Annotated in this window: 422 protein-coding genes, 11 tRNA genes, 1 pseudogene and 1 riboswitch (2 of these 435 cut by a window edge); of the genes and pseudogenes, 251 read left to right on the top strand and 183 right to left on the bottom strand. The window is 67.4% G+C overall.

Annotated features, from left to right (window positions below; genetic code table 11):
- The 3 genes from QM732_RS17045 to QM732_RS17035 all read right to left on the bottom strand — a co-directional run.
- A protein-coding gene (locus QM732_RS17045) for a diguanylate cyclase domain-containing protein (protein WP_415657293.1) crosses the window boundary here: on the bottom strand, window positions 1–497 show its 5' portion. 1,384 nt of this gene lie to the left of the window's left edge; only the first 497 of its 1,881 coding nucleotides appear in the window; the start codon lies at window positions 495–497; its stop codon lies beyond the left edge, outside the window.
- A gap of 83 nt (window positions 498–580) precedes the next feature.
- The gene (locus QM732_RS17040) at window positions 581–2,803 is read right to left on the bottom strand and encodes a putative bifunctional diguanylate cyclase/phosphodiesterase (protein WP_415657292.1); all 2,223 of its coding nucleotides are present in this window, start codon (window positions 2,801–2,803) and stop codon (window positions 581–583) included.
- Window positions 2,804–2,815: 12 nt separating this feature from the next.
- A complete protein-coding gene (locus tag QM732_RS17035) occupies window positions 2,816–3,184 on the bottom strand; it encodes an Hpt domain-containing protein (protein WP_415657291.1) in 369 nt (122 codons plus the stop codon).
- Between the two features lie 174 nt (window positions 3,185–3,358).
- Between QM732_RS17035 and QM732_RS17030 the strand changes: the two genes are divergently transcribed.
- Window positions 3,359–4,693, top strand: a complete 1,335-nt coding sequence (locus QM732_RS17030; RefSeq protein WP_415657290.1) for a sensor histidine kinase — start codon at window positions 3,359–3,361, stop codon at window positions 4,691–4,693.
- Between the two features lie 190 nt (window positions 4,694–4,883).
- Here QM732_RS17030 and QM732_RS17025 read toward each other — a convergent pair whose 3' ends face one another.
- From QM732_RS17025 to QM732_RS16995, 7 genes are all read right to left on the bottom strand, one after another.
- Window positions 4,884–5,483, bottom strand: a complete 600-nt coding sequence (locus QM732_RS17025) for a response regulator (RefSeq protein WP_415657289.1) — start codon at window positions 5,481–5,483, stop codon at window positions 4,884–4,886.
- Between the two features lie 8 nt (window positions 5,484–5,491).
- Window positions 5,492–7,942 carry a PAS domain-containing protein gene (locus QM732_RS17020; RefSeq protein WP_415657288.1) on the bottom strand — a complete coding sequence of 817 codons (2,451 nt, stop codon included), beginning with the start codon at window positions 7,940–7,942 and terminating at the stop codon, window positions 5,492–5,494.
- 55 nt (window positions 7,943–7,997) lie between these two features.
- Window positions 7,998–9,182 carry an EAL and HDOD domain-containing protein gene (locus tag QM732_RS17015; protein ID WP_415657287.1) on the bottom strand — a complete coding sequence of 395 codons (1,185 nt, stop codon included), beginning with the start codon at window positions 9,180–9,182 and terminating at the stop codon, window positions 7,998–8,000.
- 118 nt (window positions 9,183–9,300) lie between these two features.
- Window positions 9,301–10,521, bottom strand: coding sequence for a flagellar hook-associated protein FlgL (flgL, locus tag QM732_RS17010; RefSeq protein ID WP_415657286.1), 1,221 nt, complete (start codon window positions 10,519–10,521; stop codon window positions 9,301–9,303).
- A 14-nt stretch (window positions 10,522–10,535) separates the two neighbouring features.
- Window positions 10,536–12,524 (bottom strand): flagellar hook-associated protein FlgK, encoded by a 1,989-nt coding sequence (flgK, locus tag QM732_RS17005; RefSeq protein WP_415657285.1) that lies wholly within the window; start codon window positions 12,522–12,524, stop codon window positions 10,536–10,538.
- Between the two features lie 14 nt (window positions 12,525–12,538).
- Window positions 12,539–13,420, bottom strand: a complete 882-nt coding sequence (gene flgJ / locus QM732_RS17000) for a flagellar assembly peptidoglycan hydrolase FlgJ (protein WP_415657284.1) — start codon at window positions 13,418–13,420, stop codon at window positions 12,539–12,541.
- Complete coding sequence (locus tag QM732_RS16995; RefSeq protein ID WP_415657283.1) at window positions 13,420–14,529, bottom strand: flagellar basal body P-ring protein FlgI; 1,110 nt, start codon at window positions 14,527–14,529, stop codon at window positions 13,420–13,422. The genes flgJ and QM732_RS16995 overlap by 1 nt, the downstream gene beginning before the upstream one ends.
- 402 nt (window positions 14,530–14,931) lie before the next feature.
- Here QM732_RS16995 and QM732_RS16990 point away from each other — a divergent pair, with 402 nt between their 5' ends.
- From QM732_RS16990 to QM732_RS16980, 3 genes are read left to right on the top strand one after another with little or no spacing between them, the layout of a single operon-like run.
- Window positions 14,932–16,017, top strand: a complete 1,086-nt coding sequence (locus QM732_RS16990) for a glycosyltransferase (RefSeq protein ID WP_415657282.1) — start codon at window positions 14,932–14,934, stop codon at window positions 16,015–16,017.
- Window positions 16,014–16,934: a hypothetical protein gene (locus QM732_RS16985; RefSeq protein WP_415657281.1), complete on the top strand. Its 921-nt coding sequence runs from the start codon at window positions 16,014–16,016 to the stop codon at window positions 16,932–16,934. Before QM732_RS16990 ends, QM732_RS16985 begins: the two co-directional genes overlap by 4 nt.
- Before the next feature lie 45 nt (window positions 16,935–16,979).
- Window positions 16,980–18,248 carry an amidohydrolase gene (locus tag QM732_RS16980; RefSeq protein WP_415657280.1) on the top strand — a complete coding sequence of 423 codons (1,269 nt, stop codon included), beginning with the start codon at window positions 16,980–16,982 and terminating at the stop codon, window positions 18,246–18,248.
- Window positions 18,249–18,360: 112 nt separating this feature from the next.
- Here the strand turns inward: QM732_RS16980 and QM732_RS16975 are convergent, their stop codons facing one another.
- The 7 genes from QM732_RS16975 to flgB are packed head-to-tail and all read right to left on the bottom strand — an operon-like array spanning window position 18,361 to window position 23,482.
- A complete protein-coding gene (locus QM732_RS16975; protein ID WP_415657279.1) occupies window positions 18,361–19,041 on the bottom strand; it encodes a flagellar basal body L-ring protein FlgH in 681 nt (226 codons plus the stop codon).
- Between the two features lie 11 nt (window positions 19,042–19,052).
- The gene (flgG, locus tag QM732_RS16970) at window positions 19,053–19,835 is read right to left on the bottom strand and encodes a flagellar basal-body rod protein FlgG (protein ID WP_415657278.1); all 783 of its coding nucleotides are present in this window, start codon (window positions 19,833–19,835) and stop codon (window positions 19,053–19,055) included.
- A gap of 12 nt (window positions 19,836–19,847) precedes the next feature.
- Window positions 19,848–20,579 carry a flagellar basal-body rod protein FlgF gene (gene flgF, locus QM732_RS16965; RefSeq protein WP_415657277.1) on the bottom strand — a complete coding sequence of 244 codons (732 nt, stop codon included), beginning with the start codon at window positions 20,577–20,579 and terminating at the stop codon, window positions 19,848–19,850.
- A 29-nt stretch (window positions 20,580–20,608) separates the two neighbouring features.
- A complete protein-coding gene (gene flgE, locus QM732_RS16960) occupies window positions 20,609–21,943 on the bottom strand; it encodes a flagellar hook protein FlgE (RefSeq protein ID WP_415657276.1) in 1,335 nt (444 codons plus the stop codon).
- 39 nt (window positions 21,944–21,982) lie between these two features.
- The gene (locus QM732_RS16955; protein WP_415657275.1) at window positions 21,983–22,621 is read right to left on the bottom strand and encodes a flagellar hook assembly protein FlgD; all 639 of its coding nucleotides are present in this window, start codon (window positions 22,619–22,621) and stop codon (window positions 21,983–21,985) included.
- A gap of 14 nt (window positions 22,622–22,635) precedes the next feature.
- Window positions 22,636–23,052, bottom strand: coding sequence for a flagellar basal body rod protein FlgC (gene flgC / locus QM732_RS16950; protein ID WP_415657274.1), 417 nt, complete (start codon window positions 23,050–23,052; stop codon window positions 22,636–22,638).
- A gap of 16 nt (window positions 23,053–23,068) precedes the next feature.
- Window positions 23,069–23,482, bottom strand: coding sequence for a flagellar basal body rod protein FlgB (gene flgB / locus QM732_RS16945; protein ID WP_415657273.1), 414 nt, complete (start codon window positions 23,480–23,482; stop codon window positions 23,069–23,071).
- A 146-nt stretch (window positions 23,483–23,628) separates the two neighbouring features.
- Here flgB and flgA point away from each other — a divergent pair, with 146 nt between their 5' ends.
- The 3 genes from flgA (at window position 23,629) to QM732_RS16930 (ending at window position 25,184) form a co-directional block, all read left to right on the top strand.
- Entirely contained in the window at window positions 23,629–24,324 is a 696-nt protein-coding gene (gene flgA / locus QM732_RS16940; RefSeq protein ID WP_415657272.1) for a flagellar basal body P-ring formation chaperone FlgA, read from the top strand.
- A gap of 139 nt (window positions 24,325–24,463) precedes the next feature.
- Window positions 24,464–24,790: a flagellar biosynthesis anti-sigma factor FlgM gene (flgM, locus tag QM732_RS16935; RefSeq protein WP_415657271.1), complete on the top strand. Its 327-nt coding sequence runs from the start codon at window positions 24,464–24,466 to the stop codon at window positions 24,788–24,790.
- A gap of 4 nt (window positions 24,791–24,794) precedes the next feature.
- Window positions 24,795–25,184, top strand: coding sequence for a hypothetical protein (locus QM732_RS16930; protein WP_415657270.1), 390 nt, complete (start codon window positions 24,795–24,797; stop codon window positions 25,182–25,184).
- 57 nt (window positions 25,185–25,241) lie between these two features.
- On the opposite strand, the gene QM732_RS16925 is transcribed toward QM732_RS16930, so the two are convergent.
- From QM732_RS16925 to QM732_RS16915, 3 genes are read right to left on the bottom strand one after another with little or no spacing between them, the layout of a single operon-like run.
- Window positions 25,242–25,673, bottom strand: coding sequence for a DUF1841 family protein (locus QM732_RS16925; RefSeq protein WP_415657269.1), 432 nt, complete (start codon window positions 25,671–25,673; stop codon window positions 25,242–25,244).
- 31 nt (window positions 25,674–25,704) lie between these two features.
- The gene (gene kefC, locus QM732_RS16920; protein WP_415657268.1) at window positions 25,705–27,552 is read right to left on the bottom strand and encodes a glutathione-regulated potassium-efflux system protein KefC; all 1,848 of its coding nucleotides are present in this window, start codon (window positions 27,550–27,552) and stop codon (window positions 25,705–25,707) included.
- Entirely contained in the window at window positions 27,549–28,205 is a 657-nt protein-coding gene (locus QM732_RS16915; protein WP_415657267.1) for an NAD(P)H-dependent oxidoreductase, read from the bottom strand. The genes kefC and QM732_RS16915 overlap by 4 nt, the downstream gene beginning before the upstream one ends.
- A 52-nt stretch (window positions 28,206–28,257) precedes the next feature.
- Here QM732_RS16915 and QM732_RS16910 point away from each other — a divergent pair, with 52 nt between their 5' ends.
- Window positions 28,258–28,713 (top strand): MaoC family dehydratase, encoded by a 456-nt coding sequence (locus tag QM732_RS16910; protein WP_415657266.1) that lies wholly within the window; start codon window positions 28,258–28,260, stop codon window positions 28,711–28,713.
- A 44-nt stretch (window positions 28,714–28,757) separates the two neighbouring features.
- Entirely contained in the window at window positions 28,758–29,663 is a 906-nt protein-coding gene (locus tag QM732_RS16905; RefSeq protein WP_415657265.1) for a DUF808 domain-containing protein, read from the top strand.
- A gap of 15 nt (window positions 29,664–29,678) precedes the next feature.
- Here the strand turns inward: QM732_RS16905 and QM732_RS16900 are convergent, their stop codons facing one another.
- From QM732_RS16900 to QM732_RS16880, 5 genes are read right to left on the bottom strand one after another with little or no spacing between them, the layout of a single operon-like run.
- Window positions 29,679–30,518, bottom strand: coding sequence for a segregation and condensation protein A (locus QM732_RS16900; protein ID WP_415657264.1), 840 nt, complete (start codon window positions 30,516–30,518; stop codon window positions 29,679–29,681).
- A 45-nt stretch (window positions 30,519–30,563) separates the two neighbouring features.
- Window positions 30,564–30,767 carry a DUF3460 family protein gene (locus QM732_RS16895; protein WP_415659404.1) on the bottom strand — a complete coding sequence of 68 codons (204 nt, stop codon included), beginning with the start codon at window positions 30,765–30,767 and terminating at the stop codon, window positions 30,564–30,566.
- 30 nt (window positions 30,768–30,797) lie between these two features.
- Window positions 30,798–31,517: a YoaK family protein gene (locus QM732_RS16890; protein ID WP_415657263.1), complete on the bottom strand. Its 720-nt coding sequence runs from the start codon at window positions 31,515–31,517 to the stop codon at window positions 30,798–30,800.
- Between the two features lie 54 nt (window positions 31,518–31,571).
- Complete coding sequence (gene metG / locus QM732_RS16885) at window positions 31,572–33,617, bottom strand: methionine--tRNA ligase (protein WP_415657262.1); 2,046 nt, start codon at window positions 33,615–33,617, stop codon at window positions 31,572–31,574.
- A 36-nt stretch (window positions 33,618–33,653) separates the two neighbouring features.
- The gene (locus tag QM732_RS16880; RefSeq protein WP_415657261.1) at window positions 33,654–33,836 is read right to left on the bottom strand and encodes a hypothetical protein; all 183 of its coding nucleotides are present in this window, start codon (window positions 33,834–33,836) and stop codon (window positions 33,654–33,656) included.
- A 594-nt stretch (window positions 33,837–34,430) separates the two neighbouring features.
- Here QM732_RS16880 and minC point away from each other — a divergent pair.
- From minC to minE, 3 genes are read left to right on the top strand one after another with little or no spacing between them, the layout of a single operon-like run.
- Window positions 34,431–35,264: a septum site-determining protein MinC gene (gene minC, locus QM732_RS16875; protein ID WP_415657260.1), complete on the top strand. Its 834-nt coding sequence runs from the start codon at window positions 34,431–34,433 to the stop codon at window positions 35,262–35,264.
- A gap of 40 nt (window positions 35,265–35,304) precedes the next feature.
- Window positions 35,305–36,123, top strand: a complete 819-nt coding sequence (gene minD, locus QM732_RS16870; RefSeq protein ID WP_415657259.1) for a septum site-determining protein MinD — start codon at window positions 35,305–35,307, stop codon at window positions 36,121–36,123.
- Window positions 36,124–36,136: 13 nt separating this feature from the next.
- The gene (minE, locus tag QM732_RS16865; RefSeq protein WP_056877362.1) at window positions 36,137–36,400 is read left to right on the top strand and encodes a cell division topological specificity factor MinE; all 264 of its coding nucleotides are present in this window, start codon (window positions 36,137–36,139) and stop codon (window positions 36,398–36,400) included.
- On the opposite strand, the gene QM732_RS16860 is transcribed toward minE, so the two are convergent.
- A complete protein-coding gene (locus QM732_RS16860; RefSeq protein ID WP_415657258.1) occupies window positions 36,397–36,639 on the bottom strand; it encodes a VF530 family DNA-binding protein in 243 nt (80 codons plus the stop codon). The genes minE and QM732_RS16860 overlap by 4 nt on opposite strands.
- Window positions 36,636–37,226: a lysophospholipid acyltransferase family protein gene (locus QM732_RS16855; protein ID WP_415657257.1), complete on the bottom strand. Its 591-nt coding sequence runs from the start codon at window positions 37,224–37,226 to the stop codon at window positions 36,636–36,638. Before QM732_RS16855 ends, QM732_RS16860 begins: the two co-directional genes overlap by 4 nt.
- 175 nt (window positions 37,227–37,401) lie before the next feature.
- Here QM732_RS16855 and QM732_RS16850 point away from each other — a divergent pair, with 175 nt between their 5' ends.
- Window positions 37,402–39,129 (top strand): serine hydrolase domain-containing protein, encoded by a 1,728-nt coding sequence (locus QM732_RS16850; protein WP_415657256.1) that lies wholly within the window; start codon window positions 37,402–37,404, stop codon window positions 39,127–39,129.
- On the opposite strand, the gene QM732_RS16845 is transcribed toward QM732_RS16850, so the two are convergent.
- Complete coding sequence (locus QM732_RS16845) at window positions 39,113–39,391, bottom strand: 2Fe-2S iron-sulfur cluster-binding protein (RefSeq protein ID WP_415657255.1); 279 nt, start codon at window positions 39,389–39,391, stop codon at window positions 39,113–39,115. The genes QM732_RS16850 and QM732_RS16845 overlap by 17 nt on opposite strands.
- A 67-nt stretch (window positions 39,392–39,458) precedes the next feature.
- Window positions 39,459–39,609: riboswitch (FMN riboswitch) on the top strand.
- 87 nt (window positions 39,610–39,696) lie between these two features.
- Here QM732_RS16845 and QM732_RS16840 point away from each other — a divergent pair.
- Genes QM732_RS16840 through QM732_RS16830 form a run of 3 tightly spaced genes read left to right on the top strand, consistent with a single transcriptional unit; the run spans window position 39,697 to window position 41,675 of the window.
- Window positions 39,697–40,188 carry a 6,7-dimethyl-8-ribityllumazine synthase gene (locus QM732_RS16840; RefSeq protein WP_415657254.1) on the top strand — a complete coding sequence of 164 codons (492 nt, stop codon included), beginning with the start codon at window positions 39,697–39,699 and terminating at the stop codon, window positions 40,186–40,188.
- 54 nt (window positions 40,189–40,242) lie between these two features.
- Window positions 40,243–40,737 carry a M48 family metallopeptidase gene (locus QM732_RS16835; RefSeq protein WP_415657253.1) on the top strand — a complete coding sequence of 165 codons (495 nt, stop codon included), beginning with the start codon at window positions 40,243–40,245 and terminating at the stop codon, window positions 40,735–40,737.
- A 14-nt stretch (window positions 40,738–40,751) separates the two neighbouring features.
- Complete coding sequence (locus QM732_RS16830) at window positions 40,752–41,675, top strand: tRNA dihydrouridine synthase (RefSeq protein WP_415659403.1); 924 nt, start codon at window positions 40,752–40,754, stop codon at window positions 41,673–41,675.
- Here the strand turns inward: QM732_RS16830 and QM732_RS16825 are convergent.
- Together QM732_RS16825 and QM732_RS16820 are read right to left on the bottom strand one after the other, a co-directional pair.
- Window positions 41,672–42,355, bottom strand: coding sequence for a Crp/Fnr family transcriptional regulator (locus tag QM732_RS16825; protein WP_415657252.1), 684 nt, complete (start codon window positions 42,353–42,355; stop codon window positions 41,672–41,674). The two genes, QM732_RS16830 and QM732_RS16825, sit on opposite strands and share 4 nt — an antisense overlap.
- A gap of 36 nt (window positions 42,356–42,391) precedes the next feature.
- Window positions 42,392–43,633: an MFS transporter gene (locus QM732_RS16820; RefSeq protein WP_415657251.1), complete on the bottom strand. Its 1,242-nt coding sequence runs from the start codon at window positions 43,631–43,633 to the stop codon at window positions 42,392–42,394.
- A 120-nt stretch (window positions 43,634–43,753) separates the two neighbouring features.
- On the opposite strand from QM732_RS16820, the gene QM732_RS16815 reads away from it, so the two are divergent.
- The gene (locus QM732_RS16815; RefSeq protein ID WP_415657250.1) at window positions 43,754–44,692 is read left to right on the top strand and encodes a LysR family transcriptional regulator; all 939 of its coding nucleotides are present in this window, start codon (window positions 43,754–43,756) and stop codon (window positions 44,690–44,692) included.
- On the opposite strand, the gene QM732_RS16810 is transcribed toward QM732_RS16815, so the two are convergent.
- Window positions 44,693–45,352, bottom strand: coding sequence for a peroxiredoxin (locus tag QM732_RS16810; protein ID WP_415657249.1), 660 nt, complete (start codon window positions 45,350–45,352; stop codon window positions 44,693–44,695).
- Between the two features lie 139 nt (window positions 45,353–45,491).
- Here QM732_RS16810 and QM732_RS16805 point away from each other — a divergent pair, with 139 nt between their 5' ends.
- The 3 genes from QM732_RS16805 (at window position 45,492) to QM732_RS16795 (ending at window position 48,860) form a co-directional block, all read left to right on the top strand.
- Window positions 45,492–47,729, top strand: coding sequence for an alpha/beta fold hydrolase (locus tag QM732_RS16805; RefSeq protein WP_415657248.1), 2,238 nt, complete (start codon window positions 45,492–45,494; stop codon window positions 47,727–47,729).
- A 107-nt stretch (window positions 47,730–47,836) separates the two neighbouring features.
- On the top strand, window positions 47,837–48,469 hold the full coding sequence (locus QM732_RS16800) for a PEP-CTERM sorting domain-containing protein (protein ID WP_415657247.1): 633 nt from the start codon (window positions 47,837–47,839) through the stop codon (window positions 48,467–48,469).
- A 46-nt stretch (window positions 48,470–48,515) separates the two neighbouring features.
- On the top strand, window positions 48,516–48,860 hold the full coding sequence (locus QM732_RS16795) for a translation initiation factor Sui1 (protein ID WP_415657246.1): 345 nt from the start codon (window positions 48,516–48,518) through the stop codon (window positions 48,858–48,860).
- A 3-nt stretch (window positions 48,861–48,863) separates the two neighbouring features.
- Here the strand turns inward: QM732_RS16795 and QM732_RS16790 are convergent, their stop codons facing one another.
- Window positions 48,864–49,406, bottom strand: a complete 543-nt coding sequence (locus tag QM732_RS16790; RefSeq protein ID WP_415657245.1) for a hypothetical protein — start codon at window positions 49,404–49,406, stop codon at window positions 48,864–48,866.
- Between the two features lie 97 nt (window positions 49,407–49,503).
- Between QM732_RS16790 and dbpA the strand changes: the two genes are divergently transcribed.
- The 3 genes from dbpA to QM732_RS16775 all read left to right on the top strand — a co-directional run bounded on the left by dbpA (window position 49,504) and on the right by QM732_RS16775 (window position 52,194).
- The gene (gene dbpA / locus QM732_RS16785; protein WP_415657244.1) at window positions 49,504–50,904 is read left to right on the top strand and encodes an ATP-dependent RNA helicase DbpA; all 1,401 of its coding nucleotides are present in this window, start codon (window positions 49,504–49,506) and stop codon (window positions 50,902–50,904) included.
- Between the two features lie 106 nt (window positions 50,905–51,010).
- A complete protein-coding gene (locus QM732_RS16780; protein WP_415657243.1) occupies window positions 51,011–51,865 on the top strand; it encodes a hypothetical protein in 855 nt (284 codons plus the stop codon).
- 119 nt (window positions 51,866–51,984) lie between these two features.
- Entirely contained in the window at window positions 51,985–52,194 is a 210-nt protein-coding gene (locus tag QM732_RS16775; protein WP_415657242.1) for a hypothetical protein, read from the top strand.
- 61 nt (window positions 52,195–52,255) lie between these two features.
- Here the strand turns inward: QM732_RS16775 and QM732_RS16770 are convergent, their stop codons facing one another.
- From QM732_RS16770 to QM732_RS16740, 7 genes are all read right to left on the bottom strand, one after another.
- Window positions 52,256–54,025 (bottom strand): glutamine--tRNA ligase/YqeY domain fusion protein, encoded by a 1,770-nt coding sequence (locus QM732_RS16770; protein ID WP_415657241.1) that lies wholly within the window; start codon window positions 54,023–54,025, stop codon window positions 52,256–52,258.
- Window positions 54,026–54,091: 66 nt separating this feature from the next.
- Window positions 54,092–54,907, bottom strand: a complete 816-nt coding sequence (locus QM732_RS16765) for a hypothetical protein (RefSeq protein ID WP_415657240.1) — start codon at window positions 54,905–54,907, stop codon at window positions 54,092–54,094.
- Between the two features lie 22 nt (window positions 54,908–54,929).
- Entirely contained in the window at window positions 54,930–55,187 is a 258-nt protein-coding gene (locus QM732_RS16760) for a hypothetical protein (protein WP_415657239.1), read from the bottom strand.
- A 48-nt stretch (window positions 55,188–55,235) separates the two neighbouring features.
- Window positions 55,236–56,015 carry a LytR/AlgR family response regulator transcription factor gene (locus QM732_RS16755; protein WP_415657238.1) on the bottom strand — a complete coding sequence of 260 codons (780 nt, stop codon included), beginning with the start codon at window positions 56,013–56,015 and terminating at the stop codon, window positions 55,236–55,238.
- Between the two features lie 46 nt (window positions 56,016–56,061).
- Window positions 56,062–57,141 carry a sensor histidine kinase gene (locus QM732_RS16750; protein WP_415657237.1) on the bottom strand — a complete coding sequence of 360 codons (1,080 nt, stop codon included), beginning with the start codon at window positions 57,139–57,141 and terminating at the stop codon, window positions 56,062–56,064.
- Between the two features lie 86 nt (window positions 57,142–57,227).
- Window positions 57,228–58,790 (bottom strand): methyl-accepting chemotaxis protein, encoded by a 1,563-nt coding sequence (locus tag QM732_RS16745; RefSeq protein ID WP_415657236.1) that lies wholly within the window; start codon window positions 58,788–58,790, stop codon window positions 57,228–57,230.
- Window positions 58,791–58,859: 69 nt separating this feature from the next.
- Window positions 58,860–60,416: a helicase HerA-like domain-containing protein gene (locus QM732_RS16740; protein WP_415657235.1), complete on the bottom strand. Its 1,557-nt coding sequence runs from the start codon at window positions 60,414–60,416 to the stop codon at window positions 58,860–58,862.
- Window positions 60,417–60,500: 84 nt separating this feature from the next.
- Between QM732_RS16740 and QM732_RS16735 the strand changes: the two genes are divergently transcribed.
- From QM732_RS16735 to QM732_RS16700, 8 genes are read left to right on the top strand one after another with little or no spacing between them, the layout of a single operon-like run.
- Entirely contained in the window at window positions 60,501–61,223 is a 723-nt protein-coding gene (locus tag QM732_RS16735; RefSeq protein WP_415657234.1) for a YebC/PmpR family DNA-binding transcriptional regulator, read from the top strand.
- Window positions 61,223–62,503: a phosphoribosylamine--glycine ligase gene (gene purD / locus QM732_RS16730; RefSeq protein WP_415657233.1), complete on the top strand. Its 1,281-nt coding sequence runs from the start codon at window positions 61,223–61,225 to the stop codon at window positions 62,501–62,503. Before QM732_RS16735 ends, purD begins: the two co-directional genes overlap by 1 nt.
- Window positions 62,500–63,129 carry a 1-acyl-sn-glycerol-3-phosphate acyltransferase gene (locus QM732_RS16725; protein WP_415657232.1) on the top strand — a complete coding sequence of 210 codons (630 nt, stop codon included), beginning with the start codon at window positions 62,500–62,502 and terminating at the stop codon, window positions 63,127–63,129. The genes purD and QM732_RS16725 overlap by 4 nt, the downstream gene beginning before the upstream one ends.
- Window positions 63,126–64,061, top strand: a complete 936-nt coding sequence (hemF, locus tag QM732_RS16720; RefSeq protein WP_415657231.1) for an oxygen-dependent coproporphyrinogen oxidase — start codon at window positions 63,126–63,128, stop codon at window positions 64,059–64,061. Before QM732_RS16725 ends, hemF begins: the two co-directional genes overlap by 4 nt.
- Window positions 64,058–64,645: a nicotinate-nucleotide adenylyltransferase gene (gene nadD / locus QM732_RS16715; RefSeq protein WP_415657230.1), complete on the top strand. Its 588-nt coding sequence runs from the start codon at window positions 64,058–64,060 to the stop codon at window positions 64,643–64,645. Before hemF ends, nadD begins: the two co-directional genes overlap by 4 nt.
- Window positions 64,646–65,329: a ribosome silencing factor gene (gene rsfS / locus QM732_RS16710; protein WP_415657229.1), complete on the top strand. Its 684-nt coding sequence runs from the start codon at window positions 64,646–64,648 to the stop codon at window positions 65,327–65,329.
- The gene (gene rlmH / locus QM732_RS16705; protein WP_415657228.1) at window positions 65,329–65,796 is read left to right on the top strand and encodes a 23S rRNA (pseudouridine(1915)-N(3))-methyltransferase RlmH; all 468 of its coding nucleotides are present in this window, start codon (window positions 65,329–65,331) and stop codon (window positions 65,794–65,796) included. The genes rsfS and rlmH overlap by 1 nt, the downstream gene beginning before the upstream one ends.
- Window positions 65,789–66,391: a Maf family protein gene (locus QM732_RS16700; protein ID WP_415657227.1), complete on the top strand. Its 603-nt coding sequence runs from the start codon at window positions 65,789–65,791 to the stop codon at window positions 66,389–66,391. Before rlmH ends, QM732_RS16700 begins: the two co-directional genes overlap by 8 nt.
- Here QM732_RS16700 and QM732_RS16695 read toward each other — a convergent pair.
- Together QM732_RS16695 and QM732_RS16690 are read right to left on the bottom strand one after the other, a co-directional pair.
- Entirely contained in the window at window positions 66,388–69,045 is a 2,658-nt protein-coding gene (locus QM732_RS16695) for a protein kinase domain-containing protein (RefSeq protein WP_415657226.1), read from the bottom strand. The two genes, QM732_RS16700 and QM732_RS16695, sit on opposite strands and share 4 nt — an antisense overlap.
- A gap of 39 nt (window positions 69,046–69,084) precedes the next feature.
- Entirely contained in the window at window positions 69,085–69,642 is a 558-nt protein-coding gene (locus tag QM732_RS16690; protein ID WP_415657225.1) for an ECF-type sigma factor, read from the bottom strand.
- Window positions 69,643–69,827: 185 nt separating this feature from the next.
- Between QM732_RS16690 and QM732_RS16685 the strand changes: the two genes are divergently transcribed.
- The 8 genes from QM732_RS16685 (at window position 69,828) to QM732_RS16650 (ending at window position 78,753) form a co-directional block, all read left to right on the top strand.
- Window positions 69,828–73,355: a PEP-CTERM sorting domain-containing protein gene (locus QM732_RS16685; RefSeq protein ID WP_415657224.1), complete on the top strand. Its 3,528-nt coding sequence runs from the start codon at window positions 69,828–69,830 to the stop codon at window positions 73,353–73,355.
- A gap of 53 nt (window positions 73,356–73,408) precedes the next feature.
- Window positions 73,409–74,908, top strand: coding sequence for a ribonuclease G (gene rng, locus QM732_RS16680; RefSeq protein ID WP_415657223.1), 1,500 nt, complete (start codon window positions 73,409–73,411; stop codon window positions 74,906–74,908).
- Window positions 74,909–74,978: 70 nt separating this feature from the next.
- Entirely contained in the window at window positions 74,979–76,253 is a 1,275-nt protein-coding gene (gene tolB, locus QM732_RS16675; protein ID WP_415657222.1) for a Tol-Pal system beta propeller repeat protein TolB, read from the top strand.
- A gap of 101 nt (window positions 76,254–76,354) precedes the next feature.
- A complete protein-coding gene (gene pal / locus QM732_RS16670; protein WP_415657221.1) occupies window positions 76,355–76,888 on the top strand; it encodes a peptidoglycan-associated lipoprotein Pal in 534 nt (177 codons plus the stop codon).
- A gap of 5 nt (window positions 76,889–76,893) precedes the next feature.
- Window positions 76,894–77,673, top strand: a complete 780-nt coding sequence (gene ybgF / locus QM732_RS16665) for a tol-pal system protein YbgF (protein WP_415657220.1) — start codon at window positions 76,894–76,896, stop codon at window positions 77,671–77,673.
- Window positions 77,673–78,449 (top strand): ThiF family adenylyltransferase, encoded by a 777-nt coding sequence (locus QM732_RS16660; protein ID WP_415657219.1) that lies wholly within the window; start codon window positions 77,673–77,675, stop codon window positions 78,447–78,449. The genes ybgF and QM732_RS16660 overlap by 1 nt, the downstream gene beginning before the upstream one ends.
- Window positions 78,450–78,528: 79 nt before the next feature.
- Window positions 78,529–78,604 (top strand) — tRNA-Lys (locus tag QM732_RS16655).
- A gap of 73 nt (window positions 78,605–78,677) precedes the next feature.
- Window positions 78,678–78,753, top strand: a tRNA-Lys gene (locus QM732_RS16650).
- Between the two features lie 286 nt (window positions 78,754–79,039).
- On the opposite strand, the gene QM732_RS16645 is transcribed toward QM732_RS16650, so the two are convergent.
- Entirely contained in the window at window positions 79,040–79,651 is a 612-nt protein-coding gene (locus QM732_RS16645; protein ID WP_415657218.1) for a transposase, read from the bottom strand.
- A gap of 529 nt (window positions 79,652–80,180) precedes the next feature.
- On the opposite strand from QM732_RS16645, the gene QM732_RS16640 reads away from it, so the two are divergent.
- Genes QM732_RS16640 through QM732_RS16605 form a run of 8 tightly spaced genes read left to right on the top strand, consistent with a single transcriptional unit; the run spans window position 80,181 to window position 87,876 of the window.
- On the top strand, window positions 80,181–80,654 hold the full coding sequence (locus QM732_RS16640) for a rhodanese-like domain-containing protein (protein WP_415657217.1): 474 nt from the start codon (window positions 80,181–80,183) through the stop codon (window positions 80,652–80,654).
- A complete protein-coding gene (epsC, locus tag QM732_RS16635; RefSeq protein ID WP_415657216.1) occupies window positions 80,654–81,592 on the top strand; it encodes a serine O-acetyltransferase EpsC in 939 nt (312 codons plus the stop codon). The genes QM732_RS16640 and epsC overlap by 1 nt, the downstream gene beginning before the upstream one ends.
- 48 nt (window positions 81,593–81,640) lie before the next feature.
- A complete protein-coding gene (locus tag QM732_RS16630) occupies window positions 81,641–82,564 on the top strand; it encodes a family 2A encapsulin nanocompartment shell protein (protein WP_415657215.1) in 924 nt (307 codons plus the stop codon).
- Window positions 82,539–84,329: a family 2A encapsulin nanocompartment cargo protein cysteine desulfurase gene (locus QM732_RS16625; RefSeq protein WP_415657214.1), complete on the top strand. Its 1,791-nt coding sequence runs from the start codon at window positions 82,539–82,541 to the stop codon at window positions 84,327–84,329. Before QM732_RS16630 ends, QM732_RS16625 begins: the two co-directional genes overlap by 26 nt.
- A 4-nt stretch (window positions 84,330–84,333) precedes the next feature.
- Window positions 84,334–85,203: a TauD/TfdA dioxygenase family protein gene (locus tag QM732_RS16620; protein ID WP_415657213.1), complete on the top strand. Its 870-nt coding sequence runs from the start codon at window positions 84,334–84,336 to the stop codon at window positions 85,201–85,203.
- A gap of 8 nt (window positions 85,204–85,211) precedes the next feature.
- Window positions 85,212–86,213: an ABC transporter substrate-binding protein gene (locus tag QM732_RS16615; RefSeq protein WP_415657212.1), complete on the top strand. Its 1,002-nt coding sequence runs from the start codon at window positions 85,212–85,214 to the stop codon at window positions 86,211–86,213.
- Between the two features lie 2 nt (window positions 86,214–86,215).
- Window positions 86,216–87,016 carry an ABC transporter ATP-binding protein gene (locus QM732_RS16610; protein WP_415657211.1) on the top strand — a complete coding sequence of 267 codons (801 nt, stop codon included), beginning with the start codon at window positions 86,216–86,218 and terminating at the stop codon, window positions 87,014–87,016.
- Complete coding sequence (locus QM732_RS16605; RefSeq protein ID WP_415657210.1) at window positions 87,013–87,876, top strand: ABC transporter permease; 864 nt, start codon at window positions 87,013–87,015, stop codon at window positions 87,874–87,876. The genes QM732_RS16610 and QM732_RS16605 overlap by 4 nt, the downstream gene beginning before the upstream one ends.
- A gap of 38 nt (window positions 87,877–87,914) precedes the next feature.
- On the opposite strand, the gene QM732_RS16600 is transcribed toward QM732_RS16605, so the two are convergent.
- The 3 genes from QM732_RS16600 to QM732_RS16590 form a co-directional block, all read right to left on the bottom strand.
- Window positions 87,915–88,703, bottom strand: coding sequence for a glycoside hydrolase family 19 protein (locus tag QM732_RS16600; protein ID WP_415657209.1), 789 nt, complete (start codon window positions 88,701–88,703; stop codon window positions 87,915–87,917).
- 100 nt (window positions 88,704–88,803) lie between these two features.
- Window positions 88,804–89,619 (bottom strand): substrate-binding periplasmic protein, encoded by an 816-nt coding sequence (locus QM732_RS16595; RefSeq protein WP_415657208.1) that lies wholly within the window; start codon window positions 89,617–89,619, stop codon window positions 88,804–88,806.
- Window positions 89,616–91,133 carry a glycine betaine ABC transporter substrate-binding protein gene (locus tag QM732_RS16590; RefSeq protein WP_415657207.1) on the bottom strand — a complete coding sequence of 506 codons (1,518 nt, stop codon included), beginning with the start codon at window positions 91,131–91,133 and terminating at the stop codon, window positions 89,616–89,618. Before QM732_RS16590 ends, QM732_RS16595 begins: the two co-directional genes overlap by 4 nt.
- Before the next feature lie 147 nt (window positions 91,134–91,280).
- On the opposite strand from QM732_RS16590, the gene QM732_RS16585 reads away from it, so the two are divergent.
- Window positions 91,281–91,484, top strand: coding sequence for a hypothetical protein (locus QM732_RS16585; protein ID WP_415657206.1), 204 nt, complete (start codon window positions 91,281–91,283; stop codon window positions 91,482–91,484).
- A gap of 83 nt (window positions 91,485–91,567) precedes the next feature.
- On the opposite strand, the gene QM732_RS16580 is transcribed toward QM732_RS16585, so the two are convergent.
- Together QM732_RS16580 and QM732_RS16575 are read right to left on the bottom strand one after the other, a co-directional pair.
- Window positions 91,568–100,075, bottom strand: coding sequence for a GH36-type glycosyl hydrolase domain-containing protein (locus QM732_RS16580; protein WP_415657205.1), 8,508 nt, complete (start codon window positions 100,073–100,075; stop codon window positions 91,568–91,570).
- Between the two features lie 86 nt (window positions 100,076–100,161).
- Window positions 100,162–100,500, bottom strand: a complete 339-nt coding sequence (locus tag QM732_RS16575; RefSeq protein WP_415657204.1) for a thioredoxin family protein — start codon at window positions 100,498–100,500, stop codon at window positions 100,162–100,164.
- Between the two features lie 101 nt (window positions 100,501–100,601).
- Between QM732_RS16575 and QM732_RS16570 the strand changes: the two genes are divergently transcribed.
- On the top strand, window positions 100,602–101,183 hold the full coding sequence (locus QM732_RS16570) for a hypothetical protein (RefSeq protein WP_415657203.1): 582 nt from the start codon (window positions 100,602–100,604) through the stop codon (window positions 101,181–101,183).
- A 6-nt stretch (window positions 101,184–101,189) separates the two neighbouring features.
- On the opposite strand, the gene QM732_RS16565 is transcribed toward QM732_RS16570, so the two are convergent.
- From QM732_RS16565 to QM732_RS16445, 25 genes are all read right to left on the bottom strand, one after another.
- Complete coding sequence (locus QM732_RS16565) at window positions 101,190–102,356, bottom strand: serine hydrolase domain-containing protein (RefSeq protein WP_415657202.1); 1,167 nt, start codon at window positions 102,354–102,356, stop codon at window positions 101,190–101,192.
- A gap of 28 nt (window positions 102,357–102,384) precedes the next feature.
- Complete coding sequence (locus QM732_RS16560; protein WP_415659402.1) at window positions 102,385–103,200, bottom strand: ATP-binding cassette domain-containing protein; 816 nt, start codon at window positions 103,198–103,200, stop codon at window positions 102,385–102,387.
- Between the two features lie 2 nt (window positions 103,201–103,202).
- Window positions 103,203–103,970 (bottom strand): aliphatic sulfonate ABC transporter permease SsuC, encoded by a 768-nt coding sequence (gene ssuC / locus QM732_RS16555; protein ID WP_415657201.1) that lies wholly within the window; start codon window positions 103,968–103,970, stop codon window positions 103,203–103,205.
- Between the two features lie 2 nt (window positions 103,971–103,972).
- Window positions 103,973–105,130 carry an FMNH2-dependent alkanesulfonate monooxygenase gene (ssuD, locus tag QM732_RS16550; protein WP_415657200.1) on the bottom strand — a complete coding sequence of 386 codons (1,158 nt, stop codon included), beginning with the start codon at window positions 105,128–105,130 and terminating at the stop codon, window positions 103,973–103,975.
- Window positions 105,127–106,068: an aliphatic sulfonate ABC transporter substrate-binding protein gene (locus tag QM732_RS16545; protein WP_415657199.1), complete on the bottom strand. Its 942-nt coding sequence runs from the start codon at window positions 106,066–106,068 to the stop codon at window positions 105,127–105,129. The genes ssuD and QM732_RS16545 overlap by 4 nt, the downstream gene beginning before the upstream one ends.
- The gene (locus QM732_RS16540; protein ID WP_415657198.1) at window positions 106,065–107,027 is read right to left on the bottom strand and encodes a sulfonate ABC transporter substrate-binding protein; all 963 of its coding nucleotides are present in this window, start codon (window positions 107,025–107,027) and stop codon (window positions 106,065–106,067) included. The genes QM732_RS16545 and QM732_RS16540 overlap by 4 nt, the downstream gene beginning before the upstream one ends.
- A gap of 135 nt (window positions 107,028–107,162) precedes the next feature.
- Window positions 107,163–107,723 (bottom strand): NADPH-dependent FMN reductase, encoded by a 561-nt coding sequence (gene ssuE / locus QM732_RS16535; protein WP_415657197.1) that lies wholly within the window; start codon window positions 107,721–107,723, stop codon window positions 107,163–107,165.
- Between the two features lie 74 nt (window positions 107,724–107,797).
- Complete coding sequence (locus tag QM732_RS16530; protein ID WP_415657196.1) at window positions 107,798–108,853, bottom strand: sterol desaturase family protein; 1,056 nt, start codon at window positions 108,851–108,853, stop codon at window positions 107,798–107,800.
- Between the two features lie 11 nt (window positions 108,854–108,864).
- Window positions 108,865–109,683, bottom strand: coding sequence for a MipA/OmpV family protein (locus QM732_RS16525; RefSeq protein ID WP_415657195.1), 819 nt, complete (start codon window positions 109,681–109,683; stop codon window positions 108,865–108,867).
- Between the two features lie 163 nt (window positions 109,684–109,846).
- On the bottom strand, window positions 109,847–110,350 hold the full coding sequence (locus tag QM732_RS16520) for a hypothetical protein (RefSeq protein ID WP_415657194.1): 504 nt from the start codon (window positions 110,348–110,350) through the stop codon (window positions 109,847–109,849).
- Window positions 110,351–110,453: 103 nt separating this feature from the next.
- A tRNA-Arg gene (locus QM732_RS16515) sits at window positions 110,454–110,528 on the bottom strand.
- A 60-nt stretch (window positions 110,529–110,588) separates the two neighbouring features.
- Window positions 110,589–111,338, bottom strand: a complete 750-nt coding sequence (locus QM732_RS16510) for a Crp/Fnr family transcriptional regulator (protein WP_415657193.1) — start codon at window positions 111,336–111,338, stop codon at window positions 110,589–110,591.
- Window positions 111,339–111,458: 120 nt separating this feature from the next.
- Window positions 111,459–112,154, bottom strand: a complete 696-nt coding sequence (locus tag QM732_RS16505; RefSeq protein ID WP_415657192.1) for a flagellar basal body L-ring protein FlgH — start codon at window positions 112,152–112,154, stop codon at window positions 111,459–111,461.
- A 12-nt stretch (window positions 112,155–112,166) separates the two neighbouring features.
- Window positions 112,167–112,700 carry a cell division protein FtsI gene (locus QM732_RS16500; RefSeq protein ID WP_415657191.1) on the bottom strand — a complete coding sequence of 178 codons (534 nt, stop codon included), beginning with the start codon at window positions 112,698–112,700 and terminating at the stop codon, window positions 112,167–112,169.
- Window positions 112,700–113,029 (bottom strand): hypothetical protein, encoded by a 330-nt coding sequence (locus QM732_RS16495; RefSeq protein WP_415657190.1) that lies wholly within the window; start codon window positions 113,027–113,029, stop codon window positions 112,700–112,702. Before QM732_RS16495 ends, QM732_RS16500 begins: the two co-directional genes overlap by 1 nt.
- Before the next feature lie 4 nt (window positions 113,030–113,033).
- On the bottom strand, window positions 113,034–113,198 hold the full coding sequence (locus QM732_RS16490) for a hypothetical protein (RefSeq protein WP_415657189.1): 165 nt from the start codon (window positions 113,196–113,198) through the stop codon (window positions 113,034–113,036).
- A 132-nt stretch (window positions 113,199–113,330) separates the two neighbouring features.
- Window positions 113,331–113,681 carry a hypothetical protein gene (locus QM732_RS16485; RefSeq protein WP_415657188.1) on the bottom strand — a complete coding sequence of 117 codons (351 nt, stop codon included), beginning with the start codon at window positions 113,679–113,681 and terminating at the stop codon, window positions 113,331–113,333.
- A 78-nt stretch (window positions 113,682–113,759) separates the two neighbouring features.
- Entirely contained in the window at window positions 113,760–114,074 is a 315-nt protein-coding gene (locus QM732_RS16480; protein WP_415657187.1) for a hypothetical protein, read from the bottom strand.
- 375 nt (window positions 114,075–114,449) lie between these two features.
- Window positions 114,450–118,340 (bottom strand): translocation/assembly module TamB domain-containing protein, encoded by a 3,891-nt coding sequence (locus QM732_RS16475; protein WP_415657186.1) that lies wholly within the window; start codon window positions 118,338–118,340, stop codon window positions 114,450–114,452.
- A complete protein-coding gene (locus tag QM732_RS16470) occupies window positions 118,337–120,145 on the bottom strand; it encodes an autotransporter assembly complex protein TamA (protein ID WP_415657185.1) in 1,809 nt (602 codons plus the stop codon). The genes QM732_RS16475 and QM732_RS16470 overlap by 4 nt, the downstream gene beginning before the upstream one ends.
- A complete protein-coding gene (locus tag QM732_RS16465) occupies window positions 120,145–121,335 on the bottom strand; it encodes a vWA domain-containing protein (RefSeq protein ID WP_415657184.1) in 1,191 nt (396 codons plus the stop codon). Before QM732_RS16465 ends, QM732_RS16470 begins: the two co-directional genes overlap by 1 nt.
- Window positions 121,336–121,383: 48 nt before the next feature.
- The gene (locus tag QM732_RS16460) at window positions 121,384–123,393 is read right to left on the bottom strand and encodes a S9 family peptidase (RefSeq protein WP_415657183.1); all 2,010 of its coding nucleotides are present in this window, start codon (window positions 123,391–123,393) and stop codon (window positions 121,384–121,386) included.
- Between the two features lie 49 nt (window positions 123,394–123,442).
- Window positions 123,443–124,036, bottom strand: a complete 594-nt coding sequence (locus tag QM732_RS16455) for a GNAT family N-acetyltransferase (protein WP_415657182.1) — start codon at window positions 124,034–124,036, stop codon at window positions 123,443–123,445.
- Entirely contained in the window at window positions 124,033–124,284 is a 252-nt protein-coding gene (locus tag QM732_RS16450) for a hypothetical protein (RefSeq protein WP_415657181.1), read from the bottom strand. The genes QM732_RS16455 and QM732_RS16450 overlap by 4 nt, the downstream gene beginning before the upstream one ends.
- Before the next feature lie 49 nt (window positions 124,285–124,333).
- Complete coding sequence (locus QM732_RS16445; RefSeq protein ID WP_415657180.1) at window positions 124,334–125,188, bottom strand: AAA family ATPase; 855 nt, start codon at window positions 125,186–125,188, stop codon at window positions 124,334–124,336.
- A gap of 100 nt (window positions 125,189–125,288) precedes the next feature.
- Between QM732_RS16445 and QM732_RS16440 the strand changes: the two genes are divergently transcribed.
- From QM732_RS16440 to QM732_RS16430, 3 genes are all read left to right on the top strand, one after another.
- Complete coding sequence (locus QM732_RS16440; RefSeq protein ID WP_415657179.1) at window positions 125,289–125,933, top strand: c-type cytochrome; 645 nt, start codon at window positions 125,289–125,291, stop codon at window positions 125,931–125,933.
- A 126-nt stretch (window positions 125,934–126,059) separates the two neighbouring features.
- Complete coding sequence (locus tag QM732_RS16435; protein WP_415657178.1) at window positions 126,060–127,298, top strand: HD-GYP domain-containing protein; 1,239 nt, start codon at window positions 126,060–126,062, stop codon at window positions 127,296–127,298.
- 56 nt (window positions 127,299–127,354) lie between these two features.
- Window positions 127,355–128,923 carry an ABC transporter substrate-binding protein gene (locus QM732_RS16430; RefSeq protein WP_415657177.1) on the top strand — a complete coding sequence of 523 codons (1,569 nt, stop codon included), beginning with the start codon at window positions 127,355–127,357 and terminating at the stop codon, window positions 128,921–128,923.
- Window positions 128,924–129,059: 136 nt separating this feature from the next.
- On the opposite strand, the gene QM732_RS16425 is transcribed toward QM732_RS16430, so the two are convergent.
- Window positions 129,060–129,149, bottom strand: a tRNA-Ser gene (locus QM732_RS16425).
- A 29-nt stretch (window positions 129,150–129,178) separates the two neighbouring features.
- On the bottom strand, window positions 129,179–130,003 hold the full coding sequence (locus tag QM732_RS16420; RefSeq protein WP_415657176.1) for a symmetrical bis(5'-nucleosyl)-tetraphosphatase: 825 nt from the start codon (window positions 130,001–130,003) through the stop codon (window positions 129,179–129,181).
- A 127-nt stretch (window positions 130,004–130,130) separates the two neighbouring features.
- Here QM732_RS16420 and QM732_RS16415 point away from each other — a divergent pair, with 127 nt between their 5' ends.
- From QM732_RS16415 to QM732_RS16400, 4 genes are all read left to right on the top strand, one after another.
- Window positions 130,131–131,435, top strand: a complete 1,305-nt coding sequence (locus tag QM732_RS16415; RefSeq protein WP_415657175.1) for a hemolysin family protein — start codon at window positions 130,131–130,133, stop codon at window positions 131,433–131,435.
- Window positions 131,432–132,166: a SapC family protein gene (locus tag QM732_RS16410; RefSeq protein WP_415657174.1), complete on the top strand. Its 735-nt coding sequence runs from the start codon at window positions 131,432–131,434 to the stop codon at window positions 132,164–132,166. The genes QM732_RS16415 and QM732_RS16410 overlap by 4 nt, the downstream gene beginning before the upstream one ends.
- Window positions 132,167–132,281: 115 nt before the next feature.
- Window positions 132,282–133,511, top strand: a complete 1,230-nt coding sequence (locus tag QM732_RS16405; RefSeq protein ID WP_415657173.1) for an alpha/beta fold hydrolase — start codon at window positions 132,282–132,284, stop codon at window positions 133,509–133,511.
- Between the two features lie 112 nt (window positions 133,512–133,623).
- Entirely contained in the window at window positions 133,624–134,310 is a 687-nt protein-coding gene (locus QM732_RS16400) for an N-acyl amino acid synthase FeeM domain-containing protein (protein WP_415657172.1), read from the top strand.
- A 15-nt stretch (window positions 134,311–134,325) separates the two neighbouring features.
- On the opposite strand, the gene QM732_RS16395 is transcribed toward QM732_RS16400, so the two are convergent.
- Window positions 134,326–134,808, bottom strand: a complete 483-nt coding sequence (locus QM732_RS16395) for a hypothetical protein (RefSeq protein WP_415657171.1) — start codon at window positions 134,806–134,808, stop codon at window positions 134,326–134,328.
- Window positions 134,809–135,112: 304 nt separating this feature from the next.
- Here QM732_RS16395 and QM732_RS16390 point away from each other — a divergent pair, with 304 nt between their 5' ends.
- Window positions 135,113–135,307 (top strand): CsbD family protein, encoded by a 195-nt coding sequence (locus QM732_RS16390; RefSeq protein WP_415657170.1) that lies wholly within the window; start codon window positions 135,113–135,115, stop codon window positions 135,305–135,307.
- A 56-nt stretch (window positions 135,308–135,363) separates the two neighbouring features.
- Entirely contained in the window at window positions 135,364–136,029 is a 666-nt protein-coding gene (locus tag QM732_RS16385; RefSeq protein WP_415657169.1) for an OmpA family protein, read from the top strand.
- A gap of 92 nt (window positions 136,030–136,121) precedes the next feature.
- On the opposite strand, the gene QM732_RS16380 is transcribed toward QM732_RS16385, so the two are convergent.
- The 4 genes from QM732_RS16380 to prfB form a co-directional block, all read right to left on the bottom strand.
- Window positions 136,122–136,197, bottom strand: a tRNA-Thr gene (locus QM732_RS16380).
- 37 nt (window positions 136,198–136,234) lie between these two features.
- On the bottom strand, window positions 136,235–137,251 hold the full coding sequence (locus QM732_RS16375) for a class 1 fructose-bisphosphatase (RefSeq protein WP_415657168.1): 1,017 nt from the start codon (window positions 137,249–137,251) through the stop codon (window positions 136,235–136,237).
- Window positions 137,252–137,254: 3 nt separating this feature from the next.
- A complete protein-coding gene (gene pepN / locus QM732_RS16370; protein ID WP_415657167.1) occupies window positions 137,255–139,918 on the bottom strand; it encodes an aminopeptidase N in 2,664 nt (887 codons plus the stop codon).
- A 56-nt stretch (window positions 139,919–139,974) separates the two neighbouring features.
- Window positions 139,975–141,079, bottom strand: a protein-coding gene (gene prfB, locus QM732_RS16365; RefSeq protein ID WP_415657166.1) for a peptide chain release factor 2 whose coding sequence is annotated in 2 segments (ribosomal slippage) — window positions 139,975–140,997 and window positions 140,999–141,079 — 1,104 coding nt in all. Because the reading frame shifts where the segments join, the coding sequence is not laid out codon by codon here.
- A gap of 50 nt (window positions 141,080–141,129) precedes the next feature.
- Here prfB and QM732_RS16360 point away from each other — a divergent pair.
- Window positions 141,130–141,381 (top strand): DUF4212 domain-containing protein, encoded by a 252-nt coding sequence (locus QM732_RS16360; protein WP_415657165.1) that lies wholly within the window; start codon window positions 141,130–141,132, stop codon window positions 141,379–141,381.
- On the opposite strand, the gene QM732_RS16355 is transcribed toward QM732_RS16360, so the two are convergent.
- The gene (locus QM732_RS16355; protein ID WP_415657164.1) at window positions 141,362–142,147 is read right to left on the bottom strand and encodes a substrate-binding periplasmic protein; all 786 of its coding nucleotides are present in this window, start codon (window positions 142,145–142,147) and stop codon (window positions 141,362–141,364) included. The two genes, QM732_RS16360 and QM732_RS16355, sit on opposite strands and share 20 nt — an antisense overlap.
- Window positions 142,144–143,046 (bottom strand): alpha/beta fold hydrolase, encoded by a 903-nt coding sequence (locus tag QM732_RS16350; protein WP_415657163.1) that lies wholly within the window; start codon window positions 143,044–143,046, stop codon window positions 142,144–142,146. Before QM732_RS16350 ends, QM732_RS16355 begins: the two co-directional genes overlap by 4 nt.
- Window positions 143,047–143,088: 42 nt before the next feature.
- On the opposite strand from QM732_RS16350, the gene QM732_RS16345 reads away from it, so the two are divergent.
- The 3 genes from QM732_RS16345 (at window position 143,089) to QM732_RS16335 (ending at window position 145,966) form a co-directional block, all read left to right on the top strand.
- Window positions 143,089–143,616, top strand: a complete 528-nt coding sequence (locus QM732_RS16345) for a GNAT family N-acetyltransferase (RefSeq protein WP_415657162.1) — start codon at window positions 143,089–143,091, stop codon at window positions 143,614–143,616.
- Window positions 143,617–143,709: 93 nt separating this feature from the next.
- Window positions 143,710–145,404, top strand: coding sequence for an acyl-CoA synthetase (locus tag QM732_RS16340; RefSeq protein ID WP_415657161.1), 1,695 nt, complete (start codon window positions 143,710–143,712; stop codon window positions 145,402–145,404).
- A 64-nt stretch (window positions 145,405–145,468) separates the two neighbouring features.
- Complete coding sequence (locus tag QM732_RS16335) at window positions 145,469–145,966, top strand: DUF4442 domain-containing protein (protein ID WP_415657160.1); 498 nt, start codon at window positions 145,469–145,471, stop codon at window positions 145,964–145,966.
- 13 nt (window positions 145,967–145,979) lie between these two features.
- Here the strand turns inward: QM732_RS16335 and QM732_RS16330 are convergent, their stop codons facing one another.
- From QM732_RS16330 to QM732_RS16315, 4 genes are read right to left on the bottom strand one after another with little or no spacing between them, the layout of a single operon-like run.
- Entirely contained in the window at window positions 145,980–146,591 is a 612-nt protein-coding gene (locus tag QM732_RS16330; protein WP_415657159.1) for a hypothetical protein, read from the bottom strand.
- A 2-nt stretch (window positions 146,592–146,593) separates the two neighbouring features.
- Complete coding sequence (locus QM732_RS16325; RefSeq protein ID WP_415657158.1) at window positions 146,594–147,322, bottom strand: hypothetical protein; 729 nt, start codon at window positions 147,320–147,322, stop codon at window positions 146,594–146,596.
- A gap of 5 nt (window positions 147,323–147,327) precedes the next feature.
- The gene (locus tag QM732_RS16320; protein WP_415657157.1) at window positions 147,328–147,558 is read right to left on the bottom strand and encodes a helix-turn-helix domain-containing protein; all 231 of its coding nucleotides are present in this window, start codon (window positions 147,556–147,558) and stop codon (window positions 147,328–147,330) included.
- Window positions 147,559–147,566: 8 nt separating this feature from the next.
- Window positions 147,567–148,115, bottom strand: a complete 549-nt coding sequence (locus tag QM732_RS16315) for a DUF2975 domain-containing protein (RefSeq protein ID WP_415657156.1) — start codon at window positions 148,113–148,115, stop codon at window positions 147,567–147,569.
- A gap of 90 nt (window positions 148,116–148,205) precedes the next feature.
- Between QM732_RS16315 and QM732_RS16310 the strand changes: the two genes are divergently transcribed.
- The 6 genes from QM732_RS16310 to fdxA all read left to right on the top strand — a co-directional run bounded on the left by QM732_RS16310 (window position 148,206) and on the right by fdxA (window position 152,266).
- The gene (locus tag QM732_RS16310) at window positions 148,206–148,700 is read left to right on the top strand and encodes an aminoacyl-tRNA deacylase (RefSeq protein ID WP_415657155.1); all 495 of its coding nucleotides are present in this window, start codon (window positions 148,206–148,208) and stop codon (window positions 148,698–148,700) included.
- Window positions 148,701–148,841: 141 nt separating this feature from the next.
- The gene (locus QM732_RS16305) at window positions 148,842–149,849 is read left to right on the top strand and encodes a PEP-CTERM sorting domain-containing protein (protein ID WP_415657154.1); all 1,008 of its coding nucleotides are present in this window, start codon (window positions 148,842–148,844) and stop codon (window positions 149,847–149,849) included.
- A gap of 129 nt (window positions 149,850–149,978) precedes the next feature.
- Window positions 149,979–150,635: a glycerol-3-phosphate 1-O-acyltransferase PlsY gene (gene plsY, locus QM732_RS16300; RefSeq protein ID WP_415657153.1), complete on the top strand. Its 657-nt coding sequence runs from the start codon at window positions 149,979–149,981 to the stop codon at window positions 150,633–150,635.
- A complete protein-coding gene (locus tag QM732_RS16295; protein ID WP_415657152.1) occupies window positions 150,632–150,991 on the top strand; it encodes a RidA family protein in 360 nt (119 codons plus the stop codon). Before plsY ends, QM732_RS16295 begins: the two co-directional genes overlap by 4 nt.
- A 100-nt stretch (window positions 150,992–151,091) precedes the next feature.
- Window positions 151,092–151,871: an MBL fold metallo-hydrolase gene (locus QM732_RS16290; protein ID WP_415657151.1), complete on the top strand. Its 780-nt coding sequence runs from the start codon at window positions 151,092–151,094 to the stop codon at window positions 151,869–151,871.
- A gap of 59 nt (window positions 151,872–151,930) precedes the next feature.
- Window positions 151,931–152,266, top strand: coding sequence for a ferredoxin FdxA (gene fdxA / locus QM732_RS16285; RefSeq protein ID WP_415657150.1), 336 nt, complete (start codon window positions 151,931–151,933; stop codon window positions 152,264–152,266).
- A 36-nt stretch (window positions 152,267–152,302) separates the two neighbouring features.
- Here fdxA and QM732_RS16280 read toward each other — a convergent pair whose 3' ends face one another.
- The 3 genes from QM732_RS16280 to QM732_RS16270 form a co-directional block, all read right to left on the bottom strand.
- Complete coding sequence (locus QM732_RS16280; protein WP_415657149.1) at window positions 152,303–154,315, bottom strand: DEAD/DEAH box helicase; 2,013 nt, start codon at window positions 154,313–154,315, stop codon at window positions 152,303–152,305.
- Window positions 154,316–154,376: 61 nt separating this feature from the next.
- On the bottom strand, window positions 154,377–156,056 hold the full coding sequence (locus tag QM732_RS16275; RefSeq protein WP_415657148.1) for a M56 family metallopeptidase: 1,680 nt from the start codon (window positions 156,054–156,056) through the stop codon (window positions 154,377–154,379).
- Window positions 156,057–156,078: 22 nt separating this feature from the next.
- Window positions 156,079–156,462 carry a BlaI/MecI/CopY family transcriptional regulator gene (locus QM732_RS16270; protein WP_415657147.1) on the bottom strand — a complete coding sequence of 128 codons (384 nt, stop codon included), beginning with the start codon at window positions 156,460–156,462 and terminating at the stop codon, window positions 156,079–156,081.
- A 130-nt stretch (window positions 156,463–156,592) separates the two neighbouring features.
- Here QM732_RS16270 and ppk2 point away from each other — a divergent pair, with 130 nt between their 5' ends.
- The gene (gene ppk2 / locus QM732_RS16265) at window positions 156,593–157,498 is read left to right on the top strand and encodes a polyphosphate kinase 2 (protein WP_415657146.1); all 906 of its coding nucleotides are present in this window, start codon (window positions 156,593–156,595) and stop codon (window positions 157,496–157,498) included.
- A 21-nt stretch (window positions 157,499–157,519) separates the two neighbouring features.
- A complete protein-coding gene (locus QM732_RS16260) occupies window positions 157,520–157,888 on the top strand; it encodes a glutaredoxin family protein (RefSeq protein ID WP_415657145.1) in 369 nt (122 codons plus the stop codon).
- Between the two features lie 72 nt (window positions 157,889–157,960).
- On the opposite strand, the gene QM732_RS16255 is transcribed toward QM732_RS16260, so the two are convergent.
- The gene (locus QM732_RS16255) at window positions 157,961–158,233 is read right to left on the bottom strand and encodes a hypothetical protein (RefSeq protein ID WP_415657144.1); all 273 of its coding nucleotides are present in this window, start codon (window positions 158,231–158,233) and stop codon (window positions 157,961–157,963) included.
- Between the two features lie 249 nt (window positions 158,234–158,482).
- On the opposite strand from QM732_RS16255, the gene QM732_RS16250 reads away from it, so the two are divergent.
- From QM732_RS16250 to QM732_RS16230, 5 genes are read left to right on the top strand one after another with little or no spacing between them, the layout of a single operon-like run.
- Window positions 158,483–158,986, top strand: coding sequence for a MarR family winged helix-turn-helix transcriptional regulator (locus QM732_RS16250; RefSeq protein WP_415657143.1), 504 nt, complete (start codon window positions 158,483–158,485; stop codon window positions 158,984–158,986).
- On the top strand, window positions 158,983–161,040 hold the full coding sequence (locus QM732_RS16245; protein ID WP_415657142.1) for an FUSC family protein: 2,058 nt from the start codon (window positions 158,983–158,985) through the stop codon (window positions 161,038–161,040). Before QM732_RS16250 ends, QM732_RS16245 begins: the two co-directional genes overlap by 4 nt.
- Complete coding sequence (locus QM732_RS16240) at window positions 161,037–161,246, top strand: DUF1656 domain-containing protein (protein WP_415657141.1); 210 nt, start codon at window positions 161,037–161,039, stop codon at window positions 161,244–161,246. Before QM732_RS16245 ends, QM732_RS16240 begins: the two co-directional genes overlap by 4 nt.
- 9 nt (window positions 161,247–161,255) lie before the next feature.
- Window positions 161,256–162,149 carry an efflux RND transporter periplasmic adaptor subunit gene (locus QM732_RS16235; protein ID WP_415657140.1) on the top strand — a complete coding sequence of 298 codons (894 nt, stop codon included), beginning with the start codon at window positions 161,256–161,258 and terminating at the stop codon, window positions 162,147–162,149.
- Between the two features lie 26 nt (window positions 162,150–162,175).
- Window positions 162,176–163,585, top strand: coding sequence for an efflux transporter outer membrane subunit (locus QM732_RS16230; RefSeq protein WP_415659401.1), 1,410 nt, complete (start codon window positions 162,176–162,178; stop codon window positions 163,583–163,585).
- An 88-nt stretch (window positions 163,586–163,673) separates the two neighbouring features.
- Here the strand turns inward: QM732_RS16230 and QM732_RS16225 are convergent, their stop codons facing one another.
- The 5 genes from QM732_RS16225 to QM732_RS16205 form a co-directional block, all read right to left on the bottom strand.
- Window positions 163,674–164,315, bottom strand: a complete 642-nt coding sequence (locus QM732_RS16225) for an L-threonylcarbamoyladenylate synthase (RefSeq protein ID WP_415657139.1) — start codon at window positions 164,313–164,315, stop codon at window positions 163,674–163,676.
- Window positions 164,315–165,178: a 3',5'-nucleoside bisphosphate phosphatase gene (locus QM732_RS16220; protein WP_415657138.1), complete on the bottom strand. Its 864-nt coding sequence runs from the start codon at window positions 165,176–165,178 to the stop codon at window positions 164,315–164,317. The genes QM732_RS16225 and QM732_RS16220 overlap by 1 nt, the downstream gene beginning before the upstream one ends.
- 49 nt (window positions 165,179–165,227) lie before the next feature.
- Window positions 165,228–167,051, bottom strand: coding sequence for a bifunctional diguanylate cyclase/phosphodiesterase (locus QM732_RS16215; protein WP_415657137.1), 1,824 nt, complete (start codon window positions 167,049–167,051; stop codon window positions 165,228–165,230).
- A 119-nt stretch (window positions 167,052–167,170) separates the two neighbouring features.
- Window positions 167,171–168,865 (bottom strand): single-stranded-DNA-specific exonuclease RecJ, encoded by a 1,695-nt coding sequence (gene recJ, locus QM732_RS16210; RefSeq protein ID WP_415659400.1) that lies wholly within the window; start codon window positions 168,863–168,865, stop codon window positions 167,171–167,173.
- 38 nt (window positions 168,866–168,903) lie between these two features.
- A complete protein-coding gene (locus QM732_RS16205) occupies window positions 168,904–169,779 on the bottom strand; it encodes a hypothetical protein (protein WP_415657136.1) in 876 nt (291 codons plus the stop codon).
- 145 nt (window positions 169,780–169,924) lie between these two features.
- On the opposite strand from QM732_RS16205, the gene ppk1 reads away from it, so the two are divergent.
- Both ppk1 and sixA read left to right on the top strand, forming a co-directional pair.
- On the top strand, window positions 169,925–171,985 hold the full coding sequence (ppk1, locus tag QM732_RS16200; RefSeq protein ID WP_415657135.1) for a polyphosphate kinase 1: 2,061 nt from the start codon (window positions 169,925–169,927) through the stop codon (window positions 171,983–171,985).
- Window positions 171,986–171,995: 10 nt separating this feature from the next.
- A complete protein-coding gene (gene sixA / locus QM732_RS16195; RefSeq protein ID WP_415657134.1) occupies window positions 171,996–172,457 on the top strand; it encodes a phosphohistidine phosphatase SixA in 462 nt (153 codons plus the stop codon).
- A gap of 14 nt (window positions 172,458–172,471) precedes the next feature.
- Here the strand turns inward: sixA and QM732_RS16190 are convergent, their stop codons facing one another.
- Window positions 172,472–173,965, bottom strand: coding sequence for an exopolyphosphatase (locus QM732_RS16190; protein WP_415657133.1), 1,494 nt, complete (start codon window positions 173,963–173,965; stop codon window positions 172,472–172,474).
- Window positions 173,966–174,025: 60 nt separating this feature from the next.
- Here QM732_RS16190 and QM732_RS16185 point away from each other — a divergent pair, with 60 nt between their 5' ends.
- Window positions 174,026–174,889, top strand: a complete 864-nt coding sequence (locus tag QM732_RS16185; RefSeq protein WP_415657132.1) for a dienelactone hydrolase family protein — start codon at window positions 174,026–174,028, stop codon at window positions 174,887–174,889.
- A gap of 69 nt (window positions 174,890–174,958) precedes the next feature.
- The gene (locus QM732_RS16180; protein WP_415657131.1) at window positions 174,959–175,741 is read left to right on the top strand and encodes a ZIP family metal transporter; all 783 of its coding nucleotides are present in this window, start codon (window positions 174,959–174,961) and stop codon (window positions 175,739–175,741) included.
- A gap of 402 nt (window positions 175,742–176,143) precedes the next feature.
- Here the strand turns inward: QM732_RS16180 and QM732_RS16175 are convergent, their stop codons facing one another.
- From QM732_RS16175 to QM732_RS16160, 4 genes are all read right to left on the bottom strand, one after another.
- Window positions 176,144–176,578, bottom strand: a complete 435-nt coding sequence (locus QM732_RS16175) for a universal stress protein (protein WP_415657130.1) — start codon at window positions 176,576–176,578, stop codon at window positions 176,144–176,146.
- Window positions 176,579–176,656: 78 nt separating this feature from the next.
- Window positions 176,657–177,484 (bottom strand): sulfurtransferase, encoded by an 828-nt coding sequence (locus tag QM732_RS16170; protein ID WP_415657129.1) that lies wholly within the window; start codon window positions 177,482–177,484, stop codon window positions 176,657–176,659.
- 130 nt (window positions 177,485–177,614) lie between these two features.
- The gene (locus QM732_RS16165) at window positions 177,615–178,499 is read right to left on the bottom strand and encodes a DMT family transporter (RefSeq protein WP_415659399.1); all 885 of its coding nucleotides are present in this window, start codon (window positions 178,497–178,499) and stop codon (window positions 177,615–177,617) included.
- A 17-nt stretch (window positions 178,500–178,516) separates the two neighbouring features.
- Window positions 178,517–179,629: an aromatic ring-hydroxylating oxygenase subunit alpha gene (locus tag QM732_RS16160; RefSeq protein ID WP_415657128.1), complete on the bottom strand. Its 1,113-nt coding sequence runs from the start codon at window positions 179,627–179,629 to the stop codon at window positions 178,517–178,519.
- Window positions 179,630–179,864: 235 nt separating this feature from the next.
- Here QM732_RS16160 and xseB point away from each other — a divergent pair, with 235 nt between their 5' ends.
- The 3 genes from xseB to dxs are packed head-to-tail and all read left to right on the top strand — an operon-like array spanning window position 179,865 to window position 182,929.
- Entirely contained in the window at window positions 179,865–180,122 is a 258-nt protein-coding gene (xseB, locus tag QM732_RS16155) for an exodeoxyribonuclease VII small subunit (RefSeq protein WP_415657127.1), read from the top strand.
- Window positions 180,119–181,006 (top strand): polyprenyl synthetase family protein, encoded by an 888-nt coding sequence (locus QM732_RS16150; RefSeq protein ID WP_415657126.1) that lies wholly within the window; start codon window positions 180,119–180,121, stop codon window positions 181,004–181,006. The genes xseB and QM732_RS16150 overlap by 4 nt, the downstream gene beginning before the upstream one ends.
- 27 nt (window positions 181,007–181,033) lie before the next feature.
- Window positions 181,034–182,929, top strand: a complete 1,896-nt coding sequence (gene dxs, locus QM732_RS16145) for a 1-deoxy-D-xylulose-5-phosphate synthase (protein ID WP_415657125.1) — start codon at window positions 181,034–181,036, stop codon at window positions 182,927–182,929.
- On the opposite strand, the gene QM732_RS16140 is transcribed toward dxs, so the two are convergent.
- A complete protein-coding gene (locus QM732_RS16140; RefSeq protein WP_415657124.1) occupies window positions 182,877–183,785 on the bottom strand; it encodes a LysR family transcriptional regulator in 909 nt (302 codons plus the stop codon). The genes dxs and QM732_RS16140 overlap by 53 nt on opposite strands.
- Before the next feature lie 70 nt (window positions 183,786–183,855).
- On the opposite strand from QM732_RS16140, the gene lysA reads away from it, so the two are divergent.
- From lysA to QM732_RS16105, 7 genes are all read left to right on the top strand, one after another.
- Window positions 183,856–185,091 (top strand): diaminopimelate decarboxylase, encoded by a 1,236-nt coding sequence (gene lysA / locus QM732_RS16135; RefSeq protein ID WP_415657123.1) that lies wholly within the window; start codon window positions 183,856–183,858, stop codon window positions 185,089–185,091.
- Between the two features lie 41 nt (window positions 185,092–185,132).
- Window positions 185,133–186,203 (top strand): Gfo/Idh/MocA family protein, encoded by a 1,071-nt coding sequence (locus tag QM732_RS16130; RefSeq protein ID WP_415657122.1) that lies wholly within the window; start codon window positions 185,133–185,135, stop codon window positions 186,201–186,203.
- Complete coding sequence (locus QM732_RS16125; RefSeq protein WP_415657121.1) at window positions 186,203–186,784, top strand: acyltransferase; 582 nt, start codon at window positions 186,203–186,205, stop codon at window positions 186,782–186,784. The genes QM732_RS16130 and QM732_RS16125 overlap by 1 nt, the downstream gene beginning before the upstream one ends.
- Entirely contained in the window at window positions 186,785–187,882 is a 1,098-nt protein-coding gene (locus tag QM732_RS16120) for a DegT/DnrJ/EryC1/StrS family aminotransferase (RefSeq protein ID WP_415657120.1), read from the top strand. It begins immediately after the preceding gene.
- 135 nt (window positions 187,883–188,017) lie between these two features.
- Entirely contained in the window at window positions 188,018–188,581 is a 564-nt protein-coding gene (ahpC, locus tag QM732_RS16115) for an alkyl hydroperoxide reductase subunit C (RefSeq protein WP_415657119.1), read from the top strand.
- 152 nt (window positions 188,582–188,733) lie between these two features.
- Window positions 188,734–190,287, top strand: a complete 1,554-nt coding sequence (gene ahpF / locus QM732_RS16110; RefSeq protein WP_415657118.1) for an alkyl hydroperoxide reductase subunit F — start codon at window positions 188,734–188,736, stop codon at window positions 190,285–190,287.
- A 72-nt stretch (window positions 190,288–190,359) separates the two neighbouring features.
- The gene (locus tag QM732_RS16105; protein ID WP_415657117.1) at window positions 190,360–191,406 is read left to right on the top strand and encodes a hypothetical protein; all 1,047 of its coding nucleotides are present in this window, start codon (window positions 190,360–190,362) and stop codon (window positions 191,404–191,406) included.
- Window positions 191,407–191,441: 35 nt separating this feature from the next.
- Here the strand turns inward: QM732_RS16105 and QM732_RS16100 are convergent, their stop codons facing one another.
- On the bottom strand, window positions 191,442–191,684 hold the full coding sequence (locus tag QM732_RS16100) for a glutaredoxin domain-containing protein (protein ID WP_415657116.1): 243 nt from the start codon (window positions 191,682–191,684) through the stop codon (window positions 191,442–191,444).
- Window positions 191,685–191,703: 19 nt separating this feature from the next.
- Entirely contained in the window at window positions 191,704–192,579 is an 876-nt protein-coding gene (gene rarD / locus QM732_RS16095; protein WP_415657115.1) for an EamA family transporter RarD, read from the bottom strand.
- Between the two features lie 86 nt (window positions 192,580–192,665).
- Here rarD and QM732_RS16090 point away from each other — a divergent pair, with 86 nt between their 5' ends.
- Together QM732_RS16090 and QM732_RS16085 are read left to right on the top strand one after the other, a co-directional pair.
- Complete coding sequence (locus QM732_RS16090; RefSeq protein WP_415657114.1) at window positions 192,666–192,935, top strand: MoaD/ThiS family protein; 270 nt, start codon at window positions 192,666–192,668, stop codon at window positions 192,933–192,935.
- 3 nt (window positions 192,936–192,938) lie between these two features.
- Window positions 192,939–194,009, top strand: a complete 1,071-nt coding sequence (locus QM732_RS16085; RefSeq protein ID WP_415657113.1) for a WD40/YVTN/BNR-like repeat-containing protein — start codon at window positions 192,939–192,941, stop codon at window positions 194,007–194,009.
- Here the strand turns inward: QM732_RS16085 and QM732_RS16080 are convergent.
- Window positions 193,996–194,865: an ADP-polyphosphate phosphotransferase gene (locus QM732_RS16080; protein WP_415657112.1), complete on the bottom strand. Its 870-nt coding sequence runs from the start codon at window positions 194,863–194,865 to the stop codon at window positions 193,996–193,998. The two genes, QM732_RS16085 and QM732_RS16080, sit on opposite strands and share 14 nt — an antisense overlap.
- A gap of 157 nt (window positions 194,866–195,022) precedes the next feature.
- Between QM732_RS16080 and QM732_RS16075 the strand changes: the two genes are divergently transcribed.
- Window positions 195,023–195,772 (top strand): substrate-binding periplasmic protein, encoded by a 750-nt coding sequence (locus tag QM732_RS16075; protein ID WP_415657111.1) that lies wholly within the window; start codon window positions 195,023–195,025, stop codon window positions 195,770–195,772.
- A gap of 95 nt (window positions 195,773–195,867) precedes the next feature.
- Complete coding sequence (locus tag QM732_RS16070; RefSeq protein ID WP_415657110.1) at window positions 195,868–197,334, top strand: methyl-accepting chemotaxis protein; 1,467 nt, start codon at window positions 195,868–195,870, stop codon at window positions 197,332–197,334.
- Here the strand turns inward: QM732_RS16070 and QM732_RS16065 are convergent.
- The 4 genes from QM732_RS16065 to QM732_RS16050 form a co-directional block, all read right to left on the bottom strand.
- Window positions 197,306–198,013: a pseudouridine synthase gene (locus QM732_RS16065; RefSeq protein WP_415657109.1), complete on the bottom strand. Its 708-nt coding sequence runs from the start codon at window positions 198,011–198,013 to the stop codon at window positions 197,306–197,308. The genes QM732_RS16070 and QM732_RS16065 overlap by 29 nt on opposite strands.
- A complete protein-coding gene (locus tag QM732_RS16060; RefSeq protein ID WP_415657108.1) occupies window positions 198,010–198,411 on the bottom strand; it encodes a YchJ family protein in 402 nt (133 codons plus the stop codon). Before QM732_RS16060 ends, QM732_RS16065 begins: the two co-directional genes overlap by 4 nt.
- A gap of 10 nt (window positions 198,412–198,421) precedes the next feature.
- Window positions 198,422–200,716, bottom strand: a complete 2,295-nt coding sequence (locus QM732_RS16055) for a putative bifunctional diguanylate cyclase/phosphodiesterase (protein ID WP_415657107.1) — start codon at window positions 200,714–200,716, stop codon at window positions 198,422–198,424.
- Window positions 200,717–200,861: 145 nt separating this feature from the next.
- Window positions 200,862–201,800 (bottom strand): bifunctional helix-turn-helix transcriptional regulator/GNAT family N-acetyltransferase, encoded by a 939-nt coding sequence (locus QM732_RS16050; RefSeq protein ID WP_415657106.1) that lies wholly within the window; start codon window positions 201,798–201,800, stop codon window positions 200,862–200,864.
- A 96-nt stretch (window positions 201,801–201,896) separates the two neighbouring features.
- On the opposite strand from QM732_RS16050, the gene QM732_RS16045 reads away from it, so the two are divergent.
- Complete coding sequence (locus QM732_RS16045; RefSeq protein WP_415659398.1) at window positions 201,897–202,154, top strand: hypothetical protein; 258 nt, start codon at window positions 201,897–201,899, stop codon at window positions 202,152–202,154.
- A gap of 28 nt (window positions 202,155–202,182) precedes the next feature.
- Here the strand turns inward: QM732_RS16045 and QM732_RS16040 are convergent, their stop codons facing one another.
- The gene (locus QM732_RS16040) at window positions 202,183–202,923 is read right to left on the bottom strand and encodes a YdiY family protein (RefSeq protein ID WP_415657105.1); all 741 of its coding nucleotides are present in this window, start codon (window positions 202,921–202,923) and stop codon (window positions 202,183–202,185) included.
- A 184-nt stretch (window positions 202,924–203,107) separates the two neighbouring features.
- Between QM732_RS16040 and QM732_RS16035 the strand changes: the two genes are divergently transcribed.
- A complete protein-coding gene (locus QM732_RS16035) occupies window positions 203,108–205,474 on the top strand; it encodes a UvrD-helicase domain-containing protein (protein ID WP_415657104.1) in 2,367 nt (788 codons plus the stop codon).
- A 139-nt stretch (window positions 205,475–205,613) separates the two neighbouring features.
- On the opposite strand, the gene QM732_RS16030 is transcribed toward QM732_RS16035, so the two are convergent.
- Entirely contained in the window at window positions 205,614–206,426 is an 813-nt protein-coding gene (locus tag QM732_RS16030) for a class I SAM-dependent methyltransferase (protein WP_415657103.1), read from the bottom strand.
- Between the two features lie 63 nt (window positions 206,427–206,489).
- On the opposite strand from QM732_RS16030, the gene QM732_RS16025 reads away from it, so the two are divergent.
- Complete coding sequence (locus QM732_RS16025; protein ID WP_415657102.1) at window positions 206,490–206,909, top strand: PaaI family thioesterase; 420 nt, start codon at window positions 206,490–206,492, stop codon at window positions 206,907–206,909.
- Here the strand turns inward: QM732_RS16025 and QM732_RS16020 are convergent.
- From QM732_RS16020 to QM732_RS16005, 4 genes are all read right to left on the bottom strand, one after another.
- Complete coding sequence (locus QM732_RS16020; protein ID WP_415657101.1) at window positions 206,906–208,876, bottom strand: PhoX family protein; 1,971 nt, start codon at window positions 208,874–208,876, stop codon at window positions 206,906–206,908. The genes QM732_RS16025 and QM732_RS16020 overlap by 4 nt on opposite strands.
- An 88-nt stretch (window positions 208,877–208,964) precedes the next feature.
- On the bottom strand, window positions 208,965–209,801 hold the full coding sequence (locus tag QM732_RS16015; RefSeq protein ID WP_415657100.1) for a BPSS1780 family membrane protein: 837 nt from the start codon (window positions 209,799–209,801) through the stop codon (window positions 208,965–208,967).
- Entirely contained in the window at window positions 209,798–210,811 is a 1,014-nt protein-coding gene (locus tag QM732_RS16010) for a homoserine kinase (protein WP_415657099.1), read from the bottom strand. Before QM732_RS16010 ends, QM732_RS16015 begins: the two co-directional genes overlap by 4 nt.
- A 29-nt stretch (window positions 210,812–210,840) precedes the next feature.
- Entirely contained in the window at window positions 210,841–211,134 is a 294-nt protein-coding gene (locus tag QM732_RS16005; protein WP_415657098.1) for a hypothetical protein, read from the bottom strand.
- A gap of 44 nt (window positions 211,135–211,178) precedes the next feature.
- Here QM732_RS16005 and polA point away from each other — a divergent pair, with 44 nt between their 5' ends.
- Genes polA through QM732_RS15985 form a run of 4 tightly spaced genes read left to right on the top strand, consistent with a single transcriptional unit; the run spans window position 211,179 to window position 215,630 of the window.
- Complete coding sequence (polA, locus tag QM732_RS16000) at window positions 211,179–213,938, top strand: DNA polymerase I (RefSeq protein WP_415657097.1); 2,760 nt, start codon at window positions 211,179–211,181, stop codon at window positions 213,936–213,938.
- Window positions 213,939–213,996: 58 nt separating this feature from the next.
- Window positions 213,997–214,344: a type II toxin-antitoxin system prevent-host-death family antitoxin gene (locus QM732_RS15995; protein WP_415657096.1), complete on the top strand. Its 348-nt coding sequence runs from the start codon at window positions 213,997–213,999 to the stop codon at window positions 214,342–214,344.
- Between the two features lie 3 nt (window positions 214,345–214,347).
- Window positions 214,348–214,968, top strand: a complete 621-nt coding sequence (locus QM732_RS15990) for an AAA family ATPase (RefSeq protein ID WP_415657095.1) — start codon at window positions 214,348–214,350, stop codon at window positions 214,966–214,968.
- Between the two features lie 32 nt (window positions 214,969–215,000).
- Window positions 215,001–215,630, top strand: coding sequence for a response regulator transcription factor (locus QM732_RS15985; protein WP_415657094.1), 630 nt, complete (start codon window positions 215,001–215,003; stop codon window positions 215,628–215,630).
- On the opposite strand, the gene QM732_RS15980 is transcribed toward QM732_RS15985, so the two are convergent.
- The 3 genes from QM732_RS15980 to xdhA are packed head-to-tail and all read right to left on the bottom strand — an operon-like array spanning window position 215,631 to window position 219,993.
- A complete protein-coding gene (locus QM732_RS15980; RefSeq protein ID WP_415657093.1) occupies window positions 215,631–216,212 on the bottom strand; it encodes a peptidoglycan recognition family protein in 582 nt (193 codons plus the stop codon). It lies immediately after the preceding gene.
- Window positions 216,209–218,527, bottom strand: a complete 2,319-nt coding sequence (gene xdhB / locus QM732_RS15975) for a xanthine dehydrogenase molybdopterin binding subunit (RefSeq protein ID WP_415657092.1) — start codon at window positions 218,525–218,527, stop codon at window positions 216,209–216,211. The genes QM732_RS15980 and xdhB overlap by 4 nt, the downstream gene beginning before the upstream one ends.
- Window positions 218,524–219,993: a xanthine dehydrogenase small subunit gene (gene xdhA / locus QM732_RS15970; protein ID WP_415657091.1), complete on the bottom strand. Its 1,470-nt coding sequence runs from the start codon at window positions 219,991–219,993 to the stop codon at window positions 218,524–218,526. Before xdhA ends, xdhB begins: the two co-directional genes overlap by 4 nt.
- Window positions 219,994–220,032: 39 nt before the next feature.
- Between xdhA and guaD the strand changes: the two genes are divergently transcribed.
- The 5 genes from guaD (at window position 220,033) to QM732_RS15945 (ending at window position 226,594) form a co-directional block, all read left to right on the top strand.
- Window positions 220,033–221,340 (top strand): guanine deaminase, encoded by a 1,308-nt coding sequence (gene guaD, locus QM732_RS15965; protein WP_415657090.1) that lies wholly within the window; start codon window positions 220,033–220,035, stop codon window positions 221,338–221,340.
- A 175-nt stretch (window positions 221,341–221,515) separates the two neighbouring features.
- Window positions 221,516–223,456, top strand: a complete 1,941-nt coding sequence (locus tag QM732_RS15960; RefSeq protein WP_415657089.1) for a prolyl oligopeptidase family serine peptidase — start codon at window positions 221,516–221,518, stop codon at window positions 223,454–223,456.
- A gap of 11 nt (window positions 223,457–223,467) precedes the next feature.
- Window positions 223,468–223,659 carry a hypothetical protein gene (locus QM732_RS15955; protein ID WP_415657088.1) on the top strand — a complete coding sequence of 64 codons (192 nt, stop codon included), beginning with the start codon at window positions 223,468–223,470 and terminating at the stop codon, window positions 223,657–223,659.
- Between the two features lie 97 nt (window positions 223,660–223,756).
- Complete coding sequence (locus tag QM732_RS15950; protein WP_415657087.1) at window positions 223,757–224,503, top strand: winged helix-turn-helix domain-containing protein; 747 nt, start codon at window positions 223,757–223,759, stop codon at window positions 224,501–224,503.
- Window positions 224,504–226,594 (top strand): PAS domain S-box protein, encoded by a 2,091-nt coding sequence (locus tag QM732_RS15945; RefSeq protein ID WP_415657086.1) that lies wholly within the window; start codon window positions 224,504–224,506, stop codon window positions 226,592–226,594.
- On the opposite strand, the gene QM732_RS15940 is transcribed toward QM732_RS15945, so the two are convergent.
- Window positions 226,580–229,930, bottom strand: coding sequence for a putative bifunctional diguanylate cyclase/phosphodiesterase (locus QM732_RS15940; RefSeq protein ID WP_415657085.1), 3,351 nt, complete (start codon window positions 229,928–229,930; stop codon window positions 226,580–226,582). The two genes, QM732_RS15945 and QM732_RS15940, sit on opposite strands and share 15 nt — an antisense overlap.
- 36 nt (window positions 229,931–229,966) lie before the next feature.
- Window positions 229,967–230,749: a Crp/Fnr family transcriptional regulator gene (locus tag QM732_RS15935; RefSeq protein ID WP_415657084.1), complete on the bottom strand. Its 783-nt coding sequence runs from the start codon at window positions 230,747–230,749 to the stop codon at window positions 229,967–229,969.
- 200 nt (window positions 230,750–230,949) lie between these two features.
- Here QM732_RS15935 and QM732_RS15930 point away from each other — a divergent pair, with 200 nt between their 5' ends.
- Complete coding sequence (locus tag QM732_RS15930; RefSeq protein ID WP_415657083.1) at window positions 230,950–231,444, top strand: ornithine carbamoyltransferase; 495 nt, start codon at window positions 230,950–230,952, stop codon at window positions 231,442–231,444.
- Window positions 231,445–231,448: 4 nt separating this feature from the next.
- Here the strand turns inward: QM732_RS15930 and QM732_RS15925 are convergent, their stop codons facing one another.
- A complete protein-coding gene (locus QM732_RS15925; protein ID WP_415657082.1) occupies window positions 231,449–232,219 on the bottom strand; it encodes a substrate-binding periplasmic protein in 771 nt (256 codons plus the stop codon).
- Window positions 232,220–232,463: 244 nt separating this feature from the next.
- Window positions 232,464–233,018: an NUDIX hydrolase gene (locus QM732_RS15920; RefSeq protein WP_415657081.1), complete on the bottom strand. Its 555-nt coding sequence runs from the start codon at window positions 233,016–233,018 to the stop codon at window positions 232,464–232,466.
- Window positions 233,019–233,050: 32 nt separating this feature from the next.
- Here QM732_RS15920 and maiA point away from each other — a divergent pair, with 32 nt between their 5' ends.
- Window positions 233,051–233,686, top strand: a complete 636-nt coding sequence (maiA, locus tag QM732_RS15915; RefSeq protein WP_415657080.1) for a maleylacetoacetate isomerase — start codon at window positions 233,051–233,053, stop codon at window positions 233,684–233,686.
- Window positions 233,676–234,428 carry a peptidoglycan editing factor PgeF gene (gene pgeF, locus QM732_RS15910; RefSeq protein WP_415657079.1) on the top strand — a complete coding sequence of 251 codons (753 nt, stop codon included), beginning with the start codon at window positions 233,676–233,678 and terminating at the stop codon, window positions 234,426–234,428. The genes maiA and pgeF overlap by 11 nt, the downstream gene beginning before the upstream one ends.
- Here the strand turns inward: pgeF and QM732_RS15905 are convergent.
- Window positions 234,336–234,614 carry a hypothetical protein gene (locus tag QM732_RS15905; RefSeq protein WP_415657078.1) on the bottom strand — a complete coding sequence of 93 codons (279 nt, stop codon included), beginning with the start codon at window positions 234,612–234,614 and terminating at the stop codon, window positions 234,336–234,338. The genes pgeF and QM732_RS15905 overlap by 93 nt on opposite strands.
- Window positions 234,615–234,734: 120 nt before the next feature.
- Here QM732_RS15905 and phaC point away from each other — a divergent pair, with 120 nt between their 5' ends.
- From phaC to phbB, 3 genes are read left to right on the top strand one after another with little or no spacing between them, the layout of a single operon-like run.
- On the top strand, window positions 234,735–236,408 hold the full coding sequence (gene phaC / locus QM732_RS15900) for a class I poly(R)-hydroxyalkanoic acid synthase (protein ID WP_415657077.1): 1,674 nt from the start codon (window positions 234,735–234,737) through the stop codon (window positions 236,406–236,408).
- 13 nt (window positions 236,409–236,421) lie between these two features.
- Window positions 236,422–237,606, top strand: coding sequence for an acetyl-CoA C-acetyltransferase (locus QM732_RS15895; RefSeq protein WP_415657076.1), 1,185 nt, complete (start codon window positions 236,422–236,424; stop codon window positions 237,604–237,606).
- Window positions 237,607–237,640: 34 nt separating this feature from the next.
- On the top strand, window positions 237,641–238,378 hold the full coding sequence (gene phbB / locus QM732_RS15890) for an acetoacetyl-CoA reductase (RefSeq protein ID WP_415657075.1): 738 nt from the start codon (window positions 237,641–237,643) through the stop codon (window positions 238,376–238,378).
- Here phbB and QM732_RS15885 read toward each other — a convergent pair.
- From QM732_RS15885 to QM732_RS15865, 5 genes and pseudogenes are all read right to left on the bottom strand, one after another.
- The gene (locus QM732_RS15885) at window positions 238,329–238,787 is read right to left on the bottom strand and encodes a DUF2269 family protein (RefSeq protein ID WP_415659397.1); all 459 of its coding nucleotides are present in this window, start codon (window positions 238,785–238,787) and stop codon (window positions 238,329–238,331) included. The genes phbB and QM732_RS15885 overlap by 50 nt on opposite strands.
- 193 nt (window positions 238,788–238,980) lie before the next feature.
- Window positions 238,981–239,400 (bottom strand): annotated as a pseudogene (locus QM732_RS15880) (NAD-dependent epimerase/dehydratase family protein); the annotation flags it as partial.
- 3 nt (window positions 239,401–239,403) lie between these two features.
- Window positions 239,404–239,769 carry a hypothetical protein gene (locus tag QM732_RS15875; protein WP_415657074.1) on the bottom strand — a complete coding sequence of 122 codons (366 nt, stop codon included), beginning with the start codon at window positions 239,767–239,769 and terminating at the stop codon, window positions 239,404–239,406.
- Window positions 239,770–239,801: 32 nt separating this feature from the next.
- Window positions 239,802–240,236, bottom strand: a complete 435-nt coding sequence (locus QM732_RS15870) for a thiol-disulfide oxidoreductase DCC family protein (RefSeq protein WP_415657073.1) — start codon at window positions 240,234–240,236, stop codon at window positions 239,802–239,804.
- A gap of 77 nt (window positions 240,237–240,313) precedes the next feature.
- Window positions 240,314–240,904 (bottom strand): GbsR/MarR family transcriptional regulator, encoded by a 591-nt coding sequence (locus QM732_RS15865; protein WP_415657072.1) that lies wholly within the window; start codon window positions 240,902–240,904, stop codon window positions 240,314–240,316.
- Window positions 240,905–241,010: 106 nt separating this feature from the next.
- Here QM732_RS15865 and QM732_RS15860 point away from each other — a divergent pair, with 106 nt between their 5' ends.
- The 10 genes from QM732_RS15860 to ntrC all read left to right on the top strand — a co-directional run bounded on the left by QM732_RS15860 (window position 241,011) and on the right by ntrC (window position 251,094).
- Window positions 241,011–241,823 (top strand): TIGR00266 family protein, encoded by an 813-nt coding sequence (locus QM732_RS15860; RefSeq protein ID WP_415657071.1) that lies wholly within the window; start codon window positions 241,011–241,013, stop codon window positions 241,821–241,823.
- 105 nt (window positions 241,824–241,928) lie between these two features.
- Window positions 241,929–242,915, top strand: a complete 987-nt coding sequence (locus QM732_RS15855) for a YncE family protein (protein ID WP_415657070.1) — start codon at window positions 241,929–241,931, stop codon at window positions 242,913–242,915.
- The gene (locus QM732_RS15850; protein ID WP_415657069.1) at window positions 242,912–243,700 is read left to right on the top strand and encodes a polysaccharide deacetylase family protein; all 789 of its coding nucleotides are present in this window, start codon (window positions 242,912–242,914) and stop codon (window positions 243,698–243,700) included. Before QM732_RS15855 ends, QM732_RS15850 begins: the two co-directional genes overlap by 4 nt.
- A complete protein-coding gene (locus QM732_RS15845) occupies window positions 243,643–244,674 on the top strand; it encodes a sterol desaturase family protein (RefSeq protein ID WP_415657068.1) in 1,032 nt (343 codons plus the stop codon). Before QM732_RS15850 ends, QM732_RS15845 begins: the two co-directional genes overlap by 58 nt.
- Entirely contained in the window at window positions 244,674–245,504 is an 831-nt protein-coding gene (locus tag QM732_RS15840; RefSeq protein WP_415659396.1) for an EI24 domain-containing protein, read from the top strand. Before QM732_RS15845 ends, QM732_RS15840 begins: the two co-directional genes overlap by 1 nt.
- 3 nt (window positions 245,505–245,507) lie before the next feature.
- Complete coding sequence (locus QM732_RS15835; RefSeq protein WP_415657067.1) at window positions 245,508–246,299, top strand: competence/damage-inducible protein A; 792 nt, start codon at window positions 245,508–245,510, stop codon at window positions 246,297–246,299.
- Window positions 246,300–246,458: 159 nt separating this feature from the next.
- Window positions 246,459–247,874, top strand: a complete 1,416-nt coding sequence (gene glnA / locus QM732_RS15830) for a type I glutamate--ammonia ligase (protein ID WP_415657066.1) — start codon at window positions 246,459–246,461, stop codon at window positions 247,872–247,874.
- Between the two features lie 96 nt (window positions 247,875–247,970).
- Entirely contained in the window at window positions 247,971–248,462 is a 492-nt protein-coding gene (locus QM732_RS15825) for a hypothetical protein (protein WP_415657065.1), read from the top strand.
- Between the two features lie 27 nt (window positions 248,463–248,489).
- Entirely contained in the window at window positions 248,490–249,587 is a 1,098-nt protein-coding gene (gene glnL / locus QM732_RS15820) for a nitrogen regulation protein NR(II) (RefSeq protein ID WP_415657064.1), read from the top strand.
- A gap of 34 nt (window positions 249,588–249,621) precedes the next feature.
- Complete coding sequence (gene ntrC, locus QM732_RS15815; protein WP_415657063.1) at window positions 249,622–251,094, top strand: nitrogen regulation protein NR(I); 1,473 nt, start codon at window positions 249,622–249,624, stop codon at window positions 251,092–251,094.
- Between the two features lie 16 nt (window positions 251,095–251,110).
- Here ntrC and nirD read toward each other — a convergent pair whose 3' ends face one another.
- The 3 genes from nirD to QM732_RS15800 form a co-directional block, all read right to left on the bottom strand.
- Window positions 251,111–251,434, bottom strand: coding sequence for a nitrite reductase small subunit NirD (gene nirD, locus QM732_RS15810; RefSeq protein WP_415657062.1), 324 nt, complete (start codon window positions 251,432–251,434; stop codon window positions 251,111–251,113).
- 13 nt (window positions 251,435–251,447) lie between these two features.
- Window positions 251,448–253,979: a nitrite reductase large subunit NirB gene (gene nirB, locus QM732_RS15805; RefSeq protein ID WP_415657061.1), complete on the bottom strand. Its 2,532-nt coding sequence runs from the start codon at window positions 253,977–253,979 to the stop codon at window positions 251,448–251,450.
- Between the two features lie 294 nt (window positions 253,980–254,273).
- Complete coding sequence (locus QM732_RS15800; RefSeq protein WP_415657060.1) at window positions 254,274–255,230, bottom strand: MBL fold metallo-hydrolase; 957 nt, start codon at window positions 255,228–255,230, stop codon at window positions 254,274–254,276.
- Window positions 255,231–255,282: 52 nt separating this feature from the next.
- Between QM732_RS15800 and def the strand changes: the two genes are divergently transcribed.
- Window positions 255,283–255,819, top strand: coding sequence for a peptide deformylase (gene def, locus QM732_RS15795; RefSeq protein WP_415657059.1), 537 nt, complete (start codon window positions 255,283–255,285; stop codon window positions 255,817–255,819).
- Window positions 255,820–255,889: 70 nt separating this feature from the next.
- Complete coding sequence (locus tag QM732_RS15790; RefSeq protein WP_415657058.1) at window positions 255,890–257,848, top strand: DUF6600 domain-containing protein; 1,959 nt, start codon at window positions 255,890–255,892, stop codon at window positions 257,846–257,848.
- Between the two features lie 11 nt (window positions 257,849–257,859).
- On the opposite strand, the gene QM732_RS15785 is transcribed toward QM732_RS15790, so the two are convergent.
- Window positions 257,860–258,519 (bottom strand): arylesterase, encoded by a 660-nt coding sequence (locus QM732_RS15785; RefSeq protein ID WP_415657057.1) that lies wholly within the window; start codon window positions 258,517–258,519, stop codon window positions 257,860–257,862.
- Between QM732_RS15785 and QM732_RS15780 the strand changes: the two genes are divergently transcribed.
- Window positions 258,518–259,189, top strand: coding sequence for an ABC transporter ATP-binding protein (locus QM732_RS15780; protein ID WP_415657056.1), 672 nt, complete (start codon window positions 258,518–258,520; stop codon window positions 259,187–259,189). The genes QM732_RS15785 and QM732_RS15780 overlap by 2 nt on opposite strands.
- A 277-nt stretch (window positions 259,190–259,466) precedes the next feature.
- Here the strand turns inward: QM732_RS15780 and QM732_RS15775 are convergent, their stop codons facing one another.
- The 6 genes from QM732_RS15775 to QM732_RS15750 all read right to left on the bottom strand — a co-directional run bounded on the left by QM732_RS15775 (window position 259,467) and on the right by QM732_RS15750 (window position 264,289).
- Complete coding sequence (locus tag QM732_RS15775) at window positions 259,467–260,504, bottom strand: IS110 family transposase (RefSeq protein ID WP_415654893.1); 1,038 nt, start codon at window positions 260,502–260,504, stop codon at window positions 259,467–259,469.
- A gap of 136 nt (window positions 260,505–260,640) precedes the next feature.
- Window positions 260,641–261,444 (bottom strand): peptidylprolyl isomerase, encoded by an 804-nt coding sequence (locus QM732_RS15770; RefSeq protein WP_415657055.1) that lies wholly within the window; start codon window positions 261,442–261,444, stop codon window positions 260,641–260,643.
- A gap of 73 nt (window positions 261,445–261,517) precedes the next feature.
- A complete protein-coding gene (locus QM732_RS15765) occupies window positions 261,518–261,781 on the bottom strand; it encodes a BolA family protein (protein WP_415657054.1) in 264 nt (87 codons plus the stop codon).
- A complete protein-coding gene (locus QM732_RS15760) occupies window positions 261,778–262,410 on the bottom strand; it encodes a septation protein A (protein WP_415657053.1) in 633 nt (210 codons plus the stop codon). Before QM732_RS15760 ends, QM732_RS15765 begins: the two co-directional genes overlap by 4 nt.
- Window positions 262,407–262,832: a peptide-methionine (R)-S-oxide reductase MsrB gene (msrB, locus tag QM732_RS15755; protein ID WP_415657052.1), complete on the bottom strand. Its 426-nt coding sequence runs from the start codon at window positions 262,830–262,832 to the stop codon at window positions 262,407–262,409. Before msrB ends, QM732_RS15760 begins: the two co-directional genes overlap by 4 nt.
- Window positions 262,829–264,289, bottom strand: coding sequence for a protein adenylyltransferase SelO (locus tag QM732_RS15750; RefSeq protein WP_415657051.1), 1,461 nt, complete (start codon window positions 264,287–264,289; stop codon window positions 262,829–262,831). The genes msrB and QM732_RS15750 overlap by 4 nt, the downstream gene beginning before the upstream one ends.
- 133 nt (window positions 264,290–264,422) lie before the next feature.
- Between QM732_RS15750 and QM732_RS15745 the strand changes: the two genes are divergently transcribed.
- From QM732_RS15745 to QM732_RS15720, 6 genes are all read left to right on the top strand, one after another.
- Window positions 264,423–266,069: a 3-(methylthio)propionyl-CoA ligase gene (locus QM732_RS15745; protein ID WP_415657050.1), complete on the top strand. Its 1,647-nt coding sequence runs from the start codon at window positions 264,423–264,425 to the stop codon at window positions 266,067–266,069.
- Window positions 266,070–266,153: 84 nt separating this feature from the next.
- On the top strand, window positions 266,154–267,410 hold the full coding sequence (locus QM732_RS15740; protein WP_415657049.1) for a branched-chain amino acid ABC transporter substrate-binding protein: 1,257 nt from the start codon (window positions 266,154–266,156) through the stop codon (window positions 267,408–267,410).
- Window positions 267,411–267,546: 136 nt separating this feature from the next.
- On the top strand, window positions 267,547–268,506 hold the full coding sequence (locus QM732_RS15735) for a branched-chain amino acid ABC transporter permease (protein WP_415659395.1): 960 nt from the start codon (window positions 267,547–267,549) through the stop codon (window positions 268,504–268,506).
- Entirely contained in the window at window positions 268,506–269,798 is a 1,293-nt protein-coding gene (locus tag QM732_RS15730) for a branched-chain amino acid ABC transporter permease (RefSeq protein WP_415657048.1), read from the top strand. The genes QM732_RS15735 and QM732_RS15730 overlap by 1 nt, the downstream gene beginning before the upstream one ends.
- Entirely contained in the window at window positions 269,795–270,565 is a 771-nt protein-coding gene (locus QM732_RS15725) for an ABC transporter ATP-binding protein (protein ID WP_415657047.1), read from the top strand. The genes QM732_RS15730 and QM732_RS15725 overlap by 4 nt, the downstream gene beginning before the upstream one ends.
- Before the next feature lie 82 nt (window positions 270,566–270,647).
- A complete protein-coding gene (locus QM732_RS15720; protein ID WP_415657046.1) occupies window positions 270,648–271,355 on the top strand; it encodes an ABC transporter ATP-binding protein in 708 nt (235 codons plus the stop codon).
- A gap of 64 nt (window positions 271,356–271,419) precedes the next feature.
- On the opposite strand, the gene QM732_RS15715 is transcribed toward QM732_RS15720, so the two are convergent.
- Window positions 271,420–271,929 carry a diguanylate cyclase domain-containing protein gene (locus QM732_RS15715; protein ID WP_415657045.1) on the bottom strand — a complete coding sequence of 170 codons (510 nt, stop codon included), beginning with the start codon at window positions 271,927–271,929 and terminating at the stop codon, window positions 271,420–271,422.
- Between the two features lie 156 nt (window positions 271,930–272,085).
- Here QM732_RS15715 and QM732_RS15710 point away from each other — a divergent pair, with 156 nt between their 5' ends.
- The 3 genes from QM732_RS15710 to QM732_RS15700 all read left to right on the top strand — a co-directional run bounded on the left by QM732_RS15710 (window position 272,086) and on the right by QM732_RS15700 (window position 275,742).
- Entirely contained in the window at window positions 272,086–272,640 is a 555-nt protein-coding gene (locus QM732_RS15710) for an ECF-type sigma factor (RefSeq protein ID WP_415657044.1), read from the top strand.
- On the top strand, window positions 272,637–275,306 hold the full coding sequence (locus tag QM732_RS15705) for a protein kinase domain-containing protein (protein WP_415657043.1): 2,670 nt from the start codon (window positions 272,637–272,639) through the stop codon (window positions 275,304–275,306). Before QM732_RS15710 ends, QM732_RS15705 begins: the two co-directional genes overlap by 4 nt.
- 64 nt (window positions 275,307–275,370) lie before the next feature.
- Complete coding sequence (locus tag QM732_RS15700) at window positions 275,371–275,742, top strand: hypothetical protein (protein ID WP_415657042.1); 372 nt, start codon at window positions 275,371–275,373, stop codon at window positions 275,740–275,742.
- Window positions 275,743–275,761: 19 nt separating this feature from the next.
- Here QM732_RS15700 and QM732_RS15695 read toward each other — a convergent pair whose 3' ends face one another.
- Together QM732_RS15695 and QM732_RS15690 are read right to left on the bottom strand one after the other, a co-directional pair.
- A complete protein-coding gene (locus QM732_RS15695) occupies window positions 275,762–276,589 on the bottom strand; it encodes a hypothetical protein (protein ID WP_415657041.1) in 828 nt (275 codons plus the stop codon).
- 92 nt (window positions 276,590–276,681) lie between these two features.
- Window positions 276,682–278,859 (bottom strand): sodium-translocating pyrophosphatase, encoded by a 2,178-nt coding sequence (locus QM732_RS15690; RefSeq protein ID WP_415657040.1) that lies wholly within the window; start codon window positions 278,857–278,859, stop codon window positions 276,682–276,684.
- Window positions 278,860–279,013: 154 nt separating this feature from the next.
- Here QM732_RS15690 and ppa point away from each other — a divergent pair, with 154 nt between their 5' ends.
- Window positions 279,014–279,541, top strand: a complete 528-nt coding sequence (gene ppa / locus QM732_RS15685; protein ID WP_415657039.1) for an inorganic diphosphatase — start codon at window positions 279,014–279,016, stop codon at window positions 279,539–279,541.
- Between the two features lie 18 nt (window positions 279,542–279,559).
- Here ppa and QM732_RS15680 read toward each other — a convergent pair whose 3' ends face one another.
- Window positions 279,560–280,762: a GNAT family N-acetyltransferase gene (locus tag QM732_RS15680; protein WP_415657038.1), complete on the bottom strand. Its 1,203-nt coding sequence runs from the start codon at window positions 280,760–280,762 to the stop codon at window positions 279,560–279,562.
- On the opposite strand from QM732_RS15680, the gene QM732_RS15675 reads away from it, so the two are divergent.
- Window positions 280,761–282,428, top strand: a complete 1,668-nt coding sequence (locus QM732_RS15675; RefSeq protein WP_415657037.1) for an NAD+ synthase — start codon at window positions 280,761–280,763, stop codon at window positions 282,426–282,428. The genes QM732_RS15680 and QM732_RS15675 overlap by 2 nt on opposite strands.
- A gap of 27 nt (window positions 282,429–282,455) precedes the next feature.
- Complete coding sequence (locus QM732_RS15670; protein ID WP_268151514.1) at window positions 282,456–282,794, top strand: P-II family nitrogen regulator; 339 nt, start codon at window positions 282,456–282,458, stop codon at window positions 282,792–282,794.
- A gap of 27 nt (window positions 282,795–282,821) precedes the next feature.
- Here QM732_RS15670 and QM732_RS15665 read toward each other — a convergent pair whose 3' ends face one another.
- From QM732_RS15665 to QM732_RS15640, 6 genes are all read right to left on the bottom strand, one after another.
- On the bottom strand, window positions 282,822–282,941 hold the full coding sequence (locus QM732_RS15665) for a DUF2200 family protein (protein WP_415657036.1): 120 nt from the start codon (window positions 282,939–282,941) through the stop codon (window positions 282,822–282,824).
- A 268-nt stretch (window positions 282,942–283,209) separates the two neighbouring features.
- The gene (locus QM732_RS15660; protein ID WP_415657035.1) at window positions 283,210–283,587 is read right to left on the bottom strand and encodes a diacylglycerol kinase; all 378 of its coding nucleotides are present in this window, start codon (window positions 283,585–283,587) and stop codon (window positions 283,210–283,212) included.
- A complete protein-coding gene (locus tag QM732_RS15655; RefSeq protein WP_415657034.1) occupies window positions 283,584–284,093 on the bottom strand; it encodes an RDD family protein in 510 nt (169 codons plus the stop codon). The genes QM732_RS15660 and QM732_RS15655 overlap by 4 nt, the downstream gene beginning before the upstream one ends.
- Window positions 284,090–284,926: a DUF3106 domain-containing protein gene (locus QM732_RS15650; RefSeq protein ID WP_415657033.1), complete on the bottom strand. Its 837-nt coding sequence runs from the start codon at window positions 284,924–284,926 to the stop codon at window positions 284,090–284,092. Before QM732_RS15650 ends, QM732_RS15655 begins: the two co-directional genes overlap by 4 nt.
- 4 nt (window positions 284,927–284,930) lie before the next feature.
- Window positions 284,931–285,437 carry a DUF3619 family protein gene (locus tag QM732_RS15645; protein WP_415657032.1) on the bottom strand — a complete coding sequence of 169 codons (507 nt, stop codon included), beginning with the start codon at window positions 285,435–285,437 and terminating at the stop codon, window positions 284,931–284,933.
- Window positions 285,434–286,000, bottom strand: a complete 567-nt coding sequence (locus QM732_RS15640; RefSeq protein WP_415657031.1) for an RNA polymerase sigma factor — start codon at window positions 285,998–286,000, stop codon at window positions 285,434–285,436. The genes QM732_RS15645 and QM732_RS15640 overlap by 4 nt, the downstream gene beginning before the upstream one ends.
- 228 nt (window positions 286,001–286,228) lie before the next feature.
- Between QM732_RS15640 and QM732_RS15635 the strand changes: the two genes are divergently transcribed.
- The 4 genes from QM732_RS15635 to ltrA all read left to right on the top strand — a co-directional run bounded on the left by QM732_RS15635 (window position 286,229) and on the right by ltrA (window position 291,591).
- Window positions 286,229–288,016 carry an acetolactate synthase 3 catalytic subunit gene (locus QM732_RS15635; protein ID WP_415657030.1) on the top strand — a complete coding sequence of 596 codons (1,788 nt, stop codon included), beginning with the start codon at window positions 286,229–286,231 and terminating at the stop codon, window positions 288,014–288,016.
- 165 nt (window positions 288,017–288,181) lie between these two features.
- Window positions 288,182–288,673 carry an acetolactate synthase small subunit gene (ilvN, locus tag QM732_RS15630; protein ID WP_415657029.1) on the top strand — a complete coding sequence of 164 codons (492 nt, stop codon included), beginning with the start codon at window positions 288,182–288,184 and terminating at the stop codon, window positions 288,671–288,673.
- 49 nt (window positions 288,674–288,722) lie between these two features.
- On the top strand, window positions 288,723–289,739 hold the full coding sequence (gene ilvC / locus QM732_RS15625) for a ketol-acid reductoisomerase (RefSeq protein WP_415657028.1): 1,017 nt from the start codon (window positions 288,723–288,725) through the stop codon (window positions 289,737–289,739).
- 457 nt (window positions 289,740–290,196) lie between these two features.
- Complete coding sequence (ltrA, locus tag QM732_RS15620) at window positions 290,197–291,591, top strand: group II intron reverse transcriptase/maturase (RefSeq protein ID WP_415659394.1); 1,395 nt, start codon at window positions 290,197–290,199, stop codon at window positions 291,589–291,591.
- Window positions 291,592–291,804: 213 nt separating this feature from the next.
- Here the strand turns inward: ltrA and QM732_RS15615 are convergent, their stop codons facing one another.
- Complete coding sequence (locus QM732_RS15615) at window positions 291,805–292,083, bottom strand: DUF1810 family protein (RefSeq protein WP_415657027.1); 279 nt, start codon at window positions 292,081–292,083, stop codon at window positions 291,805–291,807.
- Between the two features lie 164 nt (window positions 292,084–292,247).
- On the opposite strand from QM732_RS15615, the gene QM732_RS15610 reads away from it, so the two are divergent.
- The 5 genes from QM732_RS15610 (at window position 292,248) to pbpG (ending at window position 298,179) form a co-directional block, all read left to right on the top strand.
- A complete protein-coding gene (locus tag QM732_RS15610; RefSeq protein ID WP_415657026.1) occupies window positions 292,248–292,481 on the top strand; it encodes a hypothetical protein in 234 nt (77 codons plus the stop codon).
- Window positions 292,482–292,544: 63 nt separating this feature from the next.
- Window positions 292,545–293,369, top strand: a complete 825-nt coding sequence (pssA, locus tag QM732_RS15605; RefSeq protein WP_415657025.1) for a CDP-diacylglycerol--serine O-phosphatidyltransferase — start codon at window positions 292,545–292,547, stop codon at window positions 293,367–293,369.
- A gap of 212 nt (window positions 293,370–293,581) precedes the next feature.
- Window positions 293,582–295,270, top strand: a complete 1,689-nt coding sequence (leuA, locus tag QM732_RS15600) for a 2-isopropylmalate synthase (RefSeq protein ID WP_415657024.1) — start codon at window positions 293,582–293,584, stop codon at window positions 295,268–295,270.
- Window positions 295,267–296,808 carry a 2-isopropylmalate synthase gene (locus QM732_RS15595; RefSeq protein WP_415657023.1) on the top strand — a complete coding sequence of 514 codons (1,542 nt, stop codon included), beginning with the start codon at window positions 295,267–295,269 and terminating at the stop codon, window positions 296,806–296,808. Before leuA ends, QM732_RS15595 begins: the two co-directional genes overlap by 4 nt.
- Before the next feature lie 447 nt (window positions 296,809–297,255).
- Window positions 297,256–298,179, top strand: coding sequence for a D-alanyl-D-alanine endopeptidase (pbpG, locus tag QM732_RS15590; RefSeq protein WP_415659393.1), 924 nt, complete (start codon window positions 297,256–297,258; stop codon window positions 298,177–298,179).
- Window positions 298,180–298,240: 61 nt separating this feature from the next.
- Here pbpG and QM732_RS15585 read toward each other — a convergent pair whose 3' ends face one another.
- Complete coding sequence (locus tag QM732_RS15585; protein WP_415657022.1) at window positions 298,241–299,011, bottom strand: IclR family transcriptional regulator; 771 nt, start codon at window positions 299,009–299,011, stop codon at window positions 298,241–298,243.
- A gap of 91 nt (window positions 299,012–299,102) precedes the next feature.
- On the opposite strand from QM732_RS15585, the gene QM732_RS15580 reads away from it, so the two are divergent.
- The gene (locus tag QM732_RS15580; protein WP_415657021.1) at window positions 299,103–300,164 is read left to right on the top strand and encodes a TIGR03790 family protein; all 1,062 of its coding nucleotides are present in this window, start codon (window positions 299,103–299,105) and stop codon (window positions 300,162–300,164) included.
- Here QM732_RS15580 and hpnE read toward each other — a convergent pair.
- The 3 genes from hpnE to hpnC are packed head-to-tail and all read right to left on the bottom strand — an operon-like array spanning window position 300,104 to window position 303,056.
- On the bottom strand, window positions 300,104–301,390 hold the full coding sequence (gene hpnE / locus QM732_RS15575) for a hydroxysqualene dehydroxylase HpnE (RefSeq protein WP_415657020.1): 1,287 nt from the start codon (window positions 301,388–301,390) through the stop codon (window positions 300,104–300,106). The genes QM732_RS15580 and hpnE overlap by 61 nt on opposite strands.
- Window positions 301,387–302,235 (bottom strand): presqualene diphosphate synthase HpnD, encoded by an 849-nt coding sequence (hpnD, locus tag QM732_RS15570; protein ID WP_415657019.1) that lies wholly within the window; start codon window positions 302,233–302,235, stop codon window positions 301,387–301,389. The genes hpnE and hpnD overlap by 4 nt, the downstream gene beginning before the upstream one ends.
- On the bottom strand, window positions 302,232–303,056 hold the full coding sequence (gene hpnC, locus QM732_RS15565) for a squalene synthase HpnC (RefSeq protein ID WP_415657018.1): 825 nt from the start codon (window positions 303,054–303,056) through the stop codon (window positions 302,232–302,234). Before hpnC ends, hpnD begins: the two co-directional genes overlap by 4 nt.
- 145 nt (window positions 303,057–303,201) lie before the next feature.
- Here hpnC and QM732_RS15560 point away from each other — a divergent pair, with 145 nt between their 5' ends.
- From QM732_RS15560 to QM732_RS15510, 11 genes are all read left to right on the top strand, one after another.
- Window positions 303,202–304,332, top strand: coding sequence for an efflux RND transporter periplasmic adaptor subunit (locus QM732_RS15560; RefSeq protein WP_415657017.1), 1,131 nt, complete (start codon window positions 303,202–303,204; stop codon window positions 304,330–304,332).
- A 14-nt stretch (window positions 304,333–304,346) separates the two neighbouring features.
- Entirely contained in the window at window positions 304,347–307,526 is a 3,180-nt protein-coding gene (locus QM732_RS15555) for an efflux RND transporter permease subunit (RefSeq protein ID WP_415657016.1), read from the top strand.
- Window positions 307,527–307,671: 145 nt separating this feature from the next.
- A tRNA-Leu gene (locus tag QM732_RS15550) sits at window positions 307,672–307,758 on the top strand.
- Between the two features lie 31 nt (window positions 307,759–307,789).
- Window positions 307,790–309,103 carry a trigger factor gene (gene tig, locus QM732_RS15545; RefSeq protein ID WP_415657015.1) on the top strand — a complete coding sequence of 438 codons (1,314 nt, stop codon included), beginning with the start codon at window positions 307,790–307,792 and terminating at the stop codon, window positions 309,101–309,103.
- Window positions 309,104–309,214: 111 nt separating this feature from the next.
- Entirely contained in the window at window positions 309,215–309,823 is a 609-nt protein-coding gene (gene clpP, locus QM732_RS15540; protein ID WP_415657014.1) for an ATP-dependent Clp endopeptidase proteolytic subunit ClpP, read from the top strand.
- 131 nt (window positions 309,824–309,954) lie between these two features.
- Window positions 309,955–311,226, top strand: a complete 1,272-nt coding sequence (clpX, locus tag QM732_RS15535; protein ID WP_415657013.1) for an ATP-dependent Clp protease ATP-binding subunit ClpX — start codon at window positions 309,955–309,957, stop codon at window positions 311,224–311,226.
- A 71-nt stretch (window positions 311,227–311,297) separates the two neighbouring features.
- Window positions 311,298–313,712, top strand: a complete 2,415-nt coding sequence (gene lon / locus QM732_RS15530) for an endopeptidase La (protein WP_415657012.1) — start codon at window positions 311,298–311,300, stop codon at window positions 313,710–313,712.
- Between the two features lie 94 nt (window positions 313,713–313,806).
- Window positions 313,807–313,882 (top strand) — tRNA-Gly (locus QM732_RS15525).
- Between the two features lie 73 nt (window positions 313,883–313,955).
- A tRNA-Cys gene (locus QM732_RS15520) sits at window positions 313,956–314,029 on the top strand.
- 12 nt (window positions 314,030–314,041) lie between these two features.
- A tRNA-Gly gene (locus QM732_RS15515) sits at window positions 314,042–314,117 on the top strand.
- Between the two features lie 37 nt (window positions 314,118–314,154).
- Window positions 314,155–314,230, top strand: a tRNA-Gly gene (locus tag QM732_RS15510).
- A 437-nt stretch (window positions 314,231–314,667) separates the two neighbouring features.
- Here the strand turns inward: QM732_RS15510 and cueR are convergent.
- Together cueR and murI are read right to left on the bottom strand one after the other, a co-directional pair.
- Entirely contained in the window at window positions 314,668–315,132 is a 465-nt protein-coding gene (cueR, locus tag QM732_RS15505; protein WP_415657011.1) for a Cu(I)-responsive transcriptional regulator, read from the bottom strand.
- Window positions 315,129–315,938 carry a glutamate racemase gene (gene murI / locus QM732_RS15500; RefSeq protein WP_415657010.1) on the bottom strand — a complete coding sequence of 270 codons (810 nt, stop codon included), beginning with the start codon at window positions 315,936–315,938 and terminating at the stop codon, window positions 315,129–315,131. The genes cueR and murI overlap by 4 nt, the downstream gene beginning before the upstream one ends.
- 171 nt (window positions 315,939–316,109) lie before the next feature.
- Between murI and QM732_RS15495 the strand changes: the two genes are divergently transcribed.
- The 4 genes from QM732_RS15495 to QM732_RS15480 all read left to right on the top strand — a co-directional run bounded on the left by QM732_RS15495 (window position 316,110) and on the right by QM732_RS15480 (window position 320,658).
- Window positions 316,110–316,868 (top strand): electron transfer flavoprotein subunit beta/FixA family protein, encoded by a 759-nt coding sequence (locus QM732_RS15495; RefSeq protein WP_415657009.1) that lies wholly within the window; start codon window positions 316,110–316,112, stop codon window positions 316,866–316,868.
- Window positions 316,869–316,896: 28 nt separating this feature from the next.
- Window positions 316,897–317,829: an electron transfer flavoprotein subunit alpha/FixB family protein gene (locus tag QM732_RS15490; protein ID WP_415657008.1), complete on the top strand. Its 933-nt coding sequence runs from the start codon at window positions 316,897–316,899 to the stop codon at window positions 317,827–317,829.
- Window positions 317,830–317,908: 79 nt separating this feature from the next.
- A complete protein-coding gene (locus QM732_RS15485; RefSeq protein ID WP_415657007.1) occupies window positions 317,909–319,696 on the top strand; it encodes an acyl-CoA dehydrogenase in 1,788 nt (595 codons plus the stop codon).
- A gap of 11 nt (window positions 319,697–319,707) precedes the next feature.
- Complete coding sequence (locus QM732_RS15480; protein WP_415657006.1) at window positions 319,708–320,658, top strand: NAD(P)H-dependent flavin oxidoreductase; 951 nt, start codon at window positions 319,708–319,710, stop codon at window positions 320,656–320,658.
- Between the two features lie 68 nt (window positions 320,659–320,726).
- Here QM732_RS15480 and QM732_RS15475 read toward each other — a convergent pair whose 3' ends face one another.
- Both QM732_RS15475 and QM732_RS15470 read right to left on the bottom strand, forming a co-directional pair.
- Complete coding sequence (locus QM732_RS15475; protein ID WP_415657005.1) at window positions 320,727–321,209, bottom strand: DUF6622 family protein; 483 nt, start codon at window positions 321,207–321,209, stop codon at window positions 320,727–320,729.
- A 121-nt stretch (window positions 321,210–321,330) separates the two neighbouring features.
- A complete protein-coding gene (locus tag QM732_RS15470; RefSeq protein WP_415657004.1) occupies window positions 321,331–323,577 on the bottom strand; it encodes a heavy metal translocating P-type ATPase in 2,247 nt (748 codons plus the stop codon).
- Window positions 323,578–323,653: 76 nt separating this feature from the next.
- On the opposite strand from QM732_RS15470, the gene cadR reads away from it, so the two are divergent.
- Both cadR and QM732_RS15460 read left to right on the top strand, forming a co-directional pair.
- The gene (gene cadR / locus QM732_RS15465) at window positions 323,654–324,103 is read left to right on the top strand and encodes a Cd(II)/Pb(II)-responsive transcriptional regulator (protein ID WP_415657003.1); all 450 of its coding nucleotides are present in this window, start codon (window positions 323,654–323,656) and stop codon (window positions 324,101–324,103) included.
- An 88-nt stretch (window positions 324,104–324,191) separates the two neighbouring features.
- Entirely contained in the window at window positions 324,192–324,413 is a 222-nt protein-coding gene (locus QM732_RS15460) for a hypothetical protein (RefSeq protein ID WP_415657002.1), read from the top strand.
- A gap of 14 nt (window positions 324,414–324,427) precedes the next feature.
- Here QM732_RS15460 and QM732_RS15455 read toward each other — a convergent pair whose 3' ends face one another.
- The 8 genes from QM732_RS15455 to QM732_RS15420 form a co-directional block, all read right to left on the bottom strand.
- Window positions 324,428–325,354 (bottom strand): ATP-grasp domain-containing protein, encoded by a 927-nt coding sequence (locus tag QM732_RS15455; RefSeq protein ID WP_415657001.1) that lies wholly within the window; start codon window positions 325,352–325,354, stop codon window positions 324,428–324,430.
- Window positions 325,351–326,106 carry a hypothetical protein gene (locus tag QM732_RS15450; RefSeq protein WP_415657000.1) on the bottom strand — a complete coding sequence of 252 codons (756 nt, stop codon included), beginning with the start codon at window positions 326,104–326,106 and terminating at the stop codon, window positions 325,351–325,353. The genes QM732_RS15455 and QM732_RS15450 overlap by 4 nt, the downstream gene beginning before the upstream one ends.
- A gap of 31 nt (window positions 326,107–326,137) precedes the next feature.
- Entirely contained in the window at window positions 326,138–327,841 is a 1,704-nt protein-coding gene (locus QM732_RS15445) for a hypothetical protein (protein ID WP_415656999.1), read from the bottom strand.
- 185 nt (window positions 327,842–328,026) lie between these two features.
- Window positions 328,027–328,674, bottom strand: coding sequence for a trimeric intracellular cation channel family protein (locus QM732_RS15440; protein ID WP_415656998.1), 648 nt, complete (start codon window positions 328,672–328,674; stop codon window positions 328,027–328,029).
- Between the two features lie 18 nt (window positions 328,675–328,692).
- Entirely contained in the window at window positions 328,693–330,264 is a 1,572-nt protein-coding gene (locus tag QM732_RS15435) for an ABC transporter substrate-binding protein (protein WP_415656997.1), read from the bottom strand.
- Window positions 330,261–331,829, bottom strand: a complete 1,569-nt coding sequence (locus tag QM732_RS15430; protein ID WP_415656996.1) for an ABC transporter substrate-binding protein — start codon at window positions 331,827–331,829, stop codon at window positions 330,261–330,263. The genes QM732_RS15435 and QM732_RS15430 overlap by 4 nt, the downstream gene beginning before the upstream one ends.
- A 58-nt stretch (window positions 331,830–331,887) precedes the next feature.
- The gene (locus QM732_RS15425; protein ID WP_415656995.1) at window positions 331,888–332,061 is read right to left on the bottom strand and encodes a hypothetical protein; all 174 of its coding nucleotides are present in this window, start codon (window positions 332,059–332,061) and stop codon (window positions 331,888–331,890) included.
- A 107-nt stretch (window positions 332,062–332,168) separates the two neighbouring features.
- A complete protein-coding gene (locus QM732_RS15420; RefSeq protein ID WP_415656994.1) occupies window positions 332,169–333,011 on the bottom strand; it encodes a 2OG-Fe(II) oxygenase family protein in 843 nt (280 codons plus the stop codon).
- A gap of 369 nt (window positions 333,012–333,380) precedes the next feature.
- Between QM732_RS15420 and QM732_RS15415 the strand changes: the two genes are divergently transcribed.
- The 5 genes from QM732_RS15415 to QM732_RS15395 all read left to right on the top strand — a co-directional run bounded on the left by QM732_RS15415 (window position 333,381) and on the right by QM732_RS15395 (window position 340,727).
- Window positions 333,381–336,236, top strand: coding sequence for a 2-oxoglutarate dehydrogenase E1 component (locus QM732_RS15415; protein ID WP_415656993.1), 2,856 nt, complete (start codon window positions 333,381–333,383; stop codon window positions 336,234–336,236).
- 86 nt (window positions 336,237–336,322) lie between these two features.
- Window positions 336,323–337,558, top strand: a complete 1,236-nt coding sequence (gene odhB, locus QM732_RS15410; RefSeq protein ID WP_415656992.1) for a 2-oxoglutarate dehydrogenase complex dihydrolipoyllysine-residue succinyltransferase — start codon at window positions 336,323–336,325, stop codon at window positions 337,556–337,558.
- Between the two features lie 18 nt (window positions 337,559–337,576).
- Window positions 337,577–338,998 carry a dihydrolipoyl dehydrogenase gene (lpdA, locus tag QM732_RS15405; RefSeq protein WP_415656991.1) on the top strand — a complete coding sequence of 474 codons (1,422 nt, stop codon included), beginning with the start codon at window positions 337,577–337,579 and terminating at the stop codon, window positions 338,996–338,998.
- A gap of 50 nt (window positions 338,999–339,048) precedes the next feature.
- Complete coding sequence (gene zapE / locus QM732_RS15400) at window positions 339,049–340,149, top strand: cell division protein ZapE (RefSeq protein ID WP_415656990.1); 1,101 nt, start codon at window positions 339,049–339,051, stop codon at window positions 340,147–340,149.
- The gene (locus QM732_RS15395) at window positions 340,146–340,727 is read left to right on the top strand and encodes a hypothetical protein (protein ID WP_415656989.1); all 582 of its coding nucleotides are present in this window, start codon (window positions 340,146–340,148) and stop codon (window positions 340,725–340,727) included. Before zapE ends, QM732_RS15395 begins: the two co-directional genes overlap by 4 nt.
- Window positions 340,728–340,775: 48 nt before the next feature.
- Here QM732_RS15395 and QM732_RS15390 read toward each other — a convergent pair whose 3' ends face one another.
- On the bottom strand, window positions 340,776–341,546 hold the full coding sequence (locus QM732_RS15390) for a PP2C family protein-serine/threonine phosphatase (RefSeq protein ID WP_415656988.1): 771 nt from the start codon (window positions 341,544–341,546) through the stop codon (window positions 340,776–340,778).
- A gap of 63 nt (window positions 341,547–341,609) precedes the next feature.
- Between QM732_RS15390 and QM732_RS15385 the strand changes: the two genes are divergently transcribed.
- Window positions 341,610–341,813, top strand: a complete 204-nt coding sequence (locus QM732_RS15385; RefSeq protein WP_415656987.1) for a YdcH family protein — start codon at window positions 341,610–341,612, stop codon at window positions 341,811–341,813.
- Window positions 341,800–343,851, top strand: coding sequence for an ATP-dependent DNA helicase (locus QM732_RS15380; protein WP_415656986.1), 2,052 nt, complete (start codon window positions 341,800–341,802; stop codon window positions 343,849–343,851). Before QM732_RS15385 ends, QM732_RS15380 begins: the two co-directional genes overlap by 14 nt.
- Before the next feature lie 19 nt (window positions 343,852–343,870).
- Here the strand turns inward: QM732_RS15380 and QM732_RS15375 are convergent, their stop codons facing one another.
- On the bottom strand, window positions 343,871–344,635 hold the full coding sequence (locus QM732_RS15375) for an outer membrane protein assembly factor BamD (protein WP_415659392.1): 765 nt from the start codon (window positions 344,633–344,635) through the stop codon (window positions 343,871–343,873).
- A gap of 94 nt (window positions 344,636–344,729) precedes the next feature.
- On the opposite strand from QM732_RS15375, the gene QM732_RS15370 reads away from it, so the two are divergent.
- The 20 genes from QM732_RS15370 (at window position 344,730) to QM732_RS15275 (ending at window position 364,953) form a co-directional block, all read left to right on the top strand.
- Complete coding sequence (locus QM732_RS15370) at window positions 344,730–345,728, top strand: RluA family pseudouridine synthase (RefSeq protein ID WP_415659391.1); 999 nt, start codon at window positions 344,730–344,732, stop codon at window positions 345,726–345,728.
- A gap of 243 nt (window positions 345,729–345,971) precedes the next feature.
- Window positions 345,972–346,694 (top strand): SMC-Scp complex subunit ScpB, encoded by a 723-nt coding sequence (gene scpB / locus QM732_RS15365; RefSeq protein WP_415656985.1) that lies wholly within the window; start codon window positions 345,972–345,974, stop codon window positions 346,692–346,694.
- Window positions 346,691–348,649 (top strand): pseudouridine synthase, encoded by a 1,959-nt coding sequence (locus tag QM732_RS15360; protein WP_415656984.1) that lies wholly within the window; start codon window positions 346,691–346,693, stop codon window positions 348,647–348,649. Before scpB ends, QM732_RS15360 begins: the two co-directional genes overlap by 4 nt.
- A gap of 115 nt (window positions 348,650–348,764) precedes the next feature.
- Window positions 348,765–349,193 carry a nucleoside-diphosphate kinase gene (gene ndk, locus QM732_RS15355; protein WP_057297017.1) on the top strand — a complete coding sequence of 143 codons (429 nt, stop codon included), beginning with the start codon at window positions 348,765–348,767 and terminating at the stop codon, window positions 349,191–349,193.
- A gap of 38 nt (window positions 349,194–349,231) precedes the next feature.
- Window positions 349,232–350,341: a 23S rRNA (adenine(2503)-C(2))-methyltransferase RlmN gene (gene rlmN, locus QM732_RS15350; RefSeq protein ID WP_415659390.1), complete on the top strand. Its 1,110-nt coding sequence runs from the start codon at window positions 349,232–349,234 to the stop codon at window positions 350,339–350,341.
- Between the two features lie 21 nt (window positions 350,342–350,362).
- A complete protein-coding gene (pilW, locus tag QM732_RS15345) occupies window positions 350,363–351,142 on the top strand; it encodes a type IV pilus biogenesis/stability protein PilW (RefSeq protein ID WP_415656983.1) in 780 nt (259 codons plus the stop codon).
- A 34-nt stretch (window positions 351,143–351,176) separates the two neighbouring features.
- Complete coding sequence (locus QM732_RS15340; RefSeq protein WP_415656982.1) at window positions 351,177–352,100, top strand: helix-turn-helix domain-containing protein; 924 nt, start codon at window positions 351,177–351,179, stop codon at window positions 352,098–352,100.
- Window positions 352,100–353,362: a flavodoxin-dependent (E)-4-hydroxy-3-methylbut-2-enyl-diphosphate synthase gene (gene ispG / locus QM732_RS15335; protein ID WP_415656981.1), complete on the top strand. Its 1,263-nt coding sequence runs from the start codon at window positions 352,100–352,102 to the stop codon at window positions 353,360–353,362. Before QM732_RS15340 ends, ispG begins: the two co-directional genes overlap by 1 nt.
- 11 nt (window positions 353,363–353,373) lie before the next feature.
- Complete coding sequence (gene hisS, locus QM732_RS15330; RefSeq protein ID WP_415656980.1) at window positions 353,374–354,693, top strand: histidine--tRNA ligase; 1,320 nt, start codon at window positions 353,374–353,376, stop codon at window positions 354,691–354,693.
- 35 nt (window positions 354,694–354,728) lie between these two features.
- A complete protein-coding gene (locus QM732_RS15325; RefSeq protein WP_415656979.1) occupies window positions 354,729–355,400 on the top strand; it encodes a YfgM family protein in 672 nt (223 codons plus the stop codon).
- Window positions 355,397–356,533, top strand: a complete 1,137-nt coding sequence (gene bamB, locus QM732_RS15320; RefSeq protein WP_415656978.1) for an outer membrane protein assembly factor BamB — start codon at window positions 355,397–355,399, stop codon at window positions 356,531–356,533. Before QM732_RS15325 ends, bamB begins: the two co-directional genes overlap by 4 nt.
- Window positions 356,530–357,861 carry a ribosome biogenesis GTPase Der gene (gene der, locus QM732_RS15315; protein WP_415656977.1) on the top strand — a complete coding sequence of 444 codons (1,332 nt, stop codon included), beginning with the start codon at window positions 356,530–356,532 and terminating at the stop codon, window positions 357,859–357,861. Before bamB ends, der begins: the two co-directional genes overlap by 4 nt.
- A gap of 77 nt (window positions 357,862–357,938) precedes the next feature.
- Window positions 357,939–358,181, top strand: a complete 243-nt coding sequence (hfq, locus tag QM732_RS15310) for an RNA chaperone Hfq (RefSeq protein ID WP_056198163.1) — start codon at window positions 357,939–357,941, stop codon at window positions 358,179–358,181.
- An 11-nt stretch (window positions 358,182–358,192) separates the two neighbouring features.
- Window positions 358,193–359,446: a GTPase HflX gene (gene hflX, locus QM732_RS15305; protein WP_415656976.1), complete on the top strand. Its 1,254-nt coding sequence runs from the start codon at window positions 358,193–358,195 to the stop codon at window positions 359,444–359,446.
- The gene (hflK, locus tag QM732_RS15300; protein ID WP_415656975.1) at window positions 359,443–360,693 is read left to right on the top strand and encodes an FtsH protease activity modulator HflK; all 1,251 of its coding nucleotides are present in this window, start codon (window positions 359,443–359,445) and stop codon (window positions 360,691–360,693) included. The genes hflX and hflK overlap by 4 nt, the downstream gene beginning before the upstream one ends.
- A gap of 14 nt (window positions 360,694–360,707) precedes the next feature.
- Complete coding sequence (gene hflC / locus QM732_RS15295; protein ID WP_415656974.1) at window positions 360,708–361,601, top strand: protease modulator HflC; 894 nt, start codon at window positions 360,708–360,710, stop codon at window positions 361,599–361,601.
- Window positions 361,602–361,784 carry a DUF2065 domain-containing protein gene (locus tag QM732_RS15290; protein WP_415656973.1) on the top strand — a complete coding sequence of 61 codons (183 nt, stop codon included), beginning with the start codon at window positions 361,602–361,604 and terminating at the stop codon, window positions 361,782–361,784.
- A 72-nt stretch (window positions 361,785–361,856) separates the two neighbouring features.
- Complete coding sequence (locus tag QM732_RS15285; protein WP_415656972.1) at window positions 361,857–363,020, top strand: ATP phosphoribosyltransferase regulatory subunit; 1,164 nt, start codon at window positions 361,857–361,859, stop codon at window positions 363,018–363,020.
- A gap of 41 nt (window positions 363,021–363,061) precedes the next feature.
- On the top strand, window positions 363,062–364,396 hold the full coding sequence (locus QM732_RS15280; protein ID WP_415656971.1) for an adenylosuccinate synthase: 1,335 nt from the start codon (window positions 363,062–363,064) through the stop codon (window positions 364,394–364,396).
- 35 nt (window positions 364,397–364,431) lie between these two features.
- Window positions 364,432–364,953 (top strand): phosphoribosyltransferase, encoded by a 522-nt coding sequence (locus QM732_RS15275; RefSeq protein ID WP_415656970.1) that lies wholly within the window; start codon window positions 364,432–364,434, stop codon window positions 364,951–364,953.
- Between the two features lie 300 nt (window positions 364,954–365,253).
- Here QM732_RS15275 and QM732_RS15270 read toward each other — a convergent pair.
- Window positions 365,254–365,338: transfer RNA gene (locus QM732_RS15270), tRNA-Leu, on the bottom strand.
- A gap of 68 nt (window positions 365,339–365,406) precedes the next feature.
- Between QM732_RS15270 and rnr the strand changes: the two genes are divergently transcribed.
- On the top strand, window positions 365,407–367,719 hold the full coding sequence (gene rnr, locus QM732_RS15265; protein WP_415656969.1) for a ribonuclease R: 2,313 nt from the start codon (window positions 365,407–365,409) through the stop codon (window positions 367,717–367,719).
- A 9-nt stretch (window positions 367,720–367,728) separates the two neighbouring features.
- On the opposite strand, the gene QM732_RS15260 is transcribed toward rnr, so the two are convergent.
- Window positions 367,729–369,081: an NAD(P)H-hydrate dehydratase gene (locus QM732_RS15260; RefSeq protein ID WP_415656968.1), complete on the bottom strand. Its 1,353-nt coding sequence runs from the start codon at window positions 369,079–369,081 to the stop codon at window positions 367,729–367,731.
- Between the two features lie 10 nt (window positions 369,082–369,091).
- On the bottom strand, window positions 369,092–370,342 hold the full coding sequence (locus QM732_RS15255; protein WP_415656967.1) for an NAD(P)/FAD-dependent oxidoreductase: 1,251 nt from the start codon (window positions 370,340–370,342) through the stop codon (window positions 369,092–369,094).
- A 320-nt stretch (window positions 370,343–370,662) separates the two neighbouring features.
- Here QM732_RS15255 and rpsB point away from each other — a divergent pair, with 320 nt between their 5' ends.
- The 18 genes from rpsB (at window position 370,663) to QM732_RS15165 (ending at window position 387,356) form a co-directional block, all read left to right on the top strand.
- Entirely contained in the window at window positions 370,663–371,409 is a 747-nt protein-coding gene (gene rpsB / locus QM732_RS15250) for a 30S ribosomal protein S2 (protein ID WP_394409478.1), read from the top strand.
- A 70-nt stretch (window positions 371,410–371,479) separates the two neighbouring features.
- Window positions 371,480–372,373: a translation elongation factor Ts gene (tsf, locus tag QM732_RS15245; RefSeq protein WP_415656966.1), complete on the top strand. Its 894-nt coding sequence runs from the start codon at window positions 371,480–371,482 to the stop codon at window positions 372,371–372,373.
- A gap of 83 nt (window positions 372,374–372,456) precedes the next feature.
- The gene (gene pyrH, locus QM732_RS15240; RefSeq protein WP_415656965.1) at window positions 372,457–373,167 is read left to right on the top strand and encodes a UMP kinase; all 711 of its coding nucleotides are present in this window, start codon (window positions 372,457–372,459) and stop codon (window positions 373,165–373,167) included.
- Window positions 373,168–373,195: 28 nt separating this feature from the next.
- On the top strand, window positions 373,196–373,756 hold the full coding sequence (gene frr / locus QM732_RS15235; protein WP_415656964.1) for a ribosome recycling factor: 561 nt from the start codon (window positions 373,196–373,198) through the stop codon (window positions 373,754–373,756).
- 14 nt (window positions 373,757–373,770) lie between these two features.
- Window positions 373,771–374,490 (top strand): polyprenyl diphosphate synthase, encoded by a 720-nt coding sequence (uppS, locus tag QM732_RS15230; RefSeq protein ID WP_415656963.1) that lies wholly within the window; start codon window positions 373,771–373,773, stop codon window positions 374,488–374,490.
- Between the two features lie 11 nt (window positions 374,491–374,501).
- Window positions 374,502–375,338, top strand: coding sequence for a phosphatidate cytidylyltransferase (locus tag QM732_RS15225; protein WP_415656962.1), 837 nt, complete (start codon window positions 374,502–374,504; stop codon window positions 375,336–375,338).
- Window positions 375,335–376,516, top strand: a complete 1,182-nt coding sequence (ispC, locus tag QM732_RS15220) for a 1-deoxy-D-xylulose-5-phosphate reductoisomerase (RefSeq protein ID WP_415656961.1) — start codon at window positions 375,335–375,337, stop codon at window positions 376,514–376,516. The genes QM732_RS15225 and ispC overlap by 4 nt, the downstream gene beginning before the upstream one ends.
- Window positions 376,513–377,874, top strand: coding sequence for an RIP metalloprotease RseP (rseP, locus tag QM732_RS15215; RefSeq protein WP_415656960.1), 1,362 nt, complete (start codon window positions 376,513–376,515; stop codon window positions 377,872–377,874). The genes ispC and rseP overlap by 4 nt, the downstream gene beginning before the upstream one ends.
- Window positions 377,875–377,955: 81 nt before the next feature.
- The gene (gene bamA / locus QM732_RS15210; RefSeq protein WP_415656959.1) at window positions 377,956–380,208 is read left to right on the top strand and encodes an outer membrane protein assembly factor BamA; all 2,253 of its coding nucleotides are present in this window, start codon (window positions 377,956–377,958) and stop codon (window positions 380,206–380,208) included.
- Window positions 380,208–380,717, top strand: a complete 510-nt coding sequence (locus tag QM732_RS15205) for an OmpH family outer membrane protein (RefSeq protein WP_331178391.1) — start codon at window positions 380,208–380,210, stop codon at window positions 380,715–380,717. Before bamA ends, QM732_RS15205 begins: the two co-directional genes overlap by 1 nt.
- Before the next feature lie 12 nt (window positions 380,718–380,729).
- Window positions 380,730–381,758, top strand: coding sequence for a UDP-3-O-(3-hydroxymyristoyl)glucosamine N-acyltransferase (lpxD, locus tag QM732_RS15200; RefSeq protein ID WP_415656958.1), 1,029 nt, complete (start codon window positions 380,730–380,732; stop codon window positions 381,756–381,758).
- Window positions 381,755–382,222 (top strand): 3-hydroxyacyl-ACP dehydratase FabZ, encoded by a 468-nt coding sequence (gene fabZ / locus QM732_RS15195; protein ID WP_415656957.1) that lies wholly within the window; start codon window positions 381,755–381,757, stop codon window positions 382,220–382,222. Before lpxD ends, fabZ begins: the two co-directional genes overlap by 4 nt.
- A gap of 13 nt (window positions 382,223–382,235) precedes the next feature.
- Window positions 382,236–383,024, top strand: coding sequence for an acyl-ACP--UDP-N-acetylglucosamine O-acyltransferase (gene lpxA / locus QM732_RS15190; protein WP_415656956.1), 789 nt, complete (start codon window positions 382,236–382,238; stop codon window positions 383,022–383,024).
- 5 nt (window positions 383,025–383,029) lie between these two features.
- Window positions 383,030–384,157 (top strand): lipid-A-disaccharide synthase, encoded by a 1,128-nt coding sequence (lpxB, locus tag QM732_RS15185; protein ID WP_415656955.1) that lies wholly within the window; start codon window positions 383,030–383,032, stop codon window positions 384,155–384,157.
- The gene (gene rnhB, locus QM732_RS15180) at window positions 384,129–384,746 is read left to right on the top strand and encodes a ribonuclease HII (RefSeq protein WP_415656954.1); all 618 of its coding nucleotides are present in this window, start codon (window positions 384,129–384,131) and stop codon (window positions 384,744–384,746) included. The genes lpxB and rnhB overlap by 29 nt, the downstream gene beginning before the upstream one ends.
- The gene (locus tag QM732_RS15175) at window positions 384,743–385,519 is read left to right on the top strand and encodes a TrmH family RNA methyltransferase (RefSeq protein WP_415656953.1); all 777 of its coding nucleotides are present in this window, start codon (window positions 384,743–384,745) and stop codon (window positions 385,517–385,519) included. The genes rnhB and QM732_RS15175 overlap by 4 nt, the downstream gene beginning before the upstream one ends.
- A gap of 167 nt (window positions 385,520–385,686) precedes the next feature.
- The gene (gene hemP / locus QM732_RS15170) at window positions 385,687–385,893 is read left to right on the top strand and encodes a hemin uptake protein HemP (RefSeq protein WP_415656952.1); all 207 of its coding nucleotides are present in this window, start codon (window positions 385,687–385,689) and stop codon (window positions 385,891–385,893) included.
- A gap of 272 nt (window positions 385,894–386,165) precedes the next feature.
- On the top strand, window positions 386,166–387,356 hold the full coding sequence (locus QM732_RS15165; protein ID WP_415656951.1) for a DUF2325 domain-containing protein: 1,191 nt from the start codon (window positions 386,166–386,168) through the stop codon (window positions 387,354–387,356).
- A gap of 10 nt (window positions 387,357–387,366) precedes the next feature.
- Here the strand turns inward: QM732_RS15165 and QM732_RS15160 are convergent, their stop codons facing one another.
- Genes QM732_RS15160 through QM732_RS15150 form a run of 3 tightly spaced genes read right to left on the bottom strand, consistent with a single transcriptional unit; the run spans window position 387,367 to window position 390,436 of the window.
- Window positions 387,367–388,251, bottom strand: a complete 885-nt coding sequence (locus QM732_RS15160; RefSeq protein WP_415656950.1) for an EamA family transporter — start codon at window positions 388,249–388,251, stop codon at window positions 387,367–387,369.
- A gap of 10 nt (window positions 388,252–388,261) precedes the next feature.
- Window positions 388,262–389,083, bottom strand: coding sequence for a pyruvate, water dikinase regulatory protein (locus QM732_RS15155; RefSeq protein ID WP_415656949.1), 822 nt, complete (start codon window positions 389,081–389,083; stop codon window positions 388,262–388,264).
- Between the two features lie 54 nt (window positions 389,084–389,137).
- Entirely contained in the window at window positions 389,138–390,436 is a 1,299-nt protein-coding gene (locus tag QM732_RS15150) for an HD-GYP domain-containing protein (RefSeq protein WP_415656948.1), read from the bottom strand.
- A 209-nt stretch (window positions 390,437–390,645) separates the two neighbouring features.
- Here QM732_RS15150 and ppsA point away from each other — a divergent pair, with 209 nt between their 5' ends.
- The 7 genes from ppsA to dnaB all read left to right on the top strand — a co-directional run bounded on the left by ppsA (window position 390,646) and on the right by dnaB (window position 398,417).
- On the top strand, window positions 390,646–393,054 hold the full coding sequence (ppsA, locus tag QM732_RS15145; RefSeq protein WP_415656947.1) for a phosphoenolpyruvate synthase: 2,409 nt from the start codon (window positions 390,646–390,648) through the stop codon (window positions 393,052–393,054).
- Between the two features lie 72 nt (window positions 393,055–393,126).
- A complete protein-coding gene (locus QM732_RS15140; protein ID WP_415656946.1) occupies window positions 393,127–395,184 on the top strand; it encodes a sodium:solute symporter family protein in 2,058 nt (685 codons plus the stop codon).
- 136 nt (window positions 395,185–395,320) lie between these two features.
- The gene (rpsF, locus tag QM732_RS15135) at window positions 395,321–395,683 is read left to right on the top strand and encodes a 30S ribosomal protein S6 (protein ID WP_088481805.1); all 363 of its coding nucleotides are present in this window, start codon (window positions 395,321–395,323) and stop codon (window positions 395,681–395,683) included.
- A 50-nt stretch (window positions 395,684–395,733) separates the two neighbouring features.
- Complete coding sequence (priB, locus tag QM732_RS15130) at window positions 395,734–396,042, top strand: primosomal replication protein N (RefSeq protein WP_415656945.1); 309 nt, start codon at window positions 395,734–395,736, stop codon at window positions 396,040–396,042.
- 28 nt (window positions 396,043–396,070) lie between these two features.
- Window positions 396,071–396,361, top strand: coding sequence for a 30S ribosomal protein S18 (rpsR, locus tag QM732_RS15125; protein ID WP_415656944.1), 291 nt, complete (start codon window positions 396,071–396,073; stop codon window positions 396,359–396,361).
- Window positions 396,362–396,373: 12 nt separating this feature from the next.
- Window positions 396,374–396,826: a 50S ribosomal protein L9 gene (gene rplI / locus QM732_RS15120; RefSeq protein ID WP_415656943.1), complete on the top strand. Its 453-nt coding sequence runs from the start codon at window positions 396,374–396,376 to the stop codon at window positions 396,824–396,826.
- A 166-nt stretch (window positions 396,827–396,992) separates the two neighbouring features.
- The gene (dnaB, locus tag QM732_RS15115; RefSeq protein WP_415656942.1) at window positions 396,993–398,417 is read left to right on the top strand and encodes a replicative DNA helicase; all 1,425 of its coding nucleotides are present in this window, start codon (window positions 396,993–396,995) and stop codon (window positions 398,415–398,417) included.
- A 46-nt stretch (window positions 398,418–398,463) separates the two neighbouring features.
- Here the strand turns inward: dnaB and fba are convergent, their stop codons facing one another.
- The 12 genes from fba to QM732_RS15055 form a co-directional block, all read right to left on the bottom strand.
- Window positions 398,464–399,483, bottom strand: coding sequence for a class II fructose-bisphosphate aldolase (gene fba / locus QM732_RS15110; RefSeq protein ID WP_415656941.1), 1,020 nt, complete (start codon window positions 399,481–399,483; stop codon window positions 398,464–398,466).
- A gap of 24 nt (window positions 399,484–399,507) precedes the next feature.
- The gene (locus QM732_RS15105; protein WP_415656940.1) at window positions 399,508–400,689 is read right to left on the bottom strand and encodes a phosphoglycerate kinase; all 1,182 of its coding nucleotides are present in this window, start codon (window positions 400,687–400,689) and stop codon (window positions 399,508–399,510) included.
- Between the two features lie 11 nt (window positions 400,690–400,700).
- Complete coding sequence (gap, locus tag QM732_RS15100; protein ID WP_415656939.1) at window positions 400,701–401,714, bottom strand: type I glyceraldehyde-3-phosphate dehydrogenase; 1,014 nt, start codon at window positions 401,712–401,714, stop codon at window positions 400,701–400,703.
- 32 nt (window positions 401,715–401,746) lie between these two features.
- A complete protein-coding gene (gene tkt / locus QM732_RS15095) occupies window positions 401,747–403,765 on the bottom strand; it encodes a transketolase (protein ID WP_415656938.1) in 2,019 nt (672 codons plus the stop codon).
- Between the two features lie 8 nt (window positions 403,766–403,773).
- On the bottom strand, window positions 403,774–404,655 hold the full coding sequence (locus tag QM732_RS15090; protein ID WP_415656937.1) for a phosphoribulokinase: 882 nt from the start codon (window positions 404,653–404,655) through the stop codon (window positions 403,774–403,776).
- Between the two features lie 73 nt (window positions 404,656–404,728).
- Window positions 404,729–405,802, bottom strand: coding sequence for a class 1 fructose-bisphosphatase (locus QM732_RS15085; RefSeq protein ID WP_415656936.1), 1,074 nt, complete (start codon window positions 405,800–405,802; stop codon window positions 404,729–404,731).
- Between the two features lie 17 nt (window positions 405,803–405,819).
- The gene (locus tag QM732_RS15080; RefSeq protein ID WP_415656935.1) at window positions 405,820–406,521 is read right to left on the bottom strand and encodes an HAD family hydrolase; all 702 of its coding nucleotides are present in this window, start codon (window positions 406,519–406,521) and stop codon (window positions 405,820–405,822) included.
- The gene (gene rpe / locus QM732_RS15075; protein ID WP_415656934.1) at window positions 406,518–407,225 is read right to left on the bottom strand and encodes a ribulose-phosphate 3-epimerase; all 708 of its coding nucleotides are present in this window, start codon (window positions 407,223–407,225) and stop codon (window positions 406,518–406,520) included. The genes QM732_RS15080 and rpe overlap by 4 nt, the downstream gene beginning before the upstream one ends.
- Window positions 407,222–408,028, bottom strand: a complete 807-nt coding sequence (locus QM732_RS15070; RefSeq protein WP_415656933.1) for an HAD-IA family hydrolase — start codon at window positions 408,026–408,028, stop codon at window positions 407,222–407,224. Before QM732_RS15070 ends, rpe begins: the two co-directional genes overlap by 4 nt.
- Entirely contained in the window at window positions 408,018–408,923 is a 906-nt protein-coding gene (cbbX, locus tag QM732_RS15065; protein ID WP_415656932.1) for a CbbX protein, read from the bottom strand. Before cbbX ends, QM732_RS15070 begins: the two co-directional genes overlap by 11 nt.
- A 10-nt stretch (window positions 408,924–408,933) precedes the next feature.
- Complete coding sequence (locus tag QM732_RS15060; RefSeq protein ID WP_415656931.1) at window positions 408,934–409,353, bottom strand: ribulose bisphosphate carboxylase small subunit; 420 nt, start codon at window positions 409,351–409,353, stop codon at window positions 408,934–408,936.
- Between the two features lie 17 nt (window positions 409,354–409,370).
- Window positions 409,371–410,828 (bottom strand): form I ribulose bisphosphate carboxylase large subunit, encoded by a 1,458-nt coding sequence (locus QM732_RS15055; protein ID WP_415659389.1) that lies wholly within the window; start codon window positions 410,826–410,828, stop codon window positions 409,371–409,373.
- A gap of 112 nt (window positions 410,829–410,940) precedes the next feature.
- Between QM732_RS15055 and QM732_RS15050 the strand changes: the two genes are divergently transcribed.
- From QM732_RS15050 to QM732_RS14880, 35 genes are all read left to right on the top strand, one after another.
- On the top strand, window positions 410,941–411,942 hold the full coding sequence (locus tag QM732_RS15050; protein ID WP_415656930.1) for a LysR family transcriptional regulator: 1,002 nt from the start codon (window positions 410,941–410,943) through the stop codon (window positions 411,940–411,942).
- Complete coding sequence (locus QM732_RS15045) at window positions 411,939–413,240, top strand: DUF3422 family protein (RefSeq protein WP_415656929.1); 1,302 nt, start codon at window positions 411,939–411,941, stop codon at window positions 413,238–413,240. Before QM732_RS15050 ends, QM732_RS15045 begins: the two co-directional genes overlap by 4 nt.
- A 160-nt stretch (window positions 413,241–413,400) precedes the next feature.
- Window positions 413,401–414,993, top strand: coding sequence for a methyl-accepting chemotaxis protein (locus QM732_RS15040; RefSeq protein WP_415656928.1), 1,593 nt, complete (start codon window positions 413,401–413,403; stop codon window positions 414,991–414,993).
- A gap of 226 nt (window positions 414,994–415,219) precedes the next feature.
- Window positions 415,220–416,320, top strand: a complete 1,101-nt coding sequence (locus QM732_RS15035) for a hydrogenase small subunit (protein ID WP_415656927.1) — start codon at window positions 415,220–415,222, stop codon at window positions 416,318–416,320.
- Between the two features lie 14 nt (window positions 416,321–416,334).
- Window positions 416,335–418,191 (top strand): nickel-dependent hydrogenase large subunit, encoded by a 1,857-nt coding sequence (locus QM732_RS15030; protein ID WP_415656926.1) that lies wholly within the window; start codon window positions 416,335–416,337, stop codon window positions 418,189–418,191.
- 29 nt (window positions 418,192–418,220) lie between these two features.
- Entirely contained in the window at window positions 418,221–418,829 is a 609-nt protein-coding gene (locus QM732_RS15025) for a HupE/UreJ family protein (RefSeq protein WP_415656925.1), read from the top strand.
- 26 nt (window positions 418,830–418,855) lie between these two features.
- Window positions 418,856–419,590: a Ni/Fe-hydrogenase, b-type cytochrome subunit gene (gene cybH / locus QM732_RS15020; RefSeq protein ID WP_415656924.1), complete on the top strand. Its 735-nt coding sequence runs from the start codon at window positions 418,856–418,858 to the stop codon at window positions 419,588–419,590.
- Between the two features lie 7 nt (window positions 419,591–419,597).
- Entirely contained in the window at window positions 419,598–419,933 is a 336-nt protein-coding gene (locus tag QM732_RS15015) for a HigA family addiction module antitoxin (RefSeq protein WP_415656923.1), read from the top strand.
- A gap of 20 nt (window positions 419,934–419,953) precedes the next feature.
- A complete protein-coding gene (locus tag QM732_RS15010) occupies window positions 419,954–420,622 on the top strand; it encodes a HyaD/HybD family hydrogenase maturation endopeptidase (protein ID WP_415659388.1) in 669 nt (222 codons plus the stop codon).
- 2 nt (window positions 420,623–420,624) lie between these two features.
- A complete protein-coding gene (hypC, locus tag QM732_RS15005; protein WP_415656922.1) occupies window positions 420,625–420,960 on the top strand; it encodes a HypC/HybG/HupF family hydrogenase formation chaperone in 336 nt (111 codons plus the stop codon).
- Complete coding sequence (locus QM732_RS15000; RefSeq protein ID WP_415656921.1) at window positions 420,957–421,457, top strand: hydrogenase; 501 nt, start codon at window positions 420,957–420,959, stop codon at window positions 421,455–421,457. Before hypC ends, QM732_RS15000 begins: the two co-directional genes overlap by 4 nt.
- A 17-nt stretch (window positions 421,458–421,474) precedes the next feature.
- Window positions 421,475–422,341 (top strand): hydrogenase expression/formation protein, encoded by an 867-nt coding sequence (locus QM732_RS14995; RefSeq protein WP_415656920.1) that lies wholly within the window; start codon window positions 421,475–421,477, stop codon window positions 422,339–422,341.
- A complete protein-coding gene (locus QM732_RS14990; RefSeq protein WP_415656919.1) occupies window positions 422,338–422,550 on the top strand; it encodes a rubredoxin in 213 nt (70 codons plus the stop codon). Before QM732_RS14995 ends, QM732_RS14990 begins: the two co-directional genes overlap by 4 nt.
- 73 nt (window positions 422,551–422,623) lie before the next feature.
- Window positions 422,624–423,097, top strand: a complete 474-nt coding sequence (gene hybE, locus QM732_RS14985) for a [NiFe]-hydrogenase assembly chaperone HybE (protein WP_415656918.1) — start codon at window positions 422,624–422,626, stop codon at window positions 423,095–423,097.
- Window positions 423,094–424,209 (top strand): hypothetical protein, encoded by a 1,116-nt coding sequence (locus tag QM732_RS14980; protein ID WP_415656917.1) that lies wholly within the window; start codon window positions 423,094–423,096, stop codon window positions 424,207–424,209. The genes hybE and QM732_RS14980 overlap by 4 nt, the downstream gene beginning before the upstream one ends.
- Window positions 424,202–424,549, top strand: coding sequence for a hydrogenase maturation nickel metallochaperone HypA (locus QM732_RS14975; RefSeq protein ID WP_415656916.1), 348 nt, complete (start codon window positions 424,202–424,204; stop codon window positions 424,547–424,549). The genes QM732_RS14980 and QM732_RS14975 overlap by 8 nt, the downstream gene beginning before the upstream one ends.
- Window positions 424,550–424,559: 10 nt before the next feature.
- Window positions 424,560–425,522 carry a hydrogenase nickel incorporation protein HypB gene (gene hypB, locus QM732_RS14970; RefSeq protein WP_415656915.1) on the top strand — a complete coding sequence of 321 codons (963 nt, stop codon included), beginning with the start codon at window positions 424,560–424,562 and terminating at the stop codon, window positions 425,520–425,522.
- A gap of 5 nt (window positions 425,523–425,527) precedes the next feature.
- The gene (locus QM732_RS14965; RefSeq protein ID WP_415656914.1) at window positions 425,528–426,670 is read left to right on the top strand and encodes a carbamoyltransferase HypF; all 1,143 of its coding nucleotides are present in this window, start codon (window positions 425,528–425,530) and stop codon (window positions 426,668–426,670) included.
- Window positions 426,661–426,888 carry a HypC/HybG/HupF family hydrogenase formation chaperone gene (locus QM732_RS14960; RefSeq protein WP_415656913.1) on the top strand — a complete coding sequence of 76 codons (228 nt, stop codon included), beginning with the start codon at window positions 426,661–426,663 and terminating at the stop codon, window positions 426,886–426,888. Before QM732_RS14965 ends, QM732_RS14960 begins: the two co-directional genes overlap by 10 nt.
- Window position 426,889: 1 nt before the next feature.
- A complete protein-coding gene (hypD, locus tag QM732_RS14955; RefSeq protein WP_415656912.1) occupies window positions 426,890–428,038 on the top strand; it encodes a hydrogenase formation protein HypD in 1,149 nt (382 codons plus the stop codon).
- Window positions 428,035–429,087, top strand: coding sequence for a hydrogenase expression/formation protein HypE (gene hypE / locus QM732_RS14950; RefSeq protein ID WP_415656911.1), 1,053 nt, complete (start codon window positions 428,035–428,037; stop codon window positions 429,085–429,087). The genes hypD and hypE overlap by 4 nt, the downstream gene beginning before the upstream one ends.
- A gap of 1 nt (window position 429,088) precedes the next feature.
- Window positions 429,089–430,834 carry an enoyl-CoA hydratase-related protein gene (locus tag QM732_RS14945; protein ID WP_415656910.1) on the top strand — a complete coding sequence of 582 codons (1,746 nt, stop codon included), beginning with the start codon at window positions 429,089–429,091 and terminating at the stop codon, window positions 430,832–430,834.
- Window position 430,835: 1 nt separating this feature from the next.
- Window positions 430,836–432,284, top strand: coding sequence for a sigma-54-dependent transcriptional regulator (locus QM732_RS14940; protein WP_415656909.1), 1,449 nt, complete (start codon window positions 430,836–430,838; stop codon window positions 432,282–432,284).
- A gap of 198 nt (window positions 432,285–432,482) precedes the next feature.
- Window positions 432,483–433,499 carry a HupU protein gene (locus tag QM732_RS14935; protein WP_415656908.1) on the top strand — a complete coding sequence of 339 codons (1,017 nt, stop codon included), beginning with the start codon at window positions 432,483–432,485 and terminating at the stop codon, window positions 433,497–433,499.
- Window positions 433,500–433,503: 4 nt separating this feature from the next.
- Window positions 433,504–434,964: a nickel-dependent hydrogenase large subunit gene (locus QM732_RS14930; RefSeq protein ID WP_415656907.1), complete on the top strand. Its 1,461-nt coding sequence runs from the start codon at window positions 433,504–433,506 to the stop codon at window positions 434,962–434,964.
- A gap of 5 nt (window positions 434,965–434,969) precedes the next feature.
- The gene (locus tag QM732_RS14925; RefSeq protein ID WP_415656906.1) at window positions 434,970–436,316 is read left to right on the top strand and encodes a sensor histidine kinase; all 1,347 of its coding nucleotides are present in this window, start codon (window positions 434,970–434,972) and stop codon (window positions 436,314–436,316) included.
- A 606-nt stretch (window positions 436,317–436,922) separates the two neighbouring features.
- Entirely contained in the window at window positions 436,923–439,223 is a 2,301-nt protein-coding gene (locus QM732_RS14920; RefSeq protein ID WP_415656905.1) for a TonB-dependent hemoglobin/transferrin/lactoferrin family receptor, read from the top strand.
- An 87-nt stretch (window positions 439,224–439,310) separates the two neighbouring features.
- Entirely contained in the window at window positions 439,311–443,312 is a 4,002-nt protein-coding gene (gene cobN, locus QM732_RS14915) for a cobaltochelatase subunit CobN (protein ID WP_415656904.1), read from the top strand.
- Window positions 443,313–443,342: 30 nt separating this feature from the next.
- Window positions 443,343–443,837, top strand: coding sequence for a MotA/TolQ/ExbB proton channel family protein (locus QM732_RS14910; protein WP_415656903.1), 495 nt, complete (start codon window positions 443,343–443,345; stop codon window positions 443,835–443,837).
- A 9-nt stretch (window positions 443,838–443,846) separates the two neighbouring features.
- Window positions 443,847–444,164 (top strand): DUF2149 domain-containing protein, encoded by a 318-nt coding sequence (locus QM732_RS14905; protein WP_415659387.1) that lies wholly within the window; start codon window positions 443,847–443,849, stop codon window positions 444,162–444,164.
- On the top strand, window positions 444,161–445,087 hold the full coding sequence (locus QM732_RS14900) for a ChaN family lipoprotein (RefSeq protein WP_415656902.1): 927 nt from the start codon (window positions 444,161–444,163) through the stop codon (window positions 445,085–445,087). The genes QM732_RS14905 and QM732_RS14900 overlap by 4 nt, the downstream gene beginning before the upstream one ends.
- A gap of 364 nt (window positions 445,088–445,451) precedes the next feature.
- Entirely contained in the window at window positions 445,452–445,760 is a 309-nt protein-coding gene (locus QM732_RS14895; protein WP_415656901.1) for a hypothetical protein, read from the top strand.
- 2 nt (window positions 445,761–445,762) lie between these two features.
- The gene (locus tag QM732_RS14890) at window positions 445,763–446,470 is read left to right on the top strand and encodes a response regulator transcription factor (protein WP_415656900.1); all 708 of its coding nucleotides are present in this window, start codon (window positions 445,763–445,765) and stop codon (window positions 446,468–446,470) included.
- On the top strand, window positions 446,467–448,143 hold the full coding sequence (locus tag QM732_RS14885) for a FecR domain-containing protein (RefSeq protein WP_415656899.1): 1,677 nt from the start codon (window positions 446,467–446,469) through the stop codon (window positions 448,141–448,143). Before QM732_RS14890 ends, QM732_RS14885 begins: the two co-directional genes overlap by 4 nt.
- On the top strand, window positions 448,143–449,526 hold the 5' portion of the coding sequence (locus QM732_RS14880) for a CHASE2 domain-containing protein (protein WP_415656898.1). The gene runs 569 nt beyond the window's last position; 1,384 of the gene's 1,953 nt are visible here — the first part of the coding sequence; it begins with the start codon at window positions 448,143–448,145; its stop codon lies off the right edge, out of view. The genes QM732_RS14885 and QM732_RS14880 overlap by 1 nt, the downstream gene beginning before the upstream one ends.

The following is a 449,526-nucleotide window of genomic DNA, read 5'->3' as shown; positions in this document are numbered from 1 at the left end:
CTGCCGTCGCTATCCTTGTCCCAGCTCGCGGCGAGCTGGGTAAGCCGCTTGGCGAGTTTGCTGCTGTCGCTGCGGCTCAGCTCCAGCGCGCGGGAGATGCCGTCCTTCTTGCGGGCCAGCGTCCAGTGTTTGCTGCCGCGCTCGAGGCCGCGCACGAGGCGCTCAATGGCCTGGGCCAGAGCTTCGGCCTGGGCTGCGGGGCCGGCCACGTCGAGCAGCTTGTCGACCTGGCGCTGCAGCTCGTCCAGGCGCTGCTCGCGCAAGGCGGCCTGCAACTCCTGACGCATGCTGCCGCTGGGCAGGGCGAGGCTGATGAGCCTGGACATCAGCTGCTGGACACGTTCGGGCACGGTCCCGTTGGCCACGGCCGCGGGCTCGCTGCCGGCCTCGATGGCGTAGGCGCGCGCGTAGTTTTCCGGAGTGGGTTCCAGTCGCGCCTGGGCCAGGCGCTGCAGCGCGGCCTTGGCCAGTTGGGCTGGTGGCAGTTGTGAACGCATTTCAGTGCTGCCCGGCTCCACGAAGGCGCCGGCAGGTTGCCGCGGGCGGTAGTGGGCGCAGCGGGCGTGGGGGCGGCGCCATGTCAGCCCTGTCCACGCGAAACCAGGTCGCCGGGGCCGTCGGCCTGCGTGATCCAGGGGGCCTTGCGCGGCAGCACGGTCTGGGCGATCCAGCGCTCCAGTTCATCTGCCGGCAGCGGCTTGCTGAAAAGAAAGCCCTGCATCTGCGAGCAGCCCAGGCGGTGCAGCACTTCCATCTGGCGCAGCGTCTCAACACCCTCCGCGATGACGCGCAGGCCCAGAGCCCGCGCCAGCGCGATGATGGCAGTGACGACGGCGGAGCTTTGCGGCGTGATGCCCAGATCGCGCACGAAAGTGCGGTCGATCTTCACCTCCGAGATAGGCAGCGTGGTCAGGTAGGCGAGGGACGAGTAACCGGTGCCGAAGTCGTCGATGGAGATCTCCACGCCGACTTCGTTCAGGCGGTGCAGAGACGGGATGACGTTCTGCAGGTCCTTCATCAGGTTGTTCTCAGTGATCTCGAGCTGGATGGACCGGTGCGGCACGCCATAGGCGCTGACGCACTGGTGGATGTGCTCGACGAGATCGGTACGCTCAAACAGCCGGCTGGGGAGGTTGACGGCGATGGAGTCCGAGAAGCCGAACTGCAGCGACCACAGCTTCGCCTGGCGGGCGGCTTCCTTCAGCGCCCACTCAGACAGCGGCACGATGAGACCTGTCTCTTCGGCCAGCGGAATGAAGTCGGCCGGCGGCACGAGCACGTTGCCGCGTTGCCAGCGCATCAGTGCCTCGGCACCGACCATTCGGGCGGCGCGCACGTCGATCTTGGGCTGGTAGTGCAGCACGATCTCGTTGCGCTCCAGTGCCTTGTGCAACGCGCTTTCCAGCTCCAGCTTTTGCTTGCCGTGGCCAGCCAGCTGCGGTGAGTAGACGGCCGATGCGTTGCGGCCCTGGCTCTTGACGGCGTACATTGCCACGTCGGAGTTGCGCAGCAGGTCAGCCATGGTCTGGCCGTCGCGCGGGTACAGCGCGATGCCCACGCTGGCCGTGACGAAGCATTCCTGGCCGCCGACGAAGATGGGCTCGCGCAGTGCATCCAGCACACGTTGAGCGACGCGCTCGGCGTCGCGCTCGTCGGTCACCTCGGGCAGCAGGGCTACGAATTCGTCGCCACCCAGGCGGCCGACAGCCTCCAGACCTCGATGGCTGCGATTGCCCAGGCCGTCGAGCACGCCTTCGAGGATCTGGTCCGAATGGCGCACGCAGGCGCGCAGGCGGCGGCCGACCTCGACGAGCAGTTCGTCGCCGGCTGCATGGCCCAGCGTGTCGTTGATGACTTTGAATCGGTCTAGGTCGATCAGCAGCAGGCCTACCTCGTGCCCACCGCGGCGGGCGCTCTCGATGGCACGTTCCACGCGGTAGATCAACTGGCGGCGATTCGGCAGGCCGGTTAGCGCATCGAAATGCGCCAGCTGGCGGATGCGGTCTTCGGCCTGGCGACGGTCGGTTACGTCCTGCAGGATGCCGGTATAGCCGCTGACGCCGCCCTGCTCGTTGAACTCGGGCTCGGCCTCGATATGCACGACGCGCTGGCGGCCGTCGGGCAGGGTCAGCGGCAAGTCGGTGACCAGTACCGAGGTGTGGGCGATGACGTCGCGTAGCAGGCGGAGGAAGACATGACGGTCGTCCGCCGGCACCATGCGCATGACGCCGATGAAGTCGAGCCGGTCCTGCGGGCCGCGGCCGAACACGCGCAGGCCTTCGGCAGAGATGGCGAAGCTGGCAGGTGCCTCGCGCCACCACTCGAAGCTGCCCATGCGGGCCAGATCCTGAGCTCGGGCCAGCTTGGCCTTGCTGCGCTCCAGCTCGTGGCGCGTGCGGGAGCTGCGCAGCAGGTAGCGCAGCCGGCCGTCCAGCAGGCTCCATTGCGGCGACTTGACGAAGAAGTCCGTCGCGCCGGCCTGGTAGGCCCGGTTGATGGAGGCTTCGTCGTCCAGGCCGGTCAGCATCAGCACGGGCAGGGACTCGAAACCCGGCGTGGCGCGCAGCAGTGCGCATGTCTCGAAGCCGTCGAGCTCAGGCATCAGCGCGTCCAGCACCACGACATCGGGCGTGCGGGTGGAGAGCAGGCCCAGAGCCTCGCTGCCAGTGGCAGCCTCGGTGACCTCGAAGCCGCGCTCGCGTAGCGCCGCGGCGGTCAACAGCAGATTGACCTCGTCGTCATCCACCAGCAGCACGCGCGGGCGCGGAGGCAGGTCGTCGAGGGCTTGACCGGTGGGCAGCATGAGGTGCTTGTGTCAGAGCAGCGCGGCCAGGGCCGTGCGTACCTGTTGGATGTCTTGGAGCATAGCGTCCAACTGCTCGGACAAGCCCTGGGCATGGCCGTCGCGGGCCATGGTTTCGATGTCGGCGCAACGCGCCGACAGCGCGGCGGCGCCGAGGCTGGCGGACGAGGACTTGAGCGTGTGGCTGACGTGTCGTACGACGGCCAGGTCCAGGGTGTCGCCTTCGCGAGCGCGGGCAAGGTCGGGCAGCAAACGGTCCAGTGAATTGGAGAAGGCGCTCACGACGCGCTCCAGCAGCTTGTTGCCGCCGCTCGGGTCGAGCTCCCGCAGGCGACGTATCGCCTCGGGATCGAGCAGCACTGCGGGATTTGGGGCGGTCATGGGCGGATCTGCGGGGTCTGGGGACTCGGCACGCCTAAATGTATCTCGGGTGGGAGGGGTACCAATTGCGAAGGAATGCACACATTCCGCAGCGCTCATGGTGCTTATTGACATCGCGGCATGTCGGGGGCGACCTGCTCCTTGGTCGTGGATGCGCTGCCTACAATGCCCTGCATGAACAGCCTCAGCGAGGACAGCGCGCTCACGTCGCGCCGCCAGGAGCGACGACTGCCGATGCGACTGCTGGTGCTGGGTCTGGCCGCGGTGGCGATGTTGCTGCTCGTGCTGGGTTGCCTGGTGGTGTTGGCGCTGGTGCGCGTCTGGGGTGGCGAGGTCGGCCTCGTGCACGCGGCCCTCGTACTGACGGCCTTCTTCACGGGTGTCATGGTGCTTGTCGCGGCAGCACTGGGCTGGCACGCGGGCGTGCGTCTGACCCGCCAACGCCTGGCCGAGCCGCTGCGCGAGGCACGCCAGCAACTGCTGATGCAGGCCCAGTTGCAGCGCGACTGGCAATGGGCCACGGATGCCCATCACCGGCTCGTGCGATGGCAGGCGCCACAAGGTGCGCCGTCGTCGAGCTGGGTGGGGGCTGGAGCGAGCACCCAGCAGCTGTGGGAGCGTTTCGAGCCCGCTGCACCCGCAGCCCAGCTGCGTGAGCGGCTCGATGCCCACCAGCCTTTCGCCGAGCTGCAGCTTGCAGCGGCGGATGGTGGGGCGCCATGGCGGCTGCGCGGGCTGCCCTGCATCGATTCCCAAGGGCACTTCGCCGGCTATCTCGGTACGGCTCGGCCGGAGGAGGAGGAGGCAGCTGCGCCGGCACAGGCGCAAGCCCAGCCCGACCTTGCCGCCGAGCACGAGTCCTTCAGCTACACGGTCTCGCACGACCTGCGCGCGCCGCTGCGCGTCGTCGAGGGCTTCGCACGCATCCTGAAGGAAGACTACGGCGCGCGGCTGGACCGCGTTGGCAATGACCACCTAGATCGCGTCATGAGCGCCGCGGCGCGCATGAACAGCATGATCGATGCGCTGCTTTCCCTGAGCCAGCTGTCGACGCGACCGCTGGTCAGCCAGCCTGTCAATCTTTCGCAGCAGGCCGGCTATGTGATCGAGGAGCTCCAGCGCACGGCTCCGCAGCGCGAGCTGTTGCTGGACATCGAACCTGGCCTGACGGTACAGGGCGATCCGACGCTGCTGCGCATGGTGTTGGAGAACCTGCTTGGCAATGCCTGGAAGTACAGCGCCAAGACAGATCGCACGGAGATCGGGTTCGGTAGCGTGCAGCAGGACGGGCGGCGCGTTTTCGTGGTGTCAGACAACGGCGCCGGCTTCGACATGCGCTTCGCGGAACGCCTGTTCGGTGTGTTCCAGCGCCTGCACAGTGCTAGCGATTTCCAGGGCACGGGCGTGGGCCTGGCACTCGTGCGCCGCATCATCCGCCGACACGGCGGCGACATCTGGGCGGAGTCGGCCGTGGGCGAAGGTGCGCGCTTCTATTTCACGTTGGGCTGAAGCTCGCCGCCGGGTCCTTCCCGCTGAACGCGGGGAGGCAGGGCGGTCGAGGGGGTATCGATGCTTGCAGCATTGAGCCTCAGGCCTCTCGCCAGAGAGGGCGCCTCGTGCCTCTCGAAGGCCGTAGGGCCATGGCAGGCCCCGGCGCTATGTCCGCAGTCGGGCACTACGGCCATGTCGCTAGGGTGACTCAGCGTTGCCCGGGGCGAGCCAGCAGCTCAACGGCGTCAACGATGCGCCGCGCTTGCTCTGGCAGGCTGTGGCTATCGGCCGCGGCCAAGCTCATCAGGCGGGCCAGCGCCTCGTCGCGCGGCAGCGAGTAGCGGTGCATCAGCACGCCGACGGCCAGCGCCGTGACTTCCAGCGACGGCAGCTCCGAGGGGCTCTCGAAAGCCGGGACTGCTGGAGCGGGGGCGGCTGGTGTGGTCGAACGCGCAAAGGCGGCCTCGACGGCGGGCACGATTTGCGAGATGTCCAGCGGCTTGACGAGATAGGCCACCGCGCCCAGTTCCTTGACCTTGGCCACCGTGGCCTCGTCCGTGAAGGCGGACAGGAACATGAAGGGCGTCTGCAGGAACTCGCGCAGGTAGGCAGCCACATCGAAGCCAGTCAGGCCTTCCATGCGGATGTCGAGCAAGGCCAGCTCGGGCCGGTGTTCACGGGCGAGCAGGATGGCGTCGTCGCCGTTGTCGGCATCGATGACCTCGAATCCGGCCTGCGTGAGCCCGTAGCTCAGCGTTGCCAGCACCAGTCTGTCGTCGTCGACGACCAGGATCTTGCCCTTGCTCACCGCGCCCCTCAGAAACTTGCTCTTGTGCCCGGATTGTGAACCACGCTGGGCGGAATCAGTTCCAGCCGGCAGACGACGTCCCCGTCCTGCTGCTCCAGGCTGAGGATGGCGCTGCGCCGCGGCAGCAGCGCGCGCACTAGGCCCAGGCCGGAGACGCCGCTCTTTACGTTCTGCAGGGCGAACCCCTGGGGCAGGCGGCCGGGGTTGACGATCTCGACGGTCACACCCGCCATGTCGCAGATGAGCTGGCAGCGCACCTGGGCTTCATTGCTGTGGCGCAGCGCGTTGCCCAGCAGCTCGTTGAGGCTGAGCGCGATGGGAATGGCCTCAGCCTCGGGCAGGCACCAGTCTTCCATCAGCGCGCCACCTTCGGCGGCGGTGGTGATGACGCGGCCCTGCATGCGCTGAACCGAGCCGACGATGGCGTCGAAGACGCGCTTGAGCAGCAGCGGCCCGCTGGCACCTACCTGCAGGCCATAGACCTGGGCGATGGCCTGCACCTGGCCGACGGCCTCCTTCAGTACCGGCGCGACCTCGGGTCGGCGCGCGGCGATCTGCTGCAGCAGGCCCGCCACACCCTGCAGGTTGTTCTTGATGCGGTGGTGCACCTCGCGCACCAGCAGTTCGCGCTGCGAGATGGCGGCCTGCAGCCGGGCCTGCTCGGCGGCGCGCTGTTCGGTCACGTCACTGGCCACCAGCAAGAGCAGCTCGGGCCCGTTGGCGTCACTGTCACCGACGCCGGCCAGATGCAGCAGCCGCGCGTCCCAGATGCGCGTGACAGGGCCGGTCGGCACGTGGTACTCGCGCTGCACGACGGCCTGCGACTCCAGGGCCTCGCGCATGTCGGCTACGACCTGAGCTCCCTGCTCAGCGCCGAAAAGCTGGGCCGGCGTTCCGCCCAGCAGCGTGGCCTCGGGCCGGCCAGCCAGCGCCGCGGCAGCCTGGTTGAGCTTGACGATGCGCAAGCTCTGGGCTTCGTGCAACGTGATGGCCAGTGGCGCGCCTTCGATGATGCGGGCCAGCGACGCCTGGGCCATGCGGCTCTGGGCCTCGGCCTGGCGGCGCCGGTCGATGTCGAGCAGCGCGTAGGTCAGCTGGGTGCCACCGTCTTCGCGCGGCGTCTGCACGGCATTGCCGATCACCCAGAACGCGCGACCGTCGCGGCCACGAAGCCTGCATTCGAACACGTCGGTGCTGGGCTCTGCGTGGAAGGCGTGCTCGTCGTCGTCGGGCGCCAGCACGCCCATGGGCTTGCCGCGCACATCCTCCAGCTCGCAGCCGAACATGCGACGTGCCGAGCGGTTCATCCACTCGATGCCGTTCGGCCCGACGGTGACGATACCTACCAGTACAGAGTCCAGCACGGCGCGCTCGCTTTCGGCACGCAGCAGCAGTGCATTCTCAGCCTGGGCCTGGGCCGTGACGTCCAGCGTGACGACCGAGGTGGAGCGCCGCCCTCCGGCCAGCAGCCCTGGCGCAACGCGTGTCAGCAGCCAGCGCCGGCCCAGTTCTGGATGGCGTACGGCATAGCGCACCTCGACGGCGTCGCCCCGTTTTAGTGCGCGCTGCAGGCGCTCGAACTCGGGCAGGGAGGCGGGCTCGACGATCTCGCGGTTGATACCCTGCAGAGAGCCCACCGGCTGCTTGGCGCCCGTCTTGAAGGGCGAGCCCTTTCGATGGGCCTTGAGCCATCCGGCCTCGGGCTGGAAGGTCGCCAGGCCGACAGCGGCGGTGTCCATCAGCGCGTCCAGCTGCTGGTGCGCGAGGTCGCGTTCGTGCAGGGGGCTCTGATCCTCGAGCACCGCCAGCAGCAGCGTACGGCCGTTGTGGCGCCACAGCCGCAGCCGCGCCCCCAGCCAGCGCTGCTGGCCTTGGGGATCGATGAACTCGGCCTCGGTGACGAGGGGGCCGTCCTGTGCGCGTTGGGCCGCCAGCGCCGGCAGCGGCGCGCCACGATGCCAGCCCAGCAGCGCCTGCAGCAGGTCGGGCAAGTCGTTGAGGTGGCGCGGTGAACCGGTGTAGAGGGCGGCAAAGGCTGTGTTGTGGCGAAGCACGGTGCCGCTGGCGACATCGGCCAGCATGGCTGGCAGAGGCGACAGGGCCAGCCATTCGGCCAGTGGCGGCTCGCCCGGGTCGGCCGCGCTGAGACGGGCGAGCAGCAGCCAGTTGGGACGCTCGCGCAGCAGGCGCAGCGTGGCGCGCTGGCCGTCGGCGAGCTTGAGCGGCGGTGCGATCGGCGGCGCGCGGCCTGCGTCTATGGCCAGTGTTGCGTCGCGCAGCCAGGTCTCGAGGCGGGCGCCGGCCGCGTTGCGCAGCAGCCGCCAGCCTTCGGCAGCGTCGCTGCCCAGCCATTCGCGTGCAGCCGGATTTGCGCGCAGCACGGACAGGTCGGCTCGCAGCGTCAGCACCGGATCGCCGACGAGGTCGAGCAGCGCAGTGGAGGCGGACGGGCCGAACATGGTTCAGCCGTCCGACGCAGGCTGGCCCGCCGACATCACGCGAAGCCGGCGCCGCTCATTCGAGCTGGGCCGCCTTGTGCAGCGCCCGCAGCACGCAGGCGTTGACCTCGCCGGCGCCCAGCATCAGCGCGTCGGCGCGATCGCGGTAGTCGAACACGCTCTCGGACTCGATGGCGCGCACCAGGTCCAGATAGGGCAGGAAGGGGCCACTGCCTTCGACGAGGGCCTGGCGTACCCGTTCTGGCACGGGAATGCTCTGCAGCAACTTCTCGAAGGGCTGCTTGAGCATGTGGTCCAGCAGCGAGAACAGGCCGCAGATGAACATCTCGTCACGCATCTCGCGCTCTTCCATGCCGGCGGCGAGCTCCTCCATCAGCAGCCCGCGGCGCAAGGCGCCGTACATGATGGGGCGCATGCTGTGGTCCTTGCTGGCGGTGGTGAGCAGCAGGGCGAGCCAGCGCCGCAGGCGTGCATAGCCGAGCAGCATGATGGCGTGGCGGAAGCTGGACACTTCCACCGGCAGGCCGAAGGCCGCTGAGTTCATGTAGCGCAGCAGCTTGAAGGCCAGGCTTGGGTCGCGCTTGAGAGTCTGCTCCAGGCGCTCGACATCCTCACCCTCGTCCACGCGGGCCATCAGCTCGACGATGACCTGCAGATCGGCGGCGATGTCGGTCTTGCCCGTGCCCGGGGCGGCATCGTAGACACCCTCCATGGGCCAGCCGATGACGCTCTGGGCGCCGGCCTGGAAGCTGGATTCGATGGCCTCGGCGCCGCGCACGCCGGCATGGACGAGGGCGACGCCCGCAGGCGCGGCCTGGCCCGGTTCGAGTACGACCTGCTTGAAGACCGCTGCGACGGCGGGAGGCAGAGGCGCGTTGGGCAGGCCCTTGAGCAGGCCGCTGTGGCCGGCGGCCTTGAGCGCGGCGATACCGTCGGCATGAGCCGGGTCGGCGGCGATGAAGGCCGGAATCTCGATCTGCGTGGGCGCTGCAGGCGGCTGGGCCAGCAGGGCAGTCAGCAGGGCCTCGCCCTGGGGGCTGATGACGGCTCCGCCCTGGGGCCAGGTGGCGGCGAGTGCGCCGAGCAGTTCGGCGTGGTCCGTCCGGGCGTCCGCCCGCAGCGGCACCAGGGTCAGCCTTGTGGTGGTGATGGCGCGCTGGCGGTCGATGACTGGGGCATACCCGAGGGCGACGCCGGGCAGGATGGCGTGATCGAGAGCGGCGGGGATGTTGTCGGGCATGGCGCAGCGCGGGGACGGTGAATGCGGCAGTCTGCCACGACCACCCGACGCAAATTCCGGCAAATCGTGACTGCTTCACGCCGACGCCTGCCGGCAGCGCCGGCTCGGAGGCCGGCGATCAGCCGTTGATGTACTGGAACAGCGACATGCGCTGGACCATGGCGTAGGTTTGGAGCGCTGCCTGGTAGCCGGTCTGCTGATTGCTGAATTCGGAGATGGCCTGGGTCATGTCCAGGTCGGTGGCGGCGCTCTGCTCTTGCTGCGAGTAGAGCTTGAGAGCAGACATGCGGCTTTCGCTGCCGTCGAGCTTGTTGAGCACCTCGCCGGCCTGGCTGCGCCCACTCTGCAGCCGGGTCATGACGGCGTCGATATCGCGCAGGGCGTTGTTGTTGGCCTGGGTGATCTGGGCGCCGCCCCGGTTCGGTGTCAGAAGCTCGTTGATGGCGCGGTCCATCACGTCGAACACCTTCAGCGAATCGGTCGATGGGGTGAGGGAGAAGTTGTCGCCATTCACGGGCGCACCGGAGATGGTCATGCTCATGCCGTCGAACTCCAGCGCCTTGCCGGACGTGAAGGTGCCTGTGTCGGGTGTGCCGTCGACGGGTGCAGGGGTGATGGTGTACGTCTGCGATGGTGCGGTGCCGCTGATGGCGATGCTGTAGGCCAGCCCGGTCAGCTTGGACGGGTCTGAGACGGAGCCGCTGTCGATCCAGCCCTGGGCGGCGGCGCCGGGCGGCGTACTGGTGGGGTTGGTACCGGCGGCGGTGACGAAGAAGCCGTTCCCGCTGGGCGCGCTTTCCCAGGCGCCGCGGCCGTCCAGCGTCAGCGGGAAGTCCTCGAGGTTGCCGCTCTGGATCTGGCCGGGCACGCCGACGTACGTCACGCCGCCGCTGCGGTCGAGGAAGGGTGGCTGGGCCGAGCCTTGGCCGCCGAAGACGTAGCCTCCCGCGCCGTCGGTACGGTTGGCAATGGCGAGCAACTGGTCGCGCAGGCCCTTGAGCTTTTGTGCCAGGGAGGCGCGCTCGGCGTCGGTGTAGCTGGCATTGCCTGCGCTTGCCATCGTCTCGCGGGCCTGCTGCAGAAGCTCCCCGGCGTCGCCCAGGGCGGACTCGGCCAACGTCATGCTGTTGCGGCTGGCTTCGAGCGAGCGCTGGTTGGCGTCGACGCGGCCAACGGTGGCCAGGGCGCGCTCGGCGCGGGCTGCGCCAGTGGGGTCGTCGCTTGCGCTGAGCACGCGCTTGCCGGACGTCAGCTGCTGCTGCTGCGTCTGCAGCGCGGTCTGGCGGCGCTGCAGGTTGCTGATGGAGGCTTCGTAGAGGTTGGCGGTGGAGACTCTCACGGCGGATTTTCCTGTCAGTTGGCCAGGCGCAGCAGTTCGTCGAACAGCGACTGTGCGGTCTGCAGCACGCGGGCGGCGGCCTGGTAGCCCTGCTGAAACTGCATGAGCCGGGCGGCTTCCTCGTCCAGGTTGACGCCGGCCACGCTGGAGCGTGCCTGCTCGGCGCTGCTAGCCACCCCAGCCGAGACGCTGCTGAGATAGGTGGCGCTCTGGGTGCGGGCGCCGATGTCGCTGATGTCGGCGGCGTAGGCGTCGGTGATGGTGGCACCAGCCGTCGTCACCGGGTTGCCGTTGGCGTCCAGCACCAGGGCGCCGCTGGCGTCGCGCTGCTGCTGGCGGCCGATGAAGGTCTCGGTCTGCAGGTCCAGGAAGGCCTTGGCGTTGCCGTTGTTGGTGTCGGTGTACTTGGTGGGGTCGATGGTGAGGCTGTCGCCGGTGCGCGGGACCCCGGTAGTGTTGAGCTGGAAGCCGAGGTCAATGCCCGGCGGGAGGTCGTTGCCAATGGGTTGGCCGGCGCGCCAGACGCCGGTCTGGCCGTTGGAGAGGCTGTAGTTGACGCTGCCGTCCGCGTTGGCTGTGCCGAAGGTGAGGGTCAGCGGCAGCTGCGCCGCAGTGCTGGCGCTGAAGGTACCGTTGACGGCATAGATGCTCTGGATGCCAAGCGTGCCGGTGTTGGCAACGTTGCTGGTGGCCGTGAGCGGCGACGCAGCCGCGATGCCGTTAGGTGATTCCAGCACCAGCTTCATGCCCGTGGCTGCCATGCCGACCGGTTCGACGAGGAAGCGGTCGCCGACCTGCGGCGCGGGTGTGCCGGGGAAGCTGATCGTGACGCCGTCCACCTCGTCACCGTCGACGAAGGGAATGGCCTTGCCGTCGGGCAACTGTGTGATCTCGTAGCCGCCGGCCGTGACCTTGATGAGGTAGCTGCTGGCCTGGAGCTGGGTGGCGTCGGTGATGCTGACCTGGGGCAGTGCAGCGCTGGGGTTGCTGGCAGCGGGCAGCACGCGTGGGGCAGCCACACTGAAGATGTTGGCCCCCATGCCCGGCGGGTTGGACAGGTCCAGCCCCAGTGCGTTCTGCTCGTTGACCCGCGTGCCGATGGCGGCGGCGAGCTGGCCCAGCATGTTGCGCGCGTCCACGAGATCGCGGTTTTGCACGCGCAGCATCGCGGCCAGCGTGCCGCCGGTCAAGACGGACTCGTCCATGGGGCGCTGCAAGTTGCCCTCGCGCATGGTCAGCACGGCGCGGGTGGGGTCATAGGCGTCGGGCACCACTTCCAGCGAGGTGGCCGAGTTGCCCAGCACCAGACGCTGGCCGCCGCCGATGAAGACGCCCAGGGTGCCATCGTCGGCCGCGACGGTGGTGACGGAGACGAGTTCGCTGAGCTGAGAGACAAGCTGTTCGCGCTGGTCGAGCAGGTCGTTGGGTTCGTGGCCGCTGCCACGGTTAGAGGCGATCTGGTCGTTGATGCGCGCGATCTGCTGGGCTAGGTCGTTGACCTTCTGCACGCCGCTGCGCAGGTCGCCGACGATGCCGGCCTGCATGGCCTCGATCTGGCCGCCGGCATCGCGAAAGCGCGCGGCGAGGTCGCCGGCGCGGCCCAGAACGACCTGGCGGGCCGAAGGGTCGCTGGGGCGGCTGGCCACGTCCTGCATGGCGTTGAGGAATTGGCTGGCGGCATAGCCCAGGCCTTCAGTGCCCAGCGGCAGCAGCTTGCCCAGCCGGGTCAACAGGTCGGCACGGGTGGCATCGCCTGCAGCGGTGGACTTGGTGGCCGCAGCCTGGCGCGTCAGGAACTGGTCATGCGCCCGCTCGATGGTCTGCACGTCCACGCCGCGACCGAAGAAGCCCGCGCCGGTGTACTGCCCCGGCGCCGTCGTGAGCACCACCGACTGGCGCGAATAGCCAGGCGTGTTCGCGTTGGCGATGTTGTTGCCGACGGTCTGCAGCGCCGCCTGGTTTGCGAACATGGCGCGCGCGCCGAGGGAGAGCAGGCTGGGCATGGCTCAATCCTTCCTCATGCCAGGCTGCGCTGGACGCGCTGCGTGGTGTCGATGACCTTGGCAAGCTTGCTGGCATAGGCCGGGTCGGTGGCGTAGCCCGCCTGCTGCAGCCCCTGTGCGAAGCCGGCGGCATTGCCGTTCTGAGCCTGGGCCACAACCTTGGCGTAGCGGTCGTTGCTGCTGATCAGCCGGGCATAGTCCTTGAAGGCCTCGTCGTAGCTGCCGTAGGCGCGGAACTTGGCCGTCACCTTGACGGCCTGGCCGTTGATGACCTCGGTAGTCTTCACGTCGACGGTCTTGCCCGTCCAGCCCGGCGTGGCCTTGATGCCGAAGACGTTGTGGCTCTTGGTACCGTCCGCGCCGGTGATCTCGCGCCGGCCCCAGCCACTCTCATGGGCCGCCTGCGCCACCATGAAGCTGGCGGGGATGCCGCTGGCGGCAGACGCCGAGCGGGCGGCGGCGTCGTGCTGCTGGATGAAGCTCTGCACGTGGCTGGGGATGCCCTTTGTGGCCAGCGCCGGCAGGGCCTGGGCCAGAGTCGTCTGGCTGGCTTTCTTGACGCTCTCGGGCGACAGGTCCTGCACGCCCATCTGGCGTTGCAACTGGCGCTGGATGGCGTCCGACAGGCCGCCGGGCAGGCCTGCCATCTTGCCGGCAAACTGGGTGTCCAGCATTTCGGTGCCGAGCTGGGTGGCGCTGTTGTCCAGCATGCCGCTGGACAGCGTGGATGCGCGCATGCTCTTCATGACTTCCTGCATGAAGAGCGCCTCGAACTGCTTAGCCGTCTCGCGGATGGTGGCCTTGGGGTCGCGCGAAGCCTGGGCCTTCAGTCCATTCAGGGAATCGAGGCTGCCCAGGCTCTGGCCGGATATGGACTGGAAGGACGACGAGGCCATCAGATCACCTCGAGCTCGGCATTCAGGGCGCCTGCGCTCTTCATGGCCTGCAGGATGGCGAGCAGGTCCTGGGGTGTGGCGCCCAGCGAGTTCAGCGCCTTGACGACATCCGACAGCCTCGCGCCGGCGGGCAGCTGGATCAAGCTGCCGGGTTCCTGGCGAATGGAGATGTCAGCCTTTTCGGCCACGGTGGTTTGCCCGCCGGACAGCGCATTGGGTTGGCTGATGACGGGGGTGGAGCTGATGGTCACCGACAGGCTGCCGTGAGCCACGGCGCAGGACGACAGCGTGACGGCCTGGTTCATGACGATGGAGCCAGTGCGCGCGTTGATGACGACGCGGGCGGCCGGCGTGGCCATGTCGACTGCGAGGTTCTCGACGTCGGCAAGGAAGGCGACGCGCTCATCCGGCGCGGCCGGCGCGCGCACCCGCACGACGCGGCCGTCCAGTGCCTGGGCGACGCCGCTGCCCTTGGCCTTGTTGATGGCCTGGGCCACGGCGCGGGCGGTGGCGAAGTCGCTGCTGTTGAGGTCGAGCTGGATGCTCTCGCCCTGGGCAAGGGGCGTCGGCACCGAGCGTTCGACGAGGGCGCCCGCCGGGATGCGGCCGGCGCTGAGGTGGTTGATCTGCACCTTCGAGCCGCCCGCCGACGCGCCAGCGCCCCCGACGACCAGGTTGCCCTGGGCGATGGCGTAGACCTGTCCGTCCGCACCGCGCAGTGGCGTGGCGATCAACGTGCCGCCGCGTAGGCTCTTGGCATTGCCTATGGACGACACATTGATGTCCAGCTGCTGGCCGGGCTGGGCGAAAGGCGGCAGCGAAGTCGTCACCATGACCGCGGCGATGTTGCGTGGCTGCATGGTCACGCCCTGGGGCAACAGCACGCCGAATTGCTGCAGCATGGCAGTGAGGCTCTGGCCGGTGAAGGGGGCCTGCGTGGTCTGGTCGCCCGTCCCGTCCAGGCCCACGACCAGGCCGTAGCCCGTCAGTGGGTTGGAGCGCACGCCGGCCACCGAGGCGACTTCCTTGATGCGGGCGGCCTGAGCCGGCGGCGCCAGGGGCGCCAGCACGACGGCCAGGCAGAGGAGGAGGGCTTGCAGGGACTTCACTCGGCAGATTCTGCGGACGCTTGAGCTTGCCAAGCCAGTGAAAAGGACGCGGACTGCCCTGCTTTTCTGGGCTGTGGCAGGTCGCGGCGCCCGCCCGCCGCCTTCTGGCCGGGGTGCTCCGACGGCGATCCGCAAGCTTGTACTCAGCCTTTCGGCCGCGGGTCATGCGATTCTGTCAATCCCGATCCCTTGCACCTTTGGGGTGCGGGCAATGGCGCGCGAATGTTGTTCGAGGTGGCATAACTTCGCGTTATGAATGCATTAGATGAAATTTGACCGACTTTGACTGCAATTTCAGGGTTAACGGCAGGTCGGGCCCGGATTTGATGACAGGTTTCTGAATGTGTAGTTCGGTAAAGTTTCAAATACTTTTCCGAGTTGCCTTCGCCTCCCAGACCTGCCATGCCACTGCCTTTCGAACCGCTGACCCTGGTTCATGTCGTGTTTTCGTCCCGCATCGCGGGCGGCGAGCGGCATTGCATCGACCTCGCCAACGCCCAGGCTGCGCTTGGCCACCGTGTCCACGTCATCGGTTCGGCCAACTCGGCGGTGGCTGCCGCGCTGGCACCGGGCGTGCGCTTTCATGGGCTGAGCCTGCCGCTGCTGCGTGGCTGGCGTGTCGCGGCGCTCGCGCGCCGTCTTGGCGCAGACGTCTGCCATGGCCATCTGGGTCCGGCCTGCAAGGCGGTTGCCCATGTTCGCCGATCGGCGCGCATCGGCACGCTGCACGTCGGCTACAAGGCCCACCATCATGCTCGCCTGGACGGCCTCGTCTGTGTAAACCGCGCCCAGCGTGACAGCCTGCCCGGCGGTGCTGCGTTGGCCAGCGTCATCTACAACTGGGCGCCGGAACGTGATGCAGCGGCAGCCGCTCGCCATACCGACCTGCGCGCCGAACTGGGCCTGACGCCCGAGCAGTTGCTGGTTGGCAGCGTCGGCCGCCTGCACTCCAGCAAGGGCATGGACCTGCTGATCGCCGGCTTCAAGACACACGCCCCGGCCGATGCCGTGCTCGCCATCCTTGGCGAGGGGCCGGACGAAGCCATGCTGAAGGGCATGGTGGCAGGGGACCCGCGCATCCGGCTGCTGGGCTTCCGCAGCGATGTCGACCAGTCCCTGAACGCATTCGACCTCTTCGTCTCCCCGTCCCGCGAGGAGGCCTTCCCGCTGGCCATCCTGGAAGCCATGAGGGCCGGGCGCCCGGTACTGTCCACGGCCACGCAGGGGCCCCTGGAAATGTTGGCCGGCCAGCCGGCTCGCCTCGTTCCGGTCGGCAACGCCGATGCGCTGGGCCGGGCCATCGCCGAAGAAATCGACCGGCTGCGCCCGCTTTGTGCCCGGCAGCGCGTCGTTACATACGCAACTGCTGCCTACGACCGCGCCAATGCTGTGGCCCGTACGCTGGGTTTCTATCGCGACGTGCTGCTGCGCCAGGCCACCCGGGCCAAGACCTTCGAGGATGAGGACGAGGCGATCATTGCCGGATGATCAAAAGGCCGCGCACCGACTTCTGGCAGGTCGGCATCGTTCCGCTTTCCATCCAGGACGTAGACGCCGGCAGGCTCAGAGCCGCGCGTGACAGCATTACCTGGCTGCCCGACGCGGGCCGCTGGCGCTATCTGGCCGACCCCTTCGGTCTGGTGCGGGGCGACGCCCTGCACGTCTTCGTCGAGGCGTTCGACTACCGGTACAAGCGCGCGAACATCGAGCGTCACGAGTTTGCGTTGGCCGATCTGGCCTGGCGTGGCCGGACGACGGTGTTGGACAAACCCTTCCACTTGTCCTACCCCCAGGTCTTCGAGCACCAGGGCGAGACATGGATGGTGCCGGAAACCTACCAGGCAGGGGAAGTTGCCCTTTACCGCGCGCTCGACGCCTCGCTGGATCGCTGGACGCGCGAGTGCGCGCTGATTGATGGCGTGCCGGGGGCAGATGCGTCCGTGATCGAGCACCAGGGGCGCTGGTGGATGTTCTACACGTTGGTCGGCCCCGGGGCGCGCGACCAGCGTGAACTTCACATCGCCCACGCTCCCGCGCTGACCGGCCCATGGACAGCACTGCCCGCCAATCCCGTGCGCGTGAACCGCGAGGGCGCGCGCCCGGGCGGTCGGCCATTCGTCGGACGCGACGGCGTGCTGACCCTACCCGTCCAGGACAGCTCGACCAGCTATGGCGGTGCCACGCGGTTGCTGCGTTTCCCCGTGCTGACGCCGCAGCGTGTGGACATCGAGGCCGGCACGGAGCGGCTGACCGGCGACCTCGTCAGCGAGAGCCACACCGCTGGCCTGCACACGCTGACTGGGTGCGGTGGCTTCTCGCTGATTGATGTGAAGCGCATCGACCGCTCGCGCGGCAAGCAGTGGCTGGACTTGAAACGTCGGTTACGCCGCCTGTTGGGCAACTGAGACGCCGTGGCCCACAGGCCCGCCATCGCGGCCTACCATGGCCCGATGAGTCCGCAGCTTCCCCTGAGCGAACGCATCGCCGCGCTGACGGCGGCTCTGGAGCCCCAGGTCATCGCATGGCGGCGCGACCTGCATGAGCACCCTGAACTGGGCAACCGCGAGTTCCGCACCGCGGCGATCGTCGCCAAGCATCTGCGCAGTCTGGGCTTTGACGAGGTCCGGACCGGCGTGGCCCACACTGGTGTCGTTGGCACCCTGCGCGGTGGCCGGGAGGGCGCCGTCGTGGCGCTGCGTGCCGACATGGACGCTCTGCCCGTTACCGAAGAGGTCGAACTGCCCTTTGCATCGCAGGTCCGCGCTGTCTGGAACGGGGAGGATGTGGGCGTCATGCATGCCTGCGGGCACGACTGCCACGTCGCCATCCTGATGGGCGTGGCCAGCATCCTGGCCAGCTTGCGCGCCGATCTTCCCGGCACAGTGAAATTCCTCTTCCAGCCCGCCGAGGAAATGCCGCCCGAGGGCGAGGAGGGCGGTGCCGCGCTGATGATCAAGGAGGGCGCACTGGAGAACCCGACGCCTGGCGCCATCTTTGGTCTGCACGTTACCTCGCGTCAGCCAGCAGGTGTCATCGGCTACCGGCCGGGGCCGACGATGGCGAGTTCGGACAAGCTGCGCATCACCGTCCAGGGAAAGCAGACGCATGGTGCCGCGCCATGGCTGGGCGTGGACCCCATCGTTACCTCGGCGCAGATCGTGCTGGGCCTGCAGACCATCGTCAGCCGCACGTTGGACTTGAACCGCGAGCCCGCCGTGGTCACCATCGGTGCCATCAAGGGCGGGGTGCGCGAGAACATCATCCCGGACTCGGTGGAGATGCGCGGCACGATTCGCAGCTTCGACGAGAGCATGCGGGACGCCATCCACGAGCGTGTGACGCAACTGGCCGAGGGTATCTCGGCGGCTTCGCGTGCAACATGCAAGGTCTGCATCACCAAGAACTATCCGGTCACGCGCAACGATCCTGTGCTGACCGAGCAGATGCTGCCCACGCTGACCCGGGTCGCCAGCACCGGCCCGCGGCCTATGGGCATCGAGGTGGTGCCCAAGGCGACCGGGGCCGAGGACTTCTCCTTCTTTCAGCGCCTGATCCCGGGCCTGTTCTTCTTCGTCGGCGTGACGCCGCCCGACGTCGAGCCCAGCAAGGCCTACTCCAACCACTCGCCGCGCTTCATCGTCGACGAGCGCGGGCTTGAGGTGGGTGTCAGAGCCCTGGCCAACCTGGCGGTTGACTACCTGCTCAGCAAAGCTGATTGAACCTAGCACCAGCCCATTGATGGGACGGCTCAACTGCGCCGTGGTCCCGGCTACACCAGGCAGGCTGCCTGCGACAGCCACCTGAGGCGGCGGCGAAGCCGGCAGGGGTGCGTCAGCTCGGCGCGATGTTGAGGAAGAAGCGCGACAGCCAGCCTACCGCGTGGGCGTCGGCGGTGGCGCCGCGACCGCGTTGCTCGATGCGCACGTTGGCTACTGCGGTGGATGCCACGGAGTTTCCCTGGCCGATGGCGCGCGGGTCTACCTGGCCGGAAAAGCGCAGCACGTCGACGTTGCGGTTCACGCCGATCTGCTTTTCGCCGCTGATCATCAGGTGGCCGTTGGGCAGCACGGCTGTCACGACGGCCGTGATGGCGCCAGTGAACTCGTTGGTGTTCTGGTTGCTGCCCTTGCCCTTGTTGTCATTGCTGGAAGTGGCGCCGGCGCTGGCGCGGCCGAAGGAGTTGGACGAGACCAGGGGCAGTGCACTCACGCCTGCCGACAGGCTGCCGGACTTGCTCAGCTCGCTGGTGCTGGTTTGTGTGGCCGACACCTTCTCGATGATGTTGACCGTCAGCGTGTCGCCGACCAGGCGGGCGCGTTGGTCCTCGAACAGCGGCCTGTAGCTGGCACCCTGGTAGATGGCGCCGTTGGTCGGTGCCATCGCCTGCACTGGCGGCAGGTTGACGACCGGAGTGTGGGCCAACTCGACCTGGGGCTCGGGGTAGGGCGTCGCGCAGCCGGCGAGCAGCGCGGGGAGGACCGGAAGGGCGAGCAGGGCGAAGAACTTCTTCATGGCGGGCTGCCTTAGATCTGGGCGAGCTTCTGCAGCATCTGGTCAGAGGTCTGCACGGCTTTGGAGTTCAGCTCGTAGGCACGCTGGGTCTGGATCATCTGCACCAGTTCCTCGACGACGTTGACGTTGGACGTCTCGACGAAACCCTGCTGCAGCGCGCCGATGCCGTTGCTGCTGGGAGCGCCTGTGTTGGGTGTGCCGCTGGCCGCCGTCTCTGTGAACAGGTTCTGGCCCTTGGGGTCAAGGCCGGCCGGGTTCACGAAGGTGGCGAGCTGGAGTTGGCCCACGCTTTGCGGCGCGGCCTGGCCGGGCAACGTCACGCTGACGGTGCCGTCGTTGCCGATGGTCAGGCTCTGGGCGTTGGGCGGGATGGTGACACCGGGCAGCACGGTGTAGCCATTGCTCGTGACCATCTGGCCGTTGGCGTCGAGCTGGAAGGAGCCGTCGCGAGTGTAGGCCGTCGTGCCGTCGGGCATCTGGATCTGGAAGAAGCCATCGCCCTTGATGGCGAGGTCCAGGTTGTTGCTGGTCTGCTGAAGGTTGCCTTGCGTGTAGATGCGTGCAGTGGCGACGGGCCGCACACCCAGACCAACCTGCAGGCCGGTAGGCAGCACGGTCTGCTCGGTGCTGTTGGCGCCGCTTTGGCGCATGTTCTGGTAGATCAGGTCTTCGAAGACGGCGTGGGAGCGCTTGTAGCCGTTGGTGGCGACGTTGGCGAGGTTGTGCGAGATGTTGTCCAGCTGGGTCTGCTGGGCTTCCATGCCGGTCTTGGCGATCCAGAGCGAGCGCATCATGGCGGGGATTCCTTAGGTGCTTCCGAGCAGCTTGGCCGATTGCTGGCCTTGGGTCTGGGCAATCTGCAGCAGCTTCATCTGCTGCTCGAACTGGCGGCCGGCGGCGATCATGGCGACCATGGTCTCGACCGGGCTGACGTTGGAGCCTTCCAGTGCACCGTCCTGCAGCCGCGCGGCCGGGTCGGCCGGTAGGTCGCCATCGGCGGCGCGAAACAGGCCGTCATCGCCTCGCGTGAGCTGGGTCTGAGCCTCCGGCGTGACGAGCTTGAGGCGGCCCACAGTCGTCGGCTTCTGGTTGGGCGACTTGACGCTGACGGTGCCGTCGCCGCCGATGGCCACTTCGCTGTTGGGTGGAATGTTGATCGGGCCGCCATCGCCCAACACCGGCATGCCGTTGCGCATGACTAGCAGGCCCTCGGCATTCACGTCCAGCGAACCGGCGCGGGTGTAGGCCTCGGTGCCGTCGTTGGCCTGAACGGCCAGCCAGGCCTGGCCCTGCATGGCCACGTCGAGGTTGCGGCCCGTGGGCGTCAGCGGCCCCTGGGCGTCGTTGTAGCCGATGGTGGTTTCCAGTGCATAGGCGCGAGTGGAGGCGCCATCGCCGCGCACTGGCACTGCGCGGAAAGCCTGCAGCTCGGCGCGAAAGCCGTTGGTCGTGACGTTGGCGAGGTTGTGCGAGAGCACGTCCTGCCGCTGCATGGCCGCCTTGGCGCCGGCCATCGAGAGGTAGATCATGCGGTCCATCGCGCGTCCTCGTCTTCAGTCGCGTGTCATCAACGGAGGTTGACGATGGTCTGCATGACCTGGTCCTGCGTCTTGATGGTCTGCGCGTTGGCCTGATAGGCGCGCTGTGCGGTGACCATGTTGACCAGTTCGGCCGTGATGTCGACGTTGCTTTCCTCCAGCGCACCGGACTGCAGTGCACCCATGTTGCCGTCGCCCGGCACGCCGACGACGGCGTCGCCCGACGCGACGGTGCGGATCCACATGTTGCCGCCAAGCGCCTGCAGGCCCTGCGGGTTGCGGAAGTTGGCCAGCTCGACCTGGCCGGCCGGCTTGCTCTGGCCGTTGGAGTAACGGGCCAGCACCGTGCCGTCGTTAGCGACCTGGATGCCGGTGAGCTGGCCCGGCGCATAGCCGTCCTGGGTCAATGCGGTCACGGCGAAGCTGCTGCCGTTCTCGCTGATCTTGGTCAGGTCGAGCTGGATGCCGGCGATGGGCAGCGTCGAGTTGCCCCGGCTGCTGACGCCTGCGGGGATGTCCATCGTGATGGCGCCGGGCGGCGTGGTGGTCGAACCGGCGATGCTGTCGGGTGCACCGCCCGACGGCGGGAAGGTGATGGTCGTGTAGGGCGTGGTCGGGTTGCCGTTGGCATCCAACGTGATCGGGGCGCCGCTGGCATCGGTGCTGAAGGGGGTGCCGTTGGCCGTTGCGTAGATGTACCAGGTGTCGGCGCCGTTGGCGGCGGTAGCGCCCTTCTGGAAATAGAAGGTGACGGCCACGTCCTGGCCCTTGGCGTCGTAGACGGTCATGGACGTGGCGTTGTTGTAGGTGGTCGAGTCCTGCAGGTCGATGCCCGTGCCACCGGCGGCGGGGGACGTCGTCTTCAACCGCGAGTCGAGGTTGAACTCCATATTCAGGCTGGTGGTCACTGCCGGCGGGATGCCGCCCGTGGGCAACTGCAGCGGCTGGGCCGTGCCAGGCTGGATGACGCCGGCACCGTTGGCCGGATAGCCCATCAGCTTGAGGCCGTCGTTGTTGACCACGAAGCCGTCCTTGCTGACCTTGAACTGGCCGTTGCGGCTGTAGCGGATCGGGTTTGTGCCGTCGCTGAGCTGGAAGAAGCCGCCGCCATTGATGGCGAGGTCCATCGGGTTCTCGGTCGTGGTGATGTTGCCTTGGCTGAACTGCTGGGCCACCGTCTGCAGGCTGGTGCCGATGCCGATCTGGTTCGTGCCGGCGCCGTTCAGCGAGGCCGCGTAGACATCGGCGAACTCGGCCCGGGAGCTCTTGGCGCCGTAGGTGCCCGAGTTGGCAATGTTGTTGCCGATGACGTCGAGGTTCCTGGATGCGGAGTTGAGCCCGGAGAGGCCTTGCTGGAAGCTCATGGGGGAGTCCTTGCTGTCGTGCGGGGTGAAGGGGATGCGTCAGTTGACGGACGAGACGGTGGCGTAGTTCACGGGACCCAGGCGCTCGAGCTCGAGCATCAGGTTGCCGCTGTCGCTGTAGACCGCGCTGACCTTGTCGTGGGCGTAGGTCGTCGAGTTGACCGCTGCCGTGCCGTTGAGGGCGGTGATGCGGTACTTCACTTCTGTGCCCTCGGCGACGAGGTTGTTGGCGTTCCACGTGAAGGTCTGGCGTCCAGAACCCTGGGCGCCGAGCTGCTGCGTGTCGATGACGTTGCCGGCCGGGCCGAGAATCTCCAGCTTGACGGTCTGGGCCGCGCCGTCCAGCTCGTAGCTGGCACCGGCCACGCCGTTGACGACCTGGATCTGGTTGCCCGGCACGCTGACCTCGCGGCCCACCAGAGAGATGGACTGCATGGCCTGCATCTGGCCCAGCTGCAGACCCAGGTTCTTGATGCTGGTGTCCAGCGTGGACAGCGATGTGACCTGCTGGATCTGCGCCATCTGGCTCGTCACCTGGGCGTTGTCCATGGGGTTGAGCGGATCCTGGTTGTTCATCTGCGCGACGAGCAGCTTCAGGAAGCGGTCCTGCGTGTCGGCTGCGTTCTTCGCCGCGGTCGTGTTCGACGAGGCGGTGCTGTTGATGGCGGAGACGTCCATGACTTACCTCAGGCTCAGGACTGGCCCAGTTGCAGCGTCTTGAGCAGCAGGCTCTTGGCCGTGCTCATGACTTCGATGTTGTTCTGGTAGGAGCGTGAGGCCGAGATCATGTTGACCATCTCTTCTACCGGGTTCACGTTGGAGTAGGTCACGTAGCCGTCGGCGTCGGCCTGCGGATGCTTGGGATCGTGCACGCGGCGGCCCGGTGTCTGGTCCTCGGTCACATTGGTCACGCGCACGCCGGCATTGCCGCTGTCGTTGCCCGCGCCCATCAGCTGGGTCTGGAAGACGACCTGGCGCGCCTTGTAGGCTTGGCCGTCCGGGCCTGCCACCGTATCGGCGTTGGCCAGGTTGCTGGCCACCACGTTGAGCCGCTGGCTCTGCGCGCTGACCGCGCTGCCAGAGACGTTGAAGATCTGAAACATCGACATGGCCGCCTACTCCCGCTCAGGCTTGGTTGTGCGACTTCATCGCGTCCAGCGCCGTGCGCACCGAGCCATTGATGAAGCGCAGAGTCGCTTCGTACTTCACCGAGTTGTCTGCGAAGCTGGCGCGCTCGCGGTCCATGTCGACGCCATTGCTGTCCAGGCTGGTCTGGGACTGCAGCGCATAGTCCTTGCCGCTTTCGCCGCGCGCGCCGGCCAGCGGAGTCAGGTGGCCGCGCTGCGTTGCCTGCAGCGCGCCGGGCGTGCCGATCTCACCAGTGGCTTCGCGCAGCGCCTTGGCGAAGTTGATGTCACGGGCCTGGTAGCCCGGCGTGTCGGCATTCGCGATGTTGCTGGCGAGCAGGCGCTGACGCTCCGCCCGCAGCGTCAGCGCCTGGGTCTGGAAATTCAGCGTGTCGGTGATTCGGTTCAACATCAGCGGGCCTCTGTCGAGGGGTGAAGCCGGGATGGCTCCTTGCGCAAATTGTCTGAACCGGCACCGAAAACATGAGCGGGATTAGCGGGGGCAAAGCAGCTCAATTCGGGCCTAGGGAAGGGGATCCCGTCCCTAGAGTGGCGACCATGCTGCGTGTCGCCCTGCTCCTCGTCTGCCTGCTCGCCGCCGGTGCGCCCCGGGCGCAGACCGTGCTCGACCCGGCGCTGCTGGAGCGTGTGCGCGTTCTGGCCGAGACGGCCGCCAGCGCCACCGCGCCGCCCAACACCCGTGTTTCCGTCGAGATCGGTGCGCTGGATGCACGCCTGCGCTTGGCGCCCTGCCGACAGGTCCAGCCCTATCTGCCGCCCGGCATGGCCGTCTGGGGCAGGAGCCGCATCGGCCTGCGCTGCACTGACGGCACTGCGCGCTGGAACGTGACCCTGCCGGTACGGGTGGCCGTCTTCGGCCGCGCCGTCGTGGCCAGCGGCCCGCTGCCCGCTGGCGTGAACCTGTCTCAGGAGCAGCTGGCGATGGCCGATATCGACATTGCCGCCGAGCCAGGCGCCGTTTTCACCGATCCGGCCCAATTGGTCGGCCGTACCCTGGCGCGCCCGCTGGCAGCCGCCGAGGCAGTGCGGGCACCGGCGCTGAAGTCCCGCCAGTGGTTTGCGGCCGGCGAAACGGTGCAGGTGCTGGCTGTCGGAGCGGGGTTTGCGGTGGCCGCGGAGGCCCAGGCCATGTCCGCGGGCATCGAGGGCCAGGAGGTGCGCGTTCGCTTCGAGAGTGGCCGCGTGGTCAGCGGTCGAGCTGTCGCCGAGCGCCGGGTGGAGCTTGCGCTGTGAGCAAAGCGCCACGAATCGCCGGAACTGGGTGGAAAAAACCGCCAGTTCCCGCTCAAGTTCCCGGGTCAGGGGCCGATACAGGAGGAAACTCCCTCGCAATGCCCCCAGCGGGGCCCGTCCCCGCACCCTGGAGAAGCTCATGAAAATCGGTAACAGCCCTGAAGGAAGCGCCGGCCCGGCCAAGGTCGAGCAGCGTCCCGCCGCGCGCAAGCCCGAGGTCTCCGGCACCAACGACATCGTTCGCCAGACGTCCACACCGGCGGCCAGCACTCAGGTCGCACTTTCCAGCACCGCCAAGCTCGCCGCCAGCTCGGGTGGCGATGACGGCAGCTTCGACGCCGCCAAGGTCGAACGCATCTCCAAGGCGATCAGTGAGGGCAAGTTCACGGTCAACGCGAACGCCATCGCGGACAAACTGGTCGCAAATGCGCAAGAATTGGTGAGCGCGCGCGCCAACAAGCACTGAATCCATGACTGCCACCGTCTCGTCCACTCCGCTCGGCCCCGAACTCGAACAGCCCCTGCTGGCCGTCGAGGCGGCGCTGAACCAACTGGGCGACGCCCTGGCGCGTCGCGATGCCTCCGCCATCGAGCAGCATGCGGCCGAGCTGCACCAGCACCTGGCCCGCGCCGTGCAGAGCTTCAGCGAAGCCGCCCGTACCGGCAGTGTGCCGCCCGCTTTGCGCAACCGACTGGTGCGCGCCGGTGGCCTGCTGGCTGCCCAGCGAGAAACCCTCGCCCGCGGCAATGCCTCGTTGGACCGCGCGCTGGATGTGCTGATCCCGAGCGAGCCCACCGGCCTGTATGGGGCCGGCGGCAAGGCCGAGCGCCGCAGCCTGGGCGGCAGCTTCCAGGCCTGACGGCCACCGCCATTGAAAAAGCCACCCGCGGGTGGCTTTTTTGCATCCGTCGCCCGTTCAGCGGGTGGCTGCCTGACGTACCTTGTCCAAGTAGGTGTGGCCGTCCGGCGGCAGCCCGCTGCGCTGCGACGCCCAGATCATCTCGCCCAGGGCCTCCATGGCCACGTGGTGAGCCTCGTGACGGGAGTTGCGCCGGGCGGCCAGCAGGTCCACGGCCTGGCGTATGCCCGAGGGTTGGTCGATGGCGTGTTGTTCCGTGATCGTCAGGTGCATGGACAGGTGTAGGAATGGGTTGGTGCGACCCTCCTCCACCGTGTAGACCTTTTCCAGCGCGGCACCCTCGTCGGCAAGTTCGTCGTGGTATTCGGGATGCTCTGCGATCCAGTCCGCGGCGATGGCCTCCATCGGGATCAGCGGCGCGCCGTCGCGCCATTTGCGGTAGGTGGCGCAGAAGAAGCGCCGGACTTCGAGCTGGGACGGAGCGAACATGGCGCGATTGTCGCCGCCTGGGTCCTGACATTCAGGCGTGGGGTTCAGCGTCTTGCTTGCCGTCCCAACTGGTGCGCTTGCCGCGGTAGTAGCTTTCGGCAGCGCGCTCCGCGGCAATCAGCTCCTCGAACTGCTGCAGACCGCGTTTGGCGGCGGCGATCAGTGCGTTCTCGTCGCGCTGGAGCGGCACCATGCTCTCCAGTAGCTCAATGTTGTGGCGCCGAAAGCGCATGGCCTGGCGGCGCGCGGCGGCGGGTTCCATGCCGCTGAGCGCCAACACCGTGCGGGCGCTGAGCAGCGCCGACTCGAAGGTCTCTCGTTCGACGTGGGTTACGCCCAGCTCGCGCAGCTGGTAGTAGTGCTGTACGTTGCGGGCTCGCGCAACGATAGTGAGCTGCGGGAAATGCTGGCGTGCCAGGCGGACGATTTCGATGCTTTGGCCGATGTCGTCTATGGCGATGACGAGGATGCGCGCGGTCTCGGCGCCGGCGCTGCGCAGAAGGTCCAGCCGGGTGGCGTCGCCGTAGTAGACCGTCCAGCCGAAGCGTCGCAGGCTCTCGATGGCCTCAGCGTCGTGGTCCAGTGCGGTGGCCTGCAGCCCGTTGGCGCGCAACAGCCGGCCGATGATCTGGCCGTAGCGGCCGCAGCCGGCCAGGATGATCGGCGACGGCGTGGGTGGGGCCTCGGCCCGCTTCTTGTGCTGACCCAGCCGTGTAAGCTTGCGCGACATCAGGCGGTCGCCCAGTGTCAGCAGCAGCGGCGTCAGCGCCAGTGACAGGGCGATGGCGGCCACCAGCGCCGAATTCTGCGCACCGCTGAGCATGCCTTCGCCCTGCGCGAGCTGGAAGACGACCAAGCCGAATTCGCCGCCCGGAGCCAGCAGGATGACGAAGGCCGGCCGCTCGGCGAGCGGGATCTTCATCAGCCGGGCCATTGCGACCAGCACAACTGTCTTGCAGGCCAGCAGCGCAAGCAGCGTGGTCAGCACCAGTAGCGGCTGGGCGGCGACCGCGCGCAGGTCCAGCCCCATGCCCACGGCGATGAAGAACAGGCCCATCAGCAGGCCCTTGAAAGGCTCCAGGTCGGTCTCCAGCTCGCGTCGGTATTCGCTCTCGGCCAGCAGTACGCCAGCGAGGAATGCGCCCAGCGCCATGGACAGGCCCACCAGCTGCATCAGTGCTGCCGTACCTAGCACCAGCAGCAGCGCGGCGGCCGTGAAGATCTCGGGCGTCTTGCTGCGCGCGATCCAGCGCAGCGCGGGGCGCAGCAGCAGCCGGCCGCCGAAGATGATGGTGACGATAGCGCCCACCGCTTTGGCCGCGGCCAACCAGGTACGGCCGTCGCCTTCGCCGTGCGCGCCGCTGAGCGCCAGCACCGGCACCAACGCCAGCACCGGGATGGCGGCGATGTCCTGCAGCAGTGCGACGGACAGGATGCTCTCGCCGGCCGTCGTGCGCCCGAGGTTGCGCTCGGCCAGCACGGCCAGGGCGACGGCGGTCGACGACATCGCCAGTGCGAGTCCCACGACCAGCGACTGCCGCCAGGCATGGCCCGTCGCGATGCCCACGGCCGTCAGCGCCGCCGCGCAGCCCAGCAGCTGCACGCTGCCCCAGCCGAAGATGGGCCGGCGCATCGCCCACAGCCGTCGGGGCTCCAGCTCCAGGCCTACAAGGAAAAGCATCATCACGACGCCCAGTTCCGCTACCTCCGGGATGGAGTTGGACTCGGGGATCAGCCCCAGCACGGCGGGTCCGACCAGCAGGCCGGCGACGAGGTAGCCCAGGATGGCGCCCAGCCGCAGGTAGCGCGCCAGCGGCACGGCTAGCACAGCGGCGGCCAGCAGGGTCAGGGGTAGCAGCAGCCATTGGCCGTGGCTCATTCGGCGTCTCCAGCGTCCAGCGGCGAAAACAGTGGCGGTCGCTCGTCCAGCGGTACCTCGCGCTCATCCCCAACCGCCGATACTGCCAGTGACTGGCTCCATTCGGGATAGCGCGTCAGGCGTTCCACGAACAGCCGCGCATGGGCATCGATCTCGGCGTCGCTGGCACGATGCGCGGCATGCAGGACCTGAGGAGGCAGATAGCGCATGCCGCAGGTCTTGACGGACTGTTCGTAGGGCAGCAGGAACTCTTCCATGCGGTGGTGGTTGTGGCCGCCGGGAGCGTAGCTCGGCATGCCCCCGCCGGTGGACGTGACGAGCCAGAAGTCCTTGCCGCTGAGCGCCGTACCACCCGGGCCGTAGGCCCAGCCCAGGCGCAGCACCTCGTCCAGCCAGAGTTTCTGCAGCGCCGGCATGCTGTACCAGTAGATCGGGTGCAGCATGACGATCAGCCGTGCAGTGGCAAGTGCGCTCTGCTCGGAGTCGACGTGGATGTGGAAATCCGGGTAGAGGCGGTAGAGGTCGCGCAGTTCGACGCGGCCAGCCGCCGGCGAGGCGTGCAGAGCGTCGAGCAGGGCTCGGGTGGCATTGGAGCGGGCCAGGTCCGGGTGGGCGGCGAGGACGAGGATGTCGCGGGGGCTACTGTCTGGCATGGCGACCTAGATTAACGTGAGCGTACGACAAGCTCCCATCTGGTCCACCCGAATGCGCATCTTCGAGACACTCGCCGACCTGCAAGCACTGATCGGCCAGCCCCTGGGCTACAGCGACTGGATCACGGTTGACCAGGCCCGCGTCAACGCCTTCGCCGAGGCCACCGAGGACCGTCAGTGGATCCATGTCGACCCAGAACGTGCCAAGGCGGGCCCCTTCGGCGAACCTATCGCTCACGGCTTCCTGACTCTGTCGCTGATTCCCCACTTCTTCGAAACCGGCTTCGCGGTGCGCGAGACGCGCATGGTCGTCAACTATGGCCTTAACAAGGTGCGTTTCACCGCGCCAGTTCCGGTGGGCAGCCGGCTGCGCGCGGGCTTCAGGCTGCTGGCAATGGATGCCGTGGCCGGTGGCGCGATGCAGCTGACCGTCGAGGTGGCGATCGAGGCCGAGGGGGGGGCGAAGCCGGTGTGCGTCGCGGAAAGCCTGGCTCGGCATTACCGGTGACGTAGCCGGATAGCATCGCGGCCGTTCCAACGACCGCCCTCACCATGGCCTCCAGCCTGCTCGTTCTGCTCGACGACATTGCCACCCTCCTCGACGATGTGGCGACGATGACCAAGGTCGCCGCCAAGAAGACCGCAGGCGTGCTTGGGGACGACCTGGCCCTTAATGCCCAGCAGGTCACCGGCGTCCAGGCCGACCGTGAGCTGCCCGTCGTCTGGGCCGTCGCAGTGGGTTCGCTGCTGAATAAGGCCATCCTGGTACCGGCGGCGCTGGCCATCTCGGCATTCGCGCCCTGGGCCATCACGCCGCTGCTGATGCTGGGCGGCGCCTTCCTGTGCTTCGAGGGCTTCGAGAAGTTGGCGCACAAGTACCTGCACGCGGCCGAGGAGGACCAATCCCGCCATGAGGAACGGGTGAAGGCCATTGCCGACCCCCAGGTCGACATGGCGAGCTTTGAGCGCGACAAGATCAAGGGCGCGATACGCACCGACTTCATTCTGTCCGCCGAGATCATCGTCATCGCGCTTGGTACGGTGGCCAGCCAGCCGCTGCAGACACAGCTTGCCGTGCTGGTGGCCGTGGCCGTCGCGATGACGGTGGGCGTCTACGGGCTGGTGGCAGGCATCGTGAAGATGGATGACGCGGGGCTGTGGCTATCGCGGCGCGCGGGCGCGGCCGCGCAGGCCGTCGGTAGATTTCTGCTGGCCGCCGCGCCTCGGCTGATGAAGACGCTGTCCGTGTTGGGTACGGCGGCCATGTTCCTGGTTGGTGGCGGCATCCTGGTGCACGGCATCGCGCCGCTGCATCATGCGATTGCGCATCTGGCCGAGGGCCGTGCATGGCTGGTGGCCGCGCTTTTAGAGAACGGCGCGAACGCAGGGGTGGGCGTCGTGGCCGGCGCCCTAGTGCTGGTCGGCGTGATGGCTGTGCAGAAGCTGCGCGGGCGCTGAGCCGGCCCAGCCTGTTCAGGCCGGCGCGTAGGCCAGCCGCACGTAGATCGGCGCGAATGCCTCGGCCTGCGTGATCTCCAGCAGGCGTTCCTTGGCGAGCTCCAGCATCGCGATGAAGGTGACGACGAGGACGGCCTGGCCCTTGTCGACGTCGAAGAGTCTCTCGAACTCGACGAAGCGCTGGCCTTGCAGCCGGCGCAGCACGATGCTCATGTGCTCGCGCACCGACAGCTGCTCTCGGCTGATCTTGTGGTGCTGGTTGAGCTTGGCGCGCTTGAGGATGTCCAGCCAGGCTTCGCGCAGGTCGTCGGTGTTGACGTCGGGGAAGCGCGGCGTGAGCGACTGTTCGATGTGCACCTGCGCACGCAGGAAGTCGCGGCCCAGCAGCGGCAGCCGGTCCAACCGCGCGGCAGCGAGCTTCATCTGCTCGTACTCCAGCAGGCGACGTACCAGTTCGGCACGCGGGTCCTCGGCCTCCTTGCCGTCCTCGGTCTTCTTGGGCGGCAGCAGCATGCGAGACTTGATCTCGATCAGCATCGCAGCCATCAGCAAGTATTCACTGGCCAGCTCGAGGTTGTGCTTGCGGATCTGCTCGACATAGCTCAGGTACTGGCGCGTCACATCGGCCAGCGGGATGTCGAGGATGTTGAAGTTCTGCTTGCGGATCAGGTACAGCAGAAGGTCCAGCGGGCCCTGGAAGGCTTCGAGGAAGACCTCCAGTGCGTCCGGCGGGATGTAGAGATCCAGCGGCAGCTGGAACAGCGGCTCGCCGTACAGGCGGGCGACGGCCACGGTATCCACCGCGTCGGGCAGATCCGAAGAAATCTCGGGGGTGTCGTCCGTGACCGTGGTCATCGACGGTGCAGCTCAGCGACTCGCCAGCCGGCGCCGGCAGGTGGCTTACTTGCTATCGGTCTGATAGACGTAGGGCTTTTGCGGCACGCGGGCCTCGTTGAACCCGACCTGGGCGGTGCGGTCCTGCTCGCGGTCCCACAGCAACGCGCGGCCGGCGCGCTGCTCGGCCTCCAGCGTCGGGCGCTGGGCCTTGAGCTGGTCGATGAATTGGGTGACTTCGGATTTGTAGGGCTTCCAGAACAGCGGCATGACGGGATCTCGCAAACGAATCACGGGATTTTATCGGGCGCGCAGCCGGTCCAGGTCATCCAGTGCCGGCACGCCGCCGAGCAGGGCCAGCAGCAGGGCCAGCGGCAGCGTCGCGGCATAGCCCATGGTCTTGAAGGCCCAGGCTCCCGCCAGGCCGCCCACGGCGAAGGCCAGCAGCAGCCCGCCGAGCAGGCGCAGCCGGGTGGCATTGGCGCCAGCGCCGCAGAGCCTGCGGCCCAGCTCAATGCCCAGGTCCGTGACGATGCCGGTGACGTGGGTGGTGCGGATCTCGGCGCGCGAGACCTTGGTGATCAGCGCGTTCTGCAGGCCCATCGTGAAGCACAGCACCGCGACTGCCGCGGGGATGAAGAGGGCTCGCAGTCCCGTCAGCCAGGCGCCCAGCAGGCCGAAGAGCAGCAGGCAGGCCGCCTCCAGCAGCAGCGGCAACGCAAAAACGCTGTGCGCCTGGCGCTGGCGGCCGAAGTTGACGAGCAACGCGGTGCAGGCCGCTCCGGCGCCAAAGGACAGCAGTGCGCCGACGGCCGTGGCCAGGGCCTGGGTCTGACCCAGCACGAGGCCATCGGCCGCGGCCGAGACCATTCCGGTCATGTGCGACGTGTACTGCTGCACGGCCAGGAATCCGCCGGCGTTGGTGGCGCCGGCCACGAAGGCCAGCATCCAGCCGAGGTGGGCATTGCCCTCGGCGGTACGTTCGCTTGCCAGCAGTCGACGTGCGTAGTGGTGGGGCATGGCGGCTCGCGGGGAAAGGGCTGCGACGAGCCCGATTCTCGGGGCCGCGAGGCGTCAGCGCACCCGCATGCCGGGCTGGGCGCCGGGCTGGGGCTCCAGCACGAAGATGCCGGGGTGGGCTCCTTCATCTGCATGGCTGGCAGCTAGCACCATGCCCTCGCTGATGCCGAACTTCATCTTGCGTGGCGCGAGGTTGGCGACCAGCACGGTCAGCTTGCCTTCCAGGTCCTCGGGCCTGTAGGCGCTCTTGATGCCGCTGAAGACGTTGCGGGTCTTGCCTTCGCCTGCGTCCAGCGTCAGGCGCAGCAACTTGTCGGAGCCTTCGACATGCTCGGCCTTGACGATCTTCGCGATGCGCAAGTCGACCTTGGCGAAGTCGTCGATCTTGATCTCGGCGGCGATGTCCTCGCCACCGGGCTGGACCTTGGGCGCTGGCGGAGCTTCGAAGAGCTGTTCCACCTTGGCAAGGTCTACGCGCTGCATCAGATGCTGGTAGGTGCCGATCTGGTGGGCGCCCAGTGCGCGGGCACTGTCGCGCCATTGCAGCGGCTCGATCTTCAGGAAGGCTTCGACCTGCGCGCCGAGGGCCGGCAGCACGGGCTTCAGGTAGATCGTCAACAGGCGGAACGCCTCGATGCAGACGCTACATACGTCGTGCAGCGCGGCATCCATGCCGTCCTGCTTGGCCAACTCCCAGGGCTTGTGCTGATCGACGTACTCGTTGACCTTGTCGGCCAGTGCCATGATCTCGCGCAGGGCCTTGCCGAACTCGCGGGTCTCGTAGAGATCGGCAATGGCAGCGCTGTGTGCCCGCAGCGTCTCGAGCAGCGCGGAACCTTCGACGCCCAGGTCGGCGCTGAGCGTACCGCCGAAGCGTTTGCTCAGGAAACCGGCCGCGCGCGAGGCGATGTTGACGTACTTGCCGACCAGGTCGCTGTTGACGCGTGCGACGAAGTCCTCGGGGTTGAAGTCGATGTCCTCGACCTTGGCGTTGAGCTTGGCGGCGATGTAGTAGCGCAGCCATTCGGCGTTCAGGCCAAGGCCGAGGTACTTGAGGGGATCGAGGCCGGTGCCACGGCTCTTGCTCATCTTCTCGCCGCCGTTGACGGTCATGAAGCCGTGTACGAAGACGTGGTTGGGTGTCTTGCGCCCGCTGAAGTGCAACATCGCGGGCCAGAACAGCGTGTGGAAGTAGACGATGTCCTTGCCGATGAAGTGGACCTGCTCCACGGTCGGGTCGGCGATGAAGGCATCGAAGTCCTTGCCGATCTTGCCGAAGTAGTTCTTCAAAGAGGCCAGGTAGCCGACTGGCGCATCCAGCCAGACGTAGAAGTACTTGCCCGGCGCGTCGGGGATCTCGATGCCGAAGTAGGGCGCGTCGCGGCTGATGTCCCAGTCGCTGAGCTTGTTGTTGCCGTCCTCGTCGGTCGCGAACCACTCGCGGATCTTGTTCAGCACCTCGGGCTGCAAGCGGCCGGTCTCCTGGGTCCATCGAGTCAGGAATTCCACGCAACGCGGGTCGCTCAGCTTGAAGAAGTAGTGTTCGCTGGTCCTGAGCACCGGCGTCGCGCCCGACAGCACCGAGTAGGGGTTCTTCAACTCGGTGGGCGCGTAGACGGCGCCACAGACTTCGCAGGAGTCGCCGTACTGGTCCTTTGCGCCGCACTTGGGGCATTCGCCCTTGATGAACCGGTCCGGCAGGAACATGGCCTTGTCCGGGTCGAAGAACTGCTCGATGGTCTTGGTCGTGATCAGTTCGTTCTGGCGCAGCGCCAGGTACACGGCCTTGGACAGCTCATGGTTCTCCGCCCCGTCGGTGGAGTGCCAGTTGTCGAAGCTGACGTGGAAGCCGTCGAGATACTGCTTGCGGCCGGCGGCTATCGCCGCGACGAAGTCCTGAGGTGTCTTCCCGGCTTTCTGGGCCGCGATCATGATGGGCGCGCCATGGGCGTCATCCGCGCAGACGAAGTGCACCTGCGAGCCCGCCATGCGCTGGTAGCGAACCCAGATGTCGGCCTGGGTGTACTCCATGATGTGGCCGATGTGGAAACCGGCGTTCGCATAGGGCAGGGCGGTGGTGACGAAAAGCTGGCGGGTCATGGAGACAGGGCGGCGGAGCGAGGGAAACGGTGGATTTTAGGTTTGCGGCTCGGCGGGGCCGGCGTCCCCGGCTTCGGGCTGGGCCAGGGAATCAGGCTCTGCGGGGGTGCTGTCGTCGGCCGGCTTGCCGTTGAGCTTGCGTTGGCGCTTCTCCTCGGCCTTGCGTTTCTTGGCCAGTTCGCGCTGGCGCTTCTCGTAGCTGTAGTTCGGTGTGGCCAAGTGCGGTCTCCTGCGGCGCCCGCACACGCGGGCATCGTCCAATGTAACCCGCAGGCCCGGCCGACACGCGCCCCCACTTGGCACTGAAAGCTACAGAGCGCCTCAAAGACCACCTCTAAGTCACTGATCCGTAACACTTCCATAAGCTATCCACCGAGTCTGTGGAAAACTTTGTGGAGAACCTGCCCCCATCGCAGCCAAGCCCTTGTGTGATGCGGCTCCGCTTAGGTTGCTGAATTTTTAAGCAACCTCAGGCGACCTATATGAATCAATCACTTAGGTGCTATGGCGCAAAGATGAGGGCGGTTTCAACGCTGAGGGTCCAAAACGCTTGACGCCTACCAGATTTGGGGATAAGTCAAGCCGCGGCGGACGGATGTCACGGGTCTGGATGACATCGCCATCGTGTTTGTCCACGCCTGCTGTGGACAAGTCTGTGGGCCGGCTGACGACAGCGCCGCTAAGTGCTTGATCGGCTGTCTCCCTGGCTACCTTGCCCGTTTTTGAGGCGCTGAGTTTGGGGGCAGCCCCAAGAGGGGTGCATGAGGCCGGCGGCTAAACTCCCGGCCTTTTGAAGAGGCGGCAACGGGTCACATGGGGGAATCGAAGGCGGAATTCACGCGGGAGGGCGGCGGGCGCAAGAGTGCTTCGCGCACCGGCACTTTCGAGTTGAAGTCGCGCCGCTTCAGCCTGCTGGGCCTGGTGCTGCACAGTGCCGACATGAGCGAGTTGGCCGCCGACTGGGCCGAGCGGGCTGGCGCTGGTGGCTTCGAACATGAGCCCGTCGTCATCGACCTTAGCGGCGTTCCCCGCGCGGTGGCCACACCTACCGTCGAAGGCCAGACGCCGCTGGCACTGGATGGGCCCGCACCCGTGGATCTGCGCGCCATCGTCGAGCTGCTGCGCGCCAGCCAGTTGCAGCCGGTGGCCATTGCCGGTGCGACCGCGGAGGAACTCGCCCTGGCGCACGAACTCGGCTTGGCTGACGCGGCCGACGAGCCGGCCGCAGAACGCGCGGCTTCGGCGCCGGTACCTGCCGAGGTGGTGCGTGAGGTCGTTGTCGAGAAGATCGTCGAGAAGCCCGCGGCGCCCGCGCCAACGCTGGTCGTCGACAAGCCACTGCGTTCCGGCCAGCGCGTCTACGCCAAAGGCGGTGACCTCGTCGTTTTGGCCCTGGTGAACCATGGCGCCGAGGTCATCGCCGACGGCAGTGTGCATGTCTACGCACCACTGCGCGGCAAGGCCATCGCTGGCGCCCGCGGCGACACGTCGGCGCGTATCTACGCCCACAGCCTGGAGGCGGAACTGCTGGCCATCGCCGGCATCTACCGCACGACCGAGAACCCGCTGCCAGCCGACGTGGCTGGCAAGCCCGCCCAGGTCCTGCTCGAAGGCGAGAAACTGTTGATGCAGCCTCTCGCCTTCTGAATCGCCCATTGAATCGAACTGAACGAACAGGAAAGCCCAGATGACCACCAAGATCGTCGTCGTCACCTCCGGCAAGGGCGGGGTCGGCAAGACCACCACCAGCGCGAGCTTCGCCACCGGCCTCGCGATGCGCGGTTTCAAGACCTGCGTCATCGACTTTGACGTGGGCCTGCGCAACCTCGATCTCATCATGGGCGTCGAGCGTCGCGTCGTGTACGACCTGATCAACGTCGTCAACGACGAGATCAAGCTCACGCAGGCCCTCATCAAGGACAAGCAACTCGACAAGCTCTACATCCTGGCTGCCTCGCAGACGCGCGACAAGGATGCGCTGAAGCAGGAGGGGGTGGAGCGTGTGCTGGGTGAGCTCAAGGAGATGGAGTTCGACTTCATCATCTGCGACTCTCCGGCTGGCATCGAGACCGGTGCGCTGATGGCCATGCACTATGCCGACGAGGCACTGGTGGTGACCAACCCCGAGGTCTCTTCGGTGCGCGATAGCGACCGCATCCTCGGCATGCTGTCCAGCAAGACCAAGCGAGCCATCGAGGGCGGCGAGCCTGTGAAGGAGCACCTGCTCATCACGCGCTACAACCCCAATCGCGTGGAAGGTGGGCAGATGCTTAGCCTGGACGACATCCACGAGATCCTGCGTACGCCGCTGATCGGCGTCATCCCCGAGAGCGAGAGCGTGCTGCAGGCCTCCAATCAGGGGCTGCCGGCCATTCACATGCAGGGCAGCGATGTCGCAGAGGCCTACAAGGACGTCGTCGCGCGCTTCCTCGGTGAGGACAAGCCCATGCGCTTCACGGAAGCTGTGAAGCAGAGCTGGTTCAAGCGCGTCTTCGGCGCCAAGTGAAGGGAGCCTCGCGATGGGATTCCTGAACTTCTTCCTCGGCGAAAAGAAGAGCTCGGCCAGCGTCGCCAAGGAGCGGCTGCAGCTCATCCTGGCGCATGAGCGCAACGGCCGCAGCAGCAGCCCCGACTACCTGCCTCAGCTGCAAAGAGAGCTGGTGGCCGTCATCAGCAAGTACGTCTCCATCAACCCTGACGACATCAAGGTTCACATGGAGCGCCAGGGCGACCTGGAGGTGCTCGAGGTGAAGATCGAACTACCGGAGCCTGGCGGCCGCTAAGCGCGTGTTTGCGTGGCGCGGGCCTGCTCACGCCGCATGAAGAGGTACAGGCCCTCTACCTTGGTGCGCGCCCACGGGGTCTTGCGCAGGAACTTCAGGCTCGACGCCACGCTCGGGTCGAGCTGGAAGCACTTGATGGCGACGCGCCGGCCTAGTTCCGGCCAGCCGAAGTGCTCGACGAGGGCTGTCACGATGGCTTCCAGCGTCATGCCGTGCAGCGGATCTTTGGACGTGTTCATTCGTGCGTGAACTGGTCCGAGTTCTTGCCCTTGAACTGCGCGTAGTAGCGCTTGATCTCGGCCATGTCTGCCTCCACGTCGCCAGTTGGAGTGAATAGTGGGCCGAGCCCTACGAGCTTGGCACGATAGTCCATGTAGGCCATGACGATGGGCAGCTTGGCCGTGACGGCAATCCAATAGAAACCGGTCTTCCAGTAGATGGTCTTGCTGCGCGTCCCCTCGGGCGGCACGATGAGTTGCACCGGGCCGTCGGCGAGTTGCAGTGCCTCGGCAGACGCGGCGACGAGGTTGCTGGACTTGCTGCGATCCACCGGGATGCCGCCGAGATAGCGCATCAGCCCGCCGAATGGAAACCTGAAGATGGAGGCCTTGCCCATCCAGTAAGGCGTCAGACGCAGTGCGAAAGCGGCGAACAGTGTGTAGGGCAGGTCCCAGTTGCTGGTGTGCGGGGCGGCGATAAAGACGCTCTTACGCGCCTCGGGTACCAGCGAGCCCTGAACGGTCCAGCCTGCCAGCTTCAGCCAGGCGAGGGAGAGGCCTCGCAGCAAGGTGTTGACCCCGGGGGTCGTGAAGATCGTGCGATGCATGGAGAGATTGTCCCAAGCGACACCCCTGCCCGAAACTGAGGCAGATTAAGAAAAGGCCTGAATGACAGGCACTTGCGACGTCCGCCCGCAGCCTGTTCACGGGGTTGTCCACAGGCGCTGTGGATTGCAGGGATGCAGCCCATGCATTCAATCGTGCAGTCCGTCGGACTGCCGCTTGCCCTGGCAAGACGGTGCCGCGATGCTGCGCGTCGTCCCCTTTTTCGGTTCTGCATTCATGCGCTACTCCCAGCTACCCGTCACCGTCCTGCTGACACTGCTCGTCGTCTCGGCGCATGCCGGCCAGCCCGCCACGCCCGCCGCCATGGCCGCCTACGCGGACAAGCTGCTGGACGAGCAGAAGCTCAATCGCGATGGCCCCGGAGTCGCCGTCCTCGTCGCACGCGGCGACCAGTTGCTCTACAAGGGTGCTCGCGGCATGGCCAGCATCGAGCTGGGCGTGCCCATGCAGGCCGACCAGCTGATGCGCATCGGCTCCGTCACCAAGCAGTTCGCGGCCGCCGCGCTGCTCCGGCAGATCGACGACGGCAAGGCCGGGCTCGACGATCCGCTGTCCAGGTTCCTGCCTGACTATCCCAACGGTGGCCGCATCACGCTGCGGCAGCTGCTCAACCACACGTCCGGCGTCAAAAGCTACACCGGGCTTCCGGGCTACATGCACAACCCGATCCGGCGCGACCTGGGTACGGCAGAGCTGATCAAGGAGTTCAAGGACCAGCCGATCGACTTCGCACCGGGCGAGAAGTGGGCCTACAACAATTCAGGCTATGTGCTGCTGGGCGCCGTTGTCGAGGCCATCTCGGGCAAGAGCTGGCATCAGTCCATCGACGAGCTGCTACTGAAGCCGGCGCAGATCACCAGCGTTCATTTCCAGGCCGGCGACAGGCTCTTCAAGGGTATGGCCCAGGGCTATACGCTGAATGGTCAGCGCGAGGTGGCGCCGGCCGGCCTGCTCAGCATGACGCAACCGCATGCGGCAGGCGCGCTGATCGCCAACACCGAGGGTCTGTGGCGCTGGAACCAGGCCCTGCACGGCGGCAAGCTCATCAGCCAGGCCGGCTACCAGGGCATGGTCACACCCGAGGGTGCGGCCAAGTCCAATCACTACGGCTTCGGCATCGGCACCGGCACCTTGCGCGGCTTCCCCATGCTGTCGCACGGCGGCGGCATCCATGGCTTCACGTCGCTGCTGAGCTATCTGCCCCAGAGCCAGACCACCATCGTCGTGCTGCGCAACAGCGATGGCCCCGGCTTCGCGATGGACCTGGTGTCTCGCAAGCTGGCCGCGTTCGCCATCGGCGAGCCCTTCGTCGAACGGCCCCCGGTGGCCGTGCCGGCGGAACAGCTCAAGGCCGCCGAAGGCGTCTACGCACGCGAGGACAAGCAGACCCGGACCCTGCGGCTGAAGGATGGCGTGTTGCAGAGTCAGCGCGCGGGCGGCGGCGTCATGGCGCTGACGCCGGTCGGCGAGGATCGTTTCGCCTTCGCCGCCTCCCTGACCGAGCTGCAGCTCGAGCGCGGCGCAGACGGCCGGGTGACGGCACTGCGCCTCTTCAACAACGGGGAGAGCGATGCGGAGCGCTGGACACGCGCTGGCGAGCTGCCGCCGGAGCTCGCCTTCATCACGCTAGGCGCCGAGCAGAAGCAGGCGCTGGTGGGCGAGTACAGCTCGCCCCAGTTCGCGATCAGGGTCTTCGTTGATGCCCAGGGCCGGCTGCAGGGCCAGGCGCCGGGCCAGCCTGCCTTCGAGTTGATGGCCAGCACGCCGCGCCGTGCCCATGTGCCTCAGGTCGGGGCACAGCTGGACTTCGGCACGGAGGACGGCAGGCCGGCCTCGGTCACGCTGACCCAAGGTGGGAACAAGCTGGTCATGGCCCGCAATTGAGGGTGACATCGCTGCGTGCTTCGGCGACACACGGCAGGACGAACCCGTCCGCCTTCTCTTCCGGGGACAGGCCCGGCCAGGGAATGCGGTGCTCGATGCGGCCTTCGAGCAGGCGCGAGATGCAGGTGCGGCAGGTGCCCGTACGACAGGACCAGGGCAGGGCTATGCCGGCCGCAAGGCCGGCCAGCAGCAGAGTCTGATCTGCTGCGGCGGCAAAGGTCTCGCCGCTAGGCAGCAGCGTCACTCGGAATGTCTCAGACATGACCGCCATCATGCCGGCTGCCCGCTAGCATGCGTCTGCCGGCCCGGGCGACCACGCCCATGGCCGACAGCGTTCTCAGGGCGGGGCGGAATTCCCCACCGGCGGTATGTGCGCAAGCACGAGCCCGCGAGCGCCTTCGCTGCCTTGCCGGCGAAGGGTCAGCAGACCTGGTGAGAGGCCAGGGCCGACGGTCATAGTCCGGATGAAAGAGATCGCGTCGCGGCAGCGCACCCCTCGGGCATGGGAGGCGATGTCGCTGCGTGCGCTTGCCCTGATTCTGGAAAACCGTCTGTCTCGAGGACACCATGAATCAGCCCCTCAATCCCCACTTCAACCTCTCCCGCCTGCCACGCGTGGCCATCCTGGCCGCCAGCTGGCACAAGGACATCGTCGGGGTGGCCGTGTCGGCCATCCGCCATGAGTTCGACCGCTGCCGAATCCCGGCCGAGCAGGTCACCGTCATCGACGTACCAGGCGCCTTCGAAATCCCGCTGCAAGCCCAGCGCCTCGCGCGCACCGGACAGTTCGACGCCGTCATCGCCTGCGGTCTTGTCGTGGATGGCGGCATCTACCGTCACGATTTCGTCGGCCAGGCCGTCATCGACGCTCTGATGCGGGTGCAGCTGGACACTGACGTGCCGGTGTTCTCCGCGGTGCTCACGCCTCACAACTTCCACGAGCACGGCGAGCACAAGCGCTTCTTCGCCGAGCACTTCTCCACCAAGGGCCTGGAGGTGGCGCGCGCCTGTCTCGCGACAATAGCCAGCCTGGACAGCCTCCAGGCGCTGTCCGCCTGACCTCGCTCCCGGCATGGCGGCATTCGTGCCGCCGCGCCTTCTCTGCCCGACCACATGCTCGCCGCTCGCTACCTTGCCGGCTATCCCCCCGAACTCATCCAGCAGGCCGAACAGCTGCGCCTGGATGGCCGCTTGGCCGATCACCTCGCCCGTCGTCTGCCCGACCGCCATGCGGTGCGCAGCGACACGGCGTTGTTCGACTACGTGCAGGAACTGAAGGCCCGCCACCTGCGCAACGCCGGTCCGCTGAACTTCGTCGGCTACGACGCCAAGCTGCGCGTGCTGCAGCAGGCCCTGGGCACGCACACCCGCCGCACCCAGGTGCAGGGGGCCAAGCTGAGGATGCGCCGCGAGATCCGCGTCGCCACGCTGTTCAAGGAGGCGCCGGCGGCATTGCTGCGCATGATCGTCGTGCACGAGCTGGCGCATCTGCGTGAGCTGGACCACAACAAGGCCTTCTACCAACTCTGCCAGCACATGGAGCCCGAGTACTTCCAGCTCGAGTTTGACCTGCGCCTGTACCTGATGAACATGGAGAATCCCCAGTGATCCTGCTCGCTCCGATGGAGGGCTTGCTGGACCACATCCTGCGCGACGTTCTGACCCGCGTGGGCGGCGTGGACCGCTGCGTGTCCGAGTTCATCCGCGTGACTGACCAGCTACTGCCCAGCCGGGTCTTCACGCGCATCGTGCCGGAGCTGCGCAACGGTGGTCGCACGGCGGCCGGCGTACCGGTGCATCCACAGTTGCTGGGCTCGGATGTGAACTGCCTGGCCGAGAACGCCGCCCGCCTGGCGCAGCTCAGGCCCGAGGGCATAGACCTGAACTTCGGCTGTCCGGCCAAGTGCGTGAACCGCCACCGTGGCGGCGCCGTGCTGCTGGACGAGCCCGAGCTCATCCACGAGATCGTGTCCGCCGTGCGTCGCGCGGTGCCGGCCGACGTGATGGTCTCGGCCAAGATGCGCCTGGGCTACATGGACACCAGCAAGACGCTGGACGTGGCGCGCGCCATCTTTGCTGCAGGTGCGCAGGAAATCGTCGTGCATGCCCGTACCAAGGCGGACGGCTACAAGCCCCCAGCCTATTGGGAGCGTATTGCCGAAGTGCGCGAGGCCGTGCCGATCACGATCATTGCCAACGGCGAGATCTGGACCGTGGAGCATGCCGAGCTGGCGCGCGAGCGCAGCGGTTGCGAACATCTGATGCTCGGCCGCGGCATGGTGGCCGACCCTGGCCTGGCGCTGCGCGTTGCCGGCGAGCGCGGCGAGAGCCTGCCTTGGGTCCAGCTGCTGCCGCTGATGGAGCTGTTCTTCGCTCAGGTGCGCGCCACCGTCGCTCCACGGCACCAGGGTGGCCGGCTCAAGCAGTGGTTGCACTACCTGAAGCGCGCCTACCCTGAAGCGGAGCTCGCCTATGCCGAGCTGCGCACCGTCAATGCAGCCGACGAGCTGGCGCAGCGGCTCTTTGCCCCGCCTGACGGCAGCTAGGCGATTGTTTCCGCGGCGCTAGCTGCCGTCAGGCGTTCGAGGTCGCGGACCTTGAGGCCGCCGCGCACCACGTCGACCAGCCCCTGCTCGGCCAGTCGCTTGAGCGCGACATTGGCGCGCTGCCTCGACGTGCCCGCCAGCAGCGCGACCTCCGCCTGGGAGAGCCGCAACAGCGCGTCGCCAGGTGGCGAGCGCTGCGCCAGATCGGCCACCGCCCGGGCGACACGCGCTTCCAGCGGCGCGTGCCGCGCGCAGATGGCCGTGCCGATCAGCGCGCCAAGGCGCGCGTTCAGCAGGTCCTGCAGGTAGTGGTTGAAGCCCAGGCTGGTGTCGCGCAGGCACCGGAATTGGGAGACGGGGATCAGCACCGCGCGTGTCCTGCGCAAGGCCACCGCGTCGAATTGCCAGGACAGGCCCTTCAGCAGCGTGCCTTCGCCGAACCAGCCGCCATCGCCTACGGCGTCCAGCATCGTCTGGTCGCCATCGGCATGGGTCACAGACAGGGATACCAGGCCTTCGATGACGCCGATCCAGTGCGTGGGCACGGCCCCCACCGCCACGAGATGGGCACCGCGGGCGAAGCTGCGTTCCACGGCCAGGGCCTGCAGTTCCTGCAGCTCGGCCGGCGCCAGCCGGCCGCCCAAGGGTGTCGCTTCCAGATAGGCCCGCATGTCCATCATGCCGGGCAGTTTATGGGGCTGGCGGCCGAGAGGCGGTCAGCAGCCAGCCGGCAGCGCGGCGGCGGGCCGCGAGGCGTCGCCACGCTCCAGCCGCACGCTGACCCAGGCTACGGCCAGGCCGCCCACGGTCAGCAGCGTGGCGACCCAGGGCAGCCGGGCAAGTCCCAGACCGTGGTCGATGACCGCGCCGCCCAGCCACGCACCCAGCGCGTTGCCTAGGTTGAAGGCCGCGATGTTCAGGCTGGATGCCATGCTCTGCCCCGCGCCCTCGGCCTTGCTCAGCACGCGCAACTGCAGCGGTGCTACGGTGGCGAACCCGGCCGCGCCGAGCAGGCCGATGAAGAGCACGGCTGCCGGCTGGCTTTCCATGACGAACCCCATCAGTGCCAGCACGCCGGCCAGCGCGGCCAGCGAGCCGAGCAGTGTGCGAACCGGTGCGCGGTCGCCGAAGCGTCCGCCAACGAGGTTGCCAAGGATCATGCCGACGCCGAACACGAGCAGGATGGCCGACACGCCGGAATCGCCGAAGCCGCTGACCCGGGTCAGCAGCGGTTGCACATAGGTGAAGACGACGAAGACGCCGGCAAAGCCGAGCACCGTGGCCGCCAGGCCCAGCAGCACCTGCGGGCGGCGCAGCACCTTGAACTCCTCGCGCATCGAGACTGCACTGCCGGCGCCGGCCTCGCGCGCTGATACGAACAATGCGATGACGGCCATGGCGACGAGGCCGATGGCGCTGACGGCCCAGAAGGTCGCACGCCAGCCGTGGTGCAGGCCCAGCCATGCACCCGCCGGTACGCCCAGCAGCGTTGCCACAGTCAGCCCTGTGAACATCGTCGAGATGGCCGAGGCCTTGCGGTCGGCCGGCACTACGCTGGTGGCGACGACGGCGCCTACACCGAAGAAGGTGCCATGCGCCAGCGACGTGACGACACGTGCGGCCATCAGCACCCAGTAGCTGGGTGCCAGTGCGCAGGCCAGGTTGCCCAGCGTGAAGATGGCCATCAGCGCCAGCAGCGCGGTCTTGCGGGGCACGCGGCTGGTGGCGGCCGTCAGCAGCGGCGCGCCGACGAACACTCCCAGCGCATAGCCCGAGATCAGCAGCCCGGCCGCAGCGATGCTGACCTGCAGATCGGCGGCTAGCTGCAGTAGCAGGCCCATGATGACGAATTCAGTGGTGCCGATGCCGAAGGCGCCGACGGTGAGCGCGTAGAGCGCCCAGGGGCGCCGGGCGGGTGTGGAGGGAGGCGCCGCAGTGGCAGCCAAAGGGGTGTGCATGGTGGGATTTCGTAGCGGAAGTGGAACGTCGGCCGCCAGCTTAGGAATTTGCATTCGATGTAAAAACCACCGAAATGCTCAATCACATTCAAACAATCATTGATAAACGAGGTGCAAGGCATGAGTCGTGTCGATGACTTGAACCTGTTCCTGCGTGTGTTTGACGCCGGCTCCATCAGCGCGGCGGCGCGCAGCCTGGACCTTTCGGTGGCCGTGGCCAGCCAGCGGCTGCGGGCGCTGGAGCAGTCGCTTGGCGTGCGCCTGTTCCACCGCACCACGCGCAGCCTCACGCCGACGGACGAGGGCTTGGCGCTGGCCGAGCAGGGCCGCCCGCTGGTGGACGACCTGCAGACGTTGATGTCGGGCCTGCGCCAGGCTGGCACCGGCGTCGGCGGCACACTGCGGCTCACGACGTCGGCCACCTTCGCGCGGCACTACGTGTCACCGGTGCTGCCGGAATTCATGCGGCGCCACCCGCAGCTGCGGCTCAGCGTGGACCTGTCTGACCAGATGCATGACCTCGTGACGGCTGGTTTCGACCTAGCCCTGCGCATCGGCGCGATGGAGGACTCCAGCCTGGTCGCGCGGCGCCTGGCCGCGAACCGCCGCGTGCTGTGCGCGTCACCCGACTATCTGCGTCGGCGCGGCAGCCCTGCGCGGCCGGAGGAACTGGCCGCCCATGACTGTCTCGTCCTCGTCGGCAGCCAGGGCCGGGCGGACGTGTGGCGGATGAAGGACAGGCGTGGCCGCGAGCTCGCCGTGAAGGTGGATGGGCCGTTGGAGAGCAGCCAGGGCGAAGTGCTGCGCGACGCGGCCGTGGCCGGCATGGGCATCGCCATCCACTCGACCTGGCACGTGGCCGGCGACCTGCGCGCTGGGCGGCTGGTCGTCGTATTGCCGGACTGCCGGTTGCCCGAGACCGGCATCCACGCGGTGATGCCGCAGCGCCGGCTGGTGCCGGCGCGCGTGACGGCATTCATCGACTTCATGGCCGAGAAGATCGGCGGCGTGCCGCCCTGGGAGCGCGATGCGGCGGCCAAGCCGCCCCGTTCGGGCTGATCAGCTGGGCTGCTTGGTGATGCGCAGATAGGGCTTGGGCGCCTTCCAGCCCTGCGGGAACAGCGTCTTGGCGTCCTCGTCCGACACTGAACCGGCGATGATGACGTCCTCGCCCTGCTTCCAGTTCACCGGCGTAGCCACCTTGTGCTTGGCCGTCAGCTGCAGGGAGTCCAGCACGCGCAGGATCTCGTCGAAGTTGCGGCCCGTCGTCATCGGGTAGGTCAGCATCAGCTTGATCTTCTTGTCCGGGCCGATGACGAAGACCGAGCGCACGGTCGCATTGGTCGCAGCGGTGCGGCCGTCGGAGGAGCCAGCTTCGTCGGCCGGCAGCATGTTGTAGAGCTTGGCGACATTGAGGTCGTGGTCGCCGATCATGGGGTACTTGGGCAGATGGCCCTGCGTCTCCTCGATGTCGGCGGCCCAGCGGTGGTGGTTGTCCACGGGATCCACGGACAGGCCAATCAGCTTGGCGTTGCGCCGGGTGAACTCGGGCTCGATCTTGGCCATGTAGCCCAGCTCGGTCGTGCACACCGGCGTGAAGTCCTTGGGGTGGGAGAACAGGATGGCCCACTTGTCGCCGATCCAGTCGTGGAACCTGATCTCGCCCTGAGTGGTCTGGGCGGTGAAGTCTGGGGCGATGTCGTTGATTCGAAGGGACATGATGGCGGCTCCGTGCATGGCGTTAGCGGACCCTCATGATAGGAACGAAGCACATGCCCTTGGTGCATGTGCTTGTTCGGAATGCGTCTATCGAAGGTCGCCGGGCGATGGCTCCCCGGGCCGCAGCTAGCATCTAGAGATGAAACTGCTCCTGTCCCTGCTGGCAGCTGCCTGCGCCACAAGCGCTGCGTTGGCTCAAGTCCCCGTCCTCAGCCTGGAACGCATCACCGCCGACCCACCCCTCGCCGGTCGCCTGCCCCGCCAGGCAGAAGTTTCGCCGGGCGGGCGATGGGTGAGCTTCCTGCGCCCGTCGCAGGCCGACAGTGAGGTGCTGGAACTCTGGGCCCAACCGGCGGCCGGCGGCGAGCCGCGCAAGCTCGTGGCGGCCGCAGACCTGCTGGGTGGCGTTGAGCAAAAGCTCAGCGAGGCCGAGAAGATGGCGCTGGAGCGTCAGCGCATCAGCCAGCGCGGCATCACCGGTTATCAATGGTGCGGCAGCGACGACAGCGCGCTGCTGTTCCCGCTGTCCGGCGACCTGTACGTGGTGCGCCTGGGTGCCGCGGGCCCGCAGGCGCAGAAACTGGCGCTGGACGCTGGCGCTCCCAAGCAGGACCCGCGCTGTGCGCCCGACGGAAAGACGCTGGCCTATGTGCAGGGCGGCAATCTCTTCGTGCTTGCGCTGACGGCGGGCGCCCGGCCACGCCAGCTGACGACGGACGGCAGCGAGACACTTGGCTGGGGTCTTGCCGAGTTCATCGCGGCCGAGGAGCTGTCGCGCCAGCGCGGCTACTGGTGGTCCAGGGACGGCAAGTCGTTGCTGGCCCTGCGTGTAGATGAGGCTGGCGTCGCGATCAAGACTCGCGCACAGATCTTCGCGGATCGCACCACGATGACCGCGCAGCGCTACCCGGCGGCCGGCGAGGCGAACGCCCTGGTCACGGCCTTCGTCATCGACGCCGCCAGTGGCCAGCGCCGTGAGCTGGCGCTGCCCCGCTCTGGCAAGGACGGAGCCGAGTACATCGCGCGCGCCGGCTGGTTTGCCGACGGCACGCCCTGGCTGCAATGGTTCACGCGTGACCAGAAGCGGCTGGTGCTGACCGAGTTCCAGGCGGGCTCGGCTCCGCACAACATCACCGCAGAGAGCGATGCGGCCTGGGTAGAGGTGCACGACGACCTCATCGAGACACCGCGTGGTCTGCTCTGGTCCAGCGAGGCTTCGGGCCGTCGCCAGCTCTTGCTGGTCGACCGTGCCAGCGGCGCGCGCACGCCGCTGACCCAGCAGCCGGAGGCCGTCGCGCATGCTGTCTGCGTAGGCGAGCGTGGCGTGGTCTTCGCGGCGGCGGGCGACCTGGGCAAGAGCCAGGAGCTGTTCGTCATGTCGCTGGGCGGCGGCAAGGCCCAGCCCGTTCCGGGCGCCGCACCGCGCCAGTGGCGCGACGCCAAGGCCGACAGCGCTTGTGGCCGGCTGCTCGTGACGCGCTCCGCCTGGGGACAGCCACCACAGCTGGAACTGCGCAGCCTGGGGCAGGGTACCGTCATCGCCCTGGCCGGCGACGCGCCTGATCCGCAGCTCAAGTCGTATACGAACACGCCACAGTCGCTGGAGCTGACGGCTGCTGATGGCCGCACGCCGCTGAACGCCTTCTTCTTTCCCGCGCAGGACGGTCGCGAAGGACTGCATCCTGTCATCGTGTTGGCCTACGGCGGGCCGGGTGCGTCTACCGTGAACTGGGGTTGGGGCCGAGACATGCCGCTGATCGCCTACTGGCAGCAGCACGGCTACGGCGTGATGACGCTGGACACACGCGGCATGGCGCACCGCGATCGGGAGTTCACGCGTGCCCACCAGGCCGCCTTCGGCAATGTGGAGGTGGCCGATCTGTTCGCCGCGGTGCGCCAACTGCCCGGCCGGGTGCCTGGCGTGGACCCGTCCCGCATCGGCTTCTTCGGCTGGAGCTATGGCGGCTTCCTCGCCGCGCGTGCGATGCTGGACGCCGACACGCCCTTCGCTGCCGCCGTGGCCGTTGCGCCGGTGACGGACTGGGCGCTCTACGACACCGCCTACACCGAGCGCTATCTCGGTCTGCCCGATGCCGCAGCTTCGGGCGCCCGGGCGGCGAGCTACGTCAGCGCGAACCTGCCGTCGCGCGCCGCGCTGCTGGCAGGGCCGTTGCTGTTGGTCCATGGCACCGCCGACGACAACGTGCTGTTCGAGCACACGCTGCGTCTCGTTGAGGCCTTGCAGACTGCGGGCAAGACCTTTGACCTGCAGATCTACCCCGGCAAGGCCCATGGCATCGCCGGCCGCGCATCGCGGCTGCACCTGTACCGCACGATGGACGCCTTCTTTGAGCGACACCTGAAAACCGGACATTGAAGCCCCCCCGGGATGCAGGGGCAGGGCGTCGCCCGAGGCGGGGGCGTGGAGGGCTGTCATCGGACTGCCGTGCTGGCTAGCATGCCCTGCAGCTCAAGGAGACCCAGATGCAACGCCTTGCCCAGGCCCTGACGCTCACAGCCACGGCCGCAGCCCTTGCCGCCGGCCCTGCGGCGTTCGCCGACACGCTGACGGTCAATGGCACTGCCGACGACTTCTTCAAGCTCTACATCGCTACCGAGCTGGGCAACCCCGGCTCGGCGGCCTTCGACAAGACTAGCGGCTGGTCGGCATTGGGCAGTGCCTCCATCACGCTGCAGCCCGGCCAGTCCGTCTACCTGCTGATCGATGCCGACAATGCTTTTGGCGGGCCGGCGATGCTACTGGCCGACTTCACCCTCAGCGGGGGCAGCCTGCGCTTCGCCAACGGCCAGACCAGCCTCACGACCGACACCGTGAACTGGAAGGTCTCCGAGGCCAGTTTCGCTGCCGCCACCCAGGCGCCAGTGTCCATGGGGTTAAACCAGCCGGGCTTGCAGATCTGGGGGCAGTTCGCTGGTGTTTCCGCGCAAGCCAGCGCGATCTGGGCCTACGAGGCGAATTGGGCTACCGGCCACACTGGGCACGCCTACTTCGTCACGCAGATCACGGCGGTGCCCGAACCAGCCACCACGCTGCTGTGGCTGGGCGGTGCGGCCCTGCTGGCGGGCCTGCGCCGGCGCACCCGCCAGCGCTCCTGAGGGGCCTGCTGAGGCGCCTCCAGGCGCGGGCCACTACAGTGCGGCCATGACACTGGTCTATTCGACGGATTTCGGCCGCGCCTGCCCGGGCTGCGGCCAACCGGTCGCGCAATGCGCCTGCAAGGCCAAGGCGCGCCTTGCAGGTGATGGCATCGTGCGTGTGAGCCGCGAGACGGCCGGCCGCAAGGGCAAGGGTGTCACCCTCGTCCGCGGCCTGCCGCTGGACGACGCGGCACTCGCCACCCTTGGCAAGCAGCTCAAGGCCGCCTGCGGCAGCGGCGGCACGGTGAAAGACGGCGTCGTGGAGATCCAGGGCGACCACGCCGACAAGCTCGTGGCCTGGCTGAAGGCCAGACCCGAGGGCTGGACGGTGAAGCGCGCGGGCGGTTGAGCCCTAGTAACCCTGCTTGGCACGCTGGCGCGCGAGGTAGTTGGCCTCGTACTGCTCCCGTTCACGCTGCTGGCGAGCCTCGCGAGTCTCCCATTGGCTGCACCGTACATGGGAGCCGCCGAACAGCCAGCCAAACACGCTGGAGTCGTCGTTCGCCCGCCCCTCCGCCGATGTGCAGACCAGTGCGGCGGTGGAGGTGCTCTGCTCCTGCAGCATGCCCTGCACCAGCATCGATCGGGAAAGGAGCACCGATGCCGGCATGCCGACAGCCAGCAGCACGCCGCCAATGACGACGCCCTTGGCCCAACGCGGCAGGCTTTCCTTGGCTGGGGCGGTGGCAGCCTGCGGTTGTGGCTGGCTGAGGGTCGTAGTGGCTGTGACAGCGTCCGCACCAGTCTTGCTGCCGGTACGTGTGCGCGTGTTCCCGCCGCCGCTGCGGGTGCCGCCCGCGCCGCTGAGCAGGCGGCGCTGTGAGGGTTGGGGCGGCGTGGGCGAATCGGCGGGCATGGTGCAGGACGGCAGGACGACAGGAGGGGCGAGCGGCATGCTATTGAGCGGAACCCCGTGAAGTGTGAGGAATTGCAATTCCTAACTCTCCAATGACTGGTTCTGCGCAAGAAGTCACAGCCTCGACAATCGCGTGATGACCGATTCCGCTTTTTCCAACCTGCCCCTCAGCGCCGCGATGCTGGCCAATCTCGACCAGCTCGGCTATGCCCGGATGACGCCCATCCAGGCCGCCAGCCTGCCGCTGGCGCTGGCCGGGCAGGACGTCATCGGCGAAGCGCAGACCGGCTCCGGCAAGACGGCCGCCTTCGCCATTGCGCTGCTGCACCGCCTGAAGGCCGATCTGCCGCGTGTGCAGGCCTTGGTACTGTGCCCCACCCGCGAGCTGGCCGACCAGGTCACGCAGGAGATTCGCCGCCTGGCCCGTGCCGCGGACAACATCAAGGTGCTGAGCCTGTGCGGTGGCAGCCCGATGCGGCCTCAGATGGAGAGCCTGTCCTTCGGCGCCCACATCGCGGTGGGCACGCCGGGCCGCCTCATCGATCATCTGGAGCGTGGCTCGCTGGACCTCGCAGCGCTCAACACTCTGGTCCTGGACGAAGCCGACCGCATGCTGGACATGGGTTTCCTGGACGACATCAAGGCCGTCGCAAAGCGAGCGCCCGCCAACCGGCAGACGCTGCTGTTCTCGGCCACGTTCCCCGAAGGCGTGAAGGACATCGCGCAGAAGTTCATGCGCGATCCGCGGACGGTGAGGGTCGCGGGCGCGACGAGTGCCGCTGCGTCGACCATTCGCCAGATCGCTTACGAGGTGACGGATGCCGAGCGCCTTGATGCCGTGCCGCGCCTGCTGCGCGCCTTCCGGCCCGAATCGACGATCGCCTTCTGCAATACCAAGCAGCAATGCCGTGACCTGGAGGCCGTGCTGGTGGCACAGGGCTTCATCGCGCTGTCGCTGCACGGTGACCTGGAGCAGCGTGACCGCGACCAGGTACTGATTCAGTTCGCCAACCGCAGCGCCTCCGTGCTGGCCGCCACCGATGTGGCCGCGCGCGGCCTGGACATTGCCAACCTGGCTTGTGTCATCAACGTCGACATCAGCGCCGACGTCGAGCAGCACGTCCATCGCATCGGCCGCACCGGCCGTGCCGGGGCAGATGGGCTGGCGTTGAGCCTGGCCAGCCTGGACGAGATGGGGCGCATCGGCCGCATCGAGCAACTGCAGGGCGAGCCATTCAAGTGGCAGCCGCTGGACGATTTGCGCGATGCGCCCGGCGGCCCGCTACTGCCTGCCATGGACACGCTGCAGATCCTGGGTGGTCGCAAGGAGAAGATCCGTCCCGGTGACATCCTCGGCGCGCTGACCGGCGAGGCCGGCTTTGCAGGCACGCAGATCGGCAAGATCAACGTGACCGACTTCCACAGCTACGTGGCGGTGGAGCGGGGCATCGCGCAGGAGGCCGTGCGCCGGCTGTCGCTGGGCAAGCTCAAGGGCCGCAAGGTCAAGGTCCGGCGGCTGGCCGATCTGGCGGATTGAAGCCCTTTTGGGGATAAACCCGCCGCCCTGCAGTCTTCGTGGCGCGGCTACATTCGCGGTCACTCGGGTCTCGTCCATGCTGCACAGACGTTGTTGGCTTCAGGGGATGATCGGGCTGCTGACTGCGGCGGCCGGGCCGGCCTGTGCGCAGGAGTTGACGATCACTCTGCGCGCCCCGGACAGCGAGACCGACCTGCGCAACGCCTACATCCGTGACGCAGTGCAACTGGCCCTCGACAAGACGCGCGTCAGCGACGGCCCCTACCGGCTGCAGCTGTCGGCGCCAATGAACAAGCGGCGCGCGCTGCTGGAAGCGGCCCAGCAGGCGGTGCCCAATTTCATGCTCGTGGCCGGCCCGGACGCCGGCCGCGCCGCGGGCCTGGTGCCGGTACTCTTCCCCATCCACCTCGGGGTGAACCGTTACCGGATCTGCTTCGTGCATGCCCCCCACCGCGATCTCGTCCGCAAGGCCGACACTTTGGGCGCCGTCGCACGGCTGCGCCATGTGCAGGGGAGGGGCTGGGCGGATGCCGACATCTTGCGCGCCAACGGCTTCACGGTGGCTGAGATCAACGGCTACGAGGGCCTGTTCCAGATGGTGGCACTGGGTCGTGCCGACCTGTTCTGCCGCAGCGTGCTGGAGGTGGGGCAAGAGTGGCAGGCCCATGCCGGCCTCAAGGGACTGGCGCTGGACGACAGCCTGTTGCTGGCTTATGACCTGCCGCAGTACATCTACACCCACCCGGGGAACCAGGCCGCCATCGAACGCATCGGGCGCGGCCTGCGCCTGGCCTTCGCTGACGGTTCGCTGCAGGCCTTGCTGCGACAGCATCTGCAGCCCTCGCTGGGGCTGCTCAACCTGGGCCAGCGTCGGCTGATGACGCTGAGTGTGCCCAGCCCGGCTGTCGTCGAGATGAATGACCGGCCCTTCCAGATCGACGTACTGCGGGCACTGCGCTGATCGGCGTGACTTCCTGGGCGGCGCGCCGGTCAACCACGGGGGGTGAAGGGGCGATTCGAGAACTTTTCCCGTGCAGGACCGGACATGGCGCCTAGTCTGAGGACATGACGAGGTGCCCCATGAACTCACGTCCCATGCCCCTGATCTGCGATGGCTATGAGCTCCGGTTCGAATCCCTGTACCAGGCCGGCCGTGCGCTCGCTTTCCCTTGTGACGCGCGTGGTGGTGTGCGGCTGGATGCGCTGAGCGAGAAGGCGCTGCAGAACTACCTGTTCGCCCGTGCCGTCGTTGGGCGTGACTACGCCAGCCCCACCATCCGCCGCGTCTAGCGCCAGCAAGCGTCATGGCGGCGGGCCACGATGGCCGGCCTCCTCAGTGCTCGTTGCTGCCCTATTTGGTGAAGCTGTCTTTCAGTCCGGTGATCTTGTTGAACACCGGCTTGCCGGAACGGTGGTCGATGCGGTCGGTCACGAAGTAGCCGTGGCGCTCAAACTGCCAGCGCGCGTCCGCCGGGGCGTCCGCCAGCGATGGTTCGACAAAGCCCTGTACGACGCGCAGCGAGTTCGGGTTCAGGAACTCGATGAAGTCGCGCCCGCCGGCATCCGGCTGGGGTTCGGCGAACAGACGCTCGTACAGCCGTACCTCGGCGGCAACGGCCTCATGCGCGCCCACCCAGCCGATCACGCCCTTGACCTTGACCGAGTCCGCACCAGGCGTGCCGCTCTTGGTGTCGGGGATGACCGTTGCCAGCACCGCCGTCACGTTGCCGGCAACATCCTTTTCGGCCCCGGTGCATTCGATGACGTAGCCAGCCTTCAGCCGCACCTTGTTGCCCGGGAAGAGCCGGAAGTAGCCCTTCACCGGCGTTTCCATGAAGTCCTCGGTCTCGATCCACAGCTCGGGGCCGAGCGAGAACCTGCGCAGGCCCAGCTCGGGCTTGTGCGGGTGGGCGGCAACTTCACAGGGCTCGCGGTGCTCCGCGCTGCCGAAGACCTCCGCGTAGTTGGTCAACTTGAGCTTGAGCGGCTGCAGCACGGCGAAGGCGCGGGGCGCCTGCGGCTCTAGGTCGGCGCGTAGCGCCTGATCCAGCACGGTGTCGTCGATCCACGCGTTTTGCTTGCTGGCGCCGGTGGCCTCCACCATCGCGCGGATGCTCTCGGGCGTGAAGCCGCGGCGGCGCAGGCCAACCAGCGTTGGCATGCGCGGGTCGTCCCAGCCGCCGACATGCTTCTCTTCGACGAGCTGGCGCAGCTTGCGCTTGCTCGTGACAACGTAGTTCAGGTTCAGCCGGCCGAACTCGATCTGCTGCGGCAGCGGCCGGGCCAGCAGGCTGAGGTCGGCGAGGTGTTCCAGCAGCCAGTCATAGAAGGGGCGCTGATCCTCGAACTCCAGCGTGCAGATGCTGTGCGTGATGCGCTCCAGCGCGTCCTCGATGGGGTGGGCGTAGGTGTACATCGGGTAGATGCACCATTTGCTGCCCGTGGCATGGTGTTCCGCATGCTTGATGCGGTACAGCGTCGGGTCGCGCAGATTGATGTTGGGCGACGCCATGTCGATCTTGGCGCGCAGCACCATGGTGCCATCGGCGTGCTTGCCATCGCGCATCTCGCGCAGCCGTGCCAGGTTCTCGGCCGGCGTGCGGTCGCGGAATGGGCTGTTGGTGCCCGGTTTGCCGAAGTCGCCGCGATTGGCGCGCATCTCGTCCGCGCTCTGCTCGTCCACGTACGCATGGCCGGCGTTGACTAGCGCCTCGGCGGCAGCGTACATGAAGTCGAAGTAGCTGCTGGCCTCGTAGAGGTTGTCACCCCAGCTCCAGCCCAGCCACTGCACCATCTCCTTGATGGCGTCGACGTATTCCAGCTCCTCCTTCTCGGGGTTGGTGTCGTCGAAGCGCAGGTGGCAGGCGCCACCGTAGTCGCGGGCCAGGCCAAAGTTCAGGCAGATGCTCTTGGCATGACCGATGTGCAGGTAGCCGTTGGGCTCGGGCGGGAAGCGGGTGCGGACGCGTGCCTCGTCCAGCGGGCCGGCGCCATGGTGGGCTGCGTCGCCAGGGGTGCCAGCGAAATGGCGGCCAGCGAACGCACCGGTCTCGAGGTCGTGCTCGATACGCTGGCGCAGGAAGTTGGTCGCCGGGGCGGCCGCGGGGGAGTTTTGGCTCATCGGGGGCTTCTGAGAAACGGCAACCGGGCCAAGGCAAGAGCCTGGCCCGGCAGGAAAGCGTCGATTTTACGGAGCCGGCGGACGCGGCCGCAGCGGCAGTCGTACATGGGCCAGGCCGATGCTGATCCACACCGCGACGCTGAAGTACAGCGTCATCCAGACCACCTCGCTGCGCCAGTGGGCCCAATCATGCGATACATGCCAGCGGTGAGCCGCGTCTGCCATACCGGCGGCGAGGCTGGGATAGGCTCGGCCGGCGGCCTCGTCCGCCAGCCAGCGTGCCCAGTACATGGGCACGTCCACCGCGAACATGTAGGCTGCATAAAGAGCACCGGCCGCGATGGCCAGACCCAGCCAGCGTTTCGCGCGCACCGTGGCGCGAGGCCACAGCGCGAGCAGCGCCATCACGCTGAGCAGTGCGACCGTGCCCCACAGCGCCTCCTCCACGACGTGGCCAATGTTGCGCGTCGTCAGTACGGCGTACCAAGAGTGGAGTTCGGCCAGCGCGATCAGCGGCAGCACGGCGTGCGACAGCCACAGGCTGGCGCGGTGCCCGGTCGCGAGTGCCGCGCCGCGCAGCAGCAGCGCCCATTGCGCAGCGAAGCTCAATTCCGCCAACGTCGCCACCGTGCGTCCTACGATCACGCTGGAGGCCCATGAATCGACCATGACGACGCGCGGCACGTCGAAGACCGGCAGCACGGAGCGGTAGCCGCAACCCAGAACATAGAGCGCCGAAAGCAGTAGCTGCAGGCGCTGGTGGGGCCAGGTCGTGCCGTCGGGCCGGTGGCGGTGCAGCCAGGCGGTGGAGGCCGTCCAGGCGATGAGGTTGAGGCCGGCGATGGCGCAGAGCAGATGCCACCAGTAGGTCGCGTCACTCATAGGGGTCTCCTCGGCACGCGCCCTAGCCTGATTTGCGCGGCCGCCCGGTCTTGACGGGGGCCAGCCGGTCCAGGGCCGCGGCCAGAGATGGGGCATCCATCTCGGCTAGCGCCCTCAGGCCGGCGCGCAGCAGTTCGCTCTTCTTGGCTTCGCGGCCCACCTCGTGCAGCCGCGACTTGAGCGCCTTGAGCAAGGCGTAGTCGTCCTCGGGCATGGTGAAGCCGTCGCGCACGAGCCTGGCGCGCTCGGGACAGGGGGTTGGTTTGCGGTCGCGGCTCATCGGCGTAAAAACCGTTTATACGGTTTTCGTGCTTGTGCCGCTACCTCGCTATAACGCCTTGAAGCGATGGGCGTGCACCCGGCTGACGGTCAGCGTCTCAGGCCGCTGGCGCAGCGCCAGCACCACGGTGCCATTCTCCTGGCGCTGAGCGCGGGCCACGGCGTCGATCTGAACCACCGTGGAGCGATGCACCTGCCAGAAGCGCTCGCCGTCGAGCTGCGGCAGCAGCTCGCGCAGCGGCGCGCGCACCCAGTAATCGCGCTGTGCCGTGACGGCGCGCACGTACTTGTCGGCAGCTTCCAGGTAGACGATGTCTTCCACCGCGACCAGCTCGATGGCGTCGCCCACGGTTGCCTGCAGGTGGCGCAACCGCGGCACGGGCGTGGCGGCCTGCGCCAGCAGTCGGCGCAGCGAGGCCAGCGTGGCGTCCTCGGCTACAGGCTGGGCCAGCCTTGCCTGTAGGCGCTGCACGCACTGGGCCAGGCGCTCTGGCGTGACGGGCTTGAGCAGGTAGTCGGCTGCGGCGGCGTCGAACGCCTGCAGTGCGTACTGGTCGTAGGCCGTCACGAAGATGAACAGGGGTAGGACGCCAGCGTCGCCGGGCCAGTCCTCCGTGATGGCCTGCGCGGCCTCCAGCCCTGTCATTCCGGGCATGCGGATGTCCAGGAAGCACAACCGTGGCCGGTGCTGCAGGGCCAACTCGACGGCGGCGATGCCGCCGCCGGCCTGGGCCACGATCTCCAGCGAGGGCCAGGTGACAGCCAGTTCGGCGCGCAGGTTGGCGGCCAGCAGGGGTTCGTCTTCAGCGATGAGGGCGGTGGGGGTCATGTGAGCGCCTCTTGGGCGTGCCGTGGGCTCGACGATTGCGAGCGTGTCATGCCGATGTCGGAATCTCGATGCGCGCGACGCTGCCGCCGCCGGGGCGAGGCGCCAGTGTGACGCCAGCGCCGTCGCCGTAGTGCCGGGCCAGGCGTTCGCGCACCTGTGCAAGGCCGAAGCCGGTGCCCACGATGGTCAGCTCGCTGGCCGCGCCCAACCCCGCGCCGCTGTCAAGGACCTCCAGTACCAGACGGTGGGCCTCGCGCCGCGCCGTCACGCGCAGCTCGCCGCCATCCACATGCGGCTCCAGCCCGTGCTTGACAGCGTTTTCCACGAGCGGCTGCAGCAGTAGCGGCGGGATGGCGATGCCTGCCAAGTCTCCGGGTAGCTCCAGCGCCACGCGCAGCCTCTCGCCCATGCGCAACTGCATCAGCGCCAGGTAGTCCGACAGGCGTTCGAACTCCTCGGCGAGTGCGTGCTCGGTGGCTCGGCTGGCCTGCAGTGTGGCGCGCAGGTAGTCGATGAGGCGATCGAGCATCCGCTGCGCTTCGTCTGGACTGAGCTTGATGAGCACGCGCAGGTGGGCCAGCGTGTTGAACAGCATGTGCGGCTCCAGCTGGCTTTGCAGCAGCGTGAGCCGCGCCTCGGCCGCCTGGCGCTGCGCCTCGGCCTGGGCCAGCCGTGCGGTGTTGAGCTTGTACGCGGCGTAGAAGAACATCGAGGCCACCAGCGACACCAGCAGCGTGAAGCCGATGGACAGGGACACGCGGCGGTCCGACAGCTGCCATGGCGGGACGGAGCGGTTGCCGCTGATGAGGTCCGCCAGCCACTGTCCACCCACGTAGCCGGCCACCGACCCGATCAGGATGCAAGGCATCATCCAGCCCCAGCCAATCCAGGGGCTGGGCGGCGCAGCGGCCTCGCCACGCCACAGGCGCAGCAGCCGGTCCAGGCCGTTGTGCAGCAGCGAGATGTAGACCGAGATCTGCGTGCCGATGGCAAACGAGTACAGCATGCCCATGCCCAGCTCGCCGCCGCGGATCACGAAATTCAGCAGGCCCACGACGGTACAGATCGCGACCGTGCCGAAGATCTGCGTGCGCCATTCGCCGGTCGAGTCGGTGCGGGTGCTCATGGGAGCAGCATGATGCCCCGGCCTGCGTGGCGCCAGGCGGCTGCGACGGATGGGGCGGGAGTGGCGTCAGTGGAGGAGGGTGGTCGTCAGTGGCCGGTGGCAGCGATCCTGAACACGCCAACCAACTCGTTCATGCGCTGGGCCTGGCTGCGCAGGCTGTCCGCAGCGGCTGCGGCCTGCTCAACCAGCGCCGCGTTCTGCTGCGTGACCTTGTCCAGCTGTGACACCGCCTCGCTGACCTGGCCGATGCCGGTGGTCTGCTCCTGCGTGGCGGAGCCGATCTCGCCGATCAGATCGGCCACGCGCCTGACCTGGGAGACGATCTCTGTCATCGTCGTGCCGGCGTCGCCGACGAGGCGCGAGCCTGCATCGACGTTGTCCACGCTCTGGCCGATCAGCGCCTTGATCTCCCGCGCGGCCTGCGCGCTGCGCTGGGCCAGGGCACGCACCTCGCCTGCCACCACGGCGAAGCCCCGACCTTGCTCGCCAGCGCGCGCAGCCTCGACAGCCGCGTTCAGTGCAAGGATGTTGGTCTGGAAGGCAATGCCGTCAATGGTGCCGATGATGTCGGCGATCTTGCGCGAGCTGGCCGAGATGTCGCCCATGGTCGCGATGACTTTCTGCACGACCTCGCCGCCGCGGACAGCGACGCCGCTGGCCGACTCGGCGAGCTGGGAGGCGGTCTGCGCCGTGTCCGCGTTCTGCCGCACCGTGGCGTTCATCTCCTCCATGGAAGCGGCCGTCTGCTCAAGGTTGGCGGCCTGCTCCTCGGTGCGCTGTGACAGGTCTGCGTTGCCGCTGGCAATCTCGCCAGCGCCGGTAAGTATGGAATCCGCGCCGTGGCGTACCTGGCGCACGATGTTGACCAAACCCTCGTTCATCTGGCTCATGGCGCCCAGCAGCGTCGCGATCTCGTCGCGCCCATCGGCGGTGATGGCCGTGGTCAGGTCGCCCCCGGCCACTGCCTGGGCAAACCCGACAGCCCGTCGCACCGGTTCGGTGATGGAGCGGGTGATGAGCCAGGCCAGGCCGCTGCCTAGCAGCAGGGCAATGGCGGTGAGCAGCACGGTCGCCGCGACCGCCGTGCCGCGGGTCTCCTGGCCGCGCTGGTACTCGGCGGCGGCCTCGTCGATCTGCAGCTTGACGAGCTGGTCCGATAGCTCGCGCGCTCGGGTGGCCAGCGGCAGCGTCTTTTCCTCGTAGATCTGCAGGGCGGTGCTCATGCCGCCGGTTGACAGCGCCGCGCTGACGGGCAGCAGTCCCTCGTCAATGTAGGCCTTGCGCGTGGCGGTGAAGCGCTGGGCCAGGGCCTTCTCCTCGTCGGTCAGGTGGGTGGACAGGTACTGGTCCAGCACCGCCTGGCCGCGCTTGAGATTGGCGGCGAGCTCATCGCTGCGGCGCTTGATCTCGTCGAAGCCCGGCGCGCGCAGCATCTCGACGATGATGAGGCGGTTGCGCGTGGAGAGGTTGTTCAGCTCGCCCAACTGGGCCAGCGGCACGGTGCGGTCACGGTAGACCGTCTCCAGCCCGGCAGCGACGCGGAAGATGCCGCGCACACTGACCGTAGCCACGATCAGCATGAGCGCCAGCACCACCGCGAAAGCGATGCCGAGCCGGCTGCCGATGCGCAATTGCTTCAGAGCATTCATGCCATCCCCTTCTGGTTGCCTTGTCGGGCACCGCGAGTCTGCATGAACGGTCTGGCCGCGTCGACGGGATCAGCGCCGGCGGCTGCTGTTTCCTCCGAGGATGCTGCCAAGTACGCCACGGATGATCTCGCGCCCCACGGCCGAGCCCATGCTGCGCACGGCTGACTGGGCCGCTTTCTCGGCCAGCCCGGGGTGGCGGCCGCCGCGCGGGCCGGTGGTGCCGAAGAGGACGTCCTTGAGGCCGTCCAGCATGCCTCCGCCGGAGGGCTCCGCCGGCGGGGGGGAGGCCGGGCCACCCTTGAACACCGACCCGGCCTCGGCCGCCATGCCGCCGCTTGCAGGCGCCGCGGCAGGCTTGCCGGTAAGCTTCTCGTAGGCGGATTCCCGGTCGAGCTGCTTCTCGTAGACGCCCGCCACCAGCGAGTTCGCGATCAGCGCCTGGCGCTGGGCCGGCGTGATGGGGCCGATCTGGCTGCCCGGCGGCAGCACGAAGACCCGCTCCGTGATGCTGGGCCGGCCTTTCTCGTCGAGCAGGCTCACGAGGGCTTCGCCTACGGCCAGCTCGGTGATGGCGGCGGCGATGTCCAGGCCAGGCTTGGCTCGCATGGTGTCGGCGGCGCTCTTGACGGCCTTCTGGTCGCGCGGCGTGAAGGCGCGCAGCGCATGCTGCACCCGGTTGCCGAGCTGGCCCAGCACGGCGTCGGGAATGTCCAACGGGTTCTGCGTCACGAAATAGACGCCCACGCCCTTGGAGCGAACCAGGCGCACTACCAGCTCGATGCGCTCGATCAGCGCGTCGGGGGCATCCTTGAACAACAGGTGGGCCTCGTCGAAGAAGAACACCAGCTTCGGCTTGTCCAGGTCGCCTACCTCGGGCAACTGCTCGAACAACTCGGACAGCATCCACAGCAGGAAGGTCGCGTACAGCCGTGGCGAATTCATCAGCTTGTCGGCGGCCAGCACGTTGATGACGCCCAGCCCACCCTCGGACTGCATGAAGTCGGCGATGTTGAGCATGGGTTCGCCGAAGAACTTGTCACCGCCCTGGGCCTCGATCTGCAGCAGGCCGCGCTGGATCGCGCCGACGCTGGCGGCCGAGACGTTGCCGTACTGCGTCGTGAACTGGCTGGCGTTGTCACCCACGTACTGCAGCATGGCGCGCAGGTCCTTCAGGTCCAGCAGCAGCAGGCCGTTGTCGTCGGCGATCTTGAACACCATCTGGAGCACGCCGGCCTGGGTCTCGTTCAGCGCCAGCATGCGGGCCAGCAGCAGCGGCCCCATGTCGGATACGGTGGCACGTACCGGGTGACCCTGCTCGCCGAAGACATCCCACAACGTGGTCGGGCATGCCAGCTTCTCGGGGGCTTCGATGCCTCGGTCCTTGAGCGTGGCCAGCAGCTTTTCGCTGGGATTGCCGGCCTGGCTGATGCCGGTCAAGTCGCCCTTCACGTCGGCCATGAAAACGGGCACGCCGAGCCTGGAAAAGCTCTCCGCCAGCTTCTGCAGGCTGATGGTCTTGCCGGTGCCGGTGGCGCCGGTGATGAGGCCGTGGCGGTTGGCCAGCGCGGGCAGCAGCAGGCACTCGGTCTCGCCGTGGCGGGCCAGCAGGATGGGGTCGGTAGTCATGATGCCGGAGGCGCTCCTCTAAAATCGCACTTCTGCCAACGATAAATCAGGCCGCTGACCTTCAGCCGCCGGGAGCCAAACCTTATGGCCGGACATTCCAAATGGGCCAACATCCAACACCGCAAAGGCCGCCAGGACGAGAAACGCGGCAAGATCTGGACGCGCATCATCCGTGAGATCACGGTCGCTGCGCGCCAGGGCGGCCCCGACATCAAGGACAACCCGCGCTTGCGGCTGGCCGTCGACAAGGCCAAGGCCGCCAACATGCCGGCCGACCGCATCAAGTACAACATCGACAAGGCCAGCGGCAACATCGATGGGCTGACCTATGAGGAAATCCGCTACGAGGGCTATGGCATCGGCGGTGCGGCTGTCATGCTGGACACGATGACGGACAACCGCGTCCGCACCGTGGCCGAGGTGCGGCATGCCTTCAGCAAGTACGGTGGCAACCTGGGCACCGAAGGCTCCGTAGCCTTCCAGTTCAAGCACTGCGGCCAGCTGATCTTTGCGCCCGGTACGTCGGAAGACAAGGTCATGGAAGTGGCGCTGGATGCTGGCGCCGAGGACGTCGTCACGGACGACGATGGCGCCATCGAGGTGCTGACTGCGCCTGCTGACTACGAAACCGTCAAGGCCGCACTCGAGGCTGCTGGACTGGTGCCTGAGTTGTCCGAGGTGACTATGCGGGCCGAGAACCCGATCGAGGTCACTGGCGAGGACGCCGAGCGCATGCAAAAGTTGCTGGACGTGCTCGAAGACCTCGACGACGTCCAGGCGGTCTATCACAACGCGGAACTCGGCTGATGAAGGTCCTTGTCATTGGCAATGGCGGCCGCGAACACGCGCTGGCCTGGAAGCTGGCCCAGGGCGAGCGCGTCAGCCAGGTTTTCGTGGCGCCCGGCAACGGCGGCACGGCGCGCGACGAGCGGCTGGAAAACGTGCCTCTCACGGACGTGAAGGCACTGGCCGACTTCGCCATCGAGCAGAAGATCACGCTGACCGTCGTCGGCCCCGAAGCGGCACTGGCCGCTGGCGTCGTCGACGAGTTCCGTGCCCGCGGCCTGCGCATCTTCGGCCCCACGAAGGCTGCGGCCCAGCTTGAAAGCTCCAAGGCCTTCGCCAAGGACTTCATGAAGCGCCATGGCATCCCAACGGCAGCGTACGAGACCTTCTCCGACCCGGCCGCCGCCCACGCCTACGTGGACGGTCGCGGTGCACCCATCGTCATCAAGGCCGACGGCCTGGCGGCGGGCAAGGGCGTTGTCGTCGCGATGACGCTGGACGAGGCCCATGAGGCCATCTCCTGGATCCTGGAGGACAACAAGCTCGGCGTGACGCACAACGAGGGCGGCGCGCGCGTCGTCATCGAGGACTTCCTCGCCGGTGAGGAGGCCAGCTTCATCGTCGTCTGCGACGGCAAGCATGTGGTGTCACTGGCCACCAGTCAGGACCACAAGCGCCTGCTCGACAACGACCAGGGCCCCAATACCGGCGGCATGGGTGCCTACTCCCCAGCGCCGGTCGTGACGCCCAACGTGCATGCCAAGGTCATGCACGAGATCATCCAGCCGACCATCGCTGGCATGGCCAAGGACGGCCATCCGTTCACCGGCTTCCTCTATGCCGGGCTGATGATCGACGACCAGGGCCAGCCGCGTACCGTCGAGTTCAACACCCGCATGGGTGACCCCGAGACCCAGCCCATCATGATGAGGCTCAAGAGCGATCTCTTTGAGCTGCTGATGCACGCCACGGACGGCACGTTGGATCAGGTCGAGCTGCAATGGGACCGTCGCGTGGCGCTCGGTGTCGTGCTCGCCGCCGAGGGCTATCCGCTGCATCCGCGCAAGGGCGACGCCATCACCGGCCTGCCCGCCGACGAGGACGAGACCATGGTTTTCCACGCCGGCACGGCGATGGCCGACGGCCGCCTAGTGACAAGCGGCGGCCGTGTGCTCTGCGTGACGGCCCTGGGCGAATCCGTGCGCACGGCGGCGCAGCGTGCCTACGATGTGGCCTCGGCCATCCAGTTCGCCGGCCGCCAGTACCGTTCTGACATCGGCCACCGGGCCATCAAGCGTTGATCCAGACTCCCGCCGTCCTCGCCGGGCCGCTGCATCCACACGGCCGGCAGAGCCGCCTGGCCCGTGGACTGCTGCGCATGTTCGGCTGGACGGTGGATGCACCGGGGTTGCCGGCGGAGCAGGGCGTCATACTCGTCTATCCGCACACGTCCAACTGGGACTTCGTCGTCGGCGTGCTTGCCAAGTGGACACTGGGCCTGCAACTGCGCTTCTGGGGAAAGGACAGCCTCTTCAAGGTGCCGCTGCTGGGCCGCTGGGTGCGGTGGATCGGCGGCGTGGCGGTGGATCGCAGCAGCCACCACGGCATCGTCAACGACACGGTGCGGCAGATGCAGGCTGCCGCCGCGCGTGGTGAACGCTTCTGGCTGGCGGTCGCGCCGGAGGGCACCCGCTCGCTGACCAGCGGCTGGCGCACGGGTGCCTATCAGGTGGCCGTGCAGGCCGGTGTGCCAGTGGGGCTGTGCTATTTCGATTTCCGTCAGCGTGTGGTCTCGCTGACCCGCTTCGTCAAGCTGACCGGTGACGTCCAGGCGGATTTCGCCGCCTTTGCTGCCTACCTCGGCCCGCGTGCCGGCAAGCGTCCCGAGCTTGCCAGCCCGATCCAGCCCATGCGCCCGCGTTCATGAACACCCTAGCCGTCCGCGACTATCTGCTCGACCTGCAACAGCGCATCGTCGCCGCCCTCGAGGCGGCCGACGGCAATGCCTTCCTCAGCGATGGCTGGAGCCGCGAGCCCGGTGGCCGGCTTGAAGGCGATGGCCTGTCCCGTCTCATCGAGGGCGGCTCGGTCTTCGAGCGCGGTGGTGTGAACTTCTCGCACGTGAAGGGCCGTGTACTGCCACCCTCGGCCACTCAGCATCGCCCGGAACTGGCCGGTGCTCCCTTTGAGGCCATGGGCGTGTCGCTGGTACTGCATCCGCACAACCCTTTCGTGCCGACGGTGCACATGAACGTGCGCATGTTCGCGGCCCTGCCGGCAGGGGCGCCCGCGGTGACCTGGTTCGGTGGCGGCATGGATCTGACGCCCTACTACGGCTACGAACGCGACGCCCATCACTTTCACCGCGTCTGCCGCGACGCACTGGTGCCTCACGGCGCAGGGCTACATCCTAAGTTCAAGGCATGGTGCGACGACTACTTCTTCCTGAAGCACCGCAACGAGCCGCGGGGCGTCGGTGGCATCTTCTTCGACGACTTCGCCGAGGGGGGCTTCGATGCCGGCTTCGCGTTGATCCAGTCGGTCGGCGATGCATTCCTCACGGCCTATCTGCCGATCGTCGAGCGCCGCCAGGGCTATGCCTATGGCGAGCGGGAGCGCGACTTTCAGGCTTACCGCCGCGGGCGCTACGTTGAGTTCAACCTCGTCTGGGACCGCGGCACCCTGTTCGGCCTGCAGTCCGGCGGGCGCACGGAGTCCATCCTGATGTCCATGCCGCCGCAGGTGAAGTGGCGCTACGACTGGGCGCCGGAGCCGGGCACACCCGAGGCGCGGCTGTACACGGACTTCCTGCGCCCGCGCGACTGGGCCGACGAGACGCCGACGGGGCTGTGGTTGTGAAGCTCGCTCTGTTCGGCGGAAGCTTCGACCCGCCTCACCTGGGCCATCTGGCTTTTGCCCGATTCGTGCTGGACGCGCTGGCGCCGGACCGTCTCGTCTGGCTGCCCGCCGGTCGTCAATGGCAGAAGCCTGACCAGGTCATGGCCCCTGCCGTGCACCGCGCAGGCATGGTCCAGCGCCTCATCGCCGACGAACCGCGCTTCGTGCTCGACGAGCGCGAGCTGCACCGGCGCGGCCCCAGCTTCACGGCGGACACGCTGCGCGAGTTCGCTGCCCAGACCCCTGGCTCCGAGTTGATGTTCCTGATCGGCCAGGACCAGTACGCACGGCTGCCGACCTGGTACCAGGTCGAGACCGTCGTGGCGCTGGCGACGCTGGTCGTCGTGCCCCGCGCCGGCGAGGCCGTTGTCGCGCCGCCGGGCTTGCCGGAGCACCGCCTGCAGGTGCTGCCCCTGCCCGACATGCCCCTTTCGTCCACAGCCGTGCGCGACGCCGTCGCCCGTGGCGAGGACATCAGCCCCATGGTGGGCGCCGAGGTCGCGAGCTATATTGCCTCGCACCGCCTCTACGAGAAGAAGCACTGAATGGATATCCGCAAGCTGCAACGCGCCATCGTCGATGGCCTCGAAGACGTGAAGGCTCAGAACATCGTCGTGTTCAACACCGAGCATCTGTCGCCGTTGTTCGAGCGCGTCATCATCGCGTCCGGCACGAGTAACCGGCAGACCAAGGCCCTGGCCTCCAGTGTGCGCGAGACCGTCAAGGGTCGTGGTATGCAGGTCATGCGTACCGAGGGCGAGGACAACGGCGAATGGATCATCGTGGACTGCGGCGCTGCCGTCGTTCACGTGATGCAGCCCGCCATCCGCGACTACTACCACCTCGAAGAGATCTGGGGTGACAAGCCCGTCAAGCTCAAGCTCGGCAGCGCCGAGGTCAAGCTCGTGAAAGCCTCCGAGGAGCCGGCCCCTACCAAGAAGGCCACGCCTGCCAAGAAGGCTGCGGCACCTGCCAAGAAGGCGCCGGCAGCGAAGAAGCCCGTGCCCGCGAAGAAGGGCGTGAGCCGAGTCGTCGGTAGCAAGACGCCGGCGGCCAAGACCATCAAGGTCGGTGCGGCCAAGCCGGCGGCGAAGAAGGCCGCGCCGGCCAAGACCATCGCTAAGGCCCCCGCCAAAACCGCCACCAAAGCCGCCGCCAAGAGGCCCGCGCCCCTGAAGACGGCGGCCAAGAAGGCACCGGCCAAGAAGACCGCCGCCAAGAAGGCCTGATGCGCCTGCTGCTTGTCGCCGTGGGCCAGCGCCAGCCGGCCTGGGCCGATGCGGCCTACGAGGATTTCGCCAAGCGCTTCCCGCCGGAGCTGAAGCTTGAGCTCAAGGCCGTCAAGGCCGAGACGCGCGGCAGCAAGACCGCCGAGCAGCTGATGGCCGCCGAGGCAGCGCGCATCGAAGCTGCGTTGCCCAAAGGCGTGCGCCGCATCATCCTGGACGAGCGCGGCGAGCGCCGCACTTCCGTCCAGCTTGCCGAGCGGCTCAGGCTGTGGATGGGGGAGGGGCGTGACGCGGCGCTCATCATCGGCGGGCCGGACGGGCTGCACCCCGCGCTGAAGGCCACGGCCGACGAGACGCTGCGCCTGTCCGACCTGACTCTTCCCCACGCCTTCGCACGCGTGCTGCTGGCGGAAGGCCTCTACCGGGCGTGGACCGTCACGACAGGGCATCCATATCACCGTGAGTAGGTTCGTCTACCTGGCTTCCCAAAGTCCGCGCCGCCGCCAGTTGCTGGAGCAGATCGGCGTGCGGCACGAGCTGCTGCTGCCAGGCGCCGACGAGGACGCGGAGGCGCTGGAGGCGGTCCTTGCCGGCGAACAGCCTGAGGCCTACTGCGCCCGCGTCACGGCCGCCAAGCTCGATGCCGCATTGGCGCGGCTGGCGAGGCGTGTGCTGCCACCGGCGCCCATCCTCTGTGCGGACACCACGGTGGCCGTGGACGAGCTCATCCTCGGCAAGCCCGTGGACGACGCTGACGCGCGTCGCATGTTGAGACTGTTATCCGGTCGCACGCATCGCGTCATCACGGCCGTGGCGGTGTCCGACGCCACACATCGTGCCGTCGCACTGAATGTGTCGCAGGTGGTGTTTGCGCCGCTGACCTGCGTGCAGGTGGAGCGCTACGTCGCCAGCCGCGAACCGTTCGGCAAGGCCGGTGGATACGCCATCCAGAGCGACGCTGCTGCGTGGATCTCGACGATCTCCGGCAGCTACAGCGGCATCATGGGTCTGCCGCTGTTTGAGACGGCGCAGCTGCTAAACCAGTTCGGCTTCAAGCTCTAGCGCCTGAGCCAGTGCGTCGGTGCGACGCTGGCCGCCAGCGCCGCGTCGGCCTGCTGGCGAGTGACCGCATTGCCGGTGATGCGGGCCAGTGCATCCAGCGCCAGCGCGGTGCGGAAGGAGGCGGGCTGCGCGCCCTGCAGCTGCCGGGCGATCTTCAGCGACCCTTCGGCATCGGCCTTGGCCGCGTCGGCGTTGCCGGCCGCCAGTTGCGCGCGTGAGCGCCACTGCAGCAGATGGGCGCGGGTGGCGTCGCGCAGAGACTTGTTGTCCAGCGCTTGGTCGAAGGCCTTGAGCGCCGCGGTGGCGTCACCGCGCGCCAGCGCGAACTGCGCGTTGACACTGCTGCAGTTGCCGGTCGCTATGCGGTCACCCGGGCTGTCGGTCAGCTTCAGCGCGCGACCCGTAGCCAGGCGCGCCTGCGCGTCAGCGTGGTGGCCCAGTCGCAGCAGCGCCAGCGCGCCCAGGCATTGCGCGCTGGCCGCGAAGCCCGGGCTCTTCCAGGTCTGCGCAGCGGCAAGCGTCTGGTTGTAGAAGTCCAGCGCCTCTGGGTACAGGCCGAACTCCAACCGGTCGGTTGCTGCATTCAGGAGATTGATGGGCGACACACCCTGCGCGCCGGCGTTCAGCCTGGCCAGCGCCAGCGTGTCGTCGTGGCGCTCGCGTGCGGCGGGCAGTTGGCCGGCCAGGAAGTTGGCCAGCGCCCAGTTGTTCAGCGTTGCGACATAGGACATGCCCTGGTCGCGGCCCAGCTTCTTCATGGAGGCAGCGGCCCGCGCGAAGAGGGCATCCGCCTCGGCCACGCGCGGCGTGTACATCAGGATACTGGCCTTCAGCACCAGCAGTGGCGCCTCAAACTGCAGCGTTGGCCGCCGCATGGACTGCCAGTAGGCCGTGGCGTCGTCGGCCGCCCGCAGCGCGCCGTCCAGGTCGCCATCGTTGAGCAGCACGGTGGCTTCGTAGGATGCGCAATTGGCGCGCGACAACGGCTCGGCCGACGGGTCGTCGGCCACGCGCCTGAGCAGCACCAGTGCCTCGTCGTGCCGGCCCAGGCGCTGGTACATCATGCCCAGCGCGCAGTCGATGGCCTGCAGCTGCTGGCGGTCCTTCGTCAGCTTGGCTGCTTCTTCGTAGAGCTTGGCGGCCTGTTCGGACTCACCGATGCCGCCGTGATGCTGGCCCACAGCCTGTAGCACGCGGGACAGGGTCTCTGGGTCATCGGCAAACTCGCTGCGGGCCATTCGCTCGGCGCGGGCCACGACGGCCGCAGGCGGCTCGTTGCTGCTTGCGGCGAGCGCATCGCCCAGCAAATCGCCGAGAAAGAACGAGAAGTGTTCGGTCGTTGCCAGCGACGCCTCGGCCTTGGCGCGCTGGGCCTGCGCCTCGCGTGCCTGCCACAGAGCGGCGGTTGTCACGGCCATGAGGCTGCTGACGGCCAGCGTGCCCAAGCCTATGCCGACGCGGTGGCGGCGCGTGAACTTCCAGGCGCGTTGCCAGCGGCTGGTCGGCGCGGCCAGCACCGGGTGGCCATTGAGCTGGCGCGCCAGGTCGGCGGAGAAGGCCTCGGCGCTGGCATAGCGCGCGGCGGGCTCCAGCCGCAGCGCCTTGTCGAGCACTGCGCCGAGGTCGCCGCGCAACTCCTTGACCAGTGCGCGGCGAGTGCAGTTGCGCACCTGCGCGTCGGCGTCGGCTGGCGCATCGGCGGCGCGCATCAACTGGCCCTCAGCGATCGCTGTCTCTAGCTGGGCAGGCGTGTTCAGCCGTGGCGCATAAGGGCGGTGGCCGGTCAGCAACTCGAATAGCACGACGCCCAGTGCGTACAGGTCGGCCGCCGTCGTCAACGCCTCGCCGCGCACCTGTTCGGGCGATGCGTATGCAGTGGTCATCACGCGGCCGGCGGCGCGGGTCAGCTCGGTGGCGTCGGCGGGGGCGCTGCCGCCGTCCAGTAGTTTGGCGATGCCGAAATCCAGCAGTTTGATCTGGCCCTCGGGCGAAACGAGCAGGTGGGCGGGCTTGAGGTCGCGGTGCAGCACCAGCCGGGCGTGCGCGTAGGCGACGGCGTCCAGCACCTGCTGGAAGAGGGCAAGCCGCTCCGGCAGGCCTAGCCGGTGCGCATCGCACCAGACGATCAGCGGCTCGCCCTCGATCCATTCCATCGCGAGATAGGGCGTGCCGTCGACGGCCGTGCCAGCGTCGTACAGGCGGGCGATGTGCGGGTGGTCCAGCGTAGCGAGAATCTGCCCCTCGCGGGCGAAGCGCTCGGCAGCGGCGCTGCCGGGGCGGTGCCAAAGAGGCAGCTTCAGCGCGACGCGACGAGCCGGACCTTCCAGCGCCTCGGCTTGCCAGACCTCGCCCATGCCGCCCGTGCCGCAGCGGGCCCGTAGCCGATACCTGCCGACGGTGTCGCCGGCCCTGAGTTCGCTGCCCGCCTCGCGGGCGCTGCCGGCCAGACGCGGCCCACGCTCCAGCCAGCCGCCCGTCTCGCGCTCGGCGCTGCTTTCCAGCAGCGCGCGCACCTGCGTCGACAGTCCTGGCTGCTCGGCGTCCAGTCGGGCGAGGAAAGTGGCGCGGTCTTCCAGCGGCAAGTCGCTGGCTTCATCAAAAAGGCGCGAGACCTCGGGCCAGTCTTCGGCGCGGATGGGGAACTGGGCGCTCATGGCTGGGAATACGCAATCCGGCTGCCAAAACCGCCATGCTCAAGGCTTGAGGGCGAGGGTCAGGAAGGCGCGCGCGCGTTCCCAGTCGCGCTGCACGGTGCGCAGTGACACCTGCAGCGCGCTGGCAATCTCGGATTCCGACAGGCCGGCGAAGAAGCGCATCTCGACGACGCGGGCCATGCGGGCGTCCAGCTTGGTGAGCTCCTCCAGGGCATCGTCCAGCGCGATCAGGTCCTCGGGCGCGTCAGCGACGGCATTGGCCGCGGCAGTGTCCAGCGTCAGGTGTTCCACCTGGCCGCCGCGGCGTTCGGCCGCACGCCGCCGCGCCATGTCGGTGACGATGGATCGCATCGCACGCGCGGCGTAGGCCAGAAAATGGGAGCGGTCGGCAAAGTGCTGCTCGCCCAGCGACTGCATGCGCAGCCAGCACTCATGTACCAGGGCGCCGGTGTCGGCGGCGGTCACGCGCGGCGCGCGGGCGAGCCGCGCACGGGCCAGGCCTTGCAGTTCGCGGTACATCAGTGCGAACACTCGCTCGCCTGCCGCGGCATCGCCCCGGCTGGCGTTGTGCAGCAAGGAGGTGACCGGGGCATCCATGGCGGGCCACTCTAGCAGCCGGGGGCGGATCGGCGCAGGCGACAAACACCGGCCCCCCGCGCCAGCCATCCCCCGCGTTTCGGGGGTGCTGAAAGTGGCGGGTCGGTGGAGGCGGCTGCGTGTTCAGAAGCAGGGATCTGTCGTGGTGGCGGGTCCATCCGCCTTCAGCCCCTGGAGCAGACGCCATGCACGCCTACCCCCTGATCGCTCCGGCACGTGCCGGCCGCCGTCACCCTGCCGATCTTCGCCTGCGCGCGCTCAGCGCCGCCGCGCTGCTGGCCATGGCCGGCCTGCCGCAACTGGCATCGTCTGCGCCGTGCACTTTCACGGCAGGAAACTACAGCGGCTCGGGCTGCGCAACGACGCTGCTCAGCGGCGACACACTGAGCATCAGTCCCGGCGGTTACAAGTATCTCGACCTGCTGCTCACCGCGCAGGCCGGTGCCGTCATCGATGCCACGGACAGCCTCTACTTCGTGGGCGGCAACACGCTCAACAACGCCGGAGCCTTCCGGTTCGGCAGCGATGCCAGCCTGTACGACAACGGTACGTCCGGCGTGCTCGTCAACACCGGCACGCTCTCCAAGATCGGTGGTACGGGCGACAGCACCATCAACATCAGCGGTTTCGTCAGCAATGGCGGCAACGTCAACGCGCAGACTGGGCGCATCGTCTTCAACAGCAGCGGCAGCTTCAATGCCGGCAGCAGCTTTACCGGGCCGGGCCAGGTGCTGATCGCTGGCGGCGCGAGCTTTGCCGGCAGCTTCTCGTCGGACGGCAGTCTGGTGCTGGCCGGTGGCACCTATACCGGCAACGCGGGCACGCCGGCACGCCTTGCGAGCGGTACCGTGCAGTGGATGAGTGGCTCGATGGCCGGCCAGTGGCAGACGGCTTCCGGCTCGACCGTCAACGTCTTGGGCGGAGGCTACAAGTACGTGGCCGGCGCGATCACCAACGGCGGTGCCATGGCCGCAACCGACAACCTGTACTTCAACGACGGACAGACGCTGACCAACACCGGCGCCTACCGGTTTGACAACGACGCGGGTCTCGTCAGCAATGGCGGGGCGAACTACTTCGTCAACAACGGCGTGCTGGTCAAGGCGGGTGGCACGGGTGACAGCACCATCGGCATCAATGGGTTCACCAACGGCGCGGGCGGCATCATCGATGCTCAGACAGGGCGCATCGTCTTCAACAACGGGGCGGTCCTCAACGACGGCTCGGTCATCGCAGGCGCCGGCCAGGTGTCCATCACAAACGGCGCTACCTTCAGTGGCGCGCTATCCACGGCCAACAACCTCTACCTGTCGGGTGGAACCTTCAACGCCAACAACGTCGTGGCGACCGGCGACGTGCACTGGACCAGCGGCACGCTGGCCGGCACCTGGCAGACGGCCAGCGGCAGCACGTTGCATGTGGCGGGCGGCGGCTACAAGTATGTGGGCGGCTCGCTGACCAACGCCGGCACGATGACGGCCGTCGACAGCCTGTACTTCAACGACGGTACCTCGCTCGTCAATAACGGCCGCTACGAGTTCGCCAACGACGCGGCGCTCTACGCCAACGGCGGCTCGAACAGCTTCGTCAACAACGGCACGCTGGCCAAGGTGGGAGGCTCAGGCGATAGCTACGTCACCGTCACCAGCTTCACCAATGCGACAGGCGGCATCGTCGACGTACAAACCGGGCGCATCGTCTTCAACCGCGCGCCGACCTTCGCCAGCGGCAGCGTCATCACAGGCGCGGGCCAGGTCGCCATCGTCGATGGCGCTACGTTCAACGGGGCCCTCGCGACGGCCAACAACCTCTACCTCGCCGGAGGCACCGTCACGGCCAACAACGTCACCGCAACCGGCGACGTGCACTGGACCAGCGGCACGCTGGCCGGCACCTGGCAGACGGCCAGTGGCAGCACGTTGCACGTGGCGGGCGGCGGCTACAAGTATGTGGGCGGCACGCTGACCAACGCCGGCACGATGACGGCCGTCGACAGCCTGTACTTCAACGACGGTACCTCGCTCGTCAATAACGGCCGCTACGAGTTCGCCAACGACGCGGCGCTCTACGCCAACGGCGGCTCGAACAGCTTCGTCAACAACGGCACGCTGGCCAAGGTGGGAGGCTCAGGCGATAGCTACGTCACCGTCACCAGCTTCACCAATGCGACAGGCGGCATCGTCGACGTACAAACCGGGCGCATCGTCTTCAACCGCGCGCCGACCTTCGCCAGCGGCAGCGTCATCACAGGCGCGGGCCAGGTCGCCATCGTCGATGGCGCTACGTTCAACGGGGCCCTCGCGACGGCCAACAACCTCTACCTCGCCGGAGGCACCGTCACGGCCAACAACGTCACCGCAACCGGCGACGTGCACTGGACCAGCGGCACGCTGGCCGGCACCTGGCAGACGGCCAGCGGCAGCACGTTGCATGTGGCGGGCGGCGGCTACAAGTATGTGGGCGGCTCGCTGACCAACGCCGGCACGATGACGGCCGTCGACAGCCTGTACTTCAACGACGGTACCTCGCTCGTCAATAACGGCCGCTACGAGTTCGCCAACGACGCGGCGCTCTACGCCAACGGCGGCTCGAACAGCTTCGTCAACAACGGCACGCTAGCCAAGGTGGGGGGCACGGGCGACAGCTACGTCACGGTCAATGGATTCACCAACGGCGCAGGCGGAGTCGTCGATGCGCAAGCTGGTCGCATCGTCTTCAACGGCAGCCCGGTCTTCCAAAGCGGCAGTGCCGTCACCGGGGCTGGCCAGGTGGTCGTCGTGAGTGGCGCCACGTTCAGCGGGGCGCTGTCCACGGCCGGCAACCTCTACCTCTCGGGCAGCGGTACGGTCACGGCCAACAACGTCGTGGCGACAGGCGGCGCGCATTGGACGAGCGGCACGATGGCAGGTCAATGGCAGAGCAGCGGCGGCGCGCTGTCGGTCGAGGGCGGCGGCTACAAGTACGCCTCGGGCCTTGCGCTGTCCGGCCGGACCTTGGCCACGGACGCTCTCTACGTCTACGGTGCCGGCGCGCTCTCCAACAACGGCCGCTATGAGTTCGCCAACGACGCCGGCATTTACGGCGGCGGCGAGGTCATCAACAACGGCCGTATCGTGAAGACCGGCGGCACCGGCACCAGCGACCTGTCCAACACCGCTCTGCAGAACGCCGGCACGCTGGAATCGCAGATCGGCACGCTGCGCCTGCCCGACAACTTCGTCAACACAGGCACGCTGATGGGTGTGGCCAGCATCCAGGTCGACGGCATGCTGACGAACAACGGCCACATCGCGCCAGGCGCCGCGGCGTCCACCGGGACGCTGACGCTTCAGGGCAACCTGCAGCAAGGTGCGATGGGCGTACTAGACATCCGCCTCACGTCCGCATCGCTGAGCGACATGCTGCAGGTCAACGGCACCGCCGGCATCGGTGGCAGCACCTTGGCACTTAGCTGCTTCGCCTGCGTTTTGAACGACGGCGAGTCCTACTTGCTGATGAGCAGCACGGGGCCACTGAACGGCGTCTTCGGCAGCGTGACCACGGTCGGCTTCGGCGTTGGGTTCCAGTACGCCATCGACTACAGCCATACCAACCAGGTCTGGCTCAACGTGCTGGAAGTCGGTGCCGTGCCGGAGCCATCCACTTACGCGATGCTGTTGGCCGGCGTGGGCGTCATCGGCTGGCTGGTGCGCCGCCGCAAGGCGATCGCCTGAGTGGTCCGGCGCAACTCGGCGCCAGGACGAGGTGGCCTCGATAGACTCGGGGCATGCCCACCGAAGACATCCTCATCAACTGGTCTCCTCAGGAGACTCGCGTCGCGGTCGTCGAGAACGGCGCCGTGCAGGAACTCCACCTGGAGCGCACGCTCGAGCGAGGCCTGGTCGGCAACGTCTACCTTGGCAAGGTCGTGCGCGTGTTGCCGGGCATGCAGTCGGCCTTCATCGACATTGGCCTGGAGCGTGCCGCCTTTCTGCACGTGGCAGACCTGCACAGCGCATCCCAGTTCGGCCACGGCAGGCATCAAAGCGCCCATGGTCCGGACATGCCGCCCACGCCCATCGAGCGCCTGGTCTTCGAGGGCCAGCCGCTGACGGTGCAGGTCATCAAGGACCCCATAGGCACCAAGGGCGCACGTCTGTCCAGCCAGATCAGCATCGCCGGCCGCATGCTGGTCTATCTGCCGCAGGACGAGCACATCGGCATCAGTCAGAAGATCGGTTCACCCGAGACACGCGAGGCGCTACGTGCGCGGATGGTGGCGCTGGTGGGGACCAAGGAGCAGGGCGGGGGCGGCGGTTTCATCCTGCGCACCAACGCCGAGGATGCGAGCGACGAGGAGTTGGCCGCTGACATCGCCTACCTGCGCAAGACTTGGCAGCAGATCCGCTCGGGCGCGCTCAGCACGCCCCCCGCCAGCCTGCTCCACCAGGACCTGAGCCTCGTCGAACGTGTGCTGCGCGACCTGACGAGCGAGCGCACCGGCTCCATCCGCATTGATTCCAAGATGCAGTACGACGTGCTGCGGCAGTTTGGCGAGACCTTCATGCCGGCCGCGACGGCCAAGTTGGAGCATTACCGAGGCGAGCGGCCCATCTTCGATCTTTGCAACGTCGATGCCGAGATCGCGCGCGCACTGGCGCGCAAGGTGGAGCTGAAGTCCGGCGGCTCGCTGGTGTTCGACCAGACCGAGGCAATGACGACCATCGACGTCAACACCGGGGGCTTCGTCGGTGCCAAGAACTTCGATGACACCATCTTCAAGACCAACCTGGAGGCGGCGGGGTCGATAGCGCGCCAGCTCAGGCTGCGCAACCTTGGTGGGATCATCATCGTCGACTTCATCGACATGACGCGCGAGGAGCACAAGGCTGCCGTGCTGGCCGAGTTCAAGAAGCAACTGGCCCGGGACCGCACCAAGGTCACCGTCGGGGGCTTCACGCAACTGGGCCTGGTGGAGATGACGCGCAAGCGTACGCGCGAGTCGCTGGCGCGCATGCTCTGTGAGCCCTGTCCGACGTGCGAGGGCCGCGGCCAGGTGAAGACGGCGCGCTCGGTCTGCTACGACATCCTGCGCGAGATCCTGCGTGAGGCGCGCCAGTTCTCGCCGAGGGAGTTCCGCGTCGTCGCGGCCGCCAACGTCGTAGAGATGCTGCTCGACGAGGAAAGTGCGCATCTCGCCGGACTGTCCGACTTCATCGGCAAGCCCATCTCGCTGACGGCCGAGCCCACCAATCAGACCGAGCATTACGACATCGTGCTGCTTTGAGGGCATAGCCGCGGCGCAACGCGGCCTTGTCTGACGTGACCACGGCCTGCCTGCGGCAGAATCGCGCGTCATGCTCGAACTCGTTTCCCGCCGCCGCAGCCTTGCGGCCCTTGCCTCGCTGGGTGCAGGCCCCGTGCTTGCCCAGGTCCGCATCGACATCGCCGGCGTTGGCGGCACCCGCATTCCGGTCGGCATCGTCGACTTCCGCGACGAGTCCAGGTCGCCTCAGCCCATCGCCGCCATCGTGCGCGCCGATCTCGAGCGCAGCGGCCTGTTCCGTAGCGTCGATGCGCCCGGAGCCTTGAGCGAGACCAGCAGCCCGGCCTGGCCTGACTGGCGCGCCCGCCAGGCCGATGCCCTCGCGGCCGGCTCGGTCACGCGTCTGGCCGATGGCCGGCTCGACATTCGTTTCAAGCTCTGGGACGTCGTTAAGGGTACCGAACTGGTCGGCGAGGCCCATGCGGTTCATCCCGACGATGCGCGCCTGGCGGCCCACCGGATCGCCGACACCATCTACGAGAAGCTGACAGGTGAGCGTGGTGTCTTCGCGACGCGCATGGCCTATGTCACCAAGGCCGGCCCGCGCTACAGCCTCGTCGTTGCAGACGCGGACGGCGAGGGCGCCAAGGTCGCGCTGACCAGCCCCGAGCCCATCATCTCGCCGGCCTGGGCGCCCAATGGCCGCGAGCTGGCCTACGTGAGTTTCGAGAGCCGCAAGGCCACAGTGCGCATCCAGGACGTGCTGACCGGCCAGCGACGCGTGCTGGCCGACTTCAAGGGGACCAACAGTGCGCCGGCCTGGTCGCCCGACGGCCAGCGGCTCGTGCTCAGCCTGTCGCGAGAGGGAGGCACGCAGCTCTTCGTCATCAACCGTGACGGTTCCGGCCTGCGCCGCCTGGCACGCAGCAGCGCCATCGATACCGAGGCCTGCTACTCGCCTGACGGCAGCAAGATCTACTTTGTCAGCGATCGTGGCGGTGGCCCGCAGATATACCGCATGCCGGCGGACGGTGGCACGGCCGAGCGAGTCAGCTTCAGCGGCAACTACAACATCAGCCCGGCCGTCAGTCCGGACGGCCGCACGCTGGCCTACATCACGCGGACCGGCGGGGCCTTCCGTCTCAGCGTCATGGATCTCGGCACGGGCCAGTCCCAGCAGATCAGCGACGCCAACGACGACGAGAGTCCTGCCTTCTCGCCCAACGGCAAGCTCATCGTCTACGCCAGCCGTGCCGGCGGCAAGGAAGTGCTGATGACGACGACGTTGGACGGCAAGATCAAGACACCGCTGCTGGTCACTTTGGTTGAGGTGCGCGAGCCGACCTGGGGTCCTTTTACGCGTTAGTAACTTGACACCCCGTCCCTTGTTGGACAATGCAGCGCCCGCGCCGTCGACGGTGCAGGCCCCCAATCCCTTGCCCCCCGTCCGTTGTGGAGAACATTCGAATGAAACTGACCCGCTATGCGCTCACCCTGATTGCCGCCGCCGCCCTGGCCGGTTGCGGCTCCGCCGTCAAGCTGGACGAGCCCGCGCCGGTCGAGACGCGCCAGCCCACGCCGCCGGCGGTGACCCCGCCGCAGCAACCGGCCCAGCCGGCCCAGACGGCCGTGCCGACGGTGGATCTGTTCAGCCAGTACACCCAGGACGTCAAGGACAAGCGCGTCGTCTACTTCGACTTCGATAGCGACGTTGTCAAGGAAGAGTATCGCCCGCTGGTCGAGCTGCATGCCAAGCGCCTGAACGCCAACAAGAAGGCCGCCCTGAACCTGGAAGGCCACACCGACGAGCGTGGCGGCCGCGAGTACAACCTGGCCCTCGGCCAGCGCCGTGCCGAAGCCGTCGCCAAGTCGCTGACCCTGCTGGGCGTCGGTGCCAACCAGGTCGAAGCCGTCAGCTTCGGCAAGGAGCGCCCGGCCGTGCAAGGCAGCGGTGAAGAAGCCTGGGCCAAGAACCGCCGCGTCGAGCTCAAGGACAAGTGACAGTGATGCGCGTTCTGCGACTGTCGCTCACGGCGATCGCCGTGGGAGCGGCCTTCATGCAGCCCGCCCAGGCGGGCCTGTTCGAGGATGACGAAGCCCGCAAGGCCATCCTCGAACTGCGCACCAAGGTGCAGGCCAACGAGGACGCTGCCAAGCAGCGCGCCGAGCAGCTCAACGCCCTCATCCAGGATCAGCTGCAGCCGCTGCGCCGCAGCATCCTGGACCTGAATGGCCAGATCGACGCCCTGCGCGCCGAGATTGCCAAGCTGCGCGGTGCCAACGAGCAACTCGCTCGCGACCTGGCCGACACGCAGCGCAAGCTCACCGATCAGTCGCAGTCCGTCGAAGCACGCCTCAAGCCGCTTGAACCGCAGAAGGTCAGCCTTGATGGTCGCGAGTTCCAGGTCAGCCCGGATGAGCGCAGCCAGTACGAGGCCGCCATCGGCCTCGTGCGCCGCGGCGACTTTCCCGAGGCAGTCGGCGCGCTCAATGCATTCCTGAAGCGCTACCCCGCCAGTGGCTACACCGATTCGGTGCGCTTCTGGCTTGGCAACGCCCAGTACGGCAAGCGCGACTACAAGGACGCCATCGCGACGTTCCGGGCCTTCATCGCCGGCAACGCGGACCATCCGCGCGCAGGCGAAGCCCTGCTCGCGCTGGCCAACTGCCAGATCGAACTGAAGGACAGCAAGGGCGCGCGCCGCAGCCTCGAAGACCTCATCAAGGCCTACCCCAGCACCGAAGCCGCGCAAGCCGGCAAGGAACGCCTGCGCGCCTTGAAGTGATGGATCAGCTCGAAGCTGATCTGGAGCGCCGCTTCGGCGGCCTGCGGCGCCTGCATGGGGACGCCGCCTACCAACGACTGCGGGCCGCACGCTTCGCGGTCGTGGGGCTGGGCGGCGTCGGTTCCTGGGCCGTCGAAGCGCTCGCGCGCAGCGGGGTGGCCTCGCTGACGCTGATCGACCTCGACCAGGTCTCCGAATCCAACATCAACCGGCAGATCCAGGCGCTCGGCTCCACCGTCGGCATGGCCAAGGCGCAGGCGCTGAAGAATCGCGTCGCCGACATCCACCCCGGCTGCGACGTGCGCGTCATCGAGGAGTTCGTGGAGCCAGGCAACTGGCCGGCACTCGTTGGCGACGCGGCGTTCGACGGGCTCGTCGATTGCTGCGATCAGGTGCGTGCCAAGGCCACGCTGGCGGCTTGGGCCCGCGAGCGCGGCCTGCCCTTCGTCACCGTCGGCGCGGCCGGCGGCAAGCGTGAGCCGCACCGCGTGGAGCTCGACGATCTCGGCGCGGCCACACACGACCCGCTGCTGGCCTCTCTGCGCCAGCGCCTTCGCAAGCAGCATGGCGCACCGCGTGCGGGAAAAATGGGGGTCGCCTGTGTCTACTCGCGCGAGCCTGTCCATCTGCCTCAGCAGGCGGAGGGTGAGGCCTGCGACATCGACGGCAGCCTGAACTGCCATGGCTACGGCTCCAGCGTCACCGTCACGGCGACCTTCGGCCTGTGTGCAGCGGCCGAACTCCAGCGCTTGCACCTGTCCCGCAAGCCGTCCTGATGCCTTGGATGCCAAGAATTCAAAAACTTCTTGCAGAGTCAATAAAAACATGCCTACAATGGCAGGCTCTGCTTGACGCGGGATGTTAGCTCAGTCGGTAGAGCAGCGGACTTTTAATCCGTTGGTCGCAGGTTCGAATCCTGCACATCCCACCAGAATTTTTGGCGCTGATTCAATAGAATCCACGCTATAATCATTGGCTCAGCAAGGTCATCCAGGCTGAATCAAGGGCTCTTAGCTCAGTTGGTAGAGCAGCGGACTCTTAATCCGTTGGTCGTAGGTTCGAATCCTACAGGGCCCACCAATTCAACGTCCCGGGGCATCCTGGGAAGTAAAAAACCCCTTAGGAATCAACGCTTAAGGGGTTTTTTGTTGTTCCAAGCGATGCGGGTAAATCCCTCAGGCGCCTAGTGCCTCGTCGGGTAACTCAGGTGTAGAGCGGCCCGCATGACTACCGGTTCTCCACTGACGGGCAAGGCAGTCCGTGCAACGATGAGCCAGGTCCAAAAGGACTGCAGCGCCGCGGCGTCGTAGGGCGGCGTGAATGCTGGTGAGGGCCGCCTGGAGGTTCATGACCATGGTCGCGGGAGTCAGCCCGTGGTGGCGTGCTGCGCTCTGAGCGGTGGTGCCGGTACTGTCTCCGGTTCCGGCCATTTGGCGTTGATGTACCGCTTCGTGGATTGACGGAGCAGCGCTGCGGCGGCTGCGGCGCTGGCAAAGCTGCCGTGGCGTGCGAGCGCCCGTTTGAGGCGGGCCCCCAGCGGGGTCGCAACCTCGAGCACTCGCTCGATGTACGGTCGGTGGCCGGGTAGGAGGGCGTCGATGACGGAAGGGGCGATGGCCATACGCGAGATGGGCAGGGCTGTGCAGTGCCAGTTGCCCGTACAGCAGCGGGCCGTCACTGCGGCCTGCATTTCGGTGGGGGACGGGCCAATGATGAATCGGATCCGTTCGACACCGCGGGCCTTAAGGTCTTCAGCGATGGCAAGCCATTGCGAGTCCTTGGGGCCGGAAGCAACCCAGGATCCAAGGTAGTCGGGCTGGCCGTCGTAGAGCACGCCAATCGCCCAGAGCATTGGCATGGGATGCGTGTCGGCTTTGCCGCTCACCCGTGCCGAGATCGGGTTGAAGAGGACGGACACGTAGGAGCGGCAAAGCGGCTGGTCCTCGGGGTCGCGTTCGCTGATCAGGGAGGTGTTCATCGCTGACTCCTGACAATCGCTACCTCAACCGTAACAGAGACGGATGAGCTGTGCTGACGCAATTCATGATCGACGTCGATCCGTTCGAGTTCGTTCGCGACGCGAACAACCCTTCGGCGACCGACGGCTGAGTGGGCGTGAAGGCCGGCCTGTCCGAGGACGCGAACTTCAGGCAAGGCCGGCCGCCGGTGCTCCGCCGAGTTCTGCGCCGCGTGCTCGGCATGCAGATGTGCGTGCACCGTGACGGCGGACCTTGAGGTTCCGGTGCCGTGATCAAGGGGCTGTTCATCGCATCTTGCCGTTGATCAAGGCGGTCTGCCGCCCGAAGTCCTGCCGAATTGCTCGATCTCTTGAGGGCTTCGCGGCCCGACTCAGCGGTGGCCGCTCCTGCTTCCCGGCCTCCCGTCGTCAGCGATGACGCACTGTGTGGCTGCGCTTGTTTGCAAAGCGCATAACCGTTCATGTTTTGCTTCGTTTGCTGCAGAACCCGCCGGTCCTAGCCTTGCTCGGTTTTCGCATGAGACCCGACATGAGCACCTCAGTTCTCGAAGAACCCGAAGTCCTGGCGCTTGCCCGTGAGGCGGCCCAGGCCGCCGGCTTGCCCTTCGCCGGCAGCCTGACGCCGCGTGAGGCCTGGATCCTGGTCCAGGCCGGCCGCGCGGTCCTCGTGGATGTACGCAGTGCCGAGGAGCGCCATTTCGTGGGCCATGTGCCCGGCAGCCTGCACGTGGCCTGGGCCACCGGCACGGCGTTGAACCGCAATCCGCGCTTTGCCAAAGAACTGGATGCCAGGGTCGGAGCCAAGTCGGGCAACGAACTGCCCGTGCTGCTGCTATGCCGCAGCGGCAAGCGCTCGGCCCTGGCGGCGGAAGCCGCGACCAAGGCCGGCCTCGTCAACGTCTTCAATGTGCAGGAAGGATTTGAAGGCGACAGCGACGACCACCAGCAGCGCGGCCACTTCAACGGCTGGCGTTTCCACAGTCTGCCCTGGGTGCAGGACTGATGAGTGCTGCGACCGAGGAGCTGCAGGGCATCGTCGAGGCCTTGCGCGGTGCGCGCCGCCGCTGGCGCGAAGAGCACCGGCGCTGGGGCGATGGGGGGCGGGAGCTGCCGTCGCGCGAACTCCTTGCCGACATCGTGCAGCAGCTGGCCGGCGCTTTGTTCCCGATGCGCCTGGGCCCGCCCGACCTGCAGCCCGAAGATGAGGACTACTACGTCGGCCACACACTGGGTGCCGCCCTCGGACGGCTGCGCCAGCAGGTGGCTCTCGAGCTGCGCCACGGGGCACGCCTGGCCGGCGTCGAGTTGCCGCCGGAGTCGGCTGCCGCAGACAGTGTCTCGGCTTTCGCACGCCGTCTTCCCGCCGTTCGTGAGCTGCTGGACAGCGACGTCACAGCCGCCTTCCAGGGCGACCCGGCGGCACGCAGCGTCGACGAAGTGCTGCTGTGCTATCCGGGGCTGCATGCGCTGATCAGCCACCGCCTCGCGCACGAGCTCTACGGGCTCGGCCTGCCGCTGATCGCACGCGTCATCTCCGAACTGGCTCATGCGCAGACCGGTATTGACATCCACCCCGGTGCGAGGATCGGTGCAGGCTGTTTCATCGACCATGGCACCGGTGTCGTCATCGGCGAGACAGCCATCCTCGGTCGTAGCGTGCGCATCTACCAGAACGTCACGCTCGGTGCCAAGAGCATCCCGACCGACGAGGCAGGCCATGCCCGCAAGGGCCAGCCGCGCCACCCAATCGTCGAGGACGAGGTCGTCATCTACGCCGGCGCGACGGTGCTGGGCCGCATCACCATCGGCCGCGGCTCGGTCATCGGCGGCAATGTCTGGTTGACGCGCAGCCTGCCGCCGGGAAGTCGCATCTCCCAGGCTGATTCCCAAGCCGACTCGCAGGCCGACTCGGCATCCAGCGTCCAGGCGCTGGCCGCGTGACCCGCTTCATCTCAACCCACCCCACCACCACCCGGAGCCTCTTCTTCCATGGCTGACCTCAACCAACTCGCGCTCGGCGATGCCGCAGCGCGGCAGCTGGCCAATGCGACAAAAACAGTCCCGCAACTCTCCACCATCACGCCGCGCTGGCTGACGCACCTGCTGCAGTGGATTCCGGTGGAAGCAGGCATCTACCGCCTCAACAAGGTGGCCGACCCCGAGGCCGTCAAGGTGGCCTGTGCCAAGCGCGACGAAGCCGAGCTGCCCGTCACCTTCGCCGACTACGACGCTGCGCCGCGCGAGTACTTCTTGAACGCGGTCGCGACGGTCCTCGACGTGCATACCCGCGTGTCCGACCTCTACAGCAGTCCGCACGACCAGATCAAGGAGCAGCTGCGCATCGTCATCGAGACGATCAAGGAGCGCCAGGAGTCAGAGCTCATCAACAACCCCGACTACGGCCTGCTGGCCAACGTCGCGGACGAACAGCGCATCTCCACGCTGACCGGCGCGCCCACGCCTGACGACCTAGATGACCTGCTCAGCAGGGTCTGGAAGGAGCCGGCCTTCTTCCTGACCCATCCGCTGGGCATCGCCGCCTTCGGCCGGGAATGCACGCGCCGCGGCGTACCGCCGCCCACCATCAGTCTGTTCGGCAGCCAGTTCCTGACGTGGCGCGGGATCCCGCTGATCCCGAGCGACAAGGTGCCCGTCAACGACGGCAAGACCAGCATCCTGCTGCTGCGCGTGGGCGACAAGCGCCAGGGCGTCGTGGGTCTGTACCAGCCTGGCCTGCCGGGCGAGCAGGGCCCGGGGCTGTCGGTGCGCTTCATGGGCATCAACCGCAACGCGATCGCCTCCTACCTGATCAGCCTCTACTGCTCGCTCGCGGTCCACAGCGACGACGCGCTTGCGGTGCTCGAAGACGTGGAAGTCGGCAAATACCATGAGTACCCTGACACCTACCGTTGACGTGGCGGAAAGCCCGTTCGACGTCGCGGCACTCGGCCGGCTGGCCAACGAACTGTTCGGGAGCCTGAACGCCGGTACGCTGCCGTCGGCGCAGCCCGTGCAGTCCGCCGGCGGCCTGAACGTGCCGGCCAACCCCCTGCCGCCAGGTCTCCCAGGTGGGCCGCTGCCCCAATCCAGCACGACGCAGTTTGGCGGCTTCGGCGCCGCGGCTCCAGGCCTGAATCTCGTGCCGGCCGGCCCGGACCAGGCCGCCGCGCTGCTGCGCCCGTCGGTCGCGCGGGCGCCGCATGCCGAGGCCGGCAACGGCGTGCCCGACGTGCTTCTGGCCAGCGTGCCTGGCGTGGACGGTCGTGCCGGCAGCCAGCTGCTCGGCGTGCCGCAGCAGATCGCGCCGCCGCAACGCACGACCGTGCCCTCGGGCTACTACTTCCTGGAGCCGTTCGCCACATCGCAGCAGCCCCTTTACGTGCTGGACCTGCCGCGTCACCCCGGCCCCGCTGGCCACCACGCTGGCGAGCTGCCGAACAAGCACCAGGTGCAACGCCAGCGCGTACCTTTTGACGTGAACGCCATCCGGCGCGACTTCCCCATCCTGCAGGAGCGCGTCAACGGCCGGCAACTGGTGTGGTTCGACAACGCGGCCACAACGCAAAAGCCCAGGGCCGTCATCGACCGGCTCAGCTACTTCTACGAGCACGAGAACAGCAACATCCACCGTGCCGCCCACACGCTGGCGGCACGTGCGACGGACGCCTACGAGGCGGCGCGCAGGACCGTGGCCCAGTTCGTCAACGCGCGCTCGTCTGAGGAGGTCGTCTTCGTGCGCGGTGCCACCGAGGCCATCAACCTCGTCGCCAACACCTGGGGCGAGCAGCATGTGGGCGAGGGCGACGAGATCGTCGTCTCCCACCTGGAGCACCACGCCAACATCGTGCCCTGGCAGCAACTGGCTGCCCGCAAGGGCGCGCACCTGCGAGTGATTCCCGTGGATGACACCGGCCAGATCATTCTGTCCGAGGTGCAGAAGCTGATCAATCCGCGCACCAGGCTGCTTGCGGTCACCCAGGTCAGCAACGCTCTCGGCACGGTCGTGCCGGTGCAGGAGCTGGTGGCGCTTGCGCAACGGCGGGGCGTCACGACGCTGGTGGACGGCGCACAGTCGGTCTCGCACCTCGCGGTGGACGTGCAGGCCATCGGCTGCGACTTCTTCATCTTCAGCGGACACAAGATCTTCGGCCCCACCGGCATCGGTGCTGTCGTGGGCCGCAAGGAAGTGCTGGACGCCATCCCGCCCTGGCAGGGAGGGGGCAACATGATTGCCGACGTGACCTTCGAGCGCACCGTGTTCCAGCCGGCACCAGCGCGCTTCGAGGCCGGCACGGGCAACATTGCTGACGCTGCGGGTCTAGGCGCCGCGCTGGACTACGTCTCGCGCGTTGGCCTGGCATCCATCGCCCGCTACGAGCATGAGCTGCTGGCCTATGCGACAGAGGCCATCCGCCCTATCCCGGGCGTGCGCCTGATCGGCACCGCGGCTGAAAAAGCGAGCGTGCTGAGCTTCGTGCTGGCCGGGCACGAAACTGCGGCCGTGGGCCAGGCACTGGCGGAGGAGGGCATCGCGGTGCGCTCGGGCCACCACTGCGCCCAGCCCATCCTGCGCCGCTTTGGCGTGGAGGCGACAGTGCGGCCGTCGTTCGCGTTCTACAACACGTGTGACGAGATCGACCATCTCGTATCGGTAGTGCGCCGCCTGGCCAGGGCCTGATGCCATGGGCACCGACACGCTGACCCGCATCGAGGTCCGTCCGCTGCCCGGCAGCTTTGCTGCCGAGGTTGTGGGCCTGGACCTGAACCAGCCGCTGGATGAGGCGGACTTCCGCCGTATCCACCGGGCGCACCTGGACCACCACGTGCTGGTCTTTCGCGACCAGCGCATCACGCCTGAGCAGCAGATCGCCTTCAGCCGCCGCTTCGGCCCGCTGCAGATCCATGTGCTGCACCAGTTCCAGCTCAAGGGGCACCCGGAGATCCTCATCGTCTCTAACATCGTCGAGAACGGCGAGCCCATTGGCCTGGGCGATGCGGGCCACTTCTGGCATTCGGATCTGTCGTACAAGGCGACGCCGAGCCTCGGCTCCATGCTGCTGGCCCAGGAGCTGCCGGCAGAGGGTGGCGACACCCTGTTCGCCGACCAGCATGCCGCCTGGATCGCGTTGCCGCCCGAGCTGAAGCAGCGCGTGCGCAAGCTGCGCGCCGAGCATTCCTATCTCGCCAAGTACGAGGAACTGCGCGAGCGCAACCCCTGGCGACCCAAGCTCAGCGACGAGCAGCTCACGAAGGTCAAGCCCGTCGTGCAGCCGGTGGTTCGCGTCCACCCCGAGACCGGGCGCCTGGCGCTGTTCGTCAGCGAGCATTTCACGACCCGCATCGTCGACCTGCCCGAGGACGAGAGCAGTGCGCTGCTGGCCGAGCTGTTTGTCTACGGCACGCGGCCCGAACTGCAGTACCGCCACCGCTGGCAGCCGCACGACATGGTGTTCTGGGACAACCGATCCGTCACCCACCTCGCCGCTGGCTGCCCGCCCGAACTGCGCCGCCGCATGCACCGAACCACCATCGAGGGCGATAGGCCTTTCTGATCATGACCATGTCCAAGACCCTGCGCCGCCTGGCGCTCGCCGCCCTCATCGCATCACCCCTGACAGCCCATGCCGAGGGACGCATCCGCATCGCCGAGCAGTTCGGCATCGTCTATCTGCTGCTGGACGTGGCCAAGGACCAGGGCCTGATCCAGAAAGCTGGCAAAGCCCAGGGCCTGCCCGACGTGCAGGTCGAGTTCATCGAGCTCTCCGGCGGCGCAGCCGTCAACGAGGCCTTGCTGAGCGGTGGCATCGACATCGCCGGTGCCGGCGTTGGTCCGCTGCTGACGATCTGGGACCGCACGCAGGGCAAGCAGAACGTGCGCGGCGTCGCGTCGCTGGGCAACTTCCCCTACTACCTCGTCAGCACCAACCCTGGCGTCAAGACCATTGCCGACTTTGGCGACAAGGACCGCATCGCGACGCCCGCCACCGGTGTGTCGGTGCAGTCGCGCATCCTGCAGTTGGCCTCCGCCAAGCAGTGGGGCGATGCGCAGTTCAACCGGCTCGACAAGCTGCAGGTCGCGCTGCCGCATCCCGAGGCCACGGCGGCACTCATCAAGGGTGGCACCGAGGTCAACGCCCATTTCGGCAACCCGCCCTTTCAGGAGCAGGTGCTGGCGGGCAACCCGCAGGCCCACGTCGTGCTGAAGAGCTACGACGTGCTGGGCGGCCCGGCGTCGGCGACGGTGCTGTACGCGACCGAGAAATTCCGCAGGGACAACCCGAAGACCTACCGGGCCTTCGTCGACGCGCTCGCGGAAGCGGCCCGGCTGGTGAAGGCCGACCCAGAAAGGGCGGCGGACATCTATCAGCGGACCAACAAGAGCAAGGTCGAACGCGCGCTTCTGCTGAAGATCATCCGCAACCCGGAAGTGGAGTTCAAGCTGACGCCGCAGAACACTTTCGCGCTGGCGGACTTCATGCACCGTGTCGGCGCCATCAAGAACAAGCCGGCGTCGGTGCGGGACTACTTCTTCGACGACGCACATCTCGCGGGCGGGAGCTGAACGTGGTTGCCACAGGTTGGCAGGAACAGCAGGCGCTGGCAGCGGCGGCCCTGCCGTTGCTGCAGGTGCGCGACCTGACGCTGGAGTACCGCAGCGAGAACCGCACGGCGCGGGCGACGCACGAGGTCGGCTTCGATGTGCTGGAGGGGGACCGCTACGTGCTGCTCGGCGCGTCGGGTTGCGGCAAGAGCTCGCTGCTCAAGGCCGTGGCCGGCTTCTTGCCGCCGCGCTCGGGGGAGATCCTGCTGCAGGGCGTGCCTGTGCGTGAACCCGGGCCGGATCGGGTCGTGGTGTTCCAGGAGTTCGACCAACTGCCGCCGTGGAAGCGCGTGCTGGACAACGTGGCCTTCGGGTTGATCGCGTCGCGCCAGTGCGGGCGTGACGAGGCCCGGGAGCGCGCTGCGCACGCGCTGGCCACCGTGGGCCTGAGCCGTGCGGCCGATGCCTACCCGCACCAGCTCAGCGGCGGCATGAAGCAGCGCGTGGCCATTGCCCGTGCGCTGGTGATGCGGCCGCGCGTGCTGTTGATGGACGAACCCTTCGCCGCGCTGGATGCGCTGACCCGACGCAGCCTGCAGGAGGAGCTGCTGAGACTCTGGGCCGAGCTGCGCTTCACGCTTCTCTTCGTTACCCATTCCATCGAGGAAGCGCTGCTGGTGGGCAGCCGCGTCCTGCTGCTGTCGCCGCATCCGGGCCGTGTCCGGGCCGAGCTGGATGCCAGCGGCTTCGATTTCGCCAACTCGGGCAGCGCCGCCTTCCAGGCGCAGCAGCAGCGCATCCACAGGCTGCTGTTCGAGCTATGAGCGCATCTCGTCCGCGCCCGGAGTTCGAACGCGAGCTGCCGCCTCTGCCTGCGCGACCTGTCGACGCGCCTCTGGGGGCAGTGCAGCGTCTGTGGCAGAGCGACGGCGTGCGCCAGCTCGTCGTGCTGGCGTTGATCGCACTGGCCTGGGAGGTCGCCGCCCGCTGGGCCGGCAACGACCTGTTGCTGCCCGGCTTCGTGCAGGCCGTGCATGCCTGGTGGGAAGACCTGCGCAACGGCGAATTGCTCGCGCGCACCGCCGTGTCCATGACGCTGCTGCTGCAGGGCTATGCGCTTGGCGTCTTGCTCGCGTTGACACTGTCGGCGCTGGCCGTCGCCACGCAGCCGGGCCGCGACGTGCTGGTCACGCTGACGTCGCTCTTCAACCCGCTGCCAGCGATTGCGCTGCTGCCGCTGGCTCTGCTGTGGTTCGGCCTGGGCGCCAGTAGCCTCGTCTTCGTGCTGGTGCACGCGGTGTTGTGGCCGCTGGCGCTGGCCACGCTGTCGGGCTTCCAGGGCGTGCCTGAGACGCTGCGAATGGCTGGCCGCAACTACGGCCTGCGTGGCCTGCGTTACGTGCTGCAGATCCTCGTGCCGTCGGCGCTGCCTGCCATCTTGTCGGGCCTGCGTATCGGCTGGGCCTTCGCTTGGCGCACGCTGATCGCGGCGGAGCTGTTCTTTGGCGCCTCCTCGGGCCGTGGCGGGCTGGGCTGGTATATCTTCCAAAGCCGTAACGAGCTTATGACGGACCGGGTTTTCGCGGGCCTTGCGACCGTTGTGTTGATCGGCTGGTTGGTCGAGCGCTTCGTCTTCGACGTGGTCGAGCGGGTGACCGTCAGGCGCTGGGGCATGCAGCGCTGAAATGCCGCGGTGAAACGCGACAGTGAAGCGGCAGGCCGTCAAAGTCCCAGCAGTGCCTTCGCCCGCGCGAGGTGCTCCAGGCGATCGTCGAGCCCGTTGTAGCCGCCATTGATCCGCTTGGTGACCGCCCGCGCGTCGTCGGCCTCGGCCAGCGGGCCGATCTTGCGCGACTGCCAGAACCAGCACGCCACGTCGACGCAGGCGAAAGCGTCCAGTGCCAGTCGGGTGGGATCACTCACGTAGTCGACGCCGGTGAAGCGGCTGTAGTCCCGATAGTTGTTGCGCCCGGTCAGCTGGATCAGTCCTCTGCCCTTAAAACGCGGGCCGTCGCCGGGTTCGTTGTTGCCCAGGTCGGTGCGGCCGTTGTAGGCGCTGCCGTCGGCCAGCTCCTCGGCGTACAGCAGCGAGCCCGACTCGTGCGCGAGCTGGGCGATGAAGTGGGCGATCTGCAGGGGGCTGTCGATGCCGTAGCGCGTCATGCCCTTGACCAGCGGTTCGTAGTACAGGTCGATGCGCCTGGGCATCGCGCGTGGCATCACGATGCCCAGCTTCTCCTTCGTCGGGCCAGGCGGCAGCCCAGCCAGCAGCCGGGCCATCGTGGCGTCGCCGGGAGTCACCAGGCCGTCGGACTCGGGCAGGCCCATGGCGCGCGTCTCGAAGTCCCGGATCGCGTCTATGGTGTTGGGGCCGATCTGCCCGTCGACGCTGAGCTGCTTGAGCGCCACGCCGCTCCAAGCCTCGGCGTTCAGGTTGAGCAGGACCTGAACGATGCGGACGTCCGCGACGTCATTTCGGGCAGCCAGCCCGACGCTCTTGGCAATGCACATGGCAAGGCTCCGTGACGGTCAAAGTCGACCGTTCACCTTAGGCGTTCGCCGTGGGCCGCGAATCCCCAATCCGGATGACGATGGCCTCTTGGCTGTGCCCCTAGGGCAGCGGCCGGATGCTGCTGCCGAGGCTGCCGGGCGGATGGTTGTCGTTGAGCAGTTGCCAGACCCGACCGGACCTGGCCACCTGCACAAAGTGCTGGCGGAGCTGGCGGCGGTCGGCCTCGCTCAGCGAGTGGCGCGACATGTAGACGCCGCTTTCCGACCAACCCAGTTCGTCCAGCGGCTCGACGCGCATCTGCTTGACCAGCGGTGCAAGCTCTGTCTCCTGGACCAGCGTTCCGATGAAGATGGACGCCGTCATGACCGTGCCATGGGCCAGGCCCTGGCGTAGCGCGCGGGCGACGCCGGCGACGTTGGACTCCTCGACGAGCCGCTTTTGCTGGCGCAGCGCCGCCACGGCGCTCTCGTAGGCCGGCCCGAAGTTGAAGCCGCGCACGACGGCGAGCTTGAGGTCCGGCTGCCCGATCAGCTCGGCCAGCGAACGCGGTACCGGCCCTTCGCGTGCCAGCGTCACCAGGCTGGCGCGCACCTGGATCAGCGGCACGAACTCGCCATCGCGATCGCGCGACGGCGAAGCCGAGGCCGGCATCAGCAGGTCTGCCTGGCCGGACTCGAACATCTTCTGCAACCGGGCGCGCGGCACGCGCTGGATCTGGAATTCGCAGCCCGCGGCCGTGCCGATCTCGCGCAGCAGCGTCGGATAGATGCCACCACTGCGGTCACCGTCGAAGCTGACGCTGAGGCCGACGGGCGCCATCGGCACCTCAATGGTGCGGGAGCAACCGGCCTCGGCTGCCGCCGTCGCCGCCAGCAAGCCAACCGCCCACAAGCCCGATGTCACCCTGGTGTTCATGCCCCTGCGTCCCTGGATTCGCCGCTCCCATTGTGCGCGACGCGCCATTCCAGTGCATCGAAGAGCAGCTGCACGACGATGGCCAGGGCTGCGGCGGGCAGGGCGCCGGCCAGCATCAACGTGGTGTCGTTGACGGCCAGGCCTGCCACGATGCGCTCGCCCAGGCCGCCCGCGCCGACGAAGGCCGCCACGGTGGCCGTGCCCACGTTGGTGACGGCCGCGGTCTTCACGCCCGCCATCAGCGTCGGCAGCGCCAGCGGCAGCTCGACGGCGCGCAGCGTCTGGCCGCGCGTCAGGCCCAGCGCCAGCGCCGCCCCGGTCAGGCCGGGGGGCACGGCCTGCAGACCGGTGTGCGTGTTGCGCACGATGGGCAGCAGCGCGTAGACGAACAGGGCCAGCAGTGCCGGTGCGAAGCCGATGCGGCCGACGAGGGCGATCAGGAAGGCCAGCAGCGCCAGCGACGGCAGCGTCTGCAGCATTCCCGTCACGGCCATGACCGGCGCCGCCAGGCGCGGCAGTCGATGGGCTGCGATACCCAGTGGCACGGCCACGGCGATGGCAAGAGCCAGCGATGCCAGCACCAGGGCCAGGTGCTGGGCGAGCAGCCCGGCAAGGTCAGGTGCCAGCAGCCGCGCCATCAAGCCCTGGCGGCCGGTGCCGACCGCGTCTGCGCGCACAAAGCTGCGCGCCACGTCGGCGAAGGGCTGGCCGTCCAGTTCTGCAGCGGCGTTCAGGCGCGTCATCTGGACCGGCGGGAGCCGCCCGGTCAGGCCCAGCAGCGGTCGCTCATCCACCGCTGCGCGCATCAGCAGCACGGCGTCGTAGCGCGGGAAGAAGCTGCGGTCGTCGCGCAGCACGCGGACCGGCTGACGGGCCAACTGGGCGTCGGTCGTGTAGACGTCGATCAGGTCGACCTGGCCGGCGGCCAGCGCGGTGTAGGCCAGGCCGTGATCGAGGCCGCTGCCTGGATCGAGCCCTAGGCTGTAGGCGCGCCGCAGCGCGGGCCAGCCGTCCGCGCGGGCCAGGAACTCGTGCGACAGGCCGGGCCTGAGCCGGGTTACGCTGGCCGCCAGTTCTGAGATCGTCGCGATACCCAGTCGTGCCGCGTCCGCTTCTCGCATGGCCAGCGCATAGCTGTTGTTGAAACCCAGTGGCACGGCGGCCTTCAGGCCCAGTGGCTGCAACCAGGTGTTGAGCTGTGCCAGCGGCGCCTGCGCATCGGCGGGCGAATCGCGCTTGAGCAGCTCGCGCACTATGGTGCCGGTGTATTCCGGGTAGATGTCGATCTGGCCCTGTCGCAGCGCTGCTGCCAGGATGGCCGTGTTGCCCAGGCCCTGGCGGTGCTCGGCGGCGACGCCCTGGGCGATCAAGGTCTGCGTGACGATCTCGCCCAGCAGATAGCTCTCCGTGAAGCGCTTGGAGCCAACCTGCAATGTCGGCGCAGCGTGGGTCGTACTGACAAACCATGCCGTTAGGAGGGGCAACAGCAGTCGCGGCAACAGGCGGATCCACATGCGCGCATGGTGCCTCATCGCAGCCCCCGGCAGCTCTTGGCGGGCGCGTTCTGTCGGACACGCCCTACAGACCGGCCCCGCGGTGTCCGAATGCAACAGAGCTCCCCCATGTCTAGAGTTGAAGGCAAAGTCTCGGAGGAGGGTCTTATGTCTCGCGTCACCGACCATCTGCTGCGCCAGCATCTCGACAGCCTGGATGTCCACCTGCGCCAATGCCGTACGCTGTCCGACCGCAGGCTGCGCATGCTGTGCTCGCTGGAGGCGCTGGACGCGGCCATCAGCGACCGCGTGTTCACGACCGTCGTTATGGGCACCGTGTTGATGGTCGTGGTGCTGAGCCTGACGGTCTGAGCACTTTTTTCGAGCTGTCTCTTTTCGAACCCTCTATTCCCGAGCGAGCGACGGCGGTCCCAGGGTCGCCTTCTTCTGGATGCTCACCGCACCGCCGCCGATACTGGTGCGCGCGCTGACGCCGCTTCGGTGACCGGCACCCACAACCGCAGCTCGTCGCCCTGCACCTCACCCAGCGCCAGCGTGCTGCCTGGCACGAGTACGCGCCAGCCGCTCGGTGGGGCCGTGCCGGCACCGGGCGGCGCGCGCTGCACGAGCACATTGATGCGCCGGCCCCCGGTCAGCAGCCGCACGCGGGCCTGCGGCCAGTGCGGCGGCAGGCAAGGCTGAATGCGCAACTGGCCGTCTGCCAGCGTCACGCCGCACATCGACTCGATAGCTGCGCGCAGCAGCCAACCGGCCGCGCCCGTGTACCAGCTCCAGCCGCCGCGACCCGCATGCGCCGAGGCGGCCTCGATGTCGCCCGCTACCGCGAAGGGCTCCAGCCCGTAGGCTGCGCCGTGCGCGCCGCGATGCGCCGGGCTGATGGCGGTGAAGGCTGCCCATGCGCGTTCGGTCTGGCCCAGCCGCGCGCTGGCCATCAGCGCCCAGGTGGCTCCGTGGTTGTACTGGCCGCCGTTCTCGCGCACGCCGCCGGGGTAGGCCTGGATGTAGCCGGCCGGCGGCTGGTGTTCCTTGAGCGGTGGCCACAGCAGGCGCAGCAGGTGGGCGTCGCGGTCGTGCAGTTCGCGCCATGCGCTGTCCAGTGCCTGTTTCGCGCGCTCGGGCCGGGCCACGTCGGTCAGCACGGCCCAGGCCTGCACGATGAGGTCGATGCGACATTCGTCGTCGGCGTGCGTGCCGAGGATGCTGCCATCGTCGAACCAGCCGCGGCGGTACCAGCGGCCGTCCCAGGCGTGCGTGTCCAGCGCGGCAGCCAGCCTCTCGCGGGCCTGCTGCCAGCGCGCGGCGCGGGCCGACTCGCCACGCGCCAGCGCCAGCGGGCGCAGTGCGTCGATGACGGCGCACAGGAAGAAGCCCATCCACACCGACTCGCCGCGGCCCTCGGCGCCGACGCGGTTCATGCCGTCGTTCCAGTCGCCACTGCCGAACAGTGGCAGGCCGTGGGAGCCGACGGGCAGGCTGACGTCGACGGCTCGGGCCGCATGCTCGTAGATGGATGCCGACTCGTCGCTGACCGCAGGCACCTCGTAGATGTCTTCCTGGCCCTCGGGGACGGGGCGTCCCTGCAGGAATGGCAGGGGCTCGCCGGCCAGTGCCGTGTCGCCGGTGCGCTCCACGTATAGCGCCAGGGCCAGCGCCAGCCACAGCCGGTCGTCGGCGAAATGCGTGCGCACGCCCGCCCCGGCCGGCTCATGCCACCAGTGCTGCACGTCGCCGGGCGGGAACTGGCGTGCGGCGTGCAGGCGGATCTGCGCCGCCAGCCGCTCGGGCGCGTGCTGCACCAGCGCCATGGCGTCCTGCAGCTGGTCGCGAAAGCCGAAGGCGCCGCCCGCCTGGTAGAAGCCGGCGCGGGCCCAGATGCGGCAGCTCAGCACCTGGGCCGGCAGCCAGTGGTTTACTAGCGCGTCGAAAGCCGGATCGGGCGTTTGCACCTGCACCGGCGCGCTCAGGTCACGCCACACCTGGCGCTGCGCGGCCAGCCGCTGCAGCGGGTCGACCCGCCACGCTTCGAAGGCCTGTTCGCGCGCGGCGGCCAGGCTTGGCGCATGGCCCAGCAGCACGGTGCCGTGCCACGCATGGCCGGCCTCCAGGCGCAGCGGTACGGCCAGCAGCGCGGCGGGGTCGGTGGCGAGGCCGGCTTGGCCGTCCAGCGCATGCGGCATGACGAGACGGCCCTCGTCGTCGAACAGCAGGCGGCGGTCGGCGCTGGCCTCGATGACCGCCGCCCAGGGGCGCGGGCGATTCAGGTCGGGCGTAAATCCTGCGTCCCCCGGCCAGGGCCACAGTGCCTCGTCGCTGGCCAGCGTATCGATTTGTGCGGCGGTCAGGTCGTCATCGCGGGCGGGGCGCACGGCCAGCCAGGCAGTGTGTCCGCCGAAGCCATTGAGGCCGTCGGCCTGCGTCGCCAGCGCCAGCTGCGGGCCGTCGCCTTGCGGCGCTTCCAGTCGCGTGACGACGCTGCGGCGGGCTCCACCGTCCATGCCCAGCTGCCATTGCGCTGCGGCCAGCAGACGCATGGGCCGCGGCGGTCGGCCGGGTGAGGCGTGCAGCTCCACCTGACATTGCCTGACGGCGCTCACTGCGTCCACCGTCCAGCGCAGTCGTACCACCATGCCAGGCAGCTGGAAGGCCATGGCCGTGGCGCCAGGCACGTGGGTGAGGACCTGGCTGACACCGGCACGGCCTAGCAGCCAGGCCTTGCCGCTGGCCAGGCAGTGCAGGATCAGCCATTCGCCAGGAGAGTCCAGCAGCGCGTCGTTGGACCAGGGCGTGATCTGGTGCAGCCGGCTGTTGCCGGCCCAGGCCATGCCGCTGCCGCGCTCGGACACTTGGCAGCCGAACTCTTCGTTGGCAATGACGTTGATCCACGGCCGCGGCGGCTGGGCGCCAGCGTGGATCTCGAAGCAGCATGCGCCGCTGCCGGCATCGAAGCGACTGTCCGGCGTGCTCGCTCCCGGCGGCGCGACGAGGCTGATCGCCAGGGTCGCGCCCGCGCTGCGGCGTATCTTGGCGGACTGCTCATGGCTTTGGCCCAGCCTCTCCAGCTGCTGGGCCAGTGGTCGGCCGTCGGCAAACCAGCGCACGCGTGCCAACAGGTTGAGCGCGAAGCGCGTGTCCGCCCCCACGTTCTCGTCTGCCAGTACGTGCACGCGGCAGCGGCCCTGCAGTTGCTGCTCCGCCAGCGAGTGCAGCGCGCGCGACACCGGCGCCAGATAGGACGGCGGTTCGGCGTCCAGCACGACGACGTCTACCGGCAGCGGGCTGCCCTGTGCCTGCAGTAGCGCGCACAGCTCGCGCACCATGGCAACACCGGTCGCGTCGGCCACGCGGACCAGCACGATGGGGTCGTCGCCCGAGATGCCGTGGCGCCACAGCGCGTCGCGCTCGAAGCCGGTCTCGGGCATGGGCACAGGGTCGCGTGCGGCCTGCGAGGTCAGCAGAGTCTGCAGCATCAGGCCGGCGCGCCAGGCGCCGGGCGCCAGGATCGCGCCCTGGGTGCGCACGCCGGCCATGGTGTGGGCCAGCGTGAGTGCACGCTCGCGAAGCGCGGGCTGGCGCAGCTTGTCGAGCAGATGGTCGAGGGTTTGCGGCTCGCGGGCTGCGGCGGTGGCCAGAGTCAGCGTGACGCGTGCACCGGGTGGCAGCGTCAACACCAGGTGCAGCAGCGAGATCGGGTCATTGCCTGTGTCCAGCGGGCCGGCCTTGGTGTCGAGGCCGGTTGCGTCGTCACTGAGCAGCGCTTGCAGGCCGGCGTGGGCAATGACACCGCCCGGCTGCCCGGGCGTGCCGCCGCGAGCCAGCCAATGGGAGCGGTCGGCGCTGGCGCGCAGCCGCTCCAGGCACGCACCGCCGTCCAGCTCCACGCCCACCAACGCATGCACCGCGTGCACGGCCTGCTCGTTGGGGCCGCGCGGCAGGCGCTGCCAGTGCAGGGCCTGCTGCTCCGGTTCCCAGCGAACCTGCAGGAAGAGCTTGCCGAATGCAGGGTGCGCCAGGTCGGCCTTGGCCGGTGCCAGCACCGGCTCGAAGCTGGACACCAGCGCCAGCCGGCGTGGGCGACGGGCCAGGTTGCGCAGAGTGATGCGGCGCAGCTCGACATCGTCTTCAACCGCCACCCAGGCTTCAGTATGGGCCTGCAGCTCCTCGCCCTCGGCGCTGAACTGTGCGCTGGCCGGGTGCAGCCGGCAGCCGTAGCGCCACTGCGGGCCGGGCGTGGGTCGCAGCGTCAGCGAGCGCCAAGGGCTTTGCTCCGGGCTGCCATTCCAGCGCAGGTCCAGGTCGCGCAAGTGCAGATGATGGCCCAGCAGGTCCTGGGCGAGGTCGTCGCGCCAACGGCTCACCAGTACCTGCGAACCGGGCTCGCCCCAAACCAGCGTGCCGCTACCGTGCTCGCGCAGCATGGCGCAGAGCTTGCCATGGCCCAGCCAGGCGGTGGCCGGCAGTGCGCGGCCGCGCAACTCGGGCACCACCAGGGAGATGCGGGTGCGGCGCGGCGCGCTGCGCGCGGGCTTCGGCGGTGGGTCGCGCAGCGGCGCGACCTTGTGCGGCGCGCGCTCGTGCAGCAGCCATCGCACAGCGCACAGCCGCGGCTCGGCGTCGGCCCAGCGCTGCGGCGCACCGCCGCACAGTACCTCGGTCAACGCGACCAGCGACATGCCGTGGTGGTGGGCCATCGTCGTGCCTATGCGCTGGAAGCGCCGCCCGGATTGGGCCGGAGCGTCGGTGGCCTCGGGCTGGCGGGCCTGCGTGTAGTCCAGCGCCTCCATGAAGCCGCCGTCATGGCGGGCGCCCAGGGCCTGCAGCGAGCGCAGGTTCGCCACCGCTGCGCGCGGCATCACCATGGTCGCCATCAGGCTGGCATAGGGCGCGACGACCATCTCGTCTGTCGGCGTATCGCGCAGGGCCAGGCTGGCCACACCCTGCGGGCCGTACTGGTAGGCCAAGCTCTGGTCGCGCCGCGCATAAGCGCTCTCAGACACGCCCCAGGGCAGGCCTGCCGTGCGGCCGGCGCGGATCTGTTCCATCACCGCTGCGCGTGCCGCCTCCGCCAGCGCACTGCCGGACGGCTCGTCCAGCACCAGCGAGGGCATGAGCATCTCGAACATCGAGCCCGACCAGCTCTTGAGGCCCGTCACGTGACCGCGCGAGAAGAAGGGCCGGCCCAGCGCGCCCCAGTGCGCCGGCGGGATGTCGCCCTTTGCGATGGCGACGAGGCTGGCCAGGCGAGCCTCGGAGGCGAGCAGGTCGTAGTGGTTCTGGTCCAGGCGCTCGGTGCCGGGCTCGGTGCCCACGCCAACAACGGCGCCGATGTGCAACAGGCGGCGCTGCGGGTCGTAGAGCCAGCCGAAGTCGTGGGCCAATGCAATCGCGCGGGCGCGGGCGGCGACGGCGTTGAGCGCCTCGGCCACGGCCGGCGGCGGTGGCATGCCCTCGCCGCCGCGCGCGAAGCCCTCACAGGCTGCCGCCACGACCAGCAAGTGGGCGCAAAGGTTGCCGCTGTCCACGCTGGAGACATAGGGCGGATCCAGCACGGCCAGACGCCGGGTGTCCAGCCAGTTGTAGAAGTGACCGCGATGGCGAGGCAGGCGCTCCAGCGTGTCCAGCGTGCGCTGGATGCGCTCGGCCAGGCCCACGTCGTGTAGCCAGCCGAACTCGCGCGCGCAACAGGCCGACAACAGGTAGAGGCCGATGTTGGTGGGCGAGGTACGGTGGGCGACGGTGAAGTCGGGGTCGAATTGCACGTTGTCAGGCGGCAGGTCGTGGTCCTCGGCCGTGACCCAGCGCTCGAACCAGCGCCAGGTGTCGCGTCCGACGCCCAGCAGGTACTGGCGCTCGTCGTCGTCTATGGCCTCGCGGCGCGGCCGCGTGCGCGGCCGACTGGCCAGGCCTATCCACAGCGGAGACAGTGCCCACGCGGCGAGCAGCGGCAGGGCCATGTCCCAGTCCACCCGCCAGCCGATCAGGGCCAGCGTCATCAGCAGCACCGCCAGCACGCCGCTGGCGATGGTGAGGCGTCGGTGCTGGCGCCATAGCGGCAGCCATCCGGTGTGCGCCGCAGCCTCGGCGGCGTCGGCGGTGGTCCATTCCAGCAGGTGCTGGTGGCTGACACTCTGGCGCCAAAGCGCGCGGACGATGGCGTCCAGACTGAGCCAGGTGGATGCCGGCAGCATGGCCAGGTGCCAGACGACGCCGCCGATGGCGCGGCCTAGTTCGATCGCCGCCTGGCGGTAGAAGCGCGGCAGTGAAATGCGGTCCCGCGCTGGCGCGCTGGCCGCGAGCGCGCCCATTAGCGGTCCGCCGCCGAAGGCCGCGGCGACCAGACCCAGCGCATAGGCCGGCGTCAAGCCCACGCCCACCCAGGAGGTCAGCAGCAGCACCAGTGCGGCCGGCGCGACGAGGGAGCGGCGCAGGTTGTCCAGCATCTTCCACACGTGGATGCCATGCAGACCCCAGCGCCGCGGGTTCGCGAGGAAGGGCAGCAGCTGCCAGTCGCCGCGCGTCCAGCGATGGATGCGCGAGGCGGCAACGTCTGCGTGCATGGGCGCAGGCTCCACCAGCACCACGTCGCTGACGCCGGCGCAGCGCATCAGCGAGCCCTCCAGCAGGTCGTGGCTGAGCACCTGGCCCTCGGGCAGGCGATGAGCCAGCACCCGGGCTGCGGCCTGCACGTCGATCAGACCTTTGCCGGTGGCGCTGCCCTCGTCGAACAAGTCCTGGTAGACCTCTGAGCTGGCAGCGCTGTAGGGGTCCAGCCCAGGCTGGCCGGCGAACAAGCTGTGAAAGCCGGTGCCGTGCACCGTCGAGCTGCCGGCGGCGGTGGCCAGCGGCGTAGCCACGCGCGGCTGCAACATGCCGTGCCCGCGCACGACGGTGACGGCGCCGCTGGCCGAGGTGCCCAGTCGTGGCCGGTTCAACGGGTGAGCGGCGATGGCGACCAGTTCGCGCAGCGCGCCCGGCGGCAGCGCGGTGTCGGCGTCCAGCGTAATGAGGTGGCGGATGCCGGGCGCGGGCGTGGACAGCGAGCCGAGATCGACAAAGCGGTCGGGCGGCAGCCCGGGCGGCGCTGGCAGGTCCGCCAGCAGCACGGTCAGCGCCTCTGTCTTGCCGCGCTTGCGCTCCCAGCCTATCCAGCGCTGCTCGGACTCGCTCCAGCGCCGCTCGCGGTGCAGAAGCAGGAAGCGCGGTCGTCCGTCGCAGGCTTGCCCGTGACGCTGGTTCAGTACCTCAATGCCGGCGCGTGCGTGGGCAAGCAAGGCCTCGTCTTGTGGCTGGTGCTGGGCCTTGGCGTCGGCCCAGTCGCTGAGCAGTGCGAACTGCGCCTCGTCCTCCAGATTGGCGAGATGGTGGCGCTCCAGCTGAGCCAGCAGCGCCGTGATGCCCCGGGCGCGTGTGAGCAGGCAGGGAATGACCACGAGGCTGCGCGCCGCGGGCGGGATGCCTTGTGGCCAGCTCAGGCGTGGCAGGCGGGACGGTGCGGCGCTCTCGCTGACGAGGCGGTTGGCTAGCGCGACGACTGCCTCGCTCGCCGGCAGCAACGACAGCAGCACGGCGGCCACGGCCATGGGCCAGCCGGCGCCATGTGGCAGGCCCAGTAGCAGCACGCCGAACAGGGTGACGCCGAGCAGCGCTGCCAGGCAGGCCAGGTAGATGCCGACGCGATGGCGACGCAGTGTGGTGGCGAGACGCTCGCGGCCGGTGAGCCTGAGGTGCAGCTCGGCCAGCAGCCGAGCGTAGCCCGGGCCGGCCAGCCAGTGCAGCGGCGCGCGCTCCTCGGCCTCCTCGGGCCAGGCCGGGTCGTTGCAGAGCCGGCGCAGCACCTGGGCCACATCGGCTTCGGTCACGCCATGGCGCTCCGTCAGCGCCTCCATGGCGTGCATGACGCGGCCGCGCGTGGCCTCGTGTTCCTGCCGGTAGACGTCGATGTGTCCCAGGGCCCGCAGCGTCGGGTGCACGGCCTCGAAAAGTCCGGCCCAGTCGGCTGCACCGAGGTTGCGCAGACTGCCGATGGCGTTGCGGATGCTCTGGTGGTCGGCCGCGCTCTCGGCCTGTTCGGTGGTCTGCGCGTGAGCGGGGTCGGGCAGCACTTCGGCCAACCAGGCATTCGCCGCGGCCCAGGCGGAGCCATCGGCGTCGCGCTCGCCGGGCAGGCCTAGCGCACGGTCGGTCAGCCGCTCATGCAGGCGCATTGCCAGCGCGGCAATGGCCGGATCCTTTGGCCAGACCGCCTGCCAGTGCTGCAGCTGGGCATGCACGGCTGCGGCGTCCAGGTGAGGCAGGGCCTCGAACAGACGCTGGGCCACGCGGCGCGCAAGGTGACGCCAGGCGGCACGTTCGGCCAGGCGGCGCAGGTTCTCCACCAGCACCACGCGCAGCGTGGACGGCAGCGCCCACAGCTCGCGCAGCGTCAACGCCTGGACCTCATGGTGGCCCCTCAGGAAGTGGTGCAGCAGCGCCAGCTCCAGCGAGCTGTCGGCGTGCGCTACCCAGGCCCAAGCGACGCCGTAGACGCGCGGCAGACCTTGCAGTGGCTCGTCGGCGAGGCGCGGCAGGCGCTGGAAGTAGCTGCGCGGTAGGTCATGCAGTACCTCGTCAAGCTGCTGCTGAACGATGCGCGCGTTGTCCAGCAGCCAGGCATGGGCCGGGTCGATGTCGGCCTGCAGCCCTTCGTGCGACAGCACGTCCAGCGCCGCGGCCCAGACCTGCAAGTTGCTGCGCAGCCTGGGCGAGAAGGGGCGGGGCTGGCTGCGTGGGTCGTCCACGCGCTGGGCGGTGGCGAGGCTGCGGCCATGCTCGGCAAAGCGGTCCGCGCCGAACTGCACCGCGCGTACGGGCGCCGCCGCAGCCTCCGGGCCGCTGGCGAGGCGAACGAAGGCCTGCGCGGCGCCTGCAGGTGTCAGCTCGGCGGTGGTGGAGCGGGGCGCGATCATGCAAGCACTGTCTGCGCCGCCACCCAGGCGTCACAGCGGCATGGGGCGCGTGTGCCTGTCGGTCCTGTCCTACGACTGTTGCAAAGTCAGAGCAGGCTGCGCAGCCGCTGCGCCAGCACGTCGATGCCGGGCGCCACGCTAGCGGCGCGGGCATCGGCCAGATGGGCGCGCAGAACGCGCCTGAGCGTCTCGGGCTGGGGGGTCAGCGGGCCAGCGAAGCGCACGTGGTCGTCGTCGGCGATCAGCAGCGTCGGGAAAGTTTCGATGTCGAGGTCGCCGACCAGCTCGGCCTCATCCTCGATGTCGATCCAGTGCACACGCAGGCCGGGCTGCGGCAGCTCGGCGCAGGCGGCTTCGAAGACTTGTTTGTAGGACTCGCAGGTGCGGCACCAGGCGGCGCACAGGCAGGCGACGTGAAGGGTCATGGGCCGGCATGGTGCCACGGGCCGTGGGTGCCTAGAGGAGCAGGGGAAATGGGGCGCAGTTGCGCCGTTCGGGCCGGCGCCGTGGCTGCAAGATGCCGGCCATGGTCTCCAGCATCAACAACCCCCTGCTCAGCTATCTGTCGGCCCAGGGCTTCGACAGCGCGGCGACGAACGCCAAGACGGCTGGCAAGACCTCTGGCGCCACCGTGCTGCCGCAGGCCGCGCTTGACCGCGCTGCTGGCACGGTCAAGTCGGCGACAGCGGCGCGCAGCCTGGAGACGGCGCAGCAAGCACTTGCCACCGAGCTGCGCGCGGCCATGGCGAAGGCCGGCGTCAAGCTGGAGGGGACCATGGAGTTCGCGGTGAAGAGCGACGGCAGTGTCGAGTTCAAGGGCTCCGATGCCGACCGGGCGGCTGCCAAGGCCTTCCTGAAGGCCGACACCAGCCAACCCAGTTTCGCGTCTCGCATCGCTACCCAGGCGCGAGACGCGCTGAAGCTATCCACCACCATCCAGCAAAACGCTGCCATCTCGCAGGCCGCCAAGCTGTCCAAGACTTCGGGTGGCGTGATGTCGCTCTACACCTCGCTGATGCAGCAGACGGCAACGACCAGCGTCGTGTTCTCGGTGTCGGCGAATTCGAGTTCCCTGACCTACCCGGGTTCGCTGGCGGCCAAGGCCTGAGCTGACTTAGCGCGCTGGCGCGATACCGACTGCCTTCGCGGCCAGCGTGCCCAGCTCGCCGTACAGCGGCAACACGTTGGTGCCGGCCGCCGGGTGGACGCGGTTGGACAGCAGCACGTAGAAGCTGCGGCTCGTCGGGTCCAGCCACAGCACGCAGCCGGTGAAGCCGGTGTGGCCGTAGCTGGTGTCCGAGTAGAGGCTGCCGCGCGGGCGTGCGTAGGGCGAAGCGATGTCCCAGCCCATGCCGCGCTTCTCCGCGAGTTCGGGCGGCGACTGAGGCGTCGTCAGCAGTGCCACGCTCGCTGGCGACAGCAGTCGGCGACCGTCCTCGGCTACGCCGCCGGCCAGCAGCATGCGAGCGAAACGGGCCAGGTCCGCCGTTGTCGTGAAGAGGCCGGCATGGCCGGCCACGCCGCCCATGCGGCGCGCCGTCGGGTCATGCACTTCGCCGCGCAGCACATGGCCGTCCGGCTGACGTTCCGTGGGCGCGATGCGAGCTGCAGCGATGCGCTGCAGCGGCAGGTAGCCGCTGTCGGCCATGCCTAACGGCTTGAACAAGGCCTGCTCAGCGAAGCGCTCCAGCGGCATGCCAGCCTGGCGCTCGATGATGCGACCCAGCAGGATGAAGTTCACGTCCGAATAGCGGAACAGCGTGCCGGGAGCTGCCGTCGGCGCCAGGGCGCAGGCGGTGCGCTCGGCCCCGGCCTGGCCGGTCCAGTCGCCCGTTGGGCCGCTGCGCGGCAGGCCCGAGGGCAGTCCGGAGCTGTGCGTCAGCAGATGGCGCAGCGTGATGCCAGCCTTGTCGACGCCGCCGCAGTCGGGCAGGTAGCGTTGCAGAGGTGCCTCCACGTCGAGCTGGCCGCGCTCGCGCAGCAGCTGCACCAGTGTGGCCGTGACGACAGGCTTGGTCAGCGACGCGGCGTCGAAGACGGTGGTCTCGTCCAGCGGCTCGGGCGCCGGATCGACGGCGCGCTGGCCGTAGGCGCGGTGGTAGCTGCCCTGGCCGGCGCGCTCGATCCACAGTGCGGCGCCGGGAAGCTGGCGCTGCGCGATGAAGCGCTCGATGGCCGCGCCGGCATCGGCCAGAGGCTGCGGCGCCAGGACGGGGGGCTGATGGGCGCAGCCGGCCAGCAAGCCGGCAGCGAGGATGAGGCTGAGGAGTGGGAGTCGCATGCGGCAGTGTGCCGCATGCGCTTGGCGCTCAGGCCTGCACGGGTGGAGCGAGGATGTGGCGCAGCACCCGGTCCTCCAGCTCCGCGAAGCCGGCGGCTGCCCGCGAACGCGGGCGGGGCAGGGCAACGCCCGCGTCCAGCGCGATGCCCCCGCGGTCGATCAGCAGCACGCGGTCGGCCAGCGCGACGGCCTCGCCGACATCGTGGGTGACCAGCAAAGCAGTGAAGCCGTGGCGGCGCCACAGCTGCTCGATCAGGCGGTGCATCTCCAGTCGGGTCAGCGCATCCAGCGCTCCCAGCGGCTCGTCCAGCAGCAGCAGGCGCGGGCGATGGACCAGCGCGCGGGCCAGGGCCACGCGCTGGCGCTGGCCACCGGAGAGCGTGGACGGCCAGTCGTCGCCGCGGCCGGCCAGTCCTACCTGGGCCAGCGCCTCCATCGCACGCACCCTGGCGCCGACGCCGTCCAGCCCCAGCGCGACGTTGTCGACGACGCGCTTCCAAGGCAGCAGCCGGGCGTCCTGAAACATCAGCCTGCGCTCGTGTGCGGCACCGGCCTCGACGCGGCCGGCGCTGGGGACGTCCAGGCCGGCAATGAGGCGCAGCAGCGTGCTCTTGCCGCAGCCGCTGCGACCCACAAGCGCGACGAACTCGCCGGCGGCGACGTTCAGGTCCAACCCCTGCAGCACGTGGCGGCTGCCGAAAGATTTGTCCACGCCGCGCAGGGTCAGCGCCAGGCCTGGTGGGCAGGCGCGCGCCACTGGAGCGGCCTCGATGGCGGCCTCAGCGGTGGTATCGGTCGCGGCCTCACGCGGCAGCACGGGGGCGTCGAACTCCGTCAGCCACATGCTCATGCTCCTTGGTCGGCATAGCCCTTGTGCCAGGGCAGCCAGGCACGCTCGAGCGCGCGGGCGACGACGTCGGCCAGCTTGCCCAGCAGCGCGTACAGCAGGATGCCCACCAGCACGATGTCGGTCTGCAGGAACTCGCGGGCGTTCATTGTCAGGTAGCCGATGCCGGCCTGCGCCGACAACGTCTCGGCGACGATGAGCAGCACCCACATCAGCCCCAGCGAGAAGCGCAGGCCTACGAGGATGGACGGCAGCGCGCCGGGAAGGATGACTTGGCGGTACAACTGCCAACCCCGCAGGCCGTAGCTGCGTGCCATCTCGATGAGGTCGCGGTCCACGTTGCGGATGCCGTGGAAGGTGTTCAGGTAGACGGGGAAGAACACGCCCACAGCCACCAGCACCAGCTTGGCCACCTCGTCGATGCCGAACCAAAGGATGACCAGCGGAATCAGCGCCAGAGCGGGGATGTTGCGCAGCATCTGCAGCGTCGTGTCCAGCAGTGCTTCGGCGCGGCGCCAGGTGCCTGTCAGCAGGCCCAGCAGCAGGCCCAGGCCGCCGCCCAGTGCCAGCGCCGAGAAGGCCCGCACCGTGCTGACCGCCACATGGTGAGCCAGTTCGCCGGAGCGCAGCAACTGCCAAAACGCGGCCAGCACGGCAGCAGGCTCGGGCAGGATGCGCGCGGACAGCACGCCACTGCGTGAGGCCAGTTCCCAGGCCACGAAGATGGCCGCAGGCAGCAGCCAGGGGGTGAGGCGCTGGCGCAGCATGCTCAGCTCGCTGCGGCTTGCTTGGGCACCAGGCCGTGCGCCATAAGCTCGCCCGCGGGGCCGGTGAGCTTCTCGCGCAACGGCAGCGGCAGCAACGGGAACACCAGCTCCGCAAAGCGGTGGGCTTCGTCCAGGTGTGGATAGCCGCTGAGGATGAAGTGCTCGAGGCCCAGCTCGGCATACTCCTTGATGCGATCGGCCACCTGTCGTGGATCGCCCACCAGCGCCGTGCCGGCGCCTCCGCGCACCAGGCCCACGCCGGCCCACAGGTTGGGCGAGATCTCCAGGCCTTCGCGCACGTTGGCGCGATTGAACCTGCCGCGATGCAGTTCGGCCATTCGACGCTGGCCCACCGAATCCATGCTGCTGAAACGCGCCTGGGCTGCGGCGACGGTGGCTTCGTCCAGTTGCGAGACCAGCTCAGCTGCGGCGGCCCAGGCCTGATCCTCGGTTTCGCGCACGATGACGTGCAGTCGGATGCCGTACTGCAGCCTACGGCCCTGGGCCGCGGCGCGCTCGCGCACGTCGGCCACCTTCTTCGCCACCTCGGCGGGCGGCTCGCCCCAGGTCAGGTAGGTGTCCGCCTGCTCCGCGGCCAGGTCGTGCGCCGGGCCGGACGAGCCGCCGAAGAAGACGGGCGGGTGGGGCGCCTGCACCGGCGGGAACAGCAGCTTGGCGCCCTTGACGCTGAGGTGCTCGCCGTCGAAGTCGAAGGGCCGAGCCTCGTGCGATCGCTCGATGACCTCGCGCCAGATGCGGATGAACTCGGCCGACTGTGCGTAGCGCTCCGCGTGGTCGAGGAACTGGCCATCGCCGGCCAGCTCGTTCGCGTCGCCGCCGGTGACGAGGTTGACGAGCAGGCGCCCGCCTGAGAGACGATCCAGCGTGGCGGCCATGCGGGCGCTTTGCGTTGGTGCCACCAGTCCCGGCCGCAGTGCGACGAGGAACTTCAGTCGCCGGGTGGCGTCGATGAGGCTGGCAGCGACCAGCCAAGAGTCCTCGCAGGACTGGCCGGTCGGGATGAGCACGCCCTCGTAGCCCAGGCTGTCCGCTGCGATGGCGATCTGCTTGAAGTAGGAGTGGTCGGCCACGCGCGCGCCCCGCGATGTGCCGAGGTAGCGGCTGTCGCCGTGGGTGGGGATGAACCAGAAGATCTTCATGCCTTGACCTGTGCGAGAGCGTCGACGACGCGGATGGGACGGGGAATCAGCCCGAGCTCGGCGAAGGCGTCGGCGACCTGCTGCTGCTCGCTGACGAGCTGGGCCGTCAGCGGGCCGACGGGCGCGGCACCGCGGCGCTCGACCATGCGCTGCACAGTGGCCACCGGCAGGCCTGCGAACTCGGCATAGCGTTGCACCGCGTCGCGGCGGTCTGCTTGCACGCGGGCATCGGTCTCGGTCAGCACCTGGAATAGCGTCTTCAGCAGTGCTGGCTGCCGGCTCAGTGCGTGCGATGCGAGGTAGAAGGTGTTGTTGTTGGTCAACCCGCGGCTGGTTGCCAGCGCCCGCAGCTCGCCGCTGATCTCGGCCGCCGCGTAGTAGGGGTCCCACACGGCCCAGGCGTCCACGGAGCCACGCTCGAAGGCGGCACGTGCCTCGGCCGGAGGCAGGTATACGGGCTGGACGTCTGCCCAACTCAGGCCGGCGCGTCGCACGGCCTGCACGGTCAGGAAGTGTGCGCTGCTGCCCTTCTGAAACGCGATGCGGCGCCCTTTCAGGTCGGCCAGCGTCTTCAGCGACGAATCGGGCTTGACGAGAACGGCCGAGCTGTCGGGTTTGGGCGGCTCGGCCCCAACATAGACGACGTCCTTGCCGGCCGCCTGCGCGAACACGGGCGGCGCGTCGCCGGTGGCGCCCAGGTCCACGCTGCCAAGCGCGAGCGCTTCCAGCAGCTGCGGGCCGGCGGGGAACTCGGTCCATTGAACCCTGGCGCCGGGCAGGCGCTGCTCAAGCAGGCCGTAGCTCTTCAGCAGCGCGAGGTTGAAGGAGCCCTTCTGGAAACCGATGCGAAGTTGTTGCGGTGTCTGAGCGCGGGTCCAGACTGCCGCAGTCGTCGCGAGGATGGCAACCGCGGCGCGCCGCGTGGTTTGCGTGCTCATCGCAGGCCTTGCGCGACGGTGGCGGTGCCGGGCAGTGCGTCGGCCACGCGGATGGGCTTGGGGATCAGTCCCAGCGCGTGGAAGGTGTCGGCGATCTTTTGCTGCTCGGCCGCGACGGAGGCGGTCAGCGGCTTCACGCCGAACTGATAGCGCGACAGGCTCTTCTCGACGACCTCGGGCTCCAGCCCCTGCAGCGGCGCGATCACGGCTGCCGCAGCTTTGAGGTTTGCCTTCAGCGCGCTGGCCTGGGCCTGGGTGTCTTCGAACAGCGCCTGGATGATCCTTGGCTGCTTCTCGGCGTAGCCGCGCTCTGCCAAGTAGTAGGAGTAGTTGTTGACGAGGCCGCGGCCGTCCTGCAGGACGCGGGCACCGCTTTGCTTCTCGACGGCGGCAAGGAAGGGATCCCAGATCACCCAGGCGTCCACCGCACCGCGCTCGAAGGCGGCACGCGCATCGGCCGGCGGCAGGTAGACGGGCTGGATGTCGCCGTACTTCAGGCCCTGCTTCTCCAGCGCCTTCACGAGCAGGTAGTGGACGTTGCTGCCCTTGTTCAGCGCGACCTTGCGGCCCTTCAGCTCGGCGACCGACTTGATGGCCGAATCCTTGGGCACGACGATGGCTTCAGCCTCGGGGGCGGCAGGGTCGTAGCCGATGTAGACGAATTTGGCGCCGGCGGCCTGCGCAAAGATGGGCGGCGCCTCGCCGACGAAGCCGACGTCGACGGCGCCGACGTTCAAGCCTTCCAGCAGTTGCGGGCCGGCGGGGAACTCCACCCATTTGACGCTGACGCCCAGGGCACCGAGACGTTTTTCCAGCGAGCCGCTGGACTTTTGCAGCGTCAGCAGGCTGGCCGATTTCTGGAAGCCGATGCGCAGCGTGTTCGTCTGGGCGGCGGCATGCAGGCTCAAGGCCGTCAACAGGGGCAGGGCGGTCCAGCGGAGCAGGGAGCGAAAGAGCATGGGATGTCCTGTGCAAAAAGATCCCGACACTCGGGCGCACCCGATCAGCGCCCGAGCGCCGGGATGAAGTCGCCGATCCCGGTCAGGGTGGCGAGGAGACAAGTGGTGGTGTTGCGAGTAAGACGGCCGGCGGCGTCAACAGCTGAGTGCGGATTCCTGCTGTGCCCGCATTCGCGGCGTGTGCACCGCCAGGGGCGCCAGCGCGCGGTCCAAGCGGGCGATCAGGTCGGGCTCGGGCACGAAGCCGCCTGCTTCGTGACGGCGCAGCTGCGCGTCTGTGGCGAACACGCCGTCCAGCACGTGACGTGCGCCCAGCGCCGACAGCACGGGCTTGAGGGCGTAGTCGAGCGCCAGGAAATGCGCCGGGCTGCCGCCGGTGGCCAGGGGCAGCACGAGCTTCTCCCGCAGCGCATCCGGGGGCAGCAGGTCGAGGAAGACCTTGAGCAGACCGCTGTATGCGGCCTTGTAGATGGGGGTGCCGACGATGACGAAGTCTGCCTGCTCGACGGCCTGTACGGCGGCGGCGATCTCGGGGTCCTGCACGTCGGCCGCCAGCAGCGCCGTGGCGGGCAGGTCGCGCACAAGGATGTCGTCGCGGCGAGTGTCGCGGCCTTCCAGGCGCGTCAGCGCGAACTGCGTGAGCCAGGCGGAACGCGAGCGTTCGCTTGGGCTGGCGGAGAGGCTGGTGATGTGCATGGTGGCCTGGATCGGTTCAGGCCACAACGATAGGGACGGCCGCTTCCTCGCGGAACGAAGGAAAAAGGGGATGCTTATGCGGGCCGTGACAGCAGCGCGCCGGTCGCCCACAACCCGGCGGTGAGCAAGCCGGCCGCTGCCAGGTTGGCAAGGGCACCGAGATCGTCGGCGCGCCACAGCCAGGCGCCGCAGCCGGCCGCCGTCAGCGCGAACAGGGCGACTGCCGCGAGGCGAGCCCGACGCGGCGCGGGCGGATTGAAGCGAGGCTGCGCCAGGCGGGCCTGAATGGGCGGGTCTTGCGGCGCCACGTCCGGTGGCAGCCAGCCGGGCGACTTGACCAGCACGCGCAGCTTGTCGGCCAAACGTGGCGTGGCGCGCGCGCGCCGCCAAAGCTCGCCGTAGAACTGGCCTACCGCGGCCAGGGGATTCCAGCTCGCCAGAGGTTTGACGGTGCCGTAGACACAGGGCTCGGTCTCTTCGGCGAAGCTGCCGAAGAGGCGGTCCCAGACGACCAGGACGGCACCGTAGTTGCGGTCCAGGTAACCAGGATTCACGGCGTGGTGGACGCGGTGGTTGGAGGGCGTGGAGAACACGCGGTCCAGCCAGCCCAGGCGGCCTATGTGCTCTGTATGGATCCAGAACTGGTAGAAAAGGACGACGAGGCCGGCCAGCGCGTACTGTGCCGTCGGCACGCCCAGCAGTGCCATGGGCAGGAAGAAGGGTGCACCCATCACCGAGTACAGGCTTTCCTGGCGCAGCGCGGTGCTGAGGTTGAAATGCTCGCTCTGGTGGTGCACCGCGTGGGCGGCCCAGAACAGGGCGCTCTCATGACTGGTGCGATGCAGCCAGTAGTCGCAGAAGTCATACATGACGACGCTGGCCACGATGCCGAAGGCACCATGCCAGAGCGTTCCCGGCAGTAGCGCCAGCCGGGCATGGACCGAGGCGTAGAGGCCGGTCTGGAACAGTGGCGTGACGACGGCCACTGCCTGGCTCAGCAGGCCCTGGCTGAGGCTGCCGAGTGTGTCGGCAAGGCCATAGCCGTCGCGGCCGCGCCAGCGGCCCCAGGCCCATTCGGCCAGCATGCACAGCCCGAACACGGGCAGGGCGTAGAGCAGGACAGCGTGCATGCCTTGGTGCCTCAGAAACGGTGCCAGAGGCTGAGGATGAAGGACGGCTGGTCACGGCTGTGCGTCAGCGGCGAAGCGGCGGCCTGACCGATCAGGCGGGTGTGCAACCACTGGCCGTTGACGGACCAGTCGTCCGAGAACTTGTGCTCGGCACTCAGCGCGATGCTCCAGTCCTGCCAGCCGCTGTGCGGGTGGAACTCCGGCAGGCCGCTGGCCCGGGACTCGCTCGGCCCGATGCCAAAGCTGCCGCGCAGGTGCGCGGCATCGGCGTAGGTTGCCGCCAGACTGATGCCCAGCAGCTCCCGGCCTATGGGGATGCCGGAGGTGACACCCAGTTCGAGCTGGTCGCCATTGTGGTGGCGACCGCTGCCCCAGGACAGGCCTGACTGCAGCAGCAGTGCCGGCGTGACCTGCGCATTGGCGAAGAGCTGGGTGATGAGCCTGGAGCCCAGGCGGTCGATTCCCGGTGGCGACTCGCGCCGCGAACGCCCGGACTGGGGCCACAGCCGGGCACCCAGTTGCCAGTCCTTGGCGGCATCGCTGTCTAGCAGCTGTGGAGCCAGGTTCCAGCCCAGTCCGGCGTCGGTGGCGGCGAAGATGCCGCTGGGCGATTCGTAGTCCAGCGCCGGCAGCAACGCCTCGCGCTGGCGAGCGCTGCCCGGCGCCCGCGGCCAGCCGCGCACCGATAGCCCTCCAGACCAGGTCGGCTGCGTCGGCGGAGGATCCAGCAACAAAAGGCTGCCGCCGGCTTGCGCGTCGATGCAGGTCAGCGCGATGCACAAAGCCAAGGCGGCGGGTGGTCGGGCGGCGCAGCGGTGGGTGAGGGGCATGGGATGCCCTGAACTGCGGGCCGGCAAACCGCCCGTGCTGGGCGGTCGGGCCACTCTAGCTGCCTGACAGGCGCCCAACGGCCTCGGGCGAGGCCGTCACGGCGCCCTGTCAGCCGCTGGCAAGTCTGGTGCAAGCCCGGGATGCAGCCCTGCGCCGACCGGACTAGCGCACGCCCTGCAGGGCCGCGCCGCGCGCGCGCACGACGGGCCAGTTGGCGACGATCTTGGTGCGGGTCAGCTCGACTTCACCCTTGTCCTGGGCTGCCAGCACGGCCTCCTCGGAGGTCAGCGTATGTGGCGTGACGCCGGGCTTCCAGCGCACCATGACCAACACCCACAGCGGGCTGTAGGTCGCGTCCGCATTGCCACCGCCTACGGGGCGAGGGATGGACGGTAGCACCGTGGCCTGCTCGTCGCCCGGGAACTTGTAGGCCCGCTCCACCGGCATGCCAGGTCTTAGTGTGTCGGCCAGCGCTGGCACGTAGTTGATGCCCTGCTTGCTGGCGATGCCGGGGTCGGAGATGTCAGTGCTGACGTAGTGCACGATCTGGCCTTCGAACCAAGCCTCCTTCACCGGCAGCGTGATCTCGCCGTCTGCCGCCCAGCTGGTCGTGGCTCCCAGCAGCAGAAAGGCGCCCAGGGCGCGACGGGGGGCGGGTGCGGGCATCACAGGCTCCTCGGTGATTCCTCGATAGAGGCGAGGTGCGATTCTTGCGCTGCACTGTGCTGAGGCAAGGGAAAAATGCGCAGGTCGGCCGGAATTGCGCGTCTGGTCCCTCCGACAGGAATCGAACCTGTATCTGCCGCTTAGGAGGCGGCCGTTCTATCCATTGAACTACGGAGAGATCCCGCCCCAGTGGGCGCGTGGCGCCGTGGGGCAAAACGGCGCGCATTCTCGCATGGGACTAGGGCTGCCCCAGCGCGCGGGCACTCAGGCGCAGCAGCGTGGCGTCACATCGTTGCAGCGTGGCGATGCATTCGATGCCGGCGGCATCGACCTCGCCCATCAGTGCGAGCCAGGCGCTCAGGCCTTCCAGCGTGACCTTGCTGCGCGACGTGACGATCCAGCCATGCCGGCCGAGCTGGCCGAGGTAGATCCAGGTCTGGCGCCGCGACAGGCCCGAGAGCTGGCCGATGCAGGCCTGCGAGATGGGCAGTGCGAGGCGGTCGGCGTGGCGGGCGCGCTGGTCCGGCGCCAACGCCGTGGCCAGCGTTGCCATGACGCTGACAAGGCGCTGCAGGCCGTTGCCCGCGAGCCGCATGCTGATCTGGCCGTGCAGCCGGCTTGCGGTGGCGTTGTAAAGCTCGCCAGTCTCGGCGGCCCGGGGCGGTGTGCCGTCGCCCTGGATCTGCTCCAGAGGGATGTTGATGGTGGTCACGTCCACCAGCGCAGTCACGTCGTAGCGCGCGGCCAGCTTGCCCAGCGGGGACTCGCCGCCGATGACGTCGCCCAGCCACAGCGCGGCTACGGCGACACGCGTGCCGGGGGCTACCTGCGAGACGAGGTAGGCGGCGCCACGGCTGATGGCGACCCAGTCACCCTGCGGGCTACCGGCCTCGATGATGCGCTGGCCGCGGCGGTAGGTCTTCAATTGGCCGGTGGACAGCCAGCTGTCGGTGGTGTCGGGCGGCGCTTGGTTGCGTCTGTTCTTCATCGCGGATCTTCTCTTCGGCCGGGCAGGCGCACGCGTCCCGGCGGCTTCGGTTTGTAGGCGGAGTCGCGTGAGGGCGATCGATGGAGATGGGCGGTCGGGCGCCCGGCTAACCGGCTTGACTCACCAGATCGAGAGGCTGCGCGCCAGCACCCGCTGCAGCCAGCTCCGCGAAGCCGCGTCCGAGACGTCGCCGCGGGCAGCGTTCTCCAGGCTGGCGTTGACGACGTCGCGCGACGCCACGACGTTGCCGGGGCCGATGTCGCGTGGATTGACGATGCCCGAGAAACGCAGCGTGCTGACGCCGCCGTTCAGGCCCATGCTGCGTTCGCCGGCCACCAAAAGGTTGCCGTTGGGCAGCACGTTGATGACGGTGACGGCCAATTGGGCGTTGAAGCTGTTGGAGGTCTCGGCATTGCCCGAGCCCTTGAAGGAATCGCTGCCGGAGGCACTCGCGTCGACGTTGATCAGCGACGCCAGTGCAGTTCCGGCTTTCGCACCGCCGGGGCCCTTCGCGGCCAGCTTGCTTTCGCGGCTGGTCTCGCCACTTTGCTTCTGGATGGCGCGGATGTTTTCGGCGATGTCGACCTTCATCGTGTCGCCGATGGCGCGGGGCCGTCGCTCGCTGGAGAACAGCGTCGTGTTGCCCATGTGCGGCTGGAAGATGGCGCCTGTGCGGGGCTGCTCCAGGAACATGGGCGCCGGCTGCGGTGCTGCAATCAGCGGGCCGTTGACGATGCTGGGCGGTGCGGATGCGCAGGCGGCGAGCAGGGTGCAGAGCACGGCGGCGCCAAGGACGCGAAGAGTCGGTTTGGTCATGGGATTGAAGGCTCAGGTTTCGAAGCCGGTGATCAGCGCCTTGACGACCGGGGCGATCTTCTTGCGCGTGCTGGCCCAGCGGCCCAGGCCCGAGTCGCCGGCATAGGCGCTGCTGGACAGCAGCCGGCCGTCGGCGCGGTGCAGGCTCAGGGCGGCGGCGCTCAGGTAGGCGCGGTGCTCTTGGCCGAGCGGCGGTACAGCCCATTCAATGCTGCCGGCATAACGAAGCCAGTAGGCGCAGGCGAGCTGCCCGGAGCCGACGTCGTAGACCCGGCTGTCCACGCCCTGGGTCTTGAGCTCGGCCTGCAGCGCCGGCACGAGCTCGTCCAGTGGCATGTCGCGGTTGTATTCGACGCAGACATCCTTCACCGGCGCATCGCCGTGATGGACGGTGTTGATGGGCTTGGGTGTCTGGGAAGCCATGGCGGCGTTGCTGCCGAGCTTGAGAAGCTCCCAGGTCGCCATCGGCGCTAGCGTGGAGCAGCCTCCGAGTAGCAGCGTTGCGGCGAGCAGCACCGCGGGCTTGAAGCAGTGCACGGCGGGCATCACAGCAGGCCCAGCAGCGCACCGCCAACGATCGCGGCCTTGACACCGCTGTCCGCCACGGTGCCCACAGCATCGGAGGCGGCTTGGGCTGCATCGCCAATGAGCTCAGCGCCGCCGGTGCCCAGTTTGACGGCGGTGTGGGCGAGGCCGGCCACCGCCTTCAGTGCCTGTGGCGTGAAGCTCACGGTGACGCCGATGGATGGAATGGAGACCGACGCCTTGCCCAGCGGTTGGACGCAGCCCCGCCGGGCCGGCGCGGCAGCCGTCGCACGGCGTGCGCTGGTATCGGCCGGGAGGTCGCCACCGGTCAGCGTTGCAAGCGTCGGCATGGCCTCAGCCCTGGCCGTGGGAGGTCGAGGGGGTGGGCGGCGTGCTGGCTTGCGCGGACTTCAGCAGCTGCGAGAACTCGCCGGGCTTGTCGTTGGCGGGGGTCGGCCTAGCCGGCTGCGACGTGGTGGCCAGCGGGTTCGTGGCGGTGGGGGGCTTGATCTGCATCATGGCTGGAATCTCCTGAAGTGGTGAGGAAATTCTTGGCCTGCAGATGCCACGGAGTTCGGCCGATAACGCGGCCGTTGACCAGCTTTGGGCTGTGCTGGGTGAACTGCATCACCCAGGCGGCGGTGGCGGCGCTCAGGCCGGTTCGAACAGCGGGATCAGATGGGGCTGGCCGGCTACACGTGTCAGTACGCGGCGCGGCTGGTGGCGGGTGCCGCCCCGGGTGGCGCGTGCGACGGCTGCCTGGGCAGCCTCCAGCAGAGCCGTCAGGTGCGGGCGTTCGCCGCGACATTGCGAGCGTGGAATGACCAGGGCCAGGTCCACGCTGCTTTGCTCGGCGCCTGCGACTTCGAGCTGGGCGTTGACGACCAGCGTCAGCGGTGTGCTCAGTGCGACGTCCAGCTCTGCGGCGATGTGCTGGTCGTCAGCTACCGGCAGCAGCGGCGCGGACGAGGCTGGGGGTGAAGGCGGGGCGGCATTCGACATGGCCGACATCCTCGGAGATTGATGTGACAGGACTTGTCGGGCGCGTCGCGCCGGGGCTGTAGGACAGCGCCGGTTCCGTCAGGCGTGCATCAGCGGCAGGGCGGCTCGTACGGTCGGCCGTGCGAACAGGCGGCCGATCAGCGTGCGCGCGAAGAAGTAGTCGTTGCGCAGCCGTTCGCCCAGCGCATCGATGCCAACGCGGCCCTGTGGGTCACAGGGAATGTCCAGCCCAGCGCCGATGGTGCCCAATGGCTCGAAGTGCAGCAGATGGGTAGGCCCGACCGCGGCGGACCTGGCCTCCGCCAGCGTGGTCCTGGGCGCATGTGCAGGCAGAAGTTCTGCCGCCACGGGGGGCTCGGCGTATTCCTGGATGAGGGGCCGGAACTGGGTCATGATGAACCTCCATCGGGGTCAGGCAGCGCGGGGCTGTTGATCCAACTTTGGGCGTTGCGTGCCGGGTTTCGTGTAGGCGGGTCGGGACGGCGCGGGGCCCGGTCATCGCGTCCGCGTGTAGGAGGGGGCTGGCGCGCACTGAGGGTGCAGGCTTTCACAAGGCGGCGTCGTCCTACAGATGGCGTGACATCAGGGCCGGCGTACCGGGGAGTCGCCCGCAGCGCTGCCGCAACATGTCTTCCTCAGTGCGTCTGCCATACCGCCTCAGACAGCACGCATGCGTTGTCGTCGGTCGTTGTTATGCCATGGGCGTTGCGTGGCCCCATGGCCTCCGATTGCCGCTGCTGCGTCTGAATGGCTCGGCGCGGTGCCAGCTCAATCCCATTTCCATTGCCAAATCAGGTCCAGGGCGTTGTCGTCGCCGCCTTGGGCACGCAGCGTGAAGCGCTGCGCGATGCGGTAGATGAGCTGCCACGACCCCGTCGTCGCGTTCAGGCTGCGCTCGTAACCCACGTACCAGCGCCTGGAGAGCTGCTTGCCCAGGCGCACGATGGTGGCGCGGGTGTCGTCGTCGCTTTGCGCCAGCGAGAGTTCGTCCAGGCCGAGGTTGCGCAGCACCTTGCCCGTGGGACCTTCGCCCTCGCCGCTGAGCAGGGCCAGTGCGGCACGCTGCAGCAGCGCGGTGTCCGTGCGCCCCAGGCCATCGGGGCCGCGGCCCAGCAGCAGCCAGGAGAGCTTGTCGGTATCGCTCATTTCCGGCTGGGAATACAGGCTCACGCGCGGAGCCAATGCCGTGCCGCCGACTGAGACTCCGACGCGCACGTCGAGGTTGGGGCGAACGGCCAGCAGATCCAGCGCCGGGTTGTCGTAGGCGCCGCTGAAGCGGATGTCACCGCGCTCTATGTCCAGCTTCTGGCCGTAGGCCGCGTACTGGCCACCGTCGGCGGTGAGGTTGCCTGTCATGCGCAGCGGGCCGTTGTTCTGGCTGAGCTGGAGCTGGCCGCGCAGAGTCGTCGCCAGGCCGCGGCCACGCACCTTGAAGTCGCGGCCGAAATCCAGCGCGATGTTGACGCTGCTGTTGCGCACAGCTTTGGGTGCGGGTGGCGCGACGGGTGCGCCGTCGCCTTCGCCACGCGCGCCGCGCACCACAGTCACGTCGTCTGCCAGCGCCGGTGCATCACTGCGGCTGAAGTCAAACAGGCCTTCGTCGGCACGCAGCTTGCCGTCAACCTTCAGGCCCTTGACATCAAGGCCCAGCGTGGCTTCGCCGCTGGCGACGACGCGACGGTCCACGCGCGACAGCACGCGCAGCTTGTCGGCCGTCAGCCGGATGTGGGCGCTGGGCTGGGCGCCCAGTTCGGCGCTGCCGCTTGCGCGCAGCCAGCCGTCGCCGCCGCGGGCCTCCAGCTTCGAGAGCTCGGCGTGCTGGCCCTTGAGGTCCAACGTGAAGCGGCCCTCGGTCACGTCCACGCCGTACAGCAGATGGCGCAGCGCGATGTTCTCGCCCTCGGCGCGGCCGGTCAGGTCGGGGGCGCCCACGCGGCCGGCGAGCAGCAGCGTGGCTGCCGCGCGCCCGCCCAGGCGCCAGCCGGCCGGCACCCAACTGCCCCAGGTGCCGAGGTCGGCGACATTGGCCTGCAGTACGCCTTCCAGCGGTGTCGATGCGTCAGGCCACATTTGGGCGGGCCGCAGCGCCAGCGCGCCGCCGAAGCTGCCCAGCTCCTTGCCGGCGATGCCCTGTGCGAAGCGCCAGATGCCATCCTGTACGTTGACCGCCAGGCGCAGGTCGGTCAGGCCCAGTGCCCGCTGGCCGAATTCGTCGGTCACGCGCAGGTCACCGCCCTGGCGTTCGATGAGCAGCTCGGCCGTCATGCGCTCGTTCAGCAGCAGGCTGGCACGGCCAGTCATGCGCAGGTCACCGCTCCAACCGAAGTCGGGCTGCCAGCGCGCCAGCAGCGGAGCCACGGCCAGGTCTTCCAGCTGCAGATCCGCGCGGGCCACGGGGTGCTCGCCGCCAGTCCAGCTCAGTGTCTGCCAGCGCACGAAGGCGCCGCCGATCTCGGCGCGGCCCGGCTCGGCTTGCAGGCGAGGGCCGTCGCTGGCCCAGCGCAGGCCGATGTCGCTGGCAGCCAGCAACGCTGGCGTGTTGGGCCGTAGCGGGCCGACGGCGATTCGGGCGATGCGGCCCGCCCAGCCCTGGGCGTCCCAGCGGCCGTGGGCCTGCAACTGGGCATCGAGAGTCAGGTCTTGCGCATCGCGCGCAATCCTGCCGTTCAGCTGGGCCTTCAGCTCATGCGAGCTGCGCCGCCCCTGCAGATCGAGCTTCAGGCTGGTGAACTGGGCCTGTGGGTGACGCAGCTGGCCGACGTCCAGCGAGAACGCGACCGGGCCATCGCCGTCTGCGCCGGGCAGCGGCAGTTCCCAGCGCGCCTTGGCACTGGCGACGGAGACGCCCTGGGCGCGTGCCGAGACCAGCGTCAGCCGTCCGCTGCCACCAGCTTCCCAGCTCTTGACGCCGCGGATGAGCTGGAAGCTGCCATCGGCATCGCCCTGGCCGGCGACGGGCGGCTGGCCGAAAAGGGCCAGCAGCGGATTCAGCTCCGCCAACGCGCCAGCCTTCAGCGTGGCGGTGCCGGAGACGGCTTCGGGCCGGGCTTGGCCGCCAGCCTGCACGCGGCTGCCGCCGAGGCGAAGGTCCACATCAAACACTGCGGCGTCGTTCGCGCGCTCACGCTTCAGCGTGGCGTGACCGTCAAGGACGAGGCCGGAAAACTGGCCGGGCAGCAGTCGGACGTCGACGCTGCCGGTGAGCGCGGCCAGCGTCCTGCCGCGTACGCCGGCATCTGCATCGGCGTTCAGACGCGTCGGGCCGGGCAGCCTGGCCCAGGCGGAGCCCGGCGCACCGCGCCACAGCAGGTGAGGGTCGAACTGGCGCACCTGGGCCGTGAACTGCGCGGTGCCAGTCGTGTCGACGCGGCCGCTGACCTGCAGCGTCGCGTCGCCGCTGGTGAGGCGGGCCTCCTCGATCCGCCATTGGCTGCCCTCGCCCTGGACCTGGGCCTTGATGCGAAGCGGCCGCCTCTCCAGCGTGCCGCCGAGATCGAGCCGGGCGCTGAGCGGGCCGGTCTTGCTGCCGGCCAGGCTGAACGGACCGTCCAGGCGGGCCGGCGTGGCGCGCGCGTCCAGCGTCTCGGGACGCAGTCCTTGCACGCGCGCGTCGAGCTGCCAGCGCCCGTCTGCCTCGTGCTGCCCCTTGCCCTGCACGCGCGCGCCGCCGGTCAGCTCGGCATCCAGGGCCGTGAGGCGCAGGCTGGTGGGCTGGTCGGGGCGGCCGGCCAATGCCAGCACCAGGCGGTTGACTGGCAGTGCGCCTTGATCCCAGCGGCCGGCGGCGCCGTTGCGCAACTCGGCCTGCAGCGTGGCCTCGGCATTCAGGGCCGGCGCCTTGAGTCGTGCCGTGCCGCTCAGCGCCGTGCGCGGCAAGCCGGGTGCGAGGGCTGCCAGGTCCAGCCGGTCAGCCTGCAGTTGCAGCGCATTGACGGGCCAGGGCGCGAAAGGCTGGATCTCGCCGTCAGCCTTCAGCGTCTGGTGGGCTGCTTCCAGTTCAGCCTTCGCCTTGAGCCGGGCCAGCGGGCCTGTGACGGCGGCGACCGCCCTCCACGGCAGCTCGGTCGCCTCGGCCTGCGCCACGCGCAACGCCGCGTCGGTCTGCAGCGGCGCGGCGCTTCCGATGCGGGCCTCACCGGCGAGTGTCAGGTGTTGCCAGCGCGCGGCCTTGATCTGGACGTGGTGTGTGCCGCGTCGGGGCAGATCGAGCTGGGCTTCCAGGTCCAGCAGCGGCGTCTGCTGCGGAGACCAGCTCAGTCGGCCCACGCGCAAACTGGCGATGTTTACACCCAGCGGCAGTGTCAAGTCGGGCGGTGCGGCGAGCGGCGTGTCGCTGGACTGGCTGCGGATGTTGATCTCGTCGATGGCCAGCTCGCGTGCCAGCAGCAGGCCGTCGCTGGCATTGAGCCCCAGGCCCTGCCAGCGCAGGCCACGCAATTCGGCCTCGCCGCCGGCCCAGCTCAGCAGCAGGCGGCGGGCGCTGAAGTCGCCCATCAACGAGCCCTCGGGAGCCTCGATCTGTACGCCGGGCAGGTGGGCTAGCAGCCATGCACCGCCGGCAGGACGATGCAGCAGCCACGCGACGAAACCGGCCAGCAGCACCAGCACCAGGGCCAGCACGATCAGGCCGGCGCGCAGGACGCGAAGGCTGCGCCTCACAGGGCGATCCCCACTGAAAAGTGCAACCGCCACTTGCCGGTCTCCTGCGCGCGAGCGAGATCAACGCGCAGCGGGCCGACGGGGCTGCGCCAGCGTACACCGGCGCCGTAGCCGACGACGGGGCGGTAGTCGGCCCAGCGCGAGGCGGCGTTGCCGGCGTCGATGAAGAGCGCGCCCCAGAGGCTGGGCATGCTCATCGTGAAGGGGCGCGCCACCTCGAGGCTGCCGGTGGCCAGCACGCGGCCACCCACAGTCAGGCCGTTGCGTTCCACGCCGAGGCTCCGGTAGGCGTAGCCTCGCACCGACTCGTCACCGCCGGCCAGGAAGAGTAGCTTCTCGGGTACGCCCACGCGGTCGTGCGCAACCACCTGCGCCACCTCGGCGCGCGCCGAACCGTACCAACTGGCACCGAGCGGCTTATAGACGCCCAGCTTGAGCTGCATGCGGCCGAAGGGGCCGCTGTCGTCGGTGCCGCCGCCCTTCGCATAACCCAGGCCGACCAGGGCCAGGGCCTGGTGGCCGTCGGTGGGCAGCAGGGTGCTGTCCAGGCGGCGGCGTATCCACTGCTGATTGATGGAGAGGGCGAGATTGGTGTTGACCTGCGCGCCCGTGGTTTCACGGGCGCGCAGCAGCTCGACGTAGCTGAGCCGCTCGTCGTTGGTCGATTCGTACAGCCGACCCAGCCGCAGGCCCAGGTTGGTGGCGACGGTATCGCCCGAGCGGTCCTGCTCGAACTGCATCGCGGCGATGTTGCGGTGCAGGTCGGGCTGGGGATGCGAGCTGAGTTCTAGCTCGGCACCGCGCAGGTCACGGCTGAGCTGAAGCTTGGTGCGCGCGCGCACGGGGAGGTCGAAGGGGCGACGGTGCAGGTGCTCGACGCTGATGCTCTGGCCGGTGTTGCTGTGGTAGCCAACCGCGACGGTGGCCTGCTGCAGCGCCGACTCGGTGACTGTGACCAGCACGGGGTTGCTGCCATCCGGGTCCAGGGTCTCGGACTGCAACTGCACGCGCACGGCATCGAAGAGCTGGGTCTTGGCCAGGCGCTCCTGGAATTCGGCCAGCTTTTGCTCGGTGTAGGCGTCGCCGTTGTCGAAGCCGGCCAGGCGTTCGATGGTCCGGCGGTCCTGGCGCTTGAGTCCTTCGATGTGCAGAGTGCCGAGCCGGGCGCGGTTGCCGCTGGCCAGCACGAGGCGGAGCTCGGCGCTGTGCTCGTCAGGGTCGACGCGGGCTGCGGTGTCGGCCCAGCGCGCCAGCGGGAAGCCGCCGGTGCGCGCGCGCAGCAGCAGCTCGCTCTTGCCAGCGGCCCATTGCGACTGAGTGAACGCGCTGCCGCTCTTCAGCGGCCACAGCCCGCGCAGGACTTCGCGCAAGGCCTTGGCATCGTCTTCGGCCAAACCCTCGGTGAACTCCAGCTCCAGCTTACCCACGCGGGTGAGCGGCCCCGGATGGACATTAAGTCGCAGGCGAGTACCGTCCTCGGCGTCGCGCTCCACCTCGGCGGTGGCGTTGAAGTGGCCTTCGGTTTCCAGCAGCGCCTGCGCCTGCGACGGTGCGGCCGCCGCCAGCCGCGCCAGCTCGACGCGGCTCAGTGCGGCCTCGCTGGCTCGGTAGCGGGCGAGGTCTAGGTTCTGCTGCAGCAGCGCGCGCAGGCTGCCGTCGCGGTCATCGTCGACGCGGATGTCCAGGCTGTAGACGGCGGGCGCGTCGGCAGGGATGTCGGGGGCCGGCGCGGCGGCTGGCGGCGGGGTCTGGGTAGCGCAGGCGCTCAGCAGCGCCGCGAACAGCAGCGCGAGCAGACGCGCCATTACTTGCTCAGCAGCCGCATGGCGCCTTCCAGTCCGGAGAGGGTCAGCGGGAACATGCGCTGCTGCATCAGCTGCTGGATCAGCGCGATGCTCTGCCGGTACTGCCAAACGCCTTGCGGCTCGGGGTTGATCCACGCGTACTTGGGGAAGGCGTGGGTGAGGCGCTGCAGCCATTCGGCGCCGGCCTCGTCATTGTTGTACTCGACGCTGCCACCGACCTGCAGGATCTCATAGGGGCTCATCGTCGCGTCGCCGACGAAGATGAGCTTGTAGTCGCGGTTGTACTTGCGGATCAGGTCGAAGGTGCTGAGCTTTTCGGCGAAGCGGCGGCGGTTGTTCTTCCAGACGAAGTCATAGACGCAGTTGTGGAAGTAGTAGAACTCCAGGTGCTTGAATTCGCTCTTGCAGGCGGAGAACAGCTCCTCGACGCGGTGGATGTGCTCATCCATCGTGCCGCCCACGTCCATCAGAAGCAGCACCTTGACCTTGTTGTGGCGCTCGGGCTGCATGCGGATGTCCAGCAGCCCGGCATTGGCAGCCGTGCCGTGGATGGTGCCGTCCAGGTCCAGCTCAAGTTCCGATCCCTCGCGCGCGAAGCGGCGCAGGCGTCGCAGCGCGACCTTGATGTTGCGCGTACCCAACTCCAGCGTGTCGTCATAGTCGCGGTAGGCGCGCTGTTCCCAGACCTTGACGGCGCTTTTGCCGCCGCCCTTGCCGCCTATGCGTATGCCCTGCGGGTTGTAGCCCGAATTGCCGAAGGGGCTGGTGCCACCGGTGCCTATCCAGCGGTTGCCGCCTTCATGACGTTCCTTCTGCTCCTCGAAGCGCTTTTTCAGCGTCTCCATCAGTTCATCCCAGCCCATCTTCTCAATGGCGGCCTTCTGTTCGGGCGTCAACTCCAGTTCGAGTTGCTTGCGCAGCCATTCCAGCGGCACGTCGGTCGTGAAGTCAGTCAGCATCTCCACGCCCTTGAAGTAGGCGGCGAAGGCGCGATCGAACTTGTCGTACTGGGTCTCGTCCTTGACCAGGCTGGTGCGGGCCAGATGGTAGAAGTCGTCGATGGAGGCCACGCCGTCGCTGTCCGGGCCACCGATGACGCCGACGCGCAGCGCCTCGAGCAGCGTCAGGTACTCAGGCACCGTCACCTTGAGCCTGGCGGCGCGTAGCGTGTAGAAGAACTGGATCAGCATGGCGTGCCGATTATGAAAGGCTGACGGTGGCGCGCTTGTGTGCAGGGGTTAGCGCCGCGCCGGCGCGTGGCGAGCCAGCCAGTCGAAGAATTCGCCGTACCAGAGCCGACTGTTGCGCGGTTTCAGCACCCAGTGGTTCTCGTCCGGGAACCAGACGAGGCGGGACGGCACGCCCAGCGACTTGAGCGTGTTGTAGTGGGCCAGGCCCTGGGCGTCGGGTACGCGGTAGTCCATCGCGCCGTGGATGACCAGCGTGGGCGTGCGGAAGCTCTTTGCGAACGCGTGCGGGCTCTGCGCGGCGACGCGGGCCGGATCGTCCCAGTAGGCCGCGCCAAGCTCCTTGCGGTGCCAGCTGTAGGCGTCGTCGGCGTACATGGCCTGCCAGTCGTAGCAACCGGCGTGGCAGACGTAGGCCTGGTAGCGGCCGGGTTTCACATGGCCGTTCATCCAGGCGACCATGTAGCCGCCGTAGCTGCCGCCCGTGGCGACGATGCGCTTCCTGTCCACCCAGGACTTCTTCAGCAGCCAGTCGGTGCCGGCCTCCACGTCCTGCAGTTCGTACTCGCCCCATCGGCCGGTGATGCAGTCCAGGAACTCGTGCCCGAAGCTCGACGAGCCGTGGTAGTTCACGCAGGCGACGACGTAGCCCTGCGCCGCGAATGCCTGGTGGTTCCAGCGCCAGTGCCAGCTGTCGCCGAAGGCAGTGTGCGGGCCGCCGTGGATGACGTGCATGACCGGCCACTTCTTCTTGGCATCGAAGCCGGGTGGGTAGATCAGCCACATCTGCACGTCGTCGCCGCGTGCGCCGGTGATCGTCACCTCTTCATGGCGGCCGAAGGTGTGGGCCCCCAGGCGCTCGTCGTTCAGCGCCTCAATGCGGTGCAGCCCATCCTCGCCAAGCACCGACAGGCGCGGCGGAAATTGCACGCTGTCGTGGTTGACGACGACGAGGTCGGCGGCACAGGCGAAGCTGCCGACATGGCCGCCCTCGAAGACGGGTTCGGCAAGCCGTTCGCCTAGCGCGAACTGCCACAGGTGGCGGCGGCCGCGTTCCTCGGCGGCGAAGAGCAGGCTTTGGTCGTCCACGGTCCAGCGCAGCGGCGCGCTAACCTCGTGGTCCCATTCCTCGCTGAAGACGGCCCAGCGGCCCTGCCGGTCCAGTACGGCCAGTCGATTGGGCTGGTTGTGGCCCCGCGCCTGGTGGCTGGCCAGGAAGGCGAGGTGGGCGCCGCCATGGCTGTAGCGCGGCGCGGCGAAGTCCCAGTCGGCGTCCTGCAGCAGCACGTCGACGCGGCGGGTGCGCACGTCGATCTGGGCCAGCGCATAGCGGTTGTCCAGCTTCTTCTCGGCACCCGGGTCGAAGGCGAAGGCGATTCGGCGACCGTCCGGCGCGATGTCGAAGCTGTTGGCATCCGGCTCGGCGCGGCTCAGCTCCCAGGCCGTGCCTTCGAACAGGTCGCGTGCCTTGCCCGTTTCCACGTCCATCACATGCAGGCGCGGCACGCGGCCCATTGGGATGTTGTGGTCCCAGAAGCGGTAGAGCGACTCGTCGGTGACGTAGGCACTCTCCTTGCGGGCCTTGAAGTCCTTTTGCGCTGCGCCCTGCTCGGCGGCCTTGCAGTTGGGCCAGACCCAGGAGACGAAGGCGATGCGCCGCCCGTCCGGGAACCACTTGAAGGACTCGACGCCAGTGGGCACCAGGCCCACGCGTCGCGCCTCGCCGCCGTCCGGCGGGATGACGTAGAGCTGGGGCTCCTCGTCCAGCGCTCGACCATTGGGGCCGGCCTGCTCGCGCTTGGCCGTGAAGGCAATCAGGTCGCCGCGCGGGCTCCACTGCGGGTTGCCATCCTTTTCGCCGGCTTCGGTCAGGCGGCGCGGCTCGCCGCCGAGCGTCGAGAACAACCACAGGCTGCTCTGCGCCTTGTTGGTTTCCATCGAGTAGCGGGTGACGCCAGCCGCCGCCTGGGCGCCGTCGGGGCTGAGGCTGGGTTCGCCGATCCGATCGAGGGCCCAGAGGGCGTTGACATCGAACGGCTGCGTCTTCTTCCCTGTCTTCATGTTGTTCTCGTCTTGGTATGTGTACCTGCGTGCCAGGCGCGAAGGGAGCTTATCTTGGCCGGGTGAGCTGCCAGTTGAGGTGGGCCTTGACTTCGGGCCATTCGCCCGCGGTCAGGCTGTACATGACGGTGTCGCGCACCGTGCCGTCACGGCGCGGCCAGTGGTGGCGTAGCACGCCGTCGCGCTTGGCGCCCAGACGCTCGATGGCGCGCTGGGAGGCGTGGTTGAAGTTGTCGGTGCGCCAGCCCACGAGTCGGGCGCCCAGCGTCTCGAAGGCATGCGTCAGCAACAGCAGCTTGGCCGTCGTGTTGACGGCCGTGCGTTGCGCGCGCTTGGCATACCAGGTGTAGCCGATCTCGACGCGTTCCACGGCGGGCACGATGTCGTGGTAGCTGGTGGTGCCCAGCACCTCGCCGCTTGCCTCGTCTAGCACCGCGAAAGGCAGGCGGTGGCCGGCGGACTGGCCAGCCAGGGCCGCCTCGACGTAGGCGACGGTTTCGTCGGGCGCCGGTACGCTGGTGAAGCGCAGGTTCCAAAGCTCGCCGTCGGCCGCGGCCGCCTGCAGGCCGGGCACATGCTCCAGGGTGAGCGGCACCAGGCAGACGGGGGGAGTGGCCAGCGTGACGGGCAGGACGGGTTTCATGGCTTGTTCCTCAGCATCAGTTTGCGGGCGACGAAGCGCCCCACGCCACAGCCGGCGACGATGAGCACGAGGCCCGCCATCTGCTGCGCATTCCAGTCGGTGCTGCTGATGAAGTCGATGCCGAACTGCCGGCCCAGCCACCAGCCTGCCAGTGCACCGGCGACGAAGCCGACGGCGTCGGCCAGGGCCTCGCGCATCGCGCGATCGAAGTCCTGAGCCATCAGTGGCGCCCGGCCGTCCGGAGCCACGGGGTGCCCCCTCGGGGGGCGATGAGCTTATGCGGGCGTGGGGATTTCGTCATCGGTTGTTCTTCTGCATGAAGACCAGCTTTTCGAACAGGGTCAGGTCCTGTTCGTTCTTGAGCAGCGCACCGACCAGGGGCGGGATGCTGACCTTCTCGTCCTTGGCCTGCAGCGCGCCAACTGGCACGTCCTCGGCCAGCAGCAGCTTGAGCCAGTCGATCAGCTCTGAGGTGCTGGGCTTCTTCTTCAGTCCCGGCAGGTTGCGCACGTCGTAGAAATTCTTGAGTGCAGCGGCCAGCAGGTCTTGCTTCAGCGTCGGGAAGTGCACGTCGACGATCTTGCGCATCGTCTCGGCGTCGGGGAACTTGATGTAGTGGAAGAAGCAGCGGCGCAGGAACGCGTCGGGCAGTTCTTTCTCGTTGTTGGACGTGATGAAGACCAGCGGACGGTGCCTGGCCTTGACGAGCTGGCGCGTCTCGTAGACGTAGAACTCCATGCGGTCGATCTCGCGCAGCAGGTCGTTTGGGAACTCGATGTCGGCCTTGTCGATCTCGTCGATGAGCAGCACCACGGGCTGGTCGGCCTCGAATGCCTGCCACAGCACGCCCTTGACGATGTAGTTCTCGATGTTCCTAACGCGCTCGCTGCCCTCGATGCCGGCGAGCTGGCTGTCGCGCAGCCGGCTGACGGCGTCATATTCATACAGGCCCTGCTGGGCCTTGGTCGTGCTCTTGATATGCCACTGCAGCAGCGGCATCCCGAGGGCCGACGCGACCTCTTCAGCCAGCATGGTTTTGCCGGTGCCAGGCTCGCCCTTGATCAGCAGGGGGCGCTGCAGCGTGGCTGCGGCGTTGACCGCGAGCATCAGGTCGGCGGTGGCGACGTACTGGTCGGAACCTTGGAATTTCATGGGGAAAACCGGGGCTTGAACGAGGCCGGATCAGTATAGGAGGCCTCCTATAATCGCCGCCGCTCAAGAACACGACACCAACACGAGACCACTTGGGACCATGAAAAAACTGCTGCAGATCTCGCTCGCCCTGGCCGCTGCCTTTGGCGCCTTTGCCGCCCAGGCCCAGGATGTGAAGGCCGGCGAGAAGAAGATCGCCATGTGCATCGGCTGCCATGGCATCGCCGGCTATCAGGCCAGCTTCCCCGAGATCCACAAGGTGCCGATGATTGCGGGCCAGAACGCCAAGTACATCGTCACGGCCCTGCAGGCCTACGCCAAGGGCGACCGCAAGCACCCGACGATGCGCGGCATCGCTGGTTCGCTGAGCGAGCAGGACATGAACGACATCGCCGCCTTCTACGAACAGCAGGCCAAGCTGCCGGCCGTGCCCGACAGCGTCCCGGCCGCGCCGGCCAACGTCGCCGAGTTGCTGACCAAGGGCGCCTGCGTGTCCTGCCATGGTGCCAACTTCAGCAAGCCCATCGACCCCAGCTATCCCAAGCTTGCTGGCCAGCACGCCGACTATTTGAGCGTCGCGCTGAAGTCCTACAAGACTGAGAACAACAACAATGTCGGCCGCAGCAACGGCGTCATGGCCGGTCAGGTCAAGCAGTTCAGCAATGCCGAGCTGAAGGCCATCGCCGCCTACATCGGCTCGCTGCCGACCGAGATGGCGACAGTGCCGCAGGGCAAGTTCCGCTGAGCGCCAGTCGCCAGCAGCCAAAGCCGCCCCCGGGGCGGCTTTTCTTCTTTTTGGGACGGACGGGGTGTGCATTGCTGCACGCGCGGAGGCCGGCCCCGCGGTGATACTCGGCCCGCGGTGAGGGCCATGCTCAAGAAGATTCCAGCCTCAGAAGCGACATTAGGGATGTTTCTCCAGTCATTGGAGGGCTCCTGGCTGTCTCACCCGTTCTGGAAGACGAGGTTCGTCCTGGCTGACCCGGCCGACCTGGCGGCGTTGAAGGCCAGTGGCGTGCCGGCTGTCTGGATCGACATCAGCAAGGGATGCGATGTCGCGCCGCCGGCCCCTGCGCCGGTCGAGGTGCCGGCCGAGGCGCCGAAGGTTGAGGTCGTCGCAGTGCCCTTGCCCCCGCCGGCGCCGGTGCAGCCCGAGCCGCGGACTAGCCTTGAGGATGAACTCAGCCGAGCGTCGCAGGTGTTGAACCGCTCGAGGCTGGCCGTCACGGCGTTGTTCAACGAGGCGCGGCTGGGCAAGGCCATCGATACCGAGGTCTGCCTGCCCATCGTTGGCGAGATCGCTTCGTCCCTCGCGCGCAACCCCTCGGCCTTCCTGAGTCTGGCCCGGCTCAAGACCAGGGATGACTACACCTACATGCATTCGGTTGCCGTCTGCGGCCTGATGGTGGCCTTGGCCCGCCACATGGGCCTGCCCGACGAGCAGGCCCGAGAGGCGGGTCTGGCGGGGCTGCTGCACGACGTCGGCAAGATGCAGATGCCGCTGGAGGTGCTCAACAAGCCCGGCGCACTAACCGATGCGGAGTTCAAGGTGATGCGCAGCCATCCCGAGCGCGGCTGGGAGTTGCTGAAGGATGGCGTCAAGGTACCGCCGGCGGCGCTGGACGTCTGCCTACATCATCACGAGAAGATCGATGGCACCGGGTATCCGCACAAGCTGGCCGGCGAGCAGATCAGCCTGATGGCGCGCATGGGCGCTGTCTGCGACGTCTATGACGCCATCACATCCACGCGCCCCTACAAGACGGCCTGGGATCCGGCCGGATCATTGCAGCGCATGGCGCAGTGGAAGGGGCAGTTCGACCCCATCATCTTCCAGGCCTTCGTCAAGAGCGTGGGCATCTACCCGACCGGCACTCTGGTGCGGCTGCAGTCCGGCCGTTTGGCCGTAGTCGTGGAGCAGAACCCGGCCTCCCTCGTCGCGCCACGCGTCAAGGTCTTCTTCTCGACGAAGTCCGGCATGCCTATTCCGGTGGAGCTGCTGGACTTGGCGGCCTCTGGTACCAGCGATCGCATCGCCGGCCGCGAGCCACCCGAGAACTGGAACTTCGGGCGCCTCGACGAGCTCTGGAACCCCAACGCCAGGCGCTGACGCAAGGGCTTTTCCGCCCCTCCTAAACTGCGGGCCCTGCAGTTGGGAGAAGAGTGATGAAACGATGGATTGGCGTGGCCCTGCTGGCGCTCGCTTGCGGTGCCTCGGCGCAGACCCTGCGCTGGGCCAGCCAGGGCGATCCGCAGACCATGGACCCGGACTCGCAGAACGAGAGCCTGACCAACATGGTCAACGGCCAGATCTACGAGCGGCTGACCAACCGCGATGCCAAGTTGACCCTGGTGCCAGGCCTGGCGGCCTCCTGGGCACAGACCGGCCCGCTGACCTGGCGCTTCAAACTGCGCCAGGGCGTCAAGTTCCACGACGGCACGCCGCTGACGGCCGACGACGTCGTCTTCTCGGTGCAGCGTGCCAAGGAGCCAACTTCGCAGATCGCCGTCTGGGCCAACGCCGTCGGTGTACCCAGGCGCATCGACGACCTGACGGTGGACTTCCAGCTGAACACCTTCAACCCCATCTTCCTGCAGCACATTGACCAGCTCTGGATCATGAGCCGCAAGTGGTGTGAGACCCATCGCGCCACCAAGCCGCTGGACTTCAAGAACAAGGAGGAGAGCTTCACAGCGCTGAACGCCAACGGTACTGGCCCCTTCATGCTGGCCAGCCGACAGCCGGGCATCAGGACCGTGTTGAAGCGCAATCCGAACTGGTGGGGAAAGTTCGAGGGCAACGTGCAGGAGGTCGTCTATACGCCCATCGCCACCGACGCGACGCGGCTGGCCGCGTTGGTGTCAGGCGAGATCGACTTCGTGCTCGACCCCGCGCCGCGTGACATCTCGCGCCTGCGCAACACGGCCGGCATCAAGGTCATCGAGGGGCCGGAGAACCGCCTCGTCTTCATCGGCATGGACCAGTCGCGCGACAAGCTGCTCTACGGCAAGGTGCCGGGCGACAAGAACCCCTTCAAGGACCAACGGGTGCGCCGCGCGCTCTACCAGGCTATCGACATCGAGGCGATCAGGAGCAAGCTGATGAGTGGCCTGTCGGTGCCCACCGGCGCGCTGACGCCGTCCGGCATCGCATCCTTTGACGACCAGGCGCTGCAGACCCGTCTGCCGTACGACCTGGCCGGCTCCAGGAAGCTGATGGCCGACGCTGGCTACGCCAACGGTTTCGAGGTGACGCTGGACTGTCCCAACAACCGCTACATCAACGACGAGGAGATTTGCACTGCGCTGGCGTCGATGTGGGCGCAGCTGAAGGTCAGGGTCAAGGTCAACGCCATGCCTCGCGTCCTCTACTTCCCCAAGCTGGAGAAGTACGACACCAGCCTCTACATGTACGGTTGGGGCGGGTCGGTGACGGACGCCGAGAGCATCCTCACGCCGCTGTACCGCACTCGTGGCGACAAGGGTGTGGGCAATTACAACTTCGGTGGTTTCCGCAACGACCGCGCCGATGCGCTGGCGGCGCAGTCCAGCGTCGAGCCGGACGAGAGGAAGCGCGAGCAGCTCGTTCGCGGCGCGCTGGCCGAGTTGCGGGAGCAGGTCAACGTCATTCCGCTGCACCGGCAGGTGGTGCCCTGGGCGGCACGCGCGAACGTCACGGCCGTGCACAGGCCAGACAACTGGCTGGAGCTGGCCTGGGTGAAGGTTGGCCGCTGATATGTGGAAAGCAAAACAGCCTCCTGGCGGAGGCTGCTGAAATTAAGGTTTGCACCTGCGAAATGAACTTAAGACTTGCACCTGGTGCAAGTCAATGCTTCAGGCCGCAAAAGCAATGGACCGACTCACGGCGAGCTGGCGGAAGCGGTGAGATTCGAACTCACGGAAGGCTCACACCTTCGGCGGTTTTCAAGACCGCTGGATTAAACCACTCTCCCACGCTTCCTCAGGGCGCGCATTCTACGGGGCGCCGGCTCAGTTGCCCGGCTGCTGCGCCTGCTTGCAGTCGACCTGGATGATCTCGCGCTGCGTGCCGTCCACACGCGCCGCCGTCAGGCGGCCACCCCAAACACAGCCTGTGTCCAGTCCCAGCAGGTTTGAGCGGTCCAGGAGTCCGAGCGTGGACCAGTGGCCGAAAGCGATCGGTGTGTCGTCGGTCCGCCGGCCCGGCACCTCGAACCAAGGCATGAAGCCCGCTGGCGCGGCGCCGGCGCCGTCCTTGGTCTTGAAATCCATCTCACCGTCAGCGCTGCAAAAACGCAGCCTTGTGAGTGCATTGACGGTGAAGCGCAGCCGTGCAGTGCCGCTGAGGCCCGGATCCCAGCGCGCCGGCTCGTTGCCGTACATGGCGCGCAGGAAGTCGGGCAGATCCGGCCCGCGCAGTACCGCCTCCACCTCGCCGGCCAGCGTCAGGGTGTCGCCACGGCTCCACTGCGGCGCCACGCCTGCATGCACCATCAGCCAGCCCGCCTCGAAGACGGCCATGCGCTGCTGGCGCAGCCAGTCCAGCAGCGTGGACCGGTCGGGTGCGGCGAGGATGTCGTCCAGCGTGTCGCCGCGGTGGGCGTGGCGCACTCCATGATGGGCGGCCAGCAGGTGCAGGTCGTGGTTGCCGAGAAGGCAGGTCGCTGCATCCCCAAGGCCTGCGAGGCGGCGCAGCGTAGCCAGCGAGGCCGGTCCGCGGTTGACGAGGTCGCCCAGCAGCCAGAGGCGGTCGCGAGACGGGGAGAAGTCCAGGCGTTGCAGCAGCCGCTCCAGGGCGTCGCAGCAGCCCTGGACATCGCCGATCAGATAATTCATGGCGTGATTGTCCCGGCCCCCGAGCGAGGGATCGCACGATGGGCCGGGGCCTGGCCTTCTGATAGTCTCCCGGGCTTCGTTTTTGACCCCGCGCCGATCCGGGTTTTCCCTTGATCTGGCGCCTTCGATGGATACCGCTCTCGTTCTCTTCCTGATCCTTCTCAACGGCTTGTTCGCGATGTCGGAGATGGCGCTCACCGCCAGCCGCAAGGCGCGGCTGCAGGTGATGGTGGAAAGCGGCGAGGGGGGCGCGCAGGCCGCGATGGACCTGCACGACAACCCGACCAAGTTCCTGTCGACCGTGCAGATCGGCATCACCGGCATCGGCGTGCTCAACGGCATCGTTGGCGACGCGGCCTTCTCGGGCCCGCTGTCGGCGTGGCTGAGCGCCACGTTCGCGCTGAACCCCAATGCCACGCAGATCGCGGCAACCGCGCTGGTGGTGGTCATCATCACGCTGCTGACCATCGTCTTCGGCGAGCTGGTGCCCAAGCGCATCGGCCAGATCTATCCGGAGACCGTGGCGCGACTGGTGGCGCCGACGATGACATTCATCTCCATCATCGCGCGCCCGCTGGTGCGCACGCTGAGCATCTCGACGGAGGCCACGTTGAGCTTGCTGGGCCTGCGCAACAAGGGTGCGCGCGGGGTGACGGAAGAAGAAATCGCGGCCAGCCTGGAAGAGGGGCTTGATGCCGGCGTCATCGAGGAGCACGAACACCAGATGGTGCGCAACGTGTTTCGCCTCGACGAGCGCCAGATCGGCTCCATGATGATCCCGCGCGCCGAGATTGCCTGGCTGGACGTGGACGCGACGCCGGCAGAGGTGCTGGCGATGCTGCGCGAGCACGGCTTCAGCCGCTATCCCGTGTGCCGCGGCGGCCTGACAGACGTGCTGGGCGTGGCGAGCGCGCCGGCGCTGCTGGCGGGCATGCTGGAAGGGCGGCCTCTGGACCTGACGGCGGGCCTGGAGCCGCCGCTATTCGTGCCCGAGACGCTGTCGGGCATGGAGCTGCTGGAACATTTCCGCGTCTCGGACGCGCCGCTGGTGTTCGTCGTCGACGAATACGGCGAGGTGCAGGGCGTCATTGCCGTGCGTGACGTGCTTGAAGCCATCGCCGGGGAGTTCAACGCTCCCAGCGATGGCGATGCCTGGGCGGTGCAGCGCGAGGACGGGAGCTGGCTGATCGATGGCCTGATCCCGGTGCCCGAGCTGAAGGACCGCCTGGAGCTGAAGGAACTGCCCGAGGAGGACCGTGGGCGCTACAACACCCTGGCCGGCATGATCATGCTGCTGCTGGGGCGCTTGCCGCGCACGACCGATGTGGTGGAGTGGGACGCGTGGAGATTCGAGGTCGTGGACCTCGACGGCAAGCGTGTGGACAAAGTGCTGGTCAGTCGCCTGGCCGAACCTGGAGAGAAAGAAACATGAGCAACCCCCCGATGTACGGCGAACTGCTGCCGCTGGACCGCGAAGTCCACAAGAACCTGAAGCTGGACACCGATCAGTCCATCGTCGGTCGCGTCGCCGACCAGAACTCGGTCTTCCTGGCCGCCGTCGAGTTCGCGGATGCATGCAAGGAGTACCCCATCGTCTTCGTGCGCGCTGGCAACGGCGCCACGGAAGCCAAGCCCGTCGTGGCGCCGCTGGCCGTGTTGGGGCTGCGTGCCGGCTCCAACCTCTTCGTTGAAGGCGAGAAGTGGACGGGTAACTACGTGCCCGCCTATGTGCGTCGCTATCCGTTCATGATGGCTCGCCTGGACGACAACGCCAACAATCTGGCTGTCTGCTACGACAGCAAGTGGCAGGCCTTCAACGAGGCCAAGGGCGAAGCGCTGTTCAAGGACGGCGAGCCGACGGAGTTCCTGCTGAACGCCAAGGCCTTCCTTGAGAACTTCGAGCAGGAAGCCGAGCGCACCCGCCTGATCTGCAACCTGCTCGTCGACATGGAGCTGCTGCAGGACATGCGCTTTGAGGCCACGCTGCCCAATGGCGAGAAGTTTGACGTCGAGGGCTTCCTGGCGCTCGACGAGAAGAAGTACGCCGAGCTGCCCGACGCCAAGGTGCTGGAGCTGCATCGCAACGGTCTCATCGCGCTGATCGAGATGCATCGCCTTTCGATGACCAACATGAACCGCCTTGTCGGCAAGTACGCCGCCTGACGCGGGGCACTTCGACACCATTCGAGGCCACGCGATGCGTGGCCTTTTTCTTGGAGAGCCCCGGTATGCTCAACCGATGACCGCAACCCTCGGGCCCATGCGCAGGGAGAATCACATGCCCGTGCTGACTGACGACGAGCGCCGCGACGACTTCGACCACGGCCTCGCGCGCCGCCGCGAGGTGCTGGGCGACGTATGGGTGCGCCGTGCAACGCTGGACTCGACCAGCTTCAATGCCGACTTCCAGGACCTCATCACCCGCTACGCCTGGGATGCCGTCTGGAACCGCCCCGGCCTGCCCACCGCGACGCGCCGCCTGCTCGTTCTCGCCTTCACCATGGCGCAGGGCCGCTGGGAGGAGTTCGACCTGCATTGCCGTGCGGCGCTGGCCGCCGGCTTGCCGCCCGAGACCGTGCGCGAGGTGCTGATCCAGGGGGGCATCTATGCCGGCGTGCCGGCCGCCAATACCGCCTTCAAGCGCACGATGTCGCTGCTGGCGGAACTGGGCATCAAGCCCGAGGCGGCGCCGCTGATGCCGGCCGCGCGCCCGCGCCACCACACGACCTTCAGCCGCCCCCAGCTTGCCGTGACGCTGCAAGGGGAGGGCGACAAGGTGCCGGTGCTGCTGGCCCACCCGCTTGGCCTGAGCGAAGCCATCTGGCAGGGCCTGGCCGGCCGCCTGGCTGCCCTTGGCCATCCGACGCTGCGATACGACCTGCGCGGCCATGGGCGCTCGCCCAACCCCCGCGCCGACTGGGGCCTGGCCGAGTTGGCCGAGGACGCTGCCCGCCTCGTCACCGAATGGGGCTGCGGCCCCGTCGTCATGGTCGGCCTGTCCCTGGGCGGGCTCGTGGCCCAGCAACTCGCGGCGACGCGACCCAACCTGCTGCGCGGACTGGTGCTGGCGCACTGCGATTCGCATTACCCCGAGGCGGCGCGAGTCGTTTTCAGCCAACGTATCGACGCGGTGCGCGGGCAGGGCATGGGGGGCGTTACGGAGGCGGCGCTGGCGCGCTACCTGAACCCGGCGCTGCGCGCCACGCGCCCCGACATCGAAACCCTGCTGCGCGACGTCCTGCTGGCCCAGGATCCAGCCGCCTACGTCCAGGCCTGCGCAGCAGTACGCGATGCCGACCTGCGCGGTGCCCTTGCCGGCTGGGCGGGGGCGACCCTGGTCATCGGCGGCGCGCTGGATGGAGGCGTGCTGCCCGAGCGCGTTGCTGCCCTGGCGGCCTCCATTCCGCGCTCACGGCTATGCTTGCTGGATGAAGCATCGCACCTCGGTCCCATCGAGCAGCCGGCAGCTTTTGAGAGCAGTGTTGTCGCCTTTTTGGGTGACATGTAAACCCGAAAATGGGCAATATTTCAGTTGTATCGGTCTGTGAGCCTCACCAATTTATGTCGATTCATTCCCTAGACTCCGCGGCTTGGTGCGTTGGGTACCAAGGACGCAGTCGATGATCCCGATTTTTGAAGAGAGCCGCCGTACCCCGCTGACCCCCCATGGCGGCCCGCCGCTGGAGCTGGACAGCGACTTCGGCACTCTGGAAGGCGATGCCTACGAATTGGTCGAGCGTCGCTACGGGGATCGTGGCCTTGCTCTCACGCGGGAGCGTTTCAACAGCCGCAATGAAGATGGTGACATCGTTTGCACGGCGCGAAACGGCGACCGGACGGTTGGCACCATGTCAGTGCGCTTCGATGGTGTGGGTGGCCTGCACACAGACCTGCTGTTCGAGGCGGAACTGGCCGAATGGCGGGCCGCGGGCATCAAACTCTGCGAGTTCGGTAGTTTGGCCGTGGATCGCAACGCGCCGGAGTCGCGAGCGCTGCTGGCGCAAATCTTCCATCTCGGCTATCTCCACGCCTACCGGCGTGCACGCTGTCAGCGCCTGGTCATCGAGGTGAATCCTCGGCATGTTGCCTTCTACCGTCGTTGGCTGGGATTGCTGCCGTACACGACGGCGCGCCACAACCCGCGCGTGAATGCTCCGGCCGTGCTGATGAGCATCGATTTCGAGACCATCCGCGAGCAGATATCCCTCTGGGCGGGCCGTGCCGACAGGCTGTCCACGGCGCGCTGCCTCTATCCGCTGTTCTGGGACGAGGCGACTGAGGCATCCATGCTCGCCAAGCTGCCCTGAGGGGCGGGCCAGGGGTCAGCGGCATTCGCTGGCGGCCTTCTGTGTGAACAGGCTGGCCGGTGCTGTCCGACCTGGCGTGTGGGTAGCCATGCGGTCAGCTACATAAGGTGCGGTGGCGAATTCACCGCGCAGGCGCTTTAGCAGATCCTCGCGGTCGGGTAACGGTGCGCCGCAGGAGATGCGTGACGCAATGGCCCGGTCCAGCGCACCTTCCAGGCCGTTGCACTGCACCGAGAACGAGGTGTGGTGCGGCTGGCCAAACCGGTCAGTCCAGGTCGCGACGACGCGTAGCACAGGGCCTATGGTTCGTAGCACCCACTCGAAGCGGATGCCGGCGGTACGTGTGCGGCTGCGCTTCATGAGCCGACCCATGGCGCTGCCGCCGGGGCGGCGTGGCCGCTCCAACTGCAACTCGTTCAGGAATTGCTCGTGGGCCGTGGCGCCGGGACTGGCGGCCAAGGAGCGGGATGGGGAGGAGCCTAGGGTTCCAGTCGTCATCGCCTGGCTCCTGGGGTGTCTGCGGTGGCGGACCGCCGTGCTGGAAGTTGCTTGCCCATGCGGGTCTCCTGGGTGGGGACGTGAGCGAAGCTTGGTCGATGCTGGCGGCGCCAGGCAGCGGACGGGATCCGGTGCGGCCGTAGGAGGAGCAGCAATGCCGGGGGCGCGACCCGGTCTTGGCACGTAGGACTTGGCCGACTGCCAGTACCGGTCCAGACTGGCGATGCGTTCCCAGTCCCACCCTTAGGCTGGCATCGGCCTCTCGGGCATACCGCCGCGAGGGCAGCAGCAAAGGAGCAGAGCCATGAACAGCGACCAGATCAAGGGCAGTGTTAAGGAGATGGCCGGCAAGGCCCAGCGCAAGCTGGGTGAGGCCACCGGGAACACCGAGCAGCAACTCAAGGGCGCCGCGACCCAGGTCGAAGGCAAGGTCCAGAAGGCCGTGGGCGATGCCCGCGAAGCCTTCAAGGATGCTCGCACCAGCAGCCGCAAGCCCTGACGCCGAGTCGGACGATGCCTGCCGCTTGACAAGAATTTCCCGCAAAGAGGTTTGCCATGCGTTTCACTAATCCATTCATTCCCACGCAGCGCCGCACTGCCACTGCAGTCCTTGTCACCGCGGCCGTGCTGGTGGCCGGCTGCTCGTCCATGAGTGAGCGTGAGCAGGGGACGGCCAAGGGCGCCGGCGCCGGAGCGGTGGCAGGTGCCATCCTTGGCTCGGTGACGGGCGGTAGTGCCGGGCGAGGGGCCGTCATTGGCGGCGCTGTCGGTGCCGTGGCCGGCAACCTGTGGTCCAAGCACATGGAGGACAAGCGCAAGGCGCTGGCCCAGGCCAGCCAAGGCACGGGCGTGGAAGTTGCGCGCACCGATGACAACCGCCTAAAGCTCAACGTGCCGAGCGATGTGTCCTTTGATACCGGCCGTGCCGACATCAAGCCGCAGATGCGCCCGGTGCTCGACGAGGTCGGGCGCAACCTCGACCCGAACGTCCGCGTGACCATCGTCGGCCATACCGACAGCACCGGCAGTGATGCGATCAACGATCCGTTGTCACGCGAACGGGCGGTCGCGGTGCGCGACTACCTGGCCTCGCGAGGTGTTTCCACCTCAAGGGTCAGCGTCACCGGGCGCGGTTCGCATGAACCGGTAGCGAGCAACGACACAGAGGCCGGCCGCGCGGCCAACCGCCGTGTAGAGATCTTCCTTGCCGAGCAAGGCTAGGCAGAGGATTCCTGCGCGGCGACGTACCCATTCAAGGTCCGCCGCAAAGCACAAAGGGTCGACGCCTTCAGGCGTCGACCCTTTGATTTGTTTGGTGCCGGCAAGAGGAGTCGAACCCCCGACCTTCGCATTACGAATGCGCTGCTCTACCAACTGAGCTATGCCGGCCATGACGTGTTGTGCGTCAAGCCCGCCATTATAGCTTCTATTTTTGCTTCTCTTCCAGATGGTAGGCGGTGAATCGTTCCACCTCGTTCCGAGAGCCCAGCGCAACGGCAACGCGCTCGTGCAGCTTGCCCGGCTTCAGATCCATGATGCGCTCGACGCCATTGGTCGCCGCGCCGCCCGCCTGCTCGATCAGGAAGGACATGGGGTTGGCTTCGTAGAGCAGGCGCAGCTTGCCGGGCTTGTCGGGCTCGCGCTGATCCCAGGGGTACATGAACACGCCGCCACGCGTGAGGATGCGGTGCACGTCGGCCACCATGCTGGCCACCCAGCGCATGTTGAAGTCCTTGGTCCTGGGGCCGGTAGAGCCTGCCAGGCATTCGTCGATGTAGCGGCGCACCGGCGGCGCCCAGTGGCGCATGTTGGACATGTTGATCGCGAATTCCTTGGTGTCCTCGGGAATGCGCACCTGGTCCTGCGTCAGCACCCAAGAGCCTGTCTCGCGGTCCAGTGTGAACATCGCGACGCCATCACCCACCGTCAGCACCAGCATGCTTTGCGGACCGTAGACACAGTAGCCTGCAGCAGCCTGCTGCTTACCGGGCTGCAGGAAGTCCTCCTCCGACACGCCCCGTGCATGGCCCACCTTGCGCAGCACGCTGAAGATGGTGCCGATGGACACATTGACGTCGATGTTGCTGGAGCCGTCCAGGGGATCGAACAGCAGCAGGTACTCGCCTTGAGGGTAGCGGTTGGGAACGACGTAGATGCCGTCCATTTCCTCGCTGGCCATGGCGGCGAGATGGCCGCCCCATTCATTGGCTTCGATCAGCACCTCGTTGGCGATGATGTCGAGCTTCTTCTGCACCTCACCTTGCACGTTCTCGCTGCCGGCAGTGCCCAGCACGTCCCCAAGCGCCCCCTTGTTGACGGCGATGGCGATGCGCTTGCAGGCACGCGCAACAACCTCGATCAGCAGGCGCAGCTCCTGCGGGATGTGCCCGTGCTGGCGCTGCTGCTCGATGAGGTACTGGGTCAGGCTAGTCTGGCGCGCCATGGCTCAGTTCCCCGAGGCGAGTGCGCGCTCGACGATCTCGCGCACGTCGGGCGACAGGTCGGGCTTGGCGGCCACGCGGGCCACGGCCTCGCAGGCGGCCGTGCGGTAGGGATCGGCCAGCACGGCCCAGCGGTCCATCGCTCGAGCGATGCGGCTGGCGAGCTGCGGGTTGATGGCGTCGATGGCCAGCACCTGGTCGGCCCAGAACACGTAGCCGGCCGCGTCACTGCGGTGGAATGCAGCCGGGTTGAACATGCACAGTGAGGCCAGCAGGCTGCGTGCGCGGTTTGGGTTCTTCAGCGTGAAGTCGGCGTGCTTGGTAAGCGCCTTTACACGGGCGAACACGCGGCCCTCGCCCTCGGGGGCGCGGGCCTGCAGCGAGAACCACTTGTCGATGACCAGCGCATCATCCTTGAAGAGCGCGTGGAAGCGCTCCAGCGCCGGCGCGGCCAGCTCGGCGTTGGCGTTCACGAGCGCGGCCAGTGCACCCATGCGGTCGGTCATGTTGGAGGCGTCCTTGAAGCGCTGGTAGGCCTTGCCGGGCCACACGGCGTCGCCGCTCGACTGGGCGTCCAGCACGAGCATGGACAACGCCAGGTTGGCCAACGCGCGCTTGCCGGCCGAGATCGGGTCGGACGTGTAGCCGCCTTTGACCTGGTGCGCCTCAAAGGCTGCGGCCCAGTCGTCGCGCAGCGCGCTGGCGAGCTGGGCCTGCGCTGCCAGCACGGCGGCGTGGATAGCCTGCGGGTCCACGACGTCCAACTGCTCGGCGATGTAGCTCTCGCCTGGCAGCGTCAGCGCCAGCTCCTTGAAGGCAGGATCGAGGTCCGGGTGCGTCAGCACGCCGCGCATCGCGTCGATGAAGGCGGGGCTGAGCTGCAGCGGCTGGCCGGCACGCAGCGCGTGCAGGATGCGGTTCAGCGCCAGGCGCTGGCCGGCTTCCCAGCGGTTGAAGGGATCGCTGTCGTGGCGCATCAGCACCAGCAGCGCGGCATCGGACAGCGCGTCGTCCAGCACCACTGGCGCCGAGAAGCCGCGCAGCAGCGATGGCACGGGCTCGCTGTCGATGTTCTCAAACACGAAGGTCTGCTCGGCCTGGTCCAGCACCAGCACCTGCTCGGTGTCACCGTTGGCATTCAGCGCCAGTGCGACGCCGTGGCGGTCCAGCAGGCCCATGACGACGGGGATGACCTGGGGGAGCTTGGTTGGCTGGCCGGGCGTTGCGGGTGTCTGCTGCGTGAAGCGCAGCGTGAAGGTGCGCGCGGTGGCGTCGTGCTCACCTCGGGCGCTAACGCGCGGCGTGCCGGCCTGCGAGTACCAGCGCTTGAACGCATCCAGCCGCGTGGTCAGTGCAGAGCCGGGGTTGGCGTCGGCGATCGCCTGCGCGAAGTCGTCGCAGGTGACGGCCTGGCCATCATGGCGCTCGAAGTACAGCTTCATGCCGGCCTCGAAGCCCTTGCGGCCGACCAGCGTCTGGTACATGCGGACGACTTCCGAGCCCTTCTCGTAGACGGTGGCCGTGTAGAAGTTGTTGATCTCGCTGTAGCTGTCGGGGCGCACCGGATGGGCCATGGCGCCGCTGTCCTCGGGGAACTGCATCGCACGCAGCTGGCGCACGTCCTGGATGCGGCACACGGCGCGGGCACTGGGCGTGCCGGCCATGTCCATCGAGAACTCCTGGTCGCGGAAGACGGTCAGACCCTCTTTCAGCGACAGCTGGAACCAGTCGCGGCAAGTGACGCGGTTGCCGGTCCAGTTATGGAAGTACTCGTGCGCAACGATGGACTCGATGCGCGCGAAATCCACGTCCGTCGCAGTCGCCGGCGAGGCAAGCAGCGCCGACGTGTTGAAGATGTTCAAGCCCTTGTTCTCCATCGCGCCCATGTTGAAGTCGGATACGCCGACGACCATGAAGCGCTCCAGGTCCAGCGGCAGGCCGAAGCGGGCCTCGTCCCAGACGATGGAGGCGATGAGGCTGTTCATCGCGTGCTCGGTCTTCTCCAGGTCGCCGCGACGCACATAGACCTGCAGCAGATGGTCCTTGCCGGCCCGCGTGCGGATGCGTTGCTCGCGGGCGACCAGGTCGCCCGCCACGACGGCGAACAAATAGCTGGGCTTGGGGAAGGGGTCGTTCCAGACCGCGAAGTGCCGCCCGTTGTCCAGGTCGCCGCTGTCCACCAGGTTGCCATTGGCCAGCAGGATGGGGAAGCGGGCCTTGTCGGCGCGCAGCGTGACCGTGTAGACGGCCATCACGTCCGGGCGGTCCAGGAAGTAGGTGATGCGGCGAAAGCCCTCAGCCTCGCATTGCGTGAAGAAGCTGCCGCCCGACGTGTAGAGGCCCGACAGCGCCGTGTTCTTGTCGGGGCAGGTGGTGTTGCGGATTTCGAGCGAGAAGTCCGCGTCCGGGGCGTTGTCGATGATGAGCTCGTGGCCTTCCTGGCGGAATGACACGCTGCTGCCGTCGATCAGCACGCGCAACAGATTCAGTTCCTCGCCATGCAGACGCAGCGGGCCGTGCGGCACGGCGGTGTTTCGCTCGACCTGCATCTTGCTCGTGACGATGGTCTTGGCCGGGTCGAGGTCGAAGTTCAGGTCGACCTTGCGAATCCAGAACGCCGGCTGCTGGTAGTCCAGGCGCTGGATCAGGGGGGCGGTGCCTTCACGCATGAGGGGCTTCCTTGGGGTGAGGAAAAAGAAAGGGCCGCCGCAGCGGCCCGGAGGCGTCAGACGCCTTGCTTGAGGGACTCGGTGATGAAGGGGTCGAGGTCGCCGTCCAGCACCTTCTGCGTCGCCGACGTTTCGTAGTTGGTGCGCAGGTCCTTGATGCGGCTCTGGTCTAGCACGTAACTGCGAATCTGGTGGCCCCAACCGACGTCGGTCTTGGTGTCCTCCAGCTTCTGCTGTTCTTCCATGCGCTTCTTCATCTCATGGTCGTACAGCCGCGAGCGCAGGCGGCGCCAGGCGACGTCGCGGTTGCTGTGCTGGCTGCGGCCGTCCTGGCATTGCACGACGATGCCGGTCGGAATGTGCGTGAGGCGCACGGCCGAGTCGGTCTTGTTGATGTGCTGGCCGCCGGCACCGGACGCGCGGAACGTGTCGGTGCGAACATCGGCTGGGTTGATGTCGATCTCGATGGAGTCGTCGACTTCCGGGTAGACGAACAGCGATGCGAACGACGTGTGGCGGCCGCCGGACGAGTCGAACGGGCTCTTGCGCACCAGGCGGTGCACGCCGGTCTCGGTGCGCAGCAAGCCGAACGCGTACTCACCCTCGACCTTGATGGTGGCGCTCTTGATGCCGGCCACGTCGCCGGGTGTCTCGTCTTCAAGCGTCGCCTTGAAACCCTTGCGCTCGCAGTACTTCAGGTACTGGCGCAGCAGCATGCCGGCCCAGTCGCAGGCCTCGGTACCGCCGGCGCCGGCCTGGATGTCGATGAAGCAGTTGCTCGGGTCAGCCGGGTTGTTGAACATGCGGCGGAACTCAAGTTCCTCGATCTTCTCGCGCAGCTTTCCCGCGTCCTCCTCGATGGCCAGCATGCCGGCCTCGTCGCCTTCCTCACGGCTCATCTCGAAGAGTTCGCCGTTGTCGGCCAGCGAACTGGTCAACATCGTGATGGTGTCGACCACGGCTTCCAGCGCGCGCTTCTCCTTGCCCAGCTCTTGGGCACGCTTGGGGTCGTTCCAGACGGTGGGGTTCTCGAGCGACGCATTGACCTCGTTCAGGCGCAGTGCCTTGCGATCGAAGTCAAAGATACCCCCTTAGCGCGTCGGTGCGCGCTGAGAGGTCGGCGAGTGAGTTGCCGATTTGGTTGATGTGTTCGATGTCCATGACGGGCTTCTTTGGAAAACGGCGATTTTCTCATGGGCCAGAATGACGCCATGGCAGCTTCCGCCCCCGTCGATTACTGGCGCCGTACCCGGCGCCTCACCGCCTGGCTGCTGCTGGCCTGGGGTGTTGTCGGCTTCGCACCGGTGTTCTTCGCGCGCGAGCTCAGCGTCGAGGTCTTCGGCTGGCCGCTGGCCTTCTGGCTGGCCTCACAGGGGGCGCTGCTGGGCTTTTGCGCCATCGTCGTCGTCTACGCCTGGCGCATGAACCGGCTGGAGCGGGAGTTCAACGAGCCTCGCTCCTGAACAGCCGCCGCGTCTCGGCCTCGCCCACGTAACGGACGTAGCTGGCTTGCACCCATCCCTCTCGGCGCATCGCTTCCAGGTGGCGTTGCAACTGCTGCTGGTCCACCTGCGGGATGTTGGCGCGGTGCAGGTACAGGCCGATGGCTTCCGGCGAGTTTTCCGGCAGGTCAACGGTCACGGCGTGGGCCGGCAACAAGCCGTCTCGGCGCAGCTTGGCGTGAATCACGCTGGGGATGATGGCCGCCTGCAGCCGCCCGGCCGACAGCTTGGCGGCGAGATTGTCGTAGTCCGGCGAGTACTCGGCCTGACGCGCGGCGAGCAGGGCGTCCACGCCGTCCTTGAGCCGGCCCAGCCGCACGCCGCGCACGATGCCAAGCTTGAGATCGGGCCGCCGGCGCAGCGCCTCGAGCGAGCGAGGTGGCGAGTCCCCGACGAAGATGAGGTCCATCGTGGCATAGGCATATGGCAGGAACTGCCCGACGCGGTCGCGCTCTTCGGCCCGCATGGCCGACGTGATGAGGTCGAGCTGGCCCCTCTCGAACTCAAGCAGCAGGCGGGCTCGGGGACGGGATACGAACTTGACGTGGCAGCCGCTGCGCCGCGCCAGTTCGGCGACCAGGTCGGGCGCCAGTCCGCGCCATTTGCCGTCCTGCAGATAGGCTCCAAATCCCAGCTCGGAGATGCCGACGCTGAGATCGCGCGTGCAGCCGGCCTGGCCGACGGCCGGGGCCAGTGCCAGCACAAGCGCCAGAAAGGGCCGCCTCATGCGCCGGCCAGGAATGGTTCCAGCAGTGCCGCCAGCGCTTCTGGCTGATCGTGATGCAGCATGTGGCCGGCGTCCGGCAGCACGGCGCGCTCCAGGGCCGGCACCAGGCTCAGCCGGGCCTCGAAGTCGTCGCGCGGATAGCGCGTGCCCCAGAAGCGCGTCAACTGGTCGTCGCTGCCTTCGACCCAGAGCGTCGGCGCGGCGATGCGCTGCCAGCAGGCCAGCACCTCGGCCTTGCGGTAGAGCACCGGGTTGGCCAGTTTGTGTGCGGGGTCGGCGTTGAGCTGGAAGCCCTCGGGCGTTTCACGCGCCCAGTGCCGTGCCAGCCAGGCCGCCTTCGCCGCGGGCAGGCGGGGGTTGTTCTTCATCAGCCGCTCGGCCACGTCGGCCAGCGTCGCATAGGGGCGCAGCGATGGCGGCTCCTTCAGCTCGTCCAGCCACCTGGCCAGGCGTTCGGGCGCCGCGGCCGCCGCGGTGTCAGGCATGCCGAAGCCTTCGAGGTTGATCAGGCGCCGCACCCGCTGCGGGCGTACGCCGGCATAACTCATCACTACGTTGCCACCCATGCTGTGGCCCAGCAGGTCCACAGGTGCCGTGGGACTCAGCGCATCCAGAAGGGCATCCAGATCGCCGAGGTAGTCGGGGAACCAGTAGCAGTCGGCGCCCGTCGTTTCGCTCAGGCCGAAGCCGCGCCAGTCCAGTGCGATGACCTCGCGATCGTCGCCCAGCGCGTCGACGACGAACTGAAAGGAGGCGCCGACGTCCATCCAGCCATGCACCATGACCAGCGGCGGGCGGCCAGGCAAGGGCTGACCCCAGCGCAGCATGTGGTGGCGCAGGCCGCGCAGGGCCAGGAACTCGCTGCTAAGGGTGCGGCGCGGGATGTAGACATCGGGCATATACGCACTGTAGGACAACGCAGTCCGTCGACAATGGTTGCCATGCCCTCACGTCCCACCCTGCGCGCCGCCGAGCCGCGCGATCTGCCCGCCATCGTCCAGCTCATCGGCGAACTCGCGGAGTTCGAGCATCTGACCCATCTGCTCGAGGTGACGCCCGACAAGCTGGCCCCGCACCTGTTCGGCGATGACCCGGTTGCGGAATGCATGCTCGGCGAAGTCGACGGCGAGGTGGTCGCGTTCGCGCTGTACTACACCAACTTCTCGACCTTCTTGGCCAAGCCGGGGCTGTACCTGGAGGACCTGTACGTGCGTCCGGCCCACCGTCGCAGCGGCCTGGGGCGCTCGCTGCTGGTGCACCTGGCCCAACTGGCCTGCGAGCGCGGCTATGGACGTTTCGACTGGACGGTGCTGAACTGGAACGAAGACGCCATCCGCTTCTATGAGAAGCTGGGCGCCACGGTCATGCCTGAATGGCGCATCTGCCGGCTGACGGGCGATGCCCTGGAGCGCTACAGCGACGGTGACCGGCCCAGCATGTGGTCACCCTCCGCCTGGCTGGGGCTCTGAGCTGACAGCCCGGCGTCGGCTCCGGGCAATCCATTAGGCCGGTCCCGACCGGGCTGGCTAGCATTCGCCCCCTTGTCCCGATCGGGGTGGCCCATGGCGGAAGACCGTTACCAGCAGCTGCACGCCGCTTTCCGCTGGCAGGTGCCCGAGGACTTCAACATCGCCGAGGCCTGCTGTGGCCGCTGGGCGCGCGACACGCCCAAGGCCCCGGCCATCCATTTCGATAGCGAGAGCGGCTGCCGCGCAACCTACAGCTATGCCCAGCTGCAGCGCGCCGCGAATCGCCTGTCCAACGCGCTGCTGGGCCAGGGCGTGCGCCGTGGCCACCGAGTGGCCATCGTGCTGCCGCAGCGCTTCGAGACGGCTGTCGCCCACATCGCCATCCAGCAGATCGGCGCGGTCGCGATGCCGCTGTCCATGCTGTTTGGCGCCGAGGCGCTGGAGTACCGGCTGCAGGACAGCGGCGCCGTGCTGGCCATCGCCGCCTGCGAGGCGCTGCCGGCGCTGCGTGAGGTGAAGGCGCGCTGCACGGCGCTGCGGCGCATCCTCGTCGTCGGCCAGTGCCCGGTGGACTGTGACGAGCTGTCATGGATGCAGGCCCTGCAAGCCGAGGAGGCTCGTTTCAAGCCGGTAGGTACCAAGGCCGGCGATCCGGCCATCCTGATCTACACCAGCGGCACGACGGGCCAGCCCAAAGGCGCATTGATTCCCCAGCGGGCGCTTGTGGGCAACCTGAGCGGCTTCGTCGCGAGCCAGGACTGGTTCGGCTTCGATCCATTCGACGCGAGCAAGCCCAGCGACGCGGTCTTCTGGAGTCCGGCAGACTGGGCCTGGACGGGAGGGCTGATGGATGCGCTGCTGCCCACGCTGTACTTCGGCCGGCCCATCGTCGCCTGGCAGGGCCGCTTCTCGGCGGCCAAGGCCTTCGAGCTGATGGCGGCCTACGGTGTCACGCACAGCTTCCTGTTCCCCACCGCGCTCAAGGCCATGATGAAGGCCGAGCCCCGGCCGCAGCGCCACGGGCTACGGCTGCGCGCGTTGATGAGCGCTGGCGAGGCGGTGGGTGACGCCGTTTTCGCCTGGTGCCGGGACGCCCTGGGCGTTCCGGTCAATGAGATGTTTGGCCAGACTGAGATGAACTACGTCGTCGGCAACTGCCAGGCGTTGTGGCCGGCCAAGCCGGGCTGCATGGGCCGCGCCTATCCAGGTCATCGCGTGGCCGTCATCGACGACGAAGGCCAGGAGTGCATGCCTGGCGACATCGGCGAGGTGGCCGTGCACGCTCGCGACCGCCACGGCCAGCCCGACCCGGTGTTCTTCCTCGGCTACTGGAACAACGTGGCTGCGACTCGCGCCAAGTTCACTGGCGACCCGGCGGACAGCTGGTGCCGCACCGGCGACCTCGCGCGCATGGACGCCGACGGCACGCTCCGGTACGAGGGCCGCGCCGACGACGTCTTCAAGAGCGCCGGCTACCGCATCGGTCCAGGCGAGATCGAGAACTGCCTGCTCAAGCACCCTGCCGTGGCCAACGCGGCCGTGGTGCCCAAGCCTGACGCGGAGCGCGGCGCTGTCGTGAAGGCCTACGTCGTGCTGGCCGAGGGCCATGCGGGCGACGCGGCGCTGGTCGGGGCTCTGCAAGCCCATGTGAAGGAGCGGCTGGCACCCTATGAGTACCCCAAGGAGATCGAGTTCATCGACGCGCTGCCGATGACGACCACCGGCAAGGTGCAGCGTCGCGTGCTGCGCCAGCGCGAGCAGGAGCTTGCTGCACCGCCGTCTAGCTGAGCGTTGCGCCGCCACAGGCATTGGCATGAAATGCCATGCGTTCAAGTGGACCAAGGAGACGTCCATGATCGCGACCCAGCTTGCGAAATGCCTGCCAGAGCCCTGGCGGACGCGATTGCTGTTTCGGCTCGGCGTCGCGGCGACGCCGATGATGCGCTACGCGGGGCTCAGGCTGGTGGCACTTTCCGACGACAGCGTGACGCTGAGCATCGCGCTGTCGCGCCGCACGCGCAGCCCGTTCAACGGCATGTTCTTCGGGGCCATCGCCACCGGTGCCGATGCCGCCGCGGGGCTGTTCGCGATGAAGTTCATGCCGGAGACGGGTCATCGCGTCGTGCCCCTGGTCAGGGCTGCCAGCTCGGAGTATTTCAAGAAGCTGACCGGTACCGCGCATTTCAGCTGCGCCCAGGGCCGGGAGATCTACGCTGCATGCGAGCAGGCCCTCTCCACCGGCGAGCGGCAGGACGTCGATGTCGAGGTGATTGTGACCGTGCCATCTCAGCTTCGCGAGCAACCGGTGGCCCGCATCACTCATCGCATGTCGATCCGCAAGCTGCGCTAAGCCGGAGTGCCCATCAGCATTTGTAGGGCTTGCCCGTCATCTTGACCGCGCGCGGCGCGACGTTCTCGTTGAAGCGGTCGATGGTGGCGATGCGGGACTCCTCGGTCTCCACACAGGTGTCGCCTCGGCGCCTGCGCATGCGACCATCGCTGGTGCGCTCCTCCACCCAGTCCGCGGTGACGGCGGCGGCATTCGCGATCCGGTCCTCCAGCGTGAGGCGCCGGGTGTTGCTGCGCGGATCGTTCAGCGCGGCGCTGCGGGTGCTGGCGGACGCTGCATAGCCGGGCGGCAGCGTCAGACGCAGCGTGGTCCGGGGCGGCTCGGCAGCGGCGGCGGGCGTTGGGGGGGCGGCGGTTGCCGGGCTGACTGCGACGGGCGAGGGTGTTTCCGTGCTGAAAACAGGCGGAGCCGGTATGGGTAGATCGGGCGACGGCAAGCGCGGCGCAAGGGTGGCCGGCGGTTCGGGCGGAGGCGGTAACTGCCGAGGCTGCACGAGGCGCACCGTCGTCAACCGTCGTTTGCCGGCGTCCTCCAGCGGCGGTGGACGATGCAGCCACAGCAGCGCGAGCAACCCTGCGTGCAGGGCCGCGACGGCGATACGTGCGATCCAGCGGTGGTCCACCATGCCTAGAACTTCACACTGAGCTTGGTGCCAGCCGGCGACACCAGGCGGGCCGCGTCGGGCCAGTTCTCCTGGCCGGTCAGCAGCGCGCAGGGCCGGCCTTTTGCGCCTTTCGCGCCTTTGGTGGCGTCGGGGTCGGGCTCGCCGGCGGCCACGGGCAGAGGCAGGCCTAGCAGCTGCCCGTTCTCGCGCCACTCCAGCTCCCAGTTGGGCGTGGCGCTGCAGATGCGTACCGCCTGGATGCGCGGAAAGAGCCAGCGCAGGTACCAGGGCAGTAACTCTTCACGCAGCGTGCGGGCCACGCGCATGATCTGGCGCACCTTGGCTAGCGTCAGTTGCTCTGGCGGCGTCGTCAGCTCGACGCTGCCGCGCACGGCCAGCTTGCCCTGGCCGGCGTTGGTGGCCAGGTCTGCGGACCTGGCCTCGGCCTCGGTCAGCAGTGGCAGGTCAAAGCGCCCCTCGGCGTCGAGCTGGATGGGGTGGTCGGCCTCGTCGCTACGTACAACCATGCGCACGTCCTGCAGCGCGAGGGTGGTCTTGTCCGCGTCGACCCGGAAATCCATGCGGAACAGGCCCTCGCCATGCTTGCCGAGCTTGGCGAGGAAGTCGTTGATGCGCGCATAGGGCATGACGCCCTTGTCGCGCTTGAGCTCCGTTTTTACGGCGGGCAGCACTTCGGTCTGAGCGTGGGCGGCCGAGGCCGCGGCCAGCAGGCAGGCGAGCAGGATTCGCATGAGTCTCAGGTGGGGTCGTTGGGAGGCTCGGGGCCGGGCTCCCAGGCGAGCAGGTCGCCGGGCTGGCATTGCAGGGCTTCGCAGATGCGCGACAGGGTGTCGAAGCGCACGCCGCGCACTTTGCCGCTCTTGAGCAGCGACAGGTTGGCCTCCGTGATTCCTATGTGCTCGGCCAGCTCGCGCGAGCGCATCTTGCGGCGCGCGAGCATGACGTCGAGGGTGACGACGATGGGCATCGAAAGCTCTAGATGAACTCGGCGTTCTCGTCGGCGACACGAGCGGCTTCGGAGAGCACCTGCGCAAGGGCCAGCAGCAGCAGTCCGAAGAGCAGTGCCAGGTAGTGGTCCGACGTCAGGCCGAACCACAGCTGTCGCTCGCCCTTGGGGTTGCCCCACGTCACGGCGAGGATGCCCAGCGTGTGGCCCAGCGGCTGGGCGGCCGCCAGCGCGCACAGGCCCAGCCCCAGCCGGCGCAGGTGCTGGGCGGGGCGGCGTGCCAGCAGCTCGCCCTGGGCGAAGCAGCCGAACAGCGCCCACATCTGCCACAACGCGAACAGGCTGACCGACGTGGGCAGCAGCGAGGCCGCCAGACCCCACAGCCGTGAGCCGAGGTCGATCTGCAGCTTGCCGAGGTTCCAGGTACGGGCGGCAACTTCGGCCACCCAGTCGGGCTGGGCCCAGAAGATGAATGGCAGAGTGCCAATGACGACGACGCCCAGTAGGCTGAGCAGCCGCACGATCCAGGCGAGGCGGCGGATGCGCCGCAGGCCCTCGGCGGAAAAGGAATCAGGCATGGCGTCCGTCGTAAAACAAGAAAAACTTACTGTAAAACAATAATTGTCGATCGCGAAACAACGATATGGCCCGTCCCCGAGAATCAGGGGATGAGCAAGAAGAGCAGCCACGTCAGCGAGACCCCCGCGACCCAAGCCCTGAAGCGCGCTGGCGTCGCGTTCACGGAGCATGTCTATGACTACGTGGAGCACGGCGGCACGTCGGAATCGTCCAAGCAGCTGGGCGTGGACGAGCATGCCGTCGTGAAGACGCTGGTCATGCAGGACGAGAAGGCGGATCCGCTGATCGTGCTGATGCATGGCGACTGCACGGTCAGCCTGAAGGAGCTGGCGCGGCAGATTCCCTGCAAGAAGATCGAACCCTGCAAGCCCGATGTCGCCCAGCGCCACAGCGGCTACCAAGTTGGCGGCACGTCGCCGTTCGGCGTGCGCAAGGCGATGCCGGTATTCGTCGAGGCCAGCATCCTGGCACTGGAGAGGATCTGCATCAACGGCGGCCGGCGCGGCTACTTGGTCGGCATCGAGCCAAAGGTGCTCGTCGATCTGCTGGGTGCCCGGCCAGTCCATTGCGCGCTTGCCGCCTAGACCGCTCGCTGTCGACGAAAATTACATGATGTGTCATTTATTGGGTTTGTTTGCAATAGATTCGATATAAATCAATCATTTATGGCGCATGGCTTGAAAAATGCTTGGGAGCGGTCGTGACCAGTTCACCAAGGAGACGCCATGAGATCCTTCACTCGTGTTGCGGCGATCTGGGGCTTTGCCGCCGCTGCTATCGCCCTCTCGACCCCAGCCCAGGCTAGTCTGACGCTGACCGCTGCGGGTACCTCCAACGGCTTTTCGCTGACGACTTTTGCGGACTTCAGCTCCGTCACCGGTGGGGGCTGTTGCAACGGCCCCTTCGGTGTCGCCGTGAGCGGCAGCGGCAACGTGCTGGTGTCCGTCAGCGGTACGCGCTACGTCTTCAACAATGCCGACGGCCAGGCGCCGGGCACCGCCCTGGGCTCGGCAAGCAGTTCGTCGTTCACTGCGGCCTATGCCCGAGCTGGCGGCCTGGCCTACGGGGCTGACTCGGGACGCTTCGTCCAGTTCAAGAACGACGGCACCATCGATCACGTGCTGACGGGCGTGACACCTGGCCCCTACCTCGGCATGTGGGGCGCGCCCAATGGGCACATCATCGCGACCAGCGGTTCGGGCCTGATCGATATCGACCCGCTGGCGGCCGGCGGTGCCGGCAGCTACCGCCTCATCAACGGCGCCTTTGGCGACGGCGTGACGGTCTCCCCCGACGGTCTGACTGCCTATCTCGAGCAGTCCGGCGGCATCCAGGGCTACAACATCGCCACGGGCGCCGCGGTCGGCCCGTTCATCAGCGTGCCTGGCAACAGTGCGGACGGCACCGGCATGATCATCGGAGGCGCGCTCAACGGCAACCTGATCATCAACAATAACAACGGTGACGTCGACATGTGGGACTTCGGTACCAGCACGATGATCACGCTGGCCACAGGCTCCTCGCCGTTCGGTGCCGACCGTGGCGACTATGTCGCCGTTGACACCAAGGGCTGTCTCTTCCTCGACGAGGGCAACCGCGTCGACCGCCTGTGCCTGGCGGGCGCGAGCATCGGCGAGCCTGGAGGGGGCAACACGGTGCCCGAACCCGCAGCGATGCTGCTTGTCGGCGCAGCGCTGCTCGGCCTCGGTGCCGCCCGCCGCCGCCGTTTCTGACTGCACGCCGCGCTGGTTGAACCAGGCCCCGCGATGCGGGGCCTTTTCCAATGCAGGCAACCTCCCTCGGGGACTTACCCGGGGGCGTCAGTGGCGAAGCAGCCGGGCGACCAACGCACAATGACGGGCATGCAAGAGACCCTCCTCCCCCTGCTCGCCGCTGTCGCCGGCTACCTCGTAGGCTCGTTGTCCTTCGCCGTCCTCGTCAGCCGTGCGATGGGCCTGTCGGACCCGCGCAGCTACGGCTCCGGCAACCCCGGTGCCACCAACGTGCTGCGCTCGGGCAACAAGGCCGCGGCCATCCTGACGCTGGTGTTCGACGCGCTCAAGGGCTACCTCCCTGTGTTGGCCGTGCTGATCTGGGGCCCGCGCTTCGGGCTGGAAGAGGGCACGGCCGCGATGGTGGGCCTGGCCGCATTCCTCGGCCACCTGTGGCCCGTCTTCTTCCGCTTCCAGGGCGGCAAGGGCGTGGCCACGGCGGCCGGCGTCATCTTCGCGCTCAACCCCCTGCTAGGGGTTGCGACGCTGGCGACCTGGGCCATCATTGCCTGGTTCAGCCGCTACTCCTCGCTGGCTGCCATCGTGTCGGCCGCCTTCGCGCCGATGTATCAGTTGCTCATTTGGGAAGCCGGCCCCACCGCGCTGGCCCTCATCATCATGGGCCTGCTGCTGGTGTGGCGCCACCAGGCCAACATCAAGAAGCTGCTGGCCGGCACCGAAAGCCGGCTGGGCCAGAAGGCAGCAGCCCCCCCTGTCAAATCCATCAAGACCCGGAAGAAAGCATGACCACCTCCAACCCCGTTGAACGCTTCGATATCGGTGCCCGCCTGTCGGAGATGGCCGTCTACAACGGCGTGGCCTATCTCGCTGGCCAGGTGCCCGAGGATGCTGGTGCGGATATCACCGGCCAGACGGCCCAGGTACTTGCCGCCATCGACAAGCTGCTGGCGCGCGCCGGCACCGACAAGAGCCGCATCCTGATGGCGCAGATCTTCCTGGCCGATCGTGCCGACTTCCCCGGCATGAATGCCGCCTGGGACGCCTGGGTGTCCGCCGGCCACACACCGCCTCGCGCCACTGTCATTGCCGGCCTGGCACGCCCGGAGTGGAAAGTTGAGATCGTCGTCACCGCGGCGGTCTGAAGAATCCCGCGGGCTGAATGCCCTTGCCTTGATCATTGACAAGCCGCCGCACGGGTGGCGGCGCTAGCCTGCCGGTTCTTCCAAAGAGGGAACCGCCAACGTGTCGATCGAGTTGTTCCGCCAGGGGCGGCATGTCTGCGTCATGTTCTGCCGCCTTGGCGAGGAGGGGGGCGAGGCGGTCCAGGCCAACCAGTTCCTGCTCGTGAATGGTGACACCGGGGCCATCCTGGACCCCGGCGGCAACATTGCCTACAACGAGCTCTATCTCGGCATGTCGGCGTTCTTTGCGCCGCACAAGCTGGCCGCGATCCTGGCGTCACACGCCGATCCGGACATCATCGCGTCACTGGACCGCTGGATGACGGCGACCGAGGCTCCTGTCTACATCTCCCGCGTCTGGGAGCGCTTCGCGCCACACTTCTGCAAGCCTGGCAAGACGGCCGGCCGCATCATCGGCATGCCCGACGCTGGCGAGCGCCTGCAACTGGGCGCTGGCGCCGATCGCTTCGAACTGTGGGCGTTGCCAGCGCACTTCCTGCACGCCGAAGGCAACTTCCAGTTCTACGACCCAGTCAGCCGCGTCCTGTTCTCCGGCGACCTTGGCGCTTCGTTGGGTGCAAGCCTCAACCCGGAGCAGCCCGTCACGTCGCTGGCCGCACACATCCCGCGCATGGAGGGCTTTCACCGTCGCTACATGGTCAGCAACAAGGTGCTGCGCCTGTGGGCGTCCATGGTGCGCCAGCTCGACATCCAGATGATTGCGCCCCAGCACGGCTCGCCCATGGTGGGTGCGGCGGTCGGCGAGTTCATCGATTGGGTGGAGCAGCTGGAATGCGGCATCGATCTGTTCGGCCCGGCAAACTACCGCCTTCCCAGCTGAATCCAGATGCGCCGCCAGGCGCGCGCGGCACCCCTCGGGGCCGGCCGTGCCGAACTTCCATGCCTTTTGTCGTCACCGAGCCCTGCATCAAGTGCAAGTACACAGACTGTGTCAGCGTCTGTCCGATGGACTGCTTTGTCGAAGGCCCGAACTTCCTCGTCATCGACCCCGAGCAATGCATCGACTGCTCGGTGTGCGTGCCGCAATGCCCCGTGGGCGCCATCGTCGGGGCCAACGAGGTGACGCCGGAGCAAGCGCCCTTCGTGGCGCTCAATGCGCAGCTTGCGCGAGCGCCAGGCTGGCTCCCCATCACGGCATCCAAGGCCCCACCGGCCGACCATGCAGCCTGGACCGACGTGACCGGCAAGCTGGCCCGGCTGCAAACCGCCTGGTGAGCTGAGGCGGCCCGGGCGTGGTGGCGTCGGGGCGGATCAGCCGCCGCGTGCCCGGCGCTGCCAGAACCCGGTATCGAACAGCTGCTCGGCGCCGGTGCTGGCGTTGACGAGCCAGAACTGCTGCCCGTCCGGGCTCGCGCGCGATACCTCGCCGCTGTGGCGCCCCGCAGTCACGCGCCGGCCAACGGCGTTGGCGGGGAAGTCAGGGTGGCGCGCCAGCTCCAGCAGCGGCTGCGCGGCCCGCCCGTCTGCCGCGAGCCGCAGCTTGCGCATCAGTGGTGCCAGCAGCGCTCCCGTGGCATCCGCTGGCGACACGAACAGTATCAGCTTGGCCTGCGCGCGACTCAGTGCCACGTTGAGCAGGTGCTGCGCCTCCTCGCCTTGCAAGAAGGGCTGTGCGCCGTCTGCCGGGTCGAACAGCACAGCGGGCGCCTCGCTGCCCTGGGCGCGGTGCACGGTGCTGACGCGCAGCGCATCCGGCACGCCGCGGGCGCGCAGGCATTGGCGTATCAGTGCCCGCTGCGCGCGAAACGGCGTCAGCACGATCAGCTCATCGGGTCGCCAGTCGCCGCTGTCCAGGGCGTCGGCGACCAGCGACGCAATGGCTTCGGCCGACTCGCGCCGCACCGGCCCACGCTCATGCGCAGACCAGCCACCGTCCCGTGCAACCCGGTGCACATGCACCTGCGTATCCGGCCCAATGTCGCGCAGCGCACGGTGCCGGGCGGCCTGCCAGTCGGCCGATGCACGCGCATCGGCAGCAACGCGCAGCGCACCGTCGTAGAACAGCTGGCTGACGAGGTCGCCTATGGGCGCTGCCATGCGCGACTGCTCGTCCAGTAGCGCCACAGACGCACCGGCGCGCGGCATTTCGGCGAACGCCGAGCGGCCAAGCCAGCGGTGCGCAAGCCGGTCGTCGCTGCGAACCACTGGCGATAGCTGCTGCGGGTCGCCCGCGAACAGCCGGGCGCGGCCCAGCGGCATCAGTGCCAGGGCATGAGCGAGGCTGACCTGGCTGGCCTCGTCGAACACCAGCAGGTCGAAGGGCGGCTCGCTGTCTGGAACCAGCTCGCGCAGCGTCCTCAACGTGAAGGCGGCGCGTGTAGTCGTCATGCTGGCCAGACGGCAGCGCCGCAGCACCTTCAGCGAGGCGCTGCGCAGCTCGTCGCGCAAGGCCGCGACGCGGTCGGCCCAGGCCTTTAGCGCGGTGGCATCCCGAGTCGATGGTCGAGCGGCCTCGGTGCGTGCCAGGCGTGTGATGAGGTCTCGGTCCTGCGAGGGCAGCAGGTGCTCGCGGCCCTCGTAGGCGGCCGCGTCGAAGCGGGTGCCCAGCCGCTGCACCTGCGCCCGGCAATGCCCGCGTCGGCCCTTGTGCAGCGCCTTGTCGACGGCCAGTGTGGCCAGATCCACAGCGTGGTTGGTGGTGGACAGCAGCAGCACGCGGGCGTGGGGATGGCGGTCAAGGTACTCGGCGAGCAGAACCCCCAGCGTCGTCGTCTTGCCGGTGCCCGGTGGCCCCCACAGGAAGGCGCTGCTGAAGCCCGTCAGGGCCAGTGCCGCGCGCTGTGCCGGGCGCAGCCAGCGGAAGGGCTCGCCCGTCAGCGCTGTGCCGCCGCTCAGCGGCCGAGGAGCGGGGAGGTCGGGCAGGCAGGCCAGCGCCTGCTCGGCCCAGGGCGTGTCCCACCAAGCGTCGGCGACGGCGTTCAGGAAGCGGGTCGGGTACAGGCGAATCAGGTGTCCGGCTGGCGGCGGCGGGCTGCTCGCGTTCTGCAGCACCAACTGGTCTTCCTCCGCAAGTACGGCCAGCACGCTGGCGCCGCCCTTTGCCGGCGCGCCCCACCAGGCAGAAGCACCGTCCAGGCTGTCGTCAAGAAGCGCCTGTGCCGACGCCGTGCCAGGCTGCTGGCCTTCGGCGAACACATAGCCGGACTCCAGAGTGACGCGCCACAGCGGACCGTCGCGCTCGGTCTGAAGCACCTTGAAGTCGTAGTACTCGGGCGTGGCCGATAGCTCGGCATTCAGCGCCGAGCGCACGTCGGCAAGGCTCATCGTAAGACGGGGGGAGGGGGGAGAGGGCGCGACTGTAGCGGCCCGCGCTCGGGTCCCGGCGTTAGGGCTTGCCGTTGCCGTGATACGGCGTCAGCCGCAGCTCGACGCGCTGCTCACCGGCCGGGTCCTGCCAGATGATCGTCGCGGGCTCACCCCAGCGTGTGACGACCTCCGGCTCAGCCAGCAGGCGTCGCGGTTCGCCCACCAGCAGCCGAGTCTTGAGCCGGGCGCGATCATCACCTTCTGTGGTCACGACGATGTCGACGGCCAGTGCCTCCGCCTTGTCTTCCGGTTTTGGATGGGTTTGGATGCTCATGCGCGTGCCCTGTTCGCCCAGCAGGCGCATGCCGGGCGATGACACCGCCGTCAGATTGTGGTCGATGCCGACGTCCACCCAAACCATCTGCGGTGGTAGCGCAAAGCGTTCTGCGGACAGCTCGACGACAAGTGGTCGGCCGTCGGGCAGGCGGCCGTTGAACGTGCGCACGCTGCCGTCCGCGGCGAGCGGCGCCGGTTCATCGAGCGCTTGCCTGCAACTGCTGTCCAGCAACTGGCCGATGGAGCGCCAACTTCCGTCCGCGGAGCGTGTGCCGGTGACCTCGAGGCACCATTGCGGGCCACTCTTGTTGGACTCGACGTAGCGCGACTTCGTGCTGGCGGGCAAATGGCCAGGCATCAGCGGCATGGACTTCGTGGAGTGCCGCATGCTGCCGTTGCCTTCGCGGGCGACCATGCGCCAGCGCAGTATGGTGGGCTCGGGGTGGTCGCCGAGGTCGGCGGGCAACGGGTCTGCGAGCTGCTCCAACCAGTTGGGTGGCTTGCCGCCGGACTGCGTCGCAGCCGTGGCCGACACGGCGCCTGCCGTCGCCAACACCAGCGCGGCGATGACAGCGGGGTCGCGCCGCGGCTGCCCTCGCCGAGCGGCATGCGCCTGCAGTTGCGCGACGCGTTCCACCAGTCCGCTGCGCGAGCTCCATGAGCTGGTCAGCGTGGGCAGCAGCGCTCGGTTGGCCTGGTCGTGAGAGCGGATAAGGGCCTGTGCGTAACGGCCCAGGTCGGCGGCGACATTGCGCTCGATGAGCACGACGGCGTCGCAGGCCAGTTCCTGGTCGGCGCGCATGCGGCGCCAGGCCCACCAGCACAGCGGATTGAACCATTGCAGGCAGTAGCACAGCGTGGCCAGCAGGTTCCACAGGTTGTCTTGGCGGCGCAGATGCACGCCTTCGTGGGCCAGGATCAGCTCGCGCTCTTCGGCACTGAAGCGCTGCTCGAAGTCGGCCGGCAGCGCCAGCCGCGCCGGCAGCACGCCAACGACGCAGGCGCTGGCACCGGCGGGGAGCTGCAAGTGCGTGCAGTCCGGTACTGCGCGCAGTTGCCGACCGAAGCGGTGCTGCCGCAGTCCCAGCATCAGTGCCATCAGCAGCGCTCCGGTGGCCCAGCCGGCGACGGTTCGTTGCGGCCAAGTCGGGGCCGCCTCAGGCGGCACTGGCAGTGCCATGGCGGCCGCGCGGGCCTGTGTCGGTGTGACCCACTCCTGCAGCGCGGCCCGCTGCGGCTCGCTGAGGTGCAGCGGCGACGGCAACGGCGCGACGATCAGCGCGACTGGTACGCACAGCCACAGCAGGTAGGCGGCGCGGGCGTCGAAGGCACGTGCGAGCGGCCGGCGCAGCAGCGCCGCCATGGCCACGGCGGCGCTGACGGCCAACGTCTGGAACATCAGGGTCGACAGCATCGAACTCATTCGGGGTCTCCAGGGGCTGGTGTCAGGTTTTGTCTTCGTAGCGCGCCAGCATCGCGCGCAGCGCCTCGATGTCGGCGGGCTTCAGCTCGCGCTCCGACGCGAACTGCGTCACCAGCGGCGCAAGCCGCCCACCGAACAGGCGGTCGATCAGCGACAGGCCGGTGTCCGCTACCCAGGCGTCCTCCGGGACGGCGGGCGCGTACAGGAAGCGTCGGCCCTCTCGCTCGGCGGTCACGGCGCCTTTCTTCAGCAGCCGGTTCAGCAACGTCTTCACGGTAGCGAGCTGCCAGCCCTGCTGCGGCCCGAGCGCCGCGGCGATCTCGTCGGCGGCCTGTGGGGCGCGCTGCCAGAGCTGTCGCATGATCTGGGCTTCTGCGTCGCTGATAGGGGATGTGGTGCTTTTCATGATTACATTCGTAAACGATAGCAATGATTACGCCTGTAAACGATGTCGTCAAGTGCAGGCTTGTCACAGCCCCGCAATGTCGCTGGCCTAGGCTGGCGGCCAGGGCCGCCTTCGCGGCCGGGAGCCTCTCGTGAGCCATATCGAAGACGAACTGGTGAAGCGTATTCACCGCGACCTGCAGGACGATTTCGACGAAGAGCTGGAGCTCGAGCTCGAGGATCGCGACTATGGCGTGACGCAGGGCGATGCGCTGGCCGACGCGGCCCTGGAGCGCCGGCGCTATTTCCGCGAGCTGTTCCGGTTGCAGAGCGAGCTGGTCAAGCTGCAGGACTGGGTGCAGCACACTGGCCACAAGGTTGTCATCCTGTTCGAGGGGCGTGACGCGGCGGGCAAAGGCGGTGTCATCAAGCGCATCACGCAGCGGCTGAACCCGCGCGTGTGCCGCGTGGCCGCGCTGCCGGCACCCAACGACCGTGAGCGCACGCAATGGTATTTCCAGCGCTACGTGTCACACCTGCCGGCAGCCGGCGAGATCGTGCTGTTCGATCGCAGCTGGTACAACCGCGCCGGCGTCGAGCGCGTGATGGGCTTTTGCACGGATGAGCAGTACGAGGAGTTCTTCCGTTCCGCTCCCGAGTTCGAGCGGATGCTGCAGCGCTCGGGGATCCAGCTCATCAAGTACTGGTTCTCGATCAGCGACGACGAGCAGCGCATCCGCTTCATGAGCCGCATCCACGACCCGCTCAAACAGTGGAAGCTCAGCCCCATGGACCTGGAGTCGCGCCGCCGCTGGGAGGAGTACACCAAGGCCAAGGAGGTGATGCTGGAGCGCACCCACATCCCGGAGTCGCCCTGGTGGGTGGTGCCTGCGGACGACAAGAAACGGGCGCGGCTGAACTGCATCAGCCACTTGCTGTCGCAGATGCCCTACCAGGAGGTGCAGCATGCCGACATCCAGCTGCCCGCGCGCGAACGCCGCGAGGACTACATCCGCCACCCGGTGCCGGACAATCTGATCGTGCCCGAGGTGTACTGAGGTCCGTCTAGCATGCGGGGCATGCAACTGCCACCGCGCTCGCTGATCGTCGTCGTCGCGCTGACCGCTGCGGCTTCCTGGGCCTGGCGCGGTCATGTCGCGGCCGGAGATGCCGATCGGCTGGCCCGGCAGGTGCAGCCAGGTGACATCCGCATGATCTCGTCCGAGACCTGCGGCTGGTGCATGGCAGCACAGCGCTGGATGACGCAGGAAGGCATTGCGTTCGACGAGTGCTTCATCGAACGCAATGCTCAATGCCTGGCCGACTACCAGGCACTGGGCGGCATGGGAACGCCCACGCTGGTCGTGCGCGGCCGCACGGTACTCGGCTTCGACCGGGCCCGAATCCTCGACATCCTGGAACAGGCCGAACCGAGTCGGCAACGCTGACTCAGCAGCGCTGGCGACTCGGCTCGGCGGCGGTAGAAAAAGGCGTCATTCGCATGTTCTGACGATGCCGGATCAGGCGTGCTTGGTCGTGGACTTGGCAGCGGCCAGGGTTTGGCGCTGCAGCGTGGCTTCGCTGTAGCCGACGACGACGACGCGCGGCAGTTGGGCAACTTCGCGCTGGGCGTGGCCGGTCACGACGACGCGGGGCAGTTGAGCAACTTCGCGGGTGGCCTTGCCGGTGACGACGACTCGCTCCAGCTTGACGACATCGCGCGGGGCGGCATGGGCGGCGGCCGAGAAGGCCAGGGCAGCGACGGTGGCGAAGAAGGTGATTTGCTTGCTCATGATGGACTCCGTTCGGTGGGCTTCGAACCGCGTGATTGCTTGTTCGATGGAGTCAGTTTCGGCAATGAGGCCGTTCGCTTCCAGGGTGCTGCGATCAAGCGCCGGCCGCGCCGGATGAACTGCAAGAACGCTGGATGAGCTGCGCTCCCTGCGATCGGATCGCGGCTGTGCGTGCAAGGCTTGCATCGCGTCCGGTTCCGATGTCCAATTGTATTAAATAGCAAGCTTGCTAATATAATGACCTCGCCGATGAATCCCCCCCGAGCACTGACCCGTACCGCACGCGAGCTCGCGCTGATGACCCTTGGCGTGAGCCTGTCAATCCTGGACCGTGCCTACCGTGCCGCGGCCAACCAGGCGGTGGCCCATGTAGGCCTGTCGCAGTCCATGGCTTGGCCGCTGGTGATGATCGGCCGCCATGGCGAGGGCATGCGCCAGGGCGTGCTGGCCGAGTTGCTGGGCATCGAGGGGCCTTCGCTGGCGCGATCGCTCGACCAGTTGGTGGCCGGCGGTTTCGTCGAGCGGCGCGAAGACTCGGCCGATCGCCGCGCCAAGACCATGCACCTGACCGAGGCCGGTGCCGACGCCTGCGCGCAGATCGAGGGGACCCTGCGGACGATGCGCGAGGAGCTCTACGAGGGCGTGAGCGACGCCGACCTGCAAGCCTGCCTGCGCGTGTTCACCGTGATGCAAGGTCGCCTGAACTGCCCGCAGCCGGTGGTCCCGCCGTTGCCGGATGACGTGTGCCAATGAAGCTGCCCGAGCTGCCGCGCTTCACGCCCGCAGAGCTGCTGTTCTCGGCCAAGTGCTTCGCTGCCGCGATGCTGGCCATGTTCCTGGCCAGTTGGGCTGGCCAGCCGCGCCCCTTCTGGGCGCTGATGACCACTTACGTGGTGGCGCATCCCCTGGCCGGTGCAGTGCGCTCCAAGGCCATGTTCCGGCTGCTGGGCACCGGGGTCGGTAGCGTCGCTGCCGTATTGTTGGTGCCGGGCCTGGCCAACGCGCCGGAGCTGCTGAGCCTGGCGCTGGCGCTGTGGGTAGCGCTGTGCCTGTTCTGCTCGCTGCAAGACCGCACGCCGCGCGCCTACGCCTTCATGCTGGCCGGCTACACCGCAGCGCTGATCGGTTTCCCTGCGGTGGATCAGCCGCTGCAGATCTTCGACACCGCGGTCGCGCGGGTCGAGGAGATCGGCCTGGGCATACTGGCCGCCACTCTGGTGCACAGCCTGGTACTGCCGACCGGGTTGAGCGCCAGCGTACTGGGCCTGGTGGATCGCAGCCTGGGTGACACACGCCGCTGGCTCGGCGACCTGCTGCAGGGCCGCGGGGGGGCGGCCGCACCGCTGCAGGCTGATCGGCGTCGCGTCGCCGGTGACATCACCCAGCTGCGCCTGCTGTCAACCCACATTCCCTACGACACCAGCGCTCTGCGCTGGAGCGGTGACTCGGTGCATGCGTTGCAGGATCGCATTGCCGCATTGACCCAGACCCTGGCTGCCGCCGAGGACCGGCTGGAGGCGCTGCGGCAGCACGAGGGCAATGGCTTGCCGGCGGACGTGGACACGCTGCTGGCGGCGCTGGGCGACTGGCTGCAACAGGCCGAACCGGAGCGGCGGACTCGGGAGCCGGTGCTTCGCGCCGCGATCGCCGCGTTGCCGTCCGGCGCCTTTGCCGGCGACGACTGGGGCCGGGCGCTGCGCATCGCATTGGCGGCGCGGCTGGACGAGCTGCTGCTTGGTTGGCAGCAGGGCCAGGCGCTGCGCGCTGGGATAGACGCCGGTATGCAGGGCGGGCGCCCACAGGCAGCCAGTGTGCGTCCGGCGCGTGGTGCGGTGCTGCATCTGGACGCCGGCATGGCGGCCTGGTCGGCCCTGGCCGCGGCCGTGGCCATCGGGCTGTGCTGCGCCTTCTGGATCCTGACCGGCTGGCCCATGGGGTCTGCCGCTGCGATGATGGCCGCAATCTTCTGCAGCTTCTTCGCGGGCATGGATGATCCGGTACCGGCCATCCACGGCTTCATGAAGTGGACGCTGTGGTCCATTCCGATCGCCGCCCTCTACCTGCTGGTGCTGTTGCCATTGGTGCAGGACTTCGCCACGCTGGCCTTGGTGTGCGCCCCACTCGTGCTGCCGCTGGGCGCCCTTGTGGCGCGGCCGGCGACGATGGGGCAGGCCCTGCCGCTCTTGTTCGGTGTGGTCGGCGCGCTGGCGATGCATGACACGGCGCAGGCCGATCTGGTGAGTTTCCTGAACTCGATGCTGGGGCAGGTGGTCGGCATCCTGGTCGCGGCGCGGACCACGCGGCTGCTGCGCTCGGTAGGGGCCGACTGGAGCGCGAGACGCATCCAGCGTGCCACCTGGCGCGAGCTGGCTGAGCTGGCGCGTGCGCCGCGCGTGGCCGAGCGCGAGGGGCAGGCCTACGGCTTGCGCATGCTGGACCGCGTCGCCCTGTTGGCGCCGCGTGTCGCGCAGTCCGGCGGTTCGGTCGAGGGCGTCCCCACCGACGACGCGCTGCGCGATCTGCGCCTGGGCGCAGACCTGTTGGCACTGCAGCGCGCCCGTACCGCCCTGCCGGGTACCGCGCAGCCTGCGCTGCAAGGTCTGCTCGACGAACTGGCCACGCTGCTACCGCGCCACGCTCGTCCGCCGCAAGCCTTGCTGGCGCGTCTGGATGAACTGCTGCGCGGCGCGCTGGCGGCCTCGGCCGACGCAGCGGTCGGCGCTCTGGTGGGCCTGCGCCGCCACCTGTTTCCCGATGCCGAGCCGCTGGCCGGCGCAACCACCTGCACCGAAAGGAGTGTCCCGTGATCGGTGCGATCGACGTGCTGGGGCTCTACCTGCCCTGGCTGATGCCGCTCGCCGGCCTGGCTCTGCTCGCACTGTGGGGCGCACGCCGCCTGCTGGCCGCTGCCGGCCTGTATCGCTGGGTCTGGCACCCGGCCCTGTTCGACATGGCGCTCTACCTGCTGCTGCTCTACGGCATCAGCAGTAGCGCCGCCCTCCTGCTGAGCTGAAGTATCGCCATGCAAATCCGCAAGTTGTCCCTTCCTTCCCCGCAGCGGCTATTGCCGGTGGCCGTGACCCTCGTGGCCGTGGCCGGCGCCATCTGGGCTGGCCTGCGCCTGTGGGAGCGCTACGAGGTCTCGCCCTGGACCCGCGACGGCAGGGTGCGCGCCAACGTCGTGCAGATCGCCCCCGACGTTTCCGGCCTGGTCACCGCAGTGCCAATCCGGGACAACCAGCAAGTGACGGCGGGCGCCCTGCTGTTCGAGGTGGATCGCGTGCGCTTCCGGCTGGCATTGCGCCAGGCCCAGGCTCAGCTGGGTGCGCAGCGCCTAGCCTTGGCGCAGGCGCGCCGCGAGAGTGTCCGCAACATCGAGTTGGGCGGCCTCGTTTCACAGGAGGCGCGTGAGCAGACCCGCACTCGCGCTGAACAGGCCGAGGCAGCTCTGGCCCAGGCCGAGGTGGCGCTGGACGCAGCACGCCTGAACCTGGAACGCGCCTCGGTGCGAGCGCCCAGCGCCGGTCTTGTGACCAATCTCGACCTCCGCCAGGGAGCCTACGCCAGCGCCGGCCATCCGGTGCTGGCCCTGGTGGACGCCGGTTCGCTCTATGTCGAGGGCTATTTCGAGGAGACCAAGCTGGCGCGCATCCATGTGGGCGACCGGGTTGCGGTCACGCCGATGGGCGGCGCCGCATTGGGCGGACGGGTCGAGAGTCTGGCGGCCGGCATCGCCGACCGCGATCGCACTACCGGCACAAACCTGCTGCCCAGCGTCAACCCCAGCTTCAACTGGGTGCGGCTTCCGCAGCGCGTGCCGGTACGCGTGCGTCTGGATCCGTTGCCGACCGGCACGCACCTGGTGGCAGGCCAGACTGTCAGCGTGCAGGTGCTGGCGCAGGAGCAGGCTTCGTGAGCCGGCCACTGCCGCGACTGGCGCTGATGCTGGGCCTAGCGGCGGTCGTGGCGGGATGCAGCACGGCCCCTGTAGGCCCTGACTACCGTGTGCCCGGACAAGCGCTGGCGCTGCGGACCGAGGCCGCGACCGGATTCCAGCAGGCGCAGCCGGCGATCTTCACCAGTGCTCCGCTGCCGGCTCACTGGTGGCGCCTCTATGGCGATACCCAGCTCGACGCGCTGGTGCAGGAGGCGCTTGAGGGCAACACCGACCTGCGCCAGGCCGTGGCCAATTTGGAGCGGGTGCGTGCGATCGAGGATGAGGTGGCCGGTGGACGCAGGCCTACGCTGGGCGTGGGTGGTGGCCCGTCCTTTGGGCATGCCTCGGGCCTGTCAATGCTGAGGCCGAGCTACGAGCCGCCCAACGCCTTCCACTACAGCGCCAGCCTGGGCCTGTCCTATCAGATGGACCCGTTCGGCCAATTGCAGCGTGCGCTCGAAGCGGCCGTGGCCGGCAGCGCCGCCGCCGAGGCGGCGCGCGACCTGGTACGCGTGCAAGTGGCAGCCGGCGTGGCGCGGGCCTATGCCGAGACCTGTGCCACCGGGTTGCGCCTGCGCAGCGCCGAGCACTCGCTGGCGCTGCAGGAGGAGGCGGTGGCGTTGACCGAACGCATGCGCGCGGCCGGCCGCGTCGGAGCGATCGACGCGGCGCGAGCGCGCCGCCAGGCCGAGCAACTGCGCGCTGCACTACCGCCGCTGCAGGCCCAGCGCCAAGGTGCGCTGTACCGGCTGGCCACGCTCAGCGGACGGCTGCCCGAGTCTTTTCCGCAGGAGCTGGCGGGCTGCAGTGTGCCGCCGCAGCTGGCGGCCACTGCCATACCCGTGGGCGACGGCGCGGCGCTGTTGCGCCGCCGGCCCGACATCCGTCAGGCCGAGCGCGAGCTGGCCGCGGCTACCGCGCGCATCGGTGTGCAGATCGCCGATCGCTACCCGAAGGTCAACTTGGGCCTGTCGGTAGCGTCGGCCGGCGCGCTGGACGGCTTCGCGCGTCGCGACACCCTGGCCTGGAGCCTGGGGCCGCTGATTTCCTGGAGCCTGCCCGATACCGGCGTAGTCGATGCCCGCATCGCGCAGGCCGAAGCCGGAGCGCGGGTTGCGTTGGCGCGCTTTGACGGCACGGTGCTGACGGCGCTGCGGGAGACCGAGAGCGCGCTCAATGTCTACGCCCGCGAGCTGGACCGACGTGCCGCGCTGCAGGCTGCTCGCGACGAGGCCGCCACAGTGGCTGCACAGGCGCGCCGCCTTTATCAGGGGGGCAAGGTCGGCTACCTGGACGCGCTGGATGCTGAGCGAGCACTGGCCGACAGTGAAGCCGCACTGGCCGGCAGCGAAGCTGCGCTGGTGGATGAGCAGGTGCAGCTGTTTCTTGCGTTGGGCGGCGGCTGGGAGTCTTGAAGGCGTGGCCGGTGTTTGCGGCGTGGATGACTTGGAGTGCGCTGGTCCTGCAAACCGGCCCCCACAGCCCCCGAGCCGGACTGCCGCGCTACGGTGAGTCCAGCTGCAGGCCTAGTCTGGCCAGCTCGCCCCGGCCCTGGCGTACCAGGACGGGCTCGTCGCCCTGGCTCAGGTCCAGCACGGTGGTCGGCTGGGCAGGGCAGGCGCCTGCGTCCAGCACGAACTGCAACTGCCGGTCCAGGCGTTCGCTGACGGCGGCGGCATCGTTCATCGGCTCGCTGTCGCCGGGTGGGATCAGCGTGGTGGAAAGCAGCGGCTCGCCGAACAGCGCCAGCAGCTCCTGGGTGACCTTGTGGTCGGGCACGCGCAGGCCGATGGTGCGGCGGCTGGGGTGGGACAGGCGGCGCGGCACTTCCTTCGTGGCCGGCAGGATGAAAGTGTAGGCGCCGGGCGTGGCGAGCTTGAGCAGGCGGTACTGGCGGTTGTCCACCATCGCGTAGTTGGCCAGCTCGGACAGGTCGCGGCACAGCAGCGTCAGGTGGTGCTTCTCGTCCACGCCACGTACACGACGCAGCGCCTCGGCGGCAGCCTTGTCATCCAGCCGGCAGACGAAGGCGTAGCTGGAGTCAGTCGGGATGGCGCCGATCCCACCGGCCTGCAGCATCTGTACGCACTGGCGCAGGAAGCGCGGCTGCGGGTTGTCGGGGTGGACTTCGAAGAGCTGGGCCATCAGTGGTGAATCCGCTCGGCGAGCGCCGCCCACACCGGCGCCAGCCGGCCTGCCAGCGGGGGCAGCGCGCCGAGGTCGACGCGGCTTTCCTCGGGTGAATGGAAGTCCGAGCCGCGTGAGGCCAGCAGCCCGAATTCCAGTGCTACGTCGGCGTAGCGTGTGAACTCTGCCGCCGTGTGGCTGCCTGTGACCACCTCGATGCCACGCCCGCCGTGGGCCATGAATTCGGTGATCAGCGCGTACTCCTCGATAGGTGTGAAGTCGTAGCGGCCCGGGTGGGCGATGACGGCGATGCCGCCAGCTCGGGTGATCCAGCCCACCGCGTCTTTCAGTGCCGCCCAGCGGTGCGGCACGAAGCCGGGCTTGCCGTCAGTCAGGAAGCGGCGGAAGACTTCGGGTACGTCCGCGCAGAAACCACCGTCGACGAGGAAGCGCGCGAAATGGGTGCGCGAGATCAGTTCCGGGTTGCCGACGTACTTCAGTGCGCCCTCGAAGGCCCCTGTGATGCCAGCCTGGGCCAGGCTGGCTGCCATCTCGCGGGCGCGCGATTCGCGGCCGCCGCGCGTTGCGCGCAGGCCTTCGATCATCTCGGAGGCATTGTGGTCGAAGCCCAGTCCGACGATGTGGACGACGCGGCCGGCGAAGGTCACCGAGATCTCGGTGCCGGTCAGGTAGGGCAGGCCCAGTGTCCGGGCGGCGTCAATGGCGCGTTGCTGGCCACCGATCTCATCGTGGTCCGTCAGCGACCACAGCTCCACCCCCGCGGCCTTGGCGCGCCCGGCCAGAGCTTCGGGCGTCAGCGTGCCGTCTGAGACGACCGAGTGGCAATGCAGGTCGGCGTTGAGCGTGGTGGCGAGGTTCACGCCTTGATTGTGTCAGCCCGCCATCATCAGATGGTTGGCAATGGTTACGTCACCAGTGCTGCGCCATCAGCAGCAGCGGCTGGGGCTGGCGGCGGTCGACGAAGAAGCGGCTGCCGCCAGCGCGGCCCTTGGCCACGCGCTTGGGCTCTGCCAGCGCGGCGCTCAGAGCCCGCGCGTTCTCGAAATGACCCGGAAGATGCAGTACGGCGCCGGCCGAGATCGTTGGCAGGGGGTGGAAGCTGGGCTGGTTCTGGCGGTTCAGCGTCTCGTAGCCGCCGGCCGCCAGGTGCTCGGCGGAAAAGAAGCTGCGCACGCCGGTGTCGAAAGCCTTGCAGATGCGCTCCAGGCGGCCTTCCCAGTCGGTGCTGCTGAGCACCATGACGAAGTCGTCGCCGCCGATGTGGCCGACGAAATCGACCTGCGGGTCGGCGGCCTGGGTCAGTACACGAGCGGCAAGACGGATGATGTCGTCGCCGATACGGTAGCCATAGACATCGTTGAAGGGTTTGAAGTGATCGATGTCCCAGACCACGGCGACGAAGGTCTCGCCGGCCTCGATGAGGCCGTCGAGATGGTTGTCTATGGGTACGTTACCGGGCAGCAGCGTTAGCGGGTTGGCGTAGCGGGCCGCGTGCACCTGCAGGTCGGACACGGCCTTGAGCAGGTCGGAGCTGCGGCCGGAGCCGAAGTAGGTGCCGTCGCGCGTGACGATGAAGCCGTCGATCAGCAGACGCTCATCCAGGTTGGCCAGTGCATCGCTCATGGCGCGCAGCGGCGTGGCGACGTCGACGACCAACGGGCTGGGATCCATCAGCTCGGCGCAGCTGTGCTTCTCGAAAATGTCCATGAAATAGCGCTCCGTGCTGCGCTTGAGCACATGCAGGGAGCGCAGCACGCCGATGGGGCGTTGCTGGTCGTCCAGCACCGGGATGGCCAGCAGTTGCTCGTCAGCATGGAAGAGGTCGATGATGCTGCGGCAGTTGGTGGAGGCGGTGACGGTCAGGCCGCGGCGGGCGAGCTGGCCGGCGCTGGTGATAGCGCCCTGGGCCAACGGGAGTGCGAGGTCGTTCTGCAGCAGGCGCGGCTGGCCCACGGCGGCCAGCCGGCCGCTCCACTGCGCGCTCAGGGACGCGCGCGGCGTGGCACTCGGGCGGGCGAACAGATAGCCCTGGCAGATGGTGAGGCCCAGGCGGCGCAGTACCTCGAGGTCGGGCTCTTGCTCCAGGCCTTCGGCGACGACTTCGCAGCCACTGGTGGCAGCCATCTCGACGATGGAGCGCACGAACTGCTGCTTCAGCGGCTCTTGGGCGATGCCGTCGATGAAGTGCCGGTCGATCTTGACGAAATCCGGCCGCATCTCCATCCAGCGACGCAAGCTGGCAAATCCCTCGCCAAGGTCGTCCAGCGCGACGCGGAAGCCCCGCTCGCGCAGCGCCTGCAGCGCGTCGTCCAGTTGGGCGAGATCCTCGATGGGGCGGGTCTCGGTCAGCTCGATGACGACGCGGGAGGTCGGCAGGCCCAGCTCGCCCAGTTCTCCGGCCAGCAGCCCGGCATGCTCGCGCGCGCCGATCAGCGTGTCGGCGGTGACGTTGAGGAAGAGCAGGCCCGGCAGCCCAAGGGCCTTGAAGCGTTGGATCGCGCGCCGGATGATGAGATGCTCCAGCTCGACGAGCCGACCCAGGCGGGCGGCGGCCTCGAACAGCACCAGCGGCGAATGCAGGGGGCCGTCGGCCGGCGCGCGGGTCAGCGCCTCGAAACCGTAGATCTCGGCACGGTCGATGGCGACCAGGGGTTGGAAGTGGATGTCGAAGCTGCGCTGTTCGATCAGTCGATCGAGGGCGTCGGCAAGGGGATCGGGCGCGCTGGCGCGCATGAGGGGCTCCGGGTCGGCGCGCCGGCCCGGGACATCCGGGCTGGCGGCGCGGATTCTTGGAAGCACCTGTGACATTCCGGTGACTGGTGGCGGCGGGCCTGGCGGGCCTGCCAACTCCGTCACGCCTGCGCGGCCTCGATGATGTACTGGATGCGCTGCTGGCCCTGCCATTCGTCCAGGCTCAGGCGATAGGCCAGCGTGACCTGCTCCGGCAGCATGTCGATATGGTTGAACCAGATCGCGTCGACGAGGCGGCCGGCATGGCGCAGGCGCAGCTTCAGGTGTTTCTCGCCCACCAGCCGCTGCGAGATCAGTTCGAAGCGGTTGCAGAACACGGGCGGCTCGAAGCCCTGGCCCCAGACCTGGGCATCCAGCAGCCGAGCGGTCTCGGGCGTCGCGGCCTCAGCGGGGAGGGCGCCGTCGTGGCGCAGTGTGCGGGTCAGGTCCTGGTCGTTCAGCCATTCCTCGGCGACGCGGGCCAGGGCGAGCGCGAAGCGGTTCATGTCGTCCACGGCCAGGGTGGCGCCTGCGGCCATCGCATGGCCGCCGAACTTCGCCAGCAACTCGGGCTCGCGCTTGGCGACCAGATCCAGCGCGTCGCGCAGGTGGAAGCCCGGGATGGAGCGGCCCGAGCCCTTGAGCTGCCCGTCCGCGCCGCGTGCGAACACGAAGGTGGGACGGTGCACGCGATCCTTGATGCGCGAGGCGACGATGCCCACCACCCCTTCGTGGAAATCGGCGTCGAACAGCGCGACGGCCGGTGGCAGTGCACCCTCCAGCGCTGCGACGAGGCTGTCCAGCCGCGCCTCGGCCATCTCGCGCATGCCGCTCTCGATCTCTCGGCGCTCGCGGTTGATGGCGTCGAGCTGGGTGGCGAGCTCGAGCGCGCGCTCGGGATCGTCGGTCGTCAGCGTCTCTATGCCAAGCGTCATGTCGGCCAGCCGGCCGGCGGCATTGATGCGCGGGCCCAGGGCAAAGCCGAGGTCGAAGCCCTGCGCCTTGCTGGCGTCACGCTTGGAGGCGCTGAACAGCGCCATCACGCCTGGCTGGGCGCGGCCGCTGCGCATGCGCTTGAGGCCTTGCGCGACGAGACGGCGGTTGTTGGCGTCGAGCTTGACGACGTCTGCCACGGTGCCAAGTGCCACCAGGTCCAACAGGCCATCCAGCCTCGGCTCCGGGTTGGGCAGGGCACCGCGCGATCGCAGCTCGGCGCGCAGCCCCAGCAACACGTAGAAGGCTACGCCCACGCCGGCCAGGGACTTGCTGGAGAAGGTACAGCCCGGTTGGTTGGGGTTGACGATGGCGTCTGCCTCGGGGACGACGACGGCGCCGTCCACGAGGGCGGGCAGGTGGTGGTCGGTCACCAGCACCTTCAGGCCGTGCGCGCGGGCGTGGGCCACCCCGGCGAGGCTGGCAATGCCGTTGTCTACCGTGACAAGCAGGGCGGGTTGCTGCTCCAGCGCGAGGTCCACGATCGTGGGTGTCAGGCCATAGCCGTGTACGGCGCGGTCGGGGACGACATAGCCCACCTGGTCGGAGCGCGCCCCAAGCAAGCACAGGCCGCGCAGCATGACGGCGCAGGCGGTGGCTCCGTCGCAGTCGTAATCGGCCACGATGACGAGGCGGCCGCCGGAATGGATCGTGTCGGCCAGCAGCCGCGCAGCCTCGGGCAGGCCCTTCAATCCATGGGGGCCGGCCGGCGGCAGCAAATGGGCCACGCTCTCGTCCAGCTCGGCGGCATCACTCACGCCACGCGCGGCCAGCAGCCGGGCCAGCAGCGGCGCGACGCCTGACTGCTCCAGCGCCCAGGCCATGCGCGGTGGCACGTCGCGTTCGATCAGGCGCGGGGAGTTCACAGGGCCTCCAGAATGGCGGCCACGTCGGGGGTCTTCAGGCGGCGTTTGAGCCTTTCCAGCAACGACAGCGGCTGTGTCGTGAAGCGGCGCGCGAAGCGTTCGCCGCAGAGTGTCAGGCTGGTCAGCTCGCCAGCCAGCGGACCGGCGTCCAGGCGCTGCCAGGCCTCAGCCCAGGCGGCAAGATCGCCGTTCAGCAGCGGCTCGGTCAGGCGCGCGTCCACGCTCACATCGAGCGGTTGGCCGTTCGAGCGGCCGATGTCGCCTATCCACACCGAGTTGATCGCGTGCTCGCCGCGCGCCTCGCGCTCCATATTGAGCGCATGCCCGTGCAGAAGCATCTGGGCTTCGTTCTGCCAGCGGCGCAGCACGCGGCTATCGGGCAACCAAGGCTCGATGGGGCGGCCGGCGGCGCGCTCGATGCTGGCAGCGCTCAAGCCCTCCAGCGCCGTCGCGTGACCGATGGTCCAGCGTGTCGCGTCCAGCAGCCGCCATTGCCAGCCTTCGTTCTCGGGCCAGAGCTCCTGCAGCACGGCAGCGAAGCGGGCTGCGTCGGATTCAGACAGGCTCAGCGCTGCCGGGGGCAGCACGTCGACGCCGTCTGTGCCGACGGCCAGATGCACAGGTGTCATTAGCGCCCAGGCCAGCGTGGCGTCGGCGTCCAGACTCCAGGCGGCCGCGCTGGGCTGCAACTGCCCATGCAGCGCGGCCAGCGCAAGATGGTGTGGTGGGTGGGGCGAGAACTCGTCACTCCCCCAGGTCTCGGCGGGACTGAGGCGGGCCAGTTGTGCCGTCAGGTTCGGCAGAGGCAGGGCCCCGAAGGCATGCCGCGCGGCTTCGTCCAGCGCGCCGGCATGGGGAATCATCAGATGCATGGACCGGATTATCCCGGGGTGTCGAACCTGGAGACAGCCGCCCGGCGCATCGACCGGCCTGGCGCAGCGGGCCGCGTAGCGGGGACTCCCAACCGCCATTTCCAGCTTCAACGCGTTGTCACACAAGCTTCATACACTTTTCTTCATGACCGACCCGACCCCGTTGAAGCTGCTCAATCGCGAACAGGCCATCCTCGAGTTCAACCGACGCGTCCTCGCCCAGGCCCAGCGCGAGGACGTGCCGCTGCTGGAGCGGCTGCGCTACATCTGCATCGTGTCGAGCAACCTGGACGAGTTCTTCGAGGTGCGCTTCGCCGACATGCTGGAGGCTGCGCGCGACCCGCTCAGCACCGTGACGGGCCAGGACGTCGACCGCGTCGGCCGCGCGGCGCACACGCTGATCGACGAGCAGTACCACGTCTTCAACGAGCAGTTGACGCCGCTGCTGAACCGTGAGCGCATCGTCATCCTCAACCATGCCGACCGCGACGAGCTGCAGCGGCGCTGGGTGGCCAAGTTCTTCGAGCGCGAGGTGCGACCGCTGCTGGTGCCGGTGGGGCTGGACCCAGCCCATCCCTTCCCGCAGGTGGCAAACAAGTCGCTGCACTTCATCGCCCGGCTGTCGGGCAAGGACGCCTTTGGTCGCGACAACCGCATCGCCATCGTCAAGGTGCCGCGCGTGCTCCCGCGCGTCATCAAGCTGCCCGCCAACCTCAGCGACAACCGCCAGGCCTACGTGCTGCTGACCAGCGTCATCCGCGCCCACCTGGAGGAACTGTTCCCGGGCCGCAAGGTGGAGGCCTTCTCGCAGTTTCGCGTTACGCGGGACTCCGACCTGGAGGTGGACGAGGAGGAGATCGCCAACTTGCGCCACGCGTTGCGCTCGGGGCTGACGACGCGCCACTTCGGTCGTGCGGTGCGGTTGGAGGTTGTCAACACCTGTCCGGCCGAGTTGTCGGAGTTCCTGCTGGAGCAGTTCGGCCTTCCCGCCGCGGCGCTGTACCGCGTCAACGGGCCGGTCAATCTCGTACGCCTGAACGAGCTCATCGACCAGACGGATGCTCCTGAGTTGCGTTTCAGACCCTTTGAGCCGGCCTGGCCGGCGGGGCGGCTGCCGCGCCACAAGTCAATCTTTGAGCGGCTCAAGAAGGGTGACGTGCTGCTGCACCATCCATTCGAGAGCTTCGAGCCTGTCGTGCAGATGCTGCGTGAGGCGGTGGCGGACCCCGATGTGCTGGCCATCAAGCAGACCATCTACCGCACCGGCGCCAAGTCGGAGCTGATGGATCTGCTCATCGAGGCTGCGAGGCGCGGCAAGGAGGTGATGGCCGTCGTGGAGCTGAAGGCGCGCTTTGACGAGGAAGCCAACATCAACTGGGCCGAGCGGCTGGAGGCCGTTGGTGCGCAGGTGGTATACGGCATCGTCGGCTACAAGACCCATGCAAAGCTGCTGCTGGTCATGCGCCGCGAGAACGGTAAGTTGCGTCGCTATGCCCACGTGTCGACCGGCAACTACAACCCCAAGACGGCACGGCTGTACACCGACCTCGGCCTGCTGACGGCCGATGCCGACCTGACGGCCGACGCCGACTCGGTGTTTCGCCAGCTTGCGTCGCTCGGCAAGTTCAAGGCGCCGAGGCGCATGCTGCTGGCGCCCTTTAACATGCACAGCCGCATGCTGGAGCTGCTTGCCCATGTCGAGGCGGCAGCGCTGGCCGGCTACAAGGGCGCGCGCGTCGTCGTGAAGATCAACGCGCTGACCGACGCAGAACTCATCCACGGCCTGCTGCGCACCGCCCAGGCCGGTGCCAGGATTGACCTCATCGTGCGCGGCGCCTGCATGCTGCCACCCGGCCTGCCTGGCGTCAGCGACAACATCGTCGTGCGCTCGGTCGTGGGACGCTTCCTGGAGCATTCGCGCGTCTGCTATTTCCGATGGGCCGAAGCGACGGCCACGGACGACGGCGAAGCGCTGTTCCTGTCCAGCGCCGACTGGATGAGCCGCAACATGTTCCGTCGTATCGAGGTGGCCTGGCCGGTGCTGGATCCCAGGCTACGCCAGCGTGTCATCGACGAGGCGCTGCAGCCCTATCTGCACGACACCTTGGATGCCTGGCAGCTCGGCCCTGACGGCCGTTCGACGCGGGTCGACCCCAACGGCGGCGTCAGCGCCCAGCAGGCGCTCATGCGGCGCTATTCTGAGTAGAGGCGCGGAGATGGATCTGATCCTCTGGCGCCATGCCGAAGCCGAAGTCATCGCTGCCGGCCAGGATGATCTGCAGCGTGCGCTGACGCCCAAGGGCGAGCGCCAGGCCAGGCGCATGGCGGGGTGGCTAAACCACCGGCTGGCGGCGTCAACGCGCGTGCTCGTCAGCCCTGCACTGCGTTGTCGCCAGACGGCCGAAGCCCTGGGGCGTGAGGTCCGTGTCGTGCCGGCCATCGCACCCGACGCACCCATTGAAGCCCTCATCGATGCCAGTCGCTGGCCCAGGGCCAGCGAGCCCGTGCTGATCTGCGGCCATCAGCCGACGCTGGGGCGCCTGGCAGCGCAACTGCTGGCCGGTGTCGAGCAGGAATGGGCCGTCAAGAAGGGCGCCGTCTGGTGGCTGCGCTGGCGCCAGCGCGACGGCGAACCTGAGGTGACGCTGCACGCCGTGCAAGGCCCGGACGCACTCTGACGGGCGCGTAAGCCTCAGGCCAGCATGAGCTCCAGCAGGCCGGTGCGGGCCCAGGCCTCGGCCTCTTCCTTCAGCAGGAAGCGCGTGCGTGCCTGGCCTTCGGTCCAGTTCTTGGGGCAGTGCAGCGTCAGCTGCCTGCCTTCGCGCTGCAGCACCGGACCGCTGCCCTGCACCGGCGTGCGTGCATGGCAGAGGATGACGGCCAGGCGCAGCGCGACGACCTGCTCAAGCAGCGCCGGATCCGCGAGCTGAGACTCCAGCTTGCGCAGGCCGCCGCGCTGCCCCAGCGCCAGCGTGGCCAGACGCTGCAGCTGGTTGGTCGAGAAGCCCGGCGCGTCCACATGGGCGATCAGGTAGGCGCTGTGGCGGTGGTGGTCATGGTGGGAGACCAGCATGCCGATCTCGTGCAGGGCCGCTGCCCAGCGCAGCTCGCGCAGTAGCTCGGCCGCAGGCTTGGGCGCGAGATGCCGGTAGAGCCGCTCGCCCTGGGCAGCCACGCGCTCTGCCTGGCCGACGTCGACGCCGAAGCGCAGCTGCAGCTCTGTGACCGATGCGCCGCGCGGGTCGCGGGCGCCACTGGGCTGCAGGCGCTCGGCGAGGTCGAAGATGACACCCTGGCGCAGCGCGCCCTTGGTGGCCCGCAGCTCGGCGATGCCGAACTGGGTCAGCAGCGTGTAGAGGATGCACAGGCCGCCGGCGACGACGGGGCGCCTGTCGTCCTTCAGGCCGGGCAGCTGCAGCTTGTCCTGCGAGCCGGCGGCGAGGCACTGCTCGATGCACCAGCGCAGCGCGGCCGGCGTGACGCGGCCATCGGTCTGGCCGCTGGCCGCGAGGATCTGCGACACAGCGCCCACAGTGCCCGACGAGCCCAGCGCCTCCTGCCAGAGCTCGGGGCGGAACAGCGTCAACGCCTCCTCGAGCTCGGCGCCAGCCGCGACCTGGGCGGCGCGGAACGCCTCGGCGGTGTAGAGGCCCTCGGCAAAGAAGCGCAGAGACAGGCCCACACTGCCGACGCCGAAGGACTCGGCCAGCAGAGGCTTGCGGCCGCGACCGAGGATCATCTCGGTGGAACGCCCGCCGATGTCGATGACGAGGCGGGGCTTGTTGGACGGCTGCAGGCGCGCGACGCCAGCGAAGATCATGCGTGCTTCTTCGCGGCCGGCGATGACTTCGACGGGATGGCCCAGAACCGCCTGCGCGCGGGCCAGGAACGCGTTGCGATTGCGTGCCTCGCGCAGAGTCTGCGTCGCGACGGCACGTATGCGCTCGGGCGGGATGCCAACGAGCTGTTCGCCAAAGCCTTTCAGGCAGGCCAGGCCGCGCTGCATGGCCTCCTCGGTCAACATGCCCTGCGCATCGAGGCCGGCGCCCAGGCGCACGCTTTCCTTGATGTAGCTGACCCGCTGGTAGCGTTCGCCAGTCAGGCGGGCCAACTCGAGGCGGAAGCTGTTGGAGCCGATGTCGATGGAGGCCCAAAGGCTGTTCGCGGAGTCGGGACGCTGCGTCATGGGCGGGATTGTCGGGGCAAAATTTGACGCCCTTTCGTAACCACCCGCCCGGGAGAGTCCATGTTGAAAGACGAGATCGACAGCCTCGCGCCGTCCCGCGACTTCAGTCGTCGCAGCTTTGTGCAAACAACGGTGGGCAGCGGTTTTGCGGCCGCCGTTCTGCCGGTGGCTGCGCAGACGATCAGCACCGACGCGGCCGGCCTGGTAGCCGGCGGTGTCAGCATCCCGGTGGGCGACTTCCAGATGCCGGCCTACCGCGCCGCGCCCGCAGGCGGCAAGAACCTGCCCGTCGTGCTGGTGGCCAGCGAGATCTTCGGCGTGCATGAGCACATTGCCGACGTCTGCCGGCGGCTGGCCAGGCAGGGCTATATGGCCATCGCGCCCGAGCTCTTCGTGCGCCACGGCAACGCCGGCGCCTTTACCGACATCCCCAAGCTCATCAGCGAGGTCGTCGCCAAGGCGTCCGATGCCCAGGTCAATGGTGACCTCGATGCCGCCGTCGCCTGGGCTGCGGCTCACGGCGGCGACACCGCCAAGCTCGGCATCACGGGCTTTTGCTGGGGCGGGCGCACGGCCTGGTCGTATGCGGCCCACAACCCAAGGTTGGCGGCGGCGGTGGCCTGGTATGGCCCGGTGGCGCGCAATTACCATGCCGGCGACAAGACCATCATCGAACGTGCTGCCAGCATCAAGGCACCGGTGCTGGCGCTGTACGGTGCCGCGGACGGCGGCATTCCGGTCGAGACGCTGACCCAGCTTGAGGCCGCCCTCAAGGCTGCCGGCAACACCCAGTGCGAGTTCGTCGTCTATCCCGATACGCCACATGCCTTCCATGCCGACTACCGGCCCAGCTACCGCAAGGCGGCCGCCGAAGATGGCTGGGCCAGATGCCTGGCTTGGTTCAAGAAGAACGGCGTCGCTTGACAGCTCTGCTAGGCTGAATGGGTCCGGGCCGCAGTCCAAGGCTGTGGCCCGTTGCTTTTGCCCTATCCCATGACCCTTCTCTACATCGTGCTCGCCACCTTCGCAGGCGGGCTGCTGTCGGTGCTCGTCGCCGCCAGCTTGACCGTCGGCGTGCTGACCCGTCTCGTGAAGAGCCTCGTCAGTCTGTCGGCCGGCATCTTGCTGGGCACTTCGCTCCTGAATGTGCTCCCCGAGGCCTTCGAGAGCCAGACGGCCCAGCCTCAGACGCTGTTCGCCGTACTGCTTGCGGGCCTGCTGTTCTTCTGGCTGCTGGAGAAGGTGGAGCTGTATCGCCACGTGCACCACCACGAGGGTGACGGTCACCACCATCACCACCACTTCGACGCCGAGCAGGCAGGGCGTGGCGGGCTGACCGTGCTGGTGGGCGACAGCATCCACAACTTCTGCGACGGCGCCATCATCGCGGCGGCCTTCCTGGCCGACACGAGGCTGGGTTTCGCGACGGCGCTGGCCATCGTGGCCCACGAGATCCCGCAGGAGGTGGGCGACTACATCGTGCTGCTGAACGCCGGCCTGTCGCGCGCCAAGGCACTGCTCTTCAACGCGATCTCGGGCATGGCCTCGGTCGTCGGCGGCGTGCTGGGCTACTTTCTGATTGGCAGTTTCGAGGGCGTTCTACCGTATTTGCTGGTGCTGGCGTCCAGCAGCTTCATCTACATCTCAGTGGCTGACTTGCTGCCGCAGCTGCAGCAGCGCCTGGCCTGGCGCGAGACGCTGGCCCAGGTGGCCTGGCTGGCCGTAGGGCTGGGCGCGGCCTTCACCGTGTCGATGATGCTGCACGGCGCACACTGACGCGCGGCCTCAGCCGCAGTGTGCCGCGGGCCGTCAGGCTCGAGGCGGCTGAGGCCAAGGAACTCCGCCTTCTGACTGGATGCCCACCTCGGTTGGATGCCCGGGTGCCGTCCCAGGCGCCGTCGAAGGGGGCCCCGGACTGTGAGGGGCGGCCTTCGCGGCGACTACCACCACCAGCGACGGTGGGGTGGGACGGCTCAAGCGGACTGATTGCTCGGCGACAGGCCGGGAGTCGGTGACGGGCCGGGGATGGAAGAAGCTGAACATGCCACCCATCTCAAGCCATGGTTTCGGGGCTCAAGAGGGGGTTTCCACTCGGCCGCCTGCTGCCGCGGTGGCGGCCTTCAGTGAGCGGCTGAGCGGAACCGGCGGTCGCCGGCCGGCATCAGGCGCCGAGAGAGATCACTTGACGATCAGCACCGGCAGGTCCGTGTGCGTCAGCACTTTCTGCGTCTCGCTGCCCAGCAACAGGGCCGCGACGCCGCGGCGGCCGTGGGAGGCCATGACGATGAGATCGACTCCCTCGGTCTTGGCGTGGTCGATGATGGCTTCCCACGCATGCAGCGCCTCGACGGTGTGGCCCTTGCACGCCAGGCCCTGAGCCGCAGCCGCGGCGCTGACGGCCTCGACGCGCTGGGTGGCGACGCGCTGCTGGGCGTCGATGAACTCCTGCGGCGGAACGGGCTGGATTTCCGAGACCGCGCTGTAGGGGAAAGGCTCCATGACGCTGAGAGTCAGCAACTGGGCGCCATGGACCTTGGCGAGCTGGATGGCGGTGTTGACCGCGTTGGCGGTGATGTCGGAGCCGTCCGTGGGGACGAGGATGCGCTTGAACATTCGATCCTCCAATCGTTGGGGAGGGCTCCAGTGTGGCCCATCAGGCGCTGGAGGGTTTGTCGGAGATCAAGCCGTTGCTCATCCTTGGGCGATCGGGCGGGCCGGGTCGGACGACCATTCGCTCCAGGAGCCCGGGTACAGCAGGCCGTCGCCCAAGCCGGCATGGGCCATCGCCAGCAGGTTGTGGCAGGCCGTCACGCCCGAGCCGCACTGATGGATCACCGAGTCCGCCGCAAAGGGTGCCAGCAGGGGTTGGAACTCGGCGTGCAGCTGAGCCGCCGGCTTGAAGCGGCCTTCCGCGCCTAGGTTGTCCTTGAAGAAACGGTTGCTGGCACCGGGGATGTGGCCGGCAGCCTTGTCCAGGGGCTCGACCTCGCCGCGAAAGCGTTCGCCAGCGCGGGCGTCGATCAGGCGGATGTTGCCGAGCTTCTTGAGCAGCTCGGCGGTGCTGATCTGTCCGACCAGCGACTGGCCGGGCTGCCAGTCTGTAGGCACCGCAGGGGGTACCTCTGCGGTCATGTCGCCATCCCAGGCGCCGTCCAGCACGGCGACTTGCGCATGACCCAGCCAGCGCAGCATCCACCACAGGTGAGCGGCATAGGGGCCGCCCTGGCGGTCGTAGGCGACGACCTGGCGGTCGGCGACCAGGCCCAGGCTGCGCATCAGCGCGGCGAAGTCCGCGCGCTCCGGCAGCGGATGGCGGCCGCGGAAGGCGCCGTCGGCAGCGGTCTTGGCGCCGCAGAGGTCGCGATCCAGGTGCAGGTAGAAGGCGCCGGGGATGTGGCCGGCGGCGTAGGCGCGCTCGCCGGCATCGGTGTCCACGAGGTCGAAGCTGCACTCGATGATCAGCGGGTCGCGCAGTGTGCGCAGTTCGGTGGCGGAAAGTAGCGTGGTGAAGGGTTTCATGGCGGCGATCCATTCAGCGTTGGCGATACCCGCGCGATGTGTTTGCGGCTCAATGCCGCACGCATCGTCGCTCCCATGGGGGGCTGTGCTGGCGCACCGTGTTCGGCGGTGAGCGGCTGGACGAGGGCCTTCATGACTCCGCGGGGTTGAACTGGCTGTCCTTTGCCGGCGGTGCCACCCGGCTGCGCAGCAGCGTGGCGGCCAGGCCGGCGCCGATGATGAGCAGCATGCCGAGGCTTGCCTGCCAGGTCAGCGGATCCTTGAACAGCAGCATGCCGTAGATGAAGGAGAAGACTATGCCCAGGTACTGCAGGCAGGCGTTTACCAGCGGCCGGCCAATGGAATAGGCCCTCGTCAGGCAGACCTGGGCGGTGGTGGCCAGCACGCCGACCGCCAGAAGCAGGGCTGCACCCCATAGCGTATGGGGCTGCAGGCCACCCTGGGTCAGGCCCGTGATGACGGCACCGGCGACGCAGCCGCCGACTGAGAAATAGAAGACGACGCGCAGCTCGGGCTCGCCCGCTCGACCCAGCGCCGTGACTTGCAGATAGGCCATCGCAGCGATCATGCCCGACAGCAGACCGGCCAGGCCGTGCCAGAGCTGCTGCTGATCCAGCGTGGGCCGCAGGATCAGAGCGACGCCAACGAAGCCCAGTAGTACCGAGGCCATCAACCGCCAGTCCAGGCGCTGCGCACCCATCAGCACGGCACCGCCCAGCAGGAACAGGGCCATCCAGACCGAGGACATGTAGTTCAGCGTCATCGCGGTGGCCAGGGGCAGGTGGCTGATGGCATAGAACCACAGGCACAGCGAGGTGACGCCGGAGATGCTGCGCCAGACATGCATGCCGGGCAGGCGGGTCTTGAGGCTTAGCCCCTGGCGGTGTGACAGCAGGGCCATCATGATCGCGCCGACCAGGCCTCGGTACATGACGATCTCGCTGGCCGCATAGAACTCGCTGGCCAGCTTGACGCAGACGCCCATGGTGGCGAACAGCAGCGTCGCCAGGACCATGAGCACCGACGCCGGCATCAGAGGGGGGTGCCGATCTCGTTGCGGTACCACTCGTGGAAGTGCTGCATGCCATCTTCCATCGGGCTTTGGTAGGGGCCTGCCTCGTCGTCGCCGCGCATCATCAAGGCCTTGCGACCAGCGTCCATGCGCTCGGCGATCTCGTCGTCCTCCACGCAAGTCTCCATGTAGGCAGCCTGATGGGCCTCGACGAAATCGCGTTCGAAGGCGGCGATCTCTTCGGGGTAGTAGAACTCGACGAGGTTGAGCGTCTTCTGCGGGCCCTGCGGATGCAGCGTGGAGACCACCAGCACGTGCGGGTACCACTCGACCATGATGTGCGGGTAGTAGGTCAGCCAGATCGCGCCGGCCTCGGGCGGGCGGCCCTCGCGGTACTTCAGCAACTGGTCGTGCCAGCGCTGGTAGACCGGCGAGCCCGGGCGCTCCAGTTCCTGTTGCACGCCCACGGTCTGCACCGAATGGTGCTTGCCGAACTCCCAGGCTAGGTCGTCACAGGTGACGAAGCCGCTCAGGCCGGGGTGGAACGGGCCAACGTGGTAATCCTCCAGATAGACCTCGATGAAGGTCTTCCAGTTGTAGTTGCACTCGTGGACCTGGACCTTGTCGAGCACGAAGCCACCGAAGTCCAACTGGGCGCGAGGGCCTAGCCTGCTCAGCTCGGCTGCGACGTCATGGCCGTTGTCCTCGAATAGCAGGCCGTTCCATTCGTGCAACGGGTAGCGGTTCAGGTCCAGGCAGGGGTCTTCGCTGAAGTGCGGCGCGCCGATCAGTTTGCCTTGGTGCGAGTAGGTCCAACGGTGCAGCGGGCAGACGATATTGGACTGCGTATTGCCGCGCCCGCGCAACATGACCGCCTGGCGATGCCGGCAGACGTTGGAGATCAGCTCGATGCCCTGGGCGGAACGCACCAGCGCCCGGCCTTCACCCTCCTGCGCTAGGGCGTAGTGGTCCCCGATTTCGGGGACCGACAAGGCATGGCCGACGTAGCGGGGGCCTCGCTGAAAGATGCTGGCCTGTTCACGCTGGAACAGATCGGTATCGAAATAGGCGCTCACCGGGAGCTGGGTCTGGCTGCGTTTCAGCGCCGAGACGGGAAGGCTCAGGTCGGACATGATCCAGGCGGGTCTTTCAGGCGAGAGTAGGGGTGCTGCGTCCCTCCGGCGCATCTCGGGGGTGCCGAGTCGGCCAGGTTGCTAGGTGTCGAAAGGGAGCCCGGGGCGCGTGTGCGCGCTCAGGCGAGAGGTGCGGGATTCTACGCATGCACTGTTGCTGCGCTGCGGACAGTTACCTCTGTGTCTGCCGGTCTTGGGAAGCCCGCTGACTACAATTGCCGTTTCGCGTTTTGAAATGACAAAGACCTCTTCCCGCACCAAGGCAGCCGATGCCGATGGCAACGACCTCAGCTACGAGCAGGCGCTCGACGAGCTGGAGCGTCTGGTGGCGGCGATGGAGGGGCAGCAGTTGCCGCTGGACCAGCTCCTACACAGCTACAAGCGCGGCGCGGAGCTGCTGGCACTGTGCCGTGGCCGGCTGCAGGCGGTGGAGCAGCAGGTCAAGCTGTTGGACGGCGCCGAACTGAAGGCCTGGGAGGGCCCGGAATCTTGAATGCACAAGACTTTGAGCGCTGGACCCAGGCGTCGTTGAGCGCCTTCGAGGCGTCTCTGGACGACCTGGTGCCAGCCGGCGCGCCCGCCGGGTTGGGCGAGGCGATGCGCTATGCCGTGCTAGGCGGCGGCAAGCGGCTGCGCCCCCTGCTGGTGCTGGCGAGCTGCGCGGCCGTGGGCGGCGACAGTTTTGCAGCCATGCGGGCGGCTTGCGCCGTCGAGCTCATCCACGCCTATTCACTGGTGCACGACGACATGCCCTGCATGGACGACGACGTCATGCGCCGCGGCAAGCCGACCACGCATGTTGCCTTCGGTGAGGCGCAGGCCATGCTGGCCGGGGACGCGATGCAGGCGTTGGCCTTCGAGGTGCTTACACCCGATACAGGCATTGCCCCGGCGTTGCAGGCCCGGCTGTGCTCGCTGCTGGCACGTTCGGCCGGCCACGATGGCATGGCCGGCGGCCAGGCCATTGACCTGGCCAGCATCGGCAAGCAACTGGACGAATGCACGCTGCGCGACATGCATCGCCGCAAGACCGGTGTGCTGCTGCAGGCTAGCGTCATGATGGGCGCTGCCTGTGGCCCTGCTTCGGCACAGGGGACGAAGTCGCTGTCCGACTATGGAGCTGCCCTGGGGCTGGCCTTCCAGGTCGTCGACGACATCCTCGACGTGACCCAGGACTCCCAAGTGCTGGGCAAGACGGCCGGCAAGGACCAGGATGCCAACAAGCCGACCTATGTCAGCGTGCTGGGCCTGGACGCCGCGCGAGCCTTGGCCCAGGCGCTGCGGGCCGAGGCCAAGGCGGCGCTGGCCGCGAGCGGCCTGGCCGACGTGAGCCACCTGAGCCTGCTGGCCGACTCGGTCGTCGAGCGGGACAACTGAGATCCACCCAGAACCCAGGCCTTAGCCATGGACTACACCCTGCTGAACAGCATCGACAGCCCGGCCGACCTGCGTCGCCTGCCGCGCACCGAACTCCGGCGTCTCGCCGACGAGGTGCGCGCCTACGTGCTGGAGAGCGTCTCCAAGACGGGCGGCCATCTCGGCTCCAACCTCGGCACTGTCGAGCTCACCGTCGCGCTGCACTATGTGTTCAACACGCCGGAAGACCGGCTGGTGTGGGACGTGGGCCACCAGACCTATCCGCACAAGGTGCTGACGGGCCGCCGCGACCGCATGTCTGGCCTGCGCCAGCTTGGCGGTATCAGCGGCTTCCCGCGCCGTGACGAGAGCCCCTACGACACCTTCGGTACCGGCCACTCGTCCACCAGCATTTCTGCAGCCCACGGCATGGCCATGGCTGCCAAGCTCAAGGGCGAGAGCCGCAAGGCCGTGGCCATCATCGGCGATGGCTCGATGACGGCCGGCATGGCCTTCGAGGCGCTGAACAACGCTGGCGTGGCCCACGGCGGCCTGCTGGGCGACGTTCTGGTCATCCTGAACGACAACGACATGTCCATCAGCCCGCCGGTCGGTGCGCTGAACAAGTATCTGGCCCGCCTGATGAGCGGCAGCTTCTATGCCGCCGCGCGGGAGGGCGCCAAGAGCGTGCTGAAGAACACGCCGCTGTACGAGTTCGCGCGCAAGTTCGAGGAGCACACCAAGGGCATGGTCGTGCCGGGCACCATCTTCGAGGAGTTCGGCTTCAACTACGTGGGTCCCATCGATGGCCACGACCTGGAATCGCTGATCCCGACACTTGAGAACTTGCGTGACAAGAAGGGCCCGCAGTTCCTGCACATCGTCACCAAGAAGGGGGCCGGCTACAAGCTGGCGGAGGCCGACCCGGTCAAGTACCACGCCGCGTCCGGCAAGTTCGACCCGGCCGTGGGCTTCGTCAAGCCGGCCACGCCACCCAAGACGACCTTCACCCAGGTCTTCGGCGACTGGCTGTGCGACATGGCTGAGGCTGATTCGCGTCTGGTGGGTATCACCCCCGCGATGCGCGAGGGCTCGGGCATGGTGGAGTTCCACAAGCGCTTCCCGCAGCGCTACCACGACGTCGGCATCGCCGAGCAGCATTCGGTCACTTTCGCCGCCGGCCTGGCCTGCGAGGGCATGAAGCCGGTCGTTGCGATCTACTCGACCTTCCTGCAGCGGGCCTACGACCAGATGGTCCATGACGTGGCCATCCAGAACCTGCCAGTGCTGTTCGCGCTGGACCGTGCCGGCTTGGTCGGTGCCGATGGCGCGACACATGCCGGCAACTACGACATCGCCTACACGCGCTGCGTTCCCAACATGGCCGTGTTGACGCCGGCCGACGAGGATGAATGCCGCCAGGCCCTGTACACAGGCTTCATGCATGACGGCCCGGTGACGGTGCGTTACCCGCGCGGTGCGGGCGTGGGCGTCACGCCGGCGAAGGCCATGACGGTCCAGCCGTGGGGCAAGGGCGAGGTGCGCCGCAAGGGACATGGGATCGCGATCCTGGCCTTCGGCACGTTGCTGTACCCCGCGCTGGAGGCGGCGGAGCGGCTGGATGCGACGGTCGCCAATATGCGCTTCGTGAAGCCGCTGGACGTGGACCTCGTCGCGGAGCTGGCGCGTACGCACGATGCCATCGTCACCATCGAGGACGGCTGCGTGATGGGCGGTGCCGGCAGCGCCGTCACCGAGGCGCTGAACGCCGCCGGGCTCAGCCTGCCGGTGCTGCAGCTGGGGCTACCCGACGAGTTCATCGAGCACGGTGATCCGGCCAAGCTGATGAGCCTGTGTGGCCTGGATGCTGCCGGCATCGAGGCCAGCATCGTCAAGCGCTTTGGCGCGAAGCCGACCGTGGTGCGTTCGAACGCAGCGCGTTGAGCAGGGAGTCGACCAGCGGCTGCGCGGGTCGATGCAAGGGAATAAGGGCGCTGACCCGGTAGGGAATTGACACCGTCAACGGCCGTACGACCAGGCCAGAGCTGGCGCAGGCCGCGGCCGTCAGCGGGTTGACGATGGCCACGCCCAGCCCGGCTCGGACCAGCTCGCACACGGCGACCGCGCTGTGCGTCTGTACGCGCAGCCGCCGGGCGATGCCGGCGGCGTCGAAGCGCGCATCGATTTCGCGCCGGTAGGGGTCGTCCGCGGCCAGGCTGATGAAGTCCTGGCCTGCGAAGGCCTGCAGCGCCAGCGGCCCGGCCGACGCCAGCGCATGGCCGGGCGGCAGCACGGCGACCTCGTCGGCCTCCAGCACCGGCTCAATGTGCACGCCCGGCAGTGGCGTCGCCTGCTCGGCCAGGCCCAGGTCGAAGCGCTGCTCGCTGATCCATGCGTCCAGCAGCGGTGGCTCGGCCGGCGTGATGTCGACGCGCGCCTCGGGATGTGCGCCCAGCAGCGCAGCCAGCGCGCCCGGCAGCAGTGCATGGCTCAGCGCCGGCAGGCTCAGCACCGTCAGCTCTGCATCCTCGTCGCGCCCCAGCGCCTGGGCCCGCTCGATGACGCGGGCCAGGCCCTGGAAGCTGCGCTCCACCTCGTCGAACAACACCCGCGCCCGTGCGGTGGCCTTGAGCCGGCCGCGTTCGCGCTCGAAGAGGGCGTAGCCGAGCAGTTGCTCCAGCCGCGCCAGGTCGCGCGACAGCGTGGGCTGCGACGTGTGCAGCAGCGCTGCCGCGCCGGTGACACTGCCGGCCGTCATGACTGCCCGGAAGACTTCGATGTGGCGGTGCTGGATATCCATATCAGAATTGAATTATCCATGAACAAATTTCAATTTGATTGAATGGATGGCGCAGGGCATCCTGCAAGACATGACCAAGCCTCTGCCCATCGCCCTGACCCCCGCCCGCCTGAAGCGCCTCGCTGCCGAGCACGGCACGCCGCTGTGGGTCTATGACGCCGCGACCATCCGCGAGCGCGCCGCCTCGCTGAAGCGCTTCGATGTCGTGCGTTTCGCGCAGAAGGCCTGTTCCAACATCCACATCCTTCGGCTGCTGCGCACCGAAGGCGTCAAGGTCGACGCGGTGTCTCGTGGGGAGATCCTGCGCGCGCTGGCCGCTGGCTATGTGCCGGGAGGCGACGAGATCGTCTTCACGGCCGACCTGCTTGACCATGCGACGCTGTCCACGGTCGTCGAGTACCGGATCCCCGTCAATGCCGGCTCCGTCGACATGCTGGAGCAGCTTGGCATCGCCTCGCCGGGCCACCCGGTGTGGCTGCGCATCAATCCCGGCTTCGGCCATGGCCACAGCCACAAGACCAACACTGGTGGCGAGCACAGCAAGCACGGCATCTGGCATGCCGACCTGGGGGCAGCGCTCGCCGCCATCCGCCGTCATGGCCTGCACCTCGAAGGCCTGCACATGCACATCGGCTCCGGCGTCGACTATGGCCACCTTGCGCAGGTGGGTCAGGCCATGGTGGGGTTGGTGCGCGAGACCGTTGCAGCGGGGCATGACCTGCGTGCGATCTCGGCCGGCGGGGGCCTGTCCATTCCCTATCGCGAAGGGGATGCGCGCATCGACGTGGAGCACTACTTCGGCCTCTGGGACACCGCGCGCCGCGAGGCACAGGCCCTGGTTGGGCATGCTCTGACGCTGGAGCTTGAACCCGGCCGCTACCTCGTCGCCGAAAGCGCGGTGCTGCTGGCCGAGGTGAGGGCGGTGAAGAGCGCCGGTGCCAACCGCTTCGTTCTCGTGGACGCCGGCTTCAACGAGCTGATGCGCCCGGCGATGTATGGCGCCTTCCATGCTATGACGCTCATCGGCGCCACCGGCCCCGTGCAACCTACCGTCGTGGCTGGTCCGCTATGCGAGTCCGGCGACGTGTTCACCCAGGGGCCTGGTGGCGAGGTGCTGACGCGCGAGCTGGCGCCGGCGGCGGTGGGCGACCTGCTGGTCATCCACGATGCCGGGGCCTATGGCGCATCCATGTCCAGTAACTACAACAGCCGGCCGCTGGCGGCCGAGGTGCTGGTGGATGGCGACGCGACCCGGCTGATCCGCCGCCGTCAGACGGTGGAAGAGCTGCTGGCGCTGGAGACCTGAGCTCGCAGGACAATGCGGGTCTCCCGTCGCCCGCTTCGCCCATGCCGTCCAATCGTTCCCCCGTCACCGGCCGTCAGGTCCGCTTCGCGCTGATCGGCTGTGGCCGCATCGCGCAGAACCACATCCAGGCCGTCGAGCGCCACGCCGAGCGGGCAGCGCTGGTGGCCGTGTGCGACACCGACCCCGCCGCGCTGAAGGCTGCCGTGGCCAGGACTGGCGCGCCCGGTTTCGCGTCGCTGACCGAGTTGCTGGCGGCGCAGGCCGAGCTGCAGGCCGACTGCGTGGTGCTGACGACGCCCAGCGGCTTGCATCCGCGCCAGGCCATCGAGGCCGCCGCTGCTGGCGTGCACGTGATGACGGAGAAGCCCATGGCCACGCGCTGGCAGGATGGGTTGGCCATGGTCAAGGCCTGCGACGATGCCGGTGTGCGCCTCTTCGTCGTCAAGCAGAACCGCCGCAACCCGACGCTGCAGCTCTTGAAGCGCGCGGTCGCCGAGGGCCGCTTCGGCCGGCTCTACAACGTGGCCGTCAATGTGTTTTGGACCCGGCCGCAGAGCTATTACGACAGTGCCGCGTGGCGTGGCACGTGGGAATTCGACGGCGGCGCCTTCATGAACCAGGCCAGCCACTACATCGACCTGCTGGACTGGATCGTCGGGCCCGTTGAGAGCGTGATGGCCTACACCGGCACGCTGGCGCGCAACATCGAGGTCGAGGACAGCGGCGTGGCGGCGCTGAAATGGCGCAACGGTGCAATGGGCACAGTCAACGTCAGCATGCTGACCTACCCAAAGAACCTTGAAGGCTCCATCACGCTGCTGGGCGAGAAGGGCTCGGTACGTGTGGCCGGCCTGGCCGTCAACGAGATCCAGCACTGGGAGTTTGATACGGGGCACGAGATGGACGCCCTCATCAAGGACGCCAGCTACCAGACCACCTCCGTCTACGGCTTCGGTCATCCGCTCTACTACGACAACGTCATCAGGACGCTGCGCGGCGAGGCCCAGCCCGAGACCGACGGCCGTGAGGGCCTGAAGTCCCTCGAACTGCTGATCGCGATGTACATGAGCGCCCGGGACGGCCGCCGCGTCAACCTGCCGCTGAGCTACTGATGGCCATCACTATCCATCCCAGCGCCATCGTCGACGAGGGTGCGCAGCTCGGCGACGGCTGCCGTGTCTGGCACTTCGTGCACATCAGCGCGGGCGCGCGCATCGGCGAGCGCTGCTCCTTTGGCCAGAACGTCTATGTCGGCAACGACGTCGTCATCGGCGACAACGTCAAGATCCAGAACAACGTCTCCGTCTACGACGCCGTGTCGCTGGAGGACGACGTCTTCTGCGGCCCCAGCATGGTGTTCACCAACGTCTACAACCCGCGCTCGGCCGTTGCGCGCAAGGACGAGTACCGCCGCACGCTGGTGAAGCAGGGAGCAACGCTGGGCGCCAATTCAACGATAGTTTGCGGCACCACCATCGGCCGCCATGCCTTCATCGGTGCCGGCGCCGTCGTCAATCGCGATGTGCCCGACTTCGCGCTGCTGGTGGGTGTGCCGGCCCGCCAGATCGGCTGGATGAGCCGCTTCGGCGAGCGCCTGGAGCTACCCGTGGCCAGTGCCGAACCTGTCGAGGCCGTTTGCCCCCACACGGGGGATCGCTACCGCCTGCACGGCGACCAACTCGAGCTGATCTGAATGGATTTCATTGACCTCAAGAGCCAGTACGCGGCACTGCGCGACAACATCAATGCCCGTATCCAGAAGGTGCTGGACCACGGCCAGTACATCCTTGGTCCAGAGGTCAGGGAGATGGAGGAGGCGCTGACTGCCTACACCGGCGCCACGCACTGCATCAGCGTGGCCAGCGGCACTGAGGCGCTCCTGATCTGCCTGATGGCGCTGGACCTGAGGCCCGGCGACGAGGTCATCACCAGTCCCTTCACCTTCGCGGCCACGGCTGAGATGATCGTGCTTGCCGGCGGCGTGCCGGTGTTCGTGGACATCGAGCCGGAAACGGCCAATCTCGATGCGGAGCTGATCGAGGCAGCCATCACGGCCCGCACCAGGGCCATCATGCCGGTCAGTCTCTATGGCCAGGTGGCGGACATGGACGCCATCAACGCCATTGCGGACCGGCATGGCCTGGCTGTCATCGAGGACGCCGCCCAGAGCTTCGGGGCCACGTACAAAGGCCGCAAGAGCTGCAATCTCTCCACCTTCGGCTGCACCAGCTTCTTCCCCAGCAAGCCGCTGGGCTGCTATGGCGATGGCGGTGCCATCTTCACCAGCGACGAAGTACTGGCCAAGGCCTGCCGCGAGATCCGGACCCACGGCCAGAGCCAGCGCTACCTGCACACGCGGCTGGGAGTGGGTGGGCGCATGGACACGCTGCAATGCGCCGTGGTGCTGGGCAAGCTGGACCGATTCGAGTGGGAGATCCGGCGGCGGCTGGCCTTGGGCGAGGCCTACAAGCGCAAGCTACGGGCAGCCGCGCCGGGCCTGCGGCTGCTTGACGTGAGGAGCGACCGCGACTGCGTGTGGGCGCAGTACACCGTGTTCGTGGACGGACGGGAAGCGGTGCAGGCGCGGCTGAAGCAGGCTGGCGTTCCAACGGCCGTGCACTATCCCCGGCCGCTGCACCACCAGCCGGCCTACGCGCACTACGCCGTGCCAGACGCCTGCCCGCACAGCATCGCAGCTGCCGCGCAGGTGCTGAGCCTGCCCATGAGTGCCGACCTCACCGAGGCCCAGCAGGACCAGGTCGTCGACGCCCTAGCTGCGGCCCTGGGCTGAGGCAGCCCCGGCGACGTCCGGGCCGATAGGCTGGCTCAATATCGCCCATTTGATTAATGTTTTCAACCGATTAATCGAGTTCGATATAGTCATGGCTATCCCATCAACCCCAGCCCCCACTGGAGCTTTCTCACCATGTCCCTGATCAACACCCAAGTCCAGCCCTTCAAGACCGAAGCCTTCCACAACGGCAAGTTCGTCACCGTCACCGAAGAATCCCTCAAGGGCAAGTGGTCCGTGCTGATCTTCATGCCGGCCGCCTTCACCTTCAACTGCCCCACCGAAGTCGAGGACGCGGCCGACAACTACGCCGAGTTCCAGAAGCTGGAGACCGAGGTCTACATCGTCACGACCGACACGCACTTCTCGCACAAGGTGTGGCATGAGACGTCGCCGGCCGTCGGCAAGGCCAAGTTCCCGCTGGTGGGTGACCCGACGCATACGCTGACCAACGCCTTTGGCGTGCACATTCCCGAGGAAGGCCTGGCGCTGCGCGGCACCTTCGTCATCAACCCCGAGGGTGTCATCAAGACGGCCGAAGTGCACTCCAACGAGATCGCCCGCGACGTCAAGGAAACGCTGCGCAAGCTGAAGGCCGCCCAGTACACCGCCAAGAACCCCGGCCAGGTCTGCCCGGCCAAGTGGAACGAAGGCGCCAAGACCATCGCTCCGTCGCTGGACCTGGTCGGCAAGATCTAAGCCGCCGCATGCTGTTCGCAAGGAGCCCGGGAGGGCTCCTTCCCTCCGCAGAATCGCACAGGTTCTGCTGAAAGGGCCTCCTCGTCGCCTCTGACCTGGGGACCCTTTCAGCAGTGGCCCGCCACGCCACGCCTCACTGAAAGGAAGTCACCATGTTGGACACCGCGCTGAAGACCCAGCTCCAGGGTTACCTGGACCACGTCAAGCTCCCCTTCGAAATCGTTGCCTCGCTGGACAACTCCGCGTCCAGTGGCGAGATGCGCGAACTGCTGGAAGAGATCGCCGGCATGTGCGACAAGATCTCGCTGCGCACCGATGGTGTCGACGCCCGTACGCCTTCCTTCCTGCTGCGCCGCACGGGCACCGAGCAGAGCCTGCGCTTCGCTGCCATCCCGCTGGGCCATGAGTTCACATCGTTGGTGCTGGCGCTGCTGTGGACGGGCGGTCATCCCCCGAAGATCGAGGCCGCCCAGATCGATGCCGTGAAGGCGCTCGACGGCGATTTCGACTTCGAGATCTACATGAGCCTGACCTGCCACAACTGCCCGGACGTGGTGCAGGCGCTGTCGCTGATGTCCATCGTCAACCCGCGCATCCGCACGACGGTCATCGATGGCGGCCTGTTCCAGGGAGAAGTCGAGTCGCGCGAGATCATGGCCGTGCCGGCCGTGTGGCTCAACGGCCAGCCCTTCGCCTCTGGCCGCATGTCGCTCGAGGAGATCGTTGCCAAGCTCGACACCGGCTCGGCAGCGCGTGACGCCAAGAAGCTGGACGCCGAGGCCCCCTACGACATGCTCATCATCGGCGGCGGCCCTGCTGGCGCTGCAGCGGCCGTGTACGCGGCGCGCAAGGGCATACGCACGGGTGTCGCGGCAGAGCGCTTTGGTGGCCAGGTCAACGACACGCTGGGCATCGAGAACTACATCTCCGTCTCCGTGACCGACGGTCCCAAGTTCGCCGCTGCTTTGGAAGGCCATGTCAAGGACTACCAGGTCGACATTCACAACCTGCAGCGAGCCGAGAAGCTGACGCCAGCGGCCCAGCCTGGCGGCCTCATCGAGGTGGAGTTGGCCAACGGAGCCAAGCTCAAGGGCAAGACCGTCATCCTGTCCACGGGCGCGCGCTGGCGCAATGTGGGCGTGCCGGGCGAAGCCGAGTACAAGAACAAGGGCGTAGCCTATTGCCCGCACTGCGACGGCCCGCTGTTCAAGGGCAAGCCGGTCGCGGTCATCGGCGGCGGCAACTCTGGCGTCGAGGCGGCCATCGATCTGGCCGGTATCGTCAGGCACGTGACGTTGATTGAGTTCGGCGCCGAGCTGCGCGCCGATGCCGTGCTGGTCACCAAGCTCAGGAGCCTGCCCAACGTCACCATCCTCACCAATGCGCAGACCACCGAGTTCACTGGCAAGAACGGCAAGCTCGACGGCCTGAACTACATCGACCGCGTGTCGGGCGAAGGCCGGCGAGTCGATGTGGATGGCTGCTTCGTGCAGATCGGCCTGGTGCCCAACACCGAATGGCTGCGCGGCACGGTGGAGCTGAGCAAGCACGGCGAGATCATCGTGGACACCAAGGGAGCCACGTCGGTGCCCGGCGTGTTCGCCGCGGGCGATGTGACGACCGTGCCATTCAAGCAGATCATCATTGCGGCCGGCGACGGTGCGAAGGCGGCTCTGGGCGCGTTCGACTTCCTGATGCGCAGCTGATGCGCTCGCGCTAACGCCGTAGCCGCCTACACTGCCTCTCAGCGACCGGAAAGCGGCGCGCGGGGAGGCCAGATGAAGCTCGCATTGCTGATCGCACAGCTGGTGCTGTACAGCCTGCTGCTGGGGATCTTGGTCGTGATGTTCCTGCGCGAGCGTCGCGCGAAGAAGCTGCAGAACGCGCTGTTGAACGAACTGCAGCCGGGCTTCGCGCCGCAGCAGCGCTGGTTTCGTGTCAATCTGGCGCGCCTGCCCTTCTTCTCGCGACGGATGCGCTTATTCGGCTTCGAGGCCAAAGGGCTGCTGATTGACCAAGGTGAGGTGCTGAGGGTTGTGGCAGTGCGCCCCGACGGAGAGCGTCTGGAACGCGTAGTGCCCAAGGCGCCGGCATCCGTGCGCTGGCGGGGCAACACGGGCTTGCGCTCGGCCAACCTGCATTGGCTGGAACTGGGCGCGGGACCCGACGCGATCATGGTCGCGGCAGACACAGGGATGAACGCTTCCGCCTCGCGCGAGGCGACGGCGGACCTTCTGCGCGCACTGTTGCCGCGGCAACCGCTCGAGGCTTCGGCCCTTGACGATTTCGCGTTTGAGAAGCATCCCACGGCGCTTGCCGTCGTCGTGGCGGCGTTGGCACTGCTTGTCGGCGCACTCACCGATATCGCCATCACTGAGCATCAATTGCTCCGGCCGCGCAGCCTGCATCTGGTCGGCATGCTGACGGCGCCACTGGGACTGCTGCTTTATCCCGTGCTGGTGCGGCGCAAGGTGCCGGCCAGAGAGTCGTTGGCGCTCAGCGTGCTGGGAGTGGTGGCCCTGGGCATCGCCCTTCCCGGTATCGCCATGCGGGCTGACCAGTGGTTGTCCCGCGGTCCCGCGCCAACACCCTACCGGTTGGTCAGCGGTGCGCAGCTCCAGCCCGTGGAGCCTGGCCCGCCGGCAGTGACTCTGAATCAGGTGCGCGAGTACTGGAGCCAGTTCGAGCCCGGCTCCATCCACGATCTGGACATCGTGCACGGCCCTCTGGGCGTCTGGCAGCTGGATCGCAGCCGCCTCAATGTGGCCACCCGGGACTGGTATCGCCGCCGGGACGCTGCGGCGGCATCAGCGCCGGGCAGTTGAGTGAAACCCCAGGCAGCAGTGCAGCAGCGCGGGCTTCACAGCTTCAGCTGCGTAAACGCCGCCTGCAACCCGGCCACGCCGCCCACGCGCTGGTCGTTGATGAAGACCTGGGGCATCTGCCGCACGCTGGGGCCGCACTTCTCGTAGAAGGCCAGGCGCTGGGCCTCGTCGTCGATCTTGATTTCATCGAAGCTCAGGCCTTTGGCCTTGAGCAGGCTCTTGACGGTATCGCACTGGGGGCAGGCGGACTTGGAATAAACGACGATGTTGAGCTGCATGGTCGGAGTTTAGAAGGGGTCAGAGCGGCTTGACGGTCAGCGCGCGGCGGGCCTGCCAAAGGCCCTCTGCACTGTAGGCGGCCAACGCGCCCCAGATGAAGCCGAAGGCGACAAGGCGGCTAGCGTCCATTGGCTCCTTGAACAGGAACACGCCCAGCAGGAACTGCAGCGTCGGTGATGCGTACTGCACGATGCCCAGCGTCGCCAGCGGGATTCGCCGCGCGCCGGCAGCGAACAGCAGCAGGCTGCCGGCAGTGACGGGGCCGGTGCCGATCAGCCAGGCCCAGTCCGCTGCTGTCTGCCCGGCCATGCTGCCATCCTGGCTCCACCAGAGCAGCCCACCCGCGGCCAGCGGTGCGAGGATCAGCGTTTCCAGCGTCAACCCTTCGATGGCGCCGAGCGCGGCGGTCTTGCGCATCAAGCCGTACAGGCCGAAGCTCACCGCCAGCACCAAGGCCACCCATGGCAGGCGGCCGGCCGCCACCGTCAGCCAGACGACGCCGAAGGCCGCCAGCCCGACAGCCATCCACTGCATTGGCCGGGGGCGCTCGTGCAGCACCGCAAAGCCCAGCGCCACGTTGACCAGCGGATTGATGAAATAGCCCAGGCTGGCGTCCAGCACGTGGCCGTGGCCCACGGCCCAGACATAGGTCAGCCAGTTGACCGCGATCAGCGCGGCGGATAGCCCGAAGCGGCGCCATGTCGCGGCACTCACGTCGCGCAACCACTTCAGATGACCCGTCGCCAGCAGCACGACGGCGACGAAGACCAGCGACCACAGCGTGCGGTGGGCGACGATTTGCAGCGCCGGGATGGTGGCGATCTGGCGGAAGTAAAGCGGGAACAGTCCCCAGCTCAGATAGGCGCCGAGGGCAAAGAGGATGCCGGAGTTCATGTCCCGCATTGTCGTTAAGGGTTACTCCGGGTGCTGTCGTAGGGGCGTCCTCGTCGAATGACCCCAGGCTCGTTCGTCGTCCTTCCATGGCCCTTGTCGAATTCACCCCCCAGCTGTGTCGTTTCGTCGATGCGCCGTCCTGCCGGTGTGAGGCCTACACGCTCCGCGAGGCGTTGGAAGCCGCTTTTGCTGCCCAGCCGCGTTTGCGCGGCTACATCCTCGACGAGCAGGGCCATCTGCGTGTCAACGTGGCTGTCTTCATTGACGGCCGGCGGGCACGCGACCCGCGTGGCCTGAGCGACCCTTTGCGGTCCGACAGCCGCATCCATGTCCTGCAAGCTTTGTCCGGAGGTTGAACCATGAATGACCGCGCCTGGGCCGCAACCCGAAAGGGACTGTTCGAGCTGCGCCGCCGTACGGGTGGCTGGCAGATCGAGAACGTCAGCTTCCTGGCCGATCCCGTCACCATGCTGCTGCCGCCCGACGACTCGGGATACATGCTTGCGGGCCTCAACCTTGGCCACTTCGGGGCCAAGCTGCATGCCAGCGACGACGCCGGCCGCAACTGGCGTGAGGTGACGGCACCCAGCTTCCCGCCGCAGCCGCCCGAGTCGGAAGGGCCGGCGTGGAAGCTGGATCAGGTGTTCGCGCTGGAGCGCTCCGCAGACGCCATCTGGTGCGGCAGCGTGCCGGGCGGGCTGTTCGTCAGCCGCGACCGGGGCGAGTCCTGGCAACTGGACGAGACGCTCTGGCAGGACCCGCGCCGCGTGCAATGGATGGGCGGCGGAAACCCTGCGCCTGCGCTGCATTCCATCTGCCCCCATCCCGTCAGGCCGGACGAGCTGCTCATCGGCGTCTCCTGCGGTGGCGCCTGGCGCACCACCGACGGTGGCCAGACCTGGGGCCTGCGCGCCAAGGGCATGCGCGCAGACTTCATGCCGCCTGAGCTGGCGGGTGATGAGAACTCGCAGGATCCCCATCTGATCGCCCGCTGCCGCGATGTCCCGGACGTGCTCTGGTGCCAGCACCACTGTGGCATCTTCCGCTCCGAGGACAACGGCGCCACCTGGGTCGAGGCCCACGCCCAGCCCTCGAGCTTCGGGTTTGCGGTTGCAGCCCATCCTGCCGACCCGCAGACGGCGTGGTTCGTTCCAGCCGTCAAGGATGAGCGGCGCGTCCCTGTCGACGGCGCCCTGTGCGTGACCCGCACCCGCGATGGCGGGCAGACCTTCGACGTGCTGCGGGCGGGACTGCCGCAGCAGCATTGCTACGACTTGGTCTTCCGCCATGCCCTGGCAGTGGACGACCGCGGCGAGCAACTGGTGATGGGCTCGACGACCGGCGGCCTCTGGACCAGCGGCGACGCGGGTGACAGCTGGCAGACCGTCTCGGCCCACTTGCCACCCATCTACGCCGTCAAGTTCGGCTGAGCTTCTTGCGTATTGCCGCCAGTTCAGGCGCGCTGCAGCCCGGCTCGGGGTAGCGCATCTTCAGCGCGCCCAGGGTTTCCAGGATGACCTGCGAAACGATGAGCCGCGCGTTGCGCTTGTCGTCTGCGGGTACGACGTGCCAGGGTGAATGTTCACTGCTGGTGGCGCCCAGCATCTCGCCGTAGGCCTTCATGTAGTCGGGCCAGTGCTCGCGCTCGCTGAGGTCGTCGGCGGTGAACTTCCAGTTCTTGGCCGGATCGTCCAGCCGCGCGAGGAAGCGCTGGCGCTGCTCCTCCTTGGACAGGTGCAGGAAGAACTTCACCACGCGGGTACCGTTCAGGTGCAGGTGCCGCTCCAGGCCGTTGATGGATTCGAAGCGTTCCGGCCAGATCTTCGGCGCCCGCGCGGCTTCCTTGGGCAGCGATTGGGCCGCCAGGATCTCGGGATGCACGCGCACGATCAGCACCTCCTCGTAGTAAGAACGGTTGAAGATGCCTATGCGCCCGCGCTCGGGCAAGCACTGCGTCGTGCGCCACAGGAAGTCGTGGTCCAGCTCCTGGGCGCTCGGATGCTTGAAGCTGAACACCTGGCAGCCCTGCGGGTTCACGCCCGACATCACGTGCTTGATGACGCCGTCCTTGCCTGCCGCATCCATGGCCTGGAAGATCAGCAGCAGGGCATAGCGATTGTGGGCGTACAGCAGGTTCTGCAGCTCGCTGAGACGCCCGATGTGGCCAGCAAGCTGGGCTTCGTAGTCGGCCTTATCGCTGTATAGCGGCGCGACGGCCGTGGGCCATTGCTTGAGTTTGACCTTCTGGCCCGGCGTCACCCGGTAGGGTTGGCTATCGATCTTCATCGTGGGACTCTCCCGTGGCTGATCACGCGCAGCCTAGCGTCATCGGGCGACCGACCTTGTCGGACCAGGCCTCGGGCTATCCTCAGCCGGTCGCCGTCCAGCCCCGTCGACCGCCCCCATATGTCGCGGGCGCCACGATGCGGATTGGATGACAGGAATGCTCCGACGATTGCTGCCCGCGCTGATGCTGTTCGTGCCGCTGCTGGCCCAGGCGGCCTGTACACGGACGTTGCGCGTGCCGTACGAGGACTGGCGGCCGTATTCCTTCATGGCTGATGGCCGGCACACGGGCCTGGAGACCGAGCTGTTGGCCGCCGTCGCCCGGGAAGCGGGTTGCCGCGTGACGTACGTGCGCGAGGTGCCGCGCAACCGCCGCCTGCCCATGCTGCTTGCCGGTGAACTGGACCTGCTCGTCGCCGCGACGCCCAACCGCGCCGATGCCGCCTGGTACACACGGCCCTACCGGGACGAGGTGCTGGGTGTCTTCATGCGCGCCGAGGAGGCTCGCCTGGACGTGCGTTCGCTGGATGAGTTGCTGCGCGCCAGGCGGCGCCTGGTCACGCATCGCGGGCCGGCCAGCGTACCCATCATCAACGACTTCGCAGCGCGCGGCCTGCTGACCTGGTTCGAGGAGTACGGTAGGGGCGTGCAGCTCATGCAGCGGGGGCGCGGCGACGTGCTGCTGGGCGACAGCGTCGCCATTGTCTTCGCTGCGCGCGCCGTCGACATGCCTCTCATCGAGCTGCCCATCACGCTGCTGCGCGATCCTGTGACCTACAAGCTCAGCCGCAGGTCCCTGACCGAGGCCGACCTGCGCGCCTTCAACCGCGCCATCCAGCGCCTGGAAGCCAGCGGCGAGCTGCAGAGCATTCGTGCGCGCTGGCTGGGCGTGGCACCGAAGCGCTGAGTTGGCAACTGCGGCCGTCGGGCCGGTCTGCCGCCCGTTGCCTCGCCGTGCACAGGACCTAGCGTCGTCGGGACAGCTACAACAAGGAGACAGCCATGCGATCGGGATCCCTGCAAGCCACCTGGAGCCAGGCCGGGCCTAGCGTCGACCGCCACCAAAGCTCGCGGCAGGAATCCTGGCGCGAGGCGGATCGGCTCATGCTCGCCTGCATGGGTCTGTACGCTGCCCTCGCCTTGGGCCTGGGGTGGTACTTCGACGGTTTCGGCCTGGCACTTGTGGCGAGCGTGGTGTTGTTTGGCGTCGCCTGCGTCGCACATCTGGCTGCCGGCGGCACGGCGTTGGCGGCGCAGACCATGGCTATGGCGGCGATGGGCATGGTGGCCCTGCACATCCAGCTGGCTCGGGGCATGATCGAGTTCCACTTCGGCGTCTTTGTCACGCTGGCCTTCCTGCTCGCCTATCGGCACTGGGCGCCAGTGCTGACGGGGGCGGTGGTCATCGCCGTGCATCACGTGCTGTTCGACCGCCTGCAGGCCGCTGGCGTGGGCGTGTATTGCCTGACCGACCCCGGCTTCCCACGCGTCCTGGTGCATGCCGGCTACGTTGTGGCGCAGACCGGTTTCGAGGTGCTGATCGCCGTGCAGATGTATCGGCGGGCGACCGAGCAGGCGGCCCTGGTGCGTATGGTCGAACACCTGACGGCCCACGAGCGCATCAACCTTGATACCCAGCACACCAGCGACACGAAGGGTGCGGCCGGACTGCTGCGCGGTGCGGTGGAGCGCATCCACGGCGTCGTGCGCCAGGTGCAGGCCGCAGCCAGGAGCATCGATGGTGCTAGCGCCGAGATCGCCGCCGGCAACCAGGATCTTTCCGTGCGGACGGAGCAGACGGCAGCCAGCCTGCAGGCCACTGCCTCCTCGATGGATACGCTGACCAGGGCCCTGGGCCAGACTGCTGATTCCGCCCACCGCGCCCACGCCCTGGCCAGCGACGCGGCGGGGTCCGCCTCGCGCGGCTCCGGAGTGGTGCAGCAGGTGGTCGCGACGATGGATGCCATCAACGCGGCTGCCGCGCGCATCGCGGACATCACCGGCCTGATCGACTCCATCGCCTTCCAGACCAACATCTTGGCGTTGAACGCCGCCGTCGAGGCGGCGCGAGCCGGCGAGCAGGGCAAGGGTTTTGCTGTCGTGGCTTCCGAGGTGCGCGACTTGGCGCAGCGTTCGGCCGCAGCGGCGCGCGATATCAAGGGGTTGATCGCGGCATCCGGCGAGCAGGTGGCGGCCGGTTCTGGCCTCGTGGGCCAGGCCGGCGATGCGATGCGAGAAATCGAGGGCGCAGCGCAGCAGGTTGCTGAGTTGATCGGCGAAATCGCGCGCTCGGCGGGGGAGCAAAGCGAAGGTATAGGCCGTGTCAACCAGACCGTGGGCCAGCTCGATCAGGTGACCCAGCAGAATGCCGCCCTGGTCGAGCAGTCTGCAGCTGCGGCAGAGAGCCTGCGCGACCAGGCCCAGCGGCTGGCCGACGAGGTCAGCGTGTTCCGGACGCGGGCGGACTGAGCGCCCACGCTGCGCCCGGCGGCGCCTCCAGCGCCAAGCTCGTGCCCAATAGCGGGTGCTCGAATGCCAGCCGGTGGGCATGCAGCCAAAGTCGCTGCGTGCCAAGGAAAGCCGCCACGGCGCGGTTCAGCGGACCCTTGCCATGCGTCGCATCACCGAGGATGGGATGGGCAATGTGCTTGAGGTGTCGGCGGATCTGGTGACGGCGCCCCTGCAGCGGCTCGGCCTCCAGCAGCGCGACACGGGTCGTCGCGTGGCGCGGGTCGGTAGCGATCGGCCACTCGAGGCGCTCCAGCACGCGCCAGTGCGTCTGTGCCTCCAGCAGCGGCTGGCCGGTCGATGGCAGCTCGGGGTCGCGGGCGAGTGGATGGTCGATGAGGCCCTGTTCGTCGCCAGGCCAGCCGCGCACCAGCGCCAGGTATCGTTTGTGCATCTGCCCCTGCTCGAACATCGCGCCCAGCAGCGAAGCCACCTCCGGCGACAGCGCGAACAGCAGCACACCGGAGGTGCCGCGATCCAGCCGGTGCACGGGCCAGACCGGCCGGCGGAGCTGGTCACGAAGCCGCTGCAGCGCCGCCTCGTCCTCGTGAGCCGCGAGCTGGGTTCGATGCACGAGCAGCCCCGGCGGCTTGTCGATGGCGACGAGGTGCTCGTCCTCGTGAAGCAGGGACAGAGTCAATTGTTCAGGTCACCGTCGACGTAGAACCACTCGCCGTTCTCGCGCACGAAGCGGCTGACCTCATGCAGCCGGTGCGCCCGACCGCCGAGTTTGCTGCGCGCGACGAATTCCACCGTGCCGTGGTCCGCGTCCTGCAGGGCGGCGCGCCTGACGTCCAGCCCCAGCCACTTCAGGCCGGGCTCGGGCGGCTCCAGTTCGGTGGGGCGTGTGCTGACATGCCAGCTGGCGAGCAGGTAGGGGCGCTGGTCCCGCACGAAGGCCGAGTAGCGCGAGCGCATCAGGGCCTCTGGCGTGGGCGCCGCCAGGCCCCGGCCGGCGTCGAAGGCGCGGTGCAGTGCGCCGCAGCAGCGGTCGTAGGAGGCGGGGTGGCCGCAGGGGCAGGGCATGGAGCTGTCCATGCCCGGCACTCTAGCCGTTCGGCTTGCGCGAACGGCCATCAGGGAAGGCCTCGACCAGTTCAACCAGCGGCAACGGCCGCCCCAGCAGCCACCCCTGACCATAGCCGCAGCCGCAGTCCTTCAACACTTCCAGCTGTGCCGGACTCTCGATGCCCTCGGCGATGACCTCAAGCTGCAGATGACGGCCAAGGTCGACGATGGTCCGTGCGATGGCGCGATCGCGCTCGCCGGTGGGTAGGTCGTGCACGAAGCTGCGGTCAATCTTCAGCGAGGTGATGGGCAGGCTCTTCAGCATGGCCAGCGAGGAGTGACCCATGCCGAAGTCGTCCAGAGAGATCTCGAAGCCGATCTCGCGCAGCTGGTGCATGACGCGGCGGACCTGCTCGGGCTGGCGCATCAGCATGCCCTCGGTGAGCTCCAGAACGACCTGCGAAGGCGGCACCGTCAGCCCAGCTGACATGGCCTGGATCATGCCGGGTAGTTCGCTGCTTGTGAACTCGGACGCGGCCATGTTGACGTGGACCTTGAGCCGCTGCAGCGCGCCGCCCTTCAGCGAGGCCAGGTCGCGCAGGGCCTGGCCCAGTACCCAGCGGCCGATATCGACGATGAGGTCGCTCTGCTCGGCGATGGGAATGAAGATGTCGGGCGGCACGCTGCTGCCGTCGGGTTTGGTCCAGCGCAGCAGGGCCTCCGCGCCGTGCAGTGCGCCCGAGGCGATGTCGACGATCGGCTGATAGACCAGGCGCAGCTGCTGCGTCTGCAACGCTTCGTGCAGCTCGGTCTCGATGGCCAGGCGCCGGGCCAGCCGGGTGCGCTGCTGGGCCAGGGTGTCAGGGCTGCTGGTCGAGAAGACGTTGCTTCCGTTGCGGCCGTTCTGCTTCACGCGGTACATGGCCGCGTCGGCGCTACGCAGCAGCTCGGGCCCGGTCTGACCGTTGTCAGGGAAGCGGCTGACGCCGATGCTGGCCGACACGGTCAGTGCTACGCCCTCGTAGGCGAACGGCCGGGTCGCGGCGGCGAGGATGGCGTCGACGAGGGCTGCCAGTGCCTGTCCGTCACCGCTGTCGGGCACCAGCACGGCGAACTCGTCACCGCCCAGGCGGCCGACTCGAGCTGGTGGCGGTGCCAGATCGCGCAGCCGTCGGGCGAACTCTTGCAGCAGTGCGTTACCGGCCTCGTGGCCGAAGGCGTCGTTGATCGGCTTGAAGCGATCCAGGTCGATGAACATCAGCGCGAAGCGCCGGCCCAGCCGGTGGCTCTGCGCGCAGTGGCGGTTGAGCTGGACGTAGAAATGCGAGCGGTTGTCCAGCTCGGTCATCTCGTCGACCTGGGCCAGGCGATGGATGACGGCCTCGGTCTCCAGCCTCTGGGCGGTCTGTGCAATCAGCGCGCCGATGGTCGCTGACACCTTGGGCAACTGGGCCTCGGGTTGGCGGGCCAGGCTGCTGTAGAACTCCAGCACGCCGGGGCGATGGTGCTCACCGTTGTCCGACACGTAAGTGACCGGGAAGACATAGCCTGACCACAGTCCGCAGGCCTGCGCGCCACCTCGACGCAAGAAGCGCGGGTCGGTGCTCATGTCCTCGACCCATTCGGCCTGGCCCGTGGCCCAGACACGGCCGACCAGGCCCTCGCCCGGCGCCATGCTCAGCGCCGCGCTGACGGTGCTGAAGGCGTCGAGCTCACTGTCCGGCGCGTGCCAGGACTGCCTGCAGCGTAGCTGCCCGCCAGCGTCGTCGCCGGCTTCCATGCGCCAGTAGGCCCCCCACTCCCAGCCAAGGTTGCTGCAGATGAGCTGGATGACGTTGGTGATCGCGTCCTCCAGCGTGTGGGTGCCGATCAGGTACTCGGTCAGCGCATAGCCCAGGCGCTCGCGCACGGCCGCGTGGGTGAGGGCTGTGACGTCCTGCAGCAGGCCGTGGCGCCAGCAAGGCCGCGCGGGGTCGGGCGGCAGCGGCGTCACGCGCAGCCAGCGCATGCCGCGGGCGAGGCCGATGACTCTGACGTCCAGCGGTTGCGGTGCCTGTGTGCCGCTCCACAGCCTGGTCAGCGCCGGCAGGTCGTCGTCCACCACATGGCTGAAGCAGGCGTCGAGGTTGGCGCTCGTGGTGCCGGGCACCTCAAGGTACTCGGCGGCGACTGGGGACAGCAGGCTCAGCCCGGTCTGTGGGTCGTGCCACCACTGGCCGAAACCAGCGGCGCGCTCGAGCTCCGGATGGCGGGCGGCCCCATCGACAGCACGCAGCCGCCGTGCGCCGGGAGGGGCGGAAACGGTCTGCGCGCTGGCGTCCGGAAGGCTTGTCATGCGCGGGGGCGGCGCAATTCGCATGCCAGCGGGAAGGTGCCTCGGGACGAGAAGCACGTCACGGCCGGGCGGGACCATCGTTGGCCGCCAGCCCCGCATGGGTGCGGAGGGAAGGCTCGATGCACGGCAATGGTGCGGCGGCTGCCTAGAGCTTCAGTTCCCAGCGCTCGCTGACGACCGCCTGGCCGAAGCTCTTGACAGCCTCGCTGCTGACGAGCCGATAGCCCTCGGCTGCGTAGATGGCCCGTGCAGAGGTCAGTGCGTTCTGCGTCCACAGCACGATGCGCCGGTAGCCGGCTGCGCGCGAGAAATCGGTGCATTGGCGCACCAGGCGTTTGCCCACACCCAGGCCGCGGGCATGAGGCTGCAGCAGCAGCAGACGGAGCTGCGCGACGCCAGGGTGCGCGTGGCCACTGGCCTCGTCGCGGGCCTGCACGAGCATGACGCTGCCCAGCCGCTCCGGGCCGCGCGCGGCAATCCAGCAGGACTCGCGTCCAGGCTTGAAGCGGTCGACGAAGTCCGCGCAGATACGGGCCACCAGAGCCTCGAAGCGAGCGTCCAAGCCGTACTCGGCCGCGTAGACGGCGCCGTGGCGCTCGATGATCCAGCCCAGGTCGCCGGGTTGCTGAGGGCGCAGTTCGACGGGCGACTGCACATCGGGCTCAAGCAGCGCCTGGATGCTCGACATCGCGCCGACCAGCGCCTCGCGCTGCGGGGCGGATAGCGGCGCGAGCAACGCCTCCGTCTCGGCCTGGCTGTCGCGGTCCAGCGGCGCGAAGGCCTTCTTGCCAGCGGGGTTGAGCTTGAGCAGGGTCTGGCGACCATCGCTCGGGTGCGCCTGCCCGGCCAGCAGGCCGCGGGCCTTGAGGCTGCGCAGCAGGCGACTCAGATAGCCGGCGTCGAGCTGCAGGCGCTTGCTGAGTGCCGCTGCGCTCAGTGGTGCGTGATGGGCCAGCTCCCACAGCACGCGCGCCTCGGGCAGGCTGAAGTCGCTGCCCGACAGCGTGGGTGCGAGCACGCCGATGCGACGCGTGTAGAAACGGTTGAAGGCACGAACGTCTTGTGCAAGGGCTGAGGTGTTCATGCGGCCCATCATCGGAAAAATGATTGCTTTTGGCAATCATTTGGCGGGACGGCTACGCTGCGGACTTCGTCGCAATGGAGAAGCCGCTTGGGCATCGTGGTGTATTGGCTGGAAGGCGAGGGCGAGTCGGCAGGTCCGGCCTGCCAGTTCTTCGGCAGTGCGGAGCTGACGCAGGCCCTGGCTTGCGCGGAGGATCGGCGCAGGCAAGGTCATCGCCACGTCAGCATCTCTACCGAGCTGGAAGACCACGTGGGCCAGCCCGGCGTGGCGGCAGTGGAAGGCGGCAGGACGCCCGACGGCGAAGCCTATGAATGGTCCAAGGCCGGGCGGGCCGGCAAGGTGCGGCGGAGGTAGCCCCTGCCGCCATTGCCAACGAGGTGTGTCAGAACTTGTAGCCGAACCCGACGGTCAGCAGGTTCTCGGTCTTCTTCAGGCCTTCCGGGACTTCGCTGTTGTAGCGGCTCGACAAGCCGGTATTGAGCGTCCAGCCGCCGCTGATCTGCGTCGACAGGCCGGCGTCGAGGTTCACGCGGGTGCCGAGGTCGCCGCTCTTGGGGTGGTAGGTCAGCCGCTGGTTGAACGAGGTCGTGTCGGTCAGCTTGTGCTTGGACTCCTCGCCCAGCAGGGCCTGCGCACCCCTGTCGGACGTGCCGTCGATGAAGCTGGTGTCGGTGTAACCCACGCCGCCGAACAGGTCGAAGGTGTTGCGCTCGTCGCGCACTACGTGATAGCCCATGCCGCCGTTCAGGCTGTAGCGGTCGCGCACGCCGGCGCCGGCCTTGTCGGTCTCGCCTTCTGCTGCGCCGAATGCGAACCAGTCAGGGCTCAGGTTGAAGTCGTAGCGGCCGCCCAGGCGGAGCAGGTCGGCAGAGGTGGTCTTCACGCCGTCCACCTTGGTGCGGCCGTAGTTGCCGATGCCGTAGAGGCTGATCTTGTCCTGGGTGGTGGCGCGGCTGGTGTTCGCGTTGACGGACAGCGTCATGCTGTCGTTGTTACCGCTGGACAGGGCGCCGCCAAGGCTCGCGTCGCCGTGCCACAGGCCGTCCTGCTTGTCTTGGGCATGAACAGCCAGCGGGGAGGCGAGGGCGATGGCAGCGGCTGCGACGGCAAGGGTTCGAAACATGGGGTTACTCCTGAATGCAAGAAAAAACCCCAACGACCAGCGTTGGGGATGAATCACTGTGGCGCACGCCGTTAACGGGGCGATCACGCAACCATGCTGCCATGAAATCTAGGGTTTCCACCAAGTAAAGCCCGGTCCGCGGTAACGAAACCGGACGGGGAGGGGGGCTCTTTAAAATGCGGTGATGACCCCTGCGCCAGACGCTGCTGCACTGCACAGTCCCCTTCTCCAGCATCTCAACTCCGAGCAACTTGCCGCCGTCACGGCGGCTCCTGAACCCGCGCTGATCCTGGCTGGCGCCGGCTCGGGCAAGACCCGAGTGCTGACTACCCGCATCGCCTGGCTGCTGCAGACAGGCCAGGTCAGCCCTGGCGGCATCATGGCCGTCACGTTCACGAACAAGGCCGCCAAGGAGATGCTCACAAGGCTCTCCACCATGCTGCCCTTCAACGTGCGCGGCATGTGGATAGGCACCTTCCATGGCCTGTGCAACCGCTTCTTGCGTGCGCACTGGAAACTGGCCCACCTGCCGCAGGCCTTCCAGATCCTGGATGCCAGCGACACCACCTCCGCCGTCAAGCGCGTCATCAAGGCGATGAATCTCGACGAGGAGCGCTTCGTACCAAAGCAGGTCGGCTGGTTCATTGCGGGCTGCAAGGAAGAGGCCTTGCGCCCGGGCGACGTGGAGCAGCGAGACGAGCAGACGCGCAAGCTGGTTGAGATCTACGCAAACTACGAGGACCAGTGCCAGCGCGAGGGCGTGGTCGACTTCGCTGAGCTGATGCTGCGCAGCTATGAGCTGTTGCGAGACAACCCGGCTGTGCGCGAGCACTACCAGCACCGCTTCCGCCACATCCTCGTCGACGAGTTCCAGGACACCAACAAGCTGCAGTACGCGTGGCTGAAGATGTTCGCCCCGCCGGGCGCGGGTACCGGTCAGAGCCTCCTGGCCGTGGGCGACGACGACCAGAGCATCTATGCCTTTCGCGGCGCGCGCGTCGGCAACATGGCGGACTTCGAGCGCGAGTACCGTGTCAAGAAGGTCATCAAGCTGGAGCAGAACTACCGCAGCTTCGGCCATATCCTGGACGCTGCCAACGAGCTGATCAGTCGCAACAGCCAGCGTCTTGGCAAGACGCTGCGCACCGACGCAGGCCTGGGCGAGCCGATTCGCGTGCAGGAGGCACCCAGCGACTTCGCCGAGGCGCAGTGGCTGATAGAGGAGATCCAGCAGCTCCACCGAGGCGGGCTGGACCGACAGGAGATTGCCGTCCTGTACCGCAGCAATGCGCAGTCGCGCGTCATTGAGTCGGCGCTGTTCAACTCGGGCATCCCTTACCGCGTCTATGGCGGCCTGCGCTTCTTCGAGCGCGCCGAGGTCAAGCATGCGCTGGCCTATCTGCGCCTCTTGGAGAACCCCAATGACGACACCAGCTTCCTGCGCGTCGTCAACTTCCCCACTCGCGGCATTGGCGCCAAGACGCTGGAGAACCTGCAGGATGCCGCCAAGGCTTCGGGCCGCAGCCTCTACCAGAGCGTGGGTGCGATTCCTGGCAAGGGTGGTGCCAACCTGCTGGCGTTCACGAACCTCGTCGACTCGACGCGAAACCTGACACAGGGCATGACGCTGCGCGAGATCATCGAGCAGGTGCTGGAGACCTCGGGGCTGCTGGATTTCTACCGTACTGACAAAGACGGTGCCGAGCGGCTGGAGAACCTGGACGAACTGGTCAACGCAGCCGAGGCTTTCGTCATGCAGGAGGGCTTCGGCAAGAACGCTGTGGGCCTGCCGGTGGACGAGGTGGCTCCCAGCGTTCAGTCCACGGGCTCGCCCGGCGCGGTGCCTGATGCAGAGACCGGCGAAATCATGTCGCCGCTGGTGGCCTTCCTGACGCATGCATCGCTGGAGGCGGGTGACAATCAGGCCCAGGCCGGCCAGGATGCCGTGCAGTTGATGACGGTCCACTCAGCCAAGGGTCTGGAGTTTGACGCGGTCTTCATAACGGGCCTGGAAGAGGGCCTGTTTCCGCACGAGAACGCGATGTCCGACCATGACGGGCTCGAAGAAGAGCGCCGGCTGATGTATGTGGCCATCACGCGGGCGCGCAAGAGGCTGTCGCTCAGCTTTTGCCAGACGCGCATGCTGCATGGCCAGACGCGTTACCACGTCAAGAGCCGCTTCTTCGATGAGCTGCCCGAGGAGGCGCTGAAGTGGCTCACGCCGCGCAATCAGGGCTTCGGCTCGGGCTATGCGCGCGAATACCAGCAGGCCTGGGAGCGCGGCACGGGGCTCAAGGGCATGGTGGGTGCGGGTCGCGTGGAGAAGGCAGCCTGGGTGGAACCACCGGTGCCGGCCAGCATGCGGCAGAAGGTCTCCGAGGAGCACGGCGGCCTGCGCGTCGGCAAGGGCGTGTTCCACAACAAGTTTGGCGAGGGCGTGCTGCTGACGCTGGAGGGCTCGGGTACGGATGCACGCGCTCAGGTGAACTTCGGCCGTCATGGCACGAAATGGCTGGCGCTGTCAGTAGCCAAGCTCACGCCAGTCGATTGACTGCTCCCCCAGCCTCGCGCCGCTGAGCGCGGGCGAGTCTGGGCCGTGAGGACTCGGCCCCGAGGAGACGGGACTGCTCGCAGCATCGCCCGTGCAGGCAGGCCTTCGGTGGGCGCACACCGCCTGCGGTGGCGTGTTTTCAGCGGCCGACGATGATGACGTGGGCCTGCATCAGCGTGTCGATGGCACCGACGCCGAAGCGCTCGCCTATGGCCTGGGCGACGTGGGCCGTGAGCTCCGGCAGCCGCCCGGGCGCGCGAGCCTCGATCTCGCCGCGCAGCGGCGTGCCCTGGCAGAAGCCGAGGGCTGGACCGGACGGCGACTCGGCGCGCGCGCGCAGCGGCAGCGTGATGATGTCCGCGTCGTGCTCGAAGCCGCCCTGGGCGAGGTCAGCCCGCAGTTGCTCGATGTCGTGATAGCCGTGCGGAATGCGGGCGATGAAGCGTGGTGGGTTGTCCGGGAAGGCCTGGGCGAGCGCGTCCATGACGGCCCGCGCCAGCTCGTTGCTGTCGATGTGGTCCCAGACGTTGAAGACGAAGCACCCACCCGGCTTCAGCACACGCCGGATCTCAGCATAGGCCCGCGCCTTGTCGGGGAAGAACATGGCGCCGAACTGGCATACCACCAGGTCGAAGCCCGCGTCGGCGAAGGGTAGCTCCATGGCGTCGGCGACCTGCCACTGCACTGGTCGGGCAGTGAGGAGTGCGGTGGCCATGTCCAGCATGGTGGCGTTCAGGTCGCTGGCGACGATGTGGGTGCGTGGTGGCAGCTCGGCCGCCAGGCGGCGCGTCAGCGCGCCGGTTCCGGCGGCGATCTCCAGCACCGTGCCCGGTTGCAGCGCTGCGGCGCGCGCCGCCAGATCGACCGCGTAGGGTTCGAAGATCAGCGGCACCATGTAACGCTCGTAGAGCTGGGGGATGGAGCCCGTGAATCCCCTGTCAGCAAGTTCCATGGGCCGATTCTGCTGCGGTGCTAGGCTCGCCGTCGACCTCTACGCAAATCCTTGCAAATCGCTATGACCGACCCCCGTCCCTCGCAGGCCGAGCTCGCCGCCTTCTTGCAGACCGAGTTCCCGCAGAACCGATGCACGCTGGAGGAGCTAGACGAGGACGGCAGTGTCGTCGTCACCCACCCAGTGGGCGAGCGTGAGCTGCGACCGGGTGGTACGGTGTCGGGCCCGGTCATGATGACGTTGGCCGACGTGGCGCTGTACATCGCCATCCTAGCGCATATTGGCATCGTGCCACTGGCCGTGACGACCAACCTGTCCATCAACTTCCTGCGCAAGCCGCGGGCCGACAGGCGCGTCGTGGCGCGCTGCCGGCTGCTGAAGTTGGGCAAGGCTCTCGCCGTGGGTGAGGTCTATATCTATTCCGAAGGTGAGGACGAACCGGTCGCCCACGCGACCGGTACGTACTCAATCCCGAGGCGCTAGACCGGCTTCTTGGCCAGCGTGATGCTGCTGACGGCGCCGGTCAGATAGCCCACCTGGGCGCCGAAGCGGTCCTTGAAGTTGGCACGCACCAGCGGGTCCAGCGTGGCCTTGACGACGTTGTGCAGGGGCGTGCCCCAGTCGCCGGCATGCTGGAAGTTGCTTGTGATGTAGGTCCAGCCGTTGAGGTCGTCTACCACACCCAGGCCGGTGGCTTCGGCGCCGGAGGGCATGGACACGAGGCGACTCAGCACCTTGGTATCGACGTTGTAGGCCCAGACGAAGTTGTTGACGTGGTAGCCGCTGTCCTCACCGATGAAGAGGGTACGCAGCTTCTCCGAGAACTTCAGGTTGTCCGGCGCGGCGACCTTGTCGGCATTGCAGAGGTTGCCCAGCGCGTCGGCCGAGGCGAGGTCTTCGCCGATCAGCAGCGTCTTGGTCAGCGAGGGCACCCAGTCGCTGTTGATGGCCGTGCCGGCCGTGTCCTTTTGCCCCGTGCTCAGCGTATGGGCCAGCACGCCACCGGCGTTGAGCGCCTTCTCGATGGTGATGCTGTAGGCCTCGTTCCAGGCCGCGTTGCCGCGCACCATGGAGCTCTGCATGTTCTGCAGCGCGGAGTAGGCGACCTTGTCCTTCACGTTGACGGTGGTGCCCTCCATCTTCGTGAAGGCCATGGAGCCACCTTTTAGCGCGGCGTAGCGGTGCGTCTCCAGGAAGGCGGCGGCCTTGTCCATGCCGGCCTTCACCCGGACCCACTGCGGCTTGCCGCTGAACCAGATCTTGGTGTAAGTCGCGTCGGCCGGGTCGGTGGTGGCCACGTCCATGATGTCTGTGGCCTTCAGCGTGTCGGCCAGCGCCTTGATCTCCGCGCTGGTGGCGGAGCCGAGCTTGATCCAGTTGATGGCCGCGCCGGCCGCGGTTGTGTCGAGCGAGAAGCCGGCGCCGAACCTGGCCACGTACAGGGTGCCGGCGGAGAGGTCCTTCTCCTTGTCGGCCACGAACATGAAGAAGCCGCCATTGGTCGCGTCGTCGCCCATGATGGCGGTGCGGTTGTCGGGCATGACCTGGATCAGCTCATGCGAGATGCGACCCAGGCAATAGTGCTTCTTGATGGTGCCGGTGCCGTCGGGGTTGACGGTCACCTCGGGCAGGTGACCATAGTGGTAGGGGTTGGCCTTGCTGGCGTCGCCGAACAGGTTCTGGCTGTAGGCCTTGAACATGGTGTTGGACGCGATCGTGAACGCGTCGGGCTCGTACTCCTCGCTGGAGAGGTGGGTACCCCAGGGCGACAGGCTGGAGCCGCAGGTGATCCACAGACCCATGGCCGGTGCGGTGTCCACGTTGTGGTACTTCACCAGTGAGAGCTTGCCGCTGGTCTGGTCCTGGTCAAGCGTCAGCACGGCGATGGGCGAGGGCAGCTTTCCGTACATGTCGGTCTTGCCGTCCTGAGCCCAGGTCGTGTATTCGAACTGCACGACGGCGAAAACGGCCTTGCCCTTGATACCGGTCACGGTGGGGTTGTCGAGCTTGAGCAGGGAGGTGCCGTCCGGCGAGTCGCTGAAGAACTGGCGCTCCTTGCCGGCCACGGTGGTGTCGACGATGGGCTTGCCGGCGAAGTCGACATAGCCGCCCGCCAGCAGGGTGCCGCCCTTGCCGTCGGAGACGAGGTCGCCGGTCGTGAAGAAGGGGGCATAGGCCAGCGAGAAGCCCTGCGTGCTGTCGTCGCTGTACTTGACCATCAATGTCGAGTTGACTAGCGTCTTGGCCATGTCGGCCGGTGCGGCGAGGCTGGGCGCGGCCATGGGCACGAAGCTGGCGGAAGCGAAGCTCGCCGCGGGCGTGCTGTCGTCGCTGCCGCCGCCGCAGGCGGTCAGCAGCCCGCCGAGAGCGGTGCCGCCCAGCGGCAGCATCAGGGGGACGCCCAGGAACTTCAGGGCTTGGCGGCGGGGGAGAGCGTTGGATTGGGACATGGAAGCGGCAGACTGCCCGTGCGGTGAAGACCGCAGCAATCTAGGAGGCTTGCATGTCGCCCTCGTGAAAACCCGGGGCGGTCGGGTATCAGTTGTCGCTGTCGAGCACGTCCTGCGGTGCGCCGAACATGAAACAGTCGACGAAGCTGAAGTACAGCGAGGCGTAGAACACCGTCGAGAGCATCAGGCCCACGGCCATCAGCACGATGGGTGTGACCTGGGCCAGGCCGATGAGCGCGAACACCAGGCTGACGGCGCCGGCCACGCCCATTAGCAGGCCACCCCACAGCAGCATGTTGAGCGCGAACGCGGCCTTGTTGCGCCACAGCGCCAGCGTGCTGGAGAAGAGGGCCTGTGCCACACCTTGGCCGCCCCAGTGCACCAGCGCCGGCGCATGCCAGTAAGGCACTGCCAGCAGTCCCATCAGGCCCATGCGCGTAGCCAGGCCCCAGAACAGGCGCGGATCGGTGGCCGCGTTGGCGATGGCCTCGCTGTTGGCGTTGTCGGCGTTGTCGGCGATCAGCTTCTGCAGGTCGCGGGTGCTGCCGCCATCGATCCAGTCAGCCAGCAGGCCGATGACCAGCATGGCGCCGGCATAGCCCAGGCACAGCAGCAGTTGGCTGCGCCGCCGCTCGGCGGTCAGCTTGAGCGGTGCGACGAAGACGCCGGCCGTCGGCATCTTCTTCTGCAGCACGAGGTGCGTGGCCAGCATGAAACCCAGCGACAGCAGAGGCAGCGAGGCCATGGTCAGCAGCAGGCCGACTCCGGGGATCAGCATGGCCACAAAGCCCGCGAACAGGAACAGGCCGAACAGCCCTGCCAGCGCCAGAGGCTGGCGCTGGAAGACCTTGAAGCCGTGGCGTATCCAGAGCCGGCCGTTGCGCGCCGGTACGTTCTGGAGGTGCAGTTGCATCGTCGTGCTCATGCGTCGGTCCTCTCAGGCATGGCATGCCAGGGGTTGGCAATGCGCTCGCGCAGCACCCGTTCGAAGTGGCGGGGGTCGTGGGCCTTGAGCAGGCTGGCTTCGCGCGGCAGGTGCAGGTCATACAGCCGCGACAGCCAGAAGCGCAGCGCTGCCGCGCGCAGCAGGGCAGGCAGCAGCCGGTGCTCGGCGCCGGACAGCGGCCTCACGCTCTCGTAGGACGAGACGAAGACGGCGGCGCGTTCCTCGATAAGGCGGCCGTCGGTCAGGTCGATGCACCAGTCGTTCAGGCAGACCGCCAGATCGAACAACCAGGTGTCGCAGCCGGCGAAGTAGAAGTCGAAGAAGCCGGTCAACCGCTCACGGCCGGGACCCTCGCCCGGCTCGAACATGACGTTGTCGCGGAACAGGTCGGCGTGGATGGGTCCGGAGTGATGCTTCAGCAGGTCGGCATAGCGGGGCGAAGCGGCCAGTTGTTCCTGGTAGGCCAGCTCGCTCTGCAGCAGCTCGGTCTCGGACGCATCCAGAAAAGGCAGGAGCTGTGGCGTGACTTCGCGCCACCAGGCCAGGCCGCGTAAGTTGGGTTGGTGCAGGGCGAAGTCCCGACCGGCGAGGTGCATGCGGGCCAGCGTCGCGCCGACCTGCTGGCAGTGGAATGCGTCGGGAGCCAGTTGGTGGCCGCCATGCAGCCGGTCGACGATGGCTGCGGGCTTGCCCGCCACCTCGAAGAGGATCTCGCCGCCGGCATCGGCATGCGGCTCGGGTACGGGTACGCCACACTGGGCCAGGTGTTGCATCAGCCGCAGGTAGAAAGGCAACTGTTCCGCCGTCAGGCGCTCGAACAGCGTCAGTACGTAGCGGTGCAGATGCCCGTCGGCCTGAGTGCAGTCGACGAAGTAGTTGGTGTTCTCGATGCCCGCGCCTATGCCGCGCAGCGAGGCAAGCTGCCCCAGGTGGAGATGATCCAGCAGGGCCTGGGCCTGTGCGGGGCTGACTTCGGTGAAAACGGCCATGGAAGGGGCGGCCGCCAGGCCGCGCGCGATCAGAAGTTGAGGACTCGCCAGACCCGCGTGCCCGAGCCGCTCTTGGGCATGCCAGTGCCCGTGCCGCCGGCCGATTCGCGGCCTGCGTCGTTGACGACGATTTCGTAGTCCGGCGCCTTGGTGACCTTGTTCTTCACCGTGACCTTCTTGGCCTCGCCGCGCACCTTCAGTTCCTCGATGCGCACCTGATCGTCCTCGGATACGGTGCGCTCGACCTTCGGTTCTGGAGGTGGTTCGGCCAGGGCGCCGGTCGCCAAGGCGGTCAGCAGCAGGAGGGTGGTGGGGCGAAGCATGATGCTGCCGATTCTAGGTGGCGGGCTGGCCGAGAATCTCTCTCATGAGTAAACCCATCCTGCTGCTGGTTGACGGCTCCAGCTATCTCTATCGTGCCTTCCACGCCATGCCCGACCTGCGCGGGCCTGAGGGCCAGCCCACCGGGGCGGTGCATGGCATGGTGGCCATGCTGAAGAAGCTGCGCAACGACATCGGCGCCGAGCACGCCGTCTGCGTGTTCGACGCGCCGGGCAAGACCTTCCGGGACGACTGGTACCCCGAGTACAAGGCACAGCGTGCACCCATGCCGCCGGAGCTGCGTGCGCAGATCGAGCCCATCCACGAGGTCGTCGGGCTGCTGGGCTGGCCGGTGCTGATGGTGCCTGGCATCGAGGCCGACGACGCCATCGGTACGCTGGCCCGTGTGGCGGTGGAGCAGGGCCATCGCGTCATCGTGTCCACCGGCGACAAGGACCTGGCCCAGTTGGTGAGCGCCGATGTGGAGCTCATCAACACCATGAGTAACGAACGCCTGGACGAGGCGGGCGTGCTGACCAAGTTCGGCGTGGCGCCGCAGCGCATCATCGACTACCTGACGCTGATGGGTGACACGGTGGACAACGTGCCGGGCGTGACCGGTGTAGGTCCCAAGACGGCAGCCAAGTGGATTGCCGAGCATGGCTCGCTGGACGGCGTCATTGCTGCCGCGCCCATGGTCAAGGGCAAGGCAGGGGAGAACCTGCGCGCCGCGCTGGACTGGCTGCCCATGGGGCGCAAGCTGGTCACCGTGAAGCTGGACTGCGACCTGGGCGGGCACATATCCGGCTGGCCGACACTGGAGCCGCTGGCCTTGCGCGAGCTCGACAAGGAGGCGTTGGCCGCCTTCTACACGCGCAACGGCTTCAAGACCTGGTTGAAAGAGCTGACGGGCGAAACCCCGGCGCCCCGGCCGAAGGCAGTTGCCGCGGCCGCTCCCGGCCTGTTCGACGCGGTGTCGCCCGCGCCGGCCGTCGACATCGCCCGCCAGTACGACACCATCCTCACGTTCGAGCAGCTGGACGCCTGGATCGCCCGGCTGCGCGCGGCGCCGTTGTGTGCACTGGACACCGAGACCGATTCGCTCGACCCCATGGCCGCAGCCATCGTGGGAATTTCCTTTGCCGACAAGCCTGGCGAGGCTGCCTACATCCCTTTGCACCACAGCGGCCCCGATGCGCCCGAGCAGCTGCCTTTCGATGCGGTGTTGGAACGACTCAGGCCTTGGCTGGAGGATGCCTCCGCCAGCAAGATCGGGCAGAACCTGAAGTACGACCGCCATGTCTTCGCCAACCACGGCATCGCCCTTGCCGGCGTGCAGCACGACACGCTGTTGGAAAGCTACGTGCTTGAGGCTCACAAGACCCACAACCTGGAGGCTTTGGCCGAGCGTCACCTTGGCCGCCAGGGCCTGAGCTACGAGGATCTGTGCGGCAAAGGCGTGCACCAGATCCCGTTCGCGCAGGTGGACGTGGCCAAGGCCACGACCTACTCTGGCGAGGATTCCGAGATGTGCCTGCACCTGCACCAGGTACTGTGGCCACAGATCGAGGCCGATGCGGGCCTCATGCGTATCTACAGCGACATCGAGATGCCCACGGCCGAGCTGCTGGCCCGTATCGAGCGCCATGGTGTGCTGATAGACGCTGACAAGCTCAAGCTGCAGAGCCACGAGATCGGACAGCGCCTGATCTCTTTGGAGCAGCAGTGCTATGACATCGCCGGGCAGCCGTTCAACATCGGCTCGCCCAAGCAGATCGGCGACATCCTGTTCACAAAGCTGGGCCTGCCGGTCGTCAAGAAGACGGCCACCGGCGCGCCGTCCACCGACGAGGAGGTGCTGACCGAGCTGGCTGCGGACTTCCCGCTGCCGGCCAAGATCCTCGAGTACCGTGGCCTCGCCAAGCTCAAGAGTACCTACACCGACAAGCTGCCGCTGCAGATCAACGCCCATACTGGCCGCGTGCACACCAACTACGCGCAGGCCGTGGCCGTCACGGGGCGTTTGTCCAGCAACGAGCCTAATCTGCAGAACATTCCCATCCGCACGGCCGAGGGGCGGCGCGTGCGCGAAGCCTTCGTGGCGCCCGAGGGTTGCCGCATCGTCAGCGCCGACTACTCGCAGATCGAACTGCGCATCATGGCCCACATCAGCGAGGACCCGGGCCTGCTCAAGGCTTTCCAGGAGGGCCAGGACGTTCACCGCGCCACGGCCTCCGAAGTGTTCGGCGTCCCGCTCGACGAGGTGTCGTCCGAGCAGCGCCGCTATGCCAAGACCATCAATTTCGGTCTCATCTACGGCATGGGCGCTTTCGGCCTGGCCGCCGCGCTGGGCATCGAGCAGAAGGCGGCCAAGGACTACATCGACCGCTACTTCACCCGCTTCGCCGGCGTGAAGCGCTATATGGACGAGACCAAGGCGCGCGCGGCGGAGCTGGGCTATGTGGAGACGCTGTTCGGCCGGCGCATCTACCTGCCCGAGATCCGCGGCGGCAACGGGCCGCGGCGCGCCGGCGCCGAGCGCCAGGCCATCAACGCGCCCATGCAGGGCACGGCCGCCGACCTCATCAAGCTGGCGATGCTGGCCGTGCAGGCGGAACTGGATCGTTCGGCCAAGCAATCGAGCATCATCATGCAGGTGCATGACGAACTCGTGTTCGAGGTGCCCGAGGCCGAGCTGGATTGGATGCGTACCGAGGTGCCGCGGCTGATGGCGGGCGTCGCCGAGTTCAAGGTGCCACTGCTGGCCGAGGTGGGTGTGGGTGCCAACTGGGAGGAGGCCCATTAACTTCCTATTTTCCATAAAATAGGCAAAATATCGACATTCCGATGTCTGAATGTCGCCCATGTCCGTCATCCTTGAGCCAGCCATCGCCGACCAACTGCCCAGCGTGTCGGCCACGCAGCTCGTGGCCGGCATCCAGAAGGTGGGCCGTGCCGTGGCTGCCCATGGCGCGGTGCTGATCACCAAGCATGATCAGCCAGCCTATGTCCTGATGTCAGTCGAGCGCTACCGAGAGCTGCAGCGCGCGGCGGAGCCCGATCTCGGTGCGCTCGGCGGCGAGTTCGACGCGATGCTGGCGCGCATGCAGGGGCAGGGCGATGCGCTGTCGGATGCGTTTGCCATGGCGCCGGAGGCCATCGGCCACGCCGCAGCGAGAGCTGCTAAACGCTCCCGGCGCAAGGCGGCCTGAACCTTGCCCGCCAGGCTTTTCGTGCTTGCCGGCGTCAACGGCGCCGGCAAGAGTTCGCTGGGCGGTGCGGCGATCCAGTCCAGCGGCGCCGAGTTCTTCAACCCTGACATCATCGCCGCCCGCTTGCGCGAGCAGCAGCCAGTGCTGTCGGCTGAACAAGCCAACGGCCTCGCCTGGACCCTGGGCAGGCGCGGGCTGGAGCGGGCGCTGGCCGAGGGGCTGACCTATGCCTTCGAGACGACGCTGGGCGGCGCCAGCATCGCGAAGCTGTTGCTGGAGGGTGCGCGGGCCGGAGCCGAGGTGCACCTCTGGTTCGCCGGGCTGGCCGCGCCCGAGTTGCACCTGCGCCGCATCGCCACTCGCGTGGCGGCAGGTGGGCATGACATTCCAGAGGCCAAGGTACGCGAGCGCTTCGACGCCAGCCGCAGCAATCTCGTCAAGCTGATGCCGTACCTCGCCAGCCTGCGTATCTACGACAACAGCTTCGAGGCTGACCCGCGCGCCGGCCGCCGGCCCCAGCCCGCGCTGTTGCTGCAGATGCAGGGCGGTCGCGTCGTGGCGCATGCGCCGCTGCGCGGCGTGCCCGCCTGGGCCAAGCCGCTGCTGGCCGCCGCGCTGCGTTGACTATCATTGATGACCGTAACGAGAGGGGTGTGATGCGGATTTTGCTGGTCGATGCTTTTCCGATGGTGCGCGCGGCACTCACCGGCCTGGTCGAACAGCATTTCGTCGGCGCCCGGGTGCAAGGCGTGGACAGCGTTGCTGCCGCGCGCGCCGCGCTGGCGCAGGACATTCCCCGCCTGGTGCTGCTGGATCTGCATATGGACGGCGGCTTCGAACTGCTGCAGGAGATCCATCGCGAGCATCTGCTGTTGCCGGTGGTCGTCATATCCGGCAGCGACGATACCGAGGAGGCTCTTCAGGCGCTGGGTGCCGGCGCGATGGGCTATGTGCCCGAGCGAAGCGACCTGAACACGTTGGTGCAGGCCCTTCACCTAGTGCTGGCCGGCGGTACCTATGTCCCGCCATTGAAGCCGCGCGCCGACGAGGCGCCCAGGCCCGCAGAGTTGGCCGCTCGAGTGTCCGACTGGGCGGATCTGCCGCTGACGCCGCGCCAGAAGCATGTGCTGCATCTGCTGACGCAGGGCCTGTCCAACAAGTTGATTGCGCGTGAACTGGGCGTCAGTGTGGAGACTGTGAAGGACCATGTCGCCGCAGTGCTTAAGGCGCTTGGCGTCACGTCGCGCACGCAAGCCGTCGTCGTCGCGACGCAGAAGCCGCGCTGACTACAGGCGCTTGCCGACCTCGGCCTTGAACCAGCCCGTCGCCAAGTAGGCGTCGTAGAAGTTCTTGCCCGGGCACACCGTCTGCTTGCTGAAGTCCTTGTGGCTGGCGATGGCGTTCACGCCCAGCCGGTGCTCGCGCGCCAGCCATGCGGTCAGCTCGACGGCAGCGTCCAGCTGCCCTGGCGTGGGTTGCTGCTCCTCGAAGTTGCCCAGGAGCATGACCAAAGCATGGCCGCGCGGGTCGTACTCGGTATTGGTGTCGCCGGCCTGTGCCAGCGGCCGTGCCGCGTAGATGCGGCCATCCGGCGCGATGACATAGTGGTAGGGGATGTCGGCCCAGTGCTTGGTGTTTCGTGACCACTGCTGCAGCCGGCGCAGATAGGCCGCAACGTCCGTTCCGTCCTTCCAGATCTCACCCTGGTGATGGAGGGTGATCTTGCTGATCTGCTGCGCCGGCGCCAGAGTGCCGGACGAAGTGCCGCCCCAGGCATCGACGCTGACGATCTGTGGGGAGGGCGGCTTGACGGTGGCGCAGCCCGTGAGGGCCAGCAGCAGGGCGGTAGTGCAGACGGCGAGTTTCATCGCACAGAGTCTATTGCGCGCAGCACCGCCTCCGCCGTTGCCGGAGCTTGCAGCGACGGGTCGCAGCGCTGCGGCCCGCAGGCCGCGCAGGCATCCTTGATCGCAAGCAGCGCCGCGAAACCCAGCAGCAGTGGAGGCTCGCCCACGGCCTTGCTGCGGTGGATGGTTTCGCTGGTGTTGGCGATGCCGAAGAGCTCGGTGCGGAATTCGGGTGGGCAGTCGTTGGCCGTCGGGATCTTGTAGGTGCTCGGAGCGTGCGTCGTCAGCAAGCCTGTCACCGGGTGCCAGACCAACTCCTCCATCGTCAGCCAGCCCATGCCCTGGATGAAGCCGCCTTCGATCTGGCCGATGTCTATGGCGGGATTCAGACTCTGGCCCACGTCGTGCAGGATGTCGGCGCGGACGATGCGGCTTTCGCCGGTCAGCGTGTCAACCAGGGCCTCGCAGACAGCACCGCCCCAGGCGTAGTAATAGAACGGGTGGCCTTGCAGCCTGGTCTTGTCCCAGTGCAGGCCGGGCGTGGCATAGAAGCCGTCGCTCCACAACTGGATGCGCTTCAGGTAGGCCGCTGCAACGAGGTCGCCGAAGGCGACGCTCTGGCCACCTCCGCTGACCTGGCCGGCTTCGAAAGCGACCAGCTCGGCCTCGCAGCCGAAGCGCTCGGCCGCGAGGCCGGCGAGTCGCTGCCTGATCTTGCGTGCCGCATCCTGTGCGGCCTTGCCGTTCAGGTCGCTGCCGGTGGATGCCGCCGTGGCCGAGGTGTTGGCGACCTTGCTGGTGTCGGTGGCCGAGCAGCGTACCGATGCCAGCGGCAGGCCCAATTCATGAGCGACAACCTGAGCCACCTTGGTGTTCAGCCCCTGGCCCATCTCCGTGCCGCCGTGGTTCACGAGCACGGAGCCGTCGGTGTAGACATGCACCAGCGCGCCGGCCTGGTTCAGGTGGGCCACATTGAATGAGATGCCGAACTTGACCGGCGTGAACGCCAGGCCTCTCTTCAGCACCGGGCTGCTGGCGTTGAAGGCGGAAATCTCGGCGCGGCGTTCGGCGTAGCGGCTGCTGGCCAGCAGTTGCGCCGTCAGCGGTTGGGCGTGCAACTCCTCGACCCGCTGGCCATAGGGAGTCATATCCCGTCCTGCTGAGTAGAAATTGCGTTGGCGCACCTCGGCCGGGTCCAGCCCCAACCGGCGTGCGATGCCGTCCAAGATCATCTCGACGGCGATGGCGCCCTGCGGACCCCCGAAGCCACGGAAGGCGGTGTTGCTCTGCGTATTGGTCCTGGCGCAGAAACCATGCATGGCCACATGGGGCAGCCAGTAGGCGTTATCGAAGTGGCACAGCGCGCGGGCCATGACCGGCGCGGACAGGTCGGCGCTATGGCCGGCGTTGGAGATCAGGTCGATCTCGGCGGCAAGGATGCGACCGTCGGCGTCGAAGCCCACGTCCCAGCGGTAGTCGAAGCCGTGTCGGCGGCCGGTGACGAGGAAGTCGTCATCACGGTCCACGCGCAGCTTGACGGGCCTCTTCAGCTTCAGCGCGGCGATGGCCGCGACGCAGGCGAACAGCGCGGACTGTGATTCCTTGCCGCCGAAGCCTCCGCCCATGCGCCGACACTGCACGGCCACGCGGTGCGCGTGCCAGCCCAGGCAATGGGCCACCAGCTGCTGCATCTCGCTGGGGTGTTGCGTGGAGCAGTGCACCAGCAAGCCTTCGCCGCCCTCCTGCGGCACGGCCAGGCTGATCTGGCCTTCCAGATAGAACTGCTCCTGGCCGCCCAGGCTCCAGCTGCCCTGCAGCCGCTGCGGCGCATTGGCCAAGTGCTCGCCCGGCTCACCGCGCGTCAGGTGCATGGGCGGCAGAACATACTGGCCCTTTGCATGGGCATCGAGCGCAGTCAGTACAGGCGGCAACGGCTCCGCCTGGATTGCCTGCTTGGCCAGCGCCGCTGCGCGACGGGCCATTTCACGGTTCGTCGCGACGACTGCGAACACGGGCTGGCCGACGTAGCGCAATTCGCCGGCGGCAAGGATGGGGTCGTCATGCAGCAACGGGCCGCAGTTGTTCTCGGCGGGGATGTCGGCCGCGCTGAGCACCGCGATGACGCCGGGCATGCGCCGGATGTGCTCAAGGTCGATGCCCAGCAGCCTGCCGTGCGCGATGGGCGACAGGCCCAGCGCCGCATGCAGCGTACCGGCGGGCTCGGGCAGATCGTCCGTATAGGGCGCTGCGCCACTGACATGAAGGTGGGCTGACTCGTGCGGCGTCGAGCGGCCAACGACGGGATGCAGCGCTGGCAGGGCTTCGGGCTTGTTCATGCCGGCACCTCCTGCAGTGAGGGCCAGATGCCGATGGGCGCGGCGCCGTCGGTTTCCAGCCACAGCTTGATGAACAGGTTCTGCGCTACCTTGAGCCGGTACGCGCTCGACGCGCGCATGTCGGTCATGGGCGTGAAGTCCTGCGGCAGGGCGGCTGCGGCGGCCAGCGCGGTGGTCTCGCTCCAGGGATGACCGACGACTGCGGCTTCGGCGGCAGCAGCACGCTTGACGATCGCGGCCATACCGCCGAAGGCGAAGCGGGCCTCGTGCACGATGCCGGCATCGACGCGCAGGGCCAGCACGGCGCAGACGGCCGAGATGTCGCTGTCGTGGCGTTTGGCGATCTTGTGTGCGCTGAACTGCCAGTCGCCTGTCGGCAGCGGAACATGCAAGGCCTCGACGAACTCGCCGGGCTGCAAGTCCTTCTTCATGTAGTCCAGATAGAAGTCCTGGAGCTTCAGCCGGCGTTGCTGTGCGCCGCGGCGCAGGATGACGTCAGCGTCTAGCGCGATCAGCGCCGGCGCGCCATCGCCGATGGGCGATCCGTTGGCGATGTTGCCGCCCAGCGTACCGGCGTGGCGCACTGGTGGCGACGCGAAGCGCAGCCACAGCTCACGCAGTCGCGGCACTGCGGTGGCTAGTGCGGCCCAGCTGTCTTCCAGTGTGGCGGCGGAGCCTATCCACAGCCAGCCGCCTTCCTCGTGGATCTCGCGCAGTGCCGCGACGCGGCCGGTGTAGATGACGTCCCCCAGGTCGCGGAACTGCTTGTTGACCCACAGACCGACGTCGGTCGAGCCGGCCAGCAACGTCGCTTGGGGATGGGCTTCGCGTAGCCGGGCCAGCTCGGCGATGGTCCGCGGCGCATGGAAGCGGGCGCTGCCGTGGACGTAGTCCAGCGGCGCGTCGGCGGCCAGGGCCTGCAGCGCCGCGGCGATGGGAGCGCGGTCCAGGCAGCGAACGGGGCCGTCGAACATCCGTTCGCCAGCATCCAGGATGGGTCGGTAGCCGGTGCAGCGACACAGGTTGCCGGCCAGCGCATCGGCCAGTTGCTGGCGAGTGGGCTTGGTGCCCGCGGCCTGGTGGGCCTCGTAGCAGGCTGTCAGGCTCATGACGAAGCCAGGTGTGCAGAAGCCGCACTGCGAGCCATGGCAGTCCACCAGCGCCTGCTGCGCGGGGTTGGGGATCTCGGGGCCGCCCAGATCTTCCACGGTCAGCAGCATGCGGCCGTCCAGAGTCGGCAGGAACTGCGTGCAGGCATTGACGTTGCACAGCACCAACTCGCCATCGGTGCCCAGCTCGCCCTGGATGACAGTGCAGGCACCGCAGTCTCCCTCGGCGCAGCCCTCCTTGGTGCCGGTGCAGCCGGCGTGCTCGCGCAGGTACTGCAGCACCGTCGTCGTCGGGGGCAGGTCGGCCACCTCGACGACGTCGCCACGGTGGAAAAAGCGGATGGGTCGGGTATTCATGCTGCACCTGATTGTCGAACCTTGCCTCAGAATTGCCATATGAGTTTTACTAACCAGGAAAAATTCGCCAACAGTCAGCGCCGATGGGCTTTGCGGGGTGATCTGCTGGATTTCACGGCCGCACCACGCTGGGGTGACACGGAGTCGCCAGCTGTGCGCTTCGACCGCGATCACTGGTTGTTGATCGAGGACGGCCGCATCGTTGGCCGGCAGGCTGCCGAGCCGGACGAGAGCTGGGAGCGCAAGGACCATGCCGGCCGGTTGGTGCTGCCAGGTTTCATCGATACCCACGTGCACTGCCCTCAACTTGAGGTCATCGGCTCCTACGGCACCGAGTTGCTGGACTGGCTGAAGCGCTACACATTCCCCAGCGAATGCGCCTTTGCCGACCCGGCGCGTAGCCGCGCGGGCGCCGAGGTGTTCCTGGATGCGTTGCTGACCAGCGGTACCACTTCAGCCGTGGTCTTCCCGACGGTGCACAAGGTTTCAGCCGAGGCGTTGTTCGAGAGCGCCGCGGCACGCGGCATGCGGCTGGTCACAGGCAAGGTGCTGATGGACCGCCATGCACCGGATGGACTGCGCGATGACGTCGTCAATGCCGAGAGAGACTGCGTCGACCTCATCAGCCGCTTCCACGGCCGTGATCGCTTGGCCTATGCCGTGACAGTGCGCTTTGCGCCGACGAGCACGCCTGCACAGCTCGCGATGGCTGGTGCCCTGTGCCGGTCTGACGCCAGCCTCTACATGCAGACCCACCTGGCCGAGAACCGCGCCGAGGTGGCCTGGGTGGGCGAGCTCTTCCCGCAGGCGCGCAGCTATCTTGATGTCTACGACGACGCTGGCCTGGTGCACCCACGCTCGGTGCTGGCGCACGGCATCTATCTGGATCCGCGCGACCGTGTCGTCATTGGGGACCGTGGCGCCCAGATTGCCCACTGTCCGTCGAGCAACCTCTTCCTCGGCAGCGGGCTGTTCGAGTGGTCCGGCGCCATGTTCAACGTCAGCCTGGCTTCGGACGTGGGCGGCGGCACCTCGCTGTGCCTGCCGCGCAACATGGGTGACGCCTACAAGGTGCAGGCCTTGCGCGGCGAGCGGATGACGGCTTGGTCGGCATTGCACGCGGCTACGCGTGGGGCGGCAGAGGCGCTGCAGCTGGGTGGCGAGATCGGAGGCCTGTCGGTGGGGCAGACGGCTGACCTCTGCGTCTGGGACTGGGCCCAAGGCCCCGTGGCCGAGGCGCGCGATGCTGCTGCCCGCGAACTGCACGAGCGTGTCTTCGCCTGGATGACGCTGGCCGACGAGCGCAATCTCGCCGCCTGCTATGTCGCCGGCCGTTCCATGAAATGACGGCACCTCAGGTCGGGCCGTAAGTCAGCCTGCTCGCGATAGCGCAAGGCGGCTCAGGGGCGGCCCAGCGCTGCCATGAACCGCCTGTCCCGCGAATCCGGCGCTTCGTCACAACCGCGATGGGGGGAGCGATCGAGCTGGCTAGAGTCCAATCACCTGTTGATATGGAGACTCCATGAGCCGCCCCCTGCTGACTGTCGTCGCAACGCTCGCCCTGCTGGCGGGAACCGCCACCGCCGCCGACAAGCCGGCCGCCGCCAAGCCGGCCGCCGCCACCAAGGCGTCCAAGCCGGCCAAGCGCTACACCATTGAACAGTTCATGGCCACCGTGAACATCGGTGGCGCCAGTTTTTCGGCCGATGAGAGCCGCATCCTCTTCCACAGCAACGAGACCGGCATCTTCAACGTCTATGCCATGCCCGTGGGCGGCGGCAAGCCGGAGCAGCTGACGAATTCCAAGACCGACAGTCACTACGCCGTCGGTTTCTTCCCCAGTGATGACCGGATCCTCTATACCCGCGATCAGGCGGGCAACGAACTCAATCACCTTTATGTGCGCGAGCTGGACGGCAGCGAACGAGACCTGACGCCGGGTGACAAGCTCAAGGCCAACTTCATGGGCTGGAGCGGCGACGACGCGGCTTTCTACGTCTCGACCAATGAGCGCGATCCACGCTTCTTTGATCTCTACCGCTTCGACGCCAAGACCTATGCCCGTACGCTGGTCTTCAAGAACGAGGCCGGCTGGGAAGTCGCCGACATCAGTCGCGACGGCCGCTGGCTGGCATTGGCCAAGGTCAACACCACCGCCGACTCCGACGTGCATCTTGCTGATCTGAAGAGCGGCGAGATCAAGCACATCACCAAGCACACAGGCGTGGCTCAGTACGCGCCGCAGGACTTCACGCCGGACAGCAAAGCGCTGCTGATGACAAGCAACGACGGCGGCGAGTTCACCCGCGTCGTCGCCTACGACATCGCCAGCGGAGCGACCCGCGAGGTCGAGAAGGCCGACTGGGACGTCGCCTACACGGCCTTCTCCAAGGACGGCCGCCATCGTGTCACCGGCATCAATGCCGACGCCAGCATCGCACTGCGCCTGTACCGCGATGGCCAGCCCATCGCGCTGCCCAAACTGCCTGGCGGCGAAGTGCGGGGCGTGCGTTTCTCGGCCAGCGGAAAGCGTATGGCCTTCTACGTGAACGGCGACCGCTCGCCCAGCAACCTCTTCGTCGCCGACGTGGGCTCCAGCGCGGCGCCCCGGCAACTGACCCAGAGCCTGTCCAAGGACATCGATGCCAGTGAGCTGGTGGATGCGAGCATCGTCCGCTTCAAGAGCTTCGACGGCATGGTCATTCCGTCCGTCTATATGCTTCCGAAAGAGGCCTCGCCGACGAACAAGGTGCCGGCGATTGTCTGGGTGCACGGCGGCCCCGGCGGCCAGACCATGCGGGGCTACTCGGCGCTCATGCAGTACTTCGTCAACAACGGCTATGCGGTGCTGGGCATCAACAACCGCGGCAGCTCGGGCTACGGCAAGAGCTTCTTCACGGCCGACGACGGCAAGCATGGCCGCGAGCCGCTGTGGGATTGCATCGAGGCCAAGACCTTTCTCGCCGGCACCGGCGTCATCGACCCCGAGCGCATCGGCATCGTCGGTGGCAGCTATGGCGGCTACATGGTGCTGTCCGCCATGGCCTTTCGCCCCGAGGCCTTCAAGGTCGGCATCGACATCTTTGGCGTTGCCAACTGGATCCGTACGCTGGAGAGCATCCCGCCGTACTGGGAAAGCTTTCGCCAAGCGTTGTACCAGGAGATCGGCGACCCGGTGAAGGATCGCGAATTCCTGATGGCCACTTCGCCGCTCTTCCACGCCAAGGAGATCAGGAAGCCCTTGATGGTCATCCAGGGCGCGAACGATCCGCGCGTCATCAAGCCGGAAAGCGACGACATCGTCGCAGCGGTGCGGAAGAACAACGTGCCGGTGGACTACCTGGTGTTCGACGACGAGGGTCATGGCTTCTCGAAGAAGAAGAACCAGATCGAGGCCAACCGCCGCATGGTTGAGTTTCTGGACAAGCACCTGAAGCCGGGCGTGAGCCTGCCGGCCAAGTAAGGAGTTTCGCGATGTTCGGTTTCCTGCTCTGGTGCATTCTGTTCGTGATCTGCTGGCCGCTGGCACTGCTGGCCTTGGTGCTGTGGCCGCTGGTCTGGCTGATCACGCTGCCATTCAGGCTGCTGGGCATCGCGGTCGACGGCGCGTTCGGCCTGCTGCGGGCTATCGTCATGCTGCCGGCGCGGGTGCTGGGAGGGCGGTAGGCTCCCGCGGCGAGGCCGCCCGGCAGTCCTTCGGCCGGTGTCACGGATCGGTGCAAGAATGGCTGCCGGTCCCCAACGAAGCTGACGCGCCGACGCCGTGACGATCCAGCACATTGCCGTAGTCGACGACGAATTCGCCATCACCGAGCTGCTTGCCCACTACCTCGGCACGCATGGCTTCAGAACCACGCAGCTGCACTCGGGGCGTGCCCTGATGGAGCTCATGCCCGCAGACCCGCCCGAGCTGGTGCTGCTGGATCTTGGGCTGCCCGGCGAGGATGGCTTCGCCATCGCGCGCCAGCTGCGTGAACACTGGCGCTGCGGCCTGGTCATCATTACCGGCCGCGGTGACGCGGTGGATAAGGTCGTGGGCCTGGAGGTGGGAGCCGACGACTACGTCACCAAGCCCTTCGACCTGCGCGAACTGGTGGCCCGCATCAAGGCCGTGCTGCGGCGTATCGAGCCCACGCCGCCTGCTGTCGCTGCACTGTCCCCTCCCGCCGCGACTACGATTTCCGGGGGGCCTTGCCTGGGCTTCCTGGGCTGGCGGCTGGACCTGGCCGCCCGGCGCCTGGACGACCCCGCCGGCGCCGAGGTGAGGCTCACGACGGGCGAGTTCGAGCTGCTAGCAGCGCTGGCCCAGCACGCCGGGCGCGTGCTGTCGCGCGACTTCCTGCTGGAGCACACGCGCGGCCGCGAGGCGGCGCCGTTCGACCGCACCATCGACGTGCAGGTCGGCCGCCTGCGCAAGAAGCTGGAGGTGAGCGCGGAGAACCCCCAGATCATCAAGTCGGTGCGCGGCGCCGGCTACATCTTCATCCCGCCGGTGGAGCCGGTTTCCTGAATGGACGGCCTCCGCGCCCCAGAGCCGACGCCGCAGGTCGTGGACGACCTGGGCGTCTACCGCTCGCTGTTCTCTGCGGCGGCGGACGGCCTGCTGCTGGTGGATGCTGAAGGGCAGATCGTGCTGGCCAATCCCGCCGCCGAGGCGCTGCTGGGTTATGCGTCCGGCGAGCTCATCGGGACTGCCGTGGATGCGCTGGTGCCCGACAGCATCCGTCCCCGCCACGCCTCCTACCGCAAGGCTTACGGCCTGGCTCCGCGTCCGCGTCCCATGGGAACGCAGATGGAGTTGGTGGCCAAGCGCCGAGATGGTAGCGAGGTGATGGTGGAGATCGCACTGAGTCCACTGCAGAGCCACGGTCTGCCGTACGTGGTGGCGGCCATCCGCGACATCGGCGCCTATCCGCGCGTCAGGCAGGCCCTGCAGCGTGCGCGCCACAGTGAGCACCTGGCCGAGTTGGGGCGCCTGGCCGTCGACGAGCGCGACCCCCAGAAGCTGTTGATGCGAGTTCCCGAGCTCGCCGCCCAGGCCCTGGAGGCCGAGTTCTCCAGCGTGCTGCTGCTGGAGCCTGACCGGCTGCAGTTGCGTGTCGTCAGCCGCTTTGGCGATGTCGCCTCGCTGCCGCTGGACACTCGGCTGCCGACCGACCCGCGCACGTCGGCTGGCCATGTGCTGGCGCATGGCCAGCCCCTGGTCGTGGCCGACCTTGCGCGCGAGGACCGCTTTGAGGTGCCGCAGGCCGATCTCGACGCCGGCATGGTCAGCCTGCTGGCTGTTCCACTGTCCGATCGCGGGCGCGTAACGGGCGTACTGTGTGTGCGCTCGTGCGCCGCCGGGCACTTCGGCGACGACGATATTCGCTTCCTGCAGTCCATGGCCAACCTGCTGGCGACCTGTCTGCAGCGGGCCCAAAGCGAGGAGGCGCTCAACCACGCGCAGCGGCTGGAGAGCGTGGGGCAGCTCACCGGTGGTATCGCCCATGACTTCAACAACCTGCTCACCGTCATCCAGGGAAACCTGCAGGTGCTGGAGGAACTGCCTGTGCTGGCCGACCATGAGTTCGGTCAGCAACTCGTCAGCGCCGCGACGCGCGCGGCGCGGCGCGGCGCTGAGCTGACCGGCAAGCTGCTTGCCTTTTCGCGGCGCCAGGTGCTGCAGCCTGCCGCGGTGGACGTTGGAGCGCTGCTGCACTCGCTAGCGGACATGCTGCGCCGCACCCTGGACCAGCGCATCGCGATCGGCGTGGAGTTGGCGGGCAACCCGGCCGCCCCGTTGGCGGTGCTGGCAGACCCGGGCCAGCTGGAGTCTGCGCTGCTCAACATTGCCATCAACGCGCGTGATGCAATGCCTGACGGTGGCTCGCTGCGCTTCAGCGCCGGACCGGCAGGCGCACTGCCGGCTCAGGTGCGGCGCGAGGTCGACGACCCCAGCGCTCAGGACGAGCGCTTCTTGCGCATCGCCATCACGGACACCGGCACGGGCATGCCGGAAGAGGTCAGGGAACGCGCCTTCGAGCCTTTCTTCACGACCAAACAGGTCGGGCGTGGCACGGGCCTGGGCCTGAGTACGGTATACGGCTTCGCCAAGCAGTCGCGCGGGGCGGTGACCATCGATTCGGCGCCCGGCGCCGGCACGACGATCTCGCTCTATCTGCCCAGGCCCTGGGACCCGCAGCTGATCCGTGACGAACCCGTCGGCCAGGGCGGTGAGCTGCTGCCAGGCCTCAAGGTGCTGATGGTGGAGGACGATGCCGAAGTGCGGGCGGTGGCCCGGCAATTCCTGGACGCACTGGGTTGCGACGTGACGGCCTGCGCGAGCGGCGAGCAGGCCCTGCTGCTGCTCACCGAGGATGCCGGCTTCGACCTGTTGCTTACAGACATCGCACTGGGCGCAGGCATGCGCGGCACCGTGCTGGCCAGCCAGGCTCAGCAGCGGCTGCCGCGCCTGGCCGTCCTGCTGATGTCAGGCTTCTCGGCCGAGCTGCTGGAGGCTGACCAGAACGCCCCTGCTGGCTGGGAATTGCTGCAGAAGCCCTATTCACGGGCCGAACTGGCCCAGGCCATCGCCCGGGCGCTGTCAGGCGGGAGCTGAGGCTGCCAGCATTGCCTGCAGTGCCTCTGCGGGAGCCGGGCGGCCGAAGTGATAGCCCTGCATCTCGTCGCAATGCTGGCGCAGCAGGTGCTCTCGCTGCGCGGGGGTTTCGACGCCCTCCGCCACCACGCGCAGGCGCAGGCGGTGAGCCAGACCGATGATGGCGTCGACAAGGGCCGCGCCGTCGGGGACTTCACCGATGCGGCGCACGAAGGACTGGTCGATCTTCAGCGTGTCGATGGGGAACTGCTGCAGATAGGCCAGGCTCGAATAGCCGGTGCCGAAGTCGTCCAGCGAGATCTTGACGCCAAGGTCCCGCAGGCGCTGCAGCGTGGCCGTGCCGGCTTGAGGATTGGTCATCAGCATTCCCTCGGTGAGCTCGAGTTCCAGGTGCTGTGCCGCCACGCCGTGGCGCAACAGCGCATTGGCGACGACGATGTCGAGGTCGCCCGCGGCGAACTGCCGCGCCGCCACGTTGACGGCGATGCGTACGACGGGCTGCCCCGCATCCATCCAGGCCCGGATCTGGCTGCACGCCGAGTCGATGACCCAGGCGCCGATCTCCAGGATCAGGCTGCTCTGCTCGGCAAGAGGGATGAACTGGCCGGGCGGCACGAGGCCAGCGTCGCCGCGCTGCCAGCGCAGCAGGGCTTCGGCGCCGACGATCTGGCCGCTGCGCGCATCCACCTTGGGCTGATAGTGCAGCAGAAGCTCGTCACGCTCGATGGCCCGGCTCAGTGCCGCCTCCACCTCCAGCTTGGCCATGGCGCTGGCGTGCATGTCGCCGGTGTAGAAGCAGAACCGGTTGCGGCCCAGTTCCTTCGCGCGGTGCATGGCCGCATCGGCATTGCGCAGCAGCTCCACGGCGGTGGCGTCCTCTGCTTCGGCACAAACGCAGATGCCGATGCTGGCTGTGAGGTAGGCGTCCTGGTCGCCGGTCAGCGCGACTGGCTCGGACACCGCAGACAGCAGCTCGTGGGCACGTTCGCCGACGTCTTTTGAATCGGCGCCGTTCTCCAGGATGACGAGGAACTCATCGCCGCCCAGCCGCCCGATGAAATCCTTCTGGCGCAGCAGGGCCTGCAAGCGTTCAGCCACGCAGACGAGCAGCTCGTCACCGGCCGGGTGGCCCAGGCTGTCGTTGACGGTCTTGAAGCCGTCTAGCGCGATCACGAGCAGCGCCGGCCGGGCCTCGCGGCGGCGCGCGCGCGCCAGTACCTGTTCAAGCCGGCGCTGCAGCTGCGCCCGGTTGGGCAGCCGCGTCAGGGGATCATGGTGGAACAGCCATTCGGCCTGAGCCTCGCTGTCCTTGATTCGGCTGACGTCCGTGAACACGCCGACGTAGTGGGTCACTGGGCCGTGTTCGTCGCGCATGGCGCGTATAGTCAGCCACTCTGGGAAGATCTGGCCATTCTTGCGCCGGTTCCAAATCTCGCCTTGCCAGTGACCGGTCTGGTTGATCATGGCCCACATCTGCTCGTAGAAGGCCTTGCCGTGGCGACCGGACTGCAGCAGCTTCATGCCGGTGCCTATGGCCTCCTCTGCCAGGTAGCCCGTGATCTCCGTGAATGCGCGGTTGACCGACTGGATGCGCCCCTGGGCGTCCGTGACGATGACGCCATCGCGCATGTCCTCGAAGGCCGTGCTCCACTGGCGCATGCGTTGCTGCAGCGCGCGCCGCGCGGTGACATCGCTGGAGACGCCGTAGACGCCGATGACGCGGCCGTCGCTATCGACCAGTCGCCCCCGCGTGCAGGCGTCAACGCGCTCTCCATGGGGCGTTGTGTAGCGGGTTTCAAAGCTGACCGGCGTCGCCGAGTTCAGCGCGGCGCTGTCGTCATCAAGGAATCTGCGTACCTGCTCGATGGGGAACAGGCCCCGCGCTTCCGAGCCGATCAGCTGCTCAGGGCTGCGTCCGAGCAGACGGCACATCTCGCCGTTGGCGAGCAGGTAGCGACCCTGCAGGTCCTTGGCGAAGATGACGTCGGTTGAGCTGTTGGCGATCACTTCTGCGATCTTCCAGGCACGCTCCTTCTCCTGCAGGTCGGCCGCCCGGCGGGAGGCCACTTGCAGCTCACGGCGGCGCAGTGCAGCATAGACCACGGCGCCTGTGGCGAGTACAGCCAGCACGTTGACGAGGGACAGGGTCGCTGCGCCGGATGCGGCGCCGTCGCCTTGCAGCTTGCTGCGGGGCAGTTGCACCGCGACGTACCAGCCGGAATCCGGCAGCGCCATGGCCACGGCAGCCGTGTTCTCGCGGCCATGGGCGAGGCCGGGAAGCACCCGGCCTGCGAGGCCAGGGTTGGAAGCCAGTGACGCAAGCGAGGCCTGCAATGGCGCGCTAGCGCCGCTGGGGTGCATGACGGGTGCGTCGGAGGCATCCAGGCCCAGTGCCAGAAGGCCTTGCGCGTCAGGACGCAGCAGCAGCGTCTCTGGGCTGCCGACGGCCGAGCCCGCCATCAGTTGTGGTAGCAGCGTACGGCGCGGTGCTGCGCGCAGCACCAGGACGGCATCGGGCCGCCCCTGGTCGTCCTGCAGCGGGATGAAGAGGTCGAAGCGCAGGCTTGCCGGATCGTCCGCCCGGGCCTGGAAGTCGCTGTGCGTGACGCGCCCACGCCGCAGGGCGGCGAGAGCGGCCTCGGTCAGCGCCGGATCGAGGCCCGGCACGCCATCGTCCACAGCGCCCAGCAGTGGTTGGGCATGCTCGTCAAGTAGCAGTGCACCCGTGTAGCGGCCTGAGGCCGGCAGCATCTGGAGCTGTCGATGCAACTGGCCTGCAGCAGCGTCGTCCGGGTGGCGGCGCCAGCGCTGCAGGCTGGCGCGCAGCGTCGGGTCGGCGGCGAGCTGTCTGGCCTCCTGCATGCTGCGCTCCGCCCAGCCGCTGGCAAGGTCCGCCCTGAGCTGGGCCTCCCGGCGCAACTGGCCGACATGCTGCTCGTAGGCTTCCTGGGCCGAGCTGGAGTAGCTGACGAGGCTGGCGATGACGACAGCTGCGCACAGCAGCGCGAACACCCACATCAGGCTGGCCGAGCGGTCCTGCGGGGGCGGTGCGTCGCTGTGTGCGCGCTGCCGGCGCACGGCCACCAGGTAGATCAGCCCGCTGGTCACCAGTACGAAAGCCATGCCCTTGCCGCGGGCCAGGGCCGCAAGCGTCTCTGTATCGGTGGTGATCGACTGCAGCAGCCGGTCAGACAGAAGAATCCATGCGAGCCCCAAGGCCGCGTAGGCCAGGGCAAGTGTCAGCGGGGCGGTCAGCCACCGCCGCAGGCCGGCTCCAGCAGATCCTCCATCGTTGTCCGTGTCGGTTTCTGGATTGCGGCTCCCCGCTGGATTCAACGTTGCCTCCCCCGTCGCTGCGATCGGCGATGCACGTCAGTGCAGGCCGGCCCGCACATCGCGGCCTTCCACATAGGCGGCCAGTGCCGGGAAGTCGGGGATGCAGATGTCCCGGCGGCTTTTCTCGTTGAAGGCGATCAGCTCGGCTCGCGCAAGGCGGGACAGTACGCGGCTGACGGTTTCCAGTGTCAGTCCCAGGTAGTTGCCGATCTCGGCGCGCGTCAGGCGCAGGCTGAATTGGTCTGCCCTGAGGCCGCGAGCAGCCAGGGCATCGGCCCAGTAATGCAGGAAGGTCGCCACGCGGGCATCGGCCGGAAGCGTGCAGATGGCCATCAGCGAATCGCGGTCGCGCATCATCTCGCGACTCATGGCCTCGTGGACGACGGCCATCAGCGCGGGGTGCTCGGCGCAGGACTGCAGTAGCGCGTCGTAGCGCACTGTCCAGACCTCGGCGGTGTCCAGGGCGATGGCATCGCAGCCATAGCTGCCCTGGGCGATAGCGCTGAAGCCCAGCCAGTCGCCGCGAAAGCGCAGGCCAACGACCTGTTCGCGGCCATCGCTGGACATGCTGATGAGCTTGAAGAAGCCCGAGTTCAGGATGTGCAGCTGGTTGAAGCGTTCGCCGGCCCGGTAGATGACCTCGCCTGCATGCACGATGCGGCGCTTGGGCGCCAGCACGGTGGCGATCAGCTTGAGCGTGTCGGCAATGCGCTGCCCCTCGTCGGCATGTGCTTCGCATCGGCCCTCCGAGGCGACCGGGCGGGCGGGAGCGCGGGGGGCGAGTTGTTGCGCGGCGGGCTGCGAGGTCAGGGCTTGCATGCGTTTCTCCTGGGGGGGGCGCGTTGGATGCAGGCATGCTAGGGACGGCCTGCCAACGCATGAGCAATGCGCGGCATCGCTCGGTCGCGCTGCGTAACACTGTGTGAACCAATGGTGACGGATGGCCCACAACAAAGGAGATTCCGCCGGGTTGACTTTCATCAAGGCCCGCACATTCCGCTTCGCTACGCTGCCGAGCCATGTGTTCCGCAGACCGCGAGGGTGCCGTCGGCGCCGACTTGTCAAGCCCCGTCGAGGCAGCCGCCCTGTTGCGGCATGCCCGGGTTCTCGCTCGGGCGGACGCGTCCGCCCGGCAGTTGATGGCGGGCAAGCAGCTGGCGCTACTGTCGCCCGATTGCGCCGACGAAGGCGCGGTCGAGTTCATCCAGGCAGCCAAGGCGCTTGGCGCCCACGTATCCTTCGTGCAATCCGGGCTGGACGAGACCAGCAGCGAGCCGCAGATCGACGCCACGGCCCGCATGCTGGGTCAGCTCTACGATGCGGTGGAATGCCAGCACCTGCCGACCGACCTGGTGCGGCGCATCGCCCGCGGCGCGGGCATCCCTGTCTTTGCCGGCTTGGCCATGCCGGGGCATCCCACCGCGGCTTTGGCGGAGGCGCTGGACGGCGACGCAAGCCGCCAGGTCAAGCGTCGCAGCATCCTCCAGGCGGCCCTGCTCGTCAGCCTCGGCTGAAACCCTACAGCGCCGTGACGGGCCTGTCCACGCCCCAGCGGCGATAGAGGTCGCCCGCCGGAGCGGTGCGCAGCCACTGCTCGAAGGCCTGGTCGTAGCGCTGCGACAGCGACTCGCCCGCGGCGCTGCGCGCGAAGGCCATGTGGCCGTGCAGCACATCCAGTGGCGGCGAACAGCGTGCAACGGCGTCGGCCACATGCAGGCGTTGCAGCACGGGCAGACAGTTCCGGTCATTGGCTGCGAAGAGTTCGACCCGACGCTTGGTCAGCATCTGCAGGCCGGCGTCGACGTTTTGCACCCAGGTCAGTTGGTTCAAGGAGGTCTTCATGCGCTCGAAGCGGCTGCCATAGGCCCAGCCGCGCACAGCAGCCACAGGCGTCTGTGCCAGTTCGGCGAATTCGCCTGTCCAGCGTGTCTCTTCGCCACGGCGCGCGTACCACACCATGGCGTCCGAGTAGAAGGCTCTCACGCTGAACAGCATGCGGGCCTCGCGTTCGGGTGTGCGGTAGGGGCCGATGAGGATATCGGCTTCGCCCTGCTCAAGCATCAGTTGCGCGCGCGACCAGGGCACCCATTCGCAGCGCACGCCGTCGCCGAAGAGCTGGCCCAGGAGGTCCACCGCCAGGCCCCTCGGAGCCTGGCCTTCGGCGCCCTCGAAGATGCGTGCGAACTGCGAGCCGACAGCGCGCAGCGGCGTCGCTCGGGCCGGCCGCACCAGCCCAAGGCCGGCCATCCAGCCCAGTCCGGCCTTGCACCACACACGTCGCGTCGTCATGCCCGTTCCACTCCCGTCGACGGATGCCGTCGATGATGCGTCCCCGATCAGGGAATGTCGACCTCAGGGCGCAAGTTTTAGCGCCACGAGCGTCACGGCCGTCGTCGACATGATGATCCGTGCGGCGAGCGATAGGCGGGGCCGAAGATCTCGTTCCACCTGGCCTAGGGCAACTGGCGCTGCTCGGGGCTCAGGTGGCAGGGCTTGATGATCAGCGCGACGACCGGCAAGACCTTCGAATGACTCATTGCAGATCCATGCTGAAGAGCTCGAAGGGTCTGCCGGCACGACGGTCATCGAAAAAGCGGGCCAGTGTCTCGCGCGTTGTCCGGAAGGCGATGCTGTCCCAGGGCACCTCCTCCTCGGCGAACAGGCGCGCCTCCAGTGATTCGGGCCCAGGCTCGAAGCGGCTGGAAAGGAGTCGCGCACGGTAGAACAGATGCACTTGTCCGACCTTGACGACGTTGAGGAGGCTGTAGAGCGGCAGCAGTTCGATCTGCGCGCCGGCCTCCTCCTGCGTTTCGCGCAGCGCGCCTTGCGCCGTCGTCTCCCCCAGCTCCATGAAGCCGGCCGGCAGCGTCCACAGGCCGTGGCGCGGCTCGATGGCGCGGCGGCACAGCAGCACGCGGCCATCTTCCTCCAGCACCGGCAGTGTGCCCACCACGTTCAGCGGGTTCTGGTAGTGGATGCTCGCGCAGGCCGGGCAGACGGCGCGCTCGCGGTTGTCGTCCGCGGGAATGCGGTAGTCCACGGCGGCGCCGCAGTTGGGGCAGTGCTTGAAGCGGATCGGGAAGGGCATGGGGCCAGTTTAGAGGCGCAAAATCGCAGGCCATGAAGCTCTACAACTACTTCCGTTCCTCGGCCTCCTGGCGCGTGCGGATTGGCCTCGCGCTCAAGGGCCTGGACTACGACTACGCGTCCATCCATCTGCAGAAGAACGAGCAGTTCGCCGAGCCCTTCGCCAACCAGCAGGTGTCGCATCTGGTGCCCGCTCTGGTGTTGGACGACGGACGCTGGCTGAGCCAGTCCATGGCCATCCTCGAGTACCTGGACGAGACCCACCCGGAGCCGCCGCTGTTGCCGCGCGACGCGGTCGAGCGGGCGCAAGTGAGGGCGCTGGCCCAGGACATCGGCTGCGACATCCACCCCATCAACAACCTGCGCGTGCTGCGCTACCTGAAGAACGACCTCGGCCAGGAGCAGGAGACGGTGGACCGCTGGTACCGCCATTGGGTCGCGACGGGCCTGGCCGTCGTCGAGCAGCGGCTGGCAAGGACAGCCGGGCGGTTCAGCTTCGGCGACGCTCCGGGTTTGGCCGATTGCCTGCTGGTGCCTCAGGTCTACAACGCCCAGCGCTTCGAATGTCCGCTGGAGGATTACCCCACGGTGATGCGCGTGAATGCTGCCTGCCTGGCCCACCCGGCGTTCGCGAACACGCATCCCAGCGTTTGCCCCGATGCAGCCTGACGCGGGCTGGCTGCGACCCGGCCGCGACGAGCTGGGGCCGGGCGTGACGGCCTTCATGACGACGCGCGGTCTCAACTTCGGCCGCAAGGCGGGTGATCCCGGACAGGTGCGGGAGAACCGTGCGGGGCTGGCTGAGCTGCTGGGCGCGCGGCCCATCTTCCTCGACCAGGTCCATGGCGCCGACGTCGTTCGCCTGCTTGCCGATTGGCATGACGACAACGCCCCGCGAGCGGACGCGGCGGTGTCGACCGACCCGAACCTTGCCGTGGCCATCCTCGTCGCCGATTGTCTGCCCGTGTTGTTCAGCGCGCCCGGCGGCGTGGCAGGTGCGCACGCGGGCTGGCGCGGCCTGGCGGCCGGTGTGCTGGAGAACACGGTGGCCGAACTCTGCGCCGCCGCGGCCTGCGAGCCGCGCGACGTGAAGGCCTGGCTGGGCGCCTGCATCGGCCCCGAGGCCTTCGAGGTGGGGCCTGAGGTGGTGCAGGCCTTCGGTCGTGAACCGCTGGCGCACGACCAGCCGGGCTTCCTCTACCGTCCCAACCCCGGGCCGCGTTGGCGCGCCGACCTGGGTGCACTGGCCCGGGAGCGATTGACCTCGGTCAATGTCACTCAAATCAGCGGCGGGGCCTGGTGCACGCTGACCGATGATTCACGCTTCTTCTCGTTCCGGGGCGAGGCGCTCGGTCGGCCTCGCGGCCGTATGGCCGCCTGCATCGCCCTCGGACGGGGATTCGGCCGCTAGTTCGGCTGCGCGCCGGCGCCGTTTGCGGCCTGGCGTGCCGAGGATGTAGAGCAACAGGCCCAGGGGAAGGACGCCGTAGAGCATCAGTGTGACGAAGGCGCCGAGCAGCGTGCCCTGCGGGCTCGTGGCTTCGGCGGCAGCCATCATCAGCGCCACATAGGCCCAGGCGATCGCAACGAGGTACATGGCGGCTTCGTGTCATTGGCGCGTCAGCGCCTGCGGTTACAAAACTGGTTCGGCGGAATGTGGCAAGCTTATTGCAACGGACCGAGACAACGCCGCCGCGGCGGGAGATCCGAGGAAGACATGGCCACTCGCAAGAAGAACGACGCGCCGCCCGGGATGGAGGCGCAGCCCTTCGCGGAGCTGATGCAGCAGATGGCGCATCTGCCGCAGATCTCGCCGACGGCGCTGGCCGAACTTCAGGCCGACTACCTGAAGCAGGCTACGGCCCTGTGGAACGCCTCGCTGGGACAGGGCGAGGCTCCGGCCGTCGGCGACCGCCGCTTCGCCGCGCCCGAATGGCGGGCCAGCCCGGCTGCCAGCTTCATGACCCAGCTCTACCTGCTCAATGGCCGCACGCTGGGCAGGATGGCCGAGCAGGTGGAGGCCGACGACAAGACCAAGGCACGCATTCGCTTCGCCGTGCAGCAGTTCGTCGATGCAGCCTCGCCAAGCAACTTCCTGGCCCTGAACCCCGAGGCGCAGAAACTGGCCCTGGACAGCCACGGCGAGACTCTTGCCCGAGGCCTGCAGCATCTGTGGGGCGACGTGCAACGCGGCCATGTGTCGCAGACCGACGAAAGCGCCTTCGAGGTAGGCAAGAACGTCGCGACGACGGCCGGCAGCATCGTGTTTGAGAATGAGCTGTTCCAGCTCATCGAGTACGCGCCGCTGACGAAGACGGTGCATGCCCGACCCTTCCTGCTGGTGCCGCCCTGCATCAACAAGTTCTACATCCTCGACCTGCAGCCGGACAACTCGTTGATCCGCTATGCCGTCTCCGAGGGGCACCGCGTCTTCGTCGTCAGCTGGCGCAACCCTGACGATTCGGTCAAGCACCTGGGCTGGGACGATTACATCGAGCACGGGGCCGTCCAGGCCATCCGTGTCGTGCAGGAGATCTCCGGTCAGGAGCAGATCAACGCGCTGGGCTTCTGTGTAGGCGGCACCATCCTCGCGACGGCGCTCGCAGTGCTGGCCGCCCGCGGCGAGCAGGCGGCAGCCAGCCTCACTCTGCTGACCACGCTGCTGGACTTTGCCGACAACGGCATCCTGGACATTTTCGTCGACGAGGCTTCCGTTCGGCTGCGTGAAGCCACGTTGGGCGCCGAGGCGCCGCAGGGCCCGCAACTGTTGCATGGCCAGGAGCTGGCTACGACCTTCAGCTTCCTGCGCCCCAACGACCTGGTCTGGAACTACGTAGTCGGCAACTATCTCAAGGGCGAGGCGCCGCCGGCCTTCGACCTGCTGTACTGGAACGGTGACTCGACCAACCTGCCCGGGCCGATGTACTGCTGGTACCTGCGCCACACCTATCTGCAGAACGAACTGAAGCAGCCGGGCCGACTGACCGTCTGCGGCGAGACGCTGGACCTGGGTGCCATCGAGGCCCCGGTCTACGTCTACGGCTCCCGCGAGGACCACATCGTGCCCTGGCAGGCCGCCTACCGGAACACGCAGATCCTCAATGGCAAGAAGCGCTTCGTCATGGGCGCCTCGGGCCACATCGCGGGTGTCATCAACCCGCCGGCCAAAGGCAAGCGCAGCCACTGGATCGCCAGGAGCGCGGCGCTGCCCGCCGACCCCGAGGCATGGCTGAAGAGCGCGACCGAGCATCCGGGCAGTTGGTGGACCGACTGGTCCGCCTGGCTGGCCTCGCATGCAGGCCCACGCAAGCCCGCGCCCAAGGCGCCGGGCAGCCGCAAGTTCAAGGCGATCGAGCCCGCGCCCGGTCGCTACGTCAAAGTCAAAGCCTGAAGGAGACCTCACCATGAGTCAGCAAGACATCGTCATCGTCGCCGCGGCCCGTACCGCCATCGGCAAGTTCGGCGGCACGCTCGCCAAGACGCCCGCCAGCGAGCTGGGCTCCGCTGTCATCCAGGACCTGCTTCGTCGCACCGGCCTGGCGGGTGACCAGATCGGCGAGGTCATCCTCGGCCAGGTGTTGACGGCCGGCGTGGGCCAGAACCCGGCCCGACAAGCCGTCATCAAGTCTGGCCTGCCCCAGGCGGTGCCGGCCATGACTATCAACAAAGTCTGCGGTTCGGGCCTGAAGGCCGTAATGCTTGCCGCGCAGGCCATCCGCGATGGCGACAGCGAGATCATCATCGCCGGCGGCCAGGAGAGCATGAGCCTGAGCCCCCACGTGCTGCCCAACTCGCGTGACGGCCAGCGCATGGGCGACTGGAAGATGATCGACACCATGATCGTTGACGGCCTGTGGGACGTGTACAACCAGTACCACATGGGCATCACCGCCGAGAACGTCGCCAAGAAGTACGGCATCACCCGCGAGCAGCAGGATGCACTCGCTCTGGCCAGCCAGCAGAAGGCCGCTGCGGCCCAGGACGCCGGCCGCTTCAAGGACGAGATCGTGCCCTTCACGATCCCGCAGAAGAAGGGGGACCCCATCGTCTTCTCGGCCGACGAGTTCATCAACCGCAAATCCAACGCCGAGGCCCTGGCCGGCCTGCGTCCCGCCTTCGACAAGGCCGGCAGCGTGACCGCTGGCAATGCCTCGGGCCTGAATGACGGCGCGGCCGGTGTGGTGGTCATGACGGCCGCCAAGGCCGCGGCCCTGGGCCTGACGCCGTTGGCGCGCATCGCCTCCTACGCCTCGGCCGGCCTGGACCCGGCCTACATGGGCATGGGTCCGGTTCCCGCTGCGCGCAAGGCGCTGGAGCGCGCCGGTTGGAAGCCCTCCGACCTGGACCTGCTGGAGATCAACGAGGCATTCGCGGCCCAGGCCTGCGCCGTGCACAACGAGATGGGTTGGGATACCAGCAAGGTCAACGTCAACGGCGGCGCCATCGCGCTGGGCCACCCCATCGGCGCTAGCGGCTGCCGCGTGCTCGTCACGCTGCTGCATGAAATGGTCAAGCGCGACGCCAAGAAGGGCATCGCGTCGCTGTGCATCGGCGGTGGCATGGGCGTGGCCCTGACCGTCGAGCGCTGAGAAAACTATCACCCACCACGACAGGAGACATCCAATGAGCCAAAAGATTGCCTACGTGACCGGCGGCATGGGCGGCATCGGCACCGCCATCTGCCAGAAGCTGGCCAAGGCGGGCTTCAAGGTCATCGCCGGTTGCGGCCCCAGCCGCGACTACCAGAAGTGGCTGGATGAGCAGAAGGCCCTGGGCTTCACGTTCCACGCTTCGGTCGGCAACGTGGCCGACTGGGGCTCGACGGTGGAGGCTTTCACCAAGGCCATCAGCGAACACGGTGCCATAGACGTCCTCGTCAACAACGCCGGTATCACCAAGGACCGCATGTTCCTGAAGATGACGCCCGAGGACTGGAAGGCCGTCATCGACACCAACCTGAACTCCATGTTCAACGTGACCAAGCAGGTCGTGCCGGGCATGGTCGAGAAGGGCTGGGGCCGCATCATCCAGATCAGCTCCGTCAACGGCGAGAAGGGACAGGCCGGCCAGACCAACTACTCGGCCGCCAAGGCCGGCATGCATGGTTTCACGATGGCGTTGGCCCAGGAGTTGGCAAGCAAGGGCGTGACGGTCAACACCGTGAGCCCCGGCTACATCGGCACCGACATGGTCAAGGCCATCAAGCCCGAGATCCTGGACAAGATCGTCGCGACCATCCCGGTGAAGCGCCTGGGCACTCCGGAAGAGATCGGCTCTGTCGTCACCTGGCTGGCCGGGGACGACAGCGGCTTCACGACCGGTGCTGACTTCTCCTGCAACGGCGGCCTGCACATGGGTTGATCGCCTGCGGAACCTCCCGCCTGCCAAGCCGATTCCGCAAGGGATCGGCTTTTTTGCCGCAATGCTCGCGCTGTCCAAGCGGGCTCAGGCCCACAGCGGAGGCTTGTTCACCATCAGGCAGCACATCCCCAGCATGGTCGCGAAGGCCGGGTAGCCCAGGCGCTCCCAGGCGCTCCCATGCGACCTGCCAGCGACGGTACATAGCGCCTGGCTGCCGACGCTTTGCGCGGGCGGCCTCGATTTCGCGAGCCATCCGGCATTGCAGCCACAGCACCGGCAGCAAGCAGCCGCCCGCCAGCACGGAAAGCGCGACGGATAGCAGCAACCACGGCGTCGTCAGCAGCCAACCCGCGGTGTGGGCGAGCCAGGCGCCCGTGAGCGGTTGAGCGAGAGCTGCCGCGTGCGGCACGGCGACGAGCGATCCAGTCCGCCACCGTCGCGGCTTCGGGACCCATGGCCGTCCACGAGGCGGCGGGCGTGGGCGAGGTGAGCGCGGCGACGATGCCGGCGGCCAGGTCTTGCGCGCGGATGGGCTGTACCCGGCAGCGCGCCACGCTGGCAGGCAGGGGCAGCCAGGGCAGGCGGCTCAGGAGCTCCAGCATGTGACTGCTGACGCCACCTGGCCCGATAACGAGGCTGGGCCGCACGATGAAGGCGCGTCCGGCAAGCGCGACCTCTCCCGCATGCTTGCTGCGCGCATAGGCGCTGATTCCGCCGCACAGCGCCGAGAAATGCACGAGGCGAGCAACGCCCTCGGTGTCGCAGGCGCGCGCCAGGGCGAACGGAGCGCGGTGGTGCAGCAGGTCCAGCAGATCGAGGGCGCTGCCGGCCTGGTCGCGCAGGCAGCCCGCCGCGTAGACAGCACCGTCCACGCCCGCCAGCAGGGGCTTCCAGGCTCCTGGACGTTCCCAGGCAGTGAAGGGCCTCAAGCTGGCCCGCACCGCCTCATGCCCGGCCTTGGCGAGCGTCGCGCAGATGTGGCGGCCGATGAAGCCGCCTGCACCGATGACGAGGACCTTCATGGCTCAATCCAGGCGCCGGCCATCAGGGTGTTCGGTGGCGACCATGCGCCGCTGCACGGGCGCCCAGACACGCTGCGCGATGGTTGCGATGCTGACGAAGCAGCCTGCCGCCGTCAGCAGCAGTGCGCGATGGATGGCAGTCAGCGGCTCGCCGGTGAACTCGCCGAACACCAGGGCCAGCACCAGTGTGCCTGCCACGGCCAGCACGTAGGCACTGCGCACCCAGAACTGCGCGCCGGCCGCGCCAGGCAAGGGCTCGGGGCACATCGAGTTCAGCACGGGGATCAGGATGGGCCGAAGGTAGCTGATCGCGACGATGGGGCCGACGATGGCGATGATGAGGGTGACGGTGAAGTTCAGTTCCGACATGGTGCTCTCCTTGGGTTGAAAGGGCAGGTGCCTCAGCGCAGGCTGCAACTGCCGTCGGTGCAGGGCAGGGGATGGGCGCGGTCCTGCGCACGCAGAAAGCCGTGCACCAGCGCATGGGGCAGCCGGTAGCGGTTGCGCACGACCCATGGATAGGCGCGGGCGGCGAAGCGGGCGACCCACGGCCTGCGCAGCCAACGTGCCACGCGGGTGAAGCCGGTGGCGGCGTAGATGACCTCGAAGGCGGGGATGCCAACGAGCCAGGTGCCATTGGGTGTGCGGACGTGCATGAGGCTCGACATCGCGTCGAGATCCGGGCCGAGCAGCGTGGGGTCGAAGCCTGGTGCGGCAATGTCGACGAAGGCCAGCAGGCCCGCGGCGTTGCGTTGCATCAGCAACTCCATCTCGCCGCGGCACAGCCGGCAGGCGCCGTCGTAGTAGACCGTATGGACGCTTTTGTTTGCATTCATGGCAGTTATTTCTGTCTGTAGTGAAAATCGCTGGCAAAAAAAGAGGCCCGTTGGCTGGGCCTCGCATTTCGTCGGTGCTATCCCATGGGAGGAATCGGCGGCGTGGCCGGAAAGACGGCGGCCGTCACCGCGTGCTCACTGCTGTCACCCGGCCGCACGAAACGCTGCACCTGCGCACCCAGCCGCAGGATCTTCTCCAGCGTGGCAGGCGTGAGCCGCAGCATCTCGTCGCTCCAACTGCCGAGCGTCTGCATGAAGTCCAGCGTGCTGCGCAGCCGGTCCTGCATCGCCGGTGGCTCGGCGGCTAGCCGCGGATCGGCCGACAACTCGCGCAAAAGTGCCACGGTCGGGTCGAACTCACGCTCCTTGCGCTCGCGCACGATGGTGCGGAACAGCTCCCACACGTCGCCCGACGTTTCGTAGTAGTCGCGCCGGTCACCCAGCAGATGGGTCACGCGGATCAATCGCCAGTTCAGCAGTTCCTTGAGGCTGTTGCTGACGTTGGAGCGCGCCAGGGACAGCGTGTCGGCGATCTCCTCTGCATGCAGAGGCTGGCCGTGCGCGTAGAGCAGCGCGTGGATCTGCGCCACGCTGCGATTCACACCCCAGTTGGATCCCATCTCGCCCCAGTGGACGATGAAGCGGCGGCCGATGTCAGTGAGTTCCATGATTGATAGCGTACTTCGACGGAAATTTCTGTCAATAGAGAAATTTAAGATCGTTAAACCCACCGTAGCTATCATGCGGCCCGTTTTCCCTGACAGGAGCGGTTGCATGGCGATGGATGTGGTGGACTACGAGATCAAGGGCGCGGAGATGCAGTTCGTCGAGGTTGAGCTCGACCCCGGCGAGGCAGCCATCGGCGAGGCAGGCTCGATGATGTTCATGGACGCCGGCATCAGCATGGACACCGTGTTCGGCGATGGCTCGGCCAACCAGGGTGGCTTCTTTGGCAAGTTGCTCGGCGCGGGCAAGCGGCTGGTCACCGGCGAGTCGCTATTCACGACCATCTACACCAACCAAGCGAGCAGCAAGCTGCGCGTGGCGTTCGCCGCGCCCTATCCGGGCAAGATCCTGCCCATGGAATTGGCGGCGCTCGGCGGCACACTGATCTGCCAGAAGGATGCCTTCCTGTGTGCCGCGCGTGGCGTGTCGCTGGGCATCGCGTTCCAGCGCAAGCTGTCCACCGGCTTCTTTGGTGGCGAGGGCTTCATCATGCAGAAGCTCGAGGGCGACGGCCTGGCCTTTGTGCATGCCGGTGGCACGGTGGTGAGGCGCACGCTGCAGCCGGGGCAGACTCTGTTGGTGGACACGGGTTGCGTGGTGGCATACACGCCCGGCGTGGACTTCGAGATCCAGTATGTGGGCAAGATCAAGACGGCCCTGTTCGGCGGAGAAGGGCTGTTCCTGGCCAAGCTGACCGGCCCCGGCGAGGTCTGGCTGCAGAGCCTGCCGTTCTCGCGCCTGGCCTCCCGCATCTTCGCCGCGGCGCCGCAGAACGGTGGCCGCAGAGAGGAGGGCTCGGTGCTGGGCGGCTTCGCCGCCGGCGGCCTCCTGGGCGGTGTGCTGGGGGGCGATGACGACTGAGTTCGGCTTGACCTGGCGCAGAGTCTGAGCAGCCCCCCCCCGGGTAAACTCAGAGCCGAGACAGTCAGGGCGGCATGGAGCCGCCCTTTTTCTTGGAGTGCTGGAATGTTGCGCAGTTGGGCGTTGGCCTTGGGATGGCTGGTGGCACTGGGGGCTCAGGCCCAGCCGACGCGTCCGCCGATCTTCGTGCTCAATTCCCTGGCGGCAGACATCGCAGTCGTCGACCCGGTCAGCTTTACCGTCGTCAAGCGCATTCCCACCGGCAAGGAGCCCCACCACCTTTACCTGTCACCCGACGAGAGGTCGCTGATCGTCGCGAATGCGCTGGGCGATTCGCTGACCTTCATCGACCCGCGCACGGCCGAAGTGCAGCGCGTGGTGCGTGGCATCTCCGACCCCTACCACCTGCGTTTCTCCCCGGACATGAAGTGGTTCGTCACCGCGTCTAACCGGCTGGACCGTGTTGATCTCTACCGCTGGCAGGGCAGCGTGGCAGCCGAGCCGCTGCAACTGGTCAAGCGCATCCCGGCTCCCAGGACGCCCAGCCATCTGAACATCGACACCAAGAGCACGACGCTTTATGTCAGCCTGCAGGACAGCGACGAGCTGCTGGCCATCGACCTGGCGACGCAGGCCGTCAAATGGAAGCAGCCGGTCGGCAAGATGCCGGCCGACATCTACCTGTCGCCGGATGACCGCTTCTTGCTGGTGGGCCTGACGGGTGACCGCTTCGTCGAAGTATGGGACGTCAGCGGTGCAGCGCCCAGGCTGGCCAAGCGCATCCAGACCGGCGACGGTGCCCATTCCTTCCGAGCTTGGGGCGACAAGCGACATGTGCTGGTCAGCAACCGCGCGGCCAACACCATCAGCAAGATCGACCTGACGACGCTTGCCGTTGTCGACCAGTTCCCCGGCCCGGCCGGCCCCGACGACATGGAGCTGCTGACCGATGGCCGCACGCTGCTGTTCACGTCGCGCTGGGCCGGCAAGCTCACGCAGGTGGACACGGTCACGCGTAAGGTCGTGCGCCAGGTCAAGGTGGGCAAATCGCCGCATGGCATCTGGACGCTGGACCATCAACCCCGGCTATGAAGTGGTTGTCCCTTGCGCTCGTGGCAACGGCGGCCACGGCCTGTGTTCATGCATCGGCCGCTTGCGAGAAGCCGGTCTACCTCACTTTCGACACCGGCCACATGGGTGTGGCCCCGCTGATCGCCGACACGCTGAAAAAGCACAACGCGCGCGCCACCTTCTTCCTTGCCAGCGAGCCGACCAAGACAGGTGGCACGACACTGGACGACAGTTGGGCGCCTTGGTGGCGCGAGCGGGTCGCCGAGGGCCATGACTTCGGTGCCCACACCTGGGACCACGATGTCTTCTTGCAGGACCTGCCGGATGTGGATAGCAAAGTCACCCGCTTCAAGTTCCGCACTCAGGCCGGCATCAACCCTCCGGTCGTGCGCGAACTAACGGCCGAACAGTACTGCGAGAGCCTGCACAAGGTCGGCACGCGCTTCACGGCAATGACCGGCAAGCCACTGGGGCCGATCTTCCGTGCGCCGGCCGGGCGCACGTCACCGGCGCTGCTGAACGCGGCCAAGGCCTGCGGCTTCACGCACGTGGGCTGGAGCCGTGCGGGCTTCCTCGGTGACGAGCTGCCCAGCCAGAGCCATCCGAACGCCCAGTTGCTGGAGAAGGCGCTGCGTGACATCCGGCCGGGCGACATCCTGCTGGCCCACCTGGGCATCTGGGAGCGCCAAGACCCCTGGGCGCCGGCGGTGCTGGAGCCGCTGCTGACCGGTCTGGAGCAACGCGGCCTATGCTTCGCACCGTTGCGCGAGCATCCCCGCTACGCGCCGTTGTTCGCCAAGCCGTGATCGACTGGATTTCCAACACCTTTGACAGCCTGCAGCTGGCCCTGTACGAGGCCGTCGTGCAGCCGTTGGTTTTTGGCATGGGGCTGGGCAACCTTCTGGAGGATGCTTTCGACGCGACCGGCTGGCTGCTTCTGGGCTTGTTGCAGATCGCCATCATCCTGCTGGGCATCGGTCTGCTGGAGCGCCGCTGGCCGGTCGAACCAGTGACAGACCGTGCGGCCGTGCGCACCGATGTTCTTTACACGCTGATCCACCGCCTGGGCCTGGTGCGGCTGGTGATGTTCTTTAGCGTCCAGCCGCTGTGGGACGGCATCGCCGGCCAGCTGCGCCTGGCGGGTCTGCCAACCTGGCAACTGGACGCCGTGTGGCCCGGTGTGACCGACATCGCGTGGGTGAGCTTTCTGCTCTATCTCGTCGTCTTCGACTTCGTGAACTACTGGCTGCACCGCGCACAGCACCAGTTCAACTGGTGGTGGGCCCTGCACAGCCTGCACCACAGCCAGCGCCAGATGACGATGTGGAGCGACAACCGAGTCCACCTGCTCGACGACGTCATCCTCGCCACCGCCTTCGCGCTGCTGGCGCGCTTCATCGGCGTCGAGCCGGGGCAATTCGTCGCCATCGTCGTCGTCACCCAGCTGCACGAAAGCCTGCAGCATGCGAACGCCCGCATCAGTTTCGGCCGATTCGGCGAGCGGCTACTGATCAGCCCGCGCTTCCACCGTCTGCACCACAGCATTGGCATAGGCCACGAATCCGGCGGCCGTGGCACGCTGGGCGGGCATAACTTCGGCGTGCTGCTGCCGCTGTGGGACATGCTGTTCGGCACGGCCAATTTCGAGAACCGCTTCGATGCGACCGGCGTGCGTGACCAGTTGCCTGAGGAGGGCGGTCGCGACTACGGCCGCGGCTTCTGGCGCCAGCAGTGGCTGGGGATGAGGCGGCTGGCCACTTCTTTCCGAAAGCCCGCTTGATGCAAGGTCTGGCCGACTCTTTCTGGCGCGCCGCCGCCTACTGCCTGCACCCGCGCGTGATCGCGCTGTCGCTGCTGCCGCTACTGATCGCCGGTGTACTGGTGTTCGGCTTCATGTACTTCTTCTGGGAGGGCGCTGTCGCCGGTGTGCGCGCGACGCTGGAAAGCTGGCTGCTCATCGAGAGTTTGCTGCAGTGGCTGGACACCATGGGCCTGCAGTCTTTTCGCAGCGCGCTATCGGCGCTGGTGGTGCTGGCCGGCGTGCTGCCCGTCGTCGTCGTGCTGAGCCTGCTGCTGGTGGCTTTGTGCATGACGCCTGCCATCGTGGGCCTGGTCGCGCAACGGCGCTTCACGCTGCTGGAGAGGAAGCGCGGCGGTACGCTGCTGCAGAGCATCGCGACCTCGCTGGGCGCCACGGTGATCGCGCTGGTGCTCATTCTTCTGTCCATGCCTCTGTGGTTGATCCCGCCGCTGGTCATGGTGCTGCCGCCGTTGATCTGGGGCTGGCTGGCCTACCGCGTCTTCGGCTTCGACGTGCTGGCCGAGCACGCCTCGGCCGACGAGCGCCGCACGCTGCTGAGAGAGCACCGCATCCCCATGCTGACCATGGGCGTCATCTGCGGCTATCTCGGCGCCGCGCCGTCGCTGATCTGGGCCGTCAGTGCGCTGACCATCGTGCTCGCGCCCTTCGTCGTGCTGCTGGCGATCTGGCTTTACACGCTGGTGTTCGCCTTCTCCACGGCCTGGTTCACGCATTACGCGCTCGCCGCGCTGCAGGCCAGGCGCGCTGCTGAGCCGGTGGCGGAGTCGGCCGTTGTCATGGAAGTCTGAACCATGCAGGTGGGTCTCTTCATCATTGGCGACGAGATCCTTTCGGCCAAGCGCCAGGACTCGCATCTAGGCAAGTTCATCGAGCTGTTGTCCCTGCGTGGCATGCAGCTCGCATGGGCGCAGTACCTGGGCGATGACCGGGAGCTGCTGACGGCACGGCTACGCGAGGCCTTCGCCAGCGGCGACCTCGTGGTCAGCTGCGGCGGCATCGGCGCCACGCCCGACGACCACACCCGCCAGGCCGCCGCGGCCGCACTGGGCCGGCCGCTCGCGCTGCACCCTGATGCGCGCGAGCTGATCTGGCAGCGTGTGCAGCAGATGGCGGCAGAGCAGGGCGTGATGGCCGATGCGGACCACCCGGACACGCTGCGTCGTTTCCAGATGGGCGTCTTCCCAGAAGGCGCCGCCCTTGTTCCCAACCCCTACAACAAGATCCCAGGCTTCAGCGTCGGTCATGTGCACTTCGTGCCCGGCTTTCCCGTCATGGCGCACCCAATGATGGCCTGGGTATTGGATCGCTACCCGCAGTTGCACCGTCAGGTCGGCGTCACGGAGCGCTCGCTGATCGTGCAGGGCGCCATGGAAGCCAGCCTGACACCGCTTATGGAGGCCATCGAGGCCGAGTTCGCCGGCATCAAAGTCTTCAGCCTGCCCAGCGTTGATCATCCGCGCTGGGGCCGATGCATCGAGTTGGGTGTCAAGGGACACCCGGAACTGCTTGCCCCGGCCTATGACGCCCTGAAACAGGGCGTGATCCATCATGGTGCATCAATAAGCACCGAGATGGTGCGATAGTGTTCGCACCGTCACGGGCAGCGCCACATAATGTCCGCAGTTGCGGGCGACAACCCATGTCGGTGCATCTGGCATGCAACCTGCTTTGAATCCCCTGTGGCCGCTGGCGCGCGTGTGCTGGCGGCGGCAATCCACCCTCGATCCCGCTAGGAGCTTTTGATGGCCAAGACCGTCGCCGACGTGATGAACATGGTGAAGGAGAACGAAGTCAAGTTCGTCGACTTCCGCTTCACCGATACCCGTGGCAAGGAGCAGCACGTTTCCGTGCCCGTCTCGCACTTTGACGAAGACAAGTTCGCGTCGGGTCACGCCTTCGACGGCTCCTCGATCGCCGGCTGGAAGGGCATCGAGGCCTCGGACATGCTGCTGATGCCCGATCCCAACACGGCCAACATCGACCCCTTCTTTGAAGAGCCGACGCTGATCCTGTCGTGCGACGTCGTCGACCCTGCCGATGGCAAGGCCTACGAGCGCGATCCCCGCTCGCTGGCCAAGCGTGCCGAGGCCTACCTGAAGGCCTCCGGTCTGGGCGACACCGCCTACTTCGGCCCGGAACCCGAGTTCTTCATCTTTGACAGCGTGCGTTGGGGCAACGAGATGTCCGGCTCGTTCTTCAAGATCGAATCGGAAGAAGGCGCCTGGAACTCCTCCAAGGAATACGAGCACGGCAACAGCGGCTACCGTCCCACCGTCAAGGGCGGCTACTTCCCCGTGCCGCCGGTCGACAGCGGCCAGGACATGCGTTCGGAGATGTGCCTGATCCTTGAACAGATGGGCATTCCGGTCGAAGTGCATCACCACGAAGTGGCCAATGCAGGCCAGATGGAAATCGGCACCAAGTTCAGCTCGCTGGTCCAGCGCGCGGACTGGACGCAGCTGCAGAAGTACATCGTTCAAAACGTCGCCCATGCCTACGGCAAGACCGCGACCTTCATGCCCAAGCCCCTGGTCGGTGACAACGGCTCCGGCATGCACGTGCACCAGTCCGTGTGGAAGGACGGCAAGAACCTGTTCGCCGGCGACGGCTACGCCGGTCTGAGCGAATTCGCGCTGTACTACATCGGCGGGATCATCAAGCACGCCCGCGCCCTGAACGCCATCACCAACCCCGGCACCAACAGCTACAAGCGCCTGGTGCCCGGCTTCGAAGCCCCGGTCAAGCTGGCCTACTCTGCCAAGAACCGCTCGGCCTCTATCCGCATCCCCTACGTGGCCAACCCGAAGGGCCGCCGCGTCGAGGCGCGCTTCCCGGATCCCTCTGCCAACCCCTATCTGGCCTTTAGCGCGCTGTTGATGGCTGGCCTGGACGGCGTGGAGAACAAGATTCACCCGGGCGAAGCCGCCACCAAGGACCTCTACCATCTGCCGCCCGAGGAAGACGCGAAGATCCCGACCGTCTGCCACAGCCTCGACCAGGCGCTGGAGTACCTGGACAAGGACCGTGCCTTCCTGACCAAGGGTGGCGTGTTCACGGATTCCTACATCGATGCCTACATCGAGCTGAAGATGCAGGAAGTGACCCGCTTCCGCATGGCGACCCACCCGGTCGAGTTCGACATGTACTACGCCCTGTGATGGCGATGGGCAGCATCACCGCTGCCTGGCCATCCCTGGAAAGGGGCCGCCCGCGCGGCCCCTTTTTTGTTGCCGTGTCTGGGCCACAATCCCCGCATGCTGAATCGACTGCTGGCACCGTTGTTCGTTCTGGCCAGCCTGGGTGCTCAAGCCCAGGGCACGGTCTACCGTTGCCCCGGCCCGCCGGTGCTCTACACAGATGCGCTGTCCGCCAAGGAAGCCAGCGAGAAGGGGTGCCGCACGATCGAAGGCACGCCCATCACCGTCCTGCAGGCGCCCAAGCCGCGCACCAGCGCGGCGGCGGCGCCCGCCGGGGAGGGGGCTCGCAGTGGTGATGGTCGTGTCGAGGCCGGCCAGCAGCGTGCACGTGACGACGAGCGTCGCCAGGTGTTGCAGGCCGAGTTGCGTCAGGCCGAGGAACGGCTGGCGAACGCGCAGCGGGACTTCAGCAGCGGCCAGAGCGAGCGGCGTGGTGACGAGCGCAACTACCAGAAGTATCTGGACCGCATGGCCGAACTCAAGGACAACATCGCCCGCTACGAGGCTGATGTCCAGGCGCTCAAGCGCGAAATCTCCAAGCTTCCCTGACCGCTGGCGCACGCACCAGCGTGCGCCATGACTGATACCTCCCTGTTGCCGGCCGAGTTTGCAGGCCTGGACCTGCTGGCCACCATGGTCGTCGTCGTCAGTGCCGATGGCGAATGCCTGTTCGCCAATGCGGCCTTCGAGAACGGCATGCGGCTGTCGCGTCGCACGGTGCAGAAGGCCCAGTTGCCGGACTGGTTCGCCGATGCCCAGCGTCTGACCGAGACACTGGCCGGTGTCGCTGCCAACCACTACTCCAGCAGCCGCTTCGACGCGTTGCTGCGCCGCGGCTCGTGGGCCCATGAGGATGGGCTGCCGGTGCACGTCATCGTGTCGCAGATGGATGCGGGTGAGGATGGAGCGCCGCGCGTGCTCGTCGAGCTCATCGAGATCGCGCAGCAGGCACGCCAGGACCGCGACGAGCGCAATCTCGACCAGGTGCAGGCTACCAAGGAGCTGACCCGCAACCTCGCCCACGAGATCAAGAACCCGCTGGGTGGCATCCGTGGCGCGGCTCAGCTGCTGGCGCTGGAGCTGCAGGACGGAAGCGCCGAGCTGACCGAATACACCCAGGTCATCGTTCACGAGGTGGACCGACTGCAGAGCCTGGTCGACCGGCTGCTGGCGCCGCACCGGCGTGCCCATGTCGTCGGCGACGTCAACATCCACGAGATCTGCGAGCGGGTGAGGGCGCTAGTGCTCATCGAGCACCCCAAGGGCCTGACCATCACGCGCGACTACGACACATCGCTGCCCGACTTTCGTGGCGACCGCGAGCAGTTGATCCAGATGGTGCTGAACATCGTGCAGAACGCCGCTCAGGTGCTGGGTTCGCGCATCACGGCCGGTGACGCACAGATCGTGCTGCGCACGCGTGTCGCCCGGCAGGTCACCATCGGCAAGCAGCGCTGGCGCTTGGCATTGGAATTGCATATCGAGGACAACGGTCCCGGCGTCCCTGCCGAGATCCGGGATCGCATCTTCTTTCCCCTGGTTTCAGGGCGGGAGGGCGGCTCCGGCCTCGGACTCACGCTCGCGCAGACGATCGCCCAACAGCACCAGGGCATGATCGACTGCGAGAGCGAGCCGGGCCTGACGAATTTCCGAATCACGCTGCCCTTGCCTTGAGGCCACAAGCCGACGGGACGGGCTGAGGAACCTCATGAAATCCATCTGGGTTGTTGACGACGACCACTCGATCCGCTTCGTGCTCGAGAAGGCCCTGGCCCGCGAGGGGCTGCCGGTGCGCAGCTTCAGCAATGCGCGCGACATGCTCGCCGCGCTGGACGACGACTCCCCGCAGGTGCTGGTGTCGGACATCCGCATGCCGGGTGGCTCGGGGCTGGAGCTGCTGGCCAAAGTCAAGGCACGGCTGCCGGCCCTGCCCGTCATCATCATGACGGCCTACTCCGACCTCGACAGCGCGGTTTCGGCCTTCCAGGGCGGCGCGTTCGAGTACCTGCCCAAGCCCTTCGACCTGCCGCGCGCCGTCGAGCTGATCCGCCGCGCGCAGGAGGAGAGCCAGCGCGAGGCCGGTGACCAGGAGGCTGCGGCTCAGGTGCCAGAGATGCTTGGCCAGGCGCCAGCCATGCAGGACGTCTTCCGTGCCATCGGCCGGCTGTCGCAGAGCAACGTCACCGTGATGATCACGGGCGAGAGTGGCTCGGGTAAGGAGCTGGTCGCCCGCGCGCTGCACAAGCACAGCCCGCGTGGCGAGGGGCCTTTCGTCGCCATCAACACGGCTGCCATCCCCAAGGATCTGCTGGAGAGCGAACTCTTCGGCCACGAACGCGGTGCCTTCACAGGAGCCCAGGCCTCGCGACGCGGCCGCTTCGAGCAGGCCGACGGTGGCACGCTGTTCCTCGATGAAATCGGTGACATGCCGTTCGAGCTGCAAACGCGGCTGTTGCGCGTGCTGTCAGATGGTCAGTTCTACCGCGTCGGCGGCCATAGCCCGCTGCGCAGCAACGTGCGAGTTATCGCCGCCACGCATCAGAACCTGGAAGAGCGTGTGCGCCAGGGCGTGTTCCGCGAGGACTTGTTCCACCGCCTCAACGTCATCCGCCTGCGCCTGCCGCCGTTGCGCGAGCGCCGCGAGGATGTGCCCGCGCTGGCCCGCCACTTCCTGCAGCGCAGCGCGACGGAGCTGGGTGTCGAGCCCAAGCGCCTGTCCGATGCCGCGCTGGCCGTGTTGGCCCACTTCGACTTCCCCGGCAACGTCCGCCAGCTGGAGAACATCTGCCACTGGCTGAGCGTGATGGCACCCAGCCAGGTCATTGAACCTAAGGACTTGCCGGACGAACTACAGCCCGGCTATGTGCCGGCGCCTTCCACCACGGCGATGACCGGCGCGATGCCGACCCAGCCTGGTGTCGTCGTGGCGCCACCCGTCAGTGCGCCGGCCAGTACCAGCAGTGGTGAGGGCTGGCTGGCCGAGATGGCCGCCGACGCCCGTGCCCGGCTGGCCGCTGGCGAGGCGGACGTTTGGGACGCGCTGACCAAGCGCTTCGAGGCCCAGCTCATTCTGACCGCGCTGGACATCACTCGCGGCCGCCGCATAGAGGCTGCGCAGAAGCTCGGCATTGGCCGCAACACGATCACGCGCAAGATCCAGGAACTGGGCCTGGACGTCTGAGCCGGGCGCAGCCCGGTCAGCCCAGAGCGACGAGCACGCGGCCGTCCCGTATGTGCACCATATGGGTGCGCACAGACTGCTCGGGAGCCTCTATGCACTCGCCGGTGTTGAGGTCGAAATGGTTCTTGTAGAGAGGCGAAGCGACGACGACGCGTTCGCCCAGATTTCCGACCAGACCGCGCGCCAGCACGCTGGCGCCGGAGCGCGGGTCGATATTGTCGATGGCATGGAAGCAGCCCGCGCCGACGCGGAACACGGCCACGTGCCGGTCGCCGATACGGGCGGCCACGCCGGTGTCGGGCAGGATCTCGTCGACGGCGCAGATGGGGATGTAGGTCATATCAGCTCCTTGATCAGGCGGTGGCCTCGAGGCGCTCCTCGGCGCGCTCGTCCGGGCGCGCAGGACGGATCTGCCCGCGCTCCTGCACGAAGACGATCCGTTCGTCGGGGGTCTCGCTGTTGACGAAGGAGCGGAAACGCTGGCGCACCTGAGGAGTCGTGACGGCCGTCTTCCATTCACACTGGTAGCTGTCCACCAGGGCCTGCATTTGCGCCTCCAGCTCGGCCCCGAGGCCCAGGCTGTCGTGGACGATCACATCCCTCAGATAGTCCAGTCCGCCTTCGAGGGCCTCGCGCCAGGTGCTGGTGCGCTGCAGGCGGTCTGCCGTGCGCACGTAGAACATCAGGAAGCGGTCGATGAGCTTGAGCAGCTCCTCCTTGCCGAGGTCGCTGGCGATCAGTTCGGCGTGGCGAGGCTTCATGCCCCCATTGCCGCAGACGTAGAGGTTCCAGCCCTTGTCGGTGGCGATGATGCCGACGTCCTTGCCCTGCGCCTCGGCGCACTCGCGTGTGCAGCCGGAGACGCCGAACTTGATCTTGTGCGGCGCACGCAGGCCCTTGTATCGGTTCTCGATCTCGACGGCCAGGCCCACCGAGTCGTCCACGCCATACCGGCACCACGTGCTGCCCACGCAGCTCTTCACCGTGCGCAGCGACTTGCCGTAGGCATGGCCGCTTTCGAAGCCGGCGGCGATCAGCTCCTCCCAGATCAGCGGCAACTGCTCGATGCGGGCGCCGAACATGTCGACGCGGGCGCCGCCGGTGATCTTGGTATACAGGCCGTATTTCTTGGCCACCTGACCCACAGCGATGAGGCCGTCGGGTGTCACCTCGCCACCCGGCATGCGCGGCACGACGGAGTAGCTGCCGTCCTTCTGGATGTTGCCCAAGTAGTAGTCGTTGCTGTCCTGCAGTGCTGCCAGCTCGGGCTTGAGCACGAAGTCGTTCCAGCAAGACGCGAAGATGCTGGCGACCGCGGGCTTGCAGATGTCGCAGCCCAGGCCCTTGCCATGCTTGACCAGCAGGTCGCTGAAGGTCTTGATGCCTCCGACCCGGATCAGGTGGTACAGCTCCTGGCGCGATTGCTGGAAATGCTCGCAAAGGTGGTTGCTGACGGCTAGGCCGCGCTTGGACATCTCCAGCTTCATGACCTGCGTGACAAGTGGCACGCAGCCGCCGCACGTAGCGCCCGCCTTGGTGCAGGCCTTGATCTCGCTCATCGTCGTGCATCCCTCGCCGACGGCCGCGCAAATCTGACCCTTGGTGACGTTGTTGCAGGAGCACAGCTGGGCGCTGTCCGGCAGGGTGTCGGGACCGACGCCAGCCTTGGCCTTGCCGTCGCTGCTGGGCAGGATAAGGAACTCGGGGTCGACCGGCAGCTTGATGCTGTTGAGCGCCATCTGTTGCAGCGTGCCGTACTCGGCCGCGTCGCCCACCAGGACGGCGCCCAGCAGCGTTGAGCCGTTCTCGCTGACGACGATCTTCTTGTAGACCTGCTTGCGCTCGTCCACATACTGGTAGCTGCGGCACCGTGCAGTCTTTCCATGCGCGTCGCCGATGCTGGCCACATCCACGCCCATCAGTTTGAGCTTGGTACTGAGGTCGGCGCCGGCGAAGGCTGCACTGGCGTCACCCGCGATATGGCGTGCGGCCACGCGAGCCATGTCGTAGCCTGGTGCGACGAGGCCGTAGGTCTGCTCGTTCCAGGCCGCGCATTCGCCGATGGCATAGACGTTGCGGTCGCTGGTGCGGCAATGGTCGTCGATGACGACGCCGCCGCGCGGACCCGTGGCCAGCACGCACTGGCGGGCAATCTCGTCGCGCGGACGGATGCCGGCGGAGAACACCAGCATGTCGGTCTCCAGCCAACTGCCGTCGGTGAAGACGAGCCTGTGGCGGGCGCTGGCACCGTCGGTGATCTCGACGGTGTTGCGCTGGGTGTGCACCCGAACGCCCAGTGCCTCAATCTTTTCGCGCAGCACTCGGCCGCCGGTCTCGTCGATCTGCACGGCCATCAGCCGCGGCGCGAACTCGACGACATGGGTCTGCAGACCCATGTCGCGCAGCGCCTTGGCGCATTCCAACCCCAGCAGGCCGCCGCCGATGACGACGCCGCTCTTGGAGACCTTGCCGCTGGCCTGCATGGCCTCCAGGTCCTCGATGGTGCGGTAGACGTGGCAATGCAGACGCTCGCGACCCGGCACGACCGGTACGAAGGGGACGGACCCCGTCGCCAGCACCAGCTTGTCATAGGGGATGACCTCGCCATCGGCCGTCGTCACCGTGTGGTTGCGGCGCTCGATGGCAACGGCCCGGGTGGCCAGGCGCAGCTTGAAGCCGGTGGTCTCGAAGAAACCTGGTGGGACGAGCGACAGTGCTTCGGCCGATTTGCCGGCGAAGAACTCGGACAGGTGCACGCGGTCATAGGCCGCGCGCGGCTCCTCGCACAGCACGGTCACCCTGATGTCGGCGCCAGCGGCGCTTTCAGCCAGGGATTCGAGAAACTTCTGGCCCACCATTCCGTGGCCGATGAGGACGATGTGCATGTCTGTTCGAGCGAGGCAGGCTGCGGCGGCCGGGCCATGCAGGCCAGGCCGGAGCCAACAATGAAGAAGGCCCCGAGAGCAGCGGTCTGCTCGGTCGGGGCCGGGAGATGAGGTTCGCCGCCTTTGGCGATGCTTGGGGAGCAGAGGGCCGCTCCAGCGCGGCGCCTCAGGCAGCACGTCGCAAGACGCATGCCCGCGCTGCAGTTGGTTCGCTCCTGGGAGGGCCACCGCGCCGCAACGCTGCGGCACTGCCGCGGTGCGGTGCGGTGCACCGCGGCGGGGCGCTCCGCCCTGTCAGCGGGCTGCGCGGTCCAGCATCACTTCAAGACCCTGCGCGTTGAGCTCGGCATCCAGGGCTAGCCAGTCGGCGGCCTCGGCGCCACCCGGGTGGCCATGCGTATGCAGCCGGGCCAGGTAGCTTGCCAGCAGGCCTGTCTTGAGTCGTTCATGGCGGTGGGGCGCCGTGCGCAGCGATTCGGCCAGCGCGACCATCTCGTCCACCTGATCCAGCAGCAGCTTGGCGAGGCGGCGCACCTCCTCCACGCTGCCGCCGATGCGGCCATAGTGTGTGACCAGCATGGCCCGCGGCTCGGCGGCCAGCAGGCGGGAGACCGTGGCCTTCAGCGCCTCGGGCTCGAACTGCACCGGCGTGCTGGTCGGCAGGATCCAGGCGCGGCCTCCGACGTCGAAGGCGCGGTAAGACAAGCCGAAGGTGTCGCCGGTGAACCAGCTGCGGCTGCGTTCATCCCAGATCGCATGATGATGCTTGGCATGGCCGGGGCTGTCGATGACCCGCAGCGGCCGGCTGGCCAGGTGGATGACCTGCTCGTCATGTGTCGCCTCCGCGCGCTCGGCCGGTACGGGAACCAGCTTGCCGTAGCTGCGCTGCATCTCTGCTTCACCGTAGACAGCCAGCGCCCCCAGCCACAACGCCTTGGGGTCCACCATGTGGCGCAAGCCGCGCGGATGGACCAGGGCCCTGGCGTTGGGCAGCGCCTCCATCAGCAGGCCCACGCCGCCGGCGTGGTCGAGGTGCACGTGAGTCGGGATGACCCAGTCGACCGCGTCTGGAGCCAGGCCCAGCGCGTTCAGCGCCGCCAGCAGGCGAGGCACCGCATGGTTGGTGCCCGTGTCGATGAAAGCTGCGCGGCCGTCTTCCACCATCAGGAAGGCCGCGTCGAAGCGTGGGCGCTGGAAGCCGGTGTCGATGGCGTAGATGCCGTGACCGAGGTCTTCGATGAAATCAAGCATGGAAAGAGGGGCTTCCTAGAATCGCCGCTCACGATAGCCTAAGGAGGCCGCTGTGGCGGTGCATGAGATTCTGAAGATGGGCGACCCGCGCTTGCTGCGCGTTGCCAAGCCGGTCATCGAGTTCGGCACGCCCGAGCTCAAGACCTTGATCGCCGATATGTTCGAGACCATGGCCGCTGCCAGTGGTGCGGGCCTCGCGGCGCCGCAGATCGGCGTGGACCTGCGTCTGGTCATCTTCGGCTACACGAAGAACGTGCGCTATCCGGATGCCCCGCCGGTGCCGCCCACCGTGCTGATCAACCCTGTCATCGAGGTGCTGGACGGCGGACGCAGCGAGGGCTGGGAGGGCTGCTTGTCTGTGCCGGGGCTGCGAGGCGTCGTCGATCGCGACGAGTGCATCCGCTACACGGGATTCGATGCCGACGGCGTTCCAATAGACCGCGTCGCCGAGGGCTTCCATGCTCGCGTCGTCCAGCATGAATGCGACCATCTGGACGGCATCCTCTACCCGATGCGGGTCCGGGACTTCACGCGCTTTGGCTTCACGTCGGTGTTGTTCCCTGAGCTGGATGCGAATGCTGATGATTGAAACGTTTGTAAGTGTCGTGCACCGGTTGCGGCGACTGCGCGTTAGGGAGCCGCAAAGGAGCCCCAAGCCCATGGCCACGTCCGTCGCCCCCAAGCTCGTCCTGAATCGCCGCGCCTGGCGAATCCTTGCGCTGACCCTGTTGGTCGCGATCGCCCCAGGCGCCCGCGCCCAGGACGGCGACCGCGACCCGCCGACACGTGCCGCCCGCGTCGTCAGCGTTGTCGGTGACGCCTGGCTGTTCGACCAGGACAGCCGCGAATGGACACGCATCAGCCGCAACCAGACGGTAGGAGAGGGCGATCGCCTGCGTACCGATGACCGTGCCCGCGTCAGCCTGCGTGTGGGCTCGACGACGGTCTGGGTGGACGAGCGCAGCGACCTGGAGCTGAGCCAGCTCGACGAAGGCCAGACGCTGTTGCAGCTTGACCGCGGGGACGTGGCGCTGCGTCTGCGCTCGGCGCAGAACGCTGCCGAAACCCGCCTGCGCACCCGTGAGGGCACGGCCCAGCCGGAACGAGAAGGCCTCTATCGCGTCGAGCAGTTGGACCGTGGCAGCAAGCTCTATGTCTGGCAGGGCCGCATGCGCTTTGAATGGGCGCGCGGCGCTTCACCGGTGTCACTGGGCACCGGCGAGCAGGTGGAGCTGTGGTGGCCTGATGGCCCGCGCGCAGAGCGCTCGCCGCTGTACAGCGACGGCTTTGGCGACTGGGTGCTGGCGGAAAACCGCGAGGAGGGCGACCGCCAGTACGCCGGTTCGGCCCGCTATGTTTCGCCTGAGATGACTGGCGCCGAGGATCTGGACCGCTACGGCCGCTGGGAAACCGCGCCCGACTACGGCGCCGTGTGGGTGCCGACCACGCTGGTCGTCGCCGACTGGGCACCCTACCGGTACGGCCACTGGGCCTGGTCGCGCCTGTGGGGCTGGACCTGGGTGGATGACGCGCCCTGGGGCTTTGCGCCATTCCACTACGGCCGTTGGGTCAACTGGGGCGGGCGCTGGTGTTGGGCGCCGGGGCCCTATGTCCATCGCCCCGTCTATGCGCCGGCCCTGGTGGGCTGGGTGGGCGGCGGCGCCGTCAGCGTGGGCATCAGCATCGGCAGTCGCCCACCGCCGCCCCGCTTCGGCTGGTATCCACTGGCGCCGCGCGAGGTCTATGTGCCGGCATACCATCACAGCCCGCGCTATGTGAACCGCATCAACGACCCGCGCGACCTGCGCGATCCGGTGACCGTGCAGCGACCCCACCGTTACCGTGACGTACCCACGGCTGTCAGCATGCTGCCCTCCCCGGGTGCAGCCATCCAGCCCATGCCGGTGCGCGGCCCTGACCGTAAGGGTGAGCCCGGATGGGCCCGCCCGCTGCCCGTCGCTCCCGGCCGCAACGATCTGGCCGCCGTGCTGCCCGCCGCGCCGACGCGCCCGGCCGAGTCCGACCTGCCGCGCCGTGCGCCACGTGGTCCCGATGCTGGTGCAGGCTGGCGCAGCGATGGCCAGCTGCCGGTGCGCCGCGATCAACGCGGTCCCGAACCGCAGGCGCCGCTGCCTACTGCGGTTCAGCCGGCGGCGCCGACTGTCGTCCCGCAACCTCAGGTGCCCCAGGTGCCTCAGATGCGACCAGGCTCCGAGCAGCAGCCGCAACGTGGCGGGGACAACATTCCCTGGCGCGCGCAGCAGCAACGCGAGGCGCAGCAACAGCAGCAGCGTGAGGCGCAGCAACAGCAGCAGCGTGAGGCGCAGCAACAGCAGCAGCGTGAGGCGCAGCAGAGGGACATCCAGCAGCGTCGCGAAGAACTGCAGCGTCGCGAGGAGCAGCAACAGCGTCGTGAGGAACAGCAGCGCCGCATGCCTCAGCCCGAGCCGCAACGTCAGGTGGAAGGGCCGCGCGTGCAGATGCCTCAGGCGCCGCAGCCTCCTCGCGTCCAGCAGCGCGATGAAGGTCCGCAGCGGGGCCGTCAGGATGGCGTGCCGGTGCGCCGGGACCGTCCGCAGAACGATGCGCGACCCAATGAGCGGCAGGCCGAACGCTGAGCCTTGCGGTCCTAGCCGAGCAGTGGCCTCAGGGCGGGCCAGACGTTGTCCAGCATGCGTGGATGCGCCTTGGCTAATGGATGGATGCGGTCGGGCTGAAACCAGTCCATCGCATCAGCGCGGTCGGCCACGCCTTTGAGCAGGAAGGGTACTAGGCCAGCCTGGGCCTGCTTGGCCACGTCGGCGAACAGGCTCTCGAAGTCGCGCGCATAGCTGTTGCCGTAGTTAGGCGGCACCTGCATGCCGATGACGATGACCTTGGCACCGGCCTGTTGCGCCGCACGCGCCATGGTCAACAGGTTGTCGCGCGTGCTGGATAGCGGCAGGCCGCGCAGTGCGTCGTTGCCGCCCAACTCCAGGATGACAACGGCTGGCTTGTGCGTGCGTAGGGCCACCGGCAGCCGGCTGCGACCGCCTGAGGTCGTGTCGCCGCTGATGCTCGCGTTGACGACGCGGTGCGGCTTCTTCTGCTCGGCCAGCCGCGACTGCAGCAGCGCCACCCAGCCCGTACCCGCCTTGAGGCCGTACTCGGCCGAAAGACTGTCGCCGACCACGAGGATGACGGGGGCTTCCGCCGCTGCGCTCGCCGGAGTGACTGCCCCTGACGTCCAGCCGGCGATCACCCCCAGGCTAAAGTGCGCCAACACCCATCGCCGCCGTAGTCCCGACATGCCCGAAACCCTTGTACAAGTTGATCAGATCACCAAGCGCGTGAGCGACGCGACCGGAGAGCTAACGATTCTGCATGACATCAGCTTCACGTTGGCCGCCCAGGAGTCGGTCGCCATCGTCGGCGCTTCGGGCTCGGGCAAGAGCACTCTGCTGGCCATCCTCGCGGGGTTGGATACGCCCAGCGGGGGCACCGTGAAGTTGCGTGGCCAGGACCTGTTCACGCTGGACGAGGATGAGCGCGCTGCGGTGCGAGCGCGCGAACTTGGCTTCGTATTCCAGAGCTTCCAGCTGCTGCCCAACCTGACGGCGTTGGAGAACGTCATGCTGCCGCTGGAGCTGCGTGGTGAGCGTGATGCCCGCGACCAGGCCGCTGCCATGCTGGCCCGCGTGGGCCTCGGCGAGCGCCTCTCCCACTACCCGCGCGTTCTGTCGGGCGGCGAGCAGCAGCGTGTGGCGCTGGCACGTGCTTTCGTGCAGCGTCCGGCGCTGCTCTTGGCCGACGAGCCGACCGGCAGCCTGGACTTCGCGACAGGTGCGGCGGTGATGGCGCTGATGTTCGAGCTCAACCGAGAAGCCGGCACGACGTTGGTGCTGGTCACCCACGACCGCGAGATCGCCGCGCGCTGCGAGCGCCAGCTTCGCATCGAGGCCGGCCGCCTCGCGGCATAAAATCTATGGTCACCCCCGTTTTTGCAAGGGCTGAATGCAGGTTGAGGTGAAGATGGTTTGCGTAAATCTATCCGGCGTCTGGATAGGGATCGTTGATCCCTGCGCCACGATGAGAGTCGCACCTGGCAGTCCTTAAAAAAGCCTCGGCGTTGGTCGCCGTTTTTACGATCTGGATGCCTGCCAGGCCGAATGGGCCGTTCACGTCATCACTGCTACAGCGGTCGCAAAACCTGTTGGGTGCCCCGGTTGGGGTTGAAGAGCAGAAGGGAGCTGGAGTTCAGGCGGCTGCCGGTTCTGGTCGCAACTTGCCCGGCTCATAGACCGAGTGCCCGCGCGCCAGCGCCCAGGCCATGCGCGCGAGCTTGTTAGCCAGCGCGCAGGCAACGACGTTGGAGTGACGGCGCGTGAGCAGCGCGTGCACCCAGTCGGCCAGCGGGCTCGGGTGTTTATGCATGCACAGCATGAAGACCCGGGCGCACTGCACGAGCAGCCGTCGCATGTTCTTGTCGCCGCGTTTGCTGATGCCCAGCAGCGTGGCCTTGCCGCCGGTGCTGTACTGGCGCGGCACCAGCCCGAGCGAGGCCGCGAAGTCGCGACTGCTGGCGAACTGATGCCCGTCGCCCATCTTGGCGGCCAGCACGCTGGCGGTGATGGGCCCCACGCCCGGCAGCGTCATGAGCCGCTGGCCCAGGTCGTCCTCGTGAACTTGCTGGCTCAGTTGCTTCTCGACTTCGGCGATCCGCCCGTCGAGGTACTTGAAGTGCTCGTGAAGACGCTCCAACACTGACACGAACTGTGGCGGGAGATCCTCATGCTCGGCCAACAGCGCCGGCAGCCGCTTGATAACGGCGAAGCCGACAGGCAGACCAATGCCGAACTCCAGCAGGAAGCCGTGCATCTGGTTGGCGGTCTTGGTGCGATCGTGAACCAGTGACTCACGCACACGGTGCAGCATGGACAGCGTCTGCTGTGCCTCGGTCTTGGGGACGACAAAGCGCATGGTGGGCCGCGAGGCGGCCTCGCAGATCGCCTCGGCGTCGATGAAGTCGTTCTTGTTGCCCTTCACGAACGGACGCACGTACTGGGGCGAGATCAGCTTGACCTCGTGACCCATCGCGATGAACTTGCGCGCCAGGTAGTGCGCGCCGGCGCAGGCCTCCATCACGGCCGTGCAGGGATGGAACTTGGCGAAGAACTCGACCAACTGCTTGCGGTTGAGCTTCCTGCGGAACACGGCCAGGCCCTTGCGGTCCTGGCCGTGCAGGTGAAACGAATGCTTGCCCAGGTCGATGCCGACCAGCGTCACAGAGTCCATGATGACCTCCGCCACATAGAAGAACACCCCGGCAACTTATGTCACCGGGGTGTTCGGGGCAAACACGGAGATGGGGGTGACCATCTCATTAAAGCCCGCCAGAAAATGGCGGGCTCTTCGTTGCGGCGACAGAGGATTACTTGTTGAAGCTGTAGTCCGTCTTGGCCTTCTTGATCAGGCTTTCCTGGAAGTCGATCATCTTCTGTTGCTCGATGCGCTGCTTGATCTGCGCCTTGACGTCGTCGAAGGCCGGGAAGGTGGCCGGACGGGTGTCTTCGAGCTTGATGATGTGATAGCCGAACTGGCTCTTTACCGGCTCTTCCGTGATCTGGCCCTTTTCCAGCGCAACCATGGCCTTGCTGAACTCGGGCACGAAGTTGTTCGGGTTGGCGAAGTCCAGATCGCCGCCGTTGGCCGCGGAGCCGGTGTCCTTGGAGTTCTTCTTGGCCAGTTCTTCGAAGCTGGCGCCGGCCTTGATCTGGGCGATCAGGGCCTTGGCGTCCTCTTCCTTCTCGACCAGGATGTGGCGGGCTCGGTATTCGTTGCCGCTGTTAGCAGCCTTGAACTTGTCGTACTCGGCCTGGGCATCCGCATCGGTGACAGGGTTCTTTGCCTTTGCGTCTTCCATCAGCGCGCGGATCAGCAGCATCTGACGGGCCAGTTCCATCTGGGCCTTGTAGTCGGCGCTTTGCGGGATGCCGCGCTTCTCTGCCTCTTGCATGAAGATCTCGCGACGTACCACCTCGTCCTTGATCTGGGCTTCCAGTTCGGGCGAGCGCTGCTGCTGGCCGCTCTTGGTGACCTGCTGGATCAGCGCCTCGACACGCGCCTTGGGAACGGGCTTGCCGTTGACGGTGGTGATGTTCTGCGCGGTTGCGGCAGCCGGCAGGAGGGCCGTGATGGTGGCCGCGACGACGGCGGCAAGCGCAAACTTCTTCATGGGTGGGATGTGAATCAGGCTAAAAAAATCGCGCCCGGTACGGGGCGCGCGGTTCGATCACGCCCGACCCGGCTCAGCGTTCACCCGGGGTGCGGGCGTCGATGGCCAGCGCGTGGATACCGCGCTGCATCAGGTCGGACAGGCAATGATAAACGAGGCGGTGACGGGCCAGTCGTTGCAGTCCCGTAAAGCGATCTGACACGACAGCCACGTGAAAGTGCCCCCCCTCGCGGGCGCCGGCATGGCCGGCGTGCTGAGCGCTGTCATCGCGAATGCTCAGTTCGGTCGGTGCCAGTTCGGCGCGCAGCCGGCGCTCGATCTCCTGCGCGATGCTCACAGCTTGCCATCCTCTTCCGGTGGCAGGTGCTTGCCGAGGTAGAGGCCTTGAGCCAGCGTGAACAGCACGATGAGGCCGGTGACGCCAAAGACCTTGAAGTTGGCCCAGGCCGAGGTCGTGAAGTGGTAGGCCACATAGAGGTTGGCCACCCCCATTGCGGCGAAGAACAGTACCCAGGCACGGTTCAGGCGCAGCCAGACGGCGTCGGGGAGGCGCAGCTCAGCGCCCAGCATGGCCTGGATCAGGTTCTTGCCGAACCAGGCTTGCGAGATCCACAACGTCAGCGCCATCGCCCAGTGCAGCCCCGTGGGTTTCCACTTGATGAAAGTCTCGTTGTGGAACCAGACTGTGGCACCGCCCAGTACAACGACGAGGGCGAGGCTGATCCACAGCATCAGGTCAATCTTCTTGCCGCGCAACTTGAGGATGGCCGCTTGGGCCAGCGTGGCGATCATGACGACGACGGTGGCCAGCAGCACGGGCGCTTCCTGCGGACCGACGATGCCGCCCTGGACCAGGAAGCCGAAATGTTGCGTTGCGAATGCGGCCGCGGCATCGGGGTGGCCTTCGGCGCCTTTGAAGGCGACGAAGAACAGGATCAGCGGGAGAAAGTCGAGCAATAACTTCATGCGCCCGGATTGTCCTTGACGAAATCAATGGCGGCCGAGTTGATGCAGAAACGCTCGCCCGTTGGCTCAGGGCCGTCCGGGAAGACATGGCCCAGGTGGGAGCCGCAGCGGTTGCAGCGCACCTCCACGCGCACCATGCCGTGGCTGTGGTCCACCACGCGCTCGACAACCTCGCTGTTGACCGGAGCCCAATAGCTGGGCCAGCCACAGCCGGCGTCGAACTTGGTATCAGCCTCAAAAAGCGGTGTGCCACAGCCGATGCAGTTGTAATGGCCGGGCTGGAAATGGTCCCAGTACTTGCCGGTGAATGCGCGCTCGGTGGCAGCGTGGCGGGCGACCTGGTACTGCATGGGGTCGAGCAGCTCGCGCCACTCGGCATCGGTCTTCTGGACGGGATAGCTGGGGTGAGGCTTGTCGGTCATGATGAGCAAGAGACTTCGAGGGTGGAGGCCCAGTCGGGCGGCAGGGCCGCGTCGCGGGGGAGTTCCGGTTCGTCGAACGGACGGCCCAGAACTTTCAGCAACCGCGCGATTTCACCGAAGTCACCGTCTTGGGCCGCGCGGATCGCACCCTCTGCGAGGTGGTTGCGCAGCACGACGGCCGGATTGACGGCCAGCATGCGAGCCTCTGCGCCAACCGTGGTGCGGGCGCGCCAGCGCGTCAGCCAGGCATCCACCGCCTCACGGTCGATGAAGAGGTCGCGCAACGGCCCAGGCGCGGTGATGGCACATGACAGGCGGCGGAAGCTCTGCGTGAAGTCGGCGCGCGAGGCCGCCATCAACTTCAGGAAGTCGTCGGCCAGGGCCTGGTCGCCGGTGTCCTCGCCTTCGAGGCCCAGCTTGGCGCGTAGACGGACCAGCATCTGACTTGCGAAGCGCTCGCGGTAGCCCTCGACGGCCTCCAGCAGCCGCTCGGTGGAGGATTCGGCGTCCTTCTCGGTCTCGATGGGCAACAGCGGCAGCAGGGCCTGGGCGAGCGCGTGAAGATTCCAGAACGCGACGGCCGGCTGGCGTGCATAGGCGTAGCGGCCGCGGTCGTCACTGTGATTGCAGACGTGTCCGGGGTCGAAGCCGTCCATGAAGCCGAAAGGGCCGTAGTCCAGTGTCAGGCCCAGCATGGACATGTTGTCGGTATTCATGACGCCGTGGCAGAAGCCGACGGACTGCCAGTGGGCGATCAGGTCGGCCGTCTGCAGCGACACCTTGCGAAGCAGCGCGACGGCCGGCTCGGGCGCGTCGGCGCATTCGGGCGCGTGATGGGCGATGAACCAGTTCGCCAGTCGGCGCAGCGCGTCGAGTTGGTCGTGATGGGCGAAATGCTCGAAATGGCCGAAGCGGATGAAGCTGGGCGCGACGCGTGTCACGACGGCTGCCGTTTCCACGGTCTCGCGGATGACCGGCAGACGTGAGCCGGTGATGCACAGGGCCCTTGTCGTGGGCACGCCCAAGGCAGCCATGGCTTCAGAACACAAGAACTCTCGGATGGACGACCGCAGCACGGCACGACCATCGCCGCGGCGGGAGTAGGGGGTCAGGCCGGCACCCTTGAGCTGCAGCTCCTGCGGGCCGGCGGGCGTGTCGACCTCGCCCAGCCAAAGCGCGCGGCCATCGCCGAGCTGACCTGCCCAGACGCCGAACTGGTGGCCGCTATAGACGCTGGCCAACGGCCGCATGCCGGGCCAAGGGGCGTTGCCAGACATGGCGGCCAGCGCGCCGGGCCGTGCGGTCCAGTCGGCGGGCAAACCCAGCAACTGCGCGCAATCGGGGCTTTGCGCCACCCAGTGCGGGTCGGGCAGGCCCTGGGCCGGCAGTTCAGTGAAGAAGTCGGGTCCCAGGTCGGCGAAGCGGTTGGTCCAGGCGAGGCCGGTGAGCGAGTCCATTGCGGCAGTTTAGTGACGGGGTGTTTGGCCTCGCTGGCCTGGGTGTTTCCCCGGGGGGCGAGGGTCACCGTTGTGACGGTTGGGGTTCGGGGTGGGGGCTAGACTGGGTCGATAAGACCGCCAGGAGACAACCATGGCATTGATGGGCCGAATGATGTCGGACCCGCTGCTGATCTCGTCGTTGCTGAAGCACGCCGAGCGGCATTCGGGCGAGACCGAGATCGTCAGCAAGCGGGTCGAGGGCGACCTGCACCGCAGTAACTGGCGCGAAGTGGCGCGCCGCTCGCGCCAGGCCGCGCAGGCCTTTGCGCGTCTGGGGATGCAACCCGGCGATCGCGTCGGCACGCTGGCCTGGAACGGCCACCGCCATCTTGAGATTTACTACGGCACCTCGGGTTCCGGCCTGGTGTGCCACACGATCAATCCGCGCCTGTTCCCCGAGCAGATCGTCTGGATCGCAAACGACGCGGCGGACCGCGTCCTCTGTTTCGACGCGACTTTCCTGCCGCTGGTCGAGAAGGTCGCGCCGCTGCTGAAAAGCGTCCAGCACTTCGTGCTGATGACCTCGCGCGCCCACATGCCGGCCGCCACGGGCATCCCCGGCTTGCTGTGTTTTGACGACCTGCTGGACGCCGAGGACGGCCACTACGAGTGGCCGCGGTTCGACGAGAACACCGCATCCAGCATCTGCTATACCTCCGGCACCACGGGCAACCCCAAGGGGGCCGTCTACAGCCATCGCTCGACGGTGCTGCATGCCTATGCGGCGGCCTTGCCGGATGCGATGGACTGCTCCAGCCGCGACGTGGTGCTGCCTGTCGTGCCCATGTTCCACGTCAACGCGTGGGGGCTGCCGTACAGCGCCGCGCTTGTGGGCTTCAAGCTGGTGCTGCCAGGGCCGCACCTTGACGGCAAGAGCCTGTACGAGCTGTTCGAGCATGAGAAGGTGTCTTTCAGTGCTGGTGTGCCCACCGTGTGGCTGGGCCTGTTGAACCATGTCAAGGCCAACAGCCTCAAGTTCTCCACCTTCAAGCGCACGGTCATTGGCGGCTCGGCCTGCCCGCCAGCGATGATGAAGTCGTTGCAGGAGGACTTCGGCGTGGAGGTCATCCATGCCTGGGGCATGACGGAGATGTCGCCTCTGGGCACGCTGTCCAAGTTGACGACGCGTCAGCTGGGCCTTCCGCACGAGCAGCAGCAGCGCCTGCTGGAAAAACAGGGCCGCGTCATCTACGGCGTGGACATGGCCATCATCGACGACGACGGCCGCTCGCTGCCCTGGGACGGGCAGGCCTCCGGCAATCTGGTCGTGCGCGGCCACTGGGTCATCTCGAAGTACTTCAATCACGACGAGTCGCCGCTGGTCAGCGTGGACGGCGAGCCGGGCTGGTTTCCCACCGGCGACGTGGCCACGATCGACGCAGACGGTTTCATGCAGATCACCGATCGCAGCAAGGACGTCATCAAGTCCGGCGGCGAATGGATCAGCTCCATCGACCTCGAGAACATCGCGATGGCCCATCCGGCCGTGCATGAGGCTGCCGTCATTGCGGCCAAGCATCCCAAATGGGACGAGAGGCCGTTGCTGGTCGTTGTGAAGAAGCCCGATGCGGCGCTGACGCGCGAGGAACTGCTTGCTTTCTACGAGGGGCGCATCGCGAAGTGGCAGATCCCCGACGACGTGGCTTTCGTTGCCGAGATTCCGCACACGGCCACAGGCAAAGTGCAGAAGCTCAAGCTGCGCGACCAGTTTCTGAACCACAAGCTACCCACCGCCTGAACGGCGCGGGAAAGCCCGGGACCGGGGCGCGGCCCGGCTGCATTAACTTCCGTCTACACCAGAACCACCACCCAGGAGACAAGCATGTTCGACATCACTTCGGCCCGCTTCCCCTCGCGCATCGCGCTGGCGGCTGCCGCGGCACTCGCGCTGACCGCCGGTGCAGCCCAGGCGCAGAAGGGCGAGACGGTCAAGCTGGCCTACATTGACGCACTCTCCGGCCTGATGGGGCCGGTGGGCCAGAACCAGGTCAAGACCTTCCAATTCCTCGGTGAGAAGTTCAACAAGAGCAACCCGGCTGGCGTGAAGTTCGAGGTCGTGCCCTTCGACAACAAGTTGAGCCCGGCCGAGTCCCTGAACCTGCTGAAGGCCGCGGCCGATCAGGGCATCCGCTACGTTATGCAGGGCAACGGCTCCAGCGTCGCGCTGGCGCTGGCCGATGCAGTGCAAAAGCACAACGAGCGCAACCCCGGCAAGGAGATCGTCTACCTGAACTATTCGGCGGTAGACCCCGACCTGACCAACAGCAAGTGCAGCTACTGGCACTTCCGCTTTGATGCCGACACGTCCATGAAGATGGAAGCAATGTCCTCCTTCATCAAGGACCAGCCCGACGTCAAGAAGGTCTTCCTGCTGAACCAGAACTACGCCCACGGCCACCAGGTCGCCAAGTACGCCAAGGAGACGCTGGCACGCAAGCGCCCTGACATCCAGATCGTCGGCGAGGACCTGCACCCACTGGCGCAGGTGCGTGACTTCGCGCCCTACGTGGCCAAGATCAAGGCGAGCGGCGCCGACACCGTCATCACGGGCAATTGGGGATCGGACCTGGCCCTGCTCGTCAAGGCTGCCAACGAGGCCGGCTACAACGGCAAGTTCTTCACGTACTACACCGGCGTGACCGGCACGCCCACGGCGCTGGGTACCGGTGGCGCGGGCCGCGTCTTTCAGGTGGCATACAGCCACTACAACATGGGTGGCGAGTCGCAGAAGAACGTCGAGGAGTTCAACAAGAAGTTCGGTGACGACATGTACACGCTCAGCGTGTATCACATCTACACGATGCTGAGCCAAGCCATGGCCAACGCCAAGTCCACCGATCCGGTCAAGGTCGCCGCGGCGCTTGAAGGCCTGACGGTCAAGAGCTTCAACGGCGAAGTGACCATGCGCAAGGCCGACCACCAGCTGCAGCAGGCCCTGTTCATCTCGGTATGGCAGAAAGCCGACGCGAAGTACCCCTACAGCCCCGAGAAGACGGGCATGACGCTGGCGCCGGTGAAGCAGTTCGAGAGCTACGTTTCGTCGACGCCGACGTCCTGCCAGATGAAGCGGCCTGGCTGACCGCCGCTGCCCCTGACCCGATCGCGCCGCCCTTGACGGGCGGCGCGATCTCCTGGCCAACCCCTTCACCGGCCCCGCCTTGGATCAAGTCTTCATCAACCTGCTGAACGGCCTGTCGTCCGGACTGCTGCTGTTCATGCTCAGCTCGGGCCTGACGCTGATCTTCAGCATGATGGGCGTGTTGAACTTCGCGCATGCGAGCTTCTACATGGTGGGTGCCTACGTCGCCTACTCGCTGGTGGGCATCGTCGGCTTCTGGCCGGCGTTGCTGTTGGCGCCGCTCATCGTCGGGATGATGGGCGCGGCGTTCGAGCGGCTGGCGCTGCGCCGCGTGCACAAGTTCGGTCATGTGCCGGAGCTGCTGATTACATTCGGCTTGTCCTACGTGATCCTGGAGCTGGTGCAACTGGTGTGGGGCCGCACGGCCGTGCCCTTCACTCCGCCGGAGGCGTTGCAGGGCTCGGCCTTCACCATCATTTCTTCGCCGACGCAGGGCCTGTCCTTTGCGCTCGGCAAGGCAGCACCGGAACTGTGCACGGCGGCGCTGTGTTCCACCTTCCCGCTGACGCGCGCCTTCATGATGCTGGTCGCGTTGCTGATGTTGATGGGCCTATGGCTGCTGCTGACGCGCACCCGCGTGGGTCTGGTCATCCAGGCCTCGCTGACTCATCCGGAGATGGTCGAGGCGCTCGGGCACAACGTGCCACGCGTGCTGATGCTGGTGTTCGGCAGTGGCTGCGCGCTAGCGGCGCTCGCCGGCGTCATTGGCGGCATCACCTTCGTGACCGAGCCCAACATGGCGGTCATCGTCGGCTCCATCATCTTCGTGGTCGTGGTGGTGGGCGGCATCGGTTCACTGGCTGGCGCCTTCGTCGGCTCGCTGGTCATCGGCCTGCTGCAGACGCTTCCGCTGACGGTGGATGCCTCGCTCGCCTCGGCGCTGACATCCCTGGGCATAACCGTAACGCCTGACACGCCCGGCTACCCGGTGTTGCGCCTGGCGCTGAAGGACGTTGCCCAGATCCTGCCCTACTTGCTGATGGTGCTGATCCTGATCTTCCGGCCCAAGGGCCTCTTGGGGACCCGGGAGGACTGATGAAGGCCAAGGAATTCCACTTCAAGCCGCTCAACGTCGGGCGTTGGTTCATCTGGGGGCTGTTCGCCTTGGCCCTGCTGGTGGCGCCGCGCATCTGGACCAGCGGGCTGGCCCAGACCATGCTTACCCAGATGGGTATTGGCGTCATAGCCTGCCTGGCCTACAACATCCTGCTGGGGCAGGGAGGGATGCTGAGCTTCGGTCATGCCGTGTACAGCGGCATGGGTGCCTTCCTCGCCATTCATGCGTTGAACATGGCGGGGGCCGGCACGCTGGGCCTGCCCGTCAGCCTGATCCCACTCATCGGCGGTGTCGCGGGCCTAGTGTGCGCGGCGCTGCTGGGCTATGTGTCCACGAAGAAGGCTGGCACGCCGTTCGCGATGATCACGCTAGGCATTGGCGAACTGGTCTTCGCGCTGGCGCTGATGCTGCCGGAGTTCTCGGGCGGTGAGGGCGGAGTGTCCAGCAACCGGGTTATCGGCCAGCCGGTGCTGGGTATCACGTTCGGACCGCAGATCCAGGTCTACTACCTTGTCGCCGTCTACTGCTTCATCTGCACGGCGGCTATGTTTGCGCTGACGCGCACACCGCTGGGGCGCATGCTCAACGCCGTGCGCGACAACCCGGAGCGCGTCGAGTTCGTCGGCTACAACACGCACTGGGTGCGCTTCATGGCGTTCACGATCTCCGGTTTCTTCGCCGGCGTCGCGGGCGGGCTGGGCGCAATCAACACCGAGATCGTCAACGGCGAGGTGCTGCACGCGACGCGCTCCGGTGCCTACCTGCTGTTCACCTTCCTGGGCGGAGCGACCTTTTTCTTCGGCCCCATCATCGGTGCGGTGCTGATGGTGTTCTGCGGCGTGCTGCTGTCGGAGTTGACCAAGGCCTGGCTGCTGTACCTGGGCCTCATCTTCCTCTTCATGGTCATGTATGCGCCGGGGGGCTTCGCCAGCTTGATCCTGATGAACCTGCGCGTGGCGGCCTTTGGCAAGCTGAAGCAGCTCTGGACGTCCTATCTCGCGCTGGCGGGCACGGCCCTGGCCGCCCTGGTGGGCGCGGCGACGATGATCGAGATGGTCTATCACCGCCAACTCAATGAGGCCCTCGGCCCGGAGCTGCGCTTCATGGGTGCGACGCTGAACAGCGCCGGCCTGGATGCCTGGTTTGGCGCGGGCTTCCTGATCGTCGTGGGGGCCGCGCTGTTCGAGCTCGTACGCCGCCAGTACGTGCACGAGTGGGGCGAAATCCAGGAAGACATCGAGAAGGAAATCAAGCGGAGGGAAGCGCTGTGAGCTTTGCGCTTGAATTGCGCGATGTGCGCAAGAGCTTCGGCAAGAGCGAGATCATCCGCGGCGCCAACCTGGCCGTTCAGGCCGGCGAGCGTATTGCCATCATCGGACCCAATGGCGCAGGAAAAAGCACGCTGTTCAACCTGATCAGTGGCCGTTTCGCGCCGACCTCGGGCGAGATTCACCTGCATGGCCAGCGCATTGACGGCCGCAAGCCCTTCGAGATCAACAGGCAAGGCCTGTCGCGCAGCTTCCAGGTGTCCAACCTGTTCACGCGGCTGTCGGTGTTCGAGAACATCCGCTGCGCAGTGTTGTGGAGCCTTGGCCACCGCTACGCGTTCTGGAAATTCCTCGCCGACCTGGACGATGCCAACGACCGCGCCGAGCACATCCTCGAGATGATCAAGCTCGACAAGCGCCGCGACGTGCTGGCCATGAACCTCACCTATGCCGAGGCGAGGGCGCTGGAGATTGGCATCACCATCGCCGGCGGCTCTAGCGTCATCCTCCTGGACGAGCCCACGGCCGGCATGAGCAAGAGCGAGACCAAACGGTTCATCCAGCTGATCCGCGACGTGACCGTGGGCAAGACGCTGCTGACCGTGGAGCACGACATGGGCGTCGTGTTCGGTCTGGCCGACAAGATCGCCGTGCTGGTTTATGGCGAGGTCATCGCCTTCGACACGCCTGATGCGGTGCGCGCGAACGCACGTGTGCAGGAGGCCTACCTCGGCTCGGTGCTGGCCGAACAGCAGGCGGCAGCGGCATGAGCGCCGAGAGCTGGGCCGTTTCCGAGCCGACGCGAGCCCCGTTGGGGGAACGCGTGGCTTGCCTGCAAGGCGAGGGGCAATCATGACAGGGCGACTCCTCAAGCTGGACAACGTCCACGCCTTCTATGGCAAGAGCCATGTGCTGCACGGCGTGAGCATGGAGGTCAGGCCGGGCGAGATCGTCAGCCTGCTGGGCCGCAACGGCGCTGGCCGCTCGACGACTGTCAAGACCATCATGGGCCAGGTCGATGCCAAGGGCTCGGTGCTCTGGGGCGGGCAGGAGCTGGTGGGTCGCGAGGCCTACGAGATCGCCCACATGGGCCTGGGCTATGTGCCAGAGAACCGGGATATTTTTCCCAAGCTGACGGTGCACCAGAACCTGATGCTGGGCGAAAAGACCAGAAACAAGAATCCGCGCTGGAGCTTCGACGACATGTACCGCATGTTCCCGCGGCTCAAGGAACGTCAGCACACAGAGGCCGGTGTGCTCTCTGGAGGTGAGCAGCAGATGCTTACGCTCTGTCGCACGCTGATGGGTGACCCCGACCTCATCATGATCGACGAACCCACTGAGGGGTTGGCCCCCAAGATCGTCGAGCTGGTGGCCGAATACCTGAAGGCGCTGAAGGAGCGTGGCATCGCCGTGCTGCTGGTCGAGCAGAAGCTGGCCATCGCACTGGAGATCTCTGAGCGCTGCTACGTGATGGGCCATGGCCGCATCGTCTTTGAGGGCAGCCCGGCCGAACTGCGCGCCAATGCCTACATCCGCAAGGAATGGCTGGAGGTGTAGGACGAGGGAGGTCGCAGGTCCCAGCGAACCCCGTGGACTGCCCCGCGTCAGCCTGCCGCAGAGCTCAAGCCCCCTGCTGCATCGCCAGGTTGCGTTGCGCGGTCTGGGTCAGCTCGGTACCCGTGGAGCCCCCTTCCGGGAACACGGCCTGGCCTGCGGCCACTGCCAGGTAGGTTAGCTGACCCTCGAGCTCGTAGGTGCCCGCGAGGGTCTGCCTGAGCCTGAGAGCCACGATCTCGGCGGCCATGTTGCCTGCGCCAGGCAACAGAACCGCGAAGCCTTGCTCCCCGACCTGGATCACCTCATCGGTGCTGCGCACCCTGTTGCGTACACGCAGGCTTGCCATGCGCATGAGCTCTTCTGTCACGTCACCGACCTCGGCGGCTGGCGAGGGCAACGGTTCGAGTTCAATCCACAACATGGCCAACTGCTCACCGGCGCGCCGGCAGCGGGCCAGCCTTCGCGACAGATGGGATGCAAGCTCGGGCAGCGATTCCACCCGCGGCAGCCCCGGCGTGTAGCTGTCGCGGTCGCTGGAGAAGGCATCTTGTGGATTGAGATAGGTGACGGACATGGCTGTTCCAAAAGCATTGGCCACACAGGCCTTCAATTGGTGGAACGGAGCCGCGCGTGCCAACCCGACATTGGGGAAGAAAAAAAGTTCCGAGACACGTGCCGGGACGCGTTTGCCATGTCCGCCCTGCCGGTGATGGCCGTTAGAGTGCGTCCAGTGCAAGAGATCACCCAACTGCTGAGGGCAGCCCAGGCCGGCGACAGGGCCGCGGCGGACCAGGTCGCGGCCAGGCTGTACGCAGACCTGCGGCGACTGGCGGGCAGCCATATGCGCCGCTCTGGGGAGCTCACCCTGCTGGACACCCAGGCCCTGGTGCATGAGGCCTGGATGCGCCTGGACCGCATCCCAGGCGTCGATTTCCCGGACCGTCACCACTTTCTGGCCTATATCGCGCGGGCCATGCGCAGCGTGGTCATCGACCTCGTGCGGGCGCGGCGGGCCGAGCGGCGCGGCGGCGGCGTGCAGGCGCTGACCCTGAACACGATCGTTGCCGAGCTGGCGCCTCAGGACGAGGATCACGTGCTGCGCGTCCACGAGGCGCTGGACGAGTTGGCGGCGCTGGAGCCTCGCCTGGCCCAGGTCGTGGAGATGCGCTACTTCGGCGGCATGCTGGAGCAGGAGATCGCCCAGGCCTTGGGTGTCACCGAGCGCACCGTGCAGCGCGACTGGCAGAAGGCCAGGCTGTTCCTCGCGATGAGCCTGAAGACATGACACCACCGAACAAGGAACGCTGGCTGGCCCTTAGCCCGCTGCTGGATGACCTACTGGACCTGGATGCCGCCGATCGGGCGCTGCACCTGGACGCGCTGGCTGCCCAGGACGCGGCGCTGGCCGCCGAGTTGCGCGCCTTGCTGACGCAGGAGCAAGCGTTGAGCGACGAGGGCTTCCTGGAGCGTCCGGTGGCCGAGGCCCTGCAGCTCGACGAGGGCGTCGTGACGGCGGGCATGGCGATTGGCCCCTACCAGCTGGAGCGCGAGCTTGGCCAGGGTGGCATGGGCAGCGTCTGGACGGCGCAGCGCGCGGACGGCCGCTTCGAGGGCCGCGTGGCGGTGAAGTTCCTGCGTGCCGGGCTGTTCGCCGCGGGTGACGCCGGCCGGTTTGCACGCGAGGGGCAGATCCTTGCGCGCCTGTCCCATCCACATATCGCGCGGCTGCTGGATGCTGGCGTCCAGCAGGGGCAGCCCTATCTGGTGTTGGAGTATGTGGACGGCCAGCCCATCGATGCCTACTGCCGCGAGCAGGGTTTGGATATCGAAGCCCGGGTGCGTCTCTTCCTCGACGTACTGGCCGCCGTCGGCCATGCGCATGCCCACCTCATCCTGCACCGTGACCTCAAGCCCAGCAACATCTTGGTCACCCGCAATGGCGAGGTGAAGCTGCTGGACTTTGGTATTGCCAAGCTGCTGGATGACGCAGGGCAGGGCGCTGCGCATACCGAGCTGACGCAACTGGCAGGCCATGCTTACACGCCGCAGTACGCCGCACCGGAACAGGTGCAGCAGTCGGAAGTGACGACGGCGACCGACGTCTATGCGCTGGGCGTGTTGTTCTACCAGTTGCTGGGCGGCGGTCACCCGACGGCTGCAGACACGCAGATGCGGCTGGATCTGCTCAAAGCCGTCGTCGAGCAGGTGCCGCGCCGGCTTTCGGAAGCGGCACGGCAGGGCGATGACCCCCAGTTGACCCGACAGGCACGCCAACTGCGTGGCGACCTGGACACCATCGTTGCCAAGGCGCTGAAGAAGCAGCCGGCCGAGCGCTACGTCAATGCCCAGGCCTTGGCGGACGATCTGCAGCGCTGGCTGGCCCACGAGCCCATTGGCGCGCGGCCGGACAGCGGACTCTATGTACTGGGACGTTTCGTGAGACGGAACCGCTGGGCCGTGGCGGCCGGTTCCCTCTCTGTGGTCGTGCTGCTGGGACTGACGGCCGTCAGCGTGATCCAGGCGCGACGGGCCGAAGCCGCGGAGCAGCAGGCCCAGGCGCGTCGACTGCAGGCGGAAGATTTGCTGAGCTTCATGTTGGGCGAGTTCGCCGACAAGTTGAGACCCATTGGCCGCCTGGAGCTGTTGGACAGCATCGGCAGCCGCGCGCTCAACCACCTGGCTGCGGACGCACCAGCGCAGGCCGGCGAGCGCCTGAACCGCGCCAAGGCCTTGACAGTCGTAGGCGAAGTCCGCGTCACCCGCCGTGAGCTAGCGGCGGCGCTTGAGCCGCTGAATGCGGCGCGGCAACTGCTGGCCGGCGAGCCACCAGATGCTGGGCTGACGGCGGCCTGGCGCAAGGCGCAGGGTGCGGCAGCCTTCTGGATCGGGCAGGTCCACAGCTTGCAGCGCGAGTTCGGCGCGGCCCAGAAGGCCTGGGAAGACTATCGGGGATTCAGTCAGGCGTGGCTGGTGCAGGCCCCGGAGGACCAAGAGGCCATGATGGAGCTGTCCTACGCGCATACCAACCTGGGTGTCTTGGCGCTGGAGGGGGGGCGACTGGCGGACGCTGCCCGGGCGTTCGAGGAGTCCATCGGCCTGAAGCGCCGCGCCCTGCCTGCCATGCCTGGCGACAAGCGCGACCAGGCGCTGTCCGACCTGGCTGGCAGCCTCAGTTGGCTAGGGCAGGCCAGGTTGTGGCGAGGCGAGTTGGAGCCGGCGTTGGCGACCTTCCGGGAGGCTCTGGACGTGCTGGCGCCCCAGCGTCGCGCCCGGCCGGCAGATGCCCCGGCCGCGAACCGGGAAGCCATTCTGAACCGTTGGCTGGCCGAAACCCTGTCCGCGCTGGGCCGGCCTGCCGAGGCGACCGAAGCCCTGCGCGTGGCGCAGGCCCGGTTTGCCGAACTGATCGCGCGGGATGCGACCAACCGCGTCTGGCCCAGTGAAGCCCTGATCACGCGACTCTTGGCTCTGGAAGTGGCTCCGCCACCTGTGGCGCAGTTGCAGTCGTTGCTGCCCGCGCTGGGACATCAGCTAGATCAGCTTGAGCAGGCCGGCGGCGCTGCCGCAAAGGTGCGCCGTCTGCCCGATCGTGCCCGCTGGGCACTGCTGACACTGACGGCAGCCTCGCCGGCGACCCGAGCGACGGCGCTCGCACAGGTCGAAGAAGTGAGGGGGCGTCTGCGCGAGGCCCTCGCTTCCCGCCCCGGGCAGCTCCGCCTGGCCCGGGCGCTGGCCAAGATCGATGACGCGCTCCTGCGTGGTGCCACCGGTGCTTCTAGGCCGGACCGACGTAGCTGCGAGCTGGTGCGGGCCGACCTGGACCTGTTGCGCGACCTGGTCTCGGCCGACCCGCTGGTGACCGCCGTCTGGCAGGGCGCGGCCGCCTGCGAGCCTGACGGCGTGCGCCGAGATGTGGCGAATTTCCGCGAGAGGCCAGCATCGAGCCCTTGATCGTTGCAGTGCTGCTGGAAACAGCTGTTAGCTTTCGTGGCTGTCGTCACTCAACTTTCCAGCCATGACCACGACCTACTACGTCAAAGCCCAGACCAATGGCCTGTATGCGGCCTGCAGCTATTTCAAGGATCCGCAGGGCAAGGATCCCGTGACGGGCAGTCGACTGGTGATTCAGCCGACGGACTCGGCCTGCGAGATTGCGGAGGCCGACGGCTCCGAACTGGCTTTGCTCGGTGCCGCCTACAAGACCTTGGGCCATGAAGCCGTGATGACTGACCACAACTTCAGCGCTGCCGTGTCCGGTGCGGTCAGCGTGAGCATGCCCACGACGTCGACCGTGACCAAGGGCGTGGTCCTGATTTTCTCCGATCGCGGCACCGTCAAGACCCTCTACCCGAGCGACGACCCAGAGGTCACCAACGGCGAACAGTGACGGCAAGCGAGCGCGGCGCTCAAGCCAGGCGCTGATGGCGCTTGCGCAGGAAATCCGCCGCCAGCCCTACATCGCCACCTACGCGTTCGCCGATGTAAAGCTCCTGGCGACGCTCGGCAATCTGCGCGCGCAGCCGCGCGGCCATGATGTCCAGCGGGCGCATACCGCCCGCTTCGGCCCGTTCGACGGCGATGCGCAGCTCGTGCATCTGCTGGGCTTGCAGCATGGCCGTCTGTGCCTGGACGACGCGGATGCGGCCTTGCACCATGTGCTCGCACAGGCCCAGCCAGGCCCGGACGGCATCGGCGGGACCGCCAATGACCTTCTCAGGCAACTCCCCGGCAGCGAGCAGCAATGCTTCCAACCTTGAGCGGTCGCCGCTGGCATAGGCGTCGTTGACGATCATCATGCGCTGCTCGCAGACTTCGCGTTCCGGACCGGAAGGCGCCAAGTCGGGGTGAAAGCGCATGGCCGCACGCCGGTACAGCGTCTTCAGGCTGGGGGGCGGCAGATCGGTCGTCGGGCCCGTCGGTTCGGGCGGCAGCGGCGTCGCATTCGGCAGGGCGGGGACGTCGGGCCAAGCCTTGGCCCGCGGCGAGGTCGACACCGGGGCTTCCACGCCCTGGCGCCTCAGTGCTTCGGACAACAGCGCCGTGGCCTGGTGCAGCTGGTCCTCCAGCTCATCGAGTTCGCGCATCAGCGGGCCGAGGGCTTCGAGGTAGCGTTGGCGAAAACCCAGCAGCTTGGCGCGAGCTCCGTCGTGGTCGGCCTCTAGCACCGCGAGGTAGCGCTGCAGGTCCTGCAGTTGTTCGCGCCGTCGCGTCAGCTCGTGCCTCGTGATCGCCATGCTCGCCATGGAGCGCAATTCTGCCTGCGCCAGATGCGGAAACGGCCCGGGAAGTCCGACTTCCCGGGCCGTTGAGTACCGGATTTACCCGGTTATGGCTGAGATGCTGCCGAGGCCGGAGCCTCGCTCATGCTGGCAGCAGCGTCGGCCGGTATCGCCGCAGTGGCGCTGGCCTGGGTCGGCGTCGGCGCCTGGCTCCCGGCCGCCATGGGCAGCAATGGCACGATCAACAGCGCCACGATGTTGATGATCTTGATCAGCGGGTTCACGGCTGGGCCGGCGGTGTCCTTGTAGGGGTCCCCCACCGTGTCGCCTGTGACGGCTGCCTTGTGCGCCTCGCTGCCCTTGCGGTGCTCCACGCCCTTGTCATCCTTGAAGCCTTCCTCGATCAGCTTCTTGGCGTTGTCCCATGCGCCTCCGCCCGTGCACATGGAAATGCCCACGAACAGGCCGGTCACGATGGTGCCCATCAGCAAGCCGCCCAGCGCCGCCGGGCCCAGCACCATGCCCACGATGATGGGCGCGGCCACCGGCAGCAGCGACGGCACGATCATTTCCTTGATGGCCGCGGTGGTCAGCATGTCTACGGCGGCGCTGTAGTCCGGCTTGCGTTGGCCGGCCATGATGGCGCCGTCGGCGAATTGCTTGCGCACCTCGACAACCACAGCGCCTGCCGCGCGGCCGACGGCCTCCATCGCCATGGCGCCGAACAGATAGGGAATCAGGCCACCGATGAACAGGCCCAGGATGACGTAGTGGTCCGACAAGTCGAATCGCACGTGCATGCCGCGTGACTCCAGCGCGTGCGTGTAGTCGGCGAACAGCACCAGTGCAGCCAGACCTGCCGAGCCGATGGCATAACCCTTGGTAACGGCCTTGGTGGTGTTGCCCACGGCGTCGAGCGGGTCGGTGACGTCGCGCACGCTATCGGGCAGCTCACTCATCTCCGCGATGCCGCCAGCGTTGTCGGTGATGGGGCCGTAGGCGTCCAGCGCCACGATGATGCCGGCCATGCTCAGCATGGAGGTTGCGGCAACTGCGATGCCGTACAAGCCGGCCATCATGTAGGCCGAATAGATGGCTGCACAGACGAACAGCACCGGCCATGCGGTCGACTTCATCGACACGCCAAGACCGGCGATGACGTTGGTGCCATGGCCGGTGGTGGAGGCCTGCGCCACGTGCTGCACAGGGTGGTACTGGGTGCCGGTGTAGTACTCGGTGATCCAGACCATGGCGGCCGTCAGCACCAGGCCCACGGCACATGCGCCGAACAGGGCCATCGCGTTGGTCGTGGCGCCGCCGGCCAGTTCGATGGTGCCGGGGAACATGGCCCGGGTGACGAAGAAGAAGGCGATCAGGCTCAGCACGCCGGCCACGATCAGGCCCTTGTACAGCGCCGGCATCACGTTCTTCATGCCGGGGCTGGCCTTCACGAAGAAGCAGCCGATGATGGAGGCGATGATGGACACGCCGCCGAGGGCCAGCGGATAGACCACGCCAGCCATGGCGCTGGAACCCGTGACCATCAGCGCACCTAGTGCCATCGCAGCGATCAGCGTGACGGCGTAGGTCTCGAACAGGTCGGCCGCCATGCCGGCGCAGTCGCCGACGTTGTCGCCCACGTTGTCGGCGATGACGGCCGGGTTGCGCGGATCGTCTTCGGGGATGCCAGCCTCCACCTTGCCGACCAGGTCGGCGCCCACGTCGGCGCCTTTGGTGAAGATGCCGCCGCCCAGGCGGGCGAAGATGGAGATCAGGGAGGAGCCGAACGCCAGGCCGAGCATGGGCTTCAGCGCCGCGCTGTCATGCCCGCCGCCGATGGCCAGGTAGAAGCCTCCCACGCCCAGCAGGCCTAGGCCCACCACCAGCATGCCGGTAATGGCGCCGCCCTTGAAGGCCACGTCCAGCGCCGGGCCGATGCCCTTGGAAGCCGCCTGTGCGGTGCGCACGTTGGCGCGCACCGAGATGTTCATGCCGATGAAGCCGCAGATGCCAGAGAGCACCGCACCCACGACGAAGCCGATGGCCGTCGTCCGCCCCAGGCCCGATACCGCGATGGCGATGGCCAGCACGACGCCGACCATGCCGATAGTGCGGTATTGCCGGCCCAGGTAGGCGGCGGCACCCTGCTGGATCGCCGCAGCAATCTCCTGCATGCGGGCATTGCCCGCGTCCTGACTCAGGATCCAGCTTCGTTGAATGAAGCCATAAAGAACGGCCGCGAGGCCACAAGCCAGCGCGAAATACAGCGCCATCTCCGTCGACATGTATTCGTCTCCTCAGGTGCGTGTGATCTTTGTGGGCCCACGCGGGCTGCGGGGGCCTGCGCGGCGGAGCTTAAGGGCGGGCCTCGGCGTGTAAGGGGAGCGTTTACCCATAAAACTAGAATGCGGGTTTTCCTTGACCCCTAGAACGACGACCATGAGCCTGCACAACGTGACCCCCGGCGCCAAGGCGCCCGACGAGTTCAATGTCATCATCGAAATCCCGATGAATGCTGACCCGATCAAGTACGAGGTCGACAAGGAGTCGGGCGCGTTGTTCGTCGACCGCTTCCTGACCACGCCGATGTACTACCCCTGCAACTACGGCTATATCCCCAGGACGCTGGCCGATGACGGGGACCCGGTGGACGTGCTGGTCATCACCCCCTTCGCGCTGACGCCAGGCGTCGTCGTGACCTGCCGCCCGCTAGGCGTGCTGATGATGGACGACGAGGCCGGCGGCGATGCCAAGCTGCTTGCCGTGCCGACTAGCAAGATCCTGCCGATGTACGACCACTGGCAGAAGATCGAGGACGTGAACCCCGCCCGCCGTGCGGCCATCCAGCACTTCTTCGAGCATTACAAGGATCTGGAGAAGGGCAAGTGGGTCAAGGTCAAGGGCTGGGAAGGCGTGGACGCCGCCAAGCGCGAGATCACCGAGGGCATGGCCAACTACAAGGCCTGAACGGTCCCCGCTCCCCACTCAAGACGCCGCATCCGCGGCGTTTCTTGTTTTGAAGGGAACGTGTTCGCCCAGTTCGTCGATGTAGCCCGACATCGCCTCGCCCTCGCGGACCAGGAAATCTCCTACCGCGTCAGCGAAGGACGGGTGGGCAAGCCAGTGGCTTGATGCGGTCGGCGTAGGCATGAGGCCGCGGGCCATCTTGTGCTCGCCCTGGGCGCCACCTTCGAAGCGCTCGTAGCGGTGGGCGATGCACCAGGCCAGCGGCTGGTAGTAGCAGGCGTCGAAGTGCAGGTTGGGGATGTGCTCGGTCGCGCCCCAGTAGCGGCCGAAGGCTGCGCGGCGTTCGGGGTCCAGCGCGATCAGGGAGGCGGCGACGCGCTCACGGCCCTCGCCGGTTCTGCGCAGTGCCGTGAACATCAACCAATGCCCGGGCATGTCGCCGGCCATGCGAGTGAAGAAGTCGCGGCTGAGGTATGGCGTGCTGCGGTGCTCGCGGTAGGTCTGGCAGTAGCAGCGGTAGAAGTAGTCCCAGTCTTCGGGCCCGATGTCGCAGCCGAGTCGGGCTTCGAAGACGATGCCCGCGTCGCGCACACGGCGCTGCTCCTGCTGGATCTTCTTGCGCTTGTCGCGCTGCAGCCGGGCGAGAAAGTCAGTGAAGTCGGCGTCGCCGTCGGCAGTCCAGTGGAACTGCACGCCGCTGCGGGCCATGCAGCCGGCGGCAGCCAGCGCCGCCTGATCAGCATCGTCACCGAACAGCACGTGCAGTGACGAGGCCTCGGTCTCCCGAGTCAGTGCACGCAAGGCCTGGGCCAACATTGCCCGCGCCTGGCCGTCCACGGCCAGCAGCCTGCTGCCCGGCACTGGCGTGAAGGGCACGGCCACCAACAGCTTGGGGTAGTAGCTCAGTCCATGACGGTGGTAGGCCTCGGCCCAGGCCCAATCGAACACGTATTCGCCATAGCTGTGCGACTTCAGCCAAGCCGGGCAGGCCGCCAGCAGCGTGTCGCCGCGCCACAGCGAGACGAACTGCGGTTGCCAGCCGGTGGTCGTGACGGCGCTGCCGCTGGAGTGCAGGGCACGCAGGTAGGCCAGGCGCATGAAGGGCGTGGGTCGAGCCTGGGCGGAGAGCAGGGCATCCCAGTGGCTTTCGGGTAACGCTTCGGGCGAGTCGTCCACCCGAATGACAATGCCGGTCTCGTGATCTGAATTGCTGTCGCCCATGCCCTCGCCCCTGAAGATTGCCCTGGCCCAGATGAACGTCGTCGTCGGTGATCTGGCGGGCAATGCGGACCGCATCATTGCCCAAGCGCGCGCAGCGCACGCGACTGGGGTTGATCTCCTCGTTACGCCCGAGCTGGCACTGTGCGGCTATCCACCCGAGGACTTGCTGCTGCGTCCGGCCTTCCTGGCGGGCTGCGACGAGCAACTGCGCCGCATCGCCACCGAGCTGGCGGGATGCGCGGGGCTGCAGGTTGTCGTCGGCCACCCGTTGGCGCGTGATGATGGCGTCGTGCGCGAGCGAAGCTGGTCGTTGCCACCCTGCCTGAACGCGGCCTCGGTGCTGGTCGGCGGGCGTGTGGCACAGACCTATGCCAAGCGCGAGCTGCCCAATTACCAGGTTTTCGACGAGCGCCGCTACTTCTACTCGGGGCGCGACGCAGGGCTTGGGCCGGTCGTCTTTGACGTGCGTGGTCTCAAGGTCGGCCTGCTGATCTGCGAGGACGCCTGGTTCGACGAGCCGGCCGCCGCCGCCCAAAGCGCAGGCGCCGAGCTGCTCTGCGTCATCAACGCCTCGCCCTTCCACGTTGGCAAGGTCGAGGAGCGGGAGACCCGCATGTCCGAGCGGGCCCGTGCCTCTGGCCTGCCGTTGGTCTATGCCCATCTCGTCGGCGGGCAGGACGAGATGGTCTTCGATGGTGCCTCCTTCGCCGTGCAGGCCGACGGCACGCTGGCCGCGCGGGCGCCGATGTTTGAGGAGGCACTGGCAGTCATCGAGGTCGACGCGGCGCGCCGCTTGAGGGGGTGTGTTGCGGCCGAGCTCGAGATGGAGGCCCAGGTCTGGCAGGCCCTCGTGGTCGGGGTGCGCGATTACCTCGGCAAGAACGGCTTCCCAGGAGCCATCCTGGGCCTGTCCGGTGGCATTGATTCGGCCCTGGTGCTAGCCATCGCCGTGGACGCACTGGGCGCCGACAAGGTCCGGGCGGTGATGATGCCCTCGCCCTACACGGCCGATATCTCCTGGATAGACGCCCGCGACATGGCTGAGCGCCTCAACGTGCGCTATGACGAAATGAGCATCGTGCCCATGTTCGATGCCTTCAACGAGGCATTGGCCGGCGAGTTCCAGGGGCTGCCCCTGGATGCGACCGAGGAGAACATCCAGGCACGCATCCGTGGCACGCTTCTGATGGCACTGTCCAACAAGTTCGGCAGCATCGTGCTCACAACGGGCAACAAGAGCGAGATGGCTACCGGTTATTGCACGCTGTATGGCGATATGGCCGGCGGCTTTGCTGTCATCAAGGACGTGGCCAAGACCCTGGTTTTCCGCCTCGCGCGTTGGCGCAATGCCCAGGGGGGCGAGATCATTCCCGAGCGCATCATCACCCGCCCGCCCTCGGCAGAACTGCGCCCCGATCAGAAGGACGAGGACAGCCTGCCGCCGTATTCGGTGCTAGATGCGATCCTGGCCCGCTACATGGAGCAAGACCAGTCCATCGCCGAAATTGTTGCGGCCGGTTTCAAGCCCGAGGACGTGGAGCGCGTCACCCGGCTGATCAAGATCAACGAATACAAGCGTCGTCAGGCACCGGTGGGTATACGCATCACCCATCGCGGCTTCGGCCGGGACTGGCGTTACCCCATCACGTCGAAATTCCGTGCGTAAACTCGGACCAGTCAACCGGAGCCCGTCATGAAGCAGATCACCGCCATCATCAAACCCTTCAAGCTCGACGAGGTGCGCGAGGCGCTGGCCGAAGTGGGCGCCTCGGGGCTGACGGTCACCGAAGTCAAGGGCTTCGGCCGACAGAAGGGGCATACCGAGCTGTACCGTGGTGCTGAGTACGTCGTCGACTTCCTGCCCAAGGTCAAGGTGGAGGTGGTCGTGAAGGACGACGAGGTCGACCGCTGCATCGATGCCATCCTGAAAGCTGCCAAGACCGGCAAGATCGGCGACGGCAAGATCTTCGTCGTGCCGGTCGAGCAGGTCATCCGCATCCGCACAGGCGAGACGGACGAAGCCGCCGTCTGAAGCCCTTCCAGTGCCGGCCCAGGCCGGTCAGCCGGCGATGGGCGACTTCAGGATGTTCTCCCTCGCCTTTCCCTTGGTCAGTTCATCGACCAGCTGTTTGTTCAAGTAGCGGGTCTTCTGCATCAGCGGGTCGTCGATGTCGTTCACCCGGACGCCGCATACCGTGTTCTGGCCGGATTTCGTGCGGGGGCTTGATCAAAGGATGTCTTGAAGTCGCAGGCCTGCGCGATCCGGCGCTCCAGCCCGTCCTGGTCGCGGCCCGTCGGCATCGGATGAATTGGTCGACATCCTGCCTGGCGCAACCCTTGGCTTCGGCCTTGCGGATGTACAGCGGATACCCCCGCGAATGCCTCGCAAAAAACCGATGCTTGGCCATTGCAGCCCCCGAGGTCTCCGGCAGGGCAGCGGCGTCGTATCAGCGCAGGTGCTGCCAGACGGCTGCGGCCCAGATGCCGCCGGCCAGCACCAGGGCCATTAGCACGGCGGCGCTGGCGATGTCCTTGGCCCGCTTGGACAGCTCGTGCCGTTCGAATGAGACGCGATCCACGACCGCTTCGACGGCGGAGTTCAGCAGCTCGACGATCAGTACCAGCAGCAGCGAGCCCAGCAGCAGCGCAGCCTGCTCCCAGGTCTTGGCGAGCCAGAACGTGAGCGGCGCGGCGATGATGCACAGCCAGGTTTCCTGGCGAAAGGCGCTTTCGCCCGTGTAAGCGGCCTTGAGGCCGGCCCACGAATAGCCGGCGGCGTGGATGATGCGGTCCAGGCCGGTGCGGCCCTTGTGGGGGTTGCTCATGGGCGCTGCGGGAGCTGGGTGATGACACGCGAGCCGCAGATCGCGTCGTGCAGGAATTGTCGCTGCGGATGCAGCCGCGCGATCAGCAGATAGGCGAGCACGCCGGCAACCACGCTGCCGAATATGGCTGCCCCACTGTGCAGGCCTGCCGCCCATGCGCTCACAAGCGCAGGCAGGAACCACAGGTAGGCCAGCAGGTAGCGCAACACCGCGCGGCCCACACCCAGAGGTTGACCGGAGATGTCCACCACGCGCAAGTGCCAAGTCTTCATCGCCAGTGTCTGGCCCGTCCGCGTCCAGAAGCGCACGAAGTACAGGCCGAGCACGATGAAAAGGAAGATGCCTCCGATGGGATCGCGTACTGCATCCACTCGACGCATCAACACGGAGATGACGATGCCGGCGGCAAACAGCACGCCAAAGAGCAGCACGCCCTCGTACAGAAAGGCTGCGAATCGCCGCGCCAGGCCTGGGGGCGCGGCTTCCATCCGGGCGTGCGCCGTCATGGCTGCGGCGTGGAGGCGGGCGGCGCCTTCTTCAGGGGCAGCAGCGTGTGCGGGTCTAGCAGCTTGGGGTCGGATAGCCTGACGGGACCGGTCGTGTGGCCTCGAGGCTGGGCGAGTTCCCGCGTGATGAGCACCGTTGTTGCGCCGGGTTTGGCCTGAACCAGAGTGCTGGTCACCAATGCTGGCGGCATCAGCCGCGGCGGCGTGGGGGCGATGCGGGACTTGGGCTGGGTCGTCGGTGGCACAGCTGCCCTCGCGGGCGCCTCGGCCAGCGCCTGACGGCGGGCCATGGCTTTGTCGGCCAGTGCCTTGCGTTCATCGGCGGGAAGAGCCTGGTAGGCCTCCCAGCGAGCCTGCCTCTGCTCGGGGGTCAACTGCCTGGAAACCTGGAAGCTGATGCGGGCGTTCAGGCGCTCCGATCCGCTCAGAAAGGTCCAGTCGCGGATGCGGTCGTGCACGCGCTTGATCTCTTCACCGGACATCGTCGCCAGTGTCGGGGTGGCACTCAGCCACTTGCTGCGCTGCGTGTCGGAAATCTCGGACCAGTCGCGTTCAAGTGGCGCCAGCAGCACCTGCTGCTTGGCAGTCAGGTCGCTCCAGTTGGCGGGCGGCGTGCTGAGCGCCGAGGGGGGCACTGGCTTGGTCCTCGGGTGCGGCTTGGCGGCGGGTGGCGTGGGCTGCGGGGGCGGTACGACGGCGCTGGCGGCGACCTCAGGCGCTGAGGCCGCTTCCCCTTCCTGCGCAAAAGCAGAAAACCCCGCTGCGCTGAGCAGCAGGGCCACCGAGAGACGGAAGAGGGCGGGCAGCGTCGACGCGGCTCGAATCATGGGCATCCGGTCATTCTTCCGCATCTCGCAAGAATTCCGAGAAGCCCGGGTCAGTGAACGCGGCGGGGGGCAGGCTGTCGCTCAGCAGCGCGGTGTCCACCTCGGCAGCCGCAGCAATCTGCTCGTTCTCCTGGCCTTGCTGCATCAGCAGCAGGCCGGCCAGCAGCAGCAGCACCGGGAATGCAGAGATCAGCATGGCCCAGAGGCCGCCGCTACGACCTTGCTTGCCGCCCATGGGGCCGAACGGCCCGCCCAGCGCCAATGTGGAGCCGTTCTGCACCACGACAGGGCTGGCAGCCATCTGCGGCTTGGCTTTCGCGACAGCACTGGCGCGAGCCTGCGCGGCGCGGGCGAGCGCCTGCTCGCGGGCGAAGCGTAGACGCTCGGTCACGTCGTGGGACAGCGCGTCGCCGCGCTCGGTCAGGCTTGCAGCAACGCGCAGGCTGAAGCGCTTGACACTTGCATCAAGGCGTGCGTCCAGCTCGGCGGACCTGACGGAAAAATTCGGCGACTTCATAGCGTGATCCCCTTGGCCTTGAGCGCTTTCGCCAATGCATGAACCGCTCGGGAGCAGTGCGTCTTCACGCTGCCCTCCGAGCAGCCCATCACGGAGGCGGTCTCGGCTACATCCAGTTCCTCCCAGTAACGCAGCAGGAAGGCTTCGCGTTGACGCGCTGGCAATTGCTCGACTTCCGCCTCGATGCGCTGCAAGATCTGCGCCCGGCTGACTTCGTCGGCCGTGCTCGCAGCGCCTAGGGCGCCGTCCCGGGTTTCCAGGATCTCAAGCAGATCGAAATCACCGTCACCGTCGCCGCCCTCGAAGTCCGACATGTTCGTCATGACGGCATTGCGGGTCTTCTGGCGACGGAAATGATCCATCGTCGCGTTCGACAGGATGCGCTGGAACAGCAGGGGAAGCTCTGCTGCTGGGCGATCGAAATAGTTCTCGGCCAGCTTGATCATGGCGTCCTGCACGATGTCCAGCGCGGCATCGTCATCGCGAACAAGGTAGGCCGTGCGCTTGAAGGCGCGACGGTCCACAGTGCGCAGGAAATCGTTGAGTTCTTTGTCGGTGGCCAAGGCGGAAGGCGGATCCGGGCTGCAACGCGGATTATGGCATTCGCCTGATACGAAGGCTCAGGCGATTTTGCTCGGCATAATACCGGTTCGCACAAAGAGTCAATGCTCTCTCCGTGGCCGCCCGACTGGGGCCCACCGGTTGACTGCGCAGGTTCCGAATCCGCCTCACGAGGGCGAGAAGAGGAGCACCAATGGTTTTTCGTTAGAGAAATTCACAGAGGTTCGAAAATGGACATGTCTGCCGCGGAAATCAAGCGCGCCGCCCTGGCGCGGCCGCAATCCTCCCCCTCCAATTCCCCCACCGCGGAGCTCAACGGCTCCGAGATCCTCGTTCGCTGCCTGCAGGCCGAAGGGGTGCGCCACCTCTGGGGCTATCCCGGCGGCGCGGTGCTCTACATCTACGACGCCCTGTACAAGCAGGAGAGCATCCAGCATGTGCTGGTGCGCCATGAGCAGGCCGCCGTTCACGCTGCCGACGGCTTCGCCCGTGCAACCGGCGAGGTCGGGGTGGCGCTGGTCACCTCGGGCCCCGGCGTGACGAATGCCATCACCGGCATCGCGACCGCCTACATGGACTCGATCCCGATGGTCATCATCACGGGTCAGGTTCCCACGCCAGCGATCGGCCTGGATGCGTTCCAGGAATGCGACACGGTCGGCATCACCCGCCCCATCGTCAAGCACAACTTCCTCGTCAAGGATGTGCGCGACCTGGCGTTGACGCTGAAGAAGGCCTTCCACATCGCCCGCACCGGCCGTCCCGGGCCGGTCGTGGTAGACATCCCCAAGGATGTGTCGTTGGCCAAGACGACCTTCAGCTACCCGGAGCGCATTGAGATGCGCTCCTACAACCCGGTCAAGAAGGGGCACAGCGGCCAGATCCGCAAGGCCGTGCAACTGCTGCTGCAGGCCAAGCGGCCCTACATCTACACCGGCGGTGGTGTCATCCTCGGCGAAGCCGCGGCTGAACTGCGTCAACTGGTTGACCTGCTGGGCTTCCCCTGCACCAATACGCTGATGGGCCTGGGTGCGATGCCCGGTACCGATCCGCGCTTCCTGGGCATGCTGGGCATGCACGGCACCTACGAGGCCAACATGACCATGCAGCACTGCGACGTGCTGCTGGCCGTGGGTGCACGTTTTGACGACCGTGTCATTGGCAACCCTAGGCACTTTGCCCAGGTGGAGCGCAAGATCATCCACGTGGACATCGACCCCTCGTCGATCTCCAAGCGTGTGCGCGTTGATATCCCCATCGTGGGCGACGTGAAGGACGTGCTGCAGGAGCTGATCGCCCAGCTGAAGGAGGCCCAGTCCAAGCCCGATGTGAATGCCGTCAACGCATGGTGGAGCCAGATCAACGAATGGCGCCGCCGCGACTGCCTGGTCTACAAGGACTCCGACGAGGTCATCAAGCCGCAGATGGTCGTCGACAAGCTCTGGCAGCTGACTCGTGGGCGCGATACCTACATCACGTCCGACGTCGGCCAGCACCAGATGTGGGCTGCGCAGTACTACAAGTTCGACGAGCCGCGCCGCTGGATCAACTCCGGCGGCCTGGGCACCATGGGCGTGGGGCTGCCCTATGCGATGGGCATCAAGCTGGCGAAGCCGGAGGCGGACGTGTTCTGCATTACTGGCGAAGGCAGCATTCAGATGTGCATCCAGGAGCTGTCGACCTGCTTCCAGTACAAGACGCCGGTCAAGATAGTCTCGCTGAACAACCGTTACCTGGGCATGGTGCGCCAGTGGCAGGAGCTCGACTACGAGGGCCGCTACTCGCACAGCTACATGGATGCTCTGCCCAACTTCGTGAAGTTGGCCGAAGCCTATGGCCACGTCGGCATCCTGGTCGAGAAGCCGGGTGACGTGGAAGGCGCGCTGAAGGAAGCTATGCGCCTGAAGGATCGCACCGTGTTCCTCGATATCCGTACCGATCCAACCGAGAACGTCTGGCCGATGGTCAAGGCGGGCAAGGGCATTTCGGAAATGCTGCTGGGCTCGGAAGACCTGTAGTCGGCTGAAGCCGCAGGCTTTGGTGCACGTTACCGCGCGCATCGAGGCCGACGGCGGAAGGCGAATGCAGCCGAAAACGGTAGTTTCTCTTCAACGATTCGAACCCGCTGCCAAGGTGTCGTGGTTACCGCCACGGCCACTGAAGAGCGCGAAGGACGACATCTCATGAAACACATCATTGCATTGCTCATCGAGAACGAGCCCGGCGCACTGTCGCGCGTCGTGGCCCTGTTCTCCGCCCGGGGCTACAACATCGAGAGCCTGACCGTGGCGCCGACGGAAGACGCGTCGCTGTCGCGCATGACCATCGTGACCACCGGATCCGATGAAGTAATCGAGCAGATCACCAAGCACCTCAACCGCCTCATCGAGGTCGTCAAGGTCGTGGATCTGACTGAGGGCAACTACACCGAGCGCGAGCTGATGCTCATCAAGGTCCGAGCCGTCGGCAAGGAGCGCGAGGAGATCAAGCGCACCGCAGACATCTTCCGCGGCCGCGTCATCGACGTGACCGAGAAGACCTACACGATCGAGCTGACCGGCGATGCCGGCAAGCTCGACGCCTTCATCGATGCGATCGACCGCGCCGCCATCCTTGAAACCGTCCGCACGGGCGCCAGCGGAATCGGCCGCGGCGAGCGCATCCTGCGCGTCTGATCCGTCTTCACACCCCCCAACACACAGTTTTTTCCTGGAGCGACCCATCATGAACGTCTACTACGACAAGGACGCCGATCTCAGCCTGATCAAGGGCAAGAACGTCACCATCATCGGCTACGGCTCACAAGGCCACGCCCACGCGCAGAACCTGAATGACAGCGGCTGCAAGGTCACCGTCGCGCTTCGTCGCGGCGGCGCATCCTGGTCCAAGGCCGAAGGCGCAGGCCTGAAGGTCGCCGAGATCGCCGAGGCCGTGAAGGCGGCCGACGTGGTCATGATCCTGCTGCCCGACGAGCAGATCGCCGACGTCTACAAGAAGGAAGTTGAGCCCAACATCAAGAACGGCGCCTCGCTGGCGTTCGCTCACGGCTTCAACGTGCACTACGGCCAGGTCCAGCCGCGCGAGGACCTGGACGTCTGGATGGTGGCCCCCAAGGCACCGGGTCACACGGTGCGCAACACCTACAAGCAGGGTGGCGGCGTGCCCCACCTGATCGCCGTCTATGCCGACAAGACCGGCAAGGCGCGCGATCTGGCGCTGAGCTATGCCGCGGCCAACGGCGGCGGCAAGGCCGGCATCATCCAGACTTCGTTCCGTGAAGAGACCGAGACCGACCTGTTCGGCGAGCAGGCCGTGCTGTGTGGCGGCGCCGTCGAGCTGATCAAGGCTGGCTTCGAGACGCTGACGGAGGCTGGCTACGCCCCCGAGATGGCCTACTTCGAGTGCCTGCACGAGCTCAAGCTCATCGTGGATCTGATCTACGAAGGCGGCATCGCGAACATGAACTACTCGATCTCGAACAACGCCGAGTACGGCGAGTACGTGACCGGTCCGCGTGTCGTCACCGAAGATACCAAGAACGCGATGCGTCAGTGCCTGAAGGACATCCAGACCGGCGAGTACGCAAAGAGCTTCATCCTGGAAAACAAGGCCGGCGCGCCGACGCTGATCAGCCGCCGCCGCCTGACCGCCGAGCATCCCATCGAGCAGGTCGGTGAGAAGCTGCGCGAAATGATGCCCTGGATCAAGGCCAACAAGCTGGTCGACAAGGCGAAGAACTGATTGGCGCAAGCCGAACAGCAGAAGGCCGGCGCCGTGAGGGGCCGGCCTTTTCTTCAGTGCGCCCAGCATGGGCGCACTCCTACGGGTGCAAGTCCCGTCGTAAGTTGATCACGACGAACGAAGCGAAGCGCAACTGCGTGAGGGCGACCGAGCGTGGGAAGGAAGCGTGGAGCGCAAACCGCGAGCCGATGAACAAGAACCGCATAGAAGGCGCTGCCGAGCAGGGCGAGCGGGCTGAAAACCGCGAAGCTCTCGTGATCAAGGCGAGGCGGCGTAGATGCGGCGGTTGTGCGGTGAAGGAGCGCGTGCCTTACCTGGGGACGCCTCGCCTTATGGCTGAAAGGCCGACGGCGCTGCCGGAGCGAGGTCTCAGCAGAGGTCGTAGTAGCTGGGTAGCGGGGCCGCCGAGGCCGCCAGCGAGAGGCGAAGGACCGAACGGGAGTGAGTGACCAAGGACGTGGGAATGCCAAAGGCCATGCGTCAGATGCCGGCAGCGTCCGGGCGGGTAGGCGTAGCGCACGGTGAAGCCGGGCGTGATCCTGCCAGTGACGAAGCCTGCGGCCCGTCCCATGAACACCAGGGCACAGGGTCGGCAAAGCAGACGGTGGGGGCTGGCACCCTGCTGGAAGCGGCGCTGACGAGAGAGAACCTGCAAGCGGCCTGGAAGCGGGTCAAGGCCAACAAGGGCGCAGCGGGCGTGGACGGGCTCGACATTGAGCACACCCAGCGCCTGCTGCAAACGAAGTGGCCGCAGATCCGCCAAGAGCTGCTGGCGGGGCGATACCGGCCATCGCCGGTACGGCGGGTGATGATCCCCAAACCGGACGGCAGCCAGCGCGAGCTGGGCATCCCGACGGTGACGGACCGGTTGATCCAGCAGGCACTGCTGCAAGTGCTGCAACCGCTGATCGACCCCAGCTTCAGCGACCACAGCCACGGGTTCCGCCCGGGCCGGCGAGCGCACGACGCGGTGACGCCGGGCACGCGGGCGTATGTCCAGTCCGGCAAGCGCGTGGTGGTGGACGTAGACCTGGCGAAGTTCTTCGACCGGGTGAACCACGACATCCTGATGGACCGGCTCAAGAAACGCATCCCGGATATGGCCGTGCTGCGGCTCATCCGCGCGTACCTGAACGCCGGGATCATGGAGGGCGGGGTCAAGGTGGATCGAGACCAGGGCACGCCGCAAGGCGGGCCACTGAGTCCGCTGCTGGCCAATGTGCTGCTCGACGAGGTGGACAAGGCACTGGAGGCGCGGGGCTACAGCTTCGCGCGCTATGCCGACGACGCCAACGTCTATGTGGGCAGCGTGAAGGCCGGCGAGCGGGTGATGGCGTGGCTCAGGAAGCTGTACGGCAAGCTGAAGCTTCAGATCAACGAAGCCAAGAGCGCGGTCTGCAGCGTCTTCGGACGCAAATTCCTGGGCTACACGCTGTGGGTGGCTAAGGGGCGCGAGGTGAAATGCAAAGTGGTTCACAAGGCCCTGAACAACTTCAAAGCGCGCATCCGGCAACTCACCGGCCGCTCAGGCGGGCGCAGCATGGCGCAGGTGGTGCAAGGGCTGCGGCCCTATCTACTGGGTTGGAAGGCGTACTTCGGGATGGCGCAAACACCAACCGTCTGGCGCGAGCTGGACGAATGGCTACGCCACCGGCTGAGGGCCCTACAGCTTAAGCACTGGAAACGCGGAACGACTATGTATCGGGAACTGCTGGCGCTGGGCGCCCGCGCTGATGTTGCTCACCGTGTAGCGGCCAACAGCCGACGCTGGTGGCGTAACAGCGCAAAGGGACTCAATGCGGTCCTGGACATTGCGTCGTTCGACCGACTTGGCCTGCCCCGACTCTCCTGACCTCAAGCTCTCGAACCGCCTGGTGCGGACCCGCATGCCAGGTGGTGTGGCAGGGGCGCCTCCTCAAGGAGGCCCCCTATGCCGATTTCAAAGCAGTGGAGCCAGCGTTGTCGCGTCCGGCCTGCCGCCGCACAAGCGTTGCAGTGCCTGGTGGAAGAGGCTGGCCGGCGAAGTAGATACCGCATCGAAGATGCGTCGGGCAAGAACAGAACTTCAGCGCATCGACGTCGCCCAGGACGCTGGCCGCTGGGCGGTCTTGGTGCGTGAGCACGACCCGCGCGCTCGCGCAGCCATCCACCCGCAGCGAATGGGCGGGCAGGCCTCGGCCTTCGCGCGACCGGCAATCCCGTAGGCCTGGGCCATCGGGCTGCGCCCCAGGCCGCGCAACTGCGGCAGCACGTACCAGATCCAGTGGCCGGTCTTGCGGCCAGCCCTGAGCTCGGCCAGGGCGCGGGCGTAGAGGCCATCCGCGGCCAGGAGGCAGCGGCCCAACGGATCTGTGCTCGTGGCTGGTGATTGGAGCGCAGCGCATCGACAGCCGCTTCGGGCAGCCACAGTAGCGTGTTGAGGTAGGTGTCCAGGCAGTCGACCAGTTCGGCACGCGGGCCTTGGTGCCAGGCGGCGGAGCCGTAGAACGCGTCCTGCTGCGCGGCCAGTTGCTCGCGGCCTTCGAAGGCGCGAATCAGGAAGAAGCTCTCGTGCTCGTGATCCGAGCGGCCAAAGGCAACGATATCCATGCCGCTGGCGTGCACCAGCGGCAGAGCCGCCTGGACAGCGGCGATGAAGCGCTTGGCACAGCCGGGCTTGAGGCGGTAGGTGCGAACTTCGACGAGCTTCATGGCGGCCTCCTTGTCGCATTCATGTCGCGTTCAACGATGCTAGGCGCGTGATTCGCCGGGAGGTGTCAGCAATCAGGCGGCGTCGCCGCAAGGCGCTGAGCTATCCTGCCGCCCATGACTCCTGAGCCCTCCGAGGACGACGAGCCCAGCCTCGCCGTCCGCCCCCGCCGCAAAGGCATTTACGCGCTGCCCAACGCCATCACGCTGGGCGCGCTCTTCAGCGCCTTCTACGCCATCGTCATGGCCATGAATGGTCGCTTCGAGGTGGCCTGCGTGGCCATCTTCGCTGCTGCCATCCTCGACAGCCTGGACGGCCGCGTCGCGCGCATGACCAATACGCAGTCGGCTTTTGGCGAGCAGATGGACAGTCTGTCCGACATGGTGGCCTTCGGCGCCGCTCCAGCCCTCATCGTCTATATGTGGGCGCTGAAGGACATGGGAAAGCCAGGCTGGATCCCGGCCTTTGTCTATATCGCGGGCGCTGCGCTTCGCCTGGCGCGTTTCAACGTCAACATCGGCGTCGTCGACAAGCGTTTCTTCCAGGGCTTGCCCAGCCCGGCTGCGGCGGCGTTGGTGATCGGTTTCATCTGGGCCGTGGTGGATCAGGCGGCCTACACCGGCGTGCAGCCCGGCAGTTGGGTGGCCTGGGCGGCCTACGGCGTGACGCTGTTCGCCGGCCTTTCGATGGTGACGAATGCTCCGTTCTACAGCTTCAAAGTCTTTGACAGGAGGCGCTCCGTGCCCTTCGTCGTGCTGGTTGTCATCATGCTCGGCATCGGCCTGGCGGCACTCGACCCGTCGCGCGTTCTCTTCGGTGCCTTCTGCGTCTACGGCCTGTCGGGCTACGTCATCTATGCGTGGCGCAAGGCCAAGGGCAAGCCCGTCAGCGTCATCTCCACGAGTACCGACGAGCCGGACGAACGAGGCTTGCATCAATAGCCTTTCGTGCTAGATTCCTGCCCCATGAGCCGCGCCACGCGAATTAGCCTGCTACTAGCCCTAGAGGAACCACGGGTTCGCTAGTCAGCCGCGCCTATACGCTCGCACCGCACATAAGCTCAAACTGACACCAACGGCCCGTATGCAACCGCAGCGGGCCGTTCTTGTTTTCTGATGCTGCAGGTTGCACCACCCCAACGGATGGAATGACCATGTTGAAGCAACCGCAGATCAAGTACCGCCCCTTCGCCCCCGTCGCCCTGCCGGACCGCACCTGGCCCGACGCCGTGCTGACCCGTGCGCCGATCTGGCTGAGCACCGACCTGCGCGATGGCAACCAGGCGCTCATCGAGCCCATGGACATCCCGCGCAAGCTGCGCATGTTCCAGCAACTTGTGAAGATCGGCTTCAAGGAGATCGAGGTCGGCTTCCCGTCGGCATCGCAAACCGAGTTCGATTTCATCCGCCTGCTCATCGATGGTGGCCACATTCCCGATGACGTCACCATCCAGGTGCTGACGCAGGCGCGCTCCCATCTGATCGAGCGCACCTTCGAGTCGCTGGATGGCGCCAAACGCGTCATCGTCCACATCTACAACGCCGTTGCGCCCATCATGCGCCGCGTCGTGCTGGGGACGGACGAGGACGGCATCGTCGAGCTGGCCAGCTCTCACGCTCGTCAGATCAAGGAGCTCGCCGCTTCGCGGCCGGGCACGGACTGGCGTTTTGAGTACTCGCCCGAAATGTTCTCCGGCACCGAACTGACCTTCAGCAAGCGCGTGGTCGACGCGGTGACCGCGGTGTGGGAGCCCACGCCTGAGCGCAAGTGCATCATCAACCTGCCGTCCACAGTTGAGCACAGCACGCCCAACGTCTTCGCGGACATGATCGAGTGGATGCACCGCAACCTGGCGCGCCGCGACAGCATCGTGCTGTCCGTCCACCCGCACAATGACCGCGGCACGGGCACGGCGGCCGGCGAGGTCGCGTTGATGGCGGGCGCCGACCGCGTCGAGGGCTGCCTGTTCGGCAACGGCGAGCGCACCGGCAACGTCGACGTCGTCAACATCGCGCTCAACCTCTACACCCAGGGTGTGGATCCGCAGCTGGACTTCTCCGACATCGACGAGGTACGCCGCTGTGTCGAGCACTGCACGCAGATCCCGGTCCACCCACGCCACCCCTATGTGGGCGACCTCGTCTATACCTCCTTCTCTGGTTCGCATCAGGACGCGATCAAGAAGGCCTTCGCGGCACGTCAGGAGGGCGACCTCTGGGACATGCCTTATCTCCCCGTCGATCCCAAGGACCTGGGCCGCAGCTACGACGCCGTCATTCGCGTGAACAGCCAGTCCGGCAAGGGCGGCATCGCCTACCTGTTGGAGGCCGAGTACGGCCTGGAGCTGCCGCGCCGCCTCCAGATCGAGTTCAGCCAGGTCGTGCAACGCGTCATGGACGACGCCGGCAAGGAGCTGACTGCGGCCGACATCTATGCCATCTTCGAGCGTGAGTACGGCATCGGTAACGCGGAGGCCTCCGTCGTGCAGCCGCAGATGACAGAGGTGACGGGCGGCGCGATGCGGCTGTCGGCCGAGGTGGTTCTGGGCGGCTGGATGGGTCATGTGCAGGGAGAGGGCAATGGCCCCATCGATGCATTTGTCAACGCGCTGTCGACTCGCCTGGGCCAAGAGGTGCGCGTGCTGGACTACCACGAGCACGCGATCGGTAGCGGTGCCGATGCCCGTGCCGTGGCTTACCTGGAGCTGCGAGTCGGCGACGTGACCCGTCATGGCGTGGGCATTGATGGCAGCATCGTGCGAGCATCCATGCAGGCCATCCTGTCCGGCCTGTCGCGCGCACCGGTGGCGGTGCAGCAAACACGAGAGGAAAATGTCCGATGACCGACAAGCTCATCATCTTCGACACCACGCTGCGTGATGGCGAACAGTCGCCCGGCGCGTCGTTGACGCGCGAGGAGAAGCTGCGCATTGCCCGCCAGCTCGAGCGCATGAGGGTGGACGTCATCGAGGCCGGCTTCGCGGCATCCAGCAATGGCGACTTCGAGGCCGTCAAGGCCATCGCCGCAGCGGTCAGGGACAGCACCGTCTGCTCCCTGGCCCGGGCCAACGACCGCGACATCTCGCGTGCCGCCGAGGCTCTGGCGCCGGCCGAGCGTGCGCGGATCCACACCTTCATCGCTACCAGCGAGCTCCACATGGAGAAGAAGCTGCGCATGACCCGCGAACAGGTGCTGGAGCAGGCTACGCTGGCCGTGCGCTTCGCACGCAACCTGTGCGGCGACATCGAGTTCTCGCCCGAGGATGGCTACCGCTCCGACATCGACTTCCTGGCTCGCGTCTGCGAGTCCGTCATCAACGAGGGCGCCGGCACCATCAACATCCCCGACACGGTGGGTTACGGCATCCCCGAGCTGTACGGCGACTTCATCCATCGTCTGCGCGAGAAGGTACCCAACAGCGACAAGGCCATCTGGAGCGTGCACTGCCACAACGACCTGGGCATGGCGGTCGCCAATTCTCTGGCCGGCGTGAAGATCGGCGGTGCGCGGCAGATCGAGTGCACGATCAACGGCCTGGGCGAACGTGCCGGCAACTGTTCGCTCGAAGAAGTCGTCATGGCCGTCAAGACCCGGCGCGACTATTTTGGCCTGGACGTCGGCATTGAGACGTCGCAGATCGTGCCGGCCTCCAAGCTGGTATCGCAGACGACCGGTTTTGTCGTGCAGCCCAACAAGGCCGTCGTTGGCGCCAATGCCTTCGCACACGCCAGCGGCATCCATCAGGACGGCGTGCTGAAGGCGCGCGACACCTACGAGATCATGCGCGCGGAGGATGTGGGCTGGGCGGCCAACAAGATCGTGCTGGGCAAGCTGTCGGGCCGCAACGCTTTCAAGCAGCGTCTGCAGGAGCTGGGCATCCAGCTGGAGAGCGAGGCCGAGGTCAATGCGGCCTTTCAGCGCTTCAAGGATCTGGCCGATCGCAAGAACGAGATCTTTGATGAGGACATCGTCGCGCTCGTCATGGACGAGTCAGTCGTCAACGATGCCGAGCACTACCGCCTGCTATCGCTGGCCCAGCGCTCCGAGACTGGCGAGCGCCCGCATGCCGCCATCGTCTTTGCCGTCGGCCACCAAGAGCACCGCGCAGAGAGCGACGGCAACGGCCCGGTGGACGCCACGCTGCGCGCCATCGAATCGGTCGTCGAATCGGGAGCGGAAATGGTTCTGTATTCGGTCAACGCCATCACCGGTGGCAGCACCGAGTCGCAGGGCGAGGTGACCGTGCGGCTGCAGCATGCTGGACGTGTGGTCAATGGCGTGGGCGCCGATCCTGACATCGTGGTGGCCTCCGCCAAGGCGTATCTCAGCGCGCTGAACAAGTTGCAGAGCAAGACGGAGCGAGTGGCGGCACAGGGCTGAACCCCTGCTGGTCGGCCTGCAGGCGCCGTGACGCCGGGCGCGGCGGTTACAAGCGTTTCCGGCTGGATGAGGAATCTGGCGCGGAAAAGCCTTGTTGCTCCCGCGCGGGATCGCTCGGGGCGACCGCAGAATCGCAGCCCATGGAGCCCATGTCCGCGGTGGATGGGGTGGTCAGGCGGGAATCCTTGGCATCCGGGGCCAACCCGATGGCAGGGATCTGTCAGCCAAGGCCTACTTCCATGCGTTTGGATTGCGCTGCAAAGCGAAAGTGCCGGTGGCGAGCCTGGAACGCCCCGTTCGAAGTGTCAGGACAGGAATTCACTTGAGGTATCTCACTTAAGTTCTTATCTTGTCAGGAGTTTTGGCTTCATTTACACTGCTGCCTAGCCGTTGGGGATTCCGTTGAAGACTTTTGCCGCCGCCTTTTTGAGCCTCGCCCTGCTATCCATGGGGGCTGCCGAGGCCGCCACGGTCAGCAAATCCAAGACCAAGGCCACGCCGACGCAGACCCGCAAGGTCAAGTCCGTCGTCGTGCGCAAGGCTGCTCCGGTTGTTCCGGCGGTGCCGACCTTCGGACAGGTGGCCGGCCTGCACGACGTGGACGACCCGCTGTCGCTGAAGTCAAGCGTGGCCTACGTGCTGGATCAGGACACCAACGAGGTGCTGTTCTCCAAGAACCCGCAGGCGGTGCTGCCCATCGCCTCCATCACCAAGTTGATGACTGCCCTGGTCGTGGTGGAGGCCGGCCTGTCGCTGGACGAGAAGATCACGGTCACCACCGACGACATCGACACGGAGAAGAACACCCGGTCGCGCCTGGCTGTCGGTACGACGCTGACACGTGGCGACATGCTGCATCTGGCGCTGATGGCGAGCGAGAACCGTGCCGCCCACGCACTGGGCCGCAGCTACCCGGGCGGGCTGGAGGCTTTCGTGGCGGCGATGAATGCAAAAGCCCAGAGCCTGGGCATGGTCGACACGCACTACGTTGAACCCACTGGCCTATCCAGCCGCAACCAGAGTAGCGCGGCCGACTTGGCCAAGCTTGTCAACACGACCAGCCAGGTGACGCTGCTGCGCGACCTGTCGACGTCGCGCGAGGCCCGCGTGGCCCTGGGCAAGCGCTTGGTGCAGTTCCGCTCCACCAACGGCCTGCTGTCCAACCCGCTGTGGGATATCGGCTTGCAGAAGACGGGCTTCATCAATGAGGCCGGCAAGTGTCTGGTCATGCAGGCCAGTATGGCCGGCCGCAAACTCATCATGGTGTTCCTGGATTCCAGCGGCAAGGCATCTCGGATCGCCGACGCCGAGCGCATGCGCAAGTGGCTGGCCAGCCAGGGCGACAACGCGGCGGTGTCCACCAAGCTCTGAGCGACCGACCCGGCAATAAAAACGCGGCGCCTCGGCGCCGCGTCTGCTTTTGCGGAGAAGGTCAGGCGCGGTGGCCCAGCGCCGCGGAGATCTGCGCCGCCGTCTCCTTCAGACGCACCACCCAGCTTTCCTCCAGCCGGTCGGCTGGCGCCGAGATGGATAGCCCGGCCACCAGCTTGGCCTGGTCGTCGTAAATGCCGGCGGCCATGCAGCGCACGCCCAGTTCCAGTTCCTCGTCGTCGCGAGCGATGCCGCGCTGGCGCACCATGGCCAGTTCCCGTTCCAGCGCACCGATGTCGGTGAGACTGTTGCGGGTGTGGCCGGACAGGCCGGTGCGCGTCGCATAGGCGCGCACGCGCGGACTGTCGTCGCCAGCCAGGAAGAGCTTGCCCACTGATGTGAGATGCAAAGGCGCGCGGCCACCGACGGCGCGCACGACTTGCATGCCCGAGCGCTCGGAGTAGGTCCGCTCGATGTAGACGATCTCATCACCCTGGCGAACCGACAGATTGACCGGCTGGTGGGTGAACTTGTGCAGTTCGCGCATGGCCGGCAGCGCCGCGTCGCGCACATCCAGTCTTGCCTTGACGAGGTTGCCCAGCTCCAGCATGCGCATGCCCAGCCGATAGCTGCCCGCTTCTGGCCTGTCGACGAAGCGGCCCAGGGTCAGGTCATTGAGAATGCGGTGAGCCGTCGACGGGTGCAGGCCCGTGGCCTCGGACAAGGCCTTCAGCGACACCGGGTCCTGGTGGCCGGCCAGCACGTCCAGCAGCGCGAACATGCGCTCAAGCACCTGGATGGCCGGGGTCTGCTGGGCCTCTTTGGATTTCATGGCCTCATTGTGGGGGAGATTGCGGGTGTTTTGTATGGCGAAAGCGTGCTTCAGCAGATGGCAAATCCTGGCGGGGCTCCTGCTGGCCTGCGTGGGCGCGGTCCAGGCGGCCGAACCGGTACCTGCGGCGAGTGGGGGGGGGGAGGCGCGCTGGGCGCGCGCGCCGCGGCTGTACGGGCGTATCACGGCTCATGAACTGGGCCTGGTCATCAATACGGCCGACCCCTACTCGGTCACCATCGGCGAGTACTACGCCAAGCGACGCGGCATTCCAGCCGAGCAGATCCTGCGCGTCCAACTGCCCGTGAGGCCCAGCCTTACGCAGGAGGAATTCGCGACGCTGGACCAGGCGCTGCGTAGCCACATGCCCGAGAACGTCAACGGCCTTGCCCTGGCCTGGGTGCAGCCCTATGCCGTTGGCTGCAATTCACTGACCAGCGCCCTCGGGCTGGGCCTGCAACCCGATCTGTGTTCGAACACCTGTGCTGCCACGCGTACCAACCCCTACGCGAGTTACTTCGGCGCCCGGCCCTGGCTGGTCATCGGCGTGCGGCCGACGATGCAGCTGGCGGCCCGCTCTGTACCTGCGGCCATGGCCATGATCGAGCGCGGCATCGCTGCCGACCATCGGCTGGCCACGATCGTGCCCGAGGCGGCCGTGGCCTATCTCGTGACAACGCCTGACACCGCTCGCAACGTCCGCGAGCGCCTGTTTCCACCGGCTGGCCCGGTGCCGGGCGCGCCCGGCTTCGAGGTCGTACGCGTGAAGAGCGAGGCATTGCCTGCCATGCGCCGCACCCTCGTCTACGAGACCGGCCTGGCTCGCGTGCCTGCGCCGTTGGGCGGTGAATGGTTGCCCGGTGCGCTGGCCGACCACCTGACCTCGTTCGGCGGCCAGCTTGACCGGCCGGCTGGTGAGGGGCAGATGAACATCCTCGACTGGATCGACGCGGGCGCGACGGCCACCTACGGCACGGTCAGCGAGCCTTGCAACCACCTGCAGAAGTTTCCGCATCCGCAAATCCTTATCCAGGCCTATGCTCAGGGCGTCAGCGCGCTGGAGGCCTACTGGCACAGCGTTGCCTGGCCAGCTCAGGGCGTCTTCGTCGGCGAGCCGCTGGCTGCGCCGTTCGCGCCGGTGCCAATGCCCTGAGCGGCTGCAAGGCCGGCGCGCACGGCGCCTTCGAGCGTGGCAGGGTAGGGCCCCAGGACGTAGTCGCCGGCTGCGAACAGCCCCGGCGCGATGCGGTGGGGCGGCCGCACCAGGCCCGGCGTGCAGGCGAATGTGGCGCGCTTTTCGGTCAGCATCCTGTCGATGACGGGGGGGGTGGCCCAGTGCAGCTCGCGCCGCGCCTGGGCCTGCACGGCCTCCGCGCAGCCGCCCCGCGCTACCCAGGGCGCCGCGCCGCTGACGACGAAGGCGAAGCGGCCCGGTGCGCCACCGAGCTGGCCCTGGTCGAAGACGAACTGGGCCGGTGCGTCCGGTCCGTCGCGCAGCGCCAGCATGGGTGCGGGCAGCCTGCTACCAGGGCTGTTCAGGTAGACGGTGATGATGGGCTCGAATCCCAGCGCGCTGGCCGTGGCCGACCAGTCCGGCGCGAGGTCCGCGGTCAGCCGGGCGGCCTCGGTGCTGGTGCAGGCGAGAACAACGCCATCGAAGGACTCGCCGTCGACGCGCCAGCCGGGTGCAATCTCCTGCACCCGGTAGCCCAGGCGCAGTCGAGGCCCGAGCCACGTGGCGGCCGGCCCGGCCAGCAGATCAGACAGCGGCCGCCTCGGCAACAGCAGGTCTGCCCCGCCGGCTCCGCTGAAGAGGGCATCCTTGAGCACGCGCAGGAAGACCTGCGCGCTGGCCTTGGGCGCTGGGGTGTTCAGCGCGGCGATGCACAACGGTTCCACGAGGTCGCGCTTCACGGCCGCAGCGAGGCCCGCGCACAGGTCTGCGACGCTTAGGGCCGCGTCACAGCGAAAGCCGCGCGCCAGCCAGCCCGCTGCGGCATTCAACAGCCCCAGCCGGGCCGAAAGCGGCCAGCCATGGTGGGCGAGCACGCCGCGCGTGAAGCTGACCAGCGGCGAGCCCGGCGGCAAACGCAGGCCAGGTTCACCTGGGTAGGGCAGGGCAAGCGGCAGGCGCGCCAGCGCCTCGCACGGCTCAGCGCCCAGGCGTTGCATCAACGCCAGGCTGTCGCGGTAGGCGCCAATCAGGATGTGCTGGCCGTTGTCGTGGGGCCAGGCGGGATCCTGGCCCGCCACGCTACGTGCGCGGCCGCCCAGCTGCGGGGCCATCTCGAAAACGGTGATGTTGTGGCCCGCATCGGCCAGCTTGACGGCGGCCGCGATGCCGGCCCAGCCGCCGCCGACGATGGCGACGCGGCTCACTTGCCGCGCCAATTGGTTTTCATCGCGATCCAGAGCTTGCGTACCGGCGTCAGCGCGATGCGCTGGTGCAGCACCTGGAAGCCCTCATGCTCGATCTCGACCAGCAGCGCGCGGTAGATGTTTGCCATCATCAGCCCCGGCTTCTGGGTGCTGCGGTCAGCCTCGGGCAGAAGCGCCAGTGCTTCGTCGTAGAGCCGGTGCGCGCGCTGGGCCTGGAACTGCATCAGCGCCGTGAAGCGCTCGCTGTAGCCCCAGGGCTTGGTTCGCAGCAGGATCTCGCTGGCTTTGACGCCGAACTGCTGCAGCTCGTTCACGGGAATGTAGATGCGGCCGCGCCGCGCGTCGTCACCGACGTCGCGCAAGATGTTGGTCAGCTGCATAGCCAGGCCCAGCTTGTGGGCGTACTCGACGGTCTGCGGCTGCGTGCGGCCAAATATGCCGCTCGCCACCTCGCCGACCACGCCGGCCACCAGGTGGCAGTAGCGCGCCAGGCCGGGAAAGTCCAGGTAGCGCGTCTGCTGCAAGTCCATCTCGCAGCCTTCGATGACGGCGTTCAGATGCTCTGCGCGGATGTCGAAGGCCTGCACATGGGGCATCAGTGCCTTCATGACCGGGTGGCTGGGCTGGCCGGCGCAGGCGCCGGCCACCTCCTTGCGCCACCAGGCCAGCTTGGTCGCGGCGACGCCGGCGTCGTGGGTCTCGTCGACGACGTCGTCCACCTCGCGGCAGAAGGCATAGAAGGCTGTGATCGCCGCGCGCCGGGGTGGCGGCAGGAACAGGAAGGCGTAATAGAAGCTCGAACCGCTCGCGGCGGCTTTCTCCTGGACGTATTGCTCTGGGCTCATGGTGCGGCCCGCATTGTCAGGGCGCGCCAGGCCAGCCGAGGGAGGTCCCAAACCCTGAGTGCGGGGCGGTGTAGCAGGCTGTCGTGATTGCGAGCAGCGATCTTGTCGAGGATGAGTAGGCCGCCCTGGACGACCAAGCGCAGCTCCCAGCCGGCGCGGCCGGGCAATGCAAGGGCTAGCGGGGCACCCTCCCGCATCAATCCACCGGCCCAGGTGCAGAGGTCTTTGATCAGCGCGCGGGCGGCTGGGCTGTCTCGGCAAGCCAGCACCTCTTCGGCCCCGACGCCGTGCCGGTCGAGGTCAGCCTGCGGCACATAGAGCCGGCCGTTGGGGCCGTCGCGGCTGAAGTCCTGCCAGAAGTTGATCAACTGGAGTGCTGAGCAGATTGCGTCCGAGCGGCGCAGCGAGCTTGGGTCGTCGACACCGTACAGGCCCAGCAGCAACCGGCCGACCGGGTTGGCCGAGCGGCGGCAATAGTCCAGCAGCTGCTCGCGGTCGCGGTAGCCCGGGGGGCTGAGGTCCTGCTCGAAGGCGTCAAGCAGGTCGTGCAGTAGCGCCGGCTGCAGGCGGTGCATCTCTCTTGCCAGAGGGGCATAGACGTGCATCCATTGCGAAGAGGGGGGCTGGCCGGCCACAGTGGCGGCCAGATCGGCGCGATAGTCGCGCAGCGCCCGGACACGCTCGGCGGTGCTGGCATCGCCCTCATCGGCCAGGTCGTCGGCCGTGCGCGCGAAGTGATAGACGGCGACGACTGCCGGCCGCAACGCGGGCGGGCACAGCACGGAAGCGACGGGAAAGTTCTCGTAGTGGTCGACGCTCAAGCTTTTTCTCAAGTTCCGCTTGCAAAGCCCCGACGTAACAGCGAAATTCTGCGAGGTTTGACAGTTGTCACAGGCTCTGAATACATTACTGACCCGCCGGTCATTAAAGTGTTCTCCCGGCCGACTCACCCCTGCCGAGGTCTGCATGCCCCATCTTCTGCGTCTCGCGTCGCCCCTGCTGCTGGCGACACTGCTTTCGGCACTGGTGTCGGGCTGTGGGAAGCAGCCCGCCGCGCCCGAGCCGGAGCGGGCGGTACGCACCCAGCTCGTCAGCACCGGCATGGCGAGCGCCAGCCATGAGTATGCGGCCGAGGTGAAGCCGCGCATCGAGTCGCGCCTGTCCTTTCGCGTCAGCGGCAAACTGTTGAATCGGGCGGTGAATCTGGGCGACACCGTCAAGGCGGGCCAGGTGCTGGCCCGTATCGACGCGCAGGATCTGCGGCTGGCCCAAGCCGCTGCCGCCGCCGGCGTGGCCGCTGCGCGCACCAACCGTGATCAGGCTGGGGCGGACTACAAGCGCTTCGTCGACTTGCAGCGCCAGGGCTTCATCAGCGCCGCCGAGCTTGAACGCCGCGATTCGGCGTTCAAGGCAGCACAGGCCCAGTTGGAGCAGGCCAAGGCCCAGGCTGACGTTCAGGGCAACCAGGCCGGCTACGCCCAGCTCGTGGCCGATGGCCCGGGGGTCGTCACCGGTATCCTTGCCGAGCCGGGCCAGGTACTGGCTGCCGGCACGCCGGTGGTGACTGTGGCGCTGGACGGTCCGCGCGACATCGTCTTTTCGGTGCCCGAGGATCAGATCGCCCGCGTGAGGGCTGCAGCCGCCCAGCCCGGTGCGCTGAAGGCGCGGCTGTGGGGCAGCGACAAGACCTGGCCGCTGACGTTGCGCGAGGCCGCTGCGGCGGCGGACCCGGTAACGCGCACATTTCTCCTCAAGGCCGATGCCGGCAAGCTGGACGTGCGGCTGGGCCAGTCTGCCACCGTCGTGCTGGATCTGCCTCAGCAGTCGGGCGTCATCAAGCTGCCGCTGGCTGCAGTGCTGCAGCAAGGGGGCAAGACGTCTGTCTGGGCGTTGGATGGCGCATCCATGACGGTCAAGCCGGTGCCTGTGCAGGTGGGTGGCGCCGAAGGCAACGAGGTTGTCATCGCTGGCGGGCTGAGCCCGGGCCAGGAGGTCGTCGTCGCCGGCGTGCACGTGCTCAACCCGGGGCAGAAGGTCAAGCGCTACGTGCCGCCACGCACGATGGGTGATGCGCCAGCTCCAGCGGCGTCGCGCTGAGCCGGGGCCGCACGATGAACAGTTCCCCGATCACCAAGCAACCCTACGTCGGCGGGTTCAACGTCTCGCGCTGGGCGCTGGAGCATCCGGCACTGACGCGCTACTTGATGGTGGTGCTGATGCTGATGGGCTTCGCCGCCTACTTCCAGCTCGGCCAGGACGAGGACCCGCCATTCACCTTCCGTGTGATGGTCATCCAGGCCTTCTGGCCGGGCGCCACGGCACAGCAGATGGCCGATCAGGTCACGGACAAGATCGAGAAGACGCTGCAGGAGGTGAACTACGCGGACAAGATCCGCTCGTCCACGAAGCCCGGCGAGTCCATCACCATCTTCCAGCTCAAGGACAGCACGCCACCCAAGGAGGTGGCCGAGATCTGGTATCAGGTGCGTAAGAAGGTCGGCGACATGCGGGCCACACTTCCGCAGGGCGTGCTGGGTCCGCTGTTCAACGACGAGTTCGGCGACGTCTACGGCTCCATCTATGCGCTCTCCAGCGACGGCTTCAGCCGCGAGGAATTGCGCGAGCATGCTGACCGCGTGCGCCAGGCGCTGCTGCAGGTCAAGGACGTGGCCAAGGTGGAGATCATGGGCATCCAGCCCGAGAAGCTCTTCGTCGAGGTTTCGCAGAAGCGCCTGGCCCAACTGGGGCTGGACTTCAGCCAGGTCATCAACCAGATCGGCGCGCAAAACGCGGTCGAGGGTGCGGGCGTGCTAAATGCCGGCAGCGCCAACTTCCAGATCCGCGTGCAGGGGCAGTTCACGTCCACCCAGGCGCTGGCCGAGCTGCCGATACGAGCGGTCAACCCACAGACAGGCGCGGCCAGCCAGCTGCGCCTGGGCGACATCGCGGAGATCAAGCGTGCCTACGTCGACCCGCCCACCACCACGGTGCGTCATCAGGGCAAGGAAGTGCTGGCGCTGGGGGTCTCGATGGCCAAGGGCGGTGACATCATCGCGATGGGCAAGGCCTTGAACGCTGCATTCAAGGGCATAGAACGGGACCTGCCCGCGGGCATCCACCTGGAGCAGATCCAAGATCAGCCCAAGGCTGTCACGACCTCGGTCGGCGAGTTCGTGCATGTGCTGATCGAGGCCGTCGTCATCGTGCTTGCAGTCAGCTTCATCTCGCTGGGGCTGCACACCCGGCCGTTGCGCATCGACATCTGGCCCGGACTCGTTGTCGCCATCACCATCCCGCTGGTGCTGGCCATCACCTTCGTTGCGATGTTCTATTGGGGCGTGGGCCTGCACAAGATCTCGCTGGGCTCACTGATCATCGCGTTGGGTCTGCTGGTGGACGACGCCATCATTGCCGTCGAGATGATGGTGCGCAAGCTCGAAGAGGGCTATGACAAGATGCACGCCGCCACTTACGCCTACGACGTGACGGCCATGCCCATGTTGACGGGCACACTGATCACGGCGGTGGGTTTCCTGCCCATCGGCCTGGCGAAGTCGACAACCGGTGAGTACACGTTCGCGATCTTTGCCGTCACTGCGGCGGCGCTGGTGATCTCCTGGGTGGCGTCGGTCTATTTCGTGCCCTACCTGGGCGCGCTGCTCCTCAAGAGCCGGCCGGCGGCCGAGGGTGAGACGCACGAACTCTTCGACACCCCCTTCTACAACCGCTTCCGCAACCTGGTGCGATGGTGCGTGGAGAACCGCTGGAAGACCATCGGCCTGACACTGCTCGTTTTCGGACTCGGCGTGGTTGGCATGGGCCGGGTGCAGCAGCAGTTCTTCCCGGACTCCAGCCGTCCCGAGGTGCTGGTGGATCTCACGCTGCCCGAGGGCTCCACGATCCAGGAGACTGAGGCACTGGCCAAGCGCTTCGAGGCCCGCATGCTCAAGGAGCCTGGCATCGCCACGGTCACGAGCTGGGTGGGCTCCGGCGTGCCGCGCTTCTACCTGCCGCTGGACACCATCTTCCCGGCATCGAACGTGACGCAGTCCATCCTGCTGCCCAAGGGGCTCGCCGAGCGCGAGGAGCTGCGCAAGCGCCTGCCGGCGGTGCTGGCGGAAGAGTTCCCGGAAGCGCGCGGTCGGGTCAAGTTGCTGCCCAACGGGCCGCCGGTGCAATACCCGGTGCAGTTCCGCGTCACGGGCGCCGACCCCAAGGTGGTTCGCGACTGGGCCGACAAGGCCAAGGACATCCTGCGCGCCAGCCCCAACATGCGAGGCGTCAACGACAACTGGAACGAGAACGTCAAGACTCTGCGCCTGAACGTGGACCAGGACAAGGCGAGGGCGCTGGGCGTCACCAGTCAGGGGCTGGCGCAGTCCGCGCGCACGCTGCTGTCGGGTACCGTCATCGGTCAGTACCGCGAGGCCGACAAGCTCATTGACATCGTGCTGCGCCAGCCCGAGGACGAGCGCGCGGTCATCACCGACATCGGCAATGCCTACGTGCCCACCAGCACGGGGCGCGCCATTCCTCTGACGCAGATCGCACGCGTTGAGTTCGCCTGGGAGCCCGGCGTGATGTGGCGCGAGGGGCGCAACTACGCAGTCACCGTGCAGGGCGATGTCGCTGAAGGACTGCAAGGGGCGACGGTCACCAAGGAGGTCTGGCCCAAGCTGGATGAACTGCAGAAGCAGATGCCCACGGGCTACGGCATCCAGATCGCAGGCGCGGTGGAGGAGAGCAGCAAGGGCCAGGGCTCCATCGCGGCCGGCGTGCCGGTGATGCTGTTCATCACCTTCACGCTGCTGATGCTGCAGCTGCAGAGCTTCAGCCGTGCGATGCTGGTCTTCCTGACCGGTCCGCTGGGCATTGCCGGCGTGGCGATGGCGTTGTTGCTACTGAACCGGCCGTTTGGCTTCGTGGCGCTGCTGGGGGTGATTGCGCTGATGGGCATGATCATGCGCAACTCGGTCATCCTGATCGACCAGATCGAGCAGGATCGCGCCCGCGGCGTGCCGGACTGGTCGGCCATCGTCGAGTCGGCCGTAAGACGCTTCCGGCCCATCGTGCTGACCGCTGCTGCTGCGGTGCTGGCCATGATCCCGCTGTCGCGCAGCGTGTTCTGGGGGCCGATGGCCGTGGCCATCATGGGCGGCCTCATCGTCGCCACCGTGCTGACACTGCTGGCGCTGCCGGCCATGTACGCGGCCTGGTTCCGCGTGCAGCGGCCCGAGGAGCACAGCCGCATGCACAGCCAACTGCACGAGGAAGTCGGCAGCCAGCTCTGACCCTGTTCGTCAGGGTTTTGCCGCCCCGCGCACAAGGGGCGGCGGGCAAACCGCGGGAGATCGCTACAATCGCCGGTTTGCCGAATCGCCTACAGGGTTGCTGCACCATGCCGAACGGCAGCAAACAGCAATCCAAGCAAGACCCGCGCGGGTGGCGAAATTGGTAGACGCACCAGGTTTAGGTCCTGACGCCTTCACGGGCGTGCCGGTTCGAGTCCGGCCCCGCGCACCACCACTGTCCTTCAACTGTTCCCGAGTCCATCATGGCCGTCACCGTCGAAACCCTTGAAAAGCTGGAACGCCGCATCACCCTGCACGTCGCGGCCGCTGACATCAACAGCGAAGTCGAAGCCCGCCTGAAGAAGCTGGCCCGTACCGTCAAGGCCGACGGCTTCCGTCCCGGCAAGGTGCCGATGAACGTCGTGGCCCAGCGCTACGGCTACTCGGTGCAGTACGAAGTCGTCAACGACAAGCTGGGCGCCGCCTTCAACAGCGCGGCGAACGAAGCCCAACTGCGCGTGGCCGGCATGCCCCGCATCGAGCAGAAGAACGAGGCGCCCGAGGGCCAGATGGCGTTCGATGCAACCTTCGAGGTCTACCCCGAAGTCAAGATCGGCGACCTGGCCGCCGCCGAAGTCGAGCGCGTCACCAGCGACGTAACGGACGAGGCCATCGACAAGACCGTCGAGATCCTGCGCAAGCAGCGCCGCACCTTCGCCCAGCGCCCGGCCGCCGACGTGGCCCAGGCGGGCGACCGCGTCACGATCGACTTCGAAGGCAAGATCGACGGCGAGCCCTTCCAGGGCGGCAAGGCCGAAGGCTTCCAGTTCCTGATCGGCGAAGGCCAGATGCTGGAGCAGTTCGACGCTGCCGTGCGTGGCATGAAGGCCGGCGAGAGCAAGACCTTCCCGCTGCAGTTCCCCGAGGACTACCATGGCAAGGACGTGGCCGGCAAGGAAGCCGACTTCCTCGTCACGGTGAAGAAGATCGAAGCCCAGCACCTGCCGGAAGTGAACGAGGCGTTCGCCAAGTCGCTGGGCATCAAGGATGCTTCGGTCGACGCGCTGCGTGCCGACATCAAGAAGAACCTCGAGCGCGAAGTGAAGTTCCGCGTGCTGGCCCGCAACAAGGGTGCCGTCATGGATGCCCTGGTCGCTGCGTCCGAGCTCGATGTGCCCAACGCGCTGGTGCAGGGCGAGGCCGAGCGCATGGTCGGCCAGGCTCGAGAAGACCTGAAGAAGCGCGGCGTCAAGGATGCCGACAAGGCTGAAATCCCCGCTGACCTGTTCAAGCCGCAAGCTGAGCGCCGCGTGCGCCTGGGTCTGGTCGTTGCCGAGCTGGTGCGCGCCAACAACCTGCAGGCCAAGCCGGCCCAGCTGCAGGCCCATATCGAAGAGCTGTCGCAGAGCTACGAGAAGCCTGCCGAAGTGATGCGCTGGTACCTGAGCGACCGCGAGCGCATGGCCGAAGTGGAAGCTGTCGTGGTTGAGAACAATGTCACGGACTTCGTGCTGTCGACGGCCAAGGTGTCTGACAAGGCCCTGCCTTTCGACGAACTGATGGCCCAGGGCAACTGAGAGTCCTTCGCCTCACGAAGGCGCCGTGCCGCAAGGCCGGCGCCTTTTTTACTTGCGTGGCCATAATCCGTCCCCATAACAGCTGTTACCGCTTTGTCTTCAAGGATCTGAATGAGCGCTCTCGACACCAGTAACCTGGGGCTGGTCCCCATGGTCATCGAACAGTCCGGCCGTGGCGAGCGCGCCTACGACATCTACTCGCGCCTGCTGCGCGAGCGCATCGTCTTCCTGGTCGGCCCCGTCAACGACGCGGTGGCTAACCTGGTCGTCGCCCAGCTGCTGTTCCTGGAGAGCGAGAACCCCGACAAGGACATCTCGCTCTACATCAACAGCCCCGGCGGCAGCGTGTCGGCCGGCATGTCCATCTTCGACACCATGCAGTTCATCAAACCCGAGGTCTCGACCTTGTGCATGGGCATGGCGGCCAGCATGGGCGCCTTCCTGCTTTCTGCCGGCGCCAAGGGCAAGCGTTTCGCGCTGCCCAACGCCAAGGTCATGATCCATCAGCCGCTTGGCGGTGCGCAGGGTCAGGCCACGGATATTGAAATCCATGCGCGTGAAATCCTGAAGACTCGCGAGACCCTGAATCGCATCCTGGCCGAGCGCAGCGGCCAGACGCTGGAGAAAATCCAGTCGGATACCGAGCGCGACTATTTCATGTCAGCCGCCGAGGCGCAGAGCTACGGCTTGATCGACCAGGTGCTGGAACATCGGCCCTGAGTTGTGAGGGGGCGTAACCGCCCCCGGATTCGCAGCGGAATCGGGGCCCTTATCCCCACAAGGGCCCCGAGATCGTTTGGTCTATCATCATTCAGGCACCCGCCTGTTCCCTGGCATTTCCGAGCAGACCCATGGCCGACAAAAAAGGCAACTCCAGCGAAAAAGTTTTGTACTGCTCGTTCTGCGGCAAGAGCCAGCACGAGGTCAAGAAGCTGATTGCCGGCCCGTCCGTCTTCATCTGTGACGAGTGCATCGAGCTGTGCAACGACATCGTCCGTGACGAGATCCCGGCGCCAGCGCCGGCTGCGCGAGCCGGCAAGTCCGACCTGCCCGTGCCCAGCGAGATCAAGGCCAGCCTGGATCAGTACGTCATCGGGCAGGACGTGGCCAAGCGCACGCTGGCCGTGGCTGTCTACAACCACTACAAGCGCCTGCGCCACATGAGCACGACCAAGGAATCGGTCGAGCTCTCCAAGAGCAACATCCTGCTAATCGGCCCGACGGGCTCGGGCAAGACGCTGCTGGCGCAGACGCTGGCGCGTTTGCTGAATGTGCCGTTCGTGATCGCCGACGCGACGACGCTGACCGAGGCCGGCTACGTCGGCGAGGACGTCGAGAACATCATCCAGAAGCTGCTGCAGAACTGCAATTACGACGTCGAGCGCGCGCAGCGAGGCATCGTCTACATCGACGAGATCGACAAAATCTCGCGCAAGGCGGACAACCCCTCCATCACCCGCGACGTGTCGGGTGAAGGAGTGCAGCAGGCGCTGCTCAAGCTGGTGGAGGGCACGATGGCTTCGGTGCCCCCGCAGGGCGGGCGCAAGCACCCCAACCAGGACTTCCTGCAGATCGACACGACCAACATCTTGTTCATCTGCGGCGGCGCCTTCGACGGCCTAGAGAAAGTCATCCAGAACCGCAGCGAGAAGTCGGGCATCGGCTTCGGTGCCACGGTGCGCAGCAAGAGCGACAAGAAGGTCGGCGAGGTGTTCCGCGAGTGCGAGCCCGAGGACATCATCAAGTTCGGCCTCATCCCCGAGTTGGTGGGCCGCCTGCCGGTCGTCGCGACGCTGGGCGAGCTGACCGAGGACGCGCTGGTGCAGATCCTGACCGAACCCAAGAACGCGCTGGTCAAGCAGTACCAGCAGCTGTTCGAGATGGACGGCGTCGAGCTGGAGATCCGCAAGCCGGCTCTGGCCGCCATCGCCCGCAAGGCGCTGGCCCGCAAGACCGGTGCTCGCGGCCTGCGGTCCATCATGGAGCAATCGCTCATCGACACCATGTTCGACCTGCCCGCGCTCGACGGCGTGGAGAAGGTCGTCCTGGACGAGCACAACATCGAGGACGCGTCTTCGCGCCCCTTGCTGGTCTATCGCGAGCAAGCCAAGGCCAGCGCCTGAGCCACACGCCTTCCCATCCGCTTGCAATCGCCCTCTCAGGCCCGATATCGGCCTGAGAAAGAGAGGTCTTCATGTCCGGACACCCCATCCTCCCCGCCGATCCGATCACGCTGCCGCTGCTGCCGCTGCGTGACGTGGTCGTGTTCCCGCACATGGTCATCCCGCTGTTCGTCGGGCGCCCCAAGTCCATCAAGGCGCTGGAAGCCGCGATGGAGGCCGGCCGCCAGATCATGCTGGTCGCCCAGAAGGCCGCCGGCAAGGACGAGCCCAAGCCCGAGGACATGTTCGAGGTCGGCTGCGTCTCCAGCATCCTGCAGATGCTGAAGCTGCCTGACGGTACCGTGAAGGTGCTGGTCGAGGGCTTGCAGCGCGCCACGACCCAGTCCATCACCGAGCCGGGTGAGCACTTCGTCGCCGAAGTCACGCCCATCCCGCCCGAGACCGAGCACGCGCCCGAAGTCGAGGCCCTGCGCCGCGCTGTGACGCAGCAGTTCGACCAGTACGTCAAGCTCAACAAGAAGATCCCGCCCGAGATCCTCACGTCCATCGGCGGCATTGACGATCCCGGCCGCCTGGCCGACACCATCGCTGCCCACCTGCCGCTCAAGCTCGACGCCAAGCAGGCCGTGCTCGATCTGGCCGATGTGGCCAAGCGCCTTGAAAAGCTGCTGGACCTGCTGGAGCACGAAGTTGACATCCTGCAGGTGGAGAAGCGCATCCGTGGCCGAGTCAAGCGCCAGATGGAGAAGAGCCAGCGCGAGTACTACTTGAACGAGCAGGTCAAGGCGATCCAGAAGGAGCTGGGTGACGGCGAAGAAGGCGCCGACATGGAGGAACTCGAGAAGAAGATCCTCGCCGCCAAGATGCCCAAGGAGGCGCGCAAGAAGGCCGACGCGGAGCTGAAGAAGCTCAAGCTGATGTCGCCCATGTCTGCCGAAGCCACGGTCGTGCGCAACTACATCGATACGCTGGTCAATCTGCCCTGGAGCAAGAAGACCAAGATCAAGCACGACCTCAAGAATGCCGAGGATGTGCTGAACGAAGACCACTACGGCCTTGAGAAGGTCAAGGACCGCATCCTTGAGTACCTTGCGGTGCAGCAGCGCGTGGACAAGGTCAAGGCTCCCATCCTGTGCCTGGTCGGCCCTCCGGGCGTGGGCAAGACCTCGCTCGGCCAGAGCGTGGCGCGCGCCACCGGCCGCAAGTTCATCCGCATGGCGCTGGGCGGTGTGCGTGACGAGGCCGAGATCCGTGGCCACCGCCGCACTTACATCGGCTCCATGCCGGGTAAGGTGTTGCAGTCGCTGTCCAAGGTGGGCGTGCGCAATCCGCTGTTCCTGCTCGACGAGATCGACAAGCTGGGTATGGATTTCCGCGGCGATCCGTCGTCGGCGCTGCTTGAGGTGTTGGACCCCGAGCAGAACCACACCTTCGGCGACCACTACGTCGAGGTCGACTTTGACCTCTCGGACGTGATGTTCGTCGCCACCTCCAACTCGATGAACATCCCGCCGGCCCTGCTGGACCGCATGGAGGTCATTCGCCTGTCGGGCTACACGGAGGACGAGAAGGTCAACATCGCCCAGACTTACCTGTTGCCCAAGCAGCGCAAGAACAACGGCGTGCTGGACGAGGAATTGGAGGTCACCGAGTCGGCCGTCCGTGGCGTCATCCGCTACTACACGCGGGAAGCTGGCGTGCGCTCGCTTGAGCGCGAGATGTCCAAGATCTGTCGCAAGGTGGTCAAGGGCATCCAGCTCAAGACCTACGAGGGCAAGGTGGTAGTCACCGAGGACAACCTCCACGACTTCTTGGGTGTGCGCAAGTACGACTTTGGCCGTGCGGAGAAGAAGAATCAGGTCGGCCAGGTGGTTGGCCTTGCGTGGACCGAGGTGGGCGGCGACCTGCTGACCATCGAAGCCACTGCGATGCCGGGCAAGGGCAACATCATCCGTACGGGTTCACTGGGTGACGTGATGAAGGAGTCCGTCGAGGCAGCGCGCACCGTTGTGCGTTCGCGAGCCCGTCGGCTGGGCATCAAGGACGAGGTCTTCGAGAAGCGCGACGTGCACGTGCACGTACCCGATGGCGCCACGCCCAAGGACGGTCCGAGCGCGGGTGCCGCGATGACGACGGCCTTCGTGTCGGCGCTTACTGGCATCCCGGTGCGCGCTGATGTCGCCATGACCGGCGAGATCACGCTGCGTGGCGAGGTCACGGCGATTGGAGGCCTGAAGGAGAAGCTGCTCGCGGCCCACCGCGGCGGCATCAAGACCGTGATGATCCCGGAAGAGAACGTCAAGGACCTGCAGGACATCCCGGAGAACGTGAAGAACCAGCTGGAGATCGTGCCTGTGCGCTGGATCGAACGTGTGCTGGAGGTTGCTCTGGAGTCCGTGCCGACGCCGCTGCCGGACGAGGAAGTGCCCGTCAGCGCGGCGAAGCCGGAGGAGGGCGCGGCCAAGAGCACGGTCGTGCCGCATTGAGTGTGCGACTGGCTTGTCATCCGACCAAAAAATGGATTACAATGCCAGCTTCGCTAGACAAGCAACGCAAGCGCTGAATGTCTGGTGAAACAAAGCGGGATTAGCTCAGTTGGTAGAGCGATACCTTGCCAAGGTATAGGTCGAGAGTTCGAGCCTCTTATCCCGCTCCATGTATTTCGAAGGGAAGCCCCGGCTTCCCTTTTTCGTCAAAGTCGCACCAACGGCTTTGATCGGGTTTACGGCGGCGCGATAGCAAAGCGGTTATGCCCCGGATTGCAAATCCGGTTAGTCCGGTTCGACTCCGGATCGCGCCTCCAAATAGCACTCATGCGGGTGTAGCTCAGTTGGTAGAGCGCAACCTTGCCAAGGTTGAGGTCACGAGTTCGAGCCTCGTTACCCGCTCCAGTGTTTACGCCACGGCGTGCCGCAAGGCCCGTCCGATGCGGGATTAGCTCAGTTGGTAGAGCGATACCTTGCCAAGGTATAGGTCGAGAGTTCGAGCCTCTTATCCCGCTCCAGGCTTCACGGGAGATCCGATTCGTCGGATCTCCCGTTTTCTTTTCCGGTCCGCTTTGTGCAATGAAGCAGCTCTTCGCTTCCCTTAAACTGCCGGCGTGCCCCGGTGGTGAAATCGGTAGACACAGCGGACTTGATGAAATTTGAGCACCCGGTGCGGAAACGGCCGGCGTGAATCCCGTCAAAGTCGGCGAATCCCCTGGCCAGCCGGCCGAGGTAACGCCGAGCCAAGCCTCGCCAGCGAGGAAGGTGTAGAGAGTGGACGGCGGGGGCCTAAGGCGGCTGGCGACAGCGCTATGGCCAAGGCGCATTCCAGACTCCAAACGCGGCAGCGCGGCGGCGAAAGCCGAAGGGGTAAGAAAATCCGTCGCCGCTTCATCGCGGCATGCCGGTTCGAGTCCGGCCCGGGGCACCACGTTTTTCCGATCACCGTCGCCTTTCAGCGATGGCCTTCGTGGCCGGCGGGCTTGCGCGCCTGCAGCGTGGAGGAGCCCGATGCCCGTGCGCCTTGGGCGCTTCCGGACTCAAGCCCTCGCAGGATCGGGCAATCAGGCCGCTCGTCGCCGTGGCAGCAGTGCACGAGATGCTCCAGGGCCGTCTTCATGGCCTGGATCTCGTTGATCTTCGTCTGAAGGTCCTCCAGGTGCAGCTGGGCAAGCGCCTTGACCTGCCGGCTGGAGCGCCCGCGGTCCTGCCAGAGGCTCAGCAGGTCGCGTATCTCATCGATGGAGAAGCCCAGGTCGCGCGCGCGGCGAATGAAGCGCAGCGTGTGGACGTCCTTGTCGGTGTACTGCCGATAGCCGGACTCGGTACGGTTGGCCGGTGGCAGCAGCGCCACGCTCTCATAGTGGCGCATCATCTTGGCGGACACGCCCGAAGCGGCGGCAGCTTCTCCAATGTTCATGCAGGCTCCTTGCGGGCGCAGCAGGCCCGGACGTCGAGCTCGCCCCAGCCCAGTACCCGGGCGATCCAGGCTTGCAGCGCGGCGGGATCGCCGCTGGTTTCGATTTCCAGGCTGGGTTGGCCAGGCGTGGGCGTCCACAGCTCGGCCGCGCGCCGCGCCACGGCCGTCTCGATGCGCAGTAGCTTCACATCGGCCCCGAGGGCCGCCTGCCAAAGCGGTTCGATCAAGGGGTAGTGCGTACAGCCAAGCAGGGCTGTGTCGACGCCGGCTGTGCGCAGTGCTGCACAGTGATGCTCGACCAGTAAGCGCAACTCAGTGCTGTCGACATCGCCCGCCTCAATGTGATCGACGATGCCTGGGCAGCCCTGGACCACCACTTCGCGGCCGCCCGCGTGACGGGCTATCAGCGCGCGTAGTCGGGCGCTCGATGCGGTGGCCGGCGTGGCCAGCAGCCCTATGCGGCCGTTGCGCGACATCGCGACGGCTGGCTTGATGCCGGGCTCGGTGCCAACGAACGGCAGGGCGGGCCAGCGCTCGCGCAGTGCGTCGATGGCGTGCGCCGTTGCCGTGTTGCAGGCGATGACGATGAGGCCCGCGCCCCGATCGATCAGGTGCTCCGTGATCGCGAGGCTGCGGGCGCGGATGTCCTCGGGGCTACGGCTGCCGTAGGGGGCGTAGGCGGCATCAGCCAGGTAGCGCAGGCGTGCGGTGGGCAGCAGGGCACGCAGCTCGCGCAACACTGTGAAGCCACCGACGCCGGAGTCGAAGACGCCGATTTCCCGGCGTGAAGAGGAGTCGGTCTGCATGGGCGCGAACAGTCTAGCGTCGCTGTTCGAGAGGCCTCTCCAAAAGACTTCGTCCGACGCGGACCGCCTCCTGGCTAGAATCGAACGATCGTGCTTTTTTGTACGTGGCTCCGCCGGCAGCGGCCCGTAGAATCAAATTAACGTTTACGTCAATTCGAGCTGGAGTTTTCGATGAAGGTCTTGGTCCCTGTCAAACGCGTGGTCGACTACAACGTCAAGGTGCGCGTGAAGAGCGACGGCACGGGCGTGGATATCGCCAACGTGAAGATGTCGATGAACCCCTTCGACGAGATCGCAGTCGAAGAGGCCGTGCGGCTGAAGGAGAAGGGCGCCCTGGGCGAGGGCGGCGAGGTGATCGCTGTGTCCTGCGGCGTCGCGCAATGCCAGGAGACCCTGCGAACCGCCATGGCCATCGGCGCCGACCGTGCCATCCTGGTGGAGACCGACGCGGAGCTGCAGCCGCTGGCTGTCGCCAAGTTGTTGAAGGCGCTGGTCGACAAGGAGGGGCCGAGCCTGGTCATCCTGGGCAAGCAGGCCATCGACGACGATTGCAACCAGACCGGCCAGATGCTGGCCGCGCTGACCGGCATGCCGCAGGGCACCTTCGCCTCGAAGGTTGAAGTGGCCGGCGACAAGGTCAACGTGACGCGCGAAGTGGACGGTGGCCTCGAGACGGTGGCCCTGAGCCTGCCGGCCGTCGTGACGACCGACCTGCGCCTGAACGAGCCGCGCTACGTGACGCTGCCCAACATCATGAAGGCCAAGAAGAAGCAGCTCGACATCGTCAAGCCGGCGGACCTGGGCGTGGACGTGGCGCCGCGCATCAAGACGTTGAAGGTCAGCGAGCCGCCCAAGCGCGGCGCCGGCGTCAAGGTGCCGGACGTCGCCACGCTGGTGACGAAGCTGAAGACCGAAGCCAAGGTCATCTGACCGCTGCCCCGAATCTGGAGACTTTGAGATGACCGCACTCGTCATTGCCGAACACGACAACGCCTTGATCAAGGGCGCCACCCTGAACACCGTCACCGCCGCCGCCGCCTTGGGTGGTGACGTGCACGTGCTGGTCGCCGGTCACAACGCTGCGGCCGCCGCTGCCGCTGCGGGCCAGATCGCCGGCGTCGCCAAGGTGCTGCACGCCGATGCCGCCGCGCTGGCTGAAGGCCTGGCCGAGAACGTCGCTGCGCAGGTGGTTGCGCTGGCTTCGGGCTACAGCCACATCCTGTTCCCGGCAACCGCCGCGGGCAAGAACGTCGCGCCGCGCGTCGCTGCCCTGCTGGACGTGGCCCAGGTGAGCGACATCACAAAGGTGGTCAGCGGCGACACCTTCGAACGCCCCATCTACGCCGGCAACGCCATCGCTACAGTGCAGAGCGCCGACGCCGTGAAGGTCATCACCGTGCGCACGACCGGCTTCGACCCGGCTGCCAGCTCGGGCGGCTCGGCTCCCGTCGAATCGGCAGCGACTGCGACTGACTCGGGCAAGAGCAGCTTCGTCGGCCGTGAGGTCACCAAGAGCGACCGCCCCGAGCTGACTGCCGCCAAGATCATCGTGTCCGGCGGCCGTGCGCTGGGCTCCAACGAGAAGTTCATGGAAGTGCTGACGCCGCTGGCGGACAAGCTCGGCGCTGCCCTGGGTGCTTCGCGCGCCGCCGTCGATGCGGGCTATGCCCCCAACGACTGGCAGGTGGGCCAGACCGGCAAGATCGTGGCCCCCCAGCTCTACATCGCGGCCGGTATCTCCGGCGCCATCCAGCATCTGGCCGGCATGAAGGACTCCAAGGTGATCGTCGCCATCAACAAGGATCCGGAAGCCCCGATCTTCTCGGTGGCTGACTACGGCCTCGAAGCCGACCTGTTCACGGCCGTGCCGGAACTCGTCAACGCGCTGTAAACCTGCCCCTGCCAAACGCACTCGGGCGCCCCGACCACAGTCGTCGCGGCGCCCTTTTTGTCTCCGTCTGGAGGAACAAATGAGTTACCAAGCCCCCGTTAAGGACATGCTCTTCAACATCCGGCACCTTGCCGGCCTGGAGACGCTGGCCGAGCAAATTCCCGCCTTCGCCGATTTCGGCCTGGACACCGCTGGCGCCGTGCTGGAGGAGTGCGCCAAGCTGACGCAGGACGTCATTGCACCGCTGAACTTCGAAGGTGACAAGAACCCGTCGAGCTGGAGAGACGGCGTCGTCACCACGACGCCCGGCTTCAAGGAGGCCTTCCGTGCTTACGCCGAGGGCGGATGGCAGGGGCTCGTGCATCCGACCGAGTTCGGCGGCCAGGGGGCGCCCAAGACCATCGCCGCGGCCTGCAACGAAATGCTGCAGTCGGCCAACATGAGCTTCGCGCTGTGCCCGCTGCTGACCGACGGCGCCGTAGAGGCGCTGCTGACCGCGGGGAGCGACGAGCAGCGCAACGTCTTCATCCCCAAGCTGCTGGACGGCTCGTGGACGGGCACGATGAACCTGACCGAACCCCAGGCGGGCTCGGATCTGGCACTCGTGCGCACCCGCGCCGAGCCGCAGCCTGACGGTACGTACAAGATCTTCGGCACCAAGATCTTCATTACCTACGGAGAGCACGACATGGCCGAGAACATCGTCCACCTTGTGCTGGCTCGCGTCGCCGGCGCACCGGAGGGCGTGAAGGGCATCAGCCTGTTCCTGGTGCCAAAGTTCCTCGTCAACGCGGATGGCTCGCTGGGCGCACGCAACGACGCGCATTGCGTGTCCATCGAGCACAAGATGGGCATCAAGGCCAGCCCCACGGCCGTGCTGCAGTTCGGCGACCATGGCGGCGCCATCGGCACGCTGATCGGCCAGGAGAACCGTGGCCTGGAGTACATGTTCATCATGATGAATGCGGCCCGCTACGGCGTGGGCCTGCAAGGTATTGCCATCGCCGATCGTGCCTACCAGAAGGCCGTGGCCTATGCGAAGGACCGTGTGCAGTCACGTCCCGTGGACGGCTCGGTGGCAGGCAGTGCGGCCATCATCCATCACCCCGACGTGCGTCGCATGCTGATGACCATGCGCTCGCTGACCGAGGGCTGCCGCGCGATGGCGAGCACCGCGGCTGCTGCTTTCGACGCGGCCCATCACCATCCCGATGCGGAGGCCCGCAAGCAGAACCAGGCCTTCTACGACTTCATGGTGCCGCTGGTGAAGGGCTACAGCACCGAGATGAGCCTGGAGGTCACGTCCTTGGGCGTGCAGGTGCATGGTGGTATGGGCTTCATCGAGGAGACCGGTGCGGCACAGTACTACCGTGACGCCAAGATCCTGACCATCTACGAGGGCACCACGGCCATCCAGGCCAACGATCTTGTCGGACGCAAGACGGCGCGCGATGGGGGGCAACTGGCGCGCGGCATCGCCGGCCAGATCGAAGTGACGGAAGGCGAACTCGCCAAGCGCGACAGTGCCGCCGCCCGTGCGGTGCTGAAGGGCCTGCGCGCCTCGCGCGAGGACTTCCTCGCCGTGGTGGACTTCATCGCGGCTAAAGCCAAGGGCAACCCGAATGCCGCCTATGCCGGCTCTGTGCCCTACCTGATGCTGGCGGGCAATCTCGTCGCGGGCTGGCAACTGTCCCGTGCGCTGATCGCCGCGGAAGACGCGTTGGCGACTGACAAGGAATTCATGGCCGCGAAGATCACGACGGCGCGCTTCTACGCCGAGCACATCCTGCCGCGTACCGCGTCGCTGCGGGCTGCCATCGTGGATGGTGCCGACAGCGTCACTGAACTGAGCCTCGAAGCTTTTTGACGGAGACTGTTTTGGCCCTGCCTCCCATCCTGAAGAACCTGCCGCTGCCGGTCATCGGCTCGCCGCTGTTCATCATCAGCAACCCCAAGCTCGTCATCGAGCAGTGCAAGTCCGGCATCGTCGGCTCCATGCCGGCGCTGAATGCCCGCCCCGCCGAATTGCTCGACGAATGGCTGGCCGAAATCACCGAGACGCTGGCAGCCTGGAACCGTGCAAACCCGGACCGCCCGGCCGCGCCGTTCGCGATCAACCAGATCGTGCACAAGAGCAACGAGCGGCTCGAGCACGACATGCAGGTCTGCGCCAAGTACAAGGTGCCCATCATCATCACGAGTCTGGGCGCGCGCGAGGACGTGAACCAGGCCGTGCACGCCTGGGGCGGTATCGTTCTGCACGACATCATCAACAACAAGTTCGCGAAAAAGGCCATCGAGAAGGGGGCCGATGGCCTCATCGCCGTGGCTGCCGGCGCTGGCGGCCATGCTGGCGTGAAGAGCCCGTTCGCCCTTGTCCACGAGATCCGAGAGTGGTTCGACGGCCCGCTGGCGCTGTCGGGCTCCATGGGCACGGGTGATGCCATCCTTGCCGCGCAGGCCATGGGCGCGGACCTGGCCTACATCGGCTCGGCTTTCATTGCTACCGCTGAGGCACGCGCCAGCGACGAGTACAAACAGATGATCGTCGCCAGTAACAGCGACGACATCGTCTACAGCAACCTTTTTACCGGCGTGCACGGAAACTACCTGCGCGGCTCGGTCGTGGCGGCGGGCCTGGACCCCGAGAACCTTCCGGAGAGCGACCCCAGCAAGATGAACTTCGGCGGCGGCGCGGCCAAGGCCTGGAAGGACATCTGGGGCAGTGGTCAGGGCATAGGCGCCGTCAAGCAGGTTGTGCCGGCGGCGGAGCTGATCGGACGACTGAAGCGCGAGTACGCGGCGGCACGGGCGCGTCTGGCGCTGTGAGCTGAAGGCATCGCCCTGAAAGGACAACGGCCGCCCTAGGGCGGCCGTTGGCGTTCGTGGGCACCGTCTCAAGCGGCGGGCACGGTGCGCACGAAGCGGCGCACTGCGGTAGCGCGCGCGGCAAAGGCGCCACTGAGAAGCCCGAACACCGCGCTCGCCGCAGCAATGAACCAGACCTCGTGGACCACGTGTGCGTCGACGCCGGTGGCGTAGCCAAGCACGAACTTGGCCGCGAAGATGCCGACCATCAGGCCCAGCGGCAGCCAACTGCCTGGCACGCGCACGGCCTGGCCTTCGCGAACCAGGCCGCGCGGCGCGAAGACCGGGCCGGCAACGAAGACCGCAGCGGCGAAACCAGCCGCCCAGGCGAGTACCGGGACGACGTGGGCGCCGAAGGCAGCGGTCACGCCGTACAGGGACAGGGCAAGCATGGCCAGCGCTACCTTGGCGAGCGTGCCAGGCTGGATCACGCGGTCGCGGGACTGGCGATAGCCCAGGATCACCAGGACAGCGAGGATGGCGAAGGGCCAGAGGGGGATGGTAGAAGTCATGGCGGAGGCACTCGGTGGGTTGCAATGCCCCGGACTGTGCCGGCGGTGCACCCGCCGGGCGACCTGCCTGCGACGAATCGACAGCGGAGGGAGGGAAACGCAAGCCCGACCGACCGGTGGCTCAGCGCGCCACGCCGCGCAGCAGCCGCAGACCGTTGAACACCACCAGCAGGCTGGCGCCCATGTCCGCGAATACGGCCATCCACATCGTCGCGCTGCCGAACACGGCCAGCGCGAAGAACACTGCCTTGATGCCCAGCGCCAGCGAGATGTTCTGCCACAGCACGGCGTAGGTGCGCCGCGACAGGCGGATGACCTCGGGCAGCCTGCGCAGGTCGTCGTTCATGATGAGCACGTCCGCTGCCTCCTTGGCCGTGTCGGTGCCTGCGGCACCCATGGAGAAGCCAACGGCCGCAGCGGCCAGGCTGGGTGCGTCATTGACGCCGTCGCCCACCATGCCCACCGGTCCTTGCGCGCTCAGGGCGCCGACGGCCTGCTGCTTGTCCTGTGGCAACAGTTCAGCGCGCACGTCGGCGATGCCCACCTGGCTGGCAATGGCCCGGGCGGTGGATGGGTTGTCGCCCGTCAGCATGACGGGATGTACGCCCAAGGCCTGCAGCTCGGCCACGGCTTCGCGGCTGGTGGCACGCGGACGGTCGGCCACGGCGAATAGGGCTAGCACACGGTCGGCGCCGGCCAGAAGCGACACGGTACGGCCCTGCGCTTCGTGCTCCTGCATCAGTGTCTCCAGCTCGGGCGAGCACTGACCGCGCTCATGGATCCAGCGGTGGTTGCCTAGGACCAGATCCTGCTCAGCGATGCGGCCGTGCACGCCGCGTCCCAGGTCCGCACCGAAGTTCTGCACCGGCAGCGCGTCGGCCGGCAGCCCGGCGGCGATGGCCTGGGAGACCGGATGGTCCGAGCGCGCCGCGAGGCTGTGCGCAAGCTGCACTACCAGGGCCGCGTCCTGGCCGGTAACCAGCACTTGCTGCGCGACGAGGCGGGGGCGCCCCTCAGTGAGCGTGCCAGTCTTGTCCAGCGCCAGCACCTTGAGCTTGCGAGCCTCTTCCAGATGCACGCCACCCTTGATCAGGATGCCCTGCCTCGCCGCGGCCGCCAGCCCGCTGACGACGGTGACTGGCGTGGAGATCACCAGCGCGCAGGGGCAGGCGATGACAAGCAGCACCAGCGCCTTGTAGATGCCGGTGAGCCAGGGCCAGCCCAGCAGCAGCGGGGTGCCCACGGCCACGGCAAGCGCCAGCACGAAGACGGCGGGCGTGTAGACGGCGGCGAAGCGGTCGACAAAGCGCTGCGTCGGTGCGCGCTGGCCCTGCGCGGCCTCGACGGCGTGGATGATGCCGGCCAGCACCGTGTCGCCGGCCGGCCGGGTGACCTCGAACTCCAGCGCACCGCTCTGGTTGATGGTGCCGGCGAAGACTGCGTCGCCGGGGGCCTTGTCGACCGGGATGCTCTCGCCTGTGACGGGCGACTGGTCCACGGCGCCCTGGCCGGCCGTTACCCGACCGTCAAGCGCGAAGCGCTCGCCTGGTTTCACGCGCACGATGGCGCCTACGGTTACGGCCCTGGCCTCCAGGCGGGCCCAGCGGCCATCGGGCTGACGCACCTCGGCCTGCTCGGGTGACAGTGCAAGCAACCCGGTGATGGCGTTGCGCGCCCGCTCCACCGAGCGGGCCTCGATCAGTTCCGCGAGTGAGTACAGCGCCATCACCATGGCGGCTTCGGGCCACTGGCCGATGACGAAGGCGCCGATGACGGCGACCGACATCAGCGCGTTGATGTTGAGCTGGCCGCGTGTCAGAGACGACAGACCCTTGCCGAACACCGACAGGCCCGATAGCGCGATGGCTAGCGCAGCGACTGCCATGCCGGCGAGGTGCCAGAGGGTGCCGTCGGGGGCTAGGAAGTGCAGGAGTTCGGCGCCGGTGGCGACGACCAGCGCGGCCACCAGGCGGACTAGTTCCTTGCGCCTGGCCTGGGCCGTGTCCTCGGAGGCAGGGGGAGCAGACAGCGTCTCGGTCTTGAAGCCTGCCCTGGCGATGGCGGCCGTCACAGCTGCCCACGAGGCCGGCGGCGCATCCACCGTAAGCGCACGGGCGGGAAGGTCGAAGTGCAGGCGGCGCACGTCTGGGAAGCCCTCGAGCGCACGGCGGATCTGACCTTCCTCCGTAGGGCAGTCCATCGCCGGGATGCGTAGCAGCAACCCTCCGGCGGATGCCGGCAGCGGGGCTGTCGCAGAGGCACCACCGCCGTCGCAGCAACTGGGTGCAGTTGCCGGCGCGTGAGCGTGGTCGTGATGGTCGTGGCCGGCGTGCGAATGCCCGGCATGGGCGTGGTCGTGAGAACTCATGCGGCTATTGGAATCCCTGGAGCAGCTCCAGAGTCAAGGGCCTAAACTGAGACCCGACACCAGCCGGAAGCCCGTTATGAAGATCGGAGACCTCGCAACCGCCTCGGCCACCGCCGTCGACACCATCCGTTACTACGAGCGCGAGGGCCTGTTGCCCGCGCCGGGACGCACGCAGGGGGGCTTCCGGGTCTACGAGCCTGGTCACCTGGAGCGGTTGCAGTTCATCCGCTATTGCAGGGGTCTGGACATGTCGCTGGACGAGGTGCGCGTGCTGCTGCGGGTCAAGGATGCGCCGGGAGGCGACTGTGGCGACGTGAATGCGCTGCTGGACGCGCACATAGGTCATGTGTCGCGGCGTATCCGCGAGCTGCGAGCGCTGGAGAAGCAGCTCAAGGAACTGCGCCAGCGCTGCGCAGCGGCGCAAAGTGTTGAACAGTGCGGCATCCTCAGCGGCTTGGCTGCCGCTGCGCAGGAGGGAACGCCGCCCGCACCCGGCTCGCACCTGCGCTCGGTGCATTCGCACTGAGATCACGTGGCCGATTGGCTGCGGCGAGAGTTGACAACGGCTCGTCGTGCGACATATTTGACTCTTGCAATCATTGCGGAGCATCGTCATGGGCGCCCTCGTCACTGAAGAGCAAGCCTTGCAGATCAAGGCCCGTTTCGAGACGGGAGTGCTCGCGCTCCCCGGGGTGACGGGGGTGGATCTCGGCCAGCATGCGGCGGAGTTCGTGATCCGCGTCTATGTCGCCTCGCTTGCCGCCGCGCCAGCGCTTCCGGCAAGTGTCGAAGGCGTGCGCGTCGAGGTGATCGAGCGGCGCTTCGGGCTGCAATAGCGGACGCTGCGCCTTCAGTCGTTCCAGGCCAGGTGGTTGGCCACGGCCATGGAGATGGCCTGCCCGCTGTTGGCTTCGAAATAGCTGTAGCCTGGGCACGGATTCACCTCGAAGCAGAACACCTGTTCGTCCGGCGTCAGTCGCAGGTCGATGCCTGAGAACTCCAGGCCCAATGCGCGGGTGAGGGCCACGCAGCGCTGCGATAACTCGTCGCTGAGCTCCGTGGCCTTCAGGCGGGCGGCTTCGCCGACCTGGCTCCTGGCGTAGCGATAGTCCACTGCGTCGGACTCGATGCGGGTCGCAAACACGCGCTGACCCACCACGTGCACGCGCACGTCGGTGCCAGGCACATAGGCCTGGAACTGCGTAGGGCACCAGCGAACCGAGGCCAGCCGGGCCAGGTCCTTCTCGTCGAAGGTCTGCACGATGGAGCGCACACCGCTGATGGACTTGTAGATGATGCGGCCGTGCTGTTCTCGAAACGCCAGCACCGCGCGGGGATCGGTGGTGATCAGCGAGGCCGGAACCTCGAAACCGTGTTCGCGGATCAACTGCGCCTGATAGGGTTTGGAGGAGTTCGACCCCATGGCCGCGATGCGATTCACCACGCGGGCCGTGCTGATCTCGGTCCAGCGGATCAGCGTGTCGTGCAGTGCGTTGCAATGCCGGGTCAGTGGCGAGTCGGGCGGCTCGCCCTTCAGCTCGGGCAGGCGAGCGTGGTCCATGAGTCGCGAGTAGACGCCTCGCACGCCATCCAGCGCGATGCCTTCGCCATCGATCTCCAGCCAACCGCTCAGGCCCGCGTCATCGAGCTCGAAGGCCATCTCGGTGTGCTCGAAATGGCGCTGGTTGAACCAGCGATAGGGCGCGCCGAGGCGGTCCAGCGCCTCGCCGACCAGAGCCAGTGGCGACTCGGAGGGGATCCCGCACAACAGGATCACGCAGCCTCCCGGTGGCGCGTCAGGGCGTCCATCAGCGTTGCGATCAAGGCCTCGCCGCCCAGCCGCAGGTCTGGTGTCGGGCTGGCGCCGGCGAACGACCAGGCTTGCTGCTCATGGCCCACGAAGTCGATGCCCAACAGCGAGGTGCCGCTCAGTTCGGCCAGACGCAGGCAGGCCTCGGAAACAGTCGGCGGCAGGGCCAGCCCGAAGGTGCGCCCGCACGTCACCAGAGCGGTGCCGACGAGCGCGCCCTGAGGCACCAGCCGACGCACACCGCGCGCTTCATCGATGCGGTCGCGCGAGGTCTGGCGGTAGGTTGCCACCGGCAGCCCAGCCCGGCGCGCGAGCCAGGCCCATTCGGATTCCATGCGCCATGGGCCGCATAGGCCCTGGGGCGTCGGCCGGTTGATCACTGGGCAGCGCAGCGCGTGCAGCCAGCTGAGGAAGAAGGCCACCAGCTCCTGCTGTACATAGGCCTGATCAGCCTCCGGTGCTTGCCGCCAGTGGGCTATGGGCACCGTGTACAGGCGGTTCAGAACGCCCTGCAGCGAAGCGCCGTCGACTTGCAGGCCCGCCTCGGTACGCAGGCGCAAAGTCCAGCCGTGGCGGCCTTCGAGACGGTGTTCCTGGAAGTCGCTCAGCGCCAGTTGGTCGGCGCTGAGGACCTCCAGCGGCTGCAGGCCGCAAGCACTCAGTTGCCGGGCGGCCCATGCAGCGGCCGCATCATGGGCGTCACAGAGAACCAGCCACATGGGGGCGCAGCCGTGCCGTGGCTTGCCGGGCCTAGCAGCCCTTGCAGCCGTCCTGTTCGTTCGTCAGCGCACCGCTGCCTAGGTCGGGCCTCAGCTCGGGCGAGATGAAGGTGGAGAGGCTCGCCACGATGGCCTCTAGTTGCGCCATGCGTTGCTCCAGGCCACCGCCCGGCCCTGCGGGATCGATGCCCGGCGGTAGTTGCGGGCCGGTCTCGACAAGCAGCTTGGGATCGATGTTCTCCGTGGCTGGCGGCTTCTCGAACTCCAGCTTCTCGATCTTGAACTCCTTGTGGTGGTCCTTGAGCTCCTTGTGTTCCTTCTGGTCCTTGTGATCCTTGGCATCCTTGAACTGCTTGTGATCGGGGTTGTCCTTGGCGTCCTTGTGATCCTTGTGTTCCTTGATCTCCTTGTGATCTTTGGAGTCCTTGTGATCCTTGGACTCCTGCTTGAAGTCCTTGATCTCCGGCTTGATCTTTTCCAGAGGCTTGTCGGTGAGCTTCGGCGCGGCGCCGGCCAGTGCGCCCTGCATGCCTGCGCCCGGTTGGCCTGGCAGGCCCGGGAAGGCGGGGTCGCCGGGCTGTGTCGGGAAGGTCGGCCCTTCCACGATGATCTTGCCCGGCGGCAGTTCGGGCACTCTCTTCTCGAACTTCAGTTCCTTGTGCTCCAGCTTCTCGATCTTGAGTTCCTTGTGCTCGAGCTTCTCGATCTTGTGCTCCTTGACTTCGACCTTCTCGTGCTTGTGATCCTTGAAGTCCTTGATAAGGGCCTTGGAGGTAGCCGTGCACATGCTGACGTTCAGGGCCGACAGCACGTCGGCGATTTGGTTGGCGATGCCGTGCCCGTCGCTGCTGCCAGCAAAGTGCAGGCCCACCACGTGTACCGTGCCGTCCACCACGGCCGAGCCTGAGTCGCCGTGGTCACCGAAGGCGGTGTTGTGGGTGGTGTCGGGGCGGATGCCGATCTGGTTGGTCAGCGTCTTCACGCCGATGCCGTTGCCGTAGTCGATGTTGACCGACAGGCTGATGCTGTCCACAAACCCGTAGGTCAGTCCGGTCGTGCGGCCGCGCTTGCGCACTGGCATGTTCAGCGTAGCCGTGGCGGTGCCGGCGACCTTGCCGATGTCGACGATCTCGCAGGAGTAGCCTCGCCCTGACAGCGAGGAGACCGCGCAGTCGACCTTGGCTGTCAACGCCGCGCGTTGCAGCGCGCCAACCACGTTGGCCGGGCACTGCCCGCCATCCACGCGACCGGGCTGAGCCATGGTGTCGCCTGCATGCCAGCCGTTGTCTATGCACATGACATGGAAGTTGGACAGCAGCAGCGGGTTGCCGCTGGCGTTGTCCTTAACGATGGCGCCCAGCGTGCCCACGAAGACGAAGCCGCCGACGGCGCGGCAGGGGCCAATGCTGATGCCGCCCTTGACCGGGTCGTAGTTGGTGGCGTCCGCCTGCAGGCCGATCTCGCTTTCGCGCTTCTTGTTCTTCATCGCGTCATGCAAGAAGTAACGGCGCTCGATGACGTCTGTCTTGACGCCATCGAAATGGTCGGGCACCCGTTCCGCGGCCGGCAAGTCGCTCTTCTTTTGCGCCACCATTACACGGATCGCGACTTCGTCGGTGCGTTGGCCGCCGACGTACTTGAACCCAACGTCCACCGCGGTGACGCCCGGTCGCTTCAGCAGCTGTTCCTCGAGGCTTTCCTTGAGGGCGACGACTTCAAGCACTGGCTTGCTCATGCTGATCTCCTATGCAGAGGCCGCGTCGAGAGCTCGACCGAAAGCGAGTGCGGCCCACCGATGGGCTGATGCGGGCGCATCTCCGGATCGGTGAAATCCAATTTAGGCGGCAGGTCGCTCCGCCACCTCCACAAAGGAGAGGAGCAGTGTCGAAGCTAGGGGGCGTCGCGTTTCGCGACGGCCGTTCAGCGCTTGTTGATGCGCCAGGCTGGCAGCGTCCAGCCCGCCCACAGAGCCAAGCCGCGCAGCAACATTGCCGTCGCGGCGGCCGCGCTGATCGTGGCCCACTGCGGCCAGTCGAGTGCCACCGTCGCTACCAGCACCCAGCCGCCGACGAAGCTGCACAGCGCATAGGGGCGGTGGTCGTGGAAGGCCGCGGGGATCTCATTGCAGACGATGTCGCGCAGCACGCCGCCGAACACGGCGGTGATGACACCCATCAGCACGGCCACGATGGCAGGCATGCCGGCGTCAAGTGCAACCAGCGTGCCGTTGGCGGTGAACAGGCCCAGGCCGAGAGCGTCGGGCCACTGGATGGCGCGCTCAGTCAGCGCTAGGTGGCGGCGCCGCATCAGCAGCATGGCCGCAAGGCAAAGCCCCATGAGCACCCACAGCCAGTCCGCATGCTCGACCCAGAAAAAGGGTCGGCGGTCCAGCAGCACGTCACGCAGCGTGCCACCGCCGAATGCCGAAAGTCCTGCGACGACGCATAGCCCAACGACGTCGAGTTGCTTGCGCGCGCCGGCCAGCAGGCCCGAGAGTGCGAATGCGAGCGTGGCGGCGACCTCGACGGTCGCCTGCAGGGTGGAGAAGTTGATGACGGGGGGCTTCATGAACCCCGCATCATTCCATCACTTCATCGTCGCCCACTTGGCCTGGGGGGCATCGTTGGCCGAGTGCGGGATTGTCAACCCAGCCTTCATTGCCCAGGGGCGCACCTGGTGGTGAATGGGGATGAAGAGGACTTCGTCGCGCGTGCGTTTGAGCGCCTCTTGCATCAGCGCCAGGCGCCTGGGTACGTCGATCTCTACTTTCATCTGCTGCACCAGCGCGTCCACCTTGACATCGCTGACGCGCGAAAAATTGCCCTTGCCGTCAGCGCCACCGGTCTTGGTATGGACGATGTCCTGCAGCGTGTATTGCGCGTCGAAGGTCGTCACGCCCCAGCCGTACAGGTAGAGCGGCAGTTCGTAGCGCTGCATCGCCGCCGAATGCTGTGTCATGGGCTGTGTCGTCAGCTTGGTCTTGATGCCTACGCGCGCCCACATCGACACCACAGCCTGGCAGATCTCCTCGTCGTTGACGTAACGGTCGTTGGGGCAGGCCAGGGGCACGTCGAATCCATCGGCGTAGCCGGCATCCGCCAGCAACTGCTTGGCGCGGCTGATGTCGGGCTTGGCCACCGTGTCCAGGTCCGCCGACCAGCCGTAGGCCACCGGCGCGACCATGATGGCCGCCGGGATGGACAGGCCGCGCATTAGGCTGCGCCGGATGGCCTCGCGGTCGATGGCCAGCGACATGGCCTCACGCACCCGTCTGTCCTTGAAGGGGTTCCTGCCCTTGACGCTCGAACCCCTGATCTCGTCGCTGCCGATGTCCAGCGCGAAGAAGATGGTGCGGTTCTCCGGCCCGTCGATGACCTTGAGGCGAGGGTCAGCCTTGAGCTTGGCCACGTCCTGTGGGGGCAGGTCGGTCAGTAGGTCCAGCGCGCCCGACAGCAGAGCCGCCACACGTGTGGCGTCGGACTTGATCGGCAGGTAGGTCACCTCGCTGATGTTGCCCTTTGGCTTGTCCCACCAGTCCTTGTTGGCCACCATGGTGAGCTTCTGGTCGGGTGTCCAGCCAGTAACCTTGAAAGGCCCAGTGCCCATCGCGTTGCGTGAGGCGTAGGTATCCTCTTTGGCCTTGAAGTCCTGCGGATTCTCAGAGCGGTTCTTGGTCGCCCAGGACCTGCTGAGGATGCGCACGTAGGTCAGGTTGCGCGTGAGGACCGGACTGGGGCCGTCGAGGAGGAGGTCGACCGTGAAATCGTCGATCTTCTTCACCTCCTTGATGCCGGAGGCGTAGATGATCATGTTGCTGGCTGGGTGCCTGATGCGCTGGAGGCTGAAGAGGACATCGTCGGCCGTGAAAGGTGTTCCATCGTGGAATTTCACGCCACGGCGCAGGTCAAAGCGCAGCTGGGTGGGGGTGACGTAGGTCCATTTCGCCGCCAACGCTGGCTCGACCTCGAACTTCTCGGTGTAGCGAGTCAATCCTTCGTAGACGTAGCCCGTGATCGTCGACGTGGCGGAGTGGTTCTGCGAATGCGGGTCCAGCGTCTGGATGTCGTTCTGCGCGGCCCAGCGCAGGGTGTTGGCGCATGTAAGGCTGGTGGTCGAAGCGAGCAGCAGGGTCGCAGCGAGGGGGGTGATGGATTTCATTTGATGGTGGTGTATCGGGCTTCGAAGTAGTCGTTGGAGCGATGGATCGTCTCGACACCCGGCTTCATAGCCCACGGCCTGATCTGATGGTGGATGGGGATAAACAGCGATTCGTCGCGAATGCGCAGCAGCGCCTCCTTGATGAGGGCGTTTCGCTTGGGCGCGTCCGGCTCGAACTTGATCTTCTGGATCAGGCCGTCCAACGTCGCGTCACTGACCTTGCCGAAGTTGAAGTTGCCGTCGGCGCCATTGGTGCGGGTATGGCCCCAGGCCTGCATGCCGTACAGCGCGTCGTAGGTGGAGACGCCCCAGCCCAGCATGTAGAAGGGCGACTCGCCACGCTGGAAGGTTTGGCTGTGCGTGGCGAATGGCGCCGCGATGAGGCGCACCTTGACGCCCACTTTGGCCCACATGGACACGGCCGCCTGGCAGACCTGTTCGTCGTTCACGTAGCGGTTGTTGGGGCAATGCAGCGGTACCTCGAAGCCCTGCGGGTAGCCGGCCTCGGCGAGCAGCTTGCGGGCCTTGTCGAGGTCGGGCTTGACCGGCGCGTCCAACGCTGCGTCGTAGCCATTGACGCCCGGCGGAATCATCAGCGCCGCCGGTACGGACAGGCCGCGCATGATGCTGCGCTTGATGGCCTCGCGGTCCAGCGCCAGGTTCATCGCTTCGCGCACGCGCTTGTCCTTGAAGGGGTTCTTGCCTTTCACGCTGGACTCGCGCAACTCGTCACTGCCCTCGTCCATGACGAAGAAGATGGTCCGAATTTCCGGGCCTTCCAGCAGCTTGACCTTGCCGGCCTCCTTGAGCCTGAAGAAGTCCTGCGGAGGCAGGTCGGTGACGATGTCCACGTCGCCTGACAGCAGGGCCGCCACGCGCGTCGGTGCGGACTTGATCGGCAGATAGCTGAGCTCCGTGACATTGCCCGGGTTTTTGTCCCACCAGTCCCTGTTGGCCACCATCTTCACGGCCTGATCGGGCTGCCAACTCACCAGCTTGTAGGGGCCTGTGCCGTTGGCGTTGCGTGAGGCGTAGTTCTCTTCCTTGGCCTTGTAGTCCTGGGTGTTGGTGGCGTTGTTCTTCACCGACCAGGCCTTGCTCATGATGGGGAAGCTGATGATGTTCTGCAGCAGCATCGGCGTAGGGGCCTCGAGGAGGAAGTCGACCGTGTGGTCGTCGATCTTCCTGACCTCCTTGATGCCGGACACATAGGTCTGCTTGGTGCCCTGGGGTTGCGTGATGCGGCCGAAGCTGAAGACCACATCGTCCGCCGTAAACGGGGAGCCGTCGTGGAACTTCACACCCTTGCGTAGGTCAAAGCGCACCTGGGTTTGGGAGATGTAGGTCCACCTGGTGGCGAGTGACGGCTCCGGCCGGTATTCTTTGCTCAGCCTTGTGAGGCCTTCGTAGATGTGGGTGCCGATGGAGTTGGAGACATTGTGGTCCTGCGAATGCGGGTCCAGCGTCAGGATGTCGTTCTGCGCGGCCCAGCGCAGCGGGGCGGCCATGGCCGTGGACAACGCCAGCGCGGCGAACAGGGGCAGCAGTCGGAGGGCGGATTTCATGCAGCTTCCTTGGGGCGGCGGAAGCCAAAAAATGTAGTCGCGTGCCTCGGGTAGGCGCCTAGGGCTTGTCCCCAAGTTCCAGTGAGCAATCGCAACCGGCGCCGGCCGCGATCCAGCGCCGCACCAGCCAGCCTCGGATGCCACGGGGTTGCGACGTCAGCACGCCGCAGACATAGCGCTCGCCCTCCCAGCGCAGCGCGACGCAGGCTCCCTTGATGCGCCGGCTCAGCACGGCGCCCAGCGGGCAGGGCTCGACCAGGCAGCAGACACCGCAGCCGTTGCAGGGTGCCCCGGGCGCCGGCTTGGGCGGCGCTTCGGGGTGGATCTCGATGATGAGGTTCAGGTCTTCACGCCCAGCTCGCGCAGGCGTTCGTCGAGGTAGCTGTTCGCGGTATAGCGGTCGCTCAGGATCACGTCGTCGCGCGGATGCAGGAACAGCGGCAGGGATACGCGGCTCTTCCTCGCGCCTTCACCGGTGGGGTTGACGACGCGGTGCTGGGTCGATGGGTAGTAGCCTTCGGAGGCTTCCTGCAGCATGTCGCCGATGTTGATGGTCAGCGTGCCGAAGTCGCAGGGCACATCGTGCCAGGCGTCGTCCTTGCCCAGCACCTGCAGGCCAGGCTCGTTGGCGGCAGGCAGGATGGTGAGCAGGTTGATGTCGCCATGCGGCGCGGCGCGCAGGGATCCTTCAGGCTCCTGGCCAGTCAGCGGCGGGTAGCGCAGCACGCGCAGCAGCGTCTTGGTGCTGCCCTTGATCATGTTGGACAGCGGCTCGCGGTACTTGACCGCTATCTCGGGCGGCGTGTAGCGCTCTACCCAGCCCAGCAGTTCCTCGGCCAGCGCGTTGGCCTCGCGGTAGTAGGCGAGCGCATCTTCCTTCAGTTGCGGCGGGATGCGGCCCCAAGGGTAGATATGGAAGTACTCCTTGATGTCCTTCTGCTTGAAACCCTTCGCGGTTTCGGAGATCTCGGTCGAGAAATAGCCATCCTGGGTCTCTTTAGAGAACGCGAAACCGTGCTTGGCCTCGCCGTTGAAGAAGGACAGCCAGTCGGCGTAGATCTTCTCGACAAGGGCCTGGCGGATGGGGTGGTTGGTCAGCACGCCGAAGCCGGTTTCGTGCAGGGAACGGGTGAACTTCTCGGCCGCATCGGGCGCGCGGTAGTCGACGACCTGAACTTGCATGGGATCTCCTGAATGTCCCTTGGGCTGGCCGATGCGTGCGGTCCAGCCTGTGCGCAGCCATTCAATGGCGGGGCTGTCGCGGATATGGAGTTTACTTTTCCGTCAACTTTCTGACGCCCATCAAGACTTGTCGGGCAAACCCTTGGTGCTAGAGTTCGCCTCCTGAGATGGAACCGGTCTGTTACTCGGAAAGTCCGCACCCCGCGGGGGCGGCAGGCTTTGCAAGCAGCAGAACAGGTTCCCGGTCCTTCCCGTCCCTTTGCTGGCAACAGCGAGGTGGGTCGCAATCCGCCAATCGGTCGAGCCGTGTCGCGGAAGGTTCTTCAACCAGCCAACTCCCTGGAAACCGGGGCATGAGGTGAGCGAAAGATGATGCAGCAATACGAGGCCAACTCTTACCTGTTCGGTGGCAACGCGCCGTACGTGGAGGAGATGTACGAGGCCTACCTCGACAACCCGGGTTCCGTCCCCGACAACTGGCGCGCTTATTTCGATGCGCTCCAGCACGTGCCGGCGGTCGACGGCAGCGAGGCCCGCGATGTGGCCCATGCACCGGTCATCGAATCTTTCGCTCAACGTGCCAAGGCCAACGCCTTTGCCAACAAGGCCAGCAGCGCCGACCTTGCCGTCGCCCGCAAGCAGGTCCATGTCCAGTCGCTGATCGCGGCTTATCGCTTCCTCGGTAACCGCTGGGCCGAGCTTGACCCGCTCAAGCGCGCCGAGCGCCCCAAGATTCCCGAGCTCGATCCTGCGTTCTACGACCTGACCGAGTCCGACATGGACATCTCGTTCAGCGCCGTGAACAGCTATTTTGGTGGCGAGACCATGACGCTGCGCCAGATCGTGCAGGCCTTGCGCGAGACCTACTGTGGCAGCATCGGCTCCGAATTCATGCACGGCTCCGACCCCGGCGAGAAGCGTTGGTGGCAGGAGCGCTTGGAGAAGGCGCGTGGCAAGCCCAGCTTTGGTTCCGAGAAGAAGAAGCACATCCTGGAGCGGCTGACCGCGGCCGAGGGCCTTGAGCGCTATCTGCACACCAAGTACGTGGGCCAGAAGCGCTTCTCGCTCGAAGGTGGCGAGAGCTTCATCGCCGCGATGGACGAACTGATCCAGCACGGCGGCGAGCGCGGAGTGCAGGAAATTGTCATCGGCATGGCGCACCGTGGCCGTCTCAATGTGCTGGTCAACACGCTGGGCAAGATGCCGGCCGATCTGTTCGCAGAATTCGAGCACAAGGCCGCCGAGGACTTGCCGGCCGGCGACGTGAAGTACCACCAGGGTTTCAGCTCCGACGTTTCCACGTCGGGTGGCCCGGTGCACCTGAGCCTGGCGTTCAACCCCTCCCACCTGGAGATCGTCAACCCGGTGGTGGAGGGCAGCGTGCGTGCCCGCCAGGACCGCCGCGGCGACAAGGATGGTGCGCAGGTGTTGCCGGTGCTGGTGCACGGCGACGCGGCCTTTGGTGGCCAGGGCGTTGTGCAGGAAACGCTGGCGATGGCCCAGACCCGCGGCTACCGTACGGGCGGCACGGTGCACATCGTCATCAACAACCAGATTGGCTTCACCACCAGCGACCCGCGTGACCTGCGCTCCACCTGGTACTGCTCCGACGTCGTCAAGATGATCGAGGCTCCGGTGCTGCACGTGAACGGCGACGACCCTGAGGCCGTCGTGTGGGCCATGGAGCTGTGCATGGACTACCGCGCCGAGTTCAAGAAGGACGTGGTGCTGGACATCGTCTGCTTCCGCAAGCTGGGCCACAACGAGCAGGACACGCCGGCCCTGACCCAGCCGCTGATGTACAAGAAGATCGCCGCCCACCCCGGTACGCGCAAGGTCTACGCCGACAAGCTGGTGGCGCAGGGCGTGCTGACCGCCGAAGGTCCCGACGAAATGGTCAAAGCCTACCGTGCCGCGATGGACGAGGGGCGTCACACGGTGGACCCGGTCCTGACCAACTTCAAGAGCAAGTTCGCCACCGACTGGTCGCCCTTCCTGGGCAAGAAGTGGACGGACAGTTGCGATACCGCAATCCCCGGCGCCGAGTGGAAGCGCCTGGCCGAGAAGATCACGACGCTACCCAAGGACTTCGCGGCGCACAACCTCGTCAGCAAGCTCTACGGCGACCGCGCCGCGATGGGCCGCGGCGAGATCAACGTCGACTGGGGCATGGGCGAGCACATGGCGTTCGCGTCGCTGGTGGCCTCAGGCTATCCGGTGCGCCTGTCGGGTGAGGATGCCGGCCGGGGCACCTTCACGCACCGCCACGCCGTGCTGCACGATCAGAACCGCTCGAACTGGGACGAAGGCGCCTACGTTCCTCTGCAGAACGTCGGCGAGGGCCAAGCTCCCTTCGTCGTCATCGACTCCATCCTGTCGGAAGAGGCGGTACTGGGCTTCGAATACGGCTATGCCGCGGCCGAGCCCAACACGCTGACCATCTGGGAGGCCCAGTTCGGCGACTTCGTCAACGGCGCCCAGGTTGTCATCGACCAGTTCATCGCCTCCGGCGAAGTGAAATGGGGCCGCGCCAACGGCCTGGTGATGATGCTGCCGCACGGCTACGAAGGCCAGGGGCCCGAGCACAGCTCCGCCCGTCTGGAGCGCTTCATGCAGCTGGCCGCGGACAACAACATGCAGATCGTGCAGCCGACGACGGCCGCGCAGATCTTCCACGTGCTGCGTCGCCAGATGCTGCGCATGTTCCGCAAGCCGCTGGTCATCATGACTCCCAAGAGCCTGCTGCGCGCGAAGGACGCCACGTCCCCGCTGGCCGACTTCACCAAGGGCGAGTTCAAGACCGTCATTGGCGAGCACGACGAGAGCATCGTGGCCGACAAGGTCAAGCGCGTCATCGTCTGCTCAGGCAAGGTCTATTACGACTTGGTGCGCAAGCGCGAGGAGAAGAAGTCGCACGATACGGCCATCGTTCGTGTCGAGCAGCTCTATCCCTTCCCGCACAAGGCCTTCGCGGCCGAGCTCAAGAAGTACCCGAACGCCACGGACATCGTCTGGTGCCAGGATGAACCGCAGAACCAGGGCGCCTGGTTCTTCGTGCAGCACTACGTGCACGAGAACATGACCGAGGGCCAGAAACTCGGCTACGCCGGCCGTCCGGCCAGCGCCAGCCCCGCCTGTGGTTACGCCCATTTGCACCAGGAGCAGCAGAAAGCCCTGTTGGATCAGGCCTTCGCCAAGCTCAAGGGCTTCATCCTCACCAAATAAGACCGTAGCCGCGCAGCACCATCCATGGTGCTGCGCTCGCTTGCGCCTGCGCCACAACACCCCAAATACAAGACACGGAGCCCACCATGGCCATCGTTGACGTCCAAGTTCCCCAGTTCTCCGAATCCGTTTCCGAAGGCACGCTGCTGACCTGGAAAAAGAAGCCCGGCGAAGCCGTTGCCATTGACGAGACTCTCGTCGAGATCGAGACCGACAAGGTTGTGCTGGAAGTGCCTGCACCCGCTGCCGGCGTGCTGAGCGAAATCATCAAGGCCGACGGCGCCACGGTCGTCAGCCAGGAGCTGCTGGCCAAGATCGATACCGAGGGTAAAGCCGGGGCCGCAGCGCCCGCCGCGACTCCGGCCGCGGCGCCTGCTGCAGCCTCCACCGCTGCCGTCAACAAGGGTGATGTGGCCATGCCCGCCGCGGCCAAGATCCTGGCCGAGAAGGGCCTTGCTGCCACCGACGTCGCCGGCTCGGGCAAGGACGGCCGCGTGACCAAGGGCGATGCCCTGGCTGCTGGTGCCAAGCCGGCAGCTGCGCCGCTGGTCGTGCCCGCTGCGCCCGCCGTCGCCAAGCCGCTGCCCGCCGTGGCCGCACCGCAGGCCCAGAACCTGGGCGACCGCCCCGAGCAGCGCGTTCCGATGACGCGCCTGCGGGTCCGCATCGCCGAGCGCCTGCTGCAGTCGCAGTCCACCAATGCCATCCTGACGACCTTCAACGAAGTCAACATGGCGCCGGTCATGGAACTGCGCAAGAAGTTCCAGGACAGCTTCACGAAGGAGCACGGCACCAAGCTGGGCTTCATGAGCTTCTTCGTCAAGGCCGCCGTGCATGCGTTGAAGAAGTACCCTGTGCTGAACGCGTCGGTTGACGGCAACGACATCGTCTACCACGGCTACTTCGACATCGGCATCGCCGTCGGTTCGCCGCGCGGCCTGGTCGTGCCCATCCTGCGCAATGCCGACCAGATGAGCTTCGCCGACATCGAAAAGAAGATCGCCGAGTTCGGCAAGAAGGCCCAGGAAGGCAAGCTCGGCATCGATGAGATGACCGGCGGAACGTTCTCGATCTCGAACGGCGGCACCTTCGGCTCCATGCTGTCGACGCCCATCATCAATCCGCCGCAGTCGGCCATCCTGGGCGTGCACGCGACCAAGGACCGTGCTGTCGTCGAGAACGGCCAGATCGTCATCCGTCCGATGAACTACCTGGCTATGTCGTATGACCATCGCATCATCGACGGCCGCGAAGCCGTGCTGGGCCTGGTGGCCATGAAGGATGCGCTGGAAGACCCGTCGCGTCTGCTGTTCGACATCTAATCCAAGGACCCGATCAGCATGAGCACCAAGCAATTCGACGTCGTCGTCATTGGCGGCGGCCCCGGCGGCTACATCGCCGCGATCCGTGCCGCCCAACTGGGTTTCAATGCGGCCTGCATCGACGAGTGGAAGAACGACAAGGGCGGTCCAGCGCCTGGCGGCACCTGCACCAACGTCGGTTGCATCCCGTCCAAGGCGCTGCTGCAGTCCAGCGAGCACTTCGAGCATGCCAGGCTGCACTTCGCCGACCACGGCATCAGCACCGGTGACGTCGGCATAGACGTTGCCAAGATGCTGGGCCGCAAGGACGGCGTCGTGAAGCAGAACAACGATGGCATCCTGTACCTGTTCAAGAAGAACAAGGTGACGTTCTTCCACGGGCGCGGCAGCTTCGTCGCTGCCAAGGACGGTGGTTATGAACTGAAGGCCGGCGAGGAAACCATCACCGCCAAGCACGTCGTCGTCGCGACCGGCTCCAACGCCCGCGCGCTGCCGGGCCTGCCGTTCGACGAGGAGCTGGTGCTGTCCAACGATGGCGCGCTGCGCATTCCCGCAACGCCCAAGAAGCTGGGCGTCATCGGCTCCGGCGTCATTGGCCTGGAGCTGGGTTCGGTTTGGCGTCGCCTGGGGGCGGAGGTGGTCGTGCTGGAAGCCATGCCGGCCTTCCTGCCTGCCGTCGACGAGTCGGTCGCCAAGGAAGCCGCCAAGCTGTTCAAGAAGCAGGGCCTGGCCATCGAACTGGGTGTCAAGATCGGCGATGTGAAGACGAGCAAGAAGGGCGTTGTCGTCAACTACACCGACGCCAAGGGCGGCGAGCAGAAGCTGGAATGCGACAAGCTCATCGTCTCCATCGGTCGCGTGCCCAACACCATCGGCCTGAACGCGGAGGCCGTGGGTCTGAAGCTGGATGGCCGTGGCGCCATTGAGGTGGACCACGACTGCAAGACCAACCTGCCCAACGTGTGGGCCATCGGCGACGTCGTGCGTGGCCCGATGCTGGCGCACAAGGCCGAGGAAGAGGGCGTCGCGGTTGCAGAGCGCATCGCCGGCCAACACGGCCATGTGGACTTCGACATCATCCCGTCGGTGATCTACACCAGCCCCGAGATTGCACAGGTCGGCAAGACCGAGCAGCAGCTCAAGACGGAGGGCAAGGCCTACAAGGCCGGCCAGTTCCCGTTCCTGGCCAACGGCCGCGCGCGCGCTTTGGGCGACACATCGGGTTTCGTCAAGATCCTGGCCGATGCCGCGACCGACGAGATTCTGGGCGTGCACATCATTGGTCCGATGGCTTCCGAGCTTATCGCCGAGGCGACGATGGCGATGGCGTTCAAGGCTTCGGCCGAGGACATCGCCCGCATCTGCCACGCCCATCCGTCACTGTCCGAGTCGACGAAGGAAGCAGCCCTGGCCGTGGACAAGCGCACGCTGAACTTCTGATCAAAGCGGCATGATGAAAGGGGCGGCCGAGCAGTCGCCCTTTTTTTCTGATGACATCAGTCACCGACCTCTACCAACAGACCCTCGCCGAACGCGGCTTCACTGCCGATGCGGCGCAACTGCGGGCCATTCAAGCCCTGCAGCGCTGCCAGGATGAATGGGAGGCCTACAAGGCCCGCCGCAGCAATGCAGTGACCAAGCTGCTGGTGCGTCCGCCCATCCCGCGCGGCGTCTACATGTACGGCGGCGTGGGCCGTGGCAAGAGCTTCCTGATGGACTGCTTCTTCCAGGCCGTGCCACTGACACGCAAGACGCGGCTGCACTTCCATGAGTTCATGCGGGAGGTGCACCGCGAACTGCAGGAGCTCAAAGGCATCGCCGACCCGCTGGAGGAACTGGGCAAGCGCATTGCGCGGCGCTTCCGCCTGATCTGCTTCGACGAGTTCCACGTCGCCGACGTGACGGACGCGATGATCCTGCATCGGCTGCTGGACGCACTGTTCCGCAACCGCGTCTCCATCGTCACGACCTCCAACTTCCATCCTGACGAGCTGTATCCGAACGGCCTGCACCGTGACCGCATCCTGCCGGCCATCGAGCTGTTGAAGGCCAATCTCGAGGTCATCAATGTCGATGCCGGCACCGACTACCGGCGCCGTACGCTGGAGGACATGAACCTCTATCTGACGCCACTCAACGGCGAGACCGAGGCCGCGCTTACGCGGGCCTTCGAGTCTCTGGCCGAGGCGCAAGACGAGGATCGCAAGCTAATGATCGAGCACCGCGCCCTCTACGCGCGCAGACGCGCTGGCGGTGTCGTCTGGTTCGATTTCGCCACCCTTTGTGGGGGGCCGCGGTCGCAGAACGACTACCTGGAGCTGGCCAGCCAGTTCCACACCGTCATCCTGTCCGAAGTGCCCGAGATGCCGGTGCGCCTCGCCAGCGAGGCGCGTCGCTTCACCTGGTTGGTGGACGTGCTCTACGACCGCCGCGTCAAGCTCATCATATCGGCCGCCGTGCCTGCCGAGGCTCTCTACACGGAAGGCCCGCTGGCCCATGAGTTCCCTCGTACCGTGTCGCGGCTGCAGGAGATGCGTTCAGCGGAGTACCTGGCCCTGGCGCGCCGCGAGGTCGATACTTCGTTGACATGAAGCCATTCGCCGTCATTCTCTTGCTCGTTGCGGCCGCCGCCGGGGCCCAGCCTGCAACTCGTGTCGAGGTTGCGGCTCAGCGGGCCGCGATCGAGCAGCGTTTTGCTCGCGAGCAGGTTGAATGCGAACAGCGCTTCAGCGTCTCGGCCTGTCTCGACGACCTGCGCCAGCGCCGTCACGATGCGCTGGTGCCGCTGGTCCGGCGCGAGCACGAACTTGCAGCTGAGGAGCGCCGCCAGCGCGCCGAGGCCCAGGCGCAGCGGGTGCGCGAGCGGGAGCAGGTTGCGGCCCAGGACGAGGGGCAACGCCACGAGCGAGTCGTCGCGGCGCACCCGCCGTCGACACCCGCATCGCATCCGGTCCGTGCACAAAGCCCCGAGCAGGCCGCACAAGTGCGGCAGCAGGCCGATCAGAAGGCCGATGCCGTAGCCGCTAGGCGCCGCGAACGCGCGCGGGAGCGCGAGCTGCAGCAGCAGCAGCGGGTGGCAGCTCATGCGGCCAAGGAAAAGAACCGCACCAAGCCGTTAGCGGCCCCACTGCCGCTGCCCGGTGCGTCGGCGGCATCGATGCCGAAGTGATGCGTTTCGTGTCGCGCTATGTCGGCGGGCGCGCTGCCTGGTGGCAGCTCAGTCGAGGTTCTCGAGCTTGACGATGGCGATGGACAGGTTGTCGCCGCCCCCGCGCGCCCGTTGGCGAGCCTTGCTTACCAGCAATTCGGCTGCTTCGCGCGGTGGCAGGCTGTAGAGCACGCTGCCCAGTTCCTGCGCAGTGAAGTAGTGCCACAGCCCATCGCTGCAGCACATCAGCGTGTCGCCGACCTCCAGGCCTTCGAACCGTTCCGAGGTAGATGACGGGTCTTGCACCGTACCCAGGCAGGCCGTCAGCAGGTTGCTCTGCGGATGTGAGCTGGCCTCGGCTTCGTTCAGTTGGCCTTCGTCGACAAGGCGCTGTACATAGGAGTGGTCCATCGAGCGCTTCACCAGCCGGGCGCCACGGAACCAGTAAATGCGCGAATCGCCGGAATGGATCCAGTGCGCGCAGCGGTCGCCGGTGACAACGAAGCTGGCGATGGTGCTGTGAGGCTCTTCCTCGGCGGAGATGGCCGTCAGCTTGATCATCAGGTGCGCTTCGGCCACGATCTGGCTGAGCAGTTCCGCCGGTGATTCGTCCTCGGGCGAGTAGCGCTCGAACAGCTGTTGCGCGGTCAGCACGACCTGGTCGGCCGCCTTGCGGCCGCCGCTCTTGCCGCCCATGCCGTCGGCCACGATGCCCATCATGCAGCCCGCGACGCGCGGATGGGCAAGGACGGCCACCTGGTCTTGCTGGTAGGCCCGGTCCCCACGATGGGTGCCGGTGGCGGCGTTGAGTCGGAATCCGACGGCGGTGGGAGGCGGCATGCCGAAAACTATACTTGGCGGCGAGCTTCCGGCCCGTTGCAACCCGCCCTAGAAACCTTTCGGATGGATGAACAACTTCACTCGGTGTCGCGGCGGCTCATCGAGTTGCGTATGGAGCATGCCGATCTCGACGCGATGATTGATCGCCTCGTCGAGCAGCAACCGGTGGACGAACTGGCGCTGCAGCGGCTGAAGAAACGCCGCCTTGCCCTGCGAGACATGATTGCCCGGCTGGAGGCCGCCAACGAGCCCGATGAACCCGCCTGATCTGGACGACTGGCTCGACGCTCTCGATAAGGCCACCCCTCCCGCCCCGCCCGCCGTCGACGAACTCGAACAGGCTGTCGTTGCCGCTTTCGATGCCGACGGCCCGCTGGCGCGCCTGGACCCGGGCTACAAGCCGCGCGAGCCCCAACTGCAAATGAGCCGCGCCGTAGCCCGCGTGCTGAGCCGTCGCGAGGCCCTGGTCGTCGAGGCCGGCACGGGCGTCGGCAAGACCTTCGCCTACCTCGTGCCGACGCTGCTGGCCGGCAGCCGGGCGTTGATCAGCACGGCCACCAAGAGCCTGCAGGACCAGCTCTTCCTGCGCGATCTGCCGCGGCTGACGAAGACGCTGCAGATGCCGGTGCGTCTCGCGCTGCTCAAGGGGCGCAGCAGCTATCTGTGCCTGCATCGCATGAGGGAGGCGCGTGTGTCCGGAGAGTTCCCGGACCGCCGCACGGCGTTGTCGCTGGCGCGCATTGAGCGTTGGGCCCTTGGCACGGTTACAGGCGACTTCGCCGAGATTGACGGGCTGGACGAGCGCTCGCCAATCATCCCCATCGTCAGTTCAAGCCGCGAGAACTGCCTGGGCCAGGAATGCCCCGACTGGAAGGCCTGCTACGTCGTGAAGGCGCGCCGCGAGGCGATGGAGGCGGATGTTGTCGTCGTCAACCACCATCTCTTTTTCGCCGACGTGACGCTGCGCGATAGTGGCGTCGCCGAATTGCTGCCCAGCGTAGAGATCGCCATCTTCGACGAGGCCCACCAGCTTGCAGAGGCCGGCGTGCAGTTCCTCGGTACGCTGCTTGGCACAGCGGCCCTGATCGACTTTGCCCGTGACCTGCTGGCGCAGGGGCTAGCTCATGCGCGTGGTGTGCAGGATTGGCAGGGGCTGCATGGCGGGGTGGAGAGGGCGGCGCGCGAGCTGCGTCTTGCTGCAGCCGGCCCTCTCGCGACGGCCGGCCGTGAGCTGCGCGGTACGCTCAAGCTGGGCTGGAAGGAGCGCGCGGGCCAGCCGGGCTTCTCGATCGCACTGGGCGGTGTTGAGGCCGCCGTAGCCGCCGCGCTGGAGGCGCTGACGGCTGTGCGCGAGGCAGCTCCGGACTTTGCGCGCCTGTGCGAACGAGCCCAGGAACTGCGCGATCTGGCGAAGGCCTTCGCCGTCGACCCCGACCCGGGCGACGTGCGCTGGATCGACATCAGCCCGCATTCGGCGCGTCTGGTCGAGTCGCCGCTCGACATCCGTGATGCGATGCAGCAGCAGCTGGAAGGCCCCCCCAAGGCCTGGGTGTTCACCTCTGCCACGCTAGGCGACGACGAGGGCCTGACCTGGTTCACCGAACCCGCCGGCCTGACGAATGCCAAGGTGCTGCGCGTCGGCAGTCCCTTCGACTACCCGGCGAACGCACGCCTTTACGTGCCGCGCGGGTTTCCCAAGCCCAGTGAGCCTAGTCACCCCGCTAGCGTCGCGTTGCTGGCTTCGCGCATGGCGCGGGCACTGGGTGGCCGTACTTTCGTGCTGACGACCACGCTGCGCAACCTGCAGACGGTGGCGGACGCGCTGCGCGAGCGCTTTGAGGAGGCGGGCGACACCATCTCCGTGCTCCAGCAAGGGGCAGCCCCGAAGCGCGTGCTGCTGCAGCGCTTCGTGGACAACCCGGCGGCCGTGCTCGTCGGCTCGGCCAGTTTCTGGGAGGGCATCGACGTGCCGGGCGACGCGCTGCAATGCGTGCTCATCGACAAGCTTCCCTTCCCGCCGCCCAACGATCCGCTTGTCGAGGCGCGAGTGCAACGGCTGGAGGCCCAGGGGCGTAACGCGTTCGCAGAGTATTTCGTCGCGGAAGCGGCGATCGCGCTGAAGCAGGGTGCCGGTCGGCTGATTCGCACCGAGACCGACCGTGGCCTGCTCGTGGTGTGCGACCCACGCATGGCTGGCATGAATTACGGCCGCCGCCTGCGTGCGGCATTGCCGCCGATGACGCCGGTGACCAACGAGACCGAGGCGCTGGCCTGGCTGCAGCGCCTAAATGCAGAACGGGCCTGAGCGGCCCGTTCGATTCAAATCACCAGAGCTGCCACCAGGGCTTGCGTTTGGCCGAGTTGCCGGAGGCGTAGACGCTGCTGGGGAAGTTCTGGTCCAGCACTCGGCGGGCATCGTCACGCAGCTGGGTCAGGCCCAGCTTGTCATAGCTCTCGCTCATGATGAACAGGCCTTCTTCAATGCCGGGCGCGTGCTGGAACTCAGCCACGGCGCTCTGCGCGCGGTTGGCCGCGGCGACGTAGGCCTTGCGGTTGAAGTAGTAGCGCGCCACGTGGATCTCGTAGGCTGCCAGCGTATTCGTGATGAAGTTGATGCGCGTCGTCGCCTCGGCGGCGTACTTGGACTCGGGAAACTGCTCGACGAGCTGTCGGAAGGCCAGCAGGGCTTCGCGCGAGGCCTGCTGATCGCGCTCTGCGACGTCCTGATTGGCCAGGCGCCCGAACAGGCCCAGGTCCTCGTTGAAGTTGACGATGCCCTTCATGTAGAGGGCGTAGTCCATCGCGGGGCTAGACGGATTGAGCTTGATGAAGCGGTCCAGCGTGGCGATTGCCTGGGCGCGCTCGCTGGTCTTGTAGTAGGCCCAAGCCACATCTAGCGTGGCCTGCTGGCCCATGGTCGTGCCGGCCGCTCGGCCTTCGATCCTCTCCAGCGACTTGATGGCGCGGTCGTAACTACCGGAGCTCAGGTCGTCCTTGGCGTCTGCATACAATTTGTCCAGCGCCGCTTGGGAGTTCGGATCCTCCTTGGCCGTGGAGCCGCAGCCGCTCATGCCAAGCGCGAACGCCATCAGGACGGCGCCGGCGGCGATGCGGCCGGCCTTGAATTTCTCAACAAACATGTCTGGAGTCGACGGCGATGCTGCCGGCCGGTCACGGGGAACAATGGACGCGGAGTATAGGGTGGGGGGTCAGGAGGACTTCGAGCAGGAGGCCGACGGGGGTGACGAGGTCGAACGGCGAGGCGCTGAAGTCGATGCCGCCGGCCATGGCGAGCGTATTGATCGCTGGTTGACCGGCTTGGCGCCAGAGTTCTCGCGCAACCACCTGCAGTCCCTCATCGAGCGCGGGTGCGTGACGGTGGATGGGCGGCCGCTGCAGAAGGCGGCCCACAAGCTGCGTGCCGGTCAGCGCGTCGAGGTCGAGCTGCTGCCTACGGACGAGAGTCGTGCCTTCCGCGCCGAGGCGATGGAGCTGGATTTCGTTTTCGAGGACCAGCATCTGGCCGTCATCAACAAGCGGGCCGGACTCGTTGTTCACCCCGCGCCGGGCAACTGGTCGGGCACGCTGATGAACGGCCTGCTGGCCCACCACCCGTCCAGCGCCGGTCTGCCGCGTGCCGGAATCGTGCACCGGCTGGACAAGGACACCAGTGGCCTGATGGTGGTCGGCAAGACGCTGGAGGCAGTTACCGCGCTGACGCGCCAGATCGCCGCCCGTGAGGTGCACCGCGAATACCTTGCCCTGGCCTGGGGGCGTGTCGAGGAGGCATTTACGGTGGAGGTGGCCCTGCGGCGGGACCCGGTCTCGCGGGTGAAGATGGCCGTTGCGCCTGCCAACCTGGGCAAGCCGGCGCGTACCGACGTCTTTCCGCTCGGCGTCGGCGACGTGCAGGGGCGGGCGGTCAGCGCTGTGCATTGCGTGCTGCACACCGGCCGCACCCACCAGATCCGTGTCCACCTGACGCACCGCGGCCACCCCCTGCTGGCGGATGCGCTGTACGGTGGTGCGCCAGCGCTCGGCCTCTCGCGTCAGGCCCTGCATGCGGCGCGTCTGGGCTTCACGCACCCGGTCACGGGCGAGGCCCTGTCGCTGCGTGCGGCGCTGCCCGCGGACATGGCCGCAGCCTGGGCCGGGATCGGGGCCGGCGAGCTGCCGGGCTGACGAGGCTACAATGCGATCCAGTTGGTGCGCCTGAGCACCGTGCCCGGCGTCAAAAGACGATGTGGGGACGGGAGCCCGTCGCGGGATCGCAGTCCACCCGGAAGCCGCCAACCCATGCTGCGCACTCGGCCGTTTGAAGGCCGGTGCCGGACCCGCCCCAGCCCTCTGGTGAGCGCCTGATGTGCGCCCAGACCGGGGTCACAACGCCAGAGCTCTGCCCATTGAGGGTGCGAAGTTGAGTTCATGAATACCCAGGATGCCAAGCGCGTCCTTGAGACCGCGCTGATCTGTGCCTCGCAGCCGCTGACGCTGCGCGAGTTGCGCAGCCTGTTCGCCGACGAGCTCGGTGCCGATACCGTGCGCGGCCTGCTCGACGAGCTGGGCCGCGACTGGGAGGGCAAGGGCGTGGAGCTGGTTGCGCTGGCTTCGGGCTGGCGTTTCCAGAGCCGCCCCGAGCTGCGCGAGTACCTCGACCGGCTGCACCCCGAGAAGCCGCCGCGCTATTCGCGGGCGGTGCTCGAGACGCTGGCCATCATTGCCTACCGCCAGCCCGTCACGCGTGGCGATATCGAGGACATCCGCGGTGTCGTCGTCGCCAGCCAGATCGTCAAGCAGTTGGAGGACCGCGGCTGGATCGAGGCCATCGGTCACCGCGAAACCCCCGGTCGTCCGGCGTTGTACGCGACGACCAAGGCCTTCCTGGACGACCTGGGCCTGGTCAGCCTGGAGCAGCTGCCGGCACTGGAAGTCGGTAGCGAGCCGCCGGCCTTCGAGGCCCTGCAGGGCCAACTGCTGGAGGCCGCCGAAGAGGCAGCGCCTGCAGTCGAGGCGCCGGCCGAGGCCGAGGCACAGCCGGCCGACGTGCCCGCGCCGTCGTTGAGCCTGTTCGGCGATGACGGCACGCCTGCCCTTCCCAATCCCGACCCCCAAGATCCGCCCCCGCAACCCCAGCCCGAATCCGCATGAACGACGCTGCCGATCAAGACAATCCCCTGCCTCCTGCCGCTGACGCGGAGGCGCCCGCCGCGCCCAAGCGCCGCCGTACGACGGCCAAGGCCGCAGCCGATGCCGTGCCTGAGGCGGCGGCCGAGGTCGCCGTGCCGGTGAAACGCACGCGCCGCAAGGCTGAGGCAGTGACCGAGGAGGTTGCTGCCACGCCCGAAGCCGCGGTTGTGGAGGGCGCGCCTACGCCAGCACGCAAGCGTGCGCCGCGCAAGACGGCTGCAGCTGCGGCGCCGGTCGAGGACGTCGTGGTGGAGGCTGCCGAGGTGCCGGTGCCCTTGGCCGAGCCCGCACCCCTCTTCACGCTGGGCGACGAGGTGCCGGCGGCAGCGTCTGACGGCGATGGCGGCGAGGGTGACGAGGGCGAGGGTGACGAGGGCGAAGACGGTGAGCGTGGCGGCCGCAGCCGCAACCGCCGCCGCAACCGCAAGGAGCGAGCCGAGCGCCAGGCCGCTACGCAGGCGGCCGGTGGCGGGGAGCAGCCGGGGCAGGCGCTGCCCCCTGAACTGGTTGAGGCCGCGGGGGCGCGCTTCGCTGATGTGCTGTCGGGCAGCCTGGACGCCGAGTCTGAGGTGCCTGACGCTGAGCTGCCCGTGCTTGCCGTCAGGCCGGAAGCGGCGGAGGGCGTCGCCGAGGAGGGCGAGGGCGAGACCAAACGCGTGCTAGCGCCGGATGCCGACGCGCCCAAGCTGCAGAAGGTGCTGGCCCAGGCCGGCATCGGCTCGCGCCGCGACATCGAGGAGTGGATCGCCGACGGCAAGATCGAGGTGAACGGCGAGGTGGCCCATGTCGGCCAGCGCATTTCATTCGGCGATCAGGTACGCGTCAACGGTAAGCCGGTGCGCGTGCGCATCTCGCCGCCCAACCCGCGCATCCTGGCCTATCACAAGCCTACTGGTGAGGTCTCGACCTTCAATGACCCCGAAGGCCGCCCTACCGTCTTCCGCACGCTGCCGCGCGTGCAGGGCCAGAAGTGGCAATCGGTGGGACGCCTGGACATCAACACCGAAGGCCTGCTGCTGTTCACTAACTCCGGCGAGTTGGCCAACCAGCTAATGCATCCGCGCTTCGGTGTTGAGCGTGAGTACGCTGCGCGCGTGCTGGGCTCGCTAAGCGATGAGCAGCGCGCGAAGCTGCTGGATGGCGTCAGCGTCGATGGCCAGACGGCCTCATTCAAGAGCATCGAGGACGGTGGCGGCGAAGGCGCCAACCGCTGGTACCGTGTGGTAATCACCGAAGGCCGCAACCGCGAGGTGCGCAAGCTCTTCGAGGCCGTCGGAATGGTGGTCAGCCGCCTGATCCGTATCCGCTACGGTACTGTCGTATTGCCGCGCGGCCTGAAGCGCGGCGTCTGGGTGGAGCTGGGAGACGACGACGTGCGCGTCATCCGCCGCCTGGCCGGCCACGGCGCCAACGCTGGCCAGGGCCAGCAACAGCAAGGCCAGGGCCAGGGCCAGCAGCAGGGCCAAGGGAACAAGAAGGACCGCAACAAGCGCCGTTCTGACGACCGTCATGGCGGCGTCGGGCCGCGTCCCAGTCGCCCGCCCGAGGCGCAGCAGCAGCGTCCGCCCCGCGAGGAGCGGGCCCAGCGCCGTGACGACGACGATGAGGACGATGACTTCATCCCGCATCACATCAACCCGCTGGAGCAGACCTTCGACCGTCGCCATGCGACGGGCGGCAAGCGCGGCATCCCGCAGGGCTTCGGCGCTGGCGGCAGTGGCCAGCAGGGGGGCAACAGGCCCGCCAAGGGCGGCAACAAGGGCAATGGTCCGCGTGAGCCCGATCCTATGCAGACCTCGGTCGGCTATATCGGCGGCGACGCCTTCCTGCGCAGGGGCGGCGGGGGGGGCGGGCGGGGTGGCAAAGGGGGCGGTGGTGGCCGCTCGGGTGGTGGTTTCGGCGGTCGGCACCGCTGATTCGGGGTCTGGGCCGCAGGCCCGGACCCTGGAGCGGGCTGCTTGACCTGATTAGGGACATCCCTGCCCGCTACAATTACAGGCTTTGTCCAATACGCCCCATCAGGAGAATCCCATGGCGATCGAAACCACCCTGTCCATCATCAAGCCCGATGCCGTGGCGAAGAACGTCATCGGCCAGATCTACGCCCGCTTCGAAGCCGCCGGTCTGAAGGTTGTTGCCGCCAAGATGGTGCACCTGTCGCGCGTCGAGGCCGAGCAGTTCTACGCCGTTCATAAGGCACGTCCGTTCTTCAACGACCTGGTCAACTTCATGATTTCCGGCCCGGTGATGATCCAGGCCCTGCAAGGCGAAGGCGCCATCCTGAAGAACCGTGACCTGATGGGTGCCACCGACCCGAAGAAGGCCGAGAAGGGCACCATCCGTGCCGACTTCGCCGACAGCATCGACGCCAACGCCGTGCACGGCTCCGACGCTGCTGAAACCGCGGCCGTCGAAGTCGCGTTCTTCTTTCCCGGCATGAACGTCTACGCCGGCCGGTAATCCCCAAAGGGGGCATGCCCCCCGTTTCAGAGGCTCGCATGGACGCGGTCAACCTACTCGGATTCGATCTGCCAGGCTTGGCCGCCTACTGCGAGCAACTGGGCGAAAAGAAATTCCGTGCGACTCAGCTTTTCCGCTGGATCCACCAAAAGGGCGCGTCGGACTTCGAGCAGATGTCCGACCTTGCCAAGTCCTTGCGCGACAAGCTCAAGGGCCGTGCCCAGATCACTGCGCTGCCGGTGATCTCGGAACATGTGTCGGCGGATGGCACCATCAAGTGGCTGTTCGATGTCGGCGCAGGCAATGCTGTCGAGGCGGTCTTCATCCCCGAGGACGATCGCGGCACGCTATGCATCTCCAGTCAGGCCGGCTGCGCCGTCGGCTGCCGTTTCTGCTCCACGGGTCACCAGGGCTTCAGCCGCAACCTGACGACGGCCGAGATCACGGCACAGCTCTGGTTTGCCGAGCACTCCCTGCGCAAGCGTCTGAATACGGACGAACGCGTCATCTCCAACGTGGTGATGATGGGTATGGGCGAGCCGCTGCAGAACTATGACCAGCTCGTGCCTTCGCTCAAGACCATGTTGGACGACCATGGCTATGGCCTCTCCCGCCGCCGCGTGACGGTGTCGACCTCGGGTGTCGTGCCGATGATCGACCGGCTGCGTGAGGACTGCCCGGTGGCGCTGGCCGTCAGCTTGCATGCGCCGACCGACCCGCTGCGCGACCAGCTCGTGCCGCTGAACAAGAAGTACCCGGTCGCCGAGTTGCTGGACGCCTGCAACCGTTACCTCGAGAAGGCGCCGCGCGACTTCATCACCTTCGAGTACTGCATGCTCCAGGAAGTGAACGATTCGCCTGAACAGGCGAGGGAACTGGTGAAGCTGCTCAAGGGGCGGGTCAACTGCAAGATCAACCTGATCCCCTTCAACCCCTTCCCCGCATCGGGCCTGGTGCGCAGCACCAATGCCCGTGTGCAGGCCTTCGCTGAGGTGTTGATCCAGGCCGGTATCGTGACGACCGTGCGCAAGACCCGTGGCGACGACATCGACGCTGCCTGCGGCCAGCTCGCCGGCGAGGTTCAGGACCGCACCCGCGCGCATATCCGCATGGTCAGGGCCCCGGTGACGGTGGCCAAATCCACATGACGTTCTAACGCCGAGGATTTGATGAAGCGATTGCTGATCGTTCTGACCGCCGCCCTGCTCTGCGCTTGTGCCGGCACCGGGCCCGCCGCTGACCGCGAGATCAAGACCGATTCCGATCAGACGGATGCCGACCGACGCGCTGGCATTCGGTTGGAACTGGCCCAGGGCTATTTCTCGCGCGGCCAGTTCACGACTGCGCTGGACGAGCTCAAGCTCGCGCTGCAAGCCAAACCTGACATGCGCGAGGCGGTGAACCTGCGCGGCCTGATCTACGCTGCCATGGGCGATACCGCGCTGGCGGAGGACGCCTTCCGCCGCGCGCTGGTCGTCTACCCGAACGACTCCGACACGCTGCACAACTACGGCTGGTTCATGTGCCAGCAGCAACGTTGGCCCACGGCCGACTCGCTGTTCGACCAGGCGCTGGCCCAGCCCACCTACCGTGCTCCCGCCCGTACCCTGCTGGCCAAAGGCGTCTGCGAGGCTCGTGCGGGTCGGTTGCTGGTGGCCGAGAAGACGCTGTCGCGCGCCTTCGAGCTCGACCCGGGCAACCCCGCCATTGCGGTGAACCTGTCCGAGGTCCTGTTCCGCAACCGCGAACTGGATCGCGCACGCTTTTATGTGAAGCGCGTCAATGCCCAGCCTGAGCAGGTGAACGCGCAGAGCCTTTGGCTGCAGCTGCGCATCGAACGCAAGCTGGGCGACGTCGCCATGGTGGACGATCTCGCCCTGCAGCTGCGTCGCAAGTATCCCCAAGCGCCCGAAACCCAGTTCCTGGATGCCGGCCGCTACGACGAGTAAGCCGCTCGCGGCACACGACAAGAACGACAAGACGATGGAACCCATTTCCGAGGGACGTGCCAACCCCGCAGCCACCGCCGGTGCCTGGCTCAGGAATGCGCGTCAGCAGCGGGGCCTGCACATCGCGGCGCTGGCTGTGATGCTCAAGGTGCCGCAGGCAAAGCTGGAGGCCCTGGAGGCCGATCGCTACGACCTGCTGCCCGATGCCACGTTCGCCCGTGCGCTGGCAACGGCCATGTGCCGTGCGCTCAAGGTCGATCCGGCGCCGGTGCTGGCCCTGCTTCCGCGCACCAGCGAGCAGGACTTCGACGTGCGTCCTGGCCTCAATCAGCCCTTCCGGGAGCGCGGTGCCGGCGGCCCCATCGATGGTGGTGCCCTGGCCGTGCTGGCGCGACCGGTTGTATGGGGCCTGCTGCTGATTTTGGTGGCCGCTGCGGCCGTGTATTGGGTACCTGCAGGTTGGGTGAATGAGCGTGGGCCCGTGGCCAGTGCTCCGGCCTTTCCGGCGTCCGGCGTCGTGGCGACAGCCAATGCGCCCGTCGAGTTCGTGGCGGCGCCGGCTGCTTCGGAGGCCGAGGCCTCCGCGCCTGCTCCGGCTTCCGTGCCCGCGCCGATTGCCTCTGCGCCGCTGCAGGTGCGAGATGTCGTTCCGCCGCCTGCGGCTGCGCCCGCGCCGGTGGCAGCATCAGTGCCCGTGAAGACGGCTGTGGCAGTCGCGCCGGGCAGCGCGTTGCGCGTCGTGGCCACGGCCGATACCTGGATCGAGGTGATCGACGCCCAGGGTCAGTTGCTGCTGTCGCGCGTGCTGCGCGAGGGCGAACAGCAGGAATACAGCGGCGCGGCGCCCTACAAGGTGCGCGTCGGCAACGTGAGCGGCACTCGGATCGAATGGCGGGGAGCTGCCGTCGATCTGGCCGCGCGCGGCAAGGACAACGTCGCCCGTCTGGAGTTGAATTGATGAGCGAATGGATCATTCCCGAGGCCGCCCCCGCGCCGCGCAAGAGCCGTCAGGCTCGCGTGGTCTGGGGCAGCCGCGTCGTCACGGTCGGCGGCGACGCGCCGGTGCGTGTGCAGTCCATGACCAACACCGATACGGTAGATGCCATAGGGACTGCCATCCAGGTCAAGGAGCTTGCCGTCGCGGGCTCCGAGATGGTGCGCATCACGGTGAACACGCCGGAGGCCGCCGAGCAGGTGCCATACATCCGCGAGCAGCTTGACCGGATGGGCATCGATGTGCCACTCGTGGGCGACTTTCACTACAACGGCCACCGCCTGCTGACCGAGTACCCGGCCATGGCTCAGGCGTTGTCCAAGTACCGCATTAACCCTGGCAACGTCGGCAAGGGCGAGAAGAAGGATAGGCAGTTCGCCCAGATGATCGAGGCGGCGATGAAGTACGACAAGGTCGTGCGCATCGGAGTCAACTGGGGCAGCCTGGACCAGGAACTGCTCGCACAGTTCATGGACGAGAATGCGCGCCGCGCGCAGCCCTGGGACGCCAAGCCGGTCATGTATCAGGCGCTGGTCGAGTCGGCGCTGACCTCGGCGGCCTATGCCCGCGAGCTGGGGATGAACCCCGACAACATCATCATCAGCTGCAAGGTCAGCGGCGTGCAGGACCTGATCTCGGTCTACCGTGAGCTGGCCCGCCGCTGCGACTACGCGCTGCACCTGGGCCTGACCGAAGCCGGCATGGGCACCAAGGGCACCGTCGCGTCGTCTGTCGCGCTGGGTATCCTGGCGCAGGAGGGGATCGGCGACACCATCCGCGTCAGCCTGACGCCCCAACCGGGCGAGTCGCGTACGCAGGAGGTCGTTGTCGCGCTGGAAATCCTGCAGGCGCTGGGCCTGCGGCACTTCAATCCCAGCGTTACCGCATGCCCGGGTTGTGGCCGTACCACCAGCACGACCTTCCAGGAACTGGCCAAGCAGATCGACGACTTCCTGCGTCTGCAGATGCCTGTCTGGCGCAGCAAGTACCCAGGTGTCGAGGAGATGAAGGTGGCAGTCATGGGTTGCATCGTCAACGGCCCGGGCGAGAGCAAGCATGCCGATATCGGCATCAGCCTGCCCGGCACCGGCGAGGCGCCGGCGGCGCCTGTCTTCATTGACGGCGAGAAGGCCGTGACGCTGCGCGGTGACAACATCGCGCAGGAGTTCCACGCGCTGGTCGAGAACTACATCGAGAAGCGCTTCGGCGCCACGGCTACGGCCTGAACACGGAATCCATGAGCGAGACCAAGAAAGTCCAGCCGCTGCAGGCGGTGAAGGGCATGAATGACATCCTGCCGCCCGAGTCGGCGCGCTGGGAGTCGCTCGAAGCCACGATGCGCGGCGTGCTGCAGCGCTACGGCTACCAGAACGTGCGGGTGCCCATCGTCGAGCCGACGGCGCTGTTCGTGCGCGGCATCGGCGAGGTGACGGACATCGTCGAGAAGGAGATGTACGCCTTCGAGGACCGCGCCGACAAGCACGGCCAGGCCGAGCATCTGGCGTTGCGACCGGAAGGCACGGCCGGTGTCGTGCGCGCAATGATCGAGCACAGCTACCTGCGCGATAGCCCACGCCGGCTGTACTACGTCGGCCCGATGTTCCGCCGCGAGAAGCCGCAGAAGGGTCGCTACCGCCAGTTCCACCAGATGGGCATCGAGGCGCTGGGCTTCGCCGGCCCGGACGTGGATGCCGAGGTCATTCTGCTGGCCCGCGCGCTGTGGCGCGAGCTGGGCCTGAAGGAAGGCGAGGACGTCTCGCTGGAGATCAACTGCCTGGGCCAGCCTGATGAGCGAGCCGCGCACCGCGCCGCGCTGATTGGCTACCTGGAGCAGCACAAGAATGTGCTGGACGAGGAGGCTCAGCGCCGCATGTACAGCAACCCACTGCGTGTGCTGGACACCAAGAACCCTGCTATGCAGGCCATGGCCGAGGGCGCGCCGAAGCTGCTGGACTTCCTTGGCGAAGCCTCGCTGGCTCATTTCAGCGGTGTGAAGGCGCTGCTGGATGCGGTAGGCCTGGCCTACCGCATCAACCCGCGCTTGGTGCGTGGCTTGGACTACTACAACCTCACCGTCTTCGAGTGGGTCACCGACAAGCTGGGCGCGCAAGGTACGGTCTGCGCTGGAGGTCGCTATGACGGCCTCGTCGAGCAACTGGGTGGCAAGCCCACGCCGGCTGTTGGCTTTGGCATGGGCCTGGAGCGGCTGCTGCTGCTGCTGGAAACGCTGGGCCTGCAGTCTCCCGCTGCGGCCCCCGACGTCTATGCCATCGTGCCCGACCCAGCCGAGCTGCCACGCATCCTGCCCGCACTTGAGGCCTTGCGTGCCGCTGGCGTCAGCGTGCAGATGCATGCGGGCGGCGGCTCGTTCAAGTCGCAGTTCAAGAAGGCCGATGGATCCGGTGCGCGTTATGCGCTGGTGTTCGGCGCCGACGAATTGGCGCGCGGCGAGGTGGCCATCAAACCCCTGCGGTCTGACAACGAAAAGAGCGGCGAGCAGGTCGCTCGTTCGCTCGCCGATGTGGTCGCCTGGGCGGCCGAATTGCGCACCGCATAATCCCGGGCCCTGCCCGCACTCGCTGTATTCCTCTCATGGCATCGCATCTCGACCTCGAAGAACAAGAACAACTCGAACAGCTCAAGGCGTTCTGGAAGCGCTGGGGCAATCTCGTCACCTGGGCATTGACCGCCGTGCTGGCTGCCTTTGCCGCCTGGCAGGGCTGGAACTGGTACCAGCGCGACCAGGCCGCACAGGCTGCTGCGATGTACGAAGAGTTCGACCGTGCGCTCACCGCCCAGGACCTGGACAAGGCAGCCGGCGCTGCCGGTGACCTGAAGGCTCGTTTCGGCAGTACCGCCTACGCCACCCAGGCCAGCTTGCAAGTCGCCAAGCTGCAACTGGACAAGGACAAGGTCGACGATGCCAAGCAGAGCCTAGCCTGGGTGGCCGAGCATGGCGCCGATGGCGGCCCCTACCGCGACGTCGCCCGCCTGCGCCTGGCCGGCCTACAGCTCGATGCCAAGGCCTACGACGAGGCCGCCAAGACGCTGGATGCGATCAAGGCCAGCGATTTCGCTGGTCTCGTCGCCGACCGCCGTGGCGACCTGCTGCTGCTGCAGGACAAGCGTGACGCGGCCAAGGCCGAGTACCAGAAGGCGCTTGCCGCGCTGGATAAGGCGCAGGACTACCGTCGCGTCGTCGAGGCCAAGCTCTCGACTCTGGGCGTGCCGACCGTCGTCGACACCACGGGAGCCCCGCAATGAAGCGCACTATCCTGATCTCCGTGCTGGCGGCTTCGCTGGCGGGCTGCTCCACGATCAGTTCGACGTGGAACTCCTGGTTCGGCAATGACAAGAACAAGCCAGCCGTGCTGGAGACCTTGTCAGGCCCGGCATCGGGCCGCATCGTCTGGAGTGCCAAAGGCGACAACATCAACTTCCCGCTCAGCATCGCGACGCCGGGTGACCGCTTCGTGGTCGCATCCAGTGACGGCACCGTGCGCGCACTGTCGGCCGCGGATGGCCGCGAGCTGTGGCGCGGCGATGCGGGGGCAAAGCTTCTGGCCGGCATCGGCAGCGACGGGCGCTTTGCCGCCGTCGTTAACCGCGACAACGAATTGGTCGTGCTCGACGCAGGCAAGGTGGCCTGGAAGAAGGCGCTGCCGACGCCGGTCGTGGCCGCGCCGTTGGTGGCTGGGGAGCGCGTCTTCGCGCTGACGCTGGACCGCCAAGTGCTGGCCTTCGATGCGTTGGATGGACGCAAGATCTGGGAACTCAAGCGTCCCGGCGAGCCGCTAACGCTGGCCAAGGCCGGCGTGCTGCTGGCATACAAGGACACGCTGGTCGTGGGGCAGGGGTCGCGCCTTGCCGGCGTGGACCCGCTCAAGGGTAGCCTGCGTTGGGAGGCCAGCGTGGCGACGCCGCGGGGCACCAACGAAGTCGAACGCCTCGCCGACCTCGTTGGTCCCGCCGTACGCCAGGGTGAACTGGTCTGCGCGCGCGCCTTCCAGTCCTCGGTCGGCTGCATAAATGCCGAGCGCGGTAGCACACTGTGGAATCGTGTCGTCGGCGGTACCAACGGCATCGGTGCAGATGACCAGGTCGTCGTCGCGGGCGATGCGTCGGACCGCCTGTCGGCCTGGAGGCTGTCCAACGGTGACCTGGTCTGGTCGGCCGACCAGTTCCAGCTGCGCAAGCTGTCAGAGCCAGTACTGTCGGCCAAGCAGGTGCTGATCGGCGACTTTGAGGGCCAGGTCCACCTGCTGGACCGCGACACCGGCAAGACCCGCTCGCGTTTGGCCACCGATGGCTCGCCGATCGTCGCCATCGCGCTGCTGGGCGATACTGCCCTGGTCGCCACGAAGAGCGGCGGCCTGTTTGCGATCAAGGCGGAATGAAACCGGTCATTGCCCTGGTCGGTCGCCCCAACGTGGGCAAGTCGACGCTGTTCAATCGCCTGACGAAGACGCGCGATGCCATCGTGGCCGACTTCGCAGGCCTGACTCGCGACCGCCACTACGGCGACGGACGTCTGGGCGACCGCGAATTTATCGTCATTGACACCGGCGGCTTCGAACCCGACAGCACCACCGGCATCGTCAAGGAGATGGCCAAGCAGACAAAGCAGGCCGTCGCCGAGGCCGACGCGGTCATCTTCGTCGTCGACATTCGCCTAGGTCTGTCGGCACACGACAGTGAAATCGCACGCTACCTGCGCAGCGTCAACAAGCGCGTACACCTTGCCGTCAACAAGGCTGAGGGCATGCCGGACTCGCCGCTGTTGGCCGAGTTCCATGAACTGGGCATGGGCGAGCCGCATCCGATCTCCTCTGCCCACGGCCAGGGCATTCGCAGTCTGCTGGACGCGGTGCTGGAGCCTTTCGACGCCACTGAGCGCGACGAGAACGCGCCTGAAGATGGCGTCATCCGCCTTGCCGTGGCCGGTCGCCCCAATGTGGGCAAAAGCACTCTGATCAACACCTGGCTGGGAGAGGAGCGCCTTGTCGCCTTCGACATGCCGGGCACCACTCGTGATGCCATCGCTGTGGATTTCGAGCGCAACGGCCAGAAGTTCAAGCTCATCGACACGGCTGGCCTGCGTCGCAAGGGCAGGGTGTTCGAGGCCATCGAGAAGTTCTCGGTCGTCAAGACGCTGCAGGCCATCGCTGACGCCCACGTCGTGCTGCTGCTGCTGGACGCTACCCAGGGCGTGACCGACCAGGACGCCCACATCGCCGGCTACATCCTGGACAGCGGGCGCGCCGTCGTGCTGGCCGTCAACAAATGGGATGCGGTCGACAGTTACCAGCGCGAGACGCTTAAGCGCCAGATTGAGCAGCGCTTGGCCTTCCTGAAATTCGCGCCGCTGCACCAGATCTCTGCGCTCAAGCGCCAGGGCTTGGCTGCGCTGTGGAACGCGATGGCTGACGCCTACGCTTCGGCCTACCGCAAGATGACTACGCCGGTGCTGACCCGCCTCATCCAGGAGGCCGTGGAGCATCAGCAGCCCAAGCGGTCCGGCGTGTCGCGTCCCAAGCTGCGGTACGCCCACCAGGGCGGTCAGAACCCGCCGATTGTCGTCATCCATGGCAATGCGCTGGATGGGGTCACGGAGGTTTACAAACGCTACCTGGAGGGCCGCATTCGCGCCCACTACAAGCTGGTCGGCACTCCGCTGAAGATTGAACTGCGTTCTTCGAAGAATCCCTTCGACGAAAAGACCTAGGTGACTGCCGGGTGGGGCAAAACCCTGTGTTAAGGTCCAACCCGTAGTCCCTTCCCCCGATAACTCGGAGCATACCGATGAGCAACAAAGGCCAACTTTTGCAGGACCCCTTTTTGAACCTGCTCCGCAAAGAGCATGTGCCGGTCTCGATCTACCTGGTCAACGGCATCAAGCTTCAGGGCCATATCGAATCCTTTGACCAGTACGTCGTGCTGCTGCGCAACACCGTGACGCAAATGGTCTACAAGCACGCGATCTCCACCGTCGTGCCGGGCCGTGCGGTCAACTTCCACGCTGGCGACGCTCCGGCGGACGCCTGATCCCCAGACCCTTGTCTTCGACCGTTGCCAACGACGCGACGCCGCCCCCCGAGGCGGCGCGCGCCATTCTTGTGGGTGTCGATTTCGGCCGTCACCGCGTAGCCCAGGGTTTCGATGAGAGCCTGGACGAACTGGCGTTGCTGGCCGAATCCGCTGGCGATACGCCGGTGGCCAAGATCATTGCGCGCCGCCAGGCACCCGACGCAGCGCTGTTCGTTGGCTCCGGCAAGGCCGACGAGATCAAGCTGCTTGTACAGGCCCACCAGGCCCACACGGTGCTCTTCGATCAGGCCATCTCGCCGGCGCAACAGCGCAACCTTGAGCGTGTGCTGGGTGTGCCGGTGGCCGACCGTACGGCGCTGATCCTTGAGATCTTCGCCGCCCGTGCGCAGAGCCATGAGGGCAAGCTGCAGGTCGAGCTCGCCCGGTTGCAGTACCTGGCCACGCGCTTGGTGCGGCGTTGGAGCCATCTGGAGCGGCAAAGCGGCGGCATCGGCATGCGCGGCGGCCCCGGCGAAGCTCAGATCGAGCTGGACCGTCGCATGATCGACGACCGCATCAAGAAGACCAAGGAGCGCCTGAAGCAGGTGCAGCGCCAGCGCAGCACCCAGCGCCGCTCGCGCTCGCGCAACGGCGTGTTCAAGGTCTCCCTGGTCGGCTACACGAACGCGGGCAAGAGCACGCTGTTCAACGCGATGACCAAGGCGCGTGCCTATGCGGCCAACCAGCTGTTCGCGACGCTGGACACGACGACGCGATCGCTCTACCTGGAGCAGGCGGCGGCCAGCGTGTCGCTGTCGGACACCGTGGGCTTCATACGAGACCTGCCGCACAAGCTGGTCGAGGCCTTCCGCGCAACGCTGCAGGAGGCGGCTGACGCCGACCTGTTGCTGCACGTGGTGGACGCCGCCAGCCCGGTGCTGGACGAGCAGATGGTCGAGGTCGAGCGCGTTCTCGAAGAAATCGGAGCGGGTGGCGTACCGCAGATCCTGGTCTACAACAAGCAGGATCTGTTGCCGGACGACCAGCGCCCGCGCGAGGTCGTCGACGCCGTGCTCCGGGCCAACGGCAGCACGGCACCCACGCCGCGCGTTTTCGTCAGTGCCATTGACGGCAGCGGCCTGAACGAGCTGCGCCAGCTGATTGCGACGGCCATGCAGACCCAGCCCTTGATTCCCGACGAGCGGGACCCACGTTTCGACGTTGATCCGTCGCAGTCACCGGATTTCGACGAGCATCCTTCCTCAGACTCCTCCCAGGCATGAGCAGCATTCCACACTCCCAGCCCCGCAGCCCGTGGGCCCAGCGCCTGCTGACGCCCGTGGCCCGCGCCGCAGGCCGGCTGCTGAACAACGGCCGCAACGACGGCCCGCCCGACCTCGACGAGCTCTGGCGCGACTTCAACCGCAAGCTCTCGGGCATGTTCGGCGGCAAGTCCGGTGGGCCGTCCGGGCCCGCCGGCTCCGGCGGCGCGCCTGACATGAAGGGCGCAGGCATCGGTATCGGGCTCATCGCCATCGTGGTGGTGCTGGGCTGGCTGGCCAGCGGCTTCTTCATCGTGCAAGAGGGGCAGCAGGGCGTTGTCACGTCCTTTGGCAAGTACAGCAAGACGGTGGAGGCCGGCTTCCAGTGGCGTCTGCCCTATCCCTTCCAGGCGCATGAGGTGCAGCCGGTCTCGCAACTGCGCCAGGTCGAGGTTGGGCGCAGTTCTATCGTGCCCGCCACCGGCCTGCGCGACTCGTCCATGCTGACGCAGGATGAGAACATCGTCGACATCCGCTTCACGGTGCAGTTCACCATCCGTGACCTGAAGGACTTCCTGTTCGAAAATCGTGATCCCGAGCAAGCCGTGGTGCTGGCCGCGGAATCTGCGGTGCGTGAGATCGTCGGCAAGAGCGCGATGGATTCGGTGCTGTACGAGCAACGCGACGCCATCGCGGCCGACCTGGTCAAGTCCATCCAGTCCCAACTGGATCGCCTGAAGGCCGGCATCCAGATCAAGAATGTCAACGTGCAGAGCGTGCAGCCGCCCGAGCAGGTGCAGGCCGCGTTCGAGGATGCGTTCAAGGCAGGGCAGAACCGCGAGCAGACCAAGAACGAGGCCCAGGCCTATGCCAACGATGTGATCCCGCGCGCCCAAGGCGATGCCGCCAAGCTGCGCGAGCAGGCCGAGGGTTACAAGGCTCGTGTCATCGCAACTGCCGACGGTGATGCGCAGCGCTTCAAGAGCGTGCTGACCGAGTATCAGAAGGCGCCTCAGGTCACGCGCGATCGCATCTACATCGACGCGATGCAGCAGGTCTACAGCAACGTCAGCAAGGTCATGGTGGACAACAAGTCGGGGTCCAACCTGCTTTACCTGCCGCTCGACAAGCTGTTGCAGCAGGGTAGCTCGGGTACGGTGACGGTGTCGCCGCCGCAGCCCTCCAGCGCCTTGCCCGACGCGCAGACGCTGCCGGGCTCCAATGACCTGCGCAGCCGTGACAACCAGCGCAGCCGCGACGGCCGCTGACCGAGGATTTCCGAATGAACCGTATTGCCGCCTTCCTCGCCGGTGCACTGGTCGTCCTGATGCTGCTGTCCTCGATGCTTTTCATCGTCGACCAGCGCCAGTTCGCCGCCGTCTACGCACTGGGTGAGATCAAGGAAGTCATCACCGAGCCGGGCCTGAAATTCAAGCTGCCACCGCCGTTGCAAAACGTCGTGCTGCTGGATCGACGCGTGCAGACGCTGGACAGCCCTGAATCCCGCCCCATCTTCACGGCCGAGAAGAAGAGTCTCGTCATCGATTGGCTCATTAAGTGGCGCATTACCGAGCCGCGCCAGTTCATCCGCAACAGCGGTGCTGACATTCGCAACGTCGAGAATCGCCTCGCGCCCGTCGTGCAGGCTGCCTTCAACGAGGAGGTGACCAAACGCACCGTCATCGCCGTGCTGGCGACCGAGCGCGAGAAGGTCATGAACGACGTTCGCAAGCGCCTGGCCGACGAGGCCAAGCAGTTCGGCATCGAGGTGGTCGACGTACGGATCAAGCGAGTGGACTTCGCCTCCAGCATCACGGAGTCGGTTTATCGCCGTATGGACTCTGAGCGCAAGCGTGTGGCTGCCGAAGCACGCTCCACGGGTATCGCCGAGGGCGAAAAGATCAAAGCCGACGCTGACCGCCAGCGCGAGGTCATCGTTGCCGAGGCGTACCGCGACGCGCAGAAGATCAAGGGCGAGGGCGACGCCAAGGCCTCCGCGCTGTACGCCGAAGCCTTCGGCCGCGATGCTCAGTTCGCCCAGTTCTACCGCTCGCTGGAGGCTTACCGCGCGAGCTTCAACAAGAAGAGCGACGTGATGGTCGTCGACCCGGGTAGCGACTTCTTCAAGGCCATGCGGGGCTCCGGCTCTGGGAGCGCCGCGCCTGCGCGCAAGTAAGTGAACGAGCTGCTGACCGCGCTTGCGCTGGTGATGATCATCGAGGGGCTGATGCCCCTGATCAGCCCGGCCCGCTGGCGCGAGGTCTTCAGCCGTATCCTTGCCATGAGTGATGGCCAGATCCGTTTTATCGGACTGGCCAGCATTCTGCTGGGGCTGCTCGGATTGCTCTGGTTGCGCTGATCCGAACGCTGGCGGGGTCGGGCCGGGGAGGGCGCCGGTACAATGCCGTTTTTAACCGCCTTGCCTGCGCCCATGTCCTCTGCTTGGCTGCTGCCCGAGCACATCGCCGATGTCCTGCCCTCGCAGGCTCGCCGCATCGAAGAGCTGCGTAGAGAGTTGCTCGACATGGCCCGCAGCTATGGCTGCGAGCTGGTCATCCCTCCGCTCCTGGAGCATCTGGATTCCCTGCTATCGGGTACCGGGAGCGATTCCGAGATCAAGCTCTTCAAGCTGGTCGACCAGTTGTCCGGCCGCAGCCTGGGTCTGCGCGCCGACACGACGCCGCAGGTCGCGCGCATTGACGCTCATCTGCTGAACCGCCGGGGCGTGACGCGGCTGTGCTACTGCGGCCCTGTAGCGCACACGCGCCCCGACGGCCTCAATACCAGCCGCGAGCCGCTGCAGTTCGGTGTCGAGATCTATGGTCATGCCGGCCTGGAGGCCGACCTGGAGGTGCAGGATCTGGCGCTGGACGCGCTACGCCGCGCAGGCCTCTTCAGGGTCATGCTGGACCTGGGCGATGCTCGGCTGCTGCAGGGCGTGCTCGACGGCACGCCCCTGTCGTCAGAGGCCCTGGCCGCGCTGACGGCGGCGCTGGCAGCCAAGGACATGGCCGTGCTGGCCGATCTCACGGTCGACATGCCTTTGCCGACGCGCGACGCGCTCATGGCACTGCCCGGCCTGTTTGGCGGACGCGAGGTGCTGGACGAGGCAGCGCGCCGCTTGCCTGATCACCCGCTCGTGAAGGCAGCCCTGGCGGACTTGGCCTGGTTGGCCGGGCAGCTCGCTGCCGTCCACCCCGAGGTCAGCCTGGGCTTCGATCTGGCCGATCTGCAGGGCTACGCGTACTACACCGGCATCCGCTTCGCGGCCTACGCCGAGGGCTGCTCCGACGCCGTGCTGCGCGGTGGCCGCTACGACGAGGTGGGCGCCGTGTTTGGCCGCCGCCGCCCGGCGGTTGGCTTCAGCCTGGACCTGAAGACGTTGGTGGGGCTGGTGGCGCCAACGCCGCTGCGCGCGGCCATCCGCGCGCCTTGGGGCGAGGACGCCTCGCTGCGCCAGGCCGTGCGCGAGTGGCGCGAGAAAGGTGAGACGGTGGTATGCGTGCTGCCGGGCCACGAGGCCGAGGCCGACGAATTCGACTGTGACCGCGAACTGGTTCGCGGCCACGCTGGCTGGGAAGTCCGCTCTCTGTGAGCGGCGCCCGCAAACTCTTCTTCCAAATGCAGGCAAACCAAATGCAAAGCCAAACCGCGCGTGGACGCAATGTGGTCGTCGTGGGCACCCAGTGGGGTGACGAGGGCAAGGGCAAGGTGGTGGACTGGATGACCGACCATGCACATGGCGTGGCGCGCTTCCAGGGCGGCCACAACGCAGGCCACACGCTGGTCATCAAGGGCGTGAAGACGGCGCTGCAGCTCATCCCGAGTGGCATCATGCGCGATGGCGTCCCGTGCTTCATCGGCAACGGCGTAGTGCTGGACCCCACCCACCTGCTGTCCGAGATCGAGCGCCTGGAGGCTGCCGGCGTGGAGGTGCGTTCGCGCCTCTTCATCAGCGAGAGCTGCCCGCTGATCCTGCCTTTCCACGTGGCAGTGGACAAGGCGCGCGAGCAACTGCGGGAGAACAGCGGCAGTGGCAAGATCGGCACCACCGGCAAGGGCATTGGTCCGGCCTACGAAGACAAGGTGGCGCGCCGGGCGCTGCGCGCCCAGGACCTGAAGCATCCTGAGCGCTTCGCGAAGAAGCTGCGCGAGTTGCTGGAGCTGCACAACTACGTGCTCAAGGGCTATCTGAAGGCTGAGGAACTGGCTTTCGAACCCATCTTCGAACAGGCCATGAAGATGGCCGAGCAGATCAAGCCCATGCTCGCAGACGTGGGCTACATGATCCACAAGGCCCACCTGGCCGGCCAGAACATCCTGTTCGAGGGCGCCCAGGGCACGCTGCTGGACATCGACCACGGCACGTATCCCTACGTCACGTCCAGCAACTGTGTGGCCGGCAATGCGGCTGCCGGTGCTGGCGTCGGCCCGCAGCTGCTGCACTACATGCTTGGCATCACCAAGGCATACACGACGCGCGTGGGCTCGGGACCATTCCCGACTGAGCTGGACTGGGAGAAGCCCGACACCGTCGGCTACCACCTCTCCACCGTTGGCCAGGAACGTGGCACCGTCACGGGGCGCGCGCGCCGCTGTGGCTGGCTGGATGCAGCAGCGCTGAAGCGTTCCATCATCATCAACGGCATCACGGGTCTGTGCCTGACCAAGCTGGACGTGCTGGACGGGCTCGCCGAGATCAAGATGTGCGTGGGCTACGAGCTGGACGGCAAGACGCTGGACATCTTGCCACTGGACGCCGATGAGATCGAGGCTTGTACGCCCGTCTACGAGACCTTCCCCGGCTGGACCGAGACGACGTTTGGTGCGACGTCCTGGGACGTGCTGCCTGCCAATGCGCGCAACTACCTGAAGCGTGTGGAAGAGGTCATCGGTGCGCCCATTGACATGGTCTCCACCGGACCCGACCGTGAGCACACCATCGTGCTGCGTCATCCCTATTCCGCCTAAACCTATTCAACCTCTCATCACGGAGACGCCCCAACATGCTGACCGACGACGGCAAACACCTCTACGTGTCCTGGGACGAGTACCACCTGCTGACGGAGCGTCTGGCACTCAAGGTGCACGCCTCGGGCTGGCAGTTCGACCAGATCCTCTGCCTGGCCCGTGGCGGCATGCGCCCGGGCGACGTGCTGTCGCGCGTGTTCGACAAGCCGCTGGGCATCATGTCCACCAGTTCATATCGTGCCGAGGCCGGCACCATCCAGGGGCGCCTGGACATGGCCAAGTACATCACCATGCCCAAGGGCGAACTGGCGGGCCGCGTGCTGCTGGTGGATGACCTGGCGGACTCGGGTGTCACGCTGAAGGCTGTCGTGGAGCGACTGCGCGGCATGCCGGCCATCACAGAGTTGCGCTCGGCGGTCATCTGGACCAAGAAGGTGTCGGCCTACACGCCGGACTACTATGTCGAGATGCTGGAAACCTCGCCATGGATCCATCAGCCATTCGAGGAATACGACGGTATGGGGCCGGAGCAACTGGCGAAGAAGTTCGTCGTTTGAGGATGCGGCTTGTGGCGCGGATCGAAAGAAGCTCGGTTTGTGCCACCACTCGACGATGCACCCGTCGAGGGTGCATCGTCGGGGATTCGTCCGCGCCCCGTGGACCCGGAGGACGTATTTGTGCCCGTCCGCACGGGTCTTTCGTCGAGGCGTCGGGCAAGCGGCAGGGTGGCAGGGTGGCAGGGTGGCAGGGTGGCAGGGTGGCAGGGCTTGTCCTCCGTCCACGGCGACGCGCGTCCTCTCGTGGGCGCCAAAAGCAAAAAGGCCGGCGCTTTCGCGTCGGCCTTTTTGCTTTTGTTTTGGTGCCCAGGAGAGGACTCGAACCTCCACGGAGTTACCCGCTAGTACCTGAAACTAGTGCGTCTACCAATTCCGCCACCTGGGCAAGGTGCTCAAAACTTCCTGTGAAGTCCTGGGCCGTTTCAGGAAAACAGAGACTATATCATCAAAAACTTGAAGAACACAACTACATCGCCTTCTAGTGAAGGCGCAGGCCTGCTGGGCGAGGTTGAGGGTACGTTGCAGGGGCACCGTGATGGCCACGGCTTCCTGATCCCTGACGACGGTTCGGCCGACGTCTACCTTTCGTCGCAGGAAATGCATGCAGTCATGCACGGCGACCGCCTGCGCGTGCGTGTCGTGCGCTTCGACAAACGCGGTCGTCCCGAGGGGCGAGTGTTGGAGATCCTCGAGCGCAAGAAGCGTCCCCTCATAGGCCGCCTGTTGCTCGAATCCGGTGTCTGGCTTGTTGCGCCCGAGGACCGGCGCATGGGGCAGGACATCCTCATACCCAAGAACGGCATTGCCAACGCGACGGCCGGACAGGTGGTGGCGGTGGAGCTGACCGAGCCGCCGTCGCTGTACTCGCAACCCGTGGGGCGCGTCGTCGAGGTGCTGGGCGAGATTGATGATCCCGGCATGGAGATCGAGATCGCCGTGCGCAAGTACGACGTGCCGCATCGCTTCAGTCCCGACACTCTGGCGCAGAGCGCCAAGCTCCCGGAGAAGCTGCGCGCCGCTGACCTGAAGCATCGCGTCGACCTGCGCGACGTGCCCCTGGTCACTATCGACGGCGAGGATGCGCGCGACTTCGACGACGCCGTCTACTGTGAGCCCTTCAAGCAGGGGCGCGGAAAGAAGGCCTTCGAGGGCTGGCGATTGCTGGTGGCAATCGCCGACGTTTCGCACTACGTTAAGCCCGGCGAGCCGCTGGACGCCGATGCCTACGAGCGCGCCACTTCGGTCTACTTCCCGCGCCGTGTCATCCCCATGCTGCCGGAGAAGCTGTCCAACGGGCTGTGTTCTCTGAACCCCTATGAGGACAGGCTGAGCATGGTCTGCGACATGCTCGTGTCCACCGACGGTGCGGTCACGGCCTACCAGTTCTATCCGGCGGTGATCTGCTCGCATGCGCGCTTCACCTACACCGAGGTGGCGGCCATCCTTGCCAATACCCATGGCCCCGAAGCCGCCAAGCGCGGCGAGTTGGTGCCGCACCTGTTGCATCTGCATGAGGTCTACCGCGCGCTGCTGGCCGAACGCCATCGTCGCGGAGCCATCGACTTCGAGACCACCGAGACGCAGATCGTCTGCGACGACAACGGCCGCATCGAGAAGATCATCCCGCGTACGCGCAACGATGCGCACCGGCTGATCGAGGAGGCCATGCTGGCTGCCAACACCTGTTCGGCGGATTTCATCCAGGGCGCCAAGCACCCTTCGCTCTACCGGGTGCACGAAGGGCCGACTCCCGAGAAGCGCCAGACGCTGCAGGCCTACCTTCGCTCTTTGGGCATCGGTATGGGCATCTCCGACGATCCGACGCCGCGCGAGTTCCAGAAACTTGCCGAGGCTACCAAGGATCGCCCCGATGCCCAGCAGATCCACACCATGCTGCTGCGCTCCATGCAGCAGGCCATCTATACCGGCACCAACTCTGGTCACTTCGGCCTGGCCTATCCGGCCTACACCCATTTCACCAGCCCGATTCGGCGCTATCCCGACCTGCTCGTCCATCGCGTCATCAAGGGGTTGTTGACCGGCAAGCGTTACACGCTGGACGCGGCCAAGATGAACGTGCCCCAGGCGCCCAAGCGCCCCGGTCGTGCGGCGCCGCCAAACCCTGCTGAGGCGCGCAACGAGGCCGAGCGCTGGGAAGTCGTCGGTGCACACTGCAGCGCCAACGAGCGCCGTGCAGACGAGGCCAGCCGCGACGTCGAGGCCTGGCTGAAGTGCCGCTACATGCGTGACCGGCTCGGCGAGGAGTTCGCTGGTACCGTTAGTGCGGTCACGTCCTTCGGGCTCTTCGTGCAGCTCGATGCGCTCTACGTCGAAGGTCTGGTCCACATCACCGAGCTGGGCGGCGAGTACTACCGCTTCGATGAGGTCCGCCAGGAGTTGCGTGGCGAGCGCACCGGCATCCGCTACGCGACAGGCGCGCGTGTGCAGGTGCAGGTCAGTCGCGTGGACCTGGATGGCCGTCGCATCGACTTCCGCCTCGTGCGTGACGGCGAGGAGCAGCGGATCGGTGGCCGCAGCGGCGCAGCCAAGCCTTCGGGCAAGGTCGTGGCCAAGAAACGTGCGCCCAAGACTGCCGTTGAGAAGCTTGAGGATGTGCGGCAGACCGACCGCGATGTGAAGAAGAGTCGCAAAGAGGTCATCGCGTCCCTGCATCCGGTCAAGGCCACTCAGCAGGCCGCCAAGCGTGCGGCCAGCAAAGCGTCAAAGAAGACGACCGCCAAGGCTGCGCCGCGAAAACGCCGATGAGTCGCGGCCTCAGTGCCGCGCGGCCAGGCGCTCTATGAGGTCGCCGGCGCGCAGCACGTGGCCGCTCTCGCCCGCGCGGCCGTGGGCGTCTACGCCTGCGCAGGCAATGGCATGTGCGCCGGCAGTTGGCTGCTGGGCCCACAAGCCTCCCAGCCAGCCGGCGAGCACGTCGCCGCTGCCGGCCGTGGCCAGCGCGGGCCCGCCGCTGGCGCAGACGGCCAGCCGCTGGCCAGGGGAGGCGACGATGGTGCCCGAGCCCTTCAGCACGACGCTGCAGGCGAAGCGTGCGGCCAGCTCACGTGCTGCGGCCAAGCGGTCGTCCTGCAAGCTGGCGATGTCACGGCCCAGGAGCCGCGCGGCCTCCAGAGGATGTGGCGTCAGCAGCGTCGAACCCGGTGGCCGGCCGCGCAGCAGCACCTGCAATCCGGCGTCCGAGGCTATGGCGTTCAGCGCGTCGGCGTCGATAACGGCGCGCGGCAACTGCGGGAGCAGGGTTGGCAGCGCGCTCGCGATGCCTGGGCCGGCCCCGCAGCCGATGACGCCCACGGCTTGCGGCAGTTCGTCCGGCATGCCGCACATCAGTTCAGGCCGGCCGGGGTCGGCGGGTTCGGTGGCCAGTCGGCCGAGCAGGTCCACATAGACCCGGCCCGCGCCGCTGGCCAGTGCTGCCCGGGCGGCCAGTCGTGCGGCGCCCTGCATGCCGGGCGCGCCACCGACTACCAACACCTGCCCGTGGCTGCCCTTGTGGCTGGTCGGGCTGCGTCCGGGCTGGGGGGGCGGGCCCAGCAGATCGGCGGTCGGCGGCTCGTCCGGCGCAATGCCGAGATCGTCGAACCAGATCCGCCCGCAGTGCGCCCGGCCCTCACCCGTGAAGAGGCCAGGCTTGAGGGTCAGCAGAGCGAGCGTGTGGTTGGCGCGCACGGCGTGTCCGCCGGCGGGCTGGCCGGTGTCGGCGAGCAGGCCGCTGGGCAGGTCGACGGCAAGGATGGGGGCGCCGCAGGTCTGCATCGCCGCCATCGCGGCCCGCAGGCTGGCGGCTGGGGCGCGGTTCAGCCCGAGGCCGAGCAGCGCGTCGATGACGATGGCGGGGTGCTGTGGTGCGTCATGGCCGATGTGGACGGGCGTGCCATGCAGTCCCAGCCATCGTGCCGCCACTCGGCCGTCGCCACCGTTGTTGCCGGGGCCGCATGCCACCCAGACCGGGCCTTCCCCACGTCGCAGCGCCAGCGCCAGCTTGGCGATGGCCAGGCCGGCCCGCTCCATGAGGTCGGGCGAACGGACAAGAGCGCGCGCCTCGATGCGCCGGCTGGCGGCGACGTCGAACAGGGGCAGCGTGGTGGTGGTGGGCAGCAGCGGGCGCATGCCCGGGAGCTTAGGCCAGTCTTTGCGGGCCAAGCTCGGCAATGTCCTGGGCTGGCGTCAGCCCGGCGATCTGCTGGGCCAGCACCTGGGCGCTGCCACAGGCAAGCCCCCAGCCCTGGCCACCGAGCGAGAGGTTGAGCCACAGGCCGGGCTTGCTGCTGGCGCCCAGCACCGGGAGGCCATCGGCGCTCATCGCGCGGCGAGCTTGGCCTTGCTGCACCTGCTGATGCAGCACCGAGCCTGGGAACCAGTGTTGCAGGCCGCGATGCAAGGCTTCGAAATCGGGGTTGACCTTGGTGCGGGTGTCAGTGACGGCGAGGCCCCCGCTCACGCGCACGCGTTGGCCGGTGCGCGCCACGGTGAGGCCGCGGGAGGGATCTACCCAGCCAGCCTTGGGGCCTAGCTCGGGGTGGGCTTCCAGTAGCCGTAGCGGCGCCGTGACGGAGGCTTCGTGCCGAGCCGACAGCGGCAGGCGCTGGCCCAGCAGGGGTGGGGCATCCAGGCCATTGCAGAGCACGATGGCATCGAAGCGTGCGTCCTGCGGGCCGGTGGGCTGAGGCACGGTGTCGCCAGCGTCGCGCTCGGCGCTCCGCGTTGGCGCTTCGGCGGGCGGCGTGTACTCGTGGCGCATCGTGAGGCCCACGCCATCGGCGGAGATGGCGCGCACGGTGGTGTGGAACCGGAACTCCACATCCAGGCGTTGAGCTTGCAGGCGCAGTTGCTGCGCGAACAGGCGTGCATTGCCCGCGCCGCCATGGGGCAGGGCCAGCGCAGCGGCCAGCGAAGCGTCGGCGCTCAGGCCCGGTTCGCGCAGGCGGGCTTCGCCGGCCTCGATGAGTTCCACCTGCAGCCCCAGGGCCTGCCAGCCTTCAAGCCGGGCCTCGGCTGTGGCAACGTGCTTGGCATCGGTGAGCGCGACGAGCAGGCCGTCACTGGCTTCATCCTCCAGCCCCAGCTCGCGGCGCAGCTCGGTGGTGCGCGCCAGGCTCAGTTGGCTCAGTGCAGCGAGTTGGCTGGCGGCGTCGCCACCCTTGCGGCCGGCGCGCCAGCGACGGAAGCGAAAGCCCAGCGGTGCTGGCGCGCCGGCATCGGCCAGGCCGGGTACGAAGGGCGAGAGCAGGGCGCTGCTGGCGAAGCTGGCCTGCTCGGCGACGCTGCCGCCGCGTTCGAAGACCTGCACCTTGAAGCCCAGCGCAGCCAGTTCGTAGGCCGTCGTGACGCCGGCGAGGCCGGCTCCCACCACCGCAACGCTGCGGCTCACGCGGGCACCTGGCGGGTAGTCGCGAAGGACGGGCTGGCGACCGCGTCGGCGCGGCGTCGGCAGTAGAGGGCCATGGGTTGTGTATACTCTGCGGGTTTTGCCGGAGGGGGTAGCGCTTGCAGCTGCTTTTGTCGGCAAAAACGGTTGTGAGGGGTGTAGCGGTCACATGCCAAATCGGGCATTGGCGGCCACTCGTTGCAACAAATCGCAAACCGGCCACGCTAAGGTGTTGCGGCTTGCGGCAGTCTCGAAACACGTGTTTCCAGGCGCTGCAACGCAATTCGGGCCGGATTTTAGACACAACCTTCGGAGTAAGACCCATGTCTGTCACGATGCGCGAGATGCTGGAAGCCGGCGTCCATTTCGGCCACCAAACCCGCTTCTGGAACCCCAAGATGGCCCCGTATATCTACGGCCATCGCAACAAGATCCACATCATCAACCTCGAGAAGACGCTGCCCGCGTTCAACGATGCGATGAAGTTCGTGCGCTCGCTGGCTGCCAAGCGCGGCACGATCCTGATGATCGGTACGAAGCGCCAGGCCCGCGAGTTCATCGCCGCTGAAGCTCAGCGCGCCGGCATGCCTTACGTCGACTCTCGTTGGCTGGGTGGCATGATGACCAACTTCAAGACGGTCAAGACCTCCCTCAAGAACCTGAAGGACATGCAGGCCCAGGTCGAGGCTGGCACCCAGCCCGCGATCAAGAAGGAAGCCCTGCTGTTCCAGCGCGACATCGCCAAGCTGGAAAAGAACATCGGCGGCATCCAGGACATGACCGCGCTGCCCGACGCAATCTTCGTCATCGACGTCGGCTATCACAAGATTGCCGTGGCGGAAGCCAAGAAGCTGGGCATCCCCGTTATCGGCGTGGTTGACACCAACCACTCGCCCGAAGGCATCGACTACGTCATTCCCGGCAACGACGACTCCGCCAAGGCCGTGGCCCTGTACGCCCGCGCCGTGGCCGACGCCGTGCTCGAAGGCAAGGCCAACGCCACCGCCGACGTGCTGGCGGCCGTCGCCCCGGCCGGCGACGAGTTCGTCGAGGTTTCCGAAGAGGCCTAAAGCCCCTTCCATCCTGCATTGAAAGGGGCCGTCACGGCCCCTTTTTCTAAACGAGATCTGGAGAAGAGAAATGGCTGCTATCACCGCAAGCATGGTGGGCGAACTGCGTGCCCGCACCGACGCCCCGATGATGGAGTGCAAGAAGGCGCTGACCGAGGCCGACGGCGACCTGGCCCGTGCTGAAGAGATCCTGCGCGTCAAGCTGGGCAACAAGGCCGGCAAGGCCGCCTCGCGTATCACCGCCGAAGGTGTGGTCGCTGCTGCCGTCGTGAATGGCAACGGTGCAATGATCGAAGTGAACTGCGAGACCGACTTCGTCTCGAAGAACGATGCCTTCCTGGCCTTCGTGAATGCCCTGGCCGGCCTGGTGGCCGAGCACAACCCGGCCGACGTGGCCGCCCTCTCGGCCCTGCCCCTGTCGCAGGAAGGCTTCGGCCCGACCGTGGAAGACGTGCGCAAGGGCCTGATCGGCAAGATCGGCGAGAACATGACGATCCGCCGTTTCCAGCGCTACGTCGGCAGCAAGCTTGCTACCTACCTGCATGGCACCCGCATCGGCGTGGTCGTCGAGTTCGAGGGTGACGATGTCGCTGCCAAGGACGTGGCCATGCACATCGCAGCCATGAAGCCGGCCGCCCTGTCGGGCGTCGACGTCTCGGCCGAGCTGGTCGAGAAGGAGCGCAAGATCGCTACCGAGAAGGCTGCCGAGTCCGGCAAGCCGGCCGACATCGTCGCCAAGATGGTTGAGGGCTCGGTGCAGAAGTTCCTGAAGGAGGTCTCGCTGCTGGACCAGGTCTTCGTGAAGGCCGCCGACGGCAAGCAGACGGTGGGCGCCCACCTGAAGTCGGTCAGCACCACCGTCAAGGGCTTCACGCTCTACGTCGTGGGTGAGGGCATCGAGAAGAAGGTCGACGACTTCGCGGCCGAAGTGGCTGCCCAGGTGGCGGCTGCAAAGGGTCAGTAAAGACTCTTGCGAAATGAAAGGGCGCCAAGTTGGCGCCCTTTAAACTTCTGGGCCATCAGCGGCCCCCATTCATTGAGGACACCATGCCCGCGTACAAGCGCATCCTGCTCAAACTCTCCGGCGAGGCCCTGATGGGCGACGACGCCTATGGCATCAACCGCGCGACCATTGTCCGCATGGTGCAGGAAGTCCGTGAAGTGACGCAGATGGGCATCGAGGTGGCGGTCGTCATCGGTGGCGGCAACATCTTCCGCGGCGTGGCTGGCGGCTCGGTCGGCATGGATCGCGCAACGGCCGACTACATGGGCATGCTGGCCACGGTGATGAACTCGCTGGCCCTGGCCGACACGATGCGCCAGGAAGGAATGACGGCGCGCGTGATGTCGGCCATCGGCATCGAGCAGGTCGTCGAGCCTTACGTGCGCCCAAAGGCGCTGCAATACCTCGAAGAGGGCAAGGTCGTTGTCTTCGCTGCTGGCACGGGAAACCCCTTCTTCACGACGGACACCGCCGCCGCGCTGCGTGGCGCAGAGATTGGTGCCGAGATTGTGTTGAAGGCCACCAAGGTCGACGGCGTCTACACGGCCGACCCCAAGAAGAATCCCGAGGCGACGCGCTACTCGCGCATCAGCTTCGACGAGGCCATCACCCGCAACCTGCAGGTGATGGATGGCGCAGCCTTTGCGTTGTGCCGTGACCAGAAGCTGCCGATCAAGGTCTTCAGCATCTTCAAGCCCGGCGCGCTCAAGCGCGTCGTGCAGGGCGAGGACGAGGGCACGCTGGTCCACGTTTGAAGACGAACCAACCGAGACGACAGAGATCATGAGCACTGCAGACATCAAGAAGAACGCCGAAGCCAAGATGGCCAAGTCCGTCGAGTCGCTGAAGGGCGAACTGCACAAGATTCGCACCGGTCGCGCCCACCCTGGCATCCTCGATCAGGTCAGCGTCGACTACTACGGCTCCATGGTGCCCATCTCGCAGGTGGCCAATGTGACACTGCTGGATGCCCGCACCATCTCCGTCCAGCCCTGGGAAAAGGGCATGGGCGCCAAGATTGAGAAGGCCATCCGCGAGAGCGACCTTGGCCTGAACCCCGCGAGCCAGGGTGACTTGATCCGCGTGCCGATGCCGCCGCTGACTGAGGAGCGGCGCAAGGACCTGACCAAGGTCGTGCGCAACGCCGGCGAGGATGCCAAGGTGGCCGTGCGCAACCTGCGCCGCGACGCCAACGAACAGGCAAAGAAGCTGTTGAAGGATAAGGAAATCGGCGAGGACGACGAGCGCCGCAGCCTGGACGAAGTGCAGAAGCTCACCGACCGCGTGATCTCCGAGATCGACAAACTGATCTCGGCCAAGGAAGCCGAGATCCTGGCGGTTTGAGCGCGCGGCCTGAAGTGACGCAAGACCGTCCGGCGCCTCCGCGCCATGTCGCCATCGTCATGGATGGCAACGGCCGCTGGGCCAAGAAGCGCTTCCTGCCGCGCTTCTTCGGCCACAAGGCGGGTGTGGACACGCTGGTCAAGGTCGTGCAGGCCTGTATCGCCCGCGACATCGAGCACCTGACTGTCTTCGCCTTCTCCAGCGAGAACTGGAAGCGCCCCAGCGACGAAGTCTCTGGCTTGATGGGCCTGGTGTTGGCCGCCGTCAGCCGTTACCTCGCCAAGATGGGCGCGATGGGCGTGCGCATCCGCATCGTCGGTGATCGCGATGCTGTGTCCGATAAGCTGCGCAATGCCTGGAACGAGGCTGAGACCACGACGGCGCACAACAGCAAGCTGACGCTCAACGTCGCCTTCAACTACGGCGGCCGCTGGGACATCGTGCAGGCATGCCGCAAGGCCATCGAAGCCGGTGTGCCGGCGCACGAGCTGACCGAGGCCAGGCTGTCTGAGTTCATGGCCATGAGCTATGCGCCAGACCCCGACCTCTTCATCCGCACTGGAGGCGAGGTGCGCATCAGCAACTTCCTGCTCTGGCAGGCGGCCTACACCGAGTTCGTGTTCTCGGACTGCCTGTGGCCGGAGTTCGGTGACCGCGAGCTCGATGCGGCCATCGCGGCTTTCCACGAGCGCGACCGCCGCTTCGGTGGCGTCAAGGAATCGGCTGCGGCCTGACGGGGTCCCCCATGCTCAGAACCCGAGTCATCACCGCCATCGTGTTGCTGGCGATCCTGTTGCCGGTGCTCTTCCAATCATCGCCCTGGCCCTTTGCTTGGGTGACCGTCGCCATGATGGGTGCGGCTGGTTGGGAGTGGGCGAGGCTCAATGGTCTACCCGGCTCCGGTGCGATCGCGGCCGGCGTTGCGCTGGCGCTGGCTTGCGTCTGGACGCTGCTGATCGGCGGCCTGAATGCGCCACCAGTCTGGATCTGGTCGTTGGCCAGCCTGGTCTGGGTACTGGGCGGCGCCTTCGCGTTGCGCGCGGGCCCGGCCGGCTGGCCGCGCGTTGCGCGCGGTGTCCGGCTGGCCTTGGGTGCCCTGCTGCTGTGGGGGGCCTGGCTGGCCATTGCGCAGGCCAAGGTGCATGGCATCAACTTCATCTTGTCGGTGTTCTGCCTAGTTTGGATGGCGGACATTGCCGCCTACTTCGGTGGTCGCGCCTTCGGCAAGCGCAAGCTCGCGCCGGCCATCAGCCCAGGCAAGAGCTGGGAGGGCGTCTGGAGCGGCCTGGCCGGCGTCATCCTGCTGGGCTTCGCGTGGGTGCATGTCATCGATGTGAGGCTGCCTGTGGATTCCCCCAGCCTCTACACGCTGCTTGTACAGCGTCACGGGTGGGTGTCCCTGCTGGCACTGGTCTTCCTGGCCGCGATGAGCGTCGTCGGCGACCTGTTCGAGTCCCTCGTCAAGCGCGCTGTCGGTGCCAAGGACAGCAGCGGCCTGCTGCCCGGTCACGGCGGCGTGCTGGACCGCATCGACGCGCTGCTGCCGGTCTTTCCACTGGCCCTTGCCCTGATCAGTCTATGAACCGCCGCCAACGCGTCTGCGTGCTGGGCTCCACCGGCTCCATCGGCGTCAACACGCTGGATGTCATCTCTCGCCACCCGGAGAGGTATGAAGTCGTTGCGTTGAGCGCGATGAGCCGCGTCGACGAACTGCTGGCCCAGTGCCTGCACTGGCGGCCCCGATTTGCCGTCATGCCCGGGCGCGAGGCTGCCGCCAGGCTGCGCACACTGCTGCGTGAGGCAGGCAGTGCCACAGAGGTGCTTGACGGCGCGCAGGCGCTGGCCGACATCTCTGCGCACCCGGACATCGACACCGTCATGGCGGCCATCGTCGGTGCCGCCGGCCTGGCGCCGGCCATCGCTGCGGCCCGGGCCGGCAAGCGCCTCTTGCTGGCCAACAAGGAAGCCATCGTCGTCGGTGGCGCGCTGTTCATGCATGCGGTGGAGGAGGGGGGGGCCACGCTGCTGCCCATTGACAGCGAGCATTCAGCCATCTTCCAGTGCCTGCCCGAGCATCGGGCCACGTGGCATGATCGTATCGACCACATCGTGCTGACGGCCTCGGGCGGTCCCTTTCGCAGCCGAGATCCCGGGACGTTGGCCGACGTGACGCCAGACCAGGCTTGCGCTCATCCCAACTGGGTGATGGGCCGCAAGATCTCGGTGGACTCGGCCACGATGATGAACAAGGCGCTGGAGGTCATCGAGGCGCGCTGGCTGTTCAACCTGACGCCAGACCAGATCAAGGTCATCATCCATCCGCAGAGCATCATCCACTCGATGGTGGTCTGTCGTGACCAGTCGGTGCTGGCCCAGCTCGGCACGCCGGACATGCGGGTGCCCATTGCCTACGGCCTGTCCTTCCCCGAGCGCATCACCTCGGGTGCCAGCCGACTCGATCTGCTGACCACGCCCAGCCTCACGTTCGAGGAGGCCGACGCCGGGCGCTTCCCTGGGTTGCACCTGTCCTGGCAGGCGCTCAAAGCCCCCGAGGGCAGCACCACGGTGTTGAACGCGGCCAACGAGATCGCCGTCGATGCCTTCTTGAGTGGTCGCCTGCGCTTCGATCGCATCCATGCGGTCAACTCGCAGTGTCTGGCCGACGTTCAGCCTGGAGACTGCGGCAGCATCGAGGCGCTGCTGGATCTCGACGCGCGTGCCCGCGAGCACGCCCTGAAACTGGCTGCCCGACTGCCGTGACCACGCTCATCGCCTTCCTCGCCGCGCTTGCCCTGCTGATCGCGGTCCATGAATGGGGACACTACCGCGTCGCGCGCGCCTGCGGGGTGAAGGTGCTGCGCTTCTCCATCGGCTTTGGCCGCGTGCTGTGGCGTCGTGTCGGCCGTGACGGTACCGAGTTCACGCTGAGTGCGCTGCCGCTGGGGGGCTACGTGCGCATGCTCGACGAGCGTGACGGCATCGTCTCGCCGCATGAGCGCGAGCAGGCCTTCAATCAGCGCCCGTTGCGCCAGCGTGCGGCCATCGTCGCAGCGGGCCCGGCGGCCAACTGGGTGCTGGCCGTGGTGTTGTTCGCCGCCGTAGCCTGGCTGGGCAGCGAAGTGCCCAAGGCCGTGCTCGGCACGCCGCCTGCTGGCTCCCTGGCCGAGCGCGCCGGCCTGCATGCCGGCGACTGGGTGCGTGCCGTGTCTCCCGACGGCCAGCAGTGGCAGGACGTGGCCTCCCTGCCAGAGCTGCAGTCCGCCATCGTGCGCGCTCAGGCGCTGGGTGAGTCGCTTCATCTGTCGGTCACGGGCGCCCAGGGACATGGCTCGCGCAGCGTCCACCTGGAGACAGAACGATTGGCTGGTCGGGCGCCCGATGCCCGGCTGTTCAACGACATCGGCCTGGCGCCGATGACGGAGCCGTTGATCCGCCAGGTCGGCACCGGCGGCGCGGGTGCGGCGGCCGGCCTGCAGGCGGGTGACCGCGTGCTGTCCATCGATGGCCAGGCCGTGCCCGACGCCGGCTACTTGCGTGACGCCATCCGCCGCGCACACGACGGCGAGCACCCACACACCATGGCCTGGCGCGTCGACCGTGGCGGCCAGATCGTCGAGCTGGAGGCCACGCCGCGTCTGGTCGATGACGCCGGACAGCGTGTGGCAAGGCTCGAGATCGGTATCGGTGCGGCGCCCGAGCGTGTGTTTGTCAGCTACGGCCTGTTCGACGGCCTGTGGCGTGGTGTCGAGCAGAGCTGGGACATGGCCGCCACGACGGTGCGGCTGCTGGGCCGCATGCTGATCGGCGAAGCCTCGGTCAAGAACCTCAGCGGGCCGCTGACCATCGCTGACTACGCCGGCCAGTCGGCCCAGGCGGGCCTCGCGCCCTATCTCGATTTCCTCGCCAAGATCTCACTTAGCCTCGCGGTGCTGAACCTGCTGCCGCTGCCTATGCTCGACGGCGGGCACCTCATGTATCATCTTTTCGAGGGTCTGAGTGGCCGCCCCGTCTCCGAATGGTGGCAACGGCAACTGCAGCGCGCTGGTGCGCTGATCCTGATGCTGATGATGGCCTTGGCCCTTTCCAACGACGTCGCCCGTTTCGCGGGCTGGCACTGAAACTCTCCGTTCCCCATGTCCTTTTCTTTCAGTTCGGGAGCGAAGCATCGCCCCTCACTCCTGGCTTTGGCTCTCGTGGGGATGTTCCAGTCGGGCGCAGCCTGGGCGGTCGACCCCTTTGTCCTGAAGGACATCCGCGTCGAAGGCCTGCAGCGCACCGACCCTGGTACCGTGTTCGCGTCGCTGCCTTTCCGCATCGGCGACACCTACAACGATGAAAAGGGCGCCGCCGCGCTGCGCGCGCTGTTCGCCACCGGGCTGTTCAAGGACGTGCGCATCAGCATCGATGGCAGCGCCGTCGTCGTCATCATCGACGAGCGCCCCATCATCGCCAACGTCAACTTCGTCGGCCTGAAGGAATTCGACACCGAGGCGCTGTCCAAGTCGCTGAAGGACGTCGGCATCGGCGAAGGCAAACCCTTCGACAAGGCGCTGGCCGACCGTGCTGAGCAGGAGCTCAAGCGTCAGTACCTCACGCGCAGCCTCTATGGCGCCGAGGTAACGACGACCATCACCCCTATCGAGCGCAACCGCGTCAACGTCAGCTTCAACGTGACCGAGGGCGAGCCGGCCAAGATTGCGGAGATCCGCATCCTTGGCTCCAAGGTGTTCTCTGAGAGCACGCTGCTGGGCCTGCTGGAGCAGACGACGACCGGCTGGCTGACCTGGTACACCAAGACCGACCGCTACTCGCGCGCAAAGCTGAACGCGGACCTGGAAACCATCCGCAGCTACTACCTGAACCGCGGCTACCTCGAGTTCAACGTCACCTCCACGCAGGTGACCATCTCTCCGGACAAGCAGAGCATCAGCATCGCCATCACCGTCAGCGAAGGCCAGCCCTACACGGTGACCGGCATCAAGCTCGAGGGCGATTACCTGGGTCGCGAGGAAGACTTCAAGCACCTGGTTTACCTCAAGCCCGGCCAGGCCTATCAGGGCGAGGCCGTCGCGACGACCACGCGGGCCTTCAGCGACCTGTTCGGCACCTACGGCTATGCCTTCGCCCGCGTCGACAGCAAGCCCGAGATCAATCGCGAGACCGGCCAGGTCGTCGTCACGTTCGTTGCCGAGCCGCAGCGCCGCGTCTACGTGCGCAAGGTCATCGTGTCCGGCAATTCGCGCACGCGCGACGAGGTCATCCGCCGCGAGTTCCGCCAGTTCGAGGCGGCCTGGTACGACGGCCAGAAGATCAAGGCCTCGCGTGACCGTGTCGAACGTCTGGGCTACTTCAAGGACAAGGAAGTCAATATCGACACCCAGGAGGTGCCGGGTGCCCAGGACCAGGTCGACGTGATCCTGACCGTTGTCGAACGTCCAACCGGTGCCATCACCGTTGGTGCTGGCTACTCCAGCCAGACCAAGCTCTCCTTCACCGGCTCCATCCGCCAGGACAACGTCTTCGGCTCCGGTAACTACCTTGGCATCGATGTGGCGACGGCCAGTACCGGTCGCCAGCTGCAGATCAGCACCGTGGACCCGTACTTCACGGTTGACGGCGTGTCGCGCGCCATTGACCTGTTCTACCGCACCACCAAGCCTATCAACACGCTGGGCGAGGAGTACCAATACGTCACCAAGGGTGGCGCGATCCGGTTCGGCGTGCCCTTCTCCGAAGTGGACACGGTCTTCTTCGGCATCGGCTACGAGCAGACCAACATCACGACGTCCAAGGGCCTGCCCAACAGCTACTTCCTGTTCGCCAACCAGTTCGGTCAACGCAGCAATTCCGTGCCGCTGACCATCGGCTGGCAGCGTGACAGCCGCGACAGCGTCATCACGCCGATGAAGGGCCGCTATCAGCGCGTCAACATCGAGGCCAGTCCATTTGGTGATGCCCAGTACGCCCGTATCAACCTGCAATACCAGCAGTACTTCGAGATCACCAACAAGATCACGCTGGGCATTAACAGCGAGCTGGGATGGGGTGTGGGCCTGGGCGGCAAGCCCTACCCGATCTTCAAGAACTTCTACGGTGGCGGCCTTGGTTCGGTGCGGGTCTTCGAAGCAGGCTCACTGGGCCCCGTGGACGTGACCGGCTCCTACAGCGGTGGCAGCAAGCGTTTCAACACCAATGCCGAGCTCTACCTGCCGGTGCCGGGCAGCGGTAACGACAAGAGCTTCCGCATTTTCGGCTTCATGGATGCCGGTAACGTTTGGGGCTCGGGTTTGGCCGAGAAGGTCAGTTTTGACACTGTCCGCGTGTCGGCCGGCATCGGCCTTTCGTGGATCTCGCCCATGGGGCCGCTGCGCTTGAGTTATGGCAAACCTATCCGCAAGGAACGCACGGATAGAATCGAGAAATTCCAATTCCAGATCGGGACTGCATTCTGATGATGAGCAAGCTCTTGCAATCGGTGGCTCTGGCCGCTTCGATGATGGTGGCCGTTTCGGCCGTGCAAGCCCAGGAACTGAAGATCGGCTACGTCAACAGCGAGCGCGTGCTGCGTGAGGCCAACCTGGCCAAGACCGCACAGGCCAAGCTGGAGGCCGAGTTCGGCAAGCGCGAGAAGGACCTGCGCGATCTGGAAACCAAGCTGCGCGGCGCCGCCGAGAAGCTCGAGAAGGACGCGCCCACGCTGTCCGAGAACGAGCGCAACCGCCGCCAACGCGACGTGGTCGAGCAGGAACGCGACCTGCAGCGCAAGCGCCGCGAATGGCAGGAAGATCTGACTCAGCGCAAGAACGAAGAACTGTCCGCCGTGGTCGAGAAGGCCAACCGCGTGATCAAGCAGATCTTCGACGCCGAGAAGTACGATCTGATCCTGCAGGACGCCATCCACTTCAGCGCCCGCGTGGACATCACCAAGAAGGTGATCGACGCGCTGAACGCGCAGAAGTAAGCCGGGCTCCCCATGAGCTCGACTCCTGTCGCGCTCTCCGAACTGATCGCCGCCTTGGGCGGCGATTTGCTTGGTGGCGCCGATATCCGCATCGCCGGCATCGCGCCCCTGGACGAAGCGGGTGCGCATAGCATCAGCTTCCTGGCCAATCCCCGCTACCAGGCGCAGTTGGCCACGACGGCGGCCGCCTGTGTCATCGTCGCGCCTGCGCTGGCGGACGTGGCAGCGGCTCGTGGCGCAGCAATCGTCACGCCCGACCCCTACCTGTACTTTGCCCGCCTCACGCAGTGGTGGGCAGCGCGCATGCGCCCGCTAGTCGAGGTCGGCGTGCATCCGAGCGCCATCGTGTCGCCGGATGCACAACTGGGACAGGGCGTGGCGATCGGTCCGCTGGCCGTCGTCGAGGCCGGCGCCACCGTCGGCGATCATGCGCGCATCGGCGCGCACACCGTCGTCGAGCGTGGCGCGGTGGTGGGTGAGCACACGCGGCTTAGCGCCCGCGTCGTGCTCGGCCACGGCTGTCGCATCGGCGCGCGTGGCATCGTGCACAGCGGCGTCGTCATCGGCGCCGACGGCTTCGGCTTTGCACCGAGCAAGACCGGCTACGTGAAGATCGAGCAGTTGGGCAACGTCAGCATCGGCGACGACGTCGAGATCGGCGCCAACACCTGCATCGACAGGGGCGCACTGAGCGACACCGTCATTGAGGACGGTGTCAAGCTCGACAATCTGATCCAGATCGCGCACAACGTGCACATCGGCCGCAACACGGCCATGGCCGGCTGTGCGGCGGTGGCGGGCTCGACCCGCATCGGCGCCAACTGCACCATCGGCGGGGCCGCCAACATCATTGGCCACCTGACCATCGTGGACGGCGTGCATATCTCGGCTGCGACGACTGTGACACGCAGCATCAGCGCGCCGGGTGTCTACAGCGGCCCCTATCCCTTCGAAGAGAATTCGAGCTGGCAAAAGAACGCGGCCACGCTGCGCCAGCTCTCGACCCTGCGTGAACGCGTGCGCGACCTGGAAAAGAAATGACTGAGACGACGACCCCGATCACGATGGACATCCATGAAATCCTGACGCGCCTGCCGCATCGCTATCCCATCCTGCTGGTGGATCGCGTGGTGGAGCTTGTGAAGGGCGAGCGTATCCGCGCCATCAAGAACGTCTCCATCAACGAGCCCTTCTTCCTCGGCCACTTCCCGCACCGACCGGTGATGCCCGGCGTGCTGATCCTGGAAGCTATGGCCCAGGCTGCGACGCTGCTGGCCCTTCGCAGCATGGACATGGTGCTGGACGAGAAGTCGGTGGTCTATTTCGCCGGCATTGATGGGGCGCGCTTCAAGCGTCCGGTGGAACCGGGCGACCAGCTCGTGCTGGAGGTGACGCTGGGCCGCGCCAAGGCCGGTATATACAAGTTCGCGGCAAAGGCCCTGGTGGGTGACCAGGTGGCCGCCGAAGCCGAACTGATGTGCACGATGCGCCGCATCGAGGCCTGACCCCGCGCTGCAGATGGCCATCCATCCCACCGCCATCGTCGATCCCGGCGCGCAGCTGGACAGCAGCGTCGAGGTCGGCGCCTACACGCTGATCGGCCCGCACGTGAAGATCGGCGCCGGCACCAAGGTCGGCCCGCATGTCGTCATCGAGGGGCACACCTCCATCGGGCGCGACAACACCTTTTTCCAGTTCAGCTCCATCGGCGCTGCCAACCAGGACAAGAAGTACGCTGGCGAACCCACCACGCTGGTCATCGGCGACCGCAACACCATCCGCGAGTTCTGCACGCTGAATGTGGGCACGGTGCAGGATCGCGGCGAGACGACGGTCGGCAACGACAACTGGATCATGGCCTACTGCCATCTGGCCCACGACGTCGTCATCGGCAATGAATGCGTGCTGGCCAACAATGCGACGCTGGCCGGCCATGTGCAGGTGGGGGACTGGGTCACCATCGGTGGTCTCACTGGCATCCTGCAGCGCATGCGCATCGGCGACCACGCGATGATCGGCTTCCAGGCCCACGTGGCACAGGACGTGCCGCCCTTCATGACGGTGGACGGCAATCCGTTGGCCGCGCGTGCCGTCAACGTCGTGGGCTTGAAGCGCCGCGACTTCAGCGCCGAGCGCATCGCCGTCATCCGTCAGATCTACAAGCTGCTCTACCGAAGCGGCCACACGCTGGACGAGGCCAAGGCCGCCATCGCGGCGCTGCGCGGCGCGGACGGTGGTGCCGCCGATGGCGACATCGACAACATGCTGTCGTTCCTCGCAGCGTCTACTCGCGGCATCGTTCGCTGAGCTGAATGACTGGATCCGCGCCACGCTTCGGATTCGTGGCCGGCGAGGCCAGCGGCGATCTGCTGGCCAGCCTGCTGCTCCAGGGCTTGCGTGCGCGCTGGCCCGGGCTGACGTCCCAGGGCATAGGCGGGCCCAAGATGATTGCCCAGGGCTTCGAGACTTGGTGGCCGCACAGCAAGTTGTCCATCTTCGGCTACGTGGACGCGCTGATGAACCTGCGCGAGCTGCTGTCCATCCGTCGGCAGCTCGGCACGCGACTCATCTCGAGCCGCCCCGACGTTTTCATCGGCGTGGATGCGCCCGACTTCAATTTCGGCCTGGAGACCCGGCTGCGCGAGGCCGGCATCAAGACGGTTCACTTCGTCTGCCCGTCCATCTGGGCCTGGCGTCCCGAGCGCATCGTGAAGATCAAGGCAGCGGCCGACCATGTGCTGTGCCTGTTCCCGTTCGAGCCCGAGATCCTGCGCCAGGCCGACATCGGCGCGACCTACGTCGGCCATCCGCTCGCAGACGCCATCCCCATGGAGGTGCCGCGCGTTGCGGCCCGTGCGGCGCTGATGCTGCCGGAGGACGATACCGTCATCGCGCTGTTGCCCGGCAGCCGCAGGAGCGAGATCAACTACATCGCGCCGGCGCTCATCGGCGCGGCCCGGCTGCTGGCCAGGCCGGGCCGCCGCTTCGTGATCCCCATCGTGCCAGGCTTGCGCGCCCTGGTGGAGCCTCTGCTGGGCGGCGTGGACATTCAGCTCGTCGACGGACAGTCCCACGCGGCGCTGGCAGCCTGCGACCTGACGTTGGTGGCCAGCGGCACGGCCACGCTCGAGGCGGCGCTGTTCAAGCGCCCCATGGTCGTTGCCTACCGAATGAACGCACTGAACTGGTGGCGCATGAAGGGTCGAGGCCTGCTGCCGTGGGTCAGCCTGCCCAACATCCTGGCACGCGACTTCCTCGTTCCCGAGTTGATCCAGCAGGACTGTACGCCCGAGAATCTTGCTCGAGAGGCCGAGGGCTTGCTGGCCGACGCGCCACGCCGTGCGGTCCTGCATGAGCGATTCATCCAACTTCACGAGCTGTTGCGGCAGGACACCGCACGGCGCGCCAGCGATGCCATTGCGACGCTTATCGGCGCCTGAGCAGGGCGCCTTGGACTGGACGCCACCCGGCCTCGTCGCTGGCGTGGACGAGGCTGGCCGCGGGCCGCTGGCAGGGCCCGTCTTCGCGGCGGCCGTCATCCTCGATGACTTGCAGCCCATCGCCGGCCTGGCCGACTCCAAGGTGCTGACAGCGGCCCGGCGTGCACGCCTGTACGACGAGATCCGCGCCAAGGCACTGTGCTGCTGCATCGCTCAGGCGACGACCGAGGAGATCGACCGCATCAACATCCTGCAGGCCACCATGTTGGCCATGCAACGTGCCGTGAACGGCCTGCGCCTCAAGCCGGCCCTCGTGCGCGTCGACGGCAACCGCCTGCCGGTACTGGCTGTGCCAGCCGAGGCCATCGTGAAGGGCGACGCCACCGTGCAAGCCATCTCGGCTGCCAGCATCCTGGCCAAGGTCGCGCGCGACCTGTTTTGCGAGCAGATGCACGCAAGCCATCCGCAATATGGCTTTGCCACGCACAAGGGCTACGGCACACCGGAACACCTGGCCGCGCTGCGCGAGCATGGCGCCAGCCCCTGGCACAGGCGCTCGTTCTCGCCGGTGCGGGAGAACCTCAGATGAGTGCCCAGATCCTGCACGTCACCTCCCGCGACAACCCGGCCCTTGTGCGGCTGCGCAAGCTCGCCACCGAGCCCGGCGGGTACCGAAAGACAGGCAGTGTATGGATCGAGGGCGACCATCTGCTGCGTGCGGCGCTGCAGCGCGGCTGGCGACCTGCGCTGGTCGTGCTGACCGAGGCCGCGATGCAGGAAGCGACGCTGGCCGCGCTGGTGGAATCCGCGCCGCGCGTCCTCGTCGTGCCGGCCGGTCTGTTCAAAGGGCTGAGCGGTCTGGAATCTCCAGCGCAGATCGGCGCGGAACTCATGCTGCCTGCGGCATCCACCCTGACCCCCAATGCAGCCAGTGTCGTGCTGGACCGGCTGCAGGACGCGGGGAATGTGGGCGCCATCCTGCGCAGCGCGGCCGCCTTCGGCGTGCGTCAGGTGCTGGCGCTGAAGGGCACGGCGGCGCTTTGGTCGCCCAAGGTGCTGCGCGCGGGCCAGGGGGCGCATTTCGGCTTGAGTCTCGTTGAAGGCCTGGGGGCCGAAGACCTTTCCACCCTGGTGGTGCCGCTGATCGCCACCAGCTCTCATACCGAACATGTGCTGCATCGCATCAAGCTGCCGTCACCCTGCGCCTGGGTCATGGGCCATGAGGGCCGGGGCGTGTCGGCGGAGCTGATGGCGCGCTGTGCTCTGACAGTCGGCATTCCGCAGCCGGGCGGCGAGGAGTCGCTGAACGTGGCGGCGGCGGCGGCCATCTGCCTTTACGAGAGCGAACGCCAAAGGGCCTGAGTCGCCTCTTCGGTAGCAGGCCGTGGGAGGGCCTGCGCGCTGGGTGCAGCCCCCTTGGGCTCGGATACGCGTGCATGCATGTGCCCTTCAGGGCGGGCTGCGGCCCCGCGCACATCAGCTGATAGCCATCGCTTGCAATCGAGAATGATTCTCATTACAGTAGGTGCATGTTCGATGACTCCACGCCCAAGCCGCCATCGATGCTCGCGGCCAAACAGCCCGCGCGTGCCGCTGTATCCACCATGGAAGCCGGCCAGCGCCGCATCGACAGTGCCACGCTGCTTGGCCACGGCGGTGAGCTGTTCATCGACCACCAACAGCAGGTCTACCGCCTGCGTGTCACATCGCAGGGCAAGCTGATCCTGACCAAGTAGTTCCCGCGTTTCGATACCTCGCGCAAGCCAGCCGTCGCCAGCCCGCGCCTCCTACCGGAGTTCCCGTGCTGAAGACTGTCGTTGCGCCCCTGCCAAGCATGCTCCGCGCGTCGGGTCAACGGCGTCGAACCGGTCTGTGCTTGCGCTCGTCGCACAAGACGGCGTCGACGTGCGGGCCCGTCGCCATCCCATCCGTCCGGTCCAGCGCGGCGCGCAGCCCATCGGCAGCTGGGTGAAGTTCCCCGTCCGCATTGTCTTGGAGACCTCATCAAATGGCTGAAGCCTGTTGCGCCGCTCGTGCGGCTGTGCCGCCCACCACCGGCTCGCGCCGTCGTCGTCTGTGGGAACTGGGCAGCCATGCGCATTGCCCCGTCGTCGGCGTCTGCGTGCCGCTGGAGCGTGTGCGCGTGCTAGCCAAGAAGCTGCTCGTGCTGCAGGGCGACGAGGACGACTACACGCTGCACTGCAGCCTCGTCACAGCTGCCGCACGGCGCAATGCGGTGGCGGAGGCCTTGCAGAAGGACCTGGAGCAGCGCTTCACGCTGGACGTGCGCAGTGCCGCCCAAGCAAAGTGCCGCGACGACCTGATGGCCTGGTGGCGCGCGCGTGCGGTGCACGGCGAGGCCATTGCCGGGGCGTTGTGGGCGACGCTGACGCATGCCCGTTGCGACGAATGGTTGGAGATGCGCGTGCTGGGCCAGGTGCACATGCTGCAGCACCAACTGGGCGCCGCGCAGCGTGTGGACCTGGCCCGCCATCGCGACCTGGTCGCGGAGCACCAGGCGCTCGCACGCGACTATGCCGAGGTGCAGCGGCGGGTGACTGCCTGGAGCGCGGAGCGCACCCGAGAGCAGCAGGCCTGGGAGCAGGAGCGCATGCAGCAGCGTGCTCAGTACATCGGCCTGCAGACCCAGTTGGCCCAGGCGCAGGAGCAGCTTCAGCAACTTCAGGCCGCCCGCCCCGACCTGCCGGAACGCGAGGCGCTGCGCGAACGTCTTGCCGAACAGGTGGAGCGCAATCAGGCGCTGCAGCGCGAGGTGAATCGGCTCGTGGCGCGAGCGCCCGTGGTGGCGGCAGCACCCCGTTTGGAGTTGCCTGCACCACTGGAGGAGGCCGAGGCCGTCGAGGCCGCGACGCTGCTGAACCGCGTTGTGCTCTGCGTCGGTGGGCGTGGTGGCAGTGTGCCGCAGTACCGCCAGGCGGTGGAGGGCTGTGGTGCACAGTTCCTGCACCACGACGGCGGCAGCGAGCACCGGCCTGCGCAGCTGGAGCCGCAGCTTGCAGCGGCCGATCTCGTCATTTGCCAGACCGGCTGCATCAGCCACGATGCCTATTGGCGCGTGAAGGACCACTGCAAGCGTCATCAGAAGCGCTGCGTCTTCGTCGACACGCCGGGCCGCAACGCTTTCGAGCGCGCGCTGGCGCAGGCAGCGACCAGCGAGGGCACGGCACCGGTTCCTTGAGGCTCTGTGCTCAGAGAGCCAGCGAGACGACCCCGATACCGATCAACGCGGCGCCCGCCAGCCGCCAGCCGCGCTCGCCTTCACCCAGAAGCTGGCCGCCCAGCAGGGCCGCGAACAGCATGGACACCTCACGCGCCGGTGCTACGCGCGATAGTGGCGCTTCGCGTATGGCCATCAGCACGAGGATGTAGGCCAGCGGCCCCAGGCCCGCGACGGCGAGCACGCCGCGCCAGGACCTGCGGAGTTCGGGCCAGAAGCTGTGCGGCTGCCGCAGCAGCGTGGGCAACTGCAGCGGCACTCGCAGGACGTTGCCGAAGTAGTCCAGCATCAGCGGCGACACGGCCAGCATCTTGACGGCATAGCCATCCAGCAGCGTGTAGCCGGCGATCAGCGCGCCGGTGGCGGCGCCCCACCAGACGCCCATGCGGCGTCGCCGCGCGGCCTCGGCGTCATGAGCCATGTCGCGGCCGATGAGTCGCGGACCCATGGTGATCAGCAAGATACCTCCGACGACGCCCGCCAGACCCAGCGCGCCGTGGACGCCCAGGTGTTCGTCGAGCAGCGTGACGGCGGCCAGCGCCGACAGTAGAGGTCCGCTACCGCGAGCGACCGGGTAGACCACGGTCAGGTCGCTGGCCCGATATCCGGCGATCAGGCAGTTGAAATAGGCCAGGTGGACTACGGCGCTGGCCGCCACGAAGCCCCAGGCCAGCATCGACCAGCGCGGCAACTCGTCCAGCCCCACCCACAGCACGGCGGGCAGCCACAGCACGACCACGCCGAGGGCGCAGCTGAAGACAAAGTGCGTACCTCCGCCCCATTTCTTGGCGGCGAGGTTCCAGACGGCGTGAAGGAGGGCGGCGGCAAGGACCAGGGCGAGTGCGGAAGCGGGCATTGGGCCTGCTTCAGTACATCAGGCGGTCCGGCCGGATGTCGCGCAGGATGGTGGTCGCGATCTCTTCGATGGACTTGTGCGTGGACGACAGCCAGGCGATACCCTCGCGCTTCATCATGGCCTCCGCCTCGTTGACCTCGTAGCGGCAGTTCAGCGTGTCGGCGTACTTGCTGCCAGGACGGCGCTCGTTGCGAATGGAGGCCAGGCGCTCGGGGTCGATGGTCAGGCCAAAGCACTTGCGCTTGTGCGGCAACAGCGGTGCCGGCAGCTTGCGGCGCTCGAAATCCTCGGGGATCAGTGGGTAGTTGGCTGCCTTGATGCCATGTTGCATTGCCAGGTAGAGCGATGTGGGCGTCTTGCCACAACGCGATACACCGACCAGTATGACGTCGGCCGTGTCGAGATTCTTGGACGACTGACCATCGTCGTGAGCGAGAGAGAAGTTGATGGCCTCGATGCGGTCGTGGTACTCCTGGCTCTCGGCCACGTCGGAGAAGCGGCCGACGCGGTGATTGCTCTTGATGCCGAACTCGTCTTCCAGCGGCTCGATGAAGGTGCCGAACATGTCCATCACCCGGCCCTGGCAGTGCTCTCGCACGACCTTGAGCACATCGCGGTCGACGAGGGTGGCGAAGACGATAGGCCGCTGACCTTCTTTTTCGCCGGCCTCGTTGATCTCGGCGACGACGGCATGGGCCTTGTCGGCAGAGTCGATGAAGGGCCGACGCACGTGGCGGGCCTTGATGGAGAACTGCGCGAGGATGGAGTTGCCGAAGGTCTCGGCGGTGATGCCCGTGCCGTCGGAGACGAAGTAGACGGTTCTGGCGTTCATGGCAGCGACTCCGGTCGGTTCTGGGGGCGTTGCCATGATAGCCAGCAGGGGGGCTCAGGCCTCGGCCTTGAGCCTGGCCAGCAACTCGCGCATGACGGCACCATCCTGGTCAGGCAGCATGCCGGCCCGCAGCAGGGACTCGCGCTCCAGTTCACGCAGTCGCCATTCGAGCTCGCCGACGACCGTCATCAGCTCGACCTGCAAATCGGCGTCGCGCTGCTCGGCCAGCGCGGTGACGAGGGCGTCGGGCTCATGGGCGTCCAGGCCGGTGCTGGAGAAGGCCGTCCGGATGCGTTGCAGGCGTTGCAGGGCTGCCTCGAGGACGGCGCGCTGGCTGGGAGGTGCCACGGCGATGCGCTCGTCGATCCAGGGGCGGGTCTCGCGGAAGCGTTCCAGCGTGGCGACGATGGCGACGACGCGCGGAATGGCCGACTCCAGCGGCACCGGATCGACGACCGCCTCAGCGGCCGGCGCGTCGGCCTGCGCAGCAAGCGTGATGGCTTCGGTGAGTTCGCGGCTGAACTCGCCAGGGATGAGCTTGGTGGCCACGCTGGCACGCGTCAGCGGCGTCCCGCTGTTCTCGATCAGGGCCATCAGCCATTCGGCGGCGGCGAGGATCTGGCCATTCAGGGGCAGGTCGGCGCCCTGCACGCCCCTGGGGTAGCCGAAGCCGTCAAGCCGCTCGTGGTGGTGGAGTACGGCACTGGCTACCTCCCTGCCGGCGCCGGGCATGTTGCGCAGCACGCGTTCGCCGATGACGGGGTGCGAGGCAACGTGTCGCCATTCCTGCGGCCCCAGCGGGGTGCCGGGGCGCATGTACTGAGGCTCTATGTAGAGCTCGCCGATGTCATGCAGCAGGCCGGCCAGCGCCAGCATACGGTGGCGATCGGGCTCTCCGGGCAACAGGCGGCGCGACAGCGCCAATGTCAGCATGGCGACACCCACCGTGTGCTTGAGGCGGTCGCCCTGGTACTCGGCGTAGACCGTGAGCAGCGACTGCACCGGGTTGCTGAGCTTGAGCGTGGCCAGCGTCGTCGGCGCTGCGGGGTAGAGGTCGTGGGCGCAGATGGCCTTGAGCAGGGGGTACTGCTCGAACAGTGCCTCGCCGATGGGGCCGAAGCTTCCTGGCATCACGCCCTCGGTGATCCGGATGCAGTCCTCCAGCGGCTTCTGCAGCTTGTGCATCAGTAGGCGCTCTCGCACCCTCTCATCGACCTGGGAGCCCTTGGCGAGTAGCTTGATGCCGCTCTGGCTGACGATGTCTTCGATCGCCTCGACCGGCCGCGCCTCGGCCGTTTGAATCACGTGGTCCAGGAAATGCCTATTGACTTCGGGAGCGGGTTCGGTAATCACCCGGGTAATTGTGCACAGCGGACGGTTACACGCCGGTACGCAGCCCCTAGAATCCGTCCCAATTCCTCGCGATCAGCCCTCATGCGCGCTCCCGCCCTCCAAGAAGAATTCAGAAATGGATGGAGCTGCGCCTGCCTTGAGCCCACGAGCTCGGCATTGGGCCCGGACGATGCGACGGCACCGGTTTTTCAACCTCCCGGAGTTTTTTCATGTCCACCCTGTTCGAGGCGACCGCCCTGGTCGTACCGTTTGAGAACCTGAGGATGACCGATGTCGAGGCAGTTGGCGGCAAGAACGCCAGCCTCGGCGAAATGATCTCGCAGCTCGCTGCAAGCGGCGTGCGCGTCCCCGGAGGTTTCGCCACCACGGCACATGCCTTCCGACAGTTCCTCAAGCACGAGGGCCTGGATGCGCGCATCGCGGCGCGTCTAGCCACGCTCAACACCGACGATGTCCGCGCGCTGGCCGAGGCCGGCGCGGAGATCCGCAGCTGGATCGAGAGCCAGCCCTTCCCGGCTGACTTGGAAGCCGGCGTGCGCCAGGCTTTCGCGCGGTTGACTGCCGACAACCCCGGCGTGTCCTTCGCCGTGCGTTCGTCCGCCACGGCCGAGGACCTGCCCGACGCCTCATTCGCTGGCCAGCAGGAGACCTTCCTGAACGTGCATGGCATCGAAGAGGTGCTGCACAAGATGCGCGAGGTGTTTGCCTCGCTCTATAACGACCGTGCCATTAGCTACCGTGTTCACAAGGGCTTTGCTCATGGCGACGTGGCGCTGTCGGCGGGTGTGCAGCGCATGGTGCGTTCCGACCTTGGCTCGGCCGGCGTCATGTTCACTATCGACACCGAGAGCGGCTTCCCAGACGCAGTTTTCATCACGTCCAGCTACGGACTGGGCGAGACGGTGGTACAGGGTGCCGTGAACCCAGACGAGTTCTACGTGCACAAGCCCGCGCTGAAGGCCGGCAAGCTGGCAATCATCCGTCGCAACCTGGGCTCCAAGCTGATCCGCATGGAGTTCGCGTCGCCCGAGGAAAAGGCCGCCAGCGGCAAGCTGGTGAAGACGGTGGATACGCTGCCCGAACACCGCAACCGCTACTCGCTGAACGACGCCGAGGTCACGGAACTGGCGCAGTACGCGCTGATCATCGAGCAGCACTACGGCCGCGCGATGGACATTGAGTGGGGGCGTGATGGCGAGGACGGCAAGCTCTACATCCTGCAGGCCCGCCCGGAGACGGTGAAGAGCCAGCAGGCCGGCCAGGTTGAGCACCACTACAAGCTCAAGGCGCATAGCGCCGTGCTGGCCGAGGGCCGCGCGATCGGCCAGAAGATCGGCACCGGCCCCGTGCGCTTGGTCGATAGCGTCGCCGAGATGGAGCGCGTGCAGCCGGGGGATGTGCTCGTCACCGACATGACCGACCCGAACTGGGAGCCGGTCATGAAGCGCGCCAGTGCCATCGTCACGAACCGTGGCGGTCGCACCTGCCACGCCGCCATCATCGCCCGCGAGCTGGGCATCCCGGCCGTGGTGGGCTGTGGCGACGCGACGGACAAGCTCAAGGACGGGCAACTGGTCACGGTGGCCTGCTCGGAAGGCGACACCGGCTACATCTATGACGGCCTGCTGGAGACCGAGGTCAGCGAGGTGCACCGCGGCGAGCTGCCGTACTGCCCCATCAAGATCATGATGAACGTCGGCAACCCGCAGTTGGCCTTCAACTTCGCGCAGATGCCTTCCGGCGGCGTGGGCCTGGCCCGGCTGGAGTTCATCATCAACAACAACATCGGCGTCCATCCCAAGGCCATCCTGGACTATCCCAACATCGACGCCGAGCTGAAGAAGGCCGTCGAGTCGGTGGCGCGCGGCCACGCCTCCCCGCGCGCCTTCTATGTGGACAAGCTGGCCGAGGGCATCGCGACCATCGCCGCCGCCTTCTACCCGCGGCCGGTCATCGTTCGCCTATCGGACTTCAAGAGCAACGAGTACCGCAAGCTCATCGGCGGTACCCGCTACGAGCCGGACGAAGAGAACCCCATGCTGGGTTTCCGCGGTGCATCGCGCTACATCAGCGGGGAGTTCCAGGACGCCTTTGCGATGGAGTGCGAGGCGCTGAAGCGCGTGCGCAAGGATATGGGCCTGACCAACGTCGAGATCATGGTGCCCTTCGTGCGAACCGTGAGGCAGGCCGAGAAGGTTGTCGCCATGCTGGCCGAGAGGGGCCTGAAGCGCGCTGCGGCCGGCGGCACCGACGGCCTGCGCCTGATCATGATGTGCGAGGTGCCCAGCAATGCCATCCTGGCTGAGCAGTTCCTCGAGCATTTCGATGGCATGTCCATCGGCTCCAACGACCTGACGCAGCTGACGCTGGGCCTGGACCGCGATTCCGGCCTGGAGCAGCTGGCCGGCGACTTCGATGAGCGCGACCCGGCCGTCAAGGCCATGATCTCGCGGGCCATCCGTGCCTGCCGCGCCACCGGCAAGTACATCGGCATCTGCGGCCAGGGCCCCAGCGACCATCCGGACTTTGCCGAGTGGCTGGCCGAGGAGGGCATCGTGTCCATCTCGCTGAACCCCGACACCGTCATCGACACCTGGCAGCGTCTGGCTGCCAAGTAGACCGGCGTCCTTGCTGATCGGCCCGGGTTCTCCGCAGGGGGATCCGGGCTTTTTGTTGCCATGATCGCGGCCGTGCCTGCCCGTCATCTCCATCGCCGCTACGTCCTGTTCGCGCTGAGCTTCATCGCCTTCGTGATCGCCCTTGGCCTGGCCGAACAGCGTGGCCTACCCAAGGTCTGGATCGGCTACTCCTTTCTCGGCGCGACGGTGCTCGTCTACGCCGTCATCGGCATCCTCTGCCGCACGACGGACCCGGCCGAGTATTTCGTCGCCGGCCGCCGCGTGCCGCCGCTCTATAACGGCATGGCCGCCAGTGCCGACTGGATGAGCGCGGCCAGTTTCATCGGCCTGGCCGGCACACTGTATGTGAGCGGCTACGCCGGCCTAGCCTATGTGCTGGGCTGGACGGGCGGCTTCTGCCTCGTGGCGCTGTGCATCGCACCCTATCTGCGCCGCTTCGGCCAGTTCACGCTGGCCGACTTCCTTGCCGAGCGCTTCGAGAGCCGCCTCCTGCGTCTCGTCGGAGCGTCGGCAGCCATCCTCGTGTCTTTCGTGTACCTGGTCGCGCAGCTGTACGGCGTCGGCCTCATCACGACGCGGCTCACGGGCCTGGGTTTCGAGGTCGGCGTCTTCGTTGGCCTGGGCGGCGTGCTGGTCTGCTCCTTCCTCGGCGGCATGCGAGCGGTCACGTGGACGCAGGTTGCCCAGTACATCATCATGATCCTGGCCTATCTGGTTCCGGTCATCTGGCTGAGCGTGAAGCAGACGGGCTGGCCGCTGCCCCAACTGGTCTATGGCCAGCAACTACATCAACTGGCCGAGCGCGAGCGCGAGCTGATCTACGACCCAGGCGAGCTGCAGGTGCGTGCCATTCACCAGCAGCGTGCCGATGCCGCGACGGCGCGCCTGGCTGACGTGCCCAAGGCGCTGGCCGACGAGCAGGCGAGGGCGGCCGCGAGCGTGGCCGCGCTGAAGGCGGCGAACGCGCCGCTGGCCCAGATCCAGGTCGCAGAGAAGCAGCGTGCGTCCTTGCCGCGCACCTCCGCCGAGGCCGAGGAGCGCTGGCGGCGCGAGCAGGCGAGCGAAGCCCAGCAGGCCCAGCCGCTGTCGGGCCTGGTGTCGCACACCCAGCCGTTCGCCGGCAACCCCGATGGCGGCCCGGCCGAACGCGAGCAAGCCAGCGAGGCCCGGCGCAACTTCATCGCGCTGGCCCTGTGCCTGATGGTGGGCACGGCTGGCCTGCCACATCTGCTGACGCGCTACTACACGACCCCGTCCGTGGCCGCGGCGCGCGAGTCGGTCGCGTGGTCGCTGGTCTTCATCTGCCTGCTCTACCTGACGGCACCTGCCCTGGCGGTGATGGTCAAGACCGAGGTTTTCAATGGCTTGGTCGGCACGGCCTTTGACCAGTTGCCAGCCTGGATACGCCAGTGGCAGCGGGTCGATCCGGCGCTGCTGTCTGCTGTTGACCTGAACGGCGACGGCCGGCTGCAGCTGGGCGAACTGCGCCTGCATCCTGATCTGGTGATGCTGGTGATGCCGGAACTGGGCGGGCTGCCCTACGTCATCTCCGGCATGGTCGCCGCCGGTGGGCTGGCGGCCGCGCTGTCCACGGCCGACGGGCTGCTGCTGGCCATCTCCAGCGCTCTCTCCCACGACTGCTACTACAAGGCCATCAACCCGGAGGCCTCGCGCACGCGGCGGGTGACGCTGTCCAAGGCCCTGCTGCTGGCCGCGGCCCTGGCGGCCGCGGCGATTGCGTCCAGTCGACCGGCCGACATCCTGGCCGTCGTCACTGCCGCCTTCTCCATCTCGGGCTCCACCTTCTTCCCGGCCCTGGTGGCCGGGGTGTTCTGGCGCCGGGCCAACCGCGCCGGTGCTCTGGCCGGCATGCTGACCGGGTTGGGCGTCTGCCTGATCTACCTCGCGATGGCCCACCCAGGGCTCAGGGCCTTGAGCGGCCTGCCGGGGCCGGCCTCGACGATCTGGGGCATACAGCCGGCCGCGGCCGGCCTGTTCGGCGTGCCGGCCGGGGTGCTGGCGTTGGTGATGGTCAGCCTGATGACGGCGGCGCCTAGCCCGCGGCAGCGCGACTTCGTCGACGCACTGCGCAGCCCCCAGCAGCCCTGAGACCGCCCGGATTTGGCAGATCGTCCTTCCCAGGCTAGAATCCCAGGTTCCCCCTTGCCGCAACCACGTGTCGACGCCGTGGCGCGGCTTCCACAGCACGGCAACCCTGCCGGGCTGGAATCCACAAGGAGTACACATGCGTCACTACGAAATCGTTCTGCTGATCCATCCGGATCAAAGCGAACAGGTTCCGGCCATGCTGGAGCGCTACAAGGGCCTGATCACCGCCGGTGGCGGTGTCGTGCACCGGGTCGAGGACTGGGGCCGTCGCCAGATGGCTTACCTGATCCAGAAGCTCGCCAAGGCCCACTACCTGTGCCTGAACATCGAGTGCAGCAAGGAAGTCCTGGCTGAGCTCGAGACCGGCTTCCGCTTCAACGACGCCGTGCTGCGCCACCTCACCGTGGTCCAGGACAAGGCCATCACGACCCCCTCGGTCATGATGAAGGCCGTCGAGCGCGAAGAAGCCCGCAAGGCGCCGCAGCAAGAAGCGGCCTGAGCACAGGTCATCGCTAAAGAACCAGGTTTCTCGAGCAGCGTGCCTTTCGCGTGAACCAGCTTCACCTGCAGGCACAGATCCAGCAACTCGGACAAGTTCGCTACACCCCCGCCGGGCTGATGGCCCTGGACGCAAGCCTGAAGGCCGAGTCCGAAGTCATCGAAGCCGGCAAGCCGCGCAAGGTCTCCCTGGAGATCAAGGCGGTGGCGGTGGGCGAAGTGGCCAAGCAATTGCAGGCGCTGGGAGTTGGTGGCCATGCGGTCTTCCGCGGCTTCCTGACCCACCAGCGCAACGGTCGGGGCTTCATCGCCCACGTCACCGTGATAGAGCCCGCAGCCGCGGAACCTGGAAGTTTTTGAATCCGGATAGATTTAACAGAGGTCCACTATGCCCCCGCCCCGTGGTAAAGGTCGCTTCTCCAAGGACAAGAAGCCCAAGCGCAACCAACAGTCGCTGCTGTTCCGCCGCAAGCGTTTCTGCCGCTTCACCGTCGCCGGTGTCGAGCAGATCGACTACAAGGACATCGACACGCTGCGCGACTTTGTCGCCGAAAACGGCAAGATCACGCCCGCTCGCCTGACCGGCACGCGCGCCTTCTTCCAGCGTCAGCTGACGGTTGCCATCAAGCGCGCGCGCTTTCTGGCCCTGCTGCCGTACAGCGACCAGCACAAGGTCTAAGGAGCTGACGACATGCAAGTGATCCTGCTCGAAAAAGTGGCCAACCTTGGCAACCTCGGCGACGTCGTCAAGGTCAAGGACGGTTATGCCCGCAATTTCCTGATCCCGACCAAGGCCGCCCGCCGTGCGACCGAAGCCGCGATCAAGGAATTTGAAGCCAAGCGCGCCGAACTCGAAAAGGCCGCCGCAGCCAAGCTGGCCGAAGCCCAGAAGCTGGGTGAAGCTATCGCCGGCAAAACCGTGCGCATCGCCCAGAAGGCCGGTGTGGACGGCCGCCTGTTCGGCTCCGTCACCAACGCCGACGTGGCCGACGCGCTGACCAAGGCGGGTTCGGCCATCGCCAAGTCGCAAGTGCGCCTGCCCAACGGTCCGCTGAAGACCGTCGGCGAGTTCCCGGTGAACGTCGTGGCCCACACGGACGTGGTCGTCGAGATCACCGTCCACGTGGTTCCGGAAGCCGAGTAAGCAAAAACGGGAAGCTCGCTTCCCCTGATGTGCGCTGGCACCGAGTCACCGCAACATCGAAAGAAGGCCGATACCCTCCGGGTTTCGGCCTTCGGTTTTTCCGGCCCGAGTTTTCCCGCGCCGCCCACCGGTTGCTCCCAGTCCGTTCACAGCTTTATCCACAGGCATGTCCGCGATCTTTCCCGCCTCCTCTTCCGCCGCATCGCAAGACGACGAGGTCGCGCGGCTACGCGTGCCACCGCACTCGGTCGAGGCTGAGCAGAGCGTGCTCGGCGGCCTGCTGATTGACAACTCGGCCTGGGACAAGGCTGCCGACCTGCTGACCGAGAGCGACTTCTACCGCTTCGAGCACAAGCATGTGTTCGCGGCCATCGGCAAACTCGTCAACGCCGGCAAGCCGGCCGACGTGGTGACCGTCTTCGACGAGCTGACCTCGCTGGGCCGTGCCGAGGAGTGCGGCGGCCTGGCCTACCTGAACGCGCTGGCGCAGAGCGTGCCCAGCGCTGCCAACCTGCGCCGCTACGCCGAGATCGTCCGCGAGCGCGCCATCCTGCGCAAGCTGGTGGCTACCTCCGACGAGATTGCCACCGCCGCGATGAACCCGCAGGGCAAGGCCGTCACGCAGATCCTGGACGAGGCCGAGGGCAAGATCTTCAAGATCGGCGAGGAAGGCTCGCGCAGCCAGCAGGGCTTCCAGAGCATGGACCGGCTGGTCATCGCGCTGATCGACCGCGTCAACGAACTGGCCGAAGCCGGGCATCAGGACGTGACCGGCGTGCGCACCGGCTTCTACGACCTCGACAAGCAGACGGCCGGCCTGCAGCCTGGCGATCTCATCGTGCTGGCCGCGCGCCCCTCCATGGGCAAGACCGCGTTTGCGGTCAACATCGCCGAGAACGTGGCCATCAACGAGGGCCTGCCCGTCGTCATCTACTCGATGGAAATGGGCGCTGCGCAGCTGGCGCTGCGGATGGTGGGCTCCATCGGCCGCATCGACCAGAGCCACCTGCGCACCGGCCAGCTCAAGGACGACGAATGGAGCCGCCTGTCCGAGGCCGTCGACAAGCTCGGCAAGGCCGCCATCTACATCGACGAAAGCCCCGGCCTCTCGCCCAGTGAGGTGCGCGCCCGCGCGCGGCGGCAGGCGCGCATCAGCGGCCAGCTTGGGTTGATCGTCATCGACTACCTGCAGCTGATGAGCGGCAACGGCGGCGGCAGCGAGGAGAACCGCGCGACCGTGCTGGGCGAGATCTCGCGGGGCCTGAAGGCGCTGGCCAAGGAGCTGCGCTGCCCCGTCATCGCGCTGTCGCAGCTGAACCGCTCGGTGGAGCAGCGGCCCGACAAGCGGCCCATGATGTCCGACCTGCGCGAGTCCGGCGCCATCGAGCAGGACGCGGACATCATCATGTTCATCTACCGGGACGAGTACTACACGAAGGATGAGTGCAAAGAGCCCGGTGTTGCCGAGATCATTATTGCGAAACAGCGTAATGGCCCGGTGGGCACGGTGAAGCTCGCGTTCCAGCGCATGCACACCAAGTTCGAGAATCTGGCGCCCGGCTACGTCGGCGCGGAGCGGGACGAGTACTGAGCCAGGCGCCGGGTCGGGGGGGCGTGGTTCGGCCCCGGCGCGAGGCTCAACGGGCGGCCTGGCGGCCCTGCAGCCTGGACGCCATGCCGGCGCATCCGAACGCCTCGAAGCGGTCGGCGCACAGGTCGCGGGCCGCGACCAGCGCCGCGCTCAGGAAGCGCCGCGGGTCGAACTCGTCAGGCTTGTGCGCCATCGCGCGCCGCATCGCGCCAGTCATGGCTAGGCGGATGTCGGTGTCGATGTTGATCTTGCGCACGCCGTGGCGGATGCCCTCCTGGATCTCCTCCACCGGCACGCCGTAGGTCTCCTTGATGTCGCCGCCGTGCTCGCGGATGACGGCCAGCCACTCCTGCGGCACGGACGAGGACCCGTGCATGACGAGATGGGTGTTGGGGATGCGTGCATGGATCTGCTTGATGCGATCGATGGCGAGGATGTCGCCCGTGGGCTTGCGGCTGAACTTGTAGGCGCCGTGCGAGGTGCCGATGGCGATGGCCAGCGCGTCCACGCCCGTCTTCGCGACGAAGTCGGCGGCCTGCTCGGGGTCGGTCAGCATCTGCTCGTGCGTCAGCATGCCTTCGGCGCCCACGCCGTCCTCCTCGCCGGCGGTGCCGGACTCCAGCGAGCCCAGGCAGCCCAGTTCGCCTTCCACGGACACGCCCACCGCATGGGCGATCTCGACGACGCGACGTGTGACGTCGACGTTGTAGTCGTAGCTCGCCGGCGTCTTGGCATCCTCCCTCAGCGAGCCGTCCATCATCACGCTGGTGAAGCCGGAGCGTATGGACTGCATGCACACTGCGGGGCTGGCACCGTGGTCCTGGTGCAGCACGATGGGCAGCTCGGGGTACATCTCGGCCGCGGCCTCCACCATCTTGCGCAGGAAGGGCTCGCCGGCGTACTTGCGCGCGCCGGCCGAGGCCTGCAGGATGACCGGGCTGTCGGTCTTCTGCGCGGCCTGCATGATGGCCTGGATCTGCTCCAGGTTGTTGACGTTGAAGGCGGGCACGCCGTAGCGGTGCTCGGCGGCGTGGTCTAGCAGCCGGCGCAGGGAAATCATGGCCATGGGGAACTCCTGTCGGGGTTGGAATCAGTGGGCGCGGTCTTCAAGCGCGCGAACGGCGGGAAGAGTCTTGCCTTCCAGGAACTCCAGGAAGGCGCCCCCGGCCGTGGACACGTAGTCGATGCGGGCCGCCACGTCGAACTGGTTGACGGCGGCTACGGTGTCGCCGCCGCCGGCGATCGAGTAGGCGCTGGCCCCGGCGATGGCCGTGGCCAGCATGCGCGTGCCGTGCGAGAACTTCTCGATCTCGAACACGCCGAGAGGCCCGTTCCAGACGATGGTCTTGCATGCCTGCAGCTCGTCGACTAGGCGGCGCATGGACTGTGGACCGAAGTCGAGGATGAGGTCGTTGCCGGCCACCTGGGCCACGGCCTTGATGGCGGGCAGGGCGGTCTCGGAGACCTCGTCGGCCACCACCACGTCGGTGGGCAGGAAGAGGCGCGCGCCGCGGGCCTTCAGCGTGGCCACCACCTCGCGGGCGGCGTCCACCATGGTGGGCTCGCACAACGATTTGCCGACAGGCTGACCGGCAGCCAGCAGGAAGGTGTTGGCCATGCCACCGCCCACCACCAGCAGCTCCACCCGCTGTGCCAGCGCGTTGAGGATGGCCAGCTTGGTCGACACCTTGGAGCCACCGACGATGGCCGCCATGGGGCGCTCCGGTGCGGCCAGCGCACGGCTCAGCGCCAACAGCTCCGACGCCATCAGCGGGCCGGCGCAGGCTTCGCGAGCCAGCCGGGCCAGCGCCTCGGTCGTGGCTTCCGCGCGGTGGGCGGTGCCGAAGGCGTCGTTCACGTAGACGTCGCACAGCGCGGCCATGCGCTGGGCCAGTTCGGGCGAATTGGCCTTTTCGCCGACGTGTGCGCGGCAGTTCTCCAGCATCACGACGCCGCCGGGCTGCACGCCGAAAGGCACCTCCAGCCAGTTGTCGATCAGCGGCACCGGCACACCCAGCAGCTGCGCGAGACGTTGCGCGACGGGCCGCAGCGAGTCGCTGGCATCGAGTGCGCCTTCGGCTGGGCGGCCCAGGTGCGAGGTCACCATCACCCGCCCACCCTGCTGCATGGCGTGGCGTATGCCGTCGAGGCTGGCGCGGATACGGGTGTCGTCGGCGATGCGGCCGGCGGCGTCCAGCGGCACGTTGAGGTCGCAGCGGATGAACACGCGCTGGCCGCGCAGGTTGATCTGGTCCAGGGTCTTGAAGGCCATGTCGTCGGCCCTCAAGCGCGGGACATGGCCAGCGCCGTGTCGACCATGCGGTTGGAGAAGCCCCACTCGTTGTCGTACCACGCGCAGACCTTGACGAGCCGGCCGCCGGCGACCTTGGTGCAGCTGGCGTCGAATACGCTGGAGCGGGCGTCGTGGTTGAAGTCCACTGACACCAGCGGCTCGTCGCTCCAGCCCAGAATGTCCTTCAACGGGCCGGCCGCCGCAGCTTGGCGCACCAGCGCGTTGACCTCCTCCACCGTGGTGTCGCGCTGCGCGGTGAACACCAGGTCCACCAGCGAAACGTTGATGGTCGGCACCCGCACCGCGAAGCCATCGAGCCGGCCGGCCAGCTCGGGCAGCACCAGGCCCACCGCGGCGGCGGCGCCCGTCTTGGTGGGGATCATGGACTGCGTGGCCGAGCGGGCGCGGCGCAGGTCCTCGTGGTAGACGTCAGTCAGCACCTGGTCGTTGGTGACGCTGTGCACGGTGGTCATCAGCCCGTGCGCGATGCCCAGCCCGGCGTGCAGCACCTGGGCCACCGGTGCCAGGCAGTTGGTGGTGCAGGAGGCGTTGGAGACGACGGTGTGATCGGCGCGCAGCACGCCGTGGTTGACGCCGTAGACGATGGTGGCGTCCACGTCGGCACCGCCGGGCGCGCTGATCAACACCTTCCTCGCACCAGCGGCCAGGTGGGCACCGGCCTTGGCCTTGCTCGTGAACAGGCCGGTGCATTCCAGGACGATGTCCACGCCCATGTCCTTCCAAGGCAACTCGGCCGGGTTGCGAATGGAGGTGACGCGGATGCGCCGGCCATCCACCACCAGGTGGTCACCATCGACGGCGACGGGCAAGCCGAAGCGGCCATGTGTCGTGTCGTGGCGGGTCAGGTGGGCGTTGACGCGGGCATCGCCCAGGTCGTTGATGGCGACGATCTGGACGTCGTCGGTGCGCTGCGTTTCGAACAGGGCGCGAAGCACGTTGCGGCCGATGCGGCCATAGCCGTTGATGGCGATGCGAGTGGTCAAGGGGATGTCTCTCGTGTTTTGATTGAGGGGATTCAGGCTGCCGGGCGCAGCAGCGCCCGCGCGCGGCTGGCCACCGCGTCGGCGGTGATACCGAACAGCGGGAACAGCTCGCCCGCCGGGGCCGATTCGCCGAAACGGTCGATGCCGACGACATCACCGTCTTCGCCCACGTGCTTCCACCACAGGCTGGTGCTGCCGGCCTCGACGGCCAGGCGCGGCAGGTGGCGCGGGATGACGTCGCGACGCCAGCTGGCGTCTTGCCGCTCGAACACGTCCAGGCAGGGCACGGACACGACACGGGCCGGGATGCCGGCCTCGGCCAGCAGCGCCGCCGTCGCCAGCGCCACGCCCACCTCGGAGCCGCTGGCGATCAGCACCACCCGCTCGCCCTCGGGGCGGCGCAGCACATAGGCGCCGCGGGCGATGTCGTCTAGCCGCGGACGGCCGTCGCCGGCGTGCGGCAGCGCCTGGCGCGACAGCAGCAGGCAGCTCGGCCCGTCCGCGCGGCGCAGCGATTCGCGCCAGGCCACGGCGGTCTCGGTCGCATCCGCCGGACGCCAGACGTCCACGCCGGGGATCAGCCGCAGGCTGGAGGCGTGCTCCACCGGCTGGTGCGTCGGGCCGTCCTCGCCCAGGCCGATGGAGTCGTGGGTGTAGACGTACACGACCGGCAGCTTCATCAGCGCCGACATGCGCACGCCGTTGCGGGCGTAGTCGGAGAAAGCGAGAAAGGTGCCGCCAAAAGGCCGGTAGCCGCCGTGCAGCGCCACGCCGTTCATGATGGCCGCCATGCCGAACTCGCGCACGCCGTAGTGCACGTGGTTGCCGGTGCCGGCCCCCTTGAGCGGGCGGTGCCCCTTCCAGTCGGTGAGGTTGGAGCCGGTGAGGTCGGCCGAGCCGCCCAGCAGCTCGGGCATGGCGGGAGCGACTTCCTGCAGCGCGTCCTGCGACGCCTTGCGGGAGGCGACCGCGGCGGCCCTGGCCTCGGCGTTGGCGCAGGCCAGCGCCAGCGCCTCCTCGGTCTCCGGCGCCAGTGGCGCGCCGCGGTCATGGCGGCGCAGCAGCTCGCGGGCCAGGTCGGGGTAGGCGAGGGTGTACTCGGTGAATCGCTGCCGCCAGGCGCCGCTCAGCGCCGCGCCGCGTTCGCGGGCGGACCAAGCGGCCTGCACGTCTTCCGGCACCTCGAAGGGCGGGGCCGTCCAGCCCAGCGCAGCACGGGTCAGCGCGATCTCGTCCTTGCCCAGCGGCTCGCCATGGGCCTTGGCCGTGCCGGCGCGGTTGGGCGAACCCTGGCCTATGGTCGTGCGGCAGCACACCAGCACGGGCCTGTCGGACCTGTGGGCGGCGGCGATGGCGCGGTCCAGCGCTTCGAAGTCATGGCCGTCGACGTCGCGCAGCACCGTCCAGCCGTAGGCCTCGAAGCGGCCGGGCGTGTCATCGCCGAACCAGCCCTTCACGTCGCCGTCAATGGAGATACCGTTGTCGTCGTAGAAGGCCACCAGCTTGTTCAGCCGCCAGGTGCCGGCCAGGGAGCAGGCCTCGTGGCTGATGCCTTCCATCAGGCAGCCGTCGCCCAGGAAGGCGTAGGTGCGGTGGTCCACCACGGCGTGGCCGGGGCGGTTGAACTCGTCGGCGAGCAGTTTCTCCGCCAACGCCATGCCCACCGCGTTGGCGATGCCCTGGCCCAGTGGGCCGGTGGTGGTTTCCACGCCGGGCGTCATGCCCAGCTCGGGGTGGCCGGGCGTGCGGGAGTGCAGCTGGCGGAAGCGCCGCAGCTCGTCCATGGGCAGGTCGTAGCCGCTCAGGTGCAGCAGCGCGTACAGCAGCATGGAGCCGTGGCCGTTGGACAGCACGAAGCGGTCGCGGTCCAGCCAGGCCGGGTCGGCCGGGTCGTGGCGCAGGTGGTGGCGCCACAGCGCCTCGGCGATGTCGGCCATGCCCATGGGCATGCCGGGGTGGCCGGAGTTGGCGGCCTGCACGGCGTCGATGGCGAGCACGCGCAGCGCGTTGGCGCAGGTGGCGCGGGAGGCTTGGGCGTAGGTGTTCTTCATGCCTGACCTCATGCCGCGGCCAGCAGGTTGCGACGGCGCTCCACCAGCCGCAGGATCATGGGCGTGAAGATCAGCTGCATGGCCAGTTCCATCTTGCCGCCCGGCACCACCAGCGTGTTGGCGCGCGACATCCACGAGTCGTGCAGCATGCTGAGCAGGTAGGGGAAGTCGAAGCCGCGCGGGTTGGCGAAGCGGATCACCACCAGGCTCTCGTCGGCGGTGGGGATGGTGCGGGCGATGAAAGGGTCGGAGGTGTCCACCACCGGCACGCGCTGGAAGTTGATGTGCGTGCGCGTGAACTGCGGGCAGATGTAGTGCACGTACTCGTGCATGCGGCGCAGGATCACGTCGGTGACCGCCTCGGTGGAGTAGCCGCGCGTGCTGCGGTCGCGGTGGATCTTCTGGATCCATTCCAGGTTGATGACCGGCACGACGCCGATCAGCAGGTCCACGAAGCGCGCCACGTCCACCTTGTCCGTCGTCACGCCGCCGTGCAGGCCCTCGTAGAACAGCAGGTCGCTGGGCGGCAGCGGCTCCCAGGCCGTGAAGGTGCCGGGCGGCTGCTGGTAGGGCCGGGCCTCCTCGTCGTTGTGCAGGTATTTGCGGCTCTGGCCGCTGCCGGTCTCGCCATAGCTGCGGAACAGATCCTGCAGTTCGTCGAACAGATTGGCGCTCTCGCCGAAGTGGCTGAAGTGCGGGTTGTCCTGCTGCTCGGCCTCGGCCATCGCGACCTTCATGGCCTGGCGGTCATAGCGGTGGAAGCTGTCGCCCTCGATGATGGCGGCGGCCACGTCTTCGCGGCGGAAGATGTTCTCGAAGGTGCGCGTCACCGACGTGGTGCCCGCGCCGGACGACCCGGTGATGGCGATGATGGGATGTTTGGCGGACATGGGGTTCCCCGTTCGTTTTCGGATGCGGTTGGGCCGGCGCCGCGAAGGCGCCCGTGCGATGGGCAGCGCGCGCTCAGGCGTTGGCAGCGAACAGGCCGCGCTTGCCGAACAGCGGCGAGTCGTAGCTCTGGCCGGGCTCCTCGGCGTGGTACTTCTCGATGCGCGCCACCTCCTGCGCCGAGCCGAACACGAAGCCGATGCGCTGGTGCAGCGTGTCGGGCTGCACGTCCATCAACCGGCCGCGACCGGTGCTGGCTCGGCCGCCGGCCTGCTCGACCAGGAAGGAGATGGGGCTGGCTTCGTAGAGCAGGCGCAGCCGGCCGGCACGGGCCGGGTCCTTGGTGTCGCGCGGGTAGAGGAAGACGCCGCCGCGCATCAGGATGCGGTGCGTCTCGGCCACCAGCGAGGCGATCCAGCGCATGTTGAAGTCGTCGCCGCGCGGCCCGGCCTTGCCGGCCGTGCACTCGTCCACGTAGCGCTTCACGGCGGGTTCCCAGAAGCGGCTGTTGGAGGCGTTGATCGCGAACTCGCGAGTTCTTTCGGGCACCTGCAGGTCGCGGTGGCTGAGCACCCACTCGCCCAGCTGCGGGTCCAGCGTGAAGGCATGCGTGCCGCGGCCCAGCGTCAGCACCAGCATGGTGGAGGGGCCGTAGATCGCGTAGCCGGCGCAGACCTGGGTGCTGCCGGGCTGCAGGAAGTCCTGCGGCTGCGGGTCCGCGCCCGGCGTCTCGGCGCGCAGCACCGAGAAGATGCTGCCCACCGACACGTTGACGTCGATGTTGGACGAGCCGTCCAGCGGGTCGAACAGCAGCAGGTACTTGCCGCGCGGGTGCTGGGGCGGCAGCGCATAGGGCGCTTCCATCTCCTCGGACAACATGCCAGCGACGTGACCGCCCCATTCGCTGGCGCGCAGGAACATGTCGTTGGCCAGCACGTCCAGGGTCTTCTGGTCCTCGCCTTGCACGTTGTCCGTCCCGGCGCTGCCCAGCACGCCGGCCAGCGCACCGTAGGCCACCTTGCGGGCGATGGCCTTGCAGGCCAGCGACACGTCGGTGATCAGCGCGTTGAGGTCGCCGGTGGCGTCGGGGTGGCGGCGTCGCTCCTCGATGAGGAACTGGGTGAGGGTGGAACGTCCTCCGGTGGGCATCGCGGTCTCCTGTCTTCTCAATGAATCGGTGCACGGCCAGGGGCCGTCTCGGGCGGGCGCAGCCGGGCGATCAGTTCGCGTGGGGCATCCAGCCGCCAGGTGTCCGCGGTGAACAGGGCCGGCGCCTCGCCGTAGCCCCAGCTCACCCAGGCCGCGCGGCAGCCGGCGGCGCGCGCGGCCTGCAGGTCGTGTGGACCATCGCCCACCATCAGCAGCGCCGCTGCCTGCATGTCCAGCCGCTGCACGGCCTGCTGGATCAGCAGCGGCGAAGGCTTGCGCTGCGCCGGGGTGTCGGCGCCGTGCACGGCCGCGAAATGGCCCAGCAGCCCCGCGGCATCCAGCACGGCCCGTGCCAGCGGCGTGGGCTTGTTGGTGACCACCGCGAGCGGGTAGACGTCCGACAGTTCGTGCAGCAGCTCCGCCATGCCCGGGTAGGCATCGCCCTGCACGGCGGGGTCCTGCAGCGTGGCTGCGTCGAAGTCGCGGCGCAGCCGCCACGCGAGCGTCGCGGGGTTGACACCGTCCAGGGCCGAGGCGCGCAGCGCCCGCTGGATCAGCGCGTCCGGCCCGTCGCCTATCCAGCCGCGCACGGTGGGCAGCGCGAAGCTGCCCAGCCCGGCCGCGGCCAGCGCGGTGTTGAGCGCCAGCGCGACACCGGCGGCGCTGTCGATCAGCGTGCCGTCCAGGTCGAAGGCGATGGCGGCGATGGGGGCGCTCATCGCGGGCCTCCCTCGGCCTCGCCGCGCAGCGCGGCGATGCTGCGGCGGTAGTCGCCACCCGTGAACACAGCCGAGCCGGCCACCACGGTGTCGGCGCCAGCGGCCACGACGCGGCGGATGTTGCGCCCGTTCACGCCGCCGTCCACCTCCAGCCAGATGTCGCGCCCGGTGGCGTCGATGCGCCGGCGCAGCAGCTCGATCTTGGGCAGCGTGCTTTCGATGAAGGCCTGGCCGCCAAAGCCGGGGTTCACCGACATCAGCAGCACGAGGTCCAGCCGGTCCATGACATGGTCGATGATGTGCAGCGGCGTGGCCGGGTTCAGCACCAGGCCGGCCTTCATGCCCAGAGAGCGGATCAGCTGCAGGCTGCGGTCCACGTGCAGGCTGGCTTCGGGGTGGAAGGTGATGAGGTCAGCGCCGGCCTCGGCGAACATGGGGATCAGCGCGTCCACCGGCTGCACCATCAGGTGCACGTCGATGGGCACAGGCCGGCCGTCGGCCGTGCGGCAGTGCGGCTTGATGGCCTGGCACACCATGGGCCCCACGGTCAGGTTGGGCACGTAGTGGTTGTCCATCACGTCAAAGTGGATGAGGTCGGCGCCGGCCTCGATGACGGCGCGGACCTCCTCGCCCAACCGCGAGAAGTCGGCGGACAACAGACTGGGTGCGATGCGCAGCGGGTGCGCGGTGGCGATTGCGTTCATGAGGTGAGGCCTCGGTACAGGGCCTGGACGGTGTTCAGGGGTGGAGGTGGGCTGGCGAGCGCGCACAGTTCCTCGAAGCACAGCCAGCCGGCCGTCTTCAGCAGGCAGCCAGGTTCGCCGTCCAAGGGCGCCTGGGGTTCACCCAGACCGGGCAGCACAAGGCCGGCCGCGGCGAAGTCATCGCCTTGGGTCCAGAAGGTGGGCGTCACCAGCGTCCACAGGCCGGCGCCGGTGGCGGCGCGCAGGCCGTTGACGGAGTCCTCCAGCGCCAGCGCCTGCTCGGGCTGCAGGCCCAGCGTGGCCAGTGCCAGGCGGTAGATGTCGGGTGCTGGCTTCTTGGCGCGCACCTGGTCGCCGCAGGCGATCACGGCAAACAGGTCCAGCCCGCGGGACCCCAGCGTCGAGGTGAGCAGCGCATGGATGTTGACGGCGGTGGTGGTGCTGGCGATGGCCAGCCGGCAGCCGTGGTCCAGCGCCTCGTGGATGAGCCGGGCCACGCCGTCGCGCAGCGGCACGCCGCCCTCCTGGACGACGGCGGTGTAGAAGCGCGTCTTCTCGGCATGTAGCGCGGGCACCAGGCCGTGCAGGCGGGTTCGCTCGGCGGCGGACACCGGCAGCATGTCGATGTAGCTGGCGATGCGCTCCTTGCCGCCGGTCACCTCCAGCAGCTGGCGGTAGTCGGTGCGGCTCCAGGTCCAGCCCAGGCGGTGGCGCTCGAAGGCCAGGTTGAAAGCCACGCGGTGGGCCTCCTCGGTGTCGGCCAGCGTGCCGTCGACGTCGAAGATGAGGGCCTCAATCGCCATGGCTGACCTCCGGCGCGGTGAACACGCGGCTGGCGAGCACGTCCTCGGCCTGCAGCGTGCAGAGCTGCTCGCGCGTCAGCGCCGTGTCGGCCGTGAACAGCCGCGTGGCGTGGCGCAAGCGGATGCGGTCCAGCGCGTTGCGGATGGAGCGCGCGTTGGCGAAGTGGGGCTGCTCGCGGCGCAGGCCCACGTAGCGCGCGAAGGCCGGCGAAGCCGCTTCGTCGAAGCGGTAGTTGAGCTGCTCAAGCATCAGCTGCGCGATCTGCATCAGCTCGGGCTCGCTGTAGTCGGGGAAGTCGATGTGGTGGGCGATGCGCGAGGCCATGCCCGGGTTGCTGGAGAAGAAGGTCTCCATGCGGTCGCGGTAGCCGGCCAGGATGACGACGAGGTCATCGCGGTGGTTCTCCATGACCTGCAGCAGGATCTCGATGGACTCCTGGCCGTAGTCGCGCTCGTTCTCGGGCTTGTAGAGGTAGTAGGCCTCGTCGATGAAGAGCACGCCGCCCATCGCCTTCTTGACGATCTCGCGCGTCTTGGGTGCCGTGTGGCCGATGAACTGGCCCACCAGGTCGTCACGCGTGACGGCCACCAGGTGGCCTTTGCGCACATAGCCCAGCTGCTTGAGCACGGCCGCCATGCGTAGCGCCACCGTCGTCTTGCCGGTGCCGGGGTTGCCGGTGAAGCACATGTGCAGCGACGGCTTTGTTGCCTGCAGGCCCTGCTCGGCGCGCAGCTTGTCGATGAGCAGCAGCGCCGCGATGTCGCGGATGCGCCCCTTGACCGGCGCGAGGCCGACCAGCTCGCGGTCGAGCTGGTCCAGCACGTCGCGCACGCCCGAGGCTTCGAGCAGCGCGGCCGGCGTCTGGGCGGGCGATGGCGTGGGCAGGGCGCTCATGTCCGCGGCCTCAGTAGCGTTGGCCTTCCGAGGCGCGCTGCACCGAGTAGCTCTCGATCGAATAGCGCAGCGTGCGGCCCGGCTCCTCGGTGCGGATCAGCCGGAAGCCCGGCTCGGCCGCGGGCCGGTTGACGATGAAGGACAGCACCACCGACTCCGTGCCATGCGTGGAGTCGAACGCCGTCAGGCGGATGTAGTGGCTGGGGAAGCTCTTGCGGCAGCTCTTGAGCTCCAGCATCACGCCGGCCGCGTCGCCGATGTCGAACATCGGGTTGCCGAACATCTCCCAGTAGGTGTTGCGGGGGTGCGGGTCGTCCGTGTACTCGATGCCGATGGCCCAGCCCTTGGCGAGGCAGCAGTCGATCTGCTTGACGATCTGCGCGTCGCTCAGGTCGGGCAGGAAGGAGAAGGTGCCTTGGGTGATTCGCATGGTGTGCTCGCTCCTGTTCAGGCCACGGAAGGCGTGGTCACGTAGTCCGACGTGTCGGTCGACGTGTAGTTGAAGGTGATGTCGCCCCAGGTCTCGAGGGCGGCGGCCAGCGGGCTGCACCAGCGGGCGGCGTCGCGCAGGATCTGCGGGCCTTCGTTGGCGATGTCGCGGCCTTCGTTGCGGGCCAGCACCATGGCTTCGAGTGCCACGCGGTTGGCGGTGGCGCCGGCCTGGATGCCTTGCGGATGGCCGATGGTGCCGCCGCCGAACTGCAGCACCACGTCGTCGCCGAAGAGATCGATGAGCTGGTGCATCTGGCCGGCATGGATGCCGCCGGACGCGACCGGCATGACCTTCTTGATCGCGCCCCAGTCCTGCTCGAAGTAGACGCCGCGCGGCAGGTCGACGGCCGTCTGCGTGTCGCGGCAGATGTTGTAGTAGCCCTGCACGGTCAGCGGGTCGCCTTCCAGCTTGCCCACCGCCGTTCCCGCGTGGATGTGGTCCACGCCCGCCAGCCGCATCCACTTCGCGATGACACGGAAGCTGACGCCATGGTTCTTCTGGCGCGTGTAGGTGCCGTGGCCAGCGCGGTGCAGGTGCAGGATCATGTCGTTCTGCCGGCACCAGTGGCTCAGGCTCTGGATGCCCGTGTAGCCGACGACCAGGTCCACCATGATGATGACCGAGCCCAGCGACTTGGCGAACTCGGCGCGGCGGTACATCTCCTCCATCGTGCCGGCCGTCACGTTGAGGTAGCTGCCCTTCACCTCGCCGGTGGCGGCGCTGGCCTTGTTGACGGCGTCCATGACGAACAGGAAGCGGTCGCGCCAGTGCATGAAGGGCTGCGAGTTGATGTTCTCGTCGTCCTTCATGAAGTCCAGGCCGCCCTTCAGGCCCTCGTAGACGACGCGGCCGTAGTTGCGGCCCGACAGGCCCAACTTGGGCTTCGTCGTGGCGCCCAGCAATGGGCGGCCGAACTTGTCCAGCCGCTCGCGCTCCACGACGATGCCGGTCGGCGGGCCGGCGAAGGTCTTCACATAGGCGACCGGGAACTTCATGTCCTCCAGTCGCGCGGCCTTCAACGGCTTGAAGCTGAACACGTTGCCGATGACGGACGCTGCGACGTTGGTGATGGAGCCTTCCTCGAACAGGCTGAGGTCATAGGCGACGTAGCAAAAGTACTGACCCGGGTTGTTGGGTACGGGGTCGACGCGGTAGGCCTTGGCTCGGTACATGTCGCAGGCAGTCAATCGGTCGGTCCAGACCACCGTCCAGGTTGCGGTGCTGGACTCGCCGGCCACGGCTGCGGCGGCCTCGATGGGATCCACGCCGTCCTGCGGCGTGATGCGGAACAACGCCAGGATGTCGGTCTCCTTGGGCACATAGTCCGCGTCCCAGTAGCCCATCTGGGCGTACTTCAGGACGCCGGCTGAATAGCGCTTCTTGGCGTCGGTGATCTGCGTGGCTTCTGACATATTGCCCATGGGCACTCTCCTTGCTCGGTGACGGTGGCGATGGACGCGAATGTAGAGATCGGAATACATTCGTAATAGTTAATTCTTTTTCTTAAATGATTTGCTTTTGCTGATGCTTAAGAACGCCACATTCCGTCAGCTCGCCGCCTTTCATGCTGTGGCTCGCCTGGGTAGCGTTTCGCGTGCTGCGGGGGAGCTGCACTTGACGCAGCCGGCCGTGTCCATTCAGCTAAAGCTGCTGGAAGAAAGTGCTGGCGCACCGTTGCTTGAGCGGGAGGGGCGTGGCGTCCGGCTCAGCGCGGCAGGCGAGGTGATGGCCGACTACGCGGCGCGCATCCTCGACCTTTGGCGCGAGGCCGGCGACGAGATGGCGGCGCAGCGCGGCGTGTTCTCGGGCACGCTGCGCGTGGGCGCGGTGACGACGGCCGAGTACCTGCTGCCCCCGCTGCTGGTGGCGTTCGCGGCCGAGCATCCGCACGTCAAGGTCAAGTTGCGCGTAGGCAACCGCGACGAGATCGTCGCCATGCTGGGGGCTCAGGAGGTGGACATCGCCATCATGGGGCGCCCTCCCGGCGAGCTGAAAACGACGGCCGTGGCCTTTGCCAAGCACCCGATGGCTTTCCTCGCATCGCCGCGGCATCCGCTGATGAGCAGGCGCGACCTGACGCTGGCCGACCTGGCCGGTGCCAACCTGCTCGTGCGCGAGCGCGGCTCGGGCACGCGTACGACGTTGGAGCGGCTGCACAAGGACGCCGGCCTGCCGTTGCGCATCGGTTCCGAGATGTCCAGCAACGAGGCCATCAAGCAGATGTGCGCGGCCGGGTTCGGCGCGGCCTTCCTGTCGTTGCACACCTGCGGCCTGGAGCTGCAAGCCGGCCTGCTGGCGCTGCTGCCCATGGCCGGCAACCCGCTGGAGCGCGAGTGGTACGCGATGCACCTGGCCACACGCCGGTTGCCGCAGGTGGCGTCCGCCTTCAAGCAGTTCCTGGCGGACGACGGGCAGCGTCTCATCCTTGAGCAACTGCGCACCGGCCCGGCCTGCGCGGCCCCGGCCACGCGGCCGGCACGCTCCAGAACGGCGCAGGCACGCAAAGTGCAAAAAGCGCGGGCATGAACACCCTGCCTGTCCCGCGATCCCTGACCCTTCCTCCCGAACTGCCGCAGCGCCAGCGGCTTGCCGACGAGCTGCACGCGCGTCCTTTCGAGACGCTGTCGTCGCCGGGCTGCGTGCTGTCCGTCGCCACGCTGCGCGTCGATGCCGCGCAGGACGCGCAATGCCTGGCCCACCTCGCCGAGCTGGACGCCGCCGCCGCCGATGCCCGGGGCGCCACCCACCTGCGCCTGCAGTGGCGCGGGCTGCGCATCAAGTGGGAACGGCACACCGAGTTCTTCAGCTTCAGCGTGTTCGCCGAAAGCGGCCCGGCAGCGCTGGGCGAGGCCTTCGACACCGCCTGGCTGGCCGCACTGCCCGAGGGCTGGCTGGCGCGGCTGCCCGGCGAGATGGTGGCCGCCACGCTGGTGGCGCTGTTGCCCTGCGCGGGCGAGCCGCCGCATGTGCGCGAGGTGGCGCCGCTGTTCGGCAACGAGCTGGTGGTGGGCAACCGCATCGCCGACGGCGCGGCCACGGTGGTGACGGACCTGCGCGCCGTCGACGGTGTGACCCGCTTCCTGGTGTTCGACCACGCGCTGAACCGCCGCCGCGCCGGCCGCACCGCGCAGCGCCTGGTCGAGATCGACACCTACCGCATGATGGCGCTGCTGAGCCTGCCGCTGGCTGCGCGCCGCATGGGCGAGCTGGGCGCGGAGGAGGAGGAACTTGCCTCGCTGATGGAGCGCTTCCGCAGCGCGGCGGACGGCGACGAGGCGCTGCTGAACGAGCTGGTGGCGCTGGCTGCCCGCGTGGAGCACGCGCTGGCCGACCACGGTGCGCGCTTCTCGGCGACGCGGGCCTACGGCGGCATCGTGGACCGCCGCATGGCCGAGCTGCGGGAAGCCGTGGTGCCGGGGCTGCAGCCGCTGTCAGAGTTCCTGGACCGGCGCTTCCGCCCCGCCATCGAGAGCTGCGCCGCGACGGCGGCCAGGCAGGCCGAGCTGTCCAAGCGCATCGCCCGTGCCGCGCAGCTGCTGCAGACGCGCTCCGAGGTCGAACGCGAGCGCCAGAACCAGTCGCTGCTGGCCTCGCTGGACCGCCGCCAGGGCCTGCAGCTGCGCCTGCAGGAGATGGTGGAAGGGTTGTCCGTCATCGCGATGACCTACTACGGCGTGGGCCTGGCGGCCTACGCCCTCAAGCCGCTGGCCAAGGCCGTGGGCGCCAACGAGGCCTGGGTTGTCGGCGCCACGGTGCCGTTCGTCGCGTTGGCCGTGGTGGTCAACCTGCGCCGGCTGCGCCGGCATCTCGCCACGGCGCACTGAAGGGGGCTTGGCGGGGCAGGGCGGCTGGAAGCGCGCCTTCCGGTTGCGAGGCCGCCCCGGCATGGGTGTGACCGATGGCGGCAGGTGGCCCCGGCGCGGCGGCGCGGGCGCAGAGCTTGCATGGCGGCTGCTCACAACAAGCAGATCCGGAGACATCCTCGTGCCCCACCTACCGCACCCCGCGGCCGCCGGCGCGGGCGGCGCACCCATCGTCACCGTCACAGATGCGCAGGGCCGCATCACCTACGCCAACTCCTCTTTCCAGCGCGCCTCCGGCCTGGCCATCGAGCAGGTCGTTGGCGCGCCGCACAGCGTGGTGCGCCACCCGGACATGCCCTCGCGCGTGTTTGCTGACCTGTGGGCCTCGCTGCGGCGCGGCCAGCCGTGGACGGGGCTGATCCGCAACCGCCACCGGGACGGCGGCGACTACTGGGTGCAGGCCAACGTCATCCCGGCGCGGCGCGGCGACGAGGCGCTGGGCTACACCTCCATCCAGCTGCCGCCCTCGGCGCAGGAGGTCGAGCGCGCGGACGCCGTCTACCGCGCGTGGCAGTCGGGTGGCGGCGTGCAGCACCAGATCCGCCAGGGCCGCATCGTCGAGACCGGCTGGGCCACCTGGCTGCACGCGCTGCGCAACCCGCTGGACCTGCCCGTGCAGCGACGCGTGCAGGGCTCGGCCGGGCTGCTGGCGCTGCTTTTCGCGGCGCTGGTGGCCGGCGCGCTCGCGCCTCGGCTCGCAGTGGCGCTGCTGGCCGCCTGGGGCGGCTGGCGGCCCTGGGCCATCGCCAGCGGGCTGCTGGGCATCCTGGCCTCGGGTGCCATCGCCGTCTACTTCCAGGGCCGCATCGTGAAGCCCCTGCGCGCGTCGTGCAGCGCGGCCACGGCCATTGCCGGCGGCGACATCCACCGCCCCTTCGACGACAGCCCGCGCGCCGGCGAGCTGCGCGACCTGAACCGCGCGCTGAACCAGCTCGTCGCCAAGATGGCGGCCGTGCTGCGCGACGCGCACGACCATGCCGCGCAGGTCGGCGCGCAGGTGGCGGGCCTGGCCGACGGCGCGGAGCGGCTGGCGGAGCGCTCGGCCGAGCAGTCGGGCAACGTCGGCGACGCTGCCCGGCACACCGCGGCCATCGACGCGCTGAGCACCGGCACGGCTGAGTCGGCGCGCGGGGCGCACGAGACGTCGCAGCTGGCCATCGCGGAAACGGAAGACGCCTGCGCCATCGCGCGCACGCTGCAGGCCTCCATGCAGGACATCTCGGCCTTCGGCGAGCGCATCGCCGAGATCAGCGGCCGCATCGACGCGATCTCGGTGCAGACCGGCATTCTGGCCTTGAATGCCGCCGCGGCGGCCAGCCGCGACAGGGAGCTGGGTCGCACGTTCGCTGTCGTCGCGGCCGAGGTGCGTGCGCTGGCGCGCGGCAGCGGCGATGCGGCGCAGGAGATCCGCGCGCTGAGCGGCGAATCGCGCGACAAGACCGAGGCCGGCCTGCGGCTGGCGCATGACATGGCCGCCAAGGTCGATGGCGCCGCGCAGCGCATCCGTGCGCTGGGCGGGCTGGTGGCGCAGATCCGCCAGGCCGCCCAGGCCCAGTCCGAGGGCGTGCAGCAGATCAACGAGCGGCTGCGGGCGCTGGACGGCTCGACCCGGCTCAACGCGACGCTGGCGGGCGACAGCGTGGCGGCCAGCGCGGCGGCCCGGCAGGAGACGGCACGGCTGCAGGCGGCCATCGGCGTCTGGCATCTCGACTGAAAGCGTGGCTTCCATTGCGCCCGTGCCTCTGGAAGCGCTGTTTGCATCGGAGGCGCGGCGCTTCGCCGGCCCCCCTATTTTTCTTGAGCCAGATCAAGGGCTTGCAAGCCTCGTTCGGTGTTTTCCCTGGGCGGCGCAGGGCTGGCGCGCGACTTGTATGCACTGATTCATCCGCCGAGGGGCGGCACCCGACAACACCCAACAGAGGCCAAGGAGACAAGCCCAGATGGAAACCTTCTACGAGGTCATGCGCCGGCAAGGCATCTCGCGCCGCAGCCTGCTGAAGTACTGCTCGCTCACTGCCACGTCGCTGGGTCTCGGCCCGGCCTTCGTGCCGCAGATCGCCCACGCGATGGAGACCAAGCCGCGCACGCCGGTGCTGTGGCTGCACGGCCTGGAATGCACCTGCTGCTCCGAGTCCTTCATCCGCTCCGCGCACCCGCTCGCCAAGGACGTGGTGCTTTCGATGATCTCGCTGGACTACGACGACACGCTGATGGCCGCTGCCGGCCACCAGGCCGAGGCCATCCTCGAAGAGATCATGACGAAGTACAAGGGCAACTACATCCTGGCCGTGGAGGGCAACCCGCCGCTCAACCAGGATGGCATGAGCTGCATCATCGGCGGCAAGCCCTTTATCGAGCAGCTCAAGCACGTCGCCAAGGACGCCAAGGCCATCATCAGCTGGGGCAGCTGCGCGAGCTGGGGCTGCGTGCAGGCGGCCAAGCCCAACCCGACGCAGGCCACGCCAGTGCACAAGGTGATCTTCGACAAGCCCATCATCAAGGTGCCGGGCTGCCCGCCCATCGCCGAGGTGATGACGGGCGTCATCACCTACATGCTGACCTTCGACCGCATCCCCGAGCTGGACCGCCAGGGCCGCCCGAAGATGTTCTACAGCCAGCGCATCCACGACAAGTGTTATCGCCGGCCCCACTTCGACGCCGGCCAGTTCGTCGAGCATTTCGACGACGAGTCCGCGCGCAAGGGCTACTGCCTGTACAAGGTCGGCTGCAAGGGGCCGACCACGTACAACGCCTGCTCCACCGTGCAGTGGAACGAGGGCACCAGCTTCCCGATCAAGGCCGGCCACGGCTGCATCGGCTGTTCGGAAGACGGCTTCTGGGACAAGGGCTCGTTCTACAACCGCCTGACCGACATCCACCAGTTCGGCATCGAGGCCAACGCCGACCAGGTGGGTGGTGCGGCCGCGGGCGTGGTGGGCGCCGCCGCCGTGGCGCATGCCGCCGCGTCGGTCATCAAGCGCGCCTCGCAAAAACGCGAGCAGACACGCGAACAGAACAACGACACGACCAGCAAGGTCTGAGAGCGAGACGACTCATGGGTGCTTACGAAACTCAAGGCTTCAAGATGGACAACACCGGGCGGCGCATCGTCGTCGATCCGGTGACCCGCATCGAGGGCCACATGCGCTGCGAGGTCAACGTCGACAGCAACAACGTGATCCGCAACGCCGTCTCCACCGGCACGATGTGGCGCGGGCTGGAGGTCATCCTGAAGGGCCGCGACCCGCGCGACGCCTGGGCCTTCGTCGAGCGAATTTGCGGCGTCTGCACGGGCTGCCATGCGCTGACCTCGGTGCGCGCGGTGGAAGACGCGCTGGGCATCACCATCCCCAAGAACGCCTACCTGATCCGCGAGATCATGGCCAAGACGCTGCAGGTGCACGATCACGCTGTGCACTTCTACCACCTGCATGCGCTGGACTGGGTGGACGTCGTCTCGGCGCTGAAGGCCGACCCCAAGAAGACGAGCGAGCTGCAGCAGACGGTGTCGCCGTCGCATCCGCTGTCGTCGCCGGGCTACTTCCGCGACATCCAGAACCGGCTGAAGAAGTTCGTCGAGAGCGGCCAGCTCGGCCCCTTCATGAACGGCTACTGGGGCAGCAAGGCCTATGTGCTGCCGCCCGAGGCCAACCTGATGGCGGTGACCCACTACCTGGAGGCGCTGGACCTGCAGAAGGAATGGGTGAAGGTGCATACCATCTTCGGCGGCAAGAACCCGCACCCCAACTACCTGGTGGGCGGCGTGCCGTGCGCCATCAACATCGACGGCAACGGTGCGGTCGGTGCCCCCATCACGATGGAGCGCCTGAACTTTGTCGAGGCCCGCATCCGGGAAATGATCGAGTTCAACAACAACGTCTATATCCCGGACGTGCTGGCCATCGGCACCATCTACAAGCAGGCCGGCTGGCTGCACGGCGGCGGCCTGGCGGCCACAAACGTGATGGACTACGGCACCTACGAGAAGGTGATGGGCCAGCACGATACCCAGCAGCTGCCGGGCGGCGCCATCCTGAACGGCAACTGGGACGAGATCCACCCGGTCGACCCGCGCGACCCCGAGCAGGTGCAGGAGTTCGTGCCGCACAGTTGGTACAAGTACGCGGACGAGTCGCGCGGCCTGCATCCCTGGGACGGCGTCACCGAGCCCAACTACGTGCTGGGCGACAAGACCAAGGGCACGCGCACCGACATCAAGGAGCTGGACGAGAGCGCCAAGTACTCCTGGATCAAGTCGCCGCGCTGGCGCGGCCATGCGGTGGAGGTGGGCCCGCTGTCGCGCTACATCCTGGGCTATGCCCATGCGCTCAAGGGCCACAAGTACTCGCAGCGCGTGAAGGAGCAGATCGAGAGCTCGGCCCGCATCATCAACACCGACTTCCCCAAGGCCCTGGGGCTGCCGACGACCGATTACACGGCCAAGCAGCTGCTGCCCACCACCATCGGCCGCACGCTGGCCCGCGCGCTGGAGTCGCAGTACTGCGGCGAAATGATGCTGGACGACTACAAGGAGATGATCGCCAACATCAAGGCCGGCGACACGGCCACCGCCAACGTCGAGAAGTGGGACCCGTCCACCTGGCCCAAGGAGGCCAAGGGCGTGGGCACGGTGGCCGCGCCGCGCGGCGCCTTGGGCCACTGGATCAAGATCAAGGACGGCCGCATCGAGAACTACCAGTGCGTGGTGCCCACCACCTGGAACGGCTCGCCGCGCGACACCAAGGGCCAGATCGGCGCCTTCGAGGCCAGCCTGATGAACACGCCCATGGTCAACCCGGAGCAGCCGGTGGAGATCCTGCGCACGCTCCACTCCTTCGACCCCTGCCTGGCCTGCTCCACGCATGTGATGAGCCCCGACGGCCAAGAGCTCACCAGCGTCAAGGTGCGCTGAACCCGACGACAAGACCCGGAGACAACGACATGCACGACACCAAGATCCTCGTCCGCCGCGGTGGCATCGCCGCGCTGGCCCTACTGGCGGCGGGCGCCGCCCAGGCCCACCCGGGGCATGATGCCCAGGGCCTCGTGGAGGGCTTCGCCCATCCCTTCTCCGGCTTCGACCACCTGCTGGCCATGGCGGCCGTGGGCGTGTGGTCGGCCGCTGCGCTACCGGCCGGCCGCCGCCTGGCCGGCCCGGCCGTCTTCCTCGTGATGCTGCTGCTGGGCGCGGCGCTGCCGCAGTTCGGGCTGATGCTGCCCGGCCTGGAGGCCGCCGTGGCCGTTTCCGTCGTCGCGCTGGGCGCGCTGATGATCGCGGCCCGTCACCCGGCGGCACGGCTGCCGGTGCCGGCCGGGCTGGCCCTGGTCGGCATGGCCGCGGCGATGCACGGCATGGCGCACGGCGCAGAGCTGGCTCCGGGCCAGTCCTTCGCGGGCTATGCGGTGGGCTTCATGGTGGCGTCGGCGCTGTTGCACGGCGTGGGCCTTGCTGCCGGCGGCTGGCTGCAGCGCAGCCGCGCCTGGGCCTGGCGCGCCACGGCGGGCTTCGTCGGTGCCAGCGGCCTGGCCATGTTGGCCGGGCGGCTCTGAGCCGGCCGCCGCAGGAGGCCACCGCCATGTCCAACACCACGACCCATCACGGCCTGGGCCACGATGCGGCCGACGACGAGCACACCGTCGCCGAGGCCCGCTCCATCAAGTCGGTCTACGTCTACGAAGCGCCGGTGCGCATCTGGCACTGGATCAATGCGCTGGCCATCACCGTGCTGGCCATCACCGGCTACTTCATCGGCTCGCCGTTGCCCACGCAGCCGGGCGAGGCCAGCGCGAACTACCTGATGGGCTACATCCGCTTCGCCCACTTCGCCGCCGGCTACCTGCTGGCCGTGGGCATCCTCGGCCGGCTGTACTGGGCCGTGGTGGGTAACCACCACGCCCGCGAGCTGTTCTGGGTGCCGCTGTTCCGGCGCGACTACTGGGTCGAGGTCTGGGGCATGGTGAAGTGGTATGCCTTCCTCAGCTCGCGCCCGGGGCGCTACGTGGGCCACAACCCGCTGGCGCGCTTCGCGATGTTCTTCGGCTTCTTCGTGCTGACGGTGTTCATGATCGTCACCGGCTTCGCGCTGTATGCGGAAGGTGCGCAGATGGGCTCGTGGCAGGACAAGCTGTTCGGCTGGGTGATCCCGCTGTTCGGCCAGTCGCAGGACGTGCACACCTGGCACCACCTGGGCATGTGGGCGCTGATCATCTTCGTGATCCTGCACGTCTACGCGGCCATCCGCGAGGACATCATGGGCCGCTCCAGCGTGGTCAGCACCATGATCTCCGGCCACCGCACCTTCAAGGACTGAGGGTGGCATGAACCTCGTGCAGCGCACCGGGAACTACCTGCGGCAGCCGCCCGCGGGTGTTCCGGTGCGCCTGCCACCGCACCCGGGGCGTTTCCTGCAGCGGCACTACCTGGCGCCGCTGGCGATCAACCAGAGCGACGCCGCGCGGCGCCTAGGCATGTCGCGCCGCCGCCTGCACGAGATCGTCCATGGCCAGCGCGGGGTGTCGCCCGACACAGCGCTGCGCTGCGCCCTCGTGTTCGGCAGCGACGCCGCCTTCCTGCTGGCCATGCAGTCCGCCTGGGACAGCTTCCACGCCTGGAAGCAGATGCGCGCGCAGTCGCGCCCCTCCCTCCAACCCTGAATCGTTTCGTCATGGACCCCATGCGCCCCATTCCGTCCGACAGCGCCTGTCACCCCAAGGGTGACAGCGCCGAAACCATCTGCGTCCTCGGCATCGGCAACGTGCTGTGGGCCGACGAGGGCTTCGGCGTGCGCTGCATCGAGGCGCTGCAGCAGCGCTACGAGTTCGCGCCGCACGTGCAGCTCATCGACGGCGGCACCCAAGGCCTCTACCTCGTGCAGCATGTGCAGCAGGCCGACCGGCTGCTGATCTTCGACGCCATCGACTACGGCCTCGCGCCCGGCGAGCTCAAGCTCGTCGCGAACGACGACGTGCCGCGTTTCATGGGCGCCAAGAAGATGAGCCTGCACCAGACCGGCTTCCAGGAGGTGCTGATGCTGGCCGTGCTGACCGAGCAGTACCCCAGCGAGGTGCTGCTGATTGGCTGCCAACCCGAGGAGATCGACGACTACGGCGGCAGCCTGCGGCCGGTGGTGAAGCAGGCGATGGAGGACGCGCTGGCGCTGGGCGTGGACACGCTGCGGCGCTGGGGGGCGCAGCCCGCGCCGCGCCAGCGGCCGCTCAGCGATGTCGAGACGGTGACCTTCTCCGAGCTGGCCCTAGGCCGCTATGAATCGCAGCGGCCGCCCGAAGACAGCGCCTGCCGCACCGGCGACGCGCGCTTCATGCCCACCGCGGAAGGCGCCTGACCATGTGCATCGGCATTCCCATGCAGGTCCTGGCTCTGGAGCCTGGCCACGCGCTGTGCGAAGGCCGCGGCGAGCGCCGCCGCGTGCGCACGGCGCTGGTCGGCGACCCCGCGCCGGGCGACTGGCTGCTGGTCTTCATCGACAGCGCGCACGAGCACATCAGCGCGGAGCGGGCGCGCGAGGTGGACGCCACGCTGGACCTGCTGGCTGCCGTGCAGGCCGGCGAGGGCGGCGGTGCGGATGCCGGCTTTGCGCTGCCCTCGCGGCTGAGCCGCGACGAACTGCTGGCACTGGCCGGCAACCCCACCCGACAAGACACACCGGAGCCCACCCCATGACCGCTGAATCCTCCACCGAAGCCCGGGTCAGCCTGCCCGTGCAGGCGCCCAAGACCCTGCCCGACACCTCGCCGCTCGTCGCGCGCCTCGTCGACGTCTGCGGCGCCACCTGGGTGGATGCCGACACCATCGACGCCTGGGCCGCGCAGGGCGGCGACCGTGTGGTGCTGTTCGCCGGCGACGCGGTGCGCTTTCCCGAAGGCCAGGACGTGGCCGTCGTGCTGCCCGAGCTGCAGCGCAGCCTGCCCGGCCGTTTCGCGGTGGGCATCGTGCAGCGCCACCAGGAGGAAGCGCTGGCCCGCCGCTTCGGCTCGCAGCGCTGGCCCACGCTGCTGTTCCTGCGCGATGGCGAGTACGTCACCACGCTGCCGGGCATGCACGACTGGGACGACTTCCTGCGCAAGACCGAGGCCGCGCTCGCCGCGCCCGTCTCGCGCCCGCCCACCATCGGTATCCCGCTCGTCAGCGCCACGCCTGCCGACGGCGGCTGCCACTGATCCGGAACGGACACGACATGAAAGACTTCCCCATCCCCGTGCGCAGCATCGGCCCCGGCAGCCAGGCCGAGGACGAGACACTGGAATACATGCCCATGCCCCAGGGCATGGAGACCTTCCGCGCGCCGCTGCTGCCCGAGCCCGAGCAGATGGCCGCCCGCCACCAGGCCCACGAGGCGTTGCGCGACACGCTGGCCCAGCTCGGTGTGGTCTGCCAGGGCGGCGGCAACCGCGTGGTGGACCTGACCGGACTGGCCGAGGCAGACCTGACGCTGGTCAACCAAGTGCTGGGCGAGGGCGAGGTCAGCGCCGTCGTGCAGCCGTCTGGCGACGAGCAGCGTGAGGTGCGGGTGCAGGAGGCCGTGTTCGCCGGCGTCTGGCGCGTCGTGACGACGGCCAACGGCCGTGTGGTGTCCGACATCATCGAGCTGGGCCACATCCCGGAGGTGCTCAAGCAGGCGGCCCGCGAGGACGTCGTGGCCGAGGTGCCACGCTGGCAGGGCGGGCTGCCGCCCAACGTGCAGAACGCGCCCGCGCTGCTGGCGGAGATCGAGGACCACTGGCGCATCTGGCGCCACGGCCAGCCGGCGCATGTGGTCAACCTCACGCTGCTGCCCGTGTCCATGGAAGACATCGGCTTCCTGGACCACCACCTCGGCACCGGCCGCGTGCTGATCCTGTCACGCGGCTACGGCAACTGCCGCATCACCAACACCTGCAGGCCGAACACCTGGCGCGTCGTCTATTACAACTCGCAGGACCTGGTGATCCTCAATGCTGTTGAGGTCAGCGAGCTCCCCGAGGTGGCCCAGGCCGCCATTGAGGACTTGCAGGACTCTCACGAGCGCCTGCAGGAAGTGCTGGCGTGGGTGGAGCAGGGATGAGCTTCGAGGGCAGCTATCTGGGTGACGTTGCGCGGCTGCCGGCCGACGCGCGGCTGGAATGCAAGATCTGCTGGTGGGTCTACGACCCGGCGCTGGGCGACGAGGTCTGGCAGGTGCCGCCCGGCACCGCCTTCACCAGCCTGCCGGCCTGGTGGCACTGCCCGCAATGCGACGGCGACGCGGACCAGTTCATGGTGCTGGCGTCATGAGCGCCGCGCCGGGCCGTCCCAAGCAAGCTTGCTGCCGCTTGGCGGGACAGGCTGCAGGCCGAAGGGTGCACCCATGAACGGGCTGGCCGCGCGCGTGCAGGCGCTGGAGGCGCTGTTCCGCCACATCGAGGGCACCCGCATGGCGGGTGTGCCGGTGCTGAACCCCGCGCTGCGGGTGGAGGCCGTGGGCTTCGAACCGGTGGCTGTCGAGCCGGGCGGCGCGCCAGCCGCCGTGGGCGTGCTGCTGACGCCCTGGTTCATGAACCTGGTGTGGCTGCCGCTGCAGGCCGTCGAGGGCGGCGTGGGGCAGATGCGTGCGCGCGAGGTGGGGGGCCTCGGTTTCGAGTTCATCACCGCGCACGAGCCCGGCTTCGGCGCCTACGAAGCCTGCTCGCTGGCCTCGCCGATGTTCGAGTACGCCAGCCAGACCCAGGCCCGTGCCACCGCCGCGGCCGTGCTGGCCGAGCTGCGACCCGTGGCGGCGCCGGTGTCGAATGCGCGCCGCGGCTTCCTGTTCGGCCGCTCCGCCGTGGAGGGACGCACATGATCGACGCATTGACCGGCGTGCTGCGGCTGCGGCCGGGCCAGGCCCGCCCGCGCAGCGTGGAGAACCGCCGCCCCGACCTGGCGGAGGCGCTGGTGCGCGGCAAGCCTGCCGGCGACGTGCCCGGCATGCTGGGCAGCCTGTTCAGCCTGTGCGGCCATGCGCACCGGCTGTGCGCGCGGATGGCGCTGGACGCAGCCGCGGGCAAGACCTCCCCGGGCATGCCCGGCGCCGAGCGCTCGCTTCAGTGCGAGACGTTGTGCGAGCACGTGCGCCGCATCGGGTTGGACTGGCCCGCTGCGCTGGCCCTGCCCGCGTCGCGCGATGCCATCGCCGCGTCGGCGCTGAAGTCGCTGCGCGCCTGCCCCGCGCTGCGCGGCGCGGACGCCCCGCTGCCGGACACGCGGCGCTGGCTGGAGCGGCAGCTGCTGGCCATGCCGGCGCAGGACTGGCTGGAACGCTGGAACCGCGAGCCCGGCTGGTGGGCGGAATGGAGCGCAGCTGGCAGCGGCTGGCTGCAGCGCCTGGTGCGCGAGGCCCGCCCGGCGGCCGACTGGCCCGTCGCTGCGGCCGAGCCGCTGCATGCGCATGCCGGCGCGGTGTCGCTGCGCCAGCTGGCGCGCAGCCTGTCCGAGGATGCCGGCTTCACGCGCCGGCCGCGCTGGCAGGACGATTGTGCCGAGACCGGCAGCTGGACGCGCCTGAACGACGCCGCCAGGGCGCTACCGGCGACGCCCTGGCAGCGCCTGGGCGCACGCCTGGCGGAGCTGGTGCGGCTGACGCTGCCCGACGCGCCGGGCCACGGCGGCGGCTGGCTGAGCTTCGGCGCGCAGCCCATCGCCGCGGGGGAGGGCCTGGCCTGGGTGGAGATGGCGCGCGGCCTGTTGGTGCACTACGCGTGCCTGGACGGGGTCGTGGCCGGCTACCGCGTGCTGGCGCCCACCGAATGGAACTTCCATGCCGAGGGCGCCGTCGCGCGTGCGCTCGAAGGCCTGGCGCCGACCCGGGACTTGGAGGCGCAGCACCGCATCGCGGCCCTGATGGCCGCTTACGATCCCTGCGTGCGCTTCGAAGTGGAGCTGCAAGCCCTGGAGCAGGAGAACGTTCATGCATGAGGCCAGCCTGGCTGGCGGCATCCTCAAGCTGGTCGAGGATGCCGCGCGGCGCGAGGGTTTCCGGCGCGTGACGGGCCTGCGGCTGGAGGCCGGCCGGCTGGCCGGCGTGGAGGTGCGCGCGCTGCGCTTCGCGCTGGAGGCCATCGCGCCGGGCACGGTGCTGCAAGGTGCCGACATCGCCATCGACGAACCCGAGGGCCAGGCCTGGTGCCTGCCCTGCGCCGCGACCGTGCCGCTGGCCCGCCGCGGCGACCCTTGCCCCGAATGTGCAAGCCACCAGTTGCAGCCCACCGGTGGGACCGAGCTGCGCGTGGTGGACCTGCTGGTTGAAGACGAATGAGGAGACAGACATGTGTGTCGTTTGCGGATGCGCCGACAGCGGCGATGGCGCGGTGAAGGTCGAGGGCCATGCCCATGCTCATGGGCACGATCACGGGCATGACCATGGCCATGTCCACGTGGACCCCAGGCATGGCGACCTGCACTTCGGTGCGGGCGCGGCGCGCGTGTCCGTGCCCGGCATGAGCCAGGCGCGCACCGTCAAGCTGGAGGCCGACATCCTGGGCGAGAACCGCCGCATCGCGCAGGGCAACCGCCGCCACTTCGAGGCTCATGGCGTGACGGCGCTCAACCTGCTGTCCAGCCCCGGCTCCGGCAAGACGACGCTGCTGTGCGCCACCATCGAGGCGCTGAAGGCCCGTGCGCCCCACGTCGACACCGCCGTCATCGAGGGCGACCAGCAGACCAGCTTCGACGCCGACCGCATCCGCGCCACCGGTGCGCCGGCCATCCAGGTGAACACCGGCAAGGGCTGCCACCTCGACGCGCCCATGGTGGCAGAAGCCTTCGCGCAGTTGCACCACCATCATCACGAGCACGATCACCACCATCACGGGCACGGCGAGGCGGCCGGCAGCCTGCTCTTCATCGAGAACGTCGGCAACCTCGTCTGCCCGGCGCTGTGGGACCTGGGCGAGGCCGCCAAGGTCGTCGTGCTGTCGGTGACCGAGGGCGAGGACAAGCCGCTGAAGTACCCCGACATGTTCGCGGCCTCCGAGCTGATGCTGCTCAACAAGATCGACCTGCTGCCGCATCTGCGCTTCGACGTGGACCGCTGCATCGCCGCGGCCCGCCAGGTGAACCCGGCGCTGGAGGTCATCCAGCTCTCGGCCACCACCGGCGAAGGCATGGACGCCTGGCTGTCCTGGCTGCTGCAGCGCGCCGCACCGGACGACGGCCAGGCCGCGCTGCGTGCCCGCGTGGCCGCGCTGGAGGCCGAACTGGCCGAGGCACGCGCCGGCCTCAAGGGCTGAGCGCCATGACCACCGAACTGCCGCCGGTGCTGGCCTGCGGTGCCTGGCTGAAGAACGCGGCCTGCCTGCTGGCCGACGGCCGTGCGCATTGGTCGCCGGTGCACGGCGACCTGGGCGACCCCGAGGCCTGCCGCGCGCTGGACGCCTCCGTGCGCCGGCTGGCCGCGCAGTCGCCCCGGCCCATCGCGGCCGTGGCGCATGACCTGCACCCCGACTTCTTCAGCACCCGCCTGGCGCAGGCCTTGGCCGCCGAGTGGGGCGTGCCGGCCGTCGCCGTGCAGCACCACCATGCCCACATCGGCGTCGTCATGGCGGACCACGACGTCGTCGAGCCGGTCATCGGCCTGGCGCTGGATGGCGTGGGCCTGGGCACGGACGGTACGGCCTGGGGCGGCGAGCTGCTGTGGGTGTCGCCCACCGACTGGCGGCGCCTCGGCGGCTTGTGGCCGCTGCGGCTGCCCGGCGGCGACGTGGCCGCGCGCGAGCCCTGGCGCATGGCCGCCGCCGCCATGCAGGCGCTGGGGCAGGGCGACGGCATCGAGGCCCGCTTCGCGCCCGTCGTCGGCGCGGCGGCCGCCCGCGGCGTGCAGCGCATGCTGGCGGCGCAGCTGAACTGCCCGGTTACCAGCAGCGCCGGCCGCTGGTTCGACGCCGCGGCCGGCGCATTGGGCCTCAGCGTGCGCCAGGCCCACGAGGCCGAGGCCGCCGTCGCGCTGCAGACGCTGGCTGCGCAGCACTGGGCGCAGCGGCCCGTGGAGCCCTGCGACAGCCTGGTCGAGCCGACGGCGTTGCAGTGCCTGGACCTGCGCCCGCTGCTGGTCCGCCTGCTCGACACGCCGCCCGCCGGCGTGGCCGAGGCGGCGGCCTGGTTCCACGTGTCGCTGGCCCGCTCGCTGGCCGACTGGGCCGCGGCCGCCGCGCGCGAGGCCGGCTGTCGCACCGTCTGCCTGGGCGGTGGCTGCTTCTTCAATGCGGTGCTCACGTCCCACCTCGTCAGCCGGCTCGTGTCGCAGGGCCTGCGCGTGCTGACGCCGCGCTCCACGAACTGCGGCGATGCCGGCCTGGCGCTGGGCCAGGCCTGGGTGGCCGCGCACCAGCTGGCCGCGCCGCGGCCGGCGTCCTCCCTCGAAAGCTCCCGATGTGCCTAGCCATCCCCACCCGCCTCATCGAGATCCGCCCCGGCGCGCAGGCGCTCGTCGAGCTGGGCGGCATCCGCAAGGAAATCTCCATCGCGCTGGTGCCTGACGCCGAGGTCGGCGATTACGTGATCGTGCACGTGGGCCACGCCATCGGCCAGATCGACCCCGAGGAGGCCGAGCGCACGCTGCGCATGTTCGGCGAGCTCTCCGCCAGCCAGGGCCAATGACATGAAATACATCGACGAGTTCCGCGATGGCGACATCGCCCGCAAGATCGCCGACCGGCTGCAGGCCGAGGCCCTGCCGGACCGGCAGTACAGCTTCATGGAGTTCTGCGGCGGCCACACGCACGCGATCTCGCGCTACGGCGTGGCCGAGCTGCTGCCGGCCAACGTGCGCATGGTGCACGGTCCGGGCTGCCCCGTCTGTGTGCTGCCCATCGGCCGCATCGACCTCGCCATCCGGCTCTCGCTGGAGCGCGGCGCCATCGTCTGCACGTATGGCGACACCATGCGCGTGCCGGCGTCCGACGGCTTGTCGCTGGTGAAGGCCAAGGCGCGTGGCGGCGACATCCGCATGGTGTATTCGGCGGCCGATGCGCTGCAGATCGCGCGCCAGAACCCGCAGCGCGAGGTGGTGTTTTTCGCCATCGGCTTCGAGACCACCACGCCGCCCACGGCGCTGGCGATACGCACTGCCCAGCGCGAGGGACTGGCCAACTTCAGCGTGCTGTGCTGCCACGTGCTGACGCCGTCGGCCATCACCCACATCCTCGAAAGCCCCGAGGTGCGCCAGTACGGCACCGTGCCCATCGACGGCTTCATCGGCCCGGCGCACGTGAGCATCGTGATCGGCTCGGCGCCCTACGACCACTTCGCGCAGGAGTACCGCAAGCCGGTAGTGATCGCAGGCTTCGAGCCGCTGGACGTGATGCAGGCGGTGCTGATGCTGGTGCGCCAGGTCAACGACGGGCGTGCCGAGGTCGAGAACGAGTTCACCCGCGCCGTCACGCCCGAGGGCAACGCCACCGCGCAGGCGCTGGTGTCCGAGGTGTTTGAGCTGCGCCCCAGCTTCGAGTGGCGCGGCCTGGGCGAGGTGCCGTACAGCGCGCTGAAGATCCGGTCCGCCTTCGCGGCCTTCGACGCCGAGCGCCGCTTCGAGCTGGGCTACCGGTCGGTGGCCGACAACAAGGCTTGCGAATGCGGTGCCATCCTGCGCGGCGTGAAGAAGCCGACCGACTGCAAGATCTTCGGCACGGTGTGTACGCCGGAGAACCCGGTCGGCTCCTGCATGGTGTCGTCGGAAGGCGCCTGCGCGGCACACTATTCCTATGGACGGTTCCGAGACATTCCTGTCCGCGTGGAGGCGGTCGCATGACAACCCGCAAGGACTACACCCGGCCCCTGGACATCAAGCACGGCCGCGTCGACATGGGCCACGGCGCGGGCGGCCGCGCGGCGGCGCAGCTGATCGAGGAACTGTTCATGGCGGCCTTCGACAACGACTGGCTGCGCCAGGGCAACGATGGCGCCGAGCTGGAGATCCCGGCCGGCCACCGGCTCGTGATGGCGACCGATGCCCACGTGGTGTCGCCGCTGTTCTTCCCGGGCGGCGACCTCGGTGCGCTGAGCGTGCACGGCACCATCAACGACGTGGCGATGTGCGGCGCCCGCCCGCTGTACCTGACGGCGAGCTTCATCCTGGAGGAGGGCTTCCCGCTGGCCGACCTGAAGCGCATCGTCGATTCGATGGCGGCGGCCTCGCGCGAGGCTGGTGTGCCGGTGGTCACCGGAGACACCAAGGTGGTGGAGAAGGGCAAGGGCGACGGCGTCTTCATCAGCACCACGGGCCTGGGCGTGGTGCCGCCGGGCATCGACGTGGGCGGTGCCAATGCCCGCCCCGGCGACGTGCTGCTGCTGTCCGGCACGATAGGCGACCATGGCGTGGCCGTGCTGTCGAAGCGCGAGTCGCTGGAGTTCGAGACCACCATCGCCTCCGACTCGGCAGCCCTGCACACACTGGTGGCGGCCATGCTGGACGCGGCACCGGGCGGCGTGCGCGTGCTGCGTGATCCGACGCGCGGCGGCCTGGCGACGACGCTGAACGAGATCGCGCGCCAGTCCCGCGTCGGCATGCTGCTGGACGAGGCGGCCATCCCCGTGCTACCGCAGGTGGACGCGGCCTGTGAGCTGCTGGGGCTGGACCCGCTCTACGTCGCCAACGAGGGCAAGCTGGTTGCCGCCTGCGCACCCGAGGCGGCCGAGGCGGTGCTGGCGGCCATGCGCGCCCATCCGCGCGGTGTGGGCGCCGTGCGCATCGGCAGCGTCACCGAGGACCCGCACCACTTCGTGCAGATGGCGACGCGCTTCGGTGGCCGCCGCGTCGTCGACTGGCTCAGCGGCGAGCAGCTGCCGCGCATCTGCTGACATGGCCCTGCGTATCCTGCTGCTGTGCCACGGCTTCAACAGCCTGACGCAGCGGCTGTTCGTCGAGCTGGGCGCGCTGGGGCATGAGCTGTCCGTCGAGTTTGACATCGCCGACCGTGTCACCGAGGAGGCGGTCGAGCTGTTCGGGCCGCAGCTGCTCATCGCGCCCTTCCTGAAGCGGCGCATTCCCGAGTCCGTGTGGGCGCGGCTGCCGTGCCTCGTCGTCCACCCCGGCCCGCCGGGTGACCGCGGCCCTGCGGCGCTGGACTGGGCCGTGCTGGCGGGCCGAGAGGACTGGGGCGTCACGGTGTTGCAGGCCAATGCGGAGTTCGATGCCGGCCCGGTCTGGGACCATGCCCGCGTGGCGATGCGCGAGGCCGCCAAGAGCAGTCTGTACCGCCGCGAGGTGGCCGAAGCCGCGGTGCATGCGGTGCTGCGCGCAGTGGCGCGCTTCGCCGCCGGCGCTGCCGTGGCACCCGCGGCAGCGCCGGCGGCGGGCACCTGGCGGCCGGCGATGCCGCAGTCCGAGCGGCGCATCGACTGGCCGCGGGATGGCACCGCCCGCGTGCTCGCCAAGCTGCGCAGCGCCGATGGCCAGCCCGGCGTGGCCGACGCGTTGTTCGGCCAGCCCTGCCACCTCTGCGATGGCCACGCGGCGAGCGCGGCGGTGCTGGCCACGCTGCCACCGGCCGCGCCGGGTGAACTGCTGGCCCGGCGCGATGGCGCGCTGCTGCGCCGCACGGTCGACGGCGCGGTGTGGCTAGGCCAGGCCCGTGCTGCCCAGGCCTGCGGCGATGGCGCGCCGTTCAAGCTGCCCGCTGCGCTGGCCTTCGCTGCGCAGGCGCAGCGGCTGCCCGAGCTGCCCGCGCCGCTGGAGCGCCCCGACGATGAATGGGGCGAGCTGCGCTACCGCGAGCTGGGACCGGTAGGCGCGCGGGTGGGTTGCCTGTCCTTCGACTTCCACAACGGTGCGATGTCCACCGCGCAGTGCCAGCGGCTGCTGGCGGCGCTGCGCGAGGTGAAGGCACGCGATACCCAGGTGCTGCTGCTGCTGGGCGGGTCGGACTTCTTCAGCAACGGCATCCACCTCAACTGCATCGAGGCGGCCGCGCACCGGCCGGACGACAGCGCCGCCGACGAGTCCTGGCGCAACATCAACGCGATGGACGACGTGGCGCTGGAACTGATCACGACGACCGACCGACTGGCGGTGGCGGCGCTGCGCGGCAATGCCGGCGCCGGCGGCGCCTTTCTCGCTCTGGCCGCCGACGAGGTCTGGGCGCACCGCGGCGTGGTGCTGAACCCGCATTACAAGAACATGGGCAACCTCTACGGCTCGGAGTACTGGACCTATCTGCTGCCGCGCCGGCTGGGGCTTGGCGGCGCACAGGCGCTGATGCAGCGGCGGCTGCCGCTGGGCGCGGCGGAGGCCGCCCGCTTGGGGCTGATCGACCGCTGCGTCGACGTGGACCCGGCGGCCTTCGAGGATCGGGCCGTGGCCGACGCGCTGGCCCTGGCGGTGTCGCACAATCTGGCGCGGCGCGTCGCCGAAAAGCGGGCCGCGCGGAGTGCCGACGAGGCGCGCCGCCCGCTCGCCGCGTACCGCCAGGACGAACTCTCCCGCATGCACCGCAATTTCTACGGCTTCGATCCCAGCTACCACGTGGCCCGCTATCACTTCGTCCACAAGCTGCCGCAGGCCTGGACGCCACGACACCTGGCCGTGCACCGCGGCGGCAAGGACTGACATGAGCGCTACGATGGAGCTGCCGCGCGTGCTGGTGGTCGACGACGAGGTACGCTCGCAGGATGCGATGCGCCGCACGCTGGACGAGGACTTCACCGTGCTCACCGCCAGCGGCGCCGACGAGGCGCGTGTGCACATGGAGCGTCAGGACGTCAGCGTCATCCTGTGCGACCAGCGCATGCCCGGCGTCACCGGCGTGGCCTTCCTGAAGGAGGTGCGCGAGCGCTGGCCGGACACGGTGCGCATCGTCATCTCGGGCTACACCGACTCCGAGGACATCATCGCCGGCATTAACGACGCCGGCATCTACCAGTACATCCTCAAGCCCTGGATCCCCGAGCATCTTCTGGGCACGGTGCGCAACGCCGCCGAGGCGCGCACGCTGCAGCGCGACATGCACCGGCTGGACCTGGAGTTGCGCACCAGCACGCCGGTGCTACGCCAGCGCGCCGAGCGCAAGCTGGAGCGTGCCCGCGCCACCTTCGATTTCGACCGCATCGAGCGCCTGCCCGGCAGCCCCATGGACGCCGTCTGCGCGCTGGCGGAGCGCATGGCGCGCGTGGACCTGAGCGTGTTGGTGCAGGGCGAGTCCGGCACCGGCAAGGAGTTGCTGGCGCGCGCGATGCACTACGCCAGCCCGCGCGCGGCCGGCGCCTTCGTCGTGGAGAACTGCGCCGCGCTGACGGACACGCTGCTGGAGTCCGAGCTGTTCGGCCACAAGCGGGGCGCCTTCACCGGTGCCTTCGAGGACCATGTGGGGCTGTTCCAGCGGGCCGACGGCGGCACCGTCTTCCTGGACGAGATCGGCGAGACCTCGCCGGCCTTCCAGCTGCGCCTGCTGCGCGTGCTGCAGGAGGGCGAGGTGCGGCCCGTGGGCGCCACGCGCGTGGTGCCGGTGGACGTGCGCGTCATCGCCGCGACCCACCGCGACCTGGAGCAGCGCGTGCGCGACGGCCTGTTCCGCGAGGACCTGTACTACCGCATCGCCTGCGTCACGCTGACCTTGCCGCCGCTGCGCGAGCGCGGGGGCGACATCGCGCCCATCGCCCGGCGCGTGCTGGCCGACGTGGCACCGGCGTTGGGTCATGCGCAGGCGACGCTGGGCGATGACGCGCTGGCCGCGCTGCTGGCCTACCCCTGGCCCGGCAACATCCGCGAGTTGCGCAACGAGATCTCGCGGGCCGTGGCGCTGAGCGACAGCAGCGAGATCGCCGCCGCCGCGTTCTCGTCGCGCGTGCTGCAGGGCCAGGCCGGGCTCAGCGTGCAGGCGCAGGCGCTGGCGCTGCCGTCCAGCGGCACGCTGGTCGAGCGGCTGGACGCCGTGGAAGCCATGCTGCTGCGCGAGACGCTGCTGCGCCAGCGCTGGAACAAGACCCGAGCGGCGCTGGAGCTGGGCCTGTCGCGCGTGGGCCTGCGCGGCAAGATGAAGCGCTTCGGGCTGGAGGACTGACGGTGAGCCTCTCGCCCAGTCTTGCCCTGCTGAACGCAGGCCCACCCGGTCGGTCCCCCGAGGGGACGGCGATGCTCGCGGCATCGAGCCGCGAGCACATCGCCCGCGCGAGCCGGCTTGGGAGCGGCCCGGCGTTCGGCCCGCAGAATCCCGACGTCGTGCGTCGGGGGTATGGCGCATGCGCAATGGACGACTGACATGGCGACCGAACGCGAATCCTTCAACGTGTTGTGGCTGCAGTCCGGCGGCTGCGGCGGCTGCAGCATGTCGCTGCTGTGCGCCGACACGACCGATTTCCATGGCCAGCTGCGCGACGCGGGCATCCACCTGCTGTGGCATCCGTCGCTGTCGCTGGAGAGCGGCGGCGATGTCATCGCGCTGCTGAACGACGTGCTGGAAGGCCGCGTGCGGCTGGACGCGCTGTGCGTGGAAGGCTCGCTGCTGCGTGGCCCCAATGGCACCGGCCGCTTCCATGTGCTGGCCGGCACCGGCCTGCCGATGATCCACTGGGTGCAGCGCCTGGCCGCGCACGCAGGCGTCGTGGCGGCCATTGGCAGTTGCGCGGCCTGGGGCGGCGTCACGGCCGGTGGTGCCAACCCGACGGACGCCTGCGGCCTGCAGTACGAGGACGAGCGCATCGGCGGCCTGCTGGGCGCCGCGTTCCGGTCCCGGCAGGGGCTGCCGGTCGTCAACGTGGCGGGCTGCCCCACGCACCCGGGCTGGGTCGTCGACACGCTGATGGCGCTGGCCGCGGGCGAACTGGGCGCCGAGTCGCTGGACGCGCTGGGCCGGCCGCGACTGTATGCCGACCAACTGGTGCACCACGGCTGCACGCGCAACGAGTTCTATGAGTTCAAGGCCAGTGCCGAGAAGCCCTCGGACCTGGGCTGCATGATGGAGCACATGGGTTGCAAGGGCACGCAGGTGCATGCCGACTGCAACACCCGGCTGTGGAATGGCGAGGGCTCCTGCACACGCGGTGGCTATGCCTGCATCGCCTGCACGGAGCCGGGCTTCCAGGAGCCGGGCCACCCGTTCCACGAGACGCCCAAGATCGCGGGCATCCCCATCGGCCTGCCCACGGACATGCCCAAGGCCTGGTTCGTCGCGCTGGCCTCGCTGTCCAAGTCGGCAACGCCAAAGCGGGTGAAGGTCAATGCGACGGCGGACCACCGCGTCGTCACGCCGGCCATCCGGCGGACGCGACTGAAGTGACGGCATGGCACGGCTGATCGTCGGACCGTTCAACCGCGTCGAGGGCGACCTGGAGGTCACCCTCGACATCGCCGACGGCCAGGTGCGCGCGGCGCATGTGAACTCGCCCATGTACCGCGGCTTCGAGCAGATCCTGCAGGGCAAGGCGCCGCACGACGCGCTGGTGTTCGTGCCGCGCATCTGCGGCATCTGCTCCGTGTCGCAGTCGGTCGCGGCGGCGCATGCGCTGGCCGACCTGGCCGGCGTGGCCATGCCGCCCAACGGCCGCCACGTCACCAACACCATCCTGGCCATCGAGAACCTGGCCGACCACCTGACCCACTTCTACCTGTTCTTCATGCCGGACTTCGCGCGCGCCGCCTACGTTGGCCGGCCCTGGCACGAGGACGCGGTGGCGCGCTTCCTGCCCGACCGCGGCGAGCAGGTGCGCAAGGCCATCGCCGCGCGGGCGCGCTGGTTCGAGCTGCTGGGCACGCTGGCCGGCAAGTGGCCGCACACGCAGAGCCTGGAGCCGGGCGGCTCGTCGCGTGCCGTGGAGCCGGCCGAGCGCACGCGGCTGCTGGCGCGCGTGCGCGAGTTCCGCGGCTTCCTGGAGCGTGAGTTGTTCGGCGGTACCGCGCTGGAGGCCTTCGAGGCCTTGGCCGACGAGGCCGCGCTGTGGGCCTGGCATGCGCAGCAGCCCACCCGCGGCGACTTCCGGCTGTTCCTGAGCGCCATGCTGGACCCCGCGCTGGCCGCGCTGGGCCCCGGTCCGGGCCGCTACCTGAGCTATGGCGCCTACCCGCAGCCCGGCGGCGGCCATGCCTTTGCCGCCGGCGTGTGGGACGCCGCGCTGCAGCAACTGCAGCCGGTAGACACGGCCGCCATCCGCGAGGACGCCACGCATGCCTGGCTGTCCGACGCTGGCGGCCCGCGGCATCCGGCCGAGGGCCTGACCGAGCCCGACGCCGACAAGCCCGGCGCCTACACCTGGAACAAGGCGCCGCGGCTGGCCGGGCAGGTCGTCGAGACTGGCGCCATCGCCCGGCAGTTGGCGGCCGGCCACCCGCTGGTGCTGGACGCCGCGCGCCGCCATGGCGGCACCGTGTTCACGCGCGTGCTGGCCCGCGTGCTCGAGCTGGCGCGCGTTGTGCCGCGCATTGAGGGCTGGCTGCAGGCGTTGCAGCCGCAGCAGCCCTATTGCCACGAAGTGCGGCTGCCCGACGGCGGCGAAGGCATGGGCCTGAGCGAGGCCGCTCGGGGCAGCCTGGGGCACTGGGTCGAAGTGCGCGACGGCCGCATCGCCAATTACCAGATCGTGGCGCCAACGAGTTGGAATTTCTCGCCTCGTGACGCCGCAGGCACGCCCGGCGCGCTGGAGCAAGCACTGGTCGGCGCACCGGTCCGCGAGGGCGAAGACACTCCCGTGGCCGTGCAGCACATCGTGCGCTCCTTCGACCCGTGCATGGTCTGCACGGTGCATTGACCACCATGCCCCAGCGTCCCCCCATAGATACCGGCCCGCCCGTACCGCCGCAGGGCCTGGACGACGCGGCCTGGGTGGACGTGATCCAGAAGATGGACGAGGTCTACTCGCAGCTGGTGCATGACGAGATCGAGCTGGAGAAGAAGAACGCCGAGCTGGAGCAGTCGCAGCAGTTCATCTTCAGCGTGCTGTCGGCGATGTCGGACGTGCTGGTGGTCTGCGATGCGCAGGGCCTGATCGAGGAGACCAACACCGCGCTGTGCGATCTCGTGGGCCGCAGTGATCAGCAGCTGCGCGGTACCTCTCTCTACGACCTGCTTGCAGACGAGGCCAGCGTGGCCGCGGCGCGTGCCGTGATGGCCAATCGCAGTCCCACGAGACGCGGCGAATCCGTCGAGCTGAACCTGCGTGGCGCCGGTGGCGACAGCGTGCCCGTGGATGCCAACTGCACGCCGCGCTTCGCGGCATCGCAGCGGCGCGTGGGTACCGTGCTGGTGGCACGCCCGACGGCCGAGATCCGTCGCGCCTATCAGGAGTTGCGTACGGCGCACGAGGCGCTCAAGCGAACCCAGCAGCAACTGCTTCATTCCGAGAAGATGGCCTCGCTGGGACGACTGGTGGCCGGCGTGGCGCACGAGCTGAACAACCCGATCAGCTTCGTTCTAGGTAATGTGCATGCGCTGGTCCGCTACAGCGAGCGGTTGCGCGACTACCTGGGCGCAGTGCACGATGGCCGTACGCCGGCCGAACTACAGGCCATGCGTGCCAAGCTGCGGGTGGCGCACATCCTGGACGATCTGCCGTCGCTGCTGGAGGGTACTCTCGAAGGCGCGCAGCGCACGGCCGACATCGTCAACGGATTGAAGCGGTTTTCGGCGGTGGACCCGGAGACCCGGCAAGAGATCGACCTCAACCAGGTCGTCGATCGCGCTGTGTTGTGGGTGAGCAAGGGCACACCGCGCGACCTGAAGCTGTATTGGCAGCCCGGCTCACCACGCCTGGTGAAGGGGAATGCGGGCCAGTTGCAGCAGGTTGTCATGAACCTGCTCCAGAACGCGCTCGACGCCATGGCCGAGCAGTCGACGCGGACTCCCGAGCTGCGCATCGAGATCGAGGAGCAAGGCGCGCAGGTCCACCTGCGTATCGAGGACAACGGCCCTGGAATCTCGCAGGATGACCTGTCCCGCATCTTCGAACCCTTCTTCACGACCAAGGCAGTCGGAAAGGGAACAGGCCTCGGGCTGTCGATCAGCTATGGCATCGTGGAGCAGCACGGCGGCACGCTGCGCGCTCAGAACCTAGCGGCGGGCGGTGCCCGCTTCGAGGTCACGCTCGAGAAGCTGGGCGACTGAAGCGTTTGTTGGTACTGCGCAGGGTGGCTGTGAGCATGCCGTTCTGGCGCAGCGGCACGGCCGCCAGCTTGTCGACGCCTTGCATCGGCCAATGACCGGTGCGGTGGGCGTCGCCGTGACGCCCTTGTTCAGCAACCGCGCCGGCGACGGTCTGGCGGCATGAATCGGTACCACTTGACCTTTGGCGATCGACTCGCTGAGTCAGCGACGGTCGCGGGCAGAGCCTTGCCCGACGACGACTCTCCAGGTACGGCAATAGACGCCAGCAGTCGGCGCAGGCTCCGCTCGACGGTCAAGTAAAAATTTGACTACGAATGCGAACGATTTGCATTTACACTTTAGGGGTCGCGCCGCGGGAGGCCCACGCTACGTGACAGCAAGCCCGCGCACGGGCCGGCCATGCCGGTCCTGCACAGAACAACACGAAGTCCGCTCATGTATCGCAGCGCTGCCGCTGCCTCGAGCCGGTTTCGCCGCGCGGCCGTCGTTGGGAAGAGGGGGCGGCAACAGCTGTCCGTCATGTGCCTTGTCCTGTCGATGGCCGCCGGCCAGGCCCGCCCGTGGCAGCGAAGGAGCTCGCGCACCGGCTACCCACAGGAACCCCTCATGGCCCGCCTCTTCTCCGCCGCCAGCCCCGTCCGCTTGACGGCTCTCCATCCGCTGGCCCTTGCCATCGCAGCGCTGGCCCCCTCGGCCGGCGCGCAGACCGCGCCGGCTGCATCCTCGGCTCAGTCCCAGGCACTCGGCACGCTCCCTGTGCTGCCCAAGGTGGTCGTATCGGCCACGCGCATCGAGACCTCTGAGGACGAGGTCGCCGCAACGGTCACGTCGCTGACCGCGACCGACATCGAACGCAAGCAGGCCGGCGACGTGAAGGACATGCTGCGCCACGAAGTGGGCGTCTCCGTCCGATCGCAGCCCAACCGCAGCTCGGCGGCGTTCTATGCCAACGGTCGTGGTGGCAACGAAGGCATCAACATCCGCGGCTTGGAAGGCAACCAGGTGTTGCTGCAGACCGACGGTGTGCGCCTGCCGGCCATCTATGCCAGCGGTCCCGTCGTGACTGGGCGAGCCGACTACATCGATGTCGAGGCGTTCAAGCGCGTGGAAATCCTGCGCGGTGCGGCGTCCACGTCCTACGGCAGCGACGGGTTGGCAGGCGCCGTGAGCTTTGCAACCAAAGACCCGGTGGATCTGGTGCCCAAGGGCAAGACCTCGCAGGCGGCGCTGAAACTGGGCTACTCCTCTGTCGACAACTCGACGACCGTCGTGCCGAGCTACGCCTTCCGCGGTGAGCAGTTCGAAGGGCTGCTGCTGGCCAGCATGCGAAGGGGCCATGAGGCCGACACCCGTGGTGACAACGAATCCAAGGACCGCACCCGCACGGTTGGCAACCCGCAGGACATCTCGTCGGACTACGTGCTGGGCAAGCTGATCTACAAGCTCGACAACCGCCAGCAATTCAAGCTTTCGCTGGAACACATCGAGCGCGACGTCGTCACCGATGTCTATACGCTGTTCAACGACCCGTCCTACCTGACGACGACGCGCGTGGACGCGTCCGAACACATCACGCGCTCGATGGCCAAGGTGGACTATGAGTTCGTCGACTCGCGCAATCCGTTGTTCCAGCGCGTGCTGGCCAACGTCTATTGGCAAGACGCCAAGAACCGGCAGTACGGCTACGAGGCCCGTACCAACACGACCGCCTGGAATACCCGCTCGCGCGATGCCTACTATGCCGAGCGCCTGGTGGGCGGCTCGGTGCAGATGGAGACCTATCTGTCCAACCAGCGGATCGTCTACGGCGTGGACGCTTCCGAAGCGCGGGTCACGTCGCTGAAGGATGGTGCCAACTACCTCAACGGTGCCCTGATCACCACCGGTTCCAGCGCCTTCGTCGTCAACAAGAGCTTCCCCGACACCGACTACCGACTGCTCGGCGCCTTCATCCAGGACGAGGTCACGCTGGGTAGCTTCAGCGTGACGCCGGGCCTGCGGCTGGACAGCTTCAAGCTGGATCCGCGTCGTGGCGACCCGCTTTACACCATCAACAACAAGGTCGACCCCGCGACGCTGAGTGATCAGGCGCTGTCGCCCAAGCTGGGCGTCGTGTGGACGTACACGCCGCTGCTGCGCGTCTTCGGGCAGTACTCGCACGGTTTCCGTGCGCCGACGCCCTCGCAGGTCAATGGCGGCGTGACCAACCTTACGGCATCCACGCCGTACCGCTCCATCGGCAACGCCAATCTCAAGCCTGAGACGAGCGATTCCTTCGAGCTGGGCCTGCGCGGCCGCAGCGACACGCTTCGCTACAGCGTCGCGTTGTTCAAGGGGCGCTACAAGGACTTCATTGCGTCCAATACCAACGTGACCGCGACGACCACCGTGCCGCTGGAGCCGGGCATGCCGTCCAACACGATCACGTACCAGTCGGTCAACCTGAACAAGGCCAGCATCAGCGGCTACGAACTCAGCGGCGCGTGGGCCTTCCTGCCGAACTGGACGCTCAGTGCGAGCTTTGCCCACACCAAGGGAGACAGTGAAAGTGCCGACGGCGTCAAGACGCCGCTGGACACCATCGATCCAGACAAGGGGGTTCTGGGCGTGCGCTACGAGCAGCAAGGCGCCTGGGGTGTCGAGCTGACGCTGACGGGAATGAAGAGCCAACGTCGCAATCCCGCACCGGCTTCCAACTACACGCCCAAGGGCTTCTTGGTGGGTGACCTGTCGGCCTGGGTCGAGATCGGCAAACAGTGGAGCCTGAATGCGGGCATCAGCAACATCGGCGACGTGAAGTACTGGCTGTGGTCGGACACCCGCGGCGTCGCACCGACCGCCGTGGGCCTGGATGCCTACACGCAGCCGGGTCGCAACGTCAGCGCCAGCGTGCGCTACCAGTTCTGAGTGTTCCGACGCCGCCGTGGCCTGCCGCGGCGGTATTCCTCGTCCAGTAGCCAGCCAGCCGCGCGTCCACAGCGGCGCCAGCGATCGATGCGAATTCTGATCAACTTTTTCCTCGCCTGCCTCGCACTGCTGTGCGGCAGCACAGCCCTTGCCGATGGCAAAAGGCCCACGGTGCTGTTCATCGCCGCCAGCCCGGTGGCGCCTGGCAAGTTCGTCACCATGGCCCGTGCGGCGGAGCCACTGGGTCTGCAGATCGAAGCGCGCTTCGCAGAGAAGCTGTCCAGCGATGTAGATCCGGGGCTGTGGGCCGGAGCTGATTTGGTGCTCATCGATGCGCCGCGCCAGCACATCGAGGACTATGTGCGCCAGCGCCTTGGGGCAGCGCTGCCTGCGCTGGCGGCCAAGCCCCATGTCTGGTTGCAGACCGCCAGCGCCAAGAGCGGTCACCTGAACGATGCCTTCGTGCAGCGGCTGCATGCCTACTATGTGAATGGTGGCCGGACCAACACCCAGTCCTTCCTGCAGGCGCTGCAGAGTCACCTCGCGGGCAATCGGGACTGGGCGAAGCTGCCTGAGCCGCTACGCTTCCCGCCGGCAGCGCTCTATCACCCGCAACTCCCGGAAGTGGTGTTGCCTACGCCGGCCGCCTTCCTCAAGGCCCGGGCTCTGGAGGCGGACCCCGCGAAACGCCCGCCTGTCATCGCGATCGCGTTCCATCAGCAGAGCATTTCGGCCGAGCAGACTGCCTTCCTGGACGACCTGATCGACCGCGTGGAGAAGGGGGGCGCGGTCGCGTGGCCCTTCTACAGCCCGGTGCTGGATGCCGACTCGATTCGGCGCATGGTCATGCTGGACGGGCGGCCGGTGGCCGATGTTCTGATCAACACGCAGATCACGCTGGCTCCGGAGGCGCGCCGCCAGGAGTTCGAGGCCCTGGGAATCCCGGTTATCCAGGCCATGGCCTATCGCCGCGGTGACGCTGCCGACTGGGCGGCAGACCCGCAGGGCGTGCAGCTGATGGACGTACCCTTCTACCTGGCGCAGGCCGAGTACGCGGGTATCACCGACATCCAGATCGCCGCGGCCACGCGCAAGGGCGACGAGCAGGTCGGGCCCATCGCCGCGCAGAGCGCCGCCGTCGCGGGCAAGGCGCTGAACCTGGCCCGGCTGCAGCGCAAGGCCGCCGCCGAGCGCCGCGTCGCGGTGTTCTTCTGGAACTACCCCGCCGGCGAGAAGAACCTCAGCGCGTCCTTCATGAACCTGCCGCGCAGCTTCGTCAGCACGCTGGCCGCGCTGCAGGCCGCCGGCTACCGCACCGAGGTGCAGGATGAGAAGCCGCTGACGCTGCTGCTGCAGCGCCTGCTCAAGCCCGCCTACGAGCCGCCGCAGAACCAGGACGTGCTGCGCGACCTGGTGCGCGAAGGACTGGCCGGCCGCCTGCCGCTGGCGGACTACAAACGCTGGCTTGCCGGCCTGCCCGCCACCGTGCAGCAGCAGCTGCGCGAAGCCTGGGGCGAGCCGGAGAAGTCGTCCATGGTGCTGAACCAGGGCGGCGAGCGCTTCTTCGTGATCCCGCGGCTGCAGCTGGGCAACGTCACGCTGCTGCCGCAGCCCGGCCGCGGCGAGCGCGGCGGCGACAAGGAGAGGGCGCTGTACCACTCCAGCAGCGCGGCGCCGTCGCACTACTACCTGGCCACCTATCTGTGGGCGCGCCAGACCTTCGCCGCCGACGCGCTGGTGCACTACGGCACGCACGGCAGCCAGGAGTGGCTGCCCGGCAAGGAACGGGGCCTGTCCGCCAGCCATGACTACCCCATGCTGGCCGTCGGCGACGTGCCGGTGGTCTACCCCTACATCGTCGACAACGTCGGCGAGGCCACGCAGGCGCGCCGCCGCGGCCGCGCGACCATCATCAGCCACCAGACGCCGCCGTTCGCGCCGGCCGGCCTGCATGCGGCGCTGACCGAGATCCACGACCTGCTGCATCACTGGCTCGCGCAAGAGGAGGGCGGCGTCAAGGAGAAGATCAAGGCCGACTTCCTCGCCAGGGTGAAGAAGGAGCGCATCGCCGCCGACATGGGCTGGAGCGACGCGCGCATCGCGACCGAGTTCCCCGCCTTCGTGACCGCGGCGCATGACCACCTCCACGAGATCGCCCGCAGCGTGCAGCCGCAGGGCCTGCACACCTTCGGCCAGGGGCCGGAGGAGCGGCTGCGCGTGGCGACCGTGCTGATGATGTTGGGCAAGGAGTTCTGGGAGGGCATGGCCGGCCCCGGCGAGGAGGCCGACGAGATGCTGGTGGGAGACTGGACCCGGCTCGCCGAATCCAGCCCGTTCCGCAAGCTGCAGGCGCTGCTGCAGGGCGACAAGAGCCAGGACGCCGCTGTCGCCAAGATGCCCGAGGCAGCGCGCGCCAAGGTCGCGCTGGCGCGCCAGTGGTACGACAGCCTGGGCGGGCAGAGCGAGACGCAGGGCCTGCTGAACGCGCTGGCCGGGCGCTACATCCCCACCAGCTACGGCGGCGACCCCATCAAGAACCCCGACACGCTGCCCACCGGCCGCAACCTCTATGGCTTCGATCCCTCGCGCGTGCCTACCAAGGCCGCCTGGGAGGCCGGCAAGGAGGCAATGGACCAGCTCATCCAGGTGCACCGCGACAAGAACGGCAAGTTCCCGCAGAAGCTGACGTTCACGCTGTGGTCGGTGGAGACCATGCGCCACTTCGGCCTGCTCGAGGCGCAGGCGCTGTGGGCGATGGGCGTGGAACCGGTGTGGGACAGCGGCGGCCGCGTCAGCGACGTGAAGCTGATCCCGCGCGCCCAGCTGGGCCGCCCGCGCGTGGACATCGTGCTGTCGGCCACCGGCCTGTACCGCGACCATTTCCCCAACGTGATGCGCCAGCTCGCCAAGGCCGTCCGGCTGGCCGCCGAGGCCAAGGGCGAGAGCGACAACCCGGTGGCCGCCAACGCGCAGCGCATCGCGCAGCAGCTGCGCGCCCGCGGCGTGGACACCGCCGCCGCCGAGCGCGCCGGGCAGACGCGCATCTTCTCGTCCGAGTCGGGCCGCTACGGCACCGGCCTGGACGACGCCGCGCTGGCGACCGACACCTGGAAGACGCAGGCCGAGGGCGACCGCAAGCTCGCCGAGCTGTACCTGTCGCGCATGCAGTTCGCCTATGGCCCCGACGAGGCCGAGTGGGGTGCGCGCGGCGTGGCCGGCGGTGGCAAGGCTGGCCAGCTCAACCTGTATGCCGAGCACCTGCGTGGCACCGAGGGCGCCGTGCTGGCGCGCAGCTCCAACCTCTACGGCATGCTGACGACGGACGACCCCTTCCAGTACCTGGGCGGCATCGGCCTGGCCGTGCGCCACCTGGACGGCAAGGCGCCGGAGCTGTACGTGTCCAACCTGCGCAACCCCGGCGGCAGCAAGGTCGAGGGCGCGGCGAGCTTCCTGGCCAAGGAACTGGCGACGCGCAACTTCCACCCCGGCTACGTCGCCGGGCTCATGAAGGAGGGCTACTCGGGCACGCTGCAGGTGCTGGACGGGATCAACAATTTCGCCGGCTGGCAGTCGGTCGCCCGCGAGATCGTGCGCGACGACCAGTGGCAGGAGTTCATGGACGTCTACGTGCGCGACAAGCACAACCTGGGGCTGAAGCGTTGGTTCGAGGGCCAGAACCCGCACGCGCTGGCGCAGAGCATCGAACGCATGCTGGAGGCCGCGCGCCAGGGCCAGTGGAAGGCCGACGCCAAGAGCGTCGCCGAGCTGAAGCAACGCTGGCGCGAGCTGGCGCGCCGCTACGACGTGAAGACCGACAACCAGGCCTTCAACCAGTTCGTCGGTGCCGGCTACGGGCTCAACGTGGCCCCGCCGGTGCCCGCGGCGGCCGCCGCTGCCGCGCAGGCCCAGCCGACGCCGGCACCTCCGCCCCCGCCGCCGCCCGTGCAGGGCATGAAGCTCGAAAAGGTGCAGGCGCCGCCGCTGCCACCCACCGTGCTGGCCTCCACGCTGGCCGTGCTGGGCGCGCTGCTGCTGGCCATGGCCGGCGGTGGCTGGCGCGCCTGGCGCCGCGACGCCATGCCGACCTGATTCAAACATCACATCCACAAGACGAAAACCATGTCCTCCCTGATCGAAAACAGCATGTACACGGTGGCGCAGCTCTTCCTGCTGCCCACGCTGGCCCTCATCGCCATCCTGTTCCTGTACGCCTTCTGGGTGCTGGGCGCCTTCCTCATGCAGGCCTGGCGCCGGCGCGACGGCAGCAGTGGCCGGCCGCTGCTGGCGGCGCACCGCGCCGCCGGCCCGGGCGGCCTGACGGAAGACGAGCTGGACCTGCGCGCCCACAAGCTGATGGAAGGCGAGCGCCTGGCCAGCCGAGTGACGCCCATGCTCGGGCTGGTGGCCACGATGATCCCGATGGGCCCGGCGCTGCGCTCGCTGTCCGACGGCAACCTGGCCGCCGTGTCCCAGAACCTCACGGTCGCGTTCTCGGCCGTCATCCTGGCACTGATCGCCGCGTCCATCACCTTCTGGGTCGTCAACGTGCGCCGCCGTTGGCTGGCCGAGGAAATCCTGCAGATCGCGCAGCAGCGCGCGGCCAAGGAGGCCTGAGCCATGGCGCTGAAGCTGCTGCATGAGTCCGAGAGCGACGACCCCATCCTGTCGGTCGTCAACCTCATCGACATCTTCCTCGTCGTCATCGCCGCGCTGCTGATCACGGTGGCGCAGAACCCGATGCTGAACCCGTTCAGCAAGCAGGACGTGACCGTCATCACCGATGCCGGCAAGCCCAGCATGGAGATCGTCGTCAAGAAGGGCGAGAAGATCGAACGCTACAAGTCCAGCGGCGCGGTGGGCAGCGGCGACGGCGAGAAGGCCGGTGTTGCCTACCGCATGAAGGACGGCTCCATCATCTACGTGCCGGAGGCTGCGCAATGACCCGCATCACCCTGTCCGCGCTGGCGGCGGCCGTCCTGGCCGGCTGCGCTCAGACCGCCACCCCGCCTGCCGACGTGCCGGAGGGCGAACGCATCGTCGAGGTCGCCACCGGCCGGGAACTGGGGCGTGCCGAACTGCTGGCGCGGCTGCGCGCCAGCGACTACGTGCTGCTGGGCGAGCAGCACGACAACGCCGTGCACCACCAGCGCCGCGGCGAGCTGCTGCGCTCGCTGGGCGCGGGTGTGCCCGTCGTCGCCGAGCACATGACGCGTGGCCTGGCGGTGCAGCCCGGCGCCGAGTTGCTGCCCCGCCTGGAGGCCGCCGGTTTCGACGCCAAGGGCTGGCGCTGGCCGTTGCACGAGGCGCTGTTCGCGCCGGCCGCCGCGCCGGGGCATGTGCTGCTGGGCGGCAACGCGCCGCGCGACCAGGCCCGCCAGGTTGCGCGCGAGGGCGAGGCCGCGCTGCCGGTCGACCTGGCGCCGCTGCTGCGTGCGGCACCGCTGGGCGACGCGGGCCGCGCCGCGCTGGACGCCGACCTCGTCAAGGGCCATTGCGGCATGCTGGCCGGCGAGCGCCTGGTGGCCATGCGCTGGGCCCAGCGCGTGCGCGACGCGGCCATGTGGAGCACGCTGCAGCAGGCCGCCGGCAGCTACGGCAGGCCAGCCGTGCTGCTGGCCGGCAACGGCCACGTGCGCGACGACTACGGCGTGGCGCAGCTGGCGCACCAGCAGCAGCCGGCCGCGCGCGTGGTCAGCCTGGGCTTCACGGACGGCGGCGCCCAGTCCGCGGGGCAGCCCTACACCTACGTCTGGCAGACCGCCGCCCCCACCGGTCGTGGCGACCCCTGCGAGGCGTTCAAGCAGCAGATGCGCCAGCGTGCCACGCCGCCGGCTGCAACGCCGGCCTCCGCGTCTGCGTCCTGACGCCGGCCTGGCGAGAAGGCCTTGACGTCGTCGAAGGCCTGCCCCCCGGGCGGAACATCCTTCCGACCCGGGCTTCAGCCCCGGGAGGGGCTGCAAAAATGATGCCGGAGTCGCGTGGCCGCTCACTGCAGCCCAGGCGGCGGCGACGCACGTCAGAAGCTCCTGGGAAGGTCGGTCACGTGCCCGGCGATGGCGAGCGCTTTACGCATTGGAAAATGCGTCGCGCAGCAAAGCAAACATAATCCGCGCATCTGGCGCATTGCCGTCGTTGAGAACGAAGAGGATTTCCGCGCCGATGCGCTGCTTTCAGGAGACGTTGGGCCTGCAGACGTGGGGAGCGGCGCCGGCTGAGGATTTCACCCGCATGGGCGAGTTGCTCGCGGGTGTCCGCTGGCCGCGGCGCGAGCACGGGCGCAAGGGCGCGGCGCTCGCAATGACGGCCTGGTGGTCGGTTGCTCCGCCCACCGGCCTCGTGGCGCCCCACCACCCGCGAGCTGGCGCCAGCGGGCGCTCTCGTCAAGGCCCTCCTGCGCGCGTCACCGAGCGGGCGATGGCCGATGCGCCCGCATGCGAAGTCGGCGCGAATTGCTTCCTGCACCGTTTCGAAACCATGCGTCGGCAATCGATGCCGGCCGCCGACCTGCCGTTGCCGGCGCGGAAGCTGGAGTCTTGAGCATGCGCATTGCCGTCGTGGACGACGACCTCCAGCAGACGCAGTTGCTCGCCAGGCTGGGCGAGGATGTGGGCTACCGTTGCGAGGCCTTCGCTGAAGCCACGCCGCTGCTGCAGCCGCAGATGCGGCAGGGCTTCGACCTGCTGCTGCTGGACTGGCAACTGCCCGGCCTGTCGGGCGTGGAGCTGGCGCGCCAGCTGCGGCGCGAAGGTGAGCGCATGCCCATCATGATGGTGACCCATCGCAGCGATGAGCGCGACATCGTCACGGCGCTGCTGGCCGGCGTTGACGACTTCATCGCCAAGCCGGTGCGGCCCGGCGAGCTCAAGGCGCGGCTGCTCGCGTTGCTGCGCCGTTCCTACCCTCAGCAGACTGCATTGCAGCGGGTTGGCCGCTTCAGCTGGCAGGCTGCGTCGCGCACTTTCTACGTCGACGACGAAGTCGTCGACCTCAAGCCGCGCGAATTTGATTTGGCACTTTGCATGTTCCAGAAACTTGGCCGCCTGCTGTCGCGCGAATACCTGATGTCCCGGGTTTGGGGCCTGGAACCGGGCCTGGCGACGCGCACCGTCGACACCCACATCTCCGCCATCCGCAGCAAGCTGCGCCTGCGACCCGAGAATGGCATGCGCCTCAGCTCGGTCTATGGCCATGGCTACCGGCTGGAAGAGGTCGACGCGCCTGGTCTCGAACCCGCGTCGGGCGCATGAAGGCCCCCCGTTTCAGCGCCCCGCTGTGGGTGGGGCTGGTGTTGGCCGCGGGTGCCGCCGCCGCACAGGAGACCGTGAGCTACCGTGTGCTGCCAGGCGATTCGCTCTACCGGATCGCGCAGACCCAGCTGGAGGACCCACGCCAATGGCGCGCAGTGGCGCGGCTGAACCGCCTGCGGCAGCCGGACCGGCTTCAACCCGGCCAGCAGCTGCTGCTGCCCATCGCGTTGATGAAGGGCAGTCCCGTGAGCGCTGCGGTGGCCTATGTGCGCGGTGGCGTGACGCTGGATGGCCGCGCGGTGGCCATCGGCGACCTGGTCGCAGAGGCGGACATGCTGCGCGTGCCGGCGCTCGGTTTTGTCAGCCTGCAGCTGCTGGATGGCTCGCTGCTGCAGTTGCAGTCCAACAGCGTCGCCCGCGTCGTGCGGCTTCGCGAGCTGCCGCAGGCTGGCAAGGGCGAGGGGGCGCGCAACACGCTGATTCAGCTCGACCAGGGGCGGCTGGACCTGCGCGTCGCCCCGCAGCCGCGCGGCTCGCAGTTCAGGGTGAAGACGCCGCTGTCCGTGGCCGGCGTGCGGGGCACGCGCTTTGGCGTCGCGACGGGGAACGCGAGCGGCTGCGTGACGGCGGATGTCATCGAAGGCCAGGTCGGCGTGAGCTCGCTGGCGCAGGGCGGCGCGGCCGGGGCGTCGTCCACGCTGCCCGTTTCGATGGGGCAGGGCGCTCTGGTCTGTGCGGGCCAGTTGCCGCAGTTGCGGCCGCTGCCCCCGCTGCCCGATCTGCCGCCTGCGCTTGACGCCTCAGGCGGGCCCATCGAGGCCCTGCCTGCGGCCGTGCGCTGGGCGTTGCCGCCCGGCGTTGCCGCGCTGCGGTTCGAGCTTGCCGAGGACGAGGCCTTCACCCGGGTGCTGCAGGTCGAGCAGGGCACGGTGCTCCACCTGCCCGAGGCACTGGCCGACGGCCGCTACGCATTGCGCGTGCGTGCGGTCGACGACGTGGGCCTGCTCGGGCTCGAGCGGACGCTGTCGCTGCGCATCAAGGCACGTCCGGTCGCACCGTTGGCGCAGCAGCCGCGCCAGCACGAGTTGCGGTCGCCCGGCGTGCAGGCCTTCCGCTGCACCGAGGTGCCCGGCGCCAGCGGCTACCGGTTGCAGGTGGCGGACCAGGCCGACTTTGGCTCCGTGCTGGTGGCCCAGGACGCGCCGCGCTGCAGCTTCGAGTTGAAGCAACTGCCGCTCGCCGTGCTGCATTGGCGCGTGGCGGCGTTGGCGCCGGACGAGGGCGGGCGGCTGGAGCGCGGGCCCTACAGCGACGTGCGCAGCTTCGAGATCCGCGCGCTGCCGTCGCCGCCGCAGGCCGAGGACATGGTCGTCAACGCGGCCGGCGTGCACTGGGCCGGGCTGCCGGGCCTGCGCTATCGCGCCCAGATCGCGCGCGAGGTGCGCTTCGAGAAGCCGATGCTGGACGTCGAACTCGCCGAACCGCGCCTGTCGCTGGAGACCCTCAACGACTGTGAGCCGGCCTATCTGCGCATCGGCGCCATCGACGCGATGGGCCGTCCCTCCGAGTTCGGCGCGCCGCGCAAAGTGGAGGCGCAGGCCCAATGGTGTGCATCGGATGGCCGGCCGGTGCATGTCGGCAGCGGCGGGACGCTGGAATCCTCGAGGCCTTGATGCCGGGCCTCGCCGGGCACTGGAGGCGCTATCTCGGATGGATCGGCGTCTGTGCGGCCGTGGCGGTGCTCGGTGCCATCAACGGCCTGGGCGCCGTCGATGATTTGATCTCCGACCGCCTGCTGCGCCTCAGCAAGCAGGCCGTGCCGCAGGATGTCGTCATCATCGCCATCGACGACACCAGCCTCGCGGCGCTGGGCCGCTGGCCCTGGCGGCGCGAGCTGCACGCCGAGCTGCTGGAGCGCCTGACGCAGGCCCGCGTCAGCGCCGTGGGGATGGACCTGATCCTGTCGGAGCCCGACCCCACCGGCGACCCCGCCCTCGCCCGCGCGATGCGTGGCCAGGGGCGTGTCGTGCTGCCCCTGCACATGTCACCGACGGCGAACGGCGCGCTGGTAGCGCTGCCGGTCGCGCCGTTGGCTGCCGCGGCGGCGGGCCTGGGCCATGTCCATACCGATCTGGACGCCGACGGCGTGGTGCGCGGTCTCTATCTGCGCGAGGGCTTTGGCGCGCTGGCGTGGGAGTACTTCGCGCTGGCGGTGTTGCGCCTGAGCGATCCGGCGGCGGCCGGGCTGGCCGCAGGTGGCGTCGATGCCCGTGGCCGGCCATCCGCCGGCACCGACGTCCATGCCGACACCGGCTGGCGTCGCGACGCGCATTTCCTGGTGCGCTTTGCCGGGCCGGCGGGCACGGTTCGGCACTACTCCTACGTCGATGTGCTGCGCGGCCGGGTGCCGCCGGAGCAATTGCGCGGGGCCATCGTCTTCGTCGGCGCCACGTCGCCGGGCCTGGCCGACATGAACCCGACGCCGCTCAACAGCGGGCAGGTGTTGATGTCCGGCGTCGAGACCCATGCCCAGGCCTTCATCGCGCTGCGGGAGGGCTGGACGCTGTCTCCGCTAACGGCCGCTCAGAGCGCGGCGCTGGCCGTGCTGCCGCTCGCGCTGGTGCTGGTCGGGCTGCGCTGGGGGTCGCCGCGCATCGGGCTGGCGCTGACCCTGCTGATGCTGCCGCTGGTGGTGATGCTGGCTTGGGGGCTGCTGCAGGTCGGTGTGCGCTGGGGGCCGGCTGCCGCGTTGATCGGTGTGCTGGCGGCCTATCCCCTGTGGAGCTGGCGGCGCCTGGAGACCGCGATGCGGTTCTTGGACGACGAGTTCCGTCGCATGGGAGCGCGGCTGCATGGCCGGGCCGCCGCGCTGTCCGAAGCCCGGCGCGGCGACGGGCTGGACCGCCGCATCCATTCGCTGCAGGCCGCCGCACAGCGCCTGGCCACGCTGGAGGCGCAGCGCGAGGAGGCGGTGAACTTCCTGTCCCACGACTTGCGCGCGCCGCTGTCGGGGGCGTTGGCGCTGATCGCGCTGCACGGCGGCGAGCGTGGCGACC

The sequence above is a fragment of the Roseateles sp. genome, from assembly GCF_047654805.1.
GTDB lineage: Bacteria > Pseudomonadota > Gammaproteobacteria > Burkholderiales > Burkholderiaceae_C > Pelomonas.
The sequence above is the reverse complement of the archived record's forward strand: the minus strand, read 5'-3'. Positions and strand labels throughout refer to the sequence as shown.

Coding starts and splice junctions, on each gene's coding strand:
- QM732_RS17040 (WP_415657292.1), bottom strand. CDS start 2,803: ATGCTGCCCACCGGTCAAGCCCTCGACGACCTGCCTCCGCGCCCGCGC.
- QM732_RS17035 (WP_415657291.1), bottom strand. CDS start 3,184: ATGACCGCCCCAAATCCCGCAGTGCTGCTCGATCCCGAGGCGATACGT.
- QM732_RS17030 (WP_415657290.1), top strand. CDS start 3,359: ATGAACAGCCTCAGCGAGGACAGCGCGCTCACGTCGCGCCGCCAGGAG.
- QM732_RS17020 (WP_415657288.1), bottom strand. CDS start 7,942: ATGTTCGGCCCGTCCGCCTCCACTGCGCTGCTCGACCTCGTCGGCGAT.
- QM732_RS17015 (WP_415657287.1), bottom strand. CDS start 9,182: ATGCCCGACAACATCCCCGCCGCTCTCGATCACGCCATCCTGCCCGGC.
- flgK (WP_415657285.1), bottom strand. CDS start 12,524: ATGCCCAGCCTGCTCTCCCTCGGCGCGCGCGCCATGTTCGCAAACCAG.
- flgJ (WP_415657284.1), bottom strand. CDS start 13,420: ATGGCCTCGTCGTCCTTCCAGTCCATATCCGGCCAGAGCCTGGGCAGC.
- QM732_RS16990 (WP_415657282.1), top strand. CDS start 14,932: ATGCCACTGCCTTTCGAACCGCTGACCCTGGTTCATGTCGTGTTTTCG.
- QM732_RS16985 (WP_415657281.1), top strand. CDS start 16,014: ATGATCAAAAGGCCGCGCACCGACTTCTGGCAGGTCGGCATCGTTCCG.
- QM732_RS16980 (WP_415657280.1), top strand. CDS start 16,980: ATGAGTCCGCAGCTTCCCCTGAGCGAACGCATCGCCGCGCTGACGGCG.
- QM732_RS16975 (WP_415657279.1), bottom strand. CDS start 19,041: ATGAAGAAGTTCTTCGCCCTGCTCGCCCTTCCGGTCCTCCCCGCGCTG.
- flgG (WP_415657278.1), bottom strand. CDS start 19,835: ATGATGCGCTCGCTCTGGATCGCCAAGACCGGCATGGAAGCCCAGCAG.
- flgF (WP_415657277.1), bottom strand. CDS start 20,579: ATGGACCGCATGATCTACCTCTCGATGGCCGGCGCCAAGGCGGCCATG.
- flgE (WP_415657276.1), bottom strand. CDS start 21,943: ATGAGCTTCCAGCAAGGCCTCTCCGGGCTCAACTCCGCATCCAGGAAC.
- QM732_RS16955 (WP_415657275.1), bottom strand. CDS start 22,621: ATGGACGTCTCCGCCATCAACAGCACCGCCTCGTCGAACACGACCGCG.
- flgC (WP_415657274.1), bottom strand. CDS start 23,052: ATGTCGATGTTTCAGATCTTCAACGTCTCTGGCAGCGCGGTCAGCGCG.
- flgB (WP_415657273.1), bottom strand. CDS start 23,482: ATGTTGAACCGAATCACCGACACGCTGAATTTCCAGACCCAGGCGCTG.
- flgA (WP_415657272.1), top strand. CDS start 23,629: ATGCTGCGTGTCGCCCTGCTCCTCGTCTGCCTGCTCGCCGCCGGTGCG.
- flgM (WP_415657271.1), top strand. CDS start 24,464: ATGAAAATCGGTAACAGCCCTGAAGGAAGCGCCGGCCCGGCCAAGGTC.
- QM732_RS16930 (WP_415657270.1), top strand. CDS start 24,795: ATGACTGCCACCGTCTCGTCCACTCCGCTCGGCCCCGAACTCGAACAG.
- QM732_RS16925 (WP_415657269.1), bottom strand. CDS start 25,673: ATGTTCGCTCCGTCCCAGCTCGAAGTCCGGCGCTTCTTCTGCGCCACC.
- kefC (WP_415657268.1), bottom strand. CDS start 27,552: ATGAGCCACGGCCAATGGCTGCTGCTACCCCTGACCCTGCTGGCCGCC.
- QM732_RS16915 (WP_415657267.1), bottom strand. CDS start 28,205: ATGCCAGACAGTAGCCCCCGCGACATCCTCGTCCTCGCCGCCCACCCG.
- QM732_RS16910 (WP_415657266.1), top strand. CDS start 28,258: ATGCGCATCTTCGAGACACTCGCCGACCTGCAAGCACTGATCGGCCAG.
- QM732_RS16905 (WP_415657265.1), top strand. CDS start 28,758: ATGGCCTCCAGCCTGCTCGTTCTGCTCGACGACATTGCCACCCTCCTC.
- QM732_RS16900 (WP_415657264.1), bottom strand. CDS start 30,518: ATGACCACGGTCACGGACGACACCCCCGAGATTTCTTCGGATCTGCCC.
- QM732_RS16895 (WP_415659404.1), bottom strand. CDS start 30,767: ATGCCGCTGTTCTGGAAGCCCTACAAATCCGAAGTCACCCAATTCATC.
- QM732_RS16890 (WP_415657263.1), bottom strand. CDS start 31,517: ATGCCCCACCACTACGCACGTCGACTGCTGGCAAGCGAACGTACCGCC.
- metG (WP_415657262.1), bottom strand. CDS start 33,617: ATGACCCGCCAGCTTTTCGTCACCACCGCCCTGCCCTATGCGAACGCC.
- minC (WP_415657260.1), top strand. CDS start 34,431: ATGGGGGAATCGAAGGCGGAATTCACGCGGGAGGGCGGCGGGCGCAAG.
- minD (WP_415657259.1), top strand. CDS start 35,305: ATGACCACCAAGATCGTCGTCGTCACCTCCGGCAAGGGCGGGGTCGGC.
- minE (WP_056877362.1), top strand. CDS start 36,137: ATGGGATTCCTGAACTTCTTCCTCGGCGAAAAGAAGAGCTCGGCCAGC.
- QM732_RS16860 (WP_415657258.1), bottom strand. CDS start 36,639: ATGAACACGTCCAAAGATCCGCTGCACGGCATGACGCTGGAAGCCATC.
- QM732_RS16855 (WP_415657257.1), bottom strand. CDS start 37,226: ATGCATCGCACGATCTTCACGACCCCCGGGGTCAACACCTTGCTGCGA.
- QM732_RS16845 (WP_415657255.1), bottom strand. CDS start 39,391: ATGTCTGAGACATTCCGAGTGACGCTGCTGCCTAGCGGCGAGACCTTT.
- QM732_RS16840 (WP_415657254.1), top strand. CDS start 39,697: ATGAATCAGCCCCTCAATCCCCACTTCAACCTCTCCCGCCTGCCACGC.
- QM732_RS16835 (WP_415657253.1), top strand. CDS start 40,243: ATGCTCGCCGCTCGCTACCTTGCCGGCTATCCCCCCGAACTCATCCAG.
- QM732_RS16830 (WP_415659403.1), top strand. CDS start 40,752: ATGGAGGGCTTGCTGGACCACATCCTGCGCGACGTTCTGACCCGCGTG.
- QM732_RS16825 (WP_415657252.1), bottom strand. CDS start 42,355: ATGATGGACATGCGGGCCTATCTGGAAGCGACACCCTTGGGCGGCCGG.
- QM732_RS16820 (WP_415657251.1), bottom strand. CDS start 43,633: ATGCACACCCCTTTGGCTGCCACTGCGGCGCCTCCCTCCACACCCGCC.
- QM732_RS16815 (WP_415657250.1), top strand. CDS start 43,754: ATGAGTCGTGTCGATGACTTGAACCTGTTCCTGCGTGTGTTTGACGCC.
- QM732_RS16810 (WP_415657249.1), bottom strand. CDS start 45,352: ATGTCCCTTCGAATCAACGACATCGCCCCAGACTTCACCGCCCAGACC.
- QM732_RS16805 (WP_415657248.1), top strand. CDS start 45,492: ATGAAACTGCTCCTGTCCCTGCTGGCAGCTGCCTGCGCCACAAGCGCT.
- QM732_RS16800 (WP_415657247.1), top strand. CDS start 47,837: ATGCAACGCCTTGCCCAGGCCCTGACGCTCACAGCCACGGCCGCAGCC.
- QM732_RS16795 (WP_415657246.1), top strand. CDS start 48,516: ATGACACTGGTCTATTCGACGGATTTCGGCCGCGCCTGCCCGGGCTGC.
- QM732_RS16790 (WP_415657245.1), bottom strand. CDS start 49,406: ATGCCGCTCGCCCCTCCTGTCGTCCTGCCGTCCTGCACCATGCCCGCC.
- dbpA (WP_415657244.1), top strand. CDS start 49,504: ATGACCGATTCCGCTTTTTCCAACCTGCCCCTCAGCGCCGCGATGCTG.
- QM732_RS16780 (WP_415657243.1), top strand. CDS start 51,011: ATGATCGGGCTGCTGACTGCGGCGGCCGGGCCGGCCTGTGCGCAGGAG.
- QM732_RS16775 (WP_415657242.1), top strand. CDS start 51,985: ATGAACTCACGTCCCATGCCCCTGATCTGCGATGGCTATGAGCTCCGG.
- QM732_RS16770 (WP_415657241.1), bottom strand. CDS start 54,025: ATGAGCCAAAACTCCCCCGCGGCCGCCCCGGCGACCAACTTCCTGCGC.
- QM732_RS16765 (WP_415657240.1), bottom strand. CDS start 54,907: ATGAGTGACGCGACCTACTGGTGGCATCTGCTCTGCGCCATCGCCGGC.
- QM732_RS16760 (WP_415657239.1), bottom strand. CDS start 55,187: ATGAGCCGCGACCGCAAACCAACCCCCTGTCCCGAGCGCGCCAGGCTC.
- QM732_RS16755 (WP_415657238.1), bottom strand. CDS start 56,015: ATGACCCCCACCGCCCTCATCGCTGAAGACGAACCCCTGCTGGCCGCC.
- QM732_RS16750 (WP_415657237.1), bottom strand. CDS start 57,141: ATGAGCACCCGCACCGACTCGACCGGCGAATGGCGCACGCAGATCTTC.
- QM732_RS16745 (WP_415657236.1), bottom strand. CDS start 58,790: ATGAATGCTCTGAAGCAATTGCGCATCGGCAGCCGGCTCGGCATCGCT.
- QM732_RS16740 (WP_415657235.1), bottom strand. CDS start 60,416: ATGACTACCGACCCCATCCTGCTGGCCCGCCACGGCGAGACCGAGTGC.
- QM732_RS16735 (WP_415657234.1), top strand. CDS start 60,501: ATGGCCGGACATTCCAAATGGGCCAACATCCAACACCGCAAAGGCCGC.
- purD (WP_415657233.1), top strand. CDS start 61,223: ATGAAGGTCCTTGTCATTGGCAATGGCGGCCGCGAACACGCGCTGGCC.
- hemF (WP_415657231.1), top strand. CDS start 63,126: ATGAACACCCTAGCCGTCCGCGACTATCTGCTCGACCTGCAACAGCGC.
- rsfS (WP_415657229.1), top strand. CDS start 64,646: ATGGATATCCGCAAGCTGCAACGCGCCATCGTCGATGGCCTCGAAGAC.
- rlmH (WP_415657228.1), top strand. CDS start 65,329: ATGCGCCTGCTGCTTGTCGCCGTGGGCCAGCGCCAGCCGGCCTGGGCC.
- QM732_RS16695 (WP_415657226.1), bottom strand. CDS start 69,045: ATGAGCGCCCAGTTCCCCATCCGCGCCGAAGACTGGCCCGAGGTCTCG.
- QM732_RS16690 (WP_415657225.1), bottom strand. CDS start 69,642: ATGGATGCCCCGGTCACCTCCTTGCTGCACAACGCCAGCCGGGGCGAT.
- QM732_RS16685 (WP_415657224.1), top strand. CDS start 69,828: ATGCACGCCTACCCCCTGATCGCTCCGGCACGTGCCGGCCGCCGTCAC.
- rng (WP_415657223.1), top strand. CDS start 73,409: ATGCCCACCGAAGACATCCTCATCAACTGGTCTCCTCAGGAGACTCGC.
- tolB (WP_415657222.1), top strand. CDS start 74,979: ATGCTCGAACTCGTTTCCCGCCGCCGCAGCCTTGCGGCCCTTGCCTCG.
- pal (WP_415657221.1), top strand. CDS start 76,355: ATGAAACTGACCCGCTATGCGCTCACCCTGATTGCCGCCGCCGCCCTG.
- ybgF (WP_415657220.1), top strand. CDS start 76,894: ATGCGCGTTCTGCGACTGTCGCTCACGGCGATCGCCGTGGGAGCGGCC.
- QM732_RS16660 (WP_415657219.1), top strand. CDS start 77,673: ATGGATCAGCTCGAAGCTGATCTGGAGCGCCGCTTCGGCGGCCTGCGG.
- QM732_RS16645 (WP_415657218.1), bottom strand. CDS start 79,651: ATGAACACCTCCCTGATCAGCGAACGCGACCCCGAGGACCAGCCGCTT.
- QM732_RS16640 (WP_415657217.1), top strand. CDS start 80,181: ATGAGCACCTCAGTTCTCGAAGAACCCGAAGTCCTGGCGCTTGCCCGT.
- epsC (WP_415657216.1), top strand. CDS start 80,654: ATGAGTGCTGCGACCGAGGAGCTGCAGGGCATCGTCGAGGCCTTGCGC.
- QM732_RS16630 (WP_415657215.1), top strand. CDS start 81,641: ATGGCTGACCTCAACCAACTCGCGCTCGGCGATGCCGCAGCGCGGCAG.
- QM732_RS16625 (WP_415657214.1), top strand. CDS start 82,539: ATGAGTACCCTGACACCTACCGTTGACGTGGCGGAAAGCCCGTTCGAC.
- QM732_RS16620 (WP_415657213.1), top strand. CDS start 84,334: ATGGGCACCGACACGCTGACCCGCATCGAGGTCCGTCCGCTGCCCGGC.
- QM732_RS16615 (WP_415657212.1), top strand. CDS start 85,212: ATGTCCAAGACCCTGCGCCGCCTGGCGCTCGCCGCCCTCATCGCATCA.
- QM732_RS16605 (WP_415657210.1), top strand. CDS start 87,013: ATGAGCGCATCTCGTCCGCGCCCGGAGTTCGAACGCGAGCTGCCGCCT.
- QM732_RS16600 (WP_415657209.1), bottom strand. CDS start 88,703: ATGTGCATTGCCAAGAGCGTCGGGCTGGCTGCCCGAAATGACGTCGCG.
- QM732_RS16595 (WP_415657208.1), bottom strand. CDS start 89,619: ATGAACACCAGGGTGACATCGGGCTTGTGGGCGGTTGGCTTGCTGGCG.
- QM732_RS16590 (WP_415657207.1), bottom strand. CDS start 91,133: ATGTGGATCCGCCTGTTGCCGCGACTGCTGTTGCCCCTCCTAACGGCA.
- QM732_RS16585 (WP_415657206.1), top strand. CDS start 91,281: ATGTCTCGCGTCACCGACCATCTGCTGCGCCAGCATCTCGACAGCCTG.
- QM732_RS16580 (WP_415657205.1), bottom strand. CDS start 100,075: ATGATCGCGCCCCGCTCCACCACCGCCGAGCTGACACCTGCAGGCGCC.
- QM732_RS16575 (WP_415657204.1), bottom strand. CDS start 100,500: ATGACCCTTCACGTCGCCTGCCTGTGCGCCGCCTGGTGCCGCACCTGC.
- QM732_RS16570 (WP_415657203.1), top strand. CDS start 100,602: ATGGTCTCCAGCATCAACAACCCCCTGCTCAGCTATCTGTCGGCCCAG.
- QM732_RS16565 (WP_415657202.1), bottom strand. CDS start 102,356: ATGCGACTCCCACTCCTCAGCCTCATCCTCGCTGCCGGCTTGCTGGCC.
- QM732_RS16560 (WP_415659402.1), bottom strand. CDS start 103,200: ATGTGGCTGACGGAGTTCGACGCCCCCGTGCTGCCGCGTGAGGCCGCG.
- ssuC (WP_415657201.1), bottom strand. CDS start 103,970: ATGCTGCGCCAGCGCCTCACCCCCTGGCTGCTGCCTGCGGCCATCTTC.
- ssuD (WP_415657200.1), bottom strand. CDS start 105,130: ATGAAGATCTTCTGGTTCATCCCCACCCACGGCGACAGCCGCTACCTC.
- QM732_RS16545 (WP_415657199.1), bottom strand. CDS start 106,068: ATGAGCACGCAAACCACGCGGCGCGCCGCGGTTGCCATCCTCGCGACG.
- QM732_RS16540 (WP_415657198.1), bottom strand. CDS start 107,027: ATGCTCTTTCGCTCCCTGCTCCGCTGGACCGCCCTGCCCCTGTTGACG.
- ssuE (WP_415657197.1), bottom strand. CDS start 107,723: ATGCACATCACCAGCCTCTCCGCCAGCCCAAGCGAACGCTCGCGTTCC.
- QM732_RS16530 (WP_415657196.1), bottom strand. CDS start 108,853: ATGCACGCTGTCCTGCTCTACGCCCTGCCCGTGTTCGGGCTGTGCATG.
- QM732_RS16525 (WP_415657195.1), bottom strand. CDS start 109,683: ATGCCCCTCACCCACCGCTGCGCCGCCCGACCACCCGCCGCCTTGGCT.
- QM732_RS16520 (WP_415657194.1), bottom strand. CDS start 110,350: ATGCCCGCACCCGCCCCCCGTCGCGCCCTGGGCGCCTTTCTGCTGCTG.
- QM732_RS16510 (WP_415657193.1), bottom strand. CDS start 111,338: ATGAAGAACAGACGCAACCAAGCGCCGCCCGACACCACCGACAGCTGG.
- QM732_RS16505 (WP_415657192.1), bottom strand. CDS start 112,154: ATGACCAAACCGACTCTTCGCGTCCTTGGCGCCGCCGTGCTCTGCACC.
- QM732_RS16500 (WP_415657191.1), bottom strand. CDS start 112,700: ATGCCCGCCGTGCACTGCTTCAAGCCCGCGGTGCTGCTCGCCGCAACG.
- QM732_RS16495 (WP_415657190.1), bottom strand. CDS start 113,029: ATGCCGACGCTTGCAACGCTGACCGGTGGCGACCTCCCGGCCGATACC.
- QM732_RS16490 (WP_415657189.1), bottom strand. CDS start 113,198: ATGATGCAGATCAAGCCCCCCACCGCCACGAACCCGCTGGCCACCACG.
- QM732_RS16485 (WP_415657188.1), bottom strand. CDS start 113,681: ATGTCGAATGCCGCCCCGCCTTCACCCCCAGCCTCGTCCGCGCCGCTG.
- QM732_RS16480 (WP_415657187.1), bottom strand. CDS start 114,074: ATGACCCAGTTCCGGCCCCTCATCCAGGAATACGCCGAGCCCCCCGTG.
- QM732_RS16470 (WP_415657185.1), bottom strand. CDS start 120,145: ATGGCGCGTCTGCTCGCGCTGCTGTTCGCGGCGCTGCTGAGCGCCTGC.
- QM732_RS16465 (WP_415657184.1), bottom strand. CDS start 121,335: ATGCTGATCCAGTTCTTCTACACGCTACGCGCCGCCAGGCTCAAGGTG.
- QM732_RS16460 (WP_415657183.1), bottom strand. CDS start 123,393: ATGAAGACAGGGAAGAAGACGCAGCCGTTCGATGTCAACGCCCTCTGG.
- QM732_RS16455 (WP_415657182.1), bottom strand. CDS start 124,036: ATGAAACCCGTCCTGCCCGTCACGCTGGCCACTCCCCCCGTCTGCCTG.
- QM732_RS16445 (WP_415657180.1), bottom strand. CDS start 125,188: ATGAAATTCCAAGGTTCCGACCAGTACGTCGCCACCGCCGACCTGATG.
- QM732_RS16440 (WP_415657179.1), top strand. CDS start 125,289: ATGAAAAAACTGCTGCAGATCTCGCTCGCCCTGGCCGCTGCCTTTGGC.
- QM732_RS16435 (WP_415657178.1), top strand. CDS start 126,060: ATGCTCAAGAAGATTCCAGCCTCAGAAGCGACATTAGGGATGTTTCTC.
- QM732_RS16430 (WP_415657177.1), top strand. CDS start 127,355: ATGAAACGATGGATTGGCGTGGCCCTGCTGGCGCTCGCTTGCGGTGCC.
- QM732_RS16420 (WP_415657176.1), bottom strand. CDS start 130,003: ATGAATTATCTGATCGGCGATGTCCAGGGCTGCTGCGACGCCCTGGAG.
- QM732_RS16415 (WP_415657175.1), top strand. CDS start 130,131: ATGGATACCGCTCTCGTTCTCTTCCTGATCCTTCTCAACGGCTTGTTC.
- QM732_RS16410 (WP_415657174.1), top strand. CDS start 131,432: ATGAGCAACCCCCCGATGTACGGCGAACTGCTGCCGCTGGACCGCGAA.
- QM732_RS16405 (WP_415657173.1), top strand. CDS start 132,282: ATGCCCGTGCTGACTGACGACGAGCGCCGCGACGACTTCGACCACGGC.
- QM732_RS16400 (WP_415657172.1), top strand. CDS start 133,624: ATGATCCCGATTTTTGAAGAGAGCCGCCGTACCCCGCTGACCCCCCAT.
- QM732_RS16395 (WP_415657171.1), bottom strand. CDS start 134,808: ATGACGACTGGAACCCTAGGCTCCTCCCCATCCCGCTCCTTGGCCGCC.
- QM732_RS16390 (WP_415657170.1), top strand. CDS start 135,113: ATGAACAGCGACCAGATCAAGGGCAGTGTTAAGGAGATGGCCGGCAAG.
- QM732_RS16385 (WP_415657169.1), top strand. CDS start 135,364: ATGCGTTTCACTAATCCATTCATTCCCACGCAGCGCCGCACTGCCACT.
- QM732_RS16375 (WP_415657168.1), bottom strand. CDS start 137,251: ATGGCGCGCCAGACTAGCCTGACCCAGTACCTCATCGAGCAGCAGCGC.
- pepN (WP_415657167.1), bottom strand. CDS start 139,918: ATGCGTGAAGGCACCGCCCCCCTGATCCAGCGCCTGGACTACCAGCAG.
- QM732_RS16360 (WP_415657165.1), top strand. CDS start 141,130: ATGGCAGCTTCCGCCCCCGTCGATTACTGGCGCCGTACCCGGCGCCTC.
- QM732_RS16355 (WP_415657164.1), bottom strand. CDS start 142,147: ATGAGGCGGCCCTTTCTGGCGCTTGTGCTGGCACTGGCCCCGGCCGTC.
- QM732_RS16350 (WP_415657163.1), bottom strand. CDS start 143,046: ATGCCCGATGTCTACATCCCGCGCCGCACCCTTAGCAGCGAGTTCCTG.
- QM732_RS16345 (WP_415657162.1), top strand. CDS start 143,089: ATGCCCTCACGTCCCACCCTGCGCGCCGCCGAGCCGCGCGATCTGCCC.
- QM732_RS16340 (WP_415657161.1), top strand. CDS start 143,710: ATGGCGGAAGACCGTTACCAGCAGCTGCACGCCGCTTTCCGCTGGCAG.
- QM732_RS16335 (WP_415657160.1), top strand. CDS start 145,469: ATGATCGCGACCCAGCTTGCGAAATGCCTGCCAGAGCCCTGGCGGACG.
- QM732_RS16330 (WP_415657159.1), bottom strand. CDS start 146,591: ATGGTGGACCACCGCTGGATCGCACGTATCGCCGTCGCGGCCCTGCAC.
- QM732_RS16325 (WP_415657158.1), bottom strand. CDS start 147,322: ATGCGAATCCTGCTCGCCTGCCTGCTGGCCGCGGCCTCGGCCGCCCAC.
- QM732_RS16320 (WP_415657157.1), bottom strand. CDS start 147,558: ATGCCCATCGTCGTCACCCTCGACGTCATGCTCGCGCGCCGCAAGATG.
- QM732_RS16315 (WP_415657156.1), bottom strand. CDS start 148,115: ATGCCTGATTCCTTTTCCGCCGAGGGCCTGCGGCGCATCCGCCGCCTC.
- QM732_RS16310 (WP_415657155.1), top strand. CDS start 148,206: ATGAGCAAGAAGAGCAGCCACGTCAGCGAGACCCCCGCGACCCAAGCC.
- QM732_RS16305 (WP_415657154.1), top strand. CDS start 148,842: ATGAGATCCTTCACTCGTGTTGCGGCGATCTGGGGCTTTGCCGCCGCT.
- plsY (WP_415657153.1), top strand. CDS start 149,979: ATGCAAGAGACCCTCCTCCCCCTGCTCGCCGCTGTCGCCGGCTACCTC.
- QM732_RS16295 (WP_415657152.1), top strand. CDS start 150,632: ATGACCACCTCCAACCCCGTTGAACGCTTCGATATCGGTGCCCGCCTG.
- fdxA (WP_415657150.1), top strand. CDS start 151,931: ATGCCTTTTGTCGTCACCGAGCCCTGCATCAAGTGCAAGTACACAGAC.
- QM732_RS16280 (WP_415657149.1), bottom strand. CDS start 154,315: ATGAGCCTTGCCGACGTGCGCTCGGCGCTGAATGCCGAGCTATCGGCC.
- QM732_RS16275 (WP_415657148.1), bottom strand. CDS start 156,056: ATGAGTTCGATGCTGTCGACCCTGATGTTCCAGACGTTGGCCGTCAGC.
- QM732_RS16270 (WP_415657147.1), bottom strand. CDS start 156,462: ATGAAAAGCACCACATCCCCTATCAGCGACGCAGAAGCCCAGATCATG.
- QM732_RS16260 (WP_415657145.1), top strand. CDS start 157,520: ATGCAACTGCCACCGCGCTCGCTGATCGTCGTCGTCGCGCTGACCGCT.
- QM732_RS16255 (WP_415657144.1), bottom strand. CDS start 158,233: ATGAGCAAGCAAATCACCTTCTTCGCCACCGTCGCTGCCCTGGCCTTC.
- QM732_RS16250 (WP_415657143.1), top strand. CDS start 158,483: ATGAATCCCCCCCGAGCACTGACCCGTACCGCACGCGAGCTCGCGCTG.
- QM732_RS16245 (WP_415657142.1), top strand. CDS start 158,983: ATGAAGCTGCCCGAGCTGCCGCGCTTCACGCCCGCAGAGCTGCTGTTC.
- QM732_RS16235 (WP_415657140.1), top strand. CDS start 161,256: ATGCAAATCCGCAAGTTGTCCCTTCCTTCCCCGCAGCGGCTATTGCCG.
- QM732_RS16230 (WP_415659401.1), top strand. CDS start 162,176: ATGCTGGGCCTAGCGGCGGTCGTGGCGGGATGCAGCACGGCCCCTGTA.
- QM732_RS16225 (WP_415657139.1), bottom strand. CDS start 164,315: ATGGCCCAGCTCTTCGAAGTCCACCCCGACAACCCGCAGCCGCGCTTC.
- QM732_RS16215 (WP_415657137.1), bottom strand. CDS start 167,051: ATGCGCGCCAGCGCGCCCGATCCCCTTGCCGACGCCCTCGATCGACTG.
- recJ (WP_415659400.1), bottom strand. CDS start 168,865: ATGGCCTGGGCGCTGGAGCAGTCAGGCGTCGCGCCGCTGCTGGCCCGG.
- QM732_RS16205 (WP_415657136.1), bottom strand. CDS start 169,779: ATGCATCTGATGATTCCCCATGCCGGCGCGCTGGACGAAGCCGCGCGG.
- ppk1 (WP_415657135.1), top strand. CDS start 169,925: ATGACCGACCCGACCCCGTTGAAGCTGCTCAATCGCGAACAGGCCATC.
- sixA (WP_415657134.1), top strand. CDS start 171,996: ATGGATCTGATCCTCTGGCGCCATGCCGAAGCCGAAGTCATCGCTGCC.
- QM732_RS16190 (WP_415657133.1), bottom strand. CDS start 173,965: ATGACGCAGCGTCCCGACTCCGCGAACAGCCTTTGGGCCTCCATCGAC.
- QM732_RS16185 (WP_415657132.1), top strand. CDS start 174,026: ATGTTGAAAGACGAGATCGACAGCCTCGCGCCGTCCCGCGACTTCAGT.
- QM732_RS16180 (WP_415657131.1), top strand. CDS start 174,959: ATGACCCTTCTCTACATCGTGCTCGCCACCTTCGCAGGCGGGCTGCTG.
- QM732_RS16175 (WP_415657130.1), bottom strand. CDS start 176,578: ATGTTCAAGCGCATCCTCGTCCCCACGGACGGCTCCGACATCACCGCC.
- QM732_RS16170 (WP_415657129.1), bottom strand. CDS start 177,484: ATGAAACCCTTCACCACGCTACTTTCCGCCACCGAACTGCGCACACTG.
- QM732_RS16165 (WP_415659399.1), bottom strand. CDS start 178,499: ATGGTCCTGGCGACGCTGCTGTTCGCCACCATGGGCGTCTGCGTCAAG.
- QM732_RS16160 (WP_415657128.1), bottom strand. CDS start 179,629: ATGTCCGACCTGAGCCTTCCCGTCTCGGCGCTGAAACGCAGCCAGACC.
- xseB (WP_415657127.1), top strand. CDS start 179,865: ATGACAAAGACCTCTTCCCGCACCAAGGCAGCCGATGCCGATGGCAAC.
- dxs (WP_415657125.1), top strand. CDS start 181,034: ATGGACTACACCCTGCTGAACAGCATCGACAGCCCGGCCGACCTGCGT.
- QM732_RS16140 (WP_415657124.1), bottom strand. CDS start 183,785: ATGGATATCCAGCACCGCCACATCGAAGTCTTCCGGGCAGTCATGACG.
- lysA (WP_415657123.1), top strand. CDS start 183,856: ATGACCAAGCCTCTGCCCATCGCCCTGACCCCCGCCCGCCTGAAGCGC.
- QM732_RS16130 (WP_415657122.1), top strand. CDS start 185,133: ATGCCGTCCAATCGTTCCCCCGTCACCGGCCGTCAGGTCCGCTTCGCG.
- QM732_RS16125 (WP_415657121.1), top strand. CDS start 186,203: ATGGCCATCACTATCCATCCCAGCGCCATCGTCGACGAGGGTGCGCAG.
- QM732_RS16120 (WP_415657120.1), top strand. CDS start 186,785: ATGGATTTCATTGACCTCAAGAGCCAGTACGCGGCACTGCGCGACAAC.
- ahpC (WP_415657119.1), top strand. CDS start 188,018: ATGTCCCTGATCAACACCCAAGTCCAGCCCTTCAAGACCGAAGCCTTC.
- ahpF (WP_415657118.1), top strand. CDS start 188,734: ATGTTGGACACCGCGCTGAAGACCCAGCTCCAGGGTTACCTGGACCAC.
- QM732_RS16105 (WP_415657117.1), top strand. CDS start 190,360: ATGAAGCTCGCATTGCTGATCGCACAGCTGGTGCTGTACAGCCTGCTG.
- QM732_RS16100 (WP_415657116.1), bottom strand. CDS start 191,684: ATGCAGCTCAACATCGTCGTTTATTCCAAGTCCGCCTGCCCCCAGTGC.
- rarD (WP_415657115.1), bottom strand. CDS start 192,579: ATGAACTCCGGCATCCTCTTTGCCCTCGGCGCCTATCTGAGCTGGGGA.
- QM732_RS16090 (WP_415657114.1), top strand. CDS start 192,666: ATGGCCCTTGTCGAATTCACCCCCCAGCTGTGTCGTTTCGTCGATGCG.
- QM732_RS16085 (WP_415657113.1), top strand. CDS start 192,939: ATGAATGACCGCGCCTGGGCCGCAACCCGAAAGGGACTGTTCGAGCTG.
- QM732_RS16080 (WP_415657112.1), bottom strand. CDS start 194,865: ATGAAGATCGATAGCCAACCCTACCGGGTGACGCCGGGCCAGAAGGTC.
- QM732_RS16075 (WP_415657111.1), top strand. CDS start 195,023: ATGCTCCGACGATTGCTGCCCGCGCTGATGCTGTTCGTGCCGCTGCTG.
- QM732_RS16070 (WP_415657110.1), top strand. CDS start 195,868: ATGCGATCGGGATCCCTGCAAGCCACCTGGAGCCAGGCCGGGCCTAGC.
- QM732_RS16060 (WP_415657108.1), bottom strand. CDS start 198,411: ATGGACAGCTCCATGCCCTGCCCCTGCGGCCACCCCGCCTCCTACGAC.
- QM732_RS16055 (WP_415657107.1), bottom strand. CDS start 200,716: ATGACAAGCCTTCCGGACGCCAGCGCGCAGACCGTTTCCGCCCCTCCC.
- QM732_RS16050 (WP_415657106.1), bottom strand. CDS start 201,800: ATGAACACCTCAGCCCTTGCACAAGACGTTCGTGCCTTCAACCGTTTC.
- QM732_RS16040 (WP_415657105.1), bottom strand. CDS start 202,923: ATGTTTCGAACCCTTGCCGTCGCAGCCGCTGCCATCGCCCTCGCCTCC.
- QM732_RS16035 (WP_415657104.1), top strand. CDS start 203,108: ATGACCCCTGCGCCAGACGCTGCTGCACTGCACAGTCCCCTTCTCCAG.
- QM732_RS16030 (WP_415657103.1), bottom strand. CDS start 206,426: ATGGAACTTGCTGACAGGGGATTCACGGGCTCCATCCCCCAGCTCTAC.
- QM732_RS16025 (WP_415657102.1), top strand. CDS start 206,490: ATGACCGACCCCCGTCCCTCGCAGGCCGAGCTCGCCGCCTTCTTGCAG.
- QM732_RS16020 (WP_415657101.1), bottom strand. CDS start 208,876: ATGTCCCAATCCAACGCTCTCCCCCGCCGCCAAGCCCTGAAGTTCCTG.
- QM732_RS16015 (WP_415657100.1), bottom strand. CDS start 209,801: ATGAGCACGACGATGCAACTGCACCTCCAGAACGTACCGGCGCGCAAC.
- QM732_RS16010 (WP_415657099.1), bottom strand. CDS start 210,811: ATGGCCGTTTTCACCGAAGTCAGCCCCGCACAGGCCCAGGCCCTGCTG.
- QM732_RS16005 (WP_415657098.1), bottom strand. CDS start 211,134: ATGCTTCGCCCCACCACCCTCCTGCTGCTGACCGCCTTGGCGACCGGC.
- polA (WP_415657097.1), top strand. CDS start 211,179: ATGAGTAAACCCATCCTGCTGCTGGTTGACGGCTCCAGCTATCTCTAT.
- QM732_RS15995 (WP_415657096.1), top strand. CDS start 213,997: ATGTCCGTCATCCTTGAGCCAGCCATCGCCGACCAACTGCCCAGCGTG.
- QM732_RS15985 (WP_415657094.1), top strand. CDS start 215,001: ATGCGGATTTTGCTGGTCGATGCTTTTCCGATGGTGCGCGCGGCACTC.
- QM732_RS15980 (WP_415657093.1), bottom strand. CDS start 216,212: ATGAAACTCGCCGTCTGCACTACCGCCCTGCTGCTGGCCCTCACGGGC.
- xdhB (WP_415657092.1), bottom strand. CDS start 218,527: ATGAACAAGCCCGAAGCCCTGCCAGCGCTGCATCCCGTCGTTGGCCGC.
- xdhA (WP_415657091.1), bottom strand. CDS start 219,993: ATGAATACCCGACCCATCCGCTTTTTCCACCGTGGCGACGTCGTCGAG.
- guaD (WP_415657090.1), top strand. CDS start 220,033: ATGAGTTTTACTAACCAGGAAAAATTCGCCAACAGTCAGCGCCGATGG.
- QM732_RS15960 (WP_415657089.1), top strand. CDS start 221,516: ATGAGCCGCCCCCTGCTGACTGTCGTCGCAACGCTCGCCCTGCTGGCG.
- QM732_RS15955 (WP_415657088.1), top strand. CDS start 223,468: ATGTTCGGTTTCCTGCTCTGGTGCATTCTGTTCGTGATCTGCTGGCCG.
- QM732_RS15945 (WP_415657086.1), top strand. CDS start 224,504: ATGGACGGCCTCCGCGCCCCAGAGCCGACGCCGCAGGTCGTGGACGAC.
- QM732_RS15935 (WP_415657084.1), bottom strand. CDS start 230,749: ATGCAAGCCCTGACCTCGCAGCCCGCCGCGCAACAACTCGCCCCCCGC.
- QM732_RS15930 (WP_415657083.1), top strand. CDS start 230,950: ATGTGTTCCGCAGACCGCGAGGGTGCCGTCGGCGCCGACTTGTCAAGC.
- QM732_RS15925 (WP_415657082.1), bottom strand. CDS start 232,219: ATGACGACGCGACGTGTGTGGTGCAAGGCCGGACTGGGCTGGATGGCC.
- QM732_RS15920 (WP_415657081.1), bottom strand. CDS start 233,018: ATGCCCTTCCCGATCCGCTTCAAGCACTGCCCCAACTGCGGCGCCGCC.
- maiA (WP_415657080.1), top strand. CDS start 233,051: ATGAAGCTCTACAACTACTTCCGTTCCTCGGCCTCCTGGCGCGTGCGG.
- pgeF (WP_415657079.1), top strand. CDS start 233,676: ATGCAGCCTGACGCGGGCTGGCTGCGACCCGGCCGCGACGAGCTGGGG.
- QM732_RS15905 (WP_415657078.1), bottom strand. CDS start 234,614: ATGTACCTCGTTGCGATCGCCTGGGCCTATGTGGCGCTGATGATGGCT.
- phaC (WP_415657077.1), top strand. CDS start 234,735: ATGGCCACTCGCAAGAAGAACGACGCGCCGCCCGGGATGGAGGCGCAG.
- QM732_RS15895 (WP_415657076.1), top strand. CDS start 236,422: ATGAGTCAGCAAGACATCGTCATCGTCGCCGCGGCCCGTACCGCCATC.
- phbB (WP_415657075.1), top strand. CDS start 237,641: ATGAGCCAAAAGATTGCCTACGTGACCGGCGGCATGGGCGGCATCGGC.
- QM732_RS15875 (WP_415657074.1), bottom strand. CDS start 239,769: ATGTCGGAACTGAACTTCACCGTCACCCTCATCATCGCCATCGTCGGC.
- QM732_RS15870 (WP_415657073.1), bottom strand. CDS start 240,236: ATGAATGCAAACAAAAGCGTCCATACGGTCTACTACGACGGCGCCTGC.
- QM732_RS15865 (WP_415657072.1), bottom strand. CDS start 240,904: ATGGAACTCACTGACATCGGCCGCCGCTTCATCGTCCACTGGGGCGAG.
- QM732_RS15860 (WP_415657071.1), top strand. CDS start 241,011: ATGGCGATGGATGTGGTGGACTACGAGATCAAGGGCGCGGAGATGCAG.
- QM732_RS15855 (WP_415657070.1), top strand. CDS start 241,929: ATGTTGCGCAGTTGGGCGTTGGCCTTGGGATGGCTGGTGGCACTGGGG.
- QM732_RS15850 (WP_415657069.1), top strand. CDS start 242,912: ATGAAGTGGTTGTCCCTTGCGCTCGTGGCAACGGCGGCCACGGCCTGT.
- QM732_RS15845 (WP_415657068.1), top strand. CDS start 243,643: ATGCTTCGCACCGTTGCGCGAGCATCCCCGCTACGCGCCGTTGTTCGC.
- QM732_RS15840 (WP_415659396.1), top strand. CDS start 244,674: ATGCAAGGTCTGGCCGACTCTTTCTGGCGCGCCGCCGCCTACTGCCTG.
- QM732_RS15835 (WP_415657067.1), top strand. CDS start 245,508: ATGCAGGTGGGTCTCTTCATCATTGGCGACGAGATCCTTTCGGCCAAG.
- glnA (WP_415657066.1), top strand. CDS start 246,459: ATGGCCAAGACCGTCGCCGACGTGATGAACATGGTGAAGGAGAACGAA.
- QM732_RS15825 (WP_415657065.1), top strand. CDS start 247,971: ATGCTGAATCGACTGCTGGCACCGTTGTTCGTTCTGGCCAGCCTGGGT.
- glnL (WP_415657064.1), top strand. CDS start 248,490: ATGACTGATACCTCCCTGTTGCCGGCCGAGTTTGCAGGCCTGGACCTG.
- ntrC (WP_415657063.1), top strand. CDS start 249,622: ATGAAATCCATCTGGGTTGTTGACGACGACCACTCGATCCGCTTCGTG.
- nirD (WP_415657062.1), bottom strand. CDS start 251,434: ATGACCTACATCCCCATCTGCGCCGTCGACGAGATCCTGCCCGACACC.
- nirB (WP_415657061.1), bottom strand. CDS start 253,979: ATGCACATCGTCCTCATCGGCCACGGAATGGTGGGCCAGAAGTTTCTC.
- QM732_RS15800 (WP_415657060.1), bottom strand. CDS start 255,230: ATGCTTGATTTCATCGAAGACCTCGGTCACGGCATCTACGCCATCGAC.
- QM732_RS15790 (WP_415657058.1), top strand. CDS start 255,890: ATGGCCACGTCCGTCGCCCCCAAGCTCGTCCTGAATCGCCGCGCCTGG.
- QM732_RS15780 (WP_415657056.1), top strand. CDS start 258,518: ATGCCCGAAACCCTTGTACAAGTTGATCAGATCACCAAGCGCGTGAGC.
- QM732_RS15785 (WP_415657057.1), bottom strand. CDS start 258,519: ATGTCGGGACTACGGCGGCGATGGGTGTTGGCGCACTTTAGCCTGGGG.
- QM732_RS15775 (WP_415654893.1), bottom strand. CDS start 260,504: ATGGACTCTGTGACGCTGGTCGGCATCGACCTGGGCAAGCATTCGTTT.
- QM732_RS15770 (WP_415657055.1), bottom strand. CDS start 261,444: ATGAAGAAGTTTGCGCTTGCCGCCGTCGTCGCGGCCACCATCACGGCC.
- QM732_RS15760 (WP_415657053.1), bottom strand. CDS start 262,410: ATGAAGTTATTGCTCGACTTTCTCCCGCTGATCCTGTTCTTCGTCGCC.
- msrB (WP_415657052.1), bottom strand. CDS start 262,832: ATGACCGACAAGCCTCACCCCAGCTATCCCGTCCAGAAGACCGATGCC.
- QM732_RS15750 (WP_415657051.1), bottom strand. CDS start 264,289: ATGGACTCGCTCACCGGCCTCGCCTGGACCAACCGCTTCGCCGACCTG.
- QM732_RS15745 (WP_415657050.1), top strand. CDS start 264,423: ATGGCATTGATGGGCCGAATGATGTCGGACCCGCTGCTGATCTCGTCG.
- QM732_RS15740 (WP_415657049.1), top strand. CDS start 266,154: ATGTTCGACATCACTTCGGCCCGCTTCCCCTCGCGCATCGCGCTGGCG.
- QM732_RS15735 (WP_415659395.1), top strand. CDS start 267,547: ATGCTCAGCTCGGGCCTGACGCTGATCTTCAGCATGATGGGCGTGTTG.
- QM732_RS15730 (WP_415657048.1), top strand. CDS start 268,506: ATGAAGGCCAAGGAATTCCACTTCAAGCCGCTCAACGTCGGGCGTTGG.
- QM732_RS15720 (WP_415657046.1), top strand. CDS start 270,648: ATGACAGGGCGACTCCTCAAGCTGGACAACGTCCACGCCTTCTATGGC.
- QM732_RS15715 (WP_415657045.1), bottom strand. CDS start 271,929: ATGTCCGTCACCTATCTCAATCCACAAGATGCCTTCTCCAGCGACCGC.
- QM732_RS15705 (WP_415657043.1), top strand. CDS start 272,637: ATGACACCACCGAACAAGGAACGCTGGCTGGCCCTTAGCCCGCTGCTG.
- QM732_RS15700 (WP_415657042.1), top strand. CDS start 275,371: ATGACCACGACCTACTACGTCAAAGCCCAGACCAATGGCCTGTATGCG.
- QM732_RS15695 (WP_415657041.1), bottom strand. CDS start 276,589: ATGGCGATCACGAGGCACGAGCTGACGCGACGGCGCGAACAACTGCAG.
- QM732_RS15690 (WP_415657040.1), bottom strand. CDS start 278,859: ATGTCGACGGAGATGGCGCTGTATTTCGCGCTGGCTTGTGGCCTCGCG.
- ppa (WP_415657039.1), top strand. CDS start 279,014: ATGAGCCTGCACAACGTGACCCCCGGCGCCAAGGCGCCCGACGAGTTC.
- QM732_RS15675 (WP_415657037.1), top strand. CDS start 280,761: ATGCCCTCGCCCCTGAAGATTGCCCTGGCCCAGATGAACGTCGTCGTC.
- QM732_RS15680 (WP_415657038.1), bottom strand. CDS start 280,762: ATGGGCGACAGCAATTCAGATCACGAGACCGGCATTGTCATTCGGGTG.
- QM732_RS15670 (WP_268151514.1), top strand. CDS start 282,456: ATGAAGCAGATCACCGCCATCATCAAACCCTTCAAGCTCGACGAGGTG.
- QM732_RS15660 (WP_415657035.1), bottom strand. CDS start 283,587: ATGAGCAACCCCCACAAGGGCCGCACCGGCCTGGACCGCATCATCCAC.
- QM732_RS15655 (WP_415657034.1), bottom strand. CDS start 284,093: ATGACGGCGCACGCCCGGATGGAAGCCGCGCCCCCAGGCCTGGCGCGG.
- QM732_RS15650 (WP_415657033.1), bottom strand. CDS start 284,926: ATGCCCATGATTCGAGCCGCGTCGACGCTGCCCGCCCTCTTCCGTCTC.
- QM732_RS15645 (WP_415657032.1), bottom strand. CDS start 285,437: ATGAAGTCGCCGAATTTTTCCGTCAGGTCCGCCGAGCTGGACGCACGC.
- QM732_RS15635 (WP_415657030.1), top strand. CDS start 286,229: ATGGACATGTCTGCCGCGGAAATCAAGCGCGCCGCCCTGGCGCGGCCG.
- ilvN (WP_415657029.1), top strand. CDS start 288,182: ATGAAACACATCATTGCATTGCTCATCGAGAACGAGCCCGGCGCACTG.
- ilvC (WP_415657028.1), top strand. CDS start 288,723: ATGAACGTCTACTACGACAAGGACGCCGATCTCAGCCTGATCAAGGGC.
- pssA (WP_415657025.1), top strand. CDS start 292,545: ATGACTCCTGAGCCCTCCGAGGACGACGAGCCCAGCCTCGCCGTCCGC.
- leuA (WP_415657024.1), top strand. CDS start 293,582: ATGTTGAAGCAACCGCAGATCAAGTACCGCCCCTTCGCCCCCGTCGCC.
- QM732_RS15595 (WP_415657023.1), top strand. CDS start 295,267: ATGACCGACAAGCTCATCATCTTCGACACCACGCTGCGTGATGGCGAA.
- pbpG (WP_415659393.1), top strand. CDS start 297,256: ATGGGGGCTGCCGAGGCCGCCACGGTCAGCAAATCCAAGACCAAGGCC.
- QM732_RS15585 (WP_415657022.1), bottom strand. CDS start 299,011: ATGAAATCCAAAGAGGCCCAGCAGACCCCGGCCATCCAGGTGCTTGAG.
- hpnD (WP_415657019.1), bottom strand. CDS start 302,235: ATGAGCCCAGAGCAATACGTCCAGGAGAAAGCCGCCGCGAGCGGTTCG.
- QM732_RS15560 (WP_415657017.1), top strand. CDS start 303,202: ATGCCCCATCTTCTGCGTCTCGCGTCGCCCCTGCTGCTGGCGACACTG.
- QM732_RS15555 (WP_415657016.1), top strand. CDS start 304,347: ATGAACAGTTCCCCGATCACCAAGCAACCCTACGTCGGCGGGTTCAAC.
- tig (WP_415657015.1), top strand. CDS start 307,790: ATGGCCGTCACCGTCGAAACCCTTGAAAAGCTGGAACGCCGCATCACC.
- clpP (WP_415657014.1), top strand. CDS start 309,215: ATGAGCGCTCTCGACACCAGTAACCTGGGGCTGGTCCCCATGGTCATC.
- clpX (WP_415657013.1), top strand. CDS start 309,955: ATGGCCGACAAAAAAGGCAACTCCAGCGAAAAAGTTTTGTACTGCTCG.
- lon (WP_415657012.1), top strand. CDS start 311,298: ATGTCCGGACACCCCATCCTCCCCGCCGATCCGATCACGCTGCCGCTG.
- cueR (WP_415657011.1), bottom strand. CDS start 315,132: ATGAACATTGGAGAAGCTGCCGCCGCTTCGGGCGTGTCCGCCAAGATG.
- murI (WP_415657010.1), bottom strand. CDS start 315,938: ATGCAGACCGACTCCTCTTCACGCCGGGAAATCGGCGTCTTCGACTCC.
- QM732_RS15495 (WP_415657009.1), top strand. CDS start 316,110: ATGAAGGTCTTGGTCCCTGTCAAACGCGTGGTCGACTACAACGTCAAG.
- QM732_RS15490 (WP_415657008.1), top strand. CDS start 316,897: ATGACCGCACTCGTCATTGCCGAACACGACAACGCCTTGATCAAGGGC.
- QM732_RS15485 (WP_415657007.1), top strand. CDS start 317,909: ATGAGTTACCAAGCCCCCGTTAAGGACATGCTCTTCAACATCCGGCAC.
- QM732_RS15475 (WP_415657005.1), bottom strand. CDS start 321,209: ATGACTTCTACCATCCCCCTCTGGCCCTTCGCCATCCTCGCTGTCCTG.
- QM732_RS15470 (WP_415657004.1), bottom strand. CDS start 323,577: ATGAGTTCTCACGACCACGCCCATGCCGGGCATTCGCACGCCGGCCAC.
- cadR (WP_415657003.1), top strand. CDS start 323,654: ATGAAGATCGGAGACCTCGCAACCGCCTCGGCCACCGCCGTCGACACC.
- QM732_RS15460 (WP_415657002.1), top strand. CDS start 324,192: ATGGGCGCCCTCGTCACTGAAGAGCAAGCCTTGCAGATCAAGGCCCGT.
- QM732_RS15450 (WP_415657000.1), bottom strand. CDS start 326,106: ATGTGGCTGGTTCTCTGTGACGCCCATGATGCGGCCGCTGCATGGGCC.
- QM732_RS15445 (WP_415656999.1), bottom strand. CDS start 327,841: ATGAGCAAGCCAGTGCTTGAAGTCGTCGCCCTCAAGGAAAGCCTCGAG.
- QM732_RS15440 (WP_415656998.1), bottom strand. CDS start 328,674: ATGAAGCCCCCCGTCATCAACTTCTCCACCCTGCAGGCGACCGTCGAG.
- QM732_RS15435 (WP_415656997.1), bottom strand. CDS start 330,264: ATGAAATCCATCACCCCCCTCGCTGCGACCCTGCTGCTCGCTTCGACC.
- QM732_RS15430 (WP_415656996.1), bottom strand. CDS start 331,829: ATGAAATCCGCCCTCCGACTGCTGCCCCTGTTCGCCGCGCTGGCGTTG.
- QM732_RS15420 (WP_415656994.1), bottom strand. CDS start 333,011: ATGCAAGTTCAGGTCGTCGACTACCGCGCGCCCGATGCGGCCGAGAAG.
- QM732_RS15415 (WP_415656993.1), top strand. CDS start 333,381: ATGATGCAGCAATACGAGGCCAACTCTTACCTGTTCGGTGGCAACGCG.
- odhB (WP_415656992.1), top strand. CDS start 336,323: ATGGCCATCGTTGACGTCCAAGTTCCCCAGTTCTCCGAATCCGTTTCC.
- lpdA (WP_415656991.1), top strand. CDS start 337,577: ATGAGCACCAAGCAATTCGACGTCGTCGTCATTGGCGGCGGCCCCGGC.
- zapE (WP_415656990.1), top strand. CDS start 339,049: ATGACATCAGTCACCGACCTCTACCAACAGACCCTCGCCGAACGCGGC.
- QM732_RS15395 (WP_415656989.1), top strand. CDS start 340,146: ATGAAGCCATTCGCCGTCATTCTCTTGCTCGTTGCGGCCGCCGCCGGG.
- QM732_RS15390 (WP_415656988.1), bottom strand. CDS start 341,546: ATGCCGCCTCCCACCGCCGTCGGATTCCGACTCAACGCCGCCACCGGC.
- QM732_RS15385 (WP_415656987.1), top strand. CDS start 341,610: ATGGATGAACAACTTCACTCGGTGTCGCGGCGGCTCATCGAGTTGCGT.
- QM732_RS15380 (WP_415656986.1), top strand. CDS start 341,800: ATGAACCCGCCTGATCTGGACGACTGGCTCGACGCTCTCGATAAGGCC.
- QM732_RS15375 (WP_415659392.1), bottom strand. CDS start 344,635: ATGGCGTTCGCGCTTGGCATGAGCGGCTGCGGCTCCACGGCCAAGGAG.
- QM732_RS15370 (WP_415659391.1), top strand. CDS start 344,730: ATGGACGCGGAGTATAGGGTGGGGGGTCAGGAGGACTTCGAGCAGGAG.
- scpB (WP_415656985.1), top strand. CDS start 345,972: ATGAATACCCAGGATGCCAAGCGCGTCCTTGAGACCGCGCTGATCTGT.
- QM732_RS15360 (WP_415656984.1), top strand. CDS start 346,691: ATGAACGACGCTGCCGATCAAGACAATCCCCTGCCTCCTGCCGCTGAC.
- ndk (WP_057297017.1), top strand. CDS start 348,765: ATGGCGATCGAAACCACCCTGTCCATCATCAAGCCCGATGCCGTGGCG.
- rlmN (WP_415659390.1), top strand. CDS start 349,232: ATGGACGCGGTCAACCTACTCGGATTCGATCTGCCAGGCTTGGCCGCC.
- pilW (WP_415656983.1), top strand. CDS start 350,363: ATGAAGCGATTGCTGATCGTTCTGACCGCCGCCCTGCTCTGCGCTTGT.
- QM732_RS15340 (WP_415656982.1), top strand. CDS start 351,177: ATGGAACCCATTTCCGAGGGACGTGCCAACCCCGCAGCCACCGCCGGT.
- ispG (WP_415656981.1), top strand. CDS start 352,100: ATGAGCGAATGGATCATTCCCGAGGCCGCCCCCGCGCCGCGCAAGAGC.
- hisS (WP_415656980.1), top strand. CDS start 353,374: ATGAGCGAGACCAAGAAAGTCCAGCCGCTGCAGGCGGTGAAGGGCATG.
- QM732_RS15325 (WP_415656979.1), top strand. CDS start 354,729: ATGGCATCGCATCTCGACCTCGAAGAACAAGAACAACTCGAACAGCTC.
- bamB (WP_415656978.1), top strand. CDS start 355,397: ATGAAGCGCACTATCCTGATCTCCGTGCTGGCGGCTTCGCTGGCGGGC.
- der (WP_415656977.1), top strand. CDS start 356,530: ATGAAACCGGTCATTGCCCTGGTCGGTCGCCCCAACGTGGGCAAGTCG.
- hfq (WP_056198163.1), top strand. CDS start 357,939: ATGAGCAACAAAGGCCAACTTTTGCAGGACCCCTTTTTGAACCTGCTC.
- hflK (WP_415656975.1), top strand. CDS start 359,443: ATGAGCAGCATTCCACACTCCCAGCCCCGCAGCCCGTGGGCCCAGCGC.
- hflC (WP_415656974.1), top strand. CDS start 360,708: ATGAACCGTATTGCCGCCTTCCTCGCCGGTGCACTGGTCGTCCTGATG.
- QM732_RS15285 (WP_415656972.1), top strand. CDS start 361,857: ATGTCCTCTGCTTGGCTGCTGCCCGAGCACATCGCCGATGTCCTGCCC.
- QM732_RS15280 (WP_415656971.1), top strand. CDS start 363,062: ATGCAAAGCCAAACCGCGCGTGGACGCAATGTGGTCGTCGTGGGCACC.
- QM732_RS15275 (WP_415656970.1), top strand. CDS start 364,432: ATGCTGACCGACGACGGCAAACACCTCTACGTGTCCTGGGACGAGTAC.
- QM732_RS15260 (WP_415656968.1), bottom strand. CDS start 369,081: ATGCGCCCGCTGCTGCCCACCACCACCACGCTGCCCCTGTTCGACGTC.
- rpsB (WP_394409478.1), top strand. CDS start 370,663: ATGTCTGTCACGATGCGCGAGATGCTGGAAGCCGGCGTCCATTTCGGC.
- tsf (WP_415656966.1), top strand. CDS start 371,480: ATGGCTGCTATCACCGCAAGCATGGTGGGCGAACTGCGTGCCCGCACC.
- pyrH (WP_415656965.1), top strand. CDS start 372,457: ATGCCCGCGTACAAGCGCATCCTGCTCAAACTCTCCGGCGAGGCCCTG.
- frr (WP_415656964.1), top strand. CDS start 373,196: ATGAGCACTGCAGACATCAAGAAGAACGCCGAAGCCAAGATGGCCAAG.
- QM732_RS15225 (WP_415656962.1), top strand. CDS start 374,502: ATGCTCAGAACCCGAGTCATCACCGCCATCGTGTTGCTGGCGATCCTG.
- ispC (WP_415656961.1), top strand. CDS start 375,335: ATGAACCGCCGCCAACGCGTCTGCGTGCTGGGCTCCACCGGCTCCATC.
- bamA (WP_415656959.1), top strand. CDS start 377,956: ATGTTCCAGTCGGGCGCAGCCTGGGCGGTCGACCCCTTTGTCCTGAAG.
- QM732_RS15205 (WP_331178391.1), top strand. CDS start 380,208: ATGATGAGCAAGCTCTTGCAATCGGTGGCTCTGGCCGCTTCGATGATG.
- lpxD (WP_415656958.1), top strand. CDS start 380,730: ATGAGCTCGACTCCTGTCGCGCTCTCCGAACTGATCGCCGCCTTGGGC.
- fabZ (WP_415656957.1), top strand. CDS start 381,755: ATGACTGAGACGACGACCCCGATCACGATGGACATCCATGAAATCCTG.
- lpxA (WP_415656956.1), top strand. CDS start 382,236: ATGGCCATCCATCCCACCGCCATCGTCGATCCCGGCGCGCAGCTGGAC.
- lpxB (WP_415656955.1), top strand. CDS start 383,030: ATGACTGGATCCGCGCCACGCTTCGGATTCGTGGCCGGCGAGGCCAGC.
- rnhB (WP_415656954.1), top strand. CDS start 384,129: ATGCCATTGCGACGCTTATCGGCGCCTGAGCAGGGCGCCTTGGACTGG.
- QM732_RS15175 (WP_415656953.1), top strand. CDS start 384,743: ATGAGTGCCCAGATCCTGCACGTCACCTCCCGCGACAACCCGGCCCTT.
- hemP (WP_415656952.1), top strand. CDS start 385,687: ATGTTCGATGACTCCACGCCCAAGCCGCCATCGATGCTCGCGGCCAAA.
- QM732_RS15165 (WP_415656951.1), top strand. CDS start 386,166: ATGGCTGAAGCCTGTTGCGCCGCTCGTGCGGCTGTGCCGCCCACCACC.
- QM732_RS15160 (WP_415656950.1), bottom strand. CDS start 388,251: ATGCCCGCTTCCGCACTCGCCCTGGTCCTTGCCGCCGCCCTCCTTCAC.
- QM732_RS15155 (WP_415656949.1), bottom strand. CDS start 389,083: ATGAACGCCAGAACCGTCTACTTCGTCTCCGACGGCACGGGCATCACC.
- ppsA (WP_415656947.1), top strand. CDS start 390,646: ATGTCCACCCTGTTCGAGGCGACCGCCCTGGTCGTACCGTTTGAGAAC.
- rpsF (WP_088481805.1), top strand. CDS start 395,321: ATGCGTCACTACGAAATCGTTCTGCTGATCCATCCGGATCAAAGCGAA.
- rpsR (WP_415656944.1), top strand. CDS start 396,071: ATGCCCCCGCCCCGTGGTAAAGGTCGCTTCTCCAAGGACAAGAAGCCC.
- rplI (WP_415656943.1), top strand. CDS start 396,374: ATGCAAGTGATCCTGCTCGAAAAAGTGGCCAACCTTGGCAACCTCGGC.
- dnaB (WP_415656942.1), top strand. CDS start 396,993: ATGTCCGCGATCTTTCCCGCCTCCTCTTCCGCCGCATCGCAAGACGAC.
- fba (WP_415656941.1), bottom strand. CDS start 399,483: ATGGCCATGATTTCCCTGCGCCGGCTGCTAGACCACGCCGCCGAGCAC.
- QM732_RS15105 (WP_415656940.1), bottom strand. CDS start 400,689: ATGGCCTTCAAGACCCTGGACCAGATCAACCTGCGCGGCCAGCGCGTG.
- tkt (WP_415656938.1), bottom strand. CDS start 403,765: ATGAAGAACACCTACGCCCAAGCCTCCCGCGCCACCTGCGCCAACGCG.
- QM732_RS15090 (WP_415656937.1), bottom strand. CDS start 404,655: ATGTCCGCCAAACATCCCATCATCGCCATCACCGGGTCGTCCGGCGCG.
- QM732_RS15085 (WP_415656936.1), bottom strand. CDS start 405,802: ATGCCCACCGGAGGACGTTCCACCCTCACCCAGTTCCTCATCGAGGAG.
- QM732_RS15080 (WP_415656935.1), bottom strand. CDS start 406,521: ATGAGCGCCCCCATCGCCGCCATCGCCTTCGACCTGGACGGCACGCTG.
- rpe (WP_415656934.1), bottom strand. CDS start 407,225: ATGAACGCAATCGCCACCGCGCACCCGCTGCGCATCGCACCCAGTCTG.
- QM732_RS15070 (WP_415656933.1), bottom strand. CDS start 408,028: ATGGCGATTGAGGCCCTCATCTTCGACGTCGACGGCACGCTGGCCGAC.
- cbbX (WP_415656932.1), bottom strand. CDS start 408,923: ATGAGCGCCCTGCCCACGCCATCGCCCGCCCAGACGCCGGCCGCGCTG.
- QM732_RS15060 (WP_415656931.1), bottom strand. CDS start 409,353: ATGCGAATCACCCAAGGCACCTTCTCCTTCCTGCCCGACCTGAGCGAC.
- QM732_RS15055 (WP_415659389.1), bottom strand. CDS start 410,828: ATGTCAGAAGCCACGCAGATCACCGACGCCAAGAAGCGCTATTCAGCC.
- QM732_RS15050 (WP_415656930.1), top strand. CDS start 410,941: ATGCTTAAGAACGCCACATTCCGTCAGCTCGCCGCCTTTCATGCTGTG.
- QM732_RS15045 (WP_415656929.1), top strand. CDS start 411,939: ATGAACACCCTGCCTGTCCCGCGATCCCTGACCCTTCCTCCCGAACTG.
- QM732_RS15035 (WP_415656927.1), top strand. CDS start 415,220: ATGGAAACCTTCTACGAGGTCATGCGCCGGCAAGGCATCTCGCGCCGC.
- QM732_RS15030 (WP_415656926.1), top strand. CDS start 416,335: ATGGGTGCTTACGAAACTCAAGGCTTCAAGATGGACAACACCGGGCGG.
- QM732_RS15025 (WP_415656925.1), top strand. CDS start 418,221: ATGCACGACACCAAGATCCTCGTCCGCCGCGGTGGCATCGCCGCGCTG.
- cybH (WP_415656924.1), top strand. CDS start 418,856: ATGTCCAACACCACGACCCATCACGGCCTGGGCCACGATGCGGCCGAC.
- QM732_RS15015 (WP_415656923.1), top strand. CDS start 419,598: ATGAACCTCGTGCAGCGCACCGGGAACTACCTGCGGCAGCCGCCCGCG.
- QM732_RS15010 (WP_415659388.1), top strand. CDS start 419,954: ATGCGCCCCATTCCGTCCGACAGCGCCTGTCACCCCAAGGGTGACAGC.
- hypC (WP_415656922.1), top strand. CDS start 420,625: ATGTGCATCGGCATTCCCATGCAGGTCCTGGCTCTGGAGCCTGGCCAC.
- QM732_RS15000 (WP_415656921.1), top strand. CDS start 420,957: ATGACCGCTGAATCCTCCACCGAAGCCCGGGTCAGCCTGCCCGTGCAG.
- QM732_RS14995 (WP_415656920.1), top strand. CDS start 421,475: ATGAAAGACTTCCCCATCCCCGTGCGCAGCATCGGCCCCGGCAGCCAG.
- QM732_RS14990 (WP_415656919.1), top strand. CDS start 422,338: ATGAGCTTCGAGGGCAGCTATCTGGGTGACGTTGCGCGGCTGCCGGCC.
- hybE (WP_415656918.1), top strand. CDS start 422,624: ATGAACGGGCTGGCCGCGCGCGTGCAGGCGCTGGAGGCGCTGTTCCGC.
- QM732_RS14980 (WP_415656917.1), top strand. CDS start 423,094: ATGATCGACGCATTGACCGGCGTGCTGCGGCTGCGGCCGGGCCAGGCC.
- QM732_RS14975 (WP_415656916.1), top strand. CDS start 424,202: ATGCATGAGGCCAGCCTGGCTGGCGGCATCCTCAAGCTGGTCGAGGAT.
- hypB (WP_415656915.1), top strand. CDS start 424,560: ATGTGTGTCGTTTGCGGATGCGCCGACAGCGGCGATGGCGCGGTGAAG.
- QM732_RS14965 (WP_415656914.1), top strand. CDS start 425,528: ATGACCACCGAACTGCCGCCGGTGCTGGCCTGCGGTGCCTGGCTGAAG.
- QM732_RS14960 (WP_415656913.1), top strand. CDS start 426,661: ATGTGCCTAGCCATCCCCACCCGCCTCATCGAGATCCGCCCCGGCGCG.
- hypD (WP_415656912.1), top strand. CDS start 426,890: ATGAAATACATCGACGAGTTCCGCGATGGCGACATCGCCCGCAAGATC.
- hypE (WP_415656911.1), top strand. CDS start 428,035: ATGACAACCCGCAAGGACTACACCCGGCCCCTGGACATCAAGCACGGC.
- QM732_RS14945 (WP_415656910.1), top strand. CDS start 429,089: ATGGCCCTGCGTATCCTGCTGCTGTGCCACGGCTTCAACAGCCTGACG.
- QM732_RS14940 (WP_415656909.1), top strand. CDS start 430,836: ATGAGCGCTACGATGGAGCTGCCGCGCGTGCTGGTGGTCGACGACGAG.
- QM732_RS14935 (WP_415656908.1), top strand. CDS start 432,483: ATGGCGACCGAACGCGAATCCTTCAACGTGTTGTGGCTGCAGTCCGGC.
- QM732_RS14930 (WP_415656907.1), top strand. CDS start 433,504: ATGGCACGGCTGATCGTCGGACCGTTCAACCGCGTCGAGGGCGACCTG.
- QM732_RS14925 (WP_415656906.1), top strand. CDS start 434,970: ATGCCCCAGCGTCCCCCCATAGATACCGGCCCGCCCGTACCGCCGCAG.
- QM732_RS14920 (WP_415656905.1), top strand. CDS start 436,923: ATGGCCCGCCTCTTCTCCGCCGCCAGCCCCGTCCGCTTGACGGCTCTC.
- cobN (WP_415656904.1), top strand. CDS start 439,311: ATGCGAATTCTGATCAACTTTTTCCTCGCCTGCCTCGCACTGCTGTGC.
- QM732_RS14910 (WP_415656903.1), top strand. CDS start 443,343: ATGTCCTCCCTGATCGAAAACAGCATGTACACGGTGGCGCAGCTCTTC.
- QM732_RS14900 (WP_415656902.1), top strand. CDS start 444,161: ATGACCCGCATCACCCTGTCCGCGCTGGCGGCGGCCGTCCTGGCCGGC.
- QM732_RS14895 (WP_415656901.1), top strand. CDS start 445,452: ATGGGCGAGTTGCTCGCGGGTGTCCGCTGGCCGCGGCGCGAGCACGGG.
- QM732_RS14890 (WP_415656900.1), top strand. CDS start 445,763: ATGCGCATTGCCGTCGTGGACGACGACCTCCAGCAGACGCAGTTGCTC.
- QM732_RS14885 (WP_415656899.1), top strand. CDS start 446,467: ATGAAGGCCCCCCGTTTCAGCGCCCCGCTGTGGGTGGGGCTGGTGTTG.